This window comes from Verrucomicrobiota bacterium JB022 (genome assembly GCA_030673845.1).
Lineage (GTDB): Bacteria > Verrucomicrobiota > Verrucomicrobiia > Opitutales > Oceanipulchritudinaceae > WOUP01.
The window spans coordinates 57672-497511 of the sequence record JAUTCQ010000012.1 but is presented as its reverse complement, the minus strand read 5'-3'; the positions used below and the strand labels follow the sequence as shown (position 1 = coordinate 497511).

The 439840-nt window shown below is 63.2% G+C and carries 315 protein-coding genes, 5 tRNA genes, 1 other RNA gene, 1 CRISPR repeat array and 1 riboswitch (1 of these 323 running past the window's edge); of the genes, 125 read left to right on the top strand and 196 right to left on the bottom strand.

All coding sequences use genetic code 11. The features are described 5' to 3' along the window. Nucleotides 1–162 precede the first annotated feature (162 nt). Both Q7P63_08830 and Q7P63_08825 read right to left on the bottom strand, forming a co-directional pair. On the bottom strand, nt 163–891 hold the full coding sequence (locus Q7P63_08830; GenBank protein ID MDP0500193.1) for an aminopeptidase: 729 nt from the start codon (nt 889–891) through the stop codon (nt 163–165). 31 nt (nt 892–922) lie between these two features. Then, the gene (locus Q7P63_08825; GenBank protein MDP0500192.1) at nt 923–3070 is read right to left on the bottom strand and encodes a protein-disulfide reductase DsbD family protein; all 2148 of its coding nucleotides are present in this window, start codon (nt 3068–3070) and stop codon (nt 923–925) included. Between the two features lie 147 nt (nt 3071–3217). Between Q7P63_08825 and Q7P63_08820 the strand changes: the two genes are divergently transcribed. Together Q7P63_08820 and Q7P63_08815 are read left to right on the top strand one after the other, a co-directional pair. Next, complete coding sequence (locus tag Q7P63_08820) at nt 3218–9085, top strand: MG2 domain-containing protein (GenBank protein ID MDP0500191.1); 5868 nt, start codon at nt 3218–3220, stop codon at nt 9083–9085. Then, a complete protein-coding gene (locus Q7P63_08815) occupies nt 9075–9458 on the top strand; it encodes a DUF423 domain-containing protein (protein ID MDP0500190.1) in 384 nt (127 codons plus the stop codon). The genes Q7P63_08820 and Q7P63_08815 overlap by 11 nt, the downstream gene beginning before the upstream one ends. On the opposite strand, the gene Q7P63_08810 is transcribed toward Q7P63_08815, so the two are convergent. The 7 genes from Q7P63_08810 to Q7P63_08780 form a co-directional block, all read right to left on the bottom strand. Further along, nucleotides 9433–10122 (bottom strand): HAD-IA family hydrolase, encoded by a 690-nt coding sequence (locus Q7P63_08810; GenBank protein MDP0500189.1) that lies wholly within the window; start codon nt 10120–10122, stop codon nt 9433–9435. The genes Q7P63_08815 and Q7P63_08810 overlap by 26 nt on opposite strands. Nucleotides 10123–10125: 3 nt before the next feature. Continuing rightward, nucleotides 10126–10878 (bottom strand): DUF4339 domain-containing protein, encoded by a 753-nt coding sequence (locus Q7P63_08805; GenBank protein ID MDP0500188.1) that lies wholly within the window; start codon nt 10876–10878, stop codon nt 10126–10128. 136 nt (nt 10879–11014) lie between these two features. Continuing rightward, nucleotides 11015–12418 carry a dihydrolipoyl dehydrogenase gene (gene lpdA, locus Q7P63_08800; protein MDP0500187.1) on the bottom strand — a complete coding sequence of 468 codons (1404 nt, stop codon included), beginning with the start codon at nt 12416–12418 and terminating at the stop codon, nt 11015–11017. A 57-nt stretch (nt 12419–12475) separates the two neighbouring features. Continuing rightward, a complete protein-coding gene (locus Q7P63_08795; GenBank protein MDP0500186.1) occupies nt 12476–13153 on the bottom strand; it encodes a hypothetical protein in 678 nt (225 codons plus the stop codon). Next, nucleotides 13150–13836 carry a hypothetical protein gene (locus tag Q7P63_08790; protein ID MDP0500185.1) on the bottom strand — a complete coding sequence of 229 codons (687 nt, stop codon included), beginning with the start codon at nt 13834–13836 and terminating at the stop codon, nt 13150–13152. Before Q7P63_08790 ends, Q7P63_08795 begins: the two co-directional genes overlap by 4 nt. A gap of 129 nt (nt 13837–13965) precedes the next feature. Continuing rightward, nucleotides 13966–15225, bottom strand: coding sequence for a 2-oxoglutarate dehydrogenase complex dihydrolipoyllysine-residue succinyltransferase (gene odhB, locus Q7P63_08785; GenBank protein ID MDP0500184.1), 1260 nt, complete (start codon nt 15223–15225; stop codon nt 13966–13968). An 87-nt stretch (nt 15226–15312) separates the two neighbouring features. Continuing rightward, nucleotides 15313–18087, bottom strand: coding sequence for a 2-oxoglutarate dehydrogenase E1 component (locus Q7P63_08780; protein ID MDP0500183.1), 2775 nt, complete (start codon nt 18085–18087; stop codon nt 15313–15315). 183 nt (nt 18088–18270) lie between these two features. Between Q7P63_08780 and Q7P63_08775 the strand changes: the two genes are divergently transcribed. Together Q7P63_08775 and Q7P63_08770 are read left to right on the top strand one after the other, a co-directional pair. Continuing rightward, on the top strand, nt 18271–18480 hold the full coding sequence (locus Q7P63_08775) for a hypothetical protein (protein MDP0500182.1): 210 nt from the start codon (nt 18271–18273) through the stop codon (nt 18478–18480). Between the two features lie 68 nt (nt 18481–18548). Beyond that, on the top strand, nt 18549–18953 hold the full coding sequence (locus tag Q7P63_08770) for a translation initiation factor (protein MDP0500181.1): 405 nt from the start codon (nt 18549–18551) through the stop codon (nt 18951–18953). 6 nt (nt 18954–18959) lie between these two features. Here Q7P63_08770 and Q7P63_08765 read toward each other — a convergent pair whose 3' ends face one another. The 4 genes from Q7P63_08765 to hemF all read right to left on the bottom strand — a co-directional run bounded on the left by Q7P63_08765 (nt 18960) and on the right by hemF (nt 21870). Then, nucleotides 18960–19421: a hypothetical protein gene (locus Q7P63_08765; GenBank protein MDP0500180.1), complete on the bottom strand. Its 462-nt coding sequence runs from the start codon at nt 19419–19421 to the stop codon at nt 18960–18962. A 92-nt stretch (nt 19422–19513) separates the two neighbouring features. Next, nucleotides 19514–19822 carry a winged helix-turn-helix domain-containing protein gene (locus Q7P63_08760; protein MDP0500179.1) on the bottom strand — a complete coding sequence of 103 codons (309 nt, stop codon included), beginning with the start codon at nt 19820–19822 and terminating at the stop codon, nt 19514–19516. A 73-nt stretch (nt 19823–19895) separates the two neighbouring features. Next, nucleotides 19896–20879 carry an AEC family transporter gene (locus Q7P63_08755; GenBank protein MDP0500178.1) on the bottom strand — a complete coding sequence of 328 codons (984 nt, stop codon included), beginning with the start codon at nt 20877–20879 and terminating at the stop codon, nt 19896–19898. A 34-nt stretch (nt 20880–20913) separates the two neighbouring features. Next, on the bottom strand, nt 20914–21870 hold the full coding sequence (gene hemF / locus Q7P63_08750; GenBank protein ID MDP0500177.1) for an oxygen-dependent coproporphyrinogen oxidase: 957 nt from the start codon (nt 21868–21870) through the stop codon (nt 20914–20916). Nucleotides 21871–21923: 53 nt separating this feature from the next. On the opposite strand from hemF, the gene Q7P63_08745 reads away from it, so the two are divergent. Then, entirely contained in the window at nt 21924–22835 is a 912-nt protein-coding gene (locus tag Q7P63_08745; GenBank protein MDP0500176.1) for an NAD-dependent epimerase/dehydratase family protein, read from the top strand. A gap of 9 nt (nt 22836–22844) precedes the next feature. Here Q7P63_08745 and Q7P63_08740 read toward each other — a convergent pair whose 3' ends face one another. Together Q7P63_08740 and Q7P63_08735 are read right to left on the bottom strand one after the other, a co-directional pair. Further along, nucleotides 22845–23186 (bottom strand): STAS domain-containing protein, encoded by a 342-nt coding sequence (locus Q7P63_08740; GenBank protein MDP0500175.1) that lies wholly within the window; start codon nt 23184–23186, stop codon nt 22845–22847. Then, nucleotides 23186–24742, bottom strand: coding sequence for a response regulator (locus tag Q7P63_08735; protein ID MDP0500174.1), 1557 nt, complete (start codon nt 24740–24742; stop codon nt 23186–23188). The genes Q7P63_08740 and Q7P63_08735 overlap by 1 nt, the downstream gene beginning before the upstream one ends. Nucleotides 24743–24864: 122 nt before the next feature. Here Q7P63_08735 and Q7P63_08730 point away from each other — a divergent pair, with 122 nt between their 5' ends. Next, nucleotides 24865–26193 carry an HD domain-containing protein gene (locus tag Q7P63_08730; GenBank protein MDP0500173.1) on the top strand — a complete coding sequence of 443 codons (1329 nt, stop codon included), beginning with the start codon at nt 24865–24867 and terminating at the stop codon, nt 26191–26193. A gap of 45 nt (nt 26194–26238) precedes the next feature. Next, nucleotides 26239–27081, top strand: coding sequence for an MBL fold metallo-hydrolase (locus tag Q7P63_08725; protein MDP0500172.1), 843 nt, complete (start codon nt 26239–26241; stop codon nt 27079–27081). 70 nt (nt 27082–27151) lie between these two features. Here the strand turns inward: Q7P63_08725 and Q7P63_08720 are convergent, their stop codons facing one another. The 7 genes from Q7P63_08720 to Q7P63_08690 form a co-directional block, all read right to left on the bottom strand. Beyond that, nucleotides 27152–28828, bottom strand: a complete 1677-nt coding sequence (locus Q7P63_08720) for a putative Na+/H+ antiporter (GenBank protein ID MDP0500171.1) — start codon at nt 28826–28828, stop codon at nt 27152–27154. Nucleotides 28829–28980: 152 nt separating this feature from the next. Next, entirely contained in the window at nt 28981–29226 is a 246-nt protein-coding gene (locus Q7P63_08715; GenBank protein ID MDP0500170.1) for a type B 50S ribosomal protein L31, read from the bottom strand. A gap of 33 nt (nt 29227–29259) precedes the next feature. Then, complete coding sequence (gene ykgO, locus Q7P63_08710; GenBank protein MDP0500169.1) at nt 29260–29385, bottom strand: type B 50S ribosomal protein L36; 126 nt, start codon at nt 29383–29385, stop codon at nt 29260–29262. Between the two features lie 93 nt (nt 29386–29478). Beyond that, nucleotides 29479–30066: a TetR/AcrR family transcriptional regulator gene (locus Q7P63_08705; protein MDP0500168.1), complete on the bottom strand. Its 588-nt coding sequence runs from the start codon at nt 30064–30066 to the stop codon at nt 29479–29481. A gap of 38 nt (nt 30067–30104) precedes the next feature. Then, on the bottom strand, nt 30105–31439 hold the full coding sequence (locus tag Q7P63_08700; protein ID MDP0500167.1) for an MFS transporter: 1335 nt from the start codon (nt 31437–31439) through the stop codon (nt 30105–30107). A 68-nt stretch (nt 31440–31507) separates the two neighbouring features. Continuing rightward, complete coding sequence (locus Q7P63_08695) at nt 31508–32542, bottom strand: haloacid dehalogenase-like hydrolase (GenBank protein MDP0500166.1); 1035 nt, start codon at nt 32540–32542, stop codon at nt 31508–31510. A gap of 48 nt (nt 32543–32590) precedes the next feature. After that, nucleotides 32591–32998 carry an NUDIX domain-containing protein gene (locus tag Q7P63_08690; GenBank protein ID MDP0500165.1) on the bottom strand — a complete coding sequence of 136 codons (408 nt, stop codon included), beginning with the start codon at nt 32996–32998 and terminating at the stop codon, nt 32591–32593. Between the two features lie 651 nt (nt 32999–33649). Here Q7P63_08690 and Q7P63_08685 point away from each other — a divergent pair. The 8 genes from Q7P63_08685 (at nt 33650) to Q7P63_08650 (ending at nt 62516) form a co-directional block, all read left to right on the top strand. Beyond that, the gene (locus Q7P63_08685) at nt 33650–52450 is read left to right on the top strand and encodes an FG-GAP-like repeat-containing protein (protein ID MDP0500164.1); all 18801 of its coding nucleotides are present in this window, start codon (nt 33650–33652) and stop codon (nt 52448–52450) included. Nucleotides 52451–52458: 8 nt separating this feature from the next. Then, nucleotides 52459–56418 carry a hypothetical protein gene (locus tag Q7P63_08680; GenBank protein ID MDP0500163.1) on the top strand — a complete coding sequence of 1320 codons (3960 nt, stop codon included), beginning with the start codon at nt 52459–52461 and terminating at the stop codon, nt 56416–56418. Nucleotides 56419–56423: 5 nt separating this feature from the next. Beyond that, on the top strand, nt 56424–57314 hold the full coding sequence (locus tag Q7P63_08675) for a rhodanese-like domain-containing protein (protein MDP0500162.1): 891 nt from the start codon (nt 56424–56426) through the stop codon (nt 57312–57314). Nucleotides 57315–57335: 21 nt separating this feature from the next. Then, nucleotides 57336–58823 (top strand): hypothetical protein, encoded by a 1488-nt coding sequence (locus tag Q7P63_08670; GenBank protein MDP0500161.1) that lies wholly within the window; start codon nt 57336–57338, stop codon nt 58821–58823. 9 nt (nt 58824–58832) lie between these two features. Beyond that, on the top strand, nt 58833–59756 hold the full coding sequence (locus Q7P63_08665; GenBank protein MDP0500160.1) for a trypsin-like serine protease: 924 nt from the start codon (nt 58833–58835) through the stop codon (nt 59754–59756). Beyond that, nucleotides 59753–60766, top strand: a complete 1014-nt coding sequence (locus tag Q7P63_08660) for a TIGR02597 family protein (protein ID MDP0500159.1) — start codon at nt 59753–59755, stop codon at nt 60764–60766. The genes Q7P63_08665 and Q7P63_08660 overlap by 4 nt, the downstream gene beginning before the upstream one ends. Before the next feature lie 33 nt (nt 60767–60799). Next, nucleotides 60800–61399: a PEP-CTERM sorting domain-containing protein gene (locus tag Q7P63_08655; GenBank protein MDP0500158.1), complete on the top strand. Its 600-nt coding sequence runs from the start codon at nt 60800–60802 to the stop codon at nt 61397–61399. 145 nt (nt 61400–61544) lie between these two features. Beyond that, nucleotides 61545–62516: a hypothetical protein gene (locus Q7P63_08650; GenBank protein ID MDP0500157.1), complete on the top strand. Its 972-nt coding sequence runs from the start codon at nt 61545–61547 to the stop codon at nt 62514–62516. On the opposite strand, the gene Q7P63_08645 is transcribed toward Q7P63_08650, so the two are convergent. The 7 genes from Q7P63_08645 to mce all read right to left on the bottom strand — a co-directional run bounded on the left by Q7P63_08645 (nt 62513) and on the right by mce (nt 68211). Continuing rightward, nucleotides 62513–63442, bottom strand: coding sequence for a rhodanese-related sulfurtransferase (locus Q7P63_08645; GenBank protein ID MDP0500156.1), 930 nt, complete (start codon nt 63440–63442; stop codon nt 62513–62515). The two genes, Q7P63_08650 and Q7P63_08645, sit on opposite strands and share 4 nt — an antisense overlap. A 31-nt stretch (nt 63443–63473) precedes the next feature. Continuing rightward, a complete protein-coding gene (locus Q7P63_08640; protein ID MDP0500155.1) occupies nt 63474–64820 on the bottom strand; it encodes a sodium ion-translocating decarboxylase subunit beta in 1347 nt (448 codons plus the stop codon). Between the two features lie 16 nt (nt 64821–64836). Further along, a complete protein-coding gene (locus Q7P63_08635; GenBank protein MDP0500154.1) occupies nt 64837–65241 on the bottom strand; it encodes a biotin/lipoyl-containing protein in 405 nt (134 codons plus the stop codon). A gap of 39 nt (nt 65242–65280) precedes the next feature. Further along, entirely contained in the window at nt 65281–65727 is a 447-nt protein-coding gene (locus Q7P63_08630; GenBank protein MDP0500153.1) for a hypothetical protein, read from the bottom strand. 10 nt (nt 65728–65737) lie between these two features. After that, a complete protein-coding gene (locus Q7P63_08625; protein MDP0500152.1) occupies nt 65738–66100 on the bottom strand; it encodes an OadG family transporter subunit in 363 nt (120 codons plus the stop codon). 99 nt (nt 66101–66199) lie between these two features. Further along, entirely contained in the window at nt 66200–67756 is a 1557-nt protein-coding gene (locus Q7P63_08620) for an acyl-CoA carboxylase subunit beta (GenBank protein MDP0500151.1), read from the bottom strand. Nucleotides 67757–67806: 50 nt separating this feature from the next. Further along, on the bottom strand, nt 67807–68211 hold the full coding sequence (gene mce / locus Q7P63_08615; GenBank protein MDP0500150.1) for a methylmalonyl-CoA epimerase: 405 nt from the start codon (nt 68209–68211) through the stop codon (nt 67807–67809). Between the two features lie 348 nt (nt 68212–68559). On the opposite strand from mce, the gene Q7P63_08610 reads away from it, so the two are divergent. The 3 genes from Q7P63_08610 to Q7P63_08600 all read left to right on the top strand — a co-directional run bounded on the left by Q7P63_08610 (nt 68560) and on the right by Q7P63_08600 (nt 73389). Further along, on the top strand, nt 68560–70704 hold the full coding sequence (locus Q7P63_08610; GenBank protein MDP0500149.1) for a methylmalonyl-CoA mutase family protein: 2145 nt from the start codon (nt 68560–68562) through the stop codon (nt 70702–70704). A gap of 2 nt (nt 70705–70706) precedes the next feature. Further along, nucleotides 70707–72890 carry a methylmalonyl-CoA mutase gene (gene scpA, locus Q7P63_08605; protein MDP0500148.1) on the top strand — a complete coding sequence of 728 codons (2184 nt, stop codon included), beginning with the start codon at nt 70707–70709 and terminating at the stop codon, nt 72888–72890. A 187-nt stretch (nt 72891–73077) separates the two neighbouring features. Beyond that, complete coding sequence (locus Q7P63_08600; GenBank protein ID MDP0500147.1) at nt 73078–73389, top strand: hypothetical protein; 312 nt, start codon at nt 73078–73080, stop codon at nt 73387–73389. Between the two features lie 3 nt (nt 73390–73392). Here the strand turns inward: Q7P63_08600 and Q7P63_08595 are convergent. From Q7P63_08595 to Q7P63_08585, 3 genes are all read right to left on the bottom strand, one after another. Then, nucleotides 73393–73469, bottom strand: a tRNA-Arg gene (locus Q7P63_08595). Between the two features lie 67 nt (nt 73470–73536). Beyond that, complete coding sequence (locus Q7P63_08590) at nt 73537–73911, bottom strand: hypothetical protein (protein ID MDP0500146.1); 375 nt, start codon at nt 73909–73911, stop codon at nt 73537–73539. 53 nt (nt 73912–73964) lie between these two features. Further along, the gene (locus tag Q7P63_08585; GenBank protein MDP0500145.1) at nt 73965–74978 is read right to left on the bottom strand and encodes a hypothetical protein; all 1014 of its coding nucleotides are present in this window, start codon (nt 74976–74978) and stop codon (nt 73965–73967) included. Nucleotides 74979–75113: 135 nt separating this feature from the next. On the opposite strand from Q7P63_08585, the gene Q7P63_08580 reads away from it, so the two are divergent. Further along, a tRNA-Phe gene (locus Q7P63_08580) sits at nt 75114–75189 on the top strand. 202 nt (nt 75190–75391) lie between these two features. Here the strand turns inward: Q7P63_08580 and fabB are convergent. The 4 genes from fabB to Q7P63_08560 all read right to left on the bottom strand — a co-directional run bounded on the left by fabB (nt 75392) and on the right by Q7P63_08560 (nt 79166). Then, nucleotides 75392–76612: a beta-ketoacyl-ACP synthase I gene (fabB, locus tag Q7P63_08575; GenBank protein ID MDP0500144.1), complete on the bottom strand. Its 1221-nt coding sequence runs from the start codon at nt 76610–76612 to the stop codon at nt 75392–75394. A gap of 85 nt (nt 76613–76697) precedes the next feature. Next, on the bottom strand, nt 76698–77216 hold the full coding sequence (fabA, locus tag Q7P63_08570; GenBank protein ID MDP0500143.1) for a bifunctional 3-hydroxydecanoyl-ACP dehydratase/trans-2-decenoyl-ACP isomerase: 519 nt from the start codon (nt 77214–77216) through the stop codon (nt 76698–76700). Nucleotides 77217–77236: 20 nt separating this feature from the next. Next, entirely contained in the window at nt 77237–78418 is a 1182-nt protein-coding gene (locus Q7P63_08565) for a hypothetical protein (protein ID MDP0500142.1), read from the bottom strand. A gap of 79 nt (nt 78419–78497) precedes the next feature. After that, nucleotides 78498–79166 (bottom strand): hypothetical protein, encoded by a 669-nt coding sequence (locus Q7P63_08560; GenBank protein MDP0500141.1) that lies wholly within the window; start codon nt 79164–79166, stop codon nt 78498–78500. 61 nt (nt 79167–79227) lie between these two features. Between Q7P63_08560 and Q7P63_08555 the strand changes: the two genes are divergently transcribed. Next, nucleotides 79228–81126: a GNAT family N-acetyltransferase gene (locus tag Q7P63_08555; GenBank protein MDP0500140.1), complete on the top strand. Its 1899-nt coding sequence runs from the start codon at nt 79228–79230 to the stop codon at nt 81124–81126. 125 nt (nt 81127–81251) lie between these two features. Here Q7P63_08555 and Q7P63_08550 read toward each other — a convergent pair whose 3' ends face one another. From Q7P63_08550 to Q7P63_08500, 11 genes are all read right to left on the bottom strand, one after another. Continuing rightward, on the bottom strand, nt 81252–82163 hold the full coding sequence (locus tag Q7P63_08550) for a 4-hydroxythreonine-4-phosphate dehydrogenase PdxA (GenBank protein MDP0500139.1): 912 nt from the start codon (nt 82161–82163) through the stop codon (nt 81252–81254). Further along, nucleotides 82156–82974, bottom strand: a complete 819-nt coding sequence (lpxA, locus tag Q7P63_08545) for an acyl-ACP--UDP-N-acetylglucosamine O-acyltransferase (protein MDP0500138.1) — start codon at nt 82972–82974, stop codon at nt 82156–82158. Before lpxA ends, Q7P63_08550 begins: the two co-directional genes overlap by 8 nt. A 371-nt stretch (nt 82975–83345) precedes the next feature. Then, on the bottom strand, nt 83346–84146 hold the full coding sequence (locus Q7P63_08540) for an alpha/beta fold hydrolase (protein ID MDP0500137.1): 801 nt from the start codon (nt 84144–84146) through the stop codon (nt 83346–83348). An 86-nt stretch (nt 84147–84232) separates the two neighbouring features. After that, nucleotides 84233–85594, bottom strand: a complete 1362-nt coding sequence (locus tag Q7P63_08535; GenBank protein MDP0500136.1) for a tetratricopeptide repeat protein — start codon at nt 85592–85594, stop codon at nt 84233–84235. Nucleotides 85595–85608: 14 nt separating this feature from the next. Then, nucleotides 85609–86286 (bottom strand): hypothetical protein, encoded by a 678-nt coding sequence (locus Q7P63_08530; GenBank protein ID MDP0500135.1) that lies wholly within the window; start codon nt 86284–86286, stop codon nt 85609–85611. Nucleotides 86287–86292: 6 nt separating this feature from the next. Further along, entirely contained in the window at nt 86293–86700 is a 408-nt protein-coding gene (locus tag Q7P63_08525; protein ID MDP0500134.1) for a biopolymer transporter ExbD, read from the bottom strand. Then, the gene (locus Q7P63_08520) at nt 86700–87107 is read right to left on the bottom strand and encodes a biopolymer transporter ExbD (GenBank protein ID MDP0500133.1); all 408 of its coding nucleotides are present in this window, start codon (nt 87105–87107) and stop codon (nt 86700–86702) included. The genes Q7P63_08525 and Q7P63_08520 overlap by 1 nt, the downstream gene beginning before the upstream one ends. A 15-nt stretch (nt 87108–87122) precedes the next feature. Beyond that, nucleotides 87123–87791, bottom strand: a complete 669-nt coding sequence (locus tag Q7P63_08515; GenBank protein ID MDP0500132.1) for a MotA/TolQ/ExbB proton channel family protein — start codon at nt 87789–87791, stop codon at nt 87123–87125. Then, on the bottom strand, nt 87778–89220 hold the full coding sequence (locus Q7P63_08510) for a MotA/TolQ/ExbB proton channel family protein (protein MDP0500131.1): 1443 nt from the start codon (nt 89218–89220) through the stop codon (nt 87778–87780). Before Q7P63_08510 ends, Q7P63_08515 begins: the two co-directional genes overlap by 14 nt. 5 nt (nt 89221–89225) lie before the next feature. Continuing rightward, nucleotides 89226–90005 (bottom strand): DUF3450 family protein, encoded by a 780-nt coding sequence (locus Q7P63_08505; protein MDP0500130.1) that lies wholly within the window; start codon nt 90003–90005, stop codon nt 89226–89228. Nucleotides 90006–90027: 22 nt separating this feature from the next. Beyond that, a complete protein-coding gene (locus Q7P63_08500; protein MDP0500129.1) occupies nt 90028–91095 on the bottom strand; it encodes a FecR domain-containing protein in 1068 nt (355 codons plus the stop codon). 244 nt (nt 91096–91339) lie between these two features. Between Q7P63_08500 and Q7P63_08495 the strand changes: the two genes are divergently transcribed. From Q7P63_08495 to Q7P63_08470, 6 genes are all read left to right on the top strand, one after another. Continuing rightward, complete coding sequence (locus Q7P63_08495) at nt 91340–91933, top strand: RNA polymerase sigma-70 factor (GenBank protein ID MDP0500128.1); 594 nt, start codon at nt 91340–91342, stop codon at nt 91931–91933. 100 nt (nt 91934–92033) lie between these two features. Beyond that, on the top strand, nt 92034–95288 hold the full coding sequence (locus tag Q7P63_08490; GenBank protein MDP0500127.1) for a TonB-dependent receptor: 3255 nt from the start codon (nt 92034–92036) through the stop codon (nt 95286–95288). A gap of 324 nt (nt 95289–95612) precedes the next feature. Further along, nucleotides 95613–97175, top strand: a complete 1563-nt coding sequence (locus Q7P63_08485; protein MDP0500126.1) for a hypothetical protein — start codon at nt 95613–95615, stop codon at nt 97173–97175. A 254-nt stretch (nt 97176–97429) separates the two neighbouring features. After that, nucleotides 97430–98296, top strand: coding sequence for a PEP-CTERM sorting domain-containing protein (locus Q7P63_08480; GenBank protein ID MDP0500125.1), 867 nt, complete (start codon nt 97430–97432; stop codon nt 98294–98296). Between the two features lie 329 nt (nt 98297–98625). Continuing rightward, entirely contained in the window at nt 98626–99687 is a 1062-nt protein-coding gene (locus tag Q7P63_08475; protein ID MDP0500124.1) for a hypothetical protein, read from the top strand. A gap of 255 nt (nt 99688–99942) precedes the next feature. Continuing rightward, nucleotides 99943–100932, top strand: a complete 990-nt coding sequence (locus Q7P63_08470) for a hypothetical protein (GenBank protein MDP0500123.1) — start codon at nt 99943–99945, stop codon at nt 100930–100932. A gap of 25 nt (nt 100933–100957) precedes the next feature. After that, a CRISPR array of direct repeats spans nt 100958–102450; the repeat unit is 29 nt; unit sequence CGGTCCATCCCCACGTGGGTGGGGAATAC. Between the two features lie 42 nt (nt 102451–102492). Here Q7P63_08470 and Q7P63_08465 read toward each other — a convergent pair. The 9 genes from Q7P63_08465 to cas3 are packed head-to-tail and all read right to left on the bottom strand — an operon-like array spanning nt 102493 to nt 111269. Next, on the bottom strand, nt 102493–103086 hold the full coding sequence (locus Q7P63_08465) for a 3'-5' exonuclease (protein ID MDP0500122.1): 594 nt from the start codon (nt 103084–103086) through the stop codon (nt 102493–102495). Between the two features lie 6 nt (nt 103087–103092). Further along, nucleotides 103093–103383: a type I-E CRISPR-associated endoribonuclease Cas2e gene (gene cas2e, locus Q7P63_08460; GenBank protein ID MDP0500121.1), complete on the bottom strand. Its 291-nt coding sequence runs from the start codon at nt 103381–103383 to the stop codon at nt 103093–103095. Beyond that, entirely contained in the window at nt 103380–104270 is an 891-nt protein-coding gene (cas1e, locus tag Q7P63_08455; GenBank protein MDP0500120.1) for a type I-E CRISPR-associated endonuclease Cas1e, read from the bottom strand. The genes cas2e and cas1e overlap by 4 nt, the downstream gene beginning before the upstream one ends. A 4-nt stretch (nt 104271–104274) precedes the next feature. Next, the gene (gene cas5e, locus Q7P63_08450; protein ID MDP0500119.1) at nt 104275–105000 is read right to left on the bottom strand and encodes a type I-E CRISPR-associated protein Cas5/CasD; all 726 of its coding nucleotides are present in this window, start codon (nt 104998–105000) and stop codon (nt 104275–104277) included. Beyond that, entirely contained in the window at nt 104993–106015 is a 1023-nt protein-coding gene (gene cas7e, locus Q7P63_08445; GenBank protein MDP0500118.1) for a type I-E CRISPR-associated protein Cas7/Cse4/CasC, read from the bottom strand. The genes cas5e and cas7e overlap by 8 nt, the downstream gene beginning before the upstream one ends. Nucleotides 106016–106049: 34 nt before the next feature. Further along, nucleotides 106050–106685, bottom strand: coding sequence for a type I-E CRISPR-associated protein Cas6/Cse3/CasE (cas6e, locus tag Q7P63_08440; GenBank protein MDP0500117.1), 636 nt, complete (start codon nt 106683–106685; stop codon nt 106050–106052). After that, entirely contained in the window at nt 106682–107206 is a 525-nt protein-coding gene (gene casB, locus Q7P63_08435; protein ID MDP0500116.1) for a type I-E CRISPR-associated protein Cse2/CasB, read from the bottom strand. The genes cas6e and casB overlap by 4 nt, the downstream gene beginning before the upstream one ends. Beyond that, the gene (gene casA, locus Q7P63_08430; protein MDP0500115.1) at nt 107203–108657 is read right to left on the bottom strand and encodes a type I-E CRISPR-associated protein Cse1/CasA; all 1455 of its coding nucleotides are present in this window, start codon (nt 108655–108657) and stop codon (nt 107203–107205) included. The genes casB and casA overlap by 4 nt, the downstream gene beginning before the upstream one ends. 17 nt (nt 108658–108674) lie before the next feature. Continuing rightward, nucleotides 108675–111269 carry a CRISPR-associated helicase Cas3' gene (gene cas3, locus Q7P63_08425; protein MDP0500114.1) on the bottom strand — a complete coding sequence of 865 codons (2595 nt, stop codon included), beginning with the start codon at nt 111267–111269 and terminating at the stop codon, nt 108675–108677. An 882-nt stretch (nt 111270–112151) separates the two neighbouring features. Here cas3 and Q7P63_08420 point away from each other — a divergent pair. From Q7P63_08420 to Q7P63_08400, 5 genes are all read left to right on the top strand, one after another. After that, nucleotides 112152–115502, top strand: coding sequence for a TonB-dependent receptor plug domain-containing protein (locus tag Q7P63_08420; protein MDP0500113.1), 3351 nt, complete (start codon nt 112152–112154; stop codon nt 115500–115502). An 86-nt stretch (nt 115503–115588) separates the two neighbouring features. Continuing rightward, nucleotides 115589–117220 (top strand): glycoside hydrolase family 28 protein, encoded by a 1632-nt coding sequence (locus Q7P63_08415; protein ID MDP0500112.1) that lies wholly within the window; start codon nt 115589–115591, stop codon nt 117218–117220. Nucleotides 117221–117229: 9 nt separating this feature from the next. After that, nucleotides 117230–119368: a hypothetical protein gene (locus Q7P63_08410; GenBank protein MDP0500111.1), complete on the top strand. Its 2139-nt coding sequence runs from the start codon at nt 117230–117232 to the stop codon at nt 119366–119368. A 35-nt stretch (nt 119369–119403) separates the two neighbouring features. Next, complete coding sequence (locus Q7P63_08405; GenBank protein MDP0500110.1) at nt 119404–122661, top strand: DUF4450 domain-containing protein; 3258 nt, start codon at nt 119404–119406, stop codon at nt 122659–122661. An 85-nt stretch (nt 122662–122746) separates the two neighbouring features. Beyond that, complete coding sequence (locus tag Q7P63_08400; GenBank protein ID MDP0500109.1) at nt 122747–127396, top strand: Ig-like domain-containing protein; 4650 nt, start codon at nt 122747–122749, stop codon at nt 127394–127396. A gap of 55 nt (nt 127397–127451) precedes the next feature. Here the strand turns inward: Q7P63_08400 and Q7P63_08395 are convergent, their stop codons facing one another. The 4 genes from Q7P63_08395 to Q7P63_08380 all read right to left on the bottom strand — a co-directional run bounded on the left by Q7P63_08395 (nt 127452) and on the right by Q7P63_08380 (nt 133186). Then, nucleotides 127452–127769, bottom strand: a complete 318-nt coding sequence (locus tag Q7P63_08395; protein MDP0500108.1) for a hypothetical protein — start codon at nt 127767–127769, stop codon at nt 127452–127454. An 88-nt stretch (nt 127770–127857) separates the two neighbouring features. After that, nucleotides 127858–129987, bottom strand: a complete 2130-nt coding sequence (locus tag Q7P63_08390) for a hypothetical protein (protein ID MDP0500107.1) — start codon at nt 129985–129987, stop codon at nt 127858–127860. A gap of 204 nt (nt 129988–130191) precedes the next feature. Then, nucleotides 130192–132075 carry a right-handed parallel beta-helix repeat-containing protein gene (locus Q7P63_08385; protein MDP0500106.1) on the bottom strand — a complete coding sequence of 628 codons (1884 nt, stop codon included), beginning with the start codon at nt 132073–132075 and terminating at the stop codon, nt 130192–130194. Nucleotides 132076–132127: 52 nt separating this feature from the next. Then, the gene (locus Q7P63_08380) at nt 132128–133186 is read right to left on the bottom strand and encodes a LacI family DNA-binding transcriptional regulator (GenBank protein MDP0500105.1); all 1059 of its coding nucleotides are present in this window, start codon (nt 133184–133186) and stop codon (nt 132128–132130) included. Nucleotides 133187–133348: 162 nt separating this feature from the next. Here Q7P63_08380 and Q7P63_08375 point away from each other — a divergent pair, with 162 nt between their 5' ends. The 10 genes from Q7P63_08375 (at nt 133349) to Q7P63_08330 (ending at nt 150793) form a co-directional block, all read left to right on the top strand. Beyond that, entirely contained in the window at nt 133349–134167 is an 819-nt protein-coding gene (locus Q7P63_08375; protein MDP0500104.1) for an HAD-IA family hydrolase, read from the top strand. 25 nt (nt 134168–134192) lie between these two features. After that, a complete protein-coding gene (locus Q7P63_08370; protein MDP0500103.1) occupies nt 134193–135692 on the top strand; it encodes an MFS transporter in 1500 nt (499 codons plus the stop codon). Nucleotides 135693–135705: 13 nt separating this feature from the next. Then, complete coding sequence (locus Q7P63_08365; GenBank protein ID MDP0500102.1) at nt 135706–138018, top strand: glycosyl hydrolase family 65 protein; 2313 nt, start codon at nt 135706–135708, stop codon at nt 138016–138018. Between the two features lie 60 nt (nt 138019–138078). Next, the gene (locus Q7P63_08360) at nt 138079–141537 is read left to right on the top strand and encodes a TonB-dependent receptor plug domain-containing protein (protein ID MDP0500101.1); all 3459 of its coding nucleotides are present in this window, start codon (nt 138079–138081) and stop codon (nt 141535–141537) included. Between the two features lie 66 nt (nt 141538–141603). Further along, a complete protein-coding gene (locus Q7P63_08355; protein ID MDP0500100.1) occupies nt 141604–142980 on the top strand; it encodes a sulfatase-like hydrolase/transferase in 1377 nt (458 codons plus the stop codon). Between the two features lie 22 nt (nt 142981–143002). Beyond that, nucleotides 143003–144502 (top strand): sulfatase, encoded by a 1500-nt coding sequence (locus Q7P63_08350; protein MDP0500099.1) that lies wholly within the window; start codon nt 143003–143005, stop codon nt 144500–144502. Next, complete coding sequence (locus tag Q7P63_08345; protein MDP0500098.1) at nt 144492–146522, top strand: VCBS repeat-containing protein; 2031 nt, start codon at nt 144492–144494, stop codon at nt 146520–146522. Before Q7P63_08350 ends, Q7P63_08345 begins: the two co-directional genes overlap by 11 nt. 103 nt (nt 146523–146625) lie before the next feature. Continuing rightward, complete coding sequence (locus tag Q7P63_08340) at nt 146626–147555, top strand: dihydrodipicolinate synthase family protein (protein MDP0500097.1); 930 nt, start codon at nt 146626–146628, stop codon at nt 147553–147555. Next, a complete protein-coding gene (locus tag Q7P63_08335) occupies nt 147555–149048 on the top strand; it encodes a sodium:solute symporter (protein MDP0500096.1) in 1494 nt (497 codons plus the stop codon). The genes Q7P63_08340 and Q7P63_08335 overlap by 1 nt, the downstream gene beginning before the upstream one ends. A gap of 41 nt (nt 149049–149089) precedes the next feature. Next, nucleotides 149090–150793, top strand: coding sequence for a leucine-rich repeat domain-containing protein (locus tag Q7P63_08330; protein ID MDP0500095.1), 1704 nt, complete (start codon nt 149090–149092; stop codon nt 150791–150793). Between the two features lie 196 nt (nt 150794–150989). Here the strand turns inward: Q7P63_08330 and Q7P63_08325 are convergent, their stop codons facing one another. Both Q7P63_08325 and Q7P63_08320 read right to left on the bottom strand, forming a co-directional pair. Then, nucleotides 150990–151829, bottom strand: coding sequence for a hypothetical protein (locus tag Q7P63_08325; GenBank protein ID MDP0500094.1), 840 nt, complete (start codon nt 151827–151829; stop codon nt 150990–150992). Between the two features lie 137 nt (nt 151830–151966). Continuing rightward, complete coding sequence (locus Q7P63_08320) at nt 151967–152971, bottom strand: hypothetical protein (GenBank protein MDP0500093.1); 1005 nt, start codon at nt 152969–152971, stop codon at nt 151967–151969. Nucleotides 152972–153340: 369 nt separating this feature from the next. Here Q7P63_08320 and Q7P63_08315 point away from each other — a divergent pair, with 369 nt between their 5' ends. The 5 genes from Q7P63_08315 (at nt 153341) to Q7P63_08295 (ending at nt 164905) form a co-directional block, all read left to right on the top strand. Beyond that, complete coding sequence (locus Q7P63_08315) at nt 153341–154108, top strand: hypothetical protein (protein MDP0500092.1); 768 nt, start codon at nt 153341–153343, stop codon at nt 154106–154108. An 83-nt stretch (nt 154109–154191) separates the two neighbouring features. Continuing rightward, nucleotides 154192–156270, top strand: a complete 2079-nt coding sequence (locus Q7P63_08310; protein ID MDP0500091.1) for a right-handed parallel beta-helix repeat-containing protein — start codon at nt 154192–154194, stop codon at nt 156268–156270. Between the two features lie 256 nt (nt 156271–156526). After that, the gene (locus tag Q7P63_08305) at nt 156527–157186 is read left to right on the top strand and encodes a hypothetical protein (GenBank protein ID MDP0500090.1); all 660 of its coding nucleotides are present in this window, start codon (nt 156527–156529) and stop codon (nt 157184–157186) included. Between the two features lie 34 nt (nt 157187–157220). After that, nucleotides 157221–159368, top strand: coding sequence for a flotillin family protein (locus Q7P63_08300; GenBank protein ID MDP0500089.1), 2148 nt, complete (start codon nt 157221–157223; stop codon nt 159366–159368). A 104-nt stretch (nt 159369–159472) separates the two neighbouring features. After that, nucleotides 159473–164905 (top strand): DNA repair ATPase, encoded by a 5433-nt coding sequence (locus tag Q7P63_08295; protein ID MDP0500088.1) that lies wholly within the window; start codon nt 159473–159475, stop codon nt 164903–164905. A gap of 5 nt (nt 164906–164910) precedes the next feature. Here the strand turns inward: Q7P63_08295 and Q7P63_08290 are convergent, their stop codons facing one another. The 4 genes from Q7P63_08290 to Q7P63_08275 form a co-directional block, all read right to left on the bottom strand. Further along, a complete protein-coding gene (locus Q7P63_08290; GenBank protein MDP0500087.1) occupies nt 164911–166980 on the bottom strand; it encodes an ATP-binding protein in 2070 nt (689 codons plus the stop codon). Between the two features lie 173 nt (nt 166981–167153). After that, entirely contained in the window at nt 167154–169214 is a 2061-nt protein-coding gene (locus Q7P63_08285) for an ATP-binding protein (protein ID MDP0500086.1), read from the bottom strand. 111 nt (nt 169215–169325) lie between these two features. Then, nucleotides 169326–171761, bottom strand: a complete 2436-nt coding sequence (locus Q7P63_08280; protein MDP0500085.1) for a phytase — start codon at nt 171759–171761, stop codon at nt 169326–169328. A 124-nt stretch (nt 171762–171885) separates the two neighbouring features. After that, nucleotides 171886–174696, bottom strand: a complete 2811-nt coding sequence (locus Q7P63_08275) for a TonB-dependent receptor (protein MDP0500084.1) — start codon at nt 174694–174696, stop codon at nt 171886–171888. A 234-nt stretch (nt 174697–174930) separates the two neighbouring features. Between Q7P63_08275 and Q7P63_08270 the strand changes: the two genes are divergently transcribed. Beyond that, the gene (locus Q7P63_08270; GenBank protein ID MDP0500083.1) at nt 174931–176382 is read left to right on the top strand and encodes a sigma-54 dependent transcriptional regulator; all 1452 of its coding nucleotides are present in this window, start codon (nt 174931–174933) and stop codon (nt 176380–176382) included. Nucleotides 176383–176580: 198 nt separating this feature from the next. Beyond that, nucleotides 176581–178128 (top strand): polysaccharide lyase, encoded by a 1548-nt coding sequence (locus Q7P63_08265; protein MDP0500082.1) that lies wholly within the window; start codon nt 176581–176583, stop codon nt 178126–178128. A 61-nt stretch (nt 178129–178189) separates the two neighbouring features. Here the strand turns inward: Q7P63_08265 and Q7P63_08260 are convergent, their stop codons facing one another. From Q7P63_08260 to Q7P63_08230, 7 genes are all read right to left on the bottom strand, one after another. Next, nucleotides 178190–178858, bottom strand: a complete 669-nt coding sequence (locus Q7P63_08260) for a hypothetical protein (GenBank protein ID MDP0500081.1) — start codon at nt 178856–178858, stop codon at nt 178190–178192. A 4-nt stretch (nt 178859–178862) separates the two neighbouring features. Beyond that, complete coding sequence (locus tag Q7P63_08255) at nt 178863–180800, bottom strand: cation-translocating P-type ATPase (GenBank protein MDP0500080.1); 1938 nt, start codon at nt 180798–180800, stop codon at nt 178863–178865. 2 nt (nt 180801–180802) lie between these two features. Then, nucleotides 180803–181900, bottom strand: coding sequence for a protease modulator HflK (locus Q7P63_08250; protein MDP0500079.1), 1098 nt, complete (start codon nt 181898–181900; stop codon nt 180803–180805). After that, entirely contained in the window at nt 181890–182903 is a 1014-nt protein-coding gene (locus Q7P63_08245; protein ID MDP0500078.1) for a protease modulator HflC, read from the bottom strand. The genes Q7P63_08250 and Q7P63_08245 overlap by 11 nt, the downstream gene beginning before the upstream one ends. A 3-nt stretch (nt 182904–182906) precedes the next feature. Continuing rightward, on the bottom strand, nt 182907–184826 hold the full coding sequence (locus Q7P63_08240; protein ID MDP0500077.1) for a protease modulator HflK: 1920 nt from the start codon (nt 184824–184826) through the stop codon (nt 182907–182909). 102 nt (nt 184827–184928) lie between these two features. Continuing rightward, nucleotides 184929–186548 carry a hypothetical protein gene (locus Q7P63_08235; protein ID MDP0500076.1) on the bottom strand — a complete coding sequence of 540 codons (1620 nt, stop codon included), beginning with the start codon at nt 186546–186548 and terminating at the stop codon, nt 184929–184931. Nucleotides 186549–186592: 44 nt separating this feature from the next. Further along, the gene (locus Q7P63_08230) at nt 186593–187405 is read right to left on the bottom strand and encodes a DUF4394 domain-containing protein (GenBank protein ID MDP0500075.1); all 813 of its coding nucleotides are present in this window, start codon (nt 187403–187405) and stop codon (nt 186593–186595) included. A gap of 671 nt (nt 187406–188076) precedes the next feature. Between Q7P63_08230 and Q7P63_08225 the strand changes: the two genes are divergently transcribed. Then, nucleotides 188077–188838, top strand: a complete 762-nt coding sequence (locus tag Q7P63_08225; GenBank protein ID MDP0500074.1) for a succinylglutamate desuccinylase/aspartoacylase family protein — start codon at nt 188077–188079, stop codon at nt 188836–188838. A gap of 3 nt (nt 188839–188841) precedes the next feature. Here Q7P63_08225 and Q7P63_08220 read toward each other — a convergent pair whose 3' ends face one another. The 8 genes from Q7P63_08220 to Q7P63_08185 form a co-directional block, all read right to left on the bottom strand. Beyond that, a complete protein-coding gene (locus Q7P63_08220; GenBank protein ID MDP0500073.1) occupies nt 188842–190017 on the bottom strand; it encodes a glycosyl hydrolase in 1176 nt (391 codons plus the stop codon). A 12-nt stretch (nt 190018–190029) separates the two neighbouring features. Continuing rightward, nucleotides 190030–191427: a sialate O-acetylesterase gene (locus Q7P63_08215; GenBank protein ID MDP0500072.1), complete on the bottom strand. Its 1398-nt coding sequence runs from the start codon at nt 191425–191427 to the stop codon at nt 190030–190032. Nucleotides 191428–191437: 10 nt separating this feature from the next. Further along, nucleotides 191438–192781, bottom strand: a complete 1344-nt coding sequence (locus Q7P63_08210; GenBank protein MDP0500071.1) for a GH1 family beta-glucosidase — start codon at nt 192779–192781, stop codon at nt 191438–191440. Nucleotides 192782–192798: 17 nt separating this feature from the next. Next, entirely contained in the window at nt 192799–194007 is a 1209-nt protein-coding gene (locus Q7P63_08205; protein ID MDP0500070.1) for a glycoside hydrolase family 27 protein, read from the bottom strand. Nucleotides 194008–194189: 182 nt separating this feature from the next. Next, the gene (locus Q7P63_08200) at nt 194190–195458 is read right to left on the bottom strand and encodes a mechanosensitive ion channel (GenBank protein ID MDP0500069.1); all 1269 of its coding nucleotides are present in this window, start codon (nt 195456–195458) and stop codon (nt 194190–194192) included. Nucleotides 195459–195617: 159 nt separating this feature from the next. Further along, entirely contained in the window at nt 195618–196925 is a 1308-nt protein-coding gene (locus Q7P63_08195) for a fasciclin domain-containing protein (protein ID MDP0500068.1), read from the bottom strand. Between the two features lie 373 nt (nt 196926–197298). Further along, entirely contained in the window at nt 197299–198036 is a 738-nt protein-coding gene (locus Q7P63_08190; GenBank protein ID MDP0500067.1) for a response regulator, read from the bottom strand. Between the two features lie 15 nt (nt 198037–198051). After that, complete coding sequence (locus tag Q7P63_08185) at nt 198052–199197, bottom strand: ATP-binding protein (GenBank protein ID MDP0500066.1); 1146 nt, start codon at nt 199195–199197, stop codon at nt 198052–198054. A 173-nt stretch (nt 199198–199370) separates the two neighbouring features. Here Q7P63_08185 and Q7P63_08180 point away from each other — a divergent pair, with 173 nt between their 5' ends. From Q7P63_08180 to Q7P63_08165, 4 genes are all read left to right on the top strand, one after another. Continuing rightward, nucleotides 199371–201161 carry an extracellular solute-binding protein gene (locus tag Q7P63_08180; protein MDP0500065.1) on the top strand — a complete coding sequence of 597 codons (1791 nt, stop codon included), beginning with the start codon at nt 199371–199373 and terminating at the stop codon, nt 201159–201161. 233 nt (nt 201162–201394) lie between these two features. Beyond that, nucleotides 201395–202429: an ABC transporter permease subunit gene (locus tag Q7P63_08175; GenBank protein MDP0500064.1), complete on the top strand. Its 1035-nt coding sequence runs from the start codon at nt 201395–201397 to the stop codon at nt 202427–202429. After that, entirely contained in the window at nt 202429–204018 is a 1590-nt protein-coding gene (locus Q7P63_08170; protein MDP0500063.1) for an ABC transporter permease subunit, read from the top strand. The genes Q7P63_08175 and Q7P63_08170 overlap by 1 nt, the downstream gene beginning before the upstream one ends. Before the next feature lie 164 nt (nt 204019–204182). Next, nucleotides 204183–205832: an ABC transporter ATP-binding protein gene (locus tag Q7P63_08165; GenBank protein MDP0500062.1), complete on the top strand. Its 1650-nt coding sequence runs from the start codon at nt 204183–204185 to the stop codon at nt 205830–205832. 102 nt (nt 205833–205934) lie between these two features. Here the strand turns inward: Q7P63_08165 and Q7P63_08160 are convergent, their stop codons facing one another. Both Q7P63_08160 and Q7P63_08155 read right to left on the bottom strand, forming a co-directional pair. Further along, nucleotides 205935–206300: a metalloregulator ArsR/SmtB family transcription factor gene (locus Q7P63_08160; GenBank protein ID MDP0500061.1), complete on the bottom strand. Its 366-nt coding sequence runs from the start codon at nt 206298–206300 to the stop codon at nt 205935–205937. Continuing rightward, entirely contained in the window at nt 206281–206736 is a 456-nt protein-coding gene (locus Q7P63_08155; protein ID MDP0500060.1) for an SRPBCC family protein, read from the bottom strand. Before Q7P63_08155 ends, Q7P63_08160 begins: the two co-directional genes overlap by 20 nt. 108 nt (nt 206737–206844) lie before the next feature. On the opposite strand from Q7P63_08155, the gene truA reads away from it, so the two are divergent. Further along, a complete protein-coding gene (gene truA, locus Q7P63_08150; protein MDP0500059.1) occupies nt 206845–207654 on the top strand; it encodes a tRNA pseudouridine(38-40) synthase TruA in 810 nt (269 codons plus the stop codon). Between the two features lie 40 nt (nt 207655–207694). After that, nucleotides 207695–208948 (top strand): cytochrome P450, encoded by a 1254-nt coding sequence (locus tag Q7P63_08145; protein MDP0500058.1) that lies wholly within the window; start codon nt 207695–207697, stop codon nt 208946–208948. Here the strand turns inward: Q7P63_08145 and Q7P63_08140 are convergent. From Q7P63_08140 to hpt, 3 genes are read right to left on the bottom strand one after another with little or no spacing between them, the layout of a single operon-like run. Beyond that, complete coding sequence (locus Q7P63_08140) at nt 208917–210548, bottom strand: Na+/H+ antiporter NhaC family protein (GenBank protein ID MDP0500057.1); 1632 nt, start codon at nt 210546–210548, stop codon at nt 208917–208919. The two genes, Q7P63_08145 and Q7P63_08140, sit on opposite strands and share 32 nt — an antisense overlap. A 4-nt stretch (nt 210549–210552) precedes the next feature. Next, the gene (locus Q7P63_08135) at nt 210553–211320 is read right to left on the bottom strand and encodes a putative 4-mercaptohistidine N1-methyltransferase (GenBank protein MDP0500056.1); all 768 of its coding nucleotides are present in this window, start codon (nt 211318–211320) and stop codon (nt 210553–210555) included. A gap of 34 nt (nt 211321–211354) precedes the next feature. Next, complete coding sequence (gene hpt / locus Q7P63_08130) at nt 211355–211939, bottom strand: hypoxanthine phosphoribosyltransferase (GenBank protein MDP0500055.1); 585 nt, start codon at nt 211937–211939, stop codon at nt 211355–211357. A 184-nt stretch (nt 211940–212123) separates the two neighbouring features. Here hpt and Q7P63_08125 point away from each other — a divergent pair, with 184 nt between their 5' ends. From Q7P63_08125 to Q7P63_08110, 4 genes are all read left to right on the top strand, one after another. Continuing rightward, on the top strand, nt 212124–213377 hold the full coding sequence (locus Q7P63_08125) for a hypothetical protein (GenBank protein MDP0500054.1): 1254 nt from the start codon (nt 212124–212126) through the stop codon (nt 213375–213377). 148 nt (nt 213378–213525) lie between these two features. Next, nucleotides 213526–215079, top strand: a complete 1554-nt coding sequence (gene purH / locus Q7P63_08120) for a bifunctional phosphoribosylaminoimidazolecarboxamide formyltransferase/IMP cyclohydrolase (GenBank protein ID MDP0500053.1) — start codon at nt 213526–213528, stop codon at nt 215077–215079. Nucleotides 215080–215127: 48 nt separating this feature from the next. Further along, a complete protein-coding gene (locus tag Q7P63_08115) occupies nt 215128–216255 on the top strand; it encodes a HAMP domain-containing sensor histidine kinase (GenBank protein ID MDP0500052.1) in 1128 nt (375 codons plus the stop codon). 161 nt (nt 216256–216416) lie between these two features. Continuing rightward, entirely contained in the window at nt 216417–218678 is a 2262-nt protein-coding gene (locus Q7P63_08110; GenBank protein MDP0500051.1) for an AMP-binding protein, read from the top strand. A gap of 329 nt (nt 218679–219007) precedes the next feature. Here Q7P63_08110 and Q7P63_08105 read toward each other — a convergent pair whose 3' ends face one another. Continuing rightward, complete coding sequence (locus Q7P63_08105; protein MDP0500050.1) at nt 219008–219727, bottom strand: Bax inhibitor-1 family protein; 720 nt, start codon at nt 219725–219727, stop codon at nt 219008–219010. 172 nt (nt 219728–219899) lie between these two features. Here Q7P63_08105 and Q7P63_08100 point away from each other — a divergent pair, with 172 nt between their 5' ends. From Q7P63_08100 to Q7P63_08090, 3 genes are all read left to right on the top strand, one after another. Then, nucleotides 219900–221486 carry a glycine--tRNA ligase gene (locus Q7P63_08100; protein ID MDP0500049.1) on the top strand — a complete coding sequence of 529 codons (1587 nt, stop codon included), beginning with the start codon at nt 219900–219902 and terminating at the stop codon, nt 221484–221486. 160 nt (nt 221487–221646) lie between these two features. Further along, nucleotides 221647–223467, top strand: a complete 1821-nt coding sequence (locus tag Q7P63_08095; protein MDP0500048.1) for a CAP domain-containing protein — start codon at nt 221647–221649, stop codon at nt 223465–223467. 187 nt (nt 223468–223654) lie between these two features. After that, nucleotides 223655–224239, top strand: coding sequence for a response regulator (locus Q7P63_08090; GenBank protein ID MDP0500047.1), 585 nt, complete (start codon nt 223655–223657; stop codon nt 224237–224239). 15 nt (nt 224240–224254) lie between these two features. On the opposite strand, the gene Q7P63_08085 is transcribed toward Q7P63_08090, so the two are convergent. Then, nucleotides 224255–224677 (bottom strand): MarR family transcriptional regulator, encoded by a 423-nt coding sequence (locus tag Q7P63_08085; GenBank protein ID MDP0500046.1) that lies wholly within the window; start codon nt 224675–224677, stop codon nt 224255–224257. A gap of 170 nt (nt 224678–224847) precedes the next feature. On the opposite strand from Q7P63_08085, the gene Q7P63_08080 reads away from it, so the two are divergent. Together Q7P63_08080 and Q7P63_08075 are read left to right on the top strand one after the other, a co-directional pair. Further along, nucleotides 224848–225609: a MipA/OmpV family protein gene (locus Q7P63_08080; protein MDP0500045.1), complete on the top strand. Its 762-nt coding sequence runs from the start codon at nt 224848–224850 to the stop codon at nt 225607–225609. Nucleotides 225610–225629: 20 nt separating this feature from the next. Beyond that, nucleotides 225630–226025 (top strand): hypothetical protein, encoded by a 396-nt coding sequence (locus Q7P63_08075; GenBank protein MDP0500044.1) that lies wholly within the window; start codon nt 225630–225632, stop codon nt 226023–226025. Nucleotides 226026–226029: 4 nt separating this feature from the next. Here Q7P63_08075 and Q7P63_08070 read toward each other — a convergent pair whose 3' ends face one another. The 3 genes from Q7P63_08070 to malQ form a co-directional block, all read right to left on the bottom strand. Continuing rightward, complete coding sequence (locus Q7P63_08070) at nt 226030–228141, bottom strand: BamA/TamA family outer membrane protein (GenBank protein MDP0500043.1); 2112 nt, start codon at nt 228139–228141, stop codon at nt 226030–226032. Nucleotides 228142–228261: 120 nt separating this feature from the next. Continuing rightward, nucleotides 228262–232020 carry a translocation/assembly module TamB domain-containing protein gene (locus tag Q7P63_08065; GenBank protein MDP0500042.1) on the bottom strand — a complete coding sequence of 1253 codons (3759 nt, stop codon included), beginning with the start codon at nt 232018–232020 and terminating at the stop codon, nt 228262–228264. 55 nt (nt 232021–232075) lie between these two features. Further along, entirely contained in the window at nt 232076–233596 is a 1521-nt protein-coding gene (gene malQ, locus Q7P63_08060) for a 4-alpha-glucanotransferase (GenBank protein MDP0500041.1), read from the bottom strand. Between the two features lie 211 nt (nt 233597–233807). Between malQ and Q7P63_08055 the strand changes: the two genes are divergently transcribed. From Q7P63_08055 to Q7P63_08045, 3 genes are all read left to right on the top strand, one after another. After that, nucleotides 233808–233884 (top strand) — tRNA-His (locus Q7P63_08055). A 222-nt stretch (nt 233885–234106) separates the two neighbouring features. Further along, nucleotides 234107–236095, top strand: coding sequence for a methyl-accepting chemotaxis protein (locus Q7P63_08050; GenBank protein ID MDP0500040.1), 1989 nt, complete (start codon nt 234107–234109; stop codon nt 236093–236095). 178 nt (nt 236096–236273) lie between these two features. After that, on the top strand, nt 236274–239834 hold the full coding sequence (locus Q7P63_08045) for a PAS domain S-box protein (GenBank protein ID MDP0500039.1): 3561 nt from the start codon (nt 236274–236276) through the stop codon (nt 239832–239834). A 15-nt stretch (nt 239835–239849) separates the two neighbouring features. Here the strand turns inward: Q7P63_08045 and Q7P63_08040 are convergent, their stop codons facing one another. Genes Q7P63_08040 through Q7P63_08030 form a run of 3 tightly spaced genes read right to left on the bottom strand, consistent with a single transcriptional unit; the run spans nt 239850 to nt 242635 of the window. Then, nucleotides 239850–240605, bottom strand: coding sequence for a tRNA(His) guanylyltransferase Thg1 family protein (locus Q7P63_08040; GenBank protein MDP0500038.1), 756 nt, complete (start codon nt 240603–240605; stop codon nt 239850–239852). After that, the gene (locus Q7P63_08035) at nt 240595–241044 is read right to left on the bottom strand and encodes an AAA family ATPase (protein MDP0500037.1); all 450 of its coding nucleotides are present in this window, start codon (nt 241042–241044) and stop codon (nt 240595–240597) included. The genes Q7P63_08040 and Q7P63_08035 overlap by 11 nt, the downstream gene beginning before the upstream one ends. Before the next feature lie 13 nt (nt 241045–241057). Next, nucleotides 241058–242635 carry an IMP dehydrogenase gene (locus Q7P63_08030; protein ID MDP0500036.1) on the bottom strand — a complete coding sequence of 526 codons (1578 nt, stop codon included), beginning with the start codon at nt 242633–242635 and terminating at the stop codon, nt 241058–241060. A 172-nt stretch (nt 242636–242807) separates the two neighbouring features. Here Q7P63_08030 and Q7P63_08025 point away from each other — a divergent pair, with 172 nt between their 5' ends. Together Q7P63_08025 and Q7P63_08020 are read left to right on the top strand one after the other, a co-directional pair. Further along, nucleotides 242808–243641, top strand: a complete 834-nt coding sequence (locus Q7P63_08025; protein ID MDP0500035.1) for an RNA methyltransferase — start codon at nt 242808–242810, stop codon at nt 243639–243641. Between the two features lie 112 nt (nt 243642–243753). Next, on the top strand, nt 243754–245130 hold the full coding sequence (locus tag Q7P63_08020) for a radical SAM protein (protein ID MDP0500034.1): 1377 nt from the start codon (nt 243754–243756) through the stop codon (nt 245128–245130). On the opposite strand, the gene Q7P63_08015 is transcribed toward Q7P63_08020, so the two are convergent. Next, on the bottom strand, nt 245120–245476 hold the full coding sequence (locus Q7P63_08015; protein MDP0500033.1) for a hypothetical protein: 357 nt from the start codon (nt 245474–245476) through the stop codon (nt 245120–245122). The two genes, Q7P63_08020 and Q7P63_08015, sit on opposite strands and share 11 nt — an antisense overlap. 24 nt (nt 245477–245500) lie before the next feature. After that, entirely contained in the window at nt 245501–246184 is a 684-nt protein-coding gene (locus Q7P63_08010; GenBank protein MDP0500032.1) for an ion transporter, read from the bottom strand. Between Q7P63_08010 and Q7P63_08005 the strand changes: the two genes are divergently transcribed. The 3 genes from Q7P63_08005 to Q7P63_07995 all read left to right on the top strand — a co-directional run bounded on the left by Q7P63_08005 (nt 246183) and on the right by Q7P63_07995 (nt 248769). Beyond that, nucleotides 246183–246725, top strand: a complete 543-nt coding sequence (locus Q7P63_08005; protein ID MDP0500031.1) for a hotdog domain-containing protein — start codon at nt 246183–246185, stop codon at nt 246723–246725. The two genes, Q7P63_08010 and Q7P63_08005, sit on opposite strands and share 2 nt — an antisense overlap. A gap of 74 nt (nt 246726–246799) precedes the next feature. Beyond that, entirely contained in the window at nt 246800–247630 is an 831-nt protein-coding gene (locus tag Q7P63_08000) for an SDR family oxidoreductase (GenBank protein MDP0500030.1), read from the top strand. A gap of 56 nt (nt 247631–247686) precedes the next feature. Further along, nucleotides 247687–248769, top strand: a complete 1083-nt coding sequence (locus Q7P63_07995; protein MDP0500029.1) for an AraC family transcriptional regulator — start codon at nt 247687–247689, stop codon at nt 248767–248769. Here Q7P63_07995 and Q7P63_07990 read toward each other — a convergent pair. Next, nucleotides 248678–249757: a type II secretion system F family protein gene (locus Q7P63_07990; protein MDP0500028.1), complete on the bottom strand. Its 1080-nt coding sequence runs from the start codon at nt 249755–249757 to the stop codon at nt 248678–248680. The genes Q7P63_07995 and Q7P63_07990 overlap by 92 nt on opposite strands. Here Q7P63_07990 and Q7P63_07985 point away from each other — a divergent pair. The 3 genes from Q7P63_07985 to Q7P63_07975 all read left to right on the top strand — a co-directional run bounded on the left by Q7P63_07985 (nt 249756) and on the right by Q7P63_07975 (nt 251825). Next, nucleotides 249756–250004 carry a hypothetical protein gene (locus tag Q7P63_07985; protein MDP0500027.1) on the top strand — a complete coding sequence of 83 codons (249 nt, stop codon included), beginning with the start codon at nt 249756–249758 and terminating at the stop codon, nt 250002–250004. The genes Q7P63_07990 and Q7P63_07985 overlap by 2 nt on opposite strands. Before the next feature lie 53 nt (nt 250005–250057). Beyond that, nucleotides 250058–250219: a hypothetical protein gene (locus Q7P63_07980; GenBank protein ID MDP0500026.1), complete on the top strand. Its 162-nt coding sequence runs from the start codon at nt 250058–250060 to the stop codon at nt 250217–250219. A 36-nt stretch (nt 250220–250255) separates the two neighbouring features. Then, nucleotides 250256–250403: riboswitch (cyclic di-AMP (ydaO/yuaA leader) on the top strand. A 63-nt stretch (nt 250404–250466) separates the two neighbouring features. Next, entirely contained in the window at nt 250467–251825 is a 1359-nt protein-coding gene (locus Q7P63_07975; protein ID MDP0500025.1) for a potassium transporter TrkG, read from the top strand. 67 nt (nt 251826–251892) lie between these two features. Here Q7P63_07975 and pyk read toward each other — a convergent pair whose 3' ends face one another. The 4 genes from pyk to Q7P63_07955 all read right to left on the bottom strand — a co-directional run bounded on the left by pyk (nt 251893) and on the right by Q7P63_07955 (nt 255065). Further along, nucleotides 251893–253392, bottom strand: a complete 1500-nt coding sequence (gene pyk, locus Q7P63_07970) for a pyruvate kinase (GenBank protein ID MDP0500024.1) — start codon at nt 253390–253392, stop codon at nt 251893–251895. Nucleotides 253393–253563: 171 nt separating this feature from the next. Further along, nucleotides 253564–254361, bottom strand: coding sequence for an MBL fold metallo-hydrolase (locus Q7P63_07965; GenBank protein MDP0500023.1), 798 nt, complete (start codon nt 254359–254361; stop codon nt 253564–253566). A 63-nt stretch (nt 254362–254424) separates the two neighbouring features. Further along, a complete protein-coding gene (locus Q7P63_07960; GenBank protein MDP0500022.1) occupies nt 254425–254802 on the bottom strand; it encodes a type II toxin-antitoxin system VapC family toxin in 378 nt (125 codons plus the stop codon). Beyond that, nucleotides 254799–255065, bottom strand: coding sequence for an AbrB/MazE/SpoVT family DNA-binding domain-containing protein (locus tag Q7P63_07955; GenBank protein MDP0500021.1), 267 nt, complete (start codon nt 255063–255065; stop codon nt 254799–254801). Before Q7P63_07955 ends, Q7P63_07960 begins: the two co-directional genes overlap by 4 nt. A 194-nt stretch (nt 255066–255259) precedes the next feature. On the opposite strand from Q7P63_07955, the gene folE2 reads away from it, so the two are divergent. Further along, on the top strand, nt 255260–256156 hold the full coding sequence (gene folE2 / locus Q7P63_07950; GenBank protein ID MDP0500020.1) for a GTP cyclohydrolase FolE2: 897 nt from the start codon (nt 255260–255262) through the stop codon (nt 256154–256156). 113 nt (nt 256157–256269) lie between these two features. Here the strand turns inward: folE2 and lipA are convergent, their stop codons facing one another. Genes lipA through Q7P63_07895 form a run of 11 tightly spaced genes read right to left on the bottom strand, consistent with a single transcriptional unit; the run spans nt 256270 to nt 267609 of the window. After that, nucleotides 256270–257175, bottom strand: a complete 906-nt coding sequence (gene lipA / locus Q7P63_07945) for a lipoyl synthase (protein ID MDP0500019.1) — start codon at nt 257173–257175, stop codon at nt 256270–256272. A 38-nt stretch (nt 257176–257213) separates the two neighbouring features. Beyond that, a complete protein-coding gene (gene lipB / locus Q7P63_07940; protein ID MDP0500018.1) occupies nt 257214–257879 on the bottom strand; it encodes a lipoyl(octanoyl) transferase LipB in 666 nt (221 codons plus the stop codon). Between the two features lie 25 nt (nt 257880–257904). Then, nucleotides 257905–258234: a hypothetical protein gene (locus Q7P63_07935; protein ID MDP0500017.1), complete on the bottom strand. Its 330-nt coding sequence runs from the start codon at nt 258232–258234 to the stop codon at nt 257905–257907. Beyond that, the gene (locus Q7P63_07930; GenBank protein ID MDP0500016.1) at nt 258231–258707 is read right to left on the bottom strand and encodes a DUF456 domain-containing protein; all 477 of its coding nucleotides are present in this window, start codon (nt 258705–258707) and stop codon (nt 258231–258233) included. The genes Q7P63_07935 and Q7P63_07930 overlap by 4 nt, the downstream gene beginning before the upstream one ends. A gap of 18 nt (nt 258708–258725) precedes the next feature. Continuing rightward, entirely contained in the window at nt 258726–259454 is a 729-nt protein-coding gene (locus Q7P63_07925; protein ID MDP0500015.1) for a tetratricopeptide repeat protein, read from the bottom strand. 9 nt (nt 259455–259463) lie between these two features. Then, a complete protein-coding gene (locus tag Q7P63_07920) occupies nt 259464–261209 on the bottom strand; it encodes a BatD family protein (protein MDP0500014.1) in 1746 nt (581 codons plus the stop codon). Between the two features lie 8 nt (nt 261210–261217). After that, nucleotides 261218–264067 carry a VWA domain-containing protein gene (locus Q7P63_07915; protein MDP0500013.1) on the bottom strand — a complete coding sequence of 950 codons (2850 nt, stop codon included), beginning with the start codon at nt 264065–264067 and terminating at the stop codon, nt 261218–261220. A 7-nt stretch (nt 264068–264074) separates the two neighbouring features. Then, the gene (locus Q7P63_07910) at nt 264075–265115 is read right to left on the bottom strand and encodes a VWA domain-containing protein (protein MDP0500012.1); all 1041 of its coding nucleotides are present in this window, start codon (nt 265113–265115) and stop codon (nt 264075–264077) included. Beyond that, nucleotides 265116–265658 (bottom strand): DUF4381 family protein, encoded by a 543-nt coding sequence (locus Q7P63_07905; protein MDP0500011.1) that lies wholly within the window; start codon nt 265656–265658, stop codon nt 265116–265118. It abuts the gene before it with no gap. Continuing rightward, nucleotides 265658–266590, bottom strand: coding sequence for a DUF58 domain-containing protein (locus Q7P63_07900; protein MDP0500010.1), 933 nt, complete (start codon nt 266588–266590; stop codon nt 265658–265660). Before Q7P63_07900 ends, Q7P63_07905 begins: the two co-directional genes overlap by 1 nt. Before the next feature lie 20 nt (nt 266591–266610). Further along, nucleotides 266611–267609, bottom strand: a complete 999-nt coding sequence (locus Q7P63_07895) for a MoxR family ATPase (protein ID MDP0500009.1) — start codon at nt 267607–267609, stop codon at nt 266611–266613. 169 nt (nt 267610–267778) lie between these two features. Here Q7P63_07895 and Q7P63_07890 point away from each other — a divergent pair, with 169 nt between their 5' ends. The 9 genes from Q7P63_07890 (at nt 267779) to Q7P63_07850 (ending at nt 282676) form a co-directional block, all read left to right on the top strand. Next, nucleotides 267779–270019: an O-antigen ligase family protein gene (locus tag Q7P63_07890; GenBank protein MDP0500008.1), complete on the top strand. Its 2241-nt coding sequence runs from the start codon at nt 267779–267781 to the stop codon at nt 270017–270019. 68 nt (nt 270020–270087) lie between these two features. Further along, nucleotides 270088–270876, top strand: a complete 789-nt coding sequence (locus Q7P63_07885; protein ID MDP0500007.1) for a FecR domain-containing protein — start codon at nt 270088–270090, stop codon at nt 270874–270876. Continuing rightward, nucleotides 270873–273518, top strand: coding sequence for an adenylate/guanylate cyclase domain-containing protein (locus Q7P63_07880; GenBank protein ID MDP0500006.1), 2646 nt, complete (start codon nt 270873–270875; stop codon nt 273516–273518). The genes Q7P63_07885 and Q7P63_07880 overlap by 4 nt, the downstream gene beginning before the upstream one ends. A gap of 116 nt (nt 273519–273634) precedes the next feature. Then, complete coding sequence (locus Q7P63_07875) at nt 273635–274597, top strand: tRNA-dihydrouridine synthase family protein (GenBank protein ID MDP0500005.1); 963 nt, start codon at nt 273635–273637, stop codon at nt 274595–274597. A 179-nt stretch (nt 274598–274776) separates the two neighbouring features. Then, a complete protein-coding gene (locus Q7P63_07870) occupies nt 274777–275589 on the top strand; it encodes an HDOD domain-containing protein (protein ID MDP0500004.1) in 813 nt (270 codons plus the stop codon). Between the two features lie 70 nt (nt 275590–275659). Beyond that, nucleotides 275660–279859, top strand: coding sequence for an ATP-dependent RNA helicase HrpA (hrpA, locus tag Q7P63_07865; GenBank protein ID MDP0500003.1), 4200 nt, complete (start codon nt 275660–275662; stop codon nt 279857–279859). Between the two features lie 3 nt (nt 279860–279862). Beyond that, nucleotides 279863–280639, top strand: coding sequence for a WecB/TagA/CpsF family glycosyltransferase (locus tag Q7P63_07860; protein ID MDP0500002.1), 777 nt, complete (start codon nt 279863–279865; stop codon nt 280637–280639). Between the two features lie 49 nt (nt 280640–280688). After that, nucleotides 280689–281510, top strand: coding sequence for a LysM peptidoglycan-binding domain-containing protein (locus Q7P63_07855; GenBank protein ID MDP0500001.1), 822 nt, complete (start codon nt 280689–280691; stop codon nt 281508–281510). 20 nt (nt 281511–281530) lie between these two features. Then, nucleotides 281531–282676, top strand: coding sequence for an aminotransferase class V-fold PLP-dependent enzyme (locus Q7P63_07850; protein ID MDP0500000.1), 1146 nt, complete (start codon nt 281531–281533; stop codon nt 282674–282676). Here the strand turns inward: Q7P63_07850 and sigJ are convergent. Both sigJ and Q7P63_07840 read right to left on the bottom strand, forming a co-directional pair. Further along, on the bottom strand, nt 282673–283536 hold the full coding sequence (sigJ, locus tag Q7P63_07845; GenBank protein MDP0499999.1) for an RNA polymerase sigma factor SigJ: 864 nt from the start codon (nt 283534–283536) through the stop codon (nt 282673–282675). The two genes, Q7P63_07850 and sigJ, sit on opposite strands and share 4 nt — an antisense overlap. Nucleotides 283537–283544: 8 nt before the next feature. Beyond that, a complete protein-coding gene (locus tag Q7P63_07840; GenBank protein MDP0499998.1) occupies nt 283545–284549 on the bottom strand; it encodes an NAD(P)H-dependent oxidoreductase in 1005 nt (334 codons plus the stop codon). A gap of 223 nt (nt 284550–284772) precedes the next feature. Between Q7P63_07840 and Q7P63_07835 the strand changes: the two genes are divergently transcribed. From Q7P63_07835 to Q7P63_07820, 4 genes are all read left to right on the top strand, one after another. Then, nucleotides 284773–285204 (top strand): hypothetical protein, encoded by a 432-nt coding sequence (locus Q7P63_07835; protein ID MDP0499997.1) that lies wholly within the window; start codon nt 284773–284775, stop codon nt 285202–285204. 155 nt (nt 285205–285359) lie between these two features. Beyond that, complete coding sequence (gene recF / locus Q7P63_07830; protein MDP0499996.1) at nt 285360–286445, top strand: DNA replication and repair protein RecF; 1086 nt, start codon at nt 285360–285362, stop codon at nt 286443–286445. Next, entirely contained in the window at nt 286445–287200 is a 756-nt protein-coding gene (locus Q7P63_07825) for a sulfite exporter TauE/SafE family protein (GenBank protein ID MDP0499995.1), read from the top strand. Before recF ends, Q7P63_07825 begins: the two co-directional genes overlap by 1 nt. Before the next feature lie 4 nt (nt 287201–287204). Beyond that, nucleotides 287205–287780 (top strand): crossover junction endodeoxyribonuclease RuvC, encoded by a 576-nt coding sequence (locus tag Q7P63_07820; protein ID MDP0499994.1) that lies wholly within the window; start codon nt 287205–287207, stop codon nt 287778–287780. Between the two features lie 30 nt (nt 287781–287810). On the opposite strand, the gene Q7P63_07815 is transcribed toward Q7P63_07820, so the two are convergent. After that, the gene (locus Q7P63_07815) at nt 287811–288428 is read right to left on the bottom strand and encodes a hypothetical protein (GenBank protein ID MDP0499993.1); all 618 of its coding nucleotides are present in this window, start codon (nt 288426–288428) and stop codon (nt 287811–287813) included. 115 nt (nt 288429–288543) lie between these two features. On the opposite strand from Q7P63_07815, the gene Q7P63_07810 reads away from it, so the two are divergent. Together Q7P63_07810 and Q7P63_07805 are read left to right on the top strand one after the other, a co-directional pair. After that, complete coding sequence (locus Q7P63_07810) at nt 288544–288831, top strand: ATP-dependent Clp protease adaptor ClpS (GenBank protein MDP0499992.1); 288 nt, start codon at nt 288544–288546, stop codon at nt 288829–288831. Next, nucleotides 288824–289231 carry a hypothetical protein gene (locus tag Q7P63_07805; GenBank protein ID MDP0499991.1) on the top strand — a complete coding sequence of 136 codons (408 nt, stop codon included), beginning with the start codon at nt 288824–288826 and terminating at the stop codon, nt 289229–289231. Before Q7P63_07810 ends, Q7P63_07805 begins: the two co-directional genes overlap by 8 nt. Before the next feature lie 9 nt (nt 289232–289240). On the opposite strand, the gene Q7P63_07800 is transcribed toward Q7P63_07805, so the two are convergent. Genes Q7P63_07800 through Q7P63_07790 form a run of 3 tightly spaced genes read right to left on the bottom strand, consistent with a single transcriptional unit; the run spans nt 289241 to nt 290935 of the window. After that, nucleotides 289241–289660, bottom strand: coding sequence for a MauE/DoxX family redox-associated membrane protein (locus Q7P63_07800; protein MDP0499990.1), 420 nt, complete (start codon nt 289658–289660; stop codon nt 289241–289243). Then, nucleotides 289639–290064, bottom strand: a complete 426-nt coding sequence (locus Q7P63_07795) for a rhodanese-like domain-containing protein (GenBank protein ID MDP0499989.1) — start codon at nt 290062–290064, stop codon at nt 289639–289641. The genes Q7P63_07800 and Q7P63_07795 overlap by 22 nt, the downstream gene beginning before the upstream one ends. Before the next feature lie 16 nt (nt 290065–290080). Next, nucleotides 290081–290935, bottom strand: a complete 855-nt coding sequence (locus Q7P63_07790) for a TIGR00730 family Rossman fold protein (protein ID MDP0499988.1) — start codon at nt 290933–290935, stop codon at nt 290081–290083. A 162-nt stretch (nt 290936–291097) separates the two neighbouring features. Here Q7P63_07790 and Q7P63_07785 point away from each other — a divergent pair, with 162 nt between their 5' ends. Further along, entirely contained in the window at nt 291098–292021 is a 924-nt protein-coding gene (locus tag Q7P63_07785) for an alpha/beta hydrolase (protein ID MDP0499987.1), read from the top strand. Nucleotides 292022–292115: 94 nt separating this feature from the next. On the opposite strand, the gene Q7P63_07780 is transcribed toward Q7P63_07785, so the two are convergent. Beyond that, nucleotides 292116–292847, bottom strand: coding sequence for a phosphoadenylyl-sulfate reductase (locus tag Q7P63_07780; protein ID MDP0499986.1), 732 nt, complete (start codon nt 292845–292847; stop codon nt 292116–292118). 96 nt (nt 292848–292943) lie between these two features. On the opposite strand from Q7P63_07780, the gene cobA reads away from it, so the two are divergent. Continuing rightward, complete coding sequence (cobA, locus tag Q7P63_07775) at nt 292944–293702, top strand: uroporphyrinogen-III C-methyltransferase (GenBank protein ID MDP0499985.1); 759 nt, start codon at nt 292944–292946, stop codon at nt 293700–293702. Here the strand turns inward: cobA and Q7P63_07770 are convergent. Next, complete coding sequence (locus tag Q7P63_07770) at nt 293699–294550, bottom strand: rhamnogalacturonan acetylesterase (GenBank protein ID MDP0499984.1); 852 nt, start codon at nt 294548–294550, stop codon at nt 293699–293701. The genes cobA and Q7P63_07770 overlap by 4 nt on opposite strands. A gap of 148 nt (nt 294551–294698) precedes the next feature. Between Q7P63_07770 and Q7P63_07765 the strand changes: the two genes are divergently transcribed. Both Q7P63_07765 and Q7P63_07760 read left to right on the top strand, forming a co-directional pair. Continuing rightward, nucleotides 294699–295766 (top strand): sulfate ABC transporter substrate-binding protein, encoded by a 1068-nt coding sequence (locus tag Q7P63_07765; protein ID MDP0499983.1) that lies wholly within the window; start codon nt 294699–294701, stop codon nt 295764–295766. 39 nt (nt 295767–295805) lie between these two features. Next, a complete protein-coding gene (locus tag Q7P63_07760; protein ID MDP0499982.1) occupies nt 295806–297602 on the top strand; it encodes an SLC13 family permease in 1797 nt (598 codons plus the stop codon). Between the two features lie 54 nt (nt 297603–297656). Here Q7P63_07760 and Q7P63_07755 read toward each other — a convergent pair whose 3' ends face one another. From Q7P63_07755 to Q7P63_07745, 3 genes are read right to left on the bottom strand one after another with little or no spacing between them, the layout of a single operon-like run. Beyond that, on the bottom strand, nt 297657–298049 hold the full coding sequence (locus tag Q7P63_07755; protein MDP0499981.1) for a gamma-glutamylcyclotransferase family protein: 393 nt from the start codon (nt 298047–298049) through the stop codon (nt 297657–297659). Further along, the gene (locus tag Q7P63_07750; GenBank protein ID MDP0499980.1) at nt 298046–298879 is read right to left on the bottom strand and encodes a protein phosphatase 2C domain-containing protein; all 834 of its coding nucleotides are present in this window, start codon (nt 298877–298879) and stop codon (nt 298046–298048) included. Before Q7P63_07750 ends, Q7P63_07755 begins: the two co-directional genes overlap by 4 nt. Continuing rightward, a complete protein-coding gene (locus Q7P63_07745) occupies nt 298872–299306 on the bottom strand; it encodes a serine/threonine protein phosphatase (GenBank protein ID MDP0499979.1) in 435 nt (144 codons plus the stop codon). The genes Q7P63_07750 and Q7P63_07745 overlap by 8 nt, the downstream gene beginning before the upstream one ends. Nucleotides 299307–299530: 224 nt before the next feature. On the opposite strand from Q7P63_07745, the gene Q7P63_07740 reads away from it, so the two are divergent. The 4 genes from Q7P63_07740 to Q7P63_07725 all read left to right on the top strand — a co-directional run bounded on the left by Q7P63_07740 (nt 299531) and on the right by Q7P63_07725 (nt 303440). Beyond that, the gene (locus Q7P63_07740) at nt 299531–300565 is read left to right on the top strand and encodes a glutamine synthetase beta-grasp domain-containing protein (GenBank protein ID MDP0499978.1); all 1035 of its coding nucleotides are present in this window, start codon (nt 299531–299533) and stop codon (nt 300563–300565) included. Between the two features lie 94 nt (nt 300566–300659). After that, nucleotides 300660–301064: a barstar family protein gene (locus tag Q7P63_07735; GenBank protein MDP0499977.1), complete on the top strand. Its 405-nt coding sequence runs from the start codon at nt 300660–300662 to the stop codon at nt 301062–301064. A gap of 114 nt (nt 301065–301178) precedes the next feature. Then, the gene (locus Q7P63_07730; protein ID MDP0499976.1) at nt 301179–301829 is read left to right on the top strand and encodes a PEP-CTERM sorting domain-containing protein; all 651 of its coding nucleotides are present in this window, start codon (nt 301179–301181) and stop codon (nt 301827–301829) included. Continuing rightward, nucleotides 301830–303440, top strand: coding sequence for a glycosyltransferase (locus Q7P63_07725; protein MDP0499975.1), 1611 nt, complete (start codon nt 301830–301832; stop codon nt 303438–303440). Nucleotides 303441–303489: 49 nt separating this feature from the next. On the opposite strand, the gene Q7P63_07720 is transcribed toward Q7P63_07725, so the two are convergent. After that, a tRNA-Val gene (locus tag Q7P63_07720) sits at nt 303490–303566 on the bottom strand. 189 nt (nt 303567–303755) lie between these two features. On the opposite strand from Q7P63_07720, the gene Q7P63_07715 reads away from it, so the two are divergent. The 5 genes from Q7P63_07715 (at nt 303756) to Q7P63_07695 (ending at nt 311176) form a co-directional block, all read left to right on the top strand. Further along, on the top strand, nt 303756–305945 hold the full coding sequence (locus Q7P63_07715; protein ID MDP0499974.1) for a multiheme c-type cytochrome: 2190 nt from the start codon (nt 303756–303758) through the stop codon (nt 305943–305945). Between the two features lie 96 nt (nt 305946–306041). Continuing rightward, nucleotides 306042–306908 (top strand): branched-chain-amino-acid transaminase, encoded by an 867-nt coding sequence (gene ilvE, locus Q7P63_07710; protein ID MDP0499973.1) that lies wholly within the window; start codon nt 306042–306044, stop codon nt 306906–306908. A gap of 177 nt (nt 306909–307085) precedes the next feature. Next, the gene (locus Q7P63_07705) at nt 307086–307451 is read left to right on the top strand and encodes a hypothetical protein (protein ID MDP0499972.1); all 366 of its coding nucleotides are present in this window, start codon (nt 307086–307088) and stop codon (nt 307449–307451) included. A gap of 183 nt (nt 307452–307634) precedes the next feature. Continuing rightward, nucleotides 307635–309893 (top strand): TonB-dependent receptor, encoded by a 2259-nt coding sequence (locus Q7P63_07700; GenBank protein MDP0499971.1) that lies wholly within the window; start codon nt 307635–307637, stop codon nt 309891–309893. Between the two features lie 11 nt (nt 309894–309904). After that, nucleotides 309905–311176, top strand: a complete 1272-nt coding sequence (locus Q7P63_07695; GenBank protein ID MDP0499970.1) for a sialidase family protein — start codon at nt 309905–309907, stop codon at nt 311174–311176. Nucleotides 311177–311179: 3 nt separating this feature from the next. On the opposite strand, the gene Q7P63_07690 is transcribed toward Q7P63_07695, so the two are convergent. The 6 genes from Q7P63_07690 to Q7P63_07665 all read right to left on the bottom strand — a co-directional run bounded on the left by Q7P63_07690 (nt 311180) and on the right by Q7P63_07665 (nt 326207). Further along, nucleotides 311180–311716 carry a hypothetical protein gene (locus Q7P63_07690; GenBank protein ID MDP0499969.1) on the bottom strand — a complete coding sequence of 179 codons (537 nt, stop codon included), beginning with the start codon at nt 311714–311716 and terminating at the stop codon, nt 311180–311182. 15 nt (nt 311717–311731) lie between these two features. Next, entirely contained in the window at nt 311732–320032 is an 8301-nt protein-coding gene (locus Q7P63_07685; GenBank protein ID MDP0499968.1) for a hypothetical protein, read from the bottom strand. Nucleotides 320033–320036: 4 nt separating this feature from the next. Next, the gene (locus tag Q7P63_07680) at nt 320037–322031 is read right to left on the bottom strand and encodes a tail fiber domain-containing protein (GenBank protein MDP0499967.1); all 1995 of its coding nucleotides are present in this window, start codon (nt 322029–322031) and stop codon (nt 320037–320039) included. A 23-nt stretch (nt 322032–322054) separates the two neighbouring features. Further along, entirely contained in the window at nt 322055–323746 is a 1692-nt protein-coding gene (locus Q7P63_07675; protein MDP0499966.1) for a hypothetical protein, read from the bottom strand. Further along, nucleotides 323743–324564 carry a hypothetical protein gene (locus tag Q7P63_07670; GenBank protein ID MDP0499965.1) on the bottom strand — a complete coding sequence of 274 codons (822 nt, stop codon included), beginning with the start codon at nt 324562–324564 and terminating at the stop codon, nt 323743–323745. The genes Q7P63_07675 and Q7P63_07670 overlap by 4 nt, the downstream gene beginning before the upstream one ends. 380 nt (nt 324565–324944) lie before the next feature. After that, complete coding sequence (locus Q7P63_07665) at nt 324945–326207, bottom strand: PRC-barrel domain-containing protein (protein ID MDP0499964.1); 1263 nt, start codon at nt 326205–326207, stop codon at nt 324945–324947. Nucleotides 326208–326385: 178 nt separating this feature from the next. Here Q7P63_07665 and Q7P63_07660 point away from each other — a divergent pair, with 178 nt between their 5' ends. Next, nucleotides 326386–328194 carry a chloride channel protein gene (locus tag Q7P63_07660; protein ID MDP0499963.1) on the top strand — a complete coding sequence of 603 codons (1809 nt, stop codon included), beginning with the start codon at nt 326386–326388 and terminating at the stop codon, nt 328192–328194. Nucleotides 328195–328205: 11 nt separating this feature from the next. Here the strand turns inward: Q7P63_07660 and Q7P63_07655 are convergent, their stop codons facing one another. The 7 genes from Q7P63_07655 to Q7P63_07625 all read right to left on the bottom strand — a co-directional run bounded on the left by Q7P63_07655 (nt 328206) and on the right by Q7P63_07625 (nt 337559). Further along, entirely contained in the window at nt 328206–329183 is a 978-nt protein-coding gene (locus Q7P63_07655; protein MDP0499962.1) for a response regulator, read from the bottom strand. A gap of 233 nt (nt 329184–329416) precedes the next feature. Next, the gene (gene radC, locus Q7P63_07650; protein ID MDP0499961.1) at nt 329417–330133 is read right to left on the bottom strand and encodes a DNA repair protein RadC; all 717 of its coding nucleotides are present in this window, start codon (nt 330131–330133) and stop codon (nt 329417–329419) included. Between the two features lie 66 nt (nt 330134–330199). Then, on the bottom strand, nt 330200–331198 hold the full coding sequence (locus tag Q7P63_07645) for a 2-hydroxyacid dehydrogenase (protein MDP0499960.1): 999 nt from the start codon (nt 331196–331198) through the stop codon (nt 330200–330202). A 357-nt stretch (nt 331199–331555) separates the two neighbouring features. After that, nucleotides 331556–332500 (bottom strand): peptidyl-prolyl cis-trans isomerase, encoded by a 945-nt coding sequence (locus Q7P63_07640; GenBank protein ID MDP0499959.1) that lies wholly within the window; start codon nt 332498–332500, stop codon nt 331556–331558. A gap of 50 nt (nt 332501–332550) precedes the next feature. Then, complete coding sequence (gene mfd, locus Q7P63_07635) at nt 332551–335946, bottom strand: transcription-repair coupling factor (protein ID MDP0499958.1); 3396 nt, start codon at nt 335944–335946, stop codon at nt 332551–332553. Nucleotides 335947–336060: 114 nt separating this feature from the next. Continuing rightward, nucleotides 336061–336774: a ribonuclease III gene (gene rnc, locus Q7P63_07630; GenBank protein ID MDP0499957.1), complete on the bottom strand. Its 714-nt coding sequence runs from the start codon at nt 336772–336774 to the stop codon at nt 336061–336063. A 2-nt stretch (nt 336775–336776) separates the two neighbouring features. After that, the gene (locus tag Q7P63_07625; protein ID MDP0499956.1) at nt 336777–337559 is read right to left on the bottom strand and encodes a ParA family protein; all 783 of its coding nucleotides are present in this window, start codon (nt 337557–337559) and stop codon (nt 336777–336779) included. A gap of 127 nt (nt 337560–337686) precedes the next feature. Between Q7P63_07625 and Q7P63_07620 the strand changes: the two genes are divergently transcribed. From Q7P63_07620 to Q7P63_07610, 3 genes are all read left to right on the top strand, one after another. Then, nucleotides 337687–337761, top strand: a tRNA-Cys gene (locus tag Q7P63_07620). Nucleotides 337762–337977: 216 nt separating this feature from the next. Next, the gene (locus Q7P63_07615) at nt 337978–338823 is read left to right on the top strand and encodes a hypothetical protein (GenBank protein ID MDP0499955.1); all 846 of its coding nucleotides are present in this window, start codon (nt 337978–337980) and stop codon (nt 338821–338823) included. Nucleotides 338824–338840: 17 nt separating this feature from the next. Next, complete coding sequence (locus Q7P63_07610) at nt 338841–339293, top strand: flavodoxin family protein (protein MDP0499954.1); 453 nt, start codon at nt 338841–338843, stop codon at nt 339291–339293. Nucleotides 339294–339587: 294 nt separating this feature from the next. Here Q7P63_07610 and Q7P63_07605 read toward each other — a convergent pair whose 3' ends face one another. Next, nucleotides 339588–341645 carry a beta-galactosidase gene (locus tag Q7P63_07605; protein MDP0499953.1) on the bottom strand — a complete coding sequence of 686 codons (2058 nt, stop codon included), beginning with the start codon at nt 341643–341645 and terminating at the stop codon, nt 339588–339590. A 212-nt stretch (nt 341646–341857) separates the two neighbouring features. On the opposite strand from Q7P63_07605, the gene Q7P63_07600 reads away from it, so the two are divergent. Beyond that, the gene (locus tag Q7P63_07600) at nt 341858–342463 is read left to right on the top strand and encodes a DUF6250 domain-containing protein (GenBank protein MDP0499952.1); all 606 of its coding nucleotides are present in this window, start codon (nt 341858–341860) and stop codon (nt 342461–342463) included. Next, a complete protein-coding gene (locus tag Q7P63_07595) occupies nt 342460–343533 on the top strand; it encodes a PKD domain-containing protein (protein MDP0499951.1) in 1074 nt (357 codons plus the stop codon). Before Q7P63_07600 ends, Q7P63_07595 begins: the two co-directional genes overlap by 4 nt. A 79-nt stretch (nt 343534–343612) precedes the next feature. On the opposite strand, the gene Q7P63_07590 is transcribed toward Q7P63_07595, so the two are convergent. From Q7P63_07590 to Q7P63_07565, 6 genes are all read right to left on the bottom strand, one after another. Beyond that, a complete protein-coding gene (locus Q7P63_07590) occupies nt 343613–345190 on the bottom strand; it encodes an alpha-N-arabinofuranosidase (protein ID MDP0499950.1) in 1578 nt (525 codons plus the stop codon). A 64-nt stretch (nt 345191–345254) separates the two neighbouring features. Further along, on the bottom strand, nt 345255–346574 hold the full coding sequence (locus Q7P63_07585; GenBank protein MDP0499949.1) for a rhamnogalacturonan acetylesterase: 1320 nt from the start codon (nt 346572–346574) through the stop codon (nt 345255–345257). Between the two features lie 8 nt (nt 346575–346582). Continuing rightward, nucleotides 346583–349027, bottom strand: coding sequence for a sodium/solute symporter (locus tag Q7P63_07580; protein ID MDP0499948.1), 2445 nt, complete (start codon nt 349025–349027; stop codon nt 346583–346585). 44 nt (nt 349028–349071) lie between these two features. After that, nucleotides 349072–351786, bottom strand: coding sequence for a twin-arginine translocation signal domain-containing protein (locus Q7P63_07575; GenBank protein MDP0499947.1), 2715 nt, complete (start codon nt 351784–351786; stop codon nt 349072–349074). Between the two features lie 44 nt (nt 351787–351830). Continuing rightward, a complete protein-coding gene (gene rhaM / locus Q7P63_07570; GenBank protein ID MDP0499946.1) occupies nt 351831–352145 on the bottom strand; it encodes an L-rhamnose mutarotase in 315 nt (104 codons plus the stop codon). Next, complete coding sequence (locus Q7P63_07565) at nt 352142–353347, bottom strand: Gfo/Idh/MocA family oxidoreductase (protein ID MDP0499945.1); 1206 nt, start codon at nt 353345–353347, stop codon at nt 352142–352144. Before Q7P63_07565 ends, rhaM begins: the two co-directional genes overlap by 4 nt. Nucleotides 353348–353545: 198 nt before the next feature. Here Q7P63_07565 and Q7P63_07560 point away from each other — a divergent pair, with 198 nt between their 5' ends. Further along, nucleotides 353546–354595: a LacI family DNA-binding transcriptional regulator gene (locus tag Q7P63_07560; GenBank protein ID MDP0499944.1), complete on the top strand. Its 1050-nt coding sequence runs from the start codon at nt 353546–353548 to the stop codon at nt 354593–354595. A gap of 451 nt (nt 354596–355046) precedes the next feature. Continuing rightward, entirely contained in the window at nt 355047–358640 is a 3594-nt protein-coding gene (locus Q7P63_07555; GenBank protein ID MDP0499943.1) for a TonB-dependent receptor plug domain-containing protein, read from the top strand. Between the two features lie 159 nt (nt 358641–358799). Here Q7P63_07555 and Q7P63_07550 read toward each other — a convergent pair whose 3' ends face one another. The 6 genes from Q7P63_07550 to Q7P63_07525 form a co-directional block, all read right to left on the bottom strand. Next, nucleotides 358800–360047: an L-rhamnose isomerase gene (locus Q7P63_07550; protein MDP0499942.1), complete on the bottom strand. Its 1248-nt coding sequence runs from the start codon at nt 360045–360047 to the stop codon at nt 358800–358802. 19 nt (nt 360048–360066) lie between these two features. After that, on the bottom strand, nt 360067–360690 hold the full coding sequence (locus Q7P63_07545; GenBank protein MDP0499941.1) for an LUD domain-containing protein: 624 nt from the start codon (nt 360688–360690) through the stop codon (nt 360067–360069). Then, the gene (locus tag Q7P63_07540) at nt 360687–362093 is read right to left on the bottom strand and encodes a LutB/LldF family L-lactate oxidation iron-sulfur protein (GenBank protein MDP0499940.1); all 1407 of its coding nucleotides are present in this window, start codon (nt 362091–362093) and stop codon (nt 360687–360689) included. Before Q7P63_07540 ends, Q7P63_07545 begins: the two co-directional genes overlap by 4 nt. Continuing rightward, nucleotides 362090–362812, bottom strand: coding sequence for a (Fe-S)-binding protein (locus Q7P63_07535; protein MDP0499939.1), 723 nt, complete (start codon nt 362810–362812; stop codon nt 362090–362092). Before Q7P63_07535 ends, Q7P63_07540 begins: the two co-directional genes overlap by 4 nt. Nucleotides 362813–362881: 69 nt before the next feature. Then, a complete protein-coding gene (locus Q7P63_07530; GenBank protein MDP0499938.1) occupies nt 362882–364381 on the bottom strand; it encodes a rhamnulokinase family protein in 1500 nt (499 codons plus the stop codon). A 10-nt stretch (nt 364382–364391) separates the two neighbouring features. Further along, nucleotides 364392–366593 (bottom strand): bifunctional rhamnulose-1-phosphate aldolase/short-chain dehydrogenase, encoded by a 2202-nt coding sequence (locus Q7P63_07525; protein MDP0499937.1) that lies wholly within the window; start codon nt 366591–366593, stop codon nt 364392–364394. Between the two features lie 141 nt (nt 366594–366734). On the opposite strand from Q7P63_07525, the gene Q7P63_07520 reads away from it, so the two are divergent. After that, entirely contained in the window at nt 366735–367490 is a 756-nt protein-coding gene (locus Q7P63_07520; protein MDP0499936.1) for a DeoR/GlpR family DNA-binding transcription regulator, read from the top strand. Between the two features lie 4 nt (nt 367491–367494). Here the strand turns inward: Q7P63_07520 and Q7P63_07515 are convergent, their stop codons facing one another. Continuing rightward, nucleotides 367495–370035: a glycosyl hydrolase 115 family protein gene (locus Q7P63_07515; protein MDP0499935.1), complete on the bottom strand. Its 2541-nt coding sequence runs from the start codon at nt 370033–370035 to the stop codon at nt 367495–367497. A gap of 210 nt (nt 370036–370245) precedes the next feature. Here Q7P63_07515 and Q7P63_07510 point away from each other — a divergent pair, with 210 nt between their 5' ends. Both Q7P63_07510 and Q7P63_07505 read left to right on the top strand, forming a co-directional pair. After that, nucleotides 370246–371730: a SulP family inorganic anion transporter gene (locus Q7P63_07510; GenBank protein MDP0499934.1), complete on the top strand. Its 1485-nt coding sequence runs from the start codon at nt 370246–370248 to the stop codon at nt 371728–371730. A gap of 18 nt (nt 371731–371748) precedes the next feature. Beyond that, nucleotides 371749–372609 (top strand): universal stress protein, encoded by an 861-nt coding sequence (locus tag Q7P63_07505; GenBank protein ID MDP0499933.1) that lies wholly within the window; start codon nt 371749–371751, stop codon nt 372607–372609. A gap of 3 nt (nt 372610–372612) precedes the next feature. On the opposite strand, the gene Q7P63_07500 is transcribed toward Q7P63_07505, so the two are convergent. From Q7P63_07500 to Q7P63_07440, 13 genes are all read right to left on the bottom strand, one after another. Continuing rightward, complete coding sequence (locus Q7P63_07500; protein ID MDP0499932.1) at nt 372613–373626, bottom strand: agmatine deiminase family protein; 1014 nt, start codon at nt 373624–373626, stop codon at nt 372613–372615. A gap of 231 nt (nt 373627–373857) precedes the next feature. Further along, a complete protein-coding gene (locus tag Q7P63_07495) occupies nt 373858–374733 on the bottom strand; it encodes a carbon-nitrogen hydrolase (protein ID MDP0499931.1) in 876 nt (291 codons plus the stop codon). A gap of 79 nt (nt 374734–374812) precedes the next feature. After that, entirely contained in the window at nt 374813–375844 is a 1032-nt protein-coding gene (gene hemA, locus Q7P63_07490; protein ID MDP0499930.1) for a glutamyl-tRNA reductase, read from the bottom strand. After that, entirely contained in the window at nt 375837–376676 is an 840-nt protein-coding gene (ccsA, locus tag Q7P63_07485; GenBank protein MDP0499929.1) for a cytochrome c biogenesis protein CcsA, read from the bottom strand. Before ccsA ends, hemA begins: the two co-directional genes overlap by 8 nt. Nucleotides 376677–376817: 141 nt before the next feature. After that, nucleotides 376818–377861: a ferrochelatase gene (hemH, locus tag Q7P63_07480; protein ID MDP0499928.1), complete on the bottom strand. Its 1044-nt coding sequence runs from the start codon at nt 377859–377861 to the stop codon at nt 376818–376820. A 37-nt stretch (nt 377862–377898) separates the two neighbouring features. Further along, complete coding sequence (gene hemG, locus Q7P63_07475; GenBank protein MDP0499927.1) at nt 377899–379290, bottom strand: protoporphyrinogen oxidase; 1392 nt, start codon at nt 379288–379290, stop codon at nt 377899–377901. A 50-nt stretch (nt 379291–379340) separates the two neighbouring features. After that, a complete protein-coding gene (locus tag Q7P63_07470; protein MDP0499926.1) occupies nt 379341–380054 on the bottom strand; it encodes a hypothetical protein in 714 nt (237 codons plus the stop codon). An 8-nt stretch (nt 380055–380062) separates the two neighbouring features. Beyond that, nucleotides 380063–382444 carry a hypothetical protein gene (locus Q7P63_07465; GenBank protein ID MDP0499925.1) on the bottom strand — a complete coding sequence of 794 codons (2382 nt, stop codon included), beginning with the start codon at nt 382442–382444 and terminating at the stop codon, nt 380063–380065. Then, complete coding sequence (locus tag Q7P63_07460) at nt 382441–383259, bottom strand: prepilin-type N-terminal cleavage/methylation domain-containing protein (protein MDP0499924.1); 819 nt, start codon at nt 383257–383259, stop codon at nt 382441–382443. Before Q7P63_07460 ends, Q7P63_07465 begins: the two co-directional genes overlap by 4 nt. Before the next feature lie 10 nt (nt 383260–383269). After that, the gene (locus Q7P63_07455; GenBank protein MDP0499923.1) at nt 383270–383785 is read right to left on the bottom strand and encodes a prepilin-type N-terminal cleavage/methylation domain-containing protein; all 516 of its coding nucleotides are present in this window, start codon (nt 383783–383785) and stop codon (nt 383270–383272) included. Nucleotides 383786–383955: 170 nt separating this feature from the next. Then, a complete protein-coding gene (gene hemN / locus Q7P63_07450) occupies nt 383956–385308 on the bottom strand; it encodes an oxygen-independent coproporphyrinogen III oxidase (protein MDP0499922.1) in 1353 nt (450 codons plus the stop codon). Between the two features lie 9 nt (nt 385309–385317). Next, nucleotides 385318–386343: a uroporphyrinogen decarboxylase gene (gene hemE, locus Q7P63_07445; protein MDP0499921.1), complete on the bottom strand. Its 1026-nt coding sequence runs from the start codon at nt 386341–386343 to the stop codon at nt 385318–385320. A gap of 63 nt (nt 386344–386406) precedes the next feature. Next, nucleotides 386407–387471, bottom strand: coding sequence for an FkbM family methyltransferase (locus Q7P63_07440; GenBank protein ID MDP0499920.1), 1065 nt, complete (start codon nt 387469–387471; stop codon nt 386407–386409). A 177-nt stretch (nt 387472–387648) separates the two neighbouring features. Between Q7P63_07440 and typA the strand changes: the two genes are divergently transcribed. The 3 genes from typA to Q7P63_07425 all read left to right on the top strand — a co-directional run bounded on the left by typA (nt 387649) and on the right by Q7P63_07425 (nt 393906). Further along, nucleotides 387649–389481, top strand: coding sequence for a translational GTPase TypA (typA, locus tag Q7P63_07435; protein ID MDP0499919.1), 1833 nt, complete (start codon nt 387649–387651; stop codon nt 389479–389481). 243 nt (nt 389482–389724) lie between these two features. Then, nucleotides 389725–392592 carry a TonB-dependent receptor gene (locus Q7P63_07430; protein ID MDP0499918.1) on the top strand — a complete coding sequence of 956 codons (2868 nt, stop codon included), beginning with the start codon at nt 389725–389727 and terminating at the stop codon, nt 392590–392592. Nucleotides 392593–392703: 111 nt separating this feature from the next. After that, nucleotides 392704–393906: an RtcB family protein gene (locus tag Q7P63_07425; GenBank protein MDP0499917.1), complete on the top strand. Its 1203-nt coding sequence runs from the start codon at nt 392704–392706 to the stop codon at nt 393904–393906. A 94-nt stretch (nt 393907–394000) separates the two neighbouring features. On the opposite strand, the gene Q7P63_07420 is transcribed toward Q7P63_07425, so the two are convergent. The 6 genes from Q7P63_07420 to Q7P63_07395 form a co-directional block, all read right to left on the bottom strand. Then, nucleotides 394001–394594 carry a helix-turn-helix domain-containing protein gene (locus Q7P63_07420; protein ID MDP0499916.1) on the bottom strand — a complete coding sequence of 198 codons (594 nt, stop codon included), beginning with the start codon at nt 394592–394594 and terminating at the stop codon, nt 394001–394003. 106 nt (nt 394595–394700) lie between these two features. Beyond that, the gene (locus Q7P63_07415; protein MDP0499915.1) at nt 394701–397490 is read right to left on the bottom strand and encodes a glycoside hydrolase family 43 protein; all 2790 of its coding nucleotides are present in this window, start codon (nt 397488–397490) and stop codon (nt 394701–394703) included. A gap of 185 nt (nt 397491–397675) precedes the next feature. After that, entirely contained in the window at nt 397676–400612 is a 2937-nt protein-coding gene (locus tag Q7P63_07410; GenBank protein MDP0499914.1) for an FAD-linked oxidase C-terminal domain-containing protein, read from the bottom strand. A 4-nt stretch (nt 400613–400616) separates the two neighbouring features. After that, nucleotides 400617–401717, bottom strand: a complete 1101-nt coding sequence (locus tag Q7P63_07405; GenBank protein MDP0499913.1) for an enolase C-terminal domain-like protein — start codon at nt 401715–401717, stop codon at nt 400617–400619. 2 nt (nt 401718–401719) lie between these two features. After that, entirely contained in the window at nt 401720–403474 is a 1755-nt protein-coding gene (locus Q7P63_07400; protein MDP0499912.1) for a thiamine pyrophosphate-binding protein, read from the bottom strand. A 190-nt stretch (nt 403475–403664) separates the two neighbouring features. Next, on the bottom strand, nt 403665–404366 hold the full coding sequence (locus tag Q7P63_07395; protein ID MDP0499911.1) for a DUF4396 domain-containing protein: 702 nt from the start codon (nt 404364–404366) through the stop codon (nt 403665–403667). Between the two features lie 74 nt (nt 404367–404440). Here Q7P63_07395 and Q7P63_07390 point away from each other — a divergent pair, with 74 nt between their 5' ends. After that, entirely contained in the window at nt 404441–404845 is a 405-nt protein-coding gene (locus Q7P63_07390; GenBank protein ID MDP0499910.1) for a four-helix bundle copper-binding protein, read from the top strand. 75 nt (nt 404846–404920) lie between these two features. Here Q7P63_07390 and Q7P63_07385 read toward each other — a convergent pair whose 3' ends face one another. The 7 genes from Q7P63_07385 to Q7P63_07355 form a co-directional block, all read right to left on the bottom strand. Next, nucleotides 404921–405652: an SRPBCC family protein gene (locus tag Q7P63_07385; GenBank protein ID MDP0499909.1), complete on the bottom strand. Its 732-nt coding sequence runs from the start codon at nt 405650–405652 to the stop codon at nt 404921–404923. 239 nt (nt 405653–405891) lie between these two features. Further along, a complete protein-coding gene (locus Q7P63_07380; protein ID MDP0499908.1) occupies nt 405892–406983 on the bottom strand; it encodes a Gfo/Idh/MocA family oxidoreductase in 1092 nt (363 codons plus the stop codon). A 9-nt stretch (nt 406984–406992) separates the two neighbouring features. Beyond that, nucleotides 406993–407220 (bottom strand): tautomerase family protein, encoded by a 228-nt coding sequence (locus tag Q7P63_07375; GenBank protein ID MDP0499907.1) that lies wholly within the window; start codon nt 407218–407220, stop codon nt 406993–406995. A gap of 18 nt (nt 407221–407238) precedes the next feature. Further along, nucleotides 407239–407973 (bottom strand): SDR family oxidoreductase, encoded by a 735-nt coding sequence (locus tag Q7P63_07370; GenBank protein ID MDP0499906.1) that lies wholly within the window; start codon nt 407971–407973, stop codon nt 407239–407241. Nucleotides 407974–407986: 13 nt separating this feature from the next. Further along, complete coding sequence (locus Q7P63_07365; protein ID MDP0499905.1) at nt 407987–409393, bottom strand: MFS transporter; 1407 nt, start codon at nt 409391–409393, stop codon at nt 407987–407989. Between the two features lie 48 nt (nt 409394–409441). Next, the gene (locus Q7P63_07360; GenBank protein MDP0499904.1) at nt 409442–409825 is read right to left on the bottom strand and encodes a DUF2255 family protein; all 384 of its coding nucleotides are present in this window, start codon (nt 409823–409825) and stop codon (nt 409442–409444) included. 4 nt (nt 409826–409829) lie between these two features. Next, nucleotides 409830–410225, bottom strand: coding sequence for a cupin domain-containing protein (locus tag Q7P63_07355; GenBank protein ID MDP0499903.1), 396 nt, complete (start codon nt 410223–410225; stop codon nt 409830–409832). 479 nt (nt 410226–410704) lie between these two features. Between Q7P63_07355 and Q7P63_07350 the strand changes: the two genes are divergently transcribed. The 6 genes from Q7P63_07350 (at nt 410705) to ssrA (ending at nt 415264) form a co-directional block, all read left to right on the top strand. Beyond that, a complete protein-coding gene (locus tag Q7P63_07350) occupies nt 410705–411607 on the top strand; it encodes an AraC family transcriptional regulator (GenBank protein ID MDP0499902.1) in 903 nt (300 codons plus the stop codon). A 176-nt stretch (nt 411608–411783) separates the two neighbouring features. Beyond that, a complete protein-coding gene (locus tag Q7P63_07345; GenBank protein MDP0499901.1) occupies nt 411784–412962 on the top strand; it encodes an NAD(P)-dependent alcohol dehydrogenase in 1179 nt (392 codons plus the stop codon). Nucleotides 412963–413128: 166 nt separating this feature from the next. Continuing rightward, the gene (locus Q7P63_07340) at nt 413129–413497 is read left to right on the top strand and encodes a cyclophilin-like fold protein (GenBank protein MDP0499900.1); all 369 of its coding nucleotides are present in this window, start codon (nt 413129–413131) and stop codon (nt 413495–413497) included. A 24-nt stretch (nt 413498–413521) separates the two neighbouring features. Next, entirely contained in the window at nt 413522–414238 is a 717-nt protein-coding gene (locus tag Q7P63_07335) for a dihydrofolate reductase family protein (GenBank protein ID MDP0499899.1), read from the top strand. Nucleotides 414239–414258: 20 nt separating this feature from the next. Next, nucleotides 414259–414813, top strand: a complete 555-nt coding sequence (locus Q7P63_07330) for a DapH/DapD/GlmU-related protein (GenBank protein ID MDP0499898.1) — start codon at nt 414259–414261, stop codon at nt 414811–414813. Between the two features lie 95 nt (nt 414814–414908). After that, nucleotides 414909–415264, top strand: a transfer-messenger RNA (tmRNA) gene (gene ssrA, locus Q7P63_07325). Nucleotides 415265–415393: 129 nt separating this feature from the next. On the opposite strand, the gene Q7P63_07320 is transcribed toward ssrA, so the two are convergent. The 19 genes from Q7P63_07320 to Q7P63_07230 form a co-directional block, all read right to left on the bottom strand. Then, nucleotides 415394–418069: a TonB-dependent receptor gene (locus Q7P63_07320; protein MDP0499897.1), complete on the bottom strand. Its 2676-nt coding sequence runs from the start codon at nt 418067–418069 to the stop codon at nt 415394–415396. A gap of 98 nt (nt 418070–418167) precedes the next feature. After that, nucleotides 418168–421596: a S8 family serine peptidase gene (locus tag Q7P63_07315; GenBank protein MDP0499896.1), complete on the bottom strand. Its 3429-nt coding sequence runs from the start codon at nt 421594–421596 to the stop codon at nt 418168–418170. Nucleotides 421597–421714: 118 nt separating this feature from the next. Next, nucleotides 421715–422413 (bottom strand): hypothetical protein, encoded by a 699-nt coding sequence (locus Q7P63_07310; GenBank protein ID MDP0499895.1) that lies wholly within the window; start codon nt 422411–422413, stop codon nt 421715–421717. 227 nt (nt 422414–422640) lie between these two features. Beyond that, entirely contained in the window at nt 422641–423369 is a 729-nt protein-coding gene (locus Q7P63_07305; protein MDP0499894.1) for an ATP-binding cassette domain-containing protein, read from the bottom strand. Beyond that, a complete protein-coding gene (modB, locus tag Q7P63_07300) occupies nt 423347–424027 on the bottom strand; it encodes a molybdate ABC transporter permease subunit (GenBank protein ID MDP0499893.1) in 681 nt (226 codons plus the stop codon). The genes Q7P63_07305 and modB overlap by 23 nt, the downstream gene beginning before the upstream one ends. Continuing rightward, a complete protein-coding gene (gene modA / locus Q7P63_07295; GenBank protein ID MDP0499892.1) occupies nt 424024–424836 on the bottom strand; it encodes a molybdate ABC transporter substrate-binding protein in 813 nt (270 codons plus the stop codon). The genes modB and modA overlap by 4 nt, the downstream gene beginning before the upstream one ends. Then, nucleotides 424833–425774 (bottom strand): ADP-ribosylglycohydrolase family protein, encoded by a 942-nt coding sequence (locus tag Q7P63_07290; protein ID MDP0499891.1) that lies wholly within the window; start codon nt 425772–425774, stop codon nt 424833–424835. The genes modA and Q7P63_07290 overlap by 4 nt, the downstream gene beginning before the upstream one ends. Continuing rightward, a complete protein-coding gene (locus tag Q7P63_07285; protein MDP0499890.1) occupies nt 425774–426589 on the bottom strand; it encodes an NAD(+)--dinitrogen-reductase ADP-D-ribosyltransferase in 816 nt (271 codons plus the stop codon). The genes Q7P63_07290 and Q7P63_07285 overlap by 1 nt, the downstream gene beginning before the upstream one ends. Next, nucleotides 426570–430142, bottom strand: a complete 3573-nt coding sequence (nifJ, locus tag Q7P63_07280) for a pyruvate:ferredoxin (flavodoxin) oxidoreductase (protein ID MDP0499889.1) — start codon at nt 430140–430142, stop codon at nt 426570–426572. The genes Q7P63_07285 and nifJ overlap by 20 nt, the downstream gene beginning before the upstream one ends. A 66-nt stretch (nt 430143–430208) precedes the next feature. Next, nucleotides 430209–430667 carry a flavodoxin domain-containing protein gene (locus Q7P63_07275; GenBank protein ID MDP0499888.1) on the bottom strand — a complete coding sequence of 153 codons (459 nt, stop codon included), beginning with the start codon at nt 430665–430667 and terminating at the stop codon, nt 430209–430211. A 38-nt stretch (nt 430668–430705) separates the two neighbouring features. After that, entirely contained in the window at nt 430706–431218 is a 513-nt protein-coding gene (locus Q7P63_07270; protein MDP0499887.1) for a hypothetical protein, read from the bottom strand. Then, the gene (locus tag Q7P63_07265) at nt 431196–432362 is read right to left on the bottom strand and encodes a citramalate synthase (protein ID MDP0499886.1); all 1167 of its coding nucleotides are present in this window, start codon (nt 432360–432362) and stop codon (nt 431196–431198) included. The genes Q7P63_07270 and Q7P63_07265 overlap by 23 nt, the downstream gene beginning before the upstream one ends. 119 nt (nt 432363–432481) lie before the next feature. Continuing rightward, nucleotides 432482–432790 carry a (2Fe-2S) ferredoxin domain-containing protein gene (locus Q7P63_07260; GenBank protein ID MDP0499885.1) on the bottom strand — a complete coding sequence of 103 codons (309 nt, stop codon included), beginning with the start codon at nt 432788–432790 and terminating at the stop codon, nt 432482–432484. Between the two features lie 51 nt (nt 432791–432841). Beyond that, nucleotides 432842–434164 carry a radical SAM protein gene (locus Q7P63_07255; GenBank protein MDP0499884.1) on the bottom strand — a complete coding sequence of 441 codons (1323 nt, stop codon included), beginning with the start codon at nt 434162–434164 and terminating at the stop codon, nt 432842–432844. A 27-nt stretch (nt 434165–434191) separates the two neighbouring features. Then, complete coding sequence (locus tag Q7P63_07250) at nt 434192–435601, bottom strand: nitrogenase component 1 (protein MDP0499883.1); 1410 nt, start codon at nt 435599–435601, stop codon at nt 434192–434194. Next, entirely contained in the window at nt 435598–436998 is a 1401-nt protein-coding gene (gene nifE / locus Q7P63_07245) for a nitrogenase iron-molybdenum cofactor biosynthesis protein NifE (GenBank protein MDP0499882.1), read from the bottom strand. Before nifE ends, Q7P63_07250 begins: the two co-directional genes overlap by 4 nt. 26 nt (nt 436999–437024) lie before the next feature. Further along, nucleotides 437025–437519 (bottom strand): ferritin, encoded by a 495-nt coding sequence (locus tag Q7P63_07240; protein MDP0499881.1) that lies wholly within the window; start codon nt 437517–437519, stop codon nt 437025–437027. A gap of 93 nt (nt 437520–437612) precedes the next feature. Next, nucleotides 437613–438974 (bottom strand): nitrogenase molybdenum-iron protein subunit beta, encoded by a 1362-nt coding sequence (gene nifK / locus Q7P63_07235; protein ID MDP0499880.1) that lies wholly within the window; start codon nt 438972–438974, stop codon nt 437613–437615. A 26-nt stretch (nt 438975–439000) separates the two neighbouring features. Continuing rightward, a protein-coding gene (locus Q7P63_07230) for a nitrogenase component I subunit alpha (GenBank protein MDP0499879.1) crosses the window boundary here: on the bottom strand, nt 439001–439840 show its 3' portion. 753 nt of this gene lie beyond the right edge of the window; the window shows 840 of its 1593 coding nt (coding positions 754–1593); the start codon falls outside the window, past its right edge; the stop codon is at nt 439001–439003.

Here is a 439840-nt window from a genome sequence, read left to right as displayed (position 1 = left end):
ACCCGCCTACAACCTCACCAGACTCGCCAACATCATCGCGTAAAGGGCGAAGCCTGCCCACTTGAAGAACCTCGAGCCAAACCAGATCGCCAGTATCGTCTCAAAAAACATCCCAATCGGAAGATCCCCTTTTGCAGAGATATCTGGAGGGGTGCCACTGCTTTAGCTCCGGTTGGCGTATTCGCGCAGCTCCTGGGCGGCCTGTTGGTAGACCTCGCGCTTGAGGGCGAGCACCATCTTGTCGTGCGAGGCTTCGCGGTTCATGCGCGAGCTGATGCTCTCGGCACTGACGGGCTCGGTGTTGAGAACGGTCCAGTTGCCGGTGGACACGTCTATCACCGCCACTTTCAGGCGGATACGCATATGCTTCGTCTCGTCTGGGATTATTTGCCCGACGAACGGCAGCCAACTGACGCTGTTGGTGACTTCGCCTTCCTTGGTTGAGTCGACCAGACCCCAGTAGACGACCAGGGTGTCGATCCCGCCCCGGGCGGCTGCCAGGCGCAGGCGCTTGTGCAGCGGAGCCGCTTTGAAGTCATCCGGGTCGGGCTGGCCGGTAAAGGGCTCGACGCTGAAATACTCGCCCAGCGCTTCCTGCATTTCGGGATCGGGCAAGAGCGCGCCGCTCTGGATCACGAGCAGCTTTTGGCCCACCTGGAGCGGTGGGGTTGTGTGTTCGGCCAAGGCGTTCTGGATCGCCTCTTCGGTGACTTCGGTGTCGGTATTGACGCCCAACACGTCCCACTGGTCGAGCTCGCCCCGGTAGGCAACTGTGTTGTTACCGCTCGCACCATACTGGTTGGCGCGGTAGCCGGAGTTGGAAATGGAAGTGGTGGTGCAGCCAGCCAAAAGCAGCGCACTGGCGAGGACAGGAAGCAGCGGAAGTTTCACCGCCGCATCTTGGCTACGCTCACAACGTTCGTCAACTACGTGGAATCTCGTTCAGGCGGTCGAGCACGATCCCGGGCGTCAAGACCTCCGGCAGCGCCATCGGTTGATCGAGGCCGGGGCCGTAGATCACGTTAAAGGGCACGGCCGATTTGCCGAACGACTGGAGTGCTTCAGTGATCTGCGGGTCGGCGTTGGTCCAGTCGGCCTTCAGCGCCACGACTTCACGGTTCGCGAACTGGCGGCGCACCTCGTCGGAATTGAAGACGAGCTTCTTGTTGGTCTGGCAAGTCACGCACCAGCGGGCGGTGAAGTCGACATAGACGATCTTGCCCTCGGCGGCGAGTTGCTCGGCCTTGCCCGGCTCCCACTTCTGCCATTCCACGATAGGCGCGTCTTCGCTGCCGCCTTCGATTGAGGGCTGCGGGTAGGCAAGCAAGATGGCGCCGAGCAGCAACAGTGCCGTGACGCCATAGGCCGGGTAGCGGACCTTCTTCGGCTTGTGGAAGGCTCCATAGCGCCCATAGCCCCACAAGGCCAAGGCGACCACCACGAGGGCAAACAGCACCGCAAGCAAGGCATCCGGCGTGTAGCCAGCGTCTTCGGTCAACTGGCCCGCGAGCACCCACAGCAGAAAAGCCACGGTGGCATACAGCAGGAATGCCATGCCCTGCTTGAACGCTTCCATCCACGCGCCCGGCTTGGGCAGCACCTTGATCAGGTTCGGGAACGCGCTCAGCAGCAGGTAGGGCAGGGCGAGGCCGATACCGATCGACGTAAATACGGCCAAGGCCTGTACTGGCGGCAGCGTCAACGCGCTACCCAGGGCCGGAGCCAGAAACGGAGCCGCACAGGGCGTGGCGACTACCGTGGCAAGTACGCCGCTGAAGAACGACCCCTGCAGGCCATTCTTGCGTTGCAGCCCTTGGCCGACGCCGACCGCTCCCTGGCCCACCTCAAACAAGCCGCTCATGTTGAGCGCAAAGGCGAAGAGGAACAGTGCGAGGAAGAACACGAACACTGGGGACTGTAGTTGGAAGCCCCAGCCGAGGCTCTCGCCGCCCGCCCGTAGCACCAGCAGTGCGCCTGCCAAGACCCAGAAGCTGATCAGCACGCCAGCGGTGAATACGAGGCCATGCAGCACGATCTTGTTCCGCTCTTCGCCTGCCTGGCTGACGAAGCCCATCACCTTGAGGCCGAGCACGGGGAATACACAGGGCATGAGGTTGAGGATCAGGCCGCCGACGAAGGCCAGCCCGACGGCGGCCGCAAAGCCGATGGAGTCCTCCGGGGCAGCCGTGGCCATTTCGCTTCCGCCCGCGAGGGCTGCCGGTGGTTCGGTGCCGAGGGGCACATCCAGCGACCAGCCTTGCTGGTGCTGTTCGGTACCGTTACCCAGCCCCAGCACGCCTTGGAGGCGGTCGACCTCGCCCACGCCCGCCGGGTCTACGGAAAAGCTCAGCAGCTTGCCCGCCGGATCGGTGTCGACCACCGTGGGCTGCAGCGTGGGGACCAGAAAGGCCTGGCCGTCAAAGTAATACAGCTGCTCGGGCAAGTCGCTGCCGCGCACCCACAGTTGCACCGTGTCGCCCGTGCGCCATGCGGCCACCTCGGCCTGCGCCTCGTTGGGCAAGTGCGTGCGGGTTTCTTCCAGTTGGCCCGCCACCGCTTCGTTAACGGGCGGGGTGTTCGCGACTACGGGCAGCGTCAGCTCCAGCTCGGCATCGCCGGGGATGCAGACCTCCTTGCACATCAGCCAGCCCGCTTCGGCGCGCAGTGTCACCGTCTGGCCGGGCTGCAGGTCGGCGGGCGGGGTCACTGTCACCGGCAGCAGCACCGTGCCTTCGTAGACGTATTCGATCAGGCCGCCAAAATCCATCGCCATGGGCACGGGCCATTGCAGCTCTCCGGTTTGCCAGCCCTCGGGCAGGCTCCAGTTGAGGCTCGTGGCGTAGCCGGTCTGCGAGCTGCGCCAGTAGGTGTGCCAGTGGTCGTAGTGTTGCAGCTCCAGCGCGGCGGTAAAGGGCTGGCCGGGCTGGACGGCTTCGACTTCGGCCACCAGCCGCGCGTTGACGGGGTTCCTGTCGCTGAGAGGCGCGGCGGCGAGTTGCGCGAGCCCAAAGAGGCAGGCGAGCAAAAACCAGCAAGGCAGGGTGGGGGCGGTGGCCTTCGTCCAGTGCATATTGTCTATGAAGATGAATCTGGGGATTTATTCCAGTTTCTTGCGGTCAACGAAACTCGCGCCGCCGTCACGGGATGATACACTTGCATTTCTTTTTAAGAAAGTCGCGCTGCCTGCGTTTACGGTTTATCACCATACGTGCTTTTTATGTGCCATCGCCACCTCTTCCCTAAGATTTTCTGGCGTGTCAGTTTGCTTGGGCTGCTGACCGCAGCCACTCCTGCCCTGAACGCGCAGGACGCCGAGTCTGCCGCCTCCACTTCGGTGCCCGCGCCGCGCGTCGTGCCGGTGCCGGCGGCCGAGATCGACTTCGATGCCGTGATTGCGACGGCGCGCGATGCGATTGATCGGGGGCTCTACGCCGACGCGCGCGACCAGCTCGACGCCACTTTTTCGCGCCTGGGCGAAGGGCAGAAGGCACCGCCCACGGCCCGCTATCTTTATGCGATGGCGCTCTTCCGCACGCTGGACGTCAACGACCCTGTCGACGCCAACCGCTTCGAGAAGATGCAGGCCGATTTGCGCTCGCTGGCCGAAGAGCTGCAACCCTCCGACGGCAGCCGACCGGAGCCGCTTTGGGCCCGCGTGCACGAGCTGTTGGGCTACGCCGCGCTGAAGGCCCCCAATCGGGTTTATGATGAATCCAGCCGCCATTGGCGGGCCCCTCGCCGCCACTTTCGCCTGGCCCTCGACTATTGGGCCGCCTCGACGGAGGTGGAGCCTGCGCGCCAGGAATACCTGCGCCTCGTGCTCGCGCTTGCCAGCCCTTCGGATCGCGGCCTCGACTGGGAGTTCGGCCAGTATGGCGAACGCCAGTGGCTGGAAAACGCGGTCAAGATCTCGCGCACGCCCGAGGAAAAATCCCGCACGCAATACCTGCTTGCCGAGTGGTATCAGCGCAACCAGCAAGACACCACCGCGCGCCTCCGCCAAGGCGATCTGCTTCAGGCCGTCGTAGCGTTGGGCAAGTCGCCCTACCACGAGCAGGCGCTCTATGAACTCGCCCAGTGGTATGCCAGCTTTGGCCACCTCGGCTACAACGAGCAAGGCCAGACCCAGTTCGAGCCCGATTACAAGCGCACGGTGGAGCTGCTGCGCCAGTTGCTCGACCAATACCCGGAGGGGCAGGGGCGCTTCTATCGCCAGGCGCAAAATCAGCTCGAAGACCTGACGCAGCCGCAGCTCGACGTGTTTGTGCGCCACACCTTCCGCCCCGAGACGGAGGTCTTCTTCGGCCTCAACTGGCGCAACCTCGAAAACGCCGAGATCAAGGTCTACCCGACCGACCTGCTTTCCGACAACAGCCTGGAGCCGACCGGCCCTGCCATCCACACCCAGAAGCTCGACCAAAAGCCCGAGCGCCCGCACTACCAGGTGTCGCGTCAGGTGCGCCTGCCGGTCGAGCTGCCGCGCGGGGCCTACGTCGTGGTCGCCTCCGCCGGCGGCCTCGTGCGCAAGGACCGCATCCTCGTGACAGACCTCGTGATCGTGACCAAAGCCGATGCCGACCGTATTCTCGCCTTCGTGACCGATGCCGAGACCGGTGCGCCGGTGCCGGAGGCCAACGTGGAGCTGCGCTGGGGCTGGGTTGAGCCCGGCACCTCCGCCGAAGACGCGGTGTTGAAAGAGCAACTGAAGGCCGTGACCAGCACCAACGGCATTGCCGAGTGGAAGCGCCCGGAGAAGATGCGCGAAAACCCCGAGCAGCGTTCCTTCCTCGTCTGGCGCGTCATCGCGCGGAAGGAAACGCGGCAGGCCGTGGCCCATGCCAACCAATACCGTTACGTATTTCAGGAAGACACGGAGATCCAGCCGGTGCACTTCGTCTACCCCGAGCGCCCGCTCTATCGCCCGGGCGAGACGGCCCATTGGCGCATCCTTTCCCGCCTCCGCCAGTCCGATGGCAGCTACTCGACCCCCGCAGGCGATACGCTGAGCTACGAGATCCACGACGCCCAGGGCGAGATGGTCCAGAAAGGCGACTTTGCGCTCGACCGTTTCGGTGCTGGCGCGGTCGATTACCCGATCCCGGCCAACGCCCCTCTCGGCAGCTACAATGTGCGCATCCTGCAAAAGGGCGTCCGCTATGCCCGCTACTACGAGCTGTTCCGCGTGGAAGAGTTTCGCGCTCCTGAATACCGCGTCGCCGTGCAGCTCGGCCAGAGCAAGGACGGTGCGGTGCTGCTGGAGCCAGGCCAGGAGGTGCCGGGCGAAATTCAGGTCGACTACTATTCCGGCGGCGCGGTGGGTGACGCCGCTACCGTCGTGCAGATCAGCCGCCAGCCCTACGTGCACTGGTTCTGGCCGATGGAAAAGTCCCGCTGGCTTCAGCCCGCGCTGACTCGCCCGGCCTACCATCAGCAGCCGCCCGAAGTCGTCGAACGCATCGAGTTGACGACCGACTCCCGCGGCCACGCCACTTTCTCTTTCGAAACTCCGCAAGACATCGACCAAGACTGGCTCTACACTGTCGAGGTGCGGGTGCAGGACCGCTCCCGGCGCGAGATCGTCGAAACGCGTACGCTCAAGCTGACGCGTCAGCCCTACTTTGTGCAGCTCTCGACCGCACACCGCCTTTATCAGCCCGGTGACGACGTGGTGGCTACGGTCGAGACGCTCAACGCCAACGATCAGCCGGTGTCGATCCATGGCCAGTTGCGCCTCACGCGCGAACGCTGGCGTCAAGTTTACATCCATCGTCGCAAGGGCAACGAAATCTCCGGCGAATCGTGGCGTCAGTTGCCGGAGCGCGCCTTGATCGGGGCCACGCAGAGCGATTACCGCCTGAAGGATGAGGGCTTCGTGACCGAAGAGGTCGAATCCGTCGAGCTGGAGACGGGCGAAGACGGCAAGGTCGCCCACAAGTTCAAGGCGCCACAGCTGGGGTATTACAACCTGCAGTGGATCAGCCCCGGCGCCCGCGGCCTCTCCGTGACGCAAGACTCCCCGTTTTGGGTGGCGCAGCCCGGCGACGTGCGTATCGGCTACCGCCCCGGCGGCGTCGAGATCATCATGGACGAGCGCGAGATCAAGATCGGCGAAAAGCTGCCGGTGCTGATCACGGTGCCCACGCCCAACCGCCACGTGTGGCTCGTGCGCGGCGCCGACTCGATCCAGGACTATCAGGTGCTGAAGTTCGACGGTCGGGCCAAGCTGCTCAGCCTGCCCATCACCGCCGCCGATGCTCCTAACACGGGCCTCGAAGCCTCGATGATCAGCGGCGGCGAGCTTTTCATGAACTATGTCGAGCTGGTCGTGCCGCCGACCCCGCAGTTCCTCGACGTAGAAGTCGAGGCCGATGCGGAAGGCTATACGCCCGGCAGCGAGGCGCGGCTCAACCTCACGGTCAAGGACCAGAGCGGCAAGCCCGTCGTCGGCAGCTTTTCGCTGGCGATGGTAGATGCCTCGCTCGACAGCCTGCTGCCCGGTTACGAGGTGCCCGACATCCAGAAAGCCTTTTACCAGGACAAACGCTGGCACCGCATCCAAACCGGCAGCAGCGTGCAGGAACGCCCCTTTTATCAGCCGCTGGGCGATGATGACGACGCACCCGCCCCGGCTGATGAGGAGATTTACGAGCTGCAGGGGTTTGGTGGTGTGGCCGCCCGCGGCATGGCCGAAGCCGCACCGATGATGGCGATGGACATGAAGGCGCAAGGCGCACCGACGGCCTCCCCGGGAGACCTCGCCACCCCGGCACTGCGGCAGGATTTCCGTTTCAGTGCCTACTGGAGCCCGAGCGTTGTGACCAACGAGCAGGGGCAGGCGCAAGTCAGCGTCAAGCTGCCGGATAACCTGACCGAGTGGCGCGTCACCACCATCGGCGCCGACACCGGCAGCCGGGTGGGGCAGGCCGAGCTGCGCACTGCCACGCGCCTGCCGTTGATCGCGCGCCTCAACATGCCCCGCTTCCTCTATGAGGGCGACGACGTGGTGCTCAGCGGCGTGCTCAACAACAACACCTACAGCCCGCTGGACGTAACGGTTGTGCTCGAGGTGCCTAAAGGCCTGCAACTGAAGGGCGAGGCGCGCCAGAAGATCACCGTGCCGGCGCGCAACAGCCGTCGCCTCGACTGGTCGGCCAAGGCGCTCGCCGCGGGGGAATACGCGGTGAAGCTCGACGCCCGCAGCCAGCTCTATGCCGACGCGGTCGAGCTGAAGCTGCCGGTGGCCGAACCGCTCCAGGATCGCCAGGTGACCTGGGCGGGGAGGACGGCTCATAACGTGACCGACCTCGTGCTGCAGCTGCCCAAGAATCTCGACGCGGCCGACCCGCAAGTGCGCTTCAGCGTCTCGCCCACCATTGCCGATTCGATGCTCGGAGCACTGCCCTACCTCGTCAATTACCCGTATGGCTGCACCGAGCAGACGCTCAGCCGCTTTGTCCCGGCGCTGGTCGTGCGCAAGGCCTTGACCGACCTCGGCTACGAGCCCGAGCAGGTGCAGCGCGCCTTGGCCGAGCGCATGGGGTGGGATTTCGTGCCCGAGGAATCCGAAACCGGGTTGCCGGACTTGGATGCCGTGATCGAGCAAGGCCTCAAGCGCCTCTACGAGAGCCAGTTGGCCGACGGTAGCTGGCCGTGGATCGCGGGCGGTGAGAGTGATGTCTACATGACGGGCTACGCCGTCTGGGCCCTCACGCTGGCCGAGCAAACCGGCTTGGCGATCGAGGAAAAGCGGCTCGAACAGGCCCGCCAGTTCATCGAAATGCGCCTGATGGAGGCCTCATCGCAGCCCGCCCTGCAGGCTTGGCTCGTGCAGGCCCTTTCCGCCCGCCACCGCACGCTGACCAACGAGACGCCCGGCCAGCCCAGCCGTTTTGAGGCCCGTGCCTTCCTCAACCTCTTCAATCAGCGCGAGCGTCTCAGCCCGCAGACGCTGGCCCATCTGGCCCTCGCCGCCGTCGACTTCGGCTTCGAGCGCGAGGCGGAGACGCTGGTCGGTATGCTGCGCAACACCGTGAAGCGCGATACCAGTCCTTCGCAGAGCATCCTCTTGCCCGTCTCGCAGACCCAAGGGGCCAACGATCTCCCGGTGGCCTATTGGGGCGAGCGGCAGGACTGGTGGCGCTGGTATGAGAGCGGCGAAGAATCGACCGCCTGGGCGCTGATGGCCATGCTGCACGCCGATCCCGGCAATGCCTTGGTCGATCCGGCCATGCACTGGCTGGTGCGTAGCCGTCAGGCCGCCCGCTGGTCCAACACCCGCTCGACCGCCATCTCGGTTTTGGCGTTGACCGAATACCTCCTGATCGAGGGCGAGATGGACGTCTCCAGCAACTGGAGCATGGAAGTCAACGGCCAAACGGTGGCGCAGGGTGAGCTGAGCTTCAACAACCTGCTCGGCCAGCAAGGCACCTACACCGTGCCCCGTGCGGCGCTCAAGCCGGGCGAAAACCAGCTGCGCATCCGCCGCAGCGCGGGCGAGGTGCCGCTCTACTATCGCGTGTCTGCCAGCTATCAGGCGGGGCCGGAAGACTTCAAGCCCTACGGCTTCCAGCTCTTCCTCGACCGCCAGTATCTGCAGATTACCGCCGTGCCGACCCTCTTGCAGGGCTTCAAGGAGCAGATCCTGAAGCTGGGCGAGCCCCACCGCGTGGCCTCGGGCGACCGGATCGACGTCTTGCTGCGCCTCGACGCCAAGAACAACCTCGAATACCTGTTGATCGAAGACCCGAAGCCCGCCGGCCTCGAAACCGTCCAGCAGCTCAGCGGGGCCAATCTCGTAGCGCGTGAGCTCGACCCGACCGCCCCGGCCAACGCGGGCGACGACGAGCGCTACACCGGCCGCACCGCCTGGGTCTATCAGGAGTTGCGCGACCGCAAGGTGGCTCTGATGATCCCGCGCCTGCCCACCGGCATCTGGGAGATCCGTTATCGCTTGCGTGCGGAGGCCCCCGGTGAGTTTATCGCGCTGCCCACCAAGGGCACGGCCATGTATGTGCCGCCGATCGAGGCAGGCACGGCCGACCACACCTTCGAAGTGAACGACAAGGAGACCTCCGATGCAGAGTAGACTCACTTGGATTGCTGCCGTCGTCGGCGCGCTTGGCATTGCCCTGGGCGCGTTTGGTGCCCACGCGCTCGAGCCGCAGTTGCGCGAGCTGCAGCGCCTCGACACTTGGCATACCGCCACGCAATACCACCTCATCCACGCGGTAGCGCTGCTTGCGCTGGCGGTGGCGGATGGGTTGCGCCCCTCGTCGCGCCTGCGGGTGGTGGGCTACATCTTCACCCTCGGGGTGATCGTTTTTTCCGGCAGCCTCTACCTGCTGGGCTTCGGTGCCCCGGGGTGGTTTGGCGCCATCACGCCCATCGGCGGCCTGGCCTTTATCGCAGGCTGGGCACTGTTGCCCTGGGCGTTCAAGGCAGCTCCAGCAGCGTCTTGACCTTCGACCATACGTAGCCGAGGCCGCTCTCTGGGTTTACCAGCAGGGCGTGCCAGCCGGCCTCGAGTGCTCCCGCGTAATCGGCGCGCTCGCTGTCCCCGACGTGCAGGATTTCTCCTCCTGCGAAGCCCATGGCCTGCTCCACCGCTGCAAACGCGGCTGGGGCAGGCTTTTCTGCGCCAATCTCGCCCGAGAGGAAGAAGCCGTCGAAGGCGTCCAGCAGGTCCAGCTCGCGGAACACCTGGCGGAAGCGGTCGTCGGCATTGCTCAGCAGCGCGACACGGAGCCCGAGCGACTTGAGGTCGTGCAGCAGATCGCGCGTGCCATGCTGTAGCCGCCAGCGTTTGGCGGTGGCGAAAGCTTGCCACAAGTCCTCGAAAAACGCGTCGAAGCAATCGGCGGGCGGCGTGCGACCGCCGAAGGTCTCACGCACCACCAGGCGCCAGAAGTCGCGGTCGTCGCGAATGTTTAGCGAGGGCCGAGGCTGCTGGCTCAGGTGCTTGAAGGCATCCGCGAACCGGGTTTCAACCGCCTTCGGCTCTACGGTCACGCCATAGGCAGATGCGATCTCGGCGTAGACTTCGCCTACGCTCGGGTGCGGAAAAATGAGGGTGCCCGCCGCATCAAACACGACGAGCTTCAGTTGCGCGGTAGGGGCTCGCAAAACTTACAGGAAAAGGGCCACTACGGCGATCAGGCCAGCTACGATGAGCACGGAGACGAGCAGCATCAGCCAGGTGGGCATTTCGCCCTTGGCGGCCGGCGCGGGCTCAGGTGCTGCTTTGGGCGGCGTGGTGGCCTTGACTCCCGGGGGCGGCTGGATGCCCTGGATCGATTGCGGGGCGGGGGTGGCAGGCAAAGGCGCGTGCGGGATGGATTCGACGCTCGGGGTGGTGGGCGTCTGCACGGTTTCGAAGGGGTGGGGCGGGGCCGCTGGCTTGCGCGGTGCAGGGGCCGGCTTTTCTTCCGGCTCGGGCTCCTCTTCCGGCTCCTTGGAGCTGATGCTATGCAGCACGGGCGGCGGCTTCGGCTTGGAGCGGGTGGGCGTCTGCTCGGGCTCTTCGTCCGTCATGTCGAGTTCCTCATCGTCGAGCGCGGCCCACTCGTCGTCGCGAGCGGCCTCGGCTTCCTCCTCCAGGGGGTCGTCGTGCCGGCTACGCTCTTCAAAATCCTCGGCCCCGGCAAAGGCGTCGCCTGCCAGGTCGGCATCTTCGTAGTTCCGGGCGGTGGAGTCGTAGACTTCCGGCATTTCGTCGAAAAACTCGACCAGCTCCGTTTCGGCGGCCGGCACGGCTGCACCCTGGCCCTCGCGGCGGACGAGCGTATCGGCGGAGACCTCGCCATTCATGATGCGCTCCACAATTTCCTCGGAGGAAATCGGGCCGAATTCTTCACCGTCCACCTCGTAGAACCATTTCATGGCCTTCAAGATAGGAAGCCCAGCGCCTAGGGTAAAGGAGATTTGGAAACCATGTTGCTGAGGCGTTAAGCCCAGGCCGCAAAAAAAGCCCGTCCGGTAGAAGGACGGGCTGGGAAAGTGGGGTTGGCGGCGAAGCCTAGATGGCGTGGATCGCAGCCTTGCCGACGGCCAGGGCCGCTTCCTTGATCGACTCGCTCACGGTGGGGTGCGCGTGCACGGTGCGGCCCAGGTCTTCCGCGCTGCCGCCGTAGACCATGTGGCCGACGACGCTGGCGATCATTTCCGAAGCGCCGCGGCCGATAATGGCGGCCCCGAGCAAGCGGTCGGTCTTGGCATCGGCGATGATCTTCACGATGCCGTCGGTCGCGTCTTGTGCCACGGCGCGGCCATTGGCCGCGAGGTTGAACTTGCCGACCTTCACCTCGATGCCCTTTTCCTTCGCCGCGCGTTCGGTCAGGCCTACGCTGGCGATTTCCGGGTCGGTATAGATCACGCCCGGCATCAGGTTCCAATCTACATGGCCTGCCTTACCGGCGATCCACTCGGCCACCGCCACGCCGTCTTCCTCGGCCTTGTGGGCGAGCATCGGGCCCGCGATCACGTCGCCGATGGCCCAGACGCCCTTGGCGCTGGTGCGCAGGTGGTCGTCCACCTTTACGCGGCCACGCTCGTCGAGCTCCACGCCCGCCTTGTCGAGGCCGAGGCCTTGGGTGAACGCCTTGCGGCCCACGGAAAGCAGCACCTTCTCGGCTTCAAAGGTCACTTCTTTGCCCTTTTGCTCGGCCTTGAGCGTCACGACGCCGTCCTTGATCTCGGCACCCGTCACCTTGGTGTTGGTGTGGATGGTGAGGCCCTGCTTCTTGAAGATGCGTTCGGCCAGCTTGGAAATATCGTCGTCGGAGCCGGCGGCGATGGTGGGCAGGAATTCGACCACCGTCACATCGCTGCCGAGGCGCGACCACACGCAGCCCAGCTCGAGACCGATTGCGCCGCCACCGATTACGAGCATGCGCGGCGGCACCTTGTCGAAGGCAATCGCTTCGGTGCTGGAGACCACGTGATCACCGTCGAATTTGAGGAAGGGCAACTCCACCGGCACGGAACCGGTCGCGAGGATGATGTTCTTGCCCTCAATCGTCTGCGCGTCGCCTTCGGCGGGGGTCACCTTGACCTTGCCGGAGCCTTGTAGCTCGCCGGTGCCCTGGAAGACCTTCACCTCGCGCTTGTCGAGCAGCATCTTCACGCCGCCGTTCATGCGCTTGACCACCTCGTCCTTGCGCTTCATCAGCTGGGCGAGGTCGAGCTCGAGGCCCTGGACCTTCACCCCGTGGTTTTCGCTGTGGCCCACCTCGCGGTAAAATTCCGAGCTGTGGAGGAGCGCCTTGCTGGGGATGCAACCCACATTGAGGCAGGTGCCACCGAGAGCGGCATCGCGTTCCACCACGGCGGTTTTCAGCCCGAGCTGGGCGCAGCGGATCGCACACACGTAGCCCCCGGGGCCGGAGCCGATCACAATGACATCGAAAGAGGTATCAGACATGACTAGCCGCCAGCCTGCACGGTTTCCGGTCGCTTGGCAAGGACGCGCGCCTATTCCTCAACGTTGACCGTGCCGGTTTCCGGTATTCGAGAGTCCTTGAGGGCTGAGCGAGGTTTCCCCCGCCACGACGCGGCGGATCAAGGCCCGGAAAACGCCCTCGCTGATCACTTCCGACGAGCCAAATTCAAGGTGCTGGGGTCCTTCCCACGCCCCGATCTCCGCATACTGGGTTTCGCTCTCGGGCGTGCGGTGCAGGCGGCTCATCTCAAGCGTATAGTAGCTGTGGATGCCCGCTGGTGCCGGGTAAACAAAGGTCGCGTAGTAGGCCTGCGGGAAGAACTGCGGTTCCGGGAAGGTAATGAAATAGATCGTGCTGCCGTCTGCTCCGTTCTCGATGCTCAACTGCACCTCGTTGCGCTGGGCTGGCACGTAGGCGGGGGCTGCATCGGCCATCGAATCCCAGAGGCGGCGCAGGTATTCGACGCCCTGCCTGTTCAGCTCGGTCGCCAGCAGCTCTGCGTCGTTGTAAATCGCATGGGGCAGGGCGCGATGGGCGAAGTAGTAGTGTGCGCGGTGCTGCTGCTGTTCGGCTTCGGTAATGGGCTCCATCCACACCTCGCCCATCGCGGTGGCGGCGGCTTCTGCGGCTTTGGCGGCCTTCGATTCGGCGGTTTCGCAGCCGGTGAGGCCGAGCAGGCTCAGCGTAGTGAGGAGAAATAGGGGGGCGCGGTTCATGAAGCGGGCACGGCGGGCGTTTCGTCAGAGGGCTGGGTTTGCACATCCTGGGTCGCGTCGATCTGCTCGGCAAAGGGTGCCTGCAGGGATTCGCGGACGAGGTCGGCGAAGTCCTGACTGTTCATGACATCGTACATGCCGAGGTTGTAGTGCGTCAGGCCGTCCCATGCCCCGAAAAAGGCGAGCTGTAGCTGCATGTCGGGCCGGCCGCTGCCATCCTCGATCAGGAAGCTTTTCTCCAGCGTGTAATAGCTCGGGCGGTCGGCGCGGCTGGGCACGACTACGGCCACACGGTAGGCCTGGGGCGTGAATTCCGGTGGCGGCAGCTCGATCACGTAGATCTTGGAATCGGCTTCGGCTCCCTCGAAGGCTTCGGCGCGGATCTGCTCGACGTGCTGGTTCACGTAGTCGACGTTGATATCTTCCAGCTCGAACCAGAGGCGGCGAAGGTAGATCTCGGGCCAGGAGGCGAGCCCGCGCGCGATGTCGTCGGGCTCGTTCTTGACGATTCCGGGGAGCATGCGGTGCGCAAAAAGGTAGTGCACGGCGTGGCGCTGCTGCAGCTCAGGACTCGCGTCGGGGCTTACGAATTGCAGCGTGGCGGTGGGCTGGGTGACGCAGCCGCCGAAGAAGCCCGCGACGAGCAACAGGCACAAGAGGTAGAGGCGGGGGGCGCGTTTCATGGGCTGGAGCCGCCATCACGGCGGGTAGTGCGTATGGCCTACGCGACTTCGCCCCCCTTGTCAGCATAAAACAAAACGGCCCGCAGCGGTGTTTCGCCACGGGCCGGAAAGGGAAAGCGCGGAAACGCCTTAGATGCCGAAGAGCAGGCGGGTCGGGTCTTCGATGGCCTGCTTCACCTTCACGAGGAAGGTCACGGCTTCCTTGCCGTCGATCTGGCGGTGGTCGTAGGAGAGGGCGACATACATCATCGGGCGGATGACGACCTGGCCGTTTTCGGCCATCGGGCGCTCCACGATGTTGTGCATTCCCAGGATCGCGCTCTGCGGGCGGTTGATGATCGGGGTCGAGAGCATCGAGCCGAAGATACCGCCGTTGGTGATCGTGAACACGCCACCCTGCAGGTCTTCGATCGTGATCTTCCCGTCCTTGGCCTTCTTGGCGTAGTCGAGGATGTCCTGCTCGATCTGGGCAAAGCTCTTCTGGTCGGCATCGCGCACGACGGGCACCATCAGGCCGCGCGGGGTGCTCATGGCGAGGCCGATGTCGTAGTAGTGGTTGGTCACCACTTCGTCGCCCTCGATCTGGGCGTTGACTTCGGGCACGGCCTTGAGCGCGTGGACCACGGCCTTGGTAAAGAAGCTCATGAAGCCGAGCTTCACACCATGCTGCTTCACAAAGGCGTCCTGGTGCGTCTTGCGCAGCGTCATGACAGGCTCCATGTTGACCTCGTTGAAGGTCGTGAGCATGGCGGTCTCCTGCGTGGCTTCGACCAGGCGCTTGGCGATGGTCTTGCGCAGGGGCGTCATCTTCTTGCGCGTCTGGCGCTCGCCGGCGGAGGGCTTGGGCGCGGCAGGCTTCGGGGCCGGGGCATCGGCCTTGGCGGCCTTCTCCGGGGCGGAGCCCTTGCGCTCGACGGCTTCGAGCATGTCGCCCTTGGTCACGCGACCGCCCTTGCCGGAGCCGTCGACACCCTTGGGGTCGACACCCGATTCTTCGGCAATGCGGCGCACGGCGGGGCTCTGGTGCTCGTTGCCCCCTTGCTTGACTGCCTTTTGCTCCGGCGAGTCAGACTCGGCCTTGACCGGCTCCTTCTCGGAGGTGGAGGGCTCCTGCTTGGCGCCTTCGTCCTTGGCCTTGCTGTCGCCGCCACTCGCGCTCTCGTCGATTTCGGCCACGACGGCTCCGATCTCCACCTCGTCGCCTTCGGCGGCCTTCAGGGTGATCTTGCCGGCGACTTCGGCGGTGCCTTCCGACGTGATCTTGTCGGTCTCGAGGTCGTAGAGCGTTTGGCCAGCTTCGACCATGTCGCCATCCTGCACGTGCCAGGTGGCGAGAATGCCGGAACTGATGGATTCTCCGAGGGCGGGTATTTTGACTTCGGTAGCCATGAGGAGCTGATCGGTAAAGTGACGGGCGGTCGTTACAGGATGGAACGACCGCGCCGCCGGGTCAATCGAAAGGACGGGATAGAGGAGTTAGGCGGTGAGGGTGAAGGCAGCCTTGACGAGGTCTTGCTGCTCCTTGAGGTGCACCCCGAGGGAGCCTACGGCCGGGCTGGCGGCGGCATCGCGACCGGCATACAGCGGGCGGCGACCGATCACCTTCTCCAGGCGCGGCATGAGGAAGGTCCAGGCGCCCATGTTTTCGGGCTCTTCCTGGCACCACACGATATTTTCGTAGCTCGCGTATTGCTGCAGGATCTCGCCCAGCAACTCGCCGTTGAAGGGGTAGAACTGCTCGACGCGCACGATGGCGGTGTCCTTGATCTCGTTGTCGCGGCGGTAGGCGATGAGGTCGTAATAGACCTTGCCGGAGCACATGATGACGCGCTTCGGGGTCGTCACTTCCTCGGCATCCGGGAGGATGGAGCGGAAGCAGCTTTCGGTAAATTCCGCCTTCTTGCTCACGCACTCCTTGTGGCGCAGCAGGCTCTTCGGGGCCATCATGATGAGCGGCTTGCGGAAGTCGCGATGCATCTGGCGGCGCAGGATGTGGAAGAGCTGGGCCGGGGTGGAAACGTTGGCCACCTGGATGTTGTCTTCCGCGCAGAGCTGCAGGAAGCGCTCGAGGCGGGCGCTGGAGTGCTCGGGGCCCTGGCCTTCGTAGCCGTGGGGGAGGAGCATCACGAGGCCGCTCACGCGCTGCCACTTCGTCTCGCTGGAGACGATAAACTGGTCGATGATGACCTGCGCACCGTTCACGAAGTCGCCAAATTGGGCCTCCCACATGCAGAGCATGTTGGGGTAGTCGAGCGAGTAACCGTAGTCGAAGCCGAGCACCGCCGCTTCGGAGAGCAGCGAGTTGTGCACGCAGAGCATGCCTTCGCGCTTCTCCATTTGCATCAGCGGGATGTACTTCTCGCGCGTCACGGCGTCGAACAGCACCGCGTGGCGATGGCTGAAGGTGCCGCGTTGCACGTCCTGACCGCTGAGGCGCACATGGTAGCCTTCCAGCATCAGCGTGCCCCAGGCGAGGGACTCGGCAAAAGCCCAGTCGATGCCCTCGTCGTCCTGGTAATTCTTGAGCTTGGTCTCCAGCTGGCGCTTGATCTTCGGGTTCAGGTTAAACCCGTCGGGGATGCGCGTCAGCTCTTCGGCCACGTAGTTCAGCTCGTTGGTGTCGACGGCAGTATTGACGTCGCGGAAGGCGTAGCCGGGCTGGTAATTGGCCACGTGCGCTTCTTCCGGCGGCACCACTTCGTCGCCATCGGCCTCCTTCTGCTTCATCTCTTCGTAGCTGCGCTCCAGGGCGTCGTGGCGGCGCTTGACGATGGCCTCCATGTCTTCCTTGGTGCCGACGCCCGATGCGATCAGCTTGGGCCCGTAGATGTCGCTGACATTCGGGTGATCCTTGATCTGCTTGTAGAGGGTGGGCTGGGTAAAGGCCGGCTCGTCGCTCTCGTTGTGGCCGTGGCGGCGGTAGCAATACATGTCGATCACCACGTCGCGACCGAACTTCTGGCGAAACTCAAGGGCGAGCAGCGTCACCCACACCACGGCTTCGGGGTCGTCGCCGTTGACGTGGAAGATCGGGGCTTCGATCATCTTGGCCACGTCGGTGCAATAGAGCGACGAGCGGGCCTCGGCCGGGTCGGTGGTAAAGCCGATCTGGTTGTTGATGATGAAGTGGATCGTGCCGCCGGTCTGATAGCCGGGCAGCTGGGAGAAATTGAGCACTTCGGCCACGACGCCCTGGCCGGCAAATGCCGCGTCGCCATGGATCAGGAGGGGCACCACCTGCTTGCGCTCCGCCGTGTCGCCACGCAAGCGCTGGTGGGCACGCGCACGGCCTTCGGCCACCGGGTTGACGGCTTCGAGGTGAGAGGGGTTGGCCGTGAGGTGCAGCTCCACCTGGCCCTCGCCGGCCGTGCTGTCGACGGTGGAGGAGTAGCCGAGGTGGTACTTTACGTCGCCGTCGCCATGCTTGGTATCGGGCACGTAGTTGGGCGAAAACTCGTGGAAAATGGTCGCAAACGGCTTGCGCAGCACGTTGGCCAGCACGTTGAGGCGGCCGCGGTGGGCCATGCCCATAATGATCTCCTTCACGTCGTGCAGCGGGCTCACGTAGACCATGCTGTCGATGGCCGCGATGAGGGTTTCCGCGCCTTCGAGGCCGAAGCGCTTTTGGCCGACGTAGCGGGTGTGGAGAAACTTTTCGAACTGCTCGGCCTTGATCAGGCGGTCGAGGATGCGGCCCTTTTGCGCGGCGTCGAACTGGGGCCGGTTGCGATTCGGCTCCATCTTGCTCTGCAGCCAGCGGCGGATCGGCGTCTCCTGGATGTGGAGGTATTCCACGCCGATGGAGCCGCAATAGGTCTCATTGAGCGCATCCAGCAGGTCGCGGACGGACATGTAGGTGCCATCCATGTAATTACCCGTCCAGTAGACTTCGTCGAGGTCGGCTTCTTCAAAGCCGAGGCGCTCCAGCGTCAGGCGCGGGTTGCTCGGGGCTTCGCCCTCCTTGTAGAGCGGATTGATGTTGGCCTGGGTGTGCCCGATCGAGCGATAAGCGTAGATGGCGCCGGTAAAGCGGGCCTGCTTGATCGCCCGGTGCTGGGCATCCTGATCGCTCGGGGCGCTGGCCGCACTGCCGTTTACACCCGGGGCGGAGCCGCCTCCGGCCGCCAGCATAAAGCCTTCGAAAAAGGCTTGCCAGGTCGGGTCGATCGAAGCGGGGTCCTCTTGCCAACGGGCGTAGTTCTCGTCAATCAGGTCAGCGTTCCAGCGGGTCGCAAATGTCGGATTCTTCATGAGCCTTCACTCAGCAGTCTGCGGTTGAGCAATATCCTATTGTCAATCAACGCGGGGTGCTTGCAACCGTTTCTGGCCTTTAGAGCCTGATGATAAGCTGCGAAAATGCCGCGCATGTTTCTTATAAGTATGTACCCACCAGCGGCGGCTTGCCAAGCGGGCGGGTTACTTCACCATATCGGCATGAATTACGCCGAGATCAACGAAGCCCTCGAAGTGGTCGTCCAGCCCGGGCAGGCGCAGGGCCTCAGCCTTTCCGAGGCGCTGCAACGCCTCGACGCCGCTCACGCGCAGCCGGAGTTGAAGCGCGCACACCCTCACCTGCGCCACTATCTGCAAAACCGTTCTTACCAGAAGGCGCATGCTTATCTGCGTGAGCATCAGCTCGTTTAGGTGGAGCCGTTGCCGAGGGGACTGCGGCAGAGGGTTGCAATCCATCGGCGTTTGCCAACACTCCCGCCATGGCTGATTCACGCAAGCGTATCTCGACCGAAGGAGGCTCCGGCCTGGGGCAAAGCGCTTTTAGCTCTCTCGATGGGCTGGGGGAGCTGGCGGCTCTGCCACGCCGCGAAACCCTAAATGCGCCGTCTCCGGCCTTGGGGGCGCCCGCCCGCAAGAAGCCCCGCATGCGCGTCGACGTACGCCGTGTGAAGGCTGGGCGAGGGGGCAAGACGGTGACGGAAATCAGCGGCTTTATCGGCTTGGGCGAGCCGGAGCTGCAGGCGCTCGTGCAACGCCTCAAGACCGCCCTCGGCACGGGCGGCACCGTCCGCGGTCAAGCCATCGAGGTGCAGGGCGACCGGGTCGAAGCGGTGATGGAGCGTTTGGAGGCCGAAGGCTTCCGCGCCGTGCGCAGTGGCGGCTAACGGCGCCTAAAGGCAGTTCTGCGAAGGGTCGTCGCCCGAGTAGCCGTAGGCTTCGAGCATGCTCTCGACCATGGCGTCGAGCTCCAGCTTCGTCACCTGCATTTCGTTGGCGGCATTGGAGCATTCGACATAGCCCGTGGCCTGTTGGAGCGTGGTGGCGCGGCCTTCATTTTCGAGCCACAGCTGCAGCACGGCCAGGCCTTTCAGCCAGGTCGCCAGATTTTCGGAGGATGCGTCGACGGCGTCGAACAACTGCTCCAGCGCGTGGCGCGGGTGCTGGTCGTGCCCCAGCATACGGGCCAGGCGTCGCAAGGTGGCCGGCTCAGGTGCGGCCTTGATGAGCGGGAGAGCGTCGTCGGCAGCGGCGCCGGCGGAGAGCAGTTGCTCCACGGCTTGCTTCCAGGCCATTTGCAGCGAGACGATCTGCCCGGTGCGATTCTTGATTGCTGATTCCAGACGCTGATCCATACACTTCATTTATAATGGCAGAGCCGAGCCAATAAAAGCCAGAAAGCGCCACCGCCCAGCGAATTCTCTGTTGGCAGATGCGGTGGGCGAGGCTAGTCCTCGATCTTTTCGGTCACCTCGTTGGAGAGCAGCGGGTGCAGCAGCTCTCTCAGCTCGCAATGCGCTTCCAGGGGGTGGCGCAGGGGGCGCTTGAGGTGGATCGTGTAGCGATTGCGACGACCTTCGCGGCTGCGTTCAAGGTAGCCGCCGTCCTCCAGATCGGCTACAATGCGTTGCACCGCGCGCTCGGTGATGCCGACCGCCAGGGCAACTTCCCGCAGCGGTTGATAAGGATTACGCGCCAGTGCGATCAGCACATGCGCATGATTTGAAAAAAACGTCCACTGAGCATCGTCGCCCATAAAGAGGATTCAACACAATCGACCGGGAAGCACAAGTCGCGAATTGCACGGCTGTTACTACCAAACTGCCGAATCAGCCTTCGCCGATCAGGCCGAGCCCCACGCGGATCCACCACGGCATCGTAAAAAACGCGCCGACGGTCGTCGCCACCACGATCTGCACGGCCACCTTGGGCTCACCCCCGTAGTGCTTGGCCAATACGATGGGGATCATGCCGGCCGGCATCGCGGCCTGCACCACCACCACGCGGCGCAGGTCTTGCAGGCTGGGCGGCAGCAGTACGGCCACGAGCAGGAACACGGCGGGCAGAATGCCGAGCCGCAGCAGCGTCCCGACCAGTGGCGTGCGCGGGTTTTCCTTCCACGCACCCGCTTTGGCCACTTCCGCGAGCGTGCCTCCCGCGAGGATCAGGCCCACCGGGATGCCGCAGTTGCCAAAAAACAGCAGCGTGCGGTCGAGCCACGGCGGGATGTGGGCGTAGAGGCCGGTGAAATTCGCCACCAGCCCCAGGATCAGCGCGATGGCCGGCGGGTTGAAGAGCTTGGAAACGAAGCCCTTGGCGAATTCGCCCGACACGAGCATGATGCCGACCGTCCACAGCGCCATCTCGATGCCCAGGTTGTGGACCACGAGCACACCCATAGTGTCGGTCGGGCCAAAAAGGGCCTCCACGAGCGGGATCGCCATGTAGCCGTAGTTGAAGATACCGATCGCGAAGGCGAAGGTACGCCGCCCGGCCCCTACGCGCAGCCCCATCCAGCCGCCTACGACCCACGCCAGGGCAAAGCCGGTCAAGACGAGGCTGAAGCCCACCAGCGGCGGCCAGATCACGTCGAGCGGGTCCATCAACACCGCGTTGCCGCTGACGAGGCGGAAGAGCAGGCAGGGCATCAGCACGTGCACCAGCAGCCACAGCAGCGGGCCATCGCCCTCGCTCTTCCAAAGGCCGCGCCAGCGCAGCCCGAAGGCCGTCAGCGTTACCGCGAAGATCGGCAGGGCAGCGAGCAGGATCCTGGCGTAAGAGTAGTCGGCGGTCGCGGCGAGCAAGAGCGGCATGAAGCACTTACGATGCGTGCCCGCCTACGTTTAATCAAGCGGAAGCGCCGGTTGGCTCGCTTAGCCAGTCGCGCGGCTGCAGGAACTCGTGCAAGCGGGCCTCTTCGCTGTTTTCCTCCGCCTTCCAGTCGTAGACCCAGCGGGCCAGCGGCGGCATCGACATCAGGATGCTCTCCACGCGGCCCCGGCTCTGCAGGCCGAACAAGGTGCCCCGGTCGTAGACGAGGTTGAACTCGGCATAGCGCCCGCGCCGGTAGAGCTGGAACTGGCGGTGATGCTCGGTGTATTCCGTCTCGTGGCGGCGCTTCAGGATCTCCTCGTAGGTCGGCCAATAGGCATCGCCCACCGCCTGCATCAAGTTAAACGAGTCGTCGAAACCCAGCTCGTTGAAATCGTCGAAAAACAGACCGCCCACGCCCCGGGTCTCGTCGCGGTGGGGCAGGAAGAAGTAGCGGTCACACCACTCCTTGAACTGGGTGTAATACTGGTCCTCCTCCCCAAATGGCTCCAGCGCCTTGCGGGCTGCGGCGTGCCACAGGCGCACGTCTTCGGGGAAGGGGTAGAACGGGGTGAGGTCGAAGCCGCCGCCAAACCACCACACATTGTCCTTCGGCTTGCTTTTTTCGCCCTCCGCCAGCGGCCCGGCCACAAATAGCCGCACGTTCATGTGGCTGGTGGGACAAAACGGGTTCAACGGGTGCATTACGACCGAGACGCCCATCGCGCGGAAGGGCTTGCCTGCCAGCTGCGGACGGTGGGCGGTGGCCGAGGCCGGCATCTCCTTGCCGCGCACGTCGGAGAAGTTGACGCCCGCCTTTTCGAAGATCGCGCCATCGGCCCACACGCGAGACTCGCCGCCGCCGCCCTCCTCACGCTCCCAACTGTCGCGCCGGTGCTCGGCCTGCGGGTCGAGGTGCTCCATGCCGTAGGAGATGCGGTTTTGCAGGCCCTGCAGGTAAGCCCGGACGAAGCTGATGTTGTCGAGCGAGATCATAGCGCGAGCGAAACGTTGCACCGGCGGCTGGGCAATCGTTTATTCACGCCATGGAGAGCAAGGAGAACCCCCAACTCGTGATCTTTGGCTGTGGCTACGTCGGCGGCGCGGTCGCCCGAGAAGCCCTGCGCCGGGGCTGGCGCGTCACCGCATTGACGCGCAACCCCGAAAAGGCGGCCCAACTTCAAGCCCTCGGTTGCCGCACGGTGGTCGCCGATCTGGCGAGCGACGACTGGCATCAGGAAATCCCGGGCCCGGTCGACTACGTGCTCAACGCCGTCAGCGGCGGGGGTGGGGGCATCGAAGGCTATCGGCGCTCTTATCTGGAGGGCCAGCAGTCGGTGCTCGCGTGGGCCAAAAACCGGCAAGTCGGGGCGCTCGTTTACACCAGTAGCACCTCCGTCTATCCGCAGACTGGGGGCGAAGTGGTGACCGAAGACGACGCGACCGATGGCGACAGCGAGATGGCCAGCGTGCTCCTGCAGGCCGAGGGGCTGCTACAACCGGTGCCGGATGGGGTGGAACGGGCCTACGTGTTGCGGCTGGCGGGCATCTACGGGCCGGGCCGGCACTACCTGCTCGACCGCTTGCGCGAGGGACACCGGGAGTTCCCCGGCACGGGCGACTTTTTCCTCAACCTCATCCACCTCGACGACATCGTGGCGGGCATCTTTGCCTGTTTTGCCGCTCCGGTGGGCGCTTCGGGCGTCTACAACCTGGCCGACGACGCGCCCCAGACCAAGGCCGAGGTGGTGCATTGGATCGCCCAGCGCCTCGGGATCGAAGACGTGCGCTTTAATCCCGAGCTGGACGGCCCCCGGCAGGCGCGTCGTCGCCGCATGGGCCGCACGACCAGCCCGCATCGGCAAGTCTCCGCCGCGAAGGCCAAGGCTGCGCTCGACTGGGCGCCCCGCTATGGGGATTTTCGCGCCGGCTACGAAGCCATTTTTGCCGCAGAATAGAAGGGAGGGCTAACGCACTTGGCTGCGTCGGCGAAACTTGATTTCGGCCAGCTGACCGAGGCCGCCAAAGGTCACGACCTTGTTGATGGCCGGGCTGGCGATCTGGAGGATCAGCTTGCGGCCGAGGGCGTGCTGGTCGCGCATCACCTCGAAGAGCCAGTGCAGGCCCATTGAGTCGATCATGCGCAGCTCGCGCAGGTCGAAGTAGATCACTTGCGGCCCGAGGCTTTCGTGGGCCTGCAAGACCTCCTCCACCGTCTTGCTCAAGGGCTCTAGCTGGGTGCTGATGATATTCTCGTCGAACACCAGATACAGGCGCCGACGCACGCGGTCGAAATCAGGCTGGATCATCAGGAAGAGGGGGTGCGGAGCGAAAAATCGAAGACGAGCGAAGTCCCGCCGTGCTCCAATTGCAGACGGTCGCTGAGGTGAGAAATGATGCTGAGGCCGAGGTGCGGGCCGCCGGGCTTTTGCAGTTGCTGCAGGCGGCCCTCGAGGTCGAAGCGGTGGCCCTTGCCCGGGTCGTCGATCCGCACGCGGACGACTTCTTCTGCCCGGTTGATGCTGATATGGAGGGTTGCCACCTTGTCGCTCTGGCCTTCGCAGCCGTGGGTCAAGGCATTGAGCACACCTTCGCGCAGGCAGATCAGCAAGTCGTACAGACGGTCGCCTAGCTGTTCTTCGAGGGCAAACTGTAGGCTGCGCCGCCAGACTTCTTGCAGTTGGTCGATGTTCTCAACTTCGCTGCCGGCGTAGCTTTCTTGAAAAATGGGTTGGAACTGGGCATCCATCGTCGTTTCGGGGGAAAGGCTATACCTTACCAACAACAAATCGTCCGTTGATTGAAAATCTGCAGTGGGAAAACGCTCCTTGGCCTGTTGCATCCGATAGCCGAAGGCCAACGGGTCGACATCGAGGGTGCTGGCAAGCTCGTAAATGCCGTCGCTGAGCAGGCAGATGGCGGCGAGGCGCTCGGTGGAGCAATGCACGGGCTCGGCGGTGGGATAATCGCTCCAGCCCAGCGGGTGCTCGCCCACCGGCCCAAACTGGACAAAACCGTCGACGTCGATCAGCCAGGCCGGCGGCATCCCGCGGTTGATGATCTCGAGCCGGGCCGTCTCCTGGTGCACGCGTGCGACCGTTACAGCAAGGCTGGGTGGGCGCTGGCGCGTCTGGCGGGCGAGGGGGGCAAATTCCTGCAGGATAAAGCGGCTGAACCGGGGCAGCGCGGCAAATAGCTCGCGCCCCTCGTCGGCCAGGCCACGGATCATGCCCTGGAAAAACGCGGCCAGCCACGAGGCCCGCAAGTCGTGCCCCGTCACATCCCCGGCCATCAGCCAATCCGAGCCCTCATCCTGGTGGGCGTAAAAGAAGTCGCCTCCCGCCTGATGCAGGGGGAGATACTGCACGCGGCACGTCTGCCCCAGGGCATCCGGAAGCCAGGTGTTGAGGCCGGAGTCGAGCGCGGCAACCTGCGAAAGTTGGGCCTGCTCGCTGCGGATCTTGCGGCGGCGGTGAGTCTCGTTGGAGGCGCGGTAGATCGTCTGGGTGAGGTGCTCGGCGCGCACCGGTTTGTCCAGAAAGTCGAAGACCCCCAGCGTGAGGCTCTCCTGCACGAGGTTTTTCTCCCCCTGCGCGGTGATCATGATCACCGTCAGCGTTGGATCCAGCTCTGCCAGCCAGCGTGTGAGTTCGATGCCGTTTAGGTTCGGCATCCGGAAATCCGTCAGGAGCACGTCCAGTGTGCTGGAGCCCAAATGCTCGATGATGCGCTGGGCCTCCAGACCGTCGGCGGCAGTGTAGACGCGGTACCCCGCCTCCTCCAGGCAGTAGCGGAAAAAGTTGAGACCGTAAGGGTCGTCTTCCACCACCAGGACGGTGAGTTGACTGATATTGCGCGACTCCATTGACGATAGATCACAGCTTGTTAATTCTCAGAGGTGAATCAATTCAATCCCGCCTCGGGAAGCCGTTCTAAGTGAATTTTTACCCACATATTCCCTCAAATCTACAGGGCGTTATTGAGAATCTGGCGCAACAAGCCCAAAAAGCAGGTGGTCGAGCCCTGCTCGTCGGGGGTGTCGTGCGCGACGCCTTGCGGGCCCAACCGACCAAAGATGTGGACATGGAGGTCTTCGGCCTGCAGCCCAGTCAACTGGAGGCCTTGCTGAAGCAGGTGGGCCCGTATGCGGCGGTGGGCAAGTCGTTCGGCATCTACAAAGTCACCTCCAACGATCTGGACGTGGCGATCCCTCGCCGCGAGCGCAAGACAGGGCAGGGGCACCAGGCATTCGAGATCGCGCCCGATCCCTTCCTCTCGGTGGCGGAGGCGGCGGCACGGCGCGACTTTACGGTCAACGCCCTCTATGGCGACCCGTTGACGGGCGAAGTAATCGACCCGCATGGCGGTCAGGCCGACCTTGCAGCGGGGGTGCTGCGGCACACCTCGCCCGCCTTTGCCGAGGATCCGCTGCGGGTGCTGCGCGGGATGCAGTTTGCCGCCCGCTTTGAGCTGACCCCGGCCCCGGAGACGGTGGAGCTTTGCCGCACGATGACGCCGGAGGGCCTGTCGCCTGAGCGTTATTACGAAGAGTGGAAAAAGCTGGTCCTGCGCGGCGTGCGCCCCTCGCTGGGGCTTGAATTCCTGCGTGCGACGGGCTGGGTGCAATACTTCCCGGAGCTGGCCGCGCTGATCGATTGCCCGCAAGATCCCAAGTGGCATCCGGAGGGAGATGTGTGGGCGCATACGCTGCACTGCCTCGAGTTCTTTGCCCGCCACCGTACCGGCGACGATTGGGAAGACCTCGTGGTGGGGCTCGCCGTTTTGTGCCACGATCTGGGCAAACCGGCCACGACCGCCTTTAGCGAAGGCCATTGGCGCTCCCCGCGTCACGATGTGGAGGGCGAGGCGCCAACACGCGCCCTGCTCGCCCGCTTTACCCAGCACAAGGACTTGGTGGAATCGGTCGTGCCGCTGGTGCTCGCCCACATGCGCCCGCATATGCTCTACACGCAACAGGCGGGCAGTGGGGCGATTCGCCGACTCGCGCGCGATGTGGGCCGGCTCGACCGATTGCTGCGCGTGCTGCGTGCGGACTACGGGGGGCGTCCGCCGCTGCCGGGCGAGCCCTGCAAGGCGGCGGATTGGCTGACGGCGCGGGCCGAAGAGCTGCGGGTGCAAGATGCCGCTCCCAAAGCCCTCCTCCTTGGCCGCCACCTCATCGCCGCCGGGCTTCGCCCAGGGGTGCAGTTCAAGGCCATCCTCGAAGCGGCCTACGAGGCGCAGCTCGATGGGGCCTTCGAAGACGAGGCAGGCGCGCAGGCCTTCTTGCGGGAGTATCTGGCGCAGCACAGTTGACGCCCGAGGTTGCATTTTCCGGGGCGGCGACCTCTTGTGTAGGGCATGGAAACCTCCGCACCCTATCCCCTCGAAGACCTTTACGAAGACATCATCGGCAAGGCCCAGCGCGGCCTCGGCTTGACCGATCTGCAGCTGATGGAGCGCTCCGGCCTGAGCATGTTTGCCATCCAGGCGGCCAAGGAGGGCGAATTCCACGAAGAGTCGATTGCGCCGCTTGCCGCCGCACTGGAGCTGGAGCCTGCCGCGTTGGGCGAGATTGCCCTGCGCCAGTATGCCCCCCGCGTGAGCCCGGTGCCGGGCCTGCTACCGATCAACCAGCCGGCGACCCTTTACCCGGGCGCGACCGTCAATCTCTACCTCGTGTGGGATGAGGCGACCAAGGACGCCTGGCTTTTCGACTGCGGGGAAGACGCGACCGATGTGGTCGAGGCCGTGCGCCGCCACAGCCTCAACCTCAAGGCCATCTTCCTCACCCACGGCCATCGCGATCACCAGAAGGCGCTGCCCGACATCCAGGCCGCGTTGGGCAACCCGCCTGCCTTCGCCCACCCGGCGGAAGGTGTCGCGGGCGCCCAGGCTATCGACGCGGGTGAGCAACGTCAGCTGGGCGCGCTGACGCTGGAGGTGCGCTCCACGCCGGGTCATTCGCCGGCTGGGCTCACCTACGTCGTGCAGGGGCTGGAGTGCCCGGTCGTCATCGTGGGCGATGCGATCTTTGCCGGCTCGATGGGCAAGGTGGCGGCGGAGAAGTTCGGTGACGCCCGGCAGGCCATTCGCGAGCAGATCCTGTCGCTGGATGGGGCAACGATCGTCTGCCCCGGCCATGGCTGCCTGAGCACCGTCGGTCTGGAGCGCAAGCACAACCCGTTTTTTGCCGAGGCGTAGGCTTGGGGCGCAAAAAAGCCCGCTTCCATTGGGGAAGCGGGCTGAAAGTTACCGATGATGCGGGGTGGGCTTAGTGTCCGCCGCCAATGTGGGGCAGGAAGAGGAAGCACACCGCCACGATTGCGGTCGGGGCGAGAGCGGCCAAGGCCAGGTTCAGCGGAGAAACGCCGCCCGGGAAGAACTTTTGCAGCAGGCTTTGGCCAGCCGGGTTCGGGGCGTTGGCGATCACCGTCAAGCCACCGCCGGTCACGGCACCGGCCACCACGGCGTATTGCAGGGCGGGGTTGGTGCCAAACTCAGGCACCTGCGACGCGAGGAAGGTGATGGCGGCGTTGTCGTTAAACGCGGTCAGCAAGGTCGAGCCGAGGAAGAGGGCGGTTTCGTTCAGCTTGCCCAGCACCGGCGAGATCCACCAGTTTTGCAGCGAGCCGTGGGTCACGAGGGCGGCAAGGAAGAAGCCGACCAGCAGCGGGCCCTTGATGCTCACATCGTCCTGGTGGGTGCGGGTAGCGGCCACAAAGGCGAGGAAGAAGAGGAAGCCGGCCACAAACATCGGCGGGTGGTGCAGGGTGAACACCGTCCAGGCCATGAAGAGCAGGATGACGCCGGTGATCCAGAAAGGCACGGGCTCTTCCGGCAGTTGGTTGGCGTCCTTTTCGGCCAGGGCCTGTGCATTGATCTTCACGAACTCCTTCTTGAAGATGAAGTAGTAGAGCGCGGTCGCGATCACGATGGCCGTTACGGCCTTGTAGCCGAAGTAGTCGAACATGTGGATCAAGTCCCAGCCCCAGGTGCCGGCAACCATCAGCACGGGCGGAGCCGCAAAGTGCGTCAGCGTGCCGCCGACTGAGACGTTGACGAAGAGCAGGCCGAGCGTGGCATACTTGAACTTCGTCGACACTTCGTAGCGGTAAAACTGAGCGGCGAGCAGCAGCGCGGCAATCGTCATCGCGGCAGGCTCGGTAATGAAGGAGCCGAGCAGGGGGCCGACGATGAGGATCGACATCCACCAGGCGCTCGGTTTGCGGCCGCCGAGGCCGGCGAAGAGGCCCAGCACCTTCTCGGAAAACTTGAGGATGGGGCGGGTCGAGGCGATGGCCATGATCACGATCACAAACAGCGGCTCGGTATACTTCATGTTCTGGAAGGCCAGCACGTCGAAATAGCCCGTCACGGCATGCCAGTCGAAGCCGTGCATGCCGAAGATGGCGAACACGAGCGGGATACACCAGATGCCGAAGACGGCTTCCACCTCGCCGAGGAAGTGGAAGACGGTGGCGCGGAAGCTCGTATCGTCCTTCGCGTTGCGGTAGGGCTTGGCCTCAGCCGTCAGGCCCTCGCGCTGGATCTTCTCTTCATGCTCGTGCTCGTATTTGTGAGCCAGCTTCATGAAAAAGCCGGCGGCAAAGGTGTGTGCCACGGCGAGAAGGAAGATGATGGTGGCGACGAGGTTAAAGGGATCTTCCTGAATACGGTGGGCCAATTTGCCCCCCAAGGTCGTGATGCCTTGGGCCTCCTCCTGCGCCTGATATTTGTTCAGGTCGTAGGGGACGGGGGAGCTGATTTCGTGGTGGCCACCCCCGTGCCCGGCGTCACCATGCCCTTCATCGTGCGCATGGTCGGCGGCCTCTTGGGCGGCGCCGTGACCGGATTCCTGTGGGGCTGCCGCCAGGGTTGGGGCAAGGGTCAGCAACCAGCCAAAGCTGGCGATGACGGTTACATTGCGGAGTAATCGCCCAATCTTCATGCCATGGAGCGTTTAAATCCCCAATTACTTGGCAAGTAAAACTGGATGTTGACGGATCGATTGTTTAATAAACGCCGCTTTCCTGGGCAAAAAGAAACACTCCAGATTGCTCTGGAGTGTTTGGAAAAAAAAGTGAACTGCGACCAGCGCGCTTAGCGGCGGCGGCGGAACTTGCTCTGGAACTTTTCCACGCGACCGGCGGCGTCGACGAAACGCTTTTCACCAGTGTAAACCGGGTGGCTGTCCATCGTGACGTCGCGGACGATCACGTAGTATTCCACCCCGTCGATCGTTTCCTTGCGGTCACTCTTGAGGGGGGAGGTCGTCAGGAAGTTTTTACCGGACGAAACGTCGCGGAAGCAGACGTTGTTGATCTTCGGGTGGATGTTTTGCTTCACAACAAATTCCTTTCTTGGGGGCCGGACAAAAAATTAACCTTGGCGCGCCTTGAAGCGCGGGTTGGTCTTGTTAATCACGTAAACGCGACCACGGCGACGAACCACTTGGCAGTTCGGGTGGCGGTTCTTCAGGCTCTTGAGGCTGGCGGCAACTTTCATTGGGAAATTGGAAAAAGGGAAAAAACACCCGAGACGGGGTAGGGTGTCAATAACTTTCGGCAAATCTTCTCGTGTGCGGGGCGCTCGAAGGGCCTAGCTGGGGTTTTGCAGCAGGCAATGCGCGGTGCGCCGGGCCGTGCGCGCTGCCGCCACGCGGTCGCCGCACAAGTCGAGCGACGATGCGCCGAGGAAGAGCAGGTACAGCGCGTCGGAGAGGAAGGTGAAGCGCTCTTCCGGCAGCGCCTCGTCTTGCGTCTGCGGCTGCAGCAGCAGGCGGATGCCTTCGCGCAGGTTGCGCTTGTGCTCGCAGGCGATGGCGTTGAGCGGGTGGTCGGAGTCGGGCATCTCGGTTGAGATGTTGCAAAACGGGCAGCCGCGGTATTCCGGGTCGGCCATATTACGCTCCAGATGCTCGAAAAGGGCGTCGACGCGGGCGGCTCGGTCGAGGTCGCGCCCCGCGATGTCGTCGATCATGGCGCTCACTTCGGTCATCTTGCGGCGCAGCCAGTCGGCCCCCAGGTCGTCCTTGCTGGGGTAGTGGTGGTAAAGCGTGGCCTTGGCCACGTCGGCTTCGGCAATCACCTCGTTGATGCCGGTGGCACGATAGCCCTTGGTATAGAACAGGCGTGTGGCGGCGGAGAGGATACGCTCCCGCGCTTCGCTGGTGGAAGTGGGTGCCATTAATAGACAAGGTGGTCTGCGGCTGCTGGGTTGTCAAGTCAGCCCACGGCGGTGATTTTCTCCTGCCGGCGGATGAAGTGACGCCCTGCCAGCAGCAAAACGGCGAGCCCCAGGATAAAGAGCACCGGGAAGGCGAAGAACGAGCGTGTGAGCAGCACGTCCTGGCTGGCGTCGGGGAACCAGAGCTGCAGCCCGGCGAGGATGGCGACATGGGCCAGCCCGATGGCCCCGTAGCCCAGGTTGATCGCCAGCCCTTTGAAGCTCAGGACGGTCGCGCGCTGTTTGGAATCCACCTCGCGGTTGAGGTAGTGGCTGTGGAAAAAGCCCACAAAGTTGAGCGCCGAGGTGCAGAGCAGATAAAAGAGCAGGCCCACGTAGGGCAGGGCGAAGCCGAGCCCCAGCAGCCCCGCCAGCATACAACCCGAGAGCAGCAACAGGTTTTGCACCGGGCTGCGGTGCGTGACGAGGAATCGCCCGATGCGCCCGTAGAAAAACCCGAGCAGCGCGAGCCCGGCAAAGATAAAGCCGAGCATGCTGGGCGGGTAGCCGATGATGCTCAGATATTCCGAGCCCAGCACGGCGAGCTGCCGACCGAAGGCATCGAGCAACACCCCGGCGATGATCACGAAGAGCACAAAGCGGTGCTGGAGCGTCCACTGGCCCGCCCGCGCCATTTGCTGAAAAGCCCCGCGCACGGCGGCCCAGCGCATGGGTTGACGCTCGAAACTCTCCGGCTCCTTCATCCGCAGCGCCGCGAGGGCGACGACCAGCGCATGAATCAGCGTCATCCAGATGGGGATCTTGACGATGTCGGCGCGCGTCAGCTCTTCGCTGCCCCCGAGGGCCTGCCACACGGTGTTGACCAGTGTAAGGTCGTAGACGAGGCCGCCGAGGATCATGGCCACAAAGAAGCCTACCGCCGACCACCGCGCCAGGATGTCGAGCACCCGGGGCCACTGGGCCTCCAGCCCCTTCTCCTGCAGCGTATCGAATGCGACCGCCTCATCGGCCCCGCTCGCGCTGGCCTCGCCCAGCCCACTGGCAATGCGGTTGATCGCCACGAGGGTGAAAAGCATCCAGCCGCCGTCGATGGGGGCCACCAGCAGCACCACCATCTCGACCGTCATCAGCAGGGCGGCCAGCAGCACGAGGTTGCGCCGGCCCACGATGTCCGCCATGGCGCCCGAAGGCACCTCCGCCAGCACGATCGTGGCGGCCCAGATGGCGTTGAGCAGGTTGAACTGGGTCAGCGTCAGCCCCAGGTCGAGGAACATCTTGGCCATCACCGGGTAATAATACCGGGCATTGGCCAGCACCCGGAAGATGATGAACAGCCGGACGTTGGGCAGCGAAAAAGGCGAGGCAGGCTTCATGACAGCAGCAGCGGCAGATCTTGCACGCCTTGCCGATCAGGGCAACTCATGAGCTCAATCGCGTGCGCTTACCCCTGCTGGCCTTCGCCAAAGAGGATCTCCTGCTGCGGCCCCTTGGGCGTGCGGAGCGGCTTGTCGTCGTGCAGGTGGCGGGGAGGGCGGCCTACGCGGCGGTTCAGCGCCAGCTCCGACTCTTCCACGATGCGGTCGCAAATGCGCTTCACGTGGGTCGTCAGCCACATATAGGTATCGCTGCGCTCGCGGAAGTCGGCCCGGCCAAAGTGGTCGACACGGCCGCACTGGCGCAGCTCGTCGTTTTGCACAAATTCGGATTCGCTGCCCGGGGCGTAGACGGCGTAAGCCTTGCCGCCGCTCTTGCGCACCACGGAGAACACCGGCACATCGGAAGGGCCGTCCGCAATATAGATCATGTTGCGGATCGGCACGCGGCGGTCTTCCTGCGAGATCTTGGAATTCACGTCGATGCTGGCGATCTTGTTCGTGCCCTTGTTGATCTCGAAGATGAAGCGCGTCTTGATCGTGTTGTCGACAAAGCGCCCGATCTGGCCGATTTCGGAATCGCCCGGCTCCATTTCCAGCTCTTGCTGCAGGTTGTAGTGCGGGGGCAGGGGGTTCTCGATGAATTCACAGGCATACACCCCGTCGATGTAGGGAGCGATCGCGCTGCCGCGGATCATTTCGGCCAGACCGGTGGAGATAATATAGTGCTCCAGCTTGATCTCATAGCGTGCGTAGACGGGGTTTTCGGAGACGATGCGCTTCAGCCGGTCGAAGAACTCCGGCAAGCCCGCATAAAAGGTCAGCTTCTTCCCCAGCTCGCGCAACAGGGCGTTGTTGAGGCCGCTGGTAATGCCCGCCCGCGTGTAGGTGAGCAGGTGGTTGAGGTAGAGAATCTCGGGCGAAGGGTTCTGGCCCCGTTGCCGGTAGACTTCTTCCATGCTGTTGACCTCGACCCAGAATGCGCGCTCGTCGATCCCGTAGTGCTCGAAGATCGGCCACTGCATGTAGCCCGGGATGAGGGTCTTGTCGAAGTCCCACAGGCAGGCGACGATGTTTTGGCGGTGCAGTGTATCTTCGGACATAAGGAGCCAGTGTGCGCGGGCCGGGGCGCTTTGGCAAGAGCGGTGCCACTACGGCCACAGCTGCCGGCACACGGGCACATCGGCGGGCACCCAGTCGAGCCGCTCCCACTCGGCCGGGGCGATCCAGCGGGCCTCCGTATGCTCCTTGAGCACCAGATGTGGGCGAGGATCGCAAACGATGCGAAACGGGATCAGCCGCACGGGCCCGAAGGGGTAGGTGTGCTCGACTGGTTCGAGCGGCTCCAGCGCGCTCACTTCCAGCTCCAGCTCTTCCTGTAATTCGCGGCGCAGGGCATCGGCAGGCGCTTCCCCGGGCTCGACCTTGCCCCCCGGGAATTCCCATTGGCCGCCCAGCTTCTTGTGTGCGGGCCGCTTCGCCGTTAGCACGTTGCCCTCGGTATCCGTTAGGACAGCGCAGACGACGGCGACGGGGGGCGTGTTTGAATTGGGCTCCATGCCCCAATTGCGGCAGGCACCTACTGCTTTGGCAACCGCGAAAGAAAGCAGAATAAACTTGAGGTGAAGATAATGAGCGTCGCAACTTCTGCTTCATGCGCGAAAATGCCGCGATGAGCGTGTAATAGAGATGTAAAACATCTTTTTGGCTTTTTAGTGCCATTTAGGCCTTCCTTAAAAGGATGGTAAAGAAATCAGGATATGGCTTGGTTTGGGTCTAGGGTTTAATTGCTAAGAATAACGTAATGCGGTTGGTAAAGTTTCTGTAATCAAAATCGCTAATAGTGCTTAATGGGACTGGTATCTATTTAGAAATCAGGATCTTGCGATGTGGTTTGGGTGCCTGTCTTGAGATGTTCAATTAAACGAATGTATGAGGCCCGATGTCTGTGCTTAGGCGGCCAAATCTGCGCTTGCGGTGGATTCCTCAGCTCAAATTTTACTATTTAAACCGCGATAATTGTTTGCTACCCAGTTTAGCTACTCGGCAATCGCTTCTCGCTGTGTTGATCGTCTCACACCTCACCTGTCTCTCGTGGAAAGAGGATTCATAGCTGCGGGGAGCGTTAGCCATTGTGTCTCTCTTCACTGGGTTTGATCCCCGGTAAACCGTCGTCTTTTGTGTTTCCTCGTTTCTCGAGCCGTCTTCCTATGATTGCAACCCGAGCTTCGCTGACCTTGCGCAGCGGTCTGTTGCTGTCCGCCCTCCTGTCTTTGCCCTTGGGGCAGGCAGTGGCCCAGCAAGCTGCCGTCACCCTCCCTTACAGTGCGCCAGCGAGCGGCTACGCTACGTTGGGTGCCACCCTCGCCATCGACGCCAAGGCCGAGCGCGCATCGCTCGAAGACGCCACCGTGGAAGTGAGCTGGGGCCGGGATGAAGTCGTTTCTCTCCCCCTCGACCTCACGGCGTGGGAACAAGAAGGCCAGGTGCTGATCGACGTGCCGCTGGGCGAGGCGGTGGCGTCGGGGCAAGTGACGATCGAGCTGGTGGGCACCAATGCCGCCTGGGAAGTCGTCGACCAAGGCGTGGACTTTGCCGAAACGCCGGGCACGGCAGGCGTATGGCTGGAGTCTGCCACGCGCGAAGCGGCGAGCGGCAAGGCAAAGTTTGTCCTGCGCAGTACCCGCCCCATCGGCGAATTGCCTAGCGCCAACGCCTTTGCCCTGTTTGGTGGCGAATCGCTCCCGCACATGGTCGTGCGGCCCCTCGACGCCTACCGCTGGCAGGTCGAGACGACCGGCAGCGTGTCGGCCGAAGGCGCCCTGCAGCTCGTCTTCAACGGCGGCGGGCAAGACGCTTACGGCCTCGCCCATACCACCCAACGCTTTTTCCTCCGTGGCCTCGAAGCGGAGCCTGAAGCACCGGCGCGCGCGGGGGCTCTCGCGAGTGGGCCGATTGCCGCTGCCGAAGTCACCATCCCGCTTCCGCTGGCCGAGTCCCCGGTTGGCAGTGGCATCTTTTCGGCTTTTGCCACCGGCAGCTTCAACAGTGGGGGAGGGCAGACCAACGCCTACAATTACCAGATCGAGCTCGAAGGCGGCGACCAACTGAGCGTCTACACCAACAGCACACTGGCGACTCCGCCCGTGCACCGCCTCCAGCTCTACGGCCCCACCGGCACTTTGCTGATCGGCAGCTCCAACGGTTCGCCCGATCCCATCCAGCAATACGCCATCACGACCCCCGGAACCTACACCGTGCGCTACTGGACCGATGGCAGCACCGATTTCGAGATCCGCATCGACGTGGGCCGGGGCGAGAGCCTTGAATCCGAGCCTAACGGCGAATTAGGCCAGGCCAATTTCCTCCGCTTCAATGCCATCGCCGGCGGCTCGCAGGCTCAAATCGCCGGTGCGCTGGCCGATCTGGAGCGAAATTCGTGGTTTGTCGGCTCCAACGATGTCAACGGCGACTTCTACCGCCTCGGCGCAATCAACGCCGGCAACTCCATCGACATCACCTATGCGTTGCCCGACGATTCGACGCTGGAAGTAGGCGATCTCGAGCTGGTGCTCTACCGCGCCGGGCAGGCAACCCCGCTCGCGATCACGAGCACAGGCAGCGGCCTCAGCCACACCGCTTCGGCCAACGACCTTTATTACCTGCAAGTCGGCATCAACGACAACCTCGACGGCACCAGCCTGGTCTTCGATGGCGGCACCGACCGCGTCGACCTGCCGCCGGAAGCGATGCATGGCCGCACCGCGATGACGGTCGAGTTCTGGATGCGTGGTACGCCCAGCAATCGGGCCCTGATCAGCACGGCCCACGCCAGCCAAAACAACGAGTGGCTGGTCTGGATCGTCAACGCCACCACGATGGACGTGTACGATCACGGCTCCTATAGGCGTTTTACCGTGCCTACCATCGACGAAGCCACCTGGCGTCATTACGCCATCGTGCGCAACCCGACTGCGGGCACGGTCGGAATTTTTGTCGACGGCGTTTCCGTCGGCAGTCAGGCCGCCACGCTGAACCCACTCAACAGTCAGGGCTTTGTGCTCGGGCAAGATCAGGACTCGGTCAACGGCGGCTACGACAGCAATCAGGCCTTTCTCGGCTCGCTCGACGACCTGCGGATCTGGTCCGTCGTGCGCACGCCCACCGAGATTGCCGACCACCAGAAGGTGATCCTCGACGGCGACGAGCCCGGCCTCGTCGCCTACTGGCGCTTTAACGAAGGCACCGGCACCGCCATTGCCGACGAAACGGCGAACGATTACGACGGCACCCTCAACGGCGTCGTCTTCCAGGGCGATGTGAATGCCGCCGGTTTCAACCCCGCCAAGCTCGGCATGTTGGCCCGCTACGTGGCCACCGCCACCATTTCCGATTCGATTGCGCCGACCGTTGTCGGGACTTCGCTGCCCAACCCGAACAACAGCGAATACTACGTCAGCTTTACGGTCGACTTCAGCGAAGACATGGCGCCGTTGACGGTTGCCAATTCCGCAAATTACTCGCTTGCCTCCGCCGGTCCAGACGGCTTCCGCGGCACGGGCGACGACGAGGTTTACACCCTCGCGGTAATGCCCTACGCCAACGGCACGCGGGTGACCTTCGACTTGCCCGACGGCCCGCTCCAGCCCGGCGACTACCGCTTTACCGCCGGCATCGGCCTGACCGACCGTGCGGCCAATGCTCTGGTGCCCTATACGCTCGACTTTACCCTCGATCCGTTGGGCGACTTCATCGTCGAAAACCGCTCCAACAACACCCGTGCGACCGCCACCCCGCTGGCTCTGATGATTGATGCGACGCACGACGGGACATTTACCATCGCGAACACCTTCGGCGCGGGTAATTTTACCGGTCTCGAACAGGTCGACCTCAACGGCGATGGCAACCTCGACCTCCTGGCGCTCGACACCGCGACCGATGTCGTCACGGCCTACCTGCATAATGGGGCCGGTGGCTACACGATGGGCGAAACCTACCCGCTGACGGACGAAGCCTATTATAGTGCCGTGGCCGACTTCAACGGCGACGGTCGCCTCGACCTCGCCGTGACGCTGCTCGACGACGACCAGATCCGCGTCTTCTTCAACCAGGGCGACGGCACGCTGCTCCCTGTGGGTACGACCAATGTCGGCGACGGACCCTACGAGATTGTGGCTGGCGACTTCAATGGCGACGGCGATGCCGACCTCGCGGTGGCCAATTACTATGGCGACTCTCTTACCATCCTGCTCAACGACGGCAACGGCAGCTTTACCGCCACCACAATCGACGCTGGCGCCAATACCGAGCCCTATGGCCTCGCGGTGGGAGACTTCAATGAGGACAGCCGCCTCGACCTCGCGTATACGGAGCATGCCGGCAATCGTATCGGCCTTCTCCTGGGGCAGGGCGACGGCACTTTTGCCTCTGCCACCTACCTGGCGCTCAACCCGACCGAGCAATCTCCGCAAGGCGTGCGCGCCGCCGATCTCGATGGCGACAACCACCTCGACCTCGTCGTCGTCTTCGACCGTAACTGGAACGCCTCGCAAGGCTCCATCTACTTTGGCGCGGGCGATGGCACTTTTGTGGACGAATACCGCTTCGATGCAGGCACCTATAGCAAGCAACTGAAGCTGCTCGATATCGACGGCGACGGCTTGCTCGATGTCACCGTCTCGACCCCCTACGAGTTCCGCTACCTCCTCGGCACGGGCCGACGCGAGTCTCCGCTCGCCGGAGCCACTGTGATGGACACGCTCGACTCTATGGACGGCGTGGCGGTCGACGACGTGACCGACAACGGTCGTAACGACTTGATCCTCGCGGGTAACTCGTCCGACAACTTTACGCTGCTCACCGGCAACCCCACCGTCGCCCCGCTGGCCGATGCCGGCATCCCGGGTCTCCGGCAGGCGCTCGGCCGCGGCAATATCCGCAACACGACCGACGTCGATTACTTCAGCTTCAGCGTCGATGCGGGCGACAAGCTCAGCCTGGTCGTAGACAGCATGCGCGAAGGCACCCAAACGATGGGCCTCGCCTACCTGATCTATCCCCTCACGGGCTCTACCTCGCTCAATGCGACGTACGGTAGCTACACCACAGGCCGGGCCGTTTCCAACCCGCTTACGCTCGCTGCCCCGGGCACCTACTATGTCGTCGTGCAGCGCAACTGGGATTATTGGGACGAATACCGCTTCCGCCTTTCTCTGGCCTCTAGCGACTTCCAGCTCGAATCGGAACCCAATGACAACATCAACCAGGCCGACCCCCTGAGCCTGCAGATCGAAGGCGGCGCGCTGCAAGGCAAGATGCTCGCCCAGGCCAATGAAGACGACACCAGCGGCGACTACTTCTCCATCGGCAATTACGGGGAAGGTGCCACCATCACGTTGACTTTCCAGAACACCGAGGACAGCAACCTGACGCCTCAGCTCTGGATCCTGACGAGCGACAACGTGGTGCGCTCGGGCGGTGCCCAAGGCCAGACCACCATCAGCTACACCGTGACCGAGGCGACCGAAGGTGCCTACTTCGTTCGTATGCGCGGGGTAGACGGCACGCGCGATTTCTGGGGCGAATACGTCCTCTCCGTCGAAGTCTCCGACGCGACCCCGATCCAGATCACGAGCGATACGCTGCCGGGCGAAGGCTCCACCGTCTCCACCATGATCAACGGCCTCAGCCTGACCGTGACGGAAGACCTCGATCCCGATTCGGCCAACAATGTCGCCTACTATGACTTGCGTTCCTCCGGGGCCGACGGCGTCTTCAATACCGCCGACGACGAAGTCTACACCTTTGATCGCCCCACTTATGTCAGCGGGCGCACGTTGACTCTTTCCTTCCCGGATGGCCCGGTGCAGCCCGGCGACATTCGCTTCAGCATCCCCGCCGGCTCCCTGCGCGACCGCTTTGGCAATACCTTGGAAGCGCCCTACGTGCGCACCTTCCGCATCGAAGGGCTGCCGCCGTTCGTGACCGAGAGCCGCTCCAACAACACCTTTGCCACCGCCGACTCGATCAGCGTCACGCCGAGCGACGACCACAGCGGCTCCTTCACCAACCTGCCTCCGGTCGCCACCCTCGCAGTGGCCCGCCGCCTCGCCACAGGCGACTTCGACCGCGATGGCAACGCCGACATCGCGGTGGCCTCTGCAGGTGACAGCTCGTTGAAGGTCTACTTCGGCACCGGTAGCGGCACCTTTGACGCCCCCGTCTCCTACGCGGTGGCTCAGGCCCCTTACGATGTAAAGGCGGTCGATCTGGATGGCGACACCTACCCCGACCTCGTCGTCACGACGGCGGTCAACCACCAAACGACGGCTGGTAACGCCGTGGTCTTCCTCAACGACGGCGCGGGCAGCTTCAGCAGCGCTTCGTATACGGTAGGTAACTACCCGCGTGACATCGCGGTGGGCGACTGGAACGACGACGGCCACCCGGACCTCGCCATCGCCAACTACCGGTATGTGAACTCCGATGCCGGCTCGGTCACTCTTTTGACCAACGACGGGGCAGGGGCCTTTACCGCCAGCACGATCCTCGGCGGCCTCAACCTGAAGATTTTCGGCGTGGCTGCGGGCGACTTCGACGGCGACGGCATCGACGACCTGGCGGTGACGGACGATCGGAATGCCCGCCTCGGCGTCTTGCTCAACGAGGGTGCCGGTGCGTTCTCCAACCCGCCCGTCTGGACCAATGTCATTGCCAAGCCCCGCTCGGTGCAGAGCGGCGACATCAATGGCGACGACGACCTCGACCTCGTGATTTCGTTTGAAGACAACGACAGCGTCTCCTACCTGCTCGGCGACGGTTCTGGGGCCTTTGCCTCAGTCGAAAGCCTCGACTTCAACAACAGCGACGGCTGGGCCCTGCTCTTGGCCGACATCAACGACGACGGTCAGCTCGACGTTGCGGTGGGCGGAGACGAAGGCGTCTCATACCGTGCCATCCGCTCCGGTGCCTTCCAGGCGCTCGTGAGTATGGACCCCGACAACCGAGTCTTCGAAGGCCTCGGTGCGGCCGACTTCAACAGCGACGGCCTGACCGACCTGATCGGCTCGGCGCAGGATGGCCGTATCGTCCTCTTTATGGGCCAAAGCGCCCTTCCGTTGGCCGAGGTCGCGGGTATTCCCGGCTTGCGCGAAGCCTACTTCCGGGGCCGTGGCCCGAATCAGGAAGAAGACTACTACGTATTCTCGGCCAACGAAGGCGATGTGCTGACGCTGGCTGCGACGAGTCTGGTCGCCAATTCCAATTACTCGCACACCGTTTATCTCTACGATGGGGTGGGAGCGCAGTTGGCGGTTACATACATTTACAATGGCTCGGGCGAAATGTACTATCCGGCGCTGCCCAACGCTGGCCGCTATTTTGTCCGGGTGGTTCCTTACGCCAATCGCGCGGAAGAGTACCGGGTGCGGGTCAGCCTGATGCCGCCCGGCACTCCGTTGGAAGACAGCTCCAACGATAGCGTCGGGGTTTCCGACCCCTTGAGTTTCTCGCCGGGCGCTGGTGGCCTCGTGGCTCGGATCTTTGCCAACTTCGATCAACGCGATACCGTAGACTACTTCCGTATTGGGAACCTCGGTGCCGGGGCGACCGTCACCGTGCAACTGCAGCAGCCGGCGGATAGCCCCTTTGTCCCGGTGCTCAAGCTCTTCGGCCAGACGGGCAGTGTGACGAAGCTGCAAGGTGCCCCCGGTGCGACCAGCATCAGCTACACCTTTGTCGAGGGCGAAGAAAACCTCTACCACGTGATGGTCGACGACGACGGCTCGGGCGGGCACCTCTTCTCGCGCTACCTGCTCACCGTCACCCTCTCCGACGCCGAGGCCCCGAGCATTACGGGCGTCACGCTGGCGGATGAAGGCGAGACCGACAACGGCCTGTTTGTGCGCTTCGACCTCACCTTCAGCGAAGACCTGGAGGCCGCGACGGTCAACGACCCGAACAGCTATGACCTGCGCACCGCCGGCCCGGATACCCTTTTCGGCACCGCCGACGACGAGGTTTACCACTTCCGCAGCCCCGGCTACACCACCGGGCGGACGGCTTCGCTGCCCATCGTCGACGGCCCGTTGCAGGCTGGCCACTATCGCTTGACGGTGGCAGCCGAAAACCTGCGCGACCTCTTTGGCAACTCGCTGGCGGAGGACTTCGTGCGCACCTTCCATATCGAAGGCGTGCAAGACACCGTCACCGAATCGCGCTCCAACAATACCTTTGCCGAGGCCGATCCGTTGGCCGAAGGCACAGGCTCCTCGGTCGACGGCTCGTTCGAGCTTTCCAGCTCCGTAGCAGTCGGCGTCGATACGGTCGACCTCGTGTTGCTCGATGCCGACGGCGATGGCGATCTCGACCTCGTGGGCGCGCTTACTACTGGCACCACGCCGCTGCGCCTCTGGCTCAACGATGGTACGGGCACGTTCTCCGGCGGCACGCCGATCGTGACCTATGGCACCGCACAAACGCCGCGCCGCTTGCTCGCCGCTGAATTGACGGGCGACAGCCTCACGGATATTGCGGTGACGCTCGACGGTAGCGACAGCGTGCGCGTCTACGCCAACAACGGCGACGGCACCTTTACCGAAACGGCCAATCTCAGCGGCGCGGGTGATCCCCATGCAATCGCGGCGGCCGACCTCGATGGGGACACCTTCCTCGATCTGGTGGTGCAGATGAGCACCAACCCGGCCCGCGTGGGCGTGTGGCTCAACGACGGAGCGGGCGCCTTCACCGGCGGCATCGTGCAGGGCTTTGCCAGCAATACCACGCTTGCGGGGATCGCGCTGGGCGATGTGGACGGCGATGGCCATGCCGACCTCATCACTTCCGATACCTACCACGACAACCTGCTCATCCGCCTCGGCGACGGCACGGGCGCGTTTGCCCCGGCCACTACCTATGGGCTCACGGACACCTCGCCGACGCATGTCGCACTCGGCGACTTCAACAGCGATGGTGCGCTGGATGTCATCGTGGCCTTCAGCTCGGAAAACCACTTCGATTACTTTGCGGGCGCAGGCGATGGCACCTTCACCCGGCGGGAAATTCCGCTTGGTGCGATTGAAAGCCCCAACCGCATTACGGTGGCGGATATCGACGGCGACGGCGTGAGCGACCTGCTCTTCCACGGCTATCGCAGCGGAGGCATCTATCTCTTCTACGGCCTCAACTACGGCGACAGTCCGCTGACCGGCGTGGTGCGTTACACCCAGCCCAGCCGCACCGAAGCAGGCGCGGTGGGAGACCTCGATGGCGATGGCTATCGCGAGATCGTAGCGGCCAACCAGGCCACCGACGGCTTCGACATCCTCACCGGGCGCCGCAGCCTTGGGCTCAAGAGCGATACGGAAGTGCTGGGGCTGCGCTATGCCCTGGCGCGTGGCACCCTGCGCACCGGCACCACCGAGACCGACGCCGACTACTGGAAGTTCTCGGCCCTCGCCGGCGACCGCCTGTTTGTCTCCACCGAGCACTCGATCAACGCGTGGACGAACTACTCCACCGTCACGATCTACGATGGTGGCGGGGCTTCGCTGAGCACGTTCAACGGCGATAGCCCAGGGGGCGAAGGCCAGAACAATCCGCTGACCATCGGTGCTCCCGGCACAATTTTCGTGCGCTTCTCTCCCGGCACGAGCACGGGTGAATACAGCTATGTGGTCAACCTCCTCCCGGCCCCGATCCAGACCGAGCCGGAGGACAACGATACCGTGGCCACCGCAACTGTGCCGGCCTTCGAGATCACTGCCGGCGAGAAGTCGGCCAGCGTCTTCGGCAATGTGGAGCGCGACGCCGACCAGGATCACTACCTGCTGGGCAACCTCGCCCCGGGCACGCAGATCAAGGTTACGCTCCGGCTGCCGGTCTATAGCCTGCTTGAGCCGATCATGACGCTCTTCCGCGACGGGGAGCCAGCCTTGGCTACTACGACCCAGGGCGAGACGTTTATCTCGGCCACGGTGCCGGCCGACCAGGGTGGGGCGTATTACCTGCGCATCACTGCTGGCGGCAATACCGGCAGCTACCGCTCGACTTATCTGGCCGAGATGGAGCTGCTCGACAACGCGGCCCCCGAGATCCTCGGCGCGACACTGCCCGCAGGCTCCAGCGATGGCTTTATCTCCAGCTTCAGCGTCAGCCTGAGCGAAGACCTCGACCCCGTGGTGGTCAACGACCTCGGTAGCTACGAGCTGCGCTACGCCGGTGCCGATGACACCCTCGACACCGCCGACGACGAGCAAATCGCCTTTACCGTCGGTGCCTACACGGCGGGCTCGGTCATCAACTTCGGCATCGTCGACGAGCCGTTGCGCCCGGGCGTCTATCGCTTCACCGCGAGTAACGCTCTGGTCGACCTCTACGGCAATCCGCTGCCGACTCCTTACACGCAGGTCTTCACCGTCTCCCAACTGAACGGCTTTACGACCGAAGCGCCGAACAACAATAGCGTGGCCACCGCCAGCGCGTTTGTGCTGCACCCAGGCGAAGACGGCTACCGCTCCGGCGGTCTGCGCGGTCGCTTGTCCACCATTACCCAGTTCGACTACTGGAAGGTCGCCGCTACGGCTGGCCAGAAGATGATCGTCGACATCGACGTCGTCGGCTCCTCCACCGGTTCGGAGCTGGATCTGACGGTGCGCGGCCCGAACAACGCCGTCATGACGGCTCTGGTAAGCCCGGACAACGGCAGCTTTGCCACCACCGGCCCCATCACCATCACGGAGACCGGCACGCATATTATCCAGCTCGACCGTTACGACTCCTTCGCTGGCGAATACCGCGTGCGTGTCACGCTGATCGATGCCGGCAAGCAGCACGAGACGGAGGCCAACAACACCGTGGGGGCCGCCAATCCGCTGACGCTCACCAGCAACGGCACTTCGCGCGGCGGCAACATCTGGGGCCGTGTCCACGATAATGGAGACCTCGATTACTTCTCGCTCGGTACCCTCGCCTCGGGCGAAACGATCTTCCTGACCGCCAACACGCCCACCACCTCCGGCCTCGTGCCTTCGGTGGCCGTCTACACCAGCTCCGGCTCCTTCGTCAGTGAAGTCAGCGGCGGTCGTTCGGGCGATGCCGTGGCGCAGGTCGATATTACGACCCCGGGCGACTACTTCGCCCTCGTGCGCCAGTCTTCGCAGACGGGCGGCCTGATGGCGGAATACTACCTCAACGTCGAGATCGCGCCTTCGGACACCACGCCTTACGCGAACTTACAGGTCCAGACCGTGACTCCGCCCAGCGGGGGCAGCATCCGCAGTGGCGACACGGTCAACTTCAGCTTCACCGTGCGCAACCTCGGTAACTCCGATGCGGCTACCCCGCCGTGGCGCGACCGTGTTGTCGTTTCCCAAAACGCGATCTTCGGCGATGGCGACGACCTCGAGCTGGCCGCCTTCGACCGCGCGGTGGGCCTGACCGCCGGTGCCTCCTATACGGTGAGCGAGAGCGCCGAACTGCCCGAGGGCATCGACGGCGACTTCTTCCTCATCGTGAAGACCGATGTGACGGATACCGTCGACGAATTCGTCTTCGAGGGCGACAACGTGACGGCTTCCGCCAGCACCTTCCGCGTCACCCGCGCAGCCTACCCCGATTTGGCGGTGCAAAATCTCGCCGTGGCGATCTCCGGGCCCAATGCCGATCCGGAAGTCACCTGGACGACCGCCAACGTCGGCACCGGCGGTGCCGTGGGCGGCCTCACCGAGACGCTCCAGCTCTTCAACCGCGACACGGGCAACCTCGTGCGCCAGCAGACGCTGAACCTGAATCAGGATCTGGCCAGCGGTGGCACTGCCCCGCGCGCGTTCACGCTCCCGAACCCGGGTCACGGCCATTACCGTGTCTACGTCACCACGGATGCGGAAGACGACTTCTATGAATTCGGCGCCACCACGCACGCCGAGGCCGAAGACAACACCTTCAGCACCGACTTCACCGTCTACGACTTCTATCAGGTCTCCGTGGCGGCCCAGCCGGCGGCTGGCGGCTCTGTGACGGGCGGCGGCACCTTCCAGGAAGGCAGCTCCGTCACCGTCACGGCTACGCCCGACACCAGCACGGCCCCATATTCCTTCTCGCGCTGGACGCGTGTGACCGGCGAGCTGCTCAGCACCCGCGCCAGCTACACCTTTGTGCCGACGCGCGACGAAAGCCTCATCGCCCACTTCGCGCTGCCCACCTACACCGTTATGCTCACCAAGAGCCTGGCTGAAGGTGGCACCGTCACGGGCGGCGGCAGCTACAGCCACGGGGCCAACGTCACGCTCACGGCCTCGCCCAAGCCGGGCTACAACTTCGTGGGCTGGCAGGAAAACGGCGGCAGCCTCGGCAACTCCAGCTCGCTTGCGCTGGTCATCACTGGCGCCCGCAGCATCGTGGCCCTCTTTGAAGAGAAGAACCCGAGCCACAACGTGACGGTGGCGACCCAGCCGGCGGGCATCCTCAGCCTGCCCGGGAGCGGCACCTACACCAATGGCCAGACGCTCAACCTGAGCGCCCCTGCCACGCATGTCGACGGTGCCACGGAATACCTCTTCCAGCAGTGGACGCTCAACGGCGTCAACTACAGCTCCAGCCGCACCGCCAGCGACACCTTCACGACGCTCGACCCGGTCGCGATGGCCTTCACCGCCGTCTACAGCTCGCGCAACTTCCTCCCCACCGTCACCAGCGCCACGCCGTCGATCCCGACCGCGCAGTTTGTGACCGAAGGGGCCGAATTCCGCGTGACGCTGGTCTTCGACCGCGCGATGAACCCGAGCATCCAGCCGACGGTGGCCATCGCCAGCGCCAATGCCGCGAACGTCCCGACGTTCCCGACCGGCGGCACCTGGACGGCCAACAACACCTGGCTGAGCAAGATCCTCACCTTCGGCGCAGGCGCCACGGGTGACTACACCCTCACCGTCAGCGATGCCACCGACACCGACGGCCGCACGATGAACGCGGCTCAGGTGCTGACCTTCAAGGTTGACGTGGATGCCCCGGCGGCTCCGACGCTTGCGCTCGGTGCGACTTCCGCCGCAACGGCTCAGGTGACGTGGAATGGCTATTCCGCTCCGGCCGACCTGCAGGGCTTCCGCCTGTTCCTCGATACGAGCGACTTTGCGACCGTCGACCCGGCGGACGCCATCAACTCGGTCGGCGCGGGCGTGCGCAGCCACGTCTTCACCAATCTGGAGCTCGACACCCCGTATTTCGCCGCCGTCGTGGCGGTCGACAATGCGGGCAACTTCGAGCCTGCAGTCACGACCCTCAGCTTCACCCTCGCCAGCGACATCCCGCCGCCCGTGGCGGTCACGCCGCGCGACTACACGCCGTCGGGCTTCACGCTCGATTGGGCGGGCTACGACCCGAGCACACTGAAGGGCTTTGCCGGCTACCACGTCTACCGTGCGCAGGCGGACTTCAGCGACGTCTCGGCGATGACGCCGGTGGCGACGCTCGATGCTGCTGCGACCAGCTACACCGTGACGGGCCTCGACCGCACGCAGGACTACTACTTCGCGGTGGTCGGCTTCAACCAGCTCGATCAGCAAAACCCGGCGGTGACGACCGTGGCATGGAGCGACCCGCTCTCCGGCGCGATCACCGAAGACCGCACCTTTGGCGGCAACGGCGCGACGGTGGAAGTGCTCCAGCCGGTCACCGTCTCCAACGGCGCGACCCTGGCGATCGAGCCGGGCACCACGCTCTACTTCGCTCCCGGGGCGGGTATCACCATCGCGGATGGTATTCTCGATGCCCAAGGCACCGCCCTGCAGCCCATCGTGCTTACCTCGGCCAATGATCGCCAAGGCTCGCCCACGGCGGCCCAGCGCGGCGACTGGGGTGGGGTGACGCTGCAGGACGCGACCAACGTGTCCCGTCTCGACTACGTCTGGATCGCCTACGGTGAAGGCCTGACCCTGACCGGGGCCACGCCCAATCTCGGGCCGCTCGCCCTCGTGCGCAACAGTGGCGCGGGCCTGACCGTGGCCAACGGCACCAGCCTGACCGCGAGCGACCTCTACCTGGCCTTCAACGACGTAGGCTTGGCCGTAGGCGCGGGCTCTGTGGTCGACCTCAGCAACTCCGTGCTGAAGAATAACACGAGCTTTGCCGCGACGAATTCCGGCGGCACGCTGACCGCTCAGGGTAACTGGTGGGGCACCTCCGACGCCGGTGCGATTGCAGGCTCCGTCCAGGGCACGATCGACACCTCCAGCCCGCTGCTCGAAGAGCCGCTGCTTGGCACCGGGTTTGGCCTCAAGAACGGCATCACGCAAACGACCAACGGCACGGTGACGCTCGTCATCGCCAGCTTCAACGCCAGCGCCTACCGCGTCAGCGAAGACTCGACCTTTGCGGGTGTGCTCTACGAAGACGTGTTTGGTCCGACTGCCGTCAACCCCTACACGCCGCAGCCCTGGGAGCAGGCCTTTACGGTCTCGACCGGTGCCGGCCTGAAGACGATCCACCTCGAACTGCTCAGCCCGACTGGCGGCGAAACGGCGGACGCCTCCGTCTCGCTCGACCTGTTGGGCGACGGCCCGACGATCCAGGGCTTCAGCCTGCAGGAGGGTGATCTGATCACCCGCCCGGTCATCGTTTCGGCCACCACCACGGCCCCGCTTGGCGTGGCCTCCGTCCGCTTCCTCGTCAACGGCGCTCCCGTGGCCGAGGTGGCAGGTTCGGCGCTCTCGCAGCGTTGGGACATCTCCGGCTACGTGTCGGGCGTCTATCGCGTCCGCGTCGAAGCCCGCGACATGGAAGGCAACCTGGCCGTGCGCGAGCTGAACGTGACGATCAACCCGCTGCCCGCCGGTATCCCGATCATCACCACGCCGACCGAAGGCACCACCGTTACGGTTGACACCATTGACGTCTCCGGCACGGCCGAGCCTTCCGTGGCCGTGCGCATCCTGCGCAACGGCGCGGTGGTGGCGACCGGAAATGCCAACGTCGACGGCGACTTCAGCTTCACCGCCATCCCGCTGGTCGAAGGCGCGAACACCCTCGTGGCCGTCGCGTTCGACGCGGCAGGCACGGGAGCTTCGCAGCCGGTTCAGGTGATCAGCGACACGATGGGCCCGGTGGGTCTCGAAATCGAACAGCCTTTGTATGACGCCAAGACGGGCCTGCTGATCCAGTGGCGCTACACCGGCGAAGAAGGCGAACGCCCGACCCGTTACGAAGTGTTCTGGGACACTGTGCCCTTCGACGACGTGGACGACGCGGCCTTCTCCAGCGGCATCCTGCAAGAGATGTCCTTCGCGCTCAAGAACCGCCCCGACCTGCACTACTACATCCGCGTGGTGGGCTACGATGCGGCGGGCAACGCGAGCGTGCCGACGGCCATGGTCGAGGCGACCCTCGACGAAACCGCCCCGGTGATCCAGATCTTCTACGACGAAGCCATGCCTGCCGGCCCCGGCGACCTGGGCGTGATCCTGCAGGCCAACGAGCCGCTGCAGGGCACCCCGACGCTGACGATCCTGCCCAAGGACATGCGCAGCCCCATCTCGGTGCCGCTCACGGCCAACAGCAGCCAGTCGTTCTCCGGCACCTTCCCGGTTACCGACGCCTCGGCCCGCTCCGGCATCGCCAACGTCACCGTCAGCGCCCGCGACCTCAACGGCAACCGCTTCACCGGCGCGCCAACGGGCGAGACGCTGGTCTTCGACGTCACTCGCCCGACCGGGGAGCTGCGCCTCAACCGCGAGGCCCCGATCCAGACGCTCACGACCCAAAGCGTGCAACTGACGCTCGAACTGAGCGAAGAAGCCGCAGCCGGCACCGCGCCCGAGCTGCTCTTCTCGCCGCCCAGTGGCGCAGACGTGGAGGTCGAGCTGGTCAACAGCGGCGACAACCGCATCTTCACCGGCCAACTGACGCTTTTCCCGTCGATGGGCCGCGGCGTGGGCCTCTTCCTCATGCAGGTCGAGGACGCGAACGGCAACACCGGCACCGTCCTGACCCAGGGCGAAGAGCTGGAGCTTTATAATACGCAACTGCCGCCTCCCCCGGCTGCACCGGCCTACTTTGCCGCCGATACGCTGCCGGGCGGCCAGATCCGCCTCGTGTGGGCTCCGTCGGAGCTGGCGAGCACCTATGCGCTCTATCGCGTGCCGAGCAGCCAGTCGGGCATCCCGAATGTGCTGATCGCCCAAGGCATCGCCGCGACCGAGTATGTGGACCTGCCGCCGACCGACGGCACCTACCGCTACGTCGTCACTGCGAGCCGCCTCGGCGCCGAAAGCGCTCCGTCGATCACCGTTACCGGCCTCTCCGACCGCGTGGCCCCGGCCGCGCCGCTCAACCTGCAGGCCACGCTTGGCTACACCGGCGTGCAGCTGACCTTCGACAACTCGTCCGGTGAGCCGAACCCGCACCACTGGGTGCTCTACCGCAACGGCACGCCGGTCGGCTCGCACAGCCCGATCCTCCGGGTGATCCGCGACACGCCGCCGCGTGGCGAGATGGTCTACCAGGTCGCGGCGTCCGACGCTTACGGCAATCACGCCCTCAGCAACTCGGCTACAATCGAGATGTATGTCGGCGCGGTCCGCAACCTCGCGGCCAACGTCTCGCCGCAAGGCGCCGTCGCCCTGAGCTGGACGAATACCGACAACCAGGCGACCGGCTATAAGGTCTACCGCAACGGGGTGCAGCAGACGCCGACACCGATCACCGGCGCGTCTTATGCCGACCCGATCGCGCTGCCGGCCAACAGCCCCGTCACCTACGCAGTAACGGCCGTCAACGATCAGGATCAGGAGAGCATCGCCCGCGAAATCGTGGTGCAGCCGCTCAAGCTGGCCCTGAAGGTCAACCCGAACGCCTCGGGCGTCGAGCAGGCCTCCGTCGTCGGCTTCTTCGACCTCTACCGCGTGGCCTTCAACCACGCCAGCGACAATGCCGACCTCAACTTCAGCGAAATCCGCGTCCGCCGCGACGTGGGCGGCAACGTGCTGCTCGAAACCTACCCGGTTTCGCAAGCCGTCACCGCCGGTGCTACGGCCGAGCTGGACGTGCCCGTGCCTGCGCCGGGCGCCAGCGTCTCGAACCAACTCATCACGCTGCACCTCAAGACCCAACCCGCCGAAGACGGCAGCTACCTGCGCTACCAGCTCGACCGCACCTTTACGGAGGGCATCGCCCGGCCGCAAAATGCGATCATGCTGACCCCGCAGGGCCGTCCGCTGGCCGGTGGCCTCTCCAACTTCGACGTGAAGCTGACCAACCTCGGCCATGCGCCCGCCCAGTTTGTGCTGGTGCGCGACAACGGTAGCCTGCCCGGCGATCTCGAGATCTCCGTGCGCACGGACAGCGGCCAGGAGGTCAGCGTGACCGAATTCCGCCAGCTCGTGCCGGGGATGACCTTCAACAGCTCCGGCGACGGCATGGTGGTGCTCAACCCCGGCCAGTCCCGGACCTTCACCTTCGAGGATGTCTTCGTGCCCGCCGTGTTGGCCGAGTCGACCAAGGCCCGCTTTACGGCCAAGATCGACCCGATCTACTACGGCCTGCGTTCGCCCGGTGAGCGCACGTCTGGCCCGGTGTCGGGCTCGACCGAAGCCACCCCGCGCGAAACGCCTTACTACGGCACCGCCTCGACCGCACGTGCGATCTACAGCAACGACGAGCTGATCACCGTAACCGGCCAGGCGCTGAACCGCGATGACGATACGCCGCTGCCCAACACGGCGCTGCGCCTCGGCTTCAACGTTCAGGGCTTCGTCTTCCACGAAGACGTGACCACCGACGGCTCGGGCAACTACAGCTTCGACTATCAGCCGCCGTTTGGCATCGCCGGTCGCATCGCGATCTGGGCGGCTCACCCGGAGGTCGTGGACGAGCTCGATCAAGCGTCCGTCACCCTCTACCGTAGCTTCATTGCCCCTGCGCGCGGCGACATCCGGATGTCGAAGAGCGATACGCTCGATTTCGAAGTGTCGCTGATCAACCCGGGCGACGTGCCGCTGGAGAACGTGACGATGGATGTCCGCGCCTACGTGGTGAACCCGGATACGTCCGAGACCGACATCACATCGGTCGACGCCATCCTGCGCGAACCGCTGCCCGTTAGCATCGGTGCAGGGGCTCGTGCGCCCGTGAAGCTGCAACTGCAGTCCACGCTCGACGCGCCGGATAATGCGGTGGTGGAGATCAAGCTGACGTCCGATCAGGGCGCGGCCTCGACCTTCACGGGCTTTGTCAGCCTCCTGCCGGCCATTCCGATCCTCTCGGTGGAAGCTCCGCAGATGGGCTATGTCGATCTGACCGTCGACCGCGGCAGCCTCAAGAGCCGCCAGGTTACGATCGTCAACAACGGCCTGCGCCCGCTCGAAAACCCGGTGCTGACGCCTCCGCAGAACATCTCGTGGATGCACATCAACCTGCCGCTCAACGCGCAGGGCAAGGCCGAACTGGAAGACATCCCCGTGGGTGGCAAGCTGACCTTTACGGTCGTCTACACCCCGCCGGAAGACGTCGAGATCGGCTACCACGACGACGTGGTCACGATCAGCGGCAGCAACGCCGTGTCGGACTTCGAGCTGGGTCTGTATGCGCAGATCAGCTCCAACCTGACCGGCAGCGTGCTCTTCTCGCTCGACAATACGCTGGTGCAGCCGCTGCCCAACGCGACCGTCCGCCTCCGTAACCTTGCCCTCGGCATCAATCGCGGTCCCTACAAGACCGATGCTGCCGGCCAGGTGCTGGTCGACGACCTGCAGGAAGGCCAGTGGTCGTGGCAGGCCAGCGCCCCCGCTCACAGCACTGCGGCGGGCACCGTGGAGGTGATCCCCGACCAGACGGTGCAGGTGGCGCAGCGCCTCTACAAGAGCCTCGTCACGGTCAAGTTCAGCGTGGTGCCCAAGCCGTTCACGGACCGCTACGAGATCAAGATCGAGCAGACCTTCGAGACGCGCGTGCCTGCGCCGGTGCTCTACCTCGACCCGCCGCAGTATAGCTTCGAGAACCCGCCGGACGGCTTCGAGACTACCGTCATCTTCACCCTGCACAACGAGGGCCTTATCCGCGCCTTCGATGTGGAGATCAGTGGGATGGAGCTGGACTGGGGCAGCGTGGAGCCGCTCATCAGTTACCTGCCGGAGATCGCGCCGCAGACGAGCATCGACTTGCCGTTCCGCTTCAAGATCTTCGACCCAGCGGAAGCCTCCCCGGCCCGTGCGGCCATGCGGGCAGGTGCCATCCGCGCCGGTGGCGCCAGCGACTTCGCCTCCTGCTTCCTCGGTATTCCGATGGGCGCAGATGCTGACCTCGCTCGCGGCATGGCGGCCTTGGTCAAGGCCTCCTACCAGTGCTCCGACGGTGCTGCCGCCAAGGCTGCACTCAGCGGAATGCTGCTCGCCTCGTCGATCCTGAGTGCTCCCGTGCACGTCAACCATGCACCGTGGGCCTACCTGGCCCGGGCCATCGGTTGCGCCACCAACTTCTTCGCCACGGCCGGTGGTGGAGGAGGAGGCGGAGGAGGGCCCAGCGGCGCGAGTGGCGGGCATGTCACCACCACCACCGGCTCGGGCTGCTTCCTGCCCGACACCCCGGTGTTGATGGCCAGCGGTGCTTCGCTCCCGATCGAGCAGATCTCCATTGGCGACCGCGTGGCTACCGGCCGTGCGACCAACGCTACCGTCGTGGATGTAGTCACCCTGCAGAAGGACGACGTCTACGCCATTACCTACGAAGACGCCCAAGGCCGCCCGGCCGGTCAGCTCTTCGCCACGGCCGAGCACAACATCTGGGTCGATGGCAAGGAATGGGTGCCGGTGGCGGGTCTGCAACTGGGTGACTGGTTGCACCGCGCCGACGGCTCGCAAGTCCGCATCGCTTCGATCCAGCCGGTTTCCGGCGAGCACACCGTCTACACGCTCCTCCTGGGCGAAGACAGTGCGTTCTACGCCAACGGCATCCTCGTGCAGGATTCCTGCGGCAACTACAGCCAATTGACTCAAGACGCTCTTCCGGAAGGAGGGCAGGCCGAATGAACTCTCCCGTGATCCTCTCTGTCTCATCCAAATTGAAGGCGGCCTGTGGGGCCCTGCTGGCGCTCCTGTTACTCGCTCCGGCTGCCCGGGCGCAACAGCAGTTCCAAGGCTGGTGCGCGCAGGTGCGCATCGAGATCCTGCAGGAGCTCACGACCGAGCGGGTGGGCTTCGAAGCCACCCTCGAAGTGACCAACAACACCGGCGAAGACCCGATTACCGACTTCGCCGCCCAGCTCACCTTCACCTATCCCGACGGCACCGACGCCTCCGACCTGTTCTTTGTGCAGGCCCCGGAGATCGAGAACACCAACGGGATCGACGGTTCCGGTGTGATCGGGCCCACGAAGACCGCCATCGTGCGTTGGTTCATCATCCCCAAGCCCACGGCAGGCGGCACCGAGCCCAACGGCAAGTTCTACGAGGTCGGTTGCGAGCTCTCCGGCAAGCTGGCCGGGGTAGAGATCCCCGCCGAGACGTTGCTCGTGATCCCCGACACGATCCAGGTGAAGCCCGAGCCGATGCTCGCGATCACGTACTTCCAGCCGCGCGACGTGCAGGGCGACGATCCCTTCACCCCTGAGGTGGAGAGCCCGATCCCGTTCACGCTCGGCGTGATCGTGACCAACAACGGCTACAACACCGCCCGCAACGTGGTGATCAAGTCCGAGCAGCCCCGCATCGTGGAGAACAAGCAAAAGCTGCTCCTCATCGCCCGCCTGCTCGGCGCGCGGGTGATGGACGTGCCCGTGCCCAACTCTTCGCTCACGCTCAACCTGGGCGACATTCCGCCCGGCCAGTCCCGCAAGGGCGCGTGGGACATGATCACGTCGCTCTCCGGTGAGTTCATCGAGTTCAAGGCCTCCTACACGCACGCCCCGGAGCTGGGTGGGGAAGAAACGTCGATCATCGAGAGCATCGACGCCCACTTCATCGCCCACGAGGTGCGCAACGACGAGCCGGGCCGCGACGACGTGCTCGACTTCCTCGCCGACACCGACCGCGAGGCCGACATGCTGCCCGACGCGCTCTACGAGACCAACGGCAACATCCTGCCCGTCAACCACCTCGACGACGCCCAGATCGGCAACCCGCTGACGGGCCGCACCTTCACGATCGACCTTTCGGCCGACTTTGAAGGGTGGGGGTACATGCGCCTCGCCGATCCCGGCCAGGCTCGCTACGGCATCCAGAGCGTGGTGCGCAACGACGGCAAGCAGATCGACCCGAACAACTTCTGGACCAACGTCCGCTACGACCCGAGCAACAACAACAAGCTCACCTATTTCAACCTGCTCGACCGCCTCGAAATCGGCTCCTACACCTACACCGTCGTCTACGCCCCGGCACCCGACGACGACGACCCACCCGTCACGCAACTGCGCTTTGCGGGCGACGTGACTGAGGCCGGGCAGACGTATTACATCACGCGCGAGACGCAGATGTACTTCACGTCCGAAGACGTCAACGCGGTCAGCATCTTCTACAAGGTCAACGACGGCGAGTTCCGCCCCGGGCTGCCCTTCTGGTTCGACGAACCGGGCTCTTACGACATCATTTACTACGCGCAAGACGCCGTGGGTAACCGCGAGACGGAGTCGTTCGCCCGCCTGATCATCCCGGGCAGCGGCCCGAGCATCGACGGCGTGGCCCAGGCCAACGATACGCTTTACCTGCGCGGCGACGCCCTGTCGGTCCGCCCCGGCAGTGCCGGTCTCTCGCTCGACATCGGGGCCAACCCCGTCGACATCGACGCGCTGGTCGAAATCCACCGCGGCGTCAAGGCCTTCCCGGTGCTGCGCGGCCTGCCGGTTTCGCCTACGCCGGACACCACCGCCTCGCTGCAGGTGACGGGTGAATACGTCGATTTCTACCGCTACCGCCTCAACGGTGGGGCGTGGTCCAGCGAACGCGCGGCCGCCGATCCCATCGAGTTGAACGGCTTGGGCGGTTCCGTCGAGGTGGCCGTGCTGGCCCGCTCGATGTATGGCGACTACCCGGCCGAGTCCGACGCTGCCGTCGTGCAGTGGGCGATCGACGGCTCGGCCGACGCGATTGCACTCGACGGCCTCGACGGCCACGTGGTCAAGACTCGCGACCTCACCTTGACGGTGACGAACCACCCGCACTTCCGCTGGAAGCTCGACGACACCTATCTCCGTGCGCCTCTGGCCAGCGGTGAGACCTTTACGCTCGAAAACCTGACGCCGGGCGAGCACAAGATCCACTTCCAGTTGGCCAACGATGCCACATCGGAAGAAATCGACGGCACCTACACCTTCCGCGTCGATCCGGCCTACGGCGCAAACCTCGCGCCGCTGCCGCTCGTCTACAGCGAGAGCCACGAAGCGGTGCAGGGCACCACCCTCGACCTCGATTGGGACGGCGCCAACGGCAGCGGCATCCTGCAGACTCCGGGCTGGTATACCGTGCTCGTGAAGCTGGTCGACCCGCTCGGCCAAGAGGCCTTCGTCACCCGCCTCGTGCGGATCGACGACCTCTCGGGCGCGCAAGACGTGCTGGCTGCCGCCGCGACCGGCCCCTCGAACGTCACGGGCCGTGGCTCGTGGGCGGTCTGGCAGGCTCGTGCGGCGGGCAACTGGGATGTGTTTGCCGAAAACTTCGCCGGCAGCGCCGGGCCGATCCAGCTCACGACGAGCCCGACCGACCAGCGCCTGCCGTCCACCGACGGCGAGCGCGCCGTCTGGCAGACCCGTCGCGAAAACGGCAACACCGACATCGAGCTGGTCGACCTCTCCGCGCCAGGCGTCCCGATCGCGATCACGCAGACGCTCGACCGTGACGAAGCCCGCCCGGTGATCGACGGCCCCTGGATCGTCTACCAGGCCCGCCCGCTCGGCAACGCCAGCGCACCGTGGCAGCTCTTCGCTCACAATACCGAGACGGGCACGACCGCACAGGTCGACCCGACTTCGCAGGACCAGCTCTACCCGTCGGTCCATGCCGGGCGCGTGGTGTGGCAAGACTTCCGCGACGCGGGCGGCGGCGAAATCTACTTCGCCGACTTGCGCACGGGCGAGGTCAAGCGCCTCACGAACGACCTCTACGGCCAGTTCTTCCCGGCGATCCGCGGCCATAGCATCCTCTGGCAAGACAACCGCAACGGCCAAGTGGAGCTCTACGAGTACAACCTGCGCCGGGGCAGCGAGCGCCAGCTGACGAATACGCCTTACAACGAGGCGCACCCCTACATCGCGGGCCGCTTTGTGGTCTACGAAGAGGATTCGCTCGGCGCGCTCACGGCCAACCTCCGCCTGCTCGATATCGACAGCGGCGTCTCGGCCACGCTCACCCGCAGCGACGTCTACAACCAGTTCGGCGCGATGGTGGCGGGCGAAGTCGTCTGGCAGCGCAAGCTGACGGTCGACGACAACCAGCCGGTGCTCCTGCGCTCTACGCTGCCCGCCATCCAGGTGGCGGAGACGAATTACAACGCGATTCCGGTCACCGCCGCGCTGGCAAACAGCGTCGCGAACGCCGCCGAATTGCTGACCGCGTGGCACGATGCCGCCGGGGTCACGGAGATCACCCGCTTCACCCAACTCGCGCCTACCCCCGAGACCGAGACGGTCGCCTGGGATGAAGACGCGGGCATGGCGACGGGGACGAACTTCGTCCTGCAGCCGGGCGACTTCCTCTGGGTCCGCTTCGGCTCGATGGCCGCGCTCGATCTGGGTGAACGCGAAAACACGCCGCTCGACCTCCCGGCAGGTCAGAGCGTGCTCTCCGGCTCCAACTTCCCGGTGGAATACACCGCCTACGACCTCATCGCCAGCCTCGGACAGGCCAACGTCAACGGCATCCGCCTGCTCGATGCCAGCACCGGTCTCTGGCGCACGGTCTCGGTCGACGGTGCGAGCCTCGTCGGCCCCAACTTCCGCATCCCGCCCGTCGCGGTGGTGCTGATCGATCTTGAACAACCCGTAACCGGCTGGACCAGCCAACCGTAGTCCCGATGAAATCCCTGCCTTCTCGCTTCCTGCTGCTCGCAGCACTTGCCACCACCGCCCCGCTGGGGTGGGCCCTTACGGTGGAAGAGCTGGCCGATGCCATCGTGGCCGGTGACGCCCCCGTCGTGATCGACCTGCGCCCGACGACCCTCTATCAGCAGGGCCACATCCCCGGCGCGATCAGCATCCCGCTGCCGTTGCTGGCCCAGCGCCAGTTGCCGCCCTTTGGCGAAGTCGTCGTCTATGCCGACGGCTTTGGTCGCCAGGATGCCGCCGAGGCCGTGCGACTGCTCAGCCAAAAGAAGGGCATCGAGCCCGACCTGCTGGAGGGTGGTTACGCCGCCTGGCAAACGCGCTCCGGCGTCACGACCGAGCCCAAAGGCATGACCCAGGAGAGTCCGCCGACGATCTCCTACCAGGAGCTGCAAGGAGCCTTGGGGGAAGACGTGGTGATCTACGACCTGCGCGCGTCCGCCTCCGCCCGTCCGCTGCGCGCCAGCGCTGTCGCCGGAACGACCTCTGCGCCGGAGCCGGAAAGCCTGTCGCAGCATTTCCCGCAGGCTCAGGTCCGCCGTGGCAACCCATTGCAAGATGTGGCTGGCCGTGCCTCCCGCCCGGCACCGCTGCGTGCTTCCGCCTCGCAGGCGACGACGGCTTCCAATCCGCTGCTCAAGTCTGGTGGATCTGCCGCCAGCCCGCTGATCGTGCTGGTCGACGACGACAACCAATCTGCCGTGGAAACCGCCCGCCAGCTCCGTGCCGCCGGTTATGAACGCGTGGCCGTGCTCGCCGGGGGCGAAACGATCCTGCAATACGACGGCCGTTCGGGTACCGACCGCCGCAGCGGTGGCACCATTACCGACCCGACCGCCGAGCCTCAGCAGCCCGCCGAGTAATTCCGCACCTCAATTGCCGATATGAACCTTTTCAACATGCGCGCGATCCACTGCCTGGCCTTGGCCGGGGTGTCGCTCTGCGCCAGCCTCAGCGCTCAGGTCACCATCAGTCAGGTCGAGGTGGGCAACGTCAGCGCCCGCCAGTTCGACGTGCTCTGGCAGGTGTCCGACATCTCCGCCACGCCCACCTTTGCCGTCTACAGCGATGCGACCGGCACCACGCCGATTACCGATCAGGTGGAGGTGGAGTTTTACCCGGTGAAGGCCGGCGACCCCGAAGTGGGCGGCAACGGCACCTTTGCCGAGCGTCAGGCGCTGCAAGGCGCGGTGGCGGCGCAGGGCCTCGTGTGGGTGCGGGTGGGCGATCTCCAGCCGGGCGTCACCTATTATTTTGCGACCGGCTCGGTCGATGGCTCCGGCACGCCCAATCTCGCCAACGATCCCGGCATCGGCACCGCGACCACCGCCAGTGACGTGGCCTTCGTCAGCGAAGCCCGACAGGTCATGGTCGCGCTCAGCCAGCCCGCCGACGGTGCGATTGTGCGCCTCGACGCCGACGATTCTGCCTACCCGCTCTTCGCGGCGGTGGGCGACGGCGCGGCGGCTTCGGCAGCGTATTTCGACCTCGCCCACGTGCTCAACGCGGCGGGCCTGACCAATTTCGACTTCACCACGCCCATGCCGCTCACGCTGACGGTGCTGGGTGAAGACGCCCCGGCGGGCGCGCAGGCCCTGACGGTCGACTTCGACGGCACCTATACGGTGGCGGCGAGCCAGATGGTGATGTTCCAGGGCGAAACCGGCAGCGTCGTCTCCTTCGTCTTCGATCCGATTGGCGACCAGCGTTCGCGCGTGCCCTTCGTCATCTCGATTGCCGCCGTCGACAGCAATGGCGTGATCGTGCGCGACTTTACCGGTACGGTCGAGCTGACCAGCTCCGCCACGCTGGAGCAGGGTGGGGGCACGACTGCCGCCTTCACCAACGGCGAACTGCTGGTCCACACCGTGGCGCTGGCAGGCGAGGGCGCGCAGACGCTCACGGCCACCCACTCCGGCGGCGCGACGGGCACCAGCGATCTCTTCGACCTGCTGCCTACCTTTACCTACAATGAGTGGGCAACGGACGTCTTCGGCGGCTCGGCGGGCAACCCCGACATCGCCGGCATGCTGCGCGACCCGGATGGCGACGGCCGCTCCAACCTGCTGGAGTTCGCCTACGGGCTCAACCCGCTCATCTCCGATGCCGGGGCCCGCCAGCCGCGCGGCGAAGGAGAAGAAGGCACCGACCAAGTCGCGTTTACCTACTTCCGACTCAAGGATCGGCTGGGTCTGGCTTATCAGGTCGAGCAGGCACCGCGCCCGGATGGCCCGTGGACCTCCGTCCTTGCCGCCGAAAGCACGGAAACCGTGGTCGACGTGGACGCCACTACCGAGCAGGTGACGCTCCGCATGGCCGCCCCGGCCACCGGCGAACGCCTCTTCCTCCGCCTCAAGGTCGTTACTGACTGATTTCGCTTTATGGACGTTTCGCTCAATTTCGGTTCTCCTCAACGCACGGTGCTGGCGGGCGATTCCAACGCCTTCCCGGTCGATTCGCCTACGCAGCGGCTCGACGACTTGGGTGCGGCTTCGCCTTTCAGCTTTGTCGGCTCGCTGCGCATCCAGACGAGTTCGCAGCTCTACTACGCCAGCGCCAGTGCCATCTCGCCCAACTGGGTGCTGACGGCGGCCCACAACGTTGACTACGATGACGACGGTCAGGTCGACGGTGGGCTCTCGATCCAGTTCAACCTGCCGGACTACGGCACCTACACGGCGACCAGCAGCGTGGTGCATCCCGGCTTTACGGGCTTCAACAATCCCTCACTCAACGACGACCTCGCGCTGCTCTACTTCAGCACGCCCTTGCCCGAAGCGCTGCTCTTCCCGACCTTCGGCTCGGTGGGGCTGGGCGACGAGGTGACGATGGTGGGCTTTGGCCGCTCCGGCTACGGCGACCTCGGCTACATGACCGCCGCGACGCTCGACCAGCGCCGCGTGGGCGAAAACGTACTCGATGTGATGCTGGTCGACGACGAGGGCAGTGGGCAAGCCGAGCTGTTCGAATACGACTTTGATGCGCCCGACACGGTGGGTCTGATCGGTGGCAGCCTCGGCAACGACCGTGAGTCGATGATCGGCGTGGGCGACTCCGGCGGGCCTCTGCTCGTGATGGGCGAAAACGGTTACGAAATCGTCGGCGTCAACACCTACCTGCTGAGCGCCGACGGCACCTTCGGCAACTCTGCCGGCGGCGTCCTCACCACGCCCTACCTCGACTGGATTTCCTCCATTACCGGCATCGCCGTCATTCCCGAGCCCAACACGGCGGCGATCCCGCTACTGGTCCTCCTTTGCCTCGGCCTGCGCCGCTGGAAACACCTCAAAAGCTCCTCCCGATGAAATTCCTTCTGTTTTCTCTCTCCTGTCTAGCGCTGGCGGCCTCTGGCCTCCATGCCATCGAAGCCTTCTCCGAGCCCGCTGGCGCCATGCGCGTGACTTTGCGCGGCGGCTCCGACACCCGCCTCGGCCTGCCGTTGGATCGCCAATACCTCTACCAGGGGCGGATTGAAGCGGTCGACGGTAACGTCATTACTTTGGCGGGCACGCCGGGGTGGACGCCGAATCAGTGGCAGCCGCAAGGCGCGGGTGATGAAACCTACGAAGTGCTTGTGACGCTGGGGGTGGAAGATGGCATGGCGTTGCGGATCGTGGCCAACGGCACCAATACCCTGCAAGTGGCGCTGGCTGGAGATTCGCTGGCCGATGTGGCCACCAATGCCGCAAACGGCGCGGGGCAGGGCGATATCATCCGCATCCTGCCCAGCCACACGCCGGCGAGCCTTCTGGGTGCCGCTCCGCTGCCCGATCAAACGATCCTCTACCTCTATGACCGGACCGATCCGGCGATGAACAAGGCGCCCGCAGCCGTCCTGACTTATTCGCAGGCCTACGGCTGGTATGACGCCAATTTCGCCGTTGCCGATCACCTCCCCATCGAGCGGGGCACATCTTTTATCGTGCGCCTGCCAAAGGGCACTCCGGATGTCGACGTGATCCTCGATGGCCAGGTGCCGCTGACGAGCGACCGCAAGGTGATTCCCGCTCGCGCGGCCAGGCTCGATTACCCGTTTTCGATCTCCGACCCGATCGGGGTCAACATCGGTGCCTCCGGTCTGGGCCTGGTCGATCAGACAATGCTGTACGCCTACGACCAGTCCAGCGCCGGTTACAACCAGTCGCCGAGCGCAGTACTGACTTACTATGAGGGCTATGGCTGGTACGATCAGGGGTTTAATATCGTGGACAATACGTTTATACTCGCACCGGGTGCCGGTTATGTATTACGTATGCCCTCGGTCTCCAGCCCGACAAATTTTGTCGTCTCTCGCCTTCCGGATTACGTGGAATAATAGGTTTTATACCTTAGCTCTATCTCTATCTCAATGCATTTGATCAAAGCACTTTCTCTCACCTGTGTGCTCGCCTCGGCCTCTGCGCTGCAAGCCGATATGACGATCACCTTCAATCTCGCCGGCTTCGGCAATACGGAGGGCATCCCCACCAATGGGATGAACTTCGCCATCGTGGCCGATACCGGCGGTGACGGGTTTGCGCTGGGTGAATACCTCGCGTTCGACATTACGGCCAATAGCCAGTTTCTGCCCACAGGGGGCGGCCTGAGCGACGATCTTTTCCTGTTTGGCATCAACGGCCTGACCTCCACGGTCTTCGCTCCGCCGCTGTCTTCCAATGGCGCGATCGGTTCCATTGTCAACGTGCCTTACGACAGCTTGACGCTTAGCCCCGGCATGGAGTTCGGCCTCATCTGGTTCGATAGCAACGCAGCCAATGAGGGGGATTACTACGGCTTTGTGCGCGGTATCGACTGGGTCCTTGGATCCGATGGCGATGCTATCTCCGGTCTTGAATCCGTTGTGCCAGGTGCCGCAGGTTATATGATCATCCCGGAGCCGGGTACCTATGCCTTGGCTTTTGGTGCGGGCGCCCTTCTTTGGGCCAGCTTCCGCCGCCGTCGCGCCTAGAATTTTTTCGAACGAAAGTTCGTTACATTCATGCTGAAGAGCCCACCGTGTGTGGGCTTTTCTGCGTTTAAGCGTAAACGTAAGCTAGATTAGATTAAGGTTGACCCTGTGCCCTGCTTGCCAAAGATGCCGCTGAGGCATTCCGGTGAAGTTGATCGATTCCAAAACCTGCGCATCACGACTGGTCGTGCGCGACTTGGCGGCACAGGTAAAGGCCGGGGAGTTGAGCTGCACCACCTTGTTGCGGTCGTACCGTCGGCGCCGGCTGGACTGGACGAGCCTCGATCAACTGCGTGTCGATCCAGGCAGCATTTTGCTCAAATCGCTTCATTCCATCCTGCAGGTAGGCGTCTACTTTACCTGCGGCGGCAAGGTTGCCGTTTTCTACCGTGCTCCGCGCCAGCCCGATGGCAGCCCGCGCGTTACCGGCGGGTTTTCGGTCCTCAAGTCGTGGTCGCCGAAGTCCTTGCACCCGGAGGCGATGGCCACGGCGATGGCGCGGCGGGTCTATCTGCCGCCCGGCCCTGCGCTGAAGTGGCATGAGCGTGGGCTTGCCTCGGTCGACCTGGTAGATCGGCAGAGCGCGTTGGCCCCGCACTATCTTTTTCTGCTCTACGAGATCCCGCTGCCCGAGCCGCATTGCCTGGATGCAAACCCGATCGGGCTCCAGCCGAGCAAGCAGCCAGACCTCTTTGTCGGTTGGTTCGACCCGGCAGAATATCGTGGCGGCGGGTTCGATCGCGAGTTCTTCGACCCGCTGGAGCGGATCAGGGTGCCGGTCGCCTTGGCGGGTGGAGTGGGGCGCCTGCTCCTGACCGCTCTCCGCAATCAGGACGGGCAGGAGCTGGAGGAGACCAGTCGTGGCCTCACCCGTTACAACCCCAAGTGCCGCCTGCGGATGGATGCGGATTCCGCGGACTTTCTCCCGGGCGAGGTCGAGCTGGATGGGCACATGACCGAGCTACTGAACCAAGTCGACTCGTTCCGGCCTCAGGAAGATGCTGCCCGGCTCACCTTGGCAGACGTCCTGATGCTGGAGCCGAATTTCAATGGCGTAGGCATCAAGGGGCCTGCCTTCATTCGCTGGCTGCGTCAGCGCTTCGCGGCCGCGAGTTAAGCTTCCGGCAGCGGCAGCTTCGCCCCCAGGTGATCGTAGCCGCGCTGCTTGGCCAGTTGCATCTGGCGGTGGCGCTCGCGTCGGCTGGCGCGCCTTTCTTCGCTCAGGCCCTCGTAGCAGTAGGGGCAGGAGACGCCTTCCTCGTAGTAGGCGCTGCGCTGGTCTCCGGCGTCGATCGGGTGGCGACAGCCGCCGCAGAGCGCATACGTGCCCGGCTCCAGCTCGTGGTTGACGGTCACGCGCTCGTCGAAGACGAAGCATTCGCCCTCCCACGTACTGTTTTGGGCGGGCACTTCTTCCAGATACTTCAGGATGCCGCCCTGCAGGTGGTAGACCTCTTCAAAGCCCTGTTGCTTGAGGTAGGCGGTCGCCTTTTCGCAACGGATGCCCCCAGTGCAAAACATCGCGACCTTGCGATGCTGGGCCGGGTCGAGGTTCTCGCGCACCCACTCCGGGAAGTCGCGAAACGACTCGGTATTGGGGTTGATCGCGCGCTGGAAGGTCCCCAGCTCCACCTCATAATCGTTGCGCGTATCGACTACCACCACCTCCGGGTCGGTAATCAGGCGATTCCACTCCTGGGGAGCGACGTAGGTGCCCACGATCTGGTTCGGGTCGATGCCCGGCTGGCCCATCGTCACGATCTCCTTTTTCAGGCGCACCTTCCAGCGGCGGAAGGGCATCTCGGCCGTCTCCGCATACTTGCGCTCGATCGGGCCAAGCCCCACCTCGTGCTCCAGGTAATCCAGGAATGTGCGGACGCCTTCGGGCGGGCCCGCGAGCGTGCTGTTGACCCCTTCATGCGCGACCAGCACCGTGCCACGCAGGCCCAGTTGCTCGCCTCGCTCGAAGATGCGGGGCTGCCAGTCGCGGAACTGCGGGAACGATACGAATTTATAAAAAGCGGCAATGAGCATCGAGCCCATTGCCGCAGTAGAAAACAAACTGTCGCCGGAATCAACCCCCGAGCACCGAGATGAAGTAACCGGCTGCCAGCGCACTGCCGATCACGCCGGCCACATTGGGGCCCATGGCGTGGTAGAGCAGGTAGTTGGACGAGTCGGCCTTCTGGCCCTCCACGTGGCTCACGCGGGCGGCCATCGGCACCGCGCTGACGCCGGCACTGCCGATCAGCGGGTTGATCTTCGTCTTGCTGAAGACGTTCATCAGCTTGGCCATCAACACCCCACCGGCGGTTGCGACCACGAAAGCCACGATGCCGAGTGCCAGGATGCCGAGCGTGCGCGGGTCGAGGAACTTGTGGCTCTCCATCTTCAGGCCCACGCTCACCCCGAGGAAGATCGTCACGATGTTGATGATCTCGTTCTGGGCGGCCTTCGAGAGGCGGTCGGTAACGCCGCACTCACGCAGGATGTTGCCGATGAAGAGCATGCCGATCAACGGGGCCGCGCTGGGCACCACGATGCAGCAGAAGCCCATCACCGCTACGGCGAACACCAGCTTCTCCAGCTTGCTCACGTTGCGCAGCTTCGTCATGCGGATCTTGCGCTCCGCCTTGGTCGTGAAGAGGCGCATGATGGGCGGCTGGATCACCGGGACGAGCGCCATGTAGGAGTAGGCGGCCACGGCAATCGCCCCCAGCAAATCGGGCGCAAGGATGGACGAGGTGTAGATCGAGGTCGGGCCGTCCGCACCACCGATGATACCGATGGAGGCGGCTTCCTTGAGCGTAAACCACGGGGTGGCGGCCGCACCGAGGAAGGTGGCGAAGATCCCGATCTGGGCGGCGCCGCCGAGCAACAGCGTGCGCGGGTTGGCAATCAGCGGCCCGAAGTCGGTCAAGGCACCCACGCCGAGGAAGATGATCGGCGGGAAGAGGCCGAGTACGACGCCCTGGTTGATGTAATAGAGGAGTCCACCCGGGGTGACATTCTCCACCTCCTGATACACCCGGTCACCTTCGACTACCTGGCTGCGAATGCCGTAATCGTGGTTGGGGGTGAGGTGGTGGGCTTTGGCGTCCGATTGGGCTTCCTCGCTCGGAAATCTCAGCTCTTGAGGCACGTTGGGCCGCTGGTCGATCGTGTAGGTCGGTATCCCCGGCTGCACCGCACTCACCTCGATCCATTGGACGGTGGTGGTGGGCGGGGCGAGGATAATCTCCGAGATCGGCAGGTTGGCCAGCATGGCGCCCAGCGAGATGGGCACCAGCAGCAACGGTTCGAACTGTTTGGCGATGGCAAGGTAGAGGAGGAGGGCGACAACCGCCCACATCAGCACCATGCCCCATTCCAGGCCGTGAAACCCGGTGGAGTGCCAGAAATCGATGAGGAGCTCCTGCATGATACAGTCCCTCCGGTTAAGCGATCGTCAGCAGCGGCTGGCCTTCTTCGACGGCATCTCCGGGAGAAACGTGCACCGCTTGGACGGTTCCGGCGTGCGGGGCCGAAACTTCCGTGTTCATCTTCATGGCCTCGAGGATCATGATCGTCTGGCCGGCCTGCACTTGCGTGCCGGGCTTGGCTTCGATGCTCACGACCTTGCCGGCCAGCGGGCTCGGCACGTCGCCAGCGGCGGCGGCGGGGGCCGCTGCCTGGGGGGCAGGGGCTGCTACCGGAGCGGCGGTCGGGGCCGGGGCGACCGGTGCGCTGGGGGCAGCCGGGGCGGCGGGGCTGGCGACGGCACTGCTGCCACCTTCTTCGATCACTTCGGCCTCGACCTCGAAGACCTTGTTGTTCAGCGAAATGCGGAACTTGCGTTTCATGATGTCAAAATGGGTAGGGATGTGAAAGGATGCGGGATTCTAACGTAGACGGTGCGAAGCGTGGATCTGGCGGCGGCCTTCGCGACTCCAGGCGGATTCGACGGGGCGGACGGACACGATCCGGTGCCGTTGGTTGTCCATCATCATGCTGACGATGGCCATGAGGGCGGCGGCTTCTTCCTCGGTGCCCAGGTCGTCTCCGCCAGCGGAGGCGGAAGCGGGTGCCGGGGCGGCGCCGGGCGTGGAAAAGGCCGGTGCATGCACGTGGAGCTGACGGCCCTCGAATTCGGGCAAGGGCTCGTGAGCCCAGACCTTTTGCAACACCCATTGCTCCAGCAGCGTCTCAAGGGCGCTGCGGCATTGCTCCAGGGTGCCGGTGCGGGCCCAGACCCCGGGGCAGCCAGGGATGCTCCCGCGGATGGAACCGTCCGCTTCCAGTTGATACTGCGCTTGGTGCAGCGCAGCCAGGAGGTAGGACTTCAGCATGGCGGTTCAGTTAACGTATGCGGTGCGAGGCGTGATGCTGGCGACGCCCTTCACGGCTCCAGTCCGTGCCGCTCTTGCGGATCGACACGATCCGGTGGGCGCGGTCGTCCATCAGCATGGCCACGACGGCCGAGATTACGGCCAACTCTTCGGAGTCATCTGCGGCAGCGGCGGCTGCCTTGGGTTGGGGGGCGGGTGCCGGCGCGGCTTTGGCGGCCTTGGCGGCGACCGGGGCCGGCTTGGGGATCACGAGCCCGACAACGGCAGTCATGGCCCAGAGGGCGGCTAACACCACCAGGACGATGGCGAAGCCGACCAGGTGCGGCAGGGAATCCGAAAGGGTGGCAACGGCTAAGACGGGAAGGAAATGCATGGGCGGGGCCAGCTTTGGGCCAGTTGGATCAATTGGCGAGTTTTTCCGGTAAAATCCGGGGTCGGAAGGCTTTCGACCCCGGCGCAAAGAGGGGGGGGATCAGAGGGGGATGTTGCCGTGCTTCTTCGGCGGGCGGGTCTCGCGCTTGTTCAGCAGGGTGCGCAGGCCGAGGGAGACGGCGCCGCGGGTCTGCGACGGCTTGATCACGTCGGTAATCAGCGCGTTGGCGGCCGCCTGGTAGGGGCTGGCAAACTGGTCGCGGTATTGCTCGACGAGCTCTTGCAGGCGGGCGTCGGCATTTTCGGCTTCCTTCAGCTCCTTGCCAAAGATCACCTTCACGGCACCGTCGGCGCCCATCACGGCGATTTCAGCCGTCGGCCAGGCGAAGACGAGGTCGGCGCCCAGGTCGCTCGAGCACATGGCCAGGTAGGCGCCACCGTAGGCCTTGCGCATGATGACGGTGATTTTTGGGACGGTCGAGGCGGCGTAGGCAAAGAGCATCTTGGCGCCGTGGCGGATGATACCGCCGCGCTCTTCCTTCAGGCCGGGGAAGAACCCGGGCACGTCGACCAGCGTCACGATCGGGATCTGGTAGATGTTGCACACGCGGACGAAGCGTGCGCCCTTGTCGGAAGCGTCGATGTCGAGGCAGCCGGCCTTCACCTTGGGCTGATTGGCCACGATGCCCACCACGCAACCGTCGACGCGGGCGAAGCCGGTCACCAGGTTGGGCGCAAACGTCGGCATGATCTCGAAGAACGTGCCTTCGTCGCACATCTTGTTGATCACGACGTGGACGTCGAAGGGGGCCTTCGGGTTTTCGGGCACGAGGTCGTTCAGCTCCTGCACCTCGTCCATGCTCACGTTTTCGGTGAGCTGGTGGGGCGGGTCGTCGAGGTTGTTCGACGGCAGGTAGCTCATCAACTGCTGGGCCAGCTCGACGGCGTGGGCGTCGCTCTTGGCTGTCATGTGCACGTTGCCGGAGACGGCGGCGTGGGCCTGGGCGGTGGCGAACTGCTCCAGCTTGGCGTTTTCACCCGTGGCGCTCTTGATCACCTGCGGGCCGCAGATAAACATATTGGTGGCTTCGTTTTCCACCATGATGAGGAAGTCCGTCAGCGCGGGGGAGTAGGCGGCGCCGCCAGCGCAGGGGCCGGCGATGATCGCCACCTGGGGCACGAGGCCCGAGGCCGCCACGTTGCGGAAAAAGATCTGGCCGTAGCCGGAGAGCGAATCGACGCCTTCCTGGATCCGTGCGCCGCCGGAGTCGTTGATCCCGACGATCGGCATCCCGGCCTTCATCGCGAAGTCCATCAGGTCGCAGACCTTCTTGGCGTGGATGCGGCCCAGCGCACCGCCGCCGACCGTAAAGTCGTGGGCGAAGGCGGCTACTGGGCGGCCCTTGACGTAGCCCGTGCCCGTCACGACGCCGTCGGACGGCATCTTCTTGTCCGCCATGCCGAAACCGACGCAGGCGTGTTGGGCGTGCATGCCGAATTCCTGGAACGTGTCCGGGTCGAACAGGGCGGCGAGACGCTCCCGGGCGGTCAGTTGACCGGCCGCGTGGCGCTTCTCGATCTTGTCCTGCCCCCCGCCCAGCTCGGCTTCCTTGCGCCGGGCCTCCAGGGCTTCCATCAGTTTGGGGTCGATGGGCATTGTGTGCTCAGATTAGAAAAGTTAATGTAAGGTGGATGAGGTGCCCCGTTTTAGCTCTTGGGCATGCACAGCTCGGTCAATACGCCGTGTGTGCTCTTCGGGTGGAGGAAAGCCACCAGCTTGTTGGCGGCCCCTTCGAACGGAACTTCGTGGATCAGGCGCGCGCCGGAGCTCTTGGCGTGGGCGAGCTGGCCGGTGATGTCGTCGGTGCCAAAGGCGATGTGGTGGATGCCTTCGCCACGGCTTTCGAGGAACTTCGCGATGGGGCTCTCCGGGTCGGTCGGCTCCAGCAGCTCGATGTGCACTTCCCCTACGTGGAAGAAGGCCGTGCGCACCTTTTGCGAGGCCACTTCTTCCTTGCCTTCACAATGAAGGCCAAGGGTTTGCTCATAGTAGGCTACGACCTCGTCGAGGTTTTTCACCGCAATTCCAATGTGGTCGATCTGGGTAATCATGGCACTCGTGGATTAAAGAGAAGTTATCCGGTAGATCAGATGGCATGATCGGTAGAAGATTCGAACCCGACTTGCAAGTCTTTATATAAACAAAATTAATGACGCGATGTTCGTGGATAAGAAATCAAAATCGTGAATCGCCCGAGGCCTTAAATGACAGAAGGCTGTCAATTAGCCGAATGAGCCTCCGTGAAATGGCAAAGTGCTGCCAAGAATGGCTAATAGATCAGGCAATGAGTCATAAGAAATGCTTAAGAAAAAAGCTTGGCAGCATCAGTCGATCTTGCATAGTGGTGGCTCATGCGCTGATGGCGCACACCTCCTCGCCCACTTAATTCTGTTACCGCGATGGCAACTGACGTAGAGCACAACCAGCCTGAGAACTCACGCCTGCTGGAGGAATTTCCCTCCCACACCTACGACCAATGGAAGCAGGCGGCCGAAGATCTCCTGAAAGGCGCCCCGTTCGACAAGGTGATGGTCACGCCCACCTACGAGGGCTTCGACCTCCAGCCCCTCTATACGCTTGAGCACGCGCAAAAGCTCGTGCAATGGGGCGACGACCTGCCCGGCCAGGGCTCCAAAGTGCGTGGCGCTTCCAAAGGCGGCTACCGCGAACGCCCCTGGTGGATCTCGCAAGAGCTGGGCCTGAGCACGCCGAAGGAGTTTAACACCGTGGCCCGCCACGAGCTGGAAAACGGCCAGAGCGAGCTCAATATCTGGCTCGACAAGCCCGGCCGCGAAGGGGTCGACCCCGACCACGCCTGCGCCCAGAGCGTCGGCTTCTGCGGGACGTCGATCACCGGCGTGAGCGATCTGGCGCAGATGTTCAATGGCATCTACCTGAACTACATTTCCGTCTACTGGCGCGCGGGCCTGAGCCCCGTCGCCCTCAGCGGCCTCTATTTCGCCTATGCCGAGCGGGCAGGGGTCGACTTCAAGGAGCTGCAAGGCTGCATCGAGGCCGACCCGATCGCATTCCTCGTCGAAAATGGCCGCCTGCCCTTCGAGCTGGGCCACGCCTACGACGAGATGGCAGCGCTGACGGCCTACGCGGCCGACAACGCGCCCAAGCTGCAGACGATCGGCGTGCAGACCCACGTCTATCATAATGCAGGCGGTGCCTCGCACCAGGAGATGGCCTTCGCGCTCGCGACCGGCGTCGAATACCTCCGCGCGATGCAGGCCCGCGGCCTCAAGCCCGAAAAGGTGGCCCCCCGCATGCGCTTCAGCCTCTCGATCGGGCCCAACTACTTCCTCGAAATCGCCAAGTTCCGCGCCTTACGGATGCTCTGGAACAAGGTGCTCGAAAGCTTCGAAGTGCCCGAGGAAGCCCGCAAGATCTACATCCACGCCCGCACCGGCCTCTGGAACAAGACCACGATCGACCCGTATGTGAACCTGCTCCGCACCTGCACCGAAGGCTTCAGCGCCGTGGTCGCAGGCGTGGACGGCCTCGCCGTGGGGACCTTCGACGAGGTGATCCGCGAGCCCGACAACTTCTCGCGCCGCATCGCCCGCAACCTCCACCACATCCTCGGTGAAGAGTGCGACCTCACGAAAGTCATCGACCCGGCGGGCGGCTCCTGGGCGGTGGAAAGCCTCACCCAGCAGATGGCCGGGCAAGCCTGGCAGCTCTTCCAGGAAGTCGAAACCGCCGGTGGCATGGTCCAGGCCCTGCGCGACGGTTTTGCCCAGGTCAAGACGCAGGAAGTGCTGGCCCAAAAGCTCAAGAAGATCCACCAGCGCCGCGACACCATCGTCGGCACCAACAACTACCCGAATCCGCTGGAAAAGGCCCTCGAGCCCCGCGAGATCGACTACGCCGCCATCGCCAAGGAACGCTGCGCCGTGGCCACGAAGGCACGCGAGCAAGCGGTGAAGGGTGGGGTGCACAGCGCGCTGCAATGCCTCAGCCTCGCCGATCCCGTCGCCGACCCGGGCGTGATCGTCGCCGCGATCAACGCCGCCAAGGCCGGTATGACGCTCGGCCAGATCAACGAAGCCCTGCGCCAGAACAAGACCGGCAGCGAACAAGTCGAGCGCATCAAGATGCAGCGCGGCTCGCAGACCTATGAAGACCTCCGCTCGTCGGTGCTCGCCCTTGGCGACAAGGCCACGATCCTGCAGGTCAACTACGGCCCCAGTCGCCGCTACCGTGCCCGGGCCGACTGGACGAGCGCCTTCTATCGCGTCGGCGGGTTCAACGTCCTCAGCGACGTCGACTTCAACAGCATCGACGAAGCCGTGGCCGCGATCAAGGAAACCAACGCCCGCATCGCCGTGGTTACGTCCGACGACGAGACCTACGGCAAAGTGGCCGTCGACCTCGCCAAAGCCCTCAAGGCCGCCAACCCGGATCTCTACCTGATCCTCGCCGGCGCTCCGGGAGACAGTGAAGCCGCCTGGCGCGAAGCCGGGATCGACAACTTCGTCAACGTCCGCGTGAGCAACTACGACATGAACCAAGCTCTGCTGCAACGCCTCAAGTAGTCATGATTTCCCCTGATTTTAAGTCGATCGACTGGAAACCCGCCGCCACGGCCAAGCCCACCTACACGGAATGGAAGGCCGATCTGGAAAAGCGCACCGGCCAAAATGCCGAAGAGCTGGTCTGGAACACGATGGAGCAGATCCCCGTGGAGCCGCTCTACACGGGTAATGCCTACGAAGGCATGGAGCACCTCGGCTATCAGGCCGGGATTGCGCCCTTCCTGCGCGGCCCCTATGCCACGATGTATGTGTTCCGCCCCTGGACGGTGCGCCAATACGCTGGCTTCTCGACCGCCGAAGAGTCCAACGCGTTTTACCGCCGTAACCTGGCGGCCGGTCAAAAAGGCCTCTCGGTGGCCTTCGACCTCGCCACCCACCGTGGTTACGACAGCGATCACAAGCGCGTGGTCGGCGACGTCGGCAAGGCCGGGGTGGCGATCGACTCGATCCTCGACATGCAGATCCTGTTCGACCGGATCCCGCTGGACAAGGTGTCGGTCTCGATGACCATGAACGGTGCGGTGCTGCCCGTAATGGCCTTCTACATTGTCGCCGCCCTCGAGCAAGGCGCCAAGCTGGAAGACCTCAGCGGCACGATCCAGAACGACATCCTGAAGGAATACATGGTGCGGAACACCTACATTTATCCGCCCGAGCCTTCGATGCGCATCATCGCCGACATCTTCGAGTTCACCTCGCAAAAGATGCCGAAGTTCAACTCGATCTCGATTTCCGGCTACCACATGCAGGAAGCGGGTGCCACGGCCGACCTCGAGATGGCCTACACCCTCGCCGACGGTCTCGAATACATCCGCACCGGGATCAAGGCCGGCATCAATGTCGACGCCTTTGCGCCGCGCCTCTCGTTCTTCTGGGCCCAAGGCAAGAACTACTTCATGGAAGTGGCCAAGATGCGGGCCGCCCGCCTCCTCTGGTCCAAGATCGTGAACCAGTTCGACCCGAAAAACCCGAAGTCGCTTGCCCTGCGCACGCACTCGCAGACCTCCGGCTGGAGCCTCACCGAGCAAGACCCCTTCAACAACGTATCGCGCACCTGCATCGAGGCCATGGCCGCCGCGCTGGGCCACACCCAGTCGCTGCACACCAACGCGCTCGACGAAGCCATCGCGCTGCCGACGGAGTTCTCCGCCCGGATCGCCCGCAATACCCAGCTCTTCCTCCAGGACGAAACGGGCATCTGCAAGATCATCGACCCGTGGGGCGGCAGCTACTACGTCGAAGCCCTTACCCACGCCCTCAAGAACAAGGCTTGGGCCCACATCCAGGAAGTGGAATCGCTCGGCGGTATGGCCAAGGCCATCGAGAGCGGCATGCCCAAGATGCGCATCGAAGAAGCTGCCGCGCGCCGCCAGGCCCGTATTGACAGCCAGCTCGAAACCATCACCGGCGTGAACAAGTTCCGCCTGGAGAAGGAAGACGCGCTCGACGTGCTCGACATCGACAACACGGCCGTGCGCATCGCCCAGATCCAACGCCTCGAAAAGCTCCGCGCCGAGCGCGACGAGTCGAAGGTCCGTGCCTGCCTCGAAGCCCTGACCAAGGCCGCCAATGGCGAAGTGAAGGCCAACCTGCTCGCCCTCGCCATCGAGGCGACCCAGGCCCGCGCCAGCCTTGGTGAAATTTCCGAAGCCCTCGAAAAGGTCTACGGTCGTCACCAGGCAGTCATCCGCTCCATCAGCGGCGTCTACAGCAGCGAATACGGCAACAGCAGCGCCATCGAAAAGATGCGCGCCCGCACCGACGCCTTTGCCGACAAGGAAGGCCGCCGCCCGCGCATCATGATCGCCAAGATGGGCCAGGACGGTCACGACCGCGGCGCCAAGGTCGTTGCCACGGCCTACGCCGACATGGGCTTCGACGTCGACATCGGGCCCTTGTTCCAGACCCCCGAGGAATCGGCCGCCCAAGCTGTCGAAAACGACGTGCACGTGGTCGCCATGAGCTCGCTGGCCGCAGGTCACAAGACTCTGCTGCCGCAGTTGGTCGGTGAACTGGCCAAGCTCGGCCGCGACGACATCATCGTGGTCGCCGGCGGCGTCATCCCCGCGCAGGACTACGAATACCTCTACGAGCACGGCGCCGCCGCGATCTTCGGGCCTGGCTCCGTCATCACGGACTCGGCCAACAAGGTCATGGACCTGCTCGAACAGCAATACGCCGAATAAGGCTTTCGCCCAAACTGATCCGAATAATAGCGACTCAACGCCGCCTTCTCCCCGCGAGAGGCGGCGTTCTGTTTTTGACGTTCTGGATCAGGCACGGGCCGAGAATGAGGGGGTGCACTGGCCCCCTAGAGGGTGCTTTCGGCGAAAAGCGCGTGTGCATCTAGCTGGGGGCTGTATCCGTTGCAGAATGGCTCTGGGACTGCTGCGCTCCGCGCAGATCTGGTTTCCCGTAGATGTGATAAAGCGTCCGCACTGTGTGGAACAACCCGCGTCTCCAGCGAAAATGGCTCCTGCCTGCGCCCCTGTTCCAGTGTTCGATGCGGAAGAAATCAACCAGATCGGTGCGGAGCACCGCAGTCCCAGAGCGCGGATAATATTCGCGTGCGTCGGCATTCTTCTACGCATCCATTGGATGCCAGACCTGATTGGTGGCGGAGGTTTCACCAGCCCGCTCCTCAAACACCAAAAAACCGTCTTCGTGATGAAGACGGTTTTTTGAAAATGGCACGGGGCAAGGGAGTCGAACCCCTAACCTCCTGATCCGTAGTCAGGTGCTCTATCCAATTGAGCTAGCCCCGCAGGTCAGTTGTGTTGTTAACTGAAAGACCAGAGTAGATCGGTTTTCGGGATCCTGCGCAAGTCTTTTTTAAAGAAAATCCACATAGGGGTGGAGATACACCGCCGTGACCGCCGTCGCCCCGAGCAGCCAGGTAAGCCACCACCACAGGCCGGCCAGCTTGGGCTGGCGATTGATCAGCGCCACCATACCGCCGAGGCAGAGCCACACCGTGATCTTTACCCAGATCCAGGGCTGCGAGATGCTGTAGCCCATGCGGGCCATCAGGCCGAAGCCGCCCACAAGAATCAGGATGAGAGAGATGCCGCTGGTAATGGCGGCAAACTTCTTGAGGCCGGGCTTGTCGCTGCCAGCCATGGCGCGCCCGAGGAGCCCGCCATAGGAGATGAAGAGCAGCAAGATGCCGCTGAGGTGGAGAATGTGATAGATGACCGAGCGATCCATGCCACCATCCAATGCGGTTTGGGCCGCATTGCAAATCCCTTATGCGCGGCAGCCTACGCCCCTGGTGCCTTGGGGGAGGCGAGGGCGGCTTCGATTTCCGTCCGCAGGGCAAGATCGGCTGGCTGCAGGGCGCGGGCCTTGAGGAAGCACTGACGCGCCGGCAAGGTGGTGCGCAACATTTGCGGGTTGGCGCTCAAGGCCCGCCCGGTCGTGAGCAACGCCCGCGCGAGGTTGTGCGACAGGCGTGCGATGATGGCGTCGGGGTCGAGCGTGTCGGTATAGCCCCAGACAGGGGAGGCGGTGCGCGCCTTGGCCAAGGCTGCCTCGTAAAAAGGCGGGGCGAGGGCCGTCTGCCCACTGGCGACGAGCTTGTTGCCCACCGCTTCGAGCGCTCGCACGCTCCAAGCCTCGCCTTTCAGAACCTCGCCCAGCGGCCCCGGGTTTTCCGTGCGGGCCGTCGCGGCCTCCGTCAGCCAACGTGCGCTCTCAGGAGCGTCCTGGCGCTCGGCGGCGGCAAAGCGCTGCAAGGCCCATTGCTGGTAAGCCTCCACCAGTGCCGCGCTCGTGGCAAAGAGCCCCAGACGGTCGGCCTCGCTCCAAAGCTCCTCCGGCTCTTCGACTTCGCCCGACTGCCAGTGCTGGAGCAGGTCGGCTTGCCAAAGCTCGCGCGCCTCGGCCCGGTGGGGAGAGCCTGCAGGCGTGAGCGCGACCAGGGTGGCCCACATACGCTCGGCATTATCGCGTCGGCCAGTCGCCAGTTGCTCGCCGATGGCCGACGGCAGCCATGCCGCCAGCTTGCCTTGCAGCTCGTCGCGCTCGGTGGGGCTGAGCCCGGCCGGCGTATCCTGCAGCAGCTCGGCGGCGCGGGCGGAGGCCAGGCTGGGTTGTTCAGCGGCCAATGCATCCAGCTCTGCCCACTGGGAGGAGGCTTCTGGTGCTTGGGCCGGGCGCGGGGTGGTTGTCGCTGGGGCAGGGGCCGTCGCTGCCTCTTCATCCGGGCGGGTGTAAAACCAGATGGCAAAGACGATCAGGACGAGGCCGACAAAGAGGGAAAAGAAACGCGACATGGCGATAAACTCCGGGCGACAGCCTGACCTGCTGGAGCAGGGGTGGCAATGCTGGATTATTTTCGCACTTTTTAGAAAAGAACGATTGACGAAGCTGCGCCGAGATACATGGTAAGTGTTTTCGCTTAACGCGAAGGCTGGGTAGCTCAGTTGGTAGAGCGGAGGACTGAAAATCCTTGTGTCGGCGGTTCGATCCCGCCCCTAGCCACCACTTTGCCACCAACGACTTACAAGTCTTGGTGGCTTTTTTGTGCACGTTTCTCCGACCTTGTCGCGAAGCTCTGCATTTAACATCTACCGCAGAGAAAGGATGGGCATTACAGGCGGTAGATGAGGCGTCTTTAGCCTGTAAAAAAGCCCGCTGGTCGTGATCGACACAGCGGGCGATAAATATCTGTGCTCTCGGAACGGCGCTACACGCTTTGCACGATGAGGCAGCCGTTGGTGCCGCCAAAGCCGAAGCTATTCGTCAGCACGCGCTTGAGCTTGGCCTCGCGGGCTTCGCGCACGATCGGGTAGGGGGCTGCCGCCGGGTCGAGTTCCTCGATGTGGGCGCTGCCGCAGATGAAGTCGTTTTGCATCATCTGGAGGCAGTAGACCGTTTCCTGGGCACCGGTGGCGCCGAGGCTGTGGCCAGTCAGGGACTTGGTGGAGCTGATCGGGGGGATCTTGTCGCCAAAAACCTGGCGGATCGCCTGCAGCTCGGTAATGTCGCCCGCCGGGGTGCTCGTGCCGTGGGTGTTGATGTAGTCGATCGGGCCGTCGACCGTCTCCATCGCCATCTTCATGCAGCGCACGGCTCCTTCGCCGCTGGGGGCGACCATGTCGGCACCGTCGCTGTTGGCGGCATAGCCCACCACTTCGGCATAGATCTTGGCGCCGCGGGCCTTGGCGTGCTCGTAGTCTTCGAGCACCAGCATGGCTCCGCCGCCGGCGGCCACAAAGCCGTCGCGATTGACGTCGTAGGGGCGGCTGGCGGTGGCGGGCGTGTCGTTGTATTGGGTGGAAACGGCGCCCATTGCGTCAAAGAACGCGGTCAACTCAGCCGATTCCTCCTCACCGCCGCCGGCAAAGATCACGTCTTGCTTGCCGAGCTGGATCTGCTCGTAAGCCGCGCCGATGGTATGGATACTGGTGGCGCAGGCGCTGGTGATGGAGTAGTTGATGCCCTTGATCTGGAACGCGGTGGCGAGGTTGGCCGCCACGGTGTTACCCATGATACGGGGGACCCGGAAGGCGCCAATGCGGCGAACACCTCGCTCTTGCAGGGTCGCCCAGCCTTCGATCTGGTTGAAGGGCGAGCCACCGCCGGAGCCGGCGATAACGCCCGTGCGGGGGTGGGAGACGACATCGGCATCTAGGCCGCTGTCTTCCACCGCTTGTTGCATGGCCAAGTAGGCAAAGAGGGCGGCGTCGCCCATGAAGCGGCTCAGCTTGCGATCTACGGATGCCACGAGGGCGTCGTAGTCCTTTACTGTGCCGGCGACGTGGGTGCGCAGTCCTTTGTTTGCGTAGTCGGCTTTATATTCGATGCCAGAGCGGCCTTCTCGCAGCGATTCCAGGACGGACGCTGCGTTGTTTCCCAAAGGAGAGATGATCCCGAGGCCGGTGATGACGACTCGACGTGCTTGCATAGGAAATTTCGATTTTTGGGAAGCGATTGCGATAACAGGGGGAGCGAGACCTATAAATATGCCAGAAATGTGGGCGGGCTCAACCCTACAGCTTCGGTTCTTCCGCAAAGACGCAGGCTCGCAGGCCGTGGGCTACGTAGATGACTTGATCGTCGCACTCCACCGTGCCGTCGGCCACCGCCAGCTTCATCTTGCCGTTGAGCACGCGCTTGATGTCGAGGCGGTAGCGGACGTGCTTGTTTTCCGGCATCACTTGGCCGGTAAACTTCACCTCGCCGACGCCGAGCGCGCGGCCTTTGCCGGAGTGGCCCGACCAGGTGATGAAAAAGCCGACCAGCTGCCAGAGGGCGTCGAGGCCCAGGCAACCCGGCATCACCGGATCGTCCTTGAAGTGGCAGTCGAAGAACCAGAGATCGGGCTGTATGTCGAGCTCGGCCACCAGCTCGCCCTTCCCGTATTTACCGCCCTCGTGGGAGATGTGCGTGATGCGGTCGAACATCAGCATCGGGGGCAGGGGCAGGCGGGCGTGGCCCGGTTGCAACAGCTTACCGTATCCGCAGGCGATCAGGTCGTCGCGGCTGAAAGAATTCCTGGACTCGTTCATGCTCAAGGAGGGGCGGGCGCTTAAAATGCCACGCCGAAGCCAGTTTTCACATACATTTGCGAGCCGAGGTCAACGTCTACGTTGTAATCATCGACTGCCATGTTGAAGTTGCCGCTCGATTGATACTGCACGCCGCTGTAGAAATTCACGCGCTCATTGAGCTGGTAGGCGGCCTTGGTTTCCACGTAGCCACCGAAGAGCACATCGCTGTTGCGCTCCTTCGTCAGGCCGGTTGTACCGACTTGGCCGAGGCCTTCGATATTGAGAAACTCGATCGCATCGAGCGTGCCCGAGTAGTAGGTGCTGCTGACGCCGGCGGCAAAGTTGAGGCTGATGCGCTTCGTGAGGTCGAGATTGTAGGTCGGCCCGAGGCGGAAGGAGAACATGCTCGAGCGGAATCGGATGTCGCCATCGACGGTATGGGTATAGTCATCGAGCTGATCGGGCGTCATGCCACTGATCAGATCCGGATTGAGCGAGACGAAAGTCTTGTCTTTGTCGTCGCGGATGTCGTCACCGTTGTAGGGCTTCTTGCCATCCTTGGCATCATTGTCAGGGAGTGCAGCCAAGTCGTCTCCCGTCAGCTCGTAAAGATACTTGGTGCCGCGCAAGCCAGCGTCGACGCTGTCGTTAAAGTCGCTGTCGAACCCGCTGAAGTTGAAGCCTGCCGTCCACCCGAGGCCCTTTTTCTCGGAGAGGAAGCGTTTGTAGTTCAGGTCGAAGCCCATGCCCGAGGAGCCGTCACCCTTGTAAGAAGCATCGGAAGCAACGGAGCCGAAGTTGTGTAAGGCGAGGTTGTCCTGATTCTCAAGGCTCGGGTCGACCTGTCGGTCCTCTTTATAGCCGAAGTAACCGGTCTTGCCGTCCTTGGGGCGCTCACGATAGCTGAAGCCATCGACAGTCTTCACAATGTAGTCCTGCCCCACGTGACCGTCGGCAAATTTGTCGTAGCGTCCCGGGTCGAGGTCGCCCTGAGAGGGGCGAGCCCCGCCGTTTTCTTCCTCGTAAATGGTCGGGACGGCGATATTGCCCAGGCCGCCGAAATTGACGTCGGGGGCGAGCATGTAGCTGTGACCGATTTCGAGTTGCCCCAGGGAAGGCTTGGCCTGTGGCAAGCGGAAATAGTTGGGGTCTTGCGCGAAGAGGGGGGCGGCTAACAGGCTGCAGCCGGCGGAAATCCAGATCTGATGGGCGAAACGCATGTACTGTCGGTTGACGTTTACGGGGCCGGTCGACGGCTTGAGTAGGTTAATCCCGACAATGCTCCCGAGTTGCACCCTGTCAATCCCTTGCCGCCTTCACCGCTAGTTTCAGCAGCGCAAGTGAATTCCAGTAGGCGCTAATCCTCAAATTTTGAACATTCCCGCGCGCGTAAATGGCGATCTGGCAGAGGTCTTCGCCTTCTATCAACGTTGGGCGCAGGCGTTGCAGCACTTTCGGCTGTGCAGTGGCCCACGGTTGCCCGGTTCTCTGGGCCAAAGTGGCAGGGGAGGGCGGTTCGGCATCCAGCGGCACGACCACGATATTCACCTCGGGCGCCACCTGGTCTCGCAAAGCCATCAACTCCGGGAGGCGATCCGCAAGTGTTGCGGCTTGGGCCGCGTCGGCATCGTGCCACGGGGTAAAGATGACGATGGCGGGGCCGGCGACCACCTCGGCCCAATCCACCCGCTGGCCTTGGGCGTCTACGACCGCTTCGGGGCCGACTCCGGCGGGCCAGAACTCCTGCCACACGCCTTCATGCTCCGTCCAGCTCCAGCGGGTGCCGGGGGCCAAGGCGGCGGCTTCGGCTGGAGCCACGTGGCCAATCCGGCTTTGCCCCATTGCATCCTGGACCCACAAGGTGCGGCTGGCGGCGTCGGCGAGTACGACCGTGCCCTCCTGCCGTTGAGCGCATGCCCATGTCGTCAGGACGGTTGCCAGCGCCCAACCGATGAGCTTCGACCGCATTGAGGCATCGAAAACGTTGCGATTTCCCGCCGCAAGCTGTAACCGTTTAACGACTCGCGCGATGCCTATCTCGGTGCAGCTTCCTCCTCCGCCCGACTGGCGGGACATCCTCCGCCCGGGCAGCCGGCTCTTCCTCGGCTCCGGTGCCGCCTGCCCGCATGCCCTGATGGATCAGTTGCTGCAGCAGGAGCGCTATTTCAACGACTTGCAGCTACACCAGACGCTGACGCTCGGGCCCGCCCCCTGGACCGAGCGTGCGCCCAGCCGCCAGTTTTCGGTCAACGCCTTCGTGCTCGACCCACGCCTGAGCGACCTCGTCAACGCCGGGCAAGACGACTATACGCCCGCCCATTCCTCCGAGATCCCGCAGATGTTGGAGGAGGGCATTATCGCGATGGATACGGCCCTGATCATGGTCTCGCCGCCGGATGCTTACGGGTATTGCTCGCTCGGGCCGTCGGTGGGGCTCCTGCCGGCCGTGCTGCGCGTGGCGCGGCGGGTGGTGGCGCAGATCAACCCCCGGATGCCACGCGTTGGCGGGCTCGCGCACGTTCCCGTTTCCAGCCTGCACTACGCGATCCAGCACGAGGCGCCGCTGCCAGAGCTGCCCGCGCCGGAGCAGACCCCCGCGCATCGGCAGATCGGCTACTTTGCCGCCCAACTGATCGACGATGGCGACACGATCCAGACGGGCGTGGGGGCCGTCGGCAATGCCGCCCTGCAAGCCCTCCGCCAGCACCGCCACCTCGGTTTTCACAGCGAGTTGATGGGCGATGCGGCGCGCGAACTCTTCGAGCAGGGGGTGATCGACAACAGCCGCAAACGCCTTCTGCCGGGCAAGCTGGTGGCCACGGCGCTGCTCGGCTCGCAGGCGCTCTACGACTTTGCCGACGGTAATCTGCACCTCGACCTCCGCTCGGCTGAATTTGTCAACCACCCGCAAAACATCGCCCGCAACGACCGGGTGGTAGCCGTGAACAGCGCCTTGCTGGTCGACCTCACTGGCCAGGTGGCGATGGACAGCGTGCAAGGCAAGTTCCGCGCCGGCATCGGCAGCCAGATCGACTTTATCCGCGGTGCCGCCATGTCGCGCCGGGGGCGGCCAATCATCGCGCTACCCTCCACCTGGGTCGACGATCAGGGGCAACGGCGTTCCCGCATCGTGGCGCAAATGCCGCCGGGCGCGGGCGTGGGCATCAACCGGGCCGACATCCATTACGTCATCACCGAATATGGAATTGCGACCCTGCGCGGCCGGTCGATCCAGGAGCGCGTGCAGGAGCTGATCGAGATCGCGCACCCGGATTTCCGTGAAGAGCTGCTGCGCGATGCCCGCCAGCACAACTTCGTGCCGCCGTATTTCCAGCTCTCCCCGCCGGTGGCCGAACACGATTCGAGCCTGCTTCAGCGGAGCAAGCTGCGCCTGCGCGACGGAATCGACTACGTGCTGCGCCTGCTCAACCCTTCGGACGGTCGCCGCCTGCAGGAGTTCTTTTACTCGCACACCGAGGAGACGATCCTGCGCCGCTACGGCTTTACTGTTACCCGCATGACCCGCGAACGGGCCTTCGAACTGGTGGGGGTCGATCAAAACCGCGACCTCGCGCTGGGGCTGTTCGAGCTGCAGGGGCCGCGTCAGGTCATCCACGCCGTGGGGCGCTATTACCTGGAGCGCGACGGCCTGAGCGCCGAAATGGCCTTTGTCGTGCGCGAGAAAAAGCGCCGCCTTGGAATGGCCCGATTGTTGATCGAGCGCCTGATCGCGGTCGCGAAGTCACGCGGCTTGCACAAATTATGGGCCCGCGTCGACCGCGACAACGAAGCCATGCTGGCCCTCTTCCGCCGCTTCGGCGCCCGCGAAGTGCCCGGCGAAAGCCTCGACGAGCTGCGCGTCGAAATCCCGCTCACCAGCGGCGACGCTCAACCGCCAGCCAAGCCTGACTACATCCGGCATAAATAAAAGAGAATTTTGGGCCTCACGCCAAGGCGCAGAGTCGCTAAGGTTTCTCAAGTAATCTCTGTGGGAGGGCTGAAATTCTATCTTCTTTGCGGCTCAGCGGCTTAGCGTGAAAATCCTTCAAGCGCTTACCTCGTCAGCCTACGCGCGACTTCCACTGCGTGGGCGAAGCTGCGGGTGCTGGCGAGGCCCTTGCCAGCCAGGTGAAAAGCGGTTCCGTGGTCGGGGCTGGTGCGGACGTAGGGCAGCCCCAGCGTCACGTTGACCGCCGTGTCGAACTCCAGCGTCTTGAGCGGCCCGAGACCTTGATCGTGGTAGAGGGCGACGACTACGTCGAATTCGTCCCGCAGCGCGCGGAAAAAGACGGTGTCGCCCGGCAAAGTGCGGGAGAGGCCAGGGAAGCGGTTGCGCAGCTCGTCCAGGCGCGGGTCGATCCAGTCGACCTCTTCGCGACCGAGCATCCCACTTTCGCCGGCGTGGGGGTTCAGGCCGCACACCGCAATGCGCGGCTGCTCGACGCCATAGCCCCGCGCCAGCCAGTCCGCCCGCTCGACGGCCCGCGTCAACAAGCCCGGGTTGTCGTGCAAGAGCTGGCCCACTTGCATGATTGGGTCGTGCCAAGTGGCAAGCACCAGCCGCAGGCGTTCGCCGACGAAGGCCATGCTCGGCTCACCACCCCAGGCGGCGGCAAAAAACTCAGTCTGGCCGGGGTGGGGGTAGCCGATGCTCTGCAGCAGCCCCTTTGCGATGGGGCCCGTCACCACGCCCCGGAAGCGCCCGTCGATGCAGCCCTGCGCGGCCACTTTCATCGCCTGCCAGGCCACCACCGCGCCGTCGCGGTTAGGCTCGCCGGGGGTGAGGGCAAAGTCTTCCGGCCCCACCGCCTCGCCCGCCACCGGCAGATCGCTCAGCCAGTCCGCCGGCCCGAGCACCACGATGTCGTCGCGTTGATCGGCGGGCAGCTCCGCCAGCCAGCTTTGAATGATCTCCGGGCCGACACCTGCCGGGTCGCCACAGGTAAGGGCAAGGGGCTTACTCATCAATTTCTTCCTCCGGTCCGGGCGAGAGGCGGCGTGCCGGGCGCACGAAGCCGCGTTTGCCGCCCGCGAAAAATTCCAGGAAACGCTCGCCTTCGGGCGTCTGGGCCAGCCGATCCTTGCGGGCGGCTTCGGCGTAGCTCTTCGGGTTGCCGCCGTCGAAGTAGACGGCGCGGTAGAGCTTCTTCAGGTCGCGAATCGCTTCGAGGCCGAAGCCGCGCCGCTTGAGCCCCACGAGGTTGAAGCCGCTCAGCTCGTCCCGCTCGGCCACGAGGCAAAACGGTGGCACGTCGCGCGTAAGGCGAGAGACGCCGCTCACCATCACGCTCTCGCCGATACGGATAAACTGGTGCAGGGCCGCGCCGCCGCCGATGAAGGCAAACGCGCCGATCTCGACAAAGCCGCCCATCATCACGTTGTTGGCGAGGATCGCCTTGGTGCCCACCTTACAGTCGTGGGCCACATGGCTGTAGGCCATCAGGAAGGCGTCGTCGTCCACCCAGGTAAATTGACCGGCCTGCGTTGCGCGGTGGATCGTCACCCCTTCGCGCACCGTTACGCGGTCGCCCAGGCGCACACCGCTCGGCGTCTTCGGGTCGAAGCGCAAGTCCTGCGGCAGTCCGCCTACGACCGCGTGCGGGAAGATGTGGCAGCCTTGACCGAGAATCGTGCCGCTGCGGACCATCGCGTGCGCTTCGATCACGCAATTCGGGCCGATCTCGACCCCGTCTTCGATCACCGCATACGGGCCGACCGTCACGCTTGGGTCGACCCGCGTGGCCTCATGAATCACCGCCGTGGCATGAAAAGACATACCGGCTAGTGTGACGCCTGCGGCGGCTGGGCGGAAGGAGAAAGTTGCGGTATCCTGGTGTCTCATTGAGCAGCCCCTGCCTGGGTGGCACCGCCTCCGGGGTGCAAACTCCTGTAAGATTCAGTCCGGTGGTGTCGGACGCCAAGCGTCCTCAACCACCGGCTAGGTTGCTGGCATCCCTACGGGATGCTGCATTATCTAGCAAGCCAGAGGCTTGCCAGCTCTTAGCGCGGGGTTGAGATCCGCCATAGCGGATCGACACCCCGGGTTTTCTAAGGCCAAAACCGCACCCCGGAGGGGTGCCACTGTAGAGTGGACAAACGATCCGGACGAACCAGATTATGATCTTTCTTTATCCGATCAATGAGACACTAGCGCGCGAAGGCTTCGATCTGCTCGATGAAGGCGTCGACGTTGTCGAAGTGCACGTTGTGTCCGCTTTTGGGGATCACTTCCACGCGGGCTTGCGGGAAGTGCTGGCCGATCACGGGCAGGTGCGCGTCGCGGATAAAGCGGGAGTTCTCGCCCTTGAGGAAGAGGGTGGGGCCGTCGAAATGCTGGTCGGGCTCCAGGCCGGCGGCAAAGAGCGTGGGCAGCGCCGCTTCCAGCTCGGCGAGATTAACGGTCCAGATAAAGCCCTTCGTCTCGGGATCGCGGTCGAGGTTGGTCAGCAAAAACTGGCGAAAAGCCCAGTCCGGCACCTCGTCTTCCAGCTTCAGGGCCGCATCCCCCCGCGTCTTGAGGCTGCCGAGATCAAGGCGACGCATGGCGGCAAACTCGCGCTGCCAGCGCGGTGGAGATTCCACCGGCGAGATGTCGGCCACCGTCAGCGTGCGCACGCGCTCCGGATGCTCGCAGGCCAACCGCATGGCCGTCTTGCCCCCCATACTGTGGCCGACGAGGTGGACGGCGTCGAGGCCTTGGGCATCCAGCCACGCCACCACATCGGCCGCCATCGCGGCGTAATCCATGCCGTCGCGGTGGGGGCTCTGGCCGTGGTTGCGCAAGTCGAGCGCATACACATCGTATTGCTCGCCCAGGCGCTTGCCCACTTGCATCCAGTTGCGCGACGAGCCCAGCAGGCCGTGCAGCAAGACGAGCGGCGGATTGCCATTGCGCCCAAAGTCGCGGTGAAACAGCTCAACGGTTTCCATGCCCTCGATGGTATCCATGCATCTACCCGTGCCGCAGGTTGGGCGTATCTGCAAGTCTGCAGATCTGCTTCCTGCGGCAGGCCGTCGCTGGCGGGCACTCACTCCTACACCCCTTGCGCGGCGCGGCGGACCTGGTCGTAATAGCGCTGAATGCGGGGCTCTTCGCGGAGCTGCAGGGCCTGGTTGAGGCGTTCGGCTGCTTCGTCGTAGCGTTTGAGGCTCACCAGTAGCTGGGCGTGGCGCACGAGGGCATCGAAGCGATAGGCTTCGAGGCGCTGGGCCTGTTGCAGGCGCTCGAGGGCGGCGGCTTGCTCCCCGTGATTCCAGTGGTAGTCGGCCAGCTCAAGCAGGGCTTCGCCTTGGGTCCCGTCGAGGTTCACGATCTTGCGCAGCGTTTCGGTAGCTTCGGCCTCGTTGCCCTGGCGCCGCTGGATCTTGGCCTGCAGGGTCAACACATCCAGCTCGCGGTTGGCCGGGATCGTCGCGTGCTGCTGGATCTTTTGTAACAGGTCATAGGCTGGTTCCACCTCCTCGCTGCGCAAGAGCAGGCCCGCCATGCGCAAGGTCGGCTCAAAGGCCTGGTCGCCACTTTGGGCAATGGCTTCGGCGTAGCTCGACTGGGCAAGGGCGAAGAGGCCTTCGTTGAAGTAGATGTCGCCGAGCAAGGCCAGCGACGATGGGTCTCCGGGGGAGTAGACGCGCGCCATTTCGAGGGTCTTGGCGGCGGCAAGCGGCTGCTGAAGGGATACCTGGGCGTTGGCGATCAGCTTCCAGAGCACGGCATTGTCGGGGGCCTCGTCCAGCAACTGGCGGCAGAGGGTGATCGTGGCCTGATGGTCGCCGCTCTGGCTGAGCACCTGGACGAGTCCCATCTGCCAGTCGCGGTTGTCCGGGTCGAGCAGGTGGGCCTCGCGGTAGGCCTGCTCGGCGGCGAGGTAGTCCTGGCGATGGAGGAAGCAGTAGGCGAGCAGGCCGTAGAGGCGCGCTTCCTTGGCCCCCAGCTCGATGGCCTTGCTGAGGCTGCGGATGGCGTCGTCGTGCTGGTCGCGCTGGACTTCGAGCAGGCCGAGGTTCTGGTAGGCGCGGAGGAAATTCGGGTGCTTGCCGATGGCCTGGCGATACTGCTGCTGGGCGCGTTCGAGCTCGCCCGTCTGGAAGTAGAGGTTGCCGAGCACGAGGTTGAGCGCCGCGCTGCTTTGCTGGTTGATGGCTCCTTGCAGGTGCTGGGCAGCGGCTGGCAAGCTGGTCGACATCTGGTTGAGCGTTTCGCGCAGGGCGGTACGCTCGTCTTCGGTGATCTCCGGCTCGACGGCGGCGAGCACGCGGTAAGAACCGAGGAAGCCGGCCCGCCACTCAGGGTCGCGCACGAAGTCTGCCGATTGGGCAGGGGAGGCGTGGAAGAGGGAGGCGGAGCCCAGCAGGAGCAGGCTCAATGGGCGAAAGGAGCGCAGTTGGATCAGACGCATGAGAAAAGAGAGGTTTAGTTGATGGCGACGGGGATGGGGAGGATGGCCTTGGCGCGCACGGGCTTGCCGTCTTTGGTCGGCTTGGTGAAGCGGCGCTGGCGGATGTCTTCGATGATGGCCGAGATGACGGCGGCGGGCAGGTCGGATTGCTCGGCGCGGATGTCGACTACTTCGCCCTGCTCGTTGAGCAGGATGTAAGCTTCGACCGAGCCCTTGGTGCCGCGATAAGTGCGCAGGATCTGTTGCGGGAGGCGCAGCGGGCGGCGGTCGAGCATCTCCGGCGCCTGGTCGAGCATGCTGAAGTCGAGGATGTCCGCAGTCTTCAGCCCGGCACTTTGGCCAGAGACGGAGGCGAGCGAAAACCCGGCGGGGAGCAGGTTGGAGCCCTTGCCAGGGTTCAGCGCCACATCGAGCTGGCTGAGGCTGAGCGGCGGGGGCTCCAGCTTAAGCTCGGGTTCGAGTTCCTGTTGCTCAGGCTCGGGTTCGGGCTCCTCATCGGGCGGCTCGACTTCGGGCGGCGTGAACGAAAGCGTTTGCTCCTCGTAGCTCGGGCGCTCCGGTTCGGCGCCGCGGACGAGCAGCGCCACTGCCATCAGGAAAAAGAGCGAGACGGTGCAGATGGTGCCGAGCAGCAGGCCGAGCGAAAAATCGGTGCGCGCGGTCGGGGGTATAAAAGTGGCGGGCTTGGACATCGGGGCTCAGGACTCGTTGAGGGTCGCGATGCGGATACGGGTCGCGCCCGCGTTCTTGGCTTCGCTCCAGACTTGGGAGAACACGCTGTGGCTGGTCTCGCGGTCGGCCTGGATGATGACGGGCACGTCGTCGCCCTGCAGCAGCTGCCGCAGGCGCAGACGCACGCCGGAGACGCCGATTTCGCGCCCCGCGTAGATCACTTTGTCCTGGGCCGTGATCGCGATGATGATGCTATGGCGGTCGAGCGCCTCATCGGTCATAGCCTCGGGTTTCACCACTTCAACTTCCGGCGTTTCGACGAAGACGGTGGTGACGATGAAGAAAATCAGCAGGATGAAGATGCAGTCGATCATCGGCGAGAGGTTGATCTCGGCGGCTTCGTCTTCGGATTCGTGCAGAGGGCGGCGCGGCATCAGTTGAAAGTGGTAAAGCTGATCTTGGAAATACCGGCGGCGCGGGCAGCGTCCCATACCTCGACCAGCGTCTGGTGACGGGAGTCGCCGTGCGCCCGAATGGAGACGGTCGTCTCTTCGTCGATGCGCAGGTTGCCGAGGCGGTTGGCGAGCTGGGAGATGCTGAGCGGTGCCTGGTCGAGGCGGATCTGGTCGGCCGCAGTGATCTCGATCTGGATCGGGCGCGCGTCTTCTTGTGGCTGAGCGGCGGCAGCATCGGGCTTCATCATTTCAAAGCCCGTTTCATCGACGAAGACGGTGGTGACGATGAAGAAGATCAGCAGGATGAAAATGCAGTCGATCATTGGCGACAGGTCGATCCTGGTGTCGTCGCCGAGGTCGGATTCGAGGCGGTGCTTGCGTTTCATGGCGTGGGCGGCGGGTTAGCGCCGGGGCGGAGGCGAAAAGGCGTTGCCGACCGGGATCCTGGATTCGTGGCCGTTTTGATGAGGCAGCCCCTGCCGGTGGAAAGTGGAGAGCGTGATGGATTCGAGCTGCGCGATGCCGGCCTCCAGTTGCTGCCGCTGGCGGCGGATCAGCATCGAGAGGAAGAGCCCGGGCAGCGCGATGGTGAGGCCGGTGGCGGTGGTGATCAACGCCACGCGGATGCCGCTGGCCACCGTCTCCATCGACTCGCCCCCGCCGGAGGTCGCCAGCCCGAGAAAAGTCGAGAGCATGCCCAGTACGGTGCCGAGCAGGCCGAGCAGCGGCGCGGTGGTGATCATCGTCTCGATGTAGCGCACCCGGCGGTCGACCACGCCCACGATGTCGTCGCGGATCTCGTCGAAGCGGTGGCGGATGCCGTCGGCATGCGACGGATCGAGCCCGCGGGCGTATTCGATGATCTGGCGGGTGAGGCCGGGCGGCGCGGTGCGCAGATACTGGATCCACAAGGGCCAGTCGCTTTCCGGCTCGCCCTGCAGACGGCAGCGCCAGGTAAAGATCAAGAGCTGATAGGCCTGCGTGTAGATCGCGAGCGAGAGGCCGCCCAGGGCGATCATCACCCAGCCGCCGCTCTGCCAGATGCCCCAGACTTGCTCAAACAGTTTCATGGCTCGACACCCGCTTGATCGCGTGCGGCTGACGGGCCGCCTTCTGTTTCAGCAATTCTGCGCCGTTGAGGAATGCGACGGCCGTCTGTTCGAGCAGGCCGAGGCGGCGCTTGGCCATGCGGGAGAGGGCCCCATGGATCAGCAAGACGGGGATGGCGACGATCAGGCCCAGCGCGGTCGTGACGAGGGCTTCGGAGATACCGGAGGAGAGGCTCTTGGCGTCGCCGGTGCCGAAGATCGTGATCAGGTTGAAGGTCTTGATCATCCCTACCACGGTGCCGAGCAGACCGAGCAGAGGTGCGGCGGCAGCCGTGAGCGAGAGGAAAGGCAGGAAGCGCTCGAGGGTGGGGCGGGTGTGCAATACGCGCTCGTACAGGAGCTCTTCCAGCAGCTCGCGCGGCTCGCGGTAGTGGTGCACACCCTCCACCATGATTTCGCCCGCGCGGCCCGGCACTTGTTGGGCCCGTTTGAGGGCTGCGGTGCTGTCGCCCCGGTCGAGCTGTTCAAGTATCTCGTCGAGCGCCTTGGGCCGCTCCACATGCAGGCGGAGGATGTCGTAGATCTTGAACAGCGCGAGCAGGATGGCGCAGGTGCCCAGCACGATGATCACATAGCCGATCGGGCCGCCGTCTTCCACGTATTCGCCAATGCTCTTGGTGGCGGTGGCAATGCGGAGCGCGCGGCCATTGGTCGGGTCGAGCGGGATGGCGACGGCGTTGTCGGCAGACGCTGCGGTAAAGGTAAAGCGCTCCGTGCCGGGGATCGGCACCACGGTGGTGAAATTCGAGTTGAGGCGCTTTTCCACGATGCCAGACACCTTGCCGTCGGCACTCGCGAAGTAGACGGTCGGCCCGAGAGCCCAGAACGTGCCCTGGTGCAGCAGGCCGTCTTCGCTCAAGGCCTCGCCCGTGTAGGTGTAGCCGCCCTGTTGGTGGTCGAGCCGCTCGAAGGTCGTCTGCACGATCTGGAGCTGAGCCTCGCGCCGCTCCGGAGGGCTGAGGTTGACGTTATTGGGGGCAAGCTCGGCCTGGGCGATGGCTTCCTCGTAGAGCGGGATCTCACTGTAGTGGATCCACGACGAAAAATTGCCCACATACTCGCGCAGGCGGTCGTCGATAAAGTCGTTTTGCTGGCGGAGCTGATCCACCTGACGGCGCAAGGTCGCGAGGTCCACGTCGCGGCTGTCGTGCACGCGGCGCAGTTGGGCCAGCTCACCCTCAAGGGCCACCAGCTGCTCCTGCAAGTCGCTGACTTCGCGGGAGAGCGGCTGCTTTTGCTCGGCGGTCTCTTGGCGGAGCTGCGAAAGCTCTTGCAGGCTGGCCTCGACGCGCGCCTGGGCGCTCTGTTGGGCCGACGCACCCGTAGCTTGGGCAGCCACGGAGATGCTGCCCAAGGCAAGGCAGCCGGAAAGTAGGAAAAAGCGATACATGGTGCTTAACGGACGGAGTCGGCAGGGAAGGGGATGGGCAGCGAGACAAAGCGGGCTTCATCGGTATTGCCCTCGGCCATTTCGATGATCTGAAGCGTTTCGCGCTGATGGTCTTGCAGGCGCTCGAACTGCCAGGCGCCTGCTTCGCTCGGTCGGCCAAAGTAGGTGGCGTGCCCGCTGGCGTCGGCGGAGATGGCGAAGGCGTAGCCCCAGTAGAGCGTATCGGCCTGCACGCCCGAGCCGTCTTCCAGCTCGCGAATCTCGTAGGTCAGCGTAAGACTCTGGTTGAACTTGGCCGCTTCGGAAAGCACCCCTAGCAGCGTCACCAGGCGCTTGCCCACTTCGACATCGCTGGCGTTGGGGCGATCGGGGATCTGGACCAGCAGCTTGGCCAGCTTTTCCTGCAAGGGCGGCGGAAAGGTTTCGACGCGTTGCTTCAGCTGCGCCTCAAAGCCGGCCAGTTGGTGGGCGAGCGCGGCGGAGGATGCTTCGAGCCGGGTCTGCTCCTGCACGAGGGAGACGCGTTCGTCGTTGAGCGCTTCGGCCTCGTGCTTGAGTTCGGCAATCGTATCCTCCAACGCATCGACGCGCTGGCGCAACAAGTCGCGGGTCGCGGCGAGCATCTCCAGGTCGGCCTTGGCTTCGCTGCGCTCGGCTGAGATGATGCGCTCGGTCTCGACCCATTTGTCGATCAGGCGCTGCGTTTCGGTTAAATGTTCGGCCTGTGCGAGGGCCAGCGGACTCGCGGCGCAGAGGCACAGGAACGGCAAGAGGTTCGGTTTCATGGCGAGGAATCGCGGGATAAGGCTAGCGCACCGCCGGTTGGCGCGGCCGCAGGATGACTTTTTCGAGGCGGTGCTCGTCTTGGATCAGCTGATAGTCCAGCCCGCCGGTGAGGCGGAGGACCTGGAGGATTTCTTCGAGGGGTTCTTCGCCGAACTCGGCCCGGATGCGCATGGAGCCGGCCGTCTCGCCGTCGATTTCCATGTCCACGCCAAAACGGCGCTCCAGAGCCTGGGCCACTTCGGCCAAGGGCATGTCTTCAAAGATCAGGCGGTTGAAGCGCCAGGCGCCTACCGTGCGTACGTCGACGGTCTCGACTTCCGAACGCAGCGTGCGCGTATCGAGGGCCAGCGCCGTGCCCGGTTGCAGGATCACGGGGTCGCTCGACCAGCTTTGTGGCGTGCGGGGTGGCGTAACGGCGACGCGGCCCTCGACGAGCGTCACCACATGGCGCGGCATTTCGGCGTAGGTTTGCACGTTGAAGCGCGTGCCCAGCACCTGAGTGCGTAGCTCGCCGGCTTCGACGATAAAGGGGTGGGCGGGGTCGTGCGAGACTTCGAAAAACGCTTCGCCGTCGAGGCGCACCAAACGCTCTCCATTGCCAAAATCGCTGGGGAACGAGATGCGGCTGTCGGCGTTGAGGTAGATGCGCGACCCGTCGGCCAAAGTCAGCATCGAGGTTTGCCCGAGCGGATTCTGGCGATGGACCCATTTGACCGGGGCGGCATCGCTGCCCCCCACGCCCTGCAGCAAATAAAAGGTAGCGATCAGGAGCAGACAGGCCGCGAGGCCGAGGGCGGCGAGCGGGGCGCCGGCGTAAGACCAGCGACGATGAGTGCGGCGAGGCTTGCTAGGGGCTAGCCGCTCTTGCGCAAAGCGCGCGTAAGCTTCGTCGGCATCGAAGGTGGGAGCGGCCTCAAGGCTTTCTTCCGTCAATCCGTTCCAGGCCGCTTCCAGGCCGGTAAAATACGCCTGTTTGGCCGGGTCGCGCAGTGCTTCCACCAAGTGGCGACGGTCCTCGCTCGACGCTTCTCCTGAGAGGTAGCGCAAGCACAGGGCCGTAAACTCGTCATGTTCTCTACCATTTTCCATCGGCGTATTTTGGGAGAGGTCGACAACTTGCCGGGCGATCTACCAACGGCTCCGTGTTACATTTGCGTGGCGATGTGACAATTCGACGGCTAAAGCGATTGCGATTGACCGGAGCATACCCGTCTCGCTGATCATAGAGCCGAAACAAGGCCTGCTTGCCCTTGCCTGCAAGCCGTTGGGCCTGTGCGGGAGCCTCAGGGCTTTCGCTGCCCTTTTTCCTCACGAACCCCCCATTTCCCCTCCTATGAAGGAAGCTTTGGAGAAACGGAACCACGCTCAGCAGACGCTGACGGACGAAGTTTTGGTCGAGCTGCTCGCCTCCGGTAATGAAGAAGCGCTCCGGGCCATCTTTACCCGCTATTACCAACCGCTGGCCCGATTTGCCTACACGATCGTGCAGCGGCGCGATTTGGCGGAAGAAGCCGTCGCCAACGTCTTCCAAACCTTGTGGACGCGCCGCAAGCTGCTCTCGATCCAGAAGACGCTCAAGACCTACCTCTTCACCGCCGTGAAGAACCAGTCGATCGACCTCGTGCGGTTCTGCCGGCGTGAGCCGGTGACATCGCTCGACCATGTGAACCACGAAACGCTGCCGGCGGAGCACGAGCTACCCGGGGCGGGCGTTTACCAGGAGCTCGACCAGGAAATCCAGGCCTTGCTGGAGGCCATGCCTGTGCAGCGCCGCCTCGTGTTCCGCCTCAACCGCTTCGAAGGCATGCGCTACCGCGAAATCGCCCGCGTGATGGGCATTTCCGAGCGCACGGTGCAAAACCATATGGTGCTCGCGATGAAACAGATCGCCCCCGAGCTGCCCCGTCTGCGCGAGATCTTGAGCTGAAGCGCAGGCACTACGTTACGACCAGTTGTTGCCGTAATGTAACCCGCCCCCTTGGTAGATTGCATCACTCAGTGACGTCCTTGGAGTGCTAACCACACTCATGCAAGGACTGTTTGTGAACATAGATTTTTGTCATCAAAGGCGCTCCAGTTTTTCGGCTCGAGGCCGCTGCGGCGCGTGGCTCTGGACGACCCTTCGTAGCGCTGTTGTAGGCCTCCTGCTGCTGCCGCCGATCCTGCAGGCGGAGACGTTTGCCTACCAGCAGGATCAGGCGCTGGTGGAGGCTACGGTGCGCTTTGAAAACGCGGAAATTTCGCTGCGGGAGTTCCTGGCCGCGTGCGAAGGGCAGACGCGCTACAAGTTTGCCTACAAGACGGGCGAAGTACCGCTCGACGCTCGACTGCAGCTGCCGGTAGGGCGCCCTCTGAGCCTCGCCGAGTTGTTCTGGCAGGCGTCGGAGCAGGCGGGTGTCGTTTTCCAGCGCATGAATGGACAGATTGTGATGCGCCCGCTCACCCCGGAAGACGTCGTGCGTCGGCCCGAGCAGAATGCCGCTGCGGCCCAGGACGTGCCCGCAGAACCGGCGCTGGAGACCTTCCGCCTCGACAGTTTTGCGGTTGAGAACGAATACGACGAAGACGTCGGCGCACTGGAGCTGCGCATGCAAGACGTGAAGTTCCAGAACCTGATGTCTTCCGAAGACATTTCGCGCTACGCCGCCAGCGATATGAGCGAGGCGATTGCGCGGGTAGCAGGGGTCAACGTGATCGAAGGCCGCTTTGCGGTTATCCGCGGCCTGTCCGAGCGCTACAGCGCCACGCTGGTCAACGGCGTGCCTGTGCCCAGCGCCGACCCGGAAAAGCAGGGGGTGCACCTCGATCTGTTTTCGTCGGACATCGTGAGCCGCCTGGAGGTCTCGAAGACCTTTTCCCCAGAGGCCCCCAGCAACGCCGCCGGTGGCTTCATCAATATCATCACCACGGAGATTCCCGACCAGCCCTTCGGCTCCATCAGCTTCGGCACCCGCTTCAACGATCGTGCCCAGCGCGATTACGTGACCTACACCAACCCCGGTCGCAGTGACTCCTGGGCGATGGGCACAAAAGACCGCGCAATGGATGTCTTCCGGCCCAATGTGGCGGGTTTCCTGGAGCTCGATAGAGAAATTATCTGGGACAGCGAGGGATATGAGATCGTGTTGCCGGAAGGAATCGATCTGGTGGCGCAACACGAGAGCCCACCGCCCGGGCTCAGCTTCCTTGCCAGTGGAGGAGGCGGCTTCGATCTCCTGGGAAGGCGCGCCCGAGCAATGGTCACCATCGGCTACGACAGCTCTTACAAGACGACCGACGGCAGCTACCAGACGAGAAATTACGTGCCAGGCTTCAGACGTGATAGCGAGGGAGACTCCTACTTCGAGACCTGGTATGGCACGATGACCCCTCACGGCCCGCGCTATGACGTCACTCAATCCAAAGCGAGCGTGGATCTCACTGCTCTGGGAGCCGTCCAGCTGGACTTGGATGCGAAGGCCAATCACCGCCTGACACTCAACCTGTTCCATAGTCAGGCGGGTGAGGACAGCGTCGCAAAATACGAGAACGGCCGCTTTGAATACGAGAACGAAGAGCGATCCCATGACGAACACGGTTGGGATGGCCTGTTTCGCACCTTGGTCCTCGATGACATCGAACGTGGTATTTACAATGATTACTACTGGGATCTGCTCTATTATGAGGAGCGAAAGCTGACCAGCTTGCAACTCCTGGGAGACCACGCCATACCGGGCTGGGGATCGCGCCCATTAGAGATTTCCTGGACACTCAGCCGTAGCAAGACTCAGACGGATGAGCCGGATGCACGGTCGGCCGAATACATTTTCGATCCTTCGGTGAATAAATTCCGTGTTTTCCAGAACGTTGACCAAAATAGCAACAACTACCGCAGTTGGCGCTTTACGGACGAAGAGCAGGATTTCGCCCGCATCCAAGTGGACGGGGAATGGGAGCTTTCTCCGGCGTTTTCGGCAACGGTGCTGGCGGGTGTTTCGAGTGATGAATCCGAGCGCGCGGTCTTGACAGGGCGTTCGCTTTTCCGGGCTGGTAACACTGCAGACGACCCCGAAGACCTTTATCTACCGAGTGCCGGTGCGAGCTACCGGCCATCTTCCAGTAATTATGACGCAGATGCGGATGCCTCCCGCGACCTGAAAGCAGGATTTGGGCAGATTGTATTTACCTGGAAAGAAAAGGTAGATCTAATTCTTGGCTTTCGTGCGGAGAAGATCCAGATGGCCAGCGACACGCGCTATCCGGAGGATAGAATTCGCACGGTGGAGGGGCTTTTCGTGGATGATAGCGGATCTGGACTCGCCCAACTTTTCGACTTCGGCCCGGGGGAGGATGGAACCTACGTTGCAGGATCAATCGATCGAACGTTTCTCCTGCCCTCAGTTGGAGCGGCATTTCGTCCGTGGCAAGGCTGGGCGATTCGGTTGCAGTATAACGAGACCGTCGCGCGACCTTCCTTTCGTGAATATACCGGCTACTTCGCCTTTGTTCCAGACGAACTCGAAATCACGCTTGGTAACGCCCAACTCGAGACCTCAGACGTCCGAAGCACCGATTTCCGGATCGAATACGTCGATCAGGTGACGGGCGATCTGGTGGCTACAAGCTTCTTTTATAAAGAAGTCGACCGGCCAATTGAACGGGTCCAGCTCTCTGCAGGTGCCTATGACAACGTGCACACTTGGATCAATAATCCCAACACGGCATACTTGCGGGGCGTAGAGATCGAATTCCGGAAGCAGCTGAATTTTTTGCGTGTCGATTTTCTAAACGACTTCAGTCTGGGAGGAAATTATACCTATATTGATGCGGTGGTGGGGGTTCCACAATCGATCCTGGATATCGCTACCTCTAACCGGGGGAATTGGTACCGCAATGCTCCTTCAAATATTCGGCCTCCAAGCGATGCACCGTTTCAGGGCCCACGGACCGAGAGGCGCCTTTACGACCAGCCGGAGTGGATTGCGAATGTGGACGTGACCTACGATAATAAATCGACTGGCACCCGCGTGACCATTGCTTACAACGCGATCAGTAATGTCCTCAGCGTGGAGGGGCCCGTTACTGGAGGGGTCCATGGTGAGTATGATGACAGCTTCTATGAACTCGATTTTGCCATCCGTCAGCGGCTCCGGGAAACACTGCACCTGAGCTTTAGCGTCAAGAACCTGACCGACAGCGAGCGCAAGTTGACTTACGACCCTTATATGACGATACGAGACTATCATAAACGCACCTACCGAGTGGGGCGCGACTATTCCATCTCGCTGACCTACGAGTTTTAGCCAAAACCTCAGAATAAGATGGGTTGGTAGAAGGGCGATCTCAGATAGAGATCGCCTTTTTTTACGGACGGTCAGAAAGATCTTTGAAATTGTCATAATTGAAGCACAAAAGAAGTTTCCCATGTCCTGCTGATTCTGTAGTGTCCATATGGCAAAGGTTTGTGTATTAATCCGCTGGTTTTGCCTAAACGTCACAGGCTGTAATGGTAGATGTTGGGGCGGTTTGTCGACTCATGAGTGTTCGTATCAAGGTCTATAACGATCAAGTGCGGACGAATCCTAGAAACGTTGTAATTAAATATAACGCAGCAACTACCGACACCTATGAAATACACCTCCTGCCTCCTCGCCCTCGCGGCGGTTTCCTCTCTCGCCACTTCGGCTTCCGCTTACACCATCGTGAGCGGCGATATCACCAGCAACACTACCTGGAACTCCTCTGGCGCCCCCTACATCCTTGAAGGGCCCATCTATGTGAAGAATGGCGCTACCCTGACGATTCAGGCTGGCACGATCGTGCGTGGCCAACCCCGCACCGGCTCCACCGCTCCCGGGTCGCTGCTCGTGACGAAGACGGGCCGCATCAACGCCCAAGGTAATTCGACCAACCCGGTCATTTTCACCACCGCGGCTGTCGACGTGAACAACGACAGCGTTGCTGATGGTAGCCTTGGCAACTACACCCGCTTCAACCCCAGCATCCACAACCAGGCCAGCGACTTCCTCGACCAGGATCCGCTGAACAGCCCGCTCGCTCCGCTCGACGGCAACGGCAACGGTAACGTCAGCCTCTGGGGCGGTCTCGTGGTGCTCGGTAGCGCTCCGACCAACCTCGGCACCGGCACGGGTGCCGGCGGTGACATCCTGGCCGGTATCGGCAACATCGAGGGCATTGCCCCGCAAACGGCCGACACCGAGTTCGGCGGTTTCGACCCCAACGACGACTCCGGCATCCTGCGCTACATCTCGATCCGCCACGGCGGTGACGAGCTGGATGTGGCCAACGAGCTCAACGGCCTCACTCTCGCGGGCGTTGGCGCGGGCACGACGGTCGAGTTTATCGACATCTACAGCACCTTCGATGACGGTCTGGAAATCTTCGGCGGCACCGTCAACATCAAGAATATCTCCGTGGTGTTTGCAGGGGACGACCAGTTCGACTTCGACCAAGGCTACACGGGCAAAGCTCAGTTTCTCTTTGCGGTGATGCCCTACTTTACCGAGACGGACGGCGACCCCTTCGGCTCCGCCAGTGGCGACAAGGCCGGCGAGTGGGACGGTGAGGACAGCTCCGAGCGCGGCGGCGATGTGACGATCAATGCCGACGGTCGCCCGGTGCCCTTCTCCTATCCCTTCGTCTACAACATGACGGTGGTCGGCTCCGATCTGCCTGCTAGCTCCGCCGCTACGCAAACCACGACCGACAAGGGCCGCATCCAGATGCGCAACGGCTTCAACGGCTGGCTCGTGAATTCCATTACCGTGAACACCGGTAGCTCCGTGGCACTGGAAGTGGCCAATTCCGGCCTCTCGCCCTTCACCTCGGCGGACAACGCCACCGCCGGCACCCTCGGTGTGGGCTGCTTCACCATGAGCGATGTCACGGCCCCCAGTGGCGCCGCCTTGACCGCTCTCGCCAATGGCGGCAGCACCTTCACCAACCCGGCCAGCTTCTCGCTGACGGGCGAAGACCAGAACTACAACGGCTCGGCTACGCTCAACCCGCGCCCGACCGGCAACCTGCCGGCCTACTTCAACCCCTCTTGCTCCGAGCTGGGTGGCGGCTTCTTCACCGACGTCAGCTATCGCGGTGCTTTCGCCCCCTCCGGCGCTCTCTGGACGACTGGCTGGACGGCGGCCAACAAGCGCGGCTTCCTCGCGAACTAAGCGCCAAGAGGGGCTTTGCGCCCCTTTCGCCTCAGGATCTTCATCAGGCGCGGCTCGCTGCAAAGCGGGCCGCTTTCTCTTATTTATAAGTGAAGGCGGTTTCACGCATTCGTCACAATCTGCGTTGGTAGAATCTGAGCGCGGGTTTCGACCGAAAGAAGACGACACAAGCACATGGTGCTGTAGCTCAAGCGCGATGGTTTGGCCACTTGTCTCAAGTTCTGCTCATTGATCACTCCCTCAGTTATCAGCTCATGAAAAACCACAAACTTATCAGCCTCCTGCTGTTGCTTTCGGGCTCGTCGACGGCTGCTGTTTCTGCCCAGATGCTCGTCGCCGGTTGGGATTTTTCCCAGTATGCCGCCTACAGCCTAGTCGGGGAAAATTATGACTTTACCGACAATATGTACGGTAACTTCAGCAGCCTCGACCGCACAGGTAACTACTCTGGCATCACGGGGCCCGATGAATACCACTACGGCACGTTTTACTACGGCGGCCAATTCGGCTCCAGCGTCATGCTGCAGGCCAGCGAGGCGTTCACGCGCAGCATCACCGATAACGGCAGCCTCACCTCCAACGACGGCGGCGCGAACAGCGAATACTACCAAGTCGGCTTCGGTAACAGTCAGAAGGTAACCTTCCTGACCGAAGAGGGCCAAGACTTCGTCAACGATTACCGACTGGCCTTCGATGCCGCCATGGCGGGCCAAAGCTTTGTCTTTGAGGCCAATGTGGGCGAAGGCAACCTGGGTGAGGACTGGAGCTTTTCCTTCGCTGGGATGAGCAGCGGGGGCAACAGCGCGATCGCTTGGGAATACTCGCTCGATGGCACCAGCTACCTGGGAACGGGCGTCACGAGTAACCTCACCGCTCTGGATACCAGCTTTACCGTGGACCTCAGCGAGGTCGACGAACTCGACGGCGTGGAGCAGATTTTCATCCGCGGCACTCTCAGCAACTACGGCGCGGGCATCATTCCATACCTGGATAATGCTTCGATTTCCGTGGGGTCGATTTCTGCGGTGCCCGGAATTCCGGAGCCCTCCACTTACGCCGCCTTCGCGGGTCTGCTCGCGGGAGGCCTAGCTTTGCTGCGCCGTCGTCAACGCAGCGCTTAATCCTTGTTCAAGTCAGTTAGTGAGACATCTCACAGGTTCGTGATAGAGAATCGATAGTAACAACCGAGGCCAGATCCAAGGCTGAGAGAGAAGAGAGCCCAAAGGCACTTGCCGTTGGTTGAATCAGTATAGTACCTGTTCGATGTGAGAGAGCGTAGTCGACTGTGACTGCGCTCTCTCTTTTTGTTCGTTATAGCTTGTTTCAAATTTACTAAAGCGTAACCGACGGCGTTGGTAGAAATGGTCCCCGGTTACGACCAGTCTTTATCCTGCCCGCTCCAGATACCTTCTCGCTACTACTACTGGGCAGGCCTCAAACCGACTACACCATGAAATCTCTCCAACACCTTCGTACGTTGCTCTGCTGTGCCGCCGCAGCCTGCACACCTCTCGCCCAAGCGGAAGAAACCCTCGTCGCCGGTTGGGACTTCTCCCAATACGCTGCCTATTCGCTGATCGGCCTCGATTACACGTTTACCGATCACCTGTGGGCCAATTTCAGCGGCCTCGACCAGAGCGGCAACTCCATCGCCTTCAGCGGGCCAGACGAATACCACTACGGCACCTTCTATTACGGCGGCCAGTTTGGCTCCGACGCCCTCGTCGACAGCAGCGATATTTTTCGCGGCATCACCACCAGCGGCGACCTGAGCGCCAACAGCGAAGCGGCCATCCACCCGCAATGGGGCGCGGGATTCAACGACACCAGCAAGACCAGCTTTTTGCTCGAAGAAGGCCAAGGCTTCGTCAACAGCATCATGCTCGACTTTGCGCCCGACATGGCGGGCCAGAAGATCGTCTTCCAGGCCAACGTCGGTGCAGGGCGCGAAGGCTACGGCTGGGCGCTGAGCTACGCGGGCAAGCTTTCCCTGTTTGGCGCCACCACCATCTCCTGGGAATACTCGGCCGACGGGGTCAATTACACCAACACCGGCATCGTCCACACGCTGACGCCGGAGGCTGCCAGCTACAGCCTCGACGCCGCCGCGTTGGCCGGGCTCGAGGGCGCGGGTGCGGTCTATTTCCGCGCCACGCTGGGTGCCTTCGGCGATGTGACCGATTCGCCCCAGATGGACAATGTGGCCATCCGCGCCAACGTCCTCCCTGCCGATCCCTTCGACGGCAAGCAACTCTACGCGAACTTCTACACCTCCCCGTGGTTCGGCCTCTACTGGCGCTCGCCCGAGAGCCCCGAGTGGTATTACACCCTCGCCGGCTGGGTCCGCCCCGAGCCCGATGCCGATGGGGTGGGTGTGTGGCTCTGGGCTCACGACGGTCGACAGGACGAATGGCGCTGGTTCTACACCGAGCCCGGCGTCTTCCCCTGGCTCTGGGATGAGGCCAACGGCAAGTGGGTCCTCGCGCCCGTCCTCCTGCTCACGAGCTTGTAAGCAGGGCCCCAGCTCTCCTGATCGTCCGCGACCGCCTCCCCTCGGGCGGTCGCGTATTCTTTGTCCAATGTTTTGCACGTTTGTAACACGTGCGATTGGTAGATTCCCGCCAGTGGCGCGTCTACCCTCTGTAAATAGGCCGGTCCGCCCCCCAAAAGGCGGCCACGCTGCTCTCTCACGAACAGAAGATCCAAGACCCAGATGAAATCAATCACGCGCACTTGCCTTTGGCTCCTCTTGCCGAGCGCCGCTCCCATGCTGTCTGCCCAGCAGATTCTGGTGGCGGGCTGGGATTTTTCCCAATACGCCGCCTACAGCCTCGTCGGCGCAGACTACACGTTCACCGATAACATGTATGCCGACTTCAGTGGCCTCGACACCACGGGCCTCTACTCCGGGATAACCGGCCCCGAGGAAACCAGCTATGGAATGTTTTACTACGGGGGGCAATTCGGCTCCAGCATCATGCTCGATGCAAACGACCCCATGGAGCGAGGCATCACGCATTTCGAGGATCTTGTTTCCAACGACGAAGGGGCCAACAGTGAATACTACGAGGTCGGCTTCAGCAACAGCCAGAAGGTCACCTTTTTGACCGAGGAAGGGCAGGATTTCGTCAACAACTATTCCCTCGCCTTCGACCCGGGGATGAGCGACCAGAGCTTCGTCTTCGAAGCCCACGTTGGCGACGGACAAGTCGCCCATAGCTGGACGCTCGCCTTTGCCGGCAAGATGCAGGCCAGCGGCACCTACGACATCGCCTGGGAGTATTCGGCCGACGGCAGCAGCTATGAAAGCACGGGCGTCACCACCACGCTCACCGATCTCGACACCAGATACGAGGTCGATCTTTCCAGCCATGAGCCCCTGAACGGCGTCAACCGGATCTTCATCCGCGGCACGCTCACAGGAGCGATCGTCGAGGCCAACTCCCCCTTGCTCGACAACGTGTCGATCCACGCGACCCTCGGAGGCGGGCAGGGTCCCGTCGACCCCTTTGGCGGTAGCCAAGCAGGAGACGCCGGCTGGTATTATTCCGACTGGTTCGAATGGTATTGGCCCACCGGCGACTGGTATTTCAGCGCCCTCCAAGGCTGGGTCTGGCCGGAAACTCCCGGCGATACCGGCTTCTGGCTCTGGATCCACGACACCGGCAACGGCAGCGGCGGCTGGTTCTTCGCCACCCCCGAATTCTACCCCTACCTCTACGATAGCACTCAAAGCGCCTGGATCTGGCGCGGCTAACCCCAAGGGCCCCCGCTTAATATACCCGTAGCTCCCCACGCGGGTGGGGAATACTTGGGCCTCCTTCTGGGCGTAGTCGCAATGCTCGGTCCATCCCCACGCGGGTGGGGAATACAGCGTCAGGGCGTGGTTGGTAGGCGTAGGGCACGGTCCATCCCCACGCGGGTGGGGAATACAGGCTCAGGCTGAGGGAGAGTGTAAGCCCATGCGGTCCATCCCCACGCGGGTGGGGAATACTCCAGCCAGTGCTTATCCACGGCTCACCTCGCCGGTCCATCCCCACGCGGGTGGGGAATACGTGCCACGCTTGCCGAGGCGACTGGCCTGTCGCGGTCCATCCCCACGCGGGTGGGGAATACCGTAGGCTTTGCCGCCTGCATCAGCGTGGGCGCGGTCCATCCCCACGTGGGTGGGGAATACCGACCACACACGATTCGATCATCATGAGCCGACGGTCCATCCCCACGTGGGTGGGGAATACGCTGAATGAACGCCTGCCCGTTACCCTCCAACCGGTCCATCCCCACGTGGGTGGGGAATACAAAACGTGATGATGGTTTGAAAGTTGGCCGAGCGGTCCATCCCCACGTGGGTGGGGAATACGAGCAGATCACCGATGATGCCCTGTGTGACATCGGTCCATCCCCACGTGGGTGGGGAATACCGCCTGCTTGGCGAGCGCCGCGTCGATGTCGGCGGTCCATCCCCACGTGGGTGGGGAATACAGAAATTCGCCATGCGTTTATCGAGGCTCATGCGGTCCATCCCCACGTGGGTGGGGAATACTCGTTTGAGAAAATTTGAGCGGTTCAGGAGGCCGGTCCATCCCCACGTGGGTGGGGAATACCTCACCGGAGAGGGTGACGTGGCCGTAAACGCCGGTCCATCCCCACGTGGGTGGGGAATACCAGCAGATGCTCCGCGTGGCCGAGCGCTACGCCGGTCCATCCCCACGTGGGTGGGGAATACACGGAAGGCGGCTGGCTGACGGTCAGCGAAGCCGGTCCATCCCCACGTGGGTGGGGAATACAGCCAGATCGGGTCGTCCTTCAGCGCGATCATCGGTCCATCCCCACGTGGGTGGGGAATACTGTGGACGATCACGCGTCTGCTGTCAACTGCCCGGTCCATCCCCACGTGGGTGGGGAATACCCACACTGAGCAAACGTGAATTTCCATCCCCACGGTCCATCCCCACGCGGGTGGGGAATACCACATCGCGCAGGAGCGGCCCCACTGTGACGGCGGTCCATCCCCACGCGGGTGGGGAATACTGCGCGGCCTTGGCGGGCCATCTCCGCCTTTTCGGTCCATCCCCACGCGGGTGGGGAATACCTCCACCTCACCTCGACTCGCAGCTATCCTGGCGGTCCATCCCCACGCGGGTGGGGAATACCTCCTGCTGCCACGTTTCCCAGGCGGCGCGGCCGGTCCATCCCCACGCGGGTGGGGAATACATGTCGCGGAGCCAGTGGATTTTGCCGGTCAGCGGTCCATCCCCACGCGGGTGGGGAATACTCTCGTTAAATCAAAGGCTTACGAAAGTGAAAAGGTCAAAATTCACGGTTTTGGTAGGGTAGGAGGGCGTAGGTCTTGCAGGCGGTAATAGATGTCGCGGCAGGCGAGGGCGTCCTGGAGGGGGTCGTGGTGGCCGGCAATTTCGCGCCCCATCAGGCCGGCGTAGAGCAGGCGCAGGGGGATGCGTCCGCTCAGGCCGGTTTGTTTGCGGACTTCGCGGGATTTGGACGCGAGGTGCAAGGTGCAGACCAGCTTCAGGTGCGCGGGCGGGAAACGCGTGTGATCGGCGCGGCGCAGGCGTTCGCTCGCCAGCACGTTGAGGTCGAACCGCAGGTTGTGGCCGATGATCTGCGTGGCTGGGGCGAGGTCGGCTTCCAGTCGCTCCAGCGCTGCGGCAATCGGGATGCCTTCGGCCTCCAGCTGGTGTTGAGCGAGCCCCGTCAGCAGTTGGATGTTGCCCGGCACCTTGAAGCCATCGGGTCGGATCAGCAGCCGTTGTTGCGAGCGGATGTTTCGCTCGGCATCGACCAGCAGCCACGCCACGGCGATGACGCGCGGCCATTGCAGGAAGTTCTGGCGCGTCACGACGGGGGTGGACGCGAGGCCCGTGGTTTCAGTATCGAGGAAGAGGTCCACTGTTAGTTATGCCTTGGCTTCCGGGATCAGTTGCAGGCCCGAGAGCTCGATCTCTTCCCGCCCGGTGCTGCCTTGCGGCCCGAAGCGCTCGATCACGTAGCCCTGGCTGTTGGGGTGCGAGCTGATGCTGAGGAAGCCGAACTCCGGCGGTGCGTTGCGCAGGATAAACTCGATCACCTTCTGGTGGGTCCGCACGTTGAGCGTGCCGACGAAGACGTTGGGGCGTGGTTCGATGAACCACCGCTTCAGGTGCCCCCGGATGGCGGGAGGCACGTCGTTGGCGACCAGCACCGTCATGCCTCGGCGCGGGGTTGCAGCGGGTGCATTTCAGGTGCCGGGGCATCGTCGAGCCCGGCAAAGAGGGCCTTGAGATCGTCCGGGCAGCGGCGCAGCATACGGGTGTCTTCGACGCGCTGCTTGAAGAGTTTGCGCACCAGCGTGCCATCGTCCTGAGGGTTCACGGCGATGGCCTCAAAGGCGGCGGGCCAAGCGGTCTCGTGCTTGTAGAGGTCGGCCGCGTCGTAGACAAAAGGCAGCGTCCCGGCCTGATGCACAAAGCCGAGCTGCGGGATGAAGCCCATCGAGCACACGACGGAGGCGATGAGCGCGTAGTGAGAAGCCGTGGCGGCAGAGAGGGCGCGGTTGATGTTGTCGGCCAGGTTCCAGTTGGAGGGGTTGTAGTTTCGCCCCTTCCAGGTGACGCCGTACTGCTCGCCCAACTGGCTGTAGATCTCCTTGACCCGCTTGCCCTCCATCCCGCGGAGCTGCTTGATGGACACGCCTTCGGTGGGCACGTGGGGGAAACGGTGGCGAAACATGCGCCGGGCCACCTCGTTGCGGTCGTGGGTCGAGGCCCAGGCGGCGGCATGCACCCGGGCCATCGAATTGTCGTGATTGGGCGTGACGCCAAAGGCGTAGAAGCGCAGGCCCTCTTCGCCCATCCAGAAGATCGGGCAATTACACTGCGCCGCCGCCTTGATCGCCGCATGCGTGACCGTCGTGCCCGGCCCGAGGATGACCGCCGAGACGGTCGCGACCGGGATCGGGCAGACCAGCCCGTCGCTCCCCAGCCACTTGATGGCCGAGTCGTCGACTTCGAGGCGACCCCACTCCAGGTAGAGTGGGGTCCAGCGGTCGCGGGCGGGCGCGAGGGTATCGAGCGGAGGACGTTCGAAGAGGGCCATGGTTTTACCTCTGGGTGCGCCGGACGGGCCGCCCGACAAACGCGCGCTGGCCAAACGAGAGCGGCTGGTCGTTCCAATACCAGACTCCGCTTTGCGCGGCGTCCTCACCGGAAGGTTCTTCGATCCCGTCCTGCAGCGCCAGTGCGGGCGTGTCACTCGCTTGGCGGCGCTCATTGACCGTCCGCAGCAGGCGGTCGAGGGCTTCGGTGCGCGAAGCCTCCGCCACGCAATAGAGCGGCGCCGAGGGCAAGCAGCACTTGCGCCCCAGCCACACGCCCCACACCGGGTCTGCCAACGCCCGGCCGACCGCTTCGAGCTGGTCCGCCGCCCCTTCGAGCACCACGGCAAAACGCGCGTCGAGCAGGTAGGTGCGGTTGGTCAACACGGCGTTGCTGATCGCTCCACCCGAGGCCTTGCGGGGGATCAGCAGCTTTTGCCACGGGTCCGTTCGGTCATAGCCGGCCCCAACTGTGTGGTAGTCGACGAGGCGCTGCATGCCGTAATCGGCCTGAGCCCCGAGCAGGTAGGCGGCCATGCGGAGCGCGCCCAGGCGAACCAAGGCGGCGGCCTCGTCGGCGCTTCCCTTGTCCAGCCCCATGGCCGCGGCGATCAGGCCCAGGAGCGCGCTTTTGGTCGGGAACCGCTCGGTGTCGCGATGTTGAAAGCGCGAGGATACGCCCCAGGCCTGCAAAGGCCCGTCGAGGTAGATGGCGAGGGCAGCCTCAGACATACTTCACGAGGGTATCGAGCATGGCGGGCATGCCCAGTTCAGTCAGCCAAAGCTCCTCGCGGTATTCCACGCCCCAGAGCTTTTTCAGATTTGCGAGCTCGGTTTTCATCAGCTCTTTGGATGCCTCACTGTAGCCACTATCGTTTGCGCGCACCGGCTTCTCAAAGGCGTTGACCAGCTGGACGGGGTGGCCGCGCTCCTTGACCGTCGCAAGCACCTCGAAGGGGCGGGTGGAGGCATTCATGGAGTTTTTGCGCGCTCCGGGCACCGCCACCAGCACCGCCTCGATGAATGCCCGGAGGATGGCGGCACGCTCTTCCTTGGGCAGCTCGCCGAGGTGGGAATGCGCGGCCAGCAAGTCGAGGTTGATCGCGACGAAGCGGTAGTAGGTCGAGGCGTTGAACTCCAGCGTGCCGATCATGCCCGCGCCGGCGTCTTCCGTATCCACCTTGCCATCGTCGACGGCGGAAAAGTAGTCGATATCGTTGATGCTCTTGTGCGTGGAAAGGGCGTGCGAGACCATCGCCGCACCCTCGATGTTCAAGGTGGTATCATTGGCCACCATGCGTCCAAACAAAGCGATGTCGGCGGCGTCCGTGCGGGTGGCTTTCTTGATCGCCTTCTTGGGATCTTCACCGCCGGCCACCGCCTGTGCGATCTGGTTGACCTCGCCGGGCGAGAGATAGACGGCGGTCGTCACCTGTGCCGGGTTCTTGCTGTCCGTCTTCGAGAAGAGCAGGCAAAGCTCGTCGGCCTTCTTTTCCGCCTCTTCGGCGGGCAGCCCCGCATCCAGCAGGGCGTTGTGGAAAGGCTTTTTGATCAGGCGCGAGCGCACGCCTTGGAAGCGGGGCGAAAGCTCCCGGGCTTCGAGCCGGGCCGCGCGTTTGAGGCATTGGCTGGAGATGCGGGCGCGTTGCACCCCTCCGAAGAGGGCGGACTTGGGCGAACCGACGTCGTCCCGGTTCAGGCAGGAGACGGGGAAAGACTGCAGGATGTGAAGCTCAATGTGTTTCATGGTACGAAAGGATATGTGGGTGAAATGAAAGAATTCAGGCGGTAGGGACGAGGCAGAGCATGCCGAAGCCGAAGGCCTTGGCCGGGCCGATCCCTTGACGGGCAGCCTGCAAGAATGCCTCGGGCTGGCGGACCTGGAGCGTGCCGCGAAACTCGACGGCGGCGTGGAGCCCGGCGGCCCCTTTCTTCAGGAAGATCTGACGCGGGCGGGGCAGCGTCTGGAGCGTGCGGGAATCGACTTCGAAGCCGTGCTGCGAGCCTTTGCGCTCAAGCCACGCCAGCAGTTCTTCGCGGGAGTTGATCGCGGCGCGGCGGCTGTTCTTCAACGGCTCGCCATTGGCGCGCGCCCGCTTCTTCACCGTCGGATTGGCAACGAGCGAAAACCGGTAGCTGGAGCGTTGGAAAAACGCGTCCGGTACCTCCTTGCAGGCCCAACCATTTTCGGGGCACCAGCTAGGCCGCGTCGGCTGCACCGGGGCGAGCAGCAGCAGGCGAAAGCCGCCGTCGATCTCGTCCACGCGGGTCAGGAAGTCGCGCGCCTCTCCATCGCGCCCCGGGAAGGCTTTCCAGGCCTTCTGGTGCCACGCGTAGGAGTCGAGAATCCCTTGCTTATAGGCCAGCTCGTAGTCGATTTCGATCTTGGCGAGGTAGTTCATGCTCGGGGTGCTCATGATTGGTTACCGTCTTCCTCCTTGGGAGCCTGCCAGAAATCGCGAGCCCAGCTCAGCTTCACCTGCTCGGCGCGCTGAAACCGCCAGTCCGTCAGATCGCGGGCAAGCTTCTCGTAATTCAGTGGGCTGCCCTCGACTCGAGAGAGCCGGGTGGCGAGGCGGTGGAGTTGATCGGCGACATCTTCGAGATCGCCGTCGGAACAGGCTAACAGACGTTGGAAGTGTCGTTCGCCCGCTTCGTAGCCAGCGGCCCCCGCCCGCCCACCGGCGATTTTCAAGGCTGCCTGGCCGATGCTCAGGCCCTTGGCGCTGTGCTGGGGGTGTTGCGCGAAAACTGCGGCCACGATCATGTCGCTTTGGCGATTCAGGATCCCGAGGCGTCCAAAGTGCGGATAGGCGTAGTGGCGCAGGGTGGGGCTCCAGTAGCGCCGCAGCTCGGCGATGGCGCCCCGATCTCTTTTGAGTTCTTCTAAACGATTTACGAACGTTTGGGTATGAGTAGGTGAAGTGTCGGTGCTCATGCGGCATCCTTTTTGGACGGTTGCTTCTTGGCCGGGCGAAAGCGGTTGAGGCTCTCCATATGGGCCTTCATCTGGCGCGGGGTTTTGGCCGGGCAGGTTCGCTGAAAAGCGGCACGGGCTTGGCTATAGGCGACGGCTCGCCATTCGCCCAACAGCCGCTCGGTGTCTGCCTTGTCTTCACTGGCCACGGCATCGAGCAGGAGCTGGAGATGGCCCTCTAAAGCCGTCCAGTAGTAGCTCTGGGCCTGTGCGATGGGTGGGGAATCGTTCTTGAACGCCTCCCAGTAGTTTTTGACCGCCGCCCACAGCTTTTTGGAGCAAGCCTCAGCCTCCTCCATCCCCTTCTGGTAGAGCGTGTTACCTTCGGGCGTAAAGAGGGCGCGGGGCACCGTGCGGGTCGATTCGACGGTGTTGATGATCTTGGCCTTCAGGTCGGTCACGAGCGCGCCTGTCCACAGTTGAGTGCGCTTGAGCACATGCTCCCAGTGCACCTGCAGCGTGAGGGGTGCGTGGCTTTGGCCCGCCTGGACCACCGTGATCTCGTGCAGGTCGCGCCACAGCGCCCTTTCCAGGCGTGCAGAGAGTAATCGGCGCTCGGCCTTTTTGGGGACTGGCACCACGGTGGCCGACGGCTCGCGAATCTCCTCGTAGGTGGGGTATTGCAGGCTGTTTTTCTCCAGCCAAAAGCCGGTGCCGTCGTCCTTGAGCCACAGGTTGCGGTGTCGCGGCACCAGTCGGCCCAGATAAGACTGGGTCGCCATCGCCTTGCCCGCAGCCGTCTTGTCGTCAAGTTCCCACAACGGCTGGCCCAGCCCCTCCTGCGGACAGGCGATCTGAATCGAATCCAGATCCAGACAGGCCAACACGATGGTTTCGAGCAGGTTTTTGCCCACGAAGTAGGTGTGGACCATATTGCTGTCGACGCACGGCCCTTTGCCTTTATAGCCAGCCCCGTACAACGGATAGAAGTTCTGGAAACTCAGCAGCGCGAGGGCAAGGTCGGCAGGGGCAAAGGCGCGGGCATTGGCGTCGTCGCCTGCCTGATCGAAGAGGGTTGCGTTGTTGCCGCTCGCGAGAGCCGGGAAGAGCTTGCTGGCGGGCACGCTTTCTTTCGATGTGGCCACCTTGCGCTGCAGGAAGCGCGGCCCCGGCCCAAACAGCTCGAAGTGGCGATAGATTTCGGGCTGTTCCAGATAGACCAGGACATTGCCGACCAGACTTTCGCGCAAGGCCTCCCAGTCGGCCTCCGATTCGTCTTCCGGTGGGGGATTGGCTCGCTGGGTGAGACAAACGAGAAGGCGCATCAGCGAAACCCTCTCGGGGGGGCTGCAATCGAGGTTCTCAATCGCCTCCGACTGCAGAAAAGCCTCTTTGAGGCTGACACGTGTGCTCCGTCCATCGAGCCAGCGGACGGGGATCCACGCATCGGTGATTAGGTTGAATTGATTCACGTTACAAATATTGGGGCTCAAAACCAGGCAGGCTCTTCCGTGTCGTAGGCGGTGGGGCCTGCCTGCTCTTTTTTGAAGTAGTGCAGCCCAAGCTCGGGCGAGTAGGAAAAGTCGTGCTGCAGCGCTTCCGCCGCGCCGACCACCTCGCAATCGAGGCTGTCGCGGGGGCAAAGAGCGAGGAAGGCACCGTCGATGTGCAGCCCCAGCCAAGGCAGCCCCGAGGCCGGTTTCGCGCCTTTGAGCAAATATCGCCGCACACGGACGGCGTTGCGGTGGAGCGCTTTTGCCAGCTCGAAATCGAAGCGGCGGCCATGCTCGACCCTATGCTCCGAACCATCGAGCAATACCACCTGCGTCTGGCCCGCCGGGAGCGATTTGACGCTGCGGGCGAGCACCAGTAGGGCCGCGTCGTCCTTGCCCCAACGCGTGCGGCTCTCGTCGTCCTTCACGTCTCCACTGAAGCGCTGTTGACCACCGGCCACGTTTCTCTGCTTTTGCCGGGCCTCACGGTATTCCTCAAGGAACGCCTTCGCCGCCGCGGGCAGGGTGTCGGGCTCCAGAGCCGACGCTTCCAGCCATTCCCGAATGTCCGACGGCAGCTGGATCTGATTCCGCGCCTGGCAGATCCGCTGAGCCTGATACAGCGACCACGGAGGGTAGATGTAGGCCGAAGGGCCAAGGGCCTTGAGCGCCTCATCGAGACTTGCCTCCCACGGCACCGTTGGCTGCAGCACGACCGCCCGTGCCGTTTCGAACCCGACCGGGCGGTCTCTGCGGTGGCGATGAAGGCGCCCCAGCCGCTGAATGATGAGGTCGATCGGTGCCAGATCCGTAAACAACAGGTCGGCGTCGATATCCAGCGATTGCTCGAGCACCTGCGTGCCCACGAGGATGCAGCCGCGCGGACGTTTCTCCGCCGATGGGCCCAGCTTGTCGGTCCACCGCTCTTCGTTGGTTTCGCGCGCAAACTGCGGGAAGCGGCTGTGCAGCAGTCCGCATTCGGTGCCCTCGCGGCAGCCGTTCTTGGCCAGGCGATAGGTCTCCTGAGCCAGTGCGACCGTGTTGCGGATGATCAGCACACACGCACCTTGGTCGGCAGCCTCCACGGCATCACGCAGCCAGTCTTCCGTTGCCGGATCGGCCTGTTCAAGCACCACGGCCAACTGGCGGGGGCTCGCACCAGCCACCGGGATGGAGGTGGCCTTCGTTTCGCCAGAGCGCACGCGCGTGATCAGCGGATAGCTGTCGACGGGCGATTCCTCTTTCGCTCCAGCCGCCTGGACCAGCTCGGCCCGACGCTGGCGCGTGAGCGTGGCCGACAGGATCACAACGGTGCACCCGCATTGCAGCAGCTCCGACACCGCGAAATCGAGCAGCACGCTGGTGTAGGGGTCGTAGGAGTGGACTTCGTCGATCACGATCACCTTGCCGCTGAGGGCGAAGAAACGCAGGGCAGCGAACTTCACCGGTATGGCGGCGAGCAAGGCTTGATCGACCGTGCCCACACCAAACGGGTGCAGCAGGTTTTTGCGGTTGTCCGAAAACCACTGGTGGGCGCTGAGCGTATTGTCGTCGTCCTGGGGCTGCACCACCGTGCTGCGGCGTTCGGAAAGCCAGGCCGAGCCGTGGATGAGCGCCACGACCGAAGGCTCCGCCACCACCCGTTGCAGGAAGCGCTCGACCCGCTCCTGAATGCGGTTGCTCGTCAACTGGGTGGGCAGCGCAAAATAGAGCCCCCGCTCTTCGCCCTCGCTCCAACGGGCATAGGCGAGGGCCAGCGCCGCCTCGGTTTTGCCTTCGCCCATCGGGGCTTCGACGATGTAGAGCCCGGGTGCATCCACCGACTCCAGCAGTGTTTGCTGAAGGGGACGCGGCTGAAACGGTTGCCGAACGGGGTCAGGCGAAAAGAGTTCGGCAAATGACTGCCCGGCCTTCACGCCCCGCCGAGCCCAACCCAAGTCCGCCAGCGCCCGTTGGGCGCGCTCGACCGCCACCTCGCGGGTCAAGGCCTCCGGTTCGTTGAGCGGGAACCATTCCGGGCTCGAACCAATCCAGTCCGCCAGGATCATGAAGCCGGTAAACCAGTGGACGCGGGGTGCCTTTGGCTTGATCGCCTCAGTCGGTAACGCCCCAAAATGTGCAACCAATTCGCGGATCAGTTGCTCCCGATGCGTCACAAAAACCTCTTGTCCGCTGGGGGCCTCCTCATATGGTCGTAGCTTTACGATCAGGTATTTGCCATGGTGCCCGCCCACCGCCAGCAGCCACGCTGGCGCTTTGCCTTCTCGGCTGTAGTGGCTGAACAAGGCATCGAAGCCCGTGAGACTATGGTTGTCCTGATAGGCCGCTGCTACTGTTTTGCAAAGGCCGCCATAAGTGCGTGCCCACGCAGGGCTCTTGAGCTGGAAGCCCGGAGATATCTTGCCCACATCGTGGCAAGCTACCAAGCTCACCGCACCGTCCGGCAGTTGCGCCCGGAGCCCGGGCGGCAGCCCTTCCCTCAAAGCCTGCGCCACCGCTCCCACATTCAGGCAATGATCCCTCACCGAGAGGGCGGGTTGCCCCGTTTCATCCGTCTTCGCCCAGAACTCGTGGAGACTAATGTCTTTCATGTCGGAGGTGTGGGCATAATGGCTCATTTGCGGCACGGTGTCTATCTAAAACTTGCGCAGATAGGTATAGTTTAAGGTGAGGGTGATTGTGGCATGGTCGAGGCTTGCGCAACGATGTGACTAACGCAGCTGTTTACGATCGTCCAACAGTTCGTTGAAATCTCGGCCGTAGCGCTCCAATTGAGCGCCTCAGGAACTCGCCGCCAAGGTGGGCTTCAACCGTCTTTCTCTTGTGGGCTTTCGTCTTTAACCAAGCCTCGTGTCTTCTTGTCTGCTGAATTATAGGATTCTAGCAATATGGGACAAGGTTTGTGATGTTGTCAGGAGCATGAAGATGTAAGGCTTCCTGTATGTCGTTTTATCATTTCTAATGATTTCAATTTCTTAAAATTTCTATTTAGGCTGAAATCCTTATGGATTGTCGCGTAATTAGAGTGATATTCTGGGGTGATTTTCCAGATTTTTATTTGAGTCTTGTAATCTAGGTATTGTTATCGATAGCAGGATCAGGAATTTGCACATATTAGTGTATTTAATTTATTGCAAGCAGCTTACGTAGATTGTGTTTTGCGAAATCGGACGGTCAGATGCAGAAATGATTTTTCAATCTAGAATGTGGATACTAAGATGTGGCTACCTCGTGAGGCTTTTATGATCAACCCCTGGTCTGGTGTCGGATATGAGTGATACCAGAATCGCATTCGGAGGTCTCAAGTCCCGTGAGGTGATGCTAAATGTTTAACCCCAGATCGTCATTGCCGAAATCGGCAGCCGCTTGAGTGTGGGCTTGGCGGTCTGGAATCTAAACCCTACTCCTACAAACTAAACCCTATGTTGTCATCCATGTTTGGCCGCACACCCCGGCGGCGTCTCGCTACTGCTATGTCTTATTTCACACTTCTGCCCATGATGTGGGCGCAGGGGCAACAGGCCTCTGAAGAAGAAGTGTTCGACCTTTCCCCTTTTGAAGTCACCACCGGCGAAAACGATGTCGGCTATTATGCATCCAGCACCTTGGCCGGCACGCGGATGAACTCACGGATCGCGGATCTGGCATCGTCGATCTCGGTCGTGACGCCACAGCAACTGCAGGATACGGCCTCCGTCGACCTCAACGATGTATTCCTCTATGAAGCCGGCGTAGAGGGCACCCACACCTACACCGCCTACGAAATCGACCGCTCCGGCGGCGTGACTCAGACTGCTCAACAGAGCCCACAGGATGCCAACCGGATGCGAGGGCTGTCGGCACCTGAGCGCGGGGTGAATTACTTTATCAGCCTCAGGTCAATTCCGGTCGACGCTTACAACGTTGAGCGTCTCACCATCAATCGCGGCCCGAATTCGGTGCTTTATGGCCTCGGGAGCCCGTCTGGCCTCGTCAACGTCAGTACCATGCGCGCTTACGTGAATGCGGAGGCAAAGGGCGAGGTCTCGTTGCGGGTAGGGTCGTTCGACGACTTTCGGGCGAGCTTCAACTACGGCACGCCGATTATCGAAGACAAGCTGGCGATCCGCGTCGCGGGGGTCTACCACGACAAAGGGTTCCAGCAGGATCCAACCGAGGACACCACGCGCCGATACTTCGTCACCGGCACCTACAAGCCCTTCGAAGGCACGACGATTCGCGCCTCGTATGAGAACCTCAACAACGAATACCAGCGCGCGACCGTCGTCACGCCTCAGGACTATGTGACGCCCTGGCGTGAGGCAGGCAGCCCCACCTTCAACCCATCTACGATGATGGTGTCGCTCAACGGGCAGCAGATCCCACTTTCGTCGGCCTCCGTCGATGCAGTCCTGGCTGCGTCCAACAATGGGCTGATCCCGCAGGCCAACGCGACCCGCCCGACCTTCCTCGTCGACAACGGTGCCTATTACAGCGTCAATGGCAACCCGCAGCAGCCCATCCGGATGCAGCAGCGGCTGGCGGTAAAGAACATCGCCGAGTCGAAGATGGAGGTCGAGCAGATGCTGGTTTCCAATACCTACGAATACGAGTCGCCGCTCTTCATTTCGCCGGGGATCAGCGACCAATCGATCTACGACTGGGAAGAAGTGAACCTCCTCTCTGGCAACCTGGGCGAAGATGACGCCGAGATGTACGAATTGACACTCGAGCAGCAGATCCTCGACAACCTGTTCGTGGAGGTGGCCGCCCGCCGCGAAGATTTTTCCCGCCGCACCTCCACCTCGCTCAATGGACGCGCTTCCAGCCTGTTTGTGGATGTCAACGAGACCTTGCTCGATGGCACGCCCAACCCCTATTTCCTCAAGCCTTACGTCGAAATTTGGGAACCCGACCTCAACGACCGTTTTGAGATCAACGATACAATCCGCGGGACCGTTGCCTATAACATAGACTTCACCAAAAACGAGGGGTGGTCGAAGTGGCTGGGGCGTCACAACCTGATGGGCCTCGGCCAATACCGCAGCATCGAGACGGAGTCCTATCGCTGGCGCGAGGCCATCACGTCCTACCACGACTGGATCAGTAGCCCCAATAGCAACAAGCACGGCGGCGGCAACGTGCAAAAATCGTTCAACCGGATCTTCTACGTGGGGAACGACGCGCAGGTGCAGTACGGCACCGGGCCGGTCTTTACGTTCTCCAGCCCCGCCACGCCCGGCAACGAGTACCCCAGTGGGGTCATCGGTCAGCAATACGTCTCCACCGTGCGCCACTTCGCCCCCATGCTCGACGCGAACAACCAGCTGGTCCGCGACGGAGACCCCACCTATCCGGTGGCGGGTGGGCGGCCGATGGGGGAGTGGGTCTACGAAAACACGATGGGAGGCCTGCTGCTGCACGGGGCAAACCGTGAAGAGCTCGAGCTCGAATCCTACGCCGGGGCGTTGCAAAGCTACTTCTGGAAAGACCGTATCATTACCACTATGGGCTGGCGCCACGACACGCAGACGAGCCGTCGCTCCCTCAGCCCCGTAATCAACGATTACGGTTATCGCAGCGGCATCGACTACGCCTTGAACACCTGGGACGACCGTTACTTCAGCGAGGTTTCCGGCACCACCAAAACCATGGGCGTCGTGGTGCGTCCGGTCGACTGGCTGAGCTTCCACTACAACAAGTCCGACAACTTCGAGCCCGAAGAAGAGGCGGTCGACCTCTACCTGCAGTCCTTACCCATGCCGACAGGGGAAGGAGAAGACTACGGCTTTTCGCTCTTCCTGCTGGAGGAAAAGCTGATCGTGAAGGTCAACTGGTTTGAAGCAACCAGAGAGAACGCCCGCTCTGGCGGCGACACCACCACGATCACCAGCCGGGCCAAGCGCGTGGAAAATGAAGGCGACTGGGGCATCGTCGACCGGATCACGGCAGACATCGAGTGGGAGAATCAACTCGCTCCAGGCACCCTGGACGCGTGGGACGAGACGAGCGAGGCGACGCAGCCCTACATCGACGAGATTGCCGAACGCTCCGGGCTCTCCGTCGACTACCTGCACAACCGTCGAGGCTTTAACGACACCAGCACGATCGAAGCGGAAGGCATTGAATTCTCGGTCGACTACAACCCCACCCGCAACTGGAATATCAAGTTCACCGCGACGAAGCAGAAGTCGGTCGAGTCCGAAGTCGCTCCCTCGACGCAACGCTGGCTCTTTGGAGACGGGAGCCTCGACGATCCTGAGCCCGGCAGCCGCCTCTACATCTGGCAAAACGCCCAGGTAAGGAACGAGGACAACACCGCCACGGTAAACTGGTGGACGCACCAGTGGCCCAACATGGCCCAGACGCTCGGCTCCACGCCGGAAGAATGGTATACCGGCGTAGTGGAAGCGCCGCTGCGCCTGCTGACCGCCACGCAAGGCACCTCACGCCCTCAAATCCGCGAATGGCGTTGGTCGCTGCTGACCAACTACCGCTTTATCGACGGCCCGCTGGATGGCGTTGGCATCGGTGGGTCGGTTCGTTGGGAAGACAAGGCCTCGATCGGCTACTACGGGCTCGAAAACCCCGATACGGGCATCATCGACCGCTACGACCCCAGCCGCCCGATCTGGGACGACGATAACTACTACTTCGACTTCTGGGCCTCCTACTCGCGCCCGATCTTCAACGACCGCTTCGGCTTCAAGATCCAGCTCAACGTGCGGGATGCCTTTGAAGACGGCGGCCTGAAGGTCATTCGTGCCAACCCCGACGGTTCACCCTCCGTCTATCGCATCCAGCAGCCCCGGACGTTCTTCCTCACCACCACCCTCAGCTTCTAAGGCTGGTCTCCTCGAGGCGCGCCCGCAGCTTTCTACCCGGCTGCGGGCGCCTTTTGCCTCCGCTACTTTACCGAATACCCCGACCCATGCTAAATCCCCTCCGACTACCTCTTGTGGCGTGCGTGCTTGCCGCCCTTTCGTTCACTTCAGCTTGGGCCGAGCCCCAGCAGCTGCCGCCCGACCATACCGACTTCTGGGGCATCGACCCAACCCAGATCTGCGGCGAGCAGACCGAGCGCTATACCGACCTCAGCCCTTACTTTGAAATGCCGGACCTTGAAGTCCCGGCCATTCCCAACCGCACCTTCAACATCCGCGACTACGGTGCAAAAGCCGGCGGCGAGACGAAAGTCACCCAGGCGATTGCCGATGCCGTCCAAGCCGCTTCCAAAGCTGGCGGCGGGCGCGTGGTGATCCCCGAAGGCCGCTGGCTGACCGGCCCGATCCACTTGCGAAGCAACATCGAGCTGCACGTGGAAAAGGGCGCGACCGTGCTCTTCAGCACCGATCTGGAGGACTACCTGCCGGTCGTCTTCTCGCGCTGGGAAGGCATGGAACTTTACAACTACAGCCCGCCCATCTACGTCAACGGCGCGACTAATGTTGCCGTGACCGGAGACGGCGTTTTCGACGGCCAGGGCAAGATGTGGTGGGACTGGCGCCGCCCCCTGCAGCCCAAAGCCGTGGCGCAGCTTTACCAGATGGTGCTCGACGGCGTGCCGCCCAACGAACGCATCTTTGGCGACAACATTCCCGGCCTGCGCCCCAACTTCATCCAGTTCATCGGCTGCCGTAACGTGTTGATCGAGAACGTTACCTTTATCAACGGCCCCATGTGGACGATTCACCCCGTCTATACGACCAACCTCATCGTAAGAGGCGTAAAGGTTGTGACCGAAGGGCCCAACAACGACGGCATCAACCCCGATTCATCGCAGAACATCCTGATCGAAGACTGCTACTTTTCGACCGGCGACGACTGCGTGGTGCTCAAGGCCGGGCTGAATGAAGACGGTTGGCGGGTGGGACGCCCGACCCAGAACGTTGTCATTCGGCGCATTTACGCCAATGCCGGCCACGGCGGCGTGGTCGTCGGCAGCGAAATGTCGGGCAGTGTCCGCAACGTGTATGCCCACGACAGCTACTTCCTCGGCACCGACCGTGGCATCCGCGTCAAGTCGATGCGTGGGCGGGGTGGGGTGGTCGAAAACTTCTGGGTCGAGCGCATCAAGATGAAAGACATCGGGCGCGAAGCCATCCGCCTCAACGAGTTCTACGGTGCCAGCACCGTCAAGCCGCTGACCCAGGTGCCGCCGCACTTCCGCAACTTCACCCTGCGCGACATCGAGTGCGATGGGGCCAACCACGCTGTCTTGATCGACGGTCTGCCCGAGCGCCCGGTTTCCGACATCAAGCTGGAGAACGTCCACATCCGGGCTAAACGCGGCTTCTCCGCGACCGACGCCGAAGGTATCACCGCCCGCAACGTCGTGATCGAACCGCAGGAAGGGCCGGCATTTTATCTCAAGAATACGCGAGAAGTCGAAATCGTGGAAACGCGCCAGCCCAACGCCGAGACTCCCCTCCTGCAAGTCGAGGGCGAGCAGAGTGGCGGCATCGTCCTCAAGGGCGCCCAGTTGCAATCGCCACCGGAAAAAGCGGTCGCGGTTGGTCCCGAAGTGCCTGCCAAAGCCGTCCAGTTCACCCCTGCAAAATAGCCAATCCCCATGACATCCCAACTCCTTTTACCCTCTGCGCTTTGCCTGGCGCTTCACCTGATTGCCGCTCCTGCCTGGGCGAAGATCGACCGCGAGGCCCTTGTTACGCGCCACAATCCACACATTACCGTCGTCGATCCCGAAGCGGCCGCCTCCGTCGGTAATGGCGACTTTGCCTTCACTGCCGACGTCACCGGGCTGCAGAGCCTGCCCGGCATCTACTACCGCGAGGGCCTGCCGCTGGAGACGCTCTCGACCTGGGCCTGGCACGCCTTTCCCAATACCGAAAACCTCGCGCTGGAAGATTCCTACCAAGCCTACCCCTTCTACGGGCGCGAGATCGACTACCCGGCGCGTCAACGCTCGCCCGCTGGTAACTACTACCGCCAGAATCCGCACCCCGTGCCGCTGGGCCAGATCGGCTTTCTCCTCGACGGTGAGCCGCTTCGCGAGCACGACCTCGAAGACATCGATCAACATCTCGACCTTTGGACGGGCTTGCTGCACAGCACCTACCTGCTCGATGGGGAGCCGGTTGAGGTCGTCACCGCCGCTGGCTCGGATGCGGCAACCCTGGGCGTTGCGGTGGAGTCCCCGCTATTGGTGGAAGGGCGGCTCAGTATCTCGTTTCGTTTCCCGCTCAGCTACGATACCAACATCAAGAACAAGTCGCCGCTGATCTTCGACCAGCCCGAAGCACATCAGACAAAGCTGCTGCCAGGCCGCAAGGGCACGGGCGACTACCTCTTGCAGCGCGACACGCTCGGCACACGCTACTATGTGGCGATCCGCGCGGATGGGCAGGGCGAGCTGCGCGAGGCGGGGCCCCACCAGTTCGTTTTCGCGCCGCAGGGGGGCGATCGCCTGCGCCTCGGCGTCCAGTTTTCGCCGGAGCGGCCCAGCCAGCCCCAGCGTGCCGGGGCAATCCTGGAAGATAGCGAAAAAGGCTGGAAAGACTACTGGACCGACGGCGGGGTAGTGCAGCTCAACAAGTCTTCCGACCCCCGTGCGATCGAGCTGGAGCGCCGCATCATCCTCTCGCAATACCTCATGCGCGTGAACTACGCGGGCAGCTTCCCACCGGCGGAAGGCGGCCTCACGCACATCACCTGGTTCGGCAAGCACAACTCGGAGATGTATTTCTGGCACAGCGCCCACTGGTATGAATGGGGCCGCACCCGCTACCTCGCCAAAAGCCTCGAATGGTACCGCAAGATCCTTCCCGCCGGGATGGAAGTGGCGCGGCGGCAAGGCTTCAAAGGCGTGCGCTGGCCCAAGATGTCGGGCATCGACGGGCGACCGAGCCCGGGCGGGATCAACCCCTTTATCATCTGGAACCAGCCCAACCCGATTTACCTCTGCGAGCTGGTCTACCGCGACGACCCCAAGCCGGAGACGCTGGAATATTACCGCGACATCGTCTTCGCCTCGGCCGATTTCCTCGCCAGCTATGCGCAAAAAGACCCCGAGACGGGCTACTACAACCTCGGCCCGCCCATCAAGGCGGTGAGCGAGAGCACCCACGAGAACGATACGCGCAATCCCACCTTTGAGCTCAACTACTGGCACTTTGCGCTGAAGCTGGCGCAGGAGTGGCGCGAACGCATGGGCCTGGAGCGCGACCCCCAGTGGCAGGAAGTGCTGGAAGGCCTCGCCCCTCTCGCTACTTACGAAGGCAAATACCTGGAGATCGAGACCTTTGACGGCATCTACACCGATGGCCGCCCCGACCCCAATTCAATGATTCTCGCCTTCGGTTACATGCCCCAGACCGACAAGCTCGACCCCGAGATCATGCGTGCCACATTCAAGGCCGTGACCGAAAGCTCGCCCAACAATCTGGGCCGCTGGGTCAGCTGGTCGATGGGAGCATCGGCACTCACCTGCACCCGCCTGGAGATGCCGCAGGTGGCGGTGGCGATCCTGACCAACACGGCTCCGGAAGCCCGCTTTATGCCTACCGGACATGTGAGGCGCCCCAAGGAGCCAGACGGTGTGGTCGCCTTCCTGCCGGTCAACGCCTCGCTGCTCAATGCCGTCGGGCTCATGGCAGCTGGCTGGGAGAATGCACCCGATCGCGAGGCCCCCGGCTTCCCGGACGATGGCACCTGGGTGGTTGAAGTCGAAGACATGAACGAGATGCCGTAATGCGTTTTACTCTTCATTTCCTGCTTCCCGCGCTCATGGCCGCTACCGCCTTGTCCGCTGCGGTAGTGCCTGGCAGCCGCAGTCTGCGCCCCAACCTGGAGGGGCAGTTGGCTCAGCCTCTGCGTTACACGCCAGAGGGGCACGACTTCGTCATCACCAACGGCGAGGAATTCTTCAACCGCCCACTCTACGGCGGCAATACCGGCTTCCGCGTCGATGCGGGGGACCGGCCCGAGTTCGTGCTCTACCTGCCCGGGCGTGGCGGCAATCTCCGCCTGGCCCTGCGCCAAGGCAACAAAGCGGCTTGGTTGCACGAGCTGGCCACGATCGAGGCGCGCTACCGCCCAGGCTCGATGGTCTATGAAATCCGCGATCCACACTGGCTCGGGCCCAAAGGTCGACTGGAGCTAACTGCCGTGGCTGCGCGCGATTTCGAGGGCCTGCTGCTGCAAGTTGCGGTGCACGACGTCCCCGCCTCCCTGGAGCTGGCCTGGGCCTATGGCGGCGTCAATGGACAACGTGGCGTGCGCGATGGCGACATCGGGACCGAAAAGGTACCGATCAGCCAATGGTTCCAGCTGCAGCCCGAGTTTGCCGCCGGCAACCGCTATTCGCTGGATGAGGCTGCCTTCATGCTGGAGGCCAAGCCGGGCGCGCTGGCAGGCGCATTTCCCGCCGGCGCACAACTCCACCTCGCCCCCGCAGAAGCCTGGAACGACTTGGGCGCGCTGCTGCAGGAGCGCCAGGTTACGCCTGATCGGCCCGTTTTGATGGGGCAAGTGAGGCTCTTGGCAGGCCAGCCGTTCTACCTCGGCCTCCAGCGTCTCCCGAGCAAAGGCGAGGCGCCTGGGGAACTGCAGGATTACCTCGACGTGCGCACCCCTTCCGCCGACGATGCCGTGCAGGAGTCTCCCGCCGATTTCAGAGTCACGCCAGGCAACCTTGCGGCCGCCTTTGCGCGGGCCGAACGGCAACGTGCCGAGCTGGCGAGCCAGATCCGGATCGAGACGCCCGACCCCTACCTCAACGCTGCCGTGGCCGCCCTCAACGTGGCGGCGGATGCCGTCTGGGACGAGCCGCAAGGGGCCGTCATGCACGGGGCGATTGCCTGGCGCTCAAAGCTGCTCGGTTGGCGCGGCCCCTATGCGATGGATGCGTTGGGCTGGCACGACCGGGCCCGTCGCCACCTCGCCTATTGGCCTACGCGGCAAAACCTCGAACCGATCCCCGACCAGCTCGCCCCGCCGGAGGAGGCAACCAATCTCGCCCGCAGCCGCACGGCCTTGCACAGCCAGGGCAACATGGCCAACTCCCACTACGACATGAATCTCGTCTACATCGACGCCCTTTTTCGGCACCTGATGTGGACGGGCGACCTGGAATTTGCGGAGGAAGTCTGGCCCACGGTCGAGCGCCACCTCGCATGGGAGCGCCGCATGTTTCGCCGTGAGTATGGCCCCGACAAGCTCCCGCTCTACGAAGCCTACGCCGCCATTTGGGCCAGCGACGATCTCCAGTATCACGGTGGCGGCGTCGCCTACACCAGCGCTTACAATTACTGGCACAACATCATGGCGGCCCGGGTGGCGGAGAAGCTGGGCCGCGACGCAACGCCCTATGCGCAGGAGGCAGAGCTGATTGCGCGGGCGATGCGGGAAGTCCTCTGGATGCCCGAGCTCGGCATGTTCGCCGAATACAAGGACTTGCTGGGGCGGCAGCTGCTGCACCGCGAGCCGGGCCTCTGGTCGTTTTATCACCTGATGGACGCCGAGCTGCCGACCGACGAGGAAGCCCTCGCCATGACACGCTGGATCGATGCCCACATCCCCCACCTGCCGGTCTATGGGCCCGGTGTCCCCGATGAGCCGCTGCACGTGCTTTCGAGCACCAGCTGGATGCCTTACACGTGGTCGGTCAACAATGTGGTCATGGGCGAGAACGTCCACACGGCCCTTGGTTACTGGCAGGCAGGCCGAGCAGAGGAGGCCTACCGCATCACGCGCAGCGCGATTCTGGCCAGTATGTTCATGGGCATCTGCCCCGGCAATGTCGGTTCGATGAATTACCTCGACGTCTACCGGCGGGAGTCGCAGCGCGATTTTGCCGACGGTTCGGGGGTGCTTTCGCGGACGCTGGTCGAAGGGCTCTTCGGCCTGCAACCGGATTTGCTGGGGGGCAAGCTTAACTTCGCGCCTGGCCTCCCGCTTCGCTGGGATCATGCGACCCTTGACCACCCGAGTGTCGCGGTCGACTTCCAGCGCAAGGATGGAACGGACCGTTACACGGTGACCAGCCGTCTCGCTCAACCCACCACGCTGCACGGCAAAATTGTCGCGCGCTCGACGGAGGCTCAAGTGCGGGTCAATGGCCGCAAAGTTGCCAGTAAGGTGGAGGGTGAACTGCCGATCTCCAGGTTGACCTTTGAGGCTCCCGCCGCCGACCGCTGGGAAATCGAAATCGAGTGGCGCGCGTCGGCCATCGCGCCGATCGAGGTTGCCCACGCCTGGCCGCTTGACGATTCGCCCGAGGTTCCCGGCGTTTCAGGCATCGACTGGCGCGAGCCACTCCCGCGCGGTCGTCAACTGGAGCCGGTTAAGCTAACGCCGAGCTTCAACGATTCCGTGACCGGGATTTTCGCGCCGGGTAAGTACCGCTCGCCTCGATCGCCCTACGTGTCGCTGGCGATCCCCGCTCAAGGCATCGGAGCCTGGGCTGGGCACGTCAATGCCATGGCCGAGATCGACGATTCCGGGCTGCGCGCCTTGGGTGGCCGTCTCGAAATGCCCAACGGTGTCTGGTTTTCGACGCCTGCGGCTCCGGAGGCTCAGAACATCGCCTTTGCCTCGCAGTGGGACAACTACCCGAACGAGCTGACGGTGCCGCTCGAAGGTCGCGCTCACCGCATCCACCTGCTCATGGCGGGCTCGACCAACCACATGCAGAGCCGACTCGAAAACGGCACTGTGGTCGTCCGCTACACCGACGGAAGCGAAGCCCGCTTACCGCTGGTCAACCCGAGCAACTGGTGGCCGATCGAGCAGGATTACTTCATCGACGACTACCAATTCCGCCGCCCCGGGCCCTTGCCGCCACGCGTGGACCTGAAGACGGGTCAGGTGCGCCTGCTTGAGCCTGAGAGCTTCAAAGGGCAGGGCGGAGACGTGCCCGGCGGGGCCGCTACCGTGCTAACGCTGCCGCTCGACCCTGCGAAGGAGTTGCGGGAGCTTTACCTCGTCTCCCACGCCAACGAAGTCGTTATCGGCTTGATGGCCGCCACCCTCGAACGCCCCTGACACACGTCCTGATTTCAGGATGACGACCGGCCACCCCCCCGGCGCCGGTCGTCTCTTTTGACACCCAACACTCCCCCATACTCCTATGATTATCCCGAGAATCCCATCCTCTCGCGGCAGGCTTTGCCTTGCCTGCCTCTCAACCCTCGCCACCCTCCCGGCCGCACTTTCTGCGCTCCCGGCCTTCCCCGGGGCCGAAGGTTTCGGAGCCCAAGCCACCGGCGGGCGGGGCGGCTCCGTCTACACCGTCACCAACCTCAACGATTCCGGCCCCGGATCGTTCCGCGATGCCGTGAGCGCGCCCGACCGTACTGTCGTTTTCGCCGTTGGCGGCATCATCGAGATTTCGTCGCGCATCCCCGTCAGCCGCAACATCACGATTGCGGGCCAAACCGCCCCCGGGGAAGGCATCACCATCTACGGCAACGGCGTCTCCTTCTCCAATGCGAGTAATACCATCTGCCGCTTCATCCGCTTCCGGCAGGGCATCAACGGCGATAGCGGGACCGACGCGGTCGGCATTGCCTCCGGTAGCGACATGATCTTCGACCACGTGTCGGCCTCTTGGGGCCGTGATGAGACCTTTTCCGTTACGGGCTCAGCTGAAAACGTGACCCTGCAGGATTGTATCGTGGGCCAAGGCCTGTTGACTCACTCCGCTGGCGGCCTGATGGAGCCCGCCGGGCCGGTCAGTGTTTTCCGTTCGCTGTATGCCGACAACTGGATGCGTAACCCGAAGGTCAAAGGCACCCACGAGTTTACCAATAACGTCGTCTACAACTGGGGCTCGGGTGGCGCCTACATCTGCGGAGGCGAATCGGGCCGCGAAAGCTTCACCAACATCATCAACAATCTCTTTATCGCCGGCTTCGACACGGGCGGCACCCCGGCTTTTATTCGCGGCAACCTCAACTTCCACACCTACGCCGCCGGTAACTTTCAGGATGCCACGCCCGATGGCGCCCTCGACGCACTACCTGCTGCGCCCAGCGACTTCACCGAAGTGGTCTCAGAAGCCACTCCCTACGAATATCCGGGCGTGGCCCGCTTGCTCACGGCCCACGAGTCTCTCGAACACATCGCGCAGCACGCGGGCGCTTCCCTGCATCGCGACAGTGTAGACGCGCGCATGGTGGAAGAGACTTTGTCGTTTGGAACGCTCGGCCAACAGATCTTCGACGAGGACGACGTGGGCGGCGTAGGCACCGTCGCCGGTGGCTTGGCTCCGGTGGATACCGACGGAGATGGGATGCCCGACTGGTGGGAAATGGCCGCCGGTCTCGACCTGACGACGCCGGACCACAACGAAGATCCGGATGGAGACGGCTACACCAACCTCGAAGACTACCTCAATGCCATTGCCTACGCGGGCGTCCCAGGTGCCTGGATCACCGCGATCGCGGACGACACAGGGTCTTTTGCCGACGATGGCACCACGAGCGACAACACCCTGATGTTGAGCGGCACGGCGATACCCAATAGCCAAGTCACCCTCCGGCGACTCGGTGTGGGCGTGATCGGTACCTCGGTGGCCAACGCTGCGGGCGAGTGGACCTTCGACTATACGGGTACTGCGCTGGAGGATAACTATTACGTCTTTTTCGCCTCGGCTACGATTGAGGGCCAGGAGTCGACCCTTTCAAGCGGCTTCGTTGTCAAGGTCGATACGACACCGGCGGAGGCGCCCGTCATCTCCAGCCTCGTCGTCTCTCCAGAGACCGTTTTTCAGGGTTCGGCCGAGCCGGGAGCAACGGTGGAAGTGCGCGCGGTTGGGGGAAGTGTCGTGGCGACCGCGACCGCCGATGGGCGTGGCCTGTGGAGCGCGCCTTATACCGGCGCAGCTCTTTCGGCAGGGGTGCACGAGTTTCTGGCCAGCGCGACCGATTTGGCGGGCAACGCGGGGGCAGATTCGGCGGCCTTTGCCGTCGATACCAGCCTCGCAGCTCCTGTCTTTACATTGATCGAAAGTGATACCGGCATCTCGGACTCCGACCAATTGACGAGCGACAACACGCTGATCCTGCGAGGCACAGCTCCCGCCGGCAGCACCGTCGAGATCCGCCTTGAAGGCGAGCCTGGGCTGGTCGGCAGCGTGCCCGCCGATAGTAGCGGCGCCTGGATGCTCGACTTGACGAGTAGGGAGCTGGCGGAAGGCACTTACGCCTACCGCGCCACTGCCACAACGGGAGGCAGCGCCAGCCCGGCTTCGCCGCCCTTTACGGTCACGGTCGACCGGACCGGCCCTACGATCCCGTCGCTCGTGCGTTACCAACCCGCATCCTCCGCCACTTCGGCCAGCACACTCGTCTATCGGGTTACCTGGAGCGAAGCCGTGACCGGATTCGACGTGGACGACCTGGCACTTTCGCTGGAAGGCTCGGGCATGACCGGCACCATTGCCTCCGTCACGCCGATCAGCGACAGCGTTTACGACGTCACGGTGACTGGAGCCGGTGGCGACGGCCGCATTCGCCTTGATCGCGCCGAGAACTCCACCGTCTGGGATTTTGCCGGCAACCAGGCCAGCAGCCGAAGCTACACCGGGGGCCAGAGTTATGCGATGCGGCTGGTGGGCAGCGGCGTTTGGACACAGTCGCTCGAAGATGGCGAGTGGGGCGACCCCGCTAATTGGCAAGGCGGCACGGTGCCCGGGGGCGTGGGCACCACGGCCGATTTCGGTTCGCTGGAGCTGGCAGAAGACGTCACGGTGGTGCTCGACAGCCCGCGCACGGTAGGCCGCCTGCTCTTCAACGACGCAGATGTGGACACCGTGGCGAGCTGGACGTTGGCCAGCGAAAACGAAGAGACCGACGTGCTGACTCTTCAATCTCTCGGCACCCCCACGATTGAGGCTGGCTATCGCGGTGCCGAAGGCGATTCTGCCGCGACGGTGGCGGCGGCCAGCCTGCAAGCGCCCGCCCAGATCGCCGTGCCTTTGGCCGGAAATCAAGGGCTGACCAAAACCGGGGGCGGGACGGCGTGGTTTTACCAGCCTATCAACATTGAGGGAGACCTGACGATGCCGACCAGCAGCGGATATTTCCGACTTGGTGAAGGCAGCAGTTATGCCCCTGAAAATGTGACTATCGGCACCAGCGCCCAGTTACAAGTCGACGGCGGCGAACTGGAGGTTCCCAGCACCATCACGCTCGACAACGGCGGCCAATCCGGCGTGCAAGTCTATGCTGGCAGAGCCGACATCAACCTCATCACCACGAAGGGCAACCGCGACGGAGTGGTAAAGGTGGCGGGTGGGGTCGCCAATATTGGCGAGATCCGCCTGCAGCGCACCTCCAATTCCGAAACGGAGGCCAACACCTTCAGCCGCGCCGGTTTCTTTGTGCAGGGTGGGGTGGCCAACGTCGGCACTCTGACGATCCCCTCCGGCAATTCGTGGTCCGCTCTTTCGGTCGAAGGCGGCGAGTTGAACATCACTGGCCCGGCGATCCTCGCCAATCAGGTGACCTCTGGTCGTGGTGCGGTGGCGCGCGTCACCGGCGGCCGCTTCAACGTCGGCCACGCGGAAGGGCTTATCCTTTCGAAGCGTAACGGCTCGAACGCCAACAATGTCGTTAAGATCAACTTCAGCGGGGGCGTGAGCACCTTCCCGGCCTTGGTGTTGGGCTACGACGAAACGGTCGACGCTGGTAACGTGGAGGTAAGGCTCGACGGAGGCGCGGTCTATCTCGGCTCCGGCGGCCTGGCCAAAAACGGGACGAGCGGCATGACGACGTTGGTCGAGCTGTCGTCGGGCATGCTGGGCGCGACTGCAGATTGGGAGAGTGCGGTCGATCTCGATTTTCCGCCCGCAGGTTCGGTGCGCCTTACGGCAGGCGATGAAGAAGGCGCTCCCCATATGATCACGCTACACGGCATGCTGAGCGGCGAAGGCGCGATCGTCAAAGACGGGGCGGGAATCCTCCAACTGACCAGCGTCAGCCCCTACACCGGCACGATCAGCGTCGATGCGGGTGTGCTGCAGGTCACGGGAGCGCTTTCCGCCGGTAATGTGGTCGTGAATAGCGGAGGTAAGATCGCGGGCGACGGGAATATCGGCGGCACCCTCACACTGAAGGCTGCCAGCACCCTGCTCGTTCCATCTGGAGAGGGCTCCCCCCTTTCCGTGAGCCACTTGACGGGTGATGCGGGCCCGCATTTCATCGAGTTCGCTTCTCGGGAAGGCATGAGCCGAGGACAGGCTTATCCGGTCGTCCAGGCCGCTACGACCGATCTGCAGGCGGGCGACTTTTCGTTGGCCCCCTCGAACCAGCTGCGTGGAGAGCTGGTCTCCAACGAAAGCGGGCTGCAGTTGCAGGTTACCGGGGTGGGGCCGGGCGCGGCCTTCCAGCACTGGGCGTATCAGCAAGGCCTGTCGGAAGGGGAAGACGGCACTCATGACAACCCGGCGGGCGATGGCATCCCGAACCTGCTCAAGTTCGCCCTCGGGCTCGATCCTCACCAAGCCGGCGAGGTGGACCTTCAGTTGATGACGGTCACGGAAGGTGAAGCAACCTTCCCCGCGGTGCGTTTTGTCCGACGAAGCGACCTGGGCGATGTGGTGGCTTCCGTCCGCGTATCCACTGCTCCAGGCTTCCAGGAGGTTTTGGACGCCGTAGAAATTGCCGCCACGGATAACGGGGACGGGACGGAGACTGTGCTCGTCCGCTCCACGCAACCCCTCAGCGTCGAAGCTACGCAATTCTTGGATCTCCTGGTCACGATCCCGGCCGAGTAGGCGATCGCAGACCTTGTGAAACCACCCCGCCTTGCCTTGGCGCAGGGCGGGTTTTTTAATGAAACACCGCCAGCGTAATCAGGCCGGCTACGGTGCAGGTAAACATGAACGCGATGTAGAGGATCACCCCGTGCCGCAAAACCATCTCCAGCGGGCTGCAGTTCTCACGGTTGAAGCCCCGGGCAATGCCCCACTGGTAGGCGCTGAACAAGACGGGGAGCAGGGCCGCGAAAACGACGAGCTTGAAAAATACCGCTTCTTCCGGGAAGAACGCGACATTGACATACATTGCGGCGGTACTCAGAGCAGCACTGATGAAAAAATTCAACACTACTTCGCGTTGTCTTTGCAGGAGTAAGGAAGTCGTTTCCATGGCAGCTACGAAAAGAGATAGCAGCGCAAAGCCAACGTTTCAAGACCTGTATCTTGTTGGCGTTTGAGGTCTTTGCCTCTCTTTGGCTCTAGGGTAACGCCTGCCAGCCCTCGGCCTGCACTTCCCAGGTGCCATCTTGTGGGATGCCGGGGTGGGCCTCGTCGGCTCCATCCCAGCCGCCAAGCATGAGCGCCGCTGCGGCCAGAAACGATCCATTGGCGGGGAAATAGGCGGCAATGTCGTAACGTGGGTTGCCCGGCGCGCCTTCCCCGATGACGCGTTGCGGGCAAATGCCGTTGGGCAGATAGCCGTTATTGGGGCCTTCTCGCAGCAGGATTTCGACAGCATCATCCGGCCGGCCGAGCCGAGTGGCCGTCATCGCGATCATGGGGTAGTCCCAGCCCCAGATCTTCGTTTCCCAATCCCAATGTTGGAGCACGGCGTCCAGCGTTCGATCCATCGTGGCCGGGTCGACCGCATCGGTTTGGGGGAGCACTCCGAGCGCCATCAACATGCTGGGGTGGTCGTGACGGCTTTCGACATTGTCCCACGTGTCGGGCTGGGCCTCCATGGCCACGTATTTGCCATCCTTGGTGGGGAGCGAGGCTAGCTGCGCGATAATTTCGTCCCAGTGGGGATCGCGTTCCAGCCCCCGGCGTTCGCGCCACTGCTGGGCCACCCCCAAGCTCCAGCGCCACGCCGCCAGCTCGAAGGGCGGGTTTTGGCTGATGCGCTGGTCGTAGATCTCCTGGGCGATCCACAAGGGCGGCCCCAGCACATACTCCCCGCGCTCTGGATCGAGCCAAAGCATGGAGGCCAAGGCTTCCGCCGTTTCCTGCACGAGTTGGCCGTAGCGCTCCAAGGTCTCGGGGGTAGGCGCTTGGCGGTAAAGTAGTTCGCTCAGGTAGATGGGGTGGGGCTGGTTCCAGACGATCAACGGGTTCCCTCCCGGGCTTTCCCGCAGCTTCGGGCCCACCATCTTGGCCCAGCGGGCCCCGTCGAGCCGGCGCTCGCGGGCCAAGGCGCGCGCTTCCGGCAGCCGTGCGACGTACCAGTCGAGGTTGCGGCTCAACAGCTCCGGGTGGCCCCAAAGGGCAAAGTGGGCGGCATGCCACCAGATCATCTCGGTGTGGTGCTTGCCATACCAGGTGCTGCACGTCAGCCCGCTTTCCTGGGGAGGCACGTCTCCCGCCATCTGCACCGCCATCAGGTATTGCGACAGCACGATACGCCGCTCGAATTTAGCGGCCAAGGGGTTGGTGCTGCCCGAGAAGTCTGCGGCCGCCGACGTGCGCCAGAACTCCGGCCAGTGGCGCTCGACGCGCTCGAAGTCTACCGCGACATCCTCCAGCGGCTTGAGCCCCAGATGGATCGCCACTTCCAGCACGTTTTGCCCTGGCTCACCGTGGATTATGAACACATGAGGCTCCGCCGTTGCCTCCATCGTGCGGCTGGTGGAAACCGCATAAGTGAGGTCGTTGACTCGACGGAGGATCTGCCGACCGTTCTGCAGCGTTGAGGTATGTGCCTCCGGCTCCGACCAGTCGAACCCGGGCGTATTCTTGATGGCCGGATCGTAGCCGCGAGGGAAGGCAAACCGAATCCCGATCACGCCATTGCCCACCAAGGCCGATTCGAGCCGCAGCAGGATGGTATCCTCATCCGGCAAACAGGCGGTGGTCACGGTTACCGCTTCGCCCTCCAGGCGGTAGCGGCTGTGGATCGCTCCATGCCAGAGATCGAGCGTTTGGCGGACATCCTTGATGTCGTCGGGCGCGATAGGCTTGTCGCCGGCCCACGCCAGCCCGATTTGCCCCAGGGGCTGGACGCGTGGGTTCTTGCGCAGCCATTGGCCTGCAGGGCTGCCGCTCGCGGTGGGGTAGCCCTGCCATCGACCATCGGGCTGCTGATATTCCCGAAAGGCGTCCGACAATTGATAGCCTTCCGGATTTGCATCGCTTACCCACGCCCAGCGGGAGAGCGTTTCCGTCGGCACACCCTGGCGGTGGTAAGCTGCAGGGAAAGTCTGCAGCCCTGTGACATCGACCGTATAGGCGAAGTTGCCGTTGCCGACCGTCAGCGGCGCATCGTAATCGACCGCCGTCAGCTGCGGGTTATGGCGCGTCACCAAAGCTTCTCGGTCGATTGCGGCGGGCAAGGCCAGCGGGAGCAGGCACAGCGCCGAAATCAGGAATGCGGACAGGAGCCGAGCCGCCATGGGGTAGAGGGGAGGAGTATCGCGATTCATGAGCGGGGTATCCTCAAGATAACCACTCTCCCCACCAATGGGCAAGGAAGGGTGCGCGCACATTGTTGCCCCGCCCAAAGCGGGACATACAAAGGGCGATTCCGTAGTTACGAAATCGCCCTCAAGTGAGTTGCGGCCCAGTTGCAGGGCACTTAATACACAGCGTTTACTTGCCTAGTTGCCGCTGATGTCGAGGTTGTTGAGCGCCTTGAAGTTCTTTTGCTTGGGCCCGGAAACCTCTCCGTCGACAGTGTTGTCGGTCACGATGATGTTGGCGCCGGGTTTGGAGGGCATTTCGACCGAGATCGAAGCGTCCCAGCCGATCACGGCGTTGTCTTCCACCAGGCCGAAGAATTCGCCTTGCGGCTGGAGCGAGATGGCCGGCAGACCGCGCTTGGCCTCTTTGGCTTTCGTGATCTGGTCTTCGGCCCCTTCGCGCACGGGGGCATCTTCTTCGGTGAAGAGGAGGTAGGGCACGGAGGTTTGCTCGGCTTCCTGTTCGGCGGTGCTGGCGGCTGCCAATGCGGCCTGTTTGTGGATCGTGTTACCGCGAATAATGGCCTTCTCCACCTCGCCGCGCACGCTGATGGCCAGGTCGTCGAAGCCCAGACGCGAGACGAACTCGTTGTTCAACACGGAGACGCTGCCGGCGCCAAACTTGTCGACCCGCCCGTTGATGAACTTGTTGTCGCTGATGGTGATGTCGCGGCTGGCCTGGATCGTCAGCGGCGTAGACCGCCCGGAGAGCTCGTTGACGAAGAGGTTGCTGCTGATGTGCACCGTGCCTGCGCCGTAGGGGTCTTGCTCGCTGTAGGGCCCGTGGTGGAGGCGGACAAACGGCCCGAGGTATTTGCCGGCCTGATCCCACCAGCTCCATTCGGGCGACCAGTCTTCATGGCGCACGAGGATGAGGTTGCCGGTAATGAGCAGCTTCTCGCCCCAATACATCGAGACGATGCCGCCGGCGGTGGAGTTGATCGAAATGTTGTTGGAGAAGACGATGTTCTCGCCGCCTTCGGTGCCGTAGGCGTAGTCGGAGATGAAGCGCGCGATGTTGTTGTCGATCACCACCTGGCGGGCCTTGTTGCCCCACGCGAGGGTGTTGCCGTATTCCGCGTAGTTGTTTTGCACAATCACGTCGAAGGCGCCGGAAGTGTGGCGATTGTAGGCGGGGTCGTCGTGCTTGATGTCGCGGTAGACGACGCGCGAGGTGCCTTGCGGGACTTCCTTGGGCTTGCGGTTCGGGTCGGGAGAGCCGCCAAACCACACGACCTGATACTTGACGTCGCGCGACCAGTTGTCGTGGTGGCGCAGGGTTTCGCCGCCTTCCTGGAACATCGTCATCGCATTGCCGCTGACCATGTGATTGCCGCGCACCGTCACATTCGCGCAGTGGATCGCCTCGATCATGGCGTGCAGGCGGGAGGCTCCAGAGTCCTCCAGAATGATGTCGCGGCTGCTTTTCGCCAGGATGATGCGCTGCGCGTTGTAATATTTGATGTGGCTGTAATTCGCCTTCGGGTCCGTCCCGTCCATATTCAGCAGGCGACCGCGGCGGGCACGCTTTTCCAGCGGCACGAGGCCGCGTTCATCGCTGTTGACCACTTCGAACTGGCTGACGGTGAGGGACTCGACGTCTTCGGCATACACGAGATTGTGCACGGGCGTCTCTTCCATACCGGCGCCGTTCCAGGCAAAGTCGTAGTGCAGGCCTTCGAACTGGACGTTGTCGCCCGTGACGACGAAGAGGTTCTTCTCCGTGATCTTCTCCGGGTTTACGACGATCTCGGCTTCGGGGGAGAATTCGAGTTTACGGTCGGCCGGGACTTCGACGGTGCCGAGCAGGTAGCTGCCATCGGGGAAGTAGAGCGACGAGGGGCCGTCGCGCAGCAGCGCCTGCAGCGCTTCGGTATTGTCGCTGGTGCCATCGCCGCTGAGGCCCAGCTTGGTCACGTCTTCGCCCGCTGCAACGAGCGACACAAAGGCAAAGGTGGCCAGCAAGGGGGCAAAAAGGCGGGGGTGGTGCCGCCGGGGTGGAGGGTTACTGAAGGGATGCATAGGGGTAGGGGATAGGGGCAGGGCTGCAGGCGTGTGATCTACGGGTGCAGCCTCAGCCGGGCTTGACGGGAGGCGTGGTTTTTCCATCGATCCAGGTGCCTCGGACCTGGGTGACAAAGGGGACTTTGGGGACGCCGGTCTGGTTGCGCTGCAGGGCCGACACGGTCATGTCGACGGCGGCCATCCCGAGCATCTCCGAGTTCTGGACGATGCCGCTCACGTTGCGGTGCTGAGGAGCGTCAGGGTAAAGGTCGAGGTCGGCATACGCCACATCGCGTCCGATCTCGATCCCGGTTTGCCGGAAGAACTCGGGCATGTTGTGGCCGGCGCTCAAGATGGCATCGATCCGGTTGTGTGCGATCCAGTCGCGCACCGCTTCGGCCGAAAGCTTGGACCGGATCAGGGGCTCGAAACGTTCGATTGGGTGGTTGGTGCGAAAGACGCGGTAGCCGGCTTGCCAACGCTGGTTTACGGTCAAGTCCATGTGCTCGTGCAGGCATAGGCCGATCCGCCGGTAGCCCAGCTCCATCAGCCGGTTCATGGCGGTCAGCATCGAGGCGTAGTGGTCGTGCACCACGCGGTTGAGCTCCGGCGACGTGAGCGGGTCGCCAATGGTGACGGCGCAGAAGCGGGCCCAGTCGAGCTCCATCCGCACATCGCGGTTCGTGCCGGTGAGCACGCGCAGCACGGGCGGGATGATGACGCCCTTGATGCCGCGGTTCCAGAGGATGTCGCTCAAGCGCTGCGGCTTCATTCTGGGCTGCTCGAGCCAATATTCCTCGACGTAATAGCCGTAGGTCTTGGCCCGCTTGCAGGCGCCCTCCCAATAGGCGGACTCGGTTGGCGATTCGCGCCAGAGGCCCGGGGCTGCGCCGGTGGTGATGCAGGCCAGCGGCAGGCCGCGCTCGTCGATGTTGGTCTTGCGTACGGCGGCCAGCAGCCGGGAGATTTCCGGGTTGGCCTGGTAGCCTTGCTCTGCGGCCACGCGCTTGATCCGCTCGCGGGTGGCGAGCGGGATGCGGGGGTGGTCACGGAGTGCGAGGGATACGGTCATTTTGGAGACGCCGGTGATTTCGGCAATGGTTCGTAGGCTGGGGCGGTTTGTCATCATCGGAGTTGGGTTTACATAAAGCAGTTTACATAAACTGAGGGTGAAGTGTGCTTCTGCCAAGATTTATTCCTCAATGGAGACATCAGCCCCGCTACTCCGCCTGAGCCTTTGACTGGCAAGCCCCCGGAGATCCCCTTTCACCCCCTTTGTGCCTGTTTCCCCATGGCCCATTCGTCTTTTTCTGCTGCCGACGCAGCGCCTGATTCCATTTCTCCACCTGCTTTCGACGCGGTCGTTTTCGACATGGACGGCGTGTTGACGCAGACTGCCGAAGTCCACGCCCAAGCCTGGCAACGCCTTTTCGACGCGTTCTTTGCCCATTGGAACGCGCAGCATCCGCAGGAGCCGAAAGTCTTCGATGCCGCGCACGATTACCTGGCCTACATCGACGGTCGCCCGCGCTTCGAAGCCATCCGCCATTACCTCGCCCACCAAGGCATCGAGCTGCCGCAAGGCTCGCTGGACGACGCCCCGGGCTTTGCGACGGTAGGGGCGCTCGGCAACCTGAAGAACGCCTATTTCTTCGAAATCATCGAGACCGACGGCGTGGCGCTTTACGAATCCACGCTCGACCTGATCGGCGAGCTGCCCGCGCAGGGGATTCAGATCGCCCTCGTCACCTCCAGCCGCAACGCGCAGGTGGTGCTGGCCAAGACGGGCCTCGGCGAGCTCTTCGAAGTCGTGATCGACGGCCTGGTCGCCGCCGAGCGCGGGCTGCCCGGCAAACCCGCCCCCGACACCTTCCTCGCCGCGTGTGCCGAGCTGGGCGTCGAAGCGACGCGGGCCGTGCTGGTCGAAGATGCCGTTTCGGGCGTCCAGGCCGGCGCACGAGGCGGCTTTGCCCTCGTGGTGGGGCTGGCCCGCAGCGACAACGCCCAAGCCCTTCGCGAGAACGGGGCCGACATCGTCTTCAGCGACTTCGCGGAGACAAATCTGGAGGAACTTGCGCAGCTGGTTCACTCCAAGCGTGCCGCGTCCTGAATCATCGGTTTCGCTACACCCCATGATGATACGGAAACCTCAACTTTCTTTCTGGCAGCTCTGGAACATGAGCTTTGGCTACGTGGGCATTCAGTTCGGCTTTGCGCTGCAGAACGCCAACGTGAGCCGCATCTTCGAAACCCTCGGGGCCAAGATCGACGAGATCCCGATCCTGTGGATCGCGGGCCCCGTCACCGGCCTGCTGGTGCAGCCCATCATCGGCTACCTCAGCGACAAGACGTGGAACCGGCTCGGGCGTCGCAAGCCCTACTTCCTGATCGGCGCCGTGCTCGCCTCGCTCGGCCTGCTGGTGATGCCGCATTCTCCCTACCTCTGGTTCGCCGCCGGCATGCTCTGGATCCTCGATGCCTCGATCAACATCACGATGGAGCCGATGCGCGCCTTTGTGGGCGACATGCTGCCCAACGAGCAACGCACCGCCGGCTTCGCGATGCAGACGTTCTTTATCGGTGCCAGCTCCGTGCTGGGCTCGCTGATGCCCTACCTGCTCACGAATGTGTTCGGGATGTCCAACACCGCGCCCGAAGGCGTCGTGCCAGACTCGGTAAAATGGGCCTTCATCCTCGGCGGTATCGTCTACTTCCTGGCGGTCATGTGGACCGTCTTCAAGGTGCGGGAATACTCGCCCGAAGAGCTGGAGAGCTTCAATCGGGAGGCGGCCACCCCCGAAGAGCCTGCGGCGGTCATCTCCCTCGACCGCCAGCGCTACGTCGTCACCGGCACGATCTTGATGGTCGTAGGCGTCGCCTTCACGGCCCTGATCAACCTGCTGTCGTGGGACAAGGGGCAGTATATCCTCTCGGTCGGCTCGGTGGCCTACGGCCTCCTGCAGCTGCTCGCCGCCTGGCGCAGCGCCCGGGGAGACCAGCACGGCCTGGTCGAGATCATGCACGACCTGAACAACATGCCGGGGCCCATGCGGCAACTGTCGCTCGCCCAGATGTGCACCTGGTTCGCGCTCTTCGCCTTTTTCATCTATGCGACCTCGGCGGTCACCAGCTACCACTTCGGTAGTAGCGATCCACGTTCCGACGCCTACAACGAGGGCGCGAATTGGGTGGGGGTCCTCATGGCCGTCTGGAACGGGACGGCCGCCGTGGTCGCGTTTCTCCTCCCCGTGCTCGCACGCCGCATTGGCCGCGTCTACACGCACATGATCTGTCTTGTGCTGGGCGGGGTCAGCCTGGCCGCCATGTATCTGGTGCGCGAGCCCTTCCTCCTGATTGGCCTCATGATCGGCTTCGGCATCGCCTGGGCGAGCCTGCTCACGATGCCGTATGCGATCCTCAGCAGCGTGGTCTCCTACCGCAAGATGGGGGTCTACATGGGCATCTTCAACTTCTTCATCGTCATCCCGCAAATCCTGGCCGCAGCGGTGCTCGGCCTGCTGGTGCGGACGCTTTTTCACGGCCACGCCATCTTTGCCCTCGTCCTCGGCGGCGCCTCCATGGTGCTCGCGGCAGCCCTCATGTTGAGGGTGCGCGACGAAGAGCCATTGGCTTGATCCTTCACTTTTTATGGAACACTGGAAAATTAGTACATCCGAGTTGGGCGGAGACGCGGCAGACCTCATGCGCCGCCAGATCCGCTTCCAGATCGCCAATGGCTACATGGGCTATCGCGGCACGCTGGACGAGGATGGGCCGGAGCAACACGTCGGCGTCACCCTGGCCGGGATTTTCGACCGGGTGGGCGAGGCCTGGCGGGAGCCGGTCAACGCGCCCAACGGTGGCTACACAGCCGTGTCGGTCGATGGGGTCGAGCTGACCTTGGCGTCGGGCGATTGCGCCCGGCACGAGCAGGCCCTCGACCTCGCCGCCGCCGTGTTTTCACGCCAATCGGTGTTCCAGGTCAACGGCAAGGGCGTCACCCTCCAGTCGACGCGTTTCCTCAGTGCGGCCAACCCCCACCTCGGGGTCGTGCGTTACACCGTCACCTGCGATGCGGCTGCCTCGCTGCGGATCCGCACGGGGATCGACGGCAACATCTGGGACTTGAACGGCCCGCACCTCCCGGGGCTCGAATTTGCGACCCAAGGCGACGTGCTGCTGGTCCACGGCAAGACGCAGGAACAAGGCATCCCCGTGGCGGTGGCCGAAGCCGTCGTCCACACCCTTGCCGACGGCAAGCAGGAAGTGAGCGAAGGCCGCAACCTGCACACGTGGCAGATCAAGGCCGAAGCCGGCAAAACGTATACTTTCGATAAATTCTTTGCCGTGGCCACCGGCAACGACTCGCTGGAAGCCTCTCCGCGCGAAGCCGTGGTCGAGATGGTCCGCGCAGCGGCGGCAGTGGGCTTCGAACCGTGCCTCGCCGAGCACCGGGCGGAGTGGCAGCGCCGCTGGGAACGGGCCGATGTGGTGATCGAGGGCGACGATGACGCCCAACTCGCCCTGCGCTTCAGCATCCTGCAGCTCCTGATGGCAGCGCCGGTCGAAGGCAGCGCCAACTCGATCCCGGCCCGGGCGCTGTCGGGGCAGGTCTACAAGGGCGCGATCTTCTGGGATACGGAGATGTTCATGTATCCCATGTTTCTCTATACTTGGCCGGAAGCTGCCGCCGAGCTGTTGCGCTACCGTATCCACACACTCGACGGTGCCCGCCGCAAGGCACAGACCGAAGGGCCCGGCTATCGGGGCGCGTTTTACGCCTGGGAGAGCCAGGAGACGGGCGACGACGCCTGCAGCTACTTCAACGTGGGCGATCCCCACACCGGGCGCGAGCTGCGCACCCACTTCCGCGACAAGCAGATCCACGTCAGCGGCGATATTGCCATCGCCATGTGGCAGCACTTCCTCGTCACAGGCGACGACAGCCTGCTGTTGGAAGGCGGGGCCGATGTCATCCTCGAATGTGCCCGCTTCTACTACTCGTATGCTTACTACAAAGCCGACAAGCGCCGCTACGAGTTTCTCGACGTGATCGGGCCCGACGAGTACCACGAGCGCGTCAACAACAACGCCTTTACCAACCGGGTGGCCTACGAGACGCTTCGCATCGCGCTGGAGCTGGTGGAGCACCTGCGCGCCGAGCATCCGGATGCGCTGGAAGCCTTGATCGAGCGCTTGCAGATCGCCGATGAGCTGCCCGCCTATGCCGTGCTGCTGCGCGAGGCCTACGTGCCCGAGCCCGACCCGCAAACCGGGCTCATCGAGCAGTTCGAAGGCTACTTCAAGCTCGACGACGTTTCGATCGAAGAAGTCACCTCGCGCAAGATCCACCCCAACGAATATCTCGGGGCAGGGCAGGGGCTGGCAGTGCCGACCCAGGTGATCAAGCAGGCCGACGTAATCATGATGATGTATCTCTTCCGCGAAAGCTTCGCGCCGGAGATCGTCCAGGCCAATTGGGACTACTACGAGCCCCGCACCGAGCACGGCTCCAGCCTCAGCGCCTGCGCCTACGCGCTGACGGCCACCGAGATCGGTCGGCTGGAGGAGGCCTACCGCTACTTTATCAAGACCGCGTCCATCGACTTGAAGGGCGACTTCAAGCTCTACGCCGGCACCATTTTCATGGGGGGCACACACCCTGCCGCCTGCGGAGGCGCCTGGCTGACAACGGTCTTCGGCTTTGCCGGGGTGGGGCGCCACGAAGGTCGCCTCGCCATCCGCCCCCGTCTTTACCCCCGCTGGACACGCTTGCGCTTTTCACTCGTGTATCAGAAAGATCATTTCACCGTCGACGTTTCGCGTGAGGTGCTGACAGTTCAGGCGGCGGCGACCAACCGGCAAACTCACCAACTTCAACTCGTCGACCGCATCGTCGCCTGCGCCCCGGGCGCCGTCGTGACCGAGTCTCTCTCCCCCAAGGCCAATGACGATGGGTAGGCTGCTGCTGCTTCAGCCTCGTCCCATCCATCGTCACACAAAACTACTCCCGTAACCAACATGAAGACATCTGCTACCCCTAGAGTTCCATCCCAAGCTTTCGACAGTGCTCCCATTTCGCGGTCCGTATTCACGACCCGCAGGCGCAGCGCGCTGGCCCGCTCGCCACGCCTGCTGCTGGCGCTTGCCGCCACCCTCTCCGGCCTCACGGTCAGCGCCCAGGAAGAGGCGGATGAAGACGTGATGTTCACCCTGAGCCCCTTCACGGTCGAAGCTTCGTCCAACATGGGCTACCAGGCCACCTCGTCCCTCGCCGGCACCCGTATCAATTCGGATCTGCGCGACCTCGGGGCCGCCATCTCCGTCGTCACGCCGGAGTTTATCGAAGACACCGCCGTCACCGGCATTGAAGACCTGCTGGTGTATACCACCGGCACCGAAGTGGGCGGCTCGTCCGGTAACTTTACCAACTCCGGCAATACGGCAGGACGCGCCTCGCAGCAGGACAACCGCGAAAACCCCGAAGGCAATACGCGTGTGCGCGGCCTGGTGAGGGCGGAGATCAGCCGCGACTATTTCATCACCGATTTCGGCTTCGACACCTACAACGTCGAGCGGGTCGACATCAGCCGCGGCCCCAACTCGATCCTCTTCGGGGTCGGCAGCCCGGGCGGGGTCATCAACTACTCCAGCAAGACGGCGAACCTCCTGCGCGACCGTTACCGCGTCGCCTTCCGCGTGGATCAGCGCGGGAGCCACCGCGAGACGCTCGACTTCAACCAGATCCTGATCCCCAAGCGCTTCGCCGTCCGCATCAACGCCCTCAACGAGCGCAAGAACTTCGAGCAGGAGCCCGCCTACTCCGACGACCAGCGCCTGGCCGCCGCCCTGACCGGCGTGCTCTACCAAGGCACCAAAAACAAGATGGTCGGCACCACCACGTTCCGCAGCAACCTGGAGTTTGCCGAAGTCCAGACCACGCCGCCCAACGTCATCGCGCCGATCGACACGATCCGCGACTGGTACATGCCGCCGAACGTCGAAGCCATCGAGAACCAGACGGGGATGCAGGCACCCGCCCGCTATACCGACGGCACCTTCGTGCCGCAGGCAATGCACGACCAGTTTGGCGCCGGCGGCCCCTTCCTGGGCAGCGAGGCACAGCGCCTCCCGTGGTTCATCACCGTGGGCCAGATCTACACCAATTCGTCGGGCGGCGCAGGCCCCTCAGTCGGCTTTACCAACCCCCAATACGCCGACCTGCAGGCGGTCGAGGGGCGCGTCCAAGGCTCGTTCGACTGGTTGATGCAGTCCAGCCTCGTGGATGAGCCCTGGACGACCGGCTTCACCGCGCCCACCTTCCAGAATACCCACATCTACGACTTTGTGGACACGCTGCTTTCGGGCCGCATGGAAGAGCGTCAGGACAGCTTCCAGAACCAGACCTTTACGCTCGAGCAGCTCTTCTGGAAAAACCGTTTCGGGGTCGAGCTGGCCTACAACAAGCAAGAGCTGGATCGGCGCAACCAGTTTACCTTCGGCGGCGGGGAGTCGTTTGGCATCGTCGACGGCCGCGCCTTCGACGTGAAAGTCGACAACAACCTGTGGCTGGGCAACGGCCAGCCCAACCCTAATGCAGGCCGCCCGCTGCTCGTCTCCCGCGTCTGGGGCAACCATGCCGAGATCGAGATGTATCGCGAGACCAAGCGCGCCACGGCGTTCCTGGAGCTGGACTTCAAGGAGCTGATCGACGACGGCTGGGCTTCGAACTGGCTCGGCCGCCACGTGTTCTCCGGGCTGGTCGAAGAAGCTTCGCGCTACGAGCGGCGCGAAGGCTACGCGATGGCAGTCAGCTCCGACGAGATCGACATGGAAGACGCGCTCTCCGGCCTGAAGAACAACTTCCGCCGTCAGCTGCACGCCGCCTTTTATGTCGGGCCCGATCTGCGCCAGTTCCCCACCTACGAAGACGTGCAATTCGGCGGCTACATCGACGTGCCGCTGCCGAAGCATGGGGACGAGTTCGTCACCTTTGTGCGCGACCCCAATACCGGGACGGTGCGTCAGGTCACGGCCTATGCGGACGAGTTTCTGAAGCAGGGCAGCGCCAACGAGCGGATCATCGACACCAAGGCGATCACCTGGCAAGGCTACCTGGTGAAGGACTTGATCGTCGGCATGTATGGCATCCGGCAAGACCGCGTCCGCGATACGCTGAGCCTGCCCAACCGCCGCCTCGACGATGGCGCGCTCGACCCCATTTCGCTCCAGTTGCAGGACGAGCCCAACCTCGACATCGAGGGCGAGACCACCAGTTGGAGCGTGGTGGCACACTACCCCGACCTGTGGCTGCCCGACCTGCCCCTGCGCTCGGAGTTGAGCCTCTTCTACTCCAAGTCGGAGAACTTTACGCCGGTCGGCTTCCGTCAAGACGTCTACCTCAACCCGCTGAGCCCGCCCTCGGGCCAGACGGAAGAAAAGGGCTTCCTCATTTCCATGCTGGACCGCCGCTTCAGCCTGCGCGTCAACTGGTATGAGACCGAGAACACCGCCATCGCCCTCGATACCAACCTCGACAACCAGGCCGTATCACCTGTCGTGGGCTGGGTGAGCCGCCTGCTCGAAGCCCAGCGCCTGGGCGTGCCCTTCGGCTACGATTACACGGGCCGCGAAACCGGTTTGGCCGAGCATCACAGCTCTTACGACGAGGTGATCGACACCCTCATCAACATGGTGCCCGAGCCGCTCAAGACGGAGAGCAACATCCGCATCGTCGAAAACGCGGTGGGCGACCGCGCGGTGGAGGCAGAGCCCGTCCAGGGCCTCGTCTCCAGCTCCGACCTCATCGCCAAAGGGGTCGAAATCGAGCTGACGGCCAACGTCACCGACAACTGGCGCCTCGCCCTCAACATCGCCAAGCAGGAGACGATCCGCTCCGGCTCCGGCTCCGAACTCGGCGAATACTACGGCCAGATCCGCCAGTCGCTGGTCGACGCCCGCCTGTGGGACGAGGAAGTCTTCGACGAGCCCAACGTGGCCAGCAACGTCACCTACAAGCAGCGCTTCACCCGTGACGTGCTGAACCCGCTGGCAGCCATCACTGCACGCGACGGCGCCGTGAGCCAGGAGCAGCGCAAGTGGCGGGTCAACTTCACCACTGGCTACACCTTCGACAAGGACAGCTTGTTCAAGGGTGTCGGCATTGGCGGCTCCATCCGCTGGCAAGACAAGGCCGCAGTCGGCTACCCGATCAACCTGGTCGAAAGCGAAGGCGACATCCTGCAGGTGCCCGACCTCGACAACCCCTTCTACGCTTCGTCGCAGTGGAATGGAGACGTCTTCATCCGCTACGAGCGCAAGATCTGGGGAGATGTCCGCTGGACGGTCCAGCTCAATGCCCGTAACCTCGTCGGCAGTAACGATATTACGCCCGAAGTCATCAACCCCGACGGCAGCTGGGCGGTGGTGCGCGCCCCGGTCGAGCGCACCTTCTTCCTCACCAATTCGTTTGCATTCTAATTCGCCCTGGGCGCGGCAGGGAGCCATGGTTTTGCCCTGCCGCGCTTCTTCTTTTCCGCTATCCCCATGCTCCACTTCCCCAGAACTCTCCGGCTCGCGGTGTCGGCGGGCCTCGTGTTGGCCACCAGCCTGCAAGCCCAGCCCACAGAGCCCAAGCCAACGCCCAACATCCTCGTCATCGTGGCCGACGACCTCGGCTACGCCGACCTTGGGATCACCGGCGCCAAAGACATCCAGACGCCTCATATCGACTCGCTGGCGCAAAATGGGGTGTCGTTTTCCGACGCCTACATCACCGCACCCGTCTGCCTGCCCAGCCGCATGGGCATTGTCACAGGCCGCTATCAGGAAGCCTTTGGGGTGCAGACGCTGGGAGGCCCCGGCCATCCGCCCGGCATCGGCCTCCCGACTTCAGAGCGCAGCCTCGGCGATTACCTCCAGCGCGAAGGCTACTCGGTCGGCCTCATCGGCAAGTGGCACATGGGGTGGGACGATGAATTTTACCCGACCAACCGTGGCTTCGATTACTTTTACGGCTTCCTGGGCGGAGGTACCTCCTACCTGCCCGGCACGGAAGGCCCCCTGTTTCGCAACGATCAGGAGGAGCCCAAGGAGAGCTACCTGACGGATGCCTTCGGCTCCGACGCGGTCGAGTTTGTGCGCCGCGAGCAAGACGGCCCGTGGTGCCTGATGCTGTGCTTCAACGCCGTGCACGTGCCGATGGAAGCGACGGAGGAATACCTGCAACGCTACGCCCATATCGAAGACATTGGCCGCCGCTATTACGCCGCCATGACGGCCTCGATGGACGACAACGTGGGCCGCGTGCTGCAGGCACTCAAAGAGACGGGCCAGTTCGACGACACCCTCGTCTTCTTCTTCAGCGACAACGGCGGCGCCCCGCAAAACCACAGCGACAACGCACCCCTGCGCGGCGGCAAATACGTGCTCTACGAAGGCGGCATCCGCACCCCCTTCCTCGTCCAGTGGCCCAATGGCTTCAAGCAAACCGGCACAACCCTCAAGGAGCCGGTGATCGCGGTCGACGTGGTGCCGACCGTGCTGGGCCTGCTCGAGGGTGTCGAGCCCGAGGCGGAGCTGCACGGGGTCGACCTGATGCCGCTCTTGCGCGACGGCCAGCCGTTGCCCGATCGAGCGCTCTACTGGCGCTACGGCCCCTACATGTCTGCCATCCGCAAGGGAGACTGGAAGCTGATCCGCAACGGGGTGGGGGATAACAAGGACCCGGCCTGGGAACTCTACAACCTGCGCAAGGACCCGGCTGAAGCGCACAACCTGGCGGCCAAAAAACCCAAGCTGCTGCGCGAGTTGAAGCGCGAGTTCAAGGCGTGGGACGCCGAGCTGCCGCCCCCGCTGTTTGTCGACCGCCGTCTGCAGCAAGGTATCATCTGGTGGAACGACGTAGCGCTCCCGGCCGACTAAACCCCAACCGATCCCGCTTTTCATGATTCTCCAACGATTCAAGCTTTCGACCGGCACCCTCGCCTTATGCCTGCTCTGGAGCGCCGGTGGGCTACGCGCCGAGACTGCGCCGGAGCGGCCCAACATCCTCTTTATCGTCACCGACGATATGCGCCCGGAGATCGGGAGCTATGGGAGCGAGCTGGCCGTGACACCTCACCTCGACGCCTTGAGCGAAAGCTCGGTGATCTTCAGCCGTGCCTACGCCCAGCAGGCGGTCTGCAACCCCTCGCGCACCTCGTTTTTGACGGGCTTGCGCCCGGACACCGTCCGCGTGTGGGATCTCGACGGGCGCTTCCGCGAAGTCCACGAAGACATCGTGAGCCTGCCGGAATACCTGAAGCAGAACGGCTACTACACGCGCGCCATCGGCAAGATCTTCCACAACGAAACGGCCAAGAAGCCCAACCGCGCGCCCATGGCCGATCCGCAATCGTGGTCGGCACCATCCTCGTTCATCAACGGGGCGCACTGGCAAGACTCGGTCGTGCCGGGAGATCCCTTCGGGCCGGAGGCCAAGGGGGGAGCCTACGAGCACTACGACGTGCCCGACGAAGCCTACTTCGACGGCCAAATCGCAGCCGTTGCCTGTGCGGCCTTGAAGGATCGCGCCGAAGTCACCGAACCCTTCTTCCTCGCCGTCGGCTTCTGGAAGCCGCACCTGCCGTTCAACGTCCCGCAACGCTATTGGGACCTCTACGACCGGGCAGACTTCGACCGCGTGCCCTCGACCGATTTCCCGGAAAACGTCCCCGAAGTGGCGCGTCATCGCTGGACGGAGCTGCGCAGCTATGGCGGCATGCCCAAACAGGGGCCCTTGAGTCACGATGAAGTCCTGGCGCTGCGGCACGGCTACTTTGCCTGCATCAGCTTCGTCGATGCCCAGGTTGGCAAAGTGCTTGCCCAGCTCAAGGCCACCGGGCTGGACGACAACACCATTGTCATCTTCTTCAGCGACCACGGCTTTCACCTCGGCGAGCACGAGCTGTGGGGCAAAACGACCAACTACGAGCTGGATGCCCGCGTGCCCTTGATCGTGCACCTGCCCGAGCGCTACCAGGGCAAAAGCGGCCAGGCCGATGGGCTGGTGGAGCTGATCGACCTCTTCCCCAGCATCTGCGAAATGGCCGGGCTGCCGGCGCCCGCCGCGTTGGAAGGCAAGAGCTTCGTGCCGCTGCTCAACGACCCGAGCCTGCCGGGCAAGACCTACGTCCTCAGCCAGCATCCCCAGCCGTTTTACAGCCGCAACTGGCAGGCGATGGGCTATGCGCTGCGCACCGAACAGTATCGCTACGTGGAGTGGAGGGACTGTGAGAGCGGCGAGCTGATCGGCCGCGAACTCTACGACCACCGCACCGACCCGGCCGAGACCGATAACCTTATCGACCGGCCCGACTATCGCGAGACCGTGCACTCCATGGAAACGCTCGCCAAGGATGCCTATCATTTCAACCCCGACCAACTCGTCCGCTATGGAGACTGATCTTTCCCGCCCCCGCCGTGCAGCCCGTGCGCTGCTGGCCCTCGCCCTGGCCGCAACGACCACCGCGCAGGCGGCTGATTTCGAGCGCATCGGCTATCACAACCCCGGCATGCTCGTCGACCTGGGGGTCGGCCTCTGGGCCTGGCCGCTGCCGATGGACTATGACGGAGACGGCCTGATCGACATGGTTGTGGCCTGCACCGACAAGCCTTCCAACGGCATCTACTATTTCCGCAATTCCGGCACCCTAGATCCGCAGACGGGTTTGCCTGTGTTCGAGGCCGCCGAGCGTCTGGGCAAAGCGGTCGGCAATCCCCAGATCTCTTACGTCGACGGGCAGCCGCTGGTCACCAGCCCCAACACCGTCTACCCCGATTTCAAGGAGACGGGTTTTGAGCAAGGCGTTACCATGCCAGCGCCCGAGCAGGTCTTCACCCAGGGAGGGGAAAAAGCCTCGCCGTTTCGCATCCGCGCCAACCACTGGCGCTATGTCGACTTCGAGGGCGATGGCGCGCAGGACCTCGTCGTCGGCATCGGCTTCTGGGGCGATTATGGCTGGGACAATGCCTACAACGCTCAAGGCGAGTGGACCCACGGCCCGCTGCGCGGGTATGTCTACCTGTTACGCAACGAAGGTACGACCGAGCAGCCGCGCTATGCCGAGCCCGTCCGCCTTCAGGCGGGTGGGGCAGACGTCGACGTTTACGGCAACCCCAACCCCTCGTTTGCGGATTTTGACGGCGATGGCGACCTCGACCTGATCTGCGGCGAATTCCGCGACAGCTTTACTTATTTCGAAAACGTCGGCACCCGTGAATCGCCCCGCTATGCTGCCGGCAAGAAACTGCAGGCCAATGGCAAAGACCTCCATATGGACCTCTGCATGATCAACCCGGTGGCGGTCGACTTCAACGGCGACGGCTGGCCCGATCTGGTGGTGGGCGACGAAGACGGCCGGGTGGCTCTGGTCGAGCACACCGGCACGATGCAAGACGGGTTGCCGCTCTTCAAGGCCCCGCGCTACTTCCGCCAGTTTGCGGACGAAGTGAAATTCGGCGCGCTGTCCTCACCCGTGAGTGTCGACTGGGACGGCGACGGCCTGCCCGACATCCTGACCGGCAACACGGCGGGCTACATCGGCTTTATCAAGAACATGGGCGGCAACCCGCCGCGCTGGGCCCCGCCGGTCCACTTGACAGCCGGGGGTAAGGAAATCCGGGAGATGGCAGGGCCCAACGGTTCCATCCAGGGGCCGGCCGAGGCGAAGTGGGGCTACTCCAATCTCAGCGTCGGCGATTGGGACGGCGACGGCCTGCTCGACATCCTCGAAAACGGCATCTGGGGCTACGTCACGCTCTACCGCAACGTCGGCAGCGCCGCCGAACCCGCGCTGGCGCCGGGCGAGCGCCTGACCGTCGAGTGGCCGGGCAAGCCGCAGAAGCCCGCCTGGAACTGGTGGACGCCCGAGGGCGACGAGCTCGTCGTGCAATGGCGCTCCACCCCCGCGATGGTCGACCTGAACGAGGACGGCCTGATGGACCTCGTGACGCTGGACGCGGAAGGCTACCTCGCCCTCTACGAGCGCTTCAAGGCCGAGGATGGCACCTTGAAGCTGCACCCACCCCGCCGCGTCTTCCAGATGGCCAACGTCAGCGAATTCGACAGCAGCGGCTTGCCGATCAAGGCCGAAGGCGAGCGCGTCGCCGGGCCGTTGATCATGAATTCCGGCATCGGCGGGCGCAGCGGTCGCCGCACGTTCTGCTTTGTCGATTGGGACCAGGACGGCGTGCGCGACATCCTGATGAACAGCCAGCCCAACGTCAGCCTGCTCAAGGGGCTGGGCCAGAAAGACGGCCAGTGGCACTTCCGCTACGAAGGGCCCTTGAGCGAGCAAGTCCTCGCCGGCCACTCCACCACGCCGACGATTGTCGACTGGGACGAAGATGGCGTGCCCGACCTGCTGCTGGGAGCCGAAGACGGCTTCTTCTACTACCTGCGCAACCCCGCTTCAGCGCGTTAGCAGGCCCTCAGGCACCACCTGATTACTCTGTACCCCTTGGCCGGGCCAGCTCACAGGCATTCCTGTGAGTCTGGTTTCGCTCGGCCCAAAAACTGTTCCGCACATGACGACTACTCTCCCCGTAAAGGGCATCTGGGCTGCGCTTTGGATCCCGATGACGCCCAAAGGCACGCTGGACAAGGCAGCGCTGTCCAGCCACCTCCAGTTTCTCAAGCAACGCGGCATCCACGGTGTCCTTGCTCTCGGCAGCACGGGATGCTTCCCCTACTTCTCGCTCGATGAGCGCAAGACGATCCTCGAGGCCGTCGCGGAGCTGGCCGCGCCCTTGCCGGTCATCGCCAACGTCAGCCACATCGCACCCCGTGCCGTGGCCGAGCTGGCGGCCCACGCCAAGCAGACAGGCGTGGCTGGTGTCGGGATCATGGCTCCGGGCTTCTTCCCCACCGCGCAAGACGACATGCTCGAGCACTTCCTCGTCGCCGCCGAGGCGTCCGGGCTGCCCTGCATGCTTTATAATTTCCCCGAGCTGATCGGTACCCGTATCGAGCCGCAGACTGTGGCGGCCTTTGCCCAACGCGCACCCATGCTGGCGATCAAGCAGAGCGGCGGTGAGTTCGACTATCACCACAAGCTGGTCGAGCTGGGGCGCGAGTATGGATTCGCCGTGTTTTCCGGCGCGGATACCCGCCTGCCGGAAGCGTTTGCGATTGGGGCCGCCGGTTGCATTGGTGGGCTGGTCAACATCTTGCCCGAGGCCATGATCCACCTCTATCGAGTCTGTGCGGCAGGCCATTCGGGGGCGATCGAGCCCTACGCCAGCCAGCTCCGCGAGCTGGGTGCGATTATCGACCGGATCCCGTTCCCGCTCAATGTCGGGGGGGGCATGGAGGCGCGCGGCTTTACGGTCGGGGTGCCGCAATCCCGTGTGTCCGACACGACTCAGGCGCGCTATGAGAGCATCGTCACCACCCTGCGCGACCGCTTTGCGGCGTGGGGCTACCCGCTCCACCAACCCCAACCGGAGGACGCCTGATGCCGGCCGAGCAGAGCCATGTCGAGCTGGTGGACGCGCTCGTCCTGGTCGCGTATTTTCTCATGACGCTGGGGATCGGCTTTTACTTCTGGCGCAAGAGCCGCTCGGTGGCGGGCTTCACGGCAGGTAACGGCAGCATGTCGGGCATCCTCACCGGTCTCTCCATCCTCGGCACCTACATCAGTAGCATCAGTTTTCTGGCGCTGCCGGGCAAAGCCTTTGCCACCAACTGGAACTCGTTTGTCTTCAGCCTTTCGATCCCGGTTGCGGCAGTGATCGCCGTGAAGTGGTTCATGCCCTTTTACCGCGACCGGGGAGAAGTCTCGGCCTATTCGCACCTGGAGGAGCGTTTTGGCCGCTGGGCGCGCGTCTACACCAGCCTTTGTTATCTGCTGACGCAGGTCGCGCGCATCGCAACCGTCACTTACCTCATGGCGTTGCCCGTCAGTGTGTTGCTGGGGGTAGACATCCGCCTCATCATCCTCGTCACCGGCATCACGACGACGGTGTACACCTTTGCCGGCGGCATTGTGGGCGTGATCTGGACCGATGCGATTCAGACGGTGATCCTGATCCTGGGGGCGCTCGTCTGCGCGGGGCTCATGATCTTTTCGCTGCCCGGCGGGGCCGGGCAGTTCCTGGAGGCCGGACTGGCCTACGACAAGTTTTCACTCGGCAGCTTCGGGCCCGAAGTGGGCGAATCGACCTTCTGGGTTGTGCTTGTTTACGGGCTGGTGATCAACCTGCAGAATTTCGGCATCGATCAGAACTACGTCCAACGCTACCACGCCTCCCGGTCCAAGGCCGAGGCGGCGAAAAGCATCTGGATCGGCGGTCTGATCTACCTGCCCGTCTCGGCGCTGTTCTTCCTCATCGGCACCGCGCTCTTCGTCTACTATGCGACCTTCCCGGAAAATCTGCCGGCGGCCTACCGCGAGGCCTCTGCTGCCGATTCGGTTTTTCCGTGGTTCATCGTTACAGAGCTGCCGGCGGGCGTGCGCGGACTGCTGATCGCCTCGATCTTTGCCGCCGCCATGAGCACGATTTCGAGCAGCCTCAACTCTTCGTCGACCATCGTGCTCAACGACTATTTCGCGCTTCTGCGCGACTTTGCCACCAGCGAAAAGGCCAAAATGCGGGTCCTCTACGGCGCGACGGTCGTCTTCGGGGTCCTCGGGACGAGCCTGGCTCTGGCGCTCGTCAACGTGCCCAGCATCCTCGACGCCTGGTGGATCCTGGCGGGGACTTTTGGTGGGGGCAGCTTCGGGCTGTTCCTGCTAGGGATGCTTTCGCGCACTGCCACCGGCCGGGATGCGATCCTGGCGGTGCTTCTGGGGGTGGTGGTCATCCTGTGGCTCACGTTTTCCACTCTGCTGGAGGGCTTCCCTGAGGCGCTGCGCAGCCCCTTCCACGGCTTCTTTACCATCGTCATCGGCACGGCTACCATCCTGCTCACGGGCTTCCTCAGCGCGGCCTGCCTGCGGAGAGGGTAGCGGGCCGGTGCGGCCCCACTACGTTCCTTCAACTTCCCCTTATGCGCTTCCCCTTCAAGCGTTGTTTCTTCTCCCTTCTCGCCTCATTGTTTTACCTGTCGTTCGCCCGGGCGGCGACCTTTGAAGGCTTTGTCTACGAAGTCGCCTCCCGGGCTGTCACGATCACGGCCTACGAAGGTAGTGCACCGGAGGTCGAGATCCCGGCTACAATCGGCGGAAGACCCGTCACGGCGATTGGCGATTGGGCGTTCTCGAACCACTCCGGCCTGACGAGCGTCACGATTTCCGACAGCGTGACGCGGATTGGCGACTACGCCTTCACGGGCTGTTCCAGCCTGGCAAGCCTCGCCCTGGGCGATGGCGTTGCCAGCATCGGAGCATATGTCTTTCTGGGCTGTTCCCGCCTCACCGATGTGTCGATACCGGCCACGGTGGCAAGTATCGGCCCGGAGGCGTTTGGAGCGTGCCCGGCATTGCAGGCCATCGAAGTCAGCCCGGCCAACCCGACTTTCAGCAGCATCGGCGGCGTGCTTTTCGATCACGCGCGCCAGACGTTACTGGCCTTCCCGGGCGGCTGGGAGGGCGCCTATGAAATCCCGGGCAGCGTGTCGCGGATTGGAGCGGCAGCGTTTGCCTCCAGCTTCGGCCTGACCCGCGTCACCATCCCCGACGCGGTCACGACAATCGAAGCGCGAGCCTTTGCCGACTGTTCCCACTTGGCCGAGGTTCAGTTCGGCCAAGGGGTGACGGTGATCGGGGAGGGCGCTTTCCAGGGTTGTTCCAGCCTCACACGTATCGCTTTGCCGGCTGGGGTGGAGCAACTCGGGCCCTGGGCCTTCGCCGCTTGCACCCTGCTGGCGGAGGTCGTGCTGCCCGAGGGGCTCGCCCATCTTGGCGACAACGCGTTTTTCTCCTGCTCCAGCCTTCAGGCGGTAGCGATTCCGGACAGTGTTACCAGCGTGGGTCAGTATGCGTTTGCGGACTGCCTTCAGTTGCGCCGCGTCACCATCGGCCATGGCCTCACCCGGATTGCCGACCGCACTTTCTCGGGCTGCCGTAGTCTGGTCGATCTTTCACTGGGGCGTAGCCTCGCCAGCATCGGCAAGCACGCGTTCGCAGATTGCACCGGCCTGACGCGGGTCACGATCCCAGTGGAGGTTGCGAAGATCGAGCTTGGCGCGTTCAGCGGATGTGCCAGCTTGGCCGCAGCCGTCTTTACCGGGGCTTTGCCTGTAATCCAGCCATGGGCGTTCGACGCGGTGGCGTCCGACTTCCGCATTTACTACCCGGCCCGTGCGACGACGGATGATCGCGCGCTCTACTGGCTGGGATATCCTGCTGAGCTGGTGCCCGCGGCCTCTATCTGGGCCTTGTCGCATGGGGTGGCGTTTAACGACGCTTTATTCGACGCCGATCCGGATCAGGATGGGCTGGCGAATGTCTTTGAGTATGCGCTGGGCACCTCGCCTGCTGAGGTAACGTCTGCGGCTCTGGCCCCACGGCTGGCGCGGAGCAACCAGCAGCTCGTCTACACGCATCGCCGCCTGATCCGCAACCCGCCGACCATCGCCTACTGGTGGACGACGGACCTTTCGTTGCCCATCGCCCTCTGGACGCCCTTTGGCGCGGTGCCAGTGGTGACCAACCCGGATGCAGACGGCGATGGCCAGGTAGAGGAAGTCGCCGTGCCCCTGCCGGAGGTGGGTAATCTGCCCGTCTTCATCGTCATGACGGTGGCTCCCTGAGTCGCGAGCCTTCTGGGATGACAAATGAGGCGTCGCCCTCCCCAGGACGACGCCTCTTGTGCTTGCAGCGGGCCAGATCAGGATGTCTCGGCCTGGGCTGGGAAAGCGGTGCTTTTGTCGGCAGCAATGGGCCGCCCACATCGGCAGGCGGCCCTTTACTATGCTGACTGGACGAAAGCTCCCCCGCGCGATACTCCTACGCGCGCTTTCGACGCTGCCAGACGAAAGCAAAGGTGGCGACGGCCATCGCGAGCGAGATGATGGACGGCTCGGGCACGGCGGTAACGCCTCCGTTGACCACGAAGTTGTCCAGGTCGATGTTGCGGTTGCTCAAGGTGGTGGAGCCCGCCAGCGTCTGCGCGTCGGTGTAAAGGTAGAGGCGGAAGCTGAGCGGCGTATCGGCCGCCATCATGCCCAGGCTGGCGAGGTCGATACTGAGGCTGGAGAAGCCGGTCTTCGTGCCGCCGGCCCCGGTGTGTGTCAACGTGGTGTTGTCCACCTGGCTCGCATAGCCATCTGCATCGGTATAGAGGGCGGCCGTCAAGGTGGTGGAGATGTCGAGGCTGCCGGAGCCGCCGTAGCGGATCTGGGCGTCGAAGCTCAAGACGTCTCCTGCGCCGAAGTCCAGCGACATTCCGGCGGCGGGAGTCAGCGTAAACTGCAGGAAATCGTTGGTCACCTTGGCATCGTATTCGCCGCCGGTGTCGATTTCGGTGGAGCCGATGCCATTGACCGCGAGGTTGTCGGTGATGACGGGCCCCGTGGTGGTGCCGATAGCCGCAATGTTGCTGCCGCTTGCGGTGAGCCCGTAGGAAGGGATGCTCGTATCGTAGAGCCCGGCGATCAGGGGGCTGGCGCTGATATTGGCGCCGGTCGTGGCTGCGGCCGTGCCGGGGACGGTCGTGGCGTAGGAGCTGGTGAGCTGGGCGGTGCCGATGCCCGTGAAGTCGTAAGAAGCCAATACCGAGGCCTGAAGCCCGGTCGTGACGAGTGAGCCCATGATGAGGCTGAGTGCGAGGAGGGTATGCTGTTTCATGGAGGTGAGGAACATTGGGGTGGAGAGAAAGGGAGTGCCGGCCCGGGAGAATGCGCATAGGCAGAGCCCGGGCCCGTGGCGGCGGTTGCTGGCCAAACGGGGCGTACGCATGCGGCGGGAGCGCTTGATCCGGGAGCCTAGTTGGCTGCGCGAGCGACAACCCGGAAGAAGTGCGGGCTCGTGCCGACCGTTATGTTGTCGAGCAGGATGTCGAGCTGCCCGCCGTTGCCGCTGATGCCTTCTTTGGCCAGGGTGGGGGCGGCGAAATCGGCGCGGTCAGACATCTGGACGTCGTAGGTGGCTCCGGCCTGCGATGCGAACTTGAGGCGCGGGGTCGCTCCTTCCAGCTCAAGTTGCACCTCTGCGGGCGCGGCCACCGAGGGCAGCGCGAGGCTGCCGTTGACGACGAAGTTGTCGAGGTCGACGTTGCGGTTGCTCAAGGTGGTGGAGCCGGCCAGCGTCTGGGCATCGGTGTAAAAGTAGAGGCGGAAGCTGACGGCGGTATCGGCGGGGGCGTTGCCAATGGCGGCAAGGTCGATACTCAAGGGGGCGAAGCCGGATTTGGTGCCGCCGGCGCCATTGTGCGTCAGGGTAGCGCTACCGACCGGAGTCGTGTAGTCGTCGAGGCTGGTGTAGAGCGCCACGGTCAAGGTGGTCGAAATGCTCAGGCTGCCGGAGCCGCCGTAGCGGAGCTGCGCGTCGAAGCTCAGGGCGTCGGCGGCCTGAAAGCTCAGCGCGTTGCCGGCGGCAGGGGTGAGGGTAAACTCCAGGAAGTCGTTGGTCACCTTGGCGTCGTATTCGCCGCCGGTCTCGATCTCCTTGGCGCCCATTCCGTTGGTCGCCAGGTTGTCGGTGATGACAGGGCCGTTGAGCGCACCGATGGCGGCGATGTTGCTGCCGGAGGTCGTCAGCCCGTAAGAGGGTAGGGTCGTGTCGAACAGCCCGCTGATCAGGGCGCTGGCGGTCACCTCATCTCCCACTACGGTGGGGCCGGTGCCCGGCACGGCGGCCTCGTAGGAGTTGGCGAGCTGTGCGTTGCCGATGCCGGTGAAGTCGTAGCTGGCCAGAATGGCGGCATGGAGCCCGGCGGTGGCAAACGCGCTGGCCGAGACGGCAAACGCACAGAGAGGGTAGATTTTCATGGGGGTAATGAACGGTAGTTGCGGAGAGGGAAAATGAACGACGCAAGGTCGCGATACCGTCTCCCGCCCGAGCCTGAACCCGTGGCATGGAGGGGTAGGGGATGGTGTCCATTCAGCCGCAACTTCCCGCCGCGGCACGCCTCCCGGCAGTTTACGTAAACGAGGCCGCTTTACGTAAACAACGGTTCGGGTGTCCGACGGACAGGTTGTGCTGTAACTCGATGCCAGAGCCACCTCTCTTATCCCTCTGGCACCGCCCCTGAGCCTCTCCCCAGGCCACTCTGCCCCCCGTGCGGTCCGACCATGCTCCGAAAGCGGCGATTGCGCGCCTCTTCGCATTTCTTCCACCCCTTGAGCCTAAACGACTCCATGAAACTGTATCCCCTCTTCGCGCTGGCTGCTTCGGCCAGCGCACTCTCCACCGCCGGGCTCCAGGCCGCCATTCTGGCCAGCTACGACTTCACCGGCATCGGCAACGCGCAGCTCGGCAGCTCTTACTCCACCGTCGTGCCAGGCACCAACCCTTCTTCGATCGGGGCAGACGTGCGCGCCAGCCAGTTGCTGATGGCTCCCTACGACACGGCCTTGCCCTCCTACGGCCTCACCTTCAGCGGTGCCGGTGGGGCTGCCGTCGGCGTGGCTACGGCCCCCGTGATCACCGACAACCTGGCGGGCAACGGCATCGGCTCCAGGGAGATCGACACCGGCACCCGGCACGATGCCAAGGTCGCCAACGATTTCCTGCAATTCGTGCTCGTGCCCACCACCGGCAAGGCGCTGCATTTCGACGAAACCAACGTCCTGGGCTTCGACGCACAGATCCGTTATGGCGGCGCGGCAGAACAGGCGATCGAGACCACCTTTACCGTGGCGCTCTACACCAGCCTCGACGGTTATGCCAAGCCGGTCGGCCGCACCAGCTTGACGCACTCCGGGACGGGCGGGACCAAGTCGGGCTTCGTCCACCTGAGCATCGACCTGACCAAAATCGGCCCGGTGGCTCCCGACACGCCCGTCACCTTCCGCCTCTACCTCTACTCCGACGGGCAGACGATGAAAGGGGCGACTACCCTCAGCAACCGCAACGTCGACCTCGATAACATCGTCGTCAACGGCAGCGTCGTGTCGGCGGATTGAGCCCCTTTTCCGCCCAGGCTGCGGACGCATTTTCTCGTTGGTGAGGCCGAATGTCTCACCACTTCTTATACCCCCCGAAAAACATGAACCTACCCACAAAACCTCAATCCGTGCGGCCTGTCTCTCACCGCCCACGTGTTTCACCTCTACGCACCTTTGCCCTCTGCCTGGCTTCCGCCCTCGGGCTGGCCCCGGTGGTCTCTCACGCGCAGAACCTGCTCCAGAACAGTAGCTTCGAAGCGCCGCTCGGCGGCAGCAATAACTGGGTCATCGGGCAGGCCGGGGCTCCCACTGCCACCGTGGCGACCGACGCCACCCAGTTCCACTGGGAAGAGCAAAGCGTCAAGATGACCTACACCGGCTCCCAGCAGCCGGGCGTCTACAAGCAAGTCAAGCAGACCGTCTCCGGCCTCACGGTCGGCAAGACTTATTACGCCTACGTCTGGGCCAAGGGCCAGTCTGTGGGTGCGGGCACCAACTTCGTGATCCAAGGGGCTTCGCAGGCCACCACGGCCCTGCCGACGGGCAACTTCGATTGGCAGCTGTTCGAGTGCTCCTTCACCGCCGACCAGACTTCGCTCGTGGTGGGCGTCACGCTCCACTCGACCACCGGCTCGCTCTGGATCGACGATGTCTACCTGACGGAATACCAGCGCAAGGACGTCAGCACCCTCGGTATTCCCGGCAACAATACCGATGTCACCACCGCCATCGGCGCGGCCCTCAATACGCACAAGTTCCTCTACTTCCCGCCCGGTACCTACCGCGTGAGCGGCATCATCACGATGCCCAAAGGGGCCATTATCCAGGGCGCGGGCGACAGCACAATCTTCAACCAGGTGGCCGACGGCAACAGCATTTTCCGCGCGTTTGGCAACGACACCACCTTTATGGGCGACAACGAGTACACGGCCTTCAAGGTCATCGGTGGCGTGATCCCCTCGTCTTACAACCCCTCCAAATACATTGCGCACTACAAGACGGCCAAAAACGTCCTCATGCGCCACTGCACGGCCGACCCGGGTAACCTGATCTTCGTCACCACCCACAAGTCGACCTATGCCGACATCACGTCCGAAGACCAGCTCTCGGCCAACATCCGGGTCGCCTTTTGCACTGGGATCGGGCCGAACGTCAATGGCATCGTGGAAGAGCAGGCCTGCATCCGCTTCCGCTATACGATCGACAGTGAGATCTACAAGAACAACCTGAGCTTCTACGGCACCGGCATCGGGGTGTGGGGTGGCAACGCTTCCTTCGGCACCGGCCCGAACAACAACGGCGCGATGACGAATCCGCGTTGGGCCCGCCGATTCTACATCGCCGGCAACGTCGCCAACGACATGGTCAATGCCGGCATCTTCATCAGCATGGGCCAGTATATCACGGCCGAGTTCAACAACACCCACCGCTCCGACGACATCTCGCTCGATTTCGAAGGCTGCTTCGACAGCGTGGCGCAAGACAACATCGCGAGTGACGGCCTCAACGGCGCCATCGCCAACTTCTACGGCACGAAGAACATGGTCTTCCGCCGCAACCTCGTGACGAGCAATATCGAGGGCTACCCGCTCTACCGCATGTATAACAGCTCTTACGTCGCGAGCAATGTGCAGGACGTGGTGCTCGAAGACAACGTCTTCATCAGCTACGCCGGTCTCTCGTCGGTCGACGATTTCAAGGGCCCGGGCAATATTACCATTCGCAACAACACGTTCACCAACGCGGTGATCGACATTTCGCACCGCGGCATGGGCACCTCCGTCCCCGGCCCCACGATTACCGGCAACGAGCTGAACTTCACCCTCGCGATGACAGATCCGGCTACCGCGATCAACGTCAAGGTCGCCGCCGGTGATACGACGATCGAGAACAACCGCATTACCTGGACCAACACCACGGGCCGGAGCACCAAGACCGGTATCATGTATCGCCGCGTGCTCACCGCCGGGCAAACCATCAACGTCCGCGACAACTACATCCTCGGCTGTGGTGCCGCCGGGATCGACATCTACCATCCGCAGCCCAACGTGACCGCCGTGGTGGAAGACAATCAGGTGGGCAGCACGATCTATGTCGGTGCCCAAGGGCAAGTGACGCTCAACGCCTCCAACAATCAAAACCTCAGCGGGGGCGCCAACCCTCCCGTCTGGGTTCCCTGATCCGGCCTTCGGAGCGACACCCCAAACGGTCCGCACGACCATCGCCAACGGCACCTGCAGTTTATCTGCCGGTGCCTTTTTTGCGTCCAGAACCGCTCCCGCACTGGAGACATCCCGCGATGCAGGCACGCAGCGCGATTCTGCGCTGGTCTTCCGCCGGTGGAAGGGACAGTTTGGGGGCCTGCCTTCCAATCCGTGAGGGTTTTTATAATGGCCCGATCTCGCTGCCGATCCTATAATCCAACCTGTCCTGACGATGCCCGAAATCATCCGAGAAGCCCTTGCCTGGTATAACCTGCCCCTGACGATCCTGTTGGGGCTCGTGCTGCTGTATTGGCTCGTGACGCTGCTCGGGATCTTCGATTTCGACCTCGACTTTGGGGGCGACGTGGATGCCGACATCAGCCTGGGGGGCGGCTTTTTCAAGACCCTCTACAAGTATTTCGACCTCGACGTAGTCCCGCTGAGTCTCTTTGGCAGCATCTGCATCACCTTCGCATGGTTCCTCTCCATGCTGACGAACTATTACTTCAATCACGCGTTGGGGCTGGTAATGGGCTTCGTCTACATGGGCGGCAGCGTGCTGGTAAGCCTCTTCCTCACCAAGGCCGCCATGCGCCCCTTGCGCCCGTGGCTGCGCCAACTGGCGATCGAGGGCACGGTCCACGAGCCGATGGTCGGCAAGATCTGCACCGTGCGCACCGGGGAAGTCACCGACAGCTTCGGCCAAGGCCTCGTGAAGTGGGACGGGCGGGAAAAGATCCTGCAGATCCGCCTCGTGCCCGGCAGCGCACCGCTGAAGCGCGGCGACGAGGCGCTCATCATCGAGGGCGACGACAAGCGCCTGCTCTACTACGTCCAACCCTGGGAAGGCTACTTCCCCAAAGAAACGCTCGACGAACAGCTTCGTTCCTAACCATAAATTTCAAGACTTCCAACTTATCCAAACCATGCACCCTGTCCTGCTTCCTATCCTCGCGCAAGCCGCTGCCGATGCCGAAGCCACTGCCAGCCGAGGCGGTGGTATCCTTGGCGACCTGACCCTCATTACCATCGGGATCCTGCTCTTTATCCTGGTGGCCGTCGTCTTTTTCGTCACCTCCGCCTACCAGAAGGTGGAGCAGGGCAAGGCGCTGATCCGCAACGGCGCGGGCGGCACCAAGGTCTCGTTTACCGGCATGATCGTGCTGCCCGTCGTCCACAAGCTGGAGAAGATGGACATCACGGTGCGCCGGGTCACGGTCGAGCGCCGCGGTTCGGAAGGCCTCATCTGCAAGGACAACATGCGGGCCGACATCGCGGTCGATTTCTTCGTGCGCATCAACGATAACGAGGCCGATGTAAAGAACGTCGCCACCTCCATCGGTTGCGAACGCGCCAGCAGTATCGAAGGCATCCGCGAGCTCTTCGACGCCAAGTTCTCCGAGGCACTCAAGACGGTGGGCAAGCAGTTCCACTTCGAAGAGCTTTACACCGAGCGTAACAAGTTCCGCGATGAGATCATCAAGGTGATCGGGACGGACTTGAACGGCTACGTGCTCGAAGACGCCGCCATCGACTATCTGGAGCAGACGGGGCTCGAACACCTCAACCCCAACAACATCCTCGACGCCGAAGGCATCAAGAAGATCACCGACCGCACCTCGCGCGAAAAGATCCTCGCCAACCAGATCGATCAGGACCGCGTCAAGACCATCACCAAGCAAAACGTTGAGGCGCGCGAAGCCGTGCTTGAGCTGGAGAAGCAACAAGCCGAAGCCGAGGAAAAGCAGAAGCGCGAAATCTCCGTCATCCGCAGCCGCGAAGAGGCCGAATCGAAGCGCGTGGCCGAAGAGCAGCGCCTCCGCCACGAGCAGGCCCGCATCGCCACCGAGGAAGAGTTGGCCATCGCGACCGAGAACAAGGATCGCCAGATCATCATCGCGCAAAAGAACAAGCAGCGTACCGATGCCATTGAGACCGAGCGCGTCCAGCGCGACCGCGATCTGGAAGTGGTCGAGCGCCAGAAAGTGACCCAACTGGCCGACATCGAGCGCGAAAAAGCCGTGGAAGTCGAAAAGCGCAACATCCAGGAGGTGATCAAGGACCGCGTGATGGTCGAGAAGACCGTCGTGATCGAGCAGGAAAAGATCAAGGACACCGAAGCCTTTGCCGGGGCCGACCGCGCCAAGCAAGTCGCCATCACCAAGGCCGAGCAGGAAGCGCAGGAAAAGCTCATCGCCCAGCTCAAGGCCGCCGAAGCGAGCAAGGACGCCGAAGTGATGAAGGCCGAAGAGCTCTTCCTCACCCAAGTCCGTGCCGCCGAGGCCAGCAAGCGCTCGGCCGAGCTGAAGGCGCAGGAGCTCGTCGTGACCGCCGAAGCCGAAGAAAGCGCCAGCCAGCGCACCGCCGAAGCCAAGAAAAACCTCGCCTCCGCCAAGACGGCCGAGACCGCCGCCGCTGGCCTGGGCGAAGCCCAAGTGCTCGAAGCCATGGCCGCCGCCAAGCTGAAGGAAGGCGAATCGCTCGCCAAGAGCGACGAGCTGCGCTACCTCGCCGATGCCACCGGTATCAAGGAAAAGGCCGAGGCGATGAAGATCTTCGACGGCGTGGGCCGCGAACACGAAGAGTTCAAGCTGCGCCTGCAGAAGGACAAGGAGATCGAGCTGGCTTCCATCGAAGTCAACGAACGCATTGCCGAGCACCAGGCCGCCGTTTTGGCCGAGGCGCTCAAGAACACCCGCGTCGACATCGTGGGCGGCAGCACCGACTTCTACGACCGCATCGTCGGCGCCGTCACGCGCGGCAAGTCGGTCGACCGCACGATCAACAGCTCCGAGCACCTGCTCGACGTCAAGGAGACCTTCTTCGACGGCGGGCCGGAGCAGTTCCGCGCCAACGTCACCCAATGGGTCAACAAGCTGGGCCTGCGCACCGAAGACGTCCGCAACCTCACGCTGAGCGCCCTCTTGGCCAAGCTGGCCGGCCTCGCAGGCAACGACCAGAGCCTGCTGGCCAAGATCCAGGAGTATATCGGCATCGCCGACAAGTCGCCTTACGGCCAGATGTTTGTGCGCGATCTGCTGGCCCTCAACCCCACGTTGACGCAAAAGAACTAAGCCCGAGCCGGGCCAGAGGAAGGGGCTGAAGTGGATGCGCCGCCGGGCGCGTCCCTTCTCTCTCTTCGTTACTTGCGTTCGCATTCGTTCCCATCGATTCCCCTATGTCGTCGGTCCCCGCCACCCCCGCGCCCGCCTCGAAGCTCGAAGGCGGTGCCTACGAGGTCATCCGCCAGCGGCTGCGCCAGCAAGGCGCGGAGCTGCAGGGCAAGATCCAGCAGCTCAATACCGCCCGCCAAGGCGTCTTTGGCGTGGTCGAGCCCGAGCTGCTGGCCACACAGCGCATCACCACGGATTACAACTGCGTGGCGCGCGGCATGGTGTCGCTCTCGGGAGACCGCTTCCTCTTTGGCTACAACGTGCAGATGGGCCTGCGCTCGACCGTGACGCCCACGGATGTGCTGGCCGCCTTCCGCTACGACCGGGCCGACCGCAGTTTCCACCCGCTGCCGCTGGAGGAGATCCTGGCCTCGCAGGAGTTTCAGGACGACTTTGCGTATCTCTACCGTTACTACCGCAAGGCCGTCTTCGTAAAGTTCATGGTCATTGGGGCCTTCCTCTACATGGCCTTCCGCATCAGCGACGACCTGCGCGACATCAAGGTCTTCAAGTGGCTGATCGACGGTGACGTGCTGCGCTACGAGGGCAACCGTTTCGAGCACGAATACCAGTTCCCGGAGCAGCACCAGTTCAAGTGGACCCGCGCCCATCGCGATATGCAGCGCGGCGGTCCGCACCCCCACATCTCGATTGAAGACCGTCTGTTTGTGGAAGCGGTGGGGGGCGACCTCACGATCAAGATCGAGGACAACACCGAAGACGGGCAGGGCATCTACGCCGAGCCCGTGCAGGAAAAGGATCAGACGCTCGACGACGCCGAGTATCATTACGCGATTCTCGGCAGCCTCATCCTGCTCAAGATCAAGCCTTATCAGGAGAAGCAGGCCCGCCACTTCATCTACAACGAAAAGGTGAAGGAGGTGCGCCGGGTCGACGCCATTGAGCAGTCTTGCGTGCTGCTGCCGGAAGATCAGGGCGTGATCTTCGCCAACGGCTATTACCTGCACAACGGCGAATACAAGCTCTTCCCCGGCGAGCTGCAGCAGATGTATTTCGAGCGCGTCGTCAAGGCGCCCAACGGCGAAGACTACCTCTATGTGTTCTACGAGCGCCGCAGCGGCACGTATGTGCTCATGCGCTACAATTTGATCGAGCAGAGCGTGGAGGCGCCCATCGTCTGCCAAGGCTTCACGCTCTTCTCCAACGGCGAGCTGGTTTACTTCAAGGCCAACGAAGAGCCGACCCAGGCGCACGCCCTGCAGATCTGGCAAACGCCTTTCTCCAAAGAGCAGCAGGTGGTGGCTGGGCAAGCCGACAACTTCCTCTTCAAGGTGGGCAACGCCGAGATCGTGCGCTGCCTCTCCGCCCTGCGCGAAATCTCGTTGCTCATCGCGCGCGAAGACAGCTACGAAGGCCTGTACGTCGACCTTGTGCGGCTCAGCCAGAAGGTGATCGACCTGCATTACTGGCTCGACCGACCCGAGGCGGTGGACCTGAAAACGACCCTCGCCGCCGTACATGCCACCGGGCAGGCCGCCATCGATGAGTTCGAGAAGGTGCAGCGCATCCGCAAGGCCACCCAGGCGCGCATGGACGCCGTGAGCCAGGCCACGCGCAAGGCCCTGACCGAGGCCGGAGGCACGCCGCCGGATGACATTCGCGGCTATGTGGCCCACCTCGCCCGCCTGCGCCAGTTGCGGGGCGAGATCATCGGCCTGCGGGAGCTGCGCTACGTCGATCTCCCGGCAGTCGACCAGCTCGAAACCTCCCTTAGCGAGCTGTCCGCTCGGGTTGCGCAACAGACCGTCACTTTCCTGCTCAGCGAGGCTGCGCTTGCGCCCTATGCCGCCGCACTGGCCGAACATGCCAAAGCGGGGCGCGAGGCCGATACCGTCGCCATCCTCAAGGAAGTCGAGGCCGCTTGCGACGAGACGGGGGCGCAGTTAGAGCTGTTGATCGACATCGTCAACAACCTCAAGATCGACGACGCCACCCAGGCTACCGCCATCATCGACCGCATTTCCGCGATCTACGCCGACCTGAACCAACTGAAGGTGGAGCTGCGCAACCGCCGTCGCGACATGATGCGGACGGAGGGCGTGGCGCAGTTCAACGCCCAGCTCAAGCTGCTCAACCAGGCGGTCATCAACTACCTCGACATCGTCGACTCGCCCGAGCGTTGCGAGGAATACCTGACCAAGCTCATGGTGCAGCTCGAAGAGCTGGAGGGCCAGTTCGCGGAGTTCCCGGAGTTCGTCGAGCAGATCACGACCAAGCGGGAGGAAGTCTACAACGCCTTCCAGTCGCGCCGCATGGCCCTGCAGGAAGCACGCAACCAGAAGGCCGGGCAGCTGATGTCGGCGGGTGAGCGCATCCTCAAGGGCATCCGCAGCCGCGTCGCGCAGTTCAAGGAAGTCAACGAGATCAACGGCTATTTCGCGAGCGACCTGATGGTCGACAAGGTGCGCAACCTCATCCGGCAGCTCAAGGAGCTGGGCGAGCCGCTGAAGGGCGACGACCTCGCCACCCGCCTCAAGACCGCCCAGGGCGATGCCGTGCGCCAGCTCAAGGACCGGCAGGAGCTCTTCGTCGACGGCACCAACCTCCTGCAGTTCGGCCGCCACAAGTTCACCGTCAACCAGCAAGAGCTGAACCTCACGACGGTCCGGCGCGAGGGCGACTTCTACTACCACCTCACCGGCACCCAGTTTTTCCAGCGTATCGTGGATGAGGAGTTGAACGCTCTCCGCCCGGTGTGGGACATGGAGCTGCCGAGCGAGAGCGACACCGTCTACCGCGCCGAATTCCTCGCCTACGCGGCACTGCAGGCACTGGAGCAGGGTGGGGACGGGCTTGACCTGCCGGGTTACCTCGCCGCCACGCCCGAAGCCCGCCTGGCCTGGATCCAACGGTTCATGGGCCCGCGCTACCGCGAAGGCTACTCCAAGGGCCTGCACGACCTCGACGCCCGCCTGCTGCTCGATGCACTGGTGGAGATCCACGCCGTGGTCGGCCTGCTGCGCTACGACACGGCGACCCGCGCCTGCGCCCTCGTCTTCTGGGAGCAGTATGCAGGCAGCGAACAGCGCCAGTTGCTCAGCCAGAGGCTCGATTCCTTTGCCACCATGCGGCGGCTCTTCCCGCAGCACCAGACGCAGGCCGGCTACATCCGCGAGATCGAGCGGGCGGTGGAGGAGTTTTGCGAACGCACCGCGCTGTTCCCGGCCGCACTCGCCCCGGAGGCCGCGCGTTATCTGTTTACCGAGCTGGTGACGCCCGACAGCCTGACGGTCAGCCGCGAAGCCGCGCAGCTCGCCGAGCGCTTCCGCGTGGAGCTGGTGGCGCAGCGCTACCTCAACGCCTTCGAGGAGGCCCGCGAGCGCATGAAGGGGCAACCCGCCGCCGAATTTGAAGTGATCCGCGACTGGCTGCTCGGCTACGGCCTTGCCCAAGGCCTGAACGAGCGTGAGCTGGAATACGTGGACGAGACGGCGGCCCACCTCCTGCGCGGCGGAATTCAGCCGAGCCAGGTCGTCGAAGTGCCGCTGGAGCGCGACCTGGAAGGCTTGCGGGGCGATCACCCGGTGCTGGGCGAGGGCCGTCGCTACCACCTGCATTACAACCACTTCCTGCGCAAGCTCCGCCGCTTCGAGGGCGATACCATGCCCCAGTGGCTGGCCTTCGACCGCCGCAAGCACGAGCTGGTCGAGACCCTGCGCGTAAAGCTGAGGCTCGACGAGTTCAAGCCGCAGGTGATGAGCGCCTTTGTGCGTAACCGCTTGCTCGACGAAGTCTTCCTGCCCCTCATTGGCGACAACCTGGCCAAGCAGATCGGCACCGCCGGCGAGAACACCCGCACCGACCGCATGGGCATGCTGCTGCTCATCTCGCCGCCCGGCTACGGCAAGACGACCCTGATGGAGTATGTCGCCAACCGCCTCGGCATCACCTTCGTCAAGGTCAACGGCCCGGCCATCGGGCACGACGTCACCAGCCTCGACCCCAGCGAAGCCCGCAACGCGAGCGCCCGCGAGGAGGTCAACAAGCTGAATCTCGCTTTCGAGATGGGCGACAACGTGATGATCTACCTCGACGACATCCAGCACACCAACCCGGAGCTGCTGCAGAAGTTCATCTCGCTCTGCGACGGGCAGCGCAAGATCGAGGGCGTCTACAACGGCGTGGCGCGTACCTACGACTTGCGCGGCAAGAAGGTGGCCGTCGTTATGGCCGGCAACCCTTACACCGAGACGGGGGGGCGCTTCCAGATCCCCGACATGTTGGCCAACCGCGCCGACACCTACAACCTGGGCGACATGGTGCAGCAAAACCGCACCGCCTTCGAGGCCAGCTACCTCGAAAACTGCCTCACTTCCAATCCTGCGCTCAGCACGCTCGCAGGCAAGGCACGCGAAGACGTCTACGCCGTCATGCGCATCGCGGAGACGGGCAGCCATGAAGGCGTCGACTTTGTCGGCAACTATTCGATGGAAGAGGTCAACGAGATGGTCACCGTCACGCGTCACCTGATGCGCGTGCGCGACACCGTCCTGCGCGTCAACCTCGAGTATATCCGCAGCGCCGCCACGGCAGACAACTACCGCACCGAGCCGCCCTTCAAGCTCCAGGGCTCCTACCGCAACATGAACCGGATGGCGGAAAAGGTGTTGCCGCTCATGACGCCGGGCGAGGTGGATGCGCTCGTCTTGCAGCACTACGTGGGCGAAGCCCAGACCCTCACCACCGGGGCGGAGTCGAATCTCCTGAAGTTCCGTGAGATGGAGGGCCTCTTGACCGAGCAGGAACAGGCGCGCTGGGCCCTCGTCAAGGAACGCTACGTGCGCAACTCCGTGATGGGTGCGAAGGATCAGGACCCCGTCGACCGCGTGGTCGGCGCAGTGCACGACCTGACCCAAGGCGTCGGCAAGATTTCCAGCCAGCTGGAGACGGCGGTGGGCCAGCAGGGCCAGCCGGTGATGCTCGACCCTGCCTTCCGCGCGGAAGTATCAACCCATTTGGCCCAGTTCGGGCAAGGGCAGGCGCAAGTGGCCCAGCTACTGGAGCGCCCGCTGCCGCCGCTCGCCCTTACCCCCGACAGCCTGGGCGCGCTCCGCCAAGATCTGACCACGCTCACGCAGTCCCTGGCCGCGCTGCAAGGGCAGGTGGGGCGTTCGCTCGCGCCTTTGGCCGAGGCCGCACAACGCCCCGCCACGCCTGCAACGCTGCACCTGCCGCCGGAGTTTTCCGCCTCGCTGGGGCAGCTTGCCGAGACTGTGGTCGAGCCTCTGCGCCGACTCGACGCTCAGCTCCAGCATCTCACCCCTTCGGCCGCACCCGAAAACACGGCCTTAACCCACCACATCGAGCTATCCGACGATATCAAATGGCAACTGCGCACCCTTCTGCGCGCCTTCAACCGCCTCTTCCTGCGGATCGGGCTCGACCCGCTCCCGGAAAGCCAGGCGCATGACGACTAGATGCGCTACGCGGTCGGCTCCTGCGTCGCGTCTTCACCGGCCTTGCAAACGCGTTGCAGGGCGGCGTGCATCTCCTCGGGGCGGATGGGCTTGCTGACGAAGTCGTCCATCCCGGCGGAAAGGCACGCGTCCCGCGCTTCAGACATGGCCGAAGCGGTCAGGGCTATCACGCAAACGTTCGCATCGACGCCTGGCAAGGATCCGGAACGAATCCGCCGCGTGGCCTCGTAGCCGTCGACGCCCGGCATCTGGCAATCCATCAATACCGCGTCGAAAGGCTGCTGGGCCAGGCGATCGAGTGCTTCCTGCCCGTCGCTCACGATCTCTACCCGGTGCCCCATCGAGGCAAGCAGGCGGCGAATGACGGTCTGGTTGACGGCGTTGTCGTCGGCCACCAACAAATCCAGGGAACGCTGAACAGGGTTCAGGCCTGGGGTAGGGGCGCTGGGCCGGGGATGACGCTTGTTTCCCTCTTGGCCGTTGCGCTGCAGGGTGAGGGTAAACCAGAATTCCGAGCCCCGGCCCGACTCGCTGGACAGGCCGATCTGGCCGCCCATCAGGTGGATCAGTTGTTGGCAGATCGACAAGCCGAGCCCGGTGCCGCCAAACTTGCGGGCCGGGGCGTCATGGACTTGCGTGAAGGGCTGGAAAAGCTGGGCCTGGGCTGCCTGGGCAATGCCAATCCCCGTGTCACGCACGGCCATGCGAAATGTCACGCTGCAGTCGGAGTGCTCCAGCTCGCGTGCGACAATCGTGACGCTACCCTGCGTGGTAAATTTCAGCGCGTTGCCCACCAGGTTGGTCAACACCTGCCGAATCCGCCCGGCATCGCCCCACAAAGGCTCGCTGAGGGCGGGGTCGATCTCCAGATTCAGCGCGAGGCCCTTCTTGTCTGCGGCCGGAGCGAGCAGGGCCGCAACATCTTCGACCAAGGGGGCGAGCTCGAATCTCTCCGGCGTGATCTCCAGCTTGCCGGCCTCGATCTTGGAAAAGTCGAGAATGTCGTTGAGGATCGTCAGCAGGTTTTCGGAGCTGTGCTTGATCAGGCGACCCATGTCAGCCTGCTCCGCGTCCAGCGAAGTGCGGTTGAGCAGATCGGTGAGTCCAATGATGCCGTTCATGGGCGTGCGGATCTCATGGCTCATGATCGCGAGAAAGTTGCTCTTGGCCTGTTGGGCCGCTTCCGCCGTTTCCTTCGCCTTCTCCAGCTTCTCGCCATGCAAGCGCTCGGCCTCCAGCAGTTCGCGTTGGACGAGGCTGACGCTTGCCACCGTCAGAGGCGCGAGGGCCATGAGCACGAGGCCGAGACGCACCGAGGCCATGGCCGCCATCGGATCTTCGCCGAGCGGTATGGCGATGAACTGGGTAGCGATGGCTACCATCATGCCGCTGCAGAGGGCCGTTGTAAGGGTAGCGGTGGAGAAAAGGCTGTAGCTGAGCGCGCACCAGAGCAGGGCGGGCACAGGAAAGGCCATCGAGCCCGGGCCGTCTATCAGCACCGCGAGGAAGAGGGACGCGAGGAGGGCCGCTGCCGGAGCCAACCTTTTGGCCCAGCGCAGCTTCCCCATCTCCCGCAACTTCTCGCATAGAGCCGCACCGGTTGGGAAGGTCAGCAGCATCGGCAGGACGATGACGGCGTTGACCAACTCGGCGGTAGACCAGAATCCGAAGCCGGCCCAGTAAGGTTTATCGAAATAAACGGGCGCAGTGCCAGCGCCTACCGTCGCGGCGGCGATCGAGTAGATGGTGCAGGCTGCGAAGAGGTAGAGCACGGAAAGGGGGCGTCGCAACTGGCGATCGGCCTCGTTCATGCGCATCAGCAGCAGGTACCCGGTGAAGATTGCCACCATATTGGCACTCGTCAGCCACAGGGTCAGATGCCAAGTGGTACCCGCCAGCACGTCGGCGGCAACGAGGGCCACGAAGGCTGCGACCCAGTTGGGTAGCGCCGCGTAACGAGGCGTGCGGATCATCAACCCGATCAGCAGGGCATTGGCGGGCCAGAAGGCGGCCAAAAAACCGATCTGGCGCGTAAAGATGCCAAAGAGCGCAGCCGCCAGGACGATTCCGGCCATAATGAGCGGATCTTTGACGGAATGATGAAGCAAGCTCTTGCGCATGCAGAAATTCGGCCGGGAGTATAAGGAGTGCTACGCTCCTTAAAAATCGGCGTTTTCGCTCTCCGAATTTAGCCTAAATTAGGGCTTTAGCCTCTGGTTGTGCTTGCAGATTTACTTTATGCGCGCGGCTAACGTACCGCTAACGCAAGGCCGACCAGGGGCAGGCGGACGACGAAGCGCGTTCCTTGCTGCGGGGCACTATCGATCTCCAGCATTCCCTCGTTGCGGGCAATGAACTCGCGGCAGATGAGCAGGCCCAGCCCGCTTCCTTTTTCTCCCCGGGTGCCGGTGGCCGAGTGGATCCGGGTCTGCCGCAGCAGTCCCTTGGCCACTCCCTGTTCCATGCCGACTCCTTCGTCGGCGATCTCGAACTCGTGCCACGACTCGCTCTGGCGCTCGCACACACTGATGCGGCCACCTTCATGGCTGAACTTGATGGCATTGCCAATCAGGTTTCGAAAAACCGTCTGCAGCATGTGCGGGTCGGCATAAACGACCGTATGCGGTGCGATCCGCGAGTCGATCAGCAGCCGCTTGCGCTGGATGGAAGGCAGCAGCAGGTCGAGCGTGCTATCGACCAAAACCCCCGGCTGGACGAAACCCGGACGGTAGGGGATGTCGTTGGTCTGGGTACGCGCCCAGTCGAGCAGGTTGTGGAGCAGTTGGGACGCCTCCTGCGCGCTGCGTTGGATCACTTGGGCGCGGCGTTGCTGCTCCTGCGGCTCGCAAAAGCCCTGTTCGTCTTCGATCAGCTCGGCCACGCTTTCGATCGCATAAAGCGGGTTGCGCAAATCATGTCCCACGATGGAAAAGATGCGGTCCTTGGTCGCGTTGAGGCGGCGCAGATCCGCTGCCTGGGCCTCGATCCGCTCGTTTTGCGCCAAAATCTCGCCCTGTCGCGCGGTCAGATGATCGTTTGCCAGCTCCAGCGCCTCGGCCTGTTCGGCGATTTGTCTGCGCTGCTCGGCCAGCTCCCGGTTGTAGCGCTGCAGGCGGCGACGGCTCCAGTAGACGAAAGCCGAGAAGCCCATCAGCAGGGCCATCCCCGCGATCATGCCCCAGCGTACGTTGCGGCGCAGGGTCGCCTTCTCATGTTCGCTGTGCAACAGCTCCTGCAGGTTCTGGGCGTCGCGGATGATCTCCGTCGTGTTGGCGTAAAAGGCCTCGTCGTCGTCCGCCGTCAACAAGTCGAAATTGACTTCCTCGGCCAAGGCTTCCGCGCGGTTGGTGTAATCCACGGCCAGCTCCAGCTGCCCCAGGTCGCGGTAGACGAAGGCTGCCGTGAGGTAGGCGGCGGCGAGATCGCCCCACAGTTTGTGTTCCTCGAAATAGCGCTGCGCAAAATCCAGATAACGCTCCGCCAATACAGCGTCGCCCGCCTCGGCCAGGCTCAGGATCACCGCGTCGAAGTCGTTTTCCTCGGCGTGGAGCACGGCGGCCACCTGCTCTTCCGTCAACGGATGGGCAAAAGGGTTGTTCTTGAGAAAGAGCAGGCTGAGGTGGAAATCGAAGAGCGCCGCTGGCAGCTCGCGCAGGTTGTTGTTGGAGATGTCGAGGTCGCGCAGATTGCGTAGGCGGTCGATGTCGGGCCACAGGTGGCTTAGCTGGTTGGAGCCGACGACCAGTTCGCCTAGTTGGTCGAGTTCGAGGATCGAGGCCGGCAGCTCGGTCAACTGGTTGCGGGCCACCTTCAGCTCTTCAAGCTCCGTCAGCTGCCCCACCTCGTCGGGCAGACGCGTCAGGCGGTTTTCGTTCAGCTCGATCTCGGTCAACTGGTGCAGCTGGGCGACGGCGGCGGGCAGCTCGCGGATGCGGTTGCGCGAGGCCTCCAACTCTGAGAGCGTGCCGATGGTAAACAGCTCGGGCGGCAGCTCCTCCAGCTCGTTGTCGTTCAGCTCCAGCTCCACCAGCTTTTGCAGGCGCCCGATCTCCGGCGGCACCACTGCGATCCGGTTGTGGTTGAGCAGCAGGATGCGGAGGTTGGGCAGCCCCGTCACTTCCAGCGGGAAGGCTTCCAGCCCCTGCCGCGAAAGGTCGAGCTTGTAGACCTTCTCCGGCTCGGCCAACGCGCTTTCCAGGTGGTAGTGCCACACCGCGTTGACGAGGTCTTCCTTCGAGAGCGTGCTGCCCTGACCCCAGCCGAGGTGGCTGACGCAGACGGCGATCAGGGTGAGGAAGCTCAGGCGCATGAGGGCTGAACGGTCGATTTTACCATAACGGGCGGGGCCGGGGCGTGACGTTTCGGTGACGTTGTCGACGAAAAACCCGCACCTGGAGGGGTGCGGGCTCTCTCAACTCTCTTACCGGCGGCCTTGGGGGGCGCGCGGGTTATAGCTTGTATCGACCTCAAGTCCCAACGCTTCGGCTACCCGTTCCCAAGGTACCCACTTGAAATTTGTGGCGTAGTCGCCGGGCCCGTCTCCACGGTCTTGCCCGTCGTGTACGATCAGCACCCCTTGGGGGAAGAGCGGCCCCAGCGGCATGTTGGTCACGTCGAGGCCGTCGCAGTCCTGGCTGCCGTCGATCCCCTCGCCATTGGCCACCACCGCAAACGACCCGACAAAGGCGTGATTGGCGCGGTCGTAGACCGCAAAGGTGTTGCTGCCCTGGCTCGATACGAGGATGTAGCCCCGGCCGTCGGGCAGGTAGTAGATCGTGACGCCCTCGATGTCTTCGCGCAGGTTGTCGTCGCCCGCCGCCGCGAGGAAATCGTCTGCCGTCAGCGTGGTGACGGCTTCGGTCGGCTCGGCATCGACATGGTAGACTGCGGTCGGCTCCTGACAAACGTAGAGGATGCCGCGCTCCTGGTCGACTACCATGCCTTCGGCGTGCTCGTCTTCTTCGCCGCCGGCGAGCACGATTTCGCGCACCGGTTCCCAGCCCACCTTGGCGCCCTTGGCCACAAGGCGGACTTGCGCCACGCGGTTGGTGCCGTTTTGGGTGGCAAAGGCGTAATAGCTGCCGTCGACGGGGCTGACATAGGCAGCGCTGCCATAGGCGGTGTCTTCGCCCGGCTCGCCGTCGAAGAGCTTGGGCGAGGCGTAATCCGTCACGTCGATCAAGTACGGCGCGTCGGGCTGGATGCGATAGAGGCCCAACTGGTCGCTGAAGCGGTCGGTAAACACCGCCAGGTCGACCTTTTCACCGCCCAGCGGGAAGCCATAGACCACATCCACGTTGTTGAAACGGATGTCGCCCGGCTGCGCGTCTTTCAGGGTGCGGCCCTGCGCGTCATAGATCGAGTAGCCGGCCTCTTTCTGGGTGGCGAGCACGAGGCTGCGGCTGGGGTCGGTGGGGTGGTGCCAGAAGGCCGGGTCGTCCGCATCCGGCGGGGTGAAGGTGGTGCGCGCGGTCTCGACGGTCGGCATCACGAGTGCCGCCGCCAGCTCCGAGACGTTGATTCGCCCAGGAGTTAGGTGGCCCTTCGCCGGCACGTTCTTCGAGGCCGAAGCGGCATAGGCATCGCCGTCGAGGCTGCCGTAGGTCCAAGAATCAGGGCCGGTCAGGCGGTTGTCGCGATAGCGGGTCACGGCTTGCACCGGGTAGTCGACCCACACGCGTTCGTCTTCCTGCACGGTAATGAAGCGCGGGTTGCTCGTCCACGCAAGGCGGTCCATCTCCTGCACGCCTGCGGGCACGCGCAGCAGGTTGTCGCGCAGTTCGAGGTTCTGGCGGCTCAGGTCCACCTTTGGGCTGTAGACGAGATGCAGGCTGGCCACATCGGCGGCGAAAACTTGCTGTAGTGCGTCGCTTTGAGCCTGGGCGGGGCCGTAGAAGATACCGTCGAGGTTGGTGGCCTGGCCGTCGAGGCTCATGACGAGCACGACTTCATGGCCCGCCACGCCGACGAGATACACGTGGTCCAGCGACTGGTGGGGGTGGCCGAGAACTTCCACGAAGCCGCCACTGGACGTGTTGGGCGCTGCCACTTCGTTGAGCAGCGCAAACGGCGCGTAGGCAAAGTTGGGATGGCCGGGCGTCACCTTCGCATTGGGGGGCAGGTTGACGCTGGCCGCATTGGGGTTGTAGCGATTGCTTTCGGGGCTGGTCTCCTGGAGGCCACCATTGGCCCAGGCGGAGGCGGCGTTGGCCTCGTGGTGGTCGCGCAGACGGCTGGCGGCATCGGGACCACCGGCGGACTGGTTGAGCAGCGCCGGGGTGTAGCCTACGCCCGCGCCATTGTCGAGCCAGCCCACGCTGTCGACGATCTGGGTGCCGGTTGGCAAGGCCAGCTCACCCGCGTTGTTCGGGTCCAGGTCATCGCCTGCGCGGAAGGAGAGCTGCGTACCCTGCACGAGCAGGAAGGTCACGGCGTCGTGTTCAATCAATCCGTCGGGGTGGGAGTCGTCGCTGTAGGAGCGGATCTCCGGCAGCTCCAGCACAGCCGTCTCGCGGGCGGCATCGGCGTACTGGCCGGGTCCGCGGACCAGCAACAGGCCGTTGGCGCCCAGGCGTTGGCCGTCGAGATTTACCGCGATATCTACCGTGCCCGGGTTGTCGGCGTCATCGCCGTCGATCACGAGCAGCCAGGTATTCTGGATCGGCTGCCCTGCGGGCCCTACTAGCTCGATGAATTGCAGGGCGTGGACGTCGTCCGGGATGCCGGCTTTGACCTCGTTGAGGCGCAGGCCGGAGTCGTTGCGGGAAGAGGAGAGGGCAGGGGTGTTCTGGCAGGCGGTGAGGCCCAGCAGCAGCGCTCCAAGCGTGCCGCACAGGGGCGGGAAAGTCGTCTTCATGTTGGGCAGATGGGATAGTTCACGGATGCGCCGGCGGCAGGGTGGCGGCGGCGGATAAGAGACGGGCGGGCGCAGGATTGGGACCGCGCCCGCCCGAGTTTCGTTCAGAGCAAAGGGCTCGGTATTACAGGCTCCACTTCAGGCCGAGCACAGCCGACCAGCCGTATTCCTCGAACTGCGCGAGGCGACCCGATTCGCCCCAATAAGCGCGCAGCGGCTCGTTGGTCACGTTGATCAGGTCGGCAAAAACCGTCCAGTTGTGGGCGAAGGTGTAAGACGCGCTGATGTCGACCTGGAAGTGGCTGTCGATGTAGCGGTCGGCCAAGGCCTCTTCGCCCAGCTCGTCCAGGTAGCCATCGCGGTAAGTGCCGGAGACGCGGACAAAGAAGTTGCCGTAGTCGTAGGAGAGGGCGACGTTGCCCACCAGGTCGGACTGCTTGACGAAGGGCATGTCGCCGCGTTCGAGCACTTCGGCCTCGCTCTCCGACCACGTGGCGTTGGCGAGGAAGGTGAAGCCCTCGACCGGCAAGAAGGTCAGGCGCTGTTGGTAGCCCAGCTCCACGCCGGTAATGTCGCCCGATTCGCCGTTGCGGTAGGTGCTGATGTCGTTGCCCGTGGCGTCGTCGGTGAATTCGTAGCCGTAGATAAAGTTGTCGACCTTCTTGTGGAACACCGCCATGGAGACCACCCCCAGGTTCTGGAAGTAGTATTCGAGCGAGGCATCCCAGTTCATGGATTCATAGGGATCCAGCTCCGGGTTGCCCTGTTCGATCTCGTCGCCATCGACGACGATACCCGGTGAGAGCTGGGCGAAGGTGGGGCGGGCGAAGGCATTCGTCCACGAGGCGCGGGCGATGAAGTCGGGCGTGATCTCGTAGCGGAAGTGCACGCCGGGCAGGAAGTTCGTGTAGTCGCTCTCGAACTCCGTTTCGGTCACCATCTCGCTGTCGCCATCATAGCGGAAGCCCTTGGTTTGGAAGTCGGTATGCTCGAGGCGGGCACCGGCGATCACGTTCAGTTGGCCGAAGGTCATGCCGCCCATCGCGTAGGTGGCCCACACGTATTCGTCTGCATCGAAGTCTTCGACCACGTTGCCTTCGAGGTCGTCTTCCATCGCGAACGCGCCCTCATTGGCGCGGAAGTAATCGCGGATGCTCTCCGTCACGAGCGGAAGGCGGGTGCGGTAGGCATCGCGGACGTCGCTCTCGACAAAGCCGGCCAGCTCGTCGAGGTCGCCCGGGTTGTCGTCGGAGACGCGGACGCTGACGTCGCTCGTCTTGTTTTTGGCGCGGACCATGCCGCCCACCTTGGCGTAGCTCTGGAAGCTGTCTTCAAAGTCGTAGCGGGCGTTGAATTCGGCCGTGTAATGCTTTTCCTCCACGTCCTGACGGGCAGCCTCGACTTCATCGAATTCGTAGCTGTTGGCGTCGTAGGGGTCGATGTCCGAGCCTGGGCCGGCAAAGTTGATGCCCAGCGTATCGCCGCGCGTATTGCTGAAGGCGAAGTCGGGATTGATGCGGTAGACCTCGAAGTCGCCGTCGCTCGGGTCGGTGTGGTTGGCGTCTTCGAGCAGTTCGAACTTGGCCTCGAAATCGTAAGGCGTCTCTTCCTTGGCGAAGGAGAAGCCAGCCTTGTAATCGAGCGTGAGGCTGTCGATCCGGTTGAGGCCGCCGGCGGAGATGGCGTAGATCGACATCGTTTCTTCGCGGTCCTTGATCTCGCGGGCCAGGCCCACATTTTCGGCGGTGTAGCCGTTGTCGCCCAGCCCGGTGAACTCGGTGATGTCGCCTTCGTCCTCGTTTTCATCTTCCCACTCTTCGCCAAAGCTCAGCACTCCGGCGTGGCGGATTTCCTGGTCGGTATACTCGCTCAGGCTGCCGCGCAGGTAGTATTGGGCCGTGTCGGTGGGGCGGTAATCGAGGTTGAAGCTCAGGCCGTGGCGCTCGCGACTCAGGTTGTACTCGCGGATCTCCATCGCGTCGGTCATGGCCCAGTATTCCTGGCCATCGTCGCCCTCCACCAGCTCCCAAGGCTCGGACTCCATGTTGTCGGAGCCAAACTTGCGCTCGGAGGCGACGGCGGAGAGGGCGATGCCCCACTTGCGGTCGGCATCGAGGAAGTCGGAATAGAAGGCGCTGAACTTGTAGCCAAACTCGTCCGTCAAGTCCGAGTAGAGGGCGGCGCCGGAGGCCGTGATGAAGCGCTCGTCGCGGTCGAACGCGCTGGGCGTCACGAGGTTGATGTGGCCGCCGATGGAGTCGCCCGGCTGGTCGGGCAGCACGGCCTTGGTCACTTCGAGGGAGGCGAGAGTCTCGGTCGGGATGGTGTCGAGCAACGTCTTGCGCTCGTCCGCGCCAGGAGTGGCGAGGGCCACGCCGTCGATCGACACGCTGTTGAGCTCCGGGTCGATCCCGCGGATGATCACGAAGCGGCCTTCGCCCTGGTCGCGCTCGATGGAGACGCCCGGGAGGCGGGAAAGGGCCTCGGCGGCGTTTTCGTCGGGGAACTTGCCGATGGCGTCGGCCGAGACCACGTTGCGCAGGTTGTCGGACACGCGCTGCTGGTTGAGCGCACGGGCGGTGCCGAGGGCGCGACCCTGGACCACAAACGCATCCATTTCAAAAATTTCGAGCCCTAGGCTCATGTCGGCCTGTGCGGTGCGGGCGTCGGCCACGTCCACTACCTGGCTCTTGGTCTCGGAGCCCAGGTAGTCGAAGCGCAGCGTTTGCGTGCCGGCGGGGAGCTGGAGGTAGTAGCGGCCGCTGCGGTCGGTCGTGGTGGTGGCGCCGTTGGCGGACACCTGGACGCCTTCGAGGCTCAGGCCGGTCTGCGCGTCGCGTACGATCCCGGTTACGGTGCCATCGGCCCAGAGAGAGGAGCCGGAGGCCAGCATCAGCGCCAGCGAACTCAGCGAGAGGAGGGTTTTACGAATCATGGGAAGTGGTTTTCAGCAATGCAGTTGGGTAGGCTCAGTCACAAGTTGCCCTCCTTCTTGGCATCCGCCGTGCCGTCACGTTCAGGTTACGCGGTCAAAGCCTTCGCCATCACCGCTTTGGAGCACAGGTTACGCTTGTGTAAACTGTTTTTGATCAACGGCTGATCGCATGCCCGGTCAAAAATTGACCGCTTTTGAGGTTGCAGGTTCTGTAATTGAGCATCGAATGAGCGCATGTCCGATCGCGTGCTGATCATCGAAGACCGCGAAGAGTTCTCCGCCGCTTACCAGCGCATGCTGGCGGGGGAGGGCTGGTCCAGCCGCGTCTTTGCCACGGCCCGCCCGGCGCTCGAACACCTGCGCCTCGAAGCCGGGATGTACGACTGCATCATCAGCGACTACCAGTTGCCCGACCTCGACGGCCTGACGCTCCTGCGTATCCTGCAAAAGGAATTCGCCGCCATCCCTGTGATCCTCATCACCGGCCACGGCAGCGTGCAGACGGCCATCGAGGCGATGAAGCACGGCGCCTACGACTACCTCGAAAAGCCGGTCGAGCGGGAGACCTTCCTCAAAGTCCTCGGGCAGGCCATTGCGCAGAAGCGCCGCTCGGTCGATGCCGTATCGATCGAGGCCGCGGCCGAAGCCGCCCCGCTGATCGTCGGTCGTTCGCGTGCCATGATCGGCGTTTACAAGGAGATCGGGCGCGTGGCCCAGTTTACGGCCCCGGTGTTGATCCAGGGCGAAACCGGCACGGGCAAAGACCTTGTCGCCTCCGCCATCCACCGCAACAGCCCGCGCCAAGGCCAGCCCTTCAAGGCCATCAACTGCTCGGCCATCCCCGAAAACCTGCTCGAAAGCGAGTTGTTCGGCCACGAAAAAGGCGCGTTTACGGGCGCCCATGCCACCCGCAAGGGCCTCTTTGAAGCTACCGACCAAGGCACGCTCTTTCTCGATGAAATTGGCGACATGCCGCTCGCCCTGCAGGCCAAGCTCTTGCGCGTGCTGCAAAGCGGCGTGATCCAGCGCGTCGGCGGCACGCAAGACATTCAGGTAAACGTGCGCGTGCTGGCGGCGACCCACCGCAACCTCCACGAGATGATCGCGCGGCAGGCTTTCCGCGAAGACCTCTACCACCGCCTTGCCGCTGCTGAGGTGCGCCTGCCGCCCCTGCGCGAGCGTCCGGAAGACATCCCCTTGCTTACGCACTACTTCCTCCAGCACTACGCGCGCGAGCTGGGCATGGAGAAAGCGACCATCGCGCAGGAAGCCATCGACTACATCGCCCAACAACCCTGGCCGGGCAACGTGCGTGAGCTGCAGAACACTCTGCGCAAGGCCCTGATGCGCGCCCGCAACCTCTGCATTACCCGCGAGAACGTGGCGGCAGCCTCCGAAAACCCCGCCAGCGTGGCCCCCGTTGCGCTGGTGCCCGAGCCGGTGCATCCGGTTGCCCCGCTCAATCCCGCCGAAGCCCTCGCGCGGTGGGTGGACGCCCAACTATCGGGGGCCGATCTGGAACGCGAAACTGCCCTGCGCGAGCGCCTGCTCCTGCAGCTCGACGAAGTGCTGTTTCCACGCCTGCTGGAGCGGCTGGGCGACAACCGCACCCGCGCGGCGCAGATCCTCGGCATCACGCGCAACACCTTCCGCAAGCGCCTGGGGGAATTGCCGCCAAAGGATTGACGCGGGCTGTCGCAGCCGGTTTGTTCAAGGCCAACCTCATGAAAACCGAGGTGAAACTGGCTGGGTCTGCCGTTGAACGTTCATCAGATGATCGTGGTGTAAGTTATTATGGTTGAATTGCAACGGATGCCGGTTTTTGCGGTTTTCATAGATGTTGTCCCATTCTGCGAAGATATCCGCAATCCCCGAACTGATCATATGAAAGTAACCCTCCCCTCGTTTTTTGCCGCCCTTACGCTTCTGGGCAGCAGCGCTGCCTTCGCGCAGGAAAAGACCGTGCCCGAGCCCGGCCAGATCCCGCCGCACCCGATCCGCATGGATCTCAAGATCCCGGCCTTCCCCGGTGCCTGGGGTGGCGGCATGCAGGCCACGGGCGGTCGTGGCGGCAAGGTGATGATCGTCACCAACCTCAACGACAGCGGCCCCGGCAGCTTCCGTGAGGCAGCCGAAGCCGAAGGCCCCCGCATCGTGGTCTTCCGCGTCGCCGGCATCATCGAGCTTGAGTCGGATATCGACATCAACCACCCCGATATCACGATCGCTGGCCAATCGGCCCCGGGCGACGGCATTTGCCTCGCCTACAATTCGCTCAATATCAACACGAGCAATGTCATCGTTCGACACCTCCGCTCCCGCCGCGGACGTCCCGAAGGCGGACAAGGTTCGGATAACATTGGCGGCAACCCCATCGGCCAGATCATCATCGACCACTGCTCCTCCAGCTGGGGCATGGACGAAAACCTCTCGCTCTACCGCCGCATGGAGCCTCAGGAAAAGGGTGGCGACCGTAAGTACCCGGTCGAAAACCTGACCATCCAGTGGTCCATTTCCAGCGAAGCCCTCAACGCCAAGAACCACGCGTTCGGCGGCACCTGGGGCGGCAAGGACTCCACCTTCCACCACAACCTCTTTGCCAGCAACACCGCCCGCAACCCCTCCATCGGGATGTCCGGCGAGTTCGACTACCGCAACAACGTGGTGTTCAACTGGGGCCACCGGACGATGGATGGCGGCGACGAAACCTCGCTGATCAACGTCATCAACAACTACTACAAGCCCGGCCCGGCCGCGAGCAAGGACATGAAGGATGTCTTGGTGCGCCTGACCCCCAACGTCCGCAACATGTATTCGCCCGGCAGCGAGTGGCGTGCCGGCGACTGGTATCCGAAGGCTCCCGCCCGCCCCGGCAAGTGGTACATCGCCGGTAACGTGATGGAAGGCCACCCCGCAGTGACCAAGGACAACTGGAAGGGCGTCCAGGTCGAAGATCTCGACGAGATGGAAATGTTCGACAGCGAGGCAAAGCTCAAGCAGTTCGCCCGCGTCTACACGCCCTTCGAAGGCTGGCCGGTCAAGCAGGAGACCGCCCACGAGGCCTACAAATCCGTCCTCGCAAAGGTCGGTGCCACGCTGCCCCGCCGCGACTCGGTGGACCAGCGCGTGATCGAGTCGGTCCGCACGGGCAAGGTGGTTTCCGGTGACGGTATTATCGACGACCCGAAGGAAGTGGGCGGCTACCCGAACTACACTTTCTCGCCCGACGAAGTGCCGGTCGACTCCGACAACGACGGCATGCCCGACGAGTGGGAAATCCGCTACGGCCTCGACCCGCACAACCCCGCCGATGCCGCTGAAGATGCCGACGGCGATGGCTACACCAACATCGAGGAATACCTCAACGGCACCAACCCGCAGGAATACATCGACTACCTGAACCTCGGCAACAACGTCGACACCATCAGCTAATCGACTCTGCAACAGGCTTTACCCAGGCTCCGGCAACACCTGCCGGGGCCTTTTTTGTGCCTCAGTCAAAGAAGTCGCCCCGCTCGATGCTGGCGACGACGGCCTCGGGCAGGCCGGAGTTCTCTAGCGTCTGCTCGTCCATCGAGCCGCTGCGATACGCATCGGCATACACCTCCGTCACCGCCTGCTGGCGACGAGCGAGGTCGTGGATCGAAGCCGCCCACTCGTAGGCCATCTCATAGCGCTGCTGCGCGACCAGATACTGCGCTACCAGATGGATGCTGTCGTCAAACACTGGGCTGGAAGCGTTTTCGTTCAGCCAGGCGGTGGCGGCCGGCGGGTCCTGAATCACCCAATGCTTCAGCGTGCGGTTAAGTGCTTCACGGTCGGCAAAGCCGAGTTGCGCCACGAGGTTGGCCTCGTTGGGGTCCCGACCCCCGGGTGCATGGAAGACCGGGGGTTGCTCGACCAGAGCCGTTTCGGTCGGTCGCGCACTCAAGGCGGCCTCCAACTCGCCAATTCGGCTCTGGGCACGCCGCAAATCGTTTGTCAGTGCAAAGACCGATTCATGCAGCTCGATCAGCTTGGCCGTCTGGTCGGGCGCGGCCAGCTCGCGCATTGCCGGGGCAGGGGAGCGGGCGGGCTCATCCGTGGGGCGAAGGCTCATCCACGCCAGCAAGCCGGCTGCCACCAACCACCCCGAGCCGAGACTGAGCGTGCGCCACCCCATGGCTTCAAACCAGAGCCGGAACTGTGCCGGGGTTCGCTTCCGGTTCTATTCTGTTCGATTCTGCCAACTCCTCTTCCAGCCCATCGAAACGCATCAGGCGAGCACTGTTGAAGATGACAAAAAATGCGCTGAACTCGTGGAAAAATGCGGCCAGGATCGGGCTGACAAAGCCTGCGGTCGACAGCACGATGGCGACCACGATCAGCCCAAAGCCGCAAAGCAGGTTCTGGTTGATAATGCCCACCGTGCGGTGCGACAGCTCCAGCAGGTCGGCCAGGCGGCGCAGGTCGTTTGTCATCAGGGCCACATCGGCGGTGTTGACGGCCACATCGTTGCCGAGGGCGCCCATCGCCACGCCCAGGTCGCCCGAAGCAAGCGCCGGGGCATCATTGAGACCGTCGCCGACCACCATCACCTTGCAGCCGCTTTCCTTCAGCTTGGTGATCTCGATCTGCTTGTCTTCCGGCAGGCACTCGGCGCGAAACTCCGCAATGCCTACGCGCGCCGCAATCGCCTCCGCCACCGGCTGGCGGTCGCCCGTCAGCATCACAAAACGCTCGATCCCGATGTAGCGCAGACGCTCCAGCGCCTCCGCCGTTTCCGGGCGCAGTTGGTCGGCCAGCCCAAAAGTCGCGATCTGCTGGCCGTCCACCGCGAGGTGAATCAAGCTCAGCGGCTGGTCGGTCGGCAGCCCCTCGACGGTCACGCCTTGCTCCTCCAGCCACAGCTTTCGGCCCACCAGCACGCGCTGCTCGCCCACGGTTGCCGTTACGCCGCGCCCTGGGGCTTCGCTCAAGTCTTGCACTTCGGGCAGCGACAGGTGGCGCGCGGCCTCCCGAATTGCCTTGGCCACCGGGTGGTTCGAGTGCTGCTCCAGGGCGGAAGCAAGCGCCAGGGCGGCCTCTTCGGTCCAGCCGCCATGCGTGCGGATCTCTTCCACCCGCAGCACGCCTTGGGTCAGCGTGCCCGTTTTGTCAAAGACCACCGTGTCGATCTGGCGGCCCAGCTCGAGGTTGCGCGTGCTCTTGATCAGCATGCCCAGGCGCGAAGCGCTGGAGATCGCCCCGACCATGGCGGACGGGCTGGCGAGTACGAAGGCGCAGGGGATCGACACGATCAGCACCGCAATCGCGCGGTCGACATCGCGGGTAAAGAAGAAGACGCAAGCCGCGATCAGGATAATCAACGGCGTATAATAGCGCGCGTAGTCTTCCGCCATGCGGATGATCGGGGCCTCGGACTCCTTGGCCTCTTCGATAATCTGCTGCACCTTGGCCACGACGGTGTCACCGGCTTCCTTCACCACGCGGGCTTCGAGTAGGCCGGTGAGGTTGGTCGTGCCGGCAAAGATCTCCGCACCTTCACCGGCGTCGACCGGCAAGGACTCGCCGGTGATGTTGGCCTGGTCGAGCTGTGAGTGGCCGCTGATCACCAAGGCGTCGGTCGGGACAAAATCGCCAGGGCGGATGCGGACGCGCTCGCCCACCTTCAGCTCGGCGGCGTCGACCTCCTCCTCGGTGCCGTCGTCGCGCAGGCGGCGCGCCCGGACTTCCGAGAGCTTGCGCAGGCGGGCAAGGGCACTTTCGACCCCCAGCACGGTGCGCTCTTCCAGCATCTGGCCGAGCACGAGGATGATCGCGACGATCCCGCCGGTCACGTATTTGCCGGTGGCGAGGGTGGCGGCGAGGGCGAGGACCACATATTGGTCCATATAAAACTGGGTGGCGGCAAAGCCCGAGGTGCGCATCGAGCCGATCACGTCGATCAGGATCGGTGCGGCGATGACAACGGCACCGATCAGCGCCAGCATGCTGCCCAGCAGGGCCTGGTCGGGCCGTAACAAGGGCAGCAAGAGGCCCGCGATGAGGAAGGCGCTGGAGATGAAGACGAGCCGCAGGCGGCCTTGCATCTCTTCGGGGATGGAAACTTTTTCGGAAGACATGGCTAGCGCGAGTATTTGGGCGACGGCTCGATGAAGAGCGTCGGCTGGGCGTGGTCGGAGCCAAAAAGGGCGGAGGACTGGGCCTGCTGCATCACGTAGTCGAGCGAGTCGAGGTAGACGCGCGAGAGCACGGCGTGCGGGTGCTCCTGGTATTCGGCGTAAAAGGAACGGAAGGCTTCAGCCTCGCCCTCGCTTTTGGCGACGAGGTTTTGGGCGTAGGCTTCGGCGCGGCGGCGGATGGCTTCGGACTGTCCGGCAGCCTGCGTCAGGCTGTTGGCCTGGTATTCGCGGGCATTTTCCAGCAGCGTCTTGGCAAACATCTGGGCGTTGATCACGTCTTCGAAGGCCGCCAGCACTTGGCGCGGAGGGGAAAGCTCCTGCAGCTCGCAAGCGGTCAACGTGATGCCGAGGCTCAGCGCATCGGCCTTGGCCTGCGCACCGCTTTCGACCCGCTCGATCAACTGGTCGCGCTTCTCCGTCAGGCAATCGTCGATCCGCATTTCGGCCAGCGTGTGAGTGGCGCTCTGGTAGAGCAGGCCGCCAATCAGCTCGTCGCGGCGCTCGCCGAGGCGGAAATATGCCACCGGATCGTGAATGCGATAGCGCAAGGTAAAGCGGGCCTGCAGGATATTGCGGTCGCCCGTCAGCGTATAGCCGTCGACGATTGGGTTGAGCATCGTGGCACCGTCGACTGTCACCTTCCGGGTGGGGGGCATGTTGCCGCCGTTTTCGGCCATCCAGTTGCTCACCTCCTCCAGGGTATACTGGTATTCGCGGTCGGGGTCGCCGATCTTCTTGCCGCCGGAGGCCCAGGCTTCGAGCGTCAGGCTGTGCTCGGCTCCGGTCTGGACCAATACCAGTTCGTCAAAAGGCTCGGGCAGGCCAAAGACGAGGCCCGCCTCGTAGGTCTTGGGCTGCAGCTTGCCGAAGCGCAGCAACAGGCCTGTCTCGCTCGGCCCCACCGTGCGCACGCCGGAGGCGGTATAGAGCCCCAGCAGCAGCAGGAACACCCACAAGGCGGCAGGCTTGAGGTTCTTGAGCGTGAGGAGGAGGGCAGCAACCATCAGCCCGTCCTGATTCTGGCGTTGCTTACGGCGCATCGGGAGTGTCCTCCGGGTCGAGGCCGATCGCGGCGGCGGCGGGCAGGCCCTTGCGGGTCGGCACCTGCTGGGTGCGGATCATCTGGGCCTCCATCTCCCCGCTTGGCTTGATCAGGCTGAAGGGCGGGGTGCTGGTATCGAGCAAAAGGGTCGTATTCTGGTCGACGACCGAGCGCAGGCTCTGGAGCTGACGCATGAAGAGGTAAAACTCAAGATCCTGACTGTGGGCGCTGGCGTAGATGCGTGCGGCCGTGGCCTCGGCCTCACCGTGTTTTTCCTCGGCGTAGCGTTTGGCCTCGGCGAGGAGGATAGCCGTTTGCTTGTCGGTATCGGCGCGCAGGCGTTCGGCTTCGCTCTTGCCCTCGGCGCGGTATTGGGAGGCCTCGCGCTTGCGTTCGGCCCGCATCCGGCGGAAGACCGACTCGGTGTTGTTCTCCGGCAGGTTGAGCTGCAATACGCCCACGCTGCTCAGGCCGATGCCGAGGTATTCGCGGGCGTCGGCGCTGGCCTGGGCAAGGATTTGCCCTTCGAGCGCCGCCATCGTCTCGCGGCTCTCTTCTACCGATACGAGGGAGGCGTAATCGGTACGGCCCAGCGCGGAATTGCGGGCGCTGGAGATGATTGCGTCCAGCTTTTCGTTGCCCGACTCCAGCGTGCCGACGCTGCGGAGAAATTGCAGCGGGTCTTCCACGCGCCAGGCGTAGTACATCGGCACGATGATGTTGCGCTTGTCGCGTGTCAGCGTCTCGGAAAGGCGGATCTCGCCGTATTGGAGGCGACTGTCGATACGCTCGACCTGTTCCATCGGCCAGGGCAGCTTGGCATACCAGCCCGCCTGGTCGACTTCGCGCACCGGCTTGCCGAAGCGCAGCACGACGCCCCGCTCGTTGTCGCGCAGCATAAAGCTGGCTGAGGTGAGGGTGACGACGACAGCCCCCAGCCCAAAGAGGGCGAGGCGACCGAGCCATTGGCGCGAAGGTGTTTCGTTGCTTTCGGAGCTCATGGGTTATTCCTCCAGAAGGTAGTCTGCGTCGGCCTGGCGCGGGTTGACGGCCGGGATGGCACCCGTGCCGGCCCGCAGGTAGCCATCGACGGCGCGGTCAAATTCGGTAGGCTTGGCCTGCAGGGCAGGGATGAGCGTCTGCACGGCCGGGATGCTTTCGTTGATCAAATCGGGGTTGAGCGTCTTGCGCACGTCGATGTAGGCGGGGATGGAGCCCTGGAAGCTCTCGTCGACCACCAGCTTTTTGACGCCGCTGAGGCTCTCGTCGAAGGCCTCATAGGTCTTGCGCACGCGAAAGACTTCCGGCGCATCCTGATAACTGGCCTCTACGCTCAGGAAGCTGTTGGCCTCGCCGTTCGCCTGGGAGACGCGCTCGGCATGCTTGGCATCGGCCTGCGCCATCAGCTTGAACTGCTGAGACTGGGCGCGCGGGAGGTTCTGGCTCTGGTAGGCCTGACCATCGTGGATATATGCCTCGCGGTCTTCCTCTGCGCTCACGACTTCCTGGTAGCTCGGGCCGACTTCGACCGGCGGGTGGATGTCGCGCAGGCACACGAGGTCGATCGAGATGCCCGACTGCTTGGAGTCGAGCTCGGCCTGGATCGCTTCATGCAACGCCTGCTGCAGGTCCTCGCGCTCGGTTGTCATGATGCCGAAGGCCGATTCGTGCAACGTGTGGTGCAAAAGCGCCTGATAACCGGCTTGCGAGACGGTGACTTCCGGGTTGGTCGTATTCAGGAAGTAGCTGCGCGGGTCTTTGATGTGGTAGTAGATCGGCACGCTGATCGTCAGCAGCTCTTCGCCCACCCCCACGAGTTGGTTGACCTCGCCCACATAATGGTCGCGATTCCAGAGGATCGGCTCGCCGGTGTCGGCCTGTAGCCCGAGCACGACCATGCGCAACTCGTCGGCGGGAATGGTCTCGACCCGGCCAAACGGGAAGGGGAGGGTGACGTGCAGGCCCGGTTGCAGCAGTTGGTCTTGCGTCCGGCCAAGGTGCTGGTGCAGCCCTTGGTGGCCCAGTGGCACGCTATGGAAAGACGATGCCACCCAGCTCAGGACGGCGACCGTAGCCGCGAGGGCGGGCAGTGCACGCAGGATGCTGGGCAAAAACCACATCTCCGACAGCTTGAAGAGTGCTTCTGCATCGCCCACGTCCACGCGTTGCCACAGCGGGTGGCTGCGGGGTATCAGCAGGCGCATGGGCTGGGTGGTGCCCAGTGGAGGCGCCTGCAGCCAGATGCGGCGCGGCTGGTAAAAGCGCAGGGCCCAGCGCAGCAGTGTTTCGATGATCCAGAAGCCAAGCAGCAGGCACAAGACCAGAGCTACCCAGGGGTGGATCAGCAACCCGGCATACAGCTCCACAAACAGGACCACCGCCAGCAGGCCAAACACGGCTGCGGCGAGCTGGTGGACCCCGCCCAATACATCGAGGCGCAGCTGCGCGACGCGGTCGGCATCGGGCTCGGAGAGCTGGGCATAGAGACGCCCGAAGTAGCCGAGGAAGGCCGCCACGAGCAGCACCACCGCAGGGAAATTCATCTGCTCCAGCGTCTCCGAGGCGTGCAGCCCCGCGCGGATCTGCAGGAGGAAAGGCAGCATGAGCGCCAAAGCCGCCAGCGCGCCGGTCGCGACCAGGCAGCGGCGAAAAGCGCGCATGGTGTCAGGGAGGATCTGACGCAGGCGATGCAGCAGGCGCGCCCAGAACCCCTTGGGCCGGGCGGCAACGGCAGGGGTGGCCGGTGGCAGGAGCAGGTTTAGCTGCAGGGCTGCCACCCAGGTGGCTAGGGCCGCTACGGGATAGGCGAAAGGCAATTGCTGGAAGTGGGCCAGCAGGGCAAAGACGACCGCTTCCAAGGCGCTCAGACTGGTCAGGATCCAGCCCCAGGCCGGAGCTTTGGCGGTGGTGGCAGTTGAAGGCATGGGAAGAAGTCAGGTCAGGATGCGAAGCGAACTCGGGAGACAGGCACATCCGACCGGGATAGGACCAGTCGGATGGCGGGAAACGTTAGAAGGCGACGAAGCTTAGTTCGCGCGCATGATCAGCAGCTGGCCGTCTTCGGCAAAGCGGGCGTCCGCTTGCTGCTTGGTAAGGTAGCCGCCCATGCCGTCGGGAGCGTTTGTGCGGTCGGTGCCGTGGGCCTGGACGTTGATCACGAAGGTGTCCGGGCCGAAGATGGCGCTGGCGTCGATCACACCGGAGGCTTCCCACTGGCCGGCGCTGAGGCTCACATTGTCGCGAGCTTCGGCGTAATCCAGGTTGAACTGCGACTGGAACTTGGCGGCGTAGCCATTGTTGCGATCGAGCGTCCACACGCCGCCGTTGCGGCTGTATTGGGCGTAGACGGCATTGGCCGGGCTGTTCGTGTCTTCGCAGATCACGATGTAGTTATCGTTCACCGCGATATTGTCGATGCTCACCGGGTAGTTGATGCCGGAATTGATATCGCCACCCACATACTCGGGCTGCACTTCCGTCCCGCCATTGGCGGAGTAGAAGGGGCCGGAGAAGGCGTTCTGCATCGTGCCGCCAGGGGTCACGACGAGGTCGGAGTTGTAGATCACGTCCATCGACCCCGTGGCCCAAGGCTGGCGCGGGTTGATGCTCACTTCGTAGAGACGACCGAGCCTGTTTGGGCCGTAACCACCCGTGGTGGCGACGAAGAGGCGACGGGTCGGGTCTTGCGGGTCGAATTCCATATCTTCCACGCGCACAAAGCCGAAACCACCCGCCGCGTCGGCAGCCAGCTTCAGCTCGGCGTCGGTCAGGTTGGCGGCGTTGGGCACTTCGATCCAACGGGCATTGATCGAGCCTTCGGTGAAGGTGGAGGCATTCTTGCCAGCGTCGGCACCATTACCGCCGAGCACGTAGATCTTGCCACCGGTGAAGCCATTCTTGGTCAGCGCATCGCCCGAGCGCTGCTTGGTGCCCACATACATGTAAACGTAGGAAGGAAAGCCACCGTCTTCGGACGAGATCACTACGGAGTAGCGGTCGCGGCGGGGCTGAACGATGGTCGTTTCACGCACTACACGGCCAAGAGCCGGCAGGGTGTGCATCTCGCCGTCGAAGATGGCCACGGCTTGGGAGCCGGCTGCGTCGAAGGTGCCGCCGCTGCTTTCCTCGTTGGTGAGGAAGATCGGGCGATCCATCCCGTGCATCGGGCCCGCGAACGAGCCGGAGCAAAAACGGGTAAAGGACGTGGAGTCGCCTTGCTTGGGAGGCTCGGGGCTGTAGAAGGCGTTCTCGAGGTAGAGGGCCTGGTGAGCGAGGCCGCCACTCACGAGGGAGCCATCGGTCGAGTCGAGCACAAAGCGGGAGACGAGGGAACCAATGTAGGTGTCGCCGCCGACGATCGGCTGGGAAGTGCGGCCACTGGGCAGCTCGTGAGCAAGGAACAGGATCGGCTCGGCGGTGACCGGGTCGCGATAGATGCCCATCGCGTCGGGAATGCCGACCATCGTGTATTCTTCGCTCGGCGTGCCACCCGTCATCGGGATCCGGTCACCGGTGGTCAACAACGCTTCGAAAGTGAAGTCGGCACCAGCGACGGCGTTCAGGTAGGAGGGCTCGGTGGTCTTGTAACCGCCGAAGAGAGACGCGGACAAGGTCGTCGCGCCAAGGAGGAGGAGGGTATACTTCATGAGAGACCTAAGTAACGAAGACAATCAGGAGAAAATGCGCGGCCTTAGCGGCGGCGGCGGATTACGGCGAGGCCCAGCGCGAGCAGCCCGGCGAGGGCGGCGTAGACGCGGGGCTCCGGCACGGCGATGGCGTTGATGCCTTCGCCGAATTCGCCGATCCAGGTGGCGGCGCCGGTCATCAGATCGATCGAGTAGAGGCCGGAGGTGAAGCCGTCGACGGACAGGGCGGCAAACAGGTTGCCATTGTCGTCGATCACCAACGAGGAGAAGCCGGTGATGTCGAGGCCGAGACTGCCGATGGTGAAGAGTTCGCCGCCATCGGGGTCGAAGGTCTGCACCAGCACGTCGAGCTCGGGATCGATCATGTACATTTCGCCGAAGTCGGGGTCGATCCCGATGCCGGTCAGCGAAGGCGTATTGCCGAAGTTCACGTCGTCGACGCTGTAAAAGAAGTCGCCGCCAAAGCTGAAGGAGCCATCGAGCTCGAGCATCGCATTCTCGGCGAAATCGCTGACCCAGCGGAAGTTGCCAAAGAACGGATCGTAGGCCATATCGGCGTCGTAGCCGCTGGGGCCAAAGCTGCCGATCTGGGTCGCAACGCCGTTGGAGCGGATGCGGTAAACGTTCGCGCCGGTGTCGACGCCGTAGAAATAGCCGTCGTTGGGGTTGTAGTCGAAGTCGAGGATCGACGCGAACGGATCGTTCAGCCCGGTAATGGCCGTGCGGCTCTGGATCACGCTCGGATTGCTGGCATCGAACTTGATCAGCGAATTGTCGGCACTAACGCCCCAGAGCGCATAGGCTTGGCTAGCCGCAGCGACACCCAGGATCGAGAGAGAGGCAAGGAACTTATTCATGTGAGAGAAATCAAACGAAGGTCACGGATTCAGGACCGAGGATAAGGCTCATCCTCCCTCTCGGCACAACGCCTTTATCGTAACTTTTTGGCGAAAAGGAAACTGATGCAAGAAGAGTCAATTAGGCGGCGTTGATATGCTGATGATGCGAATTAGATTTGGTTATATTGGCTGATTCGCCGGGTCGGTCGTAACGGGGAGGCCGGTGCGATTTCGCTGCCGCTGCGGGTTTGCGAGCATTTTTTGTTTTTACTTCTCGCTGTTTCTGCGGGGGCAAATCTTCAGGTTTTCGGTTGTCTGAAGCATTCTGGAAGGAATTTACAGCGGTGCTGGCGCAAACTGTTTGATTTTATAACGTTCAAATTTGGCACTCATAGTATTGTTGAACAGATTAGCTTAACCGGCCTGGCGTTACGCTACCGTCACAACCTCTGAGCTAAGTTTGCACGTTTACTTTGGTTCCTTCGCTAGCTCTCGTGACCTCAAGCGTGCCTTCGTTCAAAAATCCTGATCGGGAGTTGCGCAGAGAAGCGCACCCCGATCGTTTGGGAAGACCTTGAATACCGTCCATTGAAGCTAGAGGTCTGGATGCAGGCGGGGCTCTTTCGCTTGCGGATCGCCGCCGAGCGTGAAATGAAGTTAGGCAGACTCCCTTGCAGGGGGGTAATGCCATGAAACCGTTCGACTATCCCCAATATCTGGCCGACTTCGAGGCGACCGCAGCGCAGCGGGGCCTCGTGGGTGAGACGGTGGTGGAGACGGCAGTCGGGCCGATCCGTATCTGGCAGACCCCGGGCGAGGTGGTCGACGGCTGTCGCGGCTTTATTTCGGCCGGGATCCATGGCGACGAGCCGGCAGGGCCGTTGGCCTTGCTGGACTACCTGCGCCGACACGAGCTGCCGACCCACCGCTCGTGGGTCATTGCTCCCGCCCTGAACCCCACGGGGCTGGTGGCCGGCACCCGCGAGAATCACGCCGGGATTGATCTTAATCGCGATTTTTTGCAGCAACGCAGCGCCGAGGCCAAGGCGCTCGTGGCGTGGTGGCAACGGCAGTCCGCCTCCTGCGTTTTCCACCTCTCGCTGCATGAAGACTGGGAAGCGCAAGGGCTCTACCTCTACGCGCTCAACACCAGCTCCAATACATGCTTTGCCCAAACGCTAGCCGAGCGATTGGGCCGCCACATCCGCTTGCAGACTACTGGCCCGGTGGACGACCATCTCCTGGCCGCGCCGGGCCTGATCCTGCATGAGCCGGAGCCGGACGAGCCGCAGGGCTGGCCCGAAGCCATCTGGCTGGTCAAACGTGCACCGACGGTCTCCTACACGCTGGAGGCGCCCGGTGCGTTTACGCCCGCCGAGCGCGTAGAAGCCCTGCGCACAGGGCTGGCGCTGGCCCTCGAACTCGATCAGGAAGCCGAGAGCGGGGCGTAGTCGCTACTCCTTTGCTTCTTTGCCAGCCTTGGTTTCGCGGTAGAGGTCGGGCAGTTCGTCCTCGAACAGGATCAGCCCGCTCTGCTTGAACTTCACAAAGTCTTCTGCGGCGGGGTGGCCGGGGTAGGGCACGTAAAAGTGATCGCGGCCCTCCAGCTCCTTGTTGGCATTGCGCCACACTTGCGCGTAGGCAATGCGGCGGGTCGTGGCGTTGGCATTCAGGCCGGCCAGCAACACCTCCGTATACCACTGCGGGTTGGGCAGCGTATCCATACCCGTTTCCGTCAAGGCAGGGATCTTGTCGCGCGCGGTGGCCAACTGCACCACCATCTCCAGGCTGCGCACAAAATCGGCATGGTTTTGCTTGGGCGAGGCCTCGTTGGCGGAGTGGCCGACATCCCAGTAGTTGTCGATCCCCAGGATGTCGACGTAAGCGTCTCCCGGGTAGGCGTAAAAGTAGGCTTCTTCTCCCTCGCTCAGGTCCATGCGGCTGCGGTCGGGCGAGAACGCATAGAGCAGGTTGTGCACGCCCTTTTCATCGCGCAGGTAGTGGACCGTCATGCGCCACAGCTGCATGTATTCCTCCTCCGTCACAAAGCCCTTGCCCCACCAGAACCAGTCTCCGTTGTGTTCGTGGAAAGGGCGGAAGATCACGGGCACGGGCGCCAGTTCCTTGAAGAAGTCTGCCACGCGGTCCAGCGTCTGGAGGTAGCTCTGGTGGTTGTCTCCACCGGGCAACATCGTGGCGGCGGCAGGCGTCAAGTCATAGAAGCTGCCGCCAGTCACGGGGTTTTCCATGTGCCAGGCAAAGGTGATCACGCCGCCGCGTTCGTAAGCTTCCTTGCACCACGCCACTAAGTTGGTCTGCGAGAGGTTGTAGCTTTGCTCCTCGACGTGAGAGGCTTGTGTGAGATCCTGCAGATCCCAGCCATAGACGGCAGGGAAGGAGCCCGTCACTGCCTTGACGTCGGACTGGCCGTCGCCCGGTTTGCCTACCCAGCCATGCCCGTAGGCGGTGGTATTCTGGGCGCCAAACAACACATGATCAGCCGCCACCGCCCGGAGGTTCTCGTAGAGCGCCACGGTCTGCGCATTGGCCTTGGGGTCGACGAGTTCTGGATGGGCGGTGACGTGGTTCATGGCCAGTAACAGGATGGGTAGGCAAAGGGTTTTGTGCATGTCGGTAGCAGATTATTCGGCGGCGGGCGGCGGCCAGTCATCCGTGCGGAAGGTGGAGGCAGGGAGCCCGGCGGCATTGAAAAGGGTGGGGTTGGTGGCATTGCTCCAGCCAAAGCGCACCGCTACGGGCGAAGGCACTTCGGGTGAAGACACCAGCACGGTATCGCGATCGGTAATCGTCGCCTTGGCCGGGTGGAAGATACGGTCTTCTCCCGCGATCTGGAAATCCGTCAGGGCACCTGTCTCCACCAGGCCGTCAGCATAGTCGAATTCGACCTCGATGGCGTCTCTGCGCACTCGCATCTGGCGGTAAAGCGGGCCCGACGAGACGACATCCTTGCCATACACCTGGTCGAGCGCGAGCAGGGCAAAGCGATGCCCCACGTCGTGCTTGTTACGCGGGTGGATATCGTCGAGGTCGCCAATATCATGCGTTACGACCATGCCGCTTTCCGGGATGCGCAAGGCCCGGCGCTGTGCGTCCCGCAGTTCCGCGCCGGAGGGGTATTCGCCGTAACCCTTCCACGGTGCGATCTGCGCCCAGAAGAACGGGAAATCGTAGCCCCACTGCTCGCGCCAGCCCCCCACCAGTGCTTCCATCAGCTCGTCGTAGGTCTCGGCGTGGCCGACATTGCCTTCGCCCTGATACCAGAGCGTGCCACGGATACGGTAAGGGATCAGCGGCTCGATCATCGCGTGATAGGCTACGCCACGGGCTACCGGGCCCCACGGCACGGGCTCGAGTGCTTCGGCGGCTTGCAACAAGGCAGGATCGCTCTCGATCTTTTCGGGCACCGTCCAGACCTCTGCCGGCGTGCCGCCCCAGCTGCTGGAGATGAGGCCCACCGGCACCTGCAGCTCTTCATGTAGCTCACGACCAAAGAAGTAGGCTACAGCGCTGAAATAGCGCATGCTGTCGGGCGTCGTCACCTGCCACGCGCCATCCACATCGTATTGCCGATGCTCGGCCGTCGCCTGCTGGGCGGTGAAGAGGCGGATCTGTGGATAATCGGCGGTGGCGATGGCCTCGTCGCGCTGCTCGATCCCGCTCATCGCCGTCCACTCCATGTTGGACTGCCCCGACGCAAGCCAGACTTCGCCGGCGAGAATGTCGTTGAGCTCAATCCGATTATAGCCCTCGACCACCAGCCGGTGCGGGCCACCCGCCGACGGCGTCGGGATCGTCACCCGCCACTGGCCGTTCGATGGCGTATCGTAGGTAAAGATCTCGTCCGTCCAGCTCGGGCGGACAGTGACTTTTTCGAGAGCCTTGGCGCGCCCCCACACGACCAGCTCGCTGTCGCGCTGGATGACCATGTGGTCGCCAAAGATCGAGGGCAGGCGGACTTCGGCGTACGCGCTGGCCGCCAGCAACCCGGTGATGAAGAGTGAGCGCAGGGTGGGTAACATACCGCCTTTTTTACAGGTTGGCGCCATGCTGGCGAATCAGTTCGCGATACCAGTGGGCGGAGTCTTTGAGCGTGCGCTGTTGCGTCTGGTAGTCCACATGCACGAGGCCGAAGCGTTTGCTGTAGCCAAACGCCCACTCGAAGTTGTCCATGATCGACCAGTAGAAATAGCCCAACGCGGGCACCCCTTCGTCGATGGCGCGGCGGTAGTTGCGCAGGTAGCGCCGCACAAAGTCGATCCGCTGACCGTCGCGCACATGGCCGTCGCAATCGACCCAATCGGGGTTGGCCATGCCATTTTCGGTGATCACGACCGGAAGGTTATACCGCTCGTGCAGGAACTTCGGGCCCCAGTAGAGCGCTTCGGGCACGACGTTCCAGTCCATCGGCGTGCGGGGGTGGCCCACCGGGAATTCCAGATTGCGCCAACCGCCTTGGCCGTCCGCCTCCACGAGGTCGGCGTGGTAGATGTTGGCGCCAAAGAAGTCGAGCGGCTGGCGGATGGTATCGAGATCGTCGAGCGCGCCTTCCGGCAGCTCCGGGTGCAGCTCTTCGGGGTATTGGCCGAGCACCATCGGGTCGGTATAGGGCGTGGTGCACCAGAGGCCCTGCTGATTGACGGCGAAGGTGGCGGCGCGGGCGGCAGCGATGTCTTCCGGGCTCTCCGTGCGCGGGATCTTGATCACGCCCACCGGAGCCGCGCCGATCTGGGCGGGGGACTGGCTGTGGCTGCGGATCACCTGTACCGCGAGACCGTGGGCGACCATGTGGTGATGGTTGATGCGCAGGATGTCGCGGCGGCCCAGCTTCAGGCCGGGCGCGTGCACGCCATCCTGATGGCCCAGCAGCACGGAGCACTGCGGCTCGTTGAGCGTGAACCAGTTTTGCACGCGGTCCGAAAGGCGGTCGACCACCACGCGGGCGTAGTCGGCAAACCACTGCGGACTGTCCGCATTCAGCCAGCCCCCCCGGTCGTAGAGCGCAAGGGGGTAATCCCAGTGAAAGAGCGTCACCCACGGGCGGATGTTTGCCGCCAGCAGCGCATCGACCAGCCGATCGTAGAAGTCGAGGCCCTTGGCGTTGACTGCCCCGGTGCCTTGGGGGATCACGCGCGGCCACGAGATCGAGAGCCGGTAGGCCTGCAGGCCGAGGTCGGCCATCATGCGCACGTCGTCCGCATAGCGGTGGTAGTGGTCGCAGGCGACCGAGCCGTCGTTACCGGCAAAGACCTTGCCCGGCGTGTCGCAGAATTGGTCCCACACCGAGCGACCGATCCCGCTGTCGCGGCCCCAGCCCTCGATCTGGTAAGAGGCGGCAGCGGCGCCCCAGAAGAAGTTTTTCGGAAATGGCGTCATGGGCGAAGCGGGTAGGGTCAGTCGACCTTGTTCAGGCGCAGAAAGATCACGTCGTGCGGCTCAAGCGTGCGCTCGATACGCTTCAATTCGCTGCGCAGGCCGAGGTCCTGGGCGGCCCAGATGTCGCGCACCTGATAATCGCCGGGGATGAAGTAGAGGCGCTCGAAATCGAGGGCCGTGGCGCGCCGGTCGTCGCTGGCGTTGAGCACGCAGACGGCCCAGTCGCCCTCCGAGAGTTCGCGCACCCAGATCTCGCGCTCGCCATCCTGGGAGAAGCGCCAGCCCTGCTTGCCCGCCTTGTCCTGATCGATCGCAATGGCCTCGCGGTTGGTCAGGATCTGGCGGATCGGCTCCGACATGTTGCGCACGTCGTTGCCCGCGATCAACGGGGCGGCGATCATGCACCAGAGGCTGAAGTGCGCGCGCGATTCGGCAACCGTCAGGCCCGGGTTGCCCACCTCCAGCATATCGGGGTCGTTCCAATGGCCGGGGCCTGCGTATTTTTCGAGGCCTTCATGGCCTTCCTCGCGGTCCATCTGTATGTCGAGGATCACTTTCCAGCCGTGCGACCAGCGTTCGACACAGTCGTAGCAGTCGATAATGTCGCCGGAGGTGCGCCAGAGGTGGCCGACGCCCTTGGCCCACTTCCACGGCTGGTTCTGGCCCCATTCGCAGAGGCTGAAGACCACGGGCCGCCCCGCTTTTTTCAGCGCACGGCTCATCGTGGTGTAGGCCTCCTTCGCGTCGCGCCCCTCGGTGAAGCACCAGTCGTATTTCAGGTAATCGACGCCCCACGAGGCATAGTTGCGTGCATCCTGAAACTCGTGGCCCTGGCTGCCGGGGTAGCCTGCGCAAGTCTTGCTGCCGGCGCAGTTGTAGAGGCCAAATTTGAAGCCGTGCTCGTGCAGGTAGTCGCCCAAGGCCTTCATGCCGCTGGGGAACTTGTTGGGATCGGCGACGAGGTTTCCCTCTTCGTCGCGCTCCATCGCCATCCAGCCGTCGTCGAGCACGATGTAGTTGTAACCCGCATCGCGCATCCCGCTGTCGATCATCGCCTGCGCGACATCCTTGACGAGCTCCTCGTCGATATGGGTCTCGAAGGTATTCCAGGAGTTCCAGCCCATCGGCGGGGTCTGGGCGAGACCTTCGAATTTCTGGGCTTGGGCAGCGGGCAACAGGCAGGCGAGCGCCAGCAATGCCCCGGCAAAGGGTAAACGCAGCTTCATGAGGGGTAGGGAGGGTAACGGTTGTGTCGGGCAGGCGTCTGTATACCGCCCGACAAGGGTTGCCGCCATCATACCACCTTTTCCGCTACTGCCCATGAGAAACAGCGGATCGTTTCTGAGAAGGTTGGGCTGTGTAAGGTGCGCTATTAGGTAAACCAGTCGCTCCCCTGTTCCACGCTCGGTCAATCCTCCTCGCGCGGCGGCTTCGCATCGTCTTCCACGAGGCGTACGCGAATGCTTTCCGGGGAGCGGAAATGCACGTCCTGCTGTGGGAAGGGGATCTCAATATCGTGTTCCTTGAAGAGGTCCCAGATCTTGAAATAAAGCTGGCTTCTGACGTTGCTGACGCCGTTGGAGGGGTCGTTGATCCAGAAACGTAGCTCGAAGTCGACCGAGCTGTCGCCATAGCCCACCATCAGGCAATTCGGGGGCGGGTCTTGCAACACGCGCGGGGTTTCCTTGGCCGCGCGCAGCACCAAATCACGCACCAGGTGCACATCGCTGTTGTAGCTGACGCCCAGGGGCAGGCGCACGCGCACATCGCTGGCGGAGTAAGACCAGTTGATCACGCGCTGGGTGATGAGGTCTTCGTTGGGGATCAGGTGCTCCTTGCCGTCGCGTGTGATGATCGAGACGTAGCGCCCCTTGAGGTTGTTGATCCAGCCGTAGGTGCCGTCGATCTCGATCACGTCGCCCGGCTTGATCGACTTGTCCGCCAGCAGCACGAAGCCGCTGAAGAGGTTGCTGACCACCTTCTGCAAACCGAGGCCGAGACCCAAGCCGAGACCACCGCCGAGGAAGGTCAGCACCGTCACGTCCACGCCCATCGCATCGGTCGCGGCCAGGGCGGCCACGGCGATCAGCGCGATACGGATCAGCTTGCCGCTCAGGACCTTGACGGAGGGACTGAGATCGAAGGTGTCCAGACGCTTTTCCAGCAGGTTGCCCAGGCCGAACCCGACCCACAGGGCCACGAGGAGCACCACAATGCCGTTGAGCACGCCCAGCATATTGATGTAGAGGGTGCCCATCGCGAAGTGCATCCCCTCCAGCTGGTCCTTGATCAGGCTGACGGGGGGCAACAGCAGCTCCGCCGTGATGAGGTAGGCCACCAGCCGTGCGGCACGCGAGAGGTGCAGGTCGGGAATGCGCCGGCCGACCAAGCCCACGAGCACCCAAAGCAGCACGAGAATGGAAAAACGCCACACGAGGTCGCTCGCATGGCCGAAAATCGCCAGAAACGCGCCCGCCACCGCCGTGCCGAAGGTCACCACCAGCGGCACGCCCCACGACGCCACCAGCTCGGCCGCCCGCTCGCTCAACCCCTCCTGCCGCTTGCGAATCAGTAGCCGGGCGACGGCCCAGCTCAGCAATGCGGCGGCAGCAATCACCCAGACTTCGATGGCAAGAGGGCGACTGAGCGTGCCGAGGATAGTGTCAAACGTCATCATCGTAGGATTCATCTTAGCGGAAAGTGGCTGGCAGGCAACTCCATATGGTCACCTCATGAAAACGCCCGCCCCCGTGCGAAAGGGGGCGGGCCAGGTCGCTTCTCCTGTAACTAACTCTGTCGTGTGCTTACATGTGCTTTCTGTCGCTCTAAAAAGAGATTAATCGGCCAGATCCGGGATCAGCACGGTGTCGATCACATGGATCACGCCGTTGCGGGCCGGGACGTTAGTCATGGTGATGGCGGCGCTGTTATCGGTCTCGCTCGTCACCATCAGTTGCCCATCCATACTGCTGACGTCGATCGTGCCGCCGCTGAGGGTCGTGATTTCGGTGTCCATTGGCACTTCGCTGGCGTAGACCTTGCCCATGACGATATGGTGCTGGAGGACTTCCACCAGTTGCGGAGTCGTCAGGCCAGCCACAGTGTCGGCGATGGCGGCGAAAGCCTCGTCGGTCGGCGCAAAGACCGTGTAGTCGTCCTCGCCCGTCAAAGCGGGCACCAGACCGGCGGCGGTGGCGGCATTGACGAGCTGCATAAAGCCGGCATCGCTGGCCACGCCCGCCAGATCCTTCGGCGGCATGATCACCTTGTTGATCGCGTGAATCACACCGTTGTCGGCCATCACGTTGGCGGAATCGAGCATCACCATGGCGCTGCCGTTGAGCATGATGCCCATGGGAGTCACCTCGATCATGATGTCGGCGCCGTTCGCAGCGGTGACGTAAAAGGTGTTCATCTCGCCCGAGAACATGTCTTCCACGTCAAAAGTCAGATCTTTGGCGGTCAGCGTACCCGGCACGACGTGGTAGAGCAGCACATCGGCGAGCTGATCCGTGCTCAGGCCCGCCGTTACGTCGGAGATATCAGCAAAGGCCTCGTTGGTGGGGGCGAAAACGGTAAAAGGCCCTTCGCTATTGAGCGTGCTCGCAAGGTTGGCCGCCACCACTGCATCGACGAGGCTGCTGAAGCCCAGATCGGTCGCAATTTCCGGGATCTCCATGGTGGACTTCCGCTCCAGTAGCAACGGTGCCATCGTAGCGTAGCTGTAGAAGACGCGCGGGGTGGGCATTTGCGCTTCGACGCCAACCATGTAGAGCACCCAAAAGGGATCGCCCTCGCCGCCATCGTTGAGCCACATGAAGGGATGGGTGTCGCGGTCGGTAAAAGTCCACCCCCGCAGGCCGGCTTCGGTGATGTTGGGGTCGAAGAACCAAAGGGTTTCCGACATCGGATCGGCGCTGAGATAGATCTGGCCGTGCTCCTCGTGCCAGATCCACTCCTCATTGTTCAGTTCGGACCCGTCGACGGTGCGGAAGGTGCCGAACCAGTTCTGTAGGTAGGTCGTGCCATTCATTTCGACCGTAGTGGCATCGGCAAACGCCGGTGAGATGTTGCTGGCTAGTTGGGCGTAGGCCGGCGTCAGACACAGCGCGGCCAAGGTAGTAGAGAGATAGATTTTTTTCATCGTATGGTAGAGGTTCCCTGCACTCTACCCCGCTTGGTCGCTCAATTCTCCGGCAAATTCGCTCAATGGCGAGAGACGAATCCTTAGCGGTTCCTATCGTTCCTTAAACGGTATATCGGGTTGCGTTTGGATTTTTCGGAATTTCCTTTTGATCCCTCTTTCCGCAAGCCTAGCTGGCCGTGATTGCCTCATTACTGGAGTGGTACGCCCTTAGGAGCGCGTTCCCGGGCTTTGAATATTCACTATGCCAGCCAGACCTTAGCCGGGGGTGAAGTCCATAGGGCCGATCTCGTGGGTCTTATCGGCGCTGCGTAGACAAAAAAGCACCCTCATCGAAGGTGCCGACCATACCGCCCGCCTTGGCAAGCCTGGCTCAAATGCCCAGTTTGGTCTTGAACGACTGAGCGGCCCGGCGCGACATCTGGATGCGGGTGCCGTCTTTCAGCGTCACGAGCAGGCCGCCATTGAACCAGGGCTGGATATTCTTGATCCACTTCAGGTTGATGATCTGCTTGCGGTTGGCCCGGTAAAACATGCGGGCGGGCAGGCGCTGCTCCAGATAGTTGAGGGTGCGGCTGATGAGCGGCTTCTCGTCGTCGAAATACATCCGCACGTAGTTGTCCTCGCTCTCCATCAGGCGCAGGCGCTCGTATTCGACAAACCAGCAGCTGTCGCCGTCCTTGATAAAGATCTGCTCGTAATCGTTGTTCTCGTTGAAGGTCGTGGCGGCGCGGGTGATGCGCTGATACTTTTCGAGGCGCACGCGCACGGCCTCCAGCAAATCCTTGGGCTGGAAGGGCTTGGTGATATAGTCGTCTGCCCCCAGGCCCAGGCCCTCGCGCACGTCGGCGGGGTCGGTCTTGGCCGTAAGGAAGATAAAGGGAATGATGGCCGTGCTTGGGTCGTTCTGCATCGCCTCGAAGACGCCGTAGCCATCGACTTCCGGCATCATGATGTCGGAGATGATGAGGTCGGGCGCGTCCTTCTGGGCCATTTCGATACCTACCCGGCCATTGGGCGCGGTATGCACTTCAAAGCCGTTGGCTTCCAGCAGGTCTACCAGGGGCAGCACCACCTGTTCGTCATCTTCGAGCACGAGAATCTTGGTCATAAATAGCGGGGGTATCTAGGCGGCGGGTTGAGCAGGCAGGCGGACGCGAAAGGCGGTGCCGCGTCGCTCTTCGCTTTCGAAGGTTATCTCGCCTCCGTGCAACTCCGTCGAGCGTTTTACAATATTGAGCCCCAATCCGGTGCCCTGGATCTGCCCGACGTTGGAGGCGCGGTGGAAGGGCTGGAAGAGGTCGCGCTGTTCCGGGCGAGGAATGCCGATGCCGCGGTCGCGCACCTCGAAGACGAGGCGGTCTTCGTTCAGCCCCAGGCGGAAGTGTACCGGCTCGACTGGCGGGGAGTATTTGAGCGCGTTGTTCAGCAGGTTGTGCAGGATGTGGCTGAGCAGGTTTTCATCGAGCAGGTAAGCCCTGTTGGCCTCCAGCTCCGGCTGCCACTGGATGCGGCGACCGGGGTAGGCATAGGTATACTCTTCCACCAGACTCTCGCAAAAGGCGACCGGCTGCAGTGGGGTGGGGCGGAAGGGCAGCTTGCCTGCTTCGGCCCGGCTGACGAGCAGCACCTGGTCGAGCAGGCCGTTCATGCGCTTCAGCGCCTGCTCGATGTTCACAAAGTGGCGCTCGCGCTTTTCTGGTGCGAGGCGGTCTTCGTATTCGCGGACAAAAGAGGCCGAGCCCTGGATCGCCGTCAGCGGGGTGCGGAACTCGTGGCTGACCATGCGCAGGAAGCGGCTCTTGATCTCGTTCAGCTCGCGCTCGCGGGCGAGGGCCTTGCGCGTCTCCTCTTCGGCCCGGATACGCTCCGTCACATTGTGCTGGATGCCCACAAAGTGGGTCAGCTCGCCGGCAGAATTGTGTACGGGAGACAAATACAGCTCGTTGTAAAACATCTCCCCCGTCTTGCGGTAGTTGCGCAGCAGCACATTGCAGTGCCTGCCTTGGCGGATGGCGGCGCGAAGCTGGGGCAGGTCGGGCTGGTCGTGATCGTCTCGCTGGAGAAAGCGGCAGTTGCGACCGATCACCTCCTGCGGCTGATATCCCGTGAGCATGGTAAAGCCGTGGGAGATGAAGACCAGCGGCATGTCGGGCTGCCGGGCATCGGCGATGCTCACCCCGGTGCCATGGTTGACGCTTTCGATCGCATGCAGGTAGACCCCAAGGTCGAGGGGGGAATCCGACTGAAACTCTGCAGGCAAATCGAGCATTATAGAGAGCGTAAGAGTGTGATGGGGGGCTGCAACCGTTCACCTGCTGGTGGTCGGCACTGCCGTGCGATCGGTCGTAGAAGGCTGCAAATGCTATCGCCACTCTTGATTGATCGCAGTCCGTATGTTACTTCCCCTACACGTTCCAACGCAAACCGTCGATCCTTTTGAAGATGTTCCAGTTCCGCAATCGACTCCTTCTCGCCAGCCTCAGCCTTCTCACCTTTGCCGCGCCCGGCTTTCTGCAGGCCGAAGAGAGCTTCCCGCCGGAGGGCTGGCAAGAGCGGCCCGATCCGCTGGCCAGCCCCGATGCGATGCCGGGCGGGACGATCTCCGTCTACGTGGGGGACTACCCGAAAAGCTTCAATTACTACCTCGATAACAATGTTATCAGCAGCCTGATCTTCAACCTGATGTATCCGACGCTGCTGGAGGTCGACGGGGTCTCGAAAGAGTTCATCCCCGGCATCTGCAACCGCTGGACCATCGGCGACGACAAGCAGACCTTTACCTTCCACATCGACCCGCGCGCCAAGTGGAGCGACGGCAAGCCCATGACCGCCGAGGACATCGTGTGGACCTTCGATACGATCCTCGACGACAAGAACCTCACTGGCGTGCACAAGGTAGGCCTCGAAACCTTCGAACGGCCCGAGATCATCGACCAGAGCACCGTGCGCTTCAAGGCCAAGGAAGTCCACTGGCGCAACCTGCTCGTGCTCGCCACCTTCAACGTGATGCCCAAGCACGCGTTTGCGAAGCAGGACTTCAACCTCATCAATTTCGAATTCCCGGTGGTCGGCGGGGCCTACAAGATCGGCGAGTTGGCCGAGAGCCGCTACCTGCGTATGCAGCGCCGGGCCGACTGGTGGGGCTTCAAGCGCGCGTCCAACGAAGGGGTGCTGAATTTCAACACCATCGAGCTGCGCTTCTTCCCCGACCGCGAGCAAGCCTTCGACGCCTTCAACAAGGGCCAGATCGACCTCTTCCAGGTCTATACCTCCGCCCGCTGGGTGCGCCAGACCCAAGGCGAGCCCTACGACAAGAACTGGATTGCCAAGCAGCAGATCTACAACTACGACCCGATCGGCTTCCAGGGCTTTGCCATGAACCTGCGCCGCGCGCCCTTCGACGACGTCCGCGTCCGCAAGGCCCTCGCTCATCTGCTCGACCGCGAGAAGATGAACGAGACGATCATGTACAACCAGTATTTCCTCCACAGCTCTTACTTCGAAGACCTCTACGACCGCACGAAGAAGAGTCCCAACCCGCAGTTTGCCTTCGACAAGGCCAAGGCGCGCAAGCTGTTGGAGGAAGCCGGTTGGAAGGTCAACAAGCAGACGGGCATCCTCGAAAAGAACGGTCGCCCCTTCGAGATCATCTTCCTTACCCGCGACGCCAGCACCGACAAGTTCCTCGTCATCTATCAGGAAGACCTCAAGGACGTCGGTATCCGCCTCAAGATCGAGCGCAAGGACTGGGCCGCGTGGCTGAAGGACATGGACGACTTCAACTTCGACATGACCTGGGCCTCCTGGGGCGCCAGCCTCTGGCGCGACCCCGAGGGCATGTGGCACTCCAAGGAAGCCGAGCGCACTGGCGGCAACAACGTGACGGGCTTTGCCGACGACCGGGTCGACGAGCTGATCGAAAAGCAGAAGACCATCTTCGACATCGAGCAGCGCGACGAAATTGTGCGCGAGATCGACCAGATCGTGACCAGCGAAGTGCCCTACGTCCTGCTTTGGAACATCGACTACACGCGCCTGCTCTACTGGAACAAGTTTGGCATGCCCGACACTGTGCTCTCCAAATTCGGAGACGGCAATGCGGCCATCAGCTACTGGTGGTACGACGACTACGCCGCCGCCGACCTCCAGCAAGCCCGCAAAACCGGTCGCGCCCTCCCGGGCAAGGACTTCCAGGTCCGCTTCGACGACTGGTACGAAGGCGAAGAAGAATAGGGCAGATTTTTAATTTGAACAGGAGTTAAAAAGAGTGAAAAGGAGTCGGAGGGCCAAGCATGATCAACAGAAGAACACAAAGGTCTCAAAGAATGTTAGATCCCAGCCCAAGTCATAAACAATCGGATTCCTTTATAAGCAAGATCCTCTCTTGGCGTCCTTTGTGTTCTTCTGTTGCAATAAAAACTCTTTTTAACTCCTTTTAACTCCTGTTCCAATTTTCCTATCCATAAATGGAACGACTCGCCTATTTTATCCGACGGCTACTGCTGGTCATCCCGACCTTTATCGGGATAACGCTCAGCACGTTTATCCTGATCCAGTTTGTGCCCGGTGGGCCGGTGGAGCAGGCGATCATCCAGATGCGGGGGCTGCAAAACGTCCAGGGCGCCAACGCCTCCCAAGCGATCTCCGAGCGGCAACGGGAGGCGATCAAGGCCCACTTCGGCTTCGATAAGCCCATTCATGTGCGCTACTGGAACTGGCTCGTGCACGACAAGATGGGCATGGAAGTCCGCTCCTACAAATACAGCAACAAGACGGTGTGGGAGCTGATCAGCGAGCGCTTCCCCATCTCCCTCACCTTCGGGCTCACCGGCTTCATCCTCAGCTACCTCGTGTGTATCCCGCTGGGCATTGCCAAGGCGCTTAGAAATGGGGGCGTCTTCGACTTGTGGTCGAGCGTCATCGTATTTGTGGGCTACGCGATCCCGCCATTTGCCTTCGGGATGCTGCTCAAGCTCTTCTTTTCCGGCTCTTCGACTCATTTTCTCGACTGGTTCCCGCTCGGCGGCTTCCGCAGCGACAACTGGGCCACGCTCTCCCTCTGGGGCAAGATCACCGACCAGCTCCACCACATGGTGCTCCCACTGCTCTGCTACCTGATCGGGAATTTCGCCGTGCTGACGCTGCTGATGAAAAACTCGCTGCTCGACCAGATCGGTCAGGACTACATCCGCACCGTCATTGCCAAAGGGGGCACGCTGCGCCGCGCCATCTGGCTGCACGCGCTGCGCAATGCCATGATCCCCATCGCGACGGGCATTGGCAGCATTTTTACGCTCATGTTCGCCGGCGCGGTGCTGATCGAGCGCGTGTTCAACATCCCCGGCATGGGCTGGCTGAGCCTCGATGCCATGGTCAGTCGCGACTACATGGTCTTCATGGGCATCCTGGCGCTGACATCGTTGCTCGGGCTGCTGGGGCGCATCTTCTCGGATTTCTGCTATGCGCTGATCGATCCGCGCATCACCTTTGAGAAAAACTGATGCCGCGCTTCTCGATAGACCCGATCACGCGTCGCCGCTGGCAACGCTTCCGCCGCACGCGCCGCGCCTACTACTCGCTCTGGGGCATGGTGGTGCTCTACCTCATCGGCCTCTGCGCCAATTTCCTCGCCAACGACCGCCCGCTGGTGGTGCGCTACGAGGGCAACTGGTATTTCCCCGTCTTTGCCTACTACCCCGGCACCGCCTTTGGGGGCGATCTCCACACGCGCGTCGATTACAAAGACCTGGCGCAGGAGCCTCGCTTTGCCGAGACGAAGGGCAACTACATGATCTTTCCGCCGCTGCCCTTCGGCCCCAACGAGAACATCCCCCCGGCCGACATCGACGCGGGCAAGACGATCCAGGTCTCGTTTTTCCGCGAGCCGCAGGTGGCATCGGTCGACCTCAACGAAGAGTTGGAGATCCGCCGCGCGCAGACGCCCGAGTTTTTCTTTGGCGGCAGCAGCTTCCGCGAAATCCGGGGCCAGCCGCTGGGCGATTACTGGATGGTGGGTGACGATTTCAAAGCAGCCGTGCGGCAGCGTTTCGCCAATCAGGCCGCGCCCGCGCAGACGATCATCGCCACCAATGCCAGCGGCGAACAAATCGAGCTGGCCTTTTCTCCCTTTGAGCCCTGGGACCGCGCGCCCAATGTCGTGCGCGTGATCCTGCGCGAAGCCGGCGTGGCGGGCAATTACCAGACGACCAGCTTTGACGAAGCAGGGGAGGCCGCCACCGCGCTGCCCCCCATCTGGAACGACCTCGCCGAGGCCGACCAGCAACGCGTGCGCGAAGCCGCCGCCGACCGCTTCCGCAGCCTCGTGCCCGATGTCTACGTGACGGTCGAAGGTGCGCCCTATCGCGTGCGCTTCAGCCGCGAAGATGTCGCCTATCCCTTTCGCCCCACCGACGCCCACCCGATGGGGCTCGACAACGCCGGTCGCGACGTGCTGGCGCGTATCCTCTACGCCCTGCGCATCTCGCTCAACTTCGGCTTCGTGCTCGTGGCGGCGACCATGATCGTCGGTACCATCATTGGCGGGCTGCAGGGCTACTCTGCGGGCTGGGTCGACCTCGTGGGCCAGCGCCTGATCGAGATCTGGGAATCGCTGCCCTTCCTCTACGTGATCATCTTGCTCGGCTCGGTCTTCGGGCAAAGCTTTGGCCTCTTGTTGCTCGTTTACGCCGTCTTCAACTGGATCGGCATCAGCTACTACATGCGCGGCGAGTTCCTCAAGCTGCGCAAGCAACCCTTTATCGAAGCCGCGCGCGTCATGGGCATCCCGCCGATCAAGATCATGTGGCGCCACATGCTGCCCAACTCGTTGGTGCCGCTGATCACGTTTTTCCCGTTCTCACTCGTGGGCGCGATCAGCGTGCTCACCGCGCTCGACTACCTCGGCTTTGGCCTGCCGCCGCCCACCCCCAGTTGGGGAGAGCTGCTTTCGCAAGCGCAGGACGCCCCGCACGCCTGGTGGCTGATCCTTTACCCATCCCTCGTGCTCTTCTTCGTGCTGCTGCTCACCGTCTTCGTCGGCGAAGGCATCCGCAGCGCCTTCGACCCAAGAGTCGCGAGCCGCATTGAATAACTTTAATTGGAACCGCAGTTAAGAAGTGTTCGCCTATTTTTATCTCACAGAAGAACACTATGAACACGAAGAGAAATAAATGAGAACATTCTAAGCCTTTGTGTCCTTCGTGCTCTTCTGTTTTAAAACTCTTTTTAACTCCTGTTCAAAAAATAATCCTCTTCATGCCCGATACACCGCCGCTTCTCCACGTTCAGGACCTCCGTGTGACCTTCCGCACGGAAGACGCCACGGTGTTGGCGGTCGATGGGGTGAGCTTTGAGGTGCGGCCCGGCGAGACGCTGGGGCTGGTGGGCGAGTCGGGCAGCGGCAAATCCGTGACCGCGATGAGCATGCTGCAGCTCATCCCCAAGCCCATGGGCAAGATCGAGGCGGGGCAGGCCCAGTTTCAGGGGCAAGACCTCCTGCAGTTGCGCCCCGGCGTGCTGCGCAAGGTGCGGGGGCGCAAGATCGGGATCATTTTTCAGGAGCCGATGACGGCCCTCTCGCCGCTGCACACCATTGGGCGGCAGTTGATCGAGACCCAGCGGCTGCACCGTAACATTTCCAAGGCCGAAGCCCACCGCGTGGCCGTCGAATGGCTGGGCAAGGTGGGCATCCCCGAGCCCGAGCAGCGCATGGACAGCTTCCCGTTCCAGCTCTCGGGCGGCATGCGCCAGCGCGTGATGATCGCCATGGTCCTGATGCTCGACCCCGACCTGATCATCGCGGACGAGCCGACCACCGCCCTCGACGTGACGACGCAGCGCGGGATCTTCGAGCTGATCCTGCGCATGAAGCGCCCCGACTCGGCCATGCTCTTCATTACGCACGACATGGGCGTGATCTGGCAGCTCTGCGACCGCGTCGTGGTGATGAAAAAGGGCAAGCTGGTGGAGCAGGGCGACGTGCGGCAGATCTTCTCCGCGCCCGAGCACCCCTATACTCAGCAGCTCCTCAGCGCCGTGCCGCGTATTACCGACGCCAGCCGCCGCGACGCCGTGCCTGAGCCTGCCCCCGAGCCGTTGATCCGCATCGAACACCTCAAGACGTGGTTCCCGATCAAGCGCGGCCTGCTCGCGCTGACCAAAGGACACGTCAAGGCGGTTGACGACGTGAGCCTCGACATCTTCCCGGGCGAAATTCTCGCGCTGGTCGGCGAATCCGGCAGTGGCAAGAGCACGCTCGCCCGCACCATCCTCGGCCTCGAAAAGGCCACCGCCGGCAGCATCACCTTCCGCAGCAAAGATTTGACCCAGCTCGGCCCCAAGGAGTTCCGCCCCCTGCGGTCCGATCTGCAGATGGTCTTCCAGGACCCGTTTTCGTCGCTCAACCCCCGGATGACCGTGCGCGACATCCTGACCGAAGGCATGAAGGAGCACGGCAAACTGGAGGGCGACCGCAGTGAGGTGGCGGCGCAACTGTTGCGCGAAGTCGAGCTGGAGCCCGAGCACCAGTGGCGCTACCCGCACGAGTTTTCGGGCGGTCAACGGCAGCGCATCTGCATCGCCCGCGCCCTCTCGCTCAAGCCCAAGTTCATCGTCTGCGACGAGGCCGTCAGCGCGCTCGATGTCACGGTGCAAGCCCGCGTGATCGACCTGCTGTTGGGCCTGCAAGACCGCCACGGACTCACCTACCTCTTCGTTTCGCACGACCTCAGCGTGGTCAAGCGCATCGCCGACCGCACCGCTGTGATGCGCCACGGCAAGATCGTCGAAATGGGCCCCACGAGCGAAGTCATCGGCAACCCACAGCACGCATACACGCAGACCCTCCTCGCCGCCGTCCCCGTCCCCGGCGACGAAGCCTCCCGCGAAAGCCTGCGAGCGGGGTAGGGAAGGGAAGAGGTCAACAGAAGAACACCAAGAGCGCAAAGACGACAAACGACAGCCTACCTTCTTCGTGTTCTTTGCGTCCTTCTGTTCAAATCCCCTTCCTCACTCCTGTTCCACATTTCCCTCCTCCACGAAGGCTTTCAGCCTGCCGAGGGCGTGGTCCCATTGGGCGGAGACGCGGTCGAGATAGTCTTTCATGGCGTCGAGGGGGGCAGGATCGAGTTGGTAGAGGCTTTCGCGGCCGGAGCGGACGCTGTGCACGATGCCCGCGCCTTCGAGCACGCGCAGGTGTTTGGTCACGGCCTGTCGGGTGAGGTCGAAGCCCTCCGCCAGCTGTGAGATCGAGCGCGCCTCGCCGCCGGAGAGCCGGTTGACGAGGCAGAGGCGGGTGGCATCGCCCAGCGCCGCAAAAACGGGCGCTGGGTCGTAGCGGTCGGAGGCAATAAGGTCAGACTTTCGGCGCGACATGGTTGGCGATGTTCTCCAGCTGTTCCTCCCAGCCCATCGTGTTCATGCGCATGGCTTCGTCGTAGCGGTGGGTGGGGATCTTGTCGAAGCCAGACTCAGTCACCTTCAGCAGCGTGCCACGTTCGGAGGGAGTCAGCTCCAGTTCGACCAGCGTAGGGGTTTCCTTCGAGTAGTCGACCTCAGGATCGACGCAATAGGGGTGCCAGCGGTAGGCGAGGAGGCGCTGCGAGTCCATCTTCTCGACCATGAAGTCGACCACGACGTGCTCGTAGCCCTTGAAGGTGATCTGGCCGCGCGTGGTCTTGCCCGGCTGGAAAGGCCCTTCGAGGTTGATGCCAAACCACTGGCCAAACTGGCGGTGGTCGGTCAGGGCCTCCCAGACTCGGGCCACCGGTGCGTTGATGTCGATTTGTTTGGTGATCGTATGTGTTTTCATAGGTAACCTTTAGGTTGCATATTTGCACGGCCAGCTGGAAATGCAACTATTTAGTTGCTTAAAAACTCCTTTTAAGGACGAGCCTCAACTGATTTGCTTCTATCCCCTATGCGTTGGAAGTGCACCGTCGCCTACGACGGCACCGATTTCGAGGGCTGGCAGTCTCAGCCCAGCCAGAACACGATCCAAGACCACATCGAGCGCCGCCTGGCCTTTCTTTTCAAAGGCCACTTGCGCATCCACGGCTCCGGGCGGACCGATAGTGGCGTGCATGCGCGCGGGCAAGTGTTCCACTTCGACGGCGAGTGGAAATGGGAGCCCGAAGACCTGCTGAAGGCCCTGCGTGTCGGCTTCCCCGATTCGATCCAGGTCTACCGTGCCGAGCGTGTGCCCGACGACTTCCACGCCCGCTTTTCCGCCACCGGGAAGCGGTATATCTACCGCATGTTCGAGGGCTTCGCGGGCCCCTTCGACTACCGCTGGCACTGGTCGCTCGGCAACTGGCGGCTGGATGTCGATCGCATGAACGAGGCGGCCAAACTCCTGCTGGGCGAGCACGATTTTTCGGCCTTTTCCGCCAATCCCCGCGACGGTCGGGAGGAATCGACCGTCAAGGACATGCGGCGGCTGGAGCTGGTGCGCGAAGGCCCTTATGTGACGCTCTACACCGAGGCTTCGGGCTACCTGTTTCGCATGGTCCGCAGCCTTGCGGGCTGCCTCGTGCACGTGGGCATCGGTCGGCTGACGGGCGACGATCTGCGGGAGATCCTCGAATCCGCGACCCGAACCGAGCGAGTGGTGACGGCTCCGGCGGGCGGCTTGTTCCTCGACCATGTGTATTACGAGGGCGCTCCTTCACCCGACCCGCGACCCGGCACGATCGCACTCGGCGGTGGCGGGCAAGGCCCTTGGAAGTAATTCACCGTTGGGCAGGAATGCGCCATGCTGGACCAATGTCATGGCCGAGATTCCCCGCACCCATGGCTTTGACTGCACGGCAGCCCTGCTGAAGGAGGGCTACACCTTCATCTCGCGTCGCTGCGAAGCGTTTCAGTCCGACATCTTCGAAACACGGTTGGCCTTGCGTCGGGCATACTGCATCCGAGGCCCGGAGGCCGCGCAGGTGTTTTACGAAGGCGGGCATTTTTCGCGTGAAGGTGCCATGCCGCCCACCACTCTACGCCTGTTGCAGGACAAGGGCAGCGTTCAGTCGCTCGAAGGCGAGGCGCACCTCAACCGCAAGAAGCTCTTCATGTCGCTGATGTCGCCCGAAGGTATCGCACGGGTGGGAGACCTTTTCGAGGACGCCTGGCGGGAACGCATGGCAGGCTGGGGGCGGGCCGACAGCGTGGTGCTGCACCCCGAAGCGCAGGCGATCCTTTGCCGCGCGGGTCTGCAGTGGCTCGGTATCCCTCACACGTCTGGCGATTTGCGAGACTGGACCCGCGACCTTGCAGCCATGATTGAAAACGCCGGTCGCATGAGCCCCCGCGTGTTGGGCGCCTTGATCCAGCGCCAACGAGCCGAGCTGCGAGGGCGCCGTCTGATCGAAGACGTTAGGGCTGGGCGCCTGCAATCTTTGCCCGAAGGTGCCCTCCAACGCCTCGCCGATCACCGCGACCTCGACGGCCAGCTGCTGGACCCCAGCATCGCCTCGGTGGAGCTGCTCAATTTGCTGCGACCTCTGGTGGCGGTGGCGCGTTACATCACGTTCATTGCAGCCTCACTGCACGAGCAGCATGCGGCGCGCCCACAGCTCGACTCGCGAGATGCCGCTTCGGTCGAGCGCTGGGTGCAGGAGGTGCGTCGCTTTTACCCGTTTTTCCCGCTGATCGGCGGGCGGGCCACGCGGCCCGTGCGCTTCAAGGGGCACCTGCTCCCCCGTAGCTCATGGGTGTTGCTCGACCTCTACGGCACCAATCGCGATCCGCGGACTTGGGACGCACCGGAGGCCTTTCGGCCGGATCGCTTCATCGACTGGGAGCCCAGTCTCTACAACTTCATCCCGCAAGGGGCCGGCGACCACTTTACTACCCACCGCTGCCCGGGTGAGATGATCACGGTGGAGGTCATGCGCCGCGCCGTGCGCCTGCTGACAATGGGGATGCGTTACGAGGTGCCGCCGCAGGACCTCTCGATCCCACTCGATCAGATGCCCACGCTGCCCCGGAGCGGCTTTATCATGCGCCGCGTGCAAGGCTCCGCTGCCTGAAGATGAAGGGCAGCGCGAGCACAATGGCGGCCATGGCGGCAAGGCTGCCCCAGATGTTGGTCCACCCGAGCCCCAGTGGCCAGTAGCCGACAAGGGAGGCGATGGCCGCCCCGATAAAGGCATACGGCATCTGTGTGCGCACATGCTCGACCGGCTCCACCTCGCAGGCGATGGACGCCATGATGGTGGTGTCGCTGAACGGGCTGCAGTGGTCGCCAAAGACGGCACCGCCAAAGACCGCGCCAACGACCCCGGCCAGAATGGTGCCGAGCGGGGCGCAAGGGGCGGGCATCTCCAGCGCAAACACGGCGGGCAAGGCGAGGGGCATCAGCAAGGCCATCGTGCCCCACGCGCTGCCGGTGGAAAACGAGATGAACGCGCCGACCAGAAACACCGCCAGCGGCAGGTAGTTGATCGGCAGGTTGCCCTGCAGCAGTTGCGCAATGGCGTCGGCGGCGTCGAGGGCGCCGATCACGCTGCCAATGATCCAGGCGGCGGCGAGGATCAACAACGGTGCCGCCATGTCGCGCGCCCCTCGCAGGAAGACATTGAGCGGCCCCGGCTCGCCCGGGCGGCGAGGATACAGCAGGTAGGCTGCGATCAGGCCGGGCAGGGTGCCGAGCACGAGGATCATCGCGCCGTCGCCACTGCTGAACGAGAGCGCCACCTTGCGCAGCGTCACCGGCCACAGCGGGCGGGCCTCCCAAAAGTAAAACAGCCCCATGATGCCCCCCACCAACAGCACCAGCGGGATCAGGGCGGTGGCGAAAGGTGCGGAGGGCGCCGCTTCTTCGGCGCCTTGGGCTTCACCGCGCGCGAGGGCCTCCTGCGCCCGGCGCTCGGCTGCGGCCATCGGCCCGATGTTCCAGTTGGTCCACACGCTCCAGATCATGAGGAGCAGGGCCGTGAGCACATAAAAATTTGTGGGGATGGAGGCGAAGTAAAGGCCGGTGGCGGTATAGTCCTCCAGGAGGTGCATGTCGTCCAGACTGCTCTGGATCAGCGTCAACTGGGTCGCAATCCAGGTCGAGATGAAGGCGATGCAGGCCACGGTCGAGCTCGTGCTGTCGGCGAGGTAGGCCATCTTGGCAGGCGAGACGCCGGCGGGGCGAGCGAGCGAGCGCGTCACCCGGCCAATGAGTAGCGCGTTGGCCAGCCCGTCGAAAAAGCAGATAAAGCCCAGCCCGATCGTCGTCATCTGGAGCCGGCGAGACTGGTTCGGCGCGCCCTGGAGAAAGCTCTGCACAAAAGTGCGCAGGCCGCCGCCTGCTTCAATCAGCGCGGCAAAGCCGCCCAGCATCAGGCTGAAGAGGATGGCGCCGATGTTCCAGGGGCTCGTCAGCGAAGGCACCAGGTGCTCCACCGGCACCGACCACGCGGCGGCCAGCGGGTTGCCCATCTCCAGCAGTAGGGCACCCGCAAAGGCGCCCACGAGCAGGCTGACGACGACCTTGCGCAGCAGCCAGACGCCGAGCAGGCCCACCGCAGTCGGCCAGAGCGCGCGCCATGGCGAGTCGATATACAGCAGCAGGTAAGTGGCGGAGGCCGTCCCCAGCAGGTAAAAGAGAAGCGTTAGCTGCTGACGGGTCGGTGGGGCCATGCGTTTACGCAGAGGGCTGGCGGCGGCGCCAGATACTGGCTTGAGCGACCGACCACTGGTACTTGCGGCGGTGCTCCCGGATGAGGAACGGCAAGTCCTTGGCCTGGACGAGTTCGAAGTGCGGGCTCAAGGCGGCTTCAAGCGCTTCGAGCGGTTCGCCGGTGGCGGGCGTGGCGCCCAGCCAATATTCCTTGGCCGTAAAGGTGTCGAGCCAGCTGTTGGGCGTGGTGATCACGAGCTGGCCGCCCGGTTTCACGAGGTCGGGCAGGCGCTCCAGCAACAGTTGCGGGCGGGGGAGGCGACAGAGGAGATTGCAGGCCAGCACCACGTCGAAGCTCCCGAGGTTGGGGCGCAGGCGCTGGGCGTCGCCCTGCTCGAAGCGCACCCGGTGGCACGGTACGTCGGGCAGGTGAGCCGTCAGTTCGCGGTAGATACTGCCGGTTTCGAGGACTTCGAAGGGCAGGGCGTGGTCGCGGCAAAGAGTGCGGGCCGCAAAGATGAAAGTATACGAGAAGTCGACGCCGATCACGCTGTCGCAGTGGCGTGCCAGCTCGAAGGTGCTACGACCGACGGCACAGCCGAGGTCGAGCGCACGGGCGTGCTCCGGCAGGCTGGCGGTGTCGACACATTCCGTGACGCAGCGCACCGGGAAGTCGAGCGCATCGCGGGGGCCATTGGGCCAAGGTAGCTGGTCTTCCGGTTGTCCGTAGTGGAAGAGTAGATACTGGCTCAGCAGCTCATCAGTCTCATAAACGTTTGCTTCAGGTGACATCGCGCGACGGGTAAGGGGCAGGAGCGCGAGCGGCTTAATTCCACTCGGGCGGGTTCTGGCACTCGGCCTTGAGCACGCCGATGCCCGGCAGGTTGCGGTAGCGCTCGGCAAAGTCGAGGCCGTAACCCACCACAAACTCGTCGGGGATGCGGAAGCCGACAAAATCGGGCTTCAAGTCAACCTCCAGGCGGTCTTCTTTTTCGAGTAACACGCAAAGGGCGAGGCTGGCCGGCTTTTCGTGCTGCAGCTCGCGCATCACGCGCTTCATCGTGTTGCCGGTATCGAGGATATCGTCGATGATCAGCACGTGGCGGTCGCGCAGGTCGAGGTGGATGCGGTCGAGGATCTGCGGCTTGGTGGCCGGGCGCATCTGGTCCTGATAACTGGAGACGCGGATGCAGTCGAGGCGCACCGGGCGCTGGATCGCCCGCATGAGGTCGGCCGTGAAGGGCAGGGCACCATTGATCACTGCGACCAGCGTCAACTCGTCGACATTGGCATAGTGGTTGGTAATGGCTTGTCCCAGCTCCTGGACGCGCGCCTGGATGTCTTCCGGTGCGATCAGAAAACGGTCCAGATCCTGTTCCCAGGCGGCAAACGTGGTGCGACCCTCTTGCATAAGCCCCTAAGCTAGAATGGGCCCGGTACCCTGTCAAAGGAAAGCATATCAAAAAGGCCCTACCCGGTTATTAGACCAAGTAACGCCGCACCGGCGCGAGGGGAAGGGCTCAGGCGGCGGGTTCACGCTTGCCGTCGTCTCTTTTTCAGGTAGTTTGGCCTAGGTTTCCGTCTTTCAATCTGTCATGCAATCTCTGTTTTCTCCCCTCTGGTCAGCCGGTTTCTGGCGGGTGTTTCTGATTATAGCCCTGTTTTTTGGCGGCAGTCAGGCCTTGGGCCAGTATCGCCAAAGCGATTTCGCCCGCGATCAGGCGACCGCCAGCGCCACGAGCGATCTGGTAAGCAAGCTGCCGCTGGAGCAGACGCTGGGGCCCCTGGCGGCGGTCGCGATCTCGCCCTTTTTCGGTCTCGCCTGCCTCTCCGGCATTTCGCTCCTGGGCCAACAGGGCCTCGTGCCTGCCAACCAGTTCCTGGAGGCCAACCCGGTGCTGGGCAGCCCCATCGTCTTCTTCATTTTCGCCGGACTCTCGGTGCTCACGACGCTGCCCAAGCTCTCCAAGGTGTCGAAGCCGATCAGCCAGGTGGCCGACCAGCTGGAAGTCTATGCCTCGATGATCAGCTACGGGGTGATCTTGTTTGCGGCGGAGGGCAGCCTGGAAGGGCTCTGGGCGGCCACGCCTGCCACGCCGATGGTGCAGGCGGGCATCGCCTCGCTTTCGATCGAGACGATCCTGTTTGTCGTCGCGGCCGTAAATCTCCTGGTCATCAACACCGTCAAGATGTTCTTCGACCTGTTGATCTGGCTCTGCCCGGTGCCGACTGTCGATGCTATCTTCGAAGTCGCGAGCAAGGCCCTCTGCGGCGGTCTCGTGGCCGTCTATGCCTTTCATCCGATGACGGCACTCGCCCTCAACCTGCTGATCTTCCTCGTCTGCCTCGTGCTCTTCGTCTGGGTCAAGCGCCGCACCACCTTCTATCACAGCATGCTGGCCGCTCCGCCCCTGCGCGGCATCATCCGCTCCCTGGGCTTCCCGCACTACGACCCCGATGCGGCGCAACTGAAGCCGTGGCAGGAAGAGGCGGGGGAGGGCGCGCTGGTGGTCAAAGCCTTCCCCAACCGCAAATGGCAAGGCATCCCCAAGCGCGGGCGCTGCTTCCTCATCGCCAAGCCGGGGCAGGCCGAGATCGTCTACCCCCGCTTCCTGCGCTCCACACGCCGTCGGGCACTACCCGAGGGCGGACGCCGCGTGGTGGCCTCGCTGCTGGTCAATTCGCTGGAGATCGCGATGCCGGAGCGCCGCAAGCCGATCAAATGGCATTTTTCGCACCTTTACGACGAGCAGCGGCCCCAGCTGGCGGCTCTGCTGCAGGCCCCCGTGCAAGCGACGGACGAGCGCGGCCTGAACGCGCCGGTCTGCCCGCCATTGCCAGCGAATTGAGGAGCGTTGGACCGCCTTTACAAATTTACCCCTCAAAAAAGAGATCATCCCTTTGACTCACCAGCCGTTATACAATGCTGGCCAGTTAGTACAAGGCAGGCACCTTTCAGCCTTGCCAGAAGGGGATCGAAGCCATGGAACTGTGCACGTGGAAAAGCTCGCCCTTCTTTCCGTCAGTGACAAATCCGGCCTCGTGGCTTTCGCCGAAGCCCTCGTGAAGCAGCATGGTTACACGCTGCTCTCGACCGGCGGCACCGCGCGTGCCCTGCAGACGGCCGGCCTCCCCGTGACGGAGGTCAGCGAATACACGGGATTCCCGGAGATGATGGAGGGCCGCGTGAAGACCCTGCACCCCAAGGTGCACGGCGGCCTGCTGGCCCGTCGCGATGTGCCCGAGCATCTGGAGCAGGCCAAGGCCCACGGCATCGGCCTGATCGACCTCGTGGTCGTCAACCTCTACCCCTTTGAAGAAACCGTGCGCAAGCCGGGCGTGACGCTGCCGGAAGCGATCGAACAGATCGACATCGGCGGCCCCTCCATGCTCCGCAGCGCGGCCAAGAACCACGGCTCCGTTTCCGTGGTGGTCGACCCGAGCGACTATTCCCGCGTACTCGAAGCCATGGCCGAGCCGGAAAAGCTCGCTGAGCTGCGCCGCCAACTCGCGCTCAAAGTCTTCCAGCGCACCAGCGCCTACGACGCCGCCATCAGTGCCTACCTCGCCCAGCAATACACCGACGATACGCCCGATGCCGCCGCCCTGGCCGGCTTCCCCGGCACCTTCGAGCTTTCGCTGCCCAAGACCCAAGACCTGCGCTACGGCGAAAACCCGCACCAGAAGGCCGCCCTCTACGGCCGCTTCTTCGAAGTCTTCGAGCAGCTGCAAGGCAAGGAGCTGAGCTTCAACAACATCATCGACATCTCCGCCGCCACCTACCTCATCGGCGAGTTCGAGAAGCCCACCGTCGCGATCCTCAAGCATACCAACCCCTGCGGCGTCGCCAGTGCGATGAGCCTCACGGAAGCCTGGGACCAAGCCTTCGCGACCGACCGCCAAGCCCCCTTCGGTGGCATCATCGTGGCCAACCAGACCGTCGATGAAGAACTTGCCAACCGCATCCGCGAGATCTTCTGCGAAGTCATCATCGCCCCCCACTTTACCGACGAAGCGCTCAGCCTTTTCGCCAAGCGCAAAAACCTCCGCCTCATGATCGCCAAGGACGGCGTCGGGGCCGAAAGCCTCAAGGACGTCCGCAGCGCCGTCGGCGGCCTGCTCGTGCAAGACCGCGACCAGCGCAAGGTCTACCCGCAAAACTGCAAGGTGGTGACCGAGCGCCAGCCGACTGACGAAGAGTGGGCGGCCATGATGTTTGGCTGGCGCGTGGTGAAGCACGTGAAGAGCAACGCCATCGTCTATGCCACGGCCGAGCGCACCCTGGGCATCGGCGCGGGCCAGATGTCGCGCGTCGACTCCTCCAAGATCGCGGTATGGAAGGCCGGCGAAGCCAAGCTCGACCTGCAAGGGTCCGTAATCTGCTCCGATGCTTTCTTCCCCTTCCCCGACGGCCTCATCGCCGCTGCCGAAGCCGGGGCCACCGCTGCCATCCAGCCCGGCGGATCTGTCCGCGACGAAGAAGTCATCGCTGCTGCCAACGAGCGCGGCATGGCGATGGTCTTCACCGGCGTGCGCCATTTCCGTCATTAAAGGATTGGCTTCATTGCGGCGATTGGTAGAAAACCTTACATCTTGATTTTGAGCCAACCACCAGTAGACGAGTCCTTTTCCAGGGAACTGCTCAACGCAGTCCCTTATTGTCTGCTGGTGTTGGACCAGAAGCAGGCGGTGGTGTATGCCAACGACCGCTTTCGCAAGCTCTTCCAGGCCGTGCGCCAGCAAGAGCTGGAAGTCGGGCGCAGCTATATCGAGCAGGCCCGGCGCGAGGATGAGCACTGCCTCCTGATCGACCTGCTGGAGCACCGCAAGGTCGAGTCGCACTGCTGCGAAGTCGAGCTGGAAGACGGCGTCCGCTACTTCCAGATCCACCTCAGCAGCTTCGGCCCCCAAGGGCAGTATCAACTCGTCCAGCTGGAAGATGTGACGGAGCGCAAACGCGCCGAACGTCGCGCGTTGGCCGCCCAGCAAGGCCTGCGCGAAGCGATGCGCACGCGTGATGTGATCCTCTCGATCATTGGGCACGACCTGCGCTCACCCATCGCTCAGCTCAATGCGATCCTTTATTTGCTCAAGCAAACGCCCGGCACCCTCAGCATCGAAAAGCTGCAGGCCTACAGTGCCGAGCTGGAGGACATGACGCGTCACCTCTCCAGTGCGCTCGACAACCTCCTCCACTGGTCCACCAGCCACCGCCGCGGCCTCGACCCCAAGTGGGAAACCGTCGACCCGGGGCAGGTGATGAGTGAGTCCGTCGGGCTGCTCCACCCGCTGGCCCTGCACAAGCAGATCTTCCTGGCGATCGACAACAGCATCACCTCTCGCATCGAGACCGACCGCGAGATGCTGGCCTTCATCATGCGCAACCTGCTGGCCAATGCGGTGAAGTTCACGCCTGCCGCCGGTCGGATCCAGCTGCGACAATGGCAGGACCAAAGCTCCTTTTACTTTGAGGTGAAAGACAGCGGCGTGGGGATGGATGCCGACCAGCTCAAGGAAATCCGCCGGACCGACAGCTTCCTCTCCACACGCGGTACGGCCGGAGAGCGCGGGGTGGGCCTCGGGCTCAAGCTCTGTCTCGAATTCACCGAAAAGCTGGGTGGGCGCCTGCACTTCGAGAGCGAAGTCGGCAAAGGCACGGCGGTGCGCTTCACCATCCCGCTCCGCCACATTACACCGGAGCTCGACCCGACCGATGACGAGGCGTAATCAAGCCGACATAAAATGTCGGATCGGATGACAGGAAAAGAGCATTCGAAAGTGTAATCAGGAATCGCGTTTTTGGAAATGCGGTTCCTTTTTGTTTGAATACCAGAGGCTTGCGGTAAGTGAGGACGCTCGTTGGCACAATCCGGGCAATAGGAAATGGCATGAACACCGCCACTACATTGCCTCTCCCCCTCGCGCCGGAAGCCACGGCCTCCGCTGCGGCCACCCATGAAACCGGCTGGAGTCATTGGCTCCGCCTCTTTCTCCGCTGGGTGCTCGTCCGCCTGTGGGGCGTCAAGGCGACCGGCCTGGAGCAACTCCCGCGCGAGGGTGGGGTGCTGATCGCGCCCAACCACCTCAGCTACGCCGACTGTCTCCTGCTCGGTGCCCTCAGCCCGCGCCCGGTCCGCTTCATGGGTACGCGCCACTTCCTCAAGTATCGCTGGGGCCGCTTGCTCTACCGTGCCGCCAACGTCATCGCCGTCGACCCGCAACAGCCCAGCAGCTGCATCCGTGCCGCGCTGAAGGCGCTGGAGGCAGGCGAAGTCGTGGCGATCTTCCCCGAGGGCAACATTTCCGTCAGCGGTGAGCTGATGCCGTTCCAGCCCGGCGTCCAGTTGCTCGCCCGCCGTGCCCGCGTCCCCGTCTTCCCGGTGCACCTTCGTTATTGCCCCCGCGACCGCCAACGCCGTATCTTCAAGTGGCTAGAACCCCGTTACCCCAAACTCCGCGACCCCCGCCAGGCCCAACTGCGCCTGCTTACCCCCATGCCCCCTGCCAAAGTGAACGCCGAAGCCCTGCGCCAGCGCATCGCCGTGGCTGAGTCGGAAGCCTACGCGCAAAAGCCCTACCTGCAGAGCCACCTCGCGGCCGAAGCCGTCAAGGCGCTCGCCGCCCGCCCGCTTGACCGCCAGGTTGTGGACTGTGCCCGGGGCCGCAAAGAGCTGCGCAGCGGCATGATCCTCGCCGCCGCTCTGGCCCTCGCCGAACGCTGGCGCGAACCGCTGCGCGACGAAGAACGGGTGGGCGTGGTCTTCACCGCCGGCCTCGGTGGCATGATCACCAACCTTGCCCTTGCGCTGCTCGACAAGACCGCCGTGAACCTCAACTTCACCGCTGGCAGCGCGACGGTAGCCAAGTGCATCGAGCAGGCCGGGCTCAAGACCATCATCACGGCAGGGCCGATCAAGGCCAAGCTGCCTGAAGACTTCCCGTGGACCGAGCGCACGCTCGACCTCCTCCATGAGCAGCAGGCGCTCTCCAAGCCCCGCGTGCTCTGGCACTTTGCCAAAGTCGTGGCGCTGCCCGCCGCCGCCCTCCTGCGCCTCTACCGCGTGCCGACCGAAGGCGGGGAACGCCCGGCCACCGTGCTCTTCTCCAGCGGCAGCACCGGCCAGCCCAAGGGGGTAGTGCTCAGCCACCGCAACGTGCTCGGCAACATCCAGCAGATCAAGGACTGCGAGCTGCTCGACCGCACGCAAAAGCTGCTCTGCTACCTTCCCACCTTCCACAGCTTCGGCTACACCGTCACGCTCTGGTATCCGCTCGTCACCGGCCTGCCCTGCGTTTGCCTGCCCTCGCCGCTGGAGACCAAGAAGATCGCGGAGACCATTGCGGCCGAAAAGGCCACCATCATGGTCGGCACCCCCACCTTCCTGCGCCCCTACCTCAACCGCATCGACCCGGAGCAGCTGCGCAGCGTGCGCTACGTCGTCGGCGGCGCGGAAAAGACGCCCGAAGGCTTTGCCGAGAAGTGGCAGGAGACCTTCGGCAGCGTCTACCTCGAAGGCTACGGCCTCACCGAGACGGCCCCGGTGGTATCGGTCAACCTCCCGGCCAGCCCCAGCTATGACGAGCGCATCCGCGCCGGCTCGGTCGGTAAGCTCTTCAACGGCATCGCCGCTCGCGTGACTGATCCTGTGACGGGCGAAACGCTGCCCGAAGGCTCCGTGGGCATGCTCGAGCTACGCGGCCCGAATGTCTTCCAAGGCTACCTCGGCGCACCCGACCGCACCCGCCAGGCCTTCCACGATGGCTGGTATGTCACCGGCGACCTCGCCCGCGTCGACGCCGACGGCTACCTCTTCATCGAAGGCCGCCTCAGCCGCTTCTCCAAGATTGGCGGCGAAATGGTCCCGCACGGCACGGTGGAGGAGACCATTACCCGCGCCTTCCTGCTCGACGAAGCCGAAACGCCCCTCGTGGCCGTGACCGGGGTTCAGGACGCCCGTAAAGGCGAAAGCCTCGTGCTGCTCGCCGCCGTCGCGATCAAGCCCGAAGACCTCCGTGCCCGCCTGCAAGAGGCCGGACTGCCCAACCTCTGGATCCCCCGCACGATCAAGCGCGTCGACCACATCCCCTGCCTCGCCTCCGGCAAACTCGACCTCAAGCGCATCCGCGAACTGGCAGAGCGGGCGGAGTAGGAGGGGGGGGGCTTGGCAAAGTGGCATGGCCCTTCAATCGGAGTGGCACCCAATGGGTGCCTTCCTCCGGGGGCGCCTCCGGCGAAATCCGGCTAGCTGCTAGCATCCCTGTGGGATGCGTGAAGGCAGCTTCGCGCGTGGACTCGACGCATCCGTAGGATGCCAGCGACTAGCCGCGATGTCGCCGCAGGCGACTTCCGGTAGGTGCGAAAGAACAGATGCACCCCAAATGGGGTGCCAGAAAGGGGGGAGAGCGCGAACAGTATTATTACATAAAAACGCGACCATCTTTTGGTCGCGTTTTCTTTATAAATTCTGCTGCAGGCCTTCTACCGGCGGCTCGCGATAAAGATGCGGAGGATGTACCAGAAGAGCAGGGCGATGGCGGCGAAGAGTTCGAGGGCGGCGCCGACGTATTGGTCTTCCTGGTATTGGTTCATCACCTTGGACGTGGTGTAGAGGATCGCTCCGGCGGCGAGGCCGACCATGGCAAAGGAGAACCAGAGCCCCAGATCGAAGCCGAAGATGGCACCCGCCACGATCAGGCCGATCGCGAGCAGGCCGGCTACCTTGAGGATCGAGCCGAGGAAGGAGAAGTCCTTGCCTGTGGTGAAGACGACCGCGCTGAGGGCGATGAAGAGCGCCACCGTGAGGGTGCCCGCCTGCAGGATCAGCTCGGCACTGCCGTTGACGACTGCCATCGCGATAAAGAGCAGCGGGATGAAAATCAGGGACTCCAGCAACACGTAGAGCGCAAAGCCGCCGTATTGCAGGCCCTTGTTGTCTGTGCGGTGCGCGAGTGAGCTGGCCATCCAGCCGCCAACCATGAACGCCCCGAGCAGGCCCAGCCAGCCCACCTGGCCCCAGCCGAGCACCATCGCGGCAAAGGAACGCGCGATGCCCGTGGAGAAGAAGGCGACTTCCAGCAGGATGAAGCCCAGCACCGCGGCGGCGAGGTGGGCGTAGGTCTTGCGGATGAAGGCGGCGCGCGATTCGGCGGGCGCGTCGATGACGAACACAGGTCCGGCAGGGTTGAAGGCGTGGCTCATAAAGGAAGGATTCGGTTCAGTTGCGGCGCGATGGTAGAAACCCTATCGCTCTTGATCAATGGCTAAAAGCGGCGCGTGGGCAGAAACGTTTTGCGCGGGTTGGGTGCCGATTACGGCTTCCCGGCTTCCTTCGCTTGACCAACGCGCAGCCGCCTCCCAAGCTGGCTTGCTTATGGCCGAGGCCCCGACTGAACGCAAACTCCCCTCGATGGAAACGCTGGTGAACCTGTGCAAGCGCAAAGGGTTCGTCTTCCTCTCCAGCGAGATCTATGGTGGCTACAATGGTTTCTTCGACTACGGCCCGCTGGGTGCCGAGGTGAAGAAAAACATCAAGGATGCCTGGTGGAAGGCCATGGTCCACGAACGTGAAGACGTGGTGGGCCTCGATTCGTCCATCATCATGCACCCGCAGATCTGGAAGGCGTCCGGCCACGTCGACACCTTCGCGGATCCGATGGTCGACTGCCGCGAAACGCGCCTGCGCTACCGGGCCGACCAGCTCTTCTTTGCCCCGATCTACCTGACGGAAGAGGGCGCGAGCGACAGCAGCCTGGTGGGCTACGCCGTGGTGCTCGAAAACGAAGACGTCTCCGGCTCGCTGATCAAGCGCGCGTCCACCATCCGCAAGGCCCTCGACAAAAAGGGTGCGAAGGTCGACGAAGAGGCGCTGACCCTCAACATCCGCGAGTTCACCGAAGCCTCCGAGGAAGAGCGCGCGCAAGCCTGGGGCCCCGACGCCACCAAGGCCGGCACCCTGACCGAGCCGCGCCAGTTCAACCTCATGTTTTCGACCAAGGTGGGGCCGCTGGCTGACGATTCGGCTGTCGCTTATCTCCGCCCGGAGACCGCGCAAGGTATCTTCCAGAACTACAAGAACGTAGTCGACACCACCCGCGTGAAGATCCCGTTTGGCATCGCCCAGGTCGGCAAGGCCTTCCGCAACGAGATCACGCCGCGTAATTTCATCTTCCGCAGCCGTGAGTTCGAGCAAATGGAACTCGAATACTTCATCGACCCGGATGAGGGCACCTGGCCCGAAGTCTACCGCTACTGGATCGATTGGGGCCGTAGCTGGCTCAAAGACATTGGCGTCGATCCCGAGCTGCTGAGCGAAGACGTGCACCCGCAGGAAAAGCTGAGCCACTACTCCAAGGGCACGACCGACATCATGTTCCGCTTCCCGTTTGGGGTACAGGAGCTGTGGGGTATCGCCTGCCGGGGTGCCTTCGACCTCACGCAGCACCAGGAGCACAGCGGCAAGACGATGGAATTCTTCGACGACGAGCGCAAGCTGGCCGGAAAGGAGCCCTTCAAGTACATCCCGCACGTCGTGGAGCCCTCGCTGGGCGTCGACCGCACCTTCCTCGCGGTCATGACCTCCGCCTACTACGAGGACGAGATCCCCGACGAAAAGGGCAAGCTGGAGAAGCGCGTCGTGCTGCGCTTCCACCCCCGCATCGCCCCCTACAAGGCCGCCGTGTTCCCGCTGCTCAAGAACAAGCCCGAGCTGGTCGAAAAGGCCCGTGGCCTCTACACGCAGCTCAGCCGCCGCTGGAACATCTTCTGGGACGCCTCGGGCGCCATTGGCCGCCGCTACCGTCGCCAGGACGAGATCGGCACCCCCTACGGCATCACGATCGACTTCGACACGATCGAGAAAGACAACACCGTCACCATCCGCGACCGCGACACCACCGAACAGATCCGCCTCCCGATCGACCAGGTCGAATCCTGGCTCTCGGAGAAGATTTACGGTTAAGCCGCTCTTGAGGTCGGTTTCCCTTTCGCCCGCGCACCATCCGGTCGCGGGCTTTTTTGTGCCACTACGGTCAGCTATTTGTAAAAAAGCAGGCTGGAAAGTAGAGGCCCTATTTAGACGTTGTCTAGATCAGCCGAGTAGGGCAGGAATGCCGACGTCTATGTCACGAATTTGCCCCACTTTGCTCGCGCTGGGATCGGTTTTCGGTGCAAATACCCTTTCCTTTGGTGCCATCGCCATCACGAAGCCGGCGGAGACCCAGGAGCCGGTCGCAGCCCCTGCCACCCCCCTCCGCGCAGCCTCGCAAGCCCAAGCCACTCGTGCCGTGGCACCGGCCGCCGCCGTCGCAGGCTACCGCAATGGGGCCGAGGAAGGCAGCGCGGGCCTTGTGCTGGAAGGCATTCTCAATGGCGGGTCGACAGATTTTTCCGCCTTCAGCCTGGTGCAGGGCGCTTACGTGGCTCAGGGCGATGCCGCCTTCCGCTTGGCGAATTCTCGCTTAACGGATAAAGACCCTTTTACCGACGCTTCTTTCCGCCTGCCTGACCCGATCAATGTGACGGCCGACACGCAGCTCTGGTTCTTCAGCCGCCTCGGCTTTGCGACGACCAGCCAGGTCGCCAAGCTGCAGGTCTCGACCGACGGTAATTCGTGGGAGACGCTCTGGCAAGACGCCGGCAATGGCGCGACCAACAGCACGAACCTGCCGCAGAGCTTCAGCGAGATCAACCTCTCCCTCGCGGCCTATGCGGGGCAGGCGGTGTATGTGCGCTTCCTCTTCGATTACACCGGTGGCAGCGCCTTCAGCCCCACCTCCTCACTCGCCGGCTGGTTTATTGACGATATCCAGATCGGCAGTGAGCGGGCAAAGGACTTCTATGCCTTTGGCGATCCGGACGACGAGGAGACGCTCTACCTCGAATTGATCAACCGTGCCCGTGCCGACGCCAACGCGGAGGCGCAGCGCCTGATCGACAATATCGACGCCGGACTGGTCAACGCCGTGCGCGGTGTCGACTTCGACGAGATGAAGCGCCAATTTGCCACGCTCGACCAGCACCTGCCACCGGTCGCGTTCAACCAGCAGTTGATCGCCGCCGCCCGCCTGCACTCGCAGGACATGTACAACAACGAGTTTCAGGGGCACGTCAGCTCAACGAATCCGCCCAGCCCCAACCAGCCGCTTGACGACCTCGGGGACCGCGTGCAGCGCCAAGGCTACGGCTACTCGTCTCTTGGTGAAAACGTTTTCGCCTACTCCCGCTACACCTGGTACGGCCACGCCGGCTTTCAAATCGACTGGGGTGGTGACGCCTGGCACGGCATGCAGACGCCTCCCGGCCACCGCGAGAGCATCCACAATCCCAAGTTCAAGGAAGTGGGCGTCGGCATCGTGAACGGCACCAAGGGCAGCGTGGGGCCGCAGATCGTGACGCAGGATTTCGGTGCTCCGTCGAACAGCCAGAGCTTCCTGACCGGTGTCGTCTACACCGACGGCAACGGCAACAATTTCTACGACCCAGGTGAAGGCGTCGGCAACGTGCGCATCGAGGCGGAAAGCGGGGCCTACTACACCCTCAGCGCCGCATCCGGTGCCTACACGCTGCCCCTGGGCTCCAACGATGGTAGCTATACCATCCAGTTTACAGGGGAGGGGGGCTCGCACCAGCAACAGGTGACGGTCGCCGATACCGCCAACGTGAAGCTCGACTGGGACCCGACCGACGTGGTGGTCTCGACCCCCGTCGATGCCGGAGTGGGCGTGACGGTCGACAGCCTTACGGTCGCCAACGGCCATTTTACGCTGCACTTCACCGTCTCGGCCGCGCGCGATTTCGACACGGCAGAAGTCCAGCTGCAAGGCTGGGGTGCTGGCAGCTTCACCACGCTGACGACGCTCGACCTCGGGGCGGGCACCAGCAGCCACCAATACACTGGCGACTACGCGGCGGGCGGCCTCATCCGTGTCATCGTCCGCTAAAGGGGTGGAAGCGTCGCATCTGTAGGCCCGTTTTTAACGACTTATGGGTGCGAATTTCTCTTCAAAAATTACCCACTTGGACGATAGAGTGCTTTGTGTCTGGTCTTTAGACGGGCCGGACGGAGGGAAAAGAGCTGCTGCTTGCCGCTGATTTCTCTCGTTTCTTCAATAGTCTGGACCCGCTCACATGAACATCCTCGTTGCCGAAGACGACTTTATCTCGCGTAAGCTGCTCACCAACATCCTGGAGGAGTTGGGACACGAGGTGACTGCAGCCGAAGACGGCGAAGAGGCCTGGCGCCTCTATCAGACCGTGCCGACGCGTCTGGTCGTCAGCGACTGGCTCATGCCCAAGATGGACGGGATCGACCTGGTGAAGAAGATCCGCAGCCACCCCAAGTCCGACTACACCTACATCGTGATGCTCACGGCCAATGTCGGGCAGCGGGAGAACTACTTCAAGGCCATGGACGCAGGCGTCGACGACTTCCTCACGAAGCCGCTCGACCGTATCCAATTAACGATTCGCCTGAAGGTGGCCGAGCGCATCCTGCGCGCCACCTCGCGCATCCACTCGCTCGAAAACGTCCTCACCATCTGCGCCTACACCAAGAAGATCAATTTCCCGGAAGAAGGCTGGCAGACGATCGAGGAGTTCATGCAAAAGCACTTCGGCATCACCGTTTCGCACGGGATCGAGCCCAACTACTACGAGCAAGTCATCAAGCCCCAGATCGAGCAGTTGAAAGTCGCACGCTCGATGGAAGGGTAGGGCGCTCCGGCAAGGTCAGCGCTGTTCGCGCAACCATTCGCGGATCGGGTAGAGGATATCGCTTGCCGCCAGCAGCGTTTCGGCGCCGACGGCTTCGCGCATCGCCACGAGGAAGGGCATGATCGCGGCCACGGCTTCGTGATGGGCTTCCACGCCCGCCGGGGCCACGCTTACGACTTTGCTGCGTCCGTCGTTCTGGTTCTTTTTGAGGGTTACGAACCCTTTTTTGGCCAGCTTGTCGAGGGCTTCGCCGATGCTAGGCTTGCTCAGTAAAAAATGGTTGGCCAGCTCCAGCGGGGTCTTTTCGACGCCCGGCCGCTTGTACAAGTGGTGCAGGATGCTGAATTGGGCCATCGTAAGCCCATGCGGTAGCACGTTCACGAATTTGGACGTTACGTGGTTGTGAATCATGCTGATCTTCGCGAACAGCTGAAACATGTCCTCCTCATCTTGGGGAATTTGTTGGGCCATAGGTCAGTTTTTGACTTGAGATGTAGTAAGGATGCTTACTAAATGCGCTGGAATTCAGGGTGTCTATAAAATAACAACGCAGAAAAGGAACTATGACGGCTTTGAGCCTTACGCAAAATCTATCCGTACTGGCGCTCATGGTAGGGGGATGGGCGGCAAATGCGCTCGCGCAGGCGGATGACACATTCACGGGCTTTGTGGCGGCGGGTATCGCCAACGTGCCCCAATACGAAGGTTCGGACGATTACGAAATCAAGCCTTTGGTCGCGGCCCAGCTCGACTATCGAGGCTATTCGCTGGAGATTCTGGGCACCGATCTGCGGGCCGAAGTTTCGCCGTGGGAGTGGGTGGAATTCGGCCCGAGCCTCTCCTTCCGCGGGGGGCGTGAAGACGACGTCGACAACGAGGCCGTGCGCCGGCTACGCGAGATCGACGACGCCTTCGAAGCGGGCGTGTTCGTGCGCTTTCCGTTCCACGCCGTTCTTTCGCTGCGAGACCGCCTTTCGCTGCGGGCCGAAGCCCTCTTCGACTTGTCGGATACCTACGACGGGTATGTCCTCTCCTTTGCCGCCAGCTACGACTATCAGGTGAACGACGTCCTGACGCTCGGCGTATCGCTGCAAACGACCTACGCGAGCGAGGACTATCAGCAGACGTATTTCGGCATCGACGCCGATAACGCGGTACGCAGCGGGCTGGCCCCCTACGAGGCAGACGCGGGCTTCAAGGACGTGGGCATCCGCTTCAGCGCCAAATACATGTTCACCCAGGAGTGGGGTGTGATCGGGCTCCTCGGCTACCAGAAGGTGCTGGGCGACGCCGCCGACAGCCCCATCGTGGAGCAGGAAGGGGATGCCAACCAGTGGCTGGGCGGCATCGGTGTCGTCTACGAGTTTTAGCCCACGTAGAAAGGAAAGGCATGAACCGACCGATCGACCACCTGCTCGACAGCAAATATCTCTGGCTAGGCGCGCGCTGTGTGCTGGCCTTGCTGCTTTTCGTTTTCGCCTGGGTGCAGCTCTCCCAGTTTGCCGACGAAGGGGCGGCAGGCGGTCGACCGTTTATGGCCGATGCCTTTGCCTTGCTCCTCGCCGGCTCCGTCCTCATGGCATCCGCGATGGTGCTGTTCGACCGCGGGATTTGGATGGTGTGCCTCGTGATCGCGGCAGAAGTGGTGCTCGCGCTGCTACTTTCGGCTCGCCCGGGTAGCGGAGTGCTGGCGGGCTCTTCCGTCTGGTCGCTGCTCGCCATTGTCGGCGGGCTGCTCAACGCCGTCGTCGCCAGCCGCTTTCACCAAGTGCTGCGACGGTGGTAGGAGACTAGAACGGATACCCGATGGAGAAGTGAAAGGCGCCGTTGGGGTCGCTCTCGCGCTTGTTGAGGTTGTGGCCATACTCAAAGCGCAGGGGGCCCAGCGGGGTCATCATCCGCAGGCCCGCTCCGGCGCTGGCGAGGTATTGGTCGCCCGGCCAGCTGGAGATGTTTTCGCCCTGCAGCAGCTGGTCGGCAAAGAACACCATGTAGATGTTCTTGTAAAAGCGGCGCTGCACCTCGGTCGAAAGCAGGCTGATCGTCTCCGCGCCGATGAAGGTGCCCTCGCTGTTGCGCGGAGCGGCCTTGCCTTCGGTGTAGCCGCGGATCGAGTTTTCGCCGCCCGGGAACATACGTTGGTTGAACGGTGAGGCCTCGCGGTCGCCGAAGAACGACGTCAGCGCCTCGTGCTGGAAGCCCACGCGCAGCCGCCACGAAGAGGTGATGGGCCGCTGCCAGGAAATGGTGCCGCCCCATAGCTGGTAGCGCTCTTGTGCGCCCAGGATCTCGTCTGCAAACTCGGAGCGGAAGGTCCAGCGGATCCCACTGTCGGGCGAGAGCAAAGAGTTGCGCTGATCGGTGGCCCACTCGAAGGCGATGGAGGCGGAGAGCTGATCGGGGTCGCCCGGGATCTCGGTGCCGTCGATCGAGCGCGAAGTCAGCTGCTCCAGGCGATAGACGAGGGAGTAGCGGCTGTCCCAGTCTTCCAGTTCGCGGTAGACCCCGGCCTCGGCGCCGTATTCCTCACGATCGAACGACACCTCTTCACGGGTGATGCCGTAGAGGCTGAACTGCGAGTTGTAGGCAAAGGCGCGCGTTTCCGGGATCGCATACTGCCAGCGTGCGGCTGAGCTCTTGAACGTCTGAAGCGCCTGAAAAGTGGTGCTGTGCGCGCGCCCCCAGAGATTGCGGTATTGGTAGATGAAGCCGACCCGCAACATCTCATAGCTGCCCCAGCCGAGCAGCAGGCTGAATTTTTGCTGCTTCACCTCTTCGGCCATGAAGACCGCACGCTGGGCTGCCTCGCCGTCGTCGGTCTCCATCGGCTCCAGGCGATAGCGCATGCGGGTAAAGGCACCGAGCCGGGCCAGTCGGTCGCGCGAATCTTCGAGCGCGAGGCGATTCAGCCACTGGCCTTCCTCCACCGTGATGTTGCTGCGCACAAACTCTTCTTCGGTGTCGATGAAGCCCTCCAGTGCGATGGCCCCCAGACGGGTGCGTGGGCCAGGCTTCACCACCAGGTCGAGCGTCACGTCCACCCGCTCGTTTTCAGGTTCGGAGAAGGTGGGCTCCAGCGAGATTTCAACTCCCGGGTAGCCGTTGGCGTAGAAGATGTTGCGCAGCGCAGTGGCATAGTCGCGCGCACGGCTGGCGGAGTAGGCTTGGTCGACGTCCTGCACTGCTCGCAAGAGCCCGGCGGCGAAATCGTCGCTCACCCCCTCGGCCAGCTCGTCTTCGACCTGCGTCAGCCAGTAGCGCGGGCCTTCTTCCACTGCGAGGTCGACCGATACGGCACCGCTCTCGGTGTCGATGTCCACCGTGTCGATCATCACGTTAGCTTCCTGATAGCCAATCGCCTCCAGCTCCGCCGTCAGGTTGCGCACGCCGCTGCCGAGGATCGACTCGTTGTAGGGGCGGTCGCTCTTGGAACCGATGAGGCCCTGCGCGGGGTGGAAATACAGGCGTGCCTGATCCGGCTCGATCACGTCGGAGCCGGTGAACGCGACGCGGTCAAAATAAAAGAGCAGCCCTTTTTCGATGCGAAACTCGGCGCGCTGGGCCTCGGGCAGGTGCGTGTCTTCGCTCAGTTGCAGCTCATCGCTCCACGTATAGTCCTCCAGCTTGGTGCCCTCGGCATCGAAAAGCGCCACATGCACGGTGGGCTCCAGATAGCCGCCCTGCCGCATCTGCTCTTCGAGGAAGAACATGGCGTCCTCGATCATGTTGGCGTTCCAGTGCTCCTGCTGCGGCAGCTCCAGGCTCCGCTTGAGGATGCTCTTCAACGTCAGGTTCTGGAGCCAGCCGGTGCCGTCGACCGACACTTCGACTGCGGCCAGGCTGGTCGGCAACAAGGCGAGGGCGCCCAACAAAGGCCAGCGTTTCGGGGTTTTTCGCGTCATCGATTCACAAGCACTATAGCGTAGGCGCATCCGCTGTCATCCAGCAGAGGAAATTTCGGTGGGGGCGGGGCAGGGAAAATCATGGCGTGGGCCTTGAAGGAAGAGACGGTTGGCACAGGCTCAGCGCTCAAAGATGTCCCACTTTACGTCGATGTTGTAGTCGCCGTATTCATCGTATTCGCCGATGAGGGAGAAGCCGTCGCTCAGGCTGAACTCCACCGCCGTCGTACGTTGGCCAAACTGCGACAAGCTGCCGCCCTGCATGATGCGGATCCGCTCGGAGCCGCCACTCTGGAAGAGCGGGCTAAACAAGTCCTGCCCCACGTAATAAGCCAGCGAGCCGGCCCGCTGCAGGCCGTTGGACCCTTCGCCGCTGCTGGAGCCGGAAGGCACCGAGCCGGTGGTCAGCATGACGAGGATCGACTCTTCGGAAAGTGGAGGGGTGGAGCTGAGGCGCAGCTCGGGCTCTGTCATGGTGCCGCTCACGCTCAGTTGCACATCGTAGCCAAAGCTGTAGCCCTGGCCCGAGGCCTCCAGCTTGACGGTGCTCGGGTCTTCCAGGGTGATCCGGGCGGCGGCGGTCTCCAGCGGGATCTTGGCAAAGGGGAAGCGCACCGCGCCCGGCTGCAGCGGGATGTCGCCGATCAGACGCGGGTCGCCCAGCGTGCCTTCCAGGTGCAGGTCGGCACTCAGCTCGCCGCTGACAAACGGGGCCTGGATGCGCATGAACTGGTCGCCCCGGATGTCGAGGTCGAGCGTCCATGCATGGTAAGGCTTGGCGGCGACGGCAAAGAAGGGCGGCTTGCTGGCGGCGCTGGCCGGGCCGGAGCGCAGGAGGTCGCGCATGTCGCGCAGTAGCATACTGTCGTGCAGCGTCACGCCGCCGGCGATGCCCACCTGCTGCAGCCCGTTCTGGATGTTGGCCTTAACGTCGATATCGCCGCGCAGGAGCAGACCGGCCTGGCGCACCAGTTCGAGGCGGTCGCCCTGCAGCGTCAACTCGCCCTTGGGTGCCTGCAGGTTGTCGAAATTCAAGTGCCCGCCAAAGCGCAGGGGCTGGCCGCTCCACTGGCCGGAAACGTCGTTGAGCGTCACCGTGCGCCCGTCGAGCCCCAGTTGACCGCCAAACGAGCGCAATGTCAGACCGCCCCCCATCGGTTTGAAGGCGAGGTTTTCAAAGTCGAGCGTGCCCGGCCGGAACGATTGACCGCGCCAGCGCACTTCGCCCGAAAGAGAGCCCTGCGGCTGCAGGATCTGGTTGGCCACCGGCATCAAGGCGGCCACGGGCAGGCGCTCGATATCGGCCAGATAATCGATCTCCTGCCATTGTGCTTCTCCCGGGTGCTGGATGATCTCCGGCAGGCTGAAGTTGCGCGCACGCAGGCTCATGCGCACATAGTCGCCATTGTATTGGCGCAGGGTAAATGCGAGCAGCGGCACATCGATCGCGTTTTCGCGGATGCGCGCATTTAGGTTCAGGTCGTCGAGGCGGATGGGCTCTTTCAGGCTCGCATGGTCGTAGTCGATCGTCTGCGCGCGCAGGCGGATCTGGCCGACCGGTGCGGCGATGCTGCCCTCCAGGTCGATCGTGGCATCGGCCCCGCCCAGCACGATCCCCAGCGGCTCCAGCACCCGACGCACCCGGGGGCGGTCGAGGTTCAAGTCGAGGCGAAATTCAAAGCCGGCCTCCGTCTGCAGCTCGTAGCTGAACTTCCGCTCCGCGTAGCCGAGGCTGAAGGGCAGGGAGCCTTGGGCATTGAGGATGGGGCGCTCCGCCAAGCCCACCTGGAGGGAGTCGAAGACAGCCAAGCCCGGCTGCAGCTGGATCTGCGCGCGCACGGGCACATCTTGCTCCTCGATGTAATAGGTGCCGGCGGCCTGCAGCTTACCCACCACCGAGTCGTCTTCGGTTCGCAGGTCGACCGCCAGCCGTTCGACGCCCGCCCGCGGCAGTTCGGCTTCGAGCCAAGGCTGCAACCAGTCGCCCACCCAGCGGTCGAGCGACAGCTTCAGGTTGCCACCGTTGGCCGTCGACCACTTCCCGGCCTCCCAGTTCAAGCCCGGTGCCGTTTCCGGGCCGGTCAGGCGGGCGGCCGTCCAGTTCACGCGAAAGTCGTCCCCTTGTGGCAGGCTGACGCTAAAAGGCTCCGCCAGTTGCACGGTTGCGCTGCCGTGGTGCCATTGGAGTTGTTGCACCTGCACGCCCAGTTGTTGGGCCGAGCGCTGCACCTGCACCGCCAGTTGCACGCGGTTGGCCTCATCTCGGAGGATCTCCGGCTGCAGCGACACCTGCTCCATGCCGCGCCCCTGCAGTTCCAGATTCACATCCAGCGGCGGCACCTGCGCCACATCGAGCTGGCTGAGCTGCACTTCGCCTTCATATTGGAAGTCGGGCCACGCGCCTTGGCCATTGATCTGCCCTGTCGTGCGGGTGAAAATCACCTTTTCAAGCTGAGGGACGCGGGCGCGCAAGGCCTCGCCATCGAAGTCCCAGCCCAGTTGCACCTGCTCCAGCTCAAAGCCCTCTTCGCCCCGCTTGGCTCGGGCATGGCCGCTCAAGGTGCCTACGTCCTGCAAATCGGCCTGCAGGGCTTCGAGCACCAGTTGGCCTTGTTCAAAAGTGCCATTCAGCTGCACGTGGCCGGGCAGAGAGGCATTATCAGGCAGGTGGAAGTCCGCCCGGTATTCCAGACCTTGCGCCCGCCGCAACGGCCGGGCCCGCAGGTTGACCAGCAGGGGCGGCCATTCGCCTTCTTTCATGTAAGGCTGCAGGGGCACGCGGGCGCGGAGTTGGGCGGGCGCATCCAGCTCGTACGTCTGCCAGTTCAGCGACACGGGGCTGCGCAGCTGTGCATCCGCCCACTGTGTCTCCACTTCCAGCTGCTGGATCTGCAGGGTGGGGGCGCCGGGGGATTCCGCGACCAGCAGCAGCTCCCACGGCGTCGGCTCGCGATCTTCGCGCGTGTAGGTGCCGTTGCCTTGGGTGTTTACGGCCCAGCGCGTGCCATCCCAATCCAGTTGCAACTGCCCTTGCTCCAGCTCGACGCCACGAGAGGTCAGCGCGACGATCTCTTCGCTCGGGTTTTGCCAGGCAAGATGAGCGGCGCTGGGCAGCCACGCACTTTCCGGCAGTTGAGCCGAAATCTCGGTGGGGCCGCCGTAGAGGTTGCCGTCGAGCGCTACCTGCCAGCCGGTCGGGGCCAGCGTGGCGCTGCCCTCAAGGCGAATCGAGGGATTGGGGCTCGCAAAGTTCAGCGCGTAAGTCCAGCGCTCCCCCCGGTCGATGCCCACGGTAAAGGGATGCTCCTCTTCGTTGCGGACGAAAGTGCCTTCGGCCTGCAAAGCCTCTGCGACCGGTTGCCATTGGGCCTGCTGCACCCTCACCTGCCACGAGCTTTCGTAGCCCGCATAGCGGATGTTTTCGAGCTGGGTGCCGGGCAGATACTGCTGCAGGCGCGGCATCAACTGGTCGATCAGACGCGCTACGCGGCGGGGGGTGGAGCGCTCCTGGTCGGGGTCGTCATCCTTGGGCGGTTCGACTTTTGCCACCGACCACCCGCGCAGCTGGATCAGCACGTCATCCGTCTTTTCACCCTCGTCGGCGAGGAAGAACGAACCATACGGGAAGAGCAGGGGCACCTCCGCCGTTTCGCCCTCGATCCGATAGCCGGAGACGGTGCCTTCGACGCCTTGGAGGCGCAGCGCACGGTAGCCCTGCACGCTCACGGAATCGGCCTGCAAGCCAGCCTTCTCCAGCGCCCAGGGGGTGAGCCACTCGATCAGCCACGGGTGCGCGCCGAGCAGGGCCAGGATCAACAGGCCGATCAGCCCGAGGCCGCCGCCCACCCAGCGAAATCTCTTGCGGGTCTTTTTCTCCACGCGACAAGCAACCCCAATCCGGTTGGGAATTCAACCGGAATGAGGCGAACGGTTTTTACCGGTAATAGAGTTCGGCGATTTCCTTCAGATAGGGTGCATGCCCATGCAGCTGCCCCATCTGGTCGTCCTGCAGGCGCCATTGCCAGTTGCCCATGGCGGTGCCCGGCGTGTTGAAGCGGGCCTCCGTGCCCAGGCTCAGGAGATCCTGCACCTGGATGATCGCAAGGCGGCTGACGGAGGCGTAGGACGTGCGCACGAGGTCCCAGGCGATATCTTCGCCGCTCACGCGCAAGTAACGGCGCACGTGGTCTTTGGCCTGCTCCGGCGCGCTGTGGTACCAGCCCTTGGTCGTGTCGTTGTCGTGCACGCCCGGGTAGATCACGCTGTTGGGCTGCAGGTTGTGGGGCAGGTAGAGGTTGTCGCCCTCGCCGCCAAAGGCGAAGTGGAGGATCGCCATGCCGGGCAGCCCCGTCTGGTCGCGGAAGTCGAACACCGCTTGGCTGAGGTCGCCCAAGTCTTCGGCAATGATCTGCGCCTGCGGGAAGTGGCGGTGCAGCGTGCGGAAGAGGTCGAGCGCCGGGCCCTTGCGCCACTCGCCGCTGCGGGCATCCTTGGCCTCGGAGGGGATGGCCCAGTAGTCGTAAAAACCACGGAAGTGGTCGAGGCGCAGCACGTCGAAAGTCTGCAGGTTGCGCTCTAGGCGGCTCAGCCACCAGCTGTAGCCATCGGCACGCATACGGTCCCACGCATACAAGGGGTTGCCCCAGAGCTGACCGGTGGGGGAGAAGTAGTCTGGCGGGACTCCGGCGACGCATGCCGGCCGACCATCGGTGCGCAGCTCAAACTGGTCGGGGTTGCTCCACACGTCTGCGCTGTCGAGCGCGACGAAGATCGGAGCATCGCCCACGATCTGCACCCCATGGTCGTTGGCGTAGCGCTTCAGGTTCTTCCACTGGCCGAAGAAGAGGTATTGGTAAAACTGGTGTGCGCGGATCGAGTCCTTCAGCTCCCGCAAGAGATCGTGATCGCCATTCTGGGGGCGCTGGCGGATATGCTCCGGCCACTCGCCCCAGAAGCGACCGCCGAAGTGCGCCTTGACCGCCATGAACTCCGCAAACGGCTGGAGCCAATCGCCCTGCGCGTCGCAGAAGGCGTCAAACGAGCCGTAGTCGGCAACGGTGTCGGAATGCTGGCCCTTGAACCGTTCGTAAGCCAGGCTCAGGATCGACCACTTGCGCTCGTAGAGCCCAGCGTAGTCCACCCGACCGCGCGGTAGCTCCCGCAGCGGCTGGAGTTCCTCGGTCTTCAGCAGGCCGTTCTCGACCAGCGCCTGCAGGTCGATCAGGTAGGGATTACCGGCAAAGGCGGAAAAAGACTGGTAGGGAGAATCCCCATACCCCGTGGGCCCCAGCGGCAGCACCTGCCAATACGTCATGCGGGCGGCCCGCAGCAGGTCGATGAATTCGTAGGCGGCCCCGCCCAACACGCCTACGCCCTGCTCGGAGGGCAGGGCCGTTGGGTGCAAGAGGGCGCCAGCGGCGCGCTGCGTCAACCAGGAGAACAGGGGATGCTTCATAATGCGGATATCGGGATGGGCCAGTGAGTTCGGCGCTGGAGATCGACCGTGCAGCATAGTCAGCACCCTCGATTGTGCAATGCTGGAAGGTGGGTCTTCTTGCAGCGTCACCATCCCGTGCTCATGCCTGCTTTGCGAAAAAATGACTCTGGCTGCCTTTTTGCCCTTGACGGTCTGCCGCACATTCGGCTTACTCGTATCTTTCAAGACGGTGGTTGTAGCTCAGCTGGTTAGAGCATCGGTTTGTGGTACCGAGGGTCGCCGGTTCAAATCCGGTCAGCCACCCCAATTTTCCCTTCAGCCACCACGTGTAAGCCCGGCCTTTCGAAGACTCCGGGCTTTTTTGTGCACTTTTTCGACGATGAACCTCTGTGCGACGGGACTTCGGGCCCACGCCTGCCTGCCGCAGCCTGACGGTGCTATGCAGGCGCTTGGAAAAACACGCGGCTAAACCCTGCCCATTTTTGACCGAAATAAGGGCTATAAAAATCCCTTAACTGGTTCCAGATCATGGTCAAACGATTTTTTGGAAGGCTGAGCCTCTCGCAGCGGCTGGTCTATTCCGTTGCATTTTCCACCGCAGTTGCATTCGCATTGTCGATTGCATTTCTTGGCTACCGGTCTTACTCGGCAGCCCGTCATAACGCGCAAGAGCTTGCCGCGCAATCGGGGGCGCTATACGGGGCTCAGCTGAGCGCAGTGCTCGACGATGGTCTGGTCGTGTCGCAAAACATGGCCCATGTGCTGGAAGGCTTGATGGCGGGCAAGGCGCAGCTCTCGCGCGAAGAGGTGGTCGCCACCTTGGCGCGCATCCTGGAGGGTAATTCGGAGTTACTGGCGACCTGGGTCTGTTTCGAGCCCAACGCGTTCGACGGCCAGGACGAGGCATTTCGCGAGGTGGCACCTTACCACGACAGCACCGGACGCTTTGTGCCCTACGTCTTCCGCGCCGATGGGAAGATCTCGGCCGAGCCGCTGATCGACTATACGGTCGAAGGCGCGGGCGACTACTACCTCAAGCCGCTGCACGAAGAGCGGCAAGTGGTGATCGAGCCCTACATGTATGCCGTCGGCGGCAAGGAAGTCTTCATCACATCCGTCTGCCTGCCGATCCATGTAGACGGCAAGGCGGTGGGGGTGGCAGGGGTCGACCTCAACCTCTCGGATATTTCCGCGCAGGCGGCCAAGCTCAAGCCGATGGACGTAGGACAGGTGATGATGGCCACGCCCAGCGGCAACCTCGTGGGCCACCCCGATTTTTCAAAAGTAGGCACGCCCCTTGATGCTGCCAGTGCCGATGGCGTGATGGCGCGGGTCTCCGACGGCGAGCGCGTGTTCCTGACCACCGAGCTGGACGGCGAACCGCAAATTGGCGTGTTCATGCCCCTGAAGTTGCGGGGGCAGCCGGAACTCTGGGCCATGGGCGTCACCATCCCCAGCGGAGTCGTCCTGGCCGAGGCCAACCGCACGCTCTACTGGTCGGTCGGCATTGCGATCGCCTGCATCCTCGTGCTGGCAGGCATCACCACGGTGATCATCGCCTCCACGGTGCGCGGCATTTCGCGCATTTCCAGCTCGCTGCGCGCCGCCGCTTCGGAAGTCAATTCCGCCTCGCATCAAGTTTCTGCCGTAGGCGAGCGCCAGGCCGAGAGCGCTTCGGAGATGGCGGCCAGCCTCACGCAGACCTCTTCCAGCGTGGAGGAGTTTGCCTCCATGACGCGCCAGAATTCGGACAACGCCAGCTCCGCCGCCCACTTGATGGACGATGCCCTCAAGACCCTCAACAACGCGGGCCAGAACATCGTGCAGTTGACGACCTCGATGGGCGAGATCAAGGACGCGAGCAATCAGACGCAAAAGATCATCAAGACCATCGACGAGATCGCCTTCCAGACCAACATCCTCGCGCTCAACGCCGCCGTCGAGGCCGCGCGCGCCGGAGAGGCCGGGGCCGGTTTTGCCGTCGTGGCCGATGAGGTGCGTAGCCTGGCGCAGCGGGCCAGCGAAGCCTCCCGCTCCACCTCGGGGCTGATCGAAGATGCTGCCAACAAGAGCCAGCTAGGCTCCCGGCTGGTTGAGGCCGTCAGCGGCGATTTCGACCGCATCCGCCAGCACGTAAACGAAGTGGGCGGCCTGATCGGCGGCATCGCCTCCGCTTCGACCGAACAGGCACGAGGAGCCGACGAGATCAACCGCGCGGTCGCTCAAGCCAGCGAAGCCACGCAATCCACTGCCGCCGTGGCCGAAGAATCTTCGGCTGCCGCGCATGAACTCCAGGCACAAGCGGCCTCGATGCGGGAAAACATCGAAGCGCTGACGCTCATGATCCTTGGCCGGCGGGACGAACGCGGGGCGAAGCCCAGTGCCCCCGGAGCGGGCGCCCCCAAGCCTGGCCCTGCAAAGGCTCAGCCCCGCCAGGAGGAAGCTCGGGAAGAAGAGCTGGAGATAGAGGAAGAAGCGGAAAAAGACCCGTATTCCTTCTTCGGAGGGCGTTCCTGAGGGGGCAGGATTACCCGTAATCGGGGGTGAAAATACCTGAGAAGGCCTACCGTTTTACCGCCCGGTGTAATCGGCGGTTGAAAAATCCTCTTTTTACAAATGAAATACGTGAAATAGGCTAAAAAAAGCTGCAAGTCAGACGAATTTGCAGGGCAGTTCCCGTTTTCGTTTCTCCCCCATGGAAATCTCTCCCCGGACGCTTCAGGTCTCCACCGCCGATCTCTGCAATGAGCGAATACTTGCGGCGCTGGTAGCCTCAGAGGTGGTTTCGGCCGTTTTGAACCTGGAAGGGGAGATTACCGCAGTCAGTGCGTCGATGGCGGGCATCTTTGGCCAAGAGGCATCCGCCCTTGTCGGCCACCCACTGGAGACACTGTTCGACACCACCCGGCTGCCCTGGGAGTGGCGCAAAGTTGTGGTGGCCCTGCGGCAACATGCGCGCTGGGAAGGCGAAGGCTGTTTTCTGGCGCCCACGGGATTGCGCCGCTGCTTCGCCCTCGTGGTAACTGCCGTGAGCGACGAAGAAGGCAGCCTGTGCCACGGCCTGCTGGCCCTGCGTGAGATCACGCAGCAGGTAGAAGAGCGCGAAAAATGGAAGCAGGCGCTGCTCGACAGCGATGCGCGCTGGCAGTTTGCCCTCGAGTCCAGCGGCGACGGCCTCTGGGTGCTCGACCTCCCGGCCGGCAAGCTCTCCATCTCCGACCGCTGGCGCGAGTTCCTCGGCTACGCGGAGGACGACCTGGGAGACGATGTCGCCAAATGGTCCCAACTCGTCCACCCGGAGGACAGCGCCCGAAGCATGGACAAAGTCCTCCGGCACATCGCGGGAGAGACGGAAAACTTTGTCAACGAGCAGCGCGTCCGCTGCAAGGACGGCACCTACAAGTGGATCCTCGACTCCGGCAAAGTCCTCCAGCGCGCGGCCGACGGATCGCCGCTGCTGCTGATGGGCACCCTGCGCGACATCTCCGAGCGGCGCGAGTTCGAGAACCGCCTGCGCGAGAGCGAAGCCCGCTTTCGGGGAGCCTTTGAGTCGAGCGGGATCGGCATGGCGCTGGTCGACCTCACAGGCCGCTGGGTCGAGGTCAACGCCTCCGTCTGCCGCATCGTGGGCTACGACAAGGAGACGCTCGTCAACCTGACTTTCCAGGACATCACCCACCCGGACGACCTCGAGAAAGACCTCGACCTCTTGCACGAAACCCTCGACGGCAAGCGCTCCCATTACCAAATGGAGAAGCGCTACCGCCACGCCGAAGGGCATATCGTGTGGGTCTACCTCACGGTGTCACTGATTCGCGACGGCGAGGGCAACCCCGTCCACTTCGTTTCCCAGATCGAAGACATCACCGAGCGCCGCCGCCTGGAAGAACACCTGCGCGAGACCCGCGAACGCCTCTCGCTGGCTCTGCGCATCGGCGGGGTAGGGATCTGGGACTGGGACTGTGGGGGCAATCGGCTGACTTGGGACGATCAGATGTTCAAGCTCTACGGGCTGACGCCGGAAACCCTCGTCCCCCATTTCGACGGCTGGGTCGAGCGTTTGCACCCGGAAGACCGCGAACGCACCGTCCGCGAGGTGAGCGGCGCCAAGGAGGGCGGCGCAGACTTCGATACTGAATTCCGCATCGTGACCCCCGACGGGTGCGAGCGCCACCTGCGGGCCATTTCGCTGGTGCAGCACGACGCCCAAGGCAATCCGACCCGCATGCTCGGCACCAACTGGGACGTCACCGACATGGTCAACCAGCGCGAAGAACTGCGGCGCCTGGCCGAAAAGGCCAACCAGGCCAGCGAGGCCAAAAGCCAGTTCCTCGCCAACATGAGCCACGAGATCCGTACCCCCATGAACGGCGTGATCGGCATGACGCACCTGCTGCTCGACACCCCGGGGCTGACGGAAGAGCAGCGGCAGATCGCCGAAACCATCCAGTCCAGCGGTGAATCGCTCATGGCGCTGCTCAACGACATTCTCGACTTTTCCAAGGTGGAATCCGGCATGCTCGAGCTGGAAGAGCTCGACTTCGATCTGCGCAAGCTCATGAGCGAGCTCGCCGCCCTTCTGCGAGGCAAGGCGGCGGAGAAGAGCCTGCGCTTTTCCTGCTCGGCCGCCACCGAGGTGCCCGGTCGCCTGCGCGGCGATGCCGGTCGCCTGCGGCAGATCCTGCTCAACCTCGCCGGCAACGCCATCAAGTTTACCCCCGCCGGCAGCGTCCAGGTGGAAGCCGATCTGGTCGAAGAGACCGAGCACGATGCCTTGATCCACTTTTGCGTGCGCGACACCGGCATCGGGATCCCGCTCGAAGTGCAGGGGCGCTTGTTCAAGGCCTTTACGCAAGCCGATGCGTCGACCACTCGCAACTACGGCGGCACCGGGCTAGGGCTGGCCATTTGCCGGCAGCTGACCGAGCTGATGGGGGGCGAAATCGGCGTCGACAGCGAAGAGGGCAAAGGCGCGGACTTTTGGTTCCGGGTGCGCCTCCAGAAGCAGGCCCACGACGAGGAAGCCCCGCCGGAGACCGATTTTGTGGGCGTCTCCATCCTGGTGGTGGAGCACGACGAAGCCTTGCGCCTCGACATTGCCGACCGCCTCCGCAGCTGGAATGCGGTGCCTGTGCTCTGCTCGGGCGGCCTCGCCGCGCTCGACATCCTTTATCAAGCAGCGGAAAAGGGCGACCCAATCCCGGCAGTGCTGATCGAGCAGGACCTGCCCCGCATGGACGGGTTTGCCTTGGCGCGGGCGATCCGCACCGACGAAATGCTCAAGCGCACCCGACTCGTCCTCTTGACCGAGATGGGCCGGGCCGACGAGCTCGCCTCCATTTCCACCCGCAACTTCGACGCCCATACCTTCAAGCCCATCCGCCCGTCCGACCTCTACGACGCTCTGGCCGAGCTGCTGAAGTCGGGCGACAACCGCGTGGTCGATGAGATGGCCGCCCGCATGCGCCGCCTCCAGTCTTGCGGCGCCCGCGTATTGTTGGCCGAAGACAACCATGTCAATCAAGCCGTCGCCTGTGGCATCCTCAATCGCTTCGGCCTGCGCGTAGATGTGGTCGCCAACGGGGTGGAAGCGCTCGAATCGCTCGCCAGCATCCCCTACGACCTCGTGCTGATGGACGTGCAGATGCCGGAGCTCGACGGCCTGGAAGCCTCCCGCGCGATTCGCTTGCGGGAAAAGCGCAGCGGCTGCCCCAAGGTGCCCATCGTCGCCATGACGGCCCACGCCCGCCCCGAAGACCGTGAGCAGTGCCTGCAGGCGGGCATGGACGATTACGTCGCCAAACCCATTTCTCCGCCGGAGCTGGCCAGCGTGCTCGACCGCTGGCTATGCGCGCAAACGGCGGTTCAAGAGGCCGCTGCGCACCGCCAGCCGACCGCTGTGCCCACGCGCCCCCTGGTCGATTTCGACGAAGTTCTCAACCGCATGATGCGCGACGAAGGGCTGATGGAAGGCGTGCTGAATATCGCCCTCAGCGAGTCGACCCACGTCATGCGGCAAATTCAATCCGCCTTCAACCAGCGAGATTTCTCCAAAGCTGCCGCCTACGTGCACAGCCTCAAAGGCCTTGCGGGCAATGCCGGCCTCGCCCAACTGGGCCACCTGGCGGAGACGATGCAGACCATGCTCCACGAAGGACGCGAAGCTCAAGCCGTCCAGATCGTGCCTGAGCTTGCTACCGTGCACACCGCCACCCTGCGCGCCATCGAGCGCTTTCTCGACCGTCCGGAAGTATAAGGGGAGGGCTTCGAGCTAATCGAGCCAGCCACGGATAAACGCGTCGTAGGCGTCCCCGAGCGGCAGCTCCATGTCGCGCTTCAGCCGCTTGCGCAAGGTAGGGACGGTTTCGCCGGTTTTCGGGTTGAAGCCCTCTTTAAGGGTGTCTTCCCAGTAAAAGCCGAGCCCGCGCTTTTGCCAGCTGGGCAGGTTGTTGTAGTTGATGCCGCGCTGGAAGAGCACCTCGTTTTTCTCCGCAAGGGAGAGCCCGGATAGAAAGTTGGTCGCATCCTGCACCGACTGGCCCTCCTTCCGCAGCAGCCAGTAGCAGTGCGAGTTGAGGGAATTGCGGTGAGCGTCTTCCTGTCGCCAGCGAAAATAGTCGGCCACATCTTGCACGCGCGGCAGCTGGCTGATGCGGGCATCGAATACACCGATAGCGCCGAGTGAAAGGCTGAAACGTGCGCTGGCCTCGCCCGCCATCACGCTGATGATTTTGCGTGTCTTGCGGCCAAAGAGATCGTCGCGCGGGTCGAGCAGCAGCGAAATCTCGTCGCTCTGGGTGTAGCCATAGAGCACCTTGAAGCCGCAGGTAAAGAGGTGCTCGACCGTCGCCGCCATACAGTCGCGAAAGCGTTCATCATAAGGGACCTCGAATTGGTGGACCTCTTTCGTCAGGCGCGTAAAGCTACGCCCGTCGAGCCGCACCACGATATGGATGCCGGGCAGCACGCAATAATCGTCGGCCGTTTCGTAGATGCGCAGGCGCTGGTCGAGCTCGTCAAAGGTCATCCGGCTGCCAAGGCTGCACGACAAATGCACCGTTTTCCAGCTTTACGTAACACAGTTCGTCGAAACCCTCGTCCAGCGAGGGCTTTTGCAGCTTCTTTGCCGTTCCCAGCAGGCCGACATTCGGGATGCGCGCCTTGCCTTCGCGCCGCAGATTGCGCTCCAGGCACTCCGCCACCGGGCTGGAGAAGTAATAGCCGATTATTCGGTAACGCCGGGCACGCAGCAGCTCGATGTAGCGCGCCCGCTCTTCGCGGGTGGGGTTGGTGTTGTCGATCACCACCCGCGTCTCGGTCGCGAGGCAGGCTTCGAGGATGCATCGCTCACGGTGGCGCGTACTCAGCAGATCCATGCTGATGCGCACATGCGTATCGAAAAACTGCCGGCGGTAAAAGGTGCTCTTACCGCTGGCTTGCAGGCCGATGAAGATGATGGCCTCCATCGGGTGGGCGAGGTTAGTCTTCCTTGGTCGTCTTGACCTCGATCACGTCGTGCGGGGCGGACTCGCGCATGCCGGCCGGGGAGACGCGGATGTAGCGCGCGCGCTGCTTCAGCTCGACGAGGTTGCGGGCACCGAGGTAGCCCATGCCGCTCTGGACGCCGCCCACGAGTTCGTAAAGCGTGTCGTCGAGCGTGCCGGAAAGCTCCTTCAATGCTTCGATGCCCTCGGCGGCCACCTTGTCGCCCTTGCGGGTCACCTTTTCGTGGCCGTAACGGGCCGCACTGCCAGCCTTCATGGCCGCGTGGCTGCCCATGCCGCGGTATTGCTTGTAGAACTTGCCGTTGATCTCGATGATCGCGCCGGGCGCTTCGCGGCAACCGGCGAAGAGGCCGCCCGCCATCACAAAGTCGGCCAGCGTGAGCGCCTTCACCATGTCGCCGCTCTTGGTAATGCCACCGTCGGCGATGATGCGCACGCCCAGCTTTTGCGCGGCTCGGCTGGCGACAAAGAGTGCGGTGAGCTGCGGGATGCCCACGCCCGCGACGATGCGGGTGGTGCAGATCGAGCCGGGGCCCTGACCGATCTTGATCGCATCGGCTCCGCAGCTGGCGAGGAATTCGACCCCCTCGGCGCTGGTCACGTTACCGGCGATCAGCGTCATTTCGGGGAACTCGTCGCGCAACAGGCGCACCATCTCGCCCACGCCCCGGCTGTGGCCGTGCGCGGTGGAGACGGCAAACGCATCGACGCCCTCTTTCACGAGGTTGTGGCCATGGCCGAGGATACGGTCGGTATCGAGCGAGCCGTCGGCCTTGCGCCAGATCCCCATGGCGGCACCGCAGATCAGGCGAAACTTGGCGTCGCGGGCCGGCTTGACGGTCGCGCGCTCTTCTTCGCGGATGCGCTCGATGTCGCTAAGGGTAAAGAGGCCCTTCAGCTGGCCCTTGTCGTTGAGCACGATGAGCTTATGGATGCCCATGTGCTTGGTGAAAAAGCGGTCGGCGGCTTCGATCGGGCCGTCGGCGATGTCGCGATCCAGCACGGTAAAGACGTCGCTGGCCGGGGTCATGGCATCGGACACCTTTTTGTCGTGATAGCGTTCGCGGACCACGCGGCCCCGGAGCAGGCCGAGGAAGGTGTTGTCTTCGTCCACCACCGGGAAGGTGCGGAACTTGTAGCCCTTTTCCTCGATCATATCGAGCACGTCGGCCACCAGGATGTCGTGGCGGACGGTGATGGGCTCCTGAATCAGGCCGTGCACGTCGTTCTTGACCCGGGCGACTTCGCGCAGCTGGTCGCGCTCGGCCATGTTGTAGTGGATCAGGCCGAGGCCGCCGTTGCGGGCCATGGCGGCTGCCATGTTTGCCTCCGTCACCGTGTCCATGTCCGCCGAGATCAGCGGGATGTGCAGCGTCAGCCGGTCAGACAGCGATTGGTCCAGCGCGGTGAAGCGCGGCAGCACTTCGCTGTAACGGGTTGCCAGGGTGATGTCGTCGTAAGTCAGGCCGATGTTCCGGTTGGCCCGGAAAAACGCCTCCGCGTTCATATAGAACTCTTGATCGACGGCAATTGGCTCGGATGCAGGCTCCATTATTTACTCAAAATCATGTCCTATGGGCTCGGCAAGCGGAAATTCACGCCACTCAAGCCCCGATCTTTTCCTTCAAGAGGTTAACGAGCCGGTTTTGATCGTGTGGTATCCCACTGCCCGGAGCATCATTGCCTTGAAGCCGTGGCGGGGCTGTGCCTGAATGCCCGCTTCCATGGCCTTTGCCAACATCCAGAGCGTACAAAATCCGCGCGTGAAAAACCTCGTGCGGTTGGGCGATGCCCGCCACCGGCGGCGGCAGGAGCGTTTTCTCATCGAAGGACGGCGCGAGGTAACGCGTGCCCTCGAATGCAGCTGGCCGCTGGAGACCGTTTTCTTTTGTCCCGAGCGCTTCAAGGCTCCGGCGCAGAACGAGTTGGACGCGTTGACGGTGGTCGAGCGGGCGGAAGACAAGGGCGCGGAAGTCGTCCAGCTCTCGCCCGAGGCCTTCGACAAGGTTTGCTACCGCGAAGGGCCCGACGGTCTGTTGGCGGTCGCCATCAGTCAGGAACGCCCTTTGGCCGACCTGCAGGCGCGGCTGGCGGGTCTGGACCACCCGGCGCTCGTGCTGGTGGCGGAGGCGGTCGAAAAGCCCGGCAATCTGGGCGCGCTCCTGCGCACGGCCGATGCCGCCGGGGTGGATGCGGTTGTGGTCTGCGACTCGCGGACCGATCTCTTCAACCCCAATGCGATCCGTGCCTCCCAAGGGGCGATCTTCTCGTTGCCGTGCTACCTGGCGGAGACGCGCGACCTGCGCCCGCTGCTGCGCGAGGCCGGGATCGTGCCGGTTGCGACGACGCCGCGGGCGGAGAAGACGATCTGGGAGCAGGACCTGCGTCAGCCCATCGCGCTCGTGTTGGGTGCGGAAGACATCGGCCTCTCCGAAGACTGGCTCGACGGCCAGACTCTGACGGCCAAGCTGCCCATGCGCGGGGTCACGGACAGCCTGAACGTCTCGGTGGCGGCGGCGCTGGTCATCTTCGAGGCCGTGCGCCAGCGCAGCGTTTGAGTTTTTGAGACCAATTCGCGTTTTAGGCTGGCATTCCTTGGTTTTGGAAAGGTAGCCTAATGCTCGACTGATTGCTTCATAAGAAAACCTTTTCAAAAAGGAATGTTTCCTTATGTCCCAGCGTCAGCATGTTCCGACGGCCTCCGCCATGGTGGAGACCGCCTTCGCCCGGGTGGGTGTCGATCCCTTTACCGCCGCCTTCGACCTTGCCGCCAGTGCGCACCCGCCGCACGGGCACGGTCGCTCGGTGCAACCCACCGAGGCGGTGGAGCTGCCTTTTGCCGACTGGGCACCGCAGCTGTTTGAGGAGCGCCAGGCTGCCCCCTTGTGCCTCTACCTGCACGTGCCGTTTTGCCGACACCGCTGCGCCTTCTGCCCGTTTTACCGCTACCAGTGCTATGACGGCTTCAGCGCCGATTACGCACGCCTGCTACGGCAAGACATTGCCCTGACGGCCCAGGCGTTGGGCGAAGACCTGCCCCGGCGGCGGGTGGATGCCGTCTATTTTGGCGGCGGCACGCCGAGCGACCTCGAAGGCAACGACCTCGCGGCGGTGATGGCCGACCTCAAGGCGCGGCACGGGATCGACGCGCGCACCGAGATCACGGTCGAGGGCCGCTTTCGCGACTTTACGCCCGAGAAGGCTGCCGCGTGGGTAGGGGCGGGCGCCAACCGCTTTTCCCTCGGCCTGCAAAGCAGCGACGAGCGCCTGCGCCGCCGCTTGGGTCGACTCGCCGGGCGCGACGAGATTCGCCGCGTCATCGCCGACCTTTCCGCCACGGGCGCACTGGTGATTGTCGACCTGATCTTCGGCCTGCCGGGGCAGACCATCGCGATGCTGGAGGAAGACATCCGCTTCCTGGCCGAAGAAACGACGATCGACGGTCTCGATCTCTACGAGCTGAAGCAGTTCCCCGGCAGCCCGCTGGCCAAGATGCTGGAGACGGGGCGACTCCCGGCTGCGCCCGTGCAGACCGAGCGCGGTCGGGCCTACGCCGCCGCCTGTGCCGCGCTGGCCGCGCAGGGCTTCGAACACTTTACGCTCCAGCACTGGCGCCGCACGCCGCGCGAACGCTCGCTCTACAACCGGCTGGCGAAAGTCGATGCCGACTTGCTACCCTTCGGCTCCGGCGCGGGCGGGCGACTCGGGCGGCTCTCGATTGCACGCGATCCAGCCCTCGACGGCTACCGTCAGGCGCTCGAAAACGGTCAGATCCCGGCCCGCTATCGGCAGACCTCGGAGAATTCCCAACGCAGCTTCCCCGCTCGGCTGGCGGGCGCGGTGGAGGATCGGACCCTGCCTCCGATCAGCAGCTGGCCCGAAAGCACGCTGCCGTGGAAGGCCGCCTTGCTCGAAAACTGGCGCGAAGCAGGCCTGATCGAGTCGTGGCCAAGCACCGAAGAGCCCGTGCGCCTCACCGCTGCCGGTTGCTACTGGGCTCCGCACCTGCAAAGCCTGCTCACGCGACTGGCGATGGCTACTCGGTGAAACGACTCGCGAAGATCGTGATCACGCTGTCCGGCAGGTAACCCTCAATGTAGTGGCTCTCCTTACGGTCGCCTTTGCGGATGAAGACTTGGAAATACTGCGAGGGCGGGCTTTCAAAGTGAAACTTGCCCTCGGCGTCGGTCTTCGTCTCGGCGACGGTGATCCATTGACCATCGGGGGAAGTGCCGCCTTCGGGCATCTTGACCTCGATCTTGGCATGGGCGACCGAGCCATCCGCGCGCTTTTGGCGCACCACGCCGTCGATCTGCCACATTGCGGCGGTGTCTTCGGCCTGCAGCACGACGGCAGCAAACAAAAACAGGAGGAGACTGAGGAGCGTTTTCATGGGGGAGAGAGAGTTCGCGTTAATCTACCCGATATCGCGGGCTTTCGCCAAGGCAGACGCAAAAAGTCCGGTCGGGATCGTGATGAAGCCGAGGCCGACCATCAGCACGAAGAAGGTGAAGACCCGACCGCCCGCCGTGATGGGGTAGACATCGCCATAGCCAACGGTCGTCAGCGTGCAGATGGCCCACCAGAGCGAATCGAAGACCGAGGCAAACTTCTCCGGTTGGGCCTTGTGTTCGCAAAAGTAGATCCCGACCGACGACAGGTAGAGCACGATGAGGGCGGCCGTCCCGAACAGCACCAGCTCTTCGCGGATCATCTTGAACGCCTGATGGTAGCGCCGGATCGCCCGGTCGTAGCGCGCCAGCTTGACGAGGCTGAAGAGGCGCAGCATGCGAAAGGCCCGCAGCGTCCGCAGGTCGATCCCGAGGGCGAAAAAGTAGGGCACGATGGCCAGCAAATCGATGATGCCGAAGAACGAAAACGCGTAGGCCGAGCGCGGGCGCGCCATCAACAGGCGGAACAGATATTCGCCCGTGAAGAGGATCACCGTGACGAGTTCGAAGTTGTCGAAGATCACAGGCCACGGCTCCGGTAGGTTGGGCTGCGTCTCGAAGGCAAACGCGATCAGGTTGAGCACGATCAAGGTCTGCATCGCGTAATCCCAACGCCCGAGGAGGATCCGGCCATCTGCGTCTCGCTTCATGCGCGCAGTAAAAGCCCTACCGGCGCGTGCGACAATTCGATTGTCGCAGCGCCCGCTCGCCCGTTCCGCCCTTGCCAAAAGCGCGCCGGGCCGTTGCAGTCGCGCCATGCTACCGGAGCACGCCCCGGCCTTCACCTTCCAGGCCGAAGTCTTTTACGACCAGTTCGACGCGCAGATGATCCTGCACCACCCGCAATACCTGGTGCTGGTCGAGCGCGCCCAACAGGCGTGGGTCGAGCACGTGCTGGAGGCCCCACGCTTCGATTGGGAGAACTTCCCCGATATGTACCTCGTCGCCCGCCGGGTAGAGATCGACTTCCTCGGCAGCGTCGCAAAGCCCGGCCACGTGCTGGTCGACCTCTGGTGCCTGCAACTGCGGGCGGCCAAGTGGAAGGTCGGCTTCCGCCTGCGCAGCGAAGACGGCCACGCGGTCTACGCCCAGGGCCACCGCCTCAACTGCAAGGTGGCCCCCGAAACGCACCAGCCCCGCCTCTGGAGCGACCGCTTTCAAGAGTGCATGGGCGCGCTGGTGGCTCGGTAGTCTGGCGTATTGCGCAAGTCGATTGGCGTAAGTGGCGAGTGTATGGGCGGGGCAGGTGGCGTAGAATCGCTGCAATGAACCAGACCATACTCATTACCGGCTGCTCGTCGGGCCTCGGCCAAACCACCGCCCTCCACTTTGCCCGCCAGGGCTGGAACGTCATCGCCACCATGCGCCGCCCGGCGGATGCGGCGGACTTTTCGGAGTGGCCCAACGTGATGGTTGTGCGACTCGATGTGGAAGATGCAGCCTCGATTGAGGCCGCCATTGCAGCCGGGATCGAACGCTTTGGCCGCATCGATGCGGTGGTGAACAACGCAGGTTTCGGGCTGTTCGGTTTGTTTGAGGCCACGCTGCCGGAGAAGATCGCCGAGCAGTTTGCGGTGAATGTCTTCGGCGCGATGAACGTAATGCGGGCGATCCTGCCGCATTTCCGCGAGCATCGCAGCGGCACCGTCGTCAACGTGGGCTCCGGGGCGGGCGTGTTCGGGCTGCCAATGCTGTCGCTCTATTGCGCCAGCAAGTTTGCGCTCGAAGGCTTCAGCGAAGCCATTTCCTATGAGCTGGCCTCGCAGGGCATCCGGGTAAAGATGATCGAGCCCGGTGGCGTCACCAGCACGCGCTTTGGCGAGCGCAGCGGGGCGGAAGCCGCGCAGAACGCGGGCATTGCCGACTACGAATCGTTCGTCGAGGCGACGGCAGGCCTTTTTGCCCGGATGCGCGACGAGCGGCGGGGTACGGAGGAAGAAGTCGCTCAAACGATCTACGCTGCCGTCACCGATGGCACGGATCGCCTGCGCTACGTGGCGACGAAGGACATCCTGCCGATCGTCCAGGCCCGGCGCGAGACCTCCGAGGAAGCCTTCATGGCCTACATGCGCACGCACTACCAGCCGCAGTGCTAGCCCTTTGCTGGCAAACCACGAGTTGCAGACCGGCTTTGCCGGTCATCACCTGAATCATGGCCGGCCCGACCTATTCCAGTCCGAATCTTTTCCCGACGCTTGGCGAGCTGGGAGTCGACCCGGCAAAGGTACTCCGGGCCACCGGCCTGCCCCTTACGCTGGCGAGCCAGCACCCTCTCTTGCTGGATACCGAGCAGCTTTTTCGCTTTTGGGAAGGGCTGGAGCGAGTGGCCGACGATCCGTTGATCGGCGTCCGGGTTGCCTGCCGCGCACCGCGCGAGCGTTTCCACCCGGCAAGCATTGCCGCGCACCATGCGCGGACATTTCGGGAGGCTCTGCAACGCTTGGCCCGTTACAAGGCGCTCTGCTGTGCCGAAGAGATGCGTTTGATCGAGCAGGGCGACCTTTGCCTGATCGAGTTGCGCTGGATCGGCAGCACCAAGCCCGCCCCGGCTCGCTTTATCGACGCCATTTTCGCCTCGCAGACGGAGCTGGGAAGGCGAGGGACGGGGCTGCCCTTGAATCCCCGCCGGGTCGAGCTGGCCCGTGCACCCGAGGCCGTGGAGGCGTTTGAAGCGTTTTATGGCTGCCGTGTCCAGTTCTGCGCGTCGGCGAACCGACTCGTCTTTGCCCGCGCCGATCTCGACCTGCCCTTTACGACTTACAACGCTGCGCTGCTGGAGATGCTGGCCCCTTCGCTCGATCAGGCGCTGGCCAAACGTGTAGCCACCCGCTCCATTGCCGACCAAGTCCGCTGGGTGGCCCAACGCCTCATGGCGGGTGGCTTGCCGCCAATCGCGGACGTCGCGGGCGAGCTGGGCATGAGCTCTCGCTCGCTGCAGCGTCGCATCGCGGAGGAGGGCACCAGCTTTCGCGAGCTGCTGACGGATGCCCGCCGCGAGCTGGCCCGGCAATACCTGAGCGAGCCGACGCTCAATCTGGTCGAGGTCGCGTGCCTGCTGGGCTTTCAGGACCCCAACTCGTTTTACCGCTCATTTCGCGATTGGGAGGGCCAGACGCCCGGCGAATGGCGTGAAGCGCAGAGCCTCACCAGCCCGAGCGGCGGTCCCAGTTCTGGAGCTGCTCGAAGTAGTGACCGTAGGCTTGCAGCACCTCGTTCATCAGCACCCCGGCGATGATCAGGAAGACGAGCTGCGGATAAAAGAACGCACAGGCGGCCAACCAACGGGTGGCAGAGTTGCGGTAATGGCGCATCTGTTGGCGCAGGGTTGCCTCCAGTTGGCCGGTTTTCTCGCCCGTCTGGTAGAGCGCGACGAAATCGACCGGCCAGACGCCTTGCGCGCCCATCAGGCCGCCCGGCGCACGCCCGTTGCCGACGGCCTCGGCCAATTGACGCGTGGCAGCGGCCATGCGAGGGTCGCCCGTCGTTTCGCCTGCAAGGGTCAGCGATTTCCGGAGCGAGACGCCCGCCTCCAGCAGATCGGCGAGCAAGCGGCAAAAGCGCTCCAGCCCCTGTGCACGCAGGTATTGGGCAATGCCGGGCAGGCGGCGCAGCACCGCGTGCAGGCTGCCGGGGTGGAGCGTCCGCCAGGCATGGAGCAGCAGCAGCGCGCCCCACAGGCCGGCCATGCCCGCCGCCACCTGCCCCAGATAGTCGCCCCAGACGAAGGTGAAGGGAGACGTGCTTTCAACATCCAGTGCGCCGAACGTCAGGTGCAGCACCGAGAAGCACAGGATCGCCAGATGCACGACCAAGAGCGGGTAGAGCAGGGCACCGATCACCTTGCCCCGTGCCTTGCCCAGCTCCCGATAATGCTCCGCCAGCGAAGCTGCCGCCTCGGGGAAGGTGCCGCTCTGCAGCGCCGCCACCCACACCGCGCGGTCGAGCGCGCCCAACCAGGAGGCGCGTTGCTGCAAGGCGCCCGCGAGGTCCAGCTCCGGGAGGGCGGCGAGCAAGGCCTGCTTATCGGCGGGCTTTGGGCCGGGTGTCGTTTCGAGCGCTTCGACCAGCGTCAGCCCCGCCGCCGTCTTTTGCGACAGCTGCGCATACCAGTTGGCGCGCACGCGTGAGCCCTGCACCCCCACAGGCTGTCGCGCACAGGTGAAGACGGCAAGTGCATAGCCGCTTGACCCCGGGCGCGTCTTGGGCCACCACTTTTGCGGCATGGATGCCAAAGCACAAGCGGCCGCGTTTGAGGCCTACAAGCGCGTGGAAGACCACGCAATGCACCTCGTGAAGGAAATGAAAGCCCAGTCGCCCAAGAAGGTCGACATCGAGCTGGCGCTGATCACGGCGGTCTTCGAGCTGCATAAGGGCACGCTGCCGCCGCGCACGATCGGCAAGATCGTCCAGGGCCACCTGGATACGCTCGTGCCGTTTTACGAGCAGGCGCAGCAGCAGGGCCAATCGTAGCGCGCCGCGCGTTGGCGCTCGCCAAATCCCTGCCTCGGGCCTAGCCTGCCTGCATGCAATCGTCGCGACCATCCCGACGCGTCGGCATTGGCGGCGCTGTCCTCATCATCGGCCTGCTCGGCCTTTCGTTGCTCCTCATCTGGATGATTTACCACCAGCGTTTCGGCGAACCGGAGCCGGTGGAGACCATCCCAACCGGCGAAATGGCAGAATAACGCCGCAGTTGCGCCGGCGGCCGAGCTGTGCATCCTTATACCTCATAGCCTAGTGGGCGCCATTGCGCTCAACGGGGGACCCAACCGCCTGGGAGACCAGGCCGGGGCGAAGGCAGAGCTTCTGCCAGGCGACCTTTCGCGCCTAGCCCGTCAGCTAACCTCGTCGGCTTCGGAGGGAGCCCCATCGGAAATCAGATCCGGTGCCTCTCCTGTTTGCACCGTTTGTAACTTCAACCTCTGATTTCCGATGAAAGCGATCTGGACCTGGATCGACGGGTGGATGCGTACCCGCATCTCCCGCTTCGTGCGAGGGGAGCCCAAGCGCCTGCTGGCCTTTGGCTACCTGTTTTACATCCTTGCGGGTACGGGCCTGCTGGCCTTGCCCTACGCCCGCGCCTCGACCCACGGCGGCTGGCTCGACTGGCTTTTCACCGCCACCTCGGCCGTCTCCACCACCGGGCTGGTCACGCTCAGCACCGGGCACGATTATACCTTCTTTGGGCAGCTCGTCATCATCGGGCTGATCCAGATGGGTGGCCTCGGCTACATGACCTTCGGCAGCTTCGTCTTGCTGGCCGCTTCACGCCGCATTGATCAATGGCGCGAGCGCACGCAGCGCCTCTCCCTCAACCTTCCCGAAGAGCTGGACGTAGCCGCGACCGTGCGCCTTGTCGTCGCCTATACCCTCTGCGTGGAACTGGTCGGGGCGGGGTTGCTCTGGTGGCTTTTTGCGTCTGCTGGAGTCGAGCAGCCGCTCTGGAGCGCCGTTTTTCACAGTATCTCGGCCTTCTGCACCGCCGGCTTTTCGCTCTACGACGACAGCCTCACCCAGTTTGCAGCCAACCCCGGGGTGCACGTTGTGATCTCCACCCTCAGCATCCTCGGTGCAATGGGCTTCCTCATTGTCAACGACTTCTGGCGCTCGCTGCGCCGCCGCAAGGTGGGGCTCACGCTGACGAGCCGGATCATCCTTGCCAGCACGGCCTGCCTGATCGGCGTCTGCTGGCTGTTGCTGCTGTTCGAGGAGCCGCTGACAGCACCATCCTCTGGGCTCACCGCGTGGCTCAACGCTTTTTTCCAGGTGATGACCGCAAGCACTACGGTCGGCTTCAATACCCTGCCGATCGAGCAATTGTCATCGGCCTCGACGCTCCTGCTCATCGTGCTGATGCTGGTGGGCGCTTCGCCGGTCGGGACGGGTGGGGGCATGAAGACCACCACCGTCACGGCGCTTTGGGCGATCATGGTCAGCGTGCTGAAAGGGCGACCGGAACCGACTTTTGCCGGCAAGGCCATACCCGAGGTACGACGCAGGCTGGCGGTGGCCACGAGCCTCTTTTATATGCTGCTGCTCGGGCTCGGTATCTACCTGCTGGCCGCGTTCCAGCCGCAGCCGTTGGTCGATATCGCCTTCGAGTGTGCTTCGGCGCTCGGCACGGTCGGCCTCAGCCGTGGCCTCACGGGGCAACTGGGCGATGCCGGAAAGCTGATTGTGACCGCGCTGATGTTCTTTGGACGGGTAGGGCCGCTGCTCTTTGCAGGCGCCTTGCTCGGCTCGGCAGTCGCACGGGCCAAGACGGCGCCAGAAGAAGACGTCGTCGTCTGATCGACGCGCAAAAAAGCGACCCGCTCCAGTCGGAACGGGTCGCCGTAAAAAACAGATCAATCGTAGCTTACTCGATGGTGCGGAGCTGGATCGTCTCGATCACGCGCTCGCCGAGCAAGGCGTTGGCGATCACCACCAGACGGGTACCCGGGCCGGCGTGGCCGCTCTCCTTGAGCATGCGCATCGCCTTGATGATCGTCTCTTCCGGATCGTCTTCCGTGAACTGGATGAAGAACGGGTCGACGCCCCAGTTGAGGCACATGCGTTTGAGCGCGCGTGGATCATCGGTAAAGGCGAAGATCGGAGATCGGCGCGGGCGCAAGGCGCTGAGCACGTTGGCGAGGAAGCCGCTGCGGGTGAAGCACACGATGGCAGCGCCTTCTAGCTCTTGGCAGAGGATCACGGCTGAGCGCAGGAGCAGGCCCTTGGCGCTCTTCAGCTCGATGCGGTCGTTCCAACCCGGGCCATCCTGGCCTTCGACCGAGGTGATGATGCGGTTGAGGGTGTCGACGCAGGCAAACGGGAACTTGCCGACGCTGGTCTCGCCGCTGAGCATCACGCAGTCGGCCTGCTGGGTCACGGCGTGGGCCACGTCGGTGATCTCCGCGCGGGTCGGCACGGGGTTCTGGATCATGCTCTCGAGCATGTGGGTGGCCACGATCACGCTCTTGCCCTGGCGCAGGCACTCCTTCACCGCGCGGTCTTGCGCGATGGGCAGGGTTTCGTAGGGGATCTCGATCCCCAGGTCGCCCCGCGCCACCATCACGGCGTCGCTTGCCTGCACGATCTCGGAAAGGTTCTCGATCGCACTCTGGTCTTCGAGCTTGGCGATGATGCGCACATCGCTCTGGCCCTGTTCGCGGCAGTAGGCGCGCATCATGTCCAGGTCGTCGGCTTCGCGCACAAACGACAAGGCATACAAGTCCATGTCGACAGAGATGCCAAGCTTGATGTCCTCCCGGTCCTTTTCGGTCAGGCAGGGGAGGCGCACCTTCACGCCCGGCAGGTTCACGTGGCGGCGGCTGGTCAGCGGCCCACCGACCGTCACCTTGGTGCGAACGCGGCAGGGCTGGATGTCTTCGACGCGGAAGCGCAGCAGCCCGCTGTCGACGAGCATCGTATCGCCCACCTTCACATCTTCCCAGAAGTTCGGGTAGTTGATGCTCACGCCGCGCACGCCCTCTTCCTTCAAGTCGTCGATGCGGTCGAGGTCGCAGTAAAAGTCGAAGATTTCGCCTTCTTCCACCGTCCACTCGCCGTCGATCTTGCCGGTGCGGATCTCGGGGCCCTTTACGTCCATCATCACGGCCACTTCACGGCCCACGCGGGCGGCGACGGCCCGCACGCGGCGGGTGATCTCGCGCGTCCACTGGTGGTCGGCGTGAGCCATGTTGATGCGGCAGATATCCACACCTTGGCGGATCAACTGCTCCAGCGCCTCCGGGCTTTCCGAAGCGGGCCCGATGGTAAAAATGATTTTCGTCTGCCGATAGTGCGGATGTTGCGTCGCCGCAACACGTCTTTGGTCAGCCGGGATGTCCTGTCGTAGTTGGTCCTGCCAGATCATAGCATTACTTTTTTTAAAGCCGCGTCCGGGGAATGAAAGAAAATTACGGGCCGTTTAAGCGAATGTGTGCGACATGGGCGCAGAATTGCGCAAAAACGCCCATATTTTGCGGATTAGAGCTGATTCGGGATGCCAGCGAAGGCTATTAGCGTCGCTGTTTTGTTTCAAATGTCACACCACCGCCAAGTCGAGCGTCACTTCTTGACCACCGCGCGGGTCGATAACGGTAAAATCACAACGGGTCTGCGCTCCCCGGATGCTGTCGCTCACGCGTTCGACCTCATTGCAGTCCTTGCTCAGATGGGCGAGGAGGAGGTGGCGCCAGCGCGGCTGGTGAAACGACTGCAGGAAGCCGGCGGCGGCCGCGTTGCTCAAGTGCCCGTGCGTGCCGCTGATCCGTGCCTTGACCGACGCGGGGCGAAACGGGTCGTTGGCCAGCAGATCGGGGTCGTGATTGCTCTCCAGCACCAGCACATCCGCATCGGCGGCCAGCTCGCGTACGCAGTCGGTCGTGTGCCCGAGGTCGGTAATCCAGGCCAGCTTGCGGCGCGGGTTGAAAAGATCGTAGCCGCCGGTGGTAAAGGAGTAGGCGACCGGCTCGTAGGCGTCGTGCGGGATCCGGCAGGTCGCCACCTCGATGTCGCGAAACTTGAAGCTCTTTTGCGTCTCGAAGATCACCCAGCGTACATCGCGCTTCAAGGGCCGCTGGATCGCTTGGGCGGTATCGTAATTGGCGAAAAACGGCAGGTTGGGGCGCTGTTGGGAGAGTCCTTTGACGCCGGTTGCGTGGTCCCCGTGCTCGTGGGTGATGAAGACCGCGTGCAAGTCGTCGACCGTACGCCCCGCTTCGCGCAACAGCGTCTTGATCTGCCGCCCGCTGAAGCCTGCGTCGATCAGCACGCACGAATCATCCGTCTCCAGCAACGCACAGTTGCCCGAGCTACTGCTCCCGAGGACCTGAAACCGCATGCCCATCCACAAGGGTGCCACAACCGCACAACGCCTGTCACGGCTGAAGTTGCGGGAGCATCGCTACAAATCTCTCTTCAGCTTCTTGTCGAAGGTGAGGAGCGTGTGTTTTTCCGTTTTGGCCCGAGCCCAGATCAGGTAGTCCCCGAAATCGGCTTTTCCTTGTCGGTAGCGTTCGAGGGCGAGGCGCAAGCGGGCTGCATCATCGAAGACAAACAGCGCGTCATCCAGCAGGTTTTCCAGGATCATGAGCCATTGGGCCTTGCTGATTTGGTAGACGGAGCTGAGCACCCAGCACGTTTCCAGCAGCACAAGATCGTAAATCCTGATCTGTCGGTCCGCCTCGATCTCTGCCTGAATCGTGGTCGTGACGACTGCGGATTGCTCCGGATCATCCTGGGTGAGGAAGCGGACGAGGTAATTGGTGTCGAAGGCGATCATTCTCGCGCGTGCTTTTGCTGCAGATGGCGCGCGATTCCCGCCTTCATTTCTTCTACGGTAGCGGCTCGTTGCTTAACACCAATAAAAGGTGCCGCGCAGCCCGCCGAGGATCCCGGGGCCTTCTTCTTTCTCATCGAGACGTGTTCGGAATCCTCCATCGAAAATTCGACGCGGTCGCCCGCCGAAAGCGACAAGGTCTCCCGCAGCTCTTTGGGTAACGTAATCTGCCCTTTGGAAGTCACTTTGGCGTGTACTACCGTCATTCCTTACTAGTAGGGCGATTTTGTAAGAAAAGCAAGCGAAATAGTGCTATATTTTCCTTTGTATCAAGATAAAATACCCTTGGTTTGCCATCCTCTCCAGCCTGTGCAGACTGCCAGGTAGACAACTTGGGCTTGCGCCGGGAGTATCCACGGGCATATGCCTATACGTTTCGACTCGATCGCACATTTTGAAGGTGAGCACACACACTGAGCAACAGCCGCTGCCCGACACGCAGAACCAAGGCTCCGAGCGCATCCTGGGGGCCAACGTGCCGATCCAGCAGGTGGGCATCTCCAACTTTCGCCTGCCGCTGCAGTACCGCACGGCCGAGGGCGACCTGCGCACGCTCGAGACCTCCGTCACCGGCACCGTAGGGCTGCAGGCGGGGCACAAGGGCATCAATATGAGCCGCATCATACGCACCTTCTACGAGTTTGAGCAGGAGGTCTTTACGCCCGGCACGCTGGAGCCCATCCTGCGTGCCTATTGCGAGCGCATCAACAGCCCCACGGCACGCCTCAAGCTGCGGTTTTCCTACCCGATCCGACGCCCGAGCCTGCGCAGCGGTGCCAGCGGCTGGCAATACTACCGTTGCTGCTTTGAGGGATCGCTCGACGCGCAAGGCCGCTTCCGCAGCCGCATCCACTTCGAATTTGTCTACAGCAGCGCCTGCCCCGCCTCGCACGAGCTGTCGCTGCACGCGCTGGAAGAGCGGGGCGTGATGGCGATCCCGCACAGCCAGCGCAGCAATGCCCGCATCAGCGTCGAGATCGACCCGCGTAGCGGCCTCACGATCGAAGACCTCCAGCAACTGGCCGAACGTGCGCTGCTGACTGAGACTCAGGTGATGGTGCGCCGCGCCGACGAGCAGGCCTTTGCCGAGCTCAACGGCGAGCAGACCAAGTTTGTGGAAGACGCCGCCCGCCTCCTCTACGCGCAGCTTGCCGCCGAACCCCGTATCCAGGACTTCCAGGCCGCCATCGCGCACCTGGAGTCGCTGCACAGCCACGACGCCGTCGCAGTGATCGTCAAAGGCGTGCCCGGCGGCTTCGAAGGCGAGTTCGACGACTTCCGCACCCTGATCGTGTAGAAAAGGCCAGAGCGTGTTTTGCGAGGAACGGTCCTCCCGCTCGTAATTTACAAAAAAACGCGCTCCCAGTTTTGAGAGCGCGTTTGGTTTCTAAAAAGGGTAGGGGGCGATTTTTACGCCACGGGGGCCGCGACTGGTTCGGCGACCGGCGCTTGGGCCGTCTTGCCGTGCTTGTAGCGGTCGCTCTGCTCGTCGGCGTGGTAGCTGGAGCGCACGAGCGCGCCGCTTTCGACCACACCGATGCCGATGCTGAGGCCGAATTGCTTCCAGTGCTCGAACTCTTCGGGCGACACCCAGCGGTGCATCTTGCGGTGCTCCTTGGTGGGCTGCAGGTATTGGCCGATCGTCACGATGTCGATCTTGATGTCGGCAAAGTGGCGCATCGTCTCTTCGATCTCGTCCTGCTCCTCGCCGATGCCGAGCATGATGCCCGTCTTGGTGGTGAAGCCTCGAGACTTGGCGTGCGAGAGCACCTTGGTCGTGATGTCCCAGCTGGCAGTCTTGCGCACCGGGCGCTGGAGGCGGGGGACGGTCTCGAAATTGTGATTCAGGATATCCGGCTTGGCTTCGAGCACGATGTCGAGCTGATCCAGATTGCCACGGAAGTCGGGGATCAGCACCTCGATGGCCGTCTCCGGGTTCTTGTAGCGGATGGCGCGGATCGTAGCGGCCCAGACGCCGGCGCCGCCGTCCTTCAAGTCGTCGCGAGAGACGGAGGTGATGACGGCGTGCTTCAGGCCCATGCGTTTGACGGCCATGGCGGCGCGGGCGGGTTCACCCAGGTCGAGCTCGGTCGGGCGACCCGTTTGAATCGCGCAAAAGGTGCAGGCGCGCGTGCAAGTATTGCCCAGGATCATGAGCGTAGCCGTGCGGCGCGACCAACACTCGCCCATATTCGGGCAGCGGGCGCTTTGGCAGACGGTGTGCAGCTCGTGCTCTTCGACGATGCCGCGGACGGTCTTGTAGGTCGGGCTGGTGGGCAGCTTGGCGCGGAGCCAGGAAGGCTTACGTTCGCTCATGATTTCCACCAAGCCACAGCTCGCCGGTGGTTGCAACTTCAATTAGGGGCCACTGCCTGTGCCGGGGCGGCGAACTGCCGCCAAAAGCTTGTCGTCACGGCCTCCGCGACGGCTTTGGCGTCTACCGGCTGGCCCAGCTCGGCTTCAAGGCTGGTCACGCTGCCATCGGTGATGCCGCAAGGCACGATGCCGCCGAAGTAACGCAAATCGGTCGAGACGTTGAGCGCAAAGCCGTGATACGTCACCCAGCGGCGGACGGCCACGCCGATGGCGGCAATCTTGCGCTCTGCCAGCCAGATCCCCGTTTTGCCTTCGCGGCGACCGGCTTCGAGCCCAAACCCGGCCAGCGCCTGGATCAGGGCCTCTTCCAGTTGGCGGAGGTAGGCGTGGAGGTCGCGCCCCCGCTCAGTCAGGTCCAGAAACGCATAGCCGACGAGTTGCCCCGGGCCGTGAAACGTTACATCGCCCCCGCGGTTGATCTTCACCACTTCGACGCCGGCGGTGGCGCGGGTCGCCTCGTCCCACAGCAAGTGCTGATCTGCGCCCGGGCGTGCGCCGAGGGTATAGACGGGCTCGTGCTCGGTCAGCACCAGCGTATCGGGCACGGCCTTGGCCAAGCGCTGGGCCACGAGCACCTGTTGGCGGGCGAGGGCGTCGCGATAGCGTGTGCGGCCCCAGTTGAGGGTGCGATGAGAAGCCACCATCACAGTTGGAGGGGTGCGAAAGGTCTTAGTCGCTCAAGCGATACTCGTTTTCATCGAGCTTGACCAGCCGTAGGCCGTAGAGGTTGGCCAGATCCTGCAGCGTCTGCTCCCAGGTGGCGCGGCGGGCCAGGCGCAGGGTGATGCTGCGAAAACGGTTGGAGCGGATGTCGACGTCGATGTCAAAATCAGCCTCCTTTTCGATCAGATTGACGATCTCGTTGAGCGAGGCACCGTTGGCCACCAGCGCTTCACCGGTTTGCGGATTGTTGCTGAGGGTGACATTCTTGCTGGAAACGCAGCCAGTGGAGAGGCTGGCCAGGAACAGAGCCGTGACAGACAGGAGAACTGATTTCATAGATAAAAGTAGAAAGCGATGACGAGGCCGACCGAAACGGCAAGCTTTGTTCCTTGGGCGAAGAGGGAACCAACGATGGCACCGATGCCGGCCCGGCTCGCGGCCCGCCAGGAACGCTGCTCGATAAACTCGAACAACATAGCGCCGATGATCGGCCCCAGGATTAACCCCGGGAGATTGAAAAAGATTCCGCCAACGATGGCGCCGACCAAGGCACCCAACGCGCCCTTCCAGGTGGCGCCGAATTTTTTCGCCCCCAGGTAGGAGGCGACGAAGTCCAGCAACTCGGCCAACAAGGTGATGATGCCGGCCACGATCACGAACTTCCAGCCCACCGACAACGGTGCCATCCAGAGCTGATGGATCGCGATACCTGCCCAGACCAATATCGTGCTGGGTAGCACCGGCAGAAAAATGCCCAGCACGCCGAGAAAAAACAGCGTGCTGGAGACGATGAGGGCAAGCACCTCCATATTTGCGGTAAGATACCGCTATTCCCACACCGCTGCAACCTCTTGCGCCGGGAGGTAGCCGGTGGCACCATTCGCGAGGGCCACGCGGACAAATTCGCCGTGCTGCTCCAAGCGCTTGACGGAGGCTCCGGCCGCCACCGCGTCGGTCGTCGGGCTGGCCTCGGTGGGCGCGACGCGCAGTGAAGCCTGCTCCAGCACGATCATGCGCTCGCTCTGGAAATGGTAATAGACGAGTGGGGGCAGGGCGGCGAGGAAGCACAGCACCCCCAGAAAGGCGAGACCGCCGCCCAGGTAAGTCGGCAGCCAGCGCAGGGCGGGCAAGACCACGCCGATCACCACTAGCCACACCGCGAGGGTGCCGACGACGACCCAGCCGTTGAGCGGCAGTGAGAGCGCGTGCGGCGCCCAAAGGGGAGCCGTCGTGATGGGCTGGTTGGTCTGCGTGCGGAGGAATTCCCACTTCGCCCGGTAGGCCGGGTCGGCAGGAGCGAGCACGAGCGCCTTCTCGATTTCGAGCAATGCGGGGCCGACGTCGCCGTTCTGGTAGTATGCGCTGGCGAGGTTGGCGTGGACGCCTGCTGCCGTGCCGCCCAGCTCCAGTGCTTGCTCGTAGGCCTCGATTGCCGCGGGGTAATCGCCGCTGGCGTAGGCGGTGTTGCCTTGGTAAAAGGCGTCTTCCGCCGGGCTTTGGGCGTGGGCCGCGAGCGTGAAGGCCAGGAGGGAAATGAGCCAAAGAAGGTGTTTCATGGAAGCGTCTCAGGCTTGGAGTTGGCGCACGGCGTGTTCGACCCGCTTGAGGTCGGCGGAAAAATCGGTCTGCTGGGCGCGCCCGCCGTAGCGCAGTGCATCGCCCCGGTTGAGCAGCGAAACCAGTGAGCGGCGGTCGTCTTCCGGCATCCCGGCCTTGGCCAGCCGCTGGTCGATCTGCTCCAGCGTCACGGACTCGGCGGGCACCCCCGGCCCGGCGCAAGCGATCTGCAAGGCCTTGAACGAGGCTTGGTAAAACGCGACGGACTCCTGTTTGGCGGCAGCCTGACGGGCAGTGCTCAGGCTTTGCTCGATCGCCCGGGTATGGGTGGCACGGGCGCGCAGCTCCGGCTCGGTCTCGTAGCGCAGGCGCTTCCAGCGCACGTAGCCGAGCAGGCCCAGCACGAGCGCAAAACCGACGTTGCCCGCCCAGAACATCGGGCGGTAAAACAGCGGTTTGTTATCCGGGTAAAAGCTGCCCGGCGCGGTGGCGAGAGCACCGATCCCGGGGCCGCTCGGGCTGCGCAGGGTCGAGCCGCCGGATGAGCGCGGTGCGGGTGCCGCCGCTTCCCCCGTCACCTTCAGCGGCTGAGGGGCGACGACTTCTTCCTGATAGGCGCTCTTGGCCGGGTCGAACCACGCCAGGCGCACTTCCGGCGTCTCGGTAACGCTGGAGCTCTCCGGGATCAACACGTAGCTGATCGTCTTGGTACCCCGCAGCGGCGTATCACCCTCGGTCTGGTCGACACGGGGCGGATAGGCGCGCCAGTTTTCGGGCACCTTGAGCTGCGGCGCTTCCATCCGGCTGATGTTGCCGCGGCCATTGACCGTCAAGGTCAGCTCGACCGGCTCCCCGGTGGTCACTTCCTCGCGCGACCACTCGTGATCGACGCTGAACTGGCCGACGCCGCCGGTGAAGCTTGCGGGCCGTCCTTGCTCGGGCAGGGCCGAGACGCGGATCGGCTCGTGATCGGTAAAGAGCGTGATCGAGCGGTAGCGGCCAAGGCGAGGGTCGCCGTAGTCGATGGGGAAGGAAAAGTTAAGCTCGTGCGGGCCGGCCCGGGTGGGGGAGAGGATATACGCCCACGAAAATTCGGCATAGCGCACCCCTGCTTCCGTCACGTCATTCTGCTGAGGCTGGGCCCCGGCAAAGACCTCCTGCATGTCGTCGCCCAGCCGTTGGAGGACGGCACCGCGTTGGGCAGCCACATCGGCATCGCGGCGGATGCGCAGGATCACGCGGATGGGCAGCAGTTGGCCCACGTATACCGGGCCTTCCGGCAGGCCGAGGCGCAGGCTGACGGTATCGAGAAAATCACGACTCGGTTGCCCCACCGTCACCGTTTTGTCTTCCAGTTTGTAGTCGACGCCCCGGATGGTAATGACCTGCCCCGGGATCGTGTAGGTGCCGGGCTTGCTGGCACGGAAATTCCAGACCAGCGAGAGCTGCAACTGGCTCTGGGTCTGCATCTGGCCAAAGCGGTTGACCACGTTGGTCGACTGATAGCGTTGCTGCTGCATCGGGCCGAATTCGAAGCCGTCTACCGTGGGCGGCTCGACGTTTTCCGGCTCGGCGGGGATGTTGCTGAGCAGGATCTGATATTGCCCGATCTCCCCCAGCATTACGTTGGAAGGGGTGACGGCGGCCCGGACTTGCATGTCCTGCTGGGCCCACGCGGGCGAATGCAGGCCGAGCAGGCCGAAGAGCCCCAGCATGAGGCAAAAGAGAGGCGTTGGCGTTGCGCGCGTTGTCATGGGTGAAGTTACCAATTGCGTCCTTGGGAGGGTGGGCGTTCCTCGTGGCGGGCTCGGCGGGAGGCAGGCAGGATGCGGCCACCTTCTTCGAGCTGGCGCAGGAGAGCGGCGGCCTCTTCGGCGCTCATCTCCTGCAGCTCGGCGGGAATCTCGGTGGCGGGTTGCTCTTCGGTACCCTGTTCGCCTCCTTGCGGCTGCTCGCCGGGCGGAGGTTGAGGCTGCTCCTGCTCTTGCCCGGGCTGCTCTTCCGGGGATTGCGGTTCGGACTGCTCGGGTTGCTCTGGCTGCTGATCTTCGTTTTCCGGGGGCTGCTGGTCTTGCGGCTCCTGCTGGTCGTCCCCGTCTTGCGGTTGCTGCGGTTGGTCCTGGGGCTGCTGCTGATCCTGATTTTGTTGGTCCTGATCCTGATTCTGGTCGTTCTGGTTTTGGTCCTGGTTGTCCTGACTGTTCTTCTGCTGGTCTTGATTGTTCTGGTCGTTTTGATCCTGCGGATTGTCGGACTCAAAGACCGCGATCACGTCCTGGTCGCCGTATTCCTTCGTCACGGTCGTCTCGGCGGCTTCGGGGTCGGCCACGCCGGGGCCTTCCCAGCGCTGGAAGGTGTAGCCCTCCCTGGCTTCGGCCTTGATCGCCACCTCTTCGCCACGCGAGTAGTTGCCGCCGCCGGTGGTCGTACCGTGCTCGTCCGAATCGGGCAGCACCACGAGGTTCCAGATGCGGTTGACATGCGCGGTTACGGCGCGGTCGCGGTCGAGGTGGACGGTCGTTTGCGGCTGGGTGGCATCGGCCACGCCGTCGCCCGTCCAGCCCTGCCACTCAAAGCCCGGGCGCGCCTGCGCCTGGATCTGCACGTCGGTATCCTTTTCGTAAAACCCGGGATTGCCTGCATTGACGCCCAGCGCGGGCTCGCCTGCCACGTCGAGCTTCCAGCCCGGCACGTAGGTGGCGGTAGCGGTCACGTCGCCCTGCAGCGAGATCTGCGTCTTCGGCTGCGCTGCGTCGACAATCTCCGCCTGGCCGTCGAGTTCCCAGCCCTTGAAGGCCCAGTAGTCGTTGCCTTCGGTGGAGATTTCGACCGGTTTGTTGGCGTCGTAGGTGCCCGATTTCTGGGCCGTGCCTGCCTCGGCCGGTTCGACTTGCACCGTGAGGTCCCACACCTTGATGAAGCGGCCCGTGATGCTGTAATCCTTCTCGACCTTGAAAGTCTGCTTCGGCTCCTGCTTGCCGCCGACCGGCTCACCGGCCCAGAAGGCAAAGTGCCAGCCGTCATTGGCCTGCGCGGCGATCTCGACCTGCGTATCGCGCACGAATTCGCCTTCACCCGTCACCGTGCCGCCTTCGGCCGGTTTGGCGGCGAGGGTCACCGTGCGCATCATTTCGCGGATGCGCTCCTGAACGTAGGTCAGGTTGTCTTCGGCCTCGGGGTAGGTGCCGCCTTTGAGGTCGATCGCGGCCCGGAAATTCTGCTGCGCCTTCTTCCACGACTCGACCGCATTGACGGCAGATTCGGTCAAGGCCTGTGCGCCCGCCTCGTAGTAGGTGTTGCCGAGGTTGTAGAAAGCCTTGGACTGCAGCTCGATCTCGTCGGTTTGCAGCGATTGGGTAAAGGCCTGCTCTGCCTCCTGATACTGGCGATCACGGTAGAGCGCCGTGCCCAGGTTGTAGAGCAGGCGGGCGTTGTCGGGCTCTTCCTCCAGCGCGAGGCGGTAAGCCTCGATGGCGGCGTCGTAATCACCTGCGTCGTAAGCGGCCTGGGCCTCCTGCCGCAGGTTGGCGGCGTCGAGCGGGGCCGGTTGAGCCAAGCCGAGGAAGAGCGCACCCAGCGCGAAGGGGAGGGCCGTGGCTCGGCCCACTGCCCGGCGACGGCGCGTGCCCATCACAAATTCCAGCGCGAGCAAGGCCAGCCCCAGCAACAAGGGCCACTGGAAGCGGTCGATTCGCACCGTCTGGTGCGATACGCCGAGGTCGGCCTCCGGGATACTCTCGATTGCCTGATCCACCAGCCGGCTGAAACCGGCGCTGGAGGTGCCGAGTTGCGCGTAGTCGCCGCCGGTCAGTTGGGCGACTTGCTGTAGCGTGCCCGCATCGAGGCGCGTGCGCACGATCTCGTTGGTCACCGGGTCGCGCAGGAAATTGCCTGGGCCGCTGCGAGGGTCGGGGATCAGGCCGCCCTCTGCCGTGCCCACGCCCACGGTGTAGACGCGCAGGCGCTCCGCGGCTTCGCGGGCGGTCGCAATGGCTTCGCCCTCTAGGTCCTCGCCGTCGGAAAAGACGAACAGCAGGTGGTGCGCGTCGTTCTGGCCAAATGCCAGTTGTGCCTCGCGCAGGGCCGAGGCCATGTCGGTGCCGCCCTGGGGCAGCGTGTAGGTATCGACCTCGTTCAATACTTCTAGAAAGGCGTTATGGTCGAGAGTCAACGGCACCTGCAGAAAGGCTTCGCGGGTGTAAATGATGAGGCCGATCTTGCTGCCCGGCGCTTGACTCAACAGGTCGAGGATGGCCAGCCGCGCGCGCTCCAGCCGGTTGGGCGTCACATCTTCGGAGCGCATGGAGGCCGAGACGTCGAGCGCCACCAGCAGCTCGACCCCGCGCCCCTGCTTTTCGACCGTCGTTTCGCCAAACTGCGGGCGGGCGAGGGCGATCATGACGAGCAGGATGCCGGCGCAGAGCAGGCCCGTCTTCCAGTGCCGGCGAGATTGGCTCACGTTGGCCAGCAGCCAGTCGCGGTGGTCGGCCTCGGCAAAAATCTCCAGCCGGCGGCGCGAACGGCGCCACGCGCTGAAGGCCAGCAGCCCCATCACCAGCAAGGCGAGGGGCAGCAGCCACAGAAAAATCGGTTGGGCAAAGCTCAGATACATGGCAGGCTTACGGCAGTCTGCGGTAAAGGGTGAGGGCGAGCACCGCCTCCAAGACCAGGAGGGCAAAGGCGAGTGCCAGCGGCCAGATGTAGGCCTCCGCGTAGTCGATCCAGAGGTTGATGTTCACCTCGCGCTTCTCCAGTTGGTCGATCTCGTCGTAGATCTCCTTCAGTTGCTCGGAGTTGGTCGCGCGGTAGAACTTGCCCCCGGTGACGTCTGCAATCTCCTGCAACGACTCGAAGTTGACCGAAGTCGTCACCCAGCGCATCAGCAGCTCGCCGGAGGAGTTGCGCACAGGATTGCCGTTGCGGTCGAAGCGCGGATACTGGACTTCGCCCGACTGGCCGACGCCGATCGTGTAGACCTTGACGCCCGAGGCGCGCGCGGCTTCGGCGGCAAGGCTCGGCTCCAGCTTGCCCGTGTTGCTCTCGCCGTCGGTCAGCAAGATCACGATCTTGCTCTCGGCGTCGAGGTTGCGCAGGCGGTTGACGGCACGCCCCAAGGCATCGCCGATCCCCGTGCGTGTGCCGTCGATCATGCCGATCTGCAGATCTTCGATCCACTGCTGCAGCCAGCGATGGTTGAGGGTCAATGGGCTGATCAGGTAAGGATCGCTGGCGAAAGCGATCAAGCCCAGGCGGTCGTGCTCGCGCTCGCGCACAAAGTCGGCCATCACGCGCTTCACGGCAGTCAGGCGGTCGACCACCTTGCGGTCGACGATGAAGTCGTGCGCCCACATCGAGTCGGAGAGGTCGGCCGTGAGCATGATGTCGACCCCGCTGGAGGTCATCGTCTGTTGCTCGGTGCCAAACTGCGGGCGCGCCAGCGCAATGATGCCGCAGGCGAGCGCCAGCGGGCGGATGGCCCGCGTCCAGCCCCCGGCCCGGCTCTTGACCAGGCTGGAAATCTGCCCCGCGATGGCCACGGAGGAAAAGCGGACGGCGGCACGTTGCCCGGCCCGGCCACGCAGCCACCAGAGCACGGGCATCAACAGCAAGAGCAGGAGCCAGGCGGGCTCGGCAAAACGGAAAATGGGAAGGTCGTCCATCTAGGCGGCAGAAGACGGTTGGGCAGGGGCGGGGGCGGGCTGGCGCTCCTGCTCGGCGCGTTCAACCCAGTTGGCACCCTCTTGCAGCAATTCCTGACGCTGTTGCTCGCTGAAGGGCTGCGCGGCGTAGCGCACCAGCACGGTGCTCTGCAGCAGGTGCCCCAGGCGCTGGGCCAGCTCGGGCGAAAACGGAGGATTGGCCTGCAGCGCGTCCAGCATCTCTTCCGTCGTGCGCTCCGTCACGGGCAGGCGAAACGCGGCTTCGGCGTAGCGGCGCACAATGCCTGTCAGCTCGTAGGCGAAGGCACGGTCGGTCAGGTCCTTTTCGGTCGCGAGCGTCTTGAGGGCCTCGCGCGCCATCTGGATGGGGGCCAGCCGGATTTCCTCAGTCGTCTTTTGCGTGCGGCGGCGGCGGCTCCAGAAAAGCGAGAGCGCCAGCACGGCCAGCAGCAGCACGATCAGCAACGAAAGCAGCAGCCACGGCACGCTGGCGAAGCGGACGGGTGGCTGGATATCATGCAGTTGGGCGAGCAGCACGGGCATTAGCGGCGGTGGGTGCGTTGGGCAAAAAAGGCGCGCAAGGCGGTGATGAAGGCCTGGTCGGTCGTCAACGGCAGGTGATCGGCCCCGGCCTTGCGGATCATGCGGGCGAGGGTGTCGCGCCGGCGGTGGTTTACCTGGGCGTAGAGCGCCTGGACGTCGCGCCGGTTGGTGTTCACCTCCACCTGTTCGCCGGTCTCGGCGTCTTCGAGGGTGATGATGCCCACGTTGGGCAGCTGGCCTTCGCGCGGGTCGTGCAGCTCTACCGCCACGAGGTCGTGACGCCGGGCGGTGGTGCTGAGGGCGCGACGCAGGCCCTGCTCGTTGCTACCACTGGCATTGGGGCGCGTCCAGCTTGTCGTTTCCGGCGTCAGGAAGTCGCTGAAAAGGAAGCAGATGGCCTTGCGCCGGTGCAGGTTGTTGAGCTGGCGGAGTGCGCCCACGAGGTCTGTCTTCTGGCCCTTGGGCTCGTAAAAGAGGATCTCGCGCACGACGCGGAGCATGTGCTGGCGGCCTTTGCGCGGCGGCAGGAACACCTCGATGCGGTCCGTAAAGAGCACGAGGCCTACCTTGTCGTTGTTGCGGGCGGCGGAAAGGGCGAGCGTCGCGGCCAGTTCGGCGGCCAGTTCGCGCTTGGTCTGGTGCCCGGAGCCGAAATCGAGCGACGCGCTGAGGTCGACCGCCAGCAGCAAAGTCAGCTCGCGCTCTTCTTCGTAGACCTTGATGAAGGGGCGGTCCTGCTTGGCGGTGACGTTCCAGTCGATATTGCGCACATCGTCGCCCGGCAGGTATTCGCGCACTTCGGCGAACTCCATACCGGAACCTTTGAAGGAGCTGTGGTAGGCTCCGACGAGGGCATCGTCTACCAGACGGCGACTGCGGATCTCCACCGCCCGAACGCGCCTGAGAATGTCGTGAGGGCTGGGACGTGGCATGTTGGCCAATGAGTGGAGGCTTAGGGGACGGGGACGGCGTCGAAGATCTTTTTCACCAGGTCGTCGCTGCTCAGCCCCTCGGCTTCGGCCTCGTAAGAGACGATCAGGCGGTGGCGGAGCACGTCGGGCCCGATTGCCTTGATGTCCTGCGGGGTCACGTAGCCGCGGCCTTGCAGAAACGCATGAGCCTTGGACGCGAGCGTCAGGGCGATGGTGGCACGCGGGCTGGCGCCAAACTGGATGAAGTCTTCGAGATCGGCCAGTCCAGCTTCCTTCGGGTAGCGGGAGGCGAAAATGAGGTCGACGATGTAGTCCTTCAGCTTGTCGTCGAGGTAGAGGTCGTTGACCACCGCGCGGGCGGCAAGGATCTCCTCCGGCGTCACAACCGGCGAAGCCGTGGGCTTGGCACCCGTGCGGGCCTGCGCATCGAGGATGGTGCGCTCTTCCTCGCGGGTGGGGTAGCCCACGTTCAGCTTCAGCATGAAGCGGTCGACCTGGGCCTCGGGCAGCGGGTAGGTGCCCTCCTGGTCGATCGGGTTTTCCGTCGCCAGCACGAGGAACGGTACCGGCAGCGGGTAGGTCGTGTCGCCAATCGTCACCTGGCGCTCCTGCATGGCTTCGAGCAAAGCGCTCTGGACCTTCGCGGGGGCGCGGTTGATTTCGTCGGCCAGCACGATCTGGGCAAAGATCGGGCCGCGCTTGGTCGAAAACTCTCCGGTCTTCGGGTTGTAGATCAGCGTGCCGAGGATATCCGCCGGCAGCAGGTCGGGTGTAAATTGCAGACGGGCAAACGAAGCCTGCAGGGTGGTGGCGAGCGTGCGGACGGACAACGTCTTGGCGAGACCGGGCACACCTTCCAGCAAAACGTGCCCATCGGCCAGAAGGCCGATCAGCAGGCGATCTACCAGATAGCGTTGGCCGATGACGACCCGCCCGATTTCGTCGCGCAGGCGCTGGATCCAGCGGCTCGCTTCCTGCACGCGTTGCTCAATTACTTCCAGAGAAAAAGATTCAGCCATAAAGCTAACAGCTACGGTGAGTTGCGAAACGGTAAGACCCCATAAGTGGTGAGGGAGTTCAAAATTTATCGCAAGCGCTTTCTCCCCTTCCGCTTCGGCAAAGGCCCTTACGCCCAGAATTTTGTTGTCAGTACCGAGTATAGGTCAAAGCTACCGGACGCTTCCTCCCATGCTAAGTCCCCAGCGTCTCCTCAAGAATTTCTTTCAATATATCGGTCATCACCCCGACCGGATCGTCGACTGGCTGATGGTTTTCGGGATCGCCTGGCTGCTGGTGCAGACGCTGGTCGGCCTGGGCGGCTACCTCCCCTATGGGGCGACGCTGGTCGAGCCGCTGGAGATTCTCTGGCTCCTGGCGGGCGGGCATGCCGTGTGGTTGGTGCTGCACCGGGGCAAGACGGTGTTTCGCCCCTGGGCCCTGTTGCCGCTGCCGCTGATCCTCTGGGGTGCCTTCGAGGTGCATTTTGTTAGTTCGGCCCCTTGGTGGGGTGGGCTGGCATGGGTCAACTGGCTGGCGGCGTGGCTGCTTTTCTGGATTGTGGCTCACCAGCTCCGGACCCGTCTGCAGCTGCTCTGGCTTTTCGTGCTGTGCGTCCTCATCGGCGCGTTGGCTGCCGGGGTGGGGCTGTACCAGGACTATTTTGCGCCCCAATGGTTCCCGATCGAAGGACGTGAGCGGGCGGCGCAGTATGCCGGGCGCGCGGCTGGCTTCTTCGGCATCCCCAACAACCTCGCGGCCTTCCTCGTCCTGATCTGGCCTGCCACGATCGTGATCGCCTCGATGCGCCGCTTCCCCGGGCCGCTGCGGCTCTTTTGCCTCGCGCTGACGGTGGGGATGCTGGCCGCGATCGTCTCGACCGGCAGCCGCGGGGGCATGATCGGCCTGCTGACGTGCGCTGCCGTGCTGCCCTGGATGCTGATGCCCAAGTTCAAGCAGCGCGTCTACCTCTTTTGCTGGTTCCTCCTTGGCGGGATCTTCCTGCTCACCACCGTCTACCTGCTCAGCCTGCAGTTCCGCGCCCGCATTATGCTGGCGGTGGACGAGCAGGGCGAGACGACCCGCCCGGTGATGTGGGAGGCCGCGCTCAACATGCTGGGAGACAACCCTGTCGCGGGGCAAGGCCTCGGTGGCTTCGAGGGCGAGTGGGAGCTTTTCCGCCCGGAAGGCCCCGTTAGCGATCCCCATTACGCGCACAGCGATTACCTCCAACTGGGGGCCGAGACGGGCGTAGTGGGCCTCGTGCTGGGGGCTGGTGTCGGCCTCGCGACGCTTGTCTGGCTTTTCCTGCGCTGGCGCAAGCTGCCCTACGTGCAGATGGCACCGGGGCAAGACCTTCGCGTGCTGGAGTCGGTCGGGCTGGCCAAGCCGGCGCGCTCGAAGGCGAAGAAGGAGGACGAAGAGGGCAAATCCAGTCGTCGTCGCCGGGTGAAGCGCAAGCGCAAGCAGCCTTGGGCCGACCGCTTCAACAAGCCGATGGTCTACTTTACCTCCTTTGTCGTCATGGCGCTGCCGGTGGCAGGGTTCGTGTGGCTACAAGGGCTCAATCCCGCTTATCTGCTGGTCGTGCCCATCGTGCAGATCCTGGGTGTGCTCGTGCTGATGATCCTGAAGGACGAGGGTGCGGTCCAGCGGACGACCAGCGGCAAGCTGATCGGCATGGCGACCTTTGTTGGTCTGCTGGGCGTCTGTGTGCATGCGGTCATCGATTTCCCGTTTCAAATCCCCGTGATCCTGTGGCTGGCGGCTGTGTTCCTCGCGTTGGGCCTCCGGGCTACGGCCAAAGACGATGACGAGCGCCACCTGCCGCGTCCGGTGCTGTATGGCTTTGTCGTGCTGGTCTTTGGCGGCGCTACTCTGATGTATGCCTACGGGGCACCCCGCCTGCAGGCTCAGTATCGTTATTACCTGGCGATGGAAAGCCTGCAATACGCCGAGCGCAACCCCGACCTCGTGTTGCGCGATCCCGCCGTGGCGGGCGAACCCTTCTGGGGCTTCCACCGCGCGCGCCAGCTCAACCCCGGCCACGGCGCCGCCTGGATCGGCCAAGGGCGGGCTCGCATCATCCAGAATCAGGCCGATCTTTCCGGCCGCGACGCCTACTACGGCGAGTCGGCGCTGCCGTTGCTCAAGCAGGGACACGAGCTTTACCCCGACGCCTGGGAAGGCTACCTCTACCAAGGCCTTGCGCTGTGGATGATGCAGCGGCCAGACCGCGAGATCGTGCCCCTGCTGGAGGCGGCCGTCGAGCACGCCCCGCAGCGGCCACAGCCTTACGTGACGCTGGCCGACTACCTGTGGAGCTCCGGAGCCCCCGAAGAGCGCGTGAAGGCGCTGCTGGAGCAAGCCTATGCGCTTGACCCCTACTACCAGCCTACCTTAGATTTGCGTCTACGTATCGGCCTGGACTAATGCCTCACCTGTCGTCTCGCTCCCTCTGCTTACCGCTCCTCTGGTGGCGGTGGCTCCTGCTTTCGTTTATGTGTGTGGGAGTGGCGGCACAGACGCCCATTACGCGCATCCTGCTGGGCGGGGTTTCCGGGGAAGTGACCGTCTTCAAGGCCGACGGCTCCCAGGCGGCGGGGCGTAGCGGGATGCTCCTGCAAGGCAGCGACCGCGTGCGCACCGGCACCACCGCCACAGGGGTGCTGCTCTTTTCCAACGGCATCCGCGTGCAGCTCCAGCCCGATTCGGAGCTGGTGATCGAGCAATTTACGCGCAGCAGCGCCGCTCCTCCGCCCGCCAGCACCAGCCAGGAAGAAGGCCGGTCCGAGACGCGCCTGCGCCTCAATTACGGCCAGGTGGTAGGGCAGGTCGACAAGTTGCGCGAAGACTCGTCCTTTGAAGTCGTAACGCCGGTGGGCATCGCGGGCATCCGTGGCACCCAATTCGTCGTCACCCTCACGCGCAATGGTGACGGCACCTTTACCGCATCGCTTGGCGTAAAGGAAGGGCTGGTGGAGTTTCGTCTGGCCGGGGCCGGTGCGGCTGCTGCGGCTACCCTCGTGGGGGCCAACCAGCAAGTGCAGGTCTCGGGCGAAGTCGGCGCCAACGGCGAGGTACGCATCCTCAACTTTTCGGGCCTGCAAGGCCTGACGCCGGAAGCGCTGCAACGAATCGAGGCAGGCGTGGCCGTGATCGTGCAGCAAATCCGTGGGGCCCAGGGCACGCGCACCAACCCCACGGCACCACCTCCACCCCCCGAGCCGCAAGTCTACACCGAGCGCGGCAGCGGCAGCATCAGCCGCCCATCGAGCGCTAACCAGTGATCGACCTGCGCAAGAGCCTTCGCAAGCACGGGCATGTCCTCTGGCTGCCCCTGGTGCCTGTGCTCTGGATGGTCCTTAGCTCGCGAGGCTCCCTCGTCGATCTCAAACACCTCGCGATGGACACGCGCTATTACGTGCGTGGGCCGCTGGAGGCAAAAGAGAAGGTGGTCTACGTCAATCGCGACGGCCGGGCGGCGGCAGTATTCGGCTCCAGCGACTTCTTCCCCCGCTACGTTTATGCCGACTGTACCCGGGCGGTGCTTGAGCTGGGAGGTGCCAAGGCCGTTTTTCTCGACTTTGTGCTCTCGGTTTTCAGCGGTGGGGTCGCCTTCGACAACCGCTTTCTGAACGAGGCCGACCAGGCCATGGCGGGCGTCGTGGTCGACCACCCCGACCGCATCGTGATGGCCGCCAGCTATGCCGGCGCACAGGCCGACCTGATCCAGAGCGACATGTACTTGCCCCGGATGGCAAACGGCCCCCACAGCCCCGACAACCCAACCGGCTACGATCCCGTGGCCAACCCGATCCCCGAGCTGCCGCAGTTCCCCTTTTGGGTGCCCGACCTGCAATCGCCCGACGGCTATCCGCCGCCGCAGGGCAGAGTGGGGCTGATCAACACCGAGGTGGAGCTGGACCAAGGGCCGGTACCCCGCTACGTGCCGACCTTTGTCGAGCTGGAGAACGACCGCCTTTCCAAGCACTACCTGCTCGGCTTCATGTATTGGCTGCGCAAGACGACCGATGCGGCAGAGGTGGGCGACGACTTTTACCAGACGATCCAGAGCCTCGACATCCACCCCTCCGAAACGGGCGACCGCCTCGTGATCCGTGATGCCGATGGCCTCGACTTTGGCTCCGCGCCGCTCACCTCCACCCACGTTTTCTATACCGTGGCAATCGAGCTCTTTCGCGCGACCCACCCGGGCACGGAAATCGAGATTGGGGCCGATGAGCTGCTCCTCTATGTGCCCGACGGGGAATCCCGCCGCCTGGCCGTAAGCGTCCCGCTGGTCGAAAGCCAGGCAATGGAGATCAACTGGTTTTCCGGCTGGCTGGAGGAAGACGTGCAGCGCGGTCGACGTCCTGCGCTGGAAGACCGTTACAACCCACAGGTCAGCATGGCCGACGTCTACGGGCTCTATCATGTCTGGCAAAACCCGAGCGCGGCCAATCTCCGCCAGAGCCGGTTGGAGATGTTTGCGCGCTGGAGCCTATGGAGCGATCCGGAAGGTGCCGACGATACGACCTCTTACGCATCCGATGAAGCCGTAAGGCAGGGTATCGAGCACTGGTTCCGGCGGCATTTCCAGGGCACGGCGGTGCTGATGGGGCCGACCGACGTGCTGTTGCAAGACCTTGCGCCCACCCCCTTCGACCCAGGCGAGGTGCCGAAAGTCTCCGTGCACGGCAACGCCTACAAGACGATCGTAAGTGGCCGCTTCATCCATCGCCTTCCCGCCTGGGCCGACTGGATCTTCACCTTTGCCCTCACCGGCTGCGTCACCGCGCTGACGATGGTGGGCGGCTCCAAGACGCGGCTCAACAAGATCGCCGCCATGGTCTTGCTGGTCGGTTACGTGGTGGGCAGCCTCGAGCTCTTCCGTTACTTCGATCTGGTGGTGCCGCTCGTCGCGCCGCTGGGGGCTGCGCTCAGCACCAGTATGCTTGGGGCCGTCGTGCAGTTGATTCGCGAGGAGCAGCACAAAAGCCGCATCCAAGGCATGTTTGGCTCCTATGTGTCGCCCAAGGTCGTGCAGCGCCTCGTCGACGCCGATGAGCCGCCACAGCTCGGGGGGCAGGCGCTCGAGATCACCGCTTTTTTCAGCGACATCCAGAGCTTCTCGTCGTTCTCGGAGGTGCTGACGCCAGACGAGCTGGTGGTGCTGATGAACGAATACCTCAACGCCATGACCGAGATCATGGAGGCCGAGGAAGGGACGCTCGACAAATACATCGGCGACGCGATTGTGGCCATGTTTGGTGCGCCGGTGCGGACCGATCGCCACGCCTACCAGGCTTGCCGTACGGCGGTGCTCATCCAGCAGCGGCAGGCCGAACTGCGCGACTACTGGAAAGGACTCGGCGACCGCTGGCCCTCGCTCGTCCACCACATGCAGACGCGGATCGGTCTCAACACCGGGCCCGCAGTCGTGGGCAACATGGGCTCCCGCAAACGCTTCAACTACACCATGATGGGCGATACGGTCAACCTGGCCGCCCGCAACGAAAGCGGGGCCAAGGCCTACGGTGTCCACATCATGGTGAGCGAAGACACGCGCGATCAGGCTCTGCGCCAAGGCGATGATCTCGTTTTTCGCTACCTCGACCGTATTGTGGTCAAAGGCCGCAGCCGACCCGTGGGGGTCTATGAGCTGGTCGGCTTTCGCGACAGCCTCTCCGCCAACGCGTTTCGCTGCCTGGAGCTGTACCAGCAGGCGGTCGAGCACTACCTGCGGCAAGAGTGGAGCCGCGCGCAGGAGCTGTTCCTCGCCGCTGCCGCTTGCGAGCCCTTCCAGCCCGATGCGGAAAGGCGGATCGACACTAACCCGAGCCTCGTGATGGCTGCCCGCTGCGATTATTGGAGGCACCACCCTCCGCCCGCCGACTGGGATGGTCGCTGGATCATGAAATCGAAGTAGGCAATCCGGGATTGCCCGGCGGCCCGGCCTGCGTATGTTGGCCCGCTATGGCTTTTGCAGAAAATGCGCGTCTGCCCTGGTTCGGACCCGGTCGGTGCCCCCTCTATCTGGCACCCATGGCGGGCTTTACCGACCCCGTCTTCCGCCAGATCTGCAAGGAGCAAGGGGCCGACGTCATGGTGACGGAGTTCGTCATGGCCAACAAGTTCCTTGACCCGCGCGGCGAAGTCATCGCGTGGGAGACGGTGGATTTTTCGCCCGAGCAGCGCCCCATGGGTGTCCAGATCTTCGGCAGCGAGCCGGAGAAAATGGGACTCGCCGCCCGCAAGATCGTCGATCGCCTCCAGCCCGACTTTATCGACATCAACTACGGTTGCCCCGCCCCTCGCGTGGTCGACCAGTGCGCCGGTTCTTCCCTGTTGACCGATTTACCGCGCCTGCAGGCGGTCGCCAAGGCTGTCGTCGATCAGGTGACCCGCGACGTGCCGGTAACGGCCAAGATCCGCATCGGCTGGGATGACGCATCCATCGTGGCGGTCGAGGCCTCGCAACGTCTGGTGGACGTGGGGATCGAAGCCGTGGCGGTGCACGGTCGCACCAAGGAGCAGGGCTACCGTGGCGATGCGAATTGGGATGTGATCGAGCAGGTGGCGCAGGCCATGCCGGTGCCCGTGGTGGGCAACGGCAGCATCAACACCGCCGAAGACGTCATCCGCCTGCGCGAGAAAACCAGCGTGGCGGGCCTCATGATCGGGCGGGCTGCCTTGGGCTACCCCTGGCTGTTTCGCGACATCAAGCAGACGCTGGAGACGGGCGTCACGCCTCCGCCGCCCGACATCGAAGAGCGTTGGAACGTGCTGCTGCGCTACTGCCGCGAGATGCTCGACCGCCCGCGCCGGGGCGAAGCCTGGGACCACCTTGGCTGGATGCGCCCCCGCCTCAAAGCCTTCACCAAGGTTATTCCAGGTAGCCGCCAACTGCGTCAACAGTTGGAGAAGGTGGAACGTTATGAGGATGTTGCCGCCATCGCCGACGAGCATTTGAGGACCTATACTGCGGGTAATCCGGCGGATGCGTAGGGGATAACGCTACATTTTGACTAACCTTTAATCCCCGGTCGCCCTCGCTGGTGTTGACCTTGGGTTTTTCACGCGACATTTGTAGGGCATCGTCTGTGCCCGCAAGAAGCCTCCACGCGCTTTTGCCTATGCTGAATGTCTTGAAAGGCTACGAGAAACCCCCCGCGACCTGGCAGCTGTTGGCCAAGTTGTACCGCCTGCGTACCCTCAGCCCGGCACAATATCAGGCTATCATCACGTTTCTGGAGAGCCAGGAGCGGCTGCGTATGCAGTTGCGGGTCATTTTTCCTGCGTTTTTCGACGAAGAAGAGCCGGAAGACCTCGCTCTCTACCTCCAGACCGAGGAAGGGCTCGACGTCTTCAAGCAGGCTGTCGCTCTCGCCGCGCTGGTGCTGCTGTTGACTGAGACCGACTTCGGCCCCTATCGGATCACCCGCCAGGAGTTCGCCGAAAACAGCCTCGCGGTGGCTATCTGGGCTCAGCAGCTCTCGATCATGGGCGAAGCTTCGACGGTCGACGGCTTCCTTTCCGGGCTCTACTACCGCATCGGCATCGTGCCTATTGCCCGCATCCTGTCGCGCATCAACACCGGCAACGTGTTGGCCGAGGGCGCAAGCTTTCAGGATCAGAGCCAGTGGGAGCGCAACCAGGTGGGCAAGGACTTCCCATCGATCGGCTACGACCTGCTGGAGCTGTGGCAGATCCCCGAGGCGGTCCGTAGCCCCGTGCGTGGCCAACTGCGCCCGGCTCTCTGCGGCCAGTACAAGGCGGCTGCCCTCCGGCTCAACGTCGCCCGCATTCTCAGCCGCTCGTTCTTCAGCCCCTCGATCACCTCGCCGTTGGCAGATGTGCCGCCCGCCAGCCTGGCTTCGCTTGGCCTTACGGTACCCAACATCATCCTGCACATGCAGGCGGCGCTCGACCGTTTCCACCGCCTGCGCGCACCCATGCTGGAGTTGGTCGAAAAACGCAGCGGGGCGGAAGTCAGTTGAGCGGTCGACGCACGCACCGCGTCTGATGGCTTGAATTTCCGGCAGGGACGCCAATACTGGCCTGTTTCGCATGGAAAATCCGCTTGCCGCCATCGTCGACCAGATCCGCCAGTATTTGCCGGATGCGATGCTGCGCGACCGGCTGGAGGCGGAAGACGTGCTGCAGCGCTGGCTGCCCCCGCGCCACCCGGAGAAGATTCTCCCCCGCCTGGAGCAGTTGGCCCTGCACCTGATGGCCTCGGCCGAGAAGCGGGCCGAGCGCGCCAAAAGCACCCCAACCCCGACCTTCCCCGAGGGCCTGCCGATCACGGCCCGTGCGGAGGAAATCACCAAGCTGCTGCAGGAGCATCCCGTCCTCGTTATCGCGGGTGAAACCGGCTCGGGCAAGACCACCCAACTGCCCAAGATGTGCCTTGCTGCCGGCTTTGGCGTAGCGGGCGCCATCGCTTGTACCCAGCCGCGACGGGTGGCCGCGCTCTCCGTATCTCAGCGCATCGCGGAAGAGCTGAAAGTGCCGTTTGGTCGCGAAGTGGGCGCCAAGATCCGCTTTACCGATCAGACGAGCGACCAGACCCGGATCAAGCTACTGACCGATGGGATGCTGCTCTCCGAAATCCAGGGCGATCCGCTCTTGCGCGACTACGAGGTGGTGATCGTCGACGAGGCGCACGAGCGCAGCCTCAACATCGACTTCCTGCTCGGCTACCTCAAGCGCGTGCGTGTGCAGCGGCCCGACCTCAAGATCATCGTCACTTCGGCCACGATCGACACGGCCACCTTTAGCCGTCACTTCGACGACGCGCCGATCATCGAAGTCAGTGGCCGCACCTTCCCGGTGGAGGTCCGCTATGCGCCGGTCGACGAAGTGCTGCAGGACCGGGGCGAGACGAGCTACCTCGACGCCGCCGCGCAGGTAATCGACGACCTCACCTCCGACAATCGCGAGGGCGACGTCCTGACCTTCCTCCCGAGCGAAAAGGATATCCGCGAGCTGCGCAAGCTGCTGGAAGATCGCAATCTGTCGCGCGTGGAGGTGTTGCCGCTCTTTGGCCGCCTGACCAACGAGGAGCAGCAGCGCATCTTCCAGTCGAGCCGCCGCCGCAAGATCATCCTGGCGACTAACATCGCGGAGACCTCGCTCACGATCCCCGGCATCAGTTATGTCGTCGATTCCGGCCTGGCGCGCATCAGCCGCTACAGCGCCCACACGCGTACCCAGCGCCTGCCCATCGAGCCGGTGGCCCAAAGCAGTGCCGAGCAGCGCAAGGGCCGGGCGGGTCGGGTCAGCGAAGGCGTTTGCATCCGGCTCTACAGCGAGGCCGACTTCCTCGCGCGCCCGCAATACGCCACGCCGGAGATCCAGCGGGCCAACCTCGCCGCCGTCATCCTGCGCATGCTCGCCTTCGGGCTGGGGCAGGTCGAAGACTTCCCCTTTATCGATCCGCCGCAGGAGCGCGCCATCCGGGCCGGTTATCAACTGCTGCAAGACCTCGGCGCGCTCGACCACGACCAGAGGCTCACGCCGCTGGGCCGCCAGCTCGCACGTTTGCCGGCAGACCCGACGGTGGGGCGCATGTTGCTGGCCGCACAAAAGGAGGGCAGCCTGACTGAGGTGCTCGTAATCGCGGCAGGGCTCAGTATTCAGGACCCGCGCGAACGGCCCATGGACGCCCGTGAGGCCGCCGACCAGCAGCACCGCAAGTTTACCGACCCGAAGTCCGACTTCCTCACGCTGCTCAACCTCTGGAACGCCTACCACGACCAGACGGAGAAGCTGACGCAGAAGCAGTTGCGCAAGTTCTGCCAGGAGCATTTCCTGAATTACATGCGCATGCGGGAGTGGCGTGACATCCACCAGCAGCTCAGCCAGATCCTCAAGGAGATCAAGGAGTTCCGCCCCAACGCCGCCGCCGCCGAGTATCACCAGATCCACCGTGCGCTGCTTACCGGCCTGTTGGGCAACGTCGGCCATCGCGACGAAAACAACCACTACCGCGCCCCACACCAGCGCACCGTCATGCTCTTCCCCGGCAGCGCGCTCTTCGACAAGAAGGCCGCCAAAGCCGAGCGCAAGAAGGGCCAGCCCAAGCCCAAGGAGGGTGGGGGCAAGGCACGCACGCCGGAGTGGATCGTCTGCGCCGAGTGGGTCGAGACCAACCGCCTCTACGGCCGCACCTGCGCCGAGATCCAGCCCGCATGGATACTGGAGCTGGGCGCGCACCTCTGCTCCCGCCAATATTCGGAGCCTTATTACGAGGCCAGCAGCGAGCGCGTGCTCTGCAAGGAGCGCGTGCGCCTTTACGGCCTCGAAGTCGCGACCAACCGCGTGCAATACCTGCGCGTCAACCCGGTTGAGACGACGGACATCTTTATCCGGCAGGCGCTGGTCGACGGCCAACTGAAGACCAACCTGCCGTTCTTCACGCACAATCAGGAGCTGCGCGAAAAGGTTACCAATCTGCAGACCCGCCGCCGCCACGCCTCCGCCTGGACCCTCGACGAGCGCGTCTACCAGTTTTACGCGTCCCGGCTGCAAGGCGTCGGCAGCGTGCCCGACTTGCGCCGCCTGGCCAAGGACCGCGCGGAGCCGGGCCAGAACGACATCTGGAGCTTCCTCTGCCTTTCCGAGGCCGACTTGCTCGAAGACGCCGGCGAGGACGACAGCCACCTCTTCCCCGATCAGGTGGAGATGAACGGTGCACGCCTCGATCTGAGCTACCAGTATCAGCCCGGGACGGAAGTCGACGGCGCGACGCTCAAGGTGTCGATTGCCGAGTTGGATGCGATTGATCCGGCGCGGCTCGACTGGATGGTGCCGGGCTACCTGGAGGAGAAAGTGCAGCACCTCCTGCGCTCCCTGCCCAAGGAAACCCGGGTGAAGCTGCACCCTATTGGCAACAAGGCCAAGGAGCTCACCGGCCGCCTTTCGCCCCAGCCGGAGACGCTGATCAGCAGCCTCACGCGCTTGATTGCAGACGAATACGGCGTGCACATCTGGCCCGACGAGTGGAACCTTGAAGCCATCCCCGAGCACCTGCGCCCCCGCGTGGAGGTGGTCGACAACAAGGGCCAGACGGTGGCCGCGGGGCGCGATTGGGACACCGTGGCGCGCCAATACGAAGAGCAGGCCCGCGCGAATCAGGAGAAGGGTGGGGACCTGCGCCGTCGTCAGCTGTGGCGCAAGGGCGCGCAGCGTTACGAGATCGCCCCGCTGACGGAAGCGAATTACCCGAGCCTGCCGCTGGAAGTGCAACTGGCCCCGCCCTCGGAGCTGCCGGTGCTGGCCTATCCCGGCCTCAAGGCCGAGCCCAAGGGCGTGGCGGTGCGCCTGTTCGAGAGCCCGGAGCAGGCGGCGAAGTTCACGCACCCGGCCTTCCGCCGGTTTGCGCTCGGGCTGGTGGGCCGCGACCTCGGCTGGGTCGAGCGCGATCTGGAGCGCGAGCTGCGCCGCGTGGCCAAGGTGCCGCAGGCCCAACCCAAACCGCCCATCCAGAAGACCAAGGGCGGCACGAGCAGCCTCGATTTTTCGGCCAAACTGGAAGCCGCCGCCAGCCGGCTTAACGCCCAGCAGCGTCACCTGCCTACCGCCGTCGAGGAGCTGTTGCCGGCCGCCCGTGCGCACCTGCACGAAGCCTTGTTTATTGACGCCGAGCCCCTGCCGCTCGACCCGAAACAGCTCCAGCGCGCGCTCGAAACCGCCAAGCAGCGCGTGCGCGGCTGGCCGCAAGCCTACGTCGACCAACTGGAAGAAATCTACCGCTGGCATGGCGCCGTGGTGCGCGAATCGACGGGCGCCCCGGCATGGCTGCATGAGGGGCTGGACCGCCTCGTTGCGCCCGACTTTCTTCGCCGCACCTCGGTGGACCGCCTGCCGCACTTGCCGCGCTACCTTGCCGCGCTTTACCGCCGCTGGGAACGCGCCAAGGTCGACCCGATCAAGGATGCCGAGAAGGCCCGTCGCCTCGCGCCTTTCGAGCGCCAGTTGAACGCGTTGCGCCGCGAAACGCCGGCCCGCCAGCGCCTGTTCTGGCTCTTGGAGGAATACCGCATCCAGGTCTTCGCGCAGGAGGTGGGAACGGCAGAGCGCGTGTCGGAAGTGATCCTCAGCCAGGCCGCCACTGCCGCCCAGCAGGCGGACAATCCGGAGCCTGGCCCCGTGCAGGCCCCGGAAGACCCGCAAGTGGCCGAAGCCCGTCGCGAAGCGAAGCAGAAGCGCCCCGCCACCTTCCAGAGCGTCGACGAGCTTCGCCGGGCACTAGGCGCGCGTTGAGCCATGATCCGCCTGCCGCAGTCCGAGGTCCTCGGCGTGCCCTTTACGGTCTGCACCTATGCGGACGTGCTGGCATGGCTGCGGGAAAATCAAGGGCCCGGCATGGTGGCGGTCGCGAATGTCGCCGACGTGATGACGGCTCTTCGCGAGCCTGTCTATGCCGCTGCCTTGCGCGCGGCCGACCTCGTGGTGCCCGACGGTATGCCCATCGTCTGGGCTCTGCGGGCAGACGGCCACCCTCTGCCTGACCGCGTGTATGGGCCCGACCTGATGGCATTTGCGCTGCAGGATCCTGTGCTGCAAACGCGTCGGCACGTGCTGGTGGGGGCTTCGGAAGCGGCCCGCGCGGGCGTAAGGCAACGTTTCCCCGCTGCAAATTGGGTAGGCGAGGCCGATCCGCAGTTCGCGCAACTGGAGCGCGGGGGTGGGGAGTCGGTCCAGCGCGACGGCGTCTTCATTCCCGGCTCGTATGCCGATCTGGCGGACTGGCTCCATCAGGTGCGGGCGGATGTGGTCTGGATCGCGCTCGGAGGTGGGCGGCAGGTTCAGGCGATGGCCCGTTTGCAGCCGCTGCTCCGGCACGGCGTGATGCTTGGGGTGGGGGCCGCGTTCGATTTCCACGCCGGTCTGCAACCGCAGGCCCCCGCCTGGGCCCAACGGCGCGGCCTGGAGGGCGTGTTCCGACTCTGTTGCGAGCCCCGACGGCTCTGGCGGCGTTACCTGCTGCTCAACCCGCCGTTTTTCTGGCACCGCTGGCGCGAGCGACGCCACCGGCGCTAATTGCGGTTTTGCGCTAGCGCCCGCCTGCGGTTTCTGCCAAAGTAGCGGCATGATGTGGCGAAAGTTCCGGTGCGGGCACAACTGGCGGATCGCTTGCCTCGCAGGCGTGCTCTTGGGGGGCAGTCAGCTCTGGCTGGCCGGTTGCGACGCACCCCAGACGCAGGTGCAGGAGACCGACGAGCGGGCGTTTCGCCGCGGGCAGAGCCTGCTGAAGGAAGGCAACAACGACGAGGCGCTGGCGGCATTCCTCAGCGTGATCGACGCGCGCCGGATCGCCCCGGAGTCGCACCTCGAAGCCGGGCTGCTCTACCTCAACCACGTTCGCGACCCCCTCAGCGCGATCTACCACTTTCGCCGCTACCTCGAAGTGCGGCCCAATTCCGAGGAAAGCTCGCTCGTGGGGGAGTTGATCAACACTGCCCAAAAGGAATACCTGAAGCAGCTGCCAGGGAAGCCTTACGACAACGAGACGAGCCGGCTTGATCTGTTGGCCAAGGTCGATGAGCTGGGGAAAGAAAACGAGCGCCTCCGCCAGCAGCTGGTGACCTACCAGTCCCAGTACCAGCAGATGCAGCAGCGCCTCAGCCAGACCAATAACGCGCTGGAGCAGACGCGTTCGCGCCTCGCGCAGGCCGGGCAGCCGGTGGCACCGATCATCATTTCCGAGCGCCAGCAAGAAGCCCCGGCTGCGACCGCAAACAACCAGCAAGGGCCGCGCAGCTACACCGTAACAGCAGGCGACAGCCTCTCGACCATCAGCCGCAAGATGTATGGCACGCCCAACCGCTGGCGCGAGATTTACGAAGCCAACACCGACAGCATGGCCAGCCCCAACAGCCTGAAGGTGGGGCAGACCTTGCGCATCCCCTAGGCTCGTGCGAGCCTTGCCGCATGGCGTATTTCGACTACAACGCCACCACGCCGCTGTCGCCCGCCGCCCGCGAAGCCTGGCTGGCGGCGAGCTGGTATAACCCCTCCAGCCCCTATCGCGCCGCTGCCCGGGCCCGCAATGCGCTCGAAGCTGCCCGTGCCGAGCTGGCGGAGCTGCTGCAGGCCGAGCCCGAAGACATCGTCTTCACCAGTGGTGCGACGGAGGCCAATAACGCCGCCTTTCGCCACTTCGCACGCCACTACGGGGCAGAGGCGAAGGTCGCCGTTTCGGCCATCGAGCACCCCTGTGTGATCGACTCAGCCCACGGTTGGTTTCCGGAGCGGGTCATCGAGTTGTCCGTGAAGCGCTCGGGTGTGGTGGATCTGGAGGCCGTGCGCACCGTCTTGGCGCAACGCCCCGTGCTGCTCAGCGTGATGGCAGGGAACAACGAGACGGGCGTGGAGCAGCCTTGGCCGGAGTTGCGGGAATTGGCGCGCGCGCAGGGCATTCCCTTCCATTGCGACGCCGCCCAATGGATCGGCAAGCGTCCGCTCGACGGGCTGGGCGCCTGCGATCTCCTCACGGGCAGCGCGCACAAGTTCGGCGGCCCTAAAGGCGTGGGCTTTCTCAAGCTGTCCCCGGCCCTGGGGGGGCTCAAAGCCCAATACGGGGGCGCGCAAGAGCACGACCACCGGGGCGGCACCGAGGCGACGGCGAGCATTTTTGCGATGGTGGCGGCGCTCAAGGAACGCGTCGCCGCGCTGGCCGAGGCCGACACCGCCGCCTTGGCGGCTGCCCGCGACCAGATGGTGGTGCGCGTGCGTGAAGTCCTCGACGTGCAGGTGGTGGGCGAGCAGGCCCCGCGCTTCTGGAATACCGTGATGCTGCTCCTACCGCGCCACGGCAGCGCGCGTTGGATCGCCCAGCTCGACCGCCGTGGCTTCGAGGTCTCCAGCGGCTCGGCCTGCGCCACCGGCAAGCCGGGCGTCAGCCACGTGCTCACCGCCATGGGCGTCGACCGCAGCCATGCCGAGCGGGCCATCCGTATCAGCGGCGGCCTCGACACCACCCCCGCCGATTGGCAGGCCCTGGCCGAAGCCATCATCGCAAGCTGGCACGCGCTCAAAGCGGAAGCGTCCAGCGATTCGATGGTGATTCAGATCTAGCCGTTGAACCCCCGCAGCTTGTCCGGATTGCGGATCGAGTAGATGCGGGCGATGCGACCCTCGACAATGTCGAGGGTGACGGCGGTGGTCACGACGCCGTTTTCGTAAACGAGCATGCCGGGGGAGCCGTTGAACCAATGCGGCTCCGTCACTAGCGCGATACCCTTGGCGGCATAGCTGCGCCAGACGCCTGCCATCAATGCGCCAATGGCAGCGGGGCCTGCCAGCGGCTCAAGCACTGCCGTGGCCTTGCCACCGCCGTCGCCAAAGAGTAGCGCGTCGTCGGCCAGCAGGGCCTTGAACTGATCGAGATTGCCTTCGCGCGCGGCCTCGAAAAAGCCCTCCAACAGACGGCGGTGCTCGTCGGGCGTGGCGCTGAAGCGCGGCTTTGCCTCCGCCAGCCGTTTGCGGGCGCGGGCCGCCAGTTGCCGACAGCTCGCGTTGCTTTTCTCGAGGATGGCGGCTACCTCGTCGAAAGAATAGTCGAACACCTCGTGCAACAGGTAGGCCGCACGTTCGGCGGGCGAGAGGCGTTCCAGCGCGACCATCAGCGCCATCGAAACCGTTTCGTCGGTCTCCAGCGGCTTGGGGGCGGCATCGGGAAAGGGCTCGGGCAACCATGTGCCGAAATACTGCTCTCGGCGAGCTCGCGCGCTTTGCAGGTGGTTGAGCGCGAGGCGACTGCAGGCGGTGATCAGCCAGGCGCGGGCATCGCGGACTTCCGCCGGTTCGACCTTGCGCCAGCGGAGGTAGGTCTCTTGCACGATGTCTTGGGCTTCGCTCAGGCTACCGAGCATGCGGTAGGCAATGCCTTCGAGGGTGGGGCGGTTGTGTTCAAACGACTCGGTCTGCAGGTCCATCGGGCGGTTCAGCAAGGGTTCGACATCAGCACGGCGAAGCGCCAGCCCGTATCGGTGCGGCGGTAGACATGCGTGTATTTCTGGCGGACGGCAAACACGCCTTCGCCTGAGCCGTTTTGCATCGTAACCTCCTGCCGGCCGGTTTCGACCACCAAATCGCCACTGCGCTCGATGCGATTGGGTGTTTTGCGAAAGCCGGTAAAGGCCGCGCGCTCGAAAAGTCGGCGCTCTGCCTCCCGGACCGCTTCACAGCCCGAGATCATATCCTGCCCCGGGATCATCAGTTGCACGTCTTCGGTGCAGAGGGCGGCGTAGGCGTCGGTATCGCCCTGCAGAATTGCCTTCGCCTGACCACGGCGCAAGCGCCCGATGGCAGCCTTCTCCGCCAAGGTGAAGGCGCCTTGCCAGTTGGCTTCGCCGGCCTCAAACAACGCGGCAATCTCCTCCTCTGCTGCTTCTAGACGCCGGTCGCGCTCCGCCTCTGGCAAGATGGTGCCCTCCAGGCTCACGATCTCGACCGGGCCGACGCCCATGAAGCCCAGAATGCCGCGCAAGTATTCCGCCTGCGGGTCGACTCCGCCCGTTTGCTCCGCCAGTCCGCCCCGCACCGTGATGACGGTCGCGCTACGCCCTGTGAGCAGGCCACGATATTGCCCGTTTTCCGCCGCGATGGTGTGCCCGTGGCGCGCGGTATGGTCGAAATACGCCTTGAGCGGGGAGGGGATCGCAAAATTGTAGAGCGCCGTGCTGATGACGATGTGGTTGGCCGCCTGTAGCTCGCCGATCAGCGTGTCGGAGAGCGTCAAGCCAGCATCGTCGATCGTGCCTCGGCTCTGGAAGGCGAGGATCGTTTCGGCAGCGAGGTGCGGGACGCTGCCGTCGCCAATCTCGCGGCGGACGATCTGGCTGGTGGGATACTGCGCCTGCCAGTGTCGTTCAAAGCAGTCGGCGAGCTGGCGGGAGTTAGAGCCTTCGCGGCGGGCGCTGGCGTCGATACGGAGGAGAGTCTTCATGTGATGAGGTGAAGTGGTTTCACGAGGAAGACCGAACAGCCGCGCGAAATGTGACCGCCGAGATGCGAAACCTGACAGTAAACGGTCGAAAGTATTGTCGCTAACAAAATGGAGGCCGATGCTCAGGCGCTTTGCAGACGTGCGTGTGATGCACCCTGCAGGCGCAACCTATATCAACCCCCCGCCTTATATGACGATGATCACAAAGTTGCTCCGCCTTTGCATGGCGCTTATCTCAATCACGCTCGCCGCCGCGTTGTCCGGCAGCGAAATCGACATCCAGATCGGCAGCGGCCAAACCCTGCACATCCAGTTCACCGGCAACACCAGCGGTGAAATCTATCTCAACCAGTTGTCGCCGGGCAGCGGTCTGGCTGCGAGCATGATCATTTCGCCAGCCGGAGGCGGTTGGCCAGCCAGCTATAACTACTGGAACGGAGCCGCCTATCAATCGGGCGCCCTTTTTTCCGCCGGTTCGCCCGATTACGAGGCGACGGTATCGGGCCTCGCCGCCGGCACCTATCGCATCGGTGCTTTCGGTATGGGGGGCAACCTCACCGAGTATTACCGCGACGATTCCGGCTCCACCATCTACGTCTTCCAGAGCGACACGGCCAATGGCCTGTATGTGGAGTTCTCCTTCGAAGTCTATTGAGCCGACTTCATAAGGAACGGTTAAGCGTGATCCCGTGCGCGTGATGAGATGGCGTGCACAGGGTCTCTGTATCGAGTGGACCGTGCGCGAGAAAGCCCGCCCACGGTTCACTTTCTGGCATTGCCTTCCGCCTTGGGTTGTTGCCCAATGGGCCGATGCGTTTCAAGGAGGTCCGGCTCAGCGAATACCGCAACGTGCAGTTGCAGGCATTGACGCTGGAAGGGCGCGATGCGTTTGTGGTCGGCCCCAACGGTCAAGGTAAGACGAATTTGCTGGAGGCGCTTTCGCTGGTCACCGCCCTACGCTCGTTTCGTACGACGCAAAACCGCACCCTCGTGCGCTGGGGTGGGGGTGGCGAAGCCCGGCTGTTCTTCCGGCTGGAGCACGAGCAGTTGGGCGAGACCGAGCTGGAGCTGTCGTTCAAGCACGGCAGCAAGCAAGTATGGCTCGACGGCGAGAAAGTGGGGCGACTAGGTGAAGTGCTCGGGCGCTTCCCCACGGTGCCCTTTTCGTCGCAAGATATCCAGCTACTGCGCGGCACGCCCCAAGCCCGCCGCCAGTTCCTCGATCTGGCCATCGCCGCCGTCGACGCGCGCTACCTCGACCACCTGCGCAAGTTCCACCAGGCGCTGAAGGAGCGCAACCGCTGCCTCAAGGAGCGCCGCCCCGCGGCCGTGCGCAACGCCTTCGAGCCGACCCTCGCCGAGCACGCGGCCGCTGTCGTGCGCCTGCGTCGTGAAGCTATGGCCCAGCTCAGCCGTCATCTGGAGGAAGCCTACCAGACGATTGCGACCGAAGACGAATCGCCGGAGCTGTGTTACCTTCCCAACGTGGAAGCCGAAGAGCCCGATGCCTATGGCCAGCTATGGAAAGAACACCTGGAGCGCGATCAGGCGATGGAATCGACCCAGCGCGGGCCGCATCGCGACGACTTTAACCTTCGCCTCTTCGACCGCCGCGCGCGCGAATATGGCAGCGAGGGGCAACAGCGCGGCCTCGTGCTCTCGCTCCGGCTGGCACAGGCCCGCTGGTTCTTTGAGCGCACGGGCGTGCATCCCGTGATCCTGGCCGACGACATCCTGGGTGAGCTCGACCCGCGTCGACGGCAGGGCTTCTGGAACGCCTTGCTGCCCGACACCCAAGTCATCGCATCAGGCACCGAGTTGCCGCGCGCCGAGCAGAGCCGCCCGTGGGCGATCTGGCGGGTGGAAAACGGAATCTTCAGCCCCGACGCCGCCTGATGTTCGACCTCACCTGGCAACAATGGGCGCTCGGCATCGTGGGGGCGTTTCTCATGGGCATGGCCAAAGGCGGGCTGCCCGGCGTCGGCAACATTTCGCCGCTGCTCTTTGCTAGCGCCTTTGCCGCGCGCGAATCGGTAGGCCTGCTGCTGCCGGTCCTCGTCGCGGGCGACATCTGCGGCGTGATCCTCTACCGGCGCCATACCGAGTGGAAATACGTCTGGCGGCTCCTGCCCTGGATGCTGCTCGGGGTCGTGCTCGGCTGGATGATGTTCGACTACCTGAGCGACCGCGCGGTCAAGATCTTCATTGCCGTCACGATCTTTGGGATGACGCTGTTCCAGATCGTGCGCTGGTGGTTGCAGCGCAAAGGCCGAGACCCGCTGGAAAAGGTGCCCAACAGCCGCTGGTTTTCCGCCACGCTCGGCACCTCCGGCGGCATCGCCACCATGATCGCCAATGCCGCTGGCCCCATCGGCCAGATCTACTTCCTGTCGGTCGACTTGCCCAAGATGGCCTTCATCGGCACCGCAGCGTGGACCTTCTTCATCGTCAACCTCAGCAAAGTGCCCCTGCAGGTCGAGCTCGGCATCATCACGCTGGATTCGATCGGCCTGAGCCTGGTCTTCTGCATCTTTTGCGTAGTCGGTGCGCTGCTCGCGCCGCTGATCGTGAAGCGGATCAAGCAGGAGACGTTTCAGCGGCTCATCTGGCTTTTCGTCATTGTCGCCGCGCTCAAGTTGTTGTGGGATTAGGCCCATGGCCCGATCCTCCGCCCGCGCCCTGTGGGCTGCCAAACTCAACGGCTCCAGCCTGCCCAGCGCCACCCCGGTCCCCACGATCGGCGGGCGCAAGTTCACGGGTCGCGTGCTCGGGATCGACCCCAGCCTGCGCGGCACGGGCCTTAGTATCGTCGATTTTTCGCGGGGCGAGCCCGTGCGCCTCGTCTACAGCCAGACGCTCAAGATCGCGCCCAAATACAGCTTCCACACCTGCCTCGGCGAGATCAGCCGCGAAGTCGGTCTCATGATCACCACCCACCGCCCCGACGCGGTCGCGGCCGAAGAGACGATCTACGTGCAAAACTTCCGCACCGCGCAAATCCTGGGAGCTGCGCGTGGCGCCGCGCTCGGGATCGCCGCCTCGCACGGCCTCTCGATTGCCGAATACCCGCCGCTGCGGATCAAGCAGGCCGTCTGCGGCTTCGGACGGGCGAGCAAGGAACAGGTGCAAGGCCAGGTCAAAGCCCTCCTGCGCCTCACCGACCTCCTCCCCAGCGACGAAGCCGACGCCACCGCCGCCGCCATCTGCTACGCCTTTACGGTCGAGGGGTAGGGGGCGTTTTGGGTGGGAATTCAAGTGCCCCTACTTGAACAACCCCAGCTGCGGGTCCTTGATCAGATCGTAGTTTTTGAGGATGCGGAGGATTTGGAGCAGGTCGCTCTTGGAGTAGTTGCGGTTGGCTTCGACTTTCTGGATCAAGTCCCAGAGCATGGAGCGGAAGCTGATGATGCCGTCGACTCCGCGCTCGCGCAGCAGGTCGATGGCTTCGCTGCGGTGCGGTTCGCTGGTCGGCAGGCCAGGCAGCACGAGGATTTTCAACAACGGATCGCTGGTCGAGCCGGGCAGGAGGTCCTTGGGCCGGTCCTGAAACATCTGGTCGACAATCTTGAGCACGTTCTTGTCGAGGAACTTCAGGATCTCGTCGCTACTCTGCAGGATGCGGGGGGAGAAGCGTTGTGCCGTGTGCCAGGCCTTGACCGCTATCACGGCCCGGTGGATGTGAGGCAGCTCGCTGCCAAAGATGAGGAAGTTGGGCGCGCGGGTGCCCTCGGCGCTGTAGCCGGGGTTGTAGACCAGCAAGTCGATCTCCTCCTCGTCCAGCTTCTTGCGCGCCTGCACGGCATATTTGCGCACTTGCCGGACGAGGAAGCCGTGCAGTTCAAAATACTCGCGCACGATCAGCTCATCAAAGCCCGCCATGGCAAGCGATTGAATGTAAAGCGCCTACGCTAGGCAATGACAAAGCGTTGATACAGAGAAGTCACCGGCAGCCTTGAATCGTGCGTGCTTAGCTGCCACGGTGTTACGTTTCGATATGGCCGAATCATCTCCACTGCCCACCCCCGAAGTCCAGGAGCGGACCGCGACCGCTCCCGGGTGGAAAGTCATCCTCTGGGACGACCCGGTGAACACCATCGAGTACGTGATCCATGTCTTGCGCAAGATCTTCGGCTACGACCGCCAAAAGGCGACCTACCACACCATGCAGGTGCATCAGGAAGGGCTCTCCGTCGTTTGGAAAGGCGAGCGTGAGCAGGCCGAGCTGTATGTCGACCAGTTGCACCAACACCACCTCACCGCTACGATCGAGACCGATGAGTGAGTCGAAACAACCTTTGCGCCTCGTCTTGCGCGGCAACGTCCTCGAGTTGCTTCTGCCGATGATCGAGCGGTTGGTGGGGTCGTCCAGCCGGCACCATCCGCACCCTTTGCGCGACGAAGAGCCGGAGATCGCGGAGATGTTTACCGAGCAATACGGCGAACATACCAGCCGTGCCGTCCAGTATGTGCTCAAGGTCCTGCGCGAGGCGGATCAGGAGGTGATCACGCTTTACGACCTGCCGCTGGCCTTGCACGGGGTCATCGAGTTGCGCTTCCGCCTCTTCGAGCACGACTTCCACCGCAAGACGCAGCCGCTCGAAGGCATGCCCGAGTCGCCCGAGCAGCTCGCCTATCACCTGCTGATCGAGCTTGAGATGAAGATCCTGCAGGAGATGGAGTAAAGGCGCATTTTACACGGGTCGGCTGCGCCGCAGGCCCAGCCAGAGGAGTGCGCCGAGCAAGACCACGTTGAAGGCTACGTGGATGCCCATATTCGGGAACACGAGCCAATCGCCAAAGCAGCCGCAGTCGGTATGGATGCCGCGGGCTTCCGCCGTGATCAGCAAGGCGATGAACGACACCGTGAGCACCGCCAGCAGGGCGATCGCACCGCGTCGGCAGCAGCGGACAAGCAGGGCCAGGGCGCAGAGCACCTCCAGCCACGGCAAGGTCAGCGCGATCAGGTAAGCTGTCTTGTAGGGGAAGAGCTGGAACGAAAGCACGTCCAACAGGAAACGCGACGGGTCCCACAGCTTGAGGGCGCCCGAGACGAGAAAGACGACCGCCACAAAGAGGCGCAGCACGAGGTTTATTGGACGCGTTCCAGCCATGCGGGGTAGCCTCCTTCCAGGTGGTAGACGTTTTCGATGCCCAGCTCGTGCATCAGACGCTCGGCCACGGCCTGACTGGCGTGGCAGCCTCCGCCATCGCAGTAGACGATCACGACCTGATCGGGCGTCCAGGCGTCGACGACGGCGATCAGGTTCTCGTCCCAGGCATCTTCATTCAGCCAGATGGCGCCCTCGATGTGGCCTTCCAGATAGGCGGGCTCGGCCCGGGCATCGATCCAGAGGATGGGGCGCTGCTCAGCCTGTGCTTCGATGGCCGACATAGCACCGTCTCCGGGGCGGTAGGAGCCATACTCAGGCGCCCGGGGGTGGATGAACGCTGTCAGCCCCCCTGCCACGAGGGAGAGGAAGACCAGGACCAGGATGTCGCGCCACAATTTCCACATAGCGAGTTGCGCCTTCTTATTTCTCTGTTAGCCACTCCCGGGTCAACCAATTGGTGATGTAATCGAACGCTTCGTCCACATCGTCGCACACCTTGAAGAGGTTGAGGTCGTGGCGGCTGATCACGCCCCAGTCGGCCAGCGCGTCGAAATTCACGATCTGGTTCCAGAATGCGCTGCCAAAGAGCACCACGGGCACCTTTTTGTGCACCTTGCCCGTCTGGACGAGGGTCAGCACTTCGAACAGCTCATCCAGCGTGCCGAAGCCGCCGGGGAAGGCCACGAGCGCCTTCGCCAGATACATGAACCAGTATTTGCGGATGAAAAAGTAGTGGAACTCGAACGACAGGCTGCGCGTGACGTAAGGGTTGAGGCCCTGCTCGTGCGGCAGACTGATGCCGAGCCCGAGGGAAGCGCCGTTGGCATCGCGCGCGCCGAGGTTGGCCGCTTCCATAATGCCGGGGCCGCCGCCAGAGCAGACGAGAAAGCGGTGATGCTTGTCGTGCAGCTCCTTGGACCACTCCGTCAGCCGGCAAGCCAGTTTGCGCGAGGCCTCGTAGTAGGGGGCCATGCGCACCCGCGACTGGGCGACCTGAAGCGCTTCGGCCTCTTCGGGCGTCAGCTCGCGTTTGCCCTCCAGTTCGGCTTCCAGCTCGTGGAGCCGCTGTTCCGCCTCGGCCAGCGGCAGGGTGCGGGCCGAGCCAAACATCACGATGGTGTCCTCGACCCTTTCCCGTGCGAAACGCTCTTCGGGCTCGGTCAACTCGCACAACACCCGGATCTTGCGGGCGGCGGAGCTGTTGAGGAAGTCGACATTCTTGTAGGCCTTGGGCGGCCAGCCGTGCTCGTCTTTCGGTAGGGGACGTTCTCTCATGGGGTTGTGTCGCATACTGGCAGGGCACGAACGTTTTGGCAAGGCCAGCCGGCAATCGCTGCCCGGATGTGTGTGCAACGATGCGCACGGTCAGAAAAATCCATCCCTTGCCCCGGCGGCGACAGCAACTAAGGTACACCTGTTCTCCAACCCCATACCCTGATGCTCAAGACTCCGCTCCGTTTATTTTTCGCGCTCACGCTTCTATTAACCGCCCCTTTGCAGGCCGCCGAGCCCGAAGTGGTCCAGCTCTGGCCGGAAGGCGTGCCCGGCCTCAAGCCCGATGCCAAGCACGAGGAGGTGATCAACGGGCGTATCTTCGGCATCCATTACCCGACGATGGTCGTCTTCAGGCCCGACGCAACCGCCCCCAAGACGGGCAGCTCGGTGATTTTCTGCCCGGGCGGTGGCTACGAGCGCCTCGCTGTGGCCGCCGACGGAGGGTACGAAACGAAGTTCCTCAACCGCCTTGGCGTGACGGTCTTCGTCCTCAAATACCGCAACAAGGAATACGGCCACCCCGCGCCCTTGCAGGACATCACCCGTGCGGTGCGGATCGTGCGCAGCCGGGCTGCTGAATTCGGCCTCGACCCCGAGCGCGTCGGCGTAATGGGAGCCTCTGCTGGCGGACACGTCGTCGCCAGTGCAGCAACGCTGTGGGACGCGCCGGAAGTGCAAACCGGCGCAGACCTCGACGAAGTCAGCGCACGCCCCGATTTCGCGATCCTGATCTATCCTGTGATCACGATGGAGGAAGACTTCGCGCACGGCGGTTCACGCCGCAACCTCATCGGCGAAAATCCATCGGCGGAGCTGGTAAAGCACCTGTCGCTGGAGCAGCAGGTGAGTGCTCAGACGCCGCCCACGATCATCATCGCCACCCGTGCCGACCGCTCGGTGCCGGTCCAGAACTCGCTCCACTATTACGAGGCACTCGTTGAGGCAGGCGTCGCGGCCGAGATGCACGTCTATGCCGAAGGGACCCACGGCAACAGCCGAGACCCCCAATATGGCCCCACGGCACTCTGGCCCAAACGCGTCACCGAGTGGCTCGCGTTCAACGGCTGGTCGAAAGAGAAGGAATAAGGGGCATACAGAAGAACACAAAGAGCGCAGAGTAAGATGAATAAATTCTATCCTCTTTGTGGCCTTTGCGTCCTTCTGTTGAAATAGTTTTCTCCTAAATCTGGTAATCGTTGTTACCGGAGATCTCGTGCAGACCGCACTCGCGCTTGAGGCCGCCGAAGCGGGTGTCTTCGGCGCGCATGCCGTCTTCGAGCGGGCGCGTGCTGTGGACATCGCCCACGCTCACGTAGCCCTGCTCCCACAGCGGGTGCTGCGGCAGCTTGTGCTGCTGCATGTAGTAATAGACGTCGCGCTCCGTCCAATCGAGGATCGGGTAGAGCTTGGTCGTGCGCTTCTGGCGCTCGATGTAGGCGAGATTTTCGCGCGTTTCGGCCTGCACGCGACGCAGCCCGCTGAGCCACGCGGTCGCGCCCAGCTCGCGCAAGGCCCGGTTCATCGGCTCGACCTTGTTCATCAGGCCATACTCCTGCAGGCCTTCCTTGCCCTGTTCCCAGCGCTTGCCAAAGAGCGCCTCCTGGCGGGCAGGCGTCATCACCGGCTGGTAGACCTTCAGGTTCAGGTCGAGTATTTCGCGTAGCTGCTCGGCATACTGGTAGGTCTCCGGGAAGAGGTAGCCCGTGTCGATGAAGACGACGGGCAACTGCGGGGCATTCTGCGACACGAGGTGCAGCATCACCGCGCTCTGGATGCCGAAGCTGGTGGAGAGGACCAGCTCGTTGCCAAATTGCTCTGCCGCCCAGGCGATGCGTTGCCCGGCGTCCAAGCCTTGCCATTCCTGATTCCAGGCGGCTAGTTGTGTGGGCTCGAGTGCGGAAATGGTGCTCATGATAACAGGCTTGCTTAAAGTTGAGTATTTTAGGTAGGAATCTACACTTAAGATTGAAAAACGCAACCGGTTTTTCCTGCTGCTTCCCAAACCACCATGTCAGTTACTGGTAAAGTCTACCTTGTCGGTGCCGGTCCGGGCGACCCGGAGCTGGTCACGATCAAGGCCCAGCGCCTCATCCGCGAGTGCGACGCCCTGGTCTACGATTACTTGTCTGCCCCCGAATTGCTGGGGTGGACCAAACCCAGCTGCGAGCACCACTACGTCGGCAAACGTGCAGGCTTCCACGCGCTCCCGCAGGAAGAGATCGAGAAGCTGCTCGTGCACCTCGCCCGCGCCGGCAAAAACGTGGTGCGCCTGAAGGGTGGGGACCCATTTATCTTTGGCCGCGGGGGCGAAGAAGCGCTCACGCTGAAAGAGGCCGGCATCCTCTACGAAGTCGTGCCCGCCGTTACCGCCGCGCTCGGTTGCGCCGCCTATACGGGCGTGCCGCTGACGCACCGCGACTACGCCAGCTCCGTCACCTTCCTCAGCGGCCATGAACGGCCCGACAAGGACGAGCCGATGGTCGACTGGGCCGCACATGCCGCGACCGATGCCACGCTGGTGCTCTATATGGCGATGGGCCGCCTGCCGCTGATTGCCGCGACGCTGGTCGACGGCGGCCGCCCGGCCGATACGCCGGTTATGGTGGTGCAATGGGGTACCACGGCCAAGCAGCGCTCCGTCAGCGGTCAACTGAGCAATATCGCTGAGCGGGTCTACGAGGCGGGCATTGGTGCCCCGGCAGTGGTGATCGTCGGCGCGGTCGCCGCGCTGGGCGACTCGCTCGCGTGGTTCGACCCGAGCATCTAGGGCTGCATGCCCACCAGAATCTCGCCCGCCTTCGAAAGGTAGCCGTCCAGCGGCTGACCGGGTAGGCGGTGCAGGCCGATCACGACCAGCTGCGCGTGCAACTCTGCCCCGCCGAGCTGGAAGTGCGTCTTGCCCTGATACAGCTCACGCGTCTGTTCCGGCCCCATCGCCTGCAGATCGTCTGCGGCCATGCCCGAGAGGTCGACGAACGGCAGCCCCGCCTCTTTAGCCAAGACTTTGAGCCAGGCGCGGTAGCCCACCGGGTCGCGGGCAATCTGGCCATCGTGCCAGCTGTTCTGGATCGTAGGGGAGACGATGATCACGCGCAGCCCACGCTCCTGGGCGGAGGCGATCATCTGGCGCACATACCAGCCGAAGGTGTGCACCGTCTCCCGCTCGCCCGTCACGGCATTATCGACCTCCCAGGTCTCGTCGCCCAGCCCGCGAATCGTACCGCGCGCCTTGGGTGAGTCGATTTCGGTCGCGTCGTTGTGGGCAAACTGGATCAACACAAAGTCGCCCGGTTTGGCGTGGTCTAGCAACTGCTGCCACCAGCCCTCGGTCTGAAAGGTGCGGCTGCTGCGGCCTCCGCGGGCGAGGTTGATCACGTTGAGCTTGTCGGTGTCGAAATAGTGGGGAAAGGGCTCGCCCCAGCCGACCTGTCCAGGGTTATAGCTCTTGGCCGCAGTCGAATCGCTGGCGATGAAGAGCGACGGCAGCTCCGGATTGAGCAAGGCGAGCGCAGCGGCGGCCTTTTCTGCTTCCGGCGGCCCGGCGGCGCGAAGAGAAGCCACCACCAGGGCGGCGCCGGCGAGCAGGAGAAAACGGAGGGAGAAGGGTAGATGCATCAGGGAAGGTGCCTTATCCACAGGCCCCGGAGCGGAGAAGGTCAAGCGATTGTGCGCCCGCGCTTGCGGTGGCGCACCTCACTTTGGCTGGCGAAGTGTAAGGTTGGGGTGTACCTTATGGGTTGTAAATTCAGAACCGGAGGCGCTTATGAAATGGATCGATGCGTTTGCCCATAACCCTGCTCTGGCCCCGGCTCGCCGCCGCGCAGCATGGGGCACTGCCTTGCTAGGGCTCGCTTGTGTGGCCGCGTGGGCCTGGTGGCATCCCTTCCGCCCGGCCTCGGAGCTGTTGCACGTTTCCTACCAAGCCTCGCGCCCCTATTTCGAAGGCGTCGGCACGGCTTTTATGGAGGGGGCCGACGATTGGACGGTGCGCAGCACGTATGCTGGCTCGATGTCGCAAACCGCAGGCGTCGCGCGCGGGCTCGTGGCCGATACGCTTTGTGTGGCGACCCCGGCCGAGCTGGATCATCTTGCCCGCACGACCCACCTGGTCGCCGAAGACTGGCGAGAGGCATTTCCACATCAGGCCTCGCCCTTTACCTCCACCGTCGTGTTGCTCGTGCGCGCGGGTAACCCCAGGGGAATTCACGATTGGGCCGACCTGGAGCGGGCCGACGTGGCGCTGCAGGTGACGAGCCCGAGGGTCAGCGGTGCGGGGTGCTACGCCTACCTTGCCTTGCTTACTCATGCGCTGGAGCAAAGCGGAGGAGATGGGGTGGTGGCTCGGCAGTGGGTGGCAGATCGTTACCTGCGGGCGCGTATCCTCGATCTTGGGGCGCAACAGGCCCTCCGCCATTTTGCCCGCGAATCGGCAGCAGACGTCCTCCTGACCTGGGAGAGCGAAGCACGCCGGGCGGTCGAAACGCTGGACGGGTTCGAGATCGTTTACCCGGCGGCCAGCATCCGGGCCGAGCCGGTGGTGGCGATCCTGGGGCCGCAGGCGGAGCGGCGGGGCACGCTGGCGGGCGCACAGGCCTACCTGGCGTTCCTTTTCTCCGAGCAAGGGCAGGCGCTGGCGGCCCGGGAAGGCTTTCGCCCTCGTTCTTCCGAGGCGGCGCAAATGGCACAGCCCGCCTTCCCGATGCTGGAGCAGCGGAGCGTTGATGAGTCGCTCGGCGGGTGGGAAGCGGTTTGGGCCGATCACCTCGGCCCGTCGGGCTCCTATGCGCACATCGAGCGCTTGTTAAGGGCGCGCGCCGGAGGATCGGAATGAAATACTTGCTTCCGTAGGGCTCTCGTATTCCCTTGGCGCATGACGTGGGAGATACCGTTCATGCTCATGCTGTTGGTGGCGATTCTCGTCTCCTTTGCATTGGAGAAGATACCTGCCGAGCTAACGGCCATGACGGCGTTTGCCCTGCTGCTCGTGCTCGGTCTCCTGCCGATGGACAAGGCGATGGCAGTCTTCTCCAATTCCGGGCCTATCACGGTAGCCGCCATGTTCATCCTCAGCGCCGGTCTGGAGAAGTGTGGTGCCATCGACTATGTGGCCGCCGCGCTCAACCGCCTGCCACCGCTCAAGCTCTACATGGTGCTGCCGGTCATGATCGTGGGCGTGGCGGCGATCTCGGCCTTTATCAACAATACGCCGGTCGTCGTCGTGTTCCTGCCGGTGGCATTCAGCCTGGCGCAACGCTTGCAAGTGCCGGCTTCCAAGCTCCTCATCCCGCTCTCCTACGCCTCGATCTTCGGCGGCTCGTGCACCCTGATCGGCACCAGCACGAATATCATCGTCAGCTCGATGGCGCGCGACGCCGGGCATGAGCCCATCGGCATGTTCGAGTTGGCTACCGTGGGCCTGCCGCTACTGGTGGCGGGGACGCTCTACCTGACTTTGCTCGGCCCCAAGATCCTGCCCACGCGCGAGACTATTTCCTCGATCCTGACCGAAGAGGAGCGCCGCGAATACATGCTTGAAGCCTACGTAAAGGCAGATTCCAGCCTGGTGGGCAAAACGTTGCCTCAAACGTCGCTCGGAAAGGTAGAGAACCTCCGCATCCTCGAAATCCTGCGCCACGGCGTGCGACTGCGCCACGGGACGGGCGAGATGGTCTTTCAGGCGGGCGACCGCTTGCTGCTGGCCATGTCTCCCCGGGCGGTTTCGAAGGCCCAGCAGGCTGAAGGGCTGGACTTGCGCGACACCTTGGGCGACGGTCTGGAGCAGATCAGCCTTTCGCAAGGGGTGATGGTCGAAGCCGTCATCGGGCCGGACTCGGAGCTGATCGGCCAGACGCTCTCGCATCTCAACTTTCGCCAGCGCTACCGCCTCGCCCCGATGGCCGTGCACCGCCGCGGCAAAAACCTGCACCGAGAGTTCGACAAAGTGGCACTGGATCGCGGCGACATCCTCCTGCTGCTCGGCACCACCGAAGCCATCGACAACGCGCGCGGCAGCGAAGACCTCCTCATCCTCGATCGCCCGCCGGTGATCCTGGGTGCGCGTCGGCGCAAGCTGCCCTTCATCCTTGCCGTGATCGCCTGCGTGATCGGCTCGGCCAGCATCGGGCTCATGCCCATTGCCGGGGCTGCGATGGTCGGCTGCGTCGTGCTGCTGCTGGCCAAGTGCCTGACAATGAAGGAGGCTTATGAGGCCATCCAGTGGCCTATCCTCTTCATCATCTTTGCCATGCTCGGGGTGGGCGCGGCGATGGAAGCCACCGGCACTTCCGCCTGGCTGGCCGACCACCTGGTGGCGGGCGTGGGGGCCTTTGTCCCCGAAGCGTGGCAGCCCTTTGCCTTGCTGGCGGGGATCTACCTGCTGACCACCATCCTGACCGAGATCCTTTCGAATAATGCCGCCGCCGTGCTGCTGACCGCCATCGCGCTGGGGCTGGCTCACTCGATGCAGCTCGACCCACGGCCCTTTCTCATCGCGATCGCGATTGCCGCCTCGGCCAGCTTTGCCACCCCCATCGGCTACCAGACCAATACCTACGTCTACGGGGTGGGGGGCTACCGCTTCTCCGATTTTGCGAAGATCGGTATCCCGCTGAATCTGCTGGCCTTTGTCATTGCCATGGCGGTGATTCCGATGGTCTGGAGCTTCTAGGGCGTGGTCAAAAATGACCAATCCAGATGCGATGCTGTCTAAAATTGACCAGATTCACCAGCCCATGTGCACCGGCCAATTTCCATCCGGCAGCGTGGGGCAGCCCGCTACGGGGAAAAGGTAATAGTAAGTTACCACCTCGTGACGGTCGAACGGAGCCTGTAGCTGGATCGGTTCGCGGGCATACAGGCCCTCATCGAGCCCCTCCAGCTCATCCAGCGCGGGCAAGGTTGCGGCATCGACCGCCCACAGCTCTCCTTGGACGCCTTCTTGATCGCTGCGGTCTGCGACCAGACCGGGGTAATCGGCTACGACATACAGTCGATAGCCCGGCTCGGTGCGCGCCTCGCCCAGCAGCTTTTGACCCTTGAGGTAGTGGTGATTCGTCCCGCCAGTCTTGAGGGTGCCGTAGACGAAAACCAGGGTAGGGCGCGCGCTCTCGCTCATGCCGTCACTTCGATCACCATCGCCGTGGTGTTGTCGCGCCCGGAGGCCTGGACCGCCTCGTCGACCAGCAATCGGGCGACTTCCGGCACATGCTGGGTGCGGATCGCGTCCTCGATCCGGTGGTCCCACAAGCCGTCGATCAGGCCGTCGGAGCAGATCAGGAAACGGTCGCCCGGTTCACAGCCCACCGCGCCGATATGCGGCTCCAGAAACTGGAAATTGCTGCCGAGAGATTGCACGAGCGAGTTCTTCGAGGGGTGGTTACGGGCCTCGCGCTCATTGATCTTGCCTTGGCGGCGCAACCAGCCCGGCCGCGTATGGTCGTGCGTCAACTGCTTGAGCCCGCCCCCCGCCGGCAAGTAGTAGATACGGCTGTCGCCCACATGGCCAAAGTAGAGCCAGCCCGGCGTAAACCAGGCCAGGCTGAGGGTCGCGCCCATGCCTTGGCACTCTTCGTAGGAATTGCCGATGTAGGTGATAGCCTTGTGGATACGCGTAAAAAGCTCTTCCAGCACATCGCTGAAGCCTGCGCCGATGCCCACCGCGCCGCTGCGGAAGCTGCGCGGCAGCAACTGGGTCGTTTTTTCGATCGTAATCTTGCTCGCAAACTCGCCCGCAGCCTTTCCGCCCATGCCGTCACTCACGGCAAAGACAAAGTCGCAGTCGGCCAGCGAAGCGGAGCCGATCTTGCCGAGGTAATTGATCTCGTGGCCGTCGAAACGCAGCCCCAGGAAGGCGTCCTCGTTGTTCTTGCGAAAGCGGCCCACATCGGTGTGGCCCGACCAGTGGACGGTCAGGGGTGGGGTGGGGGCGGAATCGATCTCAGGCATGGGTTTCAGGCGGAGTCTCGGGGTCTTCTTCGGGCTTCAGCGAGATGGAGGGATTCTCCAGAATGGTGGCGAATTCGAAATCGATCAGGCAGAAGCGGCCGTCGGTATTGCGATAAGTAACGTTGCGAACGAAGGGATCCTCGTGGCGCACGCCGAAGGTTTCCAGCTCTTCGAACAACTCCGCCAGCTTGGTTGAGCTCAGGTGGTCGACCCGCATGCCGCAGTTGGTGGTGACGATGCGCAGGTGCTCGGCATCATGCTCCAGGAGTCTGGGCACAAATGTACAGCCCTTCTCCTCCAGATAGCGCAAAACGGCTACTTCGGTGTCGAAACGCTCCCGGGCGCGGGCCCCTCGGTATTGTTTGTGGACGCGGCCATCGAAGCCGATGTGCACCGTGGAGCGGCGGGTGTCCTTGATCTCGTTCATGGTTAAGAGCTTTATCCTGCAACGATTTAAGCGTCTAGGGCTAAAACGCGCGAAAAGAAGGGTGAGAATTGTTTGAAAATGGCACAGTTCGTGGTGCTGCTGGGACAGGTAAGGTGCTCGCTTGACGCACCGCAAAACCCAACATATGCATCAGTTTTCGGTTGTCGAGGGCGGCTTCACCGCCAACGGTAGCCTTAAACTTATCTGTTACTCGCTTTTGTATTATGGCCAAACTGAAACTGGAATACATCTGGCTCGACGGTTACACGCCGGTCGCCGGCCTGCGCAGCAAGACCAAGATTGTCGACGGCGACGCCTCGAGCTTCTCCCTCGAAGACTGCCCGATGTGGGGCTTCGACGGCAGCTCGACCCGTCAAGCTGAAGGCAAGAGCTCGGATTGCCTCCTCAAGCCCATCGCGTGCTACCCCGACAGCAGCCGCGTCAATGGCTACCTCGTAATGTGCGAGGTGCTCCTGCCCGACGGCACGCCGCACCCGACGAACACCCGCGCCACCGTGGCCGACGACGACGGCACCTGGTTCGGCTTCGAGCAGGAATACTTCTTCTATCAGGACGAGCGCCCCCTCGGCTTCCCCGAAGGCGGCTACCCGGCTCCCCAAGGCCCCTACTACTGCGGCGTGGGCTATCGCCACATGGGTGACATCGCTCGCTCCATCGTGGAAGAGCACATCGACGCTTGCCTTGATGCCGGCCTGAACTTCGAAGGCATCAACGCCGAAGTGGCGAAGGGCCAATGGGAATTCCAGATCTTCGGCAAGGGCTCCAAGAAGGCCGCCGACGAAATCTGGGTGGGCCGCTACCTGCTGACCCGCATCGCCGAGAAGTACGGCGTCGACGTCGAATGGCACTGCAAGCCCCTCCGTGGCGCTTACAACGATCCGCTCGACTGGAACGGCTCCGGCATGCACTGCAATTTCTCCACCCAGTACATGCGCGAAGTGGGTGGCAAGGAATACTTCGAAAAGCTCATGGCCGCGTTCGCCAAGTATCGCGAAGAGCACGTCGCCGTTTACGGCCCGGACAACCACCTGCGCCTCACCGGTCTCCACGAAACCGCCTCCATCGACCAGTTCTCCTGGGGTGTGGCCGACCGTGGCGCTTCGATCCGCGTGCCGCACAGCTTCGTCAAGAACGGCTACAAGGGCTACCTCGAAGACCGTCGCCCGAACTCCTCCGGCGACCCCTACGCCATCGCCTCCCGCGTTATCCAGACGATCCAGACGGTCCCGACCGCCTAAGCTTCGTCCGAAAAACGATTCTACGAAAACGCCTCGCCTCACCGGTGAGGCGTTTTTTATTTACAGCCAGAAAAGCAAGCACGATAGACAACCTATGAAGCTGGTGCTCACCATAGACGGGAATGATTTTGATACCCTTGAGGGCTTCTTTGATGTGGTGAGTCGCGACGTCATTCCCGGTGTATCCTGGGGGCGTAATCTAAATGCCTTCAACGACATCCTCAGAGGAGGTTTTGGCACGCCAGACGAAGGTTTTGTGCTAAGGTGGGTCAACTCCGCTCGATCAGTGGAGCGCCTGGGGTATCCGGAAACGGTGCGTCAGTTGCAGCAAGGGTTGGAATCGTGCTATCCCCGGAATTTCTCAATCCTCGAGAACGAGCTCGCGATGGCAGAATCAGGCGTTGGTCCGACTATCTTCGATTGGCTCGTGGAGATTATCCATCGTCATGGTGAAGATGGCGATGAAGCAGAAGATGGAGTTGAGTTATTACTGGAATAGATAGCGAAAGGATGAGTGTTTGATAGTTACGTTGCGTAAATCTAATGCTAAAGATAAGATAGGCAGGGCATTAAGACTTGATGGTTTAGCTTATAGATCTCAGGATAAACCCCTATGTCTACAGCTCTCTCCTACCGCGAACGTATCTCTGCACGTAAACAGCGCTTGCAAGCGCCTTCCACCGCCGCTGCGGCTCTCGCTCTTGGCGTGATCGCCAGCAGCGCCCAGGCTGCCGTCTCTTACCACCTGACTCCGGGAGTGACTGACGATGCGATCAATGTCAATCCGTTGACCGATGAGATCACGACCGGTAGCTATTCATCGAGCGATGCTTATCCGATCGCGGTCGCCATCTGCAACACCAACATCTTGCTGATTGCTGCAGGCCAGCAGAGTGGCAGCGTCTACGACAGCTTTCTGAATGACGGCGACACTGTCGACAGCAGCCTGGAGTTCATCACCACTATCAGCTACACCAACCTCGGTAGCGTCGAACTCCTCGAGCCCATTTATCTTGGTTTTCGCTTTGAAAACCAAGGCGCCGGGAGCGACGAGACCTATTACGGCTACCTGGAGCTGCAAGCCACGACCTTTAGCACTCTGGAGCTGATCGGCTATGCGATCGGCGGCAACAACGAGGCCGTGGCGATCGGTGCCGTCGTGCCCGAGCCTTCGACCTACGCGCTGATGCTCGGCACGGTGACGCTCCTGGGCGTGGCTGGCTACCGCCAACGCAAGCGTCGCCTCGCCGCAACGCAGGCCTAAGTGGCCCCCGGCGGCAAAACCAGCCCGGAGAGCCCAACCCTCCGGGCCGCCCAAAAGGCGCTCCAGGCCAAGGACTGGAAGCGTCTCACCCAACTTGTGCCCGTGCTGCAGCGCGAGGGTCGCTGGGAGGCCGCCGAGCACTGCCTGCAGCAAGTCCTCGCCCAGCGGGCCGACTACCTGCCGGCGCAACTCGCTCTGGCCGAGCATTTCCTGCTCGGGGGGCGGGTGGATGAGGCTTATCAGTTGACTCACGCCGCTCTGGCCCTGAAGCCCGAGCATCCGCAGCTCCTGCTGGCCTACGCTCGGGCCTGCGTTGGCTGCGGGGAGGTCGAGGAAGCGCTGGCCGCCTTCGAGCTCGCCGAATCCCAGCCCGGGCCCTGGCAAGCGCAAGCCGGCCTCGGCTTCGCGCTCAACCTCGCCTACCTGCCCGACGTATCGGCGGAAGACCTCCGCCAGTGCGGGGCCGAGTGGGAAGCGCGTTATGCTCCGCCGGTTGCCCGCGCTCGTCCCGCGTCTGCCTCTAGCCGCCTGCGCATCGGCTATTACTCGCCTGACTTCCGGCGGCACTCGCTGGCGTATTTCCTGCCGGCCATCCTCGAAGGGCACGACCGCGAGGCCTTCGAGATCTACCTCTACAGCGACACGCAACTGCCCGACGCAATGACGGAGCGCTACCGGGGCCTCGCCGACCACTGGCGCGACCTGACCCGCTCCAGCGACCGCCAAGCCGTCGCAACCATGCGCCGCGATGGGCTCGACCTGCTGGTCGATACCAGTGGCTTTTTCGGTGGCTGTCGTCCACAACTTTTCGCTCATCGGCCAGCCCCCGTACAGGCACACCTGATCGGCTACAACGGCACGACGGGTCTCAGCTCGCTCGACTACCGCTTTACGGACGCCGTTTGCGAGCCGCCCGGCACCGAGGCCGCCAGCTCGGAAAAGCTTTGTCGACTGGAGCCCGGCTTTCACTGCTTCTGCCCGCCGTTTGAGACGCCGCTACCCGCGCTTGCACCCTCGGTGACAGCGGGGCATGTCACCTTTGGCTGCTTCAACCACCTGACGAAGCTCAACGACGAGGTCATCGCGCTCTGGGCCGAGTTGCTGCAGCGCCAGCCGACCAGCCGCCTGTTGCTCAAGGCCATCAACCTCACCAATGAATCGACTCGCGAGGGCCTCCGTGCCCGCTTTCAGGCGCACGGCGTCGATCCTGCCCGGATTGAGACGCTTCCTGGGACGCCTTCGCAAGGAGACCATTTAGCCGCCTACGCCCGCGTCGACATCGCGCTCGATCCCTTTCCCTGCAACGGCACCACGACTACGCTCGAAGCCCTCTGGATGGGCGTGCCGGTGCTCACGTTGCCGGGTGAGCGCCACAGTGCGCGGGTCAGCGCCAGCCTGCTTCAGCAGATCGGCTTGAGCGAATGTGTCGCCACCGATCGCCCAGATTTCTTCGCCCGCGCTCAAAAACTGGCAGACGATGCCACCACTCGAACCGCCTGGCGCCATGAGCTTCGGCAGCGCATTCAGCGCGCTCCCTTGGGCGACCCTGCTCAATTCGTGCCCCGGCTCGAAGCCGCTTATCACGAGATGCGACGGGCAGCGGTTGAATAACAAATCCGGTTGCCTCACGTGGGAGACGATTTCGACCCAAAGTCGAAAATGGTGGGCGGCGAGGGACTCGAACCCCCGACCTACTGGGTGTAAACCAGACGCTCTAACCAACTGAGCTAGCCGCCCTTCACCAAATAAACGATCAGATTTGAACCGTAGAGGGCAGGCCGTCAAGCCATATTCAAACCTTTGAGACCTTTCAGCTTCCTCCTTGGTCGGGAATCGGCCACTACGCGTTAGTGAGGCGGTTTAGAGGATTGAAGTTTAGAGAATCCCCCCAAATGCTGGGCTTTGATCTAACTCCGCTTGTTGCCAATGCCCCCCCTTTCCCAATCCGGCCGCCGTGCATGGGCCAGTCTCTTTGTGGTCGCTATCCTCCTCGTGCTGGGTATCAGCGCCTGGGCATGGCACTCGCAGCAGCCGCCCGAAGTCCCCTCGTGGGGGCAGGTGGCCTTCGTCAGTGCCGGCCATTCTGGTGAACTGCCGGAGTGGGCGCGTCCCGAAACCTGTGCCGCCTGTCATACCGATGCGCATGACGACTGGCAGCACAGTCACCACTTTTTCGCCAACCGCCCGACCAACTGGGAAGACGATGCGGAAGCCTTTCAGCAGCTTGGTGCGGTCAAGCTCGGCGGCATCACCTACCGGCCCGAGACCTATGGTCGCAAGCTGTGGCTGGTGCCGGAGAATGCCGAATGGGCAGGGGAGGGCTCGCCTGCCGTGGCGGGTGCATTGCCTGCGCTGGGCGTGATCGGTTACAAGCCGCTGTTGCAGTATCTGGTGCCCGGGCCGGGCGGGCGCTGGCAAGCTCACGCGGCGGCCTACGATCCCGAGCGGCAAGAGTGGTTTGACGTGCACGACGGGGCCATGCGCACGGTGGGAGACTGGGGCCACTGGAGCGGGCAGGGCATGAACTGGAACGCCAACTGCGCCTGGTGCCACATGACGGGTTATGACAAAGGCTACGACATTGCTGCCGATGCCTACGAGAGCATCTGGCAGGCGCAGGCGATCTCGTGCGTCCAGTGTCACCCGGGCATGGAGCAGCACGTGACGCTGGCTCGCATCGGCGACCTCAGCGGGCTGAAGCACCTGAGCACGACGCAGCATATGGACAACTGCGCCAGTTGCCACTCGCGTCGCGAAGAGCTGACGCCGAACCGCTTTACCGCCGGCGACCGCTACGAAGACCACTTCCGCCTCGCGCTGGCCGACCAGCCCGAGGTGTATTTTGCCGATGGGCAGGCCCGCGATGAAGATTTCGTCTATGCCTCCTTTCACTACAGCAAGATGGGCCATGCGGGGCTGAGCTGCCTCGATTGTCACCAGCCCCACCACGGCGGCACCCTTCTGCCGGTCGACAACAACGCGCTCTGCCTCAGTTGCCACGGCAGTGGGACCAAGGGCGCGACCATCATCACCGAGCGCGAGCACACGCACCACGCCAGCGGCAGCACGGGCAACCTCTGCATCAATTGCCACATGCCGCAGCGCACCTACATGGCCCGCGATCCGCGTCGCGACCACGGCTTTACCAGCCCAGACCCGACCTTAACGCGCGAACTTGGGATCCCCAACGCCTGCTCTTCCTGCCATACCGATGAGTCGCTGGAATGGGCCGAGCAATGGGCCGACACCTGGTATGGCACCACCCGCCGCCTGCATGAGCGCGCCCGCGCCCATGCCATCGCGACGGCAGAGCAGGGCGACCCGCAGGCGGTGCCGCAACTGCAGGCGTTGATCGAGGCGGAAGAAAATCCATACTGGCGCGCAACCTATCTGGGTTGGCTGGCACAGTTTGGCCCCGCAGCGAAGACCTTCGAACTGGCCCGCACGGCCAAGACCGCCCAGTTGCCGCTTGAGCGCACGAAGGCCATCGAGGCCTTGGCGACCAGCCCGCGCACCCTGCCCGAGATCGCACCGCTGCTGCATGACCCGACCCGTCTCGTGCGCCTGACGGCAGCGCAGGCTTGGTTGGGCGCAGGCCAAGCCCTGCCAGCAGCCAACCAGCCCGAATACGAGGCCTACCTGCGGACGAATGCCGACCGGCCGGTGGGGCTCTTCCGCTGGGCGCAGTGGCTGCAAGCTCAAGGGAGCGAGCCAGCGGAGGTGGTGCCGCTCTACGAACGCGCGGCCAAGCTCGACAATTATTCGCCCCGGGTAGCCTACAACGTGGCGGTGGCGCTCGACGGGCTTGGCCGGCCGCCTCAGGCCCGCGCGATTCTGGAGCGTTCCCGCTCACTTTACCCGCGCGACGGCTTACCCAGCTACGGCCTTGGCCTGCTCGTGGCGGCGGGAGAACGCCCGCAGGAGGCGATCCGCTACTTTGCCGAGGCTGTCGAATCGGCGGGCGATCAGGCTCCTTCGCGCTGGTATTACAACCTCGTGGTCGCCTGCATGCAGCAAGAGCAGCCCGAGGCCGCCCGCGAATGGCTGGCCAAGGCCCGCGCGCTGCACCCCCACGCCCCGGAGCTCCAACAGCTCGAAGCCTACCTCGCGCAGTAGCGGCAGGGCGAGGCGGGCTCAGCCCCCATCATCCAAAAATGCAAAGGGCAATAGGCTCGACAAACGACCGGTTTCGCGGCAAGTCTCCTACTTCTTATGAAAGTCTACGTGAATGGACAGTTTGTTGATCAAGCGGAAGCGAAGATCTCGGTCTTCGACCACGGATTGCTCTACGGTGATGGAGTATTCGAGGGGATTCGCCTGTACGACGGCTGTGTATTCCGTCTGGACGAGCACCTGGAGCGGCTCGAAAAGTCGGCCAAGGCGATCATGCTCGATCTGCCGTGGAGCCGTCAGGAGTTGGCCGACATCGTGTGCGAATCCTGCCGCCAAAACGGGCTGAAGAACGGATATATCCGGTTCATCATCACCCGCGGCGTCGGCACGCTTGGCCTCAGCCCCAAGAGCTGCACCGAGCCCGGCATCATCTGTATCGCCGATACGATCTCGCTCTACCCGGAAGAGTTCTACACCAAGGGCCTCAAGATCATTACCGCGCCGACCCGCCGCATGAACCCGGCGGCGCTCGCGCCCATGATCAAGAGCCTCAACTACCTCAACAACATCCTGGCCAAGATCGAAGCCCAGAACGGTGGCTGCCTCGAAGCCCTGATGTTGAACGACGAGGGCTACGTGGCCGAGTGCACGGGCGACAACGTCTTCATCCGCCACCACGACACATGGTTGACCCCCGCCTACTACGCCGGCGCGCTCAAGGGCGTGACGCGTGGCGCGGTGATCGACCTCATGCGCGAGGCCGGGATCAAGGTTGTCGAGACCAACATCACCCGCTACGAAGTGTGGACGGCCGACGAGATGTTCCTGACCGGTACCGCCGCAGAAGTCATTCCGGTGGTGGAAGTCGATGGCCGCACGATTGGCGACGGCTCTGTCGGCCAGCGCACGCTCGACCTGCTGCAGTCTTTCCACCGCATCGTGCGCGAAGACGGCACCCGCATCTAGTCGAAGCGCTTTCATGGTTTGAATTGCCGCCACCTTCTTCCAGAGGGTGGCTTTTTTGTCGGCAGAAAGGGCAAGCTCTCTTGCGCGAATCCGTTTGACAAAAATTCTGCTGGTGACGTTCATTCGTGCGCCTTCGCGAAATACATGTTGGGCTTCTGGCAACGAGTATTTGCCCTGATGGGCGTCGGATGCGTGCTCGGTCTCACGGGCTTGCCGCTGGCGTGTATCCAGGTGTGGGGCTGGGGCACGATGTTTGCCCGCTACGCCGAGTTTATGCCCACAGAGGAAGCGCTGGAGTTCACCTTCAGCGGCCAGGAGCTTTGCGGCTATTGCTCGATGGTGCAGGATGCGCAGGACGAAGGGCTGACGGATGTCGCCTTCCAGTTGCTGCACGATCTGCGCCTCCTCCTGCCGGAGTTGAATGCGACGGAGCTGATCGCGCGCGCGCCGGTGTCGACCCTGTCCATCATCGAGTCGACCCTCCCGGAAGAGCCGGAGAAGCAATCGCTCCACCCGCCCCCACGAGGCGGTTTGCTGGTCTGATCGGCCCTGTGCCGAACCACACCCCGGTCCCGTTTGAGACCGGGACATCCTGCGGTGCCTGAACTTGATGGCACCGCCCGACACCGCAGCTTTTGCGGTGGCAGATCCAGCATTCCAACTGGTCCGTCCCTATGCCTGCCGTCTTTGGCCGCAGGGTATCTACGACGGGCTACACCTCGTATCATGTATTCTTTTGTCAGCTACTTTTCTACGCGATCCCTTTACACGGTCGCACTCGTTTCATCATTGGCCGCAACCGCGTCTTTGAGCGGGCAGGGCACCTCTTCCGCGACCTCCGAAGAAGTTTACGACCTGCAGGAGTTCGCCGTGACCGCCAGTGCGGCCCAGAACTCGACTCTGGTGCTGGAAGGCCGTCCCGAGACGGGTTCGCGCCTCGGCCTGAGTAATTGGGAGCTACCGGCCTCGGTCTCCGTTATCTCGCAAGACCTGATGCAGCAGCGCGGGCTACGGACTGCCGTGGAGGCGGTCGAGGCCGCCGTGGGCATGACCGGCGGCACCTACTACGGGTCAATCCCCAGCTACACGACGCGCGGCTTCAGCGGTAATTCCGTCACTGTGATGCGCGACGGCATCCGGCAAAACACGGCCTCGCAATCGTCCCGCACGATCGACTCGTTTCTGCTCGGTGGCGTCGAGATCCTGAAAGGCCCCGCCGGTCTGATGTTTGGCGAAGGCGCCATCGGCGGTGCCGTCAACTACCTCTCGCGCGAGCCCCTTGCCGCCGCAGCTGGAGAGCTGCAGGCAAGCGTCGGCTCCTGGGATACCTACCGGCTCGGCGTGGGCTGGGGCGGCCCGTTGTCGCTCGGCGGCGAGCAACCGCTGACCACGTGGCTGGGCTACAGCCATCAGGAGACCGCCGGTTATGTCGACCGCAGCCGCGAACGCTACGATGCGGGCGCGCTGGCCCTCGGCTGGCAGGTGTCGGACCGCTTCCGGCTTACCCTGCAGGCCAACTACCTCGAAGACTGGAACCAGAGCTACTACGGCACTCCTGTAATCTACGACGCCGTGCTCGACACGACCGACCCGGATGCGGTGGCCGAAGTGCGCGCCTTTAACAGCAGCACCGACCGCATGATCAACCCGCGTATCGACGAGCGGGCGCGGCGCACCAACTACAACATCTTCGACAACTACGCCGCCTCGCGAAACGCCTTTGTGCGTCTTCGGGCCGAGTGGGAGCTGACGCCCGAAGTGGCGCTGCGCAACGAAACCTACGTGGCCACGCAGGAGCTGCGCTGGCGCAACCTCGAAACCAACGTCTGGAACCCCGTGACGGAACTGGTCGACCGCCGCTCGTTCCTCCACATCTATCGCGACGACGTGCTCGTCGGCGACCGGCTGGACGTCACCACGCAAAATGACCTCTTCGGGCGCAGCAACCGCCTGCTGGTCGGCCTCTCCTATGAGCACAACGACATGGGCCGCGGCGGCACGCCCGACGGCTATCCCACCACGCTCGACAGCGTGTCGCTACTTGATCCGGTGCTGGCCGACGGCCCGGGGGACCGCGAGCGCTTCCAGAAAACTTCGGACGTGTTGGTCGAGACGACCGCCGTCTACCTGGAGGACGCCTTCGAGCTGACCGACACCATCACTCTCGTGGGTGGCCTGCGTTACGACTGGATCGAGCTGGAGCGCGAAACGCTCAACTCCACGACACCTGTCTACGAAAAGACTTACCGCCCAGTCACTGGGCGAGGCGGAGTGGTTTGGAAAGTCGGTTCTCACGTCAATCTCTACGGCAGCTACAGTCGCGCGGCCGAGCCGGTCACCCAACTGGTCAGCTTCACCTCCGCGCGCGATACCTTCTCGCTGCAAAAGGGGCGACAGTACGAGGTGGGTGCCAAAGGGACGTTTTTTGATGAACGCTTGGGCCTCACGCTGGCGCTGTTCGACATCGAGAAAAACGACCTGCTGCGCTCGACCATCGACCCAGATACGGGCGAGCGCCTGAGTCAGCAGATCGGTGCCCAGAACGCACGCGGGGTGGAGCTGGCTGCCGCATTTACTCCTGCCGAAGCCTGGCAGCTGGAGCTGAATCTGGCCTACACCGACGCCTGGTATGGCGATTATGCGGAAAACCTCGGCAGCGGCATTATTGACCGCACCGACCAGACGCCGAGCAACATCCCCGAGTGGGTCGGCTCCATTTCCATTCGCCATCAGTTGACGGAGGCCCTGACGCTGCAAGGCGGCTTGCGCTACGTCGGCGAACGTTTCGCCAATACCAACAACTCTGTGGTGGCCGAGGAATACGTGCTCTGCGATCTGGCGGTGAGCTACCGCTGGCGGCAGGCCACCTTTACCCTGCGCGGGCGTAACCTGCTCGACGAGACCTATGAGCCCGTGGCCGGTACCACCATGCGCCGTCTCGGCGACCCACGCTCGGTCGAATTCGCCACTCAACTTCGCTTCTAGCCCACTTCCCGATGACTTCATCACGATTCACCGCAGGCTTGCTTGGCCTGTGTCTGCTTTGTTGGTTGGGTGCTGCCTCCGCCGCTGGCCCAGGCTCCGACAGTGCTCAGCCCAGCCTTTACCGAGACGCTGCCGGCACCCTGCACCTCACCTGGAGCGGGGCCGGCGAGGGGGAAGCGGAACGGGCCATCTGGCACGCTACGCTCACCCCCGAAGCCCCCACCTGGTCGGCTCCGCAAGCGGTGGTTTCGACCCCGTTGCTGCTGGAAAACTGGGCCGATTTTGCCACCACCGCCGTGGGGACCGATGGCACCCTTTGGGCGCAGTGGTACCAACGACGGGCAGGGGGGCGCGGCTACGACGGCTGGTTTGCGCGTTCGACCAATGATGGGGCGAGCTGGTCGACGCCTGTTCCACTCGGTCACGAATTCGTCTCGCTCGCGCCGCTGGAAGGCGGGCGAATGATGGCGGTGTGGCTCGAAAAAGCCCCTCCCGCTGCAGATCAAGCGACTTACGCCCCCTCCATGCAGTTGTCGGCCCGATTGCTCGGCCCCGAGGGCCAGACGCTGCAAGACTGGGTGGTCGATCCCGACGTCTGCACCTGTTGCCAGACAACTCTGGCCGCCTTGACCGGTGGACGCCTGCTGGTCGCCTATCGCGGGCATACGCCGGAGGAAATCCGCGACAACCACGTCGCGGTATTCGAAAACGGCGATTGGCAGCGGCCCCAGGTGTTGCACGCCGACGGCTGGATGATCCCCGGGTGTCCCGTCAATGGCCCCGCCGCCGATGGCATGGGCGAACGCGCTGCCGTGGCGTGGTTTACCGCCGCTTGGGGCAAGGCCCGCGTGCAGGTGGCATTTTCAGGGGATGGCGGGGATAGCTTCGGCGCTCCGATCCCGGTCGATCTGGGCCAGCCGATAGGCCGGGTCGACCTCGTCAGCCTGCCCGACGGCTCGGCCATCGTCTCCTGGCTGGAGGTCGGCGCCGAAAGCGGTGGAGCCGATCTCTATGTGCGCCAATTCCGCCCGACCGGCCCGGTGGGGTCTCCGCTGCGGCTGGCCGCGCTGTCGTCGTCCCGTGCCAGCGGGTTTCCGCGCATGGCCGTGCGTAATCCCGAGACCGGCCAGCTTGTGATCAGCTATACGGAGGTCTCTACCGACTCGCCGCCGCAGGTCGTCACGCGAGCATTCACGACTGATGATCTGGCTCAGGATCGTCCCATTGAAGTCAGCTCCGCTGCGGTCGAGCCTGCCAGCCCTCCCTGCGCCTGTTCGATGTAGCTCTTACTCGGCTGGGGGCGCGCTCACTGCCGGGGCGTGCCCGAGGCCCTGATCGGTCGCATAAACGGTGCCTGAGCTGGCTTCGATCAGGATCAGGTGAGTTCCCGCCCCGCTGCGCCAGCCTTGGGAGACCTCGACTTGCGAAGGGAACCAGCGCGGCAGCCCTTCCTCCGGGGCCTCTACGTTGCCGGCGGCGACAGTGCGCAGCGTAAACGGGTTAGCCTCCAGCCAGGTCAGCGTTTCCGGCCCGGGCTGCAGCGCGAGAAACCACTGCCATTTCGCGACGCCTTGCTCGTCGGTCCACTCCCGGCGCTCGGCGTGCAGCAGGGCGTCGTTGGGTGCCGGGTGCCGCCAGAACGCCCGCCGAAACACCTGCGCGGGGTCAACCGTCGCGTGGAGCGTCAGGCCATCTGCCGGCGGGGCTGCCTCCGGGCTCTCCTCTATGGGAGCCGGGCCGGGGCGCGCCTGCCAAAGGAGCAACGCACCCAGAAGGCCGGCAGCCACCAGCAAGGCAGCGAGGATGAAGCGTGGACGAGCCATGAGAGGCGGGGCGGTTTAATTACCCGAGTGCGAGTAGCTGCGGATGAAGAGCTTCACGTCGTCCACCGAGCGCACGAAGTTGTCGAGCGCGCGCTGTTCGTCGTTGAGCAACGTGTAGGCGGGGATGACGAGCTTCCAACGGCTATTCCACACACTGCGGCCCACGAGGCGGCGGTTGGTGAACTCCGCCGGGATCGAGCTGTAGAAGTAGGCCGGGTCGTCGACCGCGCGGAAAGCCTGATGCTTGCGGCGGATCCAGAGCTGCTCGTTGAGGCTGCCCTCCGGCGTGAAGAACTGGATCGAGGAGAAGTCGCTCGCGCCGAGGTTCTTCGGCAACGGCAGCGCCTGATCCTTCACGGCCCAGCTACGGATCTGGTTGGTGTCGCCCAAGGGGGGCGCCCGCATCGAGTCGATACCGGCCGGGATCAGGTAGGCATACGGCGTGGCCGAGAGCGCCAGCGGATCGGAGCTGACCGGGCTGCCCGCATTGGGCGTACCGATCGCAAACGGGTCCATCCCGATGTAGCCGTCGAAGACCAGGCCGACCGAATGGATCTTGGTGGCAAAGCTGGACTGCGAGAAAGCGTGGTCGCCCGCCGCGAGCGGCCAGCCGAAGAAGTTCAGCCCCGGCTCGATGGTGGTGGCAAACTCGATCACGATTCCCGGCACCGCGCGCCCGTCGGAGCGGCGCAGGTTCGAGCAATACATCGCCACATCCGGGTCATTGAGGACGTTGCTCATGATGTGCTGCTCCAGCACCTGTTGCCACAGCAGATCGTCGTCCGCCGTCGCCTGGTCGGCACGGATGCGGAAGAGCTCCTGCCGCAGAGAGAAGAGGGTGCCGCCCATGTCGGGGTTGTTGATGCCGAGGCGCCCCTTGGCCACGGCCCAGTCGTCGCGCAGCGAGGCCAGGATCGAAGCCAGGCCGGCGTCGCCCTCGCCACTGGCGATCGGGCTGTCCTCATGCCACGCACCCACGGAGTAGGTCTGGATGACCTGATCGAGGAACGCGCGGCCCTCCGGCGTGCCCAGCAGCCCCGTCTCGTAATCGTAGGCCGTCACGGCGGTGTAGGTGTAGAGCTGGGCGAGGTTGAAGAGCGACTTGTATTGGGCCAGCTCCTCGTTGCGCAGCTCACGGAACACGAGGTCGCGCGTGCGGTAGCCCTGGATGACGGAGGCGGCGCGCTGGCGGAAGGTCTCGCGCTCGGAGAGGATGTGGTCGGCATCGGCGTAGAGACGGGCCACGCGCTCGTTGGCGCGCTGCAGCTCAGTCAGCCGCTGCGTGACATCGTAGGCGGTGGCCAGCAACTCGTCGTAGAGGCGCTCGAACTCGACCACGTGCTGTTTGGTGACGGTGTCGAAGTTGTAGTCGTCGATGTATTCCTGCGCCTGGCCTTCGAGATCGGCTGCCTCGGCTTCGAGTAGGGCCGCTTTCGTCTCGGCGGCGAGGCCCAGCAGCTCCTGGGCGAAGGCCGCACCATCTCCTGAGAGCAGGGCCAGCATACGGCCGACCGACGTCACGTCGTTCGAGAGACCGACGGAGGTGGGCGCGGCTTCGGCGGAGGCGGCGGCGAGCCCGCGGATATAGTCTGCCGTGAGGGCAAAGGCGGCGGCCGAGGTGGTCAGCGCAAAGGAAGCCTTGGTCGCGGCGGCAGCTTCGTCGAGCAGCGCGTTGGCCTCGTCGTTGGCCTCGCCAAAGGCGGTGATGAACTCGGAGAAGAGCTGGTAGTCGCGGTCGAAGCGGCGATTGAGCATATCGAAGCGGTTGGACGCCTCGCGCAGGCTGACGGTCGCCTGATACGCATCGAGCAAAGCCTTCTGGATGTCGCCACTCTGGCTGCGGCTGCCCATGCTGGTCGTCACCGTATCGGAGAACTGGCCGAGCGTGTAGGGCGAGAGCCGGTAGGTGCGCGTGGTATACTCCACCGGGTCGCGCAGGCGGTTGTAGGCATTGTCGACCGACCATTCGGTGAACGGATCGTGGTTGACGGGCTCGCGGAACTCGACCGTCACATCCGTGCTCACGTCGACGAGGCTCGAAGGCCGGTCGATGAAGTAGGAGTGGTAGAGGTCGGGCCCCGTGTAGCCCTGCGCGTAGAGCTTACCCGGGCCGATATCGCCGGCATACGGGGTGCCGAAGAGGCTGATGAGCTGATACTCGTAGGCGTCTTCCTGCCGCTGCACGGCTGCGTTGTATTCGTCGAGGTTAAAGGACTGGCGGCGCAGCATGTGGTTCATGCGCGCAGCCTGGTCGAACGAATTCTTCGCGTTCAGGGCGGCCTGCACGGCCCGGTCGTAAATCTGCTCGAAGTGAGACTTCCCGGCGTCGAGCTGGCTGGTCGAGAGGTCGAAGGCCATGGCATCGCTGGCAAGTCCGAGCGGGTTCATGTGCGCCTGCTCGCCAAACGAGAGGTTCAGGATCTGGTTGGCGCTCGTCACCAGCTCGTTCAGCTCCGGCACGGTCGTGCGGTCGATCTTCTGGATCCCCTCGTTCCGGTCGTCGATGTCGGGCAGCATGGCGTTGGCGCTCACCCAGTTGAAGTAGGCCCCCTGGTAAGAGCGCGAGACCCATTCGTCGGTGCCCCAGTTGCGGGTGCGGTTGGTCGAGCTGTTGTAGCGGCCATCGCGCATCTGGTCCCAGCCGGCCTCTTCGCCGGAGGCATGGTTTTGGCGGGCGGTGAAGTCGATGATCGATACCCCGGTGCGGGCCAGCGCGGCGGCGGCCGCGGCAAACTTGCGCTCGTCCTGATAATCCACCTGCACGGTCTGGCCGAGCACGGAGACCCCCTCGGTGTTCGGGTTCCAGGTAAACACGTCGGAAGTCAGCAGCTTGTAATAGCCCTTGAGCGCCGTCAGGTAATGGCCGTAGGCATCGCCGTGGCCCTGCGGGAAGAGATACTGCGCGTCGGAAGCATCCACCACGCCGTCTTCAAACGGGCCGCCGACCGTCTCACGAATATCGTAGTTGATCGCGTAGAACGGTTCCCCGGAGTTGATTCCGTTGGTGTAGTTCCAGTAGAGGCGGTTGTAAGCCGGGTTGGTGCGGGTGCCCGGGCTCACGAAGTCGTCGCGCCCCCGCAGCAGCGTCAGCGTTTCCTCCATCAGGTCGGCCATCTGCCCTTCAAACGAGTAGCGCGAAGTGGCGACGTCGATGGACGCGCCATTCGAGTCGATCAACAGGGTGGGGTTCTGGGCATCGTCCCAGGCCTCGTTGCCGAGCGTCATATAGAGGTCGTTCAGGTAGCCGGCGACGAGCAATAGGGTATCGTTGACCGAGTCGGTCGTGATGCCCTGTTCGAGGCTCTGCTGCTTCACGCGGTTGAGCACCGTTTCGTAGATCTCGATCAGGCCGAAGTCCTCGATAGAGTCGATGGTCAGGGCCACGTCGCCCTCCCAGCGAGTGCCCGCTTGGGTGAGGATGCTCACGTCGGTGCTGACGGGGTTGTTGTAAAGGTCGGTCTGGCGCTGGTTGAAGGGGTTGATGCCGTCCAGCACGCGCTTGACCCAGCTTTCGACCAGCACGGGCTGCGTCCAGTCGCTCCAGTTGTCGCCCGTCACGAGGCCCGCTTCCTGATTGGCGCGATAACGCATCGTGAAGTAGGTGTCGGAGAAGACGAGCAAGGGATCGCCCAGCAGCGAACCGGCCGAGCCGCCCACGATCACCGTGTTGGTGAGCGGGCCGGGGGCACCGATCCACGGGGATCCCGGCTCCAGCACCAGATCGGTGCGGGTGGGCACGTGCACGCGGAAGTCGACCGTGCTGCTTTGGCCGCCCGGGGCCTGCGAGGAATACAGGGCCACCTCGATCGTGTTCTCGCCGGTGCGGAAGTAGACCGGGTCGATCTTGAACTGGTAGGGCAGGCCGTCGAGCGCCAGCCCACTGCGAGGCGATTGCGGAGACAGATTGCCCGGGATCGGGTAGCCAAACGGGATCTGGTAGGCAATGGCCGCATACCCGTTGACGTAGATCGCAAGGCCGTCGTTGGGGTTCAGGCTCGCGCTGAAAATGATCTCGGTCGGCACGCCGCTCGTAAAGTCGAGGCCCGTCCGGCTGCGCAACATCTGCCCAGGCCCTTGGAGACTCGAATTGTAGGATGCGTTGTTGATCTGGATCGAGCGCGAGAGCGTCACCGGGCTGCCGGAGTAGGCCGTTTCCGGGGGAGAAGCCGTCGGGTTGGCCACGAGGTCCCACTGGTTGGTGGAAGACGTGCCGATCACGCGCTCCTGGCCGTATTCGTAGGTGCCGGGGCTCATGCCTTCGACCGGCATGGCGTAGGCCCATTCAAACTCATAATCGTCCGGCACGGCGGCAAAGTCGCCGCTGTGGCGCAGTGTCGTCTGCTCGTCCAGCGGATTGGAGGCGGAAAGCTTCTTCAGCTCGCCCTGGTAGAGCTGCGGCTCGACCTTGATGACCTGCATCGCCACCGGCTCGCCCTGCGGCGTAAAGGCCTCGCCATCGCCAAAGAGCAGCGTCACGTAACCGGTGCCGTGGCCCAGTGCGGTGAGCGCATAGCTGTCGACGGCCGTGTCGGAGTAGGAAATCTCCGGCAATTCGCGGCTGCCCACGATCGCGGTCCGGCTGCCGTCGACAATGTAGGTGCCGCGTGCGTTCGGGTTTTCGATAAACGTTTCGACGGTGGTCGCCAGCGCGTCGATGGCGGCATCCCACTTCGCCTTGTCGGGGTCCGAAGGGTCGACGAGGATGCGCAACGCTTCCGCGTCGGCCTCACTCAAGGCGTTGAGGTTGACGTAGTCTTCGCCCGCCACTTCGTCCACAAACTCGCCGATCAGCATGATGCCGCCGATGTCGCCCAGGTTGGGGTCGAAGTAGATACGCTGCTGCAGGTGGGGCTGCGCGAGCTGGAAGTAGGTCTTGCCGCTCTGGTTGGTCGTCTTCAACGAAACCGGCAGGGCCGTGAGGCCGACCGACGAGTCATTGATCAGGACGGATTTGCCTCGCGTCGGGTCGTGCAGCGTCACCGCTGGCAGGCCTGTGTTTGCAATCGACTGCTGGTAGAGGACGCGGGCGCTCGACTGGCCACGCACGGCCGGCAGCCCGCGCTTGGGCAGGGCGAGCGTTTCGCCGACGTTCAACACCGGGGGCGCATCGGGCCAACGCGGGAAATACAGGATCGTCTGAGATTCGCCGGTTACCGGGTCACCCGCAAAGGAGCCGTCGGTATTCAACGGACGCAGGAAGGGCAGCACGGTGCCGACGGCCGGTTGCGTGCGGTTCGGGAACACGAAGTCCGACCGCATGGTGTAGTAAAACTTCATCCCCAGAGAGGGCAGCCCACCATCGTGCGGCCCACGATAGACCCAGTTGTAGCCCTTGCGGTCCTTGAAGGTGAAGGGCGTGTATTCGGTGGGGGCGGAGGTATTGCTCGGCGGGTCGGTATAGACGCTGCCGGGCATCACTTCGACATTGCGGACGAAGCCATCCGGGTCGGTCGGCAGCGGGAGCAGCGGCAGCGGCATGGGGGCGCTGAGAATGACGGGCGCAGTGACACCGTAGGCGAAAGGATAGGCCGAAGTCTCGCGCAGCACTTCGTAAACGGCGATGGCCGGGCGCCCGTTCGCCGGGTCGGTGTATTCGAGCAGCATACGCGGCTCGGAGGTGAAGGATACGCCGAGCTGGGTGCCGTCGGTCACGTTGAGGTCGTCGCGCAAGGCATAGCCCCGCCCATTGAGAAGCAGCGCGTGCTCTTCGTTGGGGTTGTAGCCCGGTAGGGTGGGGTCGGGCTGGTTATAGACCCGGCCCGTCGCCATCGCGGTGGAAAGGCTGCCTGTGCCCAGGTTCGAAGCCATCACGATCTGGCGATCCGAAGAGCGTTCGATGCTGAAGCCGTCGATGCCCCAGCCCTCGTTGCTGGCCGCCTCGTTCAAGGTCGAGTGCAGGCCCACCGTGAGGGTGTGCACTGGCTGTTCGGTGGTCGATTGCGCGTCGATGATCACGCGGAACACCTGCGATTCATAGCCCGCAGTGCCCCAGAAGGGCGCATACGTGCCCGGTACCGGCGCGATTGTCCAGTTATAGGTGACACCGCCAAACGAGCTCTGGCCCGATTGGGAGACGAGCTGCTCCGCGTTCCACGTAAACTGGCTGTCGAGCACCTTGTTGTTGTTCAGGAACACCTGGAACTTCTCGTTGTCCCACGTCAGCAGACGGTAGAAGGTGAAGGCGACGCGCACGTTGTTGGCGTCGGCGTCTCCCAGCTCGAAAGTCTTCTGCGTCGTGGGGCTGGAGCTGCTGCCAAACACGCCGAGGAACTGGCCGCCGCCGGCCGCTGCCGGGGCCTGGGCGGTGCTGCCATGGCTCCAACCACTGGTGCCGCCTTCGAAGGTATCGACCGCCAACAGGCTGGAGGGCGCGTAAGAGACGGAGTAGCGGCCTACTTTGGCTGGCACGTAAAAGTCATCGAACTCACCCGAAGGGGCGGGCACGCGCTGGAACCACCAGACGGTCAGCGGGTTGGCATCGCCCGGGAGTGCGTTGACCGGGATGATCGCACCCTTTTCTGCCGCCTCGATGCCTTCCTCGAAGGGGTCGACATAGGCGGTGGGGGAGTAGGCGGTGCCGCTGGCAATATAGCCGGCCACCGAATAGTCGCCCGCTGGCGGCTCGATGCGTTGGCCGACGAGCACGGAGCCCGTCAAGGCCGCCCCGCCATCGCCTTCCTCGAAGCCCTCGCGGTCGTAAGCTTGGGTTAGCAGGCGCACATACCATACGCCACTGTTCTCACCCGTGAACTTGAGCAACACGCGGTTCAGTTGGTCGCCCCCTTGCCCGAGGTCGACGATCAGGCGCTGCGTCACGGTGTCGATCTCGGCCTCATCGCCGCTTGGCGCATCCTGATAGACCAGTGCTGGGATCTTGCCATCTTCAAACTTCAGGCCGGTGCCGTTGTCGGTCGAGCTGCCGCCGGTGTAAACGGTGTAGGAAGCGTAGTCGGTCACGCCATTGGGCCAGAACTGCAGGTATTTGTGCAGATGCTTGGGCCACTCCACGACGAGGCCCGGCACTCCGCCCTCGTCCAGGGGCAGGCCAGCGTCGCGCGGTTCGATCCAGTAAAACACCACACGGTCTTCGATCTCGTTTTCGCGCTCGGCAAAGTAGGCGAGGCTGCCATCCGGGCGGGCATTGGAGCCATAATAGGCCACTTGGTCTGCCGGGTTGGTGCTCGTGATCGGCATGGCGATCAGGCTCGCGTCATCCGGGCTGGGGCGGATCTCGTCGCCCAGGAAAACGGTCAACGTGCTCGGCTGGGCGCGTTGCTCGACATTCACAATGTCGGCCCCGAGGAATGTGTGGGAGCCGTCTTCGCGCTGCTCTCCGAGGTATTCGACCAGCAGGCGGCCCGTCAGGTTGTAGGCACGCAGTTCGCTCCGGCCGGTAGATTTTTCATACCACACCGTGCGCAGGATCACCGTCGCTTCGGCGTTCGGGTCGGCATTCGAGTTGCCGACGATCTCGACTTCTTCCGCCACCGTCTCGGGGAAGACATTGCTGTAGACGGGGTTGACCGTGACGATACGGCCCGGTGGGATGTTGACCGGGGGACCGTCGAAGCTCTTCTCCGTCCAGAACATCGTCCGAACGGGCTTACTCGTGGCGGATGAGACGGTGAAGCGCTCCTTGTAGAAAATGTAGTTGTTGGAACTGTCGGGCAGGGCCGAGCGCCAGGTGATTTCGACGGTACCGGGCGTGTTGGCGAAGACTCGTTGCGCGTGCGGGCTGTAGTAGTAGTCCGCAAAAACGCCTTCGGCCAGGGCCGGGATAGTGGCCGGGTCTCCCGTTTTGTAATCGACCGGGGTGGCGCCGCTCGGGTTGGTCAGGATTTCGCCGGGTGCGACGGGTTCGCTGCGCCAGAAGGTTGCAGGGTCGTCAATCTTCTCTTCGCGCCCCTGGGAATTGAGGATGACGGTGGGGGGCGAGATTTGGTCGCCAAAGGAATAGCGGGGCACGCCGGAGGAAAAAGTCGTGCCGATGCTGGCCGAGCGGAGTTGGATCGTGCCGCCGGTCGGGTAGCCGTTGCCGCTAGAGATCGGGCCGGCGACGCCGCTGGTTTCGACGGCGTTGGCGTATTGGGGCGTGATCGTCGGGCTCCCGGTGGGGGAGGTGTTGGCCCCGACGGGCGGGATGTTGCTGGAGTTGTTGGCCGGGACCCGCTGGCTCAGGCTGTTGTTGACCCCGCCCTCGATCTCGTATTGCGCAAAAACGGAGGGGTGCAGGGCGACAACTGCGGCAAGCAGCGCAGTGACACGCCCCCAAGATCGCCGCCATGTCTTGGGTAAGCTGTGTAAGACGGCCTTCATGGCTTTAGCGCTTGTTGATGAGGTTTTCCAGTGCTTGCAGGCGGGCTTCGAGCTCGGCAATGCGAGCGTCCTTGTCTGCCAGCTGCTCCTGGACGGCGTGCAATTCGTCTTCCAGCGCCGTCACATCGGCATCCGTGCGGGCACTCAGCTCCTGGATGGCCCTGGCCGCGATGGTGCCAAACGAGGTGTAGCCGACGGTGAGGTAGCCGTCCTCCCGAGAGCCGACCAGATCCGGGAAGAGCGGCTGCAGTTCTTGCGCAATCACCCCAAATTCAGGCTTTTCCTCTGGATTGGTATCGTTGATCCAGTGGTAGCGGCGGAACTGCACCTGCAAGAGCCGATCGAGCATCGGCTCGGCATCGACGATGTCCTCCTTCAGTCGAGCGTCGGAGCGCCAGTCGAGGTCGTTATTGCCATCCATGCTAAAGCCGCGCCAACTCCCGTCGTTCAGATTGGTGTTGTAGGCTTCGAGCACGATGATGCCGTTGGAATAATACATCCGGGCGTAGCCGTTGCGCCCGTTGCGCGAGCCAACCGAAGTCAGAGGGCCGCCGACGTTGAGGTGCCCCTCGCTGCTGGAGCCCGTATTGATTGAGACGCGTGCATCGGGATGGAGGGTGAAATAAGGGTTGAAAGAACCGTCGTTGCCCGTCCCCGGTCCGATGCCGAAGTTGCTGGTGTTGGGCTGAAAGCCGAGCGACCAGACATAGTTACCCGAGCGCACGAGGTTGATGTGCTGGGCTGCATTGGCGGGCCGGGTCAAACGGATGACGCCGTTGTAACCGTTGTCGGGGTTGACGCTGGGGTCGTGGGCGTTGATCGCGCCACTGACTTCCAGAGGCGTGATCGGGTTGGTCGTGCCGATGCCGACGTTGCCGTTGCCCTGGATGCGGATACGCTCCGGTGCCCCGCTCCCGGTGCGAAGAGAGATGGCGTTGATGCCGAACATTTCCGTGCCTCCGCCAAAAACGCTGCGGACCCAGTTATTGGTGTCGCCCAGAAACAGATTGGCGGTCGTGCCGCTCGTGCCCCAGTTGGCCGGTGTTGCCAGCATGTCACCCACGACGTGCAGGCGCTGGGTCGGGTTAGTGGTGCCGATGCCCAGGCTGCCACCGCTGAGGCGCATCCACTCGGTGAAAGAGGTCGACGAGCCATAGCCGAAGGCGTGGCGGTCGCCGCTGGAGCCGGCGTAATATTGCAAGGTACTGCCTTGAATGCCAAAACCGTAATGGTTGGTGCCGCTGTTGCCCCAGAGCGAAATCTTGTTGCCCAGCGAGTTGTCGAACGTCAAAGGCACACCCGGATTGCTCTCGCGGATACCGACGTTGCTGTTGCGCCAGATGTTGCCGCCCGATGGAGTCCACACGCCGATGGAGTTCTGGTTGATTTTGGAGGAGTCGATGGACGAGCCTGCGATCAGCGACGTGGTGATCGTGTTGTTTGCGATCTTGCTCGAATTGATCGAACCGGCCGCAATCTGGTTGGTCGTGATCGCGTTGTCGGCGATCATTGCGGTGGTAACGGCGCGGTCGGCCACACCCTCAGCCATCTTGGCGCGCAGCGAGTAGGCACCGGCCACCAACTGCTGGCGGGGCGAAATCTCGGCGTCGACCGTCGAGGCATTGCCGTCGTCGATGGTAATGCCGAGGAAAAGGGCATTGTCGCCCGCGGTGTTCACCACGTCGGCGAGCGTCTTGTAGGGCTGCGTGGCGGGCGCACTGGGGCCCGGTTGACCGGAGACGCCGGTGCCGTTGCCGATCAACACGCTGAATTCACCCGCCGAGATCGTCACCGTCTGCGACTCGGCGTAGACGGGCGTGCCGCCGCTCGCCGCCGTGTAGAGGCGGAAGGTGGTGGAGCGGTTCACCGGCGCGGCGTTGCCGATGGGTTGGCCGTTGGCATCGGTGACGCGGCCCTGGTAGCTCATCAACGACGGGACGTTGGCGACGAGCAGGGACGTACTGCAGAGCAAACCGAACAGGAAAAATGCAGCTTTCATGGGCAGGAAGAAAAGACGGTAGACTAGTTGTCGGGGGTGGTGGGGGGCACGAGGTCGATCTCGGCTATCTCGGAAATACGTTGCATCGCGAAGTTACCACGCGTGCGGATGGTGCGGGCATTGAGGCCGGAGATGGACTCCTCATACGTGCCTCCCAGGATGGTGGTGCCCCAGCCGTTCACGTTGGCACCGTTGGGGGGCGTGGCGGTAAAATGGAAACTGCCGGTGCGGACCACGCGGTAGCTTTCCACGCCCGCATCGAGGGGGATGGAAAACGACGGATCGAGGTTGTCGTGATCCGGGTGGTAAGTGTGGACGAAGGGATTCACCGGGTCGTCGTGCTCCAGAGGGATCTCCCAGTCGAGCGATGCGTCGACCGCCACCGTGCCACTCCCGGTAATCCAGGACACCAGCGGCATTTGTGCGGCTACATAGCGGCGGGGCTGCACGTCGGAAGCTCCACCCGCCAAGACCCGGTCTTCGCTGATGGCGAGGCCGAAGGGGTTGCCCGAAGTTACCAGCTTGCCCGTATAGGCTTGGGAAAGCAGGCGGGCCGTGCCTGCTTCGTCCACATGCAGGAGGAAGACGAGCGGAAAGGGGCGGGAAGTCGTCCAGCCGCTCGGGTCGTTCGTGAGACTCTCCACCTCGTTGACGTTGACCTGCATGATCCAGAGGCCGGCGGTCGTCGCCGCCTGGGCGCTGACGGGCAGGCGCACGTCGGTCAGGTTGCCGGCATCGCGGATACGGAGGATCGAGGCGTGGAAAGCGGCGGAGGAGATGATCGCGCTGCGGTCGACCCCAAATTCGAGATTGGTGCGGCCCGAGCCCGGGATCGTCACCGTAAACGAGCCCTGCAAGGGCGTTTCGGTTACTGCGCCGGTTTCACTGTCGTAGACGCGCCGGGTCAACGCCACACCCCCATTGACCTCCTGTTGGCCGAGCGGAGCGGCTTCGGAGTTTTCGAGGGAAACGGTAATCGTCATGCTGGTGGCGGAGCGGTTTGTCACGCCCACGGTGATCGCCGACAGCGTGCGGCCAAAGGCGAGACCGTTCTCGCTTGGCACCTCGTATTCCAGCGGCGCAGTAAAGTCCGAGACCGAATCCACCTGAAACCAGTAGGCCGTGTCTGGGGTCATGCGCTCCTGCGAGGGCGAGACCTGCAAAGGATTGGAGGCGCTCAACTCACCTCCCACATAGCGGTAAATCTTCGTCGAAGGCGAAAGCACCGTGGTGCTGGCCGATGGAAAGCTGGCGAAGTAGTTACTGAGCGTGGGAGAGTTGGTGCCTGCGGGGAAGCCGAGGAAGTTGGCACCCGAGATCTGCCAGGTGGCGGCGGGCGGTACGACTCGTTGCTTCAGCGTGATGCTGCCAGCGGTCTGCGTACGGACGAGGTAGGCGGAGTTGGCCACCATGCGCGAGAGCAGCTGCTCCGAAGGGTCGTTGCGCTTCCACACCGTCCACTCCTCGCTCTGCGTCGTCGGCTCGGAGGGGGAGGTGGTGAACGTCACCTGATCGGGATTCGGGTTCCAGCGCCAGACCTCCGTCACGTTGGGGTAGCCGTAGAAGAGGTCTTCGACTGTGGTGTAGGAGGTGTCGCCGGCCAGCCAGATGCCGTTCCAGCCCGCCGCGAGATTATAGCTGCGGCTTTGCCACTGGGCATCCGCGCGGGCTGTGAACAGGAGCAGGCCGAGGAGAAATGGGGCGGCAGTTTTCAATGGGCAATCAAACGGTAAAAGGTTCCATCTTCCGCATGGGGCACATAGAGGCTCGTCACCCCGGTGGAGTTCGCCCGCAGGAAGGCGTTTGGGGTTGCCTCGGGATCTTCCTCCGGGTCGGTCGTCAGCAGCGGCACTACCGTCCAGTTCTCCATGTCTCTGGAAGACTGCAGGACGTAGATCCGGCCATAAAAGGCGTAGAAATCGAGCCGCACGCTCTCGGGCAGCACTTCGGCGATATCGAGCCACAGGTAAGATTCGCTGTCGGTCGCATACGTGCCGCTGACATACTCCTGGTAGTTGGAAAGGCCGTCGCGGTCGAAGTCTCCCTTGGCATCCAGCAGGCTCAAGTCCCACCCATCCTCGCCGGCGGGAATGCCCGCATGAAACAGCTGCGCCTCTTCCCACGCATCGGGCAAGCCGTCGCCGTCGGAATCGACGCCCAAGGTCAGGTTCAGCCGGGTGCGCCCCGCCGGGTTGCCGGTTTGGGGCGGCGTCGACATCTCGATCGGGAGGTAGACGATGCCCCCGATGCTGACGGAGAGCGTGTAGGTCGTGCCGATGCCCAGCGCGAGCGAGCTATAGGGCGTGGTGCCGGCGCGTTGCAGGTCGATCCGCAGGCGTACCTGGTAATTGAAGCCCCGGTTGTCGAAATCGAGCAGCGACTGGCGCAGGACTTCCTTGCCGCCCGCAGACAGAATGACGGATGCGCCCTCCGGGTGCAGCAGCGTCCCAAACTCATCTCTTACATCGCCGAAGACGGTGTAGTAGGGGGCAGGGGGAAAGGCAGATACGCAGTGAAAGCTTCCGATTGCCAAGAGAAGACACACACTGCGGAAAGGACGATGGAGTTTACCTAACCATCTCGGAGACAACACCCAACAGACCATGGATCATGGCTGTTATGCGGTTTGGTGATCCCTGTCAAATGCTGAATAATAGGCCCTATTAGTTTTACAAATAAAGCGTGTATAATTTTGTTTTAGGCGTTAGTTTTTACTCTTCCGGCGAGTTAGGGAATGATTCACCGTACCGCTCATACAGCTGGAGCTGCTACACTGGATGCCGGTCCTTGCGTGGCATCTGACGCGCGTTGCCCTTGCCATTCGATTCGGCCGGCGAGGGCAGGGCTCAGACACAAAAAAAGCCGGGGCCCGTTTATCAGGCTCCGGCGTTGAGAAGTGAACCGCTCTCAAATCTAGTTGAGTGTGCGGATCAGGTAAGCGTCCGTATAGGTGCCGCCGCGGGCCTGCACGGAGGGAACATCTTCCACCGGCTCGGCATCGCGGAGTTGTTCACGGCTGAAGTCGAAAACCAGAGAGTCTCCGTCGCGGCTGCTATAGGCCTGCATGGGCAGGGCCACGACGTCGTTCGGGTAATCGGCGGTAAAGACTTCGTCCTCGTCGACAAGGAGATAGACGATCTTGCCTTCCTCCATGTTGATGAGGGCGTCGGTCACTTGCGCAATCTCGGCATCGTCGGAGCTGGAGCGCACTTCCGATTCATTGATCTCGGAGAACAGCACGTGGCTTTGCGCCGTAAACGAGCCGCTGTCCTGCTGCCAGTTACGGTTTTGCGTGCGGTCACGCTCCTCGCTTTGCATGTCGGTGGAGCTCGTGGTCGTGGTGGTGGTGTTCGGAGCCATGGCGACACCGCTGCCATCGAGGTTCATGCCGGAGTTGGAGATGCTGGAGCTGCCAATGGGGCTGCGGTCGCGGTTCACCTGATTGGTGTCGCGGCTGTCGCGGCTTTCCATGCGGTCGCTACGGTCCGTGCCCTGGTTGCTGGCCATGCCAGTGTCTCGCTGGCGATCGCCGGCCTGGCGGCTCTGGTTGGCGCTGTTGGGGCGGTCCGCACGGGCCATCTGGTCCTCGATTTGGGCGCGCGAGCTGGCGTAGGCCGACTGGAGCTGTTGCTGCACATCTTGGCCGATGTCCGCCAGTTCGCCGTCAAAAGTAGGTGTTTCGAGGAATTGCTGCTTGGTGATGTCGAGGGTAAAGCGGTCGCCCTGGCGGTCGATGGCCTGAATCGGCACGAGGCGGTCTTCGCCCGTCATACCCAAGTCAAACCAGGAGCCGGAGGCTACCACTACGTGGCTGATCGAGCCGTCTTGCAGGTTCACGACAAAGTCGGAGATGTCACCGACCTTGCGGCCCTGTGAGTCGAAGAGGTCTTGGCCCATCAATTCGCTGGCCTGGGTCACGCGCATCTTGCCTTTTTCGGAATGGCTGCGGCCCATGTGGTCCTTTTCGGAGCTGCTCTTCCATTGGGAGGAAGACTGGTCGGGGCGGTTGGTGTTCGTCCGCTGGTCGCCCATATTGGAGCGCTGCTGCTGCGTCGGGTTGGGCTGGTTTTGGGAGTCGCTGTTTCGCATCGAGCCCTGGTTGCTGGATTGGGCCATCAAGGAGGGGCCGAAGGCGATCAGGGCGGTAAGAGTCGTAATGGGGATGAGTTTATTCATGGCCCCTCCTATTTTGCACAAGCCATACCAACGGAGTTAACCCGTTGATAGTAACGATCCTGGTGGATGCGCGCCGCAATTTGCATCGGGCTTTGGGCGGCTTCCGTTGCGTTCCCCCTGAAAACTCCGTCCACCCTTTCCCTTGAATCTTGCAGCGAGGAGGAGTAGGAACTTCTGGATGAGTGAAGCCAACCTGGGGGAGCACGTCAGCCGCCGCCGCTACAGTTTGCCGGAGCTTTTCCGTGCGCGCTATAGTGACACTCAGCGCTACCTGATCATCTGGATCATAACGGGGGTCGCCTGCGGCCTCGCCGCAGTGGCGTTTCACCACTCCATCCAGTTCGTCTTCGATGCCGTCGTGCACTTTGGCCGTTACATCGGCGGGGGCAACCCACTTATCCTGGGCGCGGTCCTCATCCTTTCCCCGACTTTGGGCGGCCTGATCAGCGGGCTGATTCTGACTTATCTGGCCCCCCACGGCGCCGGCTCCGGCATTCCGCAGACAAAGGTGCGCTACTATCGCGATTTCGGGATCTTCCGCCTCTCGGAGGTCGCCTGGCGCTTCATCCTCGGCACGATTTCGGTCGGCTCTGGCATGGCGCTGGGGCGCGAAGGGCCCACCGTGCACCTCTGCTCGGCCCTGGCGTCCAACATCGGGCAATTCTTCGGCCTGGCCAAAAAACGCGTGCAGGCCATGGTACCGCTGGGCATGGGCGCAGGCATCGCGGCCGCCTTCAACGCACCGATGGCGGCCCTGTTCTTTGTATTCGAAGAGCTGCTGGGCGATTTTTCGGGCAAGAGCTACTTCGGTATCATTGTGGCGGTGGTCATCGCGTCGGCCGTCCAGCGCCTGATCGCGGGCGAGCACCCGGCCTTCGACCTGCAGTTGGGCGAGCTCAGCACAGCCTACTGGATGATCCTGGCCGCGCCGCTGGGGGTGATGGCGGCCTTTCTGGGCAAGGCCTTTGTGGAAGCGATCCTGCGGACTCGCCAGCGGGTGTCGGAGAGTAAACAGGTCCCCAAGTGGCTGCGCCCGGCGATCGGCGGCCTGATGGTGGGCGTGATCGGCGTCTCGATCATGTTCCTGACGGAGGGCCACCTCGGCATCTTTGGCATCGGCTACAACGATGTAGACGCAATGCTCAACGGGCGGCTCAACATCCTCTTCGTTGCCGTGCTGCTGCTGATCGGCAAGTTTGTCGCCTCCAGCGTCGCCTATGGCTTTGGCGGCAGTGGCGGCCTCTTTGCCCCCACGCTGTTCATCGGCGCGATGCTGGGCGGCATCGTCGGCATCCTCGGCCAATACGTGATCGGTTACGACAACGAGATCGTGGGGGCGATGGCCATGCTCGGCATGGGCGCCTTCTTCGCCGCCGTCGTCCGCTGCCCGATGACGAGTATCGTCATTATCTGGGAGATGACGCGGCAAGACTCGCTCATCCTGCCGCTGATGCTCGGCAACATCATCGCCTGGCTGATTTCGAGCCGCCTGCAGCCGGTGCCGCTCTACGACTCACTGCTCCTGCAAGACAAGATTTCCCTCCGCAAGCTGCCCGACTACCAGGGCGACCAGGATTGGCGCAACCTGCCCGTCAGCACCATCATGACCTTCGAACCGGCGACGGTGCAAGGCAGCCAGACGGTCCAGGAATGCCTCGACGCACTCAAGAAAAGCGGCACCAAGCATCACGGCTACCCGGTGGTCGACATCGATGGCCGCCTCATTGGCATGATCACGCACCACGAGATGTGCGAACGGGTGGCGACCGATGGCCAGGAGCTGTTGACGACCATCATGGCCAAGCGGGAGATCATCTCGGTACGCCCGGAGACCTCCATCCGCGACGTGGCGCAGATCCTCGTGGTGGAAGACGTCATGCAGGCTCCCGTTGTCAGCGCGACCGACCCGCAAAAGATTCTCGGCATCGTGACGCTGCACGACATCGCGCGTCAGCAGAACCAGATCGATCAAAGCCTCGGGCGTTGAGGCCAAACGTGCTAGCTCGCCTTGTTGCCCTTCAGGCGACGGGCGGGCAGGGGCTGCTGTTCCTCTTCGTCTTCGTAGCCCAGGTCGAGGTCGTCCCACTCGCTGCCGCCCACGTCGTCCAAGGGGACGATCCGCGAGCCGTTGCCGGCCTCCTGCGCGGCCAGCATTTCCTCTCGGTGGGCCAGCTCGGTTTCCTTTTCAAAAAGCTCCTGGGCGCGCTGCATCAGGCGTTCTTCGCTCTCCTCGATGTAGGCGAGGCGTTCGGCTAGGGATTCGTCGACCACTGGCGCGGCTGACGCCGGGGCGGCCGGAAGTTGCTCCGCCTGCTCCAGACGATCCTGCAAGGCCTCCAGCACTTGCTGCACGCGCTTGATCTCCGCCTCCCGCTCTTGCAACATCCGCTGCGTCTTCTGGGAGTGGAGCAGCACCTTTTGCAGCTCCGAATCCTTCAGCTCGATCTGTTCGCGCAGCTGGTCGATCAAGGCGTAAGCGCTTTCGAGCTCGAACTTCAGGTCTTCGAGGTCGGAAATGCTTTCCGGCACGATTTCTTCCGCCTGCACGGCCTCGCGAGGCGCTTGGGCCTGGGCTGGGCTATGTTGGCCGTGGTGGATCGCATCGATGGCCTCGGAGAGGTAACGGGCCAGGTGGATGGGGTCGACCGGCTTGGTGATGATCGAAATGCCGGCTGCCTTTTCCAAGCCCTTGAGGCGTTCCCGCTTTGGGGAGTCGACGAGCAGGACGATGGGGGTGCGGGGATGCAGAGCCCGGATGCGCTTGCACAAGGTGATGCCGTTCACCGCCTGATCGTTCACCTCCGCCACTACGATATCGACCGGCTTCTGCTGATAAAAGCCGAGAGCTTCGGCCCCGGACAGAAAATGGAAGCTCTTGATCTGCAGGTCTCGACACAGGCAATGAACGAGCTGGTGGACTTCGCGGTCGCTATCGAAAACCAGGGCGCTGATTGAGATAGAGGGTGACGAGGGCACTGTAGGATCAGGGTTGAGCGGTTGCAGAGCTGAAAAAGGATCGAAAAATGGAGGGATACCTTTAGATCGACGCAATCCGGACCCGCAATAGCCCAAGTTTAGACCTGCAGCGATCAGCCGGCGCGACGCTGGAATGAGAACGATACGCGCAACTACTCGCAACAAAATAACGCGAAGAGCATAGATTCTTTTCACGTTAAGGTGAGTCCATCGAGCCGATTAGCTTGGCTGCTCTAAAACATCCCGGCTTCGCGGAAGCTGTAGTAGCCCAGGCCCCGGGGGTCGACCCCAGGAACGCCCAGCACCACGTGGTCGATGAAAAGCAGATCGAGGATGCGCGCCGAATCGCGCAACGTCCGCGTAATCTGCACATCTGGCAGGCTGGGGGTGGGGTCCCCGCTCGGGTGGTTGTGCGCTACGGCGACAGCGGCGGCATTGGCCCGGATCGCTTCACGAAAGACCTCACGCGGGTGGATGAGCGAGGCATTGGCGATTCCTTGCGTGATCATCCGACACTCGATCAGGCGCATCTTGCTGTCGAGCGATGCCACCCAGACTTTTTCCACCTCCAGCCCCTCGGCCCGGGGCCGCAGGTAACGGTAGATCTCCGGCCCATCCTTGAGAATAGGCTTTTGGTCGGCACTCTGGTGCAGGATCCGGCGCGACATCTCCATCACGGTCAAGAGCTGCAGGGCCTTGATCTTGCCGATGCCGCGCCAGCGCTGGAAATCGTTGAGGCTCCAGCGCAAAAGGCCGGAGAGGGAATTGGCTTCCGTCACGATCTGGGCCGACAGCGACATCACATCCATCTCCTTGCTGCCGCTGCGCAGAATCATGGCCAGCAGCTCCGTATCGCTCAATGCTTCCGGGCCCAGACGCTCCAGGCGCTCTTGCGGTCTCTCTGTTGCCACCATCTCCCGGAGCGTAATCTTGCTAACGCCGTGATCCATAGAAGGATCAACGTGGTAGAAAGAGGAGAGACTGGCAAATCTAATCGAACGATTTACGCCGCTAGCCTAAGCCTTGATCGCTACTTCATTGCGACATGATCCCCCGTTCTCAAATTCGGCGATGTTGGCCAGCGTCGTGTCTGCGATATTGCGGATTGCCGTCTCGGTAAAGAAGGCCTGGTGCCCGGTAATCAGGACGTTGGGGAAAGTCGTGAGGCGCATGAACAAATCGTCCTGGATGATGCCTTGGCTATGGTCCGTAAAGAAAAGCCCCGCTTCCTCTTCGTAGACGTCGAGCCCCAACAGCCCCACCTTGCCACTCTTGAGGCCACGATAAATCGCCTGCGAGTCGATCAGGCCGCCGCGGCTGGTGTTGATGATACACACCCCGTCCTTCATCTGGTTGAGCGAGATGTCGTCGATCAGGTGGTGTGTGGTCGGCAGGAGCGGGCAGTGGAGCGAGATGATGTCGCTCTCGCGGAAGATCTGGTTGAGCTTCACGTAGCCGATGCCGGCAGAGGTCAATTCTGGATTTTCCTGCACATCGTAGGCCAGCACATGGCAACCGAAAGCCTGGAATAGTTTGGCCGTGATCGCGCCGATCTTGCCCGTGCCGATGATGCCGACCGTCTTGCCATGGATGTCGAAGCCCATCAGGCCTTCGAGGTTGAAGTTGCCCTCGCGCACACGATTGTAAGCGCGGTGCGTCTTGCGGTTGAGCGTGAGCAACAGCGCCATCACGTGTTCGGCCACGGCATGAGGCGAGTAGGCCGGCACGCGCACCAGCTTCAGACCGGTTTCCTTCAGCGTCTCCAGGTCCACATTGTTGAAGCCGGCGCAGCGCATCGCGATGAGGCGCGTTTTACCCTCGGCCAGCGTCTGCAAGGTCTGCGCGCCCAAGTCGTCGTTCACAAAAGCGCAGATCGCCTCATATTCGGCGGCGATCTTTGCCATTTTCGGCCCCAGCCCCACCTCAAAGAACGTCAATTCATGCCCGAACGGCTGGTTGGCGGCGGCGAGCGATTCCTGATCGTAGCTCTTGGTCGAAAAAACGGCGACTTGCATGCCCGTAACATGGCCCAGCCCGGGAGGCGTGCAATCGCAATCTGCCGAGGTTGCACCCCTACCACCCTTTTCGCTAAACCTCCGAATGTGTTCAGGATGAACCGGATCCTACTCCGGGAATATATCGCTCTCTCGCTCGCCCCATCAGACGCTCTTCCACGACACCACCTATGGCGAGCAGGAAGTCTCGCAACAGGTGGTGGAGGGAATGCGCGATCTCACATCGGTCAGCCCCCATCGATCCGGTGATCGTCCATCACTGGCCGCAGCGTTGCGCCGTTTCTGCCTCCTGAAGACAAAAAAGCCCCGCCTGATGAAGAGCGGGGCTTTTTGATAAAAACGGTTGCGACTGCTGCTTTAATAGTAGCGCACGAAGGCGTCGCGACGCAGACGGTCGAGCCACGCGTCCTGAGCCTGCCGGGCAAGCTGGCCGGCGAGGATCTCCTCGATCCGGTCGCGCACTTCCGCCAAGGGTAGGATGCCCTCCTCGCGGTAGTCTTCGACAAAGAGGATAAAGGTCTGGTTGGCGATCTTGACCGGGTCGCTGTATTCGCCGGGCTGCAGCTCGAAGGCGACGCGGGCCAGCTCGTCCTTCAGGTCGGTGCGCTTCAGCCAGCCCCAGTCTCCGCCGGATTCGCGGCGCGAGTCCTGGCTGAACTGGCGGGCCACTTCGGCAAAGGAACGGCCCTTCTCCAGCTCGGCCTGGACTTTCTCGACGGATTGCTGCATCAGGTCGGGGTTTTCGTCGGCCAGCGGGCGCAGCATGATGATGCGCAGCTTGAGGGACTCTTCCTGGTAAAACGCGACCTTGTTTTCGTTGTAAAAAGCTTCGATGCGCTCGGGGCTCACCTGGCTCTGGCTCTTGCGCTTTTCACCACGCATGGCCGAGACGATGATATTGTCCTTCAGCTCGCTGCGGAACTCGCGGGCGTTCTGGCCCTGCTCCTTGAGGTATTCGAGGAAGCGAGCGCGGTCGCCGCCAAAGTCTTCCGTGATGATGCGCTCGTACTCGTTTTCGACGTAGGACGGAGGCATGTTATACTCCTTGTCCTTGAATTCTTCCACGATGAGCACGCGGTCGATCAGGTTTTGCAGCACCTCGAAGTAGAGGTTCTCCATCTTCTGGTTGAATTCCTGACGGTTGCGCGAAGATTCGCGAATACGCGGGATCAGCGGGCCCATTTCGCGCCGGAGGTCTTCGAACGTGATGATCTCACCTTCGACTTCGGCGGCGATGCCCTGCTTGTAGGGCGGGTCCCAGATGTTGTGAGCTTTTTGTGCCGCAAGGAATAGGGGTGCCATCAGGAGGATGCTCAGGATGGCCGGTCGCCGAAAATTAAATGCCATAGCTGTCAAGTTTGACCCACTCTTTTGAGGTATTGTTCAATCTCGCGTAACCTTAGGAGTGGCTCCGCTCGGGTCAAGCGGGGAAACCGGGGTCCGACTTTTACGTAGTCGTCGCGCTTTCCTGTGGCGCGCAGCAGCTTCAGGCGATCCCCATCGGTCTCGACACTGGCAAAACCGTGCGCTTCGGCCAACGTGCGCAAGCGGGTGACGACTACGAGGAAGTGCGCAGGCGAGGGCAGGGGGCCAAAACGATCCTGCAACTCGGCCTCGATCGCGTCGACTTCCTTGGGCTCCACCGCGAGGGCGAGGCGGCGATAAAGGTCGATCCGCAAACGCGCCTCGTTGACATACTCTGCCGGCAAATAAGCCTCCACCACCGACACCTGCCGGCCCGTGGCGTTTTCGGCCTCGTCGAGAATGTCTATCGGCTTGAGCGAGCGGCTATCGGGCCCGCCTGTGCCCTGACGCACGAAGTCGAGCGCGACGGAGGCCCGGATATGCCGCGCCACCGATTCGCCCCGCAGCCGGCCAATGCTCTGGCGCAGCAGCTGGCAATACAGCTCGAAGCCTACGCTGGCGATATGGCCGCTTTGCTGGGCGCCGAGCAGATTGCCCGCCCCCCGCAGCTCCAGGTCGCGCATGGCGATCTTGAAGCCGGCCCCCAGTTGGGTGTATTGGCGCATCGCTGCGAGCCGCTTGCGTGCGATGTCGAGCATGCGCGCGTGCCGGTGCAGCAGCAAATAGGCATAGGCCTGCCGGTGGTAGCGCCCCACGCGCCCCCGCAACTGGTAAAGCTGCGACAGCCCGAAGCGGTCGGCCCCCTCGATGATCATCGTATTGCAGTTGGGGATATCGAGGCCGTTTTCGATGATCGTGGTGCAGACGAGCACATCGTATTCGCCCGCCACAAACTTCGTCATCACGCGCTCGAGCATCGCTTCGGGCATCTGGCCGTGGCCGACGCCTACGCGGGCCTGCGGCACCAACTCCTCGATCTTGGCCGCCACGGCTTCGATCGTCTGCACGCGGTTGTGCAAGTAAAAGACCTGACCGCCCCGGTCGAGTTCCTCCGTGATCGCCTTTTTCACGAGGTTGACGTCGTAGCCCTTGACGATGGTCTGCACCGGCAGGCGGTCCGCCGGCGGCGTCTCGATCACGCTGAGGTCGCGCACGCCCATCAGCGCGAGGTAGAGCGTGCGAGGGATGGGCGTCGCGCTCATCGCAAATACGTCCACCTGGGTTTTGAACTGCTTCAGCTTCTCCTTGTGGCGCACGCCAAAGCGGTGCTCTTCGTCGATCACCAGCAGGCCCAGGTCCTTGAATTCAACGTCGCCGGTCAACAGCCGGTGCGTGCCGATGAGGATGTCGATCTTCCCCCCCGCGACCTCTTCGAGGATCTTGTCTTGCTGCTTCTTCTGGCGGAAACGGCTGATCATCTCGATCGTGACCGGAAAGTCCGCCATGCGCTCGCGGAACGTATTGTAGTGCTGCTGGGCCAGAATGGTCGTGGGCACGAGCACGGCCACCTGCTTGCCGCTCATCACCGCCTTGAACGCCGCGCGCATCGCCACCTCGGTCTTGCCAAAGCCCACATCGCCGCACAGCAGGCGATCCATCGGGTGCGGCTTTTCCATGTCGCGCTTGGCATCGTCGATCGAGCGCAGTTGGTCGTTGGTTTCCCGGTGAGGGAAGGCGCCCTCGAATTCGCGCTGCCACTCGGTGTCGGGCAGGCAGGCAAAGCCCTCGCCCTGCTCACGTTCGGCCTGCAGTTGGATGAGCTGTGCGGCAAAATCGACGGTCGCCTTTTCGGCGGCGCGGCGGCTCTTTTCCCAAGTGTTGCCGCCCAGCTTGGCCAGCTTGGGGTGCGATTTGGTCAGGCCGACATAGCGGGTAAGCAGGTGCGACTCCTGGAGCGGCAGGTGGAGCGTCAGCTTGTCCGCAAATTCCAGCGAGATGACCTCCTCTTCGCGTCCCTTGATGTCCATCTTGCGCAGCCCACGGTAAAGGCAGATGCCGTGCGCGAGGTGGACGAGCACGTCGCCATCGGCCAACTCGCTGAAGTCGAGCATCTGGTCGATGGGGCGGCGCTGGAGCAGCTTGCGTTGCTTGCTGCGGCGTGGAGGAGCCTGCCGTCGCGAAAAGAGATCGCTCGCGCCCACGACGACCCAGCCCGGGCGCTTCTTCAAGTCTGGCAGGCTCTTGGCGAGTGGCTGGGCCTGCTTTCCCAGCTCCCAGCGAAAGCCCTTGGCAATGTCGCCGCGCTGGTAGAGGGGCTTGAAATCCTTGAGGCCGGGCGTTTCGGCAATGATCTCCTCCCAGCGCTTCTGGTCGGCGTCGGTGGGGGCGAGCAGCCACACCGTTTCTCCCGCCTGCTGCCATTGCAAAAGCTGCTCCAGAAAGCGGTTGCGCGAATCCTGCTCGGCCTGCACCCGCTCTTGACCTACCGAACTGTCGAGCGCGTGGACCCGGTAAGGCTCCAGGCTGGTGGCCTTGAGCGGGGTTCGCGGCCCCCCCAGCGCCAGCACATGCTCGATCTCGTCAAACTCGGTCACGCCCAGGTAAGTATCGCGCGTCTTTTCGCGACGCTCCCAGGCCCAGCCCATGTGCGGCTTGGGGTTGCGCAGGTTTTCAAACGTCTCGAAAGCTGCGGTGTGCGTGTCGATCAGGCGGTCGGGCTCGGCAAAAACCCAGCCCACCGCGTCCGGCAGGTAGTCGAAGATCGTGCTGCCGTCGCTCTCCTCCGGCTCGGGCAGGCTCGTGCGCGGGGCGATCACCACCTCCTGCCGCGTGTCGATCGTCCGCTGAGACGTCGGGTCAAACGTGCGCAGGCTGTCGATCTCGTCGCCAAAGAAGTCGATCCGTATCGGCTGCGTCTCGTTCAGCGGGTAGACGTCGATCAAGCCGCCGCGCACTGCGTATTGCCCCGGGTGTTCGCACACCGGCTCAAAATCGTAGTCCAGCACCTCCGTCAACTGGCGCTGCAGCTCTTGAAAGCCGAACTCTTCGCCGGTGCGCAGCCGGATGCTCTGCTGCTGCATCTGGCGCAACGGAGGGGCAGGGGCCAGCAGCGCCGGCGGGGTCGTCAACACAACCAAGGGGCGTGCCCGTTTCGGATCGGCCTGCAGCTCCTGCAGTCGCGTAAAAACGGCCACCCGATCAAGCTGACCCTCCGCATTGCGCGTCTGCTCGGTGTCGAAATCGGGGGGCGGCGGCAATAGCCAGATCTCGGCGCGCTGGTCGCCCGTAAAGGCCAAGCCCTGCAACGTTTCGAGCAAAGCCGCCCAACGCTCTGCCTCCGCTCCGTTCTTGACCTGGATGATCGTAACCGGGCCCTTTTGCTCCTGCCGCCAGAGTTCCGTCACCCAAGGTGCGGCTTCCGGGGCGACTCCCAGAAAACGCATCTGAGGTCGATCATCAGGCAGGCGAACGCGCTTCATCGGCAAAAGGTGATACTATGTGCACGTTTCCACCAGATCGCAAGCGGAGATGCAGGACGGTTTCGGCTTGCGGGGGAACTACTCCCCCTCTGCTCCAAAGCCTTCCGCGCGGGGCAGGGCCTTGCGGGCGGCCTCTTCTTCGGCGGCCTTCTTGCTGGTGCCGAGGCCGCGCCCCCATTCCTCTTCGTTGACGACGACGCGCGCTTCAAACTGCTTGGCGTGATCCGGGCCCACCGTGCCGACCACCTCGTAGCGGATCGCGCTGTTGCCCAAATGGGGCTGCAATAGCTCCTGCAGGCGGCCCTTGGGGTTATGCGTGTCCAGCAAACCTTCGACGGTCGATTGGATGTCACCATACCAGGGAAGCACGATCCGGCGCGCGGTTTCGAAATCGCTGTCAAGGTAGATCGCGCCAATCACCGCCTCGAAGGCGTCTTCGAGGATCGAGTTGCGGTCGCGGCCCCCATTGGAGACTTCCGCATCGCTCAGGCGCAGGAATTCGGGCAAGCCGATCTGGCGGGCGAGGATCGAAAGATGTGCGCCCTTGGCCAGTGCCGCCCGGTTACGGGTCAGGATGCCCTCGCGCTTGCGTGGCAGGATGGCGTAGAGCTTCTCCGCCAGCATGAGCGAAAGCACGGCATCGCCCAAAAACTCGAGGCGCTGATTGTTTTCGCCCTCATCGGGGTTTTGTTGGATGTAGGACGGGTGGGTCAGCGCGCGCTCGAGCAGGCTGCGGTCCTGAAAATGATAGCCGATGCGGCTTTCGAAATCCGCCAGTGCGTTGTCGGGCATGATTAGAGCGAATACATGTCGATCAACTCTTTCGCGAGCTTCTTGTAAGCACGCGCGCCCGGGTTCCAGCGATCGTATTCCAGGATCGTCTTGCCGTGGCTGGGGGCTTCGGCGAGGCGCACCGAGCGGGGGATCATGGTATTGAAAACCTTGTCGGGCAGGTGCTCGCGCACTTGTGCCACCACTTCCTGGCTCAGGCGCATGCGCTTGTCATACATCGTCATCAGCACGCCGGCGAGCTGCAGGTGGTCGTTTACCCCTGCGTTGCGCAGTTGGTCGAACACACTCAGGATCTGGCCCAGGCCCTCCATCGCGAGGTATTCCGTCTGCAAGGTCACGAGCAGGCTGTCGGCCGCGCCCAGGCAGTTCATCGAGATCAGGCCCAGCGCGGGCGGGCAGTCGATCACGATAATGCCGAGGTGGAAGGGATCGCGCTCGCGCAAAGGCTGCAGCACGCGCTGCATCTGGCGGAGGTAATTCTCGCGGCGCGACATCTCGGTCTCCAACGCGGCGAGGTCGACTTCGGCCGGGATCAGCCAAAGGCCCTTGCGGCCGGTCTCGATCACCTTGTCCAACGCCTCGCCCTCGCCATTGAGCGGACCGTACAGGCTGCCACCTTCCACCCGCTCAAAGCCGAGCATGCTCGTGGCGTTCCCCTGCGGGTCCATATCGATCAGCAGGGTGGGGACCTTCGCTTCGGCGAGCGAGGCCGCGAGGTTGACGGCGGTGGTCGTTTTCCCGACCCCGCCTTTCTGGTTTGCAATCGCCAATACCTGAGCAGACATGGCCGCGATCTTCGAGACGAGGGCCGATCAAGTCTAGCTTGAAAAGTGCGAATATTGAGTTGACGAGCAATGAAATACTCAACACTGTTTCCTCTTTCGTTCGGCAATATTCATTGTCAGCGCAACTGGCGCGGTAGCCAAGTGGTAAGGCCGGGGACTGCAAATCCTCTATTCGGCGGTTCGATTCCGCCCCGCGCCTCCAGTTGCTTAAGCCTCTCCGGTGGAGGAGCTTCTGAAGACGCCATGTTGGGCGTTTTTTTTATGTACCTGTCACAGGGGGTTCTGACGGAAGGCGGTCTATAGGCGGCCTGTCGCAGGCTCCAGGGATTGAGCGCGGGCCTACATCTTGATCTAGGCTGGTGGCATTAATGGACAAAAACTGTTGACCGCAAAACGCTCAATATTGATACTGTGACTCATGAGCAGATTTTACGGCGCTTCTCCCGTTACCTTTCCCACCGCTCCGGCCTCGCGACTGCGATATTGCTTTCATACGACCGAAGACGGGCGCATCCCGATCGTCACGGACTGGCCGCAGGTGCTGGAATCGCTCGCGGCGATGCCATCGGTTTGCATCCAGATACGCCACGCCTATGCGCGGATGTCTGCCCGGGTGAGGGCGAGCGAACCCTGCCTGCCGCTCGATCTCTCGCCCTTGAAGTGGAAGGCCGATGCAGGAGGGCACGCGTGGGCCAAGCTGGAGGTCTGCAGCTGCTGCGATTCTCCGGGCCGCCTTTGCGTTTTCAATACGGCGGGTCAGGAATACCTGCAATTTTGTCCCCCGGCTTCGATCCAGGCCCAAGGCTGGGCGGGCGTGCTGGCTCCATTGGCGCTACTGCCCGAGGACGAGCCGGCGCCTGTTGAGGCCGCAGGCCCCGACCATCCGGTGCTGTCGGACGCGGCGGGCATGGTGAGCCTGCATTGCAACGGCCTGATCCAGCTACTGCTTGCGTATGCGGACCTGGAGGAGCCGTTGGCTTTGGCCATGCGAACGGCGGAGGCGTCGCTTATCCGCAGTCTGGTGCCCGATTCCGTCGAATTCGACGATTTTCAACTCACCGTGCGGGGCGACGACTGCGGCTTTGTGCTCGGGCTGGGCGGGGTGCGTGCCTTTGCCATCGAGGAGCGTCAGGGCGATGAGTGGCTGCTGGCAGTGGGGCCGGGGGCGACGGTGCTGGCCGAAGTCGGCCCGGCAGAGGGCGTGCGCTCGCGGATCATCTGGCAAACGCTTCTCCACAAGGCCCTTCACGACCACGCGGTATAAAAATCTCCACTTTTAACATGCAAATACTTCCCATTTATTACGCGACTGTCACCGGCAATGCCGAAGATCTGGCGCAACAGTTGGAAAAGCGGCTGAACAAGGCGGGTGTGTCGAGCAAGGCCATCGACTTGGCCAACGTAAAGCCCAAGGAACTGCGAGACCACGCCGAAGCCTTTTTCATCGTTTCGACCTGGGGCGATGGGGAGCCGCCGGATGAAGCGTTCGACTTCTGGGAAGAGCTGGAGTCAACCGCCATCGACCTCACGCAATTACGTTACGGCGTCTTCGGCCTGGGCGACAGTGGCTACGCCGAGTTCAACGCCTTTGCGCGTGCGCTGGATGAGCGGCTGGCCCAGTGTGGGGCGGTTCGCAGCCGGGCGCGCGTGGAGGCCGACGTGGATTTTGACGACGATTTTGACCGTTGGGCCAAGGCGGTGCTGCAAGACTTGGCACCTGCGCTCCGTCCCTAGGCTTGATTGCCGCTAGGCGGCGTTAGTCCCCGGTTTTTCAAAAAGGTTTCAAGATTCCTACGGTCAGAATGAGCACGCTTTGCACAAGGGGCAGGTATGCTTATGATTCACTATCGCAATACCGAGACAACCTTTTGGGAAACGAGTTTACAGCACTAAGTTATAGGGGATAGAATAACAAGCACTGGGGATTGTGAATGGTCTCTGTGAAAGGAGCCATTCTCAATTGTGAAGATATCAAAAATGCCGTCGAGCAATCGACGGCATTTTTCTTTGTTCGCATGTAAGGCGGCCTCAATCCAACGCGATGAAACGCACGTCGAGCGGGGCCAGATTCAGCTTTTTGGCCACGACGCGCTGATTGATCAGGTCGCGCCCTTCCAGCCCGTGCAGCGACACGATCTGGTTGGTGTCGGTATGGTTGAGCAGGCAGAGGTAGCCCTTGCCGTTTTTCTCGCGCAGGGTGGCTTCGATGCCGCTGGGGGTCTTGAGCACAGGTTCGACCTGTGCCTGCTGAGTCACCGCGCGCAGTACGAGGTCGAGCCCTGCTTCGTCGGGCCGGGTGGCCAAGTAATAGGCGTGGCCTTTGCCGAAGTTGTGCTGCGTGAGTGCCGGGCGGCCCTCGAAGAAATCGCGCCCAAAAGTGGCCAGCGGCTTGGCACCCTCCAGGTGCAGAATGTCGCACCAATGGCTGCAGCGGGCTGTTTCGAGGCTCAGGAGCTCGAAGCCCGAATCGTCGGCCACGGCGGCATGGACATCGGCAGTGAAGGAGATGGTATTAAAGCGGTCGGCGGGGTAGGGGCACCATTCCTCCACCCAGATTCCCAGCATTTTGCGGAGGTGCGCAGGGTAGCCGCCCAGCTCGATCCGGTCGTTTTCATCGACGATCCCGCTGAAATAGGTGGTGAGCAGACTGCCCCCGCGCTCGACGAATTGCTCCAGATTTTTCGCGTCTTCCGCTTTCAGCAGATACAAGGCCGGCGCGACAACCAACTGGTAAGACGAGAGATCGGCCCCTGGGTGGACAAAGTCGACCGCGATGTTCTGCTGGTAAAACCAGTGGTGAAACGACTGCACGTAGGGGATCAGGTCGATTCGGCCGGGCCGGGCATCCAGCTCCAGTGCCCACCACGAATGCCAGTCGAAGGCGATTGCCACGCGCGGGTGGACGGTCGAGCCCGCCAGCTCATGCAGGCGCTTCAGCTCCGCCCCAAGGGCTTTGACTTCCTTGAAGACGCGGCTTTTTTCCGCCCCGCAATGCTGAAGCATCGCGCTGTGGTATTTTTCCGCGCCCGCCTTGGAGGCACGCCATTGGAAAAACATCACCCCATCGGCACCGCGCGCCACGCTCTGCAGGCTCCAGAGGCGCATCAGCCCCGGGCGCTTCGGCATGTTGGTAGGGCGCCAGTTGACGGCCGAGCTGGCTTGCTCCATCAGCACGAAAGGCTTGCCCGGCTTGAGCGAACGGGTGAGGTCGTGCCCGATGGCAGCGGTCTCGCGTCCGGCCTCTTCGTCCACTGGGTCGGGGTAGCTGTCCCAAGAGGTAAAATCGAGTTCCTGCGCCCAACGCTGGTAGTCCAACGGCTTGAAGAAGCTCATGAAGTTGGTGTTCACGGGGACATCCGGCGTCACCTCCTTCACGATGGCCTTTTCCATCAGCAGCAGATCGAGGAAGGCGTCGCTGGTGAAGCGCTTGAAGTCGAGCTGTTGGGCCGGGTTAGGCGAATAGGGAGCCTTGCGCGGCGTAAAGATCTGATCCCACGCCGAATACAGCTGGCTCCAGAATGCGCAGCCCCACGCTTCGTTCAGCGCCTCGATCGTGCCGTAGCGGGCTCGCAGCCATTCGCGAAAGGCCACCGTCGACCACTCGCTGTGGCACTCGGGCATGTGGCAAGCATATTCGTTGTTGATGTGCCAGGCCGCGAGTGCCGGGTGGTCCCGGTAACGTTCGGCCAGCTTGCGCACGAGGTTGGCGGCGGTGCGGCGATAGCTGGGGCTGCTGGGCGAATAATGCTGGCGCGAGCCGGGGTAGAGCTGCACCCCCTCGTCCGTCACCGGCAGCACGTCCGGATATTTGCGGGAGAGCCACGGGGGCGGGGAGGCCGTGGCCGTGGCGAGGCAGGCGCCGATCTTGTGCTCCGCCATCAGGTCAAGCACGCGGTCGAGCCACGCAAAATCAAAGGTATCTTCGTCCGGCTGGATGCGCGACCAGGAGAAGATCCCTACGCTGATGAGGTTGACCCCGGCTTCGACCATCAGGCGCATATCTTCGAGCCAGACGTCTTCGGTCCACTGTTCAGGGTTGTAGTCGCCGCCATAGGCAATGGCGTCCGAGAGCTTGGGCAAGATCATGGAATAGACAGGCTAAGAAGTGAGATTTCAGTATCGTGGGTGCCGAGCACCACGAATGTCGGGGTTCCTTCTGACTGTAAAGTCTTACTGGCCTCGCAACGTAGCCAACTGCGGGTTAATCAGACGGTATGATCCCCAGAATAGCAGCGCTTACTGCGTTGGGCGTGCTGGTCGGCTGTGGCCCCGCCGCGAACTCAACCCCCGATGAGACGATGGTATTTCAAGACGACTTCGACGGCGATCTCTCTGCCTGGGTCGTCGAGCAGCAACCCGGCGGCCAGATTTTTGTCCAAGACGGCAAGCTCGTCATTGCCGACGAAGGCGGCTGCACCGTTTGGCTTGCCGAAAGGCTGCAGGCTCCCGTCCAGATCGAGTATGAGGTGACGCCCTCGTCGCAGGCTCGCGTCTCCGATCTCAACTGCTTCTGGATGGCCAGCGATCCTGATCATCCGGACAACCTCTTCGCCGAGGAGCACACGCGCGACGGCAGCTTTGCCTCCTACGATGGCCTGCGGACCTACTACGTGGGCTACGGCGGCAACTACAACAGCACCACGCGCTTCCGCCGTTACACCGGCACCGGCAAGCGCCCGCTGCTGCCCGAGCACGACCTGAGCGCACCCGAGTATATGCTGGAGCCCGACCGCACCTACCGCATCCGCCTCGTCGCCGCCGATGGCCGGGCGCAGTATTACCGCGATGGCGAGCTGATCTTTGACTACGTGGACGACGAGCCGCTGACCGAAGGCTGGTTTGGCTTCCGTACCGTGCTCAGCCGCCTCGAGATCGAAAACATCCGCATCACTCGCCCCGAATGAAGACCGCCTCCTTGTTACCCCTGGCCTTGGCCGCTCCGCTGCTGGCGCTCGACCGCCCCGGGGAGGAATTCCCGATCTATCAGTTCCCGGCCAACGCGATTCCCCGGATCGACGGCGATCCGAGCGACTGGGCGCAGGTCCCGGCGCGCTATATCGTAGGCACCGACGAGCTGTGGGAAGACTCTGGCAAGCACGAGAAGGCCGATCCGCAAAACCTCGACGTCTCCGTGCGCGTAGCGTGGGTCAAGGGCCTCAACCGCCTGTATTTCCTCTACGAAGCCTACGACGACTACTGGGACTTTGGCGGCCGGGGCCTGAAAAACGACACCTTCGAGATTGTGGTCGATGCCGACCTTTCCGGCGGCACCCTCATCAGCCGCTTCCGCGAAAATGCCGACGTGGTGAGCGATTCGGAAGCGTTTTACCGCATGCAAGGGGCCCACGCGCAGAATTACCACATTTTCACCCCCGCGCGGGAGAAAGATTGGGCCATGTATTGGGGCCCAGCCCAATGGCTCAAGCGGCTGCCTTTTGCCAACGCCGCCTACAGTTACGACTTCGAGCCCGGGGAGTCCGGCAAGCTGACGCTGGAGTTCTGGATCACGCCCTTCGATTACGCCTCTCCGGAAGGGCCGGAAGCCTCCGTGCCGAGCAAGCTGGTCGAGGATACTTTGATCGGCCTGAGCTGGGCAATCATTGACTACGACGACGCCGACAGCCCCCGCAATAACGGCTTCTGGAACCTGTCCCGCACCCACACCATGTATGGCCAGGCCTCCCAGCTGGTGGCTTTTCGCCTCATGCCGCTGGAGCCCGAGCTGGCTCCGAAACTCGATGCCCAATGGTCGGCCCAAATCGTCGACCGCGACCGCCGCGTGGTGGCCTTTGTCGACGAATCGGCGGGCAACGTTACCTCGTGGCACTGGGACTTTGGCGACGGCGAGACTTCCTCCGAGCAGCACCCCGTTCACCAATACCAGGAGCCGGGCAACTTCGTGACGGTGCTGACGGTCAAAGGCCCAGACGGTAGCTCCACGCTCTCCAAAGTGTGGGAAGTGATGCTGCCATAGCGGCGCGGCTCCTCTTGCCACGAAAAAAGCTCCACCGCGCAAGCAGTGGAGCTTTCGTTTTGGGAGAAATCTGCCAGAGCTAGCGGATCTCGACCGTCACCACCGAGAGGGGCGGCAGATCGAGTTGCAGGCGATCGCCATTGAGCTTGGCCCCTTTGAAGTCCTTGGCCGCGACGGCGTCGGGCTGGTCGAAGGTGTTATGGGCGTCGGCGGCACTGGCGGTCAGCACGCGGGCGCTGCCAATCGTCTTGCCGGTCAGGCCTTCAAGCGCGCAGTTGATCTGGCTGCCCTTCTTGGTATCGCAGTTGACGAGCGAGATGTAAATCGCGCCGGTTTCCGGGTCGCGGCTGGCGGTAGCCGATACTTGCGGGATCGAGACGTCGCCCACCTTGTAGTTGCCCGTCATCAGTTGGAGCGGCAGCACGTCGTTGCCCTGGTGCTCCTTATACATGTGGAAGACCCAGTAGGTAGGGGTCTTGATCATCTTTTCCTTGTCCGTGAGGATCATCGCCTGCAGCACGTTGACGGTCTGCGCGATGTTGGCCATACGGATGCGATCGGCGTAGGTGTGGAAGATGTTGAAGTGCAGGCCGGCGATGATCGCATCGCGCATCGAATTTTGCTGGTAGAGGAAGCCCGGGTTGGTGCCTGGCTCGGCATCCGTCCAGATGCCCCACTCGTCGACGATCATGCCTACGCGCTTTTCCTTGTCGAACTCGTCCATCACGGCGGCGTGGTTGCCGATCACCTCGTCGATGTGCAGCGCATTCACGAGGGTGTCGATATACTGCTTCTCGTCAAAGCCAGTGGCCGGCCCCTTCTTCTGCCAGTTGCCGGTGGGCAGCGTGTAGTAGTGCACCGAGAGGCCGTCCATATAACGGGCCGCACGCTCCATCAGCACGCTCGTCCAGTTGTAGTCCGAGCCATTGGCGCCGCAGGCGATGCGGTAGACCTTGTTGCCCGAGTAGTTCTTCACGTAGGTGTTGTACTGGCGGTAGATGTCGGCGTAGAACTCTGGGCGCATGTTGCCGCCGCAGCCCCAGCTTTCGTTGCCCACGCCAAAATATTTCAGCTCCCAAGGCTTGTCGCGGCCATTTTCACGGCGCAGGTTGGCCATCGGCGAGTCGGCGTCGGAGGTCATGTATTCGACCCACTCCATCATTTCCTGCACGGTGCCGCTGCCGACATTGCCGGAGACGTAGGCGTCGGTGCCGATCATCTCGCAGAGGTCCATGAATTCGTGGGTGCCAAAGTGGTTGTTCTCCACCACCGCGCCCCAGTGGGTATTGATCATGGCCGGGCGTTCTTCGCGCGGGCCGATGCCGTCTTTCCAGTGATATTCGTCGGCGAAGCAGCCACCCGGCCAACGCAGCACGGGGATTTCGAGGTCTTTCAAGGCGGCAACCACGTCGTTGCGGATGCCGCGGGTGTTGGGGATGGAGGAGTCTTCGCCTACCCAGATGCCTTCATAGATACAGCGCCCGAGGTGCTCGGCGAAGTGGCCGTAGACCTCCGGGTGGATGTGGGCTTCTGTCTGCGTTGTATCAATACGCAGATCTGCGGTGGACTTGGGCGCGGTCTGGCCCAGCAGGGTTGAGGTGGCAAGGCACAGTGCAGCCGAGCCGATTAAGCTGCCAAGATCGGATCTTAGGTTCATGTTGTTGGGGTGTGTTGAGCGTGTGAAGATGGGGCGGGGATCCTGACTTCTCTAGAACGCAGCACTAATATGAACCAAACACTGTCTGGGTGGGGTCGGTCATGTAGGGCCCAAGGGGGCTGGACGGAATCGCGACCTCACCGACCGGCTCAGGCCGAGCCGGATCGAACGGGACGATGTCTCGTCGCAACCAATCTTGCAAGCCCGGAACCTGTTTTTGGATTCCTAATACGACACAGCGTGCAAGCTGATAGCCGCCATAGGTATTGAAGTGCGTGTCGTCCTTCAGGTCCTTGTCCTGCCCGGGAAAAGTGCCGGCGGGGTAGTGGACGAAACCGATGGTCGAGCCGTCGACGCCGCCCCAGGCATAGTAGAGCTGGGCGCTCATCGCGTTGAGGTCGATCAGCGGCACCTGCATCTCTTCAGCTACTTGCCGCATCGCCTCCGGGTAGTCGCCCAAGGTCGGCTTCAGCTTGCCCTCTTCATCGAAGTGGCGGCGCTTCATCGAGGTGACGAGCACCGGCAGAGCACCTTTGGCCCGCGCGGCGCGGATGAACGCGCGCAAGTCGTCGGCGTAGCTCTGGAACGGGCCGATGCCTTCGCCCTTCTCCTTCATGTCGTTGTGGCCAAACTGGAGCAACAGGTAGTCACCCGGCTGGATCTGTTCGAGGATCTTCTGCAGGCGATGCTCGGCGCGGAACTGCTTCAGCGTCTCGCCCGATTCTGCGTAATTGGCCACCGCCACATGTTCCTTGAAAAAGACGGGCATCATCTGCCCCCAGCCGGCCCAAGGCTCCTGAGCCTGATCGGTGACGGTGGAATCGCCCGCGAGGTATACGGTGGGAGCGCCTTCCGCAGGTTCAATCGTTAGGTGGTCGACGGCTACGCCCGGTGCCGCGAACTCCAGCTCCAGCCGGTCGTTCCAGTTCCAATGCCCGATCTCGCGGTCGTTGAGCTGCACTTTGCCGCCGGAGGCGAGGCTGTCGTCATGAATGTGCACCGTGAACTCCGTCTCGATCTGCTTCCCAGCAGGCACCTGGAGACCGTGGACCATCAATCGACGGGCCTCGGCCTTGATCGTCACCATCTGATCCTCTTCGCTCGCATTGCGCAGCTGCACGGAGACCCGGTAGTTCCCGCCCGGCAGCTTGACGCCAAAGGCCCATGGCCAGGCCGATTCAAACCCTGCCGTGCCGGTCTCTGCCTCCTGGGTGCTCAGGTCTTGTTGAAAGAGCAGCCCGTAGCCGGTGGCGCTTTCATAGGGCTGCGGAGCCGCGACTCCGATCTGCGGGGCTTCTGCCCGAGGGTTGCCGAAGTCGAACTGCTGGGCCGAGGCGGTGCAGGCCGCCAGCAAGGCAAGAGAAGTCAACGAGGGTAGACGCATGGCGCGGATCACTCGGGGCTGGCGTGCTGGCGGCGCAGCTCGTAGATCGTCAGCCCCGCTGCGCGTTGGGGTGGGGTAGGCGTGCACATGCTGACGAGGTAGCCCACCGTAAAGGTGACCGCCGACCCGATCGGCTGATACAGCCAGAAAGTCATGTCCGTATTCTTCTGGATCCAGTAGATCACGATCATGCCCGCCACGATGCCCACCAGTGCACCGATCTCGTTGGCGCGGCGCGTCAGCAGGCCGAGCGCGTAGAAGCCCACGATGCCGTTGGTAATCAGGCCCGTGATCAGCAGGGCGATATCCCAGACCGAAGGGGTATCGGAGTGCGCGAGGAAGAGGCCCGCACCAATGCCGAGGCAGCCGATCACCGCCGTCAGCACTCGACCGAGCAGGAGGGCCTGCTTTTCGGTCGCATCGCTCTTGAAGCGGCGGAAGAAGTCGTCGACCCCCAGGTTGGCCACGCTGCAAATCGCGCTGGAAATCGTGGACATCGAGGCGGCCAGCAGCGCGGCGATGACAAGGCCGGAGACGCCCGGCGGTAGGTGTTGCGCCGCAAAGAGCGGGTAGACGCCGTCGGTCTTCATCACCGGGTTCAGCTGCTCCGGGTGCGCGCGGTAAAAGATGTAGAGCGCCGTGCCCAGGGCGAAGAGCAGGAAGTTGATCGGCACCGCCACGGCCATCTGGGTCGCGATGGCCTTCTTCGCATCCTTGAGGGTAGGAGTGGCTTGCACGCGCTGCACGTAGTTCTGGTCGCCGATGCCGTAGAGCGTGATGAAGATCGTGCCGATGAACACCATCCAGATCGTCGGGTAGGTCGTATCCCACTCCCAGTCGAAGGTGTGCAGCTTGTTGTTTTCCTGCAGCACCGTCCACATCTGGTCGAAAGGCATGTCGAGCTTGAACAGGATCAGGATGAGGCAGCCGAATACCGTCACCAGCATCACGAGGCCCTGCACCGTATCCGTCCAGATCACGGCCTTCAGGCCGCCAAAGAAAGTGTAAAGCGTCGTGACCACGCCGATGACCAAGATCCAGGTGGTGACTTCGATCCCGGTGATGGCGGCCATGGCGATGGAGGGCAGCAACATGATCGGCCCCATGCGCGCCAGCACCTGATTCACGATAAAGATCACGCTGCCCACGATCCGCGCAACGACTCCAAAGCGCAGCTCCAGATATTCGAACGCGGTGGCGATGTTCAGCTTTCGCACCACGGGGGCGAGGAAGTAGATCGAAAGCGGCAGGCAGATAACCGAGCAGATGCTGATCGCGAAATACGTCCAATCGGTCGCGTAAGACTTGCCCGGCATCGCCATGAGGCTGATCGCGCTGGCGGCAGTGGCAAAGAGGCTCATGCCGGTGGCCCACCACGGGATGCTCTGGCCACCACGGAAGTAGTCCTTCGTATCCTTCTCCTTGCGCACGAAGTAGAGGCCCATGCCGATCATGCCAAGCAGGTAGATCGCCACCACGATGTGGTCGAGCCAGCCGTAATTGGTCTCGAGCGGCAGCACCTCGATACTCCGCATCGACAGCTCCGACACGAGCACCGGTTGACCGTTGAAAAACGTAGCGCGCGGGTAGAGCGGCGGGTGGTCGGGCCAGCGGTCCACCGTGATCCAGGTGTCCGTATAGGTGTGGTAAGCCAGGATATTGCCGTCGGCATTGCCGGTTTCGTTGCGCCCAGGGAACACGAAGATGTGCGATTCACCGAAGGGCAGGGCTGCCGCGCTGCCCGCCCAGAACGGTGGCGGCGTTGCCTCGCGCCAGCCGCGCAGCTGGGTGTAGACGTGGGCGTCTCTGACCGGTTGGCCCTCGGCCACACCGCCGAAGAGGTAGATCCCGTCGAGCGAAGTCGCCAGCAGCGGCCCGGAACGCGGAGCGCCCGACCATGCCGGCAGCGTCTGCCAGCCGGCGCCCGGCGCAGCAGGATCGAGGGACAGGAAGTAGTTTTGCCCGCCCGCGCTGCCTGCCACATAAAGCCTGCCGGCCAAGAGCGTCGCGCCCGGGTTTTCGAGGGGCTGCGGCAAGGGAGGCAGGTCGGTAATCTCTACCGCGTTCGCAGTGGGGGTCAGCTTCAGCACGCTCGATTGCGCGGTGCCGTCGCTGTTGCCTCCGACGACGATCAAGCCACCTGCCGCGCTAATCGAGGCTCCACCGGCCAGAGGCTGAGGCAAGGTGCCGGCGGAGGACCATTCGTTTTCCCCACCGTCCCAGCGGTAAATGGTATCCGAAGGCTGCCCCGTCTCCGGGTTGCGCCCCCCTGCCAGCAAGAGCGAGCCCCCTGCCTGCCCGAGGTAGAACTCCTCCAGCCCTACGGGAGGGGCCGGCAAATCGGTGTAGGCAAAGGACGGCTGCGTCTCGATATTGGCCTGGGCGTGGGTGGCGGAGGGTAGGCACCAGCCCAGCAGCAGGGTGAGCAGCAAAGGAAATAGTCGGGGTGACATCGGATCGGGTAAGGGTAAGGAAGGGGAAGAACGGTAGCGAGGCTTTAGCTACGCGGCAGAGCGTCTGGCACCAAGGCCAGGTTCTGGATCGCGGCGAGGCCCCACTGGGCGCTGTCGTTAGTCGAGACCCAGGCCGCTTCGTCTATGGGGTTGAGCACGGCGGGCCCGGTCAGTCGGCGCGTCTCGATGGTGGGGCGCGGGCCCCATTCATGGGCGTAAAACTCTTTCCAGGCCCGTGCGCCCAGCTCGGGGTCGTTCTTCAGCTTGGCGGCGTAGGCAGTCAGGCGCGAATGGGCTACGCGCAGGCTTGTGCCGCGGAGCGAAGTGCCGAGGGCCTCCTGCTGCTCTTCGCCGGAGGCATTGTAAAGCGTGCAGTATTGCAGCCACGCCTCCTTGAACTCCGGCACGTCGAAGAGCTGGATCAGCTCCGCACACATCTCGGTGAGCCCAAACACGGCAGAAAGGTGCGAGACGCCCACCTTGATGTCGTCCGGCGGGATCAGCTCTTTCGACTCCACGTTAAAGCCGTAGCCGCCGTTGAAGAAGCCGATGGAGATGCTGCCGATCGTGCGCATCGTATCCTCCAGCCACACGCGGTATTTTTCATCCTGCGTGCGCTCCAGAGCTGTCAGCCAATTGGCTGCGGCCGAGCCCCAGTCGGTGCCGACCCCGATAAAGGCATCCACCCCGGGAGGCGTGGGCATTTGGTTGGGCAGCTTGCGCGTGGCCTTGAGCCCGGCGAGCGCGCGGTCGGCCTGGGCCACTTCTTCGAGCACATCGCCTGTGCGTTCGTCGCCGGTCAGGAAATAGTGGAAGCGGCGGTAGGCGGCCGTGCTGATGCGCAGCTGCTTGGCGCTGCAACCCCAGTGCTGCACATTGTGGCGGGTGCCAAAGCCTTGGAAGCGCCCCAGGTGGTAGATGTCCACGTCGCGGTTGTGGCGCGTCATCGCTTCGGCGATGCGGAAGGTTTCGGCCCGCCCGCTGCGCAGGAACGAATACCAGAGCCACAAGTCGGGCGACAGCTCGGAGTTGTCCCACGCGTAGCCGCCGATGTCGTAGCGCCACACATGCCGATCGTGATCGTAGGTGTGCATCACGTCGCCGTAGTTCCAGAAGCCATACCAGTGGCGCTGGTCGATCTGGCCCTTGTAATAATCGACCGACCACTCCAGGCGGTCCTCGATCTTGGCCTTGGCGGGGCTCGAACGGTCGGGCAGGCTCCAGAGCGCGCCGAATACTTCCGCCTTCAGGTAGTCCTCCGGTCGCGCCACCAGCACGGGCGGCAGTTGGGTGGCCCCGGCCATCTCCACCAAGCGTTCGCGGCTCGGGGTGGCGGGCAAGGCCCAGAACATCAAATCCGTCGTGCGGGCGACCCCGTGGGGCGTGCCGAAGCCCGGCTCGTAGTCCTCGTAGGTGATGTTGAGGGCATCGAGCTGCGCCTCATAGCTCTCCTGACCCTCGCCGCTGTGGTAAAAGCGGATGTCCATCGGCGGGGCTTCGGGCGAATACATCCAAACGGTGGCTTGGGCCAGTTCCGTCTCGGCGTCGCGCACATCGAGCTGCACCGGATGCAGCTGCCAAAAGTCGCGCATACCAAAGGCGAGGCCGCCGCTGGCGCCGCCGATGTAGGCGAGCCCGGCTGCCCGGTGGCCCTGATCGGCATCGATCCAGCCATAGCCGGCCTGCGTGCGCTTGCGGATCTGGAAGCCGTTGGCTGTCAACTGGCTGAGGGTAAAGTCGCCCCACTTGGGCACAAAATGCAGGCGGCTGCTCACCGTCTCGGCCCATTCGCTGAGCGGAGGAAGTTTCTTGCCGTCGATCTGGGCCTGGCGCACGGCTTCGCCCGGGTCGCGACGCAGCCCGGTGATGCCCTGCACGGCCTCGGCCCAAAGGCCCTTGCCTTCTCCGGCAAAGCGGATGTGCCGGTCATAAGCCTCGTCGCGCATCGGCACGGCAAAGCGGACGCCCAGCCCGCGCAAAAAGTCCTTCTCCTCGTCGCCATCGAAGACGAACGTATGGGCCACACGGATGGCTTCGGCTCCAGCGTAGAGGTAAACGCGCAAGACGTAAGGCAGCCAGCTGCGACCATCGTCGGTCACATGCTGGCCTGCGATCTTCACCACCGCGCGCACGGGCCCATCCTGCTCGATCTCGACGCTCTGGGTCTTGCCGCGAAACGACTGGACGGTCGTCCCGATTTCGGCGGAATCCTGCACCATGCCGACTAGATGCCCATCGCGGGCCACGGCTTGGCCTCCGCGCTCGAGCACCGAGATAAAGGCGTCGCCCTTCAGCGGGATTACGCAGCGCACCAGTCCATTGTCCAGCACCACGCCGTCGCCACTGCGGGACGCCTTTACGGGCTGTTTGGGGGCCGCGGAAGCACCTGCCGTCACCGAGTATTCGCTGGCCGGCTTGTCGCCGCCTGGGATCGCGTGCGCCGTCCACTTCACCGAACCGTCGGGCCAATAAGCGGTCGGCCAGGTCTGCACCGGCACGGCTTGGCCGGAGTCTCCTTTCACCGCAAAAGAAGCATCGGGGCGATGTTGCCCACGCGGCCAGGCCAGGCCCCAGGTGGTGCCGGCGTGCAGCTTGGGCTGGGCTTCCAGCCATTGGACGCGGGTTGGGCCGCCGGTCGAAAATTTGCGGATGGGGCGTGCGGTCGTGTTCTGGGCATTGAGGGCATGGGCCAACTGCCAGGCGGCAGCGGCGCCCACGGCGCTGAACTTGACGAAATCTCGGCGAGAAACGTGCTTCATGAAGAGGGGAAGAGTGGGGTTGGGGAAGGGGAGTAGCGGAAAGACTAACTGAGGTGGAAGACCTCTTTCAATTCGACGGAAACCGGGCTGTGGTCCGGGTTGGACGGCATGACATCGGCCATATGGCGCCACCATCGCTGGCAGATCTCGGTCTGCGCGATCGCGTTCCAGCGCTCCTCACTCTCGACCTCCACATAACCGAAGAGCTGGCGGGTCTCCGGGTGGAGGAAGATCGAGTAATTGTGCGCGCCGTGGGCCTTGAGGGTCGCCGCCAGTTCATCCCAGATCGGGTTGTGGCGATGCTCATACTCGGCTTCGCAGCCTGTGTTGACGCTCATTACGAAAGATTTGCGGATCATGATGCGGCGACTTCGGTGAGGTGGTAGGGGCGGACGCTTTGCAGCGTGGCGCGCTGTTTCATGGCAATGTCGAGCGCCTGCTCAATGCCATGCACGCAAGGGATCGACTCGGCGGCCTCGCCGGCATTCCAGCTAAATTCTTCCGGCGAAAAGCTTTGGATCGCATAATCGCGGTGCAGGTCGGTAATGAACGACGTGTGGGGTAGCGCCATGATCGGGCGGTAGACAGCCGTTTCGCCATCCTGCAGGCGCTGCATCACCGCTTCGAACATCTGGTGCCGCGTCTTGTCATAATCCGGACTTTCGATCGCGGTAGGGGCTTGCCCCTGCGGTGCGAGTACGATCTTGCGGTCGTGGAACCACTGCGCATGGCCCTTTTCGCCATTGATATAAATCTCGGGTTCGCGGTTTATCGCTGTCGCATGCGAGACCCCGAACCAGAAATGTATATCATTAGCGGAGATCGCCTGCACCACCGCCGTGTCGAAGCTTTGAATGTCGTGTGCGCGCAATAGCTCCGCATGCAGGATTTTTGCCTCGGCCGGGTAGGGCATGTTGCTACCCGCAAAATAGAGGGAAAGGTTTACGAAATGTGCGAACGCGTTGTTCAACGGAGAATCCATCGTGGCAGCTCCGTCTGCATAAAGACGACCGGCCCAACTATTACGACTGAAATAGCCGCGTGCGCGGGGCCACATGCCGATCATGCGAAGCGACTTTACGCGCCCGATCGCTCCATTGAGCAGCTCTTGTTTCAACCACTTGACCTCGTCGCAATAGACATCCTGAAAGCCTACCGCCACCCATTTGCCAGTGGCTTTCTCGGCGGCAATAATGGCCTCACCATCGGATTGATCGCCGGCCAAGGGCTTCTCTACCAACACATTGCAGCCTGCCTCCAGCGCGGCGACCGTCATGCGCGCATGCCACTGAATACCGGTGGGGATGAGGCACAGGTCGAGTTTGCCCCGCTCGGCCGCCAGCATCGAATCGTAGCTAGGGTAGATCGTGGCACCCCAGGAGCGCAGCTCCTGAACCGAGTCCAGATGTTGCTGGCTCTCGATAATGGCTGCGGCTACAATCTGCACCCGCCGTTCTCGATAGGCTTCGCGCAAAAGATCGAGGTATATCTGCGCATAACCCGTCGCTCCAATCAAGGCGATACGAGGCACGTTTAAAGAATGAGGAAGCATGAAAGGCATGGATCGTCACGCATCATTTCAGTAAATGACGATCTAGTTGATGGGGTTTGTAGAAAGGAGTGGCTTTCGAAGCTTTTCTTATGTTTTATTAATAATCGGCTTGCCAAGTGCGGCAATATGGGTCAAATCTGACAGTCAGAGCCGTCTTACCCCACATACCCCTTAGATCACCCTCAACCCGGCTCTCTACCCCTCCCTATGGCGATTAAATCGGTTCGTGAACTGGCCCGCTCGCTTGGGCTGTCTCATACTACCGTCTCCGATGCTCTCCGCAACAACCCCCGAGTGAAAGAAGAAACACGGCAGCGGGTGCTGCAAGCGGCAGACGAGGCGGGATACCAATACAACCCCCTTGCCGGCGCCTTGATGTCGGAAATGCGTCGCTCCGGCGTCGGCACCTTTCGCGGTGTCGTGGCGATTGTAGACCTGGAAGACGCCCATCAACGGCCCAGTACCGCCCAGATCTACCACCGCCAGGTCGTGCGCGGCGCCACCACGGCGGCCCACAACCTCGGCTTCAAGACCGAGATATTTGTCCTCGGTCGCGACCACCTCTCGATCGAACGCCTCAGCACGATCCTCAAGTCGCGCGGCATTCGAGGCGTCTTCCTGCTGCCCGCCGGTAATTCGCCCGACATCCAGAACCTCGACTGGGATCACTTTGCGGGCATTTACTCCGACTATATAATCGAACGGCCCGGCCTGAATTCGGTCTGCTCCGACCACTTCCGCTCCATGGTCATCGCGCTGCGCCGCCTGGACGAGTTGGGCTACCGACGGCCCGGTGTGGTCTTGCACGACATGCACGACCGCCGCCTGCTCTACCGCTGGGAAGCTGCCTTCCGCACCTTCCACGAGCACAACGACTGCTTCGACAACATCCCACCGCTCATCGTGGGCGATCTCAATCAGGAAGCCTTTACCCAATGGTTCCTGCGCGAGCGCCCCGATGTCGTCATGGCGCACAACTCCGCAATCATCGAGTGGATGGAAGCTGCCGGCGCGCGTGTGCCCCACACCCACGGCTATTGCAGCCTGAACGTATGGACCAGCTCCGTCGAAGTGGCCGGGCTCGACTTGCGCCCGCAGATGATCGGAATGCGCGCGATGGAGCAACTCATCGCCCAGCTGCACCGCAACGAATACGGCGTCCCTGAAACGCCCTCGACCACCACCATCCCGGCCGGCTGGAAGCAAGGCCCGACCTTGGTGGCTCAAGTCGACGAACGTATCTGCGCGGCGGTTTGAGGCCTCACCAGCTCGCTGGCTTTTTCCTTAAGATCTCCCTTTGCCGGGGAGATCTTTTTTATGTCAGAAGGAATCTATTTCGCGTTCACGACTCGTGGATTTGCCAAGGAAAAGGTAAAAATGCTGATGATCGTTGCTTTTCGCTTTGGAAAACTGCAAGATTCAGTAATCCAGCAGTTTATGCGTGCTAATGCTCGTGCATTCATGCTCAAGGTTACTGTCAGATTTCGTCAAAATTGCCCCGCCTGACGAATTTGAGAATGAATGCACACAGCTGGATTGAATCCGCTACCAGTTGTCTACCCCAAGCGACTCGTCAGCCAAGTCACCCCAGCAACTACCCTTCCAAGCTCCCCCCCTGAATCTGTAGCAGGCTGCTACTCACGGACAACGGCCTGTGTCTCCGATCGGCGAGAGCTTGTCCCAAACTCTAACGAAAATAGTCCGATTTATGACTACTCGCATCACCCCACTCTGCAGGAAATTACTCCCCTTCGCATCCCTATCCTTCCTGCTGGCCTCCGCGCCCGCTGTCTGGTCTCAAACTGGTAATTCTAACGAGAACGACGAAATCTTCGAACTCTCGCCCTTCGAAGTTACCAGCAGCGAAGACGACATCGGCTACTACGCTTCAAACACCCTTGCAGGTAGCCGCTTGAACACCAACCTGGCTGACCTTGCCGCGCCCATCACGGTCGTGACAAAGCAGCAGATGGAAGACACCGGTGCCACCAGCTTCAATGAAGTCTTCCTTTATGAAGCTAACATCGAAGGCGCTTACAATTACACCCCAGTCGAGCTCAACCGCGGTGGTTTGAAGGACCGGGTAGGCGGATCTGCTACCAATGGCGGAGTTGCAAACAACGCGACTACTGCCAATCGTGTGCGCGGTATTGCTGCCCCCGACTTTGGCTGGAACTACTACCCGTCGATGGCACGCATCCCTGCTGACGGCTACAATGTGCGCTCGATTGAAATCAACCGTGGCCCGAATTCGATCCTGTTCGGCCTGGGCAGCCCCGCCGGTATCGTCAATCAATCCGTCGGCTATGCCACCGTGGGTGACGATTCGACCGATCTGCAGTTCCGGGTCGGCACCAACGGCGTTCGGACTAGCGCCTCGACGAATCAGTCATTCCTGGACGACCGCATGGCTATTTTCGTCGCAGGTGTCTACGACGAGAAGAACTTCAGCCGTAAGCCCTCCCAGGATATTTCACGTCGCGCCACTGTCGGCCTGACGGTCAAGCCTTGGGCAGGCGCTACAATTCGCGGCTTCTACGAGCATTACGAGAACACCAGCCGCTTGCCGAATTCGTTGCTGCCGCGCGACGGCATCACTCCATGGATCGAGTCCGGGCGCCCCGTATGGAACCCGCTCACGCAGCAATTTACCTACCTCGATTCGGGACAAGTGAACCCGTTTCGCTACACGAGCCTGGCGAGCGATGTAGATGATGATGGGGTCTCTTATGGCGGCGATCGCCTTCTGGACAACCCGGACTCACCTCGATTTATTCGTGGAGTCGGCTGGATGGATAACGGGCGTCCCAATTTGCGGGTGAGCCCGAACGGGAGCTTTAGTTTCCCGCAACGCCGCGCTACCACCAATTTCCCGGATTATGGATTCAATGACGACGGCACTCCTCGAGATCAGTCCCAGTGGTTGAACGCTGACCCGAGCCGTCGCGCTTTTTACGATCGCCGTATGGCGCAGTCGGCACTGTCTCCGATGCCTTCGAATTTCTACTCCAATTGGACGGCACCCGCTCTCACCAATAAGAATATTTATGATTGGACGGAGTATAACCTTCTCGCGGTGAACTATGGAGAGTTTGAGGGCGATACCTACAACGTCGAATTCGAGCAGAAGATCATTGAGAATCTTTATTTCACCGCTGGTTGGTTCCGCCAGGAATACGATTCTTTTGAATACTATCCTCTGGGGCAGCAGCAACCGGTGACGATTCTGATGGACATCAACATGTATGATTTGGATGGTTCGCCCAATCCAAACTACTTGGTGCCCTACGTAGAGGATTATCAACAGGATGCAGTGACAGCGCCGGCCGAGCGCGATGTGGTTCGCGCGATGTTGGCCTACGAACTCGACCTGAGTGACAAGGATGGCCTGATCAAATGGTTAGGTCGCCACCGGGCCATGGGCCTGTATCAATGGCAGGAAGACTACGAGTATTACAACCGCTACCGTATGGCATTTGTCGAGCCTACTGCCAATCCGTGGATTCCTGATACGAAAAATTCCAACTTCTACTACGCGGCCAATACCAGCAATATTCGCCGTAGCCTCTATTTGGGTAATGGAAGCACGCCAGGTGTGGTGACTGCGGGTAGCTCCTCCCAGTGGGATGTACCTTTCGGGCATCCTTTGTCGACCTCTATTCGTGCCTATGACTGGAATACCAGGTCGTTTCGCGAAGATGAAACCACCTTGGAGCACGTGCACTACCACGCTGGCAATGGCGTTGGTGTTAACAACCGGAAAATCACTTCTTACGCTGGGGTGCTGCAGAGCTACTTCCTAGAAGATCGCATCATCACTACTTTGGGGATGCGCCGTGACAAGTGGGAAGGCCGGGCAAACACCTTGGGTAACTACTGGGCTCCCGGCGCAGATCGAAACGGTCCGCCTACACTCGCGGAAATCCCTATTCGGAATTCTAATGATGAGGGACTGTACCCGGTTGGAAACGACTACCGGCTGGCGAACGTTGACTACCTTCGCCACGGCCGTTTCACTCAGGCAGAAGTCATCGAAAAAACGACTGGCACTATGGGCGTAGTTGTGAAGCCGCTCAGCTGGTTGAGCTTCCACTATAACACATCTGAGAATTTCGCCCCGCCTCCCAGCCAGCAGTTCAACATCTATAGTCAAAGCCTGCCCGAGCCTGAAGGCGAGGGATATGACTATGGTGTATCGCTTAACCTGTTCGACAACAAACTTATCGCACGTTTCAACATGTTCCATACGGAATCAAAGTTGGAGCGCGTTACACCGAATGTATTGGGTCGGGTCATTAATGCGGACACCCAAAACTTCCGCGCCTGGGCCGAGACCGTGGTCCGTCTTCGTGCCGGTGAAGACCGTTCCGACACGGATCCTCAGACTGGCTGGGCTTCAACGCCGCTCACTCCTGCGCAGGAGCAAGAGGTGGAAGAGCTGACCGGCCAAGATTATCGGTGGCCAGGCTTGGATATCGCCTCTACTCAGTCAAATGAGTCCGACGGCTTCGAATTCGAGTTGATTTACAATCCAATGCCGAACTGGAACATCAAGCTGGTTGTGGCCAAGCAAGACGCGAGCTACAGCAGCATCATGCCTGAGTATGAGGCTTGGGTCGCCCAGAGAAGGGCAGTCTGGGAGGCGGCAGTTGCGCCGGATCTGGCAGGCGAGTATGATACCAGCCGCGAGGCCAATCCTTCTACGATCAGCGTCGAGCGGTATTGGACAGGCTGGGGCTTTGGCAACATCCCGGCTCACCCCAACTCCGTGGAGTGGAGCCAGACGCCGCAGTCTTGGTTTACTACCGCTGTTGACGGTGCCATTGCTGAATCGCGCCAACTGGAAGGTGCTGCCCCATTTGGTCAGCGGAAATACCGCGCCAACATCATTACCAACTACCGCTTCACCGAAGGACCGCTGGAAGGTTTCAGCATCGGCGGTGCGATCCGGATGGAAGACAAGGCCATCATTGGGTATCACGGCTTGAAGACCGATGTGGACCCTGTTACCCAAGCTGATCTCGATGAGGAGAAATATTATGCAGCCGATGCCAGCCGCCCGATCTACGATACCGATGTGGGTGCCGATCGTTGGAGGGACCTGACCCATATCGACCTCTGGTTCAAGTATGACTTCGACCTTGGTGAGAAGATGCGCGCCAGCGTTCAGTTGAACATCCGCGACCTCTTCGCCGACGAAGACGATCTGGTGCCGGTCTACGCCAACTGGGATGGCTCGGTGGCCAACTACCGCATCAAGGAGCCCCGTCAGATCTTCCTGACCACCAGCCTCAGCTTCTAGTCTGGGCAAGGTTGGTCTGAGTGCCTGAGAACTTGCAGACGCCCCCGCATCTTTCTGATGCGGGGGCTTTTTTCGTGCCTTCGAGGCTCCCATTCGGGGCACTAAAAAAGCCACCGGGGAAATGGTGGCTGAAAAGGATCTCGAAAGTGGCGAGCGGCTCTAGCGCTGGTTCAACACCTTGCGCTCGTAGTCCTGCACCTGGGGCAGCCAATCGGCTTCCACCGGCGTGCTTTGACGGCGGCAGAACTCGTCCCACACGATGGCCCACGGCAGCGTCTTGGCTTGCTCGAAGAGGGCGAGGCGGGCGGTGTAATTGCCGGCTTGCTCGGCTTCGACGAGAGCCTTGGCGGGCTCCAGCAGGGCTTGCAGCAGTGCCTTTTGGGCGGCGCGGGTACCGATCACCCAAGCGGCGATGCGGTTGATGCTCGCGTCGAAGAAATCGAGGCCGATGTGGGTCTTCGGCAGGGCGTTGCAGCGCACCAGCTCTTGCATGATGGCCTGCGTCTGGTCGTCGAGCAGCACCACGTGGTCGCTGTCCCAACGCACACCGCGGCTCACGTGGAGCAAGAGGTGCGGCACGGAGAGAAGCACCGAAGATACCTTGTCGGCGATGCTCTCCGTCGGGTGGAAGTGGCCGGCGTCGAGGCAAAGCGTCTTTTGCTTCTTGATCGCGTAGCCCATGTAAAACTCGTGCGAGCCGACGACGAAGCTTTCCGAGCCGATGCCGAACAGCTTGCACTCTACCGCGTCGAGGTGCTCGGAGGCGGGCAGTTCCTTGGCGAAGACCGCATCGAGGCTCTCTTCGAGACGGGCGCGGTAGCTCAGGCGGCTGGCCGGCATGTCCTTGAGGCCGTCGGGGATCCACACGTTGGTAACGGTGGTAGAGCCCAGTTGGCGGCCCATGGCGGCCCCGATTTCGCGGCTGCGCTGGCAGTGCTCGATCCAGAAATTGCGGATCCCGGCATCGGGATGGCTCAGGGTGAGCCCGTCGGACGCCTTCGGGTGGGCAAAGCAGGTGGGGTTGAAGTCGAGGCCCATCTTGCGCTCTGCCGCCCAGTCGATCCAGCTCTGGAAGTGGCTGACTTCGACCTGGTCGCGGTCGACCTTCTGGCCGCCGAAGTCGCCGTAAATGGCGTGCAGGTTCAGGCGGTGGGTGCCCGGGATCAGCTTCAGGGCCACGTCGAGGTCCTGCCGCAGTTCGTCGATCGTGCGAGCCTTGCCCGGGTAATTGCCGGTCACGGCGAGGCCGCCGCCCAGCTCTTCCCCAGAGCTTTCGAAGCCGACCACGTCGTCACCCTGCCAGCAATGCAGGGAAATGGCGACGCCCGCCAGGGCGTTCAGCGCGGCCTCGGTGTCTACGCCGAGCTTGGCGTAGGTCTCGCGGGCATAATCGTAGAGAGCAGTCATAAATGGAGGGTGGGGTGGGTTAGCTCAGGCGCAGGCAGATCTGTTGACCGGGGCCGTGCACGCCTTCGATCAGGATCCCTTCGACGTCGGCCGTCTTGGAGGGGCCGGTGACAAAAATCGTGTTCGGGTCGTCGCCCAGTGCAGCAATCGCTTCGCTGATCGTGTGGTAGACCGGCGTATCGCCAAAGATGACAGCGATGTGGACCCACGGGGCCAGCGCGCCAAGGCGGTTTGAGGTCTCGCGATCCTTCAGGATCACGGTGCCGCTCTCGACGATGATGCCGCTCGCGCGGGTGATCCCAAACGTATAGCGCTCCAGTTCGGCGCGTTCAAAGCTGCCGTGCAGGGTAACGCCGCTCAGCGCAGGGGCGATGGTCGCGATCAGCGTGGGGTCGCAATAGCCCTCGGCGGCGTTTTCGCTCTGCAGGTAGGCTGCCAGTTCGGCCACGTCGCTCATCGCACGCCCATTGACGTTCTTGAGGTTGCGGGCGAAGACCGTCCATTGGTCCTCGCCCTTGAGGCGGGGCAGGGCGCTGAGGACGTCCACCGAATACTCGGGGTAGGCGGTGGCTTTGCCAGCGGCTTGCAGCGGCCCGAGGGCTTCGCGAATGGCGGAAAAAATACGGCTGCGATCGTCGCTCACGACTTGTCTCCTTGCTTGCGGTCTTTCATCCAGGCGCGGAACTTGCCGCCTTCCCAACGCGGCAGCGTGCGCTGCTTGCTCCAGGCGCGTAGCGGGGCCAGCGGCAAGACGTCGTAGGGCAGCCCGTTGAGCAGATTGGCCGACTTCATGGCGGTGCGCCAGGCGGTCGGGTGGGTGGCCAAGGTGGCCCAAAGCGTCATGTCGGGCGTGCCGATAGCGGCCTTGCCCGCCTTCTCCAGCTTGGCCCGGTTGCGCAGGCGCAAGAGCAGGTCGGGGATGGGGATGTCGACCGGGCAAACCTCCTGACAAGCGCCGCAAAGGCTGGACGCTTTCGGCAGGTCGGCCAACTCCGGGAAGCGAGCCTTGCCCGCCAGCAGAGGGCTGAGCACTGCGCCGAGAGGGCCGGGGTAAACCGAGCGGTAGGCGTGGCCCGACGACTGGCGGTAGACGGGGCACACGTTCATGCACGCGCCGCAACGGATACAGCGCAAAATCTCGCGGCAGTCCGACGCCAGCACCTCGGTCCGGTTGTTGTTGAAGAGGATGACGTGCATCTCTTCCGGGCCTTCGGGCTGTTCGGCACTACGGGGGCCGGAGACGAACTCCGTGTAGACGGTGAGCTGCTGCCCGGTGGCGGAACGACCGAGCAGGTTGAGCATCACGCCCAGGTCGCGGTCGGTCGGCACCAGCTTTTCGATGCCGATCAAGGCGATGTGGCATTTGGCGCCGGCGAGGCCGAAACGGGAGTTGCCCTCATTGGTCACGATGACCATCCGACCGCTCTCGGCCGAGATGAAGTTGCCGCCCGTCATGGTCACTTCGCCCTGCAGGTATTTCTTGCGCAGAAACTTGCGGGCACGCTGCGTGATCACCTCTGGCTCGTCGTTATAAGCGCCGAGGCCGTGCTTTTCAAACGTGGTCGCGATCTGACGGCGGTTCTTGTGGATGATCGGCTTGACGACGTGGCTCGGGTGATCGTTGTCGAGCTGCAGGATGAACTCGCCCAGGTCGGTCTCGACGATGTCGTAACCCTTGTCGGTGAGGTAATCGTTCAGCTCGATTTCCTCGCTCGCCATGCTCTTGGACTTGCAGATGGTGTGAGCCTTCCGCGCTTCCAGGATCTTGACGATCGCCTCCTTGGCCGAAGCACCGTCCCAGGCAAAGTGGACCTTCACGCCGTTGGCCGTGAGGCTGCGCTCGGCCTGCTCCAGATACTTGTCGAGGTGCTCGATCGTGTGCTGCTTGATCTGCCCGGCCAGGCGACGGATCGCGTTGGCGTCGGGAAAGTCGGCCACGAGCACCTCGCGCCGTTTCGTCACCCCCGAGGCGGAGCCGGAGTGGACCGATTCGCGCACGTCGGCGGCCAAGACCTCGGAAAAGCTGTCGATTTCCTGCTTTTTCATGCCAACTCACCTCCGTTGCGCAGAGCATCTCGGATCACCTGGATCACGTGCTGCGCGGTGTAAGGAATGTTTGCCTTGTTGGCCAAACCACGCTGGTGCATCAGGCAGCTCATGTCGGCCGAGACCACCATGTCGGGCTTCAGCTCCAGCAGGTTTTCGATCTTTACGCGGCCCATCGCGCCCGAAATATGAGGGAAGGCGACCGCGAAAGTGCCACCAAAGCCGCAGCATTGCTCAGGCTCTCCGTAGGTCACCAGCTCGACACCCTCGATCGAGCCAAGCAGTGTCGCGGCAGCGTCTCCCGTGCCCGTGCCGCGGGTGTGGCACGAGTTGTGGATGGCGATGCGCGCGGCGTAGTTGCCCTTGATCTGCTTCACCCCGAGGCCGTTGACGATGAAGTCGCAGACCTCCCAGGTGCGCTTGGCCAAGGCTTCGACTTCCGGCAGATCCTGCTCCTTTTCAAACGCGAGCAGGCTGCCATGGAAAGCCATGGCTGCGCAGGAGCCGGAGGGCACGATCACCGGGGCGTCGCCCTCGAAGGCCTTCATTTGGTGGCGGACGACCGTGCGGGCGGATTTCCAGTCGCCCCCGTTGAAGGCCGGCTGGCCGCAACAGGTCTGGCTTTCCGGGAAATCCACGGTGCAGCCCAGGTATTCCAGCACTTCGACCGTGGCCTTCGCGACATCGTCAAAAAACGCGTCGCAAAGGCACGTGGACATCAGCTGGATACGCGTGCCAGTAGCTCGATGGTCAAGAAGCATAGGTCAGTCGGTCAGGATGGGGGTCGCCTAGGCCAGCGGCTGGCAGACATCTTCGAAGCGGCTCAGTAGCGCTTCGCGGTCCGGCACCGGGCGGGGCGAATAGGTTTCGAGGGGGAAGGAAGCCTGAATCAGCTTACGCCCCTCGGCCATATTCTCAATCAAGCCCAAGGCTTTCATCTGCATGATGGCATTGCCCAAGGCCGTTGCCTCAATCGGGCCGGCCAGCACTTCACACTCGGTCGCGTCGGCCGTCAGCTGGTTCAGCAAACGGCTTTGCGCGCCCCCGCCCACGATGTTGATGCGCTCGAGTTGTAGACCGGTCAACTCGCGCAGCGCCACCAGCGTGCGGCGGTAGGTGAGGGCCAGCGTGTCCTGAATCGCGCGGACGATGGCGCCCTTGGTGTTCGGGATCGGCTGGCCGGTACGGCGGCAGAAATTGCGGATCTTCTCCGGCATGTCGCCCGGCACGAGGAAGGGCCCGTGGTCGGGGTTGAGCAGGATGCGCCAGCCCGGCTCGCGGGCGGAAGCCTTGTCCAGCTCGCCGAAATCGACCGTTTCGCCCTGCGCACGCCATTCACGCACACACTCCTGGATCATCCAGAGGCCCACGATGTTGCGCAGCAGGCGGGTGGTACCTTCGACGCCCGCCTCGTTGGTCAAGCCATACTTGTAGGCCGTTTCCGAGACTTCCAGCTTGTTCGCTTCGACGCCGAAGAGCGACCAGGTGCCGGAGCTGAGGAACGCCGTGCGCTCGTCCATACACGGCGCGGCGACATAGGCCGAGCCGGTGTCGTGCGAGGCGACGGTCACAACTTGCGGGGAGATGCCGAGGTCTTGCTGCAGGTCGTCCTTCAGCGGCGCCAGCACGGTGCCGGGCTCGACCAGCGGGGCAAAAACGCCGGCGGGGATGCCGTATTCTTCCAGCAAGCCCTGATGATACTTGCGATCCTGGTCGAGCAACTGGGCCGTACTGGCCTCCGTCAGCTCATTGCGCTTCACGCCGCACAGGAGGTAGTTGATCCAGTCCGGCATGTAGAGCAGGCAATCGGCCTTGGCGACCAGCCGATTGCCCAGGTGCAAGTCCGCACACAGCTGGTTGGCCGTGTTGAAGAACTGGTTCTGGATGCCGGTGCGGGCGAAGCGCTCCCAGGCGGAGACGCGTTCGTCCATCCAGGGGATAATCCCGTCCGTCCGGCTGTCGCGGTACTGGAAGGGATCGTCCATCGGCTCGCCCGCCGCATCGAGCAACACGTAGTCCACGCCCCAGGTGTCGGCGCCAATCGAGCGCACATCCTGGCCGTAGCGGTTCCCGGCCTCCCGGAGGCCCGTCAGGAACTCGTCGCGCATGACCTGCAGGTCCCAATGGAGCCCACCGTTACGCTCGTAGAAGGGCGTGGGGAAACGGTGGACTTCGTGGATACTCAACCCCGCGTCTTGCCAAATAACGGCCATGACGCGGGAACTGGAAGCGCCGCAGTCGATGGCGATGAAGACCTGCCGCGCGGTTGAGGGGGGGGGAGTGGACATGTAAGTGTTTCTAACGCAGGAATGCCTCGGTCAGGCCTCCGTCCACGGCAATCACCTGGCCCGTGGTCTTGGGCAGGAGCTCGCCCAGCAGGGCGATGATGGCCTTGGCCTGGTCGGCCGGAGTGATGGGGGACTTGGTCAGCGTGCGCTGGGCGTAGAACATCGCCAGCTTGTCACGCAGAGACTCGGTGTCCTCATCTTCCGAGTGCGGGATATCGTATTTGACGAGGGAAGAAATGACGCGGTCGCGCGGGAACATCGAGCTGCCGGCCACAACGGTCGCCGGGGCCACGCCGTTGACGCGGGCCAGGCCAGCAAGCTCCACTGCCAAGCCGCGCACGAGGTGGTTGGCGGCGGCCTTGCTGGTGTCGTAGGCCAGGCTGCCCTTCTTGGAGACTACGGCGTTGGCGCTGGTGGTCAGCACGAAAGCACCGCCGGAGAGGGACTGCTGCTTCCAGACCTTGGCGGCTTCATTGGCCACGAAGTAAGCGCCGGCCACGTTGATGCGGAAGGTCACATCCCACATCGCATCGGGCACCATGCCCTGCTTGTCGGGCGAGGGGAAGATGCCGGCGGTCACCGCGACGGAGTCCACGCCACCGTAGGCGAGGATCGTCTGCTTCAGCATCGTCTGCACGGTGTCGCGCTTGGTAATGTCGCAAGCCAGGCCGATTACGGGGCCGCAGTTGCTGATGTCGGAGCCCGCCACGCCGATGCCCATCCCCACGGAGGCTTCGATCTCCTTGGCGGTTTCCTGGGCCAGCTCAGCCTTCAAGTCGACACACACCACGTGGGCGGTCTCTTTGGCCAGGCGGATGGCGGTTTCCTTGCCGATGCCGCCGCCGGCGCCGATGATCACGGCCACCTTGCGGGCATACTCCTGCTCGGCGGGCATACGCTGCAGCTTGGCCTCTTCGAGCAGCCAGTATTCGATGTCGAAAGCTTCCTGCTGGGGCAGGGCGATATACTTGTCCATCGCCTCCGCGCCGCGCATCACGTGGATGGCGCAGTTGTAGAACTCAGCCGTGACGCGCGATTCGCTCTTGTTCTTGCCCCAGCCGATCATGCCCACGCCGGGGATGATGATGACGGTCGGGTTGGGGTTGCGCATCGCCGGGGAATTGGCGTGGCGGCAGGTCTCGTAATACTTCGCGTAGTCGGCGCGGTAGGCTTCGAGGCCCTTGGCCAGCTTGTCTTGCAGGGCGGCTGCGTCGTCCTTGGCCGGATCGAAGTCCACATACAGCGGCTTGATCTTGGTGCGCAGGAAGTGGTCGGGGCAGGAGGTGCCGAGCTCGGACAGGCGGGGCGCGTCGGCGCTGTTCGCGTAGTCCATCACGTTCTCGTCATACTGGACGGTCGCGATCATGGGCTTGCCCTGGAAGGCCGTCTGGCCACGCAGCCACGGCAGCACGCTCACGAGGAGGTCGTCACGCTGTTCGGCCGGCAGGCTCTGCACCTTGGCGCCGCCAAAGGAGACCTTGGTCTTTGCCTTTTCTTCGATGAAGCGGGCGGCCTGCTCGATGATGTTGAGCGTGAGGGTGTAGCACTCCTTCGGGTCGTTGGCCCAGTTGATCAGGCCGTGCTGCCCCATGATGATGCCCTTGGCCTGCGGGTTTTCGCGGGCCACGCGCTCCAGCGTCAGGCCCAGCTCGAAGCCCGGGCGCATCCACGGCGTCCATACCACGGAATCGCCAAAAATTTCCTTCGTCAGCGCCTCGGAGTTGGCGGCAGCGGCCAGCGCGATCACCGAATTCGGGTGCATGTGGTCGACATGCTTGGCCGGGATGAAGGCGTGCAGCGGCGTGTCGATCGAGGAAGCGCGCGGGTTGAGGTTGAAGGTGCAGTGGCGGTAGAGGTCCACCATCGCATCTTCGATCGGGGTCTTCACGCCACGATTGGCCTCGGCACCGTAAATATTCTTCAGGCCCTCCAGCTTGTCCATGTAGAGGGAGGAGAAGTTGCCGCGCTTGCTGGTGCGGAGGTCGCCGCCCGAGCCCTTGACCCAGAGCACTTCGGTTTCCTGACCGGTGAGAGGGTCCTTCTCCGTGATCTTCGACGACGTGTTGCCGCCGCCGGTGTTGGTAATCCGCTGATCGGAACCGAGCAGATTGGAACGGTACACGAGCAAGTCCACCAGGTCGAGCTTGGCTGCGACGGTGTCGTCCCAAAGGTAGTTCACATGGCGGTATTGACCGTTAAAATCCTGAATCATAAGAGTAGACGTAGTGGGTGAGTATAACTGTAGGGCCTCTGTAGGGTTCTTTAACAGGTCGGGATTGGACCGATGATCGCCCCTTGAGGAAGCCGCTTTCGGATTGCAAAGTCAAAACTAAACACAGAAATTCGGAGATAGATGCTGGCCTCACAAAGACACCAAACCATCCTCGAAACCCTTCAGCTGGAAGGGGCGGTACGGACGACGCTTTTGGCCGAACGGCTGGGCGTGACGGAGGAGACGGTGCGCAAGGATCTGCTGAAACTGGAGGAGACCGGCAAGCTCAAGCGCACCCATGGCGGCGCCGTGCTCGACCTCGCCCTCGACCGAGAATTGGACTACCAGGAGCGGGAGGGGCAGCAGATCAAAGAAAAGGCCAAGATTTCCCGGCGCGCACTCCAGCTCATCAAGCCGCGATCCTGCATCTTCCTCGACGCCAGCTCCACCGCGCTGGCATTAGCCCGCCTACTTCCAGATCAGGAGCTGACGGTGATCACGCATGCGCAAAAGATCGTGACTCAGCTCAGCCACCTCTCGCAGGTCAACCTCATCCTGCTCGGCGGTAATCTCGACCGGCGCTCCCTTAGCTTCACCGGCCCAGCCACGATGGACATGGCCCGCCGCTACCGGATCGACCAGATTTTCTTCTCTTGCCGCGGCCTCCACCGCACGCGCGGCCTCAGTGAAGCCACCGAGCCCCAGGCTGCCTTCAAGCGCTTTCTCTTCGAGCAGGCCGACGAGGTCATCCTTTTGGCCGACCACTACAAGTTCGGCCTCAGCTCTTCCTACTATTTCGCCGGCTGCGATCAGCTCGACGTCGTCGTGACCGACCAGCCTCCGCCCGAGGAGTTCCGCTCCGCCCTGGGCACCGCCCGTATCGAAGTGGGCGGGTAATCTACTACTCTACCGTCTCTTTTGGCCCCAGGTAGCTGCCCGGCAGCTCGCCGAAGTGGACGACCAGCTTGTCGACGACCACACCCGGATCTACCTGGTGGAGGCGCAGGCGGTGGGGGCCGGCTTGCAGGGCGTTCAGGGGCAAGGATACCTGCACCGAGGCGTTGAGCACGGCCTGCTTCCACTCCGTATCACCCGTTTCGCGGACCAGCTCGACCGGCTGGGGCTCGCCACCGTCGACTGAAACCGCCAGGCGCAGCCCGTGGGCCGAGTCGATAGGGAAGGTTGGCAGGAGGTAGATCGTGAGGGTCGCGTCGCCGCTGGTTTGCGTGGCGAAATCGTATTCGAGCCATGCGCCTTCTCCCGGGGCCGTGGAGGCCGTCGTCACCGGCAATACCGTGACGGCATCGCCCGTGCGTCCCAGCTCGGGCACGACTGCCCAGGCCGCGTCCCCGATGCTGCCCGCACGGCTGAAGTGCTCCGCCTCCATCGCCACGATGCCGTCGTGCTCGACAAAACGGGACGGTTGCTCGCGTGCCTTGTCCAGCAGGCCGCCCACATCTTCCGCCGGGAACAGCTCGGGGCGCAGTTCGCGGTCTACCATGCCCTCGGCCGGCAGGATCGGCACTGCGGTGCGGTAAGAGCGCCACATGTTGTCCGCCGGTTCCGGGGCCATAAAGCGCTGCCATTTGCCGCCCGCGATCTCGTGGTTGTAGCGATGGGTGAGCGCTTCGATTCGCTCGTGGGCGAGGCGGGCCTTGAGGCCGTATTGCCCACGCAGCTCCATCTCGGCATTGAAGAGGCGGCCATAGCGTTCGTTGTAGAAATAGACCTGGTTGGCTGCGTCGCTCGCTGCCACCGGATAGAGCACCAGCTGATAAAAGGCGTCGCGCATCTCGCTGGGCAGGCGAGCCTCGACTGCTTCTGCCCGGGCGGCCAGTGAGGCGAAAGCCGCCAGACGCTCGTCTGCTTCCTCCGTCGTCAGCGGGCTTCCCCGTTCGCGGCTATGCGGCAGCCACCATTGCAGGTGCTCCGGCCGACGCTGGAAATTGAGCCGGTAGTAGCCGCACATGATCTCGGCGATCTCTTCCGCCTGCTCCGGCCCGAATTCGCGCGCCGCCCAGGTGACGAGGAAGCGGTCGAGCGTGTCGACATTCCAGCGGTCGATGTCCCACGCCATTTGCAGAAACAGCTCGATGCTGACCTCCGCCGGCTTGATGTCGCCCACGTTCAGGATCCAGAGCTCGCGCGCACCCAACGCGTAGGCCTTCGACATTTCCGACCAGATGACCGCCGGAGGGGTGGTCGACAGCCAAAGATAGGAGAGGGGGGAGCCAAGGTAGGAGACGTGGTAATAAATCCCCGAACCTCCGTCTCGCGCGCGCTCCCGGGCGGTCGGGAAGTGGCGGATGTAGCCGTGGTTGTCGTCGGGCCATACGAGGGTGACGTCGTCCGGCACTTTAAGCCCCGCGCGGTAGAGCTCCAGCACCTCCTTGTAGGGCGTAAAGACCTGCGGCACCTGCTCGACATCCTCGCTCACGTGACGGCGCAGAATGTCGCGCTGATCGGAGATGATTTTCTCCAGCGTGGCCACCTTCTCCGAGGTATCGCGCCCGGCCGTCATGCCCGAATCGTGGATGCCGCGCATGCCCAGCGTGTAGATATTCTCATAGCCGCCGTTGGCCTCGGCCCGACCCTCCCAGTAGTCGCGCACTGCCTCTGCGTGGGTGGCGTAGTTGAAGTGGCTGTGCGGTAGCGTCCATTCGGTCACGTTGTTACGCAGCATCGGCTCGGCGTGCGATGATCCCATCACGATTCCGTAGGCATCGGCCAGTCGGGCGTTTTCCGGGTAGAGGTTGAAAGCTTTCGTCACCTCATGCATCGCCGGCCAGAGCGTGTTGGCCTTCAGGCGCAGCAACAGCTCAAAGACGCGCTCGTAAGTCTTTGGGCCAATGTCGCCCAGCTCGGGGTCGAAGGTGTGCGCCGCCCACGGGTGCAGGCCCCAATCCTCATCGTTGATGAAGATGCCTCGGTATTTGACCGATGGCGAGCCTTGCCGGTGCAGTGCGCGGGGTAGGGCCACCTCGGGGTTTCGCGCCACCGGCACGTCGTCCCACCAATGCCAGGGGGAGACGCCGATGGCCTGAGACACTTCGTAAATCCCGAAAATCGCGCCCCGCATGTCGCTGCCTGTGATCACGAGTTGCTGACCTTCCGCGCCGATCGTGAAGGCCTCCCACTGGCCTTGCAACGCACTGCCTTTCTCCGCCAGCTTGACCACCAAGGCCGGTTTTTGCCCGACCGCCTCCAGATCGAGGATCTGCGGGCGCTGGCCCGTCACGCGTTCGATGTCTTGGGCGAGGTCTTCAGCGGCTCGGCGCACCTGGGGTGGCGTCGACGCGCCCAAGGCCAGCGGTACGGCCCGCCCGCCTTGGATCAGCGCAAAGGCATCTGCGCCGGGGGCAACGGTCTGGTAGGGGTTGGCGTGGAGCAAGGAAGCGAGCATGCAGAGCACGAGCAAAAGGATACGGGGATACGGATACATAAGGGGAGCGGGGCTGGAGGGAAGAGGGACACTACCACTGTGTGGCTAAAGCTATGCATGGCAACGGATGCGGCGTTCTGACGGTATGAGTGCGGCTGCTACCCGGGATTTTGGGCTTGCGCTCAGGCTTCGATGCTTCTGCATAAGCCGCTTTTGTCGCGGCTTTGGGCGTTTCCCACCGCGCTGGTCTCATATTTCCTGACGCTTTTTATGACTTACCGAGAACAATGGTTCGGTAACCCTGTGCGCGACGTCGTGGCCGGGGCCGTGGTGGCGCTTGCCCTGATCCCGGAAGCCATCGCTTTCTCCATCATCGCCGGGGTCGACCCCCAGGTGGGCCTTTACGCCTCCTTCAGCATGGCTGTGGTGATTGCCTTCGTCGGCGGCCGCCCGGGCATGATCTCCGCCGCCACCGGGGCCATGGCTCTGCTGATGGTGACGCTGGTCAAAGAGCACGGCTTGCAATACCTGCTCGCCGCCACGCTGCTGACAGGCGTGATCCAGGTGTTGGCGGGTGTCTTCAAGCTCGGCAACCTGATGATGTTCGTCTCGCGCTCGGTCGTGGTCGGCTTCGTCAACGCGCTGGCGATCCTCATCTTCATGGCCCAGCTGCCGGAGTTCAAAGGGCAGGGGGCGCTTATGTATGCCTGCGTGGCGGGCGGCCTGGCCATCATCTACGGCCTGCCGCGCCTGACCAAGGCCGTGCCGTCGCCGCTGGTCTGCATCATTGTGCTGACGATCCTCTCGATGACCCTCGGCTGGGGCGAAAACGACCTCCTGCGCACGGTGGGCGACATGGGCCAACTGCCGGACGCCCTCCCGACTTTCCTCCTGCCCGACATCCCGCTGAACCTGGAGACGCTGCTGATCATCCTGCCGTATTCAGTGCCGCTGGCGGTGGTGGGCCTGCTGGAGTCGCTGATGACCTCTACGATCGTCGACGACCTGACTGATACCAGCTCCGACAAGAACCGCGAGTGCACCGGCCAAGGGATTGCCAACCTCGCCACCGGCCTGATTGGCGGCATGGCGGGCTGCGCCATGATCGGCCAATCGGTCATCAACGTGAAATCCGGCGGTCGCGGGCGTCTCTCCACCTTCTGTGCCGGTATCTTTCTGCTGATCCTCTGCGTGGTGCTGGGCGATTGGGTGGCACAGATTCCGATGGCCGCGCTCGTGGCCGTCATGATCATGGTGTCGATCGGCACCTTCAACTGGGCCTCGTTCCGCAACCTCACGGTGCACAACAAGACCTCCAGCGTCGTGATGGTCGCGACGGTCATTACGGTCGTGTTCACGCACAACCTCGCACTTGGCGTGGGGGTGGGCGTGCTGCTCAGCGCGCTCTTTTTCGCCTACCGTATCTCGCAGTTGCTCGACGTCAGCTCCGAGCTGTCGGCCGACAAGCAGACGCGCACCTACCACGTGCACGGGCAGCTCTTCTTTGTCTCGGCCAGCAAGTTTGCCGAGGCTTTCGACTTTGCCGAAGTGGTGCCCAACATCCGCATCGACGTCTCTCGTGCCCACCTGTGGGACTTGACCTCGATCACAGCGCTCGACCGCGTTGTCTTGAAGTTCCGCCGCGAAGGTGCTGAAGTGGAACTGGTTGGCCTCAACGAAGCCAGCAAGACCCTCGTGCTCCGCCTAGCCCAGCACGACAAGCCCGGCGCGATGGACAATGCCGGCGCCCACTAACCCCAGCCCCGCCAGATCATGAACAAGCTCCTCGTTTGCACCGACGGCTCCGTTTACGCCGAAAGCATTTGCGACCACGCCGCCTGGGCGGCCAAGCGCCTGCAGGGCGACGTGCGCGTGCTGCACATGCTTGAGCCCGTGCCCGTGGCCGCCTACCAGGCCGACTTTAGCGGCATTATCGGCGTGGATGCCCAGCAGAAGCTGTCTGACGAGCTCGTGGCGCTGGAGCGGGCCAAATCGCGCGTGGCGCAGTCTCGGGCCGATGCGATCCTGCAGGCGGCGCAGGCGCGCCTCGAAGCGGCAGGAATCGCTGGCGTGCAGATCCAGACCGAAGCGCGACACGGTCGTCTGGCCGACGCCGTCAGCGAATTTGCGGCCACGCATGAGCTGATCGTGATCGGCAAGCGCGGTGAGCATGCCAATTTCGACAAGGGCCACCTCGGTAGCAACCTCGAGCGCGTCATCCGCACGAGCAAGCACCCGGTGCTGGTCGCGGCCCGGGCTTTCCAGCCCATCGAGCGCGCGGTGATCGCCTTTGACGGCGGCCCCAGTGCGCGAAAGGCGGCAGAATATGCGGCTACGTCGCCCCTCTTCGAAGGTCTCTCGATTCGCCTGCTCTGCGTTGGCACCCAATCCAATGCGGCCAAGCTGGAGCTGGAAGCGGCAGAGCTGAGCCTGAAGAAGGCGGGCCGCAACGTGGTGGTCGACCAGCCGCCGGGCGACCCCGAAAAGGTGATCCCTGAGGTCGTGGCCCGCGAAAAGGCGCAACTGCTCGTGATGGGAGCCTACGGGCAATCGCGCCTGCGGGAGTTCTTTGTCGGCAGCACGACGACGGCCCTCGTGCGCACCTGCCAGATCCCCGTGCTGCTCTTCCGCTAAGAATCAGCGCGGCATCTGCTGGCTCAGGCAGTGCGCCGCGCCGCCTTCCCAGACGAGTTCGCGGCAGGAGACGCCTACTACTTCGTGCCGGGGGAACAGCTCTTGCAGGATGCCGCAGGCGCGGTCGTCGAGCTTGGGCTGGCCATACACCGGCACGAGCACCCCGTCATTTACGATCAGGAAATTCGCGTAGCTGGCGGGCAGGAACTCTTCGCGCGCGCCCGGCACATGGATCGGCTCGGGCAGGGGAAGCCAGGCGAGATCGAAACGACCACCCGAAGCCGTGCGCAAGCCCTCCAGACGCTCCCGGTTGCCCTGCAGGGCGGCGTAGTCGTGGTGACGGCTGTCTTCGGTCACGATGGCGACGATGCCGTCGTCCTTGAAAAAGCGGGCCAGTGTGTCGATGTGCCCATCGGTGTCGTCGGTCGCCTGCCCACGCTCCAGCCACGCCACTTCGCGCATGCCGAGGAACTCCTTGAGGTAGCGCGTGATCGTCGGCTCGGTCAGTTCGCGATTGCGGTTGTGGTTGAGCAACACGCTCTCGGTCGTGAGGCACAGGCCTTGGCCATTGACCTCCAGCGCGCCGCCTTCGCAGATAAAAGGTGCCGCAAAGCGCGGAATCTCCAAGCGCTCTTCCAGTCGCTCGACCAATGCACTGTCCTCATCCCACGGTGCGAACTTGCCGCCCCAGGCGTTGTATTGCCAGTCGACCATCGCCAGCTTGCCCGTCTCGCGGTGCTTGACGAAGGTGGGGCCGAAGTCGCGGATCCAGGCGTCATTGGAAGGCAGGTCGACCCATTCCACGCGATCCAGATCGGCCTGTGCGGCGGCGAGAGCTTTTTCGGCGGCCTTCTGCTGCTTGCGCTCGCACACGATCTTGATCGGCGCATAGCGGGTCGTCGTGGCGAGAAATGCCGCGTATTCGGCTACGGCCTTGTCCTTGCTGTCCGGCCAGGTATGAGCGTGCCACGGCCATGAAAACCAGACCGCTTGTTGGGGCGCCCATTCGGGCGGCATGACGTATCCAAGTTCAGCAGGAGAAGCCATAAATATAGAAAAGGAAGAGGGGAATTGAACAGGAGTTAAAGGAGTAAAAAGGAGTTTTAAAACAGAAGAGAACGAAGGAAACGAAAAGCTAAGTAACCTTTAAAAACGGTTCTTCGTTTGCTTCGTTACCTTCTGTGACGGCTTTGATTGGAACTCTTTTTCACTCCTTTTAACTCCTGTTCCAAATTACAAAATTACATCCTAAGCCTGCCGCCAGCGCTCGGTGATATCGCCGTAGGCGTCGATGCGACGGTCGCGGAAAAAGGGCCACCAGCGGCGGGTGTTTTCCAGTTCGGCGAAGTCGACCGTGGCCATCACGATCTCCTCGTCCAGCCCGCCTTCGGCCACGACTTGACCGTAAGGGTTGGCGATAAACGAGCGGCCCCAAAACTCCGTCTTGCCCTCGGTTCCGATACGGTTGGGGGCGGCGACATAACAGCCGTTGGCAACTGCGTGGCCACGTTGGACGGTCTGCCAGGCATTGTGCTGGGCCTCGCCCAAAGCCGCCTTTTCTTCCGGCAGCCAGCCGATTGCGGTCGGGTAAAAAAGGATCTGCGCACCGTCGAGAGCCGTTAGTCGGGCCCCCTCCGGATACCATTGGTCCCAGCAGATCAGCACGCCGATGCGACCGTAACGGGTGTCCCACGCCTTGAATCCGAGGTCGCCGGGGGTGAAGTAAAACTTCTCCTCAAAGCCCGGATCCTGCGGGATGTGCATCTTGCGGTAGAGCCCGAGCAGCGCGCCGTCGGCGTCGATAATGGCGGCGCTGTTGTGGTAGAGCCCCGGGGCGCGGCGCTCGAAAAACGGCACCACCAGCACGACTTCCAGCTCCTTCGCAACCGCCTGCAGGTGCGTAATCGCCGGGCTCGGCACGCTGTCTGCCAGCTCGAAATGCTCCGGGTCCTGATCGATGCAAAAGTAGAGGGTGTCGAACAGCTCCTGCAGGCAGATGATCTGCGCGCCTTGGCCGGCTGCCTGGCGGACGAGGCGCTCGGCCGTGGCCAGATTGGCCTGCTTGTCTGCCACCACGACATACTGGGGCAGGGCCACTTTGACTTGGGCGGGGGAACGGGTCATGGCTGCACTAAATGCGTTTTCCGGAGTTTTGCACGCGAAAATAAGGCTTGGAAACCGAACAGAAGGTAACGAAGCAAACTTAGCGGCTGGGTTGCAAATGCTGCCAGAGGAAGTCGGCCCGCTGTTTGAGGCCTTCGCGGGCACGCTCGACTTCGGCCTGTCGGGCGGCAAGGTTTTCGTTCGCGATTTGGGCCAGGTCGTCGAGGTTGTAAAGGTAGGTGTTGCCTACTTCTGCGGCTCCCGCCTCGATGTCGCGCGGCATGGCCAGGTCGATCAGGAACAGCGGGCGTGCCGGGCGTTGGTGCACCGCCTCCTTGATGATCTCAGCCGAGACGATGGCCGTGGGGGCCGAGGTGGCGCAGAGCACGATATCGTGATGGGGCAGTTCGCTCTGCCAGGTGTCGAACGGCACGACCTTGGCCTCGATCTCGACCGCCAGCTTGTCTGCGCGCCCGGCGGTGCGACTGGTGACGAGGATGTTTTTCACCCCGCGCCCCTTGAACGCCTTTGCCACGTCCTGCCCGACTTCGCCGGACCCGACGACCAGCACGCTCGCGTGAGAGAGCTGACCGAAAATGCGTTGCGCCAGATCTACCGCCACGTTGCCGAGGCTCACCTGCCCTTGGCTGATCCCCGTATTGGATCGCGCCCACTTGGCCGCCTGAAAGCTCTTCTGGAACACCTTGTGCAAGCGCCCCCGCACATATTTGGCCTTGCTGGCGCGCTGGTAGGCGTCCTTGACCTGCCCCAGGATCTCCGTCTCGCCCACCATTTGCGAATCCAGCCCCGAGGCGACCGCGTAGAGGTGCTCGATCGCTTCCGGCCCGTGCTTGATGTAGGCGAGGTCGCGAAACTCCGCTTCCGGGAACTGGCGGATGTGGCAGAGTGCGTTGACCACCTGTTCCGGCGCATCGGTGTCTTTGCTGGCGGCGTAGACTTCCACCCGGTTGCAGGTATTGAGGATCACCACCTCGTCCAGCGCTTCGAGCTGGGCCAGCACGCGATACATCTCCTGCACGTCGTTACCGGACAGCGCCATGCGTTCGCGGACTTCCATCGACGCCCGCTGGTGGTTACAACCGACGAGGATCAGTGAAGCTCGCTCAGCCATGGTGTGCAACGTCTGCGGGGACCGCCTGGGGATGCGATTGCACCCGGTCGGCCTCTACCGGCCAGAGCGCGAGCAACGCGCCCACGAACAGGCTCAGGCAGGCCACGGAAAGGGAAAAGCCCACGAGTTTTTGCCCCAGCCGCAAGACGAGCACGGCAAGGTAGGCACTCCAGAGGGCGACTGTAATGATCAGCTTGGGGACCGACGTATCGCCCCAGTTGTTCAACCAATAAACCGAGCCGATGACGAGGGCACACGAGAACATGCCGCACCCGATTACCAGCAGGCGAAAGTTGACGCTCTCCAGCTCCACGAGCGAAGGGAAGAGCCGCAGCAGGACGGAAAAGCGCTTGCTCTTCAGCCCGTAATTCTGGGCGAGGTAGAGGCCGCTGGTCACGGCGAGCAGGCCAAAAATACCATAGCTCATCAAGGCGAGCGCAGCGTGCATCTCGATCCACGGGTCGCCAAAAAGCTTGCCCGGCGTCGGGTGGTCCCAACCCGGGACGATGAGCCCCAGCACTGAAAGCAGCGCGGCGAGCGTCGCGGAGACGCTGCCCAGCAGCGAAAGCCGGAAAATAGGCCCAGCGAGCAGGTAGACGAGGATGATCGACCAGCTGATGAACTGCAGCACCTCGTAGGGGTTGCCGATGGGGCAGGCTCCGACGGCAAAGCCGCGCAGGTGGAGGCCGATCGTCTGGAAAAGAAACCCGGCCCCGATCGCCGTCATGATCCACGCCCGGGGAGGGCGCTCCCGCACCCGCAGGGCCCCCAATGCGATTGCGAACGCCACCAGATAACCAATGGCGCCGATAATGACGAAGAGTCGATCCATCCTTCAACAGTAGCCAGTAGCGAGCTGGCTGCAGGTGAAAACAGTCCTTTCTGCCTGATATCGGGCGCGGATCAAGCAGATTAAGACCGGGCAGTCTGGGCTGTCAGGTTTTGCGAGCGTGAGGGTAGGTTCGCTATGCGCTTAGATTGCGGCTTGGCGACCGGCCTGCCACTGCTGGATACGATCGACCATAAACTGGATCCAGGCAGGGTGCTCGTTCATGCACGGGATCAGCTCAAACGCTTCGCCGCCGGCGTGCTTGAAGTCTTCCGCGCCTTCTCCGGCAATCTCTTCCAACGTTTCCAGGCAATCGGTCACGAAGGCCGGGCAGATCACCTTGATGCGCTTCACGCCGTTCGCCGCCCACTCCTTGAGCGTGTGGTCGGTAAAGGGGCGTAGCCACGGGTCGCTGCCCAGACGGCTCTGGAAGCTCATGAAATACTGGTCCGGCCGCAGGCCGAGGCGCTTTGCCACCTCCTGCATCGTGTAGTAGCACTGGTGGCGGTAGCACGTATGGTGAGCCGGGTTGGGGCGTGTGCAACAGTCGCGCGTCACCAGGCAGTGTGCGTGGGACGGGTCGCTCTTGCGGATCTGGCGCTCCGGCACGCCGTGGAAGCTGAAGAGGATGCGCTCCCAGCCATCGTTCTTTTCCACATAGGGGCGGGCGCTTTCGGCCACCGCGTCGAGGTATTGCGGGTCGTTGTAAAACGGCTGCAGGTGCTCCACGAAGAGCTTGTCTTCTACTCCGAGCGCCTTCACTTCCTCCATCACCTTCACCACCACGGTCTCGTAGCTCGACATCGCATAGTGCGGGTACAGCGGCAGCACGAAAAGCTCTTCCACGCCGTCGCGCAGGATCTGCTCCAGCACCGAGCGGATCGAAGGGTTGGCGTAGCGCATGGCCAGATAAACCGGTAAGTCTACCCGCGCGGAAACGAGTTGCTGCTGGTGCTCGCTCACGACGATCAGCGGTGAGCCCTCTTCGGTCCAGACTTCGGCGTAGGCCTCGGCCGACTTCTTGGGCCGGGTATTGAGGATGATGCCCGGCACGACGACCTTGCGCACAAAGGGCAGGTCGATCACGCGCTCGTCGCCGAGGAATTCGGCGAGGTAACGGCGGACGTCGGCGGGGTCGGTGCTATCGGGGGAACCGAGATTGATCAGCAACGCAGCTTGCTTCGGCATAAAGACATTCTTGGCCAATCCGCCGCGACGTCAAACCTCAGACATGCTCACCGGCGTCTTTTGCCAGTTCAACGGCATGGCGACGGGCTGAATCGAGGCAGTCGTAGAGGCCAGGCCCCTCGCGGAAGTTGCCGAGGAAGTGCAGGCCCGGTTGCGCGGCCTCCAGCGCCTGCACACTCGCCAACAGGTTTTCGTAGCCCAACTCGTATTGCGGGATCGCCTGCGGCCAGCACGTTTCCATCACCTTGGTCGGCTCGCCTGTGATGCCGAGCAGTGGCTTCAGTGTGTCCAGCGCGATGCGCAGCCGCTCGGTTTGGGAGAGGTCGACTACCTCTTGGTGCCGCATGCCGCCGAGGAAGCACGAGAGCGCCACCTGACCCTCTGGTGCGCGCCCCGCAAACAGGGTGGAGCTGAAGATCGCGCCGAGCAGCCGCTGGCCCTCCTTGGGCGGGATCAGCACGCCAAATCCATCCAGCGGGTGCCGCACCTGCTCGCGACGAAAGCCCAGCAGCATCGTGGCGACGGGGGCATAGCGGGGCACGGGCACCTGGGCGACCGTCGGGGCGATTTCTGCCGCCCAAGGCAGTTGCGCCCAGCGATGGACCGGCGTCGTCACCACCACATGGCGGGTGCGGATCTCTTGCCGCTGGCCGCCGACGGCTGCAAATGCGATCCGCCAGCCCGGGCCGTCGCGGCGGATATCCTCCAAGCTGGCCCGCAGGGTGGGGGGCTGTTGCAGCTTGGCTGCCATCTGCCCCGTCAACTCCTCCAGGCCGCCACGCCAAGAGACAATCCGGCTCTTGTATGGGGCTTCGCCTGCGGCTTTACGCTGCTGCTTCAGCTTGAGCGCGCCTTTGATCAGGCTGCCGCCCAGTCGCTCGAGGTTCCAGACCCGAGGAAAGGCATGGCGCATGGAAAGCCGCTCGGCGTCGCCCGCGTAGACACCGTTGACGAGCGCGGCGATGCCGTAGTCGAGGAATTCCCGACCTAGCCGGCGTGAGACAAAACTGGCGACGCTCTCGTCTTCCGAGTCCGTCGGGGCACGAAAAGGCTCCAGCGTCACCCCCAGCTTGGCCGTCGGCGAGTAAAGCGGCGTGGTGATGGCCGAGAGGGGCGAGCGCGGCATGGGCCGGATGCGCCCACTCTTCACGAGGAAGCGCTTCGACACCGCGCCGGATGCTGCTGCCATGCGATCGGTCAGCCCATGGCTTTCCAGCCATTGGCCCACCTCCGGGCGCCGCAACAGCAGGGAATTGGGGCCGCGCTCGTAGAGAAAGCCGTCTTCGCGCACCGTCTGGATCGCTCCGCCTACGCGGTCTGCGGCTTCGAGGATGCGCACGCTCACGCCCTGCCGTTCCAGCTCCAGTGCCAATGCGAGCCCGGTGATCCCGGCCCCGACGATGACGACCCCTGCGCTTGGCTCCTGCATCCTGCTACTCATTGGGCAGGAAACGGCGCAATGCCAGCCCAGAGTGCGCTTTACTCATGCTCGATCAGCAGATTCTGCAGAAACGCTTCCGCCAGCGGCGCGATCTGCTCGAAGGCCGCGGGGCTGCCCTCGTAGCGGCTCAGCATCAGGCTGCCGTCGCCCATCAAGGTCAGAAACTCCCGCACGCGGCGCACGACTTCGCCCGATTCTTCCGACACATAGTCGTATTGATACGAGCGGGTGTTGAAGCCGAGCACCACCGTCTCACGGTTGCCCTCCAGCGGGCCGCGCGTGATGCTTACCGTTTGGCCTTGCGGAGCGCGGTCGGCAATTCCCCGCAGGTAACGGAGCTGCGTCTGCTCGTCGAACTTTTCGACCGGAGACGTCTCGTAATGCGCGAGGCCGACAAAGGCGCCCTCCAGCCGGGGCAGCCGCAGCACCGCGGTAAAAGGCGCTACGGAGGCGGCAGGCTGCAGGAAAAAGCCCTCCGGCGGGTACTGGTGGCTGATCCGCAGATCGCCGAAGACGATGCCCAGCTTCTCAAAGATGTAGCCGTCGACGTTTTCCTCGAACGCCTCAAAACGGCTCGACGTGGTGCCCGAGCGGGGCAAGACGATAGCCGGGCCGGGCAGGCTGGCGTAGGGGTCCTCCTCGGCCTGTGCTGCGGTCGGATTATTGGGCGCCTGCGCGAGCACGGGAGCGCTGAAACTGCAACCCGCGCCAGCGAGGGCCACAAGCAAGGGCAGGCGAAATGAACGCACCATTCTTTTCATTAATTGAGCTCGGCGAGTTCGTCCGTCCACAGCTTGGCCTCGACTTCCTTGAAGTAGCCCGGGCCGGAGAAGCCGCCGAGCGGGATGCCAGGAGGTGTGCTGGTCTCGAAAAGCTGGTTGTAGCCAAAGAGGCGAGCAGGACGCACGTAGACGTTGGAGTGGCCGGGCCACCTCTCTTCGGCGATCTCGCTGTCCCACATGCAGACGATAGAGCCCCGCACGACAGCTTCGGTCCCGGCCGATGAGGAGTTCCACTTGTTCGAGGTGTTCCAGTCTTCGAGGAAGCGGAGGAAGTTTGCAATGGAGCCGCTCTGGCTGCTGTTGCCGGTGGTGGTGCTACGACCTGTGGGCACGTTGCCGCTGATGATGGCCATCGAGTATTCGGTGGGCGCGGCAGGGCGAGTGCCTCCGGTGGGGGCTTTGGCCTTGGAATTGGCGCGGCTGTTGTTGGGCTCCCAGTTGGCGCTCAGGAGCACGACCGCGTCGCCTGCGACGGCCGCTGGCGGCTCGCCAGCATCATCCGGCACCTGCATGTTGCCAGTCGTGGGATCGCCGTCGGCGTTGTAGTGCCCCGCCACGTAGACGACGTTGTTGGTCGCGATGGTCAGGCCCTGTTGCGGTAGCTCCTGGCCATTGGTCAAATAGACGCCGTAGTTCCCGACCGAAGGCTGCGCGCCGTCCTGGGCAGGGCCGCCGCCCGAATTGAGCCGGGGGTTGTTCCGCGCGTAGGGCATTTGCACATAGACGCTGCCGTTCCAGAAGCCCGTGGTCAGGTCGTTGCCGATCGGGTCTTCCGTAAAGCGCTGGGTCGGCGGGAGGTCGGCATAATTGTCGACCACCTCCTTGATCTTGCCCACGTCGACCTTCACCAGGTGCACGCGCTCCTGACGGCGGTTGTCGTACAGGCCACCCGTCACGATGGTATTGTCGTTGATGTCCTCGGCGTAGGGCTCAAGGGTGACGATTCCCAGGTCGCGCGGGTTACCCACGTAGCGTTTGCGCGGCGTCCCGTCGGCATTGTAAAGGATTGCCTTGGTCTGCGGGTCGCGCTCGTAGGTATAGGCGGTGACGTTGATGCCGGGATCGTTTGGGTTCAGCTCGACGTTGCCGTAACCGTCATTGCCGGAACTTCCAGTCACCTCGATGACCAAGCCCGCGTTGTAGGCAAACTTGTTCTTCTCGCGCGTCCAGTTCTTGGAGTTTTCTGCCGTGTTGGCGCTGGTAAAAGATGCATCGTCGGATTCCCGCACGGGCTGGATCATCTGGTAGGCTGTGTTCCAGTAATCCGTGCTCTTGGGGTTAAACGGCTTGGCGCTGGGCTGTTCGTAACGGTCCATCCCGGGTACGGTTACCTTCTCTACGCCCATGGCGCCCGTCTTGAGAAAGCCGTTCCAGTTTTTGTAAGCCAGCTCATACCAGTCGTCGTCCTGCTCGGAAATGTGGTTGTCCATCCAGCTCTTGTAGACGAGGCCCTGATAGGAAGAATCAGTCGAGTTGTTCTGGATGGAGCCAAAGCTGCGGTCGCCGGTGCTTGGCCGATCTATCGTATAGAGATCCCCAAGGATATTTTTCGAGAAAGTGCCGTTACGCAGCCCGACAAAGCGTGGAGTGCCATTCGCCCGGAAGTCTCCTGTGTGAAAGGCGACCCATTTGGTGTCGGTATTCCCGTGAAACCAATCCATATAGTGCCGGCCAGAGGCCGTGACGCGGTCGAAGTAGAGGTGGACCGCGTTGCTGGCGTCATTTGAGGTCGAAAAATCTCCGTTCACGTGCACGCGACCTGCCGCCGTGAAGTCACCCCCGGCGTAGGACTCCAGCAGCTGGTTGTAAAAGATCGCGTAAGAGGTCAGCGGCACGGCGTTGACCGCATAAGTGCTGCGGGCATAGCTGGTGGCTCGCGTGCCCTTGGTGCCCGTCAACGTCACCTTGGTGAAGATCGGCACCGTCTGGAACGAGTTCATCTGCTCCAGAAAGGCGGAGCTTTCCATGCCTGGCACCTCGCTGGAAACATACCGCATCGTCCACCCGCTGAGCGTGCCGACATGGATCTCCGTTTTGGCGAAATCCCAGTCGGCATGGAGGGAGTCCGGGAGCAGCGCCTCCAGTTGCGATCTGGGGATATCGATCGTGATGGTATTGCCGGGCTGCAGTGCGCTCGTATTGTTGTCGTAGATACGCTGCAGCTCTTCGCAGACGAGGTAAAAAAGCGATTCGTTGGCCAGGCGCGCCTGCTTGCGCAAGGCGTAGGAGTAGTTGTTGATGACCTCCGTATTCTGGTAGGCCAACATGGAGTAGACGAGGGCACCGAAGGCCGTCGCCAAAAACAGGATGAGGAGATACACGGAGCCTGTTCGCTCGCGGAAGGATTTCAGGATGCTCATTCGTAACCCCTTGGTGCGAAGGAAAGGTTGAGAGTGTTGGCCGTGACGATGCTGGCGTTGCTGGCCTCGTAAATGCCGTCTCCGTTGCTGTCGGTGATGTTGCCGCTGCTGGCCACGACCCCAAGGGCCAAGGCCACGCCATCGTTGGGCAGCTTGATGAAAGCACGATTGTGGTTAAAGGTGCCGTTTTCCGAAGAGACCGTCAGCATGTATTCAGGCTGCTGCTGCAAAGTCAGCGCAATGTAGTCTGAATACGCGTCGATCGTGGCAGGATGGTTGATAGCCTCACCCGGGTTTGGGTCGTATTCGCCGTTCTGGTAGACGCCCACCTGCAGTACCCAGTCTTCGCCCGCTGGCGGCACCAGCTCGTAGCGGAAGAGGGGATAGCCGATCGTCTCACCATCCTGATTGCGCACCGGCTTGCTGCTATCCACCGAATAGGCTATCAGCCGGTCGATTCGCTCATAGGCCGGCAGGGAGTCGTAGTTGACGGTCGCCTGCACGAGAAACAGAAGGCGGCCCGCTTCGTTGGCCCCCAGTTGGTCGTTCTTGGGGTCGTCCCAATCCTCGGCGGTGGTCGAGCGGTAGACGGTGGTGGTGAACGAGCTGAGCACATCGCGGCCGATGTGGTCGGCCAGGTCGCGCACCTCGCTGGCGTAGGCGGTCTTGGCTGCCGCGCCATAATAAGAGCGCGACACTTCGATCATGAAGACCCCGATCGCCCCCAGCAGCATGGAGAGAATCGCCATCGAGATCAGCACCTCCAGCAGCGTGAAGGCCTGGCGGGAGGGCGAAAGGACAAATCGGTGACGCATCTGCATGGGCTCAGGAAGCGTTGTTGTTGGTGTTAGGAGCAAAGGCGCTGATCGCAATGCTGCGCTCGCCTCCACCGCTGGTCACACCATAGTCGCACGTCACCGTGATCTGGTAAGAACGGTAGCCCGAAACGCGCGTGACCGTCAGAAAGATGTTCACGTCGAAAGAGCCGCTTACGTGCCGCTGACCCTGATCGAGCGTGGAGTGAAGCGAGATCGTGACCGGCGTGGCCCCGTTGATAGGCAGGTTATACTTCTGGCCTTCAGAATCGTATACCTCGTAAGAGATTCCGTTGGTGATGTGAGCCTGCCGGTCACCCGGTGCGCTGGTCACCTGCTGCAACATGCTCAGGGCCAGCGAGTGTGCGGCCAGAAAGCGGTTCGTGTCTTCGGCCTCCTTGTAGGCGCGCATTGCTGCGGCCATCACGGCCATCGCGACGACCGCAAAGATGGCCATGCCGATCGCCATTTCCACCAAGGTGAAGCCACGGCGAGGCCTGCGAGCATAAGGGGACAGTAGCAGCATTTACCTTCAGGTATCGGGAATCTCAGCGACTCCTGAAGGTCTAACCAAATTTAAGTTTAAAGGTCAACTTTAGTTGGTAATTATGGGCTTAAATACCCTCTTATCGAGAAAGCGTAAAGCCCTATTTTTGCTTAAGTAGAGCTCTTATCCATGCGGAATGCAACGCGCTCTTAGATCGTGCGGGCGTGCCGCTTTTCTTCGGGCTTCAAATAAGCGTCGAAGGTCATCGCAATGTTGCGCAACAGGCGCCAGCCGATATCCGTCACTTCCAGCCCCGCCGGGGTAAGCGTCAGGAGGCCGTCCTGTTCCATTTCGGCCAGGCTGGGCAGGCTGCGCTGGAAATACTCCAGCGGCTGGATCCCATAAGCGCGCTTCAGGTCTGCCCACTGCAGGCGACCGTGGCACATCACTTCCATGATCGCATGACGGCGGATCTGGTCGTCGTCGGTCAGCAAGTAACCACGATCCACGGGCCATGATCCACCCTCTACCGCTGCGTAATAGCCCTTGAGGTCTTTCACGTTTTGGCGGAAGCTGCCCGAAGTCTGCGAAATGGCACTCATGCCAAAGCCTGCGATCTCGCGGCCCGCGCGCGTGCTGTAGCCCTGGAAGTTGCGGTGCAGGGTGCCTTCGCGCTGGGCCACCGCCAGCTCGTCATCGGGCAACGCGTAGTGGTCCATCCCGATAAAGGCATAGCCGGCGGCCAACAGACGCTCGTTGGCTCTTTCGAGCATGGCCAGGCGCTCCTCCGTCTCCGGCAGCGGCGTCTTGCGCTCCAGAATCTTCTGGGCGGGGGCCGACCACGGCACATGGGCGTAGGCAAAGATCGCCAGCCGGTCGGGCTGATAAGTCAGCACCTCGTCGAGCGTGCGCGTCCAGCTCTGCGGCGTCTGCTCGGGCAGGCCGTAAATCAGGTCGATATTGACGGAGTTGAAACCGGCGGCGCGGGCCTGTTCGATGCACTGGCGGTTCATCTCACTCGGCTGAATCCGGTGGATTGCCTCCTGCACCTTGGGCTCCACATCCTGCACGCCAAAGGACGCACGCCGGAACCCCGTCTCGGCCAATACCGCGATCTTCTCGGCGTCGACGGTCCGCGGGTCCAACTCCACCGACAGTTCTGCGTCAGGCGCATACGTAAAACGCTGGCGCACCAGCTCCATCAACCGGGCCAGTTGCGCCACGGTGAAAAAGCTGGGCGAACCGCCGCCGAGGTGCAACTGCTCCACCGGGCGTTCGGCCCCGGTCGCGGCCACATAGAGGTCCAACTCGCGCTCCAGCGCCTGCAGGTAGCGGTCGGCACGCGAAGTGTCCTTGGTGATCACCTTGGCGCAGGCACAAAACCAGCACAGGCTCTCGCAAAACGGCAGGTGAAAGTAGAGGGAACGCGGGCCGGTTTGCTGGACCGCGTCGGCGATCAACGTGGCCGGCTCGACCTTGTCCGTGAAGTGCAGCGCCGTCGGGTACGACGTGTAGCGAGGCCCGGGGCGCTGATACTTTTCCACTAAGGCACGGGGAAGCATGCAGACAAGTTAGGCGAAGGAACCGACCGCGTCCACCAAAGCTTGCATGGATTCGACGCGCGCCTGCGGGGTGATGCCATGGCCGAGGTTGACGACGAAGCCCGGGCGGTCGCGCATGCTCTGCACCAGTTCGCGCGCGGCGGCGGCCACGTGCTCGGGCGGCAACGTCATCAGCACCGGGTCGAGATTGCCCTGCACGGCCACGTCGGGGCGGAGCTGGCGGGCGTATGCCGGGAGGTCGACCGTCCAATCGAGCCCGAGGCAGCAGGCACCCGTCGCCACGAGATTGGCCTGCTGGTGCGCCATGCCCTTGCCGAAAAAGATCACTGGGTAGCCCTCCGGCAGTGCCTGGATCACGCGCCACACCCAGCGCAGCGAAAGATCCGTATAGAGATTGCCCGGGCAGGCGGCGGCCCAGGAGTCGAAAATCTGAATTGCATCGGCCCCGGCCTCCACTTGCATACGGCAGAGCTCGATCACGGCATCGGTCACGCGCGTCATCAGACGCTCGAAAAGAGGCCGGTCGCTATAATAGAGAGCCTTGATCCGCGCGTAGGTATCGCTTGAGCCGCCCTCGACCATGTAAGTGGCCAGCGTCCAGGGCGAGCCGACGAAGCCCAGCAGCGCCGTCTCCGGCAGCTCGGCCCGCAGCAGTCGGTGGGCGGCGGGCATGTAGGCGAGGGCCTCACGCACGTTGCTGGCCGGCTTCAGGCGGTCGATGTCGGCGGCGGAATCGAGGCGGAAATCCATCGCGATGCCCCCCTCGTCGCGGAAACGGTAAGGCTGGCCCAGTGCCTCGGGGATCACGAGGATGTCGCTAAAGAGGATGGCCGCATCCAGCGCGAAGCGGCGCAGCGGCTGCAGCGTCACCTCCATCGCGAGATCAGGCGTCTTCACCATTTTCAGGAAGCCATGTTGCGCCTTCAGTTCCCGGTATTCGGGCAAATAGCGACCGGCCTGGCGCATCACCCAAAGGGGAGGGCGGTCCACCGGTTGGCAAGCGAGGGCGGCGAGCATGCGTTCGCGGGAATTCATTGTGCGCGCATGTTCACGGGTAGCGCTGCAATCTGGCAAGGCGGAAGTGCTTGCAGCCTGGATTTAAGCCCGGGCGATGGCGTAGAGGATCGTTTCCTCGCGGTGGATCGTGTAGTGGCCGAGGCGAAACTCGTAGAAGGGGAAGTTGTCGCGCAGGTATTGGGGGATCTCGTAGAGATCCTGCGGCTTGTGGTAGAGGGAGATCGCGAGCTTGGGCTTGAAGCGCTCGATGGTCTGTCGCGCGCCCTTGAGGCCCGCCAGCTCGGAGCCCTCGATGTCGAATTTGATGAAGTCGACCCGCTCGATCTGCCCTTCGGCGACGAGGCGGTCGATCGTGCGCAGCGGCACGGGCTGGTCCTGCACATTAAACCCAGCCCAGTAGCGGTTGAGGCGCATCGGCTCGGCATCCACGTCTGTCTCGGAGATGCCGTAGGGAAGCAGCGAGACATTTTGGAAGCCATTTTGCGTCAGGTTGTGCTGGATCACGTCGAGGTGGTCCGCCACCGGGTCGAAGGCGTAGACGCGCCCCTCCGGGCCCACGATGTCGGAGAAAATCACGGCCGTGTCTCCCGTGCACGCGCCGCCGTCGATTACGTGGTCCCCCGCTTCGGGCGCGATCCGCAGGCCATTGTCTTCGTAGAAATACTGGCGGCGGAAGATGACGGGCTCCAGGTGCATCGAGTCCATGCGGTAATGCCGGCCCCGGTAGGTAAAATCGTAGTGCTTGAGCCCGCCAAAAAGCCCGCTGAGGGCCAGAGTGGAAGGTTGGGGGCTCTCTGCCTGTCGGTATGCTTCCAACTCCGCCGTCTGATCGCGCCAGGGGAGGGGGATCTTCACGCTCAGGTGCCCGCAGAGGCGATAGAGCACCAGAAAGAGGAAGAGGCGCTTGGAAGCGTCGTCGCCCAGCTGCTGATAGGTGGCGAAGAGCAGCGGATGGGTGCGGAAAAACCAGTCGAAATAGAAGACATGGTCCGCCACGTTGAAATCGAGCGCATGGTCCTTCCCATCCACATTGAAGCGGAACGCGTCGAAGTTGTCCGCATGGCGGTTGATCTTGAGCGAGACCAACGCATTGAACAGCGTTACCCGGTAAAAGTCCGCCGCAGTGGAAGGAAGTTGTTCGAACATCGTGTTTTGTTGATCGACCGGCAACTGCGGAAAGTAAAGCTCTCTTTGCCCCAAAAGGCCGCCTCGGCCCTCCGATTATGGCGGCAGAAATTGCCGGGCGAGATCGTCCAACTACAGCCTTGCTTCGCCCGCCCGGTTCCTGCATTCTGGCCCTTTTGTCTCTGAACTTATACTGGCATGCCGACCATCGCCCACATCCGCAATATTGCGATCATCGCCCACGTTGACCACGGCAAGACGACCCTGGTGGACCAACTCCTGCGCCAAGGCGGCGCCTTCCGTGAAAACCAGCAAGTGGCTGAGCGAGCCATGGATAGCATGGATCTCGAACGCGAGAAGGGCATCACCATCAAGGCCAAGAACACTTCCGTGCACTGGCGCGACTACATCATCAACATCGTTGATACCCCTGGCCACGCCGACTTCGGCGGCGAGGTGGAGCGCGTGATGAAGATGGTCGACGGCGTGCTGCTGCTCGTCGACGCCTACGACGGCCCGCAGGCGCAGACCCGCTTCGTGCTGCGCAAGGCGCTCCAGCAAGGCCTGCGCCCGGTCGTGGTGATCAACAAGATCGACCGCGACAACAGCGACCCGCACAAGGTGCACGATCAGGTGCTCGAGCTGCTGATGGAGCTGGAAGCGACCGAAGAACAATTTAATTGCCCGTTCATCTACGGCAGCGCCAAGAACGGCTTCATGGTCCACGACCTCAACGACGAGCGCAAGGACATGATCCCGCTCTTCGAGACCATCGTCGAGGCCATCCACGGCCCGGAAGCCGAACCGGAACAGCCGTTCAAGATGCTCGTGAGCAACATCGACTGGAACGACTACGTCGGTCGTGTGGCGGTGGGCAAGGTAGCCAGCGGCCGGATCCAGGCGGGCGATCAGATCTACGTCTTCGATCGCGAAGGCAACAAGAAGCGCACCAAGATCACCAAGATCTTTACCTACAGCGGCCTCGCGACCTCCGACTCTTTGGCTGGTGAAGCCGGTGACATTATCGGCCTCGCCGGCTTTGAAGACGTCGACATCGGCGTGACGCTCGCCGCCGATGAAACCGCCGAGCCGCTGCCGTTCGTCGAAATCGACCCGCCCACCATCTCCATGATGTTCGCGGTCAATGACGGCCCGCTGGCTGGCCAGGACGGCAAATACGTCACCTCCCGCCAAATCCGCGACCGCCTCGCCCGCGAGCAGAAGATCAACATCTCCCTGCGCATCAGCGATGGCGAATTTGGTGGCACCTTTGAAGTCGTGGCCCGTGGCGCCATGCAGGTGGCCGTGCTCGTCGAAACCATGCGCCGCGAAGGCTACGAAGTGCTCGTTTCGCGCCCCAAGGTCATTACCCGCAAGGACGAGCAAGGCAACACGCTTGAGCCGTACGAAACCCTCTGGGTCGAGACGCCCGACGACTGCCTCGGCGGCATCCTCAAGTCGCTCGCTGGCCGCAAGGCCCGCATCGACAACATGATCAACCACAAGCTCGGCACCACGGTAGAGTGCTACCTGCCGACGCGCGGCTTGATCGGTTTCGAATTCGACCTGATGAACCTGACGTCCGGCCGCGCCGTGATGTCTCACCTTTTCAAGGACTACGGCAACTGGGCGGGCGAAATCAATACCCGCCTCACCGGCACCCTCGTCTCCATGGACACCGGCGAAGCCACCGGCTACTCGCTGATGGCCCTGCAAGAGCGCGGCAAGCTCTTTGTCGGCCCGGGCGACATGGTTTACGAAGGTATGGTGGTCGGCGAAAACCCCCGCAAGGAAGAGATCCCCGTCAACCCGACCAAGGCCAAGAAGCTCGACAACATGCGCGCTTCCGGTCGCGACGACAATGTCCAGCTCGCCCCGGCCCTCCGCTTCTCGCTGGAGCGCGCGCTGGAGTACATCGCGGGCGACGAGTTTGTTGAAGCCACGCCGAATTACCTGCGCCTGCGCAAGCGCATCCTCAACTCCAACGAGCGCCGCAAGGCCGAAAAGCGCGAAGCTGCGCTCAACGCCTAGCGCCTGTTGCGTTCATAAGCATTTGCAGAGGGAGCCCACCAAGGGCTCCTTTTTTTGTGCCCGGGAGGGAAGATCAAGCGCGCGTCAGGCGGAGTTTTATGAAACCTTCTGGACGAGTGGCGGGAATCGGCTGCCGTTGGCGCATATACCCGTGAAGCACCCAATCGGTTCTGTGCCCGCACCTTGGCTCCTGAGGCACGACGGACATGACCGAGACTTCATGTTCACTCACATCCTCTGCTTATGACCCCCAATCTACAAACCCAAGCCCCGGGTTTTCCGCGTTCCCCCCGGAAAGCCGCGCTTTTTTCCCTGTCTTTCCTTCTGGCCCTCGCGGCCGGCGCCAACCTCACGCTGGCCCAGACCGCCAGCAACGAAACGCCCGACGACGACCAGGTCTTCGAGCTGGAAGAGTTCGTCGTCACCGGCATGCGCGAGAGCATGATCCAGTCGATCGAAATCAAGCGCGGCTCGTATGAGATGGTCGACGCGATCGTGGCGGAAGACATCGGCAAGTTCCCGGACAACAATCTCGTCGAAGCCCTCCAGCGCGTCTCCGGCGTGCAGGTGACCGACCGTGCTGGCGGCGAAGTCTCCACCGTATCCATTCGCGGCCTCAACGACGTCAACACCACTATCAACGGCCGCAACATCTTTACTTCTTCCGGCCGCCACGTCTCCTTGCAAGACATTCCGGCCAGCCTGCTGCACCGGGTCGACGTTTACAAAACCCGTTCCGCCGACCAGATCGAGACCGGGATTGCCGGTGTGATCGACATCAGGACCCACCGGCCTTTCAACTTCGACGGCTTCAAGGCCGTGGTCGCGGCCCGCGGTATCTATCAGGAGCAGGCCGATGAGTTCGACCCCAACCTCAGCGCGCTCATCAGTAACACCTGGGAACTTCAGGGTGGGGCTCGCCTCGGGGTACTCTTCAATGTCTCCTATGCAGAGACGAACTACCGCGACCAAAGCGTGACCCCAGGCGCTGCCGTGCCTTTCGTAAATGGCACCCCTCCCGCCCCGTGGACACCTTATGAGCGTATTTTCCTCGAACGTGAAGGAGTCTCGCCGATCGTGGAAGGGGGCGACCTGTGGGAGCCGGGCCTGGACGCAGGCCTGCCCTATGCAGAAGGCTCCACTTTGCCCATGATTATCGACGGCCAGACCGTGCAGGTGCCCTACCTGCTGAGCCGCGATGCGATTTTCCAGAGCGATCTTCTCGGATCCCGCGAACGTCCGGCAGGCAACCTTTCCATTCAATACGCCCCTAATGATTGGTCAGAATACGTCTTCGAGGCGTTTTATAACGGTTATCGTAACGAGACCAGCAACTCGCTGCTCTTCTCCTTTGCAGACTGGTGGGGAGCACTTGGCGACGATCCAGAAGTCGAGCTCTACCCGGGGACCAATATTATTAAGTCGCGCAGAGTCGGAGCTCCCTACGGCTTTACTAGCGGTGATATTACTCGCAGCGAGACCGACAGCTATCTCTATGCTGTAGGCGGGCGCTGGGATATCGGCGATAACCTGACGCTGAAGTCCGAGATTACATACCAAACCAGCGAATTTAAAGAGGAATTCTTTGGTATGCGTTTCGATCGGGTCTTCGATTCCATCGATATTGATTTCAATAGTAAGGGCGGCCTCCCTGCTTTCAGTTTTGGGGATAACCCAACCACTGCCGCTGATGAAAGTTCTCTCACCGACCCGTCGCTGTGGACTGTAGCCCAATTGTACGATAACTCGGTCAGGCACGAAGGCGAAGCTTGGACCTATACCACCGATGGCGACTACAAGCTCGATTGGCCTGTCCTCGAATCGCTCAAGTTTGGGGTTCGCTACGATGACCGCAGTGCCTCGGAAGCAGATCGACCGCAAGCTGCAGTGCCATTCCTTGGGCAGCCGCTGAGCAGTTTTCCAGAGTTCGGTAGTACCAATAGCGGATTTTTCGATGGGCGGGCTGATATTCCCAGTAGTTGGCTCTCTGCTGATGGCGATTTCATTTTCGACAACCGGGAGGCTATCCGTCAGCTCTATCGGAACACGTTGGACGATCCGACTATTTACAATAATCCTATTGAGAAGAACTTCGATGTAGAGGAAGCCACCACTTCTGCCTACCTCATGTCTACTTTCGCAACCGAGCTGTTCGGACGGAAGCTGGACGGGCAGTTCGGTGTCCGTTACGTCACCGTCACTACCGATATGCAGTTTGGGGAGACCGTCAGTGTTGATGTTGAGAAATTTCTCCCCAGTGCTTCGGTCCGCTACAGCCTGACGGAAGATCTCCGTCTCCGCCTGAGCTACGGCGAAACGTTGCGACGTCCGAATTTCAGCCAGTTGAATCCAAATCTTAACTTGGTCGACGACGTGACCAACATTGGTTATGGTGAGGCTACCAGCGGTAACCCTTATCTTGATCCAACGACGTCGAAAAACTACGACATCTCCCTTGAATACTACTTTGGCGAAGGCAATGCCATCTATGGCACTTGGTTCAAGCGCGAGGTTGAAGGTTTGGTGGAGACTTTCCGCAGTCGCATCATTGCGCAGAATGCCCAAGGCGAGGACTATCCTTATATCCTCACACGGCCTGATAACACCTCTGATGGCACCTTGGATGGGTTTGAATTTGGTTTGATCTATTTCCCGGAGAGCCTGCCTTCAGTCCTCGATGGTTTTGGAGTGCAGGCGAGCCTTACACTGCTTGATTCGGAGCAGACCATCCCTGTAACCAATAATCAAGGGGAAGTCGTGAGGGAAGATCGCAGGCCATTTTTCGGCGTTTCCGACACTTCCTATAGTGTTGTGCTCGCCTATGAGCGTGGCCCGGTGAGCGCCCGCCTGGGCTATGTCTGGCGAGACAACTTCATGAACGAGTATGAGGCTCCCCAGTTTGCTAACCCCAGAGGCGTTTACCGCACTCCCGACAAGAGCCTCGACCTGCAAGTCTCCTGGGCGGTGACGGAAGCGCTGACGGTGACCTTCGACGCGACGAACCTCACGCAGGAGACCTTCCACAGCTATTACGAAGACGAAGACCTCTTCAACTTCGGCAACTGGATCGTCAGCCGTACCTTCGCGGTCGGCATGCGCTACGACTTCTAGTCGCGCAAACGCCTGGAACTGACTTGAGAGCAAGGGCGACCCTGTGGTGGGGTCGTCCTTTTTGTTACTGGTTGGCATCGTGGGCTCCACTCCCAAAGATGTGGAAGAGCCATGAAGCACGCCTATCCCTTTACGCCCCGCGCTCAGGCCGCTCCCGTTCGCATCTGGGGTAAGGACCTGGAGCCGGAGTCGTTGCAACAGATCGCCGACGCGGCCGAGCTGCCGATTTCCGTTCGTGGGGCCCTGATGCCGGATGCCCACCTCGGTTACGGCTTGCCCATCGGTGGGGTGCTGGCGACAGAAAACGCCGTCATCCCCTACGCCGTGGGGGTCGACATCGCCTGCCGCATGAAGATGACCGTGCTGGACTTGCCGGTCGAGACGCTGAAAGACGAAGTGGGCCGCAAGCGCCTGCGTGATGCCTTGGAGCGTGAGACCCAGTTTGGGGTGGGGGCCAAGTTCAAGCGCCGCCACCTACATGACGTAATGGACCGCGACTGGAGCGTATCGCCGATCACCCACCAGAACAAGGACCGCGCGTGGGGCCAGCTTGGGACCAGCGGGAGCGGTAACCACTTCGTCGAGTTTGGAGAGTTGATCATTCAAGACGCTCGGGCGGGGCTGGCACCGGGGAAATACCTGGCGCTGCTCTCGCACAGCGGAAGCCGTGGGACCGGGGCGGCCGTCTGCGACCATTACAGCAAGCTGGCCAAGAGCCAGCACCCGGACATCCCGGAGCGCCTCCGCTTCCTCAGCTGGCTGGGGCTGGATACGCACGAAGGGCAGGAATACTGGGCCGCGATGGAGCTGATGGGGCATTACGCCGCCGCCAACCACGCCTGCATTCACCGCGCAATGGCCGGCAACCTGGGGGCCGAGGTGCTGCTCGACCTCGAAAACCCTCACAACTTCGCCTGGAAGGAAGTGCACGAAGGCCGCGAGGTGGTCGTGCACCGCAAGGGTGCCACGCCCGCCCACGCGGGCGTGCTCGGCATCATCCCTGGCACCATGGCCAGCCCCGCCTACATTGTAATGGGCAAGGGGCAGCCGGAATCCCTCTGCAGCGCCTCACACGGTGCCGGCCGCGTGATGAGCCGCACAAAGGCCAGGAAGTCGCTCAACTGGGCCGATGCTCGCCAGCTCCTGACCGAGCGCGGGGTGCACCTGATCTCAGCCGGACTGGACGAAGTGCCGTTTGTCTATAAGGACATCGACGAAGTGATGGCCGAGCAGCAAGACCTCGTCGAGACCTTTGCGGCCTTCCACCCGCGGATCGTCAAGATGGCCCCGGCCGGAGAACGCCCGGAAGATTGAGCCTGAAAGTAATCGAGGTGAGCGTCATCACGCCCACCTCTTTTTTGCGCTCGTTATTCAGCTGCCGGGAAGGGTCTTCCAGAGTGACGTCGCTCTACGATGAGTGAGAGGTTTCTTGTGGGGCGGGATACGCAGCAACCACGAGCCGGTGGGGCCGCGCGCCCGCCTGCTCGGCGTGGTAGCGGGAGGCGAGTTCTGAAACTGCTTGCGTCAGTTCTTCGGTAAAGGCGGTGCGCTCGGCAGGCGAGCGGAAGCGGATGACGGTATCGAGCGAGAAGGTAAAGAGTCGTTTGTTTTCCTCGTGCGAGCGACGCCACAGTCGCCCGACCTCCTGCACCATGCGGGAAGCCAAAGCTACCACGTAGCTGGCCAGCAGCTTGTCGGGGCGCCGCTCGGGGGCCGGGGCCAAGTCGCCCAAGGCGGCGGGCGAGATAATGTAGGTCGAGGCGCTGGCTACCAGCACCCGCTCCGTGATGCCTCCCCATTGGCGGGATTCGGCGGGCTCCACCAGCTTGTGCTCTTCCAGCGCCTTGAGGTGGTAATTGACTTTTTGCCGCGTCAGACCCACGCGAGGCGCCAATGCTGCCGCCGAGGCAGGCGCACGCAGCTCGGCCAGAATTCGGGCCTTGATGGGATCCATTGTCAAGGAGGCGGCCACGGGCTCTTCAATCACCTGAAGATCTAGCATCCCTCTAAAATGGGCCGACAAAATAATCTGTCAATGTTGGTTAGGACCAAAAAAGAAGCGGTTCAGAGATCTCCCTGAACCGCTTTGAATCCTGCTGAAACCTTCGTTATTCCACCGTCTCCACGCGCAGGCGGAAGTAGCGGGCGCTGTCGCTGGGTGCGGCGACTTCTGGCAGGGCCACCTTACCGGCAGCGTTGTCCGAGCCCGCGCTCGACCACAGTTGATGGGGCCATTCGGCCATGGTCGGGTCATCGCTTGCCTCGATGTAGTAGCGCAAGGCCGGGTCGGCGATGCGGTCGAAGCTCAACGAAAGCATGCCGTTGGCTGATGAGGCCTGCAGCGCGCCATTGGCGTCGGGCACCATCGGATCGGTCCCGGTGGCGTATTCGATCAGGTTGGGCAGGCCGTCGACATCGGGGTCGGCATCCTGCGCGGCCACCGCCGGCAGGGGATTCGCCCCAAAGTGCGTGATCACCCATTGGGCCCAGTCGGTCTGTGAAGAATCCCCGTTTTCGATCATCACGGTGAGCGATTGCAGCTGCGCGGTCTTCACGTCGGCATTCAGCGGCGTGATGGCAAAGACGCCGAAGGTCAGGTCGCTCTGGCCATTGAGGAAGGTCGCTTCGCCCGTCGTCGGGTGGGTGGAAACGCCATCGACGAAGTAGGACCACGCGCCGTTCTGGCGCGCAATCACCACCGAGAGGCCGTCACTGACGTCGATAAAGCTCGAGAAATGTGCACCTGCGTCTTGAGTGCCGGGCGTGTGAGCCGAGTAGGCCTGCGGAGCATCCAGAAGGATGAAACCGGCGCGGGTGACGTTTGTGCTGGCCGTGCCGACGTAGAGGCCGAGCTGGTCCACAAATGCGAAGCCAACGACCGGGGCAAACTCAGCCCGGATCACGAAGTCCTGATCGCCGGTAAAGCCGAAGTCCGAGAGCCGCAGACCCGGTGCAGAGAGCCCCGCCATGCCCGCCTGACCCGCAAAGTCGGCCTGGCTGGAGCGGATTTCCAGCACTTCGGCGGTGGTGTCGAGGTTCAGTTTCGGGTCGTGGGTAGCGAGGGTGCCTCCGGTGCCGCCAAGGCGGGTGGTGAAGCCGGTGGGCGTGCCGTCCTGATCGAGAATGCCGCCCGTGGCTTCGCCGGTGAAGGTGACGGTCGACTGCGCCACGTCGATCGGCGCGCCCACATAGACGTTGAACGTCACCTCGTCCGTATATTCCGGCTCCAGCACGTCATGCGCTTGCGCGCGGATGGTAAAGGTCTGGCCCTGCTGGCTGAGGAGTGGGGTAAAGGTCAGTTGCCCCGTCAGCGGGTTGATGGTGGTGCCGGCAGGGGCTTCGCGCAGGGCATATTCGAGCACATAGGGCGTATCGTCCTGCCGGTCGCTGAGCACGAGGTCGAGCGTCTCGCCGATGCCGATGGCTTGGGCCGCGACGGGCGTCAGGTCGATGGGCGTGTAGGGCGCGCTTCTCTCCGGGATCGCCACCGCGCTGCCCCAGATGGCGGCGTTGTTGGGCGCCAGCGCGGAGAAGGTATCGACCCACATCCGGTTATCGTCGTCCCACATCCGGCAGACGACGCCCTTGTAGGCCACACCGCCCATCGTGATCGTGATGTAGTGATCGCCGGACAAGCTCCAGGTGCCGCTGGTGCCGGAGAGCGTGCCGTTGGCCAGCAGCTCGACCTCAGTCGAAGTCTTGACCGTGGTGGAGACATCGGTGCCGTGATGGATCACCTTGTAACTGCCGGCGATGTCGGCTGCCGTGTAGGTACCGATGGTTTCACCCGCGTAGCGATGGGGCGCCACCACGGGCCAGCCGTCTTCGCTAAAGAACACCTGATGTACGCGCACCTCGTGCTGCTCGTCGCGCCCCACAAAGCGGGTATGGAAGACGTTGAACCACTTGCCCGTGGCAGCATCGTGCAGCACGGAGTTGTGACCGGGCGAAACATATCCGCGGCTGGTGGTGTAGGGCTCACCCTCCGCATGCAGGAATTGGTAATTGCCCATCAGCTTGGCCCCGTAGGGTGCAATGGAGACATCGTCGAAGATCGTGCCCGCAGCCCCCTTGGCTGCGATCATATCCTGGCCTGCCGCATCGAAATAGGGGCCTTCGGGGGTCGTCGAACGCGCCACGCGGATATTGTAAGCCCCGTCGGCTCCCAGCCCGCCGAAGGAGACGAACATGTAGTAATACTGGGTCTCCGGGTGGTAGACCACATAAGCCCCTTCGATCCGGGCATGGTTGCCGCCCATGATCTTGGTGCCGTAGCCTTGACCATCGAGCTGCACGCCGGTGTTGCGGTCCATCTCCATCACAAAGATGCCGCCCGAATAGGATCCATAGGCCATCCAGAGTCCGCCGCTTGGGTCGTTGAACATTGCAGGGTCGACCGCATGCGGGTGGCGTGTGGCGTCGTAGATGGTGCCGTCGGGGCTTACCTGCCCCCACATGCCCGAGCGCAGGAGGACACCGCGATCGGTGTAAGGACCCAGTACGGTGTCGGATTCGGCAATTCCGGTAAGGCCCCGCGGCGACGAGCCTTCGGACGCGCAGTAGTAGTAGGCCCAGGTGCCGTCGGGTAGCTGGTAAACATCGGGAGCCCACAGCGTATCAGCGCCAGTCCAGTCAAAGGCTTCGGACAGCTCCGTGAAGGGATCGGGAAAGAGCGGGTTGCCGACCGCGACGTGGGTCGAATATTGATACCAGTTTATCAGGTCGGGCGACCAGGCGGAGGCGGCGTGCGAGCCGAAGACGTAATAGTATTCGCCATCCTGCACAATGGAAGGGTCGTGGACCGATGCGGTGCTGCTGAAAATGGGCACGGGTGCCGCCGACAATGGCAGCGGAGCGCAGGCCAATACAGCCAGCGCCTTGAAACGGTGGGAGTCCATGGGGGGGAGTGAGGGGGGAGGTGAGCTCTTCGGGCCCACGCAAGGTGCGCGCAACGGTTGCAAGGGGTGCGACCGCCTTCTTTGGGGAGAGGCCCGTCACCCTCCATGCGCCATTTACGCGCCGCCTCCGCCAATCGATGGGGAGGTTTGGGACCCCGCATCACGCTTCCCAGGCTTCCCTGCCCTCAAAGCGCTTCCGCAATTACTTCGGCCACATGCTTGGGTTCGCGGTCGGTCAGCTGCAGGATCTGCTCGCGACAGGAGAAGCCGTCGGCGATGATCAGCGTATCTGGCTTGGCTGCACGCACGCGTGGCAAGAGCACGCGCTCGCCCGCCGCCACCGACACTGCGTAGTTGTCGGCCTCAAAGCCAAAGGAGCCCGCCATGCCGCAACAACCACTGTCGAGCACCTCGAAATCCAGCCCCAGGCGCTCCAGCAGCTTCTGGTCGTGGTGGAACTTCAAGATAGATTGGTGGTGGCAGTGGCGATGGACCAAGGCCTTGCGCCTGATCTGAGGCAGCGCCGCATCGGGCACCATTTTTTGCAGGAACTCCGCCAACGTGAAGACGCGCTTGCCGAGGCGTCGGGCATCCTCGTGGTGGGGGAAGAGATTCTGCAGCTCGTCACGAAAGACCGTGAGGCAACTCGGCTCGATGCCGACGATCACGCTGTCGTCCTCCAGTTGTGGGCGCAGCACCTCCATCGTCTGGAAGAGTAGCTTTTTTGCGCGATCGAGCAGGCCGTAGTCGTAGAGCGGTCGACCGCAACAGAGCGTCTGCGGCGGCAGCACGACCCGGTAGCCTACGTGCTCCAGCACCTTGACCATCGCCTGCGCCGTATGGGGGAGCAAAAAATTGTTGAAGGTGTCCGGCCAGAGCAGCGCGACAGGGCGGCTGGCGGCATCTGTCGGCTCCCGATGCTCCTTTTCAAACCATGCGCGGAAGGTCTGGCGGGCAAAGCGCGGCATCTGGCGCTCGGTGGCGAGCCCTGCGGTCTTTTTGGCCAAGGTGGAAATCCCAGGGGCCTGCGTCATAAAGTTGGCCAGCCCCGGCAGCTTCGAAGCCAGGCGCGCCCACCAGTAGATGTAGCCCATGGCGTAGGCCGGGCGAGGGCGCAGACGGCCCTCGTAGTAGTGACTCATAAACTCGGCCTTGTAGGTGGCCATATCTACATTCACCGGGCACTCGCTCTTGCAGGCCTTGCAGGCGAGACAAAGGCTCAGGGCCTCGTGGACGGTGTCGTCTTTCCAGCCGTTCTGGCCGATCACATCGCCCTGCAGCAACTCGAAAAGCAGGTGGGCTCGCCCGCGCGTGGCGTGCTGCTCTTCGCGCGTTACCATGTAGCTGGGGCACATCGTCCCGTTTTCCGTCTTGCGGCAATTGCCGACGCCCACGCAGCGCAAGGTGGCCTGCGCAAAGCTGCCGTCGTCCTGCGGAAACTTGAAGTGCGTTTTGGGCTCGCGCGGCCGGTAACCGGCACCCAGTCGCAGTTTGCTGTCGAGCGGGTAGGGGTCGACGACCTTGTGCGGGTTCATGCCGTTATCCGGATCCCACAGCGCTTTGAATTCGGCGAAGGCTTGGATCAACTCCGGGCCATACATCTTTTCCAGCAGTTCGGCCTTGGACTGCCCGTCGCCGTGTTCCCCCGAGAGCGTGCCGCCATAGCTGACGACCAGATCCGCACCTTCTTCGAGGAACCGGCGAAACTTTCCGATCCCTTGCTCGTCCTTGAGCAGGAAGTTGATGCGCGTATGCACGAGCCCTTGCCCAAAGTGGCCGTAAAAGGGCCCGTCGTAGTCGTATTTCTGGAAGAGCTTGCGGAAGTCGCGCAGGTAATCGCCCAGTTTCTCCGGCGGCACCGCCGTGTCTTCCCACCCCTCCCAGGTGTCGTCCTGGTGGGGGATATGTGCGGTGGCGCCGAGACCGGATTCGCGGCCCTCCCATACCCGCTTTTGCTGCTCCGGGTCGTCAAACAGCGCGGTGGAAGGCGGCGTTTTTTGCTTCTGCAACGCCTGCTCCAGTGCGCTTGCTTTCTGCTTGGCCTCGTCTCGCGTATCGCCTCCAAATTCTACAATCAGCCAACCGTGGCCGTCGGGCAGATACTGGATGTCTTCGGTGTGCAGGTCGTTCACCTCCATATCGCCGAGCAGGCGCTGGTCCATCCCCTCGCAGGCCATTGGGCGATGTTCCATCACCAGCGGCACATGGTCGGCGGCGGTGGCGATATCGGGGAACCCCAGCACCAGCATGGCCTTTTCTTTCGGCTCGGGCAACAGGCGCACCTTGGCGCTGAGCACGACCACACAGGTGCCTTCGGTGCCGCAGAGGGCACGGGCGACGTGGCAACCGTGCCCGGGTAAAAGATCGTCGAGGTTGTAACCCGAAACGCGGCGCGGGATATCGGGGAAGCGTTCGCGGATCAAGCCTCCATACTGGTCGCGGATACGCTTGAGGCCGCCATAGATCTCGCCGCTGCGGCCTCCGGCTCGGATCTTTGCGTCAAGTTCCGGCTCGGGGGTGCGGCCGACGGTGAGGCGCAGGCCATCGTAAGTGAGCACTTCCAGCTCGATCACCTGATCGCTCGTCCGCGCGCCCTCGCCTTCAAAAGCCGCCAGCACGCTGTGGGTGCCGCAGGCATTGTTGCCGATCATGCCGCCAAAGCTGCAGTTGTTGTGCGTGGAAGGGTCGGGCCCAAAGCGCAGACCGTGCGGCTTCACCTGATGCTGCAGCGTGTCGAGCACACAACCCGGCTCCACCCGGGCCCAGCGCTCCTCCACATTTACCTCCGTTACGCGATGCAGGTATTTTGAGAAATCCAGGATCAGCCCATGGTTGGCCGTCTGCCCGGCCAGCCCGGTTCCCCCGCCCCGCGAGGTAATTGCCACCCCCATCTCACGCGCGACCTCCAGCGTGTGCACCACGTCGTCGACCGTTTTGGGGATGACGACTCCAAGCGGTGGCAGGCGGTAGTTGGAGCTGTCTGTCGCATAGAGCGCGCTGGCTCCTGGCCCCAGGCGGACTTCGCCCTGCAGCTTCTGCTTCAGACGATTGCTGAGGCGGACCAGGTCGACGGGCGGCCGGTTGACGAGGGCTTCGGGTGAGGCGGCGGGTGGCTGGGCCATAAGATCAGAGAGAGAAGGGTTTCAAATCGCTTTCCCGCAGCTCCAGCCCATGGCCGGGCCGGTCGAGGGCAGGGTAAAGATCGCCACCTTTCAGCTCGGGCAGGCCTTCGAAAGCCATCGCCTCCAGCCGAGTATGGTCGTAGAAATATTCAAGGTGCCGCAGCCCCGGCGACGCGCAGGCAATGGGAACCGTCAAGGCGGGGGCGCAGTGGGCACTCAGCGGGGTTTCGAACGCCTCCGCCAGCACGGCAATTCGCCGAAATCCGGTATAGCCGCCACAGCGGGTAACGTCGGGCATGAGCACGTCGACCGACCGCTGCTCAAGGAAACGCCGGGCTTCGGAGCTGCGGTAGAGGTATTCGCCATCAGCCAATTCCACCCCCGGCGGCAGGTTGGGGCGGAGCGCGTGCAGGCCCGGCAGATCGGCGGGGTTCAGCGGCTGCTCCAGCCACGAAATCTGGCCGACCTCGGCAAAGACCTCCGCCCATTGGCGCGCCTGGGAGAGGGTGTAGGCGCTGTTGGCATCCACCATCAAAGCGGTGTCGGGGCCGATCACCAAGCGAGCGGCTTCCACTCGTTCTCGGTCGCGATCGGGTTGACGACCTACCTTCATCTTTACCGCGCGGAGCCCGCGCTCGCTCCAGCTGCGCAGCTGGCTCTCCAGCTCTCCCAGCTCATACGAGGTAAAGCCGCCGCTGCCGTAGGCCATCACGCTGTCCTGAGCCTGGCCCAGGAGGCGAGCGAGAGGCTGGTCCAGCAAGCGGGCGTAGAGATCCCACAAGGCGGTGTCGACGGCGGAAATCGCCATCATGGGCAGCCCCGTTTGCCCCAGGTTGCGAATCGTGTTGAGCATGGCTTCATGATGCGCCGCAGGTGTGAGCGCGGAGGCATCCTCAAGCAAAGACAGGAGGTGCTCGTGGATGAAATGCGCGGCGCTGGCGTCGGCGTAGGTGTAGCCGAAGCCCTTGGCCTCGGCGCTCCATACCTCGACCAGCACCAACGTGGTCGCATCCCACGCAAGCGTGCCGTCCGATTCCGGGGAAGCGGTCGGGATCCTGAAAATTCGGACCCGCGACCGCGTAATCGACTGCTCGACGGCAGTCACCGCTAGATCATTTCTTTCACCTTGTCGCGGGCGACAGTGGTGACGATCTCTTCGCGGTACTTTTCGCCCCTCAGCATCGATTTGGCGAACTTCGTGGCTTGGCCCACCTTGATCTTGCTCGGCATCGGAGGCTCCTGCTTGTCCACAATGGCATCGACGAGGACCGGCCCGGGGTAAGCCAGGGCCTGATCGAGCACTTCGCCGATCCGCGCCGGGTCGTCGCAACGCAGGCCCACTCCGCCGCAGGCCTCCGCCACCTTGGCAAAGTCGATGGGCGCGAGGTCCACTTCAAATTCCGGGTTGCCGAGGAAGACCATTTGCTCCCACTTGATCTGGCCCAGCGTCCCGTTGTTGATGAGGATCACCTTGATCGGCAATTCGTAGCGCACGGCGGTGGCAAATTCCGCCATCAGCATGCTGAAGCCGCCGTCGCCGATAAACGCCACGCATTGCCGGTCGGGGTGCGCGACCTGTGCGGCGATGGTGTAGGGGAGGCCATTGGCCATCGTGGCGAGGTTGCCCGAAAGCGAGAACATCTGGTTGCCCTTGGCCGGGATCTGGCGTGCAAACCAAGTCGCGATCGTGCCCGAATCGCTGGTGATGATCGCGTCGTCTCGCAGGCGCTTGCCCAGCTCCCATGCGACCACTTGCGGCTTCATCGGCTTGTCCTGCCGCGTGCCCCGCTTTTCCATCAGTTGCCACCACTCGTGGGTTTCCTTCTGGCGCTGCTCCAGAAAGCTGCGGTCTTCCTGACGCTTCAAGTGGGCCTTGAGACCGCGCAGGGTCGACTTGCTGTCGTAGGGCAGGCCGACCTCCACCGGGTAACGCAGGCCAATGCGGGCTGGCTCGATGTCGATCTGCACGCACTTCGCCTGCCCGGGCTTCGGATAATACTCGATGTAGGGGAATGACGTGCCGACCATGAGCAAGGTATCGCACTCCTGCATCGCATTTTCGGAGGGCAGGGTACCCAGCAGGCCGATCCCGCCAGTGGTCAAAGGATGGTGATCGGGCACCGCCGCCTTGCCCAGCAGCGCCTTGACGATAGGCGCGCCCAGGATGTCCGCGACTTCCAGCAGCTCCTTGGTGCATCCCAAGGCCCCTTGACCGACGAGCATCACCACCTTCTTGCCCGAGTTGAGCACTTCTGCGGCTTTTTTGAGGTGTGCTTCCTGTGGGGTGGGCGGCTCCACGTAATAAGAGCCACGATCGTGCTTCGGGACGTTGCGGCTGGACCGGCTTCCGTCCTCGACGGTCAGGCTCTGCAGGTCGGCCGGGAAATTGATATGCGTTACCGCCCGGCGGGCTACGGCCGTGCGACAAGCCATTTGGGTGACGTTGGCGACATGTTCAGGCCCCATTACGCGCGTATTGTAGGCCGCCACATCCATAAAGAGGCGGTCGAGCGCTACGTCTTGCTGGGCCATGGTATCGATCAGGTCATGGTAATGGTGGCCGGTGATCGCCAGCACCGGAGCGCCGTCCATCTTGGCGTCATAGAGGCCGTTGAGCAAGTGAACGCCGCCGGGGCCCGAAGTCGCCAGGCAACAGCCGAGCTTCTTGGTATATTTGGCATAGCCACAAGCCATGAAGGCTGCGGATTCTTCGTGCCGCACTTGCACGAAGCGGATCTTGTCCCGCCGCGTGCGGAGCGACTCCATGATGCCGTTGATCCCGTCGCCTGGGAGACCGAAAATTACTTCTACCCCCCAGTCGATCAGGGTTTCTACAAGGATGTCTGCTGCTGTCTTCGCCATAGCGTCAATAGTTTGAAGGTTTGGCTAGGAGTGCGCAGGGCCTGCGCCAATCTGTGGTGAATGGTCCAAATCACCGTTGGACAACGCTATTTACTTGCCTGCGGTTCCGACTTGAGAGGAGCGGAAGAAGATCCGTTGCAGGCTGCCTTCAATCTGATGCCGCGTTAGGGCGCACTGCACCCGTGGGCGTTCAGTGCGCATGGGCGTGGCCCCCATCCTCCCCGTGGTGGGCATGCTTCGCCATCTCCTTGGGGTTGTGCATGCCTTCCTTGACCCCAAACTTGATCAGCAGCACGTTGACCGGATAAGCGGCGATCAGGCCCACGGAAAGCGATACGACAAGCGAAGACCAGAACAGCGGCTCGCCAAATTGGGCGTTTTTCGCCAGCCAGAAGTCGACCCCAATCGCGACCACCTCCATCACCGCGATGCTGGCAGACTCGCTGTAGGCGGCATCTTTCAACGCCGTGCCGAAGCTCTCGCCATCTTGCAGGAGTGGCCCCATCGTCATGCCAAAACCGAAGATGTAGGCCAGCACAAAGGTGCAGAGGCCCACCCACAGGTTGCTGTTGACGGCCAGCACGCCGGTCAGGACGACGAGGCCGGTGACCTCGCCCGCGCCGCAGCCGGAATAGCAGTGTGAGACCGAGCGGAAGCTCTTGCGCCACAGCGAGTCACGCGCGATCTGTTTGCGGCCCGAGTAGTAGTAGACCGCCAGCCCGACGGGGCCCGAATACAGCACCGTGAGCCCCCAGACTACTTTCATCAAGGGCATGATCTCGCGGTTGTTTTTTGCCAAATCCCAGATCAGGACCGCAAGGGAGAGGGCCATCAGCACCAACCAGATGCTCATGACGGTAGGGTTGGAGATGAAGTCGCGAATCGCATTCATGTCACCGATTGGGTGCATATGCCATACCAGTGAGAGGAGCGAGTGGCATCCAACCTGCAAACGTTGGGGATGGTATGAAACATTTAATCGAAATACTCCCGACCCATCCCCATCCAACTCCCTTTGGCTCCACCGACGCCTGGCAGCAGTTGATCAAGGCTACGGGCGACTGTGCGGCAACTTGCCAAGGCTGCGCCGATGCCTGCCTGGCGGAGGAAAAGCTGGATATGCTCCGCCGTTGCATCCAGACGGATATCGCCTGCGCCAAAATCTGCGAGACGACCCTCAGCCTGCTGCTCACCCAAACTGCGCGGGACGATTCACTGGTTCGCGCGCAAGTCGAGACCTGCGAGAAGGCCTGCGGCATGTGCGCGAAGGAGTGTGAGCAACACGCCCAGATGCACGCGCACTGCCGTATCTGCGCCGAAGCCTGCCGCGCCTGTGAAAAGGCCTGCCGGGCTGCCCTTGCCGCCGCCTAAGACAACCTCATAAACGCAGCAAAGCCGCCCTCCAGATCGGAAGGCGGCTTTTGTGTCAGAAGAGTTGGAAGATTCTTAAATCATCGCCGGCATGCCGGTCTCGACCGGTGCGTGCTCGGTTTCCAGATTCTCCTTCAGGCGCTGCAAGTCCTCCTTCACCATTTGCTCAAAGGACTTGTTGAGCGCCTTGCCCATCACCAGGCCGATGGCGCCGACCGGGGGGCGATAAGAGATATGGACGTGCACCTCCGTGCCGTAACCGCCGGGGGAGTCGACAAACTGGACTTCGCCCGCGTTGTCTACGGCTGCACCCGGCACCGAACGCCAGGCAATACGCTCCTCGGGCTCGTCGTAGTGGATCTCGGCATCCCAGGAGACGCGACCGCGACCGCCCGGCAGGTGGGCCACCCAGTGCGAAGTGCGCTCGTCGTATTCCGAGACCTTCACCACGTGGTGCATGAAGCGCGGCAGATTTTCGAGTTGGCGCCAATAGCGGTAGACTTCCTCGCGCGGGGCGAGAATCGTTTCCGTCACATGCGCGCTGATCGGGCGGGCGCTCTGGGTGGGGGCCGTATCGCGCCCCACCGCCGAGCTGAGCGGGCAATGGCCCGAGAGGCCGCGATAAAGCAGGCCACCGCCTGCCGCGCCCATCAGGAGGCCCAGCCAAGGTTGGCGCTGGCGGAAAGCGAAAGCCGTCAGCGCAAGGCCTCCTACCGCCGAGATGATCCGCTCGGGGTTGCTGACGTTGATGTGGCTGGAGCCACTGGCGGGCGGCTCCGGGTAAAGTGAGTATGACGGGATATCCATGGTGTGATGTGGGTTGAGGTTAGTGCTGTCTCCTCTAAAGCACGGCATATACCAGCCCCTGCCACCACCTCGTGAGTGGCATATCCCGGGCCTGGGCGGTCGGGGAATCCAGCCATGCGCCCCGCGTCTCCTTCAACATTCGTGCAAGATGCGCTTTGCCTCGCGACCACGAGGGGAAACAAAAAAAGCGGAAGTCTACCGGTCGGAGGCTTCCGCTTGAGGTGAAAGTTGCCGTCTGGCTATGGGTGAGACGCGGCGGCCGATCGCTCGATGTTGTCGAGCACCTGATGGAGTGCGACGGCGTCTTCAAAGCTGGGAGCCGTGCGCGTGCCGTGCTGGATATCGTCGGCCATGCGGGCATACATCCGGGCCACGTTGCGGGCGATCGAGCTATCCGGCCAGCCATCATAGGCGGAGGCAGGAGGCATCAACAGCTCCAGCTCCTCGGCGTCGCCCTGGGCGCCACGGATCGTCAGCGGAGCCATTTGGGCATGGCCGCTGCCCGCCGTTACCTGAATGTCGCCCGAGGTCCCGTTGATTTCCCACAAGAGATTGGTGCCGCGCGATTGCCCGCCGCGATAGTGGACGGAGAGGGCGGCACCGCTGGCGAGCGCCCCGTGGATCATCACCTGATCAGGTGCGTTTTTGGGGAGCGATTCGCCGGTCTCGCTCACCTTCACCTTGTCGAAACGGCTGATGAAGCGGGCAGATACATCGTCGATCGGCCCGAGCACGTCCTGCAAAGCGGCCAAGGTGTGGGCGAGAGGGATGGCCTGCATCGTCGCTCCATTCGCGGAGTCGAAAAGGTAGGCGTGGTCGGCAATGCACTCGCCGGCCCAGTTGCCGCCTGAACCCACGAGTGTGGTGGAAAGGACGGTACCGACATAGCCGTCGGCAATGAGTCGGCGGAGGTGTTCGACTTCGATTGCGGCGCGGGCCTGCGTGCCCGCCACGGCCACGACTCCTTTTGCCGCAGCGAGCGCCGCCAGCTGGCGGGCTTCGGCCAGGCCGTTGCCCAGCGGCCACTCGCAGTAGACGTGCTTGCCGGCTTCGAGGGCGGCAGTCACCAGCTCAAGATGGTGAGGCACCTTCACGGTCACCACCACCAGGTCTACCTCCGGCGAGGTCACGAGCTCCTGCGCATTGACAAAAGCGTGCCGCAGGCCGAGGGCCTTGGCCGTTCGCTGGCTGCTTTCGGGCGACGAGTTGGCGGCCCCTACGATTTCGTAGCGCTCTCCCAAGGCTTTGAGCGCCGGAAGGTGGGCGGTGGCCGCCCAGTGAGAGTCGGGATTCAAGCCGATGAATCCAACGCGAATAGATCCGTTTTTCATGATAAGATTCTAAAGCTGATATCCCGGCTCCTTCAGCAGCCGTTGAGGGTGCCCCTGGATCTCGGGAAGATATACATCTTCCTTCCAGCGCTCCGCCGGGATTTCTTCGAGTGCGATCGAGACCGCGGCCTCTTCGTATCCAAAGATCTCCACGACGTCGCGGGTGATGGCATCGGCGAGACGTTGCTTTTGCGCCTCCGTTTTGCCCGGTATGACTTTGACGGCGATGTGCGGCATCGGCGGATGCTGACTAGCCTAGTATTGCTGGCTGGTGGGGCGGAAGAGCACCTCGTTGATGTCCACCTCGGCCGGCTGGTTGAGCGCAAACTCGATCACGCGGGCGAAAGAGCTGGCGGGGATCGCCTGCTGGTAGACTTCCTTCATGCCGGCGGCGACGTCTTCGTCGGTAATCGTGTCCGTCAGTTCGGTATCCACGGCTCCAGGCGAAACGATGGTGGTGCGGATGTTGTAGGGTTTTACTTCCTGGCGCAGGCCTTCGGAGATCGCGCGCACGGCCCACTTCGTGCCGGCGTAGACGGCACCGCCCGGGCCCACCTTGTGGCCGGCGACGGACGACACGTTGATGATGTGCCCCGACTTCTGCTTTTGCATGTAGGGCAGGGCGGCGGCGATCCCGTAGAGGGTGCCCTTGATGTTGACGTCGATCATCTGGTCCCACTCGTCAAACTTCAGCTTGTCGAGCATCGAGCTGGGCATCAGGCCGGCGTTGTTCAGGATCACGTCGACGCGCCCATGCAGCTCAATCGCGCGGTCGACGAGCGCCTTGACCTGGTGACGGTCGGTTACGTCGGTTTTGACGATCGCCTTGGCGTCGAGGCCGATTTCCTGGGCGAGTTTTTCGAGGCGCTCCATCCGGCGTGCGCCGAGGACGACCTTGGCGCCCAGCCTGGAAAGGTAGCGGGCGGTCTCGGCCCCCAGTCCACTGGAGGCACCTGTAATGACGATGACTTTGTCTTGGATGTTGTTCATGAGGTTTTCTTGTTTAGAGGGGTTGGGTTTGGGGAGCGGCAGGGCTTGCCTGCTCCCGGGCAAAATAAACGGTGGCCGCGCCGACGGCCGTGAACGCCACGGAGACGAGCAGAGCCTGGTGCCAGCCTTCGAAGAGACCGCTCGCACCGCCCTTTTCGGCCCCGTGGGCAATCAGGATGGCTGCGGTCGTGATGCCGATGGCCGAGCCGAGGTAGCGGGCCGTGTTGTTGGCCGCACTGCCCATTGCCGTGCGGTGGTGCGGCACGCTCTGCACCGCCTGGTGCCCAAGCGCCGCATTGAGGAAGCCATTTGAAACACCGGCCAGAAACAGCCCGGGAAGCGCCCGCAAGACGCCTCCGGCCGGATGGATCAGCAGGAGCAGCAACTGCCCCAAGCCACAACCCGCCATACTGGTAAAGAGCAGCGTGCGTGGGCGGAGCCCCGCGTGCAGGTGTTGGGCTGCAAGCGCGGTGACGGCGGTCATGGCCGACCACGCGACCAATACCACTGCGGCCAGTAGCGGGCTCACGCCCAACGATTGCTCCAGCACGGTGGGCACAAGCGTCATGATGGCCAGCACGCCCGCGCCGGAAGCGAAGGCTCCCATCGTGGCACCTACAAAGTCGGCCCGTCGAAAGAGGGATAGCTGCAGGATCGGGTTGTCGCTCCGGGCTTCGATCCACATAAAACCAGCGAGCAGGACTACTCCGGCGGCCAGCAGCCACAGCACGAGCGGGCGCAGGCCGAGGCGCGCTTCCGTCAAGGCCGAGAGAAAGGCGGTGAGGCCGAGCATGAGGACCAGTGCGCCGGCGTAGTCGACGCGTCGCCCGCCAACAGCCTCCGTATCCGGCAAGAGCCATTGCCCGACAACGGCGAGTGGGGCTGCCAGGGCAGCCATCACCCAATAAGAGGCGCGCCATCCACCCAGCGACAGCAGCGCTGCGGCGATGATAGGCCCTACGGCCACGCCGGCCCCCAGCCCGGCAGCCCAGACGCCGGCTGCCTTGGCCCGCTCATGCCCGCTGGGGAAAACCTGCCCGATCAAGCCCAGCCCGCAGGCGAGCATGGCCGAAGAGGAAAGCCCTTGCAGCAGCCGCGCCAGGATCAGCAGCAAGGTGGAAGGCGCCAGGGCTCCCATGATCGACGCTGCCACGAGGAGGACGAGGCCGGCGACGAAGACGCGCTTGCGCCCATGGTTATCACCCAGTGCCCCGGCCCCGAGCAGCCCGGCGGCGGCCCCCAAGGGCATACCGCTCAGGATCCATGCCTGTCCCCTGGGCCCCGCAGACAATTCGGCGACCGTCGCCGCGACCGTCGTCAACGGCAGGGTGAACACGATCAAGGCCAGCATGGTGCCGCCTGCCACCACCCCAAGGGTTGCAGCAGGGGAGCGCCGTGAGGAGAGATCGGTAGTGCTCATGGCAAGGGGATTCCAATGCCTTCCATCGGTGAGGTCGCGCCTTTCAGGCTAGGCCTCGCGATTGGGTTGGATGAGGATGGTGGCCGCCCGCGTCCGGTCGCTGATCATCGGAGGCAGGTAAGGGCTTTCGGCGTATTTCTCGCGGTAGGCTGCGTCGATCCGGCCATTAAGCTGCGGATCGTCGACCTCCTCGAACGTCACCTCCGGCTGCATACCTGCCACCTGGATCCGCCCGGCTCTCTGCGTTACCGCCGCCTGATGCCAGCGAGACTTGCGCCCGTGGTAGGCCCGCACAAAGAGCTGGCCGTCGACTACGACGGACCAGATCCAGGTAGGCGTACCATAGGTTTTGCCGTCGGCACGGAAGGGCGAGATGTGCAGATCGTCTGCCGGCCGGATCTTCTCCAGCTCCTCTGAGCTCCAGTCGCTCATGATACTACTTCTGGTATTGGCTGTCGGTCACCTTCTCCATCCAGGTAACGGGGGAGCCGTCCTGGTATTCCTGGATCGCAATGTGGGTCATCGCCTTCTTGGGGGAGGCGCCGTGCCAGTGCTTCGTGTGCGGCGGGAACCACACCACATCGCCCGGGCGCACTTCCTCGATCGGGCCACCCTCGGTCTGGACCCAGCCCACGCCGGAGGTGATGATCAAGGTCTGGCCCAGCGGGTGCGTGTGCCAGGCCGTGCGGGCCCCGGGCTCGAACGTCACCGTGGCTGCGCCGGTTCGGGCCGGATCGTTGGGGCTGAAAAGCGGGTCGATCCGGACATTGCCGGTAAACCAGTCAGCGGGGCCTTTGGCCGATTCTTGTGCGCCGTTTCGTGTGATTTTCATGGTCGATTCTTTTTCGGGGTGAGATGCGTTCGTCGCCTGGGCCTGAAGAATGGCAGGCAAGGTGAGTCCAGTTATCGTCGTCGCTTGGATGAAGGTGCGTAGGGTGCGATTCATGTCGGTGTGCGTTGAGTTGACGTCGGTGACCTTTCGCCCTGCAAGGAGGCCGGTCGGGGGAGGAGGAGATAAACCTGGGGCGCAAGTGGCGCGCCAAAACGATCGGCTTTCTCGGCCAGGCCGGTCGGTCCCCGGGGTGGGGAAAACGTCCAGATTGCCGGAGGTGCCCATCGACATGGCTGGATGATACTCCGATCTGCGCCGCTCGTCTAACATCCTGTTGCCGGACCTGTTCTGAGGTTGCGCAAAACACACTTTGGCCCCGAGGGGGGCACCTGCGGCCGCTTGTCGCGGGCGGGCAGGGGCGGGGGATTGGAGATGCGATAGCATTGCCATGCCGCCAGATCGCCCCCATCATTCCCAGCATGCTGGTTCCAGAGGTCACATCCGCTGATGAATTTGATTCCTACATCCCCGGCAAGCGCATCGCGACTGCCCAAGGGCCAGCATGGCGCGAACTCCGCGCGGCCGTCTACTCCGCCCCAGCCAAAGGTACCACCACCTCACCCGGCCTGAGCGAGCCGCTTTTGCAGTGGACGATATCCGGAGAGGTGGAAGTGGAAGACCGCGAAGGCGACGGCGCCTGGAGCCGCACCCTGATCAAGAAGGATTCGTTTTTCCTGACGGGCTCGACAGGGCCCTACGACTGCCGGTGGCGCGCCCTCTCGGGCGAACCCTTCGAATACATGATGGTGACGATTGCCGTCCCCGTCTTGCAGGAGGCATACGAAGAAGTGTTTGGCGCGGAGGCCGACCACGTGCAGCTGCAAGACTTTTGCGGCTTCAGCGATGAGACCCTGAGCCTTCTCATGCGGCAGGTCTATCGCGAACTCCAGAGCCCAAAGGCCAGCGCGCTCGCCGTCAAAAGCCTGGCCCAGCTGATCGCGGTGCATCTGGCGCGCAACTACGCGGAAGTCGTCAGCCACAGCGCGCACAGCCTTTCCTCGCTGCCCGGTTACAAGCTCCGCCAGGTCACCGACTGGATCGACCAGCACTTCGATCAGGACTTCGACCTGGGCCGCCTCGCGACCTTGGCTGGCTTGAGCGAATTTTACTTCCACCGTCTCTTCAAGAGTGCAATGGGCATGACGCCATACGCCTACCAGACGGAAGTGCGCATGAAGCAAGCGCGCCGCCTCTTGCGTGAGACCCGGCACAGCATCTCGGCCGTCGCGCTGGACGTGGGGTATGCCAACCCCAGCCACTTTGCCAACGTCTTCCGGCGGGTCGTCGGCCTGTCGCCGAGCGAATACCGCAGGCAGCGCTGAGCGGCAGGCCGAGCCCCTGCGCTGCTTTTGCGCAATATTCCTACAGCCACAGCAACGGATTGGGCGACTTGCACCCCTGCCTGCGGTATACTGGTGCACGATCTGGGTTAGCCCGAGGCGGCGTCGATGAGCCCGCCAGCGAACCCGTTGCACCACCCACCAAAACCAGGAATCCGATGGAACTCGAAAACAGCAAAGTGAATCGACGCCAATTCATGCAAAAGTCTGCCGTGGCCGGAGCCGGGCTTTTGATCGCCCAAAACACGACCTTTGCCCAATCCGCTCCATCGGCCCCCACTGGAAAGATCAAATCGCGTGGCTATGCTGCGACGGATGCCTCCGGCAAGCTGACCCCCTGGGAGTTCGAGCGCCGGGCCATGCGCGATAACGACGTCCTGATCGAAATCAAATACGCCAGCATTTGCCACTCCGACATTCACCAGATGAAAGGCCACTGGGGCCCGCAAAAGTATCCCCAGGTGCCGGGGCACGAAATCGTGGGCATCGTGGCGGCAGTCGGCAAGAACGTCACCAAGTTCAAGGTAGGCGACCGGGCCGGCGTCGGCTGCATGGTCGACAGCTGTATGGATTGCGACCATTGCGAGCACGGAGAAGAGCACTACTGCGATAACGGCAAAACGCTCTTTACCTACGGTTACCCCGACCAGACTTCTCCCACCGGCATCACGCAAGGCGGCTACGCCAACAACATCGTGGTGCGCGACCATTTTGCCGTCCGCATCCCCGATCACATCAAGCTGGAAGAAGCGGCCCCCCTGCTGTGCGCCGGCATCACGACCTATTCGCCGCTCATGCAGGCCAACTTCGACATTGGGGACAAGGTGGGCGTCGCCGGGATCGGAGGGCTCGGCCACCTGGCCATCAAGCTCGCCGTCTCCAAGGGCGCCGAAGTCTACGGCTTCACCACCACGCCCGGCAAGGTGAAGGACATCCTCGCCTTCGGGGCGAAGGAAGCCATCCTCGTCGACGATCTGTCGAAGCTGGCACCCTACAAGGGCAAGCTCGATTACATGATCTCCACCATCCCGGTGCAGTTCGACGTCGCGGCCTACTCCTCGGTCGTCAAACCGCACGGCTCCTTCACCCAGGTGGGGATGCCGGAAGGCATGGCGTTCGACGTCAGCGCGATCGGCCTCGCCCAATCCCGGGTCAAGTTCGACGTCTCCCTGATCGGCGGCATTCCCGAAACGCAGGAAGTTATCCACTACTGCGCCGACAAGCGCGTGCTGCCCCAGATCCAGATGATCAAGGCCCCCGAGATCAACGATGCCTGGGCCAAAGTCGTGAACAAGGAAGCCCGCTACCGCTACGTGATCGATGCGGCCACCTTCTAAGCTGCTTTGAATGAAAAGGGTGGGGGAGTGATCCCTCGCCTCACGCTCACACGCTCACGGTATGGCAACGCTGTCCCCACTTCGGATGCTCTGCGCGCTCCTCCTGTTAGGGGGAGTCAGCTTGAGCGCGGCACCCACCCATTCCTCAACCCCAGATGAAGCCCCGATGGCCGACTCCATGAAGATTCGCATCGACGTCGGCGAAAAGACGTTGAAGGCGACCCTTGTAAACACCCCCGCCGCGCGCGACTTCCTCACGCTGCTGCCGCTCACCGTCGCCCTCGAAGACTACGCCAAAACGGAGAAGATCTGCGACCTGCCGCGCAAGCTCTCGACGCAAGGCGCCCCGGCAGGCTATGAACCTCGTGCCGGCGACATCACCTACTACGCCCCCTGGGGCAACCTCGCGATTTTCTACCGCGGCTTCAGCTATTCCTCGGGCCTGGTCCATCTCGGCACGATCGAAGGCGACCTGGAGGCCCTCATCGCGGCAGGAAACACCCAGGTGAACATCCAGCGCGACGACACCCCGTAGCCCCTCTGAACAAAGGCGTTTGCCATGAGACCCAAGATTATCAGCCACATGATTTCTTCCATCGACGGGCGACTGCTCGTTGACCGCTGGACCCCGCCTGCCGCCAGCATCGACCGCGACGACCTGTTTGCCTACTACGACCAGATTGCAGACCGCTTCCAGGCCGATGGCTGGATGGCGGGTCGCAAATCTATGGAAGAATACGCCGGCACCTCCAGCCGCCCCGCCCACGCCGATGGACCCATCCCCCGCGAGACCTTCGTGGCCGACCGCCAGGGCCGCGCCGTCGGTATCGCGCTCGATCCCCACGGCAAGATCCACTATGGCGGCGACAACGCGCACGGCGACCATGTCATCGCCATCCTCGGCGAAGCGGTATCGGACGACTACCTGGCCGAACTCCGGCAGGACGGCGTTTCCTACCTCTTTGCCGGGCCGGACGGGCACGACCTGCCTCGTGCGCTCGAGTGCCTCAGGGAGACCTTTGGCCTCAAGACCCTCCTCCTCCAGGGCGGAGGGGTCATCAACGGAGCGTTCCTCAAGGCCGGGTTGATCGACGAAATCAGCGTGCTCATCTACCCCGGGATCGACGGCCTGGCGGGGATGCCCGGTATCTTCGAGTATCTGGGGGCCAAAGACGACCTGCCGGCTGCCGGCAAAGCCCTCCGGCACCTCGCCACCGAGACGCTGGAAGGAGGCGTCGTCTGGCTGCACTACCGCGTGGAAGACGCCACCGCATAAACCGCTCCCGTATTCGACCCATGCACATCTTCGACCGCTTGAGGGCCGGCCACTCCATCCCTATCGACGACCCCGACTTCGCGCTGGTGCACGAGCAGGCCGCCCGCACCATGCGACTGTCGGTCGCGCTCAACGCCTCGACCTCCGTAGACGAGTTCCGGCAACGCCTGTCGGAGATCATGGCACGCCCCATCGACCCCAGCACGACGATCTTTGCCCCCTTTCACATCAATGTCGGGATCTTTACCCAGCTAGGCCGCAACGTCTTCATCAACCACGCCTGCGTCTTTCTCGACATGGGCGGCATTACGATTGAAGACGAAGTCAAGATCGGCCCGCGCGTAAATGTGCTGACCGAAGGGCACCCGCTCGATCCCAGCCAGCGCCGAACCCTGCAAGTCGCGCCGGTCGTAATCCGGCGCAACGCCTGGATCGGGGCCAACGCCACGATCCTCCCCGGCGTCACCATCGGCGAAAACGCAGTCGTTGCAGCCGGCGCCGTGGTGACCAAAGACGTCCCAGCCAACACCGCCGTCGGCGGCGTTCCCGCCAAAGTGCTCAAAGAGCTTCCGTAATTGCATATTTAGCCAAGTCGACGTTCGCTTGACACGAGGCCAACTATGCGCAATCTTGGTCGATTCAAATTGTTCTTTCCTAGTGAAAGACCACTGGGGGTGTTCCGGAATTCGACCTTGAGACGGAATGGCTCGTGGCAGGCAGGAGTTGGCCGAAGGCTCCTTTAAAATCGGCCAAACCAATAAATGGCGAACAAGAATACGCCCTCGCTGCGTAGTTTAACCTATCAGCGCGGAGAACCTCTCACGTCCGCTAAGAGGTAATCCGACGACTAGCGGATATAGCTGCTTCCGGGCCACCGGGGAAGCAGCCGTAACTTACCGGTAGCTAGCGACCCGGCCGCGCGTTGCACCGCAACCGATCAGCGAAAACCCAAAAGCGCAACTATGCCTGTAGAAGCGTGCCAAGAAGGCTCTCGGGACGCGGGTTCAAATCCCGCCACCTCCACCAGTGTATCAACGACTTGTAATATCGCTTCGGACTTTTCACTAGTTTGGAATCTTTTTGGTGTGGGATGGGCGAGACCTTGGATGGTGATAGATCGCCCAAGGTATCACCTCTGTTGCCCCACCGCTTGAATCAAAAGGCGCGCGATACCTTGAGGGTGACGAATCGGCTCTCGCCGGAGTTTACCGCCATGTTGTAGCCCTCTGCGCGGGACAAATCGAGGGGCGGCTCTTCGTTCAGCAGGTTGCGGATGCTCACGGAGACGGCCCAGCCAAACACGTTCTGATGGCCGAGGGTCAGATTGATGCGACCGTCGGCATCGACTTCGCCGGGCTCGAATTGCTGGTCGTAAGCGCCGATGTAGTTGTAAAAGATACTGGCGCTCCAATCGTTCCAGCGCCAGGCGGCAGACAGATTGCCGCGCACGCGCGAGTTGCCGTAGTCCCCGGCGTAATCGGAGACGACGAGGCGCGTGCTGCCATCATCCAAAGTCTGCTCTTCCGCGAACTGCAGGGTATCGACGTAGGTGAGGGAAGAGCTGAGGTTGAGGCTGCTGCCGCCTTCGAAGACAAAGAGATAACGCAGGTCGAGGTCGTAGCCCCGGTAGAGCCCTTCGCCCACGTTCTGGTAGGTGCTGCGGACGTATTGGATGGAGCCGAACGAGCCGGGGGGCGCCCCGGGCGCGAGCGGGGCCCGCACGACGGAATCCGGGAAGGAGTCTTCGTTGGCCACCAGAAAAGCGGCGGTGAAGCGGCGGAGCAGGTTTTCCTGCTCGAACTGGAACCATGTCGCTTCGACCGCAAAGCCGGTGCCGTCGTCGCGTGCATGCCAGAGCACCCCCGCGGAAGTCACCCAGGTCTCTTCGGGCTCCAGGTCGGGATCGCCACCGGTCACGACCTGAATTTGTGTGGGTTCGCCACCTCGCTTGGGGTCGGGAATCAGCCCGGGCTCGAAGGTCGTAAGCTGGGGCGTGAAGAGGTAAGGCAGGTTGGGCGCGAGGAAGGCTCCGCCATAAGACGCCCGGAAGGTCAGGCGCGGCAAAGGCGTCCAGGCCACGGCGACCTTGGGCTTGGTGGTGTGGCCAAAATCGGAGTAATACTCCGTGCGGGCGGCGGCTCGCAGCTCGATTGCGGCAGGGAGCGGCATCGACGCTTCGACGTAGGCTGCGTAGACATCGCGCGAGGCCTTGAAGGCGGCCCCTTCCGAGCCCCCCACCATCTGGCCGGTTTGGCTGACTTCGCTGCGGCGGTCGTCGAGCGTCTCCGAGCGGATCTCGAAGCCCGTGGCGTAGCGCAGCTTGTCGTCGAAGACCTCCATCACGTCGCCGGTGATAAAGCCGTCCCAGGAGGCCATGGCAAAGGTGGCCTCGTTGGTGTTGCTACGGTCGAGCGCTTCGAAAAGCCCCGGCTCGCTGGGCCCGAAGGGGTTGGCGTAGACGCCTTCCCAACCCGGGTAGGTGCCGTTGAGCGCGGCCTGCAGGTCGGCGTCGAAGACGACATGATCGGTGCGATAGCTCGCATCGCTGCGGGCATACAGGAGGGCGGTCTCCCAACGGCCCAGATCGGCCTCGCCTTTGATGCCGCCCAGGGCCCGGGTGTAGTTCGAAACGTTGTGAAAGCGTCGGTTGCCCAGCTCGGTCAAACGCCAGCGGATGTCCTCGTACAAAACGTCTGGGAAGCCGATGCTGATGCCAAACGGGTTGTAAGGATTCTCGTAGGGGATGACGATCTGGCCGTCGGGCCCGTCTCCATTTTCGAGGGTATTCCGGAAGGCGACGGGGGCGGCGATGTAGTCGGTGATGTTCTGGCGAAAGGAAAAGTCGAAGAAGGGCTCGATCTCCAGGTCTTCGTCGAAGCGCAGGCGGATGAAGGCCCCCCAGTTCTGAGACTCGGGGAACATGTCTTCGTCCTGATTGAAGTCGTAGCGCGGCGGGTCCTCCAGATTGCTTTCCGCAGTCACATTGCCAAATGCGGGCCCGAAATCGAAGTCCCAGCGGGGTTCGGTCGTTGGCTCGGCCGCCGTATAGAAATTCCCGAAGTAGGAGACGCGGGCCGGATACGGCGTTGTGCTGCGCAGGTCGAGCCCACCCCGCCAACGCTGGTCTCCGGTGCGGGAGAAGGGCCGGTCGCGGTATTTGGACCGGCCTTGGAAGCGGTAGTCGAGGTGGATCAGCAAATCCACTTTGCCCATCTCTACCCCATGCGTCAGGCTGCTTTGATAATAGGGGGAGTAGACTTCGGTCGAGTTGCCGACCGAGCTCTCGACGTAAGTCCCTTTGATGCGTTCCTTCAGGTTGACTTGGACGGCGCCGGCCACGGCGTCGGAACCATAGACGGCCGAACCGGCGTCCTTCAGGATCTGGATCGACTCCACGAGGGCGGTCGGGACGCTGTTGAAGTCGAACACCGTTTGAAAGCCGTCGAATCCCGAGGCCCCCGCCGGCGAAGAGCGGCGACCATCCAGCAAGACGAGCGTGTTGTTGTTGCCCAGCCCGCGCAGGTTAATCGCAGCGGTGCCTGCGCTGAAACCGACCGCCGCCCCTTCGATCCCGATCGTGGATCCCGTATTGATCGGGAGGTTGCGCACGAGGTCGCCCAGCGAGACGTAACCCAGGTCGGCAATCTGATCCCCCGAAATGAACGTGACGGGGCTCGGCGTGTTCAGGTCGACTGTTTCGATCCGCGAGCCGACAACCTCAAAGGCGTCGAGGTCGAGGATTTCTTCCGAATCCGCCGAAGACTGGGCCCCAAGGGGCGTTGCCAGCAGCGGTGCCAAACTTCCCAACACGGTAAATTTCCGGAGGTTCATCACAAGAAAGCTTCTCAGGGTGGGCAGACGCGCGTCTTGCCCGCAGGATTAATGGACTAGAATCAGCGAAATGAAGTGGGCGCCCAAAAGTGAACCGGCTATTGCCAGCTGACCCGGACGCGCACGTAGACTTGAGTGGACGTCGACGCGGCCTCGGTCATGCGCACCCGGACACGCTCGGTGCCGTTGCCGAGGTTCGTGACCTCAACGGTGCCCGCCTGCTCCAGAGGCGTCCATGCCCCTGCCAGTGAAGTGGCGATCTCTGCCGCGATCACCACATCCGCATTGCGCAGGCGGGTGTAAGCAATTTCGAGGTGACGTTGGCCATTGAAGTCTACTGCGTAAACGGTGGGCTTGTTGGCCGTCGGCACTACGCCACTGCTCGCACCCAAGGCATAGGCCGCCAGGATCGAGTAGCCATCGCGATCGGCATCCGCGTCGTAGGCGGTGATGGTCGCATCGGCACGTTCTCCCGCCGTAAAATGGGTCTGGAGCCAAGTCTCGTAGCCTTGGGGCGTGCCTGCTCCAACCGGCCAGCGAATGGTGGCTTGCAAGCCGTCGGGCTGGGTCAGCGTGATCAGCCAGAGGCCGTCGCTCACCGCCCCGGCATCGTAGCGGAAGCGGACACGATTTTCCGTCACCGTCACCGCGCTGGCGCTCGCCGAACCGGGGCCGCTCAACTGGACCGAAGTACCGAGCGCAAACTGCCCGCCTCGAATCTCCAGCTCTCCGGCGCCGATGTTGCTCAGTTCGACCGGTTTCGGCCCGGGATTCTCCGGCGAGCTTTGCGCACCGGAGACGATCAGGCTGTAGGCCTGCTGCCCTCCGCTCAGGCCACCTGCTGCAGAAACTTGCACCCAATAGTAACCCACCGGGGCCGCGATGCGGATCTGCTCGACCGTGTCGACGTGATTGGGCCCGGTTTCGGCTGCGGCGCCTGGGCTGCTTTCGCCCGACAAGGGGTTGGCGATGGGCAAGACGTAAGGCTCGAAGGTTTGGCCAGCTGCATTGATCAGGCGCAGCTCCAGGTCGTTGACCAGCGGATGAGCGGCGTCCACGGTCGCCGGATCCGTCCACGCCAAAGTGGCACGCAACTCCCCGCTGCCATCGGCCCAGACCAGATAGCTGTCGCCCGAGCCGCCGTTGGAGAGCAGGCCTTCCCGCAGATAACCCGCCGAGGCGTTGTCAACATGCCCGGCCACCAAATCAATCGCCGCCTTGGCGTTGATGAGACCCCAGCCAGTGCGCGGATCGGGACCGGGCGTCGACAGGTCGTCCGCCGTGTGGATGAGCAGCGCCTTGAGGGTGCTCGCGCGCAAGGCCCCTCCCAAATCCATATAATCCCAGGCGTTGACGACAAGCGCTGCCGCTCCGGCCACCAGCGGGGCGGCCTGACTCGACCCCGTGAGGGTGACATAGGCGTCATCCGTGGCGTAGCCAGCCGCACGCAGGTTTACCCCCGGGGCGACCAGGTCTGGCTTAATGCGCCCGTCCTGAGTCGGGCCCCAGTTCGAAAAGTCGGTCTCGTCGCCCGCAAAGAGCAGCGCACCGGTCAAAAGATCGCGACGAGCACCATACAGCGCACCCACCGTCAGCGTGTTTTTGGCGGCCGCAGCATCCGAAACGATACCATAGCCCCCCAGGTTTCCGCCATCCGAGGCCGGGTGCAGGGTCGGGTTATAGATCGTGGCCGTAAAGGCGTTCGCATCCTCGGTCGAAAGATAGACGAGGTCGCCCGAGGAGGGTCCATCATCGCGGTCGTTGCCCGCCGGACGCGTCAGCAGCAGGTAAGGCCGGTCGGCCAGCGCCGCGTCCACCTCCGCACTGAAGCTCGTATAGGCCCCAAATGCCGGATCGACAGGCTGCGGATTCCCGTTGGCCTCCGCCACATTGAAGCTCCAGGTGACGGAGCCGACGCTGGTGGGCGTCCAGCCACGGACCGGGCCGTAAGACGCGTTGGCGACCTGCAGCCTGCCCGCTTGGCCGGGCCATTCCATGCCCAGCGAGCGGAATTCGTCCACATCGGCATTGATGTCGTAAATCTGCACGGAAGCGGCCGGAGCCAGCCCCAACGCGGTGGCATCTGCCCCGCGTGCCGCGATCAGGCTGACCGCGTGCGTGGTATGGTTGGAGCGCGAATCGGCCGACGCTTCGCCGCCCTGCACGTTGGTGACGCGCGATCCACCTGCGCCGGCAAACTCCGTATGCGTGGAGCGGGCGGGGGCCAAATCCCACAAGCCGACGGTAACGCCAGCGCCATTGAGTTCGGGGGACTGGTTCGCCATCGCTTCGACGCCGGTGCTTTCCCGGGTGGAGAAAGTGCGGCTGGCGGGGGATGTCACAGTGGTAGAATCAAGCCCATTGGTCGCCGTGATACGGTAAAAATACTCGATCCCCGGCAAGAGGTTGAGATCCAGATAGGTCGTCGCGCTCGGGCCCGTGGTGGTGAGCACGCTAAAGCTGCTCGCCGCCGTGCGCCGCTCGATCCGGTAGCCCACTTCATCCGTCGCGTTGTCGACCCAGCTGAGGCGCAGGCTCGTCGGAGAGACGGGGGCTACGGCAAAATTGCTCGGGGCAGCCGGCGGCACGGTCACAACGCCTGTCGTCGCCACGACTTCGTTGGTCGGGGCCGCGTCGAGGCCCGTTGTCGCCACCACTCGGTAGGTATAGCTGCTCGCCGCAGCGAGGCCCTCATCGGTGTAGGCCGTCACATCGGGGTTCGTCGTCGCGACGGTCGTAAAAACCTCTTCGCCGGGGCCTCTGCGCTGGATTTTAAAGCCCGTTTCGTTGTCCGAATGATCCGTCCACGCAAGGGATACCGTCGTTGCGGTCGTGCTTGTCACGCTCAGTCCGGAAGCGGGCAGCGGAGCAACGGCACCAATGTAGGCCGTGGTGAGCGTCGTATTGGGCGTGTCGTTATAGGCAAAGCCGTTCAGGCGGATGCGCCCGTCTTCCAGAATCGTGACATCCGCATACCCGTAGTGAAACTGCGGCAGGGTAGGGTGGCGCGCATAGAGGCCGAGAAAGCCGCGCCCCTGCTCTTGCCAGACGCCAAAGGCGCCGGCCATCTCGACATAGCTAGCCGGATAAAACGCGGTGCCCGTCGGGATGCTCACGCCCAAGCCCAGGCGCTCCGGACTCCCGCGCGCAGCATTCGTCACCGCGACATTGGTCCCCAGCAAGCGCGTGGTCGTAATCGCGCCCTGTACCACCACTTCCGTAGATGGGAGGCCGTCTTCGTTGTCGCGCCAATAGACATTCCAGCGCAATTGGTAGCGCCCGTCGGCCAGATCCGTGAGGCCAGGCGCGCCCGCCACATCCTCAATGACATAGGCTTGGCCGCTGAACAAATTTAGCCACACTCCGATCGCCGTATTTCCCGAATTTGTTTCGTCGCCCTCCGAAGGCGGGGTGATCAGATTTTGGTCGCTGACGTCCCACGTCACAACAGCGGCGGGCAACGCCAGCGGCGAGCAAGTCAGCAACAGGCCCAGAAAATGGCTTCGAGAAAAGAATGGGGTATGCATAGGATTAACGGCGATCCAGCCTCGGTATATCCGGATTAAAATCCACAATCAAGCCACATGCGGCCCGCCAATCTACGGCGGGGCGCATGACTAAAACTAATGACAACGTCAGGGCGCTTTATGCCCGGCGACGGCGCACGAAAAACACGCCCATCGCTACGCTCAAGCCAGCCATCATGCTCACGGTCGAACTTTCGGGGATGACGAAGGCCTGAATCCCTTCGCCCGCAACGCTGTTGTATGCATAACCATGAAGCGTGATGGTTTCATCCGGGTTCATCGTAATATCGATAAAGCCATAATGGATCTCACCGGCAATCGGGAAAGAAACGCCAATCGCGCCACGCCCATAACCGTTCCAGTTGCCATAAGAATCTCCTGGGCCACCAGCCAGCTCCAAGTAGTTGAAGCCGCCGGTAAACAGGGAGGACGAGTCGATGGTATCCCCAAAGGAAAAACGCGCGGGGGCGTTGGATTGAGATCCGACCCCGGCTACCGCCACATCGTTACCATTGGAAAACAACCCCTGAGTGTAGATCAGCGCCGAACGGTCCAGGTAAAAGTCACTCGTATTGAGCTGGAAAGTGCCATCCGGCCCGCCGGGATACGAGCCATCGCTGATGACCGTTACCGTCGGCACCGTCATGGTCAACCAGATGCCGTTATTGTCATAGAAACTGGAATTGGCGCTGTTCGGGGTTAACGTGCTGGGCACCGTTGTGATGTCGGGCACGTCATAAATAACGAACGGACTCGCAATGATCTGAGAGCCCGCGATCAAACTCACCAAGGGCAGGATGACGGAAGTTTTTTTCATTGTTACAAGCGATTTGATGACAACTGGATCAAGCCACCAAGCGAGGGTAATCAGAAAACCCAACACTTGTTTCGCATTTCAGAAAAAGCACAAGCCGTGCCCGCACTCGTTGAGCCCCAAATTGACCTGTAGAATGCCAATTTTAAGCCGAAATGGCTAAAATTGACCACGCGGCATATCCCATCTGCCTAAGAATAAGGATTGTTAAGTTCTTATGAATTGCAGTATTACAGAGCCGACTTGCTGCGCAGCGGTTCGATGCCGTTAGTCAGTGCCTGCTCCAGCACTTCTACTGGCGAGCCGCTGGCCTGTAGCTTGCCCGCGTTCAAGACGTAGACCTCGTCGCAGATCGCCAGCAGGTCCAGCGGCTGGTGCGATACGATGATCATGCGAGTGCCAAACTCGTGCTTGATCCGCTGGAGGTAGTCGATGATGCGCAGCCGTAGAGAGCTGTCGAGCGAGGCCATCGGCTCGTCCAGCAGCAGCAGGCGGGCTCCGGAGCACAAGGCCCGGCCCAGGGCTACGCGCTGGCTCTCACCCCCGGAGAGGTCGCGAGTGCTGCGGGCGAGCAGAGGACCCAGCTCCAGCACTTTTACGACTTGCTCGTAGGTTGCCTTGTGGGAGGGGCCCAGGCGCCGTGCCCGCCGCTCTCCCGCGAGCAGGTTGCGACGCACATCCCAGTGCGGGAAGAGCAGATTGCCTTGGGGCACGTAGCCGACCAGGCGCTTCTGGGTCGGGCGAAAAATCCGTCGCGACGAATCCTGCCAGACCTCGTCTCCAAACGTAACCTTGCCCCTGGCCGCCTTGCGCAGGCCGGCCACGACCTCCAGCAGGCTGGTCTTGCCCGAGCCGGAGGGGCCGAAAAGCCCGCTCACCTGTGCTTCGCTTGCCACCTCGATGGAGAGGGAGAAGCGATCCAGTGGCAGCCGAATCTCAATTTCCAGCGCTTTGCCCATGGTGTGTACGGTTGGCTAAGGGTTGGCGGGTGAGGTGTTCGGAGATCAGCACGGCGCTGAACCCCACGGCCATGGCGACCAGCAACAGCAGGTTCGTCTTTTCAACCGCGCCGGCCTGTTGAGCACTGTAAATGGCGGAGGCGAGCGTCTGGGTGCGCCCGGGGATGTTGCCGGCAATCATCACCGTGGCGCCGAATTCGCCCAGTGCCCGGCTGAACCCGAGGATGGCGGCGGCCATGATGCCGCGCAGGGCCAGCGGCAGTGTGATGCGCGCGAAGGCCTCCAGCGAAGAATAGCCCAGGCTCTCCCCCATGGATTCCAGTTTGGGGTCGACCGCCTCGAAGGCAACCTTGGCCGTGCGGACGATGAGCGGGGAAGCCATTACTGCACACGCGACCACGACTGCTTTACCGGTAAAGAGCACATCCAGATCGAGCCCCAGCGCCCGCAGCGGCCCCGTGTCGGCAAACAGGCGCAGGAGCAGGTAACCCACCGCAGTCGGCGGCAGGACCATCGGCAGGCTGACCAGCGCCAGCACGACCCGTTTGCCCGCAAACTCCTTGCGCGCCAGCAGGTAGGCGAGGGGGAGGCCCGGGATCAGGACCACCAGCGTGGCGAGCAGCGCCCACCCGACCGTTGAGGTGATGACCGTCGTCATGGCTGCTCCGGGATGAGGAAGCCGTGCGCCGAGAAGCGTTGCTGGGCTTCCGGGGCATGCAGGTAGGCGAGGAAAGCGGCCGCACCTTCCGGATCGTTCGCTTCGGCGAGGGAGGCGGCGGCGTATTGGATGCTGGGGCCTTCGGTCAAAGGGACCGCATAGAGCAGGCGGAAGGTCTCCGCGCGGGCCAGGTAATCGGTGCGATAGACGATGCCGACAATGTCGGAGCGCCCCTCGACCTGGGTCAAGGCTGCCCTTACATCTGGCGCGGGCAAAAGCTTGGGTTGCAGTTGGGCCCACAGGCTGGCGCCACGGTCGCAGTCGACGCTCTCCAGCCAGGCTTGGGCGTAGCGCCCGGCGGGCACGTGGGCGGGATCGCCAATCGAGAGAAAGCGCAAGTCGAGCCCGCAAAGCGCGCTGGCGTCGTCCAGAGGAGCATAAGGGCTGGCCGGGTTGGCCACCACCACCAGTTGATTGTGCAGGATCGTCCCGCGCGTGCCCGGCTGCAGGCGCCCGGCCGTTTCGATATGGTCCATCCAGCGCTCGCTGGCCGAGATAAACACATCGGCCGCGTTGGCCGCCGTGATCTGCTGGGCCAGGGCTCCCGAGCTGGCAAAGTTGAACTCGATCTGCCGTCCTGTCTCCTGTTCGTAAGCCTCCGCAATCTCGGTCAACACGTCGGTCAGGCTCGCGGCGACGAATACCCGCAGCGCCGGCTGCGCTTGCTCGTCCGGCCGGGTACAACCCACAGCAAGCGCCAGCAGGAGAAGGAGAGCGCCGCAGAGGCCCAAAAGATGTTTCCGTTTCATTGCAAGGCGAGTGATTCGAGGATGTCCTTGCCCCGCAGCTGCTGGAGCCAGCGCTCGGGGATGGCGTCGAGGCCGTCGCGCAGGGCAGCAATGCCGCCGGCAATGCAGGCCGTCGTATCGGTGTCGTGGCCGAGCGAGATGGCGCGCTGCACCACCCGGCGGTAATCGCCCTCTTCGCAGGCCAGCCGGGCCGAGTGCAGGCTGTCGACCACGTAACCGCTCCCGGTGCCATGCGGAGGTTCGTCGGGGCGGATGTGCACGTTCAGCTCGTGCAGCGAAAGCGGGTCGAGTAGATAAATCTCCCGCAGCCGTGCGACCGCGCTGCCCCAGGCATCCGCCTCCCGCTGGATGGTGCGCAAGGCCCAAAGGCAGTAGAGGGCGCAACACACCTGAGAGCGCAGGTGCCCGTGGGTAAGGCGAGACATCCGGTGGGCGTCGACCACCAAGGCCTCGTCGTTGCCCCGGTGGAGCAACACCAGCGGCAGGCTGCGCATGAGCGAGCCGTTGCCGTTGTTGCGCTCGCCGCACAGGCCGGACTCACTAGGCGTCATGCCCTCGTGGAGCCGGGCGATGGCGGCGCTCGTCTGGTTGCCGATGTCGAAGACGTAGCGGTCGACCGCCATGTAACCCTCGTCGTGCCAGCGCAGGAGTCGGGAGGCGAAATCGTGGGCGTGGTAGTGCCCGCAGTAGCGCAGCGAGGCAAATAGGCAGAGCGCCTGCGCCCCGTCGTCGGACCAGGTGCCGAGGGGCACGTGGCTGTAAGTGCGGGGAAAGTGCCTGGGCGGCACCATGTCGAGCTGGTCGAAAGGCGGCAGGCCCCGCGGGTCGTGGAACTCGTAGGGCACTCCACAGGCGTCGCCCACGAGCAACCCGAGCATGCCCGCGCGCACGACGTCCATCGAGACGCCTCGACTCACCTGAGGATCTGCAGCGCACATCAGTACCATAATTCCTGCACCCAATAGTCTCCCCCCACAACCATATATTCCGCCTCGCCGGAGAGCAGGCTGGTCGGCAGCAGGCCGGAGAAGAACACGATCTTGCTCGCCGCAATGGTGGATTGCCACACGGTCGAGCCAAATTCCCACGCGCGCTCCCGGTCGGCGGTAAACGATACGAGGTTGTTGATCCGCACGCACATGCGACGGCCTTCGCGCGCCCGCACCGGATGCTCTTCCGGGTCGTTCGTGCCCCGGTAGAGGGTCAAGGTTGCGCGTTCGGCCCAGCGCCGCTGCAGCTCGTACTGGCAAAACTCGTAGAGCAGGTCGAGCTGCTCGTAGATGGCGTTGGTCTTGGCGCTGCCCCGCATCCGGTCGTAGGCAAAGCGCGCGTCGTCTTCACCGCCCTTGAGCCGCAAGACGCCGCGGTGGTAGGTCGGGTAAATGCCGAAGCGGCTCTGGACCCATCCCTTGAGCACCGCCCCTTCGATCCCGTTGCTGTCTACGCCCCAGCCCTGCAGAAAGCGCACGTAGCTGTTGCGCAGGCTGCTGCGGGCTTTGCCCCGGTGCTCGTTCCAGAGGTGTAAGGCGAACTTCACTTGCAGATACTCGTGGAAGATTTGGCCCCGGCGCTCGGGAAGCGGCTCCCCGTCGAGCTGGGCAAACAAGCGGCGGTTGAAGTGGCGGACCCCCTGCAGCTCAAGGGGCAGAGGATCGGTATTGAAATCGGCGGAGGCGATGATCCAGGGCGGGACGGCGCAACAATTCAGCGCCGTCCGCTCCAGCTGGGCCAGCTCAACCCCAGCCGCCGTCATCGTCCTCCTCATCCATCCCCACCGCAGCGAGGCGTTCGAGGGCTTTCCAGCGCTCATCCACATAGGCCTGGGCACTGGCAAACAGCTCCTTGGCGCGCTCGGGCTGCGAACGCTCAATCACACGGAAGCGGTTTTCCTGACGCATGAACTCGGCCACTGGCGCGGTCGGCTCAAACGATTCCAGACGGAAGGCCGGCACCTCCGTGCCCGCGTTGCGCGGGTCGTAGCGGTAGAGCGGCCAGTAGCCCGTGGCCACCGCTGCCTTCTGGCGTGCGGGGCCGTGGGCCAGGTCGATCCCGTGGGCCTGACAGGGGCCGTAGGCGATCACGAGCGAAGGCCCTTGGTAGCTCTCGGCTTCCTTGAGCACTTCGAGGGTCTGCTGCTCGTTGGCCCCCAGCGCGATCTGGGCGACATACACGTGGCCGTAGCTCATCGCGATGCGGCCGAGATCCTTCTTGCCCTGCGCCTTGCCGGCGGTGGCAAACTTGGCCTGCGCCCCGATTGGTGTCGCCTTGCTGGCCTGCCCGCCCGTGTTGGAGTAGACCTCCGTATCGAGCACGAGGATGTTGACGTTGTGGCCGCTGGCCAACACGTGGTCGAGGCCGCCGTAGCCGATGTCGTAGGCCCAGCCGTCGCCGCCCACGATCCAGGTAGTCTTCTTCACGAGATACTCCAGATGCTGGGCCAGGCGGACGGCCTTGGCACCCGGGACCGCCTGCAAGCGCTCGCGGACATCTGCCAGCAAGCTACGGATCTGGGCCGGCTCGGCCCCGGTGTCGAGGGCTTCCACCAGCTCATCGCCCAGTTGCGGCTTCAAGTCGTGGGCAAGTTGACGCGCGATGCGGGTCTTGCGCTGGGCTGCGAGGTGCAGGCCGAGGCCGAACTCCGCGTTGTCTTCAAACAGGCTGTTGGCCCAGGCCGGCCCGCGACCTTCGCTATTGGTGCAATACGGTGTCGTCGGCAGGTTGCCCCCGTAGATCGAGGAGCAGCCCGTGGCATTGGCAATCAGCAAGCGGTCGCCGAAAAGCTGCGACAGCAGGCGCACATACGGCGTCTGGGTGCAACCCGCGCAGGCTCCGGAGAATTCGAAAAGCGGCTGTTGCAGCGATATGGTGCGGGCCGATGCCTTTTGCGTGGGCACGGTGGGCTGGGGCAGTTGCTTGAAGAACTCCAGTGCGGCAATCTCCTGGTCGATAATCGGGGCCAGCGGCTCCATCTGGATCGCTTTGCGACCCTGGGCATCGGAGGCGGGGCAGACTTCCACACAGGCCGTGCACCCGGTGCAGTCTTCGGCGAAAACTTGCAGGGTAAACTTCTTCCCGTTGCTGCCCGGGCCCTGGTAGTCTGCCGACTTGAAGCCCTCCGGCGCGCCCTCCAGTTTGGCCGCATCGTAATACTTCGGGCGGATGGCGGCGTGTGGGCAAAAGAGACTGCACTTGTTGCACTGGGTGCACGCATCGGGATTCCAGACCGGGATCTCCATGGCGATGCGGCGGCGCTCGTAGCGCGAGGTCGCCGTCGGCCAGACCCCATCGACCGGGAAGGCGCTGACCGGCAGCAGCTCGCCCTGGCCCGCCAGCAGGGGGCCGGTCACGCGCTGCACAAAGCTCGGGGCGTCGGCGGGGACCCACTCGATCGCCTGAGGAACGGCGGTGGCGGCAGTGGGGATCGTGACCGGATACAGATACTGGAGCGATGCGTCGACCGCCGCGTAGTTCATAGCTACGAGCTTCGGGCCCTTGCGCCCATACGTCTTTTCGATGGCCGCCTTGATCTTTGCCACCGCCTTTTCCACCGGAATGAGGCCGCTCAAGGCAAAGAAGCACACCTGCATGATGGTGTTGATGCGGCGGCCCATGCCAGTCTCGTGGGCGACTTTGTAGGCGTCGATGACGTAGAGCTTGGCCTGCTTGTCGATCAGTTGTTGCTGGACTTCGTAGGGCAGCGTTTCCCACACTTCGCTGGCGCTCGCCGACGTGTTGAGCAGGAAGGTGCCGCCCGGCGCAAGCTGCTGCAGCATCTCGACCCGACCAAGGAACTGCGGTTGGTGGCAGCCGACAAATTGGGCGCGGTCGACCAGATAGGGCGCCTGGATTTCGTGCGGCCCGAAGCGCAGGTGCGAAGTCGTCAGGCCGCCCGACTTTTTCGAGTCGTAGACAAAGTAGGCCTGCGCATTGAGGTCGGTCGCGTCGCCGATGATCTTGATCGAGTTCTTGGCCGCGCCCACTGTGCCGTCGGAGCCGAGCCCGTAAAACACTGCCGCCGTAGTGGCCTTGTCGACCAAGGTAAAGCCGGTGTCGTAGGGGAGGGAGTGGTGCGTGACGTCGTCCTTGATCCCGACGGTAAAGTGGTCCGCCGGCCGCTCTGCCAGCAAGTGCTCGAAAACCGCTTTCGCCATCGCCGGCGTAAATTCCTTGGAGCCGATCCCGTAACGCCCGCCGACCACCATGGGATCGACCGCCCGGCAATGGTGCGCGCAGCGGCTGCCCTTGCGCAAGGCCAGCGACACATCGAGGTGCAAGGGCTCGCCCAGCGAACCAGGCTCTTTGGTCCGGTCGAGCACGGCCACAGCCTTAGCGGTCGCGGGCAGGCAATGGTTGAAGGCGTGGGCGTTGAAGGGCCGGTAGAGCCGCACCGCCACCACGCCGTATTTCGTGCCGGTATATTCGTTCAACCACTCGGCCGTCTTCGCCGCCGTCTGGACTCCGGAGCCCATCATCACGATCACCTGCTCCGCCTCCGGGTGCCCGTAGTAATCGAAGAGCCGGTACTGGCGCTCCGTCAGCAGCGCAAACTCGTCCATCACCGTCTGGACGATTTGGGCGGTGTCCTTATAGTAGGGGTTGACGGCCTCGCGAGACTGAAAATAGGTGTCTGGATTGTGCGCGGTGCCCCGGGCGGTAGGCGCGTCGGGCGTCAAGGCGCGGGCATAGAAGTCGCCCAGCGCTTTCTGGTCGACCAAGGCCCCCAGCAACGGATCCGGCAGCGGCTTCAAGGTGTTGATCTCGTGCGAGGTGCGGAAGCCGTCGAAAAAGTGCAGGAAGGGCAGCCGACTGCGCAGCGTGGCCGCGTGGGCGATGGCCGCCAAGTCTTGCGCCTCCTGCACGGAGTTCGAGGCCAGCATGGCAAAGCCCGTCTGGCGGCAGGCCATCACGTCGCTGTGGTCGCCGAAGATCGACAAGGCGTTGGTGGCCACGGCGCGCGCCGAGACGTGGATCACGCTCGGGGTCAGCTCCCCCGCCAACTTGTACATGTTGGGGATCATCAGGAGCAGGCCTTGCGACGCCGTGAAAGTCGTGCTCATGCAACCGCCCATCAAGAGCCCGTGCATGGTGCCGGCGACCCCGGCTTCGCTCTGCATCTGGACGACTTCCGGGACTTCCTCCCAGATGTTCTTCCGCCCGGCGACCGCCCACTCGTCGCAGATTTCCGCCATGGGGGTGGAGGGAGTGATCGGGTAGATCGAAATGATTTCGCTCAGCCGGTAGGCGACATGGGCGACCGCTTCGTTGGCGTCGAGTGTGACGCGCTTGGATGTGCTAGACTGGGACATGGTTCCTGCTCCTCTCAATGCCGATGGATAAGGGGGAGACGCGTTGGAATTTGCCTCCCCGGCGGTTTACTTGGCGATGCCGTAGACGCCCGCCATGGTTTTCCAGAACTTCTTGGACCAGCCGATGTAGCCGACGAGGAAGTCGGCCCCCAGGTCGGTGCGGTCCAGGATCTTTTGGGCCCCCAGTTCTGCGAGACGGGCGTCGAGTTGCTTGCCGCATTCGCAGTAGAGCGGGTAGTCCTGATCGCCCAGGGCCAGGACGGTATAGGCCATCGACGACAGGTCGATTTCGGCCGCTTTCAGTGCCTTGACGAAGGGCACGCACTTGGGCGGCGGCAGCCCGTCGTCCCAGGTGGAGATGATGACGAGGGTGGGGTGGTCCAGCGTGGCCAATTGCTCGATGCTGTAGGTCGCGAGGTCGTGCACGGCCACTTCCACGCCGTTGCTCTGGCCTTTGGCCGCGACTTTTTGGGCGAGGCCGCGGCAGTTGCCGGTTTCAGTTCCGTAGAGAATTGTGAGTTTCATGTCTTGTACTCCGCAGGTAAGTTTTATAAAGCGTTGGGTCAGGCCAGGGCCGGGCTGGGCGCCTTGGCCGGGCAGATTGCGGCCCCGATATCCATTTTTGGGCGGGCCCAGCGGTAGGTGCCGGTCTTGAGCCCGCCGGTGATGCGCATGGCCTCGACCATGCGGCGCGTATCGGTGAGCAACGGGATGGTGAGCTGCGCCTTGAAGTCTTGCATCGGCCCCGGCACCGGCCCTTGGAAGAGCAGCTCGCACGACATCACCAGGTCGGTCTCGTCATCCTCGGAAGAGCCCCGGATATCCGTTACCAGATAGAGGCTGGCGCGCGTAAAATCTTCGGGCAACATGTCGAGCACCAAGGCGGGCTCCCCGCCGCCTTCGGCGGCTGATTCGAGCCGCGCTAGCTCGGAGACGGGCAGTTGCCATTGGCAAGGGGTGTCCTTGGCCTGAAGCCCCCGGAGAAACCGGCCCATGAGGCCATCCTTGCCCGTTATCACGACCGGGCGAACGCGGCGATAAGTGTCTCCGACTTTACGATACAGCCAAAATGCCATGGTAGTTTCCGTTTGAGGATTGAAGTGCAAAACTTGTGTCCAGCAGGCGCTTGAACTCGCCTTCGTGCAGGCTGCGGCCCAGCAGCTCGGCCTCCTGGCGGACGGCAGTCAGCAGGCGGGCCGCGTCTGCCGGCTCCAGCGACACGCCCCAGCGCGCGGCGGCTTCCCGCAACGCAGCGGTGCCCGAATGGCGGCCAATCACGATCGCTGCGCGTGCGCGTCCGACGGATTCGGCCGAAACGGTCTCGTAGGACTGGCGGTCGGCCTGCAGCCCACGACAATGGATGCCCGACTCGTGCCTATGAGCGCCGTAGCCGGTTACCGGCTTGTCCCAGCGGAGTTGACGCCCCGAGGCCGCCGCCACCAGGTCGCTCAAAGGTCCGAATTCCCGCGATTCGAGCGGAAGGGCAATCCCGGCGGCGTGGCGCAGGGCCATCACGACCTCTTCCAGCGCGGCGTTGCCTGCCCGTTCGCCGAGCCCGTTGACCGTTACGCTCGCACAATCCGCGCCGGCGAGGAGGGCGGCCACGGTGTTGCCGACCGCCATGCCCAAGTCGTTGTGCCCATGAAATTCGATCTGCAAACGGGTCTGCAGGCGCAGGGTTGCGATCAACTGGTGGGTGGAAAGCGGATGGAGCCGACCGACGGTATCGGCCACGCGGAGCCGATACGCCCCGCTGGCCTCCACCGCTTCGATGAAGCCTGCCAGGAAGGCCGGATCGGCCCGGGAGGCGTCCTGTGCGCCGACGCTGAAGTAGGTGAAATGGTCGCGCGCTTCTTCGGCCAGCGCTCTCAGGGTCTCAAAGACCCAGGCGCGTGACTTGTTCCACACCCGCAGGTGCAAGTCGCTGACGGGCAGGGAAAAGTGGAAGCCTTGCGCGCCGGTTTGCCGGGCGGCCTCGAGGTCGGCCCGCGATGCGCGCCCCCAAGTCAGGATCCGGCAGGGTAGCTCCAGCGCGACGATGGCCCGGATGTGGGCGATCTCGTCGGCCCCCATCGCGGGGATGCCCACCTCCAGCTCCGGCACGCCGCACGCGGCCAGCCGCTGCGCAATCTCGATCCGCTCTGCGCGCGTAAAGGCTACGCCGGCAGCCTGCTCGCCGTCACGCAGTGTCGTATCGATCAAGTAAGGCAGTGGATTCACTGTTGGTGGGTTGAAGGTGGCAGTGGGAAAGGGAGAGGCAGACAGCGGTGGGCGTATGGCGGAGGGGGCGACGATGATCACTACAGGTACACGGTCCGCTGCCTGCCTCTGGTTAAAGATCAGTCCCCGATCAGGTTGGTCTGGCAGGCTTCGCCCTCTTCGATCGCGTCGAGGATCTCATCGATCAGCTCCTCGGTCGCTTTTTCGTAGAAGAGGCCCGAGGGGTAGTCGATGACCACCGGGCCGCGCGCACACATGTTGAGGCAGCCCGTCATGGAGATTTCCACGCCGTCCATCATGCGGTCCTGTACCTCGCTCTGCGCGTAGGAGAGGAGCGCGATAGACTCCTTGTTGCAGCACGTGCCCTTCAGTTCGCCGGAGGCACGGGCACTGCCGCAGATGAAGAGGTGATGCGTTGGCTTGTTCATACGATTCCTTGAGATGATGCGTTAAACTTGATGTGAAATGGGTGGGGCGGATCAGCCGCAGCCGGTGCCGTCGCCTCCGCAGGTCAGGCCCTTGCCGCAGCCTTTGAACGAACGCTGGACGGTGGGCGACAGAGGCTCGCCGTAGAAGATGTGCGCCAGCCCGGTGTCGATCATGCCTTCCATTTCCACGACCTGGACACCGTGCTTGGTGAGGGTGGTCTTGGGGGTAGAGCCTGCGGCTGCGACGAGGATGGCGCGGCAGTCATGCAAGGTCTCCGCCAGCTCTACCCAACGGTCGTCACGTCCCCCGGTCGGCGGGGCGGAGCGCTGTTCGACGGCGATGAAGGCCTCCTCGTCTTCCGGGTCGATGGCAAAGACCGTGATCTCCCGCGCTTCGCCCAGGTGCTGGTTCACGAGCATGCCCTCACGGGTGGCGACGGCCACGTAAGGCCGCTTTTCCTGCGGCTTCAGCGGGAGGCGCGCGCAGCTTTGGATCAGCTCGTGGATGTCCTCGCTCATCGGCTCGCTCAGCTTGCCGATGGCATCGGCCCGGCAGCGCGCGCAGTGGGTCATCTGGTTCATGTGTTCGCCGCACTTCAGGCGCAGGGCGAAGCGCATCTTGGCATCCGGCTCGGGCAGGTCTTCAAAAGCGGTGTCTTTGGTCGGCAGGAGGGGGATGCAGTTCATCAAGTCGGCCCCCAGCTCCGAGACGGTCTTGGCGATCGCCTCCAGGTGGTCGGCATTGATGCCGGGTACGATGATCGAGTTGATCTTGGCGATCATCCCATACTGCTTGATCCATTTGATGGCCTGCAGTTGATGCTCGATCATGATCCGGCCCGCCTGCTCGTTGCGGTAGATGCGCTTCTCGTGACGGGCCCAGGCATAGATTCGGCCTGCCACGACTGGATCGATGCCGTTCATCGTGATCGTTACGTGGCTCACCTTCAGGTCGGCCAGCTCGCGCACGTAATCCTCCGTCAGCCCCAGCCCGTTGGTGGAGAGGCAGAGGATCATCTGCGGAAAGCGCTGACGCACGAGGCGGAAGGTCTCCATGGTGGCCTCCGGGTTGGCGAAGGGATCGCCCGGGCCCGCAATGCCCACCACCGCAATGTCGTCGCGCCGCTCCATGATCTTTTCGAGGTAGGCCAGTGCCTGCCCCGGGGAGAGCACGGTGGAGGTTACGCCCGGGCGGCTCTCGTTCACGCAATCGAAGTCCCGGTTGCAGTAGTTGCACTGGATGTTGCACTTCGGCGCGACGGGCAGGTGGATCCGCCCGAAGGTGGCGCACGCATCGCGGTTGAAACACGGGTGGTTTTCGAGGTTGATCGTCTCGGGGGTAGGTGCGGTGGCAGTGGCGGATGAAAGGCTCATGGCAAGTGATTCCGAGGGTGAAGACGTTTACAGGTAGCTGTAGCCGCTGGTGGAGGTGCTTTGCTTGACCTCCAGCAGGGCGTTGACGACTCGGTCGAAAAGTTCGAGCGTGCCCCGGTAGCCGACCGTCAACAGGCGTTGACTGCCGATCCGGTCGTGGATGGGAAAGCCGAGGCGCACCAGCGGGATGTCGAGCTCGCGAGCCAGCGGGTAGCCCTTGCTGGAGCCGATCAGCAGATCCGGCTTCAATTCACGGGCCGCCGTGGCGATCTTGGCGTGGTCTGCGCCGCTGAGGGCGGTGAATTCGCCGATGTCGCTGGCAAGGGCTTCCCGGATCAGCTCCTTCCATTGCTTCTGCTTGGAGCCGGTGGCGCAGATCACAGGCTTGATGCCGATCTCGCTGAGGAAGGAGGCGACGGCGACGACCAGGTCCGGCTCGCCAAAGACGGCTGCCGTCTTGCCGGCCACGTATTTGTGGGCGTCGACGTAGGCATCCACCAGCCGGGCCCGCTCTTCGGCAAAGCGGCGCGGCATCGTGCGCCCGGAGGCGATCGAAAGGGCGGTGAAGAAATGGTCGGCCAGGCAGATACCCAGCGGCCAGCCCAGGGCGAGGCGCTGGACCCCCGTCGTTTGCTGCAACCACGCCGCCGCAGACTGGCTGTTGGCCGCCTGGGTATGGCCGATCTCCAACGTGGCGCAGGCGGCACCCATTTCGCCGATTTCATCCAGCGAGGTGCCGCCGGGCGGGATCCAGTGGTAAGCATCCCAGCTGCCGCCCTCCAGCGTGCTGTTATAGTCGGGCAGCATGGTCGCGCTGAGGCCGTAGGCTTCGCAGCACTCGCGCAGGTGGCGCAGGTCTTCGCACGACATTATGGCGGGCAAGACGTTGACCCGGTGCGGCAGGCGCAGACTTGTCCGCTGGGCAAACTGCCGCACGACCGCCAGCAGGGTGGCGTAATAACCGTCGCTGTGGGTGCCGGTGTAGGCCGGGGTGGAGACGTGGACGAGGGGAGGGCCGTCGCCCGCGTGTTTGTCCTGATAAGTCTTGATCATCCCCAGCATGTGGTCGCCGATCGTCTCGGAGAGGCAGGTGGTGGCGACGCCGATCAGCTCGGGCTGATACTGGCGGATCACGTTGTCGACCCCGGCGGCAAAGTTGCGGGCCCCGCCAAAAATGGCGTCGTCTTCGGTGAAGCTGGAGGAGGCGATATCGACGGGTTCGCGGAAGTGGCTGATCAGGTAGCGGCGGATATACGTGGCGCAGCCTTGGCTACCGTGGAGGAAGGGGAGGCAACCCCGGATGCCTTTGAAGACCAGGGCGGCGCCCAACGGGCTGCACAGCTTGCAGGCGTTGCGGGTGGCGATTTCGGGCACATCACCCTCGGGTAGCTCGCCCGAAGCGGTGCGCAGGTCTGGGCTCAGGTGGACGGTGTTCATGCCTCGCCTCCGTTCGTCGAAAGTTGGTGGTGGCGCATGGCCCGGCGCGGCGCGAATTGCCAGACGGGGCTCAAGGCGCTCTCGGCCACCTCGCGGGCGAAGTGGAGCATGCCTTCGAAGCCCGCCAGCGGGATCTTGCGCTCGTGGTTGTGATCGCAGAAGGCGACCCCCAGCTTGTAGGCGATGGGGCGCTCCTTGACGCCGCCGATAAAGAGGTCGACATCCTTTTCGAGGACGAACTTGGCCAGCTCCAGCGGGTTGGAGTCGTCCACGATCACCGTGCCCGGGTCGCAAATCGCCTTTAGCTGTTCGTAATCCTCCGCATTGCCCGTCTGCGTGCCAGCAAGTACCGTCTGCATCCCCAGCGAGCGCAGGGCGAGCACCAGCGAAAAGGCCTTGAAGGCGCCGCCGACGTAGAGTGCGGCCTTCTTGCCCTTCAAGCGCTGCTTGTAGGCCTTGAGCTGCGGGGCGTAGGTGGCGATCTCTGAGCGCACCAGCTCCTGGGCCTTGCGCATGATCTCGGGGTCGCCGAAAAATTCTGCCGCCGCATACAGCGCGCGGGCGGTGTCTTCGAAGCCGAAGAACGATACCCGGTGCGACGGGATCTGGTGGTCGCGCTCCAGCAGCTGCGCGAGGTGGGTCATCGAGCCCGAGCACTGCACGAGATTGAGCGAGGCGCCATGGCAGCGACGCAAGTCGTCGACGCGGCCGTCGCCCGTGATGGTCGAGACCACCTGGATGCCGATCTGCTCGAAGTAGCGGCGGATCAGCCAGGCCTCGCCCGCGATGTTGAACTCGCCCAGCAGGTTGATGCTGTAGCGCGAGATGCCGCTGGTATCGCCCGTACCCACCAGCCGGTAGGCAGCCTTGCAGGCGGCTTCGTAACCCGTCTTCTTGGTACCCTTGAAGCCGGGCGAGTCGACCGGGATCACGTCGATCCCCGTCTCGCGCGAGACGGTCTTGCAGACCGCTTCGACATCGTCTCCGATCAGGCCCACGATACAGGTGGAGTAGACGAAGGCGGCCTTGGGGCGGTAATAGCGGATCAGCTCCAGCAAAGAGGCCTGCAGCTTCTTTTCGCCCCCGAAGACCACTTCCTTCTCCGCCAGGTCGGTCGAGAAACTGTTGCGGTGCAGTTGCGGGCCGGACGACTGCGCGCCCCGGATATCCCAGTTGTAGACGGCGCAGCCGATGGGCCCATGCACGATGTGCAAGGCATCCGCAATGGGGTAGAGGACCACCCGCGAGCCGCAAAACGCGCAGGCCCGTTGGGTCACGGAGCCGGCGGTGCTCTTCCGGTCGCAGGCAAACTGCTTGCCGGAGCCTTTGGTCCAGACCTGATCTTCACGATCGGTCAGGACTTGGATCGAGGCGGGCGACTGGTCGACGGTAGGCATGCGGGTGGTGGGTGGAAGGTGGAGAATCAGTCGTGGCTGGCGAGCGTCTTGACGATATGGCGGTCGAGGTTCAACTGAGCTCCGGGGCACTCGCAGCGCTTCGTGAGCGTCACCATGGTGCCGGCCCAGGCTTCTTCCTCGACTTGCTCGCTGATGAACCAGAGCAGCATGCTGTGGGAGTCGTAGTCCTTGACCTCCAGCGCCACTTCGTAGCAGCGGCGGATGTTTTCGGAGTTGATGCGCTCGAGCGTCTGGGCTTGCTCGGCCACCTCGATCAACGAGGCGTAAGCCGTGCGCGGCTTTTCAATCGCGCCCAGCTCGGGGTAGATGCCGCGGTCGAGCAGGTGGTCGAGGAACTTGTCGGCGTGTTCCCGCTCTTCGGCGGCCTGGTTGCGGAAAAATTCGGCGAAACCGCCAAAGGCATTTTCGGCGCACCAAAGGGCCAGGGCTTGGTAGGAATGGGCGGCAAAGAGCTCGTGGTTGGCTTGCTCCAGCAGCGCGGCTTGGATCCGTGGATTCATGTCGGGCAAAGGGATAGAGTTGCGTAGATCGAGAAGAAAGGTGCCCGGGCGCAGTTACGCATCCCACGCCCGGGCGTTGCGGTGCTTGTGCAATCAGAGGACCAGCTCGAGGTCTTCCTCGGCGTCTTCGCGGTCTCTTTTGTCGAACATTGCGTTCGTAATCTGTTCCACCAGGCGCATGGCCCCGGCGTAGCCCACGAGGGGGAACGCACGGTGCCCCACGCGATCCAGGATCGGGAAACCGAACCGGACGAAGGGCACATTTTCGGCGCGGGCGACGAGCTTGCCGTAGGTATTGCCCATCAGCAGGTCGACCGGGTTCGCCTTGATGTACTGGTGGAGGAAGTGGATGTCGCTGAAGGCACGCACTTCGGCGTTCGGGACGATCTCCTTCATTTTGCGTTCCCACTTCTTCCCGGGCGTGCCGGTGATCACCACGGTCGGCTCCATGCCGATCTCGACCAGAAACCCGACGAGGCTCGTCAAGTGGTCCGGGTCGCCGAAGATGGCTACCTTCTTCTGGTGGAAGTATTGCGACATGTCGCTGATCATGTCGATCAGGCGGCCACGCTCACGCTCCAGCTCCTGCGGCACGGCGGTATCACCGGCCAGGCGCAGGGCATCGACGTAGGCGTCGGTCGCGCCCACCCCGATGGGCAATTCGAGGACCTTGGACGGCACCTGGCACTTCTTTTCCAGCAGCTCCGCGGCGGGGGTGCTGGCGAGGGGCCCAAGGCCCACCGTCAGGAAGCTGTCGCCCATCGCCTTCAGGTCGGCCACCTTTGTGCCGCCATCGGGATACATGTGGTATTTGCCATCGTAGGGCGAGTCGAGCACGTCGGAGGCGTCGGGCGCCATGATGTATTCGACGCCGACCATCTGCGCGAGGCGCTTGATCTCCCGCATGTCGGAAGGGTCGACAAAGCCGGGGAAGATGTTGACCACATTCCGGGTCTGCCCGCTCGATTCCGCCAGGTAGCTGACGAAAGCGGCGCATTGGGCGGCAAAGCCGGAGACGTGGCTGCCGACAAAGCTGGGGGTGTTGCAGTGGATGACGGTCTTGCCTTCGGGGATCTTGCCGCCTTCCCGTGCCTTCTTGATGATCAGCGGGATGTCGTCGCCGATGACCTCGGAAAGGCAGGTGGTGTGGACGGCTACGATCTCCGGGTCGTAGATCGTGAAGATGTTCTCCAGGGCGGTCGTCAGGTTGGCGAGGCCGCCGAAGACCGAGGCGCCTTCGGTGAAGGAGCTGGTGGTGGCGACGACGGGCTCCTTGTACTGGCGGGTCAGGTGGCTGCGGTGGTAGGCGCAGCAGCCTTGCGACCCGTGGGAGTGCGGCATGCACCCGTGGACGCCGAGGGCGGCATACATGGCCCCGATCGGCTGGCAAGTCTTGGCCGGGTTGATCCGCAGGGCTTCGCGCTCGCGGATCTCGGCGGTGGTTCCGTTTAACATGGGAGTGTGCTCCTCTCGGTTAAATGTCAGGCAGTGGCCGAAGCCGTGGCGGCCTCGGGGGCGGCTGCATCGTCGGCCACGTGCCACGGGGCGCGTGCGAGCTGCCAGACCTTGGTGGATGTCATGCGATCGATCTCCTTGTAGAAGTTGATCGCGCCCTTGAAGCCCGCGTAGGGGCCGCCGTAGTCGTAGGAGTGGAGCTGCTTGCAGGGCACGCCCATCTTTTCGATCACGTATTTGTCCTTAATGCCCGAGCCGATGACATCGGGGTGATACATCTCGATCAGCTGCTCCAGCTCGTGGTGAGAGATGTCGTCGATCACCAGGGTGTCCTTCTTCATCTGGCGCATCATGCCCTCGTAGTCGGAGAAGTTGAAACCGCTCTCTTCGAGGGACTTCTTGCGGTCCTGTGTCTGGCGAAGGTTGTAGCGCTCCGGGTCGGCCTCCACGTGGATCTCTTCGATGTTGCGCGTATCGGCGTCGATCTTGATGTTGGGCAGCACATCCCGGCCCTCGTAGTCGTCGCGGTGGGCAAACTCGTAGCCGGCGGCGAACACCTTCATGTGCATGTCTTCAAAGAGGTCCTGATAGTGGTGGGCGCGGCTGCCACCCACGAAGAGGGCCGCCTTCTTGCCGGTCGTGCGCTTGCGCACATCGTCCAGCACCGGGCGCACCTCCATCATCTCGGCGGCGATCACTTCTTCCACCCGGTCGATCAACTCCTTGTCGCCAAAGTATTGAGCGATCTTGCGGAGCGACTTCTTGGTGCCTTCCAGGCCGATGAAGTTGACCTTGAACCACGGGATGCCGAACTTCGTTTCCATCATCTCGGCCATGTAGTTGATCGACCGGTGGCACATGACGAC

What these genes read in the sequence shown, in the direction of transcription:
- rnc (MDP0499957.1), bottom strand. Translation starts at nt 336,774, where the DNA reads ATGCCCGACAACGCACTGGCGGATTTCGAAAGCCGCATCGGCTATCAT.
- Q7P63_07835 (MDP0499997.1), top strand. Translation starts at nt 284,773, where the DNA reads ATGGCGCTTATCTCAATCACGCTCGCCGCCGCGTTGTCCGGCAGCGAA.
- Q7P63_08265 (MDP0500082.1), top strand. Translation starts at nt 176,581, where the DNA reads ATGAAAGTAACCCTCCCCTCGTTTTTTGCCGCCCTTACGCTTCTGGGC.
- Q7P63_08170 (MDP0500063.1), top strand. Translation starts at nt 202,429, where the DNA reads ATGCCGCGCTTCTCGATAGACCCGATCACGCGTCGCCGCTGGCAACGC.
- hemH (MDP0499928.1), bottom strand. Translation starts at nt 377,861, where the DNA reads ATGCCGAAGCAAGCTGCGTTGCTGATCAATCTCGGTTCCCCCGATAGC.
- Q7P63_08470 (MDP0500123.1), top strand. Translation starts at nt 99,943, where the DNA reads ATGCTGTCTGCCCAGCAGATTCTGGTGGCGGGCTGGGATTTTTCCCAA.
- Q7P63_08235 (MDP0500076.1), bottom strand. Translation starts at nt 186,548, where the DNA reads ATGAAGTATACCCTCCTCCTCCTTGGCGCGACGACCTTGTCCGCGTCT.
- fabB (MDP0500144.1), bottom strand. Translation starts at nt 76,612, where the DNA reads ATGCAAGCACGTCGAGTCGTCATCACCGGCCTCGGGATCATCTCTCCT.
- Q7P63_08585 (MDP0500145.1), bottom strand. Translation starts at nt 74,978, where the DNA reads ATGTCGCGTTTCTTTTCCCTCTTTGTCGGCCTCGTCCTGATCGTCTTT.
- Q7P63_08695 (MDP0500166.1), bottom strand. Translation starts at nt 32,542, where the DNA reads ATGTCCGAAGATACACTGCACCGCCAAAACATCGTCGCCTGCCTGTGG.
- Q7P63_07790 (MDP0499988.1), bottom strand. Translation starts at nt 290,935, where the DNA reads ATGAGAGAACGTCCCCTACCGAAAGACGAGCACGGCTGGCCGCCCAAG.
- Q7P63_08825 (MDP0500192.1), bottom strand. Translation starts at nt 3,070, where the DNA reads ATGCACTGGACGAAGGCCACCGCCCCCACCCTGCCTTGCTGGTTTTTG.
- Q7P63_07310 (MDP0499895.1), bottom strand. Translation starts at nt 422,413, where the DNA reads ATGAAAAAAACTTCCGTCATCCTGCCCTTGGTGAGTTTGATCGCGGGC.
- Q7P63_08600 (MDP0500147.1), top strand. Translation starts at nt 73,078, where the DNA reads ATGGCTCTGGGACTGCTGCGCTCCGCGCAGATCTGGTTTCCCGTAGAT.
- Q7P63_07990 (MDP0500028.1), bottom strand. Translation starts at nt 249,757, where the DNA reads ATGCCGCAAAAGTGGTGGCCCAAGACGCGCCCGGGGTCAAGCGGCTAT.
- Q7P63_07590 (MDP0499950.1), bottom strand. Translation starts at nt 345,190, where the DNA reads ATGAACCTAAGATCCGATCTTGGCAGCTTAATCGGCTCGGCTGCACTG.
- Q7P63_07900 (MDP0500010.1), bottom strand. Translation starts at nt 266,590, where the DNA reads ATGCCACGTCCCAGCCCTCACGACATTCTCAGGCGCGTTCGGGCGGTG.
- lpdA (MDP0500187.1), bottom strand. Translation starts at nt 12,418, where the DNA reads ATGTCTGATACCTCTTTCGATGTCATTGTGATCGGCTCCGGCCCCGGG.
- Q7P63_08590 (MDP0500146.1), bottom strand. Translation starts at nt 73,911, where the DNA reads ATGGATCGCTCGGTCATCTATCACATTCTCCACCTCAGCGGCATCTTG.
- Q7P63_07360 (MDP0499904.1), bottom strand. Translation starts at nt 409,825, where the DNA reads ATGAGCGACTGGAGCTCAGAGGAGCTGGAGAAGATCCGGCCGGCAGAC.
- Q7P63_08035 (MDP0500037.1), bottom strand. Translation starts at nt 241,044, where the DNA reads ATGGAGGCCATCATCTTCATCGGCCTGCAAGCCAGCGGTAAGAGCACC.
- Q7P63_07400 (MDP0499912.1), bottom strand. Translation starts at nt 403,474, where the DNA reads ATGGCGAAGACAGCAGCAGACATCCTTGTAGAAACCCTGATCGACTGG.
- lpxA (MDP0500138.1), bottom strand. Translation starts at nt 82,974, where the DNA reads ATGTCTTTTCATGCCACGGCGGTGATTCATGAGGCCACGCGGGTCGAC.
- Q7P63_08505 (MDP0500130.1), bottom strand. Translation starts at nt 90,005, where the DNA reads ATGAAACCGAACCTCTTGCCGTTCCTGTGCCTCTGCGCCGCGAGTCCG.
- Q7P63_08755 (MDP0500178.1), bottom strand. Translation starts at nt 20,879, where the DNA reads ATGCCGCTCTTGCTCGCCGCGACCGCCGACTACTCTTACGCCAGGATC.
- Q7P63_08240 (MDP0500077.1), bottom strand. Translation starts at nt 184,826, where the DNA reads ATGCCTTCAACTGCCACCACCGCCAAAGCTCCGGCCTGGGGCTGGATC.
- Q7P63_08100 (MDP0500049.1), top strand. Translation starts at nt 219,900, where the DNA reads ATGGCCGAGGCCCCGACTGAACGCAAACTCCCCTCGATGGAAACGCTG.
- Q7P63_07505 (MDP0499933.1), top strand. Translation starts at nt 371,749, where the DNA reads ATGAACAAGCTCCTCGTTTGCACCGACGGCTCCGTTTACGCCGAAAGC.
- Q7P63_07355 (MDP0499903.1), bottom strand. Translation starts at nt 410,225, where the DNA reads ATGAAAATCACACGAAACGGCGCACAAGAATCGGCCAAAGGCCCCGCT.
- Q7P63_07735 (MDP0499977.1), top strand. Translation starts at nt 300,660, where the DNA reads ATGAAGCTGGTGCTCACCATAGACGGGAATGATTTTGATACCCTTGAG.
- typA (MDP0499919.1), top strand. Translation starts at nt 387,649, where the DNA reads ATGCCGACCATCGCCCACATCCGCAATATTGCGATCATCGCCCACGTT.
- Q7P63_08050 (MDP0500040.1), top strand. Translation starts at nt 234,107, where the DNA reads ATGGTCAAACGATTTTTTGGAAGGCTGAGCCTCTCGCAGCGGCTGGTC.
- Q7P63_07260 (MDP0499885.1), bottom strand. Translation starts at nt 432,790, where the DNA reads ATGAACAAGCCAACGCATCACCTCTTCATCTGCGGCAGTGCCCGTGCC.
- Q7P63_08295 (MDP0500088.1), top strand. Translation starts at nt 159,473, where the DNA reads ATGTCGTCGGTCCCCGCCACCCCCGCGCCCGCCTCGAAGCTCGAAGGC.
- Q7P63_07935 (MDP0500017.1), bottom strand. Translation starts at nt 258,234, where the DNA reads ATGAAATCAGTTCTCCTGTCTGTCACGGCTCTGTTCCTGGCCAGCCTC.
- Q7P63_07660 (MDP0499963.1), top strand. Translation starts at nt 326,386, where the DNA reads ATGAGTGAAGCCAACCTGGGGGAGCACGTCAGCCGCCGCCGCTACAGT.
- nifK (MDP0499880.1), bottom strand. Translation starts at nt 438,974, where the DNA reads ATGTTAAACGGAACCACCGCCGAGATCCGCGAGCGCGAAGCCCTGCGG.
- Q7P63_08195 (MDP0500068.1), bottom strand. Translation starts at nt 196,925, where the DNA reads ATGAAAAAAATCTATCTCTCTACTACCTTGGCCGCGCTGTGTCTGACG.
- Q7P63_08160 (MDP0500061.1), bottom strand. Translation starts at nt 206,300, where the DNA reads ATGTCGCGCCGAAAGTCTGACCTTATTGCCTCCGACCGCTACGACCCA.
- cas5e (MDP0500119.1), bottom strand. Translation starts at nt 105,000, where the DNA reads ATGTCTGAGGCTGCCCTCGCCATCTACCTCGACGGGCCTTTGCAGGCC.
- Q7P63_08375 (MDP0500104.1), top strand. Translation starts at nt 133,349, where the DNA reads ATGGCCCATTCGTCTTTTTCTGCTGCCGACGCAGCGCCTGATTCCATT.
- Q7P63_07520 (MDP0499936.1), top strand. Translation starts at nt 366,735, where the DNA reads ATGCTGGCCTCACAAAGACACCAAACCATCCTCGAAACCCTTCAGCTG.
- Q7P63_08610 (MDP0500149.1), top strand. Translation starts at nt 68,560, where the DNA reads ATGGCAACTGACGTAGAGCACAACCAGCCTGAGAACTCACGCCTGCTG.
- Q7P63_08500 (MDP0500129.1), bottom strand. Translation starts at nt 91,095, where the DNA reads ATGGAAAATGGTAGAGAACATGACGAGTTTACGGCCCTGTGCTTGCGC.
- Q7P63_08095 (MDP0500048.1), top strand. Translation starts at nt 221,647, where the DNA reads ATGTCACGAATTTGCCCCACTTTGCTCGCGCTGGGATCGGTTTTCGGT.
- Q7P63_08025 (MDP0500035.1), top strand. Translation starts at nt 242,808, where the DNA reads ATGGCCTTTGCCAACATCCAGAGCGTACAAAATCCGCGCGTGAAAAAC.
- Q7P63_08660 (MDP0500159.1), top strand. Translation starts at nt 59,753, where the DNA reads ATGAAATTCCTTCTGTTTTCTCTCTCCTGTCTAGCGCTGGCGGCCTCT.
- Q7P63_07290 (MDP0499891.1), bottom strand. Translation starts at nt 425,774, where the DNA reads ATGTGCGCTGCAGATCCTCAGGTGAGTCGAGGCGTCTCGATGGACGTC.
- Q7P63_08405 (MDP0500110.1), top strand. Translation starts at nt 119,404, where the DNA reads ATGGCCGCTACCGCCTTGTCCGCTGCGGTAGTGCCTGGCAGCCGCAGT.
- Q7P63_07615 (MDP0499955.1), top strand. Translation starts at nt 337,978, where the DNA reads ATGAGCAGATTTTACGGCGCTTCTCCCGTTACCTTTCCCACCGCTCCG.
- Q7P63_08705 (MDP0500168.1), bottom strand. Translation starts at nt 30,066, where the DNA reads ATGGCACCCACTTCCACCAGCGAAGCGCGGGAGCGTATCCTCTCCGCC.
- Q7P63_08000 (MDP0500030.1), top strand. Translation starts at nt 246,800, where the DNA reads ATGAACCAGACCATACTCATTACCGGCTGCTCGTCGGGCCTCGGCCAA.
- Q7P63_07850 (MDP0500000.1), top strand. Translation starts at nt 281,531, where the DNA reads ATGGCGTATTTCGACTACAACGCCACCACGCCGCTGTCGCCCGCCGCC.
- Q7P63_07420 (MDP0499916.1), bottom strand. Translation starts at nt 394,594, where the DNA reads ATGCTAGATCTTCAGGTGATTGAAGAGCCCGTGGCCGCCTCCTTGACA.
- Q7P63_08690 (MDP0500165.1), bottom strand. Translation starts at nt 32,998, where the DNA reads ATGGAGCCCAATTCAAACACGCCCCCCGTCGCCGTCGTCTGCGCTGTC.
- ccsA (MDP0499929.1), bottom strand. Translation starts at nt 376,676, where the DNA reads ATGGATCGACTCTTCGTCATTATCGGCGCCATTGGTTATCTGGTGGCG.
- Q7P63_07285 (MDP0499890.1), bottom strand. Translation starts at nt 426,589, where the DNA reads ATGACGGCGGCTGGGGTTGAGCTGGCCCAGCTGGAGCGGACGGCGCTG.
- Q7P63_07410 (MDP0499914.1), bottom strand. Translation starts at nt 400,612, where the DNA reads ATGGCCCAGCCACCCGCCGCCTCACCCGAAGCCCTCGTCAACCGGCCG.
- radC (MDP0499961.1), bottom strand. Translation starts at nt 330,133, where the DNA reads ATGGATCACGGCGTTAGCAAGATTACGCTCCGGGAGATGGTGGCAACA.
- Q7P63_07695 (MDP0499970.1), top strand. Translation starts at nt 309,905, where the DNA reads ATGACTTCATCACGATTCACCGCAGGCTTGCTTGGCCTGTGTCTGCTT.
- Q7P63_08045 (MDP0500039.1), top strand. Translation starts at nt 236,274, where the DNA reads ATGGAAATCTCTCCCCGGACGCTTCAGGTCTCCACCGCCGATCTCTGC.
- Q7P63_08220 (MDP0500073.1), bottom strand. Translation starts at nt 190,017, where the DNA reads ATGCACAAAACCCTTTGCCTACCCATCCTGTTACTGGCCATGAACCAC.
- Q7P63_08365 (MDP0500102.1), top strand. Translation starts at nt 135,706, where the DNA reads ATGGAACACTGGAAAATTAGTACATCCGAGTTGGGCGGAGACGCGGCA.
- cobA (MDP0499985.1), top strand. Translation starts at nt 292,944, where the DNA reads ATGTCAGTTACTGGTAAAGTCTACCTTGTCGGTGCCGGTCCGGGCGAC.
- Q7P63_08815 (MDP0500190.1), top strand. Translation starts at nt 9,075, where the DNA reads ATGCAGAGTAGACTCACTTGGATTGCTGCCGTCGTCGGCGCGCTTGGC.
- Q7P63_07780 (MDP0499986.1), bottom strand. Translation starts at nt 292,847, where the DNA reads ATGAGCACCATTTCCGCACTCGAGCCCACACAACTAGCCGCCTGGAAT.
- Q7P63_08135 (MDP0500056.1), bottom strand. Translation starts at nt 211,320, where the DNA reads ATGTCACCTGAAGCAAACGTTTATGAGACTGATGAGCTGCTGAGCCAG.
- Q7P63_07580 (MDP0499948.1), bottom strand. Translation starts at nt 349,027, where the DNA reads ATGTCACCCCGACTATTTCCTTTGCTGCTCACCCTGCTGCTGGGCTGG.
- Q7P63_07680 (MDP0499967.1), bottom strand. Translation starts at nt 322,031, where the DNA reads ATGAAAGCTGCATTTTTCCTGTTCGGTTTGCTCTGCAGTACGTCCCTG.
- Q7P63_08775 (MDP0500182.1), top strand. Translation starts at nt 18,271, where the DNA reads ATGAATTACGCCGAGATCAACGAAGCCCTCGAAGTGGTCGTCCAGCCC.
- Q7P63_07705 (MDP0499972.1), top strand. Translation starts at nt 307,086, where the DNA reads ATGGGCGTCGGATGCGTGCTCGGTCTCACGGGCTTGCCGCTGGCGTGT.
- Q7P63_07350 (MDP0499902.1), top strand. Translation starts at nt 410,705, where the DNA reads ATGCTGGTTCCAGAGGTCACATCCGCTGATGAATTTGATTCCTACATC.
- Q7P63_08760 (MDP0500179.1), bottom strand. Translation starts at nt 19,822, where the DNA reads ATGGGCGACGATGCTCAGTGGACGTTTTTTTCAAATCATGCGCATGTG.
- Q7P63_07250 (MDP0499883.1), bottom strand. Translation starts at nt 435,601, where the DNA reads ATGAACACCGTCCACCTGAGCCCAGACCTGCGCACCGCTTCGGGCGAG.
- Q7P63_08360 (MDP0500101.1), top strand. Translation starts at nt 138,079, where the DNA reads ATGAAGACATCTGCTACCCCTAGAGTTCCATCCCAAGCTTTCGACAGT.
- Q7P63_08640 (MDP0500155.1), bottom strand. Translation starts at nt 64,820, where the DNA reads ATGCAGGAGCTCCTCATCGATTTCTGGCACTCCACCGGGTTTCACGGC.
- Q7P63_07980 (MDP0500026.1), top strand. Translation starts at nt 250,058, where the DNA reads ATGCAATCGTCGCGACCATCCCGACGCGTCGGCATTGGCGGCGCTGTC.
- Q7P63_08490 (MDP0500127.1), top strand. Translation starts at nt 92,034, where the DNA reads ATGCAAGGACTGTTTGTGAACATAGATTTTTGTCATCAAAGGCGCTCC.
- Q7P63_07305 (MDP0499894.1), bottom strand. Translation starts at nt 423,369, where the DNA reads ATGGGCAAAGCGCTGGAAATTGAGATTCGGCTGCCACTGGATCGCTTC.
- Q7P63_07640 (MDP0499959.1), bottom strand. Translation starts at nt 332,500, where the DNA reads ATGGCACCCCTATTCCTTGCGGCACAAAAAGCTCACAACATCTGGGAC.
- Q7P63_07920 (MDP0500014.1), bottom strand. Translation starts at nt 261,209, where the DNA reads ATGACAACGCGCGCAACGCCAACGCCTCTCTTTTGCCTCATGCTGGGG.
- Q7P63_07715 (MDP0499974.1), top strand. Translation starts at nt 303,756, where the DNA reads ATGCCCCCCCTTTCCCAATCCGGCCGCCGTGCATGGGCCAGTCTCTTT.
- Q7P63_07455 (MDP0499923.1), bottom strand. Translation starts at nt 383,785, where the DNA reads ATGCTGCTACTGTCCCCTTATGCTCGCAGGCCTCGCCGTGGCTTCACC.
- Q7P63_08770 (MDP0500181.1), top strand. Translation starts at nt 18,549, where the DNA reads ATGGCTGATTCACGCAAGCGTATCTCGACCGAAGGAGGCTCCGGCCTG.
- Q7P63_07345 (MDP0499901.1), top strand. Translation starts at nt 411,784, where the DNA reads ATGGAACTCGAAAACAGCAAAGTGAATCGACGCCAATTCATGCAAAAG.
- Q7P63_08340 (MDP0500097.1), top strand. Translation starts at nt 146,626, where the DNA reads ATGACGACTACTCTCCCCGTAAAGGGCATCTGGGCTGCGCTTTGGATC.
- Q7P63_08285 (MDP0500086.1), bottom strand. Translation starts at nt 169,214, where the DNA reads ATGCGCCTGAGCTTCCTCACCCTGATCGCCGTCTGCGTCAGCCACCTC.
- Q7P63_07370 (MDP0499906.1), bottom strand. Translation starts at nt 407,973, where the DNA reads ATGAACAACATCCAAGACAAAGTCATCGTCATTACAGGTGCCTCCAGT.
- Q7P63_07535 (MDP0499939.1), bottom strand. Translation starts at nt 362,812, where the DNA reads ATGTCCACGTGCCTTTGCGACGCGTTTTTTGACGATGTCGCGAAGGCC.
- Q7P63_07555 (MDP0499943.1), top strand. Translation starts at nt 355,047, where the DNA reads ATGACTACTCGCATCACCCCACTCTGCAGGAAATTACTCCCCTTCGCA.
- Q7P63_07340 (MDP0499900.1), top strand. Translation starts at nt 413,129, where the DNA reads ATGGCCGACTCCATGAAGATTCGCATCGACGTCGGCGAAAAGACGTTG.
- Q7P63_08480 (MDP0500125.1), top strand. Translation starts at nt 97,430, where the DNA reads ATGAAAAACCACAAACTTATCAGCCTCCTGCTGTTGCTTTCGGGCTCG.
- Q7P63_08535 (MDP0500136.1), bottom strand. Translation starts at nt 85,594, where the DNA reads ATGCGTCTGATCCAACTGCGCTCCTTTCGCCCATTGAGCCTGCTCCTG.
- mfd (MDP0499958.1), bottom strand. Translation starts at nt 335,946, where the DNA reads ATGCGTTTTCTGGGAGTCGCCCCGGAAGCCGCACCTTGGGTGACGGAA.
- ilvE (MDP0499973.1), top strand. Translation starts at nt 306,042, where the DNA reads ATGAAAGTCTACGTGAATGGACAGTTTGTTGATCAAGCGGAAGCGAAG.
- Q7P63_08335 (MDP0500096.1), top strand. Translation starts at nt 147,555, where the DNA reads ATGCCGGCCGAGCAGAGCCATGTCGAGCTGGTGGACGCGCTCGTCCTG.
- Q7P63_07600 (MDP0499952.1), top strand. Translation starts at nt 341,858, where the DNA reads ATGGTATTTCAAGACGACTTCGACGGCGATCTCTCTGCCTGGGTCGTC.
- Q7P63_08740 (MDP0500175.1), bottom strand. Translation starts at nt 23,186, where the DNA reads ATGATCCAGCCTGATTTCGACCGCGTGCGTCGGCGCCTGTATCTGGTG.
- Q7P63_07385 (MDP0499909.1), bottom strand. Translation starts at nt 405,652, where the DNA reads ATGGATATCCCGTCATACTCACTTTACCCGGAGCCGCCCGCCAGTGGC.
- Q7P63_08820 (MDP0500191.1), top strand. Translation starts at nt 3,218, where the DNA reads ATGTGCCATCGCCACCTCTTCCCTAAGATTTTCTGGCGTGTCAGTTTG.
- Q7P63_08200 (MDP0500069.1), bottom strand. Translation starts at nt 195,458, where the DNA reads ATGATGACGTTTGACACTATCCTCGGCACGCTCAGTCGCCCTCTTGCC.
- Q7P63_08700 (MDP0500167.1), bottom strand. Translation starts at nt 31,439, where the DNA reads ATGAAGCCTGCCTCGCCTTTTTCGCTGCCCAACGTCCGGCTGTTCATC.
- Q7P63_07395 (MDP0499911.1), bottom strand. Translation starts at nt 404,366, where the DNA reads ATGAATGCGATTCGCGACTTCATCTCCAACCCTACCGTCATGAGCATC.
- Q7P63_07315 (MDP0499896.1), bottom strand. Translation starts at nt 421,596, where the DNA reads ATGCATACCCCATTCTTTTCTCGAAGCCATTTTCTGGGCCTGTTGCTG.
- Q7P63_08555 (MDP0500140.1), top strand. Translation starts at nt 79,228, where the DNA reads ATGCCTATCTCGGTGCAGCTTCCTCCTCCGCCCGACTGGCGGGACATC.
- odhB (MDP0500184.1), bottom strand. Translation starts at nt 15,225, where the DNA reads ATGGCTACCGAAGTCAAAATACCCGCCCTCGGAGAATCCATCAGTTCC.
- Q7P63_07975 (MDP0500025.1), top strand. Translation starts at nt 250,467, where the DNA reads ATGAAAGCGATCTGGACCTGGATCGACGGGTGGATGCGTACCCGCATC.
- Q7P63_08725 (MDP0500172.1), top strand. Translation starts at nt 26,239, where the DNA reads ATGGAAACCTCCGCACCCTATCCCCTCGAAGACCTTTACGAAGACATC.
- Q7P63_08155 (MDP0500060.1), bottom strand. Translation starts at nt 206,736, where the DNA reads ATGAAAACACATACGATCACCAAACAAATCGACATCAACGCACCGGTG.
- Q7P63_08320 (MDP0500093.1), bottom strand. Translation starts at nt 152,971, where the DNA reads ATGAAAATCTACCCTCTCTGTGCGTTTGCCGTCTCGGCCAGCGCGTTT.
- Q7P63_08620 (MDP0500151.1), bottom strand. Translation starts at nt 67,756, where the DNA reads ATGCCCATCGACCCCAAACTGATGGAAGCCCTGGAGGCCCGGCGCAAG.
- hemN (MDP0499922.1), bottom strand. Translation starts at nt 385,308, where the DNA reads ATGCTTCCCCGTGCCTTAGTGGAAAAGTATCAGCGCCCCGGGCCTCGC.
- Q7P63_08270 (MDP0500083.1), top strand. Translation starts at nt 174,931, where the DNA reads ATGTCCGATCGCGTGCTGATCATCGAAGACCGCGAAGAGTTCTCCGCC.
- Q7P63_07825 (MDP0499995.1), top strand. Translation starts at nt 286,445, where the DNA reads ATGTTCGACCTCACCTGGCAACAATGGGCGCTCGGCATCGTGGGGGCG.
- Q7P63_08300 (MDP0500089.1), top strand. Translation starts at nt 157,221, where the DNA reads ATGCACCCTGTCCTGCTTCCTATCCTCGCGCAAGCCGCTGCCGATGCC.
- Q7P63_07895 (MDP0500009.1), bottom strand. Translation starts at nt 267,609, where the DNA reads ATGGCTGAATCTTTTTCTCTGGAAGTAATTGAGCAACGCGTGCAGGAA.
- Q7P63_08185 (MDP0500066.1), bottom strand. Translation starts at nt 199,197, where the DNA reads ATGCTCGATTTGCCTGCAGAGTTTCAGTCGGATTCCCCCCTCGACCTT.
- Q7P63_08350 (MDP0500099.1), top strand. Translation starts at nt 143,003, where the DNA reads ATGATTCTCCAACGATTCAAGCTTTCGACCGGCACCCTCGCCTTATGC.
- hrpA (MDP0500003.1), top strand. Translation starts at nt 275,660, where the DNA reads ATGGAAAATCCGCTTGCCGCCATCGTCGACCAGATCCGCCAGTATTTG.
- Q7P63_08015 (MDP0500033.1), bottom strand. Translation starts at nt 245,476, where the DNA reads ATGAAAACGCTCCTCAGTCTCCTCCTGTTTTTGTTTGCTGCCGTCGTG.
- Q7P63_08410 (MDP0500111.1), top strand. Translation starts at nt 117,230, where the DNA reads ATGACATCCCAACTCCTTTTACCCTCTGCGCTTTGCCTGGCGCTTCAC.
- Q7P63_08290 (MDP0500087.1), bottom strand. Translation starts at nt 166,980, where the DNA reads ATGGCCGGAATCGTCCTGGCGGCTGCGCTCTTTGGCATCTTTACGCGC.
- Q7P63_07465 (MDP0499925.1), bottom strand. Translation starts at nt 382,444, where the DNA reads ATGAGCATCCTGAAATCCTTCCGCGAGCGAACAGGCTCCGTGTATCTC.
- Q7P63_08670 (MDP0500161.1), top strand. Translation starts at nt 57,336, where the DNA reads ATGAACCTTTTCAACATGCGCGCGATCCACTGCCTGGCCTTGGCCGGG.
- Q7P63_08550 (MDP0500139.1), bottom strand. Translation starts at nt 82,163, where the DNA reads ATGAGTAAGCCCCTTGCCCTTACCTGTGGCGACCCGGCAGGTGTCGGC.
- Q7P63_08005 (MDP0500031.1), top strand. Translation starts at nt 246,183, where the DNA reads ATGCGCGCAGTAAAAGCCCTACCGGCGCGTGCGACAATTCGATTGTCG.
- fabA (MDP0500143.1), bottom strand. Translation starts at nt 77,216, where the DNA reads ATGAACGAGTCCAGGAATTCTTTCAGCCGCGACGACCTGATCGCCTGC.
- Q7P63_08565 (MDP0500142.1), bottom strand. Translation starts at nt 78,418, where the DNA reads ATGCGTTTCGCCCATCAGATCTGGATTTCCGCCGGCTGCAGCCTGTTA.
- Q7P63_08040 (MDP0500038.1), bottom strand. Translation starts at nt 240,605, where the DNA reads ATGACCTTTGACGAGCTCGACCAGCGCCTGCGCATCTACGAAACGGCC.
- mce (MDP0500150.1), bottom strand. Translation starts at nt 68,211, where the DNA reads ATGATTACCCAGATCGACCACATTGGAATTGCGGTGAAAAACCTCGAC.
- cas2e (MDP0500121.1), bottom strand. Translation starts at nt 103,383, where the DNA reads ATGACGGTGCTGGTCGCCAACGACGTGCCTCCCGCCATCCGGGGGCAC.
- Q7P63_07690 (MDP0499969.1), bottom strand. Translation starts at nt 311,716, where the DNA reads ATGGCTCGTCCACGCTTCATCCTCGCTGCCTTGCTGGTGGCTGCCGGC.
- Q7P63_07335 (MDP0499899.1), top strand. Translation starts at nt 413,522, where the DNA reads ATGAGACCCAAGATTATCAGCCACATGATTTCTTCCATCGACGGGCGA.
- Q7P63_08765 (MDP0500180.1), bottom strand. Translation starts at nt 19,421, where the DNA reads ATGGATCAGCGTCTGGAATCAGCAATCAAGAATCGCACCGGGCAGATC.
- Q7P63_07440 (MDP0499920.1), bottom strand. Translation starts at nt 387,471, where the DNA reads ATGTTCGAACAACTTCCTTCCACTGCGGCGGACTTTTACCGGGTAACG.
- Q7P63_07875 (MDP0500005.1), top strand. Translation starts at nt 273,635, where the DNA reads ATGGCGGGCTTTACCGACCCCGTCTTCCGCCAGATCTGCAAGGAGCAA.
- Q7P63_08230 (MDP0500075.1), bottom strand. Translation starts at nt 187,405, where the DNA reads ATGAATAAGTTCCTTGCCTCTCTCTCGATCCTGGGTGTCGCTGCGGCT.
- Q7P63_08625 (MDP0500152.1), bottom strand. Translation starts at nt 66,100, where the DNA reads ATGCATTTCCTTCCCGTCTTAGCCGTTGCCACCCTTTCGGATTCCCTG.
- hemA (MDP0499930.1), bottom strand. Translation starts at nt 375,844, where the DNA reads ATGGCTGAGCGAGCTTCACTGATCCTCGTCGGTTGTAACCACCAGCGG.
- Q7P63_08415 (MDP0500112.1), top strand. Translation starts at nt 115,589, where the DNA reads ATGCTAAATCCCCTCCGACTACCTCTTGTGGCGTGCGTGCTTGCCGCC.
- Q7P63_08225 (MDP0500074.1), top strand. Translation starts at nt 188,077, where the DNA reads ATGAAACCGTTCGACTATCCCCAATATCTGGCCGACTTCGAGGCGACC.
- Q7P63_07365 (MDP0499905.1), bottom strand. Translation starts at nt 409,393, where the DNA reads ATGAGCACTACCGATCTCTCCTCACGGCGCTCCCCTGCTGCAACCCTT.
- Q7P63_08205 (MDP0500070.1), bottom strand. Translation starts at nt 194,007, where the DNA reads ATGAAGCTGCGTTTACCCTTTGCCGGGGCATTGCTGGCGCTCGCCTGC.
- Q7P63_08630 (MDP0500153.1), bottom strand. Translation starts at nt 65,727, where the DNA reads ATGCTGAAGTCCTACCTCCTGGCTGCGCTGCACCAAGCGCAGTATCAA.
- Q7P63_08020 (MDP0500034.1), top strand. Translation starts at nt 243,754, where the DNA reads ATGTCCCAGCGTCAGCATGTTCCGACGGCCTCCGCCATGGTGGAGACC.
- hemG (MDP0499927.1), bottom strand. Translation starts at nt 379,290, where the DNA reads ATGCAGGAGCCAAGCGCAGGGGTCGTCATCGTCGGGGCCGGGATCACC.
- Q7P63_08250 (MDP0500079.1), bottom strand. Translation starts at nt 181,900, where the DNA reads ATGCGCCGTAAGCAACGCCAGAATCAGGACGGGCTGATGGTTGCTGCC.
- Q7P63_07425 (MDP0499917.1), top strand. Translation starts at nt 392,704, where the DNA reads ATGAAGCACGCCTATCCCTTTACGCCCCGCGCTCAGGCCGCTCCCGTT.
- Q7P63_08210 (MDP0500071.1), bottom strand. Translation starts at nt 192,781, where the DNA reads ATGACGCCATTTCCGAAAAACTTCTTCTGGGGCGCCGCTGCCGCCTCT.
- Q7P63_07925 (MDP0500015.1), bottom strand. Translation starts at nt 259,454, where the DNA reads ATGAAACACCTTCTTTGGCTCATTTCCCTCCTGGCCTTCACGCTCGCG.
- sigJ (MDP0499999.1), bottom strand. Translation starts at nt 283,536, where the DNA reads ATGGACCTGCAGACCGAGTCGTTTGAACACAACCGCCCCACCCTCGAA.
- Q7P63_08675 (MDP0500162.1), top strand. Translation starts at nt 56,424, where the DNA reads ATGAAATCCCTGCCTTCTCGCTTCCTGCTGCTCGCAGCACTTGCCACC.
- Q7P63_07255 (MDP0499884.1), bottom strand. Translation starts at nt 434,164, where the DNA reads ATGAGCCTTTCATCCGCCACTGCCACCGCACCTACCCCCGAGACGATC.
- recF (MDP0499996.1), top strand. Translation starts at nt 285,360, where the DNA reads ATGCGTTTCAAGGAGGTCCGGCTCAGCGAATACCGCAACGTGCAGTTG.
- Q7P63_08175 (MDP0500064.1), top strand. Translation starts at nt 201,395, where the DNA reads ATGGAACGACTCGCCTATTTTATCCGACGGCTACTGCTGGTCATCCCG.
- Q7P63_08735 (MDP0500174.1), bottom strand. Translation starts at nt 24,742, where the DNA reads ATGGAGTCGCGCAATATCAGTCAACTCACCGTCCTGGTGGTGGAAGAC.
- truA (MDP0500059.1), top strand. Translation starts at nt 206,845, where the DNA reads ATGCGTTGGAAGTGCACCGTCGCCTACGACGGCACCGATTTCGAGGGC.
- Q7P63_07985 (MDP0500027.1), top strand. Translation starts at nt 249,756, where the DNA reads ATGGATGCCAAAGCACAAGCGGCCGCGTTTGAGGCCTACAAGCGCGTG.
- Q7P63_08390 (MDP0500107.1), bottom strand. Translation starts at nt 129,987, where the DNA reads ATGGCGGCTCGGCTCCTGTCCGCATTCCTGATTTCGGCGCTGTGCCTG.
- Q7P63_07955 (MDP0500021.1), bottom strand. Translation starts at nt 255,065, where the DNA reads ATGACGGTAGTACACGCCAAAGTGACTTCCAAAGGGCAGATTACGTTA.
- Q7P63_08355 (MDP0500100.1), top strand. Translation starts at nt 141,604, where the DNA reads ATGCTCCACTTCCCCAGAACTCTCCGGCTCGCGGTGTCGGCGGGCCTC.
- Q7P63_07240 (MDP0499881.1), bottom strand. Translation starts at nt 437,519, where the DNA reads ATGAATCCACGGATCCAAGCCGCGCTGCTGGAGCAAGCCAACCACGAG.
- Q7P63_07815 (MDP0499993.1), bottom strand. Translation starts at nt 288,428, where the DNA reads ATGGCGGGCTTTGATGAGCTGATCGTGCGCGAGTATTTTGAACTGCAC.
- Q7P63_07540 (MDP0499940.1), bottom strand. Translation starts at nt 362,093, where the DNA reads ATGAAAAAGCAGGAAATCGACAGCTTTTCCGAGGTCTTGGCCGCCGAC.
- Q7P63_07645 (MDP0499960.1), bottom strand. Translation starts at nt 331,198, where the DNA reads ATGCAAGTCGCCGTTTTTTCGACCAAGAGCTACGATCAGGAATCGCTC.
- Q7P63_07320 (MDP0499897.1), bottom strand. Translation starts at nt 418,069, where the DNA reads ATGAACCTCCGGAAATTTACCGTGTTGGGAAGTTTGGCACCGCTGCTG.
- Q7P63_07730 (MDP0499976.1), top strand. Translation starts at nt 301,179, where the DNA reads ATGTCTACAGCTCTCTCCTACCGCGAACGTATCTCTGCACGTAAACAG.
- Q7P63_07685 (MDP0499968.1), bottom strand. Translation starts at nt 320,032, where the DNA reads ATGAAGGCCGTCTTACACAGCTTACCCAAGACATGGCGGCGATCTTGG.
- Q7P63_08330 (MDP0500095.1), top strand. Translation starts at nt 149,090, where the DNA reads ATGCGCTTCCCCTTCAAGCGTTGTTTCTTCTCCCTTCTCGCCTCATTG.
- lipA (MDP0500019.1), bottom strand. Translation starts at nt 257,175, where the DNA reads ATGAGCGAACGTAAGCCTTCCTGGCTCCGCGCCAAGCTGCCCACCAGC.
- Q7P63_07890 (MDP0500008.1), top strand. Translation starts at nt 267,779, where the DNA reads ATGCTAAGTCCCCAGCGTCTCCTCAAGAATTTCTTTCAATATATCGGT.
- Q7P63_07275 (MDP0499888.1), bottom strand. Translation starts at nt 430,667, where the DNA reads ATGAAACTCACAATTCTCTACGGAACTGAAACCGGCAACTGCCGCGGC.
- Q7P63_08380 (MDP0500105.1), bottom strand. Translation starts at nt 133,186, where the DNA reads ATGATGACAAACCGCCCCAGCCTACGAACCATTGCCGAAATCACCGGC.
- Q7P63_07430 (MDP0499918.1), top strand. Translation starts at nt 389,725, where the DNA reads ATGACCCCCAATCTACAAACCCAAGCCCCGGGTTTTCCGCGTTCCCCC.
- Q7P63_07495 (MDP0499931.1), bottom strand. Translation starts at nt 374,733, where the DNA reads ATGACCCGTTCCCCCGCCCAAGTCAAAGTGGCCCTGCCCCAGTATGTC.
- Q7P63_08485 (MDP0500126.1), top strand. Translation starts at nt 95,613, where the DNA reads ATGAAATACACCTCCTGCCTCCTCGCCCTCGCGGCGGTTTCCTCTCTC.
- Q7P63_07860 (MDP0500002.1), top strand. Translation starts at nt 279,863, where the DNA reads ATGATCCGCCTGCCGCAGTCCGAGGTCCTCGGCGTGCCCTTTACGGTC.
- Q7P63_07610 (MDP0499954.1), top strand. Translation starts at nt 338,841, where the DNA reads ATGCAAATACTTCCCATTTATTACGCGACTGTCACCGGCAATGCCGAA.
- Q7P63_07740 (MDP0499978.1), top strand. Translation starts at nt 299,531, where the DNA reads ATGGCCAAACTGAAACTGGAATACATCTGGCTCGACGGTTACACGCCG.
- Q7P63_08530 (MDP0500135.1), bottom strand. Translation starts at nt 86,286, where the DNA reads ATGTCCAAGCCCGCCACTTTTATACCCCCGACCGCGCGCACCGATTTT.
- Q7P63_07800 (MDP0499990.1), bottom strand. Translation starts at nt 289,660, where the DNA reads ATGGCTGGAACGCGTCCAATAAACCTCGTGCTGCGCCTCTTTGTGGCG.
- Q7P63_08790 (MDP0500185.1), bottom strand. Translation starts at nt 13,836, where the DNA reads ATGAAACGCGCCCCCCGCCTCTACCTCTTGTGCCTGTTGCTCGTCGCG.
- Q7P63_07700 (MDP0499971.1), top strand. Translation starts at nt 307,635, where the DNA reads ATGTATTCTTTTGTCAGCTACTTTTCTACGCGATCCCTTTACACGGTC.
- Q7P63_08310 (MDP0500091.1), top strand. Translation starts at nt 154,192, where the DNA reads ATGAACCTACCCACAAAACCTCAATCCGTGCGGCCTGTCTCTCACCGC.
- Q7P63_08805 (MDP0500188.1), bottom strand. Translation starts at nt 10,878, where the DNA reads ATGAAATGGTTCTACGAGGTGGACGGTGAAGAATTCGGCCCGATTTCC.
- Q7P63_07460 (MDP0499924.1), bottom strand. Translation starts at nt 383,259, where the DNA reads ATGCGTCACCGATTTGTCCTTTCGCCCTCCCGCCAGGCCTTCACGCTG.
- Q7P63_08305 (MDP0500090.1), top strand. Translation starts at nt 156,527, where the DNA reads ATGCCCGAAATCATCCGAGAAGCCCTTGCCTGGTATAACCTGCCCCTG.
- Q7P63_07885 (MDP0500007.1), top strand. Translation starts at nt 270,088, where the DNA reads ATGTGTGTGGGAGTGGCGGCACAGACGCCCATTACGCGCATCCTGCTG.
- hpt (MDP0500055.1), bottom strand. Translation starts at nt 211,939, where the DNA reads ATGCAAGAGGGTCGCACCACGTTTGCCGCCTGGGAACAGGATCTGGAC.
- Q7P63_07960 (MDP0500022.1), bottom strand. Translation starts at nt 254,802, where the DNA reads ATGATCGCCTTCGACACCAATTACCTCGTCCGCTTCCTCACCCAGGAT.
- Q7P63_08105 (MDP0500050.1), bottom strand. Translation starts at nt 219,727, where the DNA reads ATGAGCCACGCCTTCAACCCTGCCGGACCTGTGTTCGTCATCGACGCG.
- Q7P63_07625 (MDP0499956.1), bottom strand. Translation starts at nt 337,559, where the DNA reads ATGTCTGCTCAGGTATTGGCGATTGCAAACCAGAAAGGCGGGGTCGGG.
- modA (MDP0499892.1), bottom strand. Translation starts at nt 424,836, where the DNA reads ATGAAACGGAAACATCTTTTGGGCCTCTGCGGCGCTCTCCTTCTCCTG.
- Q7P63_07765 (MDP0499983.1), top strand. Translation starts at nt 294,699, where the DNA reads ATGAAATGGATCGATGCGTTTGCCCATAACCCTGCTCTGGCCCCGGCT.
- Q7P63_08525 (MDP0500134.1), bottom strand. Translation starts at nt 86,700, where the DNA reads ATGCCGCGCCGCCCTCTGCACGAATCCGAAGACGAAGCCGCCGAGATC.
- Q7P63_08665 (MDP0500160.1), top strand. Translation starts at nt 58,833, where the DNA reads ATGGACGTTTCGCTCAATTTCGGTTCTCCTCAACGCACGGTGCTGGCG.
- Q7P63_08395 (MDP0500108.1), bottom strand. Translation starts at nt 127,769, where the DNA reads ATGGAAACGACTTCCTTACTCCTGCAAAGACAACGCGAAGTAGTGTTG.
- Q7P63_07855 (MDP0500001.1), top strand. Translation starts at nt 280,689, where the DNA reads ATGATGTGGCGAAAGTTCCGGTGCGGGCACAACTGGCGGATCGCTTGC.
- malQ (MDP0500041.1), bottom strand. Translation starts at nt 233,596, where the DNA reads ATGAAGCATCCCCTGTTCTCCTGGTTGACGCAGCGCGCCGCTGGCGCC.
- hemE (MDP0499921.1), bottom strand. Translation starts at nt 386,343, where the DNA reads ATGAATTCCCGCGAACGCATGCTCGCCGCCCTCGCTTGCCAACCGGTG.
- Q7P63_07415 (MDP0499915.1), bottom strand. Translation starts at nt 397,490, where the DNA reads ATGGACTCCCACCGTTTCAAGGCGCTGGCTGTATTGGCCTGCGCTCCG.
- Q7P63_07755 (MDP0499981.1), bottom strand. Translation starts at nt 298,049, where the DNA reads ATGAGCGAGAGCGCGCGCCCTACCCTGGTTTTCGTCTACGGCACCCTC.
- modB (MDP0499893.1), bottom strand. Translation starts at nt 424,027, where the DNA reads ATGACGACGGTCATCACCTCAACGGTCGGGTGGGCGCTGCTCGCCACG.
- Q7P63_08655 (MDP0500158.1), top strand. Translation starts at nt 60,800, where the DNA reads ATGCATTTGATCAAAGCACTTTCTCTCACCTGTGTGCTCGCCTCGGCC.
- Q7P63_08315 (MDP0500092.1), top strand. Translation starts at nt 153,341, where the DNA reads ATGAAACTGTATCCCCTCTTCGCGCTGGCTGCTTCGGCCAGCGCACTC.
- Q7P63_08560 (MDP0500141.1), bottom strand. Translation starts at nt 79,166, where the DNA reads ATGCGGTCGAAGCTCATCGGTTGGGCGCTGGCAACCGTCCTGACGACA.
- Q7P63_08520 (MDP0500133.1), bottom strand. Translation starts at nt 87,107, where the DNA reads ATGAAACGCAAGCACCGCCTCGAATCCGACCTCGGCGACGACACCAGG.
- Q7P63_07585 (MDP0499949.1), bottom strand. Translation starts at nt 346,574, where the DNA reads ATGCGTCTACCCTCGTTGACTTCTCTTGCCTTGCTGGCGGCCTGCACC.
- Q7P63_07760 (MDP0499982.1), top strand. Translation starts at nt 295,806, where the DNA reads ATGACGTGGGAGATACCGTTCATGCTCATGCTGTTGGTGGCGATTCTC.
- Q7P63_08215 (MDP0500072.1), bottom strand. Translation starts at nt 191,427, where the DNA reads ATGTTACCCACCCTGCGCTCACTCTTCATCACCGGGTTGCTGGCGGCC.
- Q7P63_07390 (MDP0499910.1), top strand. Translation starts at nt 404,441, where the DNA reads ATGAAACATTTAATCGAAATACTCCCGACCCATCCCCATCCAACTCCC.
- Q7P63_08245 (MDP0500078.1), bottom strand. Translation starts at nt 182,903, where the DNA reads ATGAGCTCCGAAAGCAACGAAACACCTTCGCGCCAATGGCTCGGTCGC.
- Q7P63_08070 (MDP0500043.1), bottom strand. Translation starts at nt 228,141, where the DNA reads ATGACGCGAAAAACCCCGAAACGCTGGCCTTTGTTGGGCGCCCTCGCC.
- Q7P63_07840 (MDP0499998.1), bottom strand. Translation starts at nt 284,549, where the DNA reads ATGAAGACTCTCCTCCGTATCGACGCCAGCGCCCGCCGCGAAGGCTCT.
- Q7P63_07915 (MDP0500013.1), bottom strand. Translation starts at nt 264,067, where the DNA reads ATGTATCTGAGCTTTGCCCAACCGATTTTTCTGTGGCTGCTGCCCCTC.
- Q7P63_07565 (MDP0499945.1), bottom strand. Translation starts at nt 353,347, where the DNA reads ATGCCTTTCATGCTTCCTCATTCTTTAAACGTGCCTCGTATCGCCTTG.
- scpA (MDP0500148.1), top strand. Translation starts at nt 70,707, where the DNA reads ATGATTTCCCCTGATTTTAAGTCGATCGACTGGAAACCCGCCGCCACG.
- rhaM (MDP0499946.1), bottom strand. Translation starts at nt 352,145, where the DNA reads ATGATCCGCAAATCTTTCGTAATGAGCGTCAACACAGGCTGCGAAGCC.
- lipB (MDP0500018.1), bottom strand. Translation starts at nt 257,879, where the DNA reads ATGGTGGCTTCTCATCGCACCCTCAACTGGGGCCGCACACGCTATCGC.
- Q7P63_07270 (MDP0499887.1), bottom strand. Translation starts at nt 431,218, where the DNA reads ATGGCATTTTGGCTGTATCGTAAAGTCGGAGACACTTATCGCCGCGTT.
- Q7P63_08110 (MDP0500051.1), top strand. Translation starts at nt 216,417, where the DNA reads ATGAACACCGCCACTACATTGCCTCTCCCCCTCGCGCCGGAAGCCACG.
- Q7P63_08540 (MDP0500137.1), bottom strand. Translation starts at nt 84,146, where the DNA reads ATGGATACCATCGAGGGCATGGAAACCGTTGAGCTGTTTCACCGCGAC.
- Q7P63_08080 (MDP0500045.1), top strand. Translation starts at nt 224,848, where the DNA reads ATGGTAGGGGGATGGGCGGCAAATGCGCTCGCGCAGGCGGATGACACA.
- Q7P63_08420 (MDP0500113.1), top strand. Translation starts at nt 112,152, where the DNA reads ATGTCTTATTTCACACTTCTGCCCATGATGTGGGCGCAGGGGCAACAG.
- Q7P63_08685 (MDP0500164.1), top strand. Translation starts at nt 33,650, where the DNA reads ATGATTGCAACCCGAGCTTCGCTGACCTTGCGCAGCGGTCTGTTGCTG.
- Q7P63_07470 (MDP0499926.1), bottom strand. Translation starts at nt 380,054, where the DNA reads ATGGTGCGTTCATTTCGCCTGCCCTTGCTTGTGGCCCTCGCTGGCGCG.
- Q7P63_08795 (MDP0500186.1), bottom strand. Translation starts at nt 13,153, where the DNA reads ATGAACCGCGCCCCCCTATTTCTCCTCACTACGCTGAGCCTGCTCGGC.
- Q7P63_08745 (MDP0500176.1), top strand. Translation starts at nt 21,924, where the DNA reads ATGGAGAGCAAGGAGAACCCCCAACTCGTGATCTTTGGCTGTGGCTAC.
- Q7P63_07375 (MDP0499907.1), bottom strand. Translation starts at nt 407,220, where the DNA reads ATGCCGCACATCGCCGTCAAAGTCATACCGGGCAAAACGGAGGCGCAA.
- Q7P63_07805 (MDP0499991.1), top strand. Translation starts at nt 288,824, where the DNA reads ATGAGTGAGTCGAAACAACCTTTGCGCCTCGTCTTGCGCGGCAACGTC.
- Q7P63_08645 (MDP0500156.1), bottom strand. Translation starts at nt 63,442, where the DNA reads ATGGGCTCGATGCTCATTGCCGCTTTTTATAAATTCGTATCGTTCCCG.
- Q7P63_08030 (MDP0500036.1), bottom strand. Translation starts at nt 242,635, where the DNA reads ATGGAGCCTGCATCCGAGCCAATTGCCGTCGATCAAGAGTTCTATATG.
- Q7P63_08510 (MDP0500131.1), bottom strand. Translation starts at nt 89,220, where the DNA reads ATGTATCGCTTTTTCCTACTTTCCGGCTGCCTTGCCTTGGGCAGCATC.
- Q7P63_08075 (MDP0500044.1), top strand. Translation starts at nt 225,630, where the DNA reads ATGAACCGACCGATCGACCACCTGCTCGACAGCAAATATCTCTGGCTA.
- Q7P63_07515 (MDP0499935.1), bottom strand. Translation starts at nt 370,035, where the DNA reads ATGTATCCGTATCCCCGTATCCTTTTGCTCGTGCTCTGCATGCTCGCT.
- Q7P63_08125 (MDP0500054.1), top strand. Translation starts at nt 212,124, where the DNA reads ATGCAATCTCTGTTTTCTCCCCTCTGGTCAGCCGGTTTCTGGCGGGTG.
- Q7P63_07550 (MDP0499942.1), bottom strand. Translation starts at nt 360,047, where the DNA reads ATGACTGCTCTCTACGATTATGCCCGCGAGACCTACGCCAAGCTCGGC.
- Q7P63_08495 (MDP0500128.1), top strand. Translation starts at nt 91,340, where the DNA reads ATGAAGGAAGCTTTGGAGAAACGGAACCACGCTCAGCAGACGCTGACG.
- Q7P63_07770 (MDP0499984.1), bottom strand. Translation starts at nt 294,550, where the DNA reads ATGCATCTACCCTTCTCCCTCCGTTTTCTCCTGCTCGCCGGCGCCGCC.
- Q7P63_07560 (MDP0499944.1), top strand. Translation starts at nt 353,546, where the DNA reads ATGGCGATTAAATCGGTTCGTGAACTGGCCCGCTCGCTTGGGCTGTCT.
- Q7P63_07810 (MDP0499992.1), top strand. Translation starts at nt 288,544, where the DNA reads ATGGCCGAATCATCTCCACTGCCCACCCCCGAAGTCCAGGAGCGGACC.
- Q7P63_08635 (MDP0500154.1), bottom strand. Translation starts at nt 65,241, where the DNA reads ATGAAACGCAAGTTCCGCATTTCGCTGAACAACAAGGTCTTCGAGGTC.
- Q7P63_07795 (MDP0499989.1), bottom strand. Translation starts at nt 290,064, where the DNA reads ATGTGGAAATTGTGGCGCGACATCCTGGTCCTGGTCTTCCTCTCCCTC.
- cas3 (MDP0500114.1), bottom strand. Translation starts at nt 111,269, where the DNA reads ATGAAAGACATTAGTCTCCACGAGTTCTGGGCGAAGACGGATGAAACG.
- Q7P63_08280 (MDP0500085.1), bottom strand. Translation starts at nt 171,761, where the DNA reads ATGAAGACGACTTTCCCGCCCCTGTGCGGCACGCTTGGAGCGCTGCTG.
- cas1e (MDP0500120.1), bottom strand. Translation starts at nt 104,270, where the DNA reads ATGGCCCTCTTCGAACGTCCTCCGCTCGATACCCTCGCGCCCGCCCGC.
- Q7P63_08780 (MDP0500183.1), bottom strand. Translation starts at nt 18,087, where the DNA reads ATGAAGAATCCGACATTTGCGACCCGCTGGAACGCTGACCTGATTGAC.
- Q7P63_08370 (MDP0500103.1), top strand. Translation starts at nt 134,193, where the DNA reads ATGATACGGAAACCTCAACTTTCTTTCTGGCAGCTCTGGAACATGAGC.
- Q7P63_08090 (MDP0500047.1), top strand. Translation starts at nt 223,655, where the DNA reads ATGAACATCCTCGTTGCCGAAGACGACTTTATCTCGCGTAAGCTGCTC.
- Q7P63_08260 (MDP0500081.1), bottom strand. Translation starts at nt 178,858, where the DNA reads ATGGGGTGGCGCACGCTCAGTCTCGGCTCGGGGTGGTTGGTGGCAGCC.
- Q7P63_07750 (MDP0499980.1), bottom strand. Translation starts at nt 298,879, where the DNA reads ATGCCTGAGATCGATTCCGCCCCCACCCCACCCCTGACCGTCCACTGG.
- nifE (MDP0499882.1), bottom strand. Translation starts at nt 436,998, where the DNA reads ATGCCTACCGTCGACCAGTCGCCCGCCTCGATCCAAGTCCTGACCGAT.
- Q7P63_07910 (MDP0500012.1), bottom strand. Translation starts at nt 265,115, where the DNA reads ATGGACGACCTTCCCATTTTCCGTTTTGCCGAGCCCGCCTGGCTCCTG.
- Q7P63_07965 (MDP0500023.1), bottom strand. Translation starts at nt 254,361, where the DNA reads ATGCGGTTTCAGGTCCTCGGGAGCAGTAGCTCGGGCAACTGTGCGTTG.
- Q7P63_07525 (MDP0499937.1), bottom strand. Translation starts at nt 366,593, where the DNA reads ATGATTCAGGATTTTAACGGTCAATACCGCCATGTGAACTACCTTTGG.
- Q7P63_07995 (MDP0500029.1), top strand. Translation starts at nt 247,687, where the DNA reads ATGGCCGGCCCGACCTATTCCAGTCCGAATCTTTTCCCGACGCTTGGC.
- Q7P63_07785 (MDP0499987.1), top strand. Translation starts at nt 291,098, where the DNA reads ATGCTCAAGACTCCGCTCCGTTTATTTTTCGCGCTCACGCTTCTATTA.
- ykgO (MDP0500169.1), bottom strand. Translation starts at nt 29,385, where the DNA reads ATGAAAGTTGCCGCCAGCCTCAAGAGCCTGAAGAACCGCCACCCGAAC.
- pyk (MDP0500024.1), bottom strand. Translation starts at nt 253,392, where the DNA reads ATGATCTGGCAGGACCAACTACGACAGGACATCCCGGCTGACCAAAGA.
- cas6e (MDP0500117.1), bottom strand. Translation starts at nt 106,685, where the DNA reads ATGAGCACCCCGAGCATGAACTACCTCGCCAAGATCGAAATCGACTAC.
- Q7P63_08145 (MDP0500058.1), top strand. Translation starts at nt 207,695, where the DNA reads ATGGCCGAGATTCCCCGCACCCATGGCTTTGACTGCACGGCAGCCCTG.
- nifJ (MDP0499889.1), bottom strand. Translation starts at nt 430,142, where the DNA reads ATGTCCCAGTCTAGCACATCCAAGCGCGTCACACTCGACGCCAACGAA.
- Q7P63_08515 (MDP0500132.1), bottom strand. Translation starts at nt 87,791, where the DNA reads ATGAAACTGTTTGAGCAAGTCTGGGGCATCTGGCAGAGCGGCGGCTGG.
- Q7P63_07575 (MDP0499947.1), bottom strand. Translation starts at nt 351,786, where the DNA reads ATGAAGCACGTTTCTCGCCGAGATTTCGTCAAGTTCAGCGCCGTGGGC.
- Q7P63_08345 (MDP0500098.1), top strand. Translation starts at nt 144,492, where the DNA reads ATGGAGACTGATCTTTCCCGCCCCCGCCGTGCAGCCCGTGCGCTGCTG.
- Q7P63_08180 (MDP0500065.1), top strand. Translation starts at nt 199,371, where the DNA reads ATGTTCCAGTTCCGCAATCGACTCCTTCTCGCCAGCCTCAGCCTTCTC.
- Q7P63_07605 (MDP0499953.1), bottom strand. Translation starts at nt 341,645, where the DNA reads ATGATCTTGCCCAAGCTCTCGGACGCCATTGCCTATGGCGGCGACTAC.
- Q7P63_07905 (MDP0500011.1), bottom strand. Translation starts at nt 265,658, where the DNA reads ATGCCCGTGCTGCTCGCCCAACTGCATGATATCCAGCCACCCGTCCGC.
- Q7P63_08255 (MDP0500080.1), bottom strand. Translation starts at nt 180,800, where the DNA reads ATGTCTTCCGAAAAAGTTTCCATCCCCGAAGAGATGCAAGGCCGCCTG.
- Q7P63_08720 (MDP0500171.1), bottom strand. Translation starts at nt 28,828, where the DNA reads ATGAAGATTGGGCGATTACTCCGCAATGTAACCGTCATCGCCAGCTTT.
- Q7P63_07330 (MDP0499898.1), top strand. Translation starts at nt 414,259, where the DNA reads ATGCACATCTTCGACCGCTTGAGGGCCGGCCACTCCATCCCTATCGAC.
- Q7P63_07500 (MDP0499932.1), bottom strand. Translation starts at nt 373,626, where the DNA reads ATGCCGCCCGAATGGGCGCCCCAACAAGCGGTCTGGTTTTCATGGCCG.
- Q7P63_07595 (MDP0499951.1), top strand. Translation starts at nt 342,460, where the DNA reads ATGAAGACCGCCTCCTTGTTACCCCTGGCCTTGGCCGCTCCGCTGCTG.
- Q7P63_07380 (MDP0499908.1), bottom strand. Translation starts at nt 406,983, where the DNA reads ATGAAAAACGGATCTATTCGCGTTGGATTCATCGGCTTGAATCCCGAC.
- Q7P63_08475 (MDP0500124.1), top strand. Translation starts at nt 98,626, where the DNA reads ATGAAATCTCTCCAACACCTTCGTACGTTGCTCTGCTGTGCCGCCGCA.
- Q7P63_08010 (MDP0500032.1), bottom strand. Translation starts at nt 246,184, where the DNA reads ATGAAGCGAGACGCAGATGGCCGGATCCTCCTCGGGCGTTGGGATTAC.
- casB (MDP0500116.1), bottom strand. Translation starts at nt 107,206, where the DNA reads ATGAGCACCGACACTTCACCTACTCATACCCAAACGTTCGTAAATCGT.
- Q7P63_08275 (MDP0500084.1), bottom strand. Translation starts at nt 174,696, where the DNA reads ATGATTCGTAAAACCCTCCTCTCGCTGAGTTCGCTGGCGCTGATGCTG.
- Q7P63_07820 (MDP0499994.1), top strand. Translation starts at nt 287,205, where the DNA reads ATGGCCCGATCCTCCGCCCGCGCCCTGTGGGCTGCCAAACTCAACGGC.
- cas7e (MDP0500118.1), bottom strand. Translation starts at nt 106,015, where the DNA reads ATGAAACACATTGAGCTTCACATCCTGCAGTCTTTCCCCGTCTCCTGC.
- Q7P63_08165 (MDP0500062.1), top strand. Translation starts at nt 204,183, where the DNA reads ATGCCCGATACACCGCCGCTTCTCCACGTTCAGGACCTCCGTGTGACC.
- Q7P63_07930 (MDP0500016.1), bottom strand. Translation starts at nt 258,707, where the DNA reads ATGGAGGTGCTTGCCCTCATCGTCTCCAGCACGCTGTTTTTTCTCGGC.
- Q7P63_07530 (MDP0499938.1), bottom strand. Translation starts at nt 364,381, where the DNA reads ATGTCCACTCCCCCCCCCTCAACCGCGCGGCAGGTCTTCATCGCCATC.
- Q7P63_08190 (MDP0500067.1), bottom strand. Translation starts at nt 198,036, where the DNA reads ATGACCAAGATTCTCGTGCTCGAAGATGACGAACAGGTGGTGCTGCCC.
- Q7P63_08400 (MDP0500109.1), top strand. Translation starts at nt 122,747, where the DNA reads ATGATTATCCCGAGAATCCCATCCTCTCGCGGCAGGCTTTGCCTTGCC.
- Q7P63_08325 (MDP0500094.1), bottom strand. Translation starts at nt 151,829, where the DNA reads ATGAAACAGCATACCCTCCTCGCACTCAGCCTCATCATGGGCTCACTC.
- Q7P63_07745 (MDP0499979.1), bottom strand. Translation starts at nt 299,306, where the DNA reads ATGAACGAGATCAAGGACACCCGCCGCTCCACGGTGCACATCGGCTTC.
- Q7P63_08385 (MDP0500106.1), bottom strand. Translation starts at nt 132,075, where the DNA reads ATGCATCCCTTCAGTAACCCTCCACCCCGGCGGCACCACCCCCGCCTT.
- Q7P63_08085 (MDP0500046.1), bottom strand. Translation starts at nt 224,677, where the DNA reads ATGTTTCAGCTGTTCGCGAAGATCAGCATGATTCACAACCACGTAACG.
- Q7P63_08140 (MDP0500057.1), bottom strand. Translation starts at nt 210,548, where the DNA reads ATGGCCCCACCGACCCGTCAGCAGCTAACGCTTCTCTTTTACCTGCTG.
- Q7P63_07510 (MDP0499934.1), top strand. Translation starts at nt 370,246, where the DNA reads ATGACTTACCGAGAACAATGGTTCGGTAACCCTGTGCGCGACGTCGTG.
- Q7P63_07665 (MDP0499964.1), bottom strand. Translation starts at nt 326,207, where the DNA reads ATGAATAAACTCATCCCCATTACGACTCTTACCGCCCTGATCGCCTTC.